Here is a 461,373-nt window from a genome sequence, read left to right on the forward strand (position 1 = left end):
TAACGTCGCCGGAATGCACCACGCCGTCGTGCTGGTAGTTCGTCCAGGACACCTGGCCGGCGCTGTGGAACGCGTCGTCGAGCAGCAGCACCGACAGGTCGTAGTCGGTGCGACGACTGGTCTGACGCCAGTATGTGAAGAAGCGGAGCAGCTCACCGGATACCGATGCCCGCGAGCCCCTCGGGAGGACGGCGAAACCTCCCTCGGTCGCCTTGCCGGACAGCGGCAGTGCGACGTCGAGCACCTCCGGGTCCACCACCAGCGGTCGTTCCGGCGTCGGCAGCCGGGCGCTGATCTCGGCATCCAACAGCAGCGACAGCTCAGCCACCAGCCCGGCCGGCAGCGGTGGCCGGTCGTCGGGGCCGACCCACGCGTTACGCGAGCGGCTCGCGTACATCCGGGCGGACGCGGGCGTCAGCCGGTTGTCGACATGCTCCCGCAGCGAGAGGAGCACCCGGCCCGACGCCGAGCCGAGCGCACCGGTGACTGCTTCGACCACGGCGGTTCGTTCCGCCGCCGACGCCAGCCGCAGCAGCCGGTCCGCGGATCGCAGGAGCAGGCCCGGCGCCGCCGACAGCACCGATGCGGCCGGACCGATGGCCCCGACCCGGATCGCCGCCTCCGCGCGGCCAGCCAGGTTGCGTACTCGCCGCTCGCCACGTGCGACCGCGAACACCTCCCGTGCGTGCGGCCACTGGTCGTACTCGTGCGGGTGCAGCCGTTCCCCGAGCCGCTTCCATCGCTCCGCGTAGCGCACGACGTCACCGAGCTTGTCCGGGCTCCCGCCGACGACCCTGTCCAGCGCGGCGAGCAGCATCCGCCGCTCCGGGCGCCGGAAGGCACGGAATCGCGTGGGTGTCACGAGCGAGGCATCCCCGCCGGAGACCTGGCACGCAAGGCGCAGCACGTCGGTCGTGGTGTCCACGCCGACCAGCGGCCGACCGAGGACGAGTCGGATCCCGTTGAGCACGGCACGGTTCTCCCGTACCGGGATCTCGGCCGGCTGCGCGCCGTCCACGCACGCGACCGCGAGCTCGCTGAGGATCGCGAGGTCCGCCTCGCCGTGTGGCGTCGAGCTACCGGCCAGGGTCAGGTAGAGCCGCGCTGCCTCCACGTCGGCGGTGTCTCCGAGACGCAGCAGGGTCACCCGGTCACCGGCTGCGGTGATCAGGTCGTCGTGCGCGGCCAACAGCTCGGCGTAGGTGTGCTGGTAGGCGCCGTAGGCCGGCAGGTCGAGCAGGTTCACCCCGCCCGAGAGGACCACGCCCCGAAGCTGCTCGTCGGTCGCCGCGCCACCGTCGGTGAATACGGCCGCCCGTAGCCGGTCCGTCCAGAACTCGATGGTGTCCGGCACCTCGTCCGGGAAGCCGATGAAATAGGCGTTGTGCTGGACATGGTCGCCTACCAGCTCACGCACCGCCGAGACGACCGTCGCGGCGAGGTCCGTCGCCGGTGCGGGGGCCAGGGTGCCGATGTGTTCCAGCAGAGCCCGCGACGCCGAGAACCCGACTCCGAGCAGCGCCGCGTCCAGTTGCCGGGCCACCGGCGTGCCGTCGCCAGCCGCGCCAGTGCTCGCCGGCACGCGCAGTGTCTTCTGAATGATCAGCTTCTCGAGCACGTGCTCCTCCGTTCCGGTCGACTCCGGCAGATGTCGGCCTGCAGCCGCGGCAGAGTGGGTCGCCGGGGACTCGAACCCCGAACCTTCCGATCCAACTAGGAGAAGGAAGCGCTTCCATGACCGCGCAGGCGGGGAGCGGACGCGCTACTCAGTCGGAAGCTCTGCCAGTTGAGCTAGCGACCCAGATGTCGATCTTCGCACCGGCCGGGTCGACCTGGCTATCGAGTTTCGGAGTCACTGCCGGACACGCCGGGCATGGGAGTGCCGTGTGGCAGCCACCCGGGACAGGAAAATCACGGCCGGCAACAAGACTCGCATCCGGCGGAAGATCTTCGACAAGACCGGCCTTACGACAAGAAGATGACGAACAAGCTCGCCGCCCGGCCTCCTAAAATGCAGCCCGACCATGTGTGGGAACGACGGCACAGCGGCGTCAGTGACCTGAAGTCCCTGCACGGTAGAACGGAACGGGATGTCGGCAGGCAAGTCTGGCCAGATCAAGAACCCGCGCGGTGGCACACGGATCCGAATGGAGGTAGGGGATTGAACAGCGAGCTGCGGGAGCTCATCGCGGAGCTGCGTACCGACCTGGAGGCGGGCCAGCCAGCGACGCTGGCCTGGGCCCAGATCAACGAGGGCGCCCCGGCCGACAAGATCCCCGCCGATCTGCCGCCGCCGGTCCGGGCGCTGCTGGAGACCGCCGACGGTCTCCTGGCCGGCGCGTTCGACCTGCCCGCAATGGCGGGGCTGGACGACATCCAGTACTACATCGAGCAGATGCCCGGGTTCACCGGCGTCGCCGACGAACCCGCCGAGTGGCTGGTCTTCGGCACGCTGAGCGACGAGCCGTTGCTGGTCCGGCGCGACACCGGCGCGGTCTGGTACTTCCCGGCGGAGACCACCGACGAGTGGTTCGCGCGTGAGCTGTTCCTCGACATCGCGCCGGACCTCGACTCGTTTCTCGCCTACTACGTCTTCGGCGCCGGGTACGGCGAGATCGGCTTCGACGACGACAAGTGGTGGGGCTTCCTCGACGAGCACGATCTGACCACCCACGGCGAGGAGAACGAGGACCGGGAAACGGCATAGCCCGCAGACGGCAGAACGCTCGGCCGGGCGGTCCCGGCCGAGCGTCCCGAACGGATCAGCAGCCGAGGTACAGGCGCGCCTGGAAGCGTACGGAGCCGGCCGGCGGAGCATCCGTGCAGCCGATGGTGCCCACCTCCATGACAGCGAAGGTGGTGTAGCTCTCCAGGCCGCCGACCTGGAACCACGCCGGGGGCGTGGTGACCCCGCCCGACTGCAGCCGGTAGCACTGGTACTCGAGCCAGGTGCCCTCCACCGCCCTGGTCCCCTTGTACAGGCCGTAGTAGCCGGGCTGGGAGAAGTTCCAGGTGTCGGTGACCGATGTGCTGTTCGTGGTCGAGGTGGTCTTCTGCACCGTGAAGCCCACCTTGGTCTCGACCTCGGCGAGGAGCAACTTGCCCTTCGCCGAGATCTCGACGCTCGCGCCGACCTGCGTGGTCACCTCGTTCACCGTGCCGAGGGTCTCGGTGTGCTCGCCCGTGGTGCCGGAGGTGATGTGGACCGCGAGGAAGTGCGTCAGCGTGGGATTCACCTCGACCGCGTTGACCACGAAGGCCGTCTCGCCGAGATTTGCCGTGGTGCAGGACTTGGTTGGCTTGGGGTAGTTCGGGAAGGGCAAGCCACCTCCCCCACGGTCTGCCGAGGCCGGGCCTGTGGCGGCGACGACGAGCATGCCCGCGAACAGGGCGACAGCCCCGATTCGGATGGCACGGGAAAATCCCACACGGGACAGGCGCATGGCCGCTCCAGATTCAGCTGTGCACAGTGGACTGATTGCGCCCCATCATCGAGTGACTGATCAATGTCCGCAACGGTTTCCCACCGCACCAGCCGTGCATTGAAGCCTTCCCGGCCTTCCACCCGGTACGAGAGCGAACGGCGGATAGTCCACCTGTGCGCCACTATCGGACAGCCCGACGACGGAAACCCGGAACGGGCACCGGCAGCCCGATCGAGCCGACGCTGCCTCAGGCTGGACAGCATGCTCAGCCGGTGAGGCCCAGTGCGCCCGTACTCAGCACATTGGTTGCGGTCTGGCGCAGTCGGTGGCAGAGGTCGGTCTCGTCGACCCACGGCTGCCAGGCGTCGACGTGGTCGGGGATACGGGCTTCGAGGGCGGCGAACGAAAGGTCCTGCACCGGGGTCCCGGTGGTCCAGTCCACCACTGGCGAGTCGCCCACCTCGGGGTCGCCGATGCGCAGCACGTAGCCCAGCGCCACCGTCTCGGCCCACAGTCGGTGCGCCGAGACCAGGCAGCTGTACTCGTCCGACGAGCGGTAGTAGATCACCTGGTCGAGCGGGTGCGGCACTACCACGACGCCATCACCGCAGGCGGCGAGCAGATGGTCGAAGGTCAACCGGCGGTCGGGCAGCTTGTCGTACGCCTCGTACAGCTCGGGTTCGTACGGCGGTGCTGTCGACGGCGCGGCGCCACGGACGGCGACGTGCCGGGCGAACCAGTCCAACCGGTCGGCCCTTCGATGGTGCGACGAGTACGAACCCATTGACACGCCGAGCAGGCAGGGGTCGGTCTCCGGGGCCAGTGGTGGATCGATCTCGGCGACCGAGCGGGGCTCTCGATGCTCGGGCAGCCCGCGCTGCCGCAGCCGGGCGTTGAGGTCGTTCAGGAACCGTTCCTTCTCCTGGCGTGGCCAGACCGCCTCGTCCTCCTCGTCGTGGCAGAGGAAGAGCCCTACGCCGACATCGAAACCCATGCGAGGCACCGTAGCCTGCCTGCCAGCCGACGATCTGGTCAGCGGGGCTGGCAGCGCGGGGCCGGCGTCGTCGACCGACGCCGGCCCACTGCCGGTGGTTCAGTGGTATCGCTGGATGAAGGCGAGGGCGGTGTCGCACACCGCACGCCAGCCGCTGTCGATGGTCAGGGAGTGGCCTCGTCCAGGTAGCTCGACGATCTCGGTCACGCCCGGGTTGTCCTTCTGCCGCTTGTAGGAGGCGTTGGTGATGGCCCACGGCACGGTGTGGTCCTTCTGTCCGGAGATCAGCAGTAGGGGACCGCGATCGGGGTTGTCCGTGTCGACCGTGACCTCGGTCCACGGGTTCAGGTTTGCCGCAGCGGCTTGGAACAGCGGCTCGCCCGGTGCCGGGACGGCGAATGTCTCGTAGAGTTGCTGGGCTTCGTCCTCGTCGACGGCGTTGGCGAACGCGTATCGGAACTGGTCGTAGGTGAGCGGGACGGCTCGGTGGTAGTTGGCCGGGTTGCCGAGCACGGCGCTGGCTGCTCGCAGCGACGAGATCGGCAGGGGCAGCACGCCTCGGAACGGGGCGGGGTCGATGGCCGCCGACGCTGCGGACAGTCCGCGCCCGGCCGTGATCTGGGCGATGAGTCCGCCGAACGAGTGTCCAACGACAGCGGGTTTGCGGTCGAGCTTGCCGATGAGGTCACAGAAGTGGTCGGCAACCTGACCAACGCTCTTGCCGGCGAACACCTCCGGGTGGGCCTTCGCCTCCTCGACGGTGTCCGGGTCGTCGGGCCAGCCGGGTACGACCGGCGCGTAGCCGGCTGCGACGAACACGTCGGCCCACCGCTGCCAACTGCTCGGCAGCAGCCACAGCCCATGGATGAAAACGACCGGGGGCTTGCCACTGGCGTTGGCCTGTTCGATCTGCTGCAGGTCTGACTGGGTGGTCACGTCACGCCTCCCGGCTGAGAATGGTGCGCAGGAATGCGATCGCCTGGTTGATCGCGGCGTCGGCGGCGTGAGTGCCGCGCAGCGCGTTGAGCATGACGAAGTCGTGGATGACGCCCTGGTAGCGCAGTGCGGTGACGGGGACGCCGGCCGCGCGCAGTTTGTCGGCGTATGCCTCACCCTCGTCGCGCAGGACATCCGCTTCGGCGGTGATGACCAGTGCCGGCGGTAGCCCGGCGAGCTGCTCGACCGTGGCCCGTAGGGGTGATGCGGTGATTTCTGCCCGTTGTGATTCGTCGGTGGTGTACTGGTCCCAGAACCACTGCATCGCGTCCCGGCGCAGGAAGTAGCCCTCGGCGAACTGGTGGTACGAGTCGGTATCGAACGACGCGTCGGTCACCGGGTAGAACAGCACCTGCCCGGCCAGCGGCACATCGCCGCGCTGCTTGGCGGTCAGTGTCAGCGACGCCGACATGTTGCCGCCGACCGAGTCGCCGGCGACCGCGATGCGCGACGCGTCGAGGCCGTGCTCGACACCGTGTTCCACCACCCAACGCGCGACGGCGTAATTCTCGGTGATGGCGGTCGGGTAGCGGGCCTCCGGCGACAGACGGTAGTTGGGGAAAACGACAGCAGCGCCGACTCCGGCGGCGAGTTCACGGGCGAGCCGGTCGTGCGTGTGATCGTTGCCGAACACCCATCCGGCTCCGTGGATGTAAAGGATGACCGGCAGCGGGCCGGCTTCGTGATCGGGCCGGAAGATTGTCACTTCCGGGTTGTCGAGGGTCTGCTTTGTCGTGCCCGGCACCGGCACCTGCGGGCTCTGGACCTCGTCGACGGCTTTGCGTCCGTTGATCGGTCCAAGGTCGAACAGGTAGGGCGGGTTGGCCGTCGCGTCAGCGAAAGCCTGCGCGGCCGGCTCCAGAACAGGCTTTGACATGCCCAAAATTCTCCTTACCGTGGGGCGACGCCTCCTCGCGGTGGTGTCGCCGGTCGGTCAGACGATAGGAACCGTGGGACCCCACAGCCATGTCCGTGCGTGCACAGAAGCTGGCTCAGCCTGCACAACGCCGCGGGTCCGAGGCCCCCGATTGCCAGGACGGCCCCAGCGTGCAACCGTCGGGTCAGTCGGAGACAAAGCGTGGTGGGGACGGGGGCCATGACGTCGCAACAGCTCGTCACAGCGATCAGCACCACGGGGTTGCCGCCACGGCACCGCGCTGAGGCCGTCCGATCCCTGGTCTGGGAATCGGTCGTCCGAGTCGAGATCGAGCACCACGAGCCACCGGAGGGGATCACGGTCGATCTGCGTCTCGGAAGTCTGGCGTCCGTGGGTGTCTGCGCGGTGCGGGCGACATCCACCACCGTCCGGCGGACGGAACGACTGGCCCGCCGCGACGATGACCCGCCGGTGTTCCTCGGGTTGCAGATGTCCGGTACCAGCATCGTCGTCCAGGACGGACGCGAGGCACTGCTGCGGCCCGGCAATTTCGCGCTCTACGACACGGCAGCCGCTTACAGTCTGCTGTTCCGCGATGGCATGGACGCGGTCTTTTTCCGTATCCCTCGTGCCGCACTCGGCGTCTCCGCGCGCCAGTTGCAGGACGCCACCGCGGTCACGTTCGGCTCGGACAGCGCAGTCGCCGAGCTGACCTCCGCATACCTGATTCGACTCGCCGTCACCGAGGCGCTGTCCTACGGCCCGTACGGCGTGCTGATGGGCGATCCCACCGTCGAGCTCATCCGTGCCACCATCGCCGCCCACCTCGATGACTCGGACCTGCACCGAGCGGCAGCGAACGGCAGCCTGCCCTTCCAGGTCATGAGCTACCTACGCACGCATCTGACCGATCCGGAACTCACTCCGGCCACCGTCGCCGCCGCGCACCACATTTCACTGCGGTACCTCTATCAGATCCTTGCCCGCTCCGGCGTGCGATTCGGCGAGTGGCTACGCCACAACCGGCTGGAGGGAGCGCGAAAAGATCTAGCCAGACCGACCCATCCTGCATTGACCATCGCGGCGATCGGACGCCGATGGGGCTTCAGCGACGCCACCCACTTCAGCAAGGCGTTCAAGCAGAGGTACGGCATGTCTCCACGCGACTGGCGCACGCACCAGCAGCAGGAGTCGATGTCGGCCGGACACGTTACCGAAGACATCCGGTGAACTGCGCGACGCAGTGATCCAGGGCCTCGCGCGGACACAGCGTGTCCACGGTGGCAGTACGCGTTCGAAGCGAGCCGAGCGCCGTAATCTCCAGGCCCTCGCCGACCCCGGTCGCGCCCTGCGCGCCTACCCGCCAAATCACCAGAGCAGCCATGCTGAGGATGGCTGGATTGGACAGTGGGCGCGGCGAATTGGAGCGGGACGGCGTGATCGGCCCCGCCGCGACACCCTGCCCTCCCGCACGCGGGCGGCGTCCCGAAGCATGCGGGCCGGGCGGGCCGGGCGGGCCGAGCGGGTCGGGGCGGGCCGGGTCACAGAGGCTCGCCACTGCGATGCCCGGCGCCGCCGCGCTCCTCCTTGTCGGACAACCGCCGTGCTCGATCCGCTCCGTCATCGACGCCACAGGTAAATCTTGTGGACGTCGATCTTTATAACGGCAAATCAGTCGGACTCCCCGCCAAAATAGCGAAAACGCACGGGGTCAGCTTGCTGGGGCGTGCACCGGGCGACCTAATCGCCACAACAGGGCGTGTGGTGACCAGAGATCGTCAGTCCAACCCGTCGGGCAGGATGGCGAGACAACCCAGAACTTCGGCTCATCGGACGAGTTGATGAAGGCAATGGACGTCTAACCTTGGTCGTGCCGAGAAGGCGTGCCCGACCGGAAGGGACGTCATGATATTGAACCCGGTCCGCGATCGTCCAGAGCCCGGCAGCATCCGCAATCGAGAGGGAAAGGTCAGTCTCTGGCGGGTGCCGAACGTCTTCATCGAGCCGCGAGGACTGTTTCTGGGCGCTCACGACCGGCTTATCCAGAACCTCGGCCAAGTTCGGTCGATCACCGGTGTGATCGTGTTGAGCGTGATACCGCTTGCCTACAACCCATTCTTCGTGAACGTACATGGCGAGGTCGAGACCTTCGGTCGAGTGGAACGGTACGACCGTCAGCCAGCTCTGGTGTTTATTTTCACCGAAATTTTCGCCCAGGCAATTATTGGCACCCTGGTCAGCCTTGGTATCGCGACCCTGGTGGGTGCGGCCCTGGTCGCCTGGGCGCGGCCTGGATTTCGGCGTCGCACACTTTGGCAGTTCCGTTGGCCGCTTGTGTCGATACTGGCCTTCGTGGTGCTGTTGGTGGTATTCGTCGCCTCGTTGCTCTATCTCGGTAATCTTGGGAATCGGCTCGCCGTAAACCAGAACGACACTGTCCGTCTCGGCATCATGTTGGGCCTGTTCGGGCTCGGAGCACTGCCGGTGATGTGGATGCTGAACGCCTTCTACCTTGCCTTCACAGGTCTGTTCCGAGCCGAAGACGGTCACCCTCTGCTCGGACCGCTTACGATTCCGCTGGCAGCCTGGGGGATATCCGTTTGGTCACTCACGCATCAGAACGCCAGCGCTGATGAGCTGATCAACATTCCGCCTGGCGTCGCGCTCTGGACGGCTATCCTGGGTCCGACCACCCTTACTCTGCTCTCCGTTGCCACTCTGTGGCGACTGCGCGGTCGCCATCCCGACGACTTTCCATTCCGGAATGGCCCACCTGGTGCACTGTAGCCGGTGGTGCCGCTGAAGCGACTCAACCTAGGCTTTCCTGCGCAGGTAGGTCTCGGCCAACTGGCGAAGGCGTGTCCGGTCGAAGCTGTGCCCGTGGCCGGGATGGACGACGGCCACGTCGAGGTCGGCGAGGAACTCCATGCTTCGCACGTAGGCGGCCACGTCGGAGTTCGGCAGGTCGTCGATCAAGGCACCGTCGTAGATGATGTCGCCGGAATACAGGGTCCCGGTGCGCTCCTCCAGCAGGGCGATGCTTCCCGGTGTGTGACCGGGAAGGTGCAGCACAGTCAGTGTTCGCCCGCCCAGGTCGACTCGGTCGCCGTCGTCGAGCATGCGGTTCAGGGTCATGGGTTCGACGCGGTAGGTAGCCGGGTCGTAGCCGGGACCAGGCAGGACGTCGATCATGAGCTCCGGGACAGGTTCTCCCGCCGCGTCGATCCCCAGTTTGTCGTAGAGCTCCGCGCCGTACAGGCTCGCCGGTACGCCCGCGGCCAGGAGCCCCGCCTCGGCGGGGTGGGCGGCCCGGTCACCGAACTCAGGTGCCCCACCGACATGATCCAGGTGCGCGTGGGTGAGCAGGACCATCGGATCGCGCTCGAACATGCCCGGAATCGTTCCCCGCAAGGCGACGACACCGAGCCCGGCGTCGATCACGATGTCACGGTCGTTGCCGCGCAACCACCAGAAGTTCGCCGATAACAGTTCGTTGACGTGCGGTTCCGTGATCCGGATGACGCCGCTATCCACTTCGGCCTGCGTATACCAGTCGACCATGTCCACAGTGTGCCCCGACTACCCGGCCCGGTGCCGGGCAATAGCGGCGGCGGCGGCCTCGTCGTCCTCGTAGTAGCGCATGAACCGTTCGGCGGAGCCGCCAGCCTCCAGCACGCTCAGCGCGATGGCCCGGACCTCCCGTGCCATGTCGGAGTCGTCCGATCCGCCTGCGTCGTCCGGGATGTCGAGGATGGCAGCCATCACCGGTGTGACCATCGGACCGTGGTGGCCGGAGACTGCCCGCACCAGGTGGGCACGTTGCGGCCAGGTGTCCAGCGAGGGGTACGCGTCGACCAGGGCCTTGAGCAGGTTCTCGCCGAACGGTTGGCGTAGCTTCTCGATTGCGCTGCGGTCGCCGGCCCGAATGGCCGCCAGCAGGGCGCGCAGCAGGCTGGCGTCGCTGATGTCGTACTGCCGGGCTCGGACGTCCTCCACCCGGCTCTCCCCGTTCACGACGGTCACCACGGCGGCAAGCTCGAAGTACCACAGACGATCGGCGTACATCTCCCGTTCGATCGCCCCGGCGAGGTCGTTCTGGCCATGCTCGCGGAGCCGTTCGACGGCGTAGCGGAGGTAGTCGCGGGTGCCGCCGACCACCGTCGTCCCGTACGGCAGACGCCGTCGCGGCAGTTCGTACTCGCCGGCCAGCGCGGTGACCACGAGCAGCCGCTCGCCGTCGTCGCCCGGCACCCGCCACACCGCATCGAGCTCGTCGGGCTCGATCGGCTCGCTGTCCGTACCCCAGAGGCGTACCGCTCCGGGAAACACCTGTTGCACATAGCTTGTGGCACACAGCCGGGCGATCGTCCGGTCCGCCACCCACACCGCGCGGCTCGCCGCTTCGTGATCCATCCGGCCTCCAAGGTTCGCCACGATCCCGGTGTCAGCCCGACAGGTTACCGCTGAGAAAGGGCCGGTGCTTCGGCGAGGCTCTCCGTCAGAGGGCGTGGCCGAGAACGTGAGCCAACGGCTGAGGGCTCCTGCCGGCTCCCCGTACGGGTGTCGGCAGGAGCCCTGTATGCCGTGACCAGAACCGGTCAGTTCTGCACCCCGGCGTCGCCCTTGTACTGCGCTACGTGATGACCAAGACGGAGTTCGCCATCGCCGGGCTGCTGTACACCGAGCTCGAACAACGCTGCCGCGCGAGCCTGGGTGCCGGGGCGGGAGAAGGAGGCGAAATAGCCGTTGAGGGCGGCTACAAACTCGTCGTCCGACGGCAGGTCGACGCGGTTGACCAGCGCCTTCGTCTCCACGATCGCCTGCTTCTCGAAGCCGGCGATCCGGCTGGCGAAGCCGTCCACGAACTCGTCCAACTCGCCGTCGGGCAGGGCCCGGTTGACGTACCCGTACCGCTCGGCCAGGTCGCCCGGGAAGTCGTCAGCGCCCAGTAGCACCTCCAGCGCACGGCCCCGTCCCATCAGGCGAGGCAGCCAGGCCGTCGTGCCACCGCCGGGCACGGCGCCCAACCCGACCTCGAACTGTCCGAGTACGGCACGCTCCCGGCTGGCGAACCGGATGTCGCAGGCCAGGATGAACTCGCTGCCGGCGCCCCGGACTCGTCCGCGCACCGAGGCGATGGTGACGACGGGCAGCCGGCTCAGCCGGGTGAAGAGGTCGGTGTACGGGTGCATGCCGCGCCGCTTCGAGCTTTCGGTCGCCATGCCGACGACGGTTTGCGGATCGGCGGCCATGTCCCAGTGGGCGATGAAGTAGTCGGGGTTGGCGCTGTCGAAGACGACGACCTGCACGTCGGGATCGGTCTCCAGGCGTGACACGAGGGCGTCGAGTTCGTAGAGCGTGTCCGGGTCCATCAGGTTCACCGGACCGTGGTCGAAGGTCGCCGTCCAGTAGGTGGCGCTGTTCTGGCGTACGTGGATCTGCGGCATGTGGATCTCCATTGCTTCGTGGGGTGACGGCGCTCGGGTGGGGGCCGACCCCTGACTTTGAAGTTCAAAGCTAGCACGTGACTTTGGAATGCCAAGTTAGATGTAGGCTGGCTCCGTGAAGAAGGTGACGCTTGATCAGGAGTACCCGGTCTGTTCCATCGCCCGGAGCCTGGAGATTCTTGGCGAACGCTGGACCTTTCTCATTGTCCGCGAAGCTATGTCCGGAAAGACCCGGTTCGGAGAGTTCACCGACGCGCTGGAGATATCCACCGACCTGCTCAGCAACCGCCTGGCCACCCTGGTCGAGGCCGGCATCATGGAAAAGCGCCCATACCAGCAGCCGGGACACCGCCTTCGGTACGAGTACCACCTCACGCCCGCCGGCGAGGAACTGCGGATCGTCCTCGGTGCGCTTCAGCAGTGGGGCGATCGCCACTGCGCACCGGCCGCCGGACCCAGTGCGCAGCGTCGCAGCCGCAGCACCGGCGGGCAGCTCGAAGTGGCGTTTGTCGGCGGCGACGGCAAAGCGGTCGCCCTCGACGACGTGACATTCGTCGCCACCTAGCCGCTATGGGCGGATTCAGTCGGCAACGTCGTCCCGATCATCCTGCGGAAGTCCTGCCATGAGTGCTGTTCAGCGTTCTTGACGGGGTCGGTGGCGGGTTGGTGCGGGTCGGAGGCCGGCGACCTGGACGTACAGTTCGCGTTTTTCGGTTGCTCGTCCTCGTTGGTCGAGGACGTAGCCGGTGAGCCAGATCCAGCCGTCGCAGGTGGGTTCGCGGGCGCGGGTGATCAGTCGGACGATCAGTGCGCGGTCCCCGGCGAACTGGACGCTGGCCCGCTCGTCGATCACGAGGACGTCGCCGGGTCGGGGCAGGGGGCCGAACATCAGGGGAGCGGGATGGGGAAGCCGGGTGGTTCGGGTGAGATGCGGACCCAGCAGTCGGTGTGTTCGCCGCAGGTGGGGCAGCGTCCGCCGGGGTCGGGGGAGTGGGCCTTGGCCAGCTCATAGGAGCTGACGAGAACGTCAACCGAGGTGTACGGGGACGCCTGCTCGTCGCTGCGGATCCAGCCGACGAAGCGGTTGTGCAGCCAGCCGCTCGGCACGTGCCGCAGGTCCTCGGCGGCGACAACGAAGAACTGCGCCAGGTAGAGCCCGAGCGACACCCGACTGCCGTCGAACTCGGCCCGCAGCTCACGCCGCCGCGTCACACATGGCCAGTCGCCGCCGCATCCCGAGCACACCCAGGTACGCGCCATCGGGTTATGCGTACTCACCCCTGCTCCTCCTGACATATGAGGGGTTGACGTACTTGTTTGTGCTGTTCACGGCTTCGGGACCTGACGTGTGATCGCGGCCAGCCGGACGAGGAGTTCGAGGCACGGGACCCGACAGTCGGACGACTCCCACTCGCATTCGGGAGCGTGTCCGGTCACCCACACCTCGTCCGAGCGAACGTGTACGCGATCGAGGTGGACCCGGGACACGACCACGTTGACGACCGCGCCGGGCAGGAAGCCACGGCAGTGCGACCACTCGCCCGGCATCAGCCGAAGGACCGTGCCGACGGGTACGTGTGGCAGCCCGGTCGGGGTCGTCACGATCGACGCCTGGCGCCGTAGCAGAACCAGCAGCCACGGTTACCGCGCCACCGCGACAACCTCGGGTCCTTTGAGGACGGCGAGTCAGCCGGGCGGTCTTCCGACGAGTCGCTTTGGGCTGCTACCGGCTCGACTTCCCGGTGATAGCCGGCCCGCTCCGGATACTGCGTCGCGGGGCCGATCCCGTCGTCGTCCGGCTCGTACGGCCCACTGAACCACCGCCACCTGGCCATCGGCCCCAGTCCAATCTTGATTGGTGATCAACTAAGACGTCGTGACTGAGACCGAGGTCCCATGCCAGCCGCCATGCCCGGTCTGCCTGTCGTCGTCATGTCGCAAAGTGAGCCCGGCCTTATCCCGGAGCTCGACATGCCTCAAGAGGGGAGGTGCACACACAGCGTCACCGGTAGCCTGCATAGAAAGAACCAGTGAGCAGTAAGCCCACGCCGCAGCCCACAACTCGGAAGTGAATCTTGAGCGGATTCGGCAACGTCCTGAGGCGGTTTCGTAATCAGCGCGGCCTCTCACTTCGGGGCCTGTCTATGCTGGTCAACTACGACTTCGGGTATCTGGGCCAGCTTGAGCGGGGCGAGCGTTCGCCCACGGCCAAGGTCGCCAGCGCATGCGACAAGGCGCTTGACGCCAACGGCGCAGTGGTGGACGCGTACGAGCGAGCGGCGTTAGATGACGGCATGCAACGCCGTACGGTGCTTCGGGCACTCAGCGCCCTCGCGGTGGGGGGTGGCCCGCCGCTCGTCGGCCTGGAGGCGCTTCGTCAAGGGCTCGGTCACGCTGTTGACGGCGAGGACCACGACGAGTGGCAGCAAATCGCACTCGACTACGGCCGCGCCTACTACCTGACACCGCCCGACGTGCTGATGGAGCAGGTCACCGCAGATCTTGCTGTGCTGCAAGCAGTAATGGTCGAGGCCAACAGCAGGCAGAAGACCAGCCTGTCGCGAGCTACTGCCCAGCTCTCGGTGATTATCGCGATGACCTTGACCGCGACAGGCCGGCTGCACATGGCCCACCGCTGGTGGACGACCGCCCGCCGCGCTGCTGATGAGTCACGCTGCCTGGACACACAGGTGCTGACGCGGGCGTGGGACGTGACTAATGGCTGCTACGACGGGCGTCCACTGGCCGAGGTGATCGCCCGTTCTGACGAGGCCATCGCTCTCGCTGGTGACCGAGCAACCGCCGGGTCGGCTGGGTTGTACGCCGGCCGTGCACAGGCACTCGCACTCGCCGGGCGCGACGACGAAGCACTCACGGCAGTGCGACAGGTCGCCGAGATCACGGCGAGACTTCCATCCGAGATCACCAACGACGCTGCATCGTTCTGGGCATGGCCCGAGCACCGCCTCCGCCACACGGAGTCGTACGTCGCTACCCACGTCGGGCACCTCGCCGACGCCGACGCCGCCCAGGACAGAGCGCTAGTCCTATACCCGGAATGCCAAGCCCGGCTCAGGACACAAGTCTCCCTGCACAGGGCATCGTGCCTGATCCAGAAGGGGCACATCGGAGAAGGGCTTCGTTTCGCCGCTGACCTACTGGATGACCTACCGGTGGAGCAGCACAACAAGCTGCTGTACGAGGTAGCCCGGCAGGTGATGGCGGTGGTACCGGCGTCGGAGCGTCGGCGTACCGAACTCGGCGACCTGGCGGCCCGCCTGCCGATCACCTCGACTGCCTGAGAGGTATCGCTCGTGTCCATCTCGTACAGGCACTACACCGGCCCATCGTCGGCGCCGTGGGTCGATCGGCTGGTCGACCTATATGCCGTCGTGTACGCCGAGCCCCCGTATGAGGAAGGGCCCGAGGAGGTAGAGGGCTTCCGGGCCAAGCTCCCAGAGGACATGTCTCGCCCTGGTTTCGAATTGGTGATCGCAACTGACGATGAGTTTCTGATCGGAGCTGCATATGGATGGACGATGCCAGCGGGCACATGGTGGTCCAAGGCGGACCGTGAGCCACCGCCTGATCTGAAGGCCGCTGAGAAACTAGCGATTATGGAGTGGATCGTTTACCCAGGGCGGCGGGGCCAGGGGATTGGAGCGCAGCTAATTCGTCGCCTGATCAGTGGGCGATCAGAGTCGTGGGCGACTCTGGCATCTGATCCCCGTTCGATCGCCAGAGTGATTTACGGGCGCGCGGGCTGGGGCGATGTCGGTAAGTCCGTGTTGCCATGGGGTCCGACCATGGACCTACTGGCCCTGTCGCTAGCCTCGATCAACGGCGCACCCCGGCGTTGATCGATGAACCGTACGTTAGCAGCTGCGTTGTCATCGCCACCGAGACGATCTACATCGCCGTACCGGTTGGAAACTGCCTTTTGTCGGGACGCGGCGGGACGACCTGGAGAAAGGGATGGGTGATGAGAACGGAAACCATGCTCGGCCTGCTCGCAGTTGAGGAACGTCTCGTCCTCGATTCGGGCTACCGCATTGATGCGGCGTCGCGCAGTATGTACCAGCCGGTCAGTACGCCACTGCGCAACGATGGGATCTTCCGGCACTGGATGCTCCGGGGCGAGACGTACCGCCTGGAGCACGACGGCACCGGCTGGCGAGTCCACAACGACCTGTTCGGCCACCACGAGTACCGCCTGGTCGACGCCCAGGATGCCCAGTACGTCGCTCAGCTCCCACTGGGCGCTGGCGAACTGCACTTGGAGGCGGGAACGCGGTACGAGATCCGTACCATCGAGCCGATGGGGCCTTGGGCTCTCTACTCACTCTGACTCGGTGGGCCATGATCTCCCAAAGGAGATGCAACGCCTGGTCTTGTGCCTGGCCTCGACCGCGTCACCGCCCTGTCATTGGTTGGTGCGCTTGAGTGGCAACCAGCTTGTGAGCATCGGGACCAGGGCGGTCGCCAGCGGCTCGCCGAAGACGCAGAGTGTCTGCTCCCATGGGTGGCCAAAGGTGCCCATGGTCATCTCCTCGGTGAGAAAGATGTGGTAGTCACCGTTTGGAAAAACCTCGGTCTGCCACTGCGGATCCGGCTGGCAGGCGAGCCGGTCCGGCCAGAACCGGTGCGTCTGGTGCTGCCAGTCGAGCACAACGATGCTGGTACCTGGTTCGAGTACGCGCACCAATGCGAGCAGCGTGAGGCTGTTGATGGCGCGGACTCCGGCGGCGAACTCCGGGTGGCTGGGCGCGGCGAAGATCGGGCCGAGGTCGACCGTGACCGACGGCGCGGGCTCGGCGATCGCCGGCCCGGAGGACATGCTGGGCCGGAAGTCGAACCGCTGGCAGAACGGCATCCAGTACTCGTCGTCCGCGTCCATGGAAATCGGGTTCCAAGCCGGCTGTGACTGGGGGCACGAACTCGGTGATGCGGTCGTGGGATCCGTAGACGATGCTGGCGATCTTTTCCTGGACGGCGCGCAGGACGGTGATGGTGTCCCGGTCCGAGAAGCCGGTGTCGCTTGCCCAGTCGCGTGACCATCCCAGGGTCTCGCTCGAAAACGCCAACTCTGTCGCGAGCAACACGCGCCGGCAGTCACGACGTGACACGCGGCTGCCCTTATCAAGCAGGCCGGCCAGCCGAGCCACGTCCGACCGAAGTGCCGAGTGGTCGACATATTCGAGTAGTCGGACGACATCGTCCTTGCCGCTCGGTCGTTCCCACTCCATGACGCCGAATCGAAGCAGCTCCCGCTCAACCGAGGTCAGCCCGGTGAGGTCAACCTGCGCGTCCATGTCCATACGGCCGATCATCCAGCATCATGTGCGCCACCCCTCCGGGGCCTGCCGGCGCCCCCAGAGGGCAGCGAGGGACCCGACCGGGTCTCCAGTGTTCTGAACGCTTCCCCGTTTGGCATGCCGTCCCGTCCGCATTGGGCCGCCCGTGTGTGCGTCGGCCTCGTCGCCAGAGTTCTTCGAACTCCTCCGCTGTGACTGGTTCGAGGGATGGCTCACCACTGCACGGGGCCTCAGGGAAGGGCGCATCCGGAACGGCGCCGTACCGGCGTTCGTAGGTGATGACCGCAGCGGCGCCACCGGTGTCTCTGGCACGGAGCACCTCCTCAAGCGACGCCGCAGCGGCGATGACCTGGTCCCTGTCCTGCACTTCCACGTGGCGCCTCGACCACCGCTCGCCGTCGAGTTCGTCGTAGCACCACAGGTCTTCGTCGGGGCAGTACCAGCGGACGTAGGTCATCACTCCGCCAGTATCGGCTTTGGCGTCGTACGGGTAGTGGGTGCACAGTCATATCGATACCGTCGGTCTCGTACTCGTCGATGGGCCGACCATGCCGTTGCCGGGGCTGGTGGACCCGGCCGGTCGCATGGAGTAGGTCGATGACTCACCCGGTGAGGCCCAGGGCGCCCGCACTCAGCACAACCGTACTTTCCGGGTAGCGCGGCCGGTGACGTCGTTGGGCATCTTGCCATGCCGCAATCGCGGTCAATTTCCCGATCTGCTGGGCGGCGGCGGTTGTCGTCCGAGCTGGGGTTTTTGTCGAGACACCGGCAATGGGGGATGGTCGTGGCCGCTTCGCGGATGTGAGCTGAGTCGCGCTGAAAAAGGTCGCGGAACGGTAGGCGGATCCGTACGCTGACGCGGCTAATCACATCGGAGGAAAACTGTATGAGCTGTCAGACCTGCCATGCCGAAATGACGCCGGCAACCGTGGAGTGCGCAGTCTGCGGCACCCCGACGGGTGCCCCGGCTGTTGTTCCCGGGGCACGTACGTACCGTCTGGGTGGTGTCGGGCGGGCGGCATCGATTTTGATCGGTCTCGCGGTGGTGGCCGACCTGCTGATCGCTGTCTGGACGATCGTGGGTGGTCAGTTGGTTCAGCGTGCGATGCGGGACCTCGACCCGGACGCCATCAACGTTGCTGCTCTTGTCTCGGCTCTGGTCGACCTGGTGTCTGTCGTTCCGTTCATCGCTGCCGCTGTGCTGGTCATCGTCTGGTGCTACCGCGCGCGGGTCAATCTGGACGCGTTCCCGGGTGCCACGCCGACGCTGCGTAGGGGCTGGGCGGTCGCCGGCTGGCTGGTGCCGTTTGTGAACCTTGTCGTTCCGGCGCGTGTGATGGCGAACATCGCCCGGGACAGCCTGTGGCGGTCGGATACGCCAACCCTGGTACGGATCTGGTTCGGTAGCTGGCTGGTCTACCTGTTCGCCGACCAGGGGCTCACGCGCTCCGGGAACCGGGACTTCGACGCACTGCCGAGCACCCTCTACGGTCCCGGCGACTACCAGATGTACGTCGACTACTACTCCTCCGCGCTGGTGCCGAGCCTGCTGGTGGCGGCGCTCAGCGCGGTGGCCGGCGTGTCCATGGTCCTGCTGATCAACCGGGTGTCGACCGCGCAGGACACCCGAACCGGGCGCGGTGTGCCGGCCGCACCGGTGATGCCCGGCATGCCAGTCGCGGGCGCCTGAGCGACTGCGTGGCCTTTCCCTGGAGGGCGTCACCGAGAAGCGGGTCCTCGCTGGCGGCCGTCCGTTCCTTCGGCAGGAGGCACTCGGCACGCCGCTCGACCTGCCTGCGGTCACTGCTCTCTGCACTCATCGCACACCCATAGCCCCGACCGGCGGCAACCGCGACACCCCGGCAGCCGCCGGGGTGTCGCGTCGTCGGGTCAGCCGGCCTGCGGTGGGAACCACTCGACGACGTGGAAATTGCCAGTCTCCAGCGTCTCGTACGGCGCTCCGCTCAGGCAGAGGGGGACCGACTCGGTGCTGCCGGCGTCGAGGGCCCAGCTGTACCCGACCCGGTCGCGACGTCCGTTGTCGTACACCGTGAACCCCTTCCGGACGCCGAGAAACTCGGGAAAGCTGCTCTCCGTGACCACACCGGTGGCCACCGCCACCGGTCCCGCGACGATCAGGCAGTCGATCCGCCCGGAGAACCATCCACCCTCGCCACCCTCGTAGTGGCTGACCCGGAAAGTGCCACGGGCGGCGGTGGCGAAGCCGTGCGCGTCGAAGGCGAAGCGGACGTCCTGCCCGTCCGCCCGGTACGTCTTGGCCGCACCCACCAGGCTCGGCTCGGTCGGTTCCGGTCCGGGCCTGAGGCCGCCGTCCGGGCGCGGATCCCCTTCCTGCTGCCCGACAGCCGTCGGTGCCGGGGTCGGGGTCGCCGCCGAGGCCGGCACCGATCCCCAGAGCGTGGCCGACAGCGTGAGCGCCGACGCGCCGGCCAGGACGCTCCGCCACCGCGGTGTTCGAGTCATGATGGTCTCCTCCTGTGGATTCGGTTCCCGGGCGCTGGCACGCCCGAATCCACGGTCGTGCAACCGCCCGCCGGACGACTCCCTCCAGCGGGGGAACCGCCTCCCCCGTGGGAGGAAGGCGGTGAAGACGGCGCAGGCCCGGTTCGCGGTGACCGGGCGGGCTGGTCGGTCCGACTAGTACTGCAACCCGATCTCGTTGCCCGATGGGTTCTGGCTTGTTTGTCCTTTGTGTTGACGGTTGAGTGGTTGAGTCGTGGCGGACGGGTCTGGAGGATCTGTTCGCGTGTTTAGCGGGCAGGTTCTCGCGGGTGGTGACGAGTTGCGGGCGGGTGCGGCCCGGCAGGGGTTTGCGCTGCCGGCGTCGGTCGAGTGGTGGCGGGCGGCCCGGCCGGAGCTGCCCGAACATCCCACCGCGGCCCAGCTCGAGGCGTGGATCGAGCTGGCCGAATCAGAGCCGGCTACAGGTATCAATCACGAAAGACCAGATGCCTGGTCGCTGGAATCGAACGGACGGGGTGTGTGCACGAGGCCGTTGAGCACGACGGTCAATCCTCGCTCGAATTCCTGGCCGGTGAACGCGGCGCCGACTGGGGCCAGTTTCGAGAGGGTCGGGAGTGCGTCGGGTGCGAGCGCTGCGACGCGTTGGGCGGCGGAGCCGGCATCCTCCTCGCGCGATAGCCGGCCAGCCAGCTCGGCTTGCGCGATACCCATGACAAAGGCTGAGACGGTGCGGAATGCGACGAACAGGTCGACGCCATCCAGACCGCCGCGTGCCAGTGCTGCCGCGAGTGCCTCGGCTGGGGCAAGGCTGGCGCGGGACGAGGTGCGGCGGGTGAGTACAAGCGGGATGGCTGCCGGATGCGCGCGGAACGTTCGCCATAGGGCGGTGGCCACCGCGCGCGTGTCAGCCACCCAGTCGTCGGTTGGTTCCGGCATCTCGACGAGGGCGGAGACGGCGTCGACCACGAGTTCCTCAAGGGCTTCGCGGCTGTCCACGTAGTTGTAGAGAGTCATGGGGCCCGTCTGCAGGGACGCCGCGAGAGAGCGCATGGTGAGCCCGGCCAACCCGTCCCGGTCGACGATCGCCAGCGCGTGTTGCTGGATGTCCGCGAGGGTGAAACGGGCTCTCATGCTGACCACTCCCGACTTAGGTACGACGTACGCGCTGACGGTACTATACGTACAGCGTACGTATAGTGAGGAGGGGTTCTGTGATCATCACGTACACGAGGGACCTGGGGCTTCCGTGTCGGTCACAAGGGTGGACCGGCTTCGATGATCTTCTTCGGTATCAGGGCGACGCGTTCGTTGCTTTCCGCCCGAAACCTACCGATGAGGAGTGGGAGCGGTCCGGCCTTTGCGTGGGCTGGACCAACGAGGACGTGCTCGCCCACCTCTCGCTCGGCCTGCGTCTTCCACTGCTCGGCTCTTGCTGACGGTGGCGCGGCGGCGGGCATCGGGCACCTGCTGCCGGCACCACTGATGCTCGGTGACCATGTCATCCATCACCTCGGCATCGCGTTCGCAGTCGGTAGGCCCGGCGTCCTGTCATCGCGGGTGACCCACGCGGTCCTTGCCGTCGCGACGCGTGTCCCGAACCCGTTCATTCCCGCTCCTACCCGGGCCCATGGCCTCACGATCCCCGGCGCAGACACGACGTGGTCCCGTTCGTCAGACCGCCGTCTCGAAGTCGTGGGACCGGGCGAGAGCATCATCTCCGTCCTTGCCGGCCAACGTCACGCCATCGCCGGCCTGACGGGCGACGGCGTCGTCACCCTGGCGAGCCGGCTCTGAACCGGACCCCGGCGTCATTGGGTCCAGTCGTACTTCCGGGGCCATTTCCCGGACCGAGGTGTCCCAGATCACTTGACACGTACAAGGTACGCGAGCCAGGCTTACGTACGTTGTACGTGTCCCGTTGGTGGCATACGAAGTGCCGTTCCGCGAGAAGCAGACGGATCCCGGCTGGCTGGCCCGTTCAGAGCGCAGCGGACCGGGGCCAATTTCACTACAAATTAGAGGATTACATGTTCAGCATCGACAAGGAACTTTTCGAGGCCGCCAGCGCGATCGCAGCCGCCGCCCCACCCACGCCGCCGGTCGTCGATGATTGGAAGACGCGGCGGGCGAATATCGACGCCCTTTACAACGGACTGGCTGCCGTCGCCACACCCGACGACAGTATTGAGATCGTGGACTTCACCGTGCCGTCTTCGGATGGGCACGCCATTCCGCTACGCCTCTACAAGCCGGAGAACGTGCCGAACGCACTTGTTGTCTATGTCCATGGAGGTGGCCTCATCGCCGGTGGCCTCGACGGTTACGACCATGTTTGCCGCCGTTACGCCTCGGAGGCCGGGGTAGCGATGATCGCGGTCGACTACCGCCTGGCACCCGAATCACCGTTCCCGGCGGCGGTCGAAGACTGCGTCACCGCGGTCCAGTGGGCAATCGAGCACGCCGCGGAGCGCGTACCCGGGGCCTGCGTCGCGCTCATGGGAGACTCCGCCGGAGGCGGCCTCGCCGCAGCGACTGCACTGGTGTGTCGCGACCGTCAGATCGGGCCCTTGGCCGCGCAAATCCTCGTCTACCCGATGCTCGACGACCGCACCGCAGTCGCCGACCCAGCGGTCGAGCCGTTCCTTGCCTGGACGGTGGCCGACAACATCACCGGCTGGCGGGCCTACCTGGGCGACAAGTACGGCACCGACGACGTGCCTGCTTCCGCTTCCGCCGCCCGCGCAGGCTCACTCCACGATCTGCCAACGGCTTACCTCGAAGTCGGCCAACTGGATCTCTTCTGCGCGGAGACGGTCGCCTACGCCACGCGACTCATGGAACACGGTGTGGCCGTGCATCTGTCGGTGCGCCCCGGCGCATTCCACGGCTACGACCAACTCGCACCCACCTCCCGCATCGCACAGAGCGCGTTCGCAGATCGTGTCGCCTTCCTTCAGGGCCTGTAGCACCGACCGCTTTCCGGCCCACGTCATCCGGTCACATCCCAGATCGTCAGAAACCACCAGCAAGGAGATCCCGTGAGCACCAAGACCGCCCTCATCACCGGCTCGACGCGCGGAATCGGCCGCGCCACCGCGCTCAAGCTCGCCCGCAACGGTATTCGTGTCGTCGTCTCCGGCCGCGATACGCAACGAGGGCAGGAAGTAGTGGAGCAGATCCGCTCCGAAGGAAACGAGGCTCACTTCGTCCGCGCGGACCTGCGTGATGCACAGTCCGCGGTCGAACTCGCGGCCAAGGCCACCGAGGTCGCCGGCGGAGCCCTCGACATCCTGGTGAACAACGCGGCGATCGGGGCCGGTGGCCCGACCGCGGGCACCGAGGAGTCGACCTTCGACGCGGTGCTGGCCACCAACCTGAAGGCCCCGTTCTATCTGGTCGCGAACATCGCGCCCGCGATGGCCGCACGCGGCAGTGGAGCGATCGTCAACGTGTCCACACTCGCCGCCGAAGTCGCGCTCCCCGGTCTGTCGGTCTACGGGGCGAGCAAGGCAGCCCTGGACCTGCTGACCAAAAGCTGGGCAGCCGAGTTCGGCCCTGCCGGCGTGCGCGTGAACTCTGTCAGCCCCGGCCCGACCCGTACTCCGGGATCCGAAGCCTTGGGAGAGTACCTGCAGCTGCTCGCAGCGCAGGCCCCGCTGGGCTTCGTCGCCAATCCGGAAGACATCGCCGCAGCCATCGCGTTCCTCGTCAGCGACGAGGCACGGTTCGTCACCGGCACCGTGCTGGACGTGAACGGCGGCCGCACCATCGTGTAGGAACGGGTGAAGCTCAGATACCGGCGGTGATGGGTTCGTGGTGCCCAAGACCACCATCAAGTGGCGCCCGACCACAACCCCGAAAGAAGCTCTGTGCGCGGCATCCATCATCAACCTCGCCTCGTCTGAGGATCCTGGCGCGGGCCTTCGTTGACGGGCCTTCGTTGACGGGCCTTCGTTGACTCCGGCCACCCGCACATACCGGCGCCGACCAGGAGGGCTGTACGGAGAGCCGGTCGAGCCCCGTCGTGTACGCGCCGTGGCCAGCTTCCAGCCGTTGCGGTGATCGGCGTAGTCGAGGCGGCGTGCGAGGCCGGTTTCACCGCCGACCCGGCGGGACGCTCCGGTGGAGTGGTCGTACCCGGCAGAGGCGAGAGGTGATCATGTCCGCCGACAGGCTGTCCGCCCGTCAGCGGACATGATCACTGGGGTCCGTTGCTGCCGCCAGTAAGCTCCCGTACCAAATCGACGCCCTGTTCCGGCCGTACTCCCGCCCTGGCCATCTTGGGCAAGGCCGGCATTGCAGCCGCCGCGTCTGCCGAGGGCGGTCTTGACCAGGTGGACGCGCAGACCCCGTTGGCGACTGCGGCTCCGTTGACCGCCACCACGGGTCGCGTCGTGCCGTGGCGGCCCCGTCCGACGACGGTGTCGGGCGCCTCTTGAGGGGTGCCCGACACCGTCGTCCAACCGAACCCTGGGCAGGGTCCCAACCTCAGGCTGGTGAAGTGCCCTGTGCGAGCCGGGCGAGGTGATCCCACTCCTCCCACAGGGCAATTCGGCGCGCGTACTCTGGACGAAGCAATTTCAGGCCATTCGCGCCGAACAACACTCGGAGCGGTGGATTGGGGTCATCAGCAACGGCGAGCATCGCCTGGGCGGCCGCAGCCGGATCGCCCGGAGCGATTCCGGTGCCCTCGAAGCCCGCCATCAGCGCCTTGCGGGCATGGTCGTACTCGGGCATCTGCGGAGCGGGAGTGCCGAGTTCGCTCGGGAACGTGAGTGGCTCGATGAGTGTCACGTGAACGCCGTACTCCGAGACTTCTGCCGCCAGAGCCTGGCTCAACGCCTCCAGCGCCCACTTTGTTGCATGGTAGGTCCCCATGACGGGGGTGGCGATGACCCCACCCATGGACGAGATCTGGATGATACGGCCGCTGCGACGCTCCCTCATATGCGGCAGAACTGCCTGGGTCGCGTACAGAGCGCCGAAGTAGTTGACCTCCATCTGCACTCGTGCCTGCGCCGCGCTGACTTCCTCGATGGCGCCCATCACCGCCTGCCCTGCGTTGTTGACCAGGATGTCGATTCCGCCGAGTCGGTCTTCGGCAGTCTCGATCGCCTGATGCACCGCCGCCTCATCCGTGACATCGAGTTCGAGCGGAAGAACCAGGTCGCCGTAACTCTCAACGAGAGGGCGCAACGCGTTGGCAGATCGTGCGGTCGCAGCGACACGGTCGCCGCGGGAGAGCGCGGCTTCCGCCCACCGGACGCCCAGGCCTCGCGAGGCTCCCGTGATGAACCAAGATTTGGGGGTGTTTGTCGTCATGCCAGGGAACTCCTTATCACTTTCACTATCTGTGGATGTCAGGCTCGGTGCATCGACGGCCAGGCCGGGCGAGTGGTCTCGCTTGCCGCGTCGATCGCGACGAGCAGCTCCGGAGGAAGCGGCGCGCTCTGCACCGCGTCGAGGTTCTGGACGAGATGTTCGGGTCTGGACGCATGCCGTCGCCGTGTGCGGCGCCGAGGCGAGAGTGGTGCACGAGCCAGCGCAGGGCAGCGCCGGTGGGTGAGACGCCCAACGCGGTAGCCGTGGCTATGGAAGTGATCGAGCATCCGCCTCGCCGTGGAGACGTCGCGGACGCGCACTCCTCTGCCGTGGTAGCCGAGTGTCATGGTGCCGAAGATGATCCGCTCGACGGGCACAGAAGTCCTCCTCATCCACCTGGGCCGATATGTCCACGGAAACGGAGAGACATCTCCGATACAGCCACGGTACCATAGCGGAGACGCGTCTCCGATTCCTGGGATACGTGATTGGAGAGGACGTATGGACGAGAGCACACGCCCAGCCCAGCCGCCCGATGGACGGGCACGGCGCAAGGACGCGGAGCGGAACCGCTCTGCGCTCATCGCCGCCGGGAGCGAGCTGTTCGACGCGGCAGGGCTGATGCCGACGCTTGACGACGTCGCACGACGAGCCGGAGTCGGTGTTGGCACCGCCTATCGTCACTTCCCCAACAAGTACGCGCTCGCGCAAGCAGTTTTCGCCGAGACGGTCGAGACAATGCTCGAAGCCGCAGAGCGCGCGGCAACGATGGAGGACGCGGCCGGCGGACTTGCGGCCTTCTTCGAGGCGGTGCTCGAACCGCAGGCGAACAAACGCGCCCTCGGGAAGCTTTTGAGAGGCGTGCCGACTGAGGACTCTGGAGCCGGCGACGTCCGGGCGCGTGTCGAGCGCTGCATCGACCACCTGTTGCAGCGCGGTCGCGAGCAGCGGGTGATCCGGGCCGACGTCGCAGCCACCGACATCGGAGTCCTGATGTCCCTGATGGCCTACCTCATCGAGACCTTCGGCGAGGCGAACCCACGGCTCTGGCGCCGCCTTCTCCCGATTCTCCTTGATGGCCTACGTGCGGACGCGCCGACGTCGCTTCCAGGGCAACCATTGAACACATCTGCGTTCCTCAGCCGCCTCACCGCGGGCTAGCCGCGGCATCCACCCTGACCGACCTGTTTCAGGCCGGCGAAGATGACCGCTAGCGTACGGGCTTGCAGATGCTCTCCCCATCCGCCGTGCAAGGCGCCCTGGCACACGCTTGCAAGGAGCGCCATCACCTCGGGTAGCTGTACCGAGTCGGCGACGGCTTCGGCGGCCTGGGCCTGTTTCAGCAGGCTGCTCACCGCCTCCTCCAGGTGACTTACCGCCTCCGAAAGCCGGATGTCCACTCCGGATTCGGCGAGCAGGTCGACGGCGGTCTTCTTCGCTGCGGCCTGCGCCACCACGTGCGTGAAAAACGCGAAGAGGTCATGTTTTCCGGCCTCCTCGACGAGCTGCGCGAGCAGTCGTTTCATGATCGCGGCGAGCAGGTCGTTCTTGGTGGGGAAGTGACGGAAGACCGTACCAATGGCAACGCCGGCCCTCCGGGCCACCTCCTCGGTGGAGGCGCGGGCGCCGAACTCGGCGAAGACCGCCTCGGCGGCGTCCAGGATGCGTGCTCGGTTGCGCTGCGCGTCGGCACGCAGCGGCGACCCCTCTACCAAAGTGAGCCTCCACTCATTATTCTCGGGTGTACAAGTCGAGTCATCACTCATTATTCCGGAGGGCGACATGACACCAAGCGAGATCTTCGACAGCATGCGGGCCCGGTGGCTCGCGAACCTGCCCACCTACGAGGCAGACTCGCTCGCCGACGACGTGGTGATCGAGACACCGTTCGCCGGACCCGGCCGCCCTACGCGTACCGAGGGGAAGCAAAGGGTCCTTGAGTACACGCAGGCGGGTCGGGCGGTGTTCCCGGTCCGGTTCGACGACTGCCGCAACGTGGTCGTGCACGAGACCGCTGACCCCGAGGTGATCGTGGTCGAATACGAACTGGTCGGCACGCACACGGCGACCGGGGTAACCGCCTCGGCACCCTTCATCGGGGTGCTGCGCACCCGGCACGGCAAACTGGCCCACTGGCGCGAGTACCAGCACACCCTCGCCATCGCTCAGGCCGTCGGTCAGGCATAAGCCTGGATCAAAATCGGGCTGCCCAGGCGATGAGCGGAGCCAGCCGGCAGCCCAGCGCCGCATACCATCGCGTCCGGCGCCAGGGCTACCGACGATCAACGCCGCGCGGGCCAGCCCACCGATGACATAGCCCTGCTGGCGATCCGCGCCGCCGAAGGCGACGCCGCGAACGGGTTTTGATCACAGCGTCGACCGGGGCGGTCAGCCGGCCTCGTGGTTCCGCTCCGGCTCAGACCTGTGTCTGTGCGGTGACCCGGACTCACCGCTCGGTCCCGGTCCGGCCCCGCCGGTCGGGTCCGGCCCACCCTGCTCGCCGGTCAGCTCTGCGTCGGGCTGATAGCGATATGCCGCCTCACGTACCGCCGAGTCGGACTCTAGTCCGGCGCCGAGCGCGCCGCCGACCGTCGCCAGCGAGCTGGCCAGCCAGCCCAGCTTGACCTGGTGGGCGACGCCGGCGGGTCGGCCGGTGGATTCGGCAAGCAGGTCCCAGGGGACGAGGGCGATCGCCCCGATGATGGTCAGCGCGGCGAGCGTCGCGTACAGCGCGAGGACGCCGATCACCACGGTGAGGACGGTGACCACGTTGAAGAGGACGACCTGCTCCCGGGCGCCCGGGCCGCGCGGAACCCGCTCCCAGAGGTGCGCGCCGAGCACCATGGTCAGCACCACCGCCAGGACCGAGCCGGCCGCGAGCAGGGCGAGCCGCAGGTTGCCCAGGGCCGCCGACAGCTGCCAAATATCGGCGCTCACCAGGGCGAGGACGGCGGTCGCGAAGGCACCGACCAGCAGCCGGGAGAGCCGGGCGGCCAGCCGCCACGGCCGGTTCGCCCGGAGCATGCCGAGCAGCAGCCGCAGGTTGCCGCCGATCACCCCGGCCAGCAGGCCGATGCCGGACGCCTGGTGGTTCACGCTCGCGCCGAGTTCCCGGGCCCGCCGTGCGGTGGCCAGGCGCCGGCGGCGCGGGCCGGCCCGTACCGGGTCGCCGACCGCGTCGGTGTCGCCGAGCAGCGCCGCGAGGAGCCGGTCCCCGGCCTCGGCCATCCGCCGGGCCACGGCGACGGGGCCGAGCGCGGGCATGGAAAGGACCGCGACGCCGTGGGTGATGCTGGCGTGCGCGGATCTGCCCCGATTCGAGCGCAAGCCGGCCGTCGATTAGTAGGGACGCCGGGTCTGGTGCTCGTTGACTAACGCGCCCTCAACGGCTGAGGGCTCCTGCCGGCTCCCGGTACGGGAGTCGGCAGGAGCCCTGTTTGCGTACGGCGGTGCTGGTTAGCCGAAGGCGCGGGTCTGCCAGCCGACGATCTGGTCAGCGGGAAGCGCCGTCGGGAAGATGGCGACCCGGTCCAGTTCACCGGTCAGCCGCTGGCCGCCGTCCTGGTCGGCGGCGAACCGCAGCTCCCGGGTGGCGCAGCCGATAATCCCGCCGTCCGGCACCTTCGCCGTACCGGCGACCTGACCGTCGACGTAGACGGTGATCGCACCGTCGTCCGCCATGGTGACGACCAGGTCGATGAACCGGTTGGTGGGCAGGGTCGCGGTGCTGGTCACGCCGTTGCCGGCGCCGATGAAGCGGAGCTGGTTGCTCGGCGTCAGGTCGATCAGCACCCCGTCGGTGCCCGGGTTGCCGCCCGGCTGGAAGTCGAACAGCCGCCGGTAGCTACCGGTTGTCGTCACCTTCACCTCGGCCGCGAACGTGGCCGTGTTCAGGTAGCCGAGCGTCGTCGGGGTCGTACGCAGGTAACGCGTGCCATTCAGCGCGAGCGCGCTGCCGGTGGGGCCGGCGTTGACGTACTCGGCTCCGGTCTGGACCGTCGCGGTGCGTCCGTTCGGGGAGCGGTCCGCGATGGTGTTGCCCGAGCTGGGGTCCCAGGCGACGAGCGGGTGTGCCGGGTTCGGCACGTCGCACGGCGGCGGGATCGGCAGGGCGACGGTGGCGCTGGCGGTGGCCCGCCACGCGTCGTTGATCAGTCGTGCTTCCAGTCGGGACGCACCCGGTTCGGCCTCACGGGTCGGGGCGACGGTGAAGGCGTACACCTGAGAATCGCCGGGGCGGAGCTTCGGGGTGGCGATCTGGCCGGGGCGTACGGTCCAGCCTTCCGGCACGGCGAGCTTGACCGTCGAGGCCGGCACGGTGGCCGTACCCGATGCCTTGACCACGACCGTGACCTGCGGACTGGCCGACCTCCAGGGTGGCCGGGGCGGTGATCGCCAGGTCGACCTGGGCGGTCGCGACGTACGTGTGGCCCTTGACGGCCTCGAAGGTGACCTTCTCGCCGCCACCGGTTGTGGTGATCTTCCGGCCGCTGGCCGCGTCGACGATCTGGTACGGGCCGGTGAACATCGAGTTCCGCAGGCTGATGCTGCCGTTGCGCCCCGCCGTCACCTTGATCTCGTCGGCGGCACCGCTGGACCAGCGTACGTCCACGGTGTTGTCGCCCTGGGCGCGCAGCCCGCTGACCGAGCCGTCCGCCCACTTGCTCGGCAGTGCCGGCAGGACCTGGATCTCACCGGTCTGGCTCTGCAGCAGCATCTCGGCCATGCCGGAGGTGGCACCGAAGTTGCCGTCGATCTGGAACGGCGGGTGGGTGTCCCACAGGTTCGCCAGGGTGCTGCCCTTGAGCTGCTCACTCAGCATCTTGTGCGAGTGGTCGCCGTCGAGCAGCCGAGCCCAGAAGTTGATTTTCCAGGCCTTGGACCAGCCGGTGCCACCGTCACCACGGGCGGTGAGTGAAACCTTGGCCGCCTCGGCGATCTCCGGGTTCTTCGTCGGGGAGATCTGCGAGCCCGGGTGCAGGGCGAACAGGTGCGACACGTGCCGGTGGGTGTCGGTGGGGCTGTCCAGGTCGAGTTTCCACTCCTGGAGCTGACCCCACGAGCCGACCCTGATGCCCGGGTCGAGGTTCGCCAGCGCGGCCTTGACCTCGTTGCGGAACGTGCCGTCGCCGCCGACGATGCCGGCCGCCTCGATGGTGTTGGTGAACAGGTCCCAGACGATCTGCTGCGACATCGACGCACCGGCGGTGAAGTCACCGTTTTCCGGCGAATAGCTGGGGGAGACCACCAGCTTGCCGTCCCGTGGGTCGACGATCAGCTCGTCCATCCAGAACTTGGCCAGTTCCTTCATCATCGGGTACGCCCGCTCACGCAGGAACTTTTCGTCCTTGGTGAACTGGTAGTGCTGGAAGTACGACTGCGCCAGCCAGGCGCCCGCCTCCGGGAACCAGAACGACTGCGGGTAGTTGTGCAGGCCGGTGAAGCCCCACGGGTTCGTCTCGTTGTTGACCACCCAGCCCCGGTTGCCGTAGATCTGCTCGGCGGTGACCTGGCCCGGCGCCACCATCGAGTCGACGTAGTCGAAGAGCGGGGCGGTGGTCTCGGAGAGGTTCGTGACCTCCGCCGGCCAGTAGTTCATCTGCAGGTTGATGTTGACGTGGTAGTCGGCGTCCCACGGCGGGTTGGTCGAGTTGTTCCACACGCCCTGGAGGTTCGCCGGCAGCGACCCGGCCCGCGACGAGGCTACCAGCAGGTAACGGCCGTACTGGAAGAACAGGGACTCCAGCGCCCGGTCCGCCGCCGCGTTGCCCTTGTCGTAGTTGCGCAGCAGGTCGTCGGTGGGGATGTTCGGCATGACCTGGCCGAGATCCAGCTTCACCCGGTCGAACAGGGCCTGGTAGTCGGCCTGGTGGGTGGCGAGCAGGTCGACGTACGACTTCGCCGACGCCGCGTCGACCCGACCGGTGACCGCCGCGTGCGGGTCGGTGCCCCGGTAGGTCGGGTAACGGCCGGCGTAGTCGGTGCCGGCGGCGAGGACCAGGGTGGCGGAGTTCGCGCCGGCCACGGTCACGGTGCCGTCCGTCCCGTCGGTACGCGTACCGCCGTCGTTGTTGACCTGGATCTGCGACTCGTACCTGAGCTTGTTGTCGTTCAGCGCCCCGGCGAAGGTGATCCGGCCACCGGTGGCGGTGGTCGACTTCGACCGGTTGTTCGCCGCGCTGACGCCAGCGGTGAAGCCGACCTTGCCCGGCTGGTCGGCGCTGAGCCGCACCACCAGCACGTTGTCCGGGTTGCTGGCGAAATACTCGCGGGTGTAGCGGACACCCTCGTCAACGTAGGAGATCTTCGCGACGGCGGTGCCGATGTTCAGCTCGCGACGGTATTCCTGCACCGTGCCCGGGTCTTCGGTCAGCCGCAGCGACAGGTCACCGAAGCTCTGGTAGGAACCGAAGCTGCTCTTCGGCTGGCCGAGCCGGTTCGCCACCTCCTGCGGGGAGATGCGGCCGTTCTGCGCGATCAGCGCCTGGACGTCGGCGATCGCGTTCGGGCGGGGCGAGGTCCAGTTGCCGAAGTTGTAACCGGGCGCGCCCGGCCCACCGGTCCACAGCGTCTTTTCGTTGAACTGCACCGTCTCGTTCGCGACCCGGCCGAAGACCATGCCGCCGAGTGCGCCGTTGCCGATCGGCAGCGCCTGGGTCTCCCAGTCGGTGGCCGGCTCGTCGTACCAGAGGGTCAGCGGGTCGGCCCCGGCTGCGGCGGGGCCGGTCTCCGGGGCCGCGAGCGGCGTCGGCCCGGCAAAGGCCGGCACGGGTACGGCAACAGCCGCGGCCAGCACCCCGGCGAGCAGGGTACGGGGCAGCAGTCGTCTTCCTCGTGATTGCACCAGTTGCGGCGGTTGCGGTGGTTGTAGTGCTTGTGCTGGTTGTGCTGCTTGCGGTGGTTGCGGGGTCAAGGGGGCCTCCGGAATCATCCGAGGTACTGGTGGTGGCGACCATGATTTGCACGCTTAAAAGCGGACTAATGGCAGTACGATGCTGCGAGGCATCCGATGTTTAATCGGCAGGTTACGGATTGAACATCGAGGAAACAAGACCTGCGATCGCCTCACCAGTAAGGTCCACACCCGACACCACCCCGGACAACGCCCCGGGAACCGGTGCCGCTGGCAGAATCCGCAGCATGTCCAGTGATGTCGCCATCCCGCCCGTCTTCCAACGCAACGTGGTCGGGAACTGGGGCGCGGACGGACAACGCTGGCTCACCGAACTCCCGTCGGTGATCGACGCCGTCAGCCGCGACTGGGACCTTGAACTGGGCGCCCCGTACGCACTCAGCTTCAACTGGGTCGCCCCGGTCAGACGCGCCGACGGCTCGGCGGCGGTGCTGAAACTCGGCGTACCGGAATCCGGCCACCTCGCCGACGAGGCGGCGGCGCTGGAAAGCTACGCCGGCCACGGCGCCGTACGCCTGCTCGCCCGCGACGACGACCGGGGCGCGCTGCTGCTGGAGCAGAGCGCCCCCGGCACCCCGGCCAGCACCCTCGTCCCCGATCACGACGAGCAGGCGACCGCCGCCTTCGTCGAGGTGGCGCGGCGGCTGCACCAAGCCCCGTCGTCGGGCTGCCCGCTGCCGGAACTGGCCACCCGGGGAGAGGCGTTCTCGGCCCACCTGCGCGCGCACCCAGACGACCGGTTGCTGCCCCGGCTCCTGGTCGAACGGGCCGCCCGGCTCTTCGACGAACTCTGCGCCACCGCCACCGACCGGGTCGTCCTCCACGGGGACCTGCACCACGACAACATCCTGCGCGCCGAACGGGAACCATGGCTCGCCATCGACCCGCACGGGGTGATCGGCGACCCGGGCGCGGAAGTCGGCCCACTGCTCTACAACCCCGACCCGTCCCGACGTGACGACAACCTGCTCGCGCTCGTACCGGCCCGGCTCGAACAGGTCGCCGACGGCCTGCGGCTGCCGCCCGAACGGGTCGTCGCCTGGGGGTTCGCGCTCTGCATGCTCTCCGAGGTGTGGGACGTGGAGGGCGGCGGGACCTCCGCCGGTCGGGCCCTCGACGTAGCCCTCACCCTCCTGCCCCACCTACCCTGAGATCACCAGTTCGTCGGACGTTGGTTCCCGGTTGCTTGGTTTGGTTCTCGGTTGGTTGGTTAGGAAGGGCCCCTTCCTATACAGAATCCGATAACAAGGGGCCCTTCCTTACGAGAGGTGGGCGGGTGTTGCTGGGGGAGAGGTCCGATGACTCGGGCGCGGTGGTCGTGGGCGGGCGTACGTTGTCACGGCACGAGCTGATCGGCTGGGCCACCGCCGTCGCCGACGAGATCCAGGGTGCGCGGGTCGTGGCGGTGCACGCCACCCCGACCGTCGAGACTGTCGTCGGGGTGCTCGCCGGGCTGCTCTGCGGCGTACCGGTCGTGCCGCTGCCGCCCGACTCCGGGCCGGCCGAGCTCGCCCACCTGCTCCGGGACTCGGGGGCGGAACTGGTCCTCGCCGAGGAGCCGGAACTGCTCGACGCCCTGCCGGCCGGGGCACCACGTCCGGCGGTGCTGCCGATCGGCCGGACCCGCCGCTCGAACACTCACTACCCGGAGCCGCCCTCGGGGCGGCCGGCGCTGATCCTCTACACCAGCGGCACCACCGGACCACCGAAGGGCGCCCTGATCAGCCGGGCCGCGATCGCCGCCGACCTGGACGCGCTCGCCGACGCCTGGCAGTGGACACCGGACGACACGCTGGTGCACGGGTTGCCGCTGTTCCACGTACACGGGCTGGTCCTCGGGGTGCTCGGACCGCTGCGCGTCGGCTCCCGGCTGATCCACACCGGCCGCCCCACCCCGCAGGCGTACGCCGCCGCCGGTGGCACCCTCTACTTCGGGGTGCCGACGGTCTGGTCCCGGATCGGCGCCGACTCCTCCGCCGCCCGCGCGCTCCGTTCGGCGCGACTGCTCGTCTCCGGCAGCGCCGCCCTGCCGGTGCCGGTCTTCCACCGGCTCGCCGAACTGGTCGGCCAAGCGCCCCTGGAGCGGTACGGCATGACCGAGACCCTGATCACGGTCAGTGGCCGGGCCGACGGTGAGCGGCGTCCCGGTCACGTCGGCCTGCCGGTCGCCGGGGTACGGACCCGACTGGTCGACGAGCACGGCGAGATCGTGCCGGCCGACGGTGAGTCCATCGGGGAGTTGCAGGTCAGCGGCGCGACGCTCTTCGACGGTTACCTGGGTCGAGGCGGCGCGGGCGACGGTCGTGCCTCCCGGGAGACCTCCGGGGGGACCTCCCGCGAGACCTCCCTGGCGGCCTCCGGGGAGACCGACGCCGACGGGTGGTTCGCCACCGGGGACGTGGCGGTGATCGGGCCGGACGGCTGGCACCGGATCGTCGGCCGGGCCTCCACCGATCTGATCAAGAGTGGCGGCTACCGGATCGGGGCGGGCGAGGTGGAGGATGCCCTGCTCGCGCACCCTTCGGTGGCAGAGGCGGCGGTGGTCGGCACCCCCCACGACGACCTGGGCGAGCAGGTGACCGCGTACGTGGTGGCGGACGGGGTGAGCGGCCAGCAGTTGATCGACTTCGTGGCGGAGCGGTTGTCCGTACACAAGCGGCCACGTCAGGTGCATCTGGTCGACCGGCTGCCCCGCAACGCCATGGGCAAGGTTGCAAAGAAGCTGCTCACCCCGGGGTAGCTGACCGGACGCACCGTGATCGGATCCTGCCGCCGGCCGTCCGCGTACGCGTTTCTAGCATGGTTACAGGCTGTCCATCCGAACCGTGGTGGGCGGCGTCTGGGCGCGACACTGGGGATCGACATTCATGGTAGACACCGGCATCGGCGCCGATCTGTGGCTGCGACCGATTTCCACACCGGCTGAGCACGCGGCCCGGCTCGCCCGTGGTGAGGTGTTCGAGCGCGGCGGCTTTGTGGTGCAGCCGGACTGGAAGCTCAGTCAGATCACCCGGCGCCGCCCACCGGGGATCACCGCCCACCAGTGGAGTTCCGCGATCCGGACCCAGCTCGCCTTTGTCGTCGGCGACCCGTACAGCTTCGCGCCGACCTTCGCCGTCGAGCTGACCGACAAGGTCGGCCGTGGTCCCGAGGCCAACCGGGACGATCGGATGACCAACGCGGTCTGCGCCGCCGTCGGGCTGCAACTGATGCGGGTCGAGTCGGCGGCGCTGCGTGGCGGCGGCAACGGTCGGCGGATCATCGACTACGTGCTCGACGCCCGCACCTTCCGGGACACGGCCGAGGTCGACGAGTCCGATCCGTCCGGTGCGGCGCCGCTGAGCTACCGGGACATCATCGGCCGACTCCCGGACGGGCGCAGCGGTTACGTCAACGACCTCGGCGCGGTCGCCCGAGCCGCCGCCGTCGACGCGTACGCGAGCCGTCAACTCGCCGACCCGATCATTCGTAGCCTCTACGTGAGCTGGGCCGACGGGCCGGTCGAGGGTTGGGCGTGGCTGGAGGTCCGGGCCGACCACTTCTTCTTCGAGCGGGTCCGGTTCTGGCAGCACGGGTTCTCCTGTGGAGTCGACCCCGTTCGGCTCGTCGAGGACCTGGCGGTGGCGGCGGTCGGTGAACAGCTCAAGCGCCTCGGTGACGCGGAACCGGTGCTGTACACCCGCGACCAGCTCGGCCGCGAACTCGCCGCGCTCCGCGCGCGACAGGACGAGTTGGCGGACGACTTCGCCTTCGCCCACATCTCCTTCGACTGACACCGCCTCGTCTTCCACGGCCGGCGGCATCGACGGTCGGGTACCTGAAATGTGGCGTACAGCTCGGGTACCCGAACTGTCCTTGAGGGATTTACATATACCGTACTGATCTTCCTTACGATGCAATTGCCCAGGTCATGGGCGTTTGCCGTCAAGGGAGGGTATTGCGGTGCGCATCAGGAAATCCAGATCCGCGCTCGTCGCGCTTGCCGCGGCGACGGTGGTCGCGGTGGCCGGGGGAGTGATCGTCACCGGTACGGCGAACGCCGCCGAGCCCTCCCAGTTCACCGTCGTGGAGGGCGCGATCCGTACGGCGACCGGCACTCCCGTCCCGGCCTCCGGCACCCACGCCTCGCTCTGGGGCAACTCCAGTTACGCCACCACCAGCATCACCGGATCCGGTCGGGTGCTGATCGGCGCCATCGGCGAGAACTGCCAGGGCTGGCCGACCGTACGGGTCACCGTCGACGGTGTCAGCGTCGGCCAGACCACCATCGTCAGCGCCACCAGCTACGGCACCTATCCGGTCGGGACGGTGGTCGGCGCCGGCCAGCACAACGTGAAGATCCAGTTCGTCAACGACTTCCGGGCCGAGCCCTGCGACCGCAACGTCCACATCGCGTACGCGCGGATGGAGACGCCGGGCACCACCGACACCAAGTTCAGCTTCGCCGTCATGCCCGACACCCAGCAGGAGGTGCTGAGCAGCACCGACACCCGGTTCCGCAACCGCACCGACTGGCTGGTGCAGAACCGGTCCGCGTTGGACCTGCGCTTCGTGGCCTCCTCCGGTGACGTGGTCAACTGGGACACCCCCGACCACTCCCAGTACGTGATCGCCCGCAACGCGATGCGCCCGATCGAGACCGCCGGCATTCCGTACTCGCTGGCGATCGGCAACCACGACACCCAGGCGACCGGCGTCGGCGGCTCGGCCCGGGACCCCGCCCGCACCCGCGAACTCGTCCGCGACACCACCGTGTTCAACCAGTACTTCACCGTCAGCCAGTACGGCGCGGTCAGGGGACAGTTCGAGACCGGCAAGGTCGACAACTCGTACTCGACCTTCGAGGCCGGTGGTGTGCAGTGGATGGTGCTGACCCTCGAACTCTGGCCCCGGGTCGAAGCCGTCAACTGGGCCAAGAACGTCGTCGCCGCCCACCCCGGGCACAACGTCATCGTCGTCACGCACGACTTCATCGACGGCAACGGCAACATCGAGCAGAGCGCCTCGTACGGCGCGACCAGCCCGCAGTACCTCTTCGACAACCTGGTCAAACAGTACGCCAACATCCGGTTCGTCTTCTCCGGTCACGTCGGCGTCGCCGGCAACCGGGTCGACACCGGCGTCAACGGCAACAAGATCTACACGTTCCTCCAGACGTTCCATTCCAACACCACCAACCCGGTACGCCTGGTGGAGATCGACACCGCCGCCAACTCGTTGCGTACCTGGATCTACGCGCCGTACAACAACCAGTCGTTCACCGAGTACGACCGGTCGTTCACCGGCATCGGGGTGGTCCGCTGACGCGGACGAGCTGCGCACGGCGTGCGACCACGGGGGGATCGACCCGGGGTCGCACGCCGCCGCTCGCTGCCGACTGTCGGCGGCCGGGGCCGGGGCCGGGGACCGGAACGGTCAGCCGGCCTGGCGGACCCGTGCCAGGTAGTCGACCAGTTCGCGCATCCGCTCGGCCGGCCACGGCAGGCTCCGGCCGATCTCCTCGCTGTTGGCCTCCCAGACCCGCTGTGCGGTCGCCTTCGTCCGCTCACCCGCCGCGCCGTCGGCGTGGAACCGGTTCGCCAGCTCGTCCCACCGACCGACCAGGTCTCTCACCTCGGGGTTGTCGACGGGCGTGCCCTCCTGGACGTGCCGGAGCAGACGCTCCACCAGCCCAGCCCATTCGATCTTGGCCGACTCGACGGCGGCCGGACCGAGGTCGGCGCGACGCCGAGCCAGCTCTTCGCGCTCCTCGGTGCTGAACGAGGTTTCGAACACAGAGATCATCTCCAGGGTCGTCATGAACTGGTCCGGATCGGGCATCGCCGCGTCGTCGAGCTGCCCCAGCAGGCCACGTAGCTGCTGGGTGAGCCGCTGCACCTGCGCCGCGTGCGCCTCCAACCCGTGCAACTGGGCCGTCAACAGCTCGCGCATCGCCGCCAGGTCACCGCCGGAATCGGCGAGCGCGCCCGCGATCTCCTCCAGCGACAGCCCGAGCGTCCGCAGCGCCCGCACCCGGTAGAGCCGCCGTACGTCGTCGCCGGTGTAGCGGCGGTGCCCGGAGGCGGTGCGCTCACTCGCGCGCAGCAGACCGATTTCGTCGTAGTGGTGCAGCGTGCGCACGGTCATCCGGCTCGCCCGAGCCACCTCACCGATGCTCCACCGACGTTCGGCATTGTCTTTCCCGATCACGCCAGCAACGCTAGGACCTGCCGTGACGTCAGGTGCAAGTCCTCGCGAACCGGGTCCTCGGCCGGGCCGACGCTCCAACGCTCCGATGCTCCGACGAAACCGGTCAGCCCGGCTCCGGCAGGAAACCGGTACGGACGAAGAAGTCCACGTACCGGCGCAGCAGCGTGGCGTCGCCCGCCGGGCAGTGGATCCCGTCCGCCGCCACCGCCGCCTCGGTGCCGGTGCAGTCGAAGGTCGGATGCTCCCGTGGCCCCATCGTCGGCGGCAACGTGGCCGCGAACGGCCCGAGCGCCGTACCGGCCCGACCCCCCGACGCCTCGACCACCAGGGCGTGCCACCGCTCGTACGGCACCAACCGCACCGGGTAACCCCGTTCGCGCAGCACCTCGGCGATCTCGTCGTACCCGATGGTCCGAGGGTTGTAGTAGTGGAAGTCGCGGCCGGTCGTGCCGGCGCGCCGGGAGAGGTGGCCGATCGCGGCGGCGACATAGTCGACCGGCGCCAGATCCTCCCCGTGGGCGACCGCCGGCACCGCTCCCACCTGCGTGAACGTCTTCAACAACCAGCTCAGGTAGTCGTCGGTGTTGCCGGCCCCGGTGCCGCTGTGCCCGGTCACCCGGGCCGGGCGGTGGATCGACACCGGCAGCCCGCGCTGCCGCGCCGCGTCGACCAGCCGGTCCGCGACCCACTTGCTCTCGTTGTAACCGCCCCAGAGCCGGTCCGGCACCGACGGCGGATCGGCCTCGGTGACCGTCTGCGACCCCGACACCGGGCCGAGATACACACCGAGCGTCGACACATGGTGTACGGCGCTGACCCGCCCCCGCCCGGCCAGCCGCAGCACCTCCACGGTGCCGTCCACGTTCGCCGGCTTCAACCGCGAGTACGGGTGCACGAAATGCACCGCGCCGCCGTTGTGGTAGATCACGTCGAGCTGATCGGCGAGCGCGTCGAACTCCGCCCCGCCAAGCCCCAGCCTCGGCTGGGTGAGGTCACCGAGGACCGGCGCGATCCGGGCGGCGTACTCCGGTCGCCACAGCCCGTACCGGCGCAGGTTCCGCTCGACCCGGCTCACCGCCGCCTGTTCCGACCCGGCCCGGACCAGGCAGTGCAGCTCGGCGGTGGTGTGCCGGAGCAGGTCGTCCAGGAGGAAGGCGCCGAGGAAGCCGGTGGCACCGGTGAGCAGCACGTGCGCCGGCGCGGCCGGATCCGCGTCGGCCGGTGGGCGGAAATCCGGCCCGGCGCAGACGTCGTCCGGCAACACCGCCTCGGCGCGCAGGTCGACCCGGCGGGCCGACGGTCGCCGTCCTGCACCACCGGCCGCCCGAGCGTCGCCGCCCGGTGTGGCGGCGTCGAGCAGGGTGGCGAAGGCGTCCAGGCGCGGCGCCTCGAAGAGGGTACGCAGCGGCAGCCGTACCCCGAATTCTCGGTTGATCCGCGCCAGCAGTGGGGCGGCGAGCAGCGAGTGCCCGCCGAGGTCGAAGAAACCGTCCCGGGCACCGACCCGGTCCCGGCCCAGCGCCTCGGCCCAGATGGCGGCGAGGCGTCGCTCGGTCGGCGTGGTCGGCGGCACGAACGGGCGCGCCGAGGCGGTCACCGTCGCCGGCAGCCGGCTCTGGTCGACCTTGCCGTGCGCGGTCAACGGCAACCGTTCCAGCGCTACGAACACCGCCGGCACCAGGTAATCCGGCAGCCGGCCGCGCAGGAAGGAGCGCAACTCCTCCGGATCGGGTGCGGCGGACCCCGAACGGGGCACGACGTAGCCGACCAGATGCTGGTCCCGCGCGACCACCACGGTCTCGCCGACCAGCGGATGCTGGCCGAGTACATTCTCGATCTCGGCCGGCTCGACCCGGTGGCCACGGATCTTCAACTGCCGGTCGACCCGGCCGAGGAACTCCAGCTCCCCGTCGCCGCGTACCCGGGCCAGGTCGCCGGTGCGGTAGAGCCGCGCGCCGGGGGTGGCGGAGAACGGGTCGGGCACGAACGCCCGCGCGGTCAGATCCGGGCGCCCGAGATAACCCCGGGCCAGGCAGTCGCCGCCAAGGTAGAGCTCGCCGGGGGCGCCGACCGGGCGGAGCCGGCCACCCTGGTCCAGCACGTACGCCCGTACGTGCGGCAGCGGCCGGCCGATCGGCAGCGAGCCCCCGTCGCCCGGTGGTGAACCGTCGCCCGGGCGCCACGACGTCCCGTCCCCGTCCGGTCGACCGGCCCGGTGCACGATGGCGCAGACCGTCGCCTCGGTCGGACCGTAGTGGTTGTAGAAGGCGACCCGGCCACCCGTGAGGCGGTTCCAGGCGGCGAGCTTCTCCGCCGGCACCCGCTCGCCGCCGACCATCATCACGGTCAGCGGCAGGTCGGCCGGGAGCCGGTGCCCGGCGAGGTCGTCGACCCAGCGTTGCCAGAGCGCCGACGGTGCGTCGACCGCGGTGATCCGCTGCTCGACGCAGAGGTCCAGCAGGGCCGGTCCGGTGAGCGCCGCCGGTTCCGGATGGACGACCAGCGCCGCGCCGCTGACCAGCGCCGGGAACACGTCGCCGACCGAGGCGTCGAAGGTCAGCGGCGGGATCATCAGGATCCGTTGCCCGGGACCGAAACCGTGTACGTCCCGGAACGAGAGCGCCAGTCGGGTCAGCGTGTCGTGCCCGACCATCACCCCCTTCGGTCGGCCGGTCGAACCGGAGGTGTAGATGACGTACGCGAGCTGGTTGGCTGCCCGTACCAGCGGAACCGGTGCCTCGGCCGGTTCGGCTGCTGCCTCCTCCACCCGGAGCACCGTGCCGGCGAAGTCGGGCACGTTGCCCGCGTACGCCGAACCGGTCAGCAGCACGGTCGCCCCCGAGTCGGCGAGCAGGTCGGCGAGTCGTTCCGGTGGATGGGTCGGGTCCAGTGGCAGATAGGCACCGCCGGACCGGAGGATGCCGAGCAGACCGGCGATCCCCGCCGGGCCGGCCCGCAGCGCCAGACCGACCGGCTGCTCCGGGCCGACGCCGGCGACCTGCAACCGTCGGGCGATCCGGTCGGCCCACCGGTCGAGTTCCCGGTACGTGAGCACCGTGCCGTCGCCGTACACCGCCGGCGCGTCCGGTGTGCGGGCCGCCTGAGCCGCGACCAGCTCGTCCACGAAACCGGGCAGGTCGATCTCGTCCGCGTCACCGGATCGAGCCGGTGCGCCCACGCCGTCGGCGGGCGGCCAGTGCAGGCCGCCGAGGAGCAGGTCCCGCTCCGCCTGGGTGAGCAGGGTCAGTTCCGACAGCCGCCGCCACGGCTTGCTGGTCATCGCGACCAGGGCCTGCCGGAGCTGGTCGGCGAGGCGGCGTACCGTGCCCCGCTCGAAGAGCCCGCTGTGGTAGTCGAGCTGCCCGGTCAACCGGCCGCCCCGCTCGGCCATCACCAGAGTGAGGTCGAACCGGGCCGTCCCGGTGCCGATCCCGGCCGGTCGCACGGTCAGCCCGGACATCGGGGCGGACCGTGCGGTGTCGTCCCCACCGGACGTGTTGAGGACGAACATGACCTGGAAAAGCGGGTGATGGCCGGGGCTGCGGTCCGGGGCGGCGAGTTCGATGACCCGCTCCAGCGGCACCTCGCGGTGCCCGAGCCCGCCGAAGCAGGTACGGCGTACCCGATCGAGGACCTGCCGCAGGGTCGGATCACCGGAGAGGTCGGTCCGCAACGCCAGGGTGTTGACGAACATCCCGACCATCGTCTCCAGCTCGGGCAACGAACGGTTCGCCGCCGGCACCCCGACCACCACGTCCGACTGGCCGCTCTGCCCGGCCAGCACGACGGTGAACGCGGCCAGCAGCACCATGAACAGGGTGCAGTCCGCGTCCTGCCGCAGCCGCTCGACCGCGCCGGTCAGCTCCGCCGGCAACGCGAACTCGTACCTGCCGCCGGGGGCGTCGGCCGCCGCCGGACGGGGTCGGTCGGTCGGCAGCTCCAGCAGCGTCGGCGCCCCGGCGAGCTGGTCCCGCCAGTAGCTCTCCTGCCCCCGCGACACCTCCGGATCACGTTCGGCGAGCCAGCGTACGTAGTCGGCGAACTGGACCGGCAGCGGTGCCGGCGCCGGCTCCCGCCGTTCGACCAGCGCGCTGTAGGTGGCGGTCAGCTCGTCGAAGAGCACCCCGATCGACACGTCGTCGCAGACGATGTGATGGAAGGCGAGCAGTAGCAGGTGGTCGTCCTCGGCGAGCCGGACCAGGGTGCCCCGGACCAGGGGCGGCCGACCGAGGTCGAAGCGCCGGCCCAGCTCGTACCGGGCCAGCCGGAGCAGGGCCCGCTCCCTGGCTGAGGCCGGTAGCGCCTCCAGGTCGAGCACCGGCAGCGGCACCGCGACCTGCGGGTCGTCGGCGTCCCGGATCACCTGCACCGGCCGCCCGTCGCGGTCGACGAACGCGGTACGCAGTGGCTCGTGCCGCCGGACCAGCCGGCGCAACGCCTCGGTCAGGGCCGCCACGTCGGGCACCCCGGCGAGCCGGTACGCCCCCGACATCAGGTACGCCGAGTCGCCCACGGCGAGCTGGTCCAGGAACCAGATCCGCTGCTGGGCGGGGGAGAGCGGCAGCTCCGGTCCCCGGGGACGGGGGCGGATGCTCTGGTCCGTGCCGAGCGTGATGCCCCGCCGGGCCAGCAGCACGGCCAGCAGTTCGTCGCTGCGCCCGCTCATCCGACGCCACCGGACCCGAACACCTCGTCCTGCCCGCTTCCGTCGAGGAGCCGGGCCACGGCTTCCGGGGACATCGTCTCGATCTCGGCCCGTACCTCGGCGACGGCGGTCACCTGCCCAGGTACCGGCTCCAGCCGGATCAACGCGGCGGCCAGCCCGGCGACGGTCGGCGCCTCGAAGAGCACCCGGGTCGGCGCCGCCAGCTGGAAGTACGCGCGCAGCCGGGCCAGGACCCGTTCGGCCAGCAGCGAGTGCCCGCCGAGGGCGAAAAAGTCCGTCTCCACCCCGACCGGTCGCACGTCGAGGACCTCCTCCCAGATCCGTACGATCGCCGCCTCGACCGGGTCACCGGCCGGGACGTACGGGGTGGCGTCGGTCGCGCCCCAGGTCGGGGCGGGCAGTCCGGACCGGTCGAGTTTGCCGTTCGGGGTCAGCGGCAGCCGGTCGAGTGGCACCAGCGTCGCCGGGATCAGGTAACCCGGCAGACGTAGCGCCAGCCGGGGTTGGAGAAGTGCCCACAACCGCGCGGCATCCGTCGTCGCACCGTCGGCCGGCACCACGTACGCGACCAGGCGGGCGTCACCGTCGCTCCCGTCGGACCAGGCCGCGACCGCGGCGTCGCCCACCTCCGTCTGCTCCCGTAGCACCGCCTCGACCTCGCCGAGTTCGACCCGGAAGCCCCGGATCTTCACCTGCTGGTCGCCGCGCCCGAGGAACTCGATCCGCCCGTCCGGCAGGTAGCGGGCCTGGTCGCCGGTGGCGTAGAGCCGACCGCCGGGCGGGCTGCCGAACGGGTCCGGCACGAATTTCCGCGCGGTCAGCCCGGGGCGGTCGAGGTAACCACGGGCGAGCCCGGCGCCACCGATGTGCAGCTCACCGGGGACCCCGACCGGCACCGGTTGGCCCCGCCGGTCGAGCAGGTGGATCCGGGTGTTGGTGATCGGCGGCCCGATCGCCACCGGGCGGGCGGGGGCCGGTTCGACCAGACCGGCGGCGGACCAGACGGTGGTCTCGGTCGGCCCGTACACGTTCCACAGTGCACCGCCGCCGAGCCGGTCGGCGAGCTCCCGGGAGAACGCCTCGCCGCCGCAGAGCCGGTGCCGTACGGTCGTCGGCAGCTCGCCGGCGGCGAGCAGCATCCGCCACGTCGCCGGGGTGCCCTGGAGCACGGTCGCGCCGCTGTCCCGCAGCCGGGCCTGCAACGCGGCCCCGTCGACCACCTCGGCGTTGCCGGCGACCACCACCCGGGCGCCGTGCACCAACGGCAGCAGCAGTTCCAGCACGGAGATGTCGAACGAGAGGGTGGTGACCGCGAGCAGCCGGTCGGCCGGGGTGAGCGCGAGTGACTCCCCGAAGGCCACCAGCAGGTTTCCGACCGCCCCGTGGGTGACCTGCACGCCCTTGGGGCGTCCGGTCGAGCCGGACGTGAAGATCACGTACGCGAGCTGGTCGGGGTCGGGCGGATCGCCGGTCACCGGATCGGGTGGGCAACCCCGTTCCTCGTCCCGGTCCAGGTTGATCAACTCGGGTACCGAGGCGCAGAGGTCGGGCATCCGCTCGCGTACCGCACCCTGGGTGACCAGCACCCGCACGCCCGCGTCGTCGAGCATCAGCCGCAGCCGGCCGGCGGGAAAGGCCGGGTCGAGCGGGACGTACGCGCCGCCGGCCCGCCAGACGCCGAGCATCGCCACCAGCATCGCCGACGTACGGTCCAGGCAGATGCCGACCGGTGTCTCCGTGCCGACGCCACTGGCCCGCAACCGCCGAGCGAGCAGCTCGGCCCGTTGGTCGAGTTCCGCGTACGACAGCTCGCCGTCCACGGCCGCCACCGCGACCGCATCCGGGTGACGGTCGCGGGAACGGGCCCAGAGCGCCGGGAAGGTCGCCGTCTGCGGCGTCGGTTCCCGGACCGGTCCCTGCCGATCGACCAGCAGCCACTGCCGCTGCGCCGGGGTGAGCAGCGGCAGGTCGCCCAGGCGCTGGCCGGGATCCGCCGCGATCCCGGCCAGCAGTTCGGTGAACCCCTCGGCGAGCCGTCCGATGTCGGCGGCGTCGAAGACGTCGGTGCGGTAGGAGAACGTCGCCTCCAGCCCGCCGTCCGGCTGCGGCACCGCCACCAGGGTCAGGTCGAAGAGCATGTCGTCGAGTTCGCTGTTCCACCAGCGCACGTCCAGACCGGGCCAGTCCTCCGGTGTGCCGGCGGAGAAGTTGTGCAGGATCAGCGCCGCCTGGAAGAACGGGTGCCGTCCGGCCTCCCGTCGGGGCGCCAGCTCCTGCACCACCCGGTCGAACGGCACGCTCTGGTACGCGAACCCGTCGATGACCGTACGACGTACCCGGGACACCGCCTCGGCGAAGGTCAGCTCCGGATCGAGCCGGGTACGCAACGCCACCGGGTTCGCGAAGTAGCCGATCAGCGGTTCCAGCTCCACGTGGGTCCGGGCGGCGACGAGCGTACCGACCGTGACGTCGGGTTGTCCCAGGTAGCGGGCCAGCAGCGCCTTGAATCCGGTGAGCAGGGTGACGAACGGCGTGGTGCCCCGGGTCGCACCGGCGGCGGTCCGGAGCCGGTCGAGCAGCTCGGGGCCGATCATCAGGCCCACCTTGCCGCCGGTGCCGGTGCCGGTGCCGGTGCCGGTGCCGGCGCCGCCGGTGCTGGTGCTGTCGCTGGTGGCGTCGGGCTCGGGGCGGTGGGCGATCGGCAGTTCGGCGCTCGCCCGTGGCGCGGCAAGCTGCCGGCGCCAGAAGTCCAGCCCGTCGGCCAGTTCACCGTCGGCCAGGGACTCGTGCTGCCAGTGCGCGTAGTCGACGTACTGGATGGTCAGCTCGGGCAGCGGCGGCGGCCCGGCGGCGGACGGCCCGGCCGGGGTGGTGAGCCGCCAGCGGTAGAGGGCGGCGAGCTCCCGCAGGGCGTTCCCGATCGACCATCCGTCGATGGCGATGTGGTGACTGGTCATCAGCAGGACGCGGTCGTCGTCCGCGAGGCGGTACAGCACCGCCCGCAGCACCGGGCCGGTGGCCAGGTCGAACGGTACGGCGAAGGCCCGTCTCGCCAGTGACCTGGCCCGTGGTTCGCGGTCGACGACCGGCAGTTCCCGCAGGTCCACCTCGCCCATCGGCACCGGCGCCGGGGGGCGCACGATCTGGTGTGGCGTGCCGTCGACGCCGACGTAGACGGTGCGCAGGATCTCGTGCCGGGTCACCAGGTCGGCGAGCGCCTGACGCAGCGCGCCGACGTCGAGGTCGCCGCGCATCCGCTGGGAGATGGACACGTGGAAGGACGGGTCCGCCGGGTCGAACTGGTTGGCCAACCACATCCGCTGCTGCCCCGAGGAACAGGTGAACCGCTGCTCCGGCCCGGTACGCGGCAACCGGGCGATGAGCGGCTCGGTCACCGACGCCAACCCGCGCTGGGCGAGCCGGCGGGCCAGCAGTGCCTGCCGCTGTGGCGACAGCCCGACGACACTGCCGCGTACGTCAGGCGGCTGCGCCGTGGTCGGCGTGCCGGCGTCAGGGTCGGCGGTGGATGGCACGGCGGGCCTCCTCAGTGGACAGTGGTATCAATCATGGTGGATGGCACCCGACTCGGGGAACACCGCGCCGTCGGCCCGTGCCGCCGCGACCAGCCCGGCGATGGTCGGGGTGTCGAAGAAGACGTGCAGTGGCAGGTCGATCCCGAGCTGCCGGCGCATCCGGGCGGCGATCTGGGTGACGGTCAGCGAGTGCCCGCCGAGGTCGAACAGGTCGTCGTCCGGCCCGATCCGCTCGATCCGCAGCACCTGACGCCAGATCTCGAAGATCTCCCGCGCCAGGCCGTGGTGCCCGGCCGCCGGCTCGTAGTCGGACCCGGCGGCTGCCGGCCCGTCCTCGGTCCCGGTGGCCGGCGGTTCGGGCAGCGCACCGCGGTCCAGCTTGCCGTTCGGGCTGGTCGGCAGCCGGTCGAGTTCGACGAAGGTGTTCGGCAACAGGTACGCCGGCAGTGTCCCGGCCAGGTGGCGGCGCAGCTCGGCTGGGCCGGCCCCGGCACCCGCGACCCGCCGGACCAGGTACGCGACCAGCAGCGGGTGCCCACCCGCCACCGCCCGCAGGGCGACGGCACAGCCGGCGACATCCGGGTGCGCGTCGAGCCGCGCCTCGACCTCGCCCAGCTCGACCCGGTACCCCCGGATCTTCACCTGGTTGTCGACCCGGCCGAGGAACTCGACCTCACCATCGTGCCGGTAACGGGCCAGGTCACCGGTGCGGTACAGGCGTGCGCCCGGCGGGCCGTACGGGTCCGGCACGAAGTGCGCGGCGGTCAGGCCGGGACGGTTCAGGTAACCCTGGGCCAGGCCGGGGCCGCCCAGGTGCAGCTCGCCCGGGACACCGATCGGGACCGGGTTACGCCGCCCGTCGAGCAGGTACCGTCGGGTGCCGCCGATCGGCTCGCCCAGCCCGGTCAGCTCCACCGGGTCGGTCAGCTCCCGCGCGGTCGCCCAGACCGTGGCCTCGGTCGGGCCGTACAGGTTCCAGAGTGTGCGTACGCGTCCGCGCAGCTCCCGGGCAAGGGGGACGGGCAGAGCCTCGGCGCCGCTGAGCCCGGTCACCTCCGGTTCGTCGAACCCGGCCTCGATCAGCAGCCGCCATGTCGACGGCGTCGCGTGCACGTGGGTCACCGCGTGCTGGCGTACGAGCCGGCACAGCGTTTCACCGTCCCGGGTCTGCGACTCGGCGGCGAGGACCACCCGTCCGCCGGTGACCAGGGGAAGGAAGAGTTCCGGCTTGGACATGTCGAACGCGGCCGAGGCGAGCGCCAACCAGCCGTCGCCGGGTCCGGTGCCGACCAGGTCCCGCATCGCGACCAGCAGGTACGCCAGGCCGCCGTGCGCGATCTGCACCCCCTTCGGTTGCCCGGTGGATCCGGAGGTGTAGATCAGGTACGCCGGGTCGTCGGCCCGGGGCCACGGGACCGCCCCGGCTGCCGCGCCCGCCTCGGCTCCGGCTCCGGCTTCTGCTTCTGCTTCTGCTTCGGTGAGTGTGATCGTGGGACAGGTGGGCGACAGGAGGTTCGGCGTGCCGTCGGTGAGCAGGACCGTCGGAGTCGCGTCGGCCAGGATCGCCGTCAGCCGTGCCTCCGGGTGGTCCGGGTCCAGCGGCACGTACGCGGCGCCGGACCGGAGCACACCGAGCAGACCGAGCAGCAGTTCGGGGGAGCGGCGTACCAGGACGGCGACCCGGGTGCCGGGACCGACGCCGTACCGGCGTAGCCGCCCAGCGATCCGGTCGACCGCCGCCGCCAGCCGGCCGTACGACCACGTCTGGTCGCCGAAGACGACCGCCGGGGCGTCCGGTGTGGTGGCGGCCCTGGCGGCGAAGAGTTCGGGCAGGGTGGCCGCGGGCGGCTCGGTCACCAGCGTGGAGCGTGCCCAGTCGACCAGCACCCGTTCCCGTTCGCTCCGGTCGAGCAGGTCCAGGTCGGCGAGGGGGGTCTGCGGGGCGGCGGTCGCGGCGGTTAGCAGGGTGGTGAAGTGCCCGACGATCCGCCGTACGTCGGCCGGGTCCAGGGTCCGCGGGCTGTACTGGAACCGGAGGGCGAGCTGTTCGGGGCTCTCCAGCACCTGCACGTGCAGCGCGTTGCGGGCGGTGTGGTTGAACCCCATCCACTCCACCTCGGCGGTGAGCCCGCGCAGCGGCGGTCGGCTCGCCCGGCGGCGGTAGCTGACCGACACCGGTGCCAGGGCGATCCGAGGCCGGAACCCCGACCCATCCGACTGGTTCCGGGCGACGGCGTGGGCCACCGGGACCGCGCGGATCGGGTACCGGGCGCGCAGGTCGGCCCGGGTGGCGGCGACCAGCTCACGGAACGTCTGCCCCGGGCGGGGCGTAGCGCGCAGCGGCACCTCGTTGACGAAGAGCCCGACGCAGTCGCGGGTGGAGGGGGTACGGGTGCCGAGGTCGACCGCGACGGTCGGATCGGTGTTGCCGTAGCGGTACAGCACCGCCTGCAACGCGGCGAGCAGCACCTCGAACCGGGTCGCGCCGAGTGCGTCCGCCGTGGCGGCGAGCGCCGCGCGCAGGCAGGGGTCGACGAGGAGGTCGACGGTGGCGCCGGCCTCCGCCGTGTCCTGCTGGCGACGCAGGCCGGGAAGCAGCACCGGAGCCGGCTCACGCCAGTGTGTCGCCCAGAAGGCGGCGGCCGGGGCGAGGTCGGTGGCGAGCCGCGTCGGTTCCGCGTCGGCGTGCTCGGCGTACGAGGTCGGCAGCGCCGGCAGGTCCGGGGTGCCGCCCTCGGCGAAGGCCCGGTACAGCTCACCGAGGTCGCGGACCAGGATGTCCTTCGACTCGCCGTCGAAGACGAGATGGTGGGCGACGACGAGCAGCAGGTGCCGGTCCGGCGTACGGGTGAACAGGGTGAACCGGACCAGCGGCCCGTGCCGCAGGTCGAACCGCTCCAGCGTCTGCGACCGGACCAGCTCCGCGAACGGGTCCTCCGTCGGGTCGGGTTGCCCGGCGCCGGTGTCCGGCGCGGTCACCGTGCGGAGCGTGACCCGGGGACCGACCGGTGCCGTCACCGCGAAGAGATCCCCCTCGTGTTCCTCGAAGGCGCAACCGAGCACCGGGTGCCGGACCACCAACGCGGCGCAGGCGTCGATCAGCGCCAGCGGGTCGATCTCGCCGTCGATCCGGATCGGCACCGGCATGTGGTACGCCGAGCCGGCCGTGCCGAGCTGCTCGGTGAACCACATCCCGTGCTGGGCGGTGGTGGCCAGGTGCCGGTTGCGCCGAGGGGACTGGACCGTCGTCACATCGCCTCCGTCAGTTGGGACAGTGGTCGGTCAACCCGGTCCGGTACCTGTGCGCCCAGTCGGGTCAGCATCGCGGCGAGACGCTCCATGGTGGACCGCTCGAAGGCGTACGAGTTCCACAGCAACCAACCGGAGATCGAACCGTCCGGCTGTTCGAGCATGGCCAGTTCGGGTACGCCCAGATCGGGTTCGCCGTTCGGGGTCGGCCAGTCCGCGTCGAGGGCGCGCGGCAGCTCGAACGGTTCCGAGACCAGCCCGGGAAAGTGGGTCACCCCGCCCCAGCTCTCGAACCGCAGCCAGGCGGCGTTCGGGAAGCGTGGGTAGAACTCGGCGTACGGGTAGTACTGGTGGTCGATCGCGCTCAGCGCGGTGCCGCGTACCCGGTCGAGCAGCTCGTCGAGGGTGGGGTCGGCGCCGGCGTCCACCCGCAGCAGCAGCGACTGCACCAGGCACCCGAGCAGCGGTTCGAACTCCGGTCGGGCCCTGCCCGGCACCGGCGACATCAGCACGATCTCGGGTGCGCCGCTGAACCGGGCCAGCACCGCCACCCAGGCCGCCGCGACGACCATGAAGGTGCTCGCGCCCCGGTCCCGGGCGTAGCCGCGCAGCCGGTCGGCTACGGTCACGTCGAGGCGGAACTCCAGCGAGTCGCTGCGCAGCCGGACCGCCCGCCGCCTACCCGGAAACGGGTCGATCCCGGTCGGCGCCCCGTAGAGCCGGCGTAACCAGTAGTCGCGGGTGCGTGGCCACTGCTCGCGGGTCCAGCGGACCGCCTCCGGGTACGGCACCGGCAGTGGTGGCAGCACCACCGGTCGGCCGGCGCGCAGCGCCGAGTAGACCAGCCCGAGTTCACGCAGCAGCACCCCCATCGACCAGCCGTCGAAGACGAGGTGGTGCACGGCGAGGCCGAGTACGTGGTCGTCCGCGCCGAGCCGGACCACCACCGCCCGGACCAGCGGGCCGTTGGCCAGGTCGAACCCGTGCTCCCGGTCGGTACGGACAACCGTGGTGGCGTGCGCCTGCCGGGCCTCGTGGTCCGGGCCGACAGCCGGGGTGACCGTCACCCGGGGCGGGCAGTCCGCCCGGACGTACGCCCGGTGCGTGCCGTCCCGGCTGTCGAAGACCGTACGCAGCGACTCGTGTCGGCGGACCAGCAGCCGCAGGCTCCGGGTCAACAACTCCGGGTCGAACTCGTCGGTGATCCGGATCGCCACACTGATCGGGCCGACGTCGCGGGGTTCCTCGGTCGCGTACATCCAGCCGAAGAAGTTCTCCTGCTGTGCGCTCAACGGCACCGTCACGTCATCGACACCCGGCGCCGAGGGCGCGACCGGCAGCGGCTCGGGTGCGGGTGCGGGCGCTGGGGCCGGCGCGAGCGTCGGTACGGCGGCCAGCCAGCGTGCCTGCCCGGTGAGCACGGGTTCGTCGAAGGGGAGCGAGGCCGGCACCGTGACGCCGAACCGTGCGGTGGCGAGGGTGGCGAGCTGGGTGGCCCGCAACGAGTCCCCGCCGAGGGCGAAGAAGTCGTCGTCGCGGCCGACGCTGGGGGCGGAGAGCACCTCGGACCAGAGTGCGGCCAGCGCGATCTCGGTCGGTGAGCCCGGCGGGGCGCACGGAGCTTCCGCCGGGTCCGGCCGGGTGGTGAAGAGTGCGCGCAGCTCCGCCTTGCGTACCTTGCCCCCGTCGTTGCGGGGCAGCGCGTCGACCAGCAGCAGTCGGGTCGGCCGTTCGTGCGGGGCCAGCCGCTGTGCCAGGAAGGCGCGCAGTTCGGCGAGGTCCACCGGCTCCCCGGCGACCACCACCGCCGCGAGCATGGTTCCCATGGTCGCGTGCGGTACGCCCACCACGGCGGCGTCGGCGACCGCCGGGTGCTCGTGCAGGGTCGACTCGACGTGCGGGGTGGAGACCTTGAACGCGCCGGACTTGACCACGTCGCTCTCCCGGTCGACGAGGTGCAGGTAGCCCTCGGCGTCCAGATAGCCGAGGTCACCCATCCGTACCCAGCCGTCCTGGAAGACCGCCGCGCTGGCCGTCGGGTCCCGGTAGTAGCTGCGCGTCCGGGTACCCGGGCGCAGTCGTACCTCACCGACCACGCCGGGTGGCAGCCGTACCCCGTCCGGGTCGCTGATCATCAGTTCGGCGCCGGCTGCCGGGCGGCCGAGCGCCGCCGGACGCTCCGGGTCGAAGACCAGTGTGGTGTGCGCGGGCGCCGCCTCGGTGGAGGTGTAGTTGTTGACGATCGTCGCGCCGGGCAGCGCGGTGCGCAACGCGATGGCCACCGGCACCGGCAGCGGAGCGGCGGTCGAGGCGAGCAGCAGCACGCTGGAGAGGTCGTGTCGGTCGAGGGTCGCGCGGTGGAGCAGTTCGATGGCCATCGCCGGCACCACGAAGAGCGTTCCCACCCGGTACGCCTCGACGAGCGCGGCGAACCGCTCCGGGTCGAACCGGGGCAGGGTCAGCGCCGTCGGGCGGGCGACGAGGGCGTTCAGGAGCATGGTCTGGGCGGCGTTGGTGCCGATCGGGAAGGCGTGCAGGAAGTGCGTCGAGTGGGCGAGCGGGCGGTGGCGCGGCCGGGGGAGCAGGCCGAAGGTCAGGTTGGCGTGGCTGGCCGCCACCCCCTTCGGTGGGCCGGTGGTGCCCGAGGTGAAGATGATCTGCGCCAGGTCGTCCGGTCCGACCGGGACGTCGACCGGCCCCGCTGGCCCATGGTCGAGCGCGTCCAGGGTGGCCGTCCAGCCCTGGTGCGCGGGCACCTCGGCGTCGGCGGTGTGGATCAGGCCCACGGCCGCGCACCGGTCGAGCAGATCACGTGACTGGGCCGGGTTGGCCCGGTCGGGCAGGGGTACGGCGACCGCGCCGATCGAGGTCACCGCCGCGTACGCGATCGCGAAGCCCACCCAGTCGGAGCCGTCGAAACGCAGACCGATCCGGTCACCGCGCTGGACACCCCGGCCGAGCAGCCCGTGCCCGACAGCGGCGGCCCGCGTCCGCCACTGGTCGAAGGTCAGCTCGTCCGCCGTGTTGTTGCCCCCGCCGGGGCCGTCCACGATCAGGGCGGTCCGGTCCGGCTCGGTCGCGGCACGGGCGTCGAGCAGCGCCGGCACCGTGGTCATGGGTTCGCTTCCCATCAGTCGTGGTCCGGGCCGGCCGGCTCGATCAACCTCTGGTCGGTCCGCGCTGGATCGGTCAGCATGGCGGCCTCTCGTCTGCGCAACTGCGTATCGGTCGTCTGCCGCCCCCGCGTGGCACCCACCGTAACGAGGACCCCGTCGATCCGTAATTAGTCCTAACAGTAGAGATAACTGTCCTAACAGTTGGGGTGACGGTCAGGTGTTCCTCCGACCCGCCGGGCACCCCTTGACAGCTCTCGGCCGGCAATGAAAGCGTGCACAGCCACAGCGATCCGTACCGATGGTCATGCCCCGTTCACCCCCCGGATTCGAGGCGGAGCAAGCGATGTACGACGAGGACGACGAAAACGGCAGCTACGTCGTAGTGGTCAACGACGAGGAACAGTTCTCCATCTGGCGCGACGGGACCCCGCCGCCGGCCGGCTGGCGGCAGGTCGGCACCGCAGGCACCCGGCGCGAGTGCCTGGAGTACGTCGAACGGGTCTGGACCGACATGCGGCCGGCATCCCTACGCGCCCGGATCGCCGCCACCTCCGGCTGACCCGGGCATGCTGACCGTACGCGTCGCCGCCTCCTTCACCGCCGAACCACTGGCCGAGGTGCTGCGGTTCTGGGCCGGGGAACTGGCCCTGCCGATGGCGATCGAGTTCGCCCCGTACGGTCAGGTGTTCCAGCAACTGCTCGATCCGGGCAGTCCGCTGCGGACCGGTCGTGACGGGGTGAATGTCGTCGCGGTCAGACCCACCGACATCGCGGACCCGGACGGGTTCGTCGCCGCCCTGCGCACAGCCGACCAGCGGGCCGCCGCACCGCTGGTGCTCGCGCTCTGCCCCGACCCGCCGACCGCCGGACGCTCCACAACCGACACCGAGCGGGTGGTACGCGACGGTCTGACGGGCGGCACGCGCCTGCGCCTGCGTCTGATCGGACCGGCCGAACTGGCCGACCGTTATCCGGTGGCCGAACCGCACGACGCGTACGCCGACCGGCTCGGCCGGGTGCCGTACACGCCGGAGTTCTTCGCCGCGCTGGGTACCGCCCTGGCCCGCACCGTACACGCCCTGGTGACGACCCGACCGAAGGTGATCGTGGTCGACGCGGACAACACCCTGTGGAACGGCATCGTCGGCGAGGACGGGCCGGGCGGTGTCACCGTCGACCGGCACCGCCGCGCGATTCAACAACTGCTCGTCGCCCAGCGCGACACCGGCCGGCTGCTCTGCCTCTGCAGCCGCAACCAGCCCGCCGACGTCGACGCGGTCCTCACCGGCCACCCGGATCTGCCGCTGCGCCCTGAACACCTCACCGCCAGCCGGGTCAACTGGCAACCGAAGTCGGAAAACCTGCGCTCCCTCGCCGCCGAGCTGAACCTCGGGTTGGAGAGTTTTGTCTTCCTCGACGACAGCCCGGTCGAGGTCGCCGAGGTGCGGGCCGCCTGCCCCGAGGTGCTCGCGCTGACGCTGCCGTCCGACTCCGCCGCCGCGGCGGCCTTCCTGCGCCACTGCTGGCCGCTGGACCTCGACCGGGTCACCGACGAGGACCGCGAACGTGCCGCGCGCTACGAGCAGGAGGCACGGCGGCACGCGTGGCGCGAGCGCGGCATGTTGCTGGCCGACTTCCACGCCGGCCTGGAACTGCGGGTCGACATCGCGCCGGCCCGGCCCGACCAGCGCGAGCGGGTCGCCCAGCTCGCCCAGCGGACCAACCAGTTCAACCTCGCCCCGGTACGCCGTGACCCGCTCGAACCGGCCGCACCCGACCTCGACTGCCTGGTGGTGACCGTCGAGGACCGCTTCGGCGACTACGGCCTCGTCGGCGTGGTGGGTTACACCGTCGACGCCGAACTGCTGCGGGTCGACACCTTCCTGCTCAGCTGCCGGGCACTGGGTCGCGGGGTCGAGCACCGGATGCTCGCCCACCTCGGCGACCTGGCCCTGGAACGGGGCCTGTCGACGGTGGCGCTGGCATGTCTGCCGACCGCCCGGAACGGACCCGCCCGCACCTTTCTCGCCGAGGTCACCGCCGGTACGCCCGCCGAGCCGCAGCCGGGGCAGGCCGACCCGGTCCGCTACCACCGGCTGCCCGCCTCGGTGGCGGCGGCGGTACGTCACCGACCCGACGCCACCAGCGAGCCGCCCGGCCGCGATGCCATTGGCGAACCTCCCGGTTCCGACGTCGAGCCGGTGCTGCCGGGCCCGGCCGCGCCCTGGGCGATGGTGGAGCGGATCGCCACCACGCTCGCCGAGCCGGCGGCCGTCCGGGCTGCCCTGCTCGCCGCCAACGCCCCGTCGGCCGGAACCGCAGGCGGCGACCCGGTCTCCTGGGCCGACGGCGTCGACCCGGTGGAGGCCCGGGTGATGGCGATCTGGGCGGAACTGCTCGCGGTGGCACCACGTACGCCCTCGGACAACTTCTTCGCCCTCGGTGGACAGTCTCTGCAACTGGTCCAGTTCATGGCCCGGGTACGGGAGATGTTCGCGGTCGAACTCCCGGTCGAGCTCCTGTTCACCCCGGCCTTCACCGTTGCCGAGGTCTCCCGTGAGATCCGGGAGCGTCAGCTCGCCGGGGTCGACGGCGCCGAGCTGACCGGTCTGATCGCCGAGCTGGAACGACTCTCCGACGCTGAGATCGAGTCACTGCTCGCCGAAGAGGGCGCCTGACCCGGACCGCGTCCGGGCCCTTCCCAGCCGACCGGGAGGGGCACTGTCCGAAGCGCGACTCACCGGCCTCGGACTATCGATACCCACCTAGTCTCGGGGCCACTCGTTTTTGTCGCGGTGCGGATGGGGTCAGCGGTGTCGGTGCGGCGGTGTGCGACATGAGCCTGCCGGTGTTGCTGGGGGGCAGGTACCAGCTCGGCGAGCTGATCGGCAATGGCGGCATGGCCGAGGTGTATCGGGGACGTGACCTCCGGCTCGGGCGGGACGTCGCGATCAAGATGCTGCGAGCGGGCCTCACCCCGGACCCCGCGTTCCAGATGCGGTTCCGACGTGAGGCGCAGAACTCGGCATCGCTGAATCACCCGGCGATCGTCGCGGTCTACGACACCGGTGAGCGGACCACACCGACCGGCGAAGTCTGGCCGTTCATCGCGATGGAGTTCATCGACGGCCGGACACTCAAGGAAGTGTTGGCGGTCGAACGCCGACTCATGCCGCGCCGGGCGATGGAGATCTGCGCGGACATCTGCGCGGCACTGGAGTTCAGCCACCGCCGGGGAATCGTCCATCGGGACATCAAGCCCAGCAACGTGATGCTGACGCGGCACGGTCAGGTGAAGGTTGCCGACTTCGGGATCGCCCGGGCCTTCTCGGTCGGCGCGACCACGGTGCCGGGTACCAGCGCCGTGGTCGGCACTGTTCACTACCTCTCGCCGGAACAGGTACGCGGTGACGCGGCGGACGGCCGTTCGGATGTCTACGCGACCGGGTGCCTGATGTTCGCGCTGCTCTGTGGGCATCCGCCGTTCGTCGGTGAGTCCAAGATGGATGTCTTGGACCAGCAGGTACGGGACGACCCACCGCTGCCGAGTCACCTCAATCCCGACGTGGAGCCGTCCGTTGACGCGGTCGTTCTCAAGGCGCTGGCAAAGGAACCGCTCGACCGTTACCAGAGCGCGGCCGAACTGCGTGCCGATCTGCTACGGGCGATAGCGGGTAGGCCGGTGGCGGCGGCACTGCCGGAGGTGACCGAGCAGCCCTCGATCAACGTCCGGGGCCCCCGGTGGTACGAGACCTTCGCGTCCAAGCTCGGTGACACCAGCACGTTCACCGTCTGGCGATCATTCGTCGTGGACAGATGGGAACGGCAGGCATTCGGGCTCTCCTCGGCGCAACAGACAACCATGGGCTGGACCCCGCCGACCACCGAAGACCTGGTGATCCGCGTTTATCCGTCCGCTGCCGGGGGCGCCGGGAACACGGTGCTACTCAGGGGCTCGGCCGGTGAGGTGGAGGTGCCGCTGCGGTTGCCGTCGGACCTGGCCGCCAACCTCGCACGGGCGAGTTCCGCGATCGACACCGCCCGCCTCGACCCGACGCTCTCGACCGCGGCGGACATCGCGGCCGTACGGAAGCTGGGCACCGCACTGTTCGACGCGCTGTTGCACGGTGAGTCGAGGAGCTTGTACCGGGCCTGCCACCACGCGGTCCGCTACGGCGGCGACCGGAGGCCGGTCAATGCCGTGCTCCGGTTGGTGCTGCGGATGCCCTCGCCGGAACTGGCCGCGCTGCCCTGGGAGCTGATGTTCGACGACGAGGCGGGGGCGCATCTTGCCCTGGAGCATCCGATCGTGCGTTACGTCGAGATGCCGGTGCCGGTCCGGAGCAGCGCGACCAAGCCACCGCTGTACCTCCTCGGCATGGTCGTCTCCCCGGACGACCTCGATCCGGTCGCGGTGGCGGCGGAGCGGGAGGCGATCGAAGAGGCGCTGCGCCAGTTCGTCCGGGACGGGCTGATCCGACTGAGCTGGGTGAACGGCCAGACCTGGCAGGACCTGCAACGTAAGCTCTACAAGCGTCAGTACCACGCCCTGCACTTCGTCGGCCACGGGGGATTCGACGCGATCCGTGGCGAGGGGTACGTAGCGTTCGCCAACAGGGCGGGCGAGGCGGACCGGGTGTTCGCCTCGGACCTCGGCGCGATCCTGGCCAACCAGAACGGGCTGCGCATGGTCGTGCTCAACACCTGTGAGTCCGCGAGAGACGACGGCTTGCACGGCTACACCAGCACGGCGGAGGCGCTCGTACGGCGGGGCGTGAATTCCGTGCTGTCCATGCGGGACGTCGTCTCGGATCCGGTCGCCCGCAAGTTCGCGACGGTCTTCTACGAGGCCCTCTCCGCCTCGGCGCCCATCGACGTCGCCGCGATGATGGCCCGGCTCGCGGTCCGCCGCGACGGTCTCGGCTCGTTGGAGTGGGGAACCCCGACCGTTTTCATGCGCTCTGGCAGCACGCCCCTTCTTGATACGTGAGAGAGAAGCCCACGATGTCCAACCAGTCAGTGTCCGTGGTGCACTTCGGCATCGGCGATGATGGCGAAGTCGCAGAGGAGGTGGCGGAGGCGTTACGGTCCCACGGGTTTTCCGCCCGCGCCCTCAAGGCCCAGGCAAACCGTGGCGACGCCGGCAGTTTCGCCCTGATCGTGTTGCTCGCCGTTCCCGTACACGGTTTTCTCTCGGCCCTGGGTGAGTCCCTCGGCGCCGCAACGGGCGAGGCACTGCACGCGCTCTTCGGAAGGATCCTCACCCGGCTCGGCGGCGGCCGGAGCGAGCGACCGGTCATCGTCATCCGGGATGCGACGCGGGGCATCGACGCGGAGATCAGCGCCGGGCTGCCGCCCGAGGCGTTCGAGAAGCTCCGCGAGCTGGCGACCGAGGATCCCGTCAAGCTCCGCTACGACCCGGTCGCCGGCGCATGGATGGCCGTGGGCCGGTAGCGGCGGCTTGCCGTGCCGCTACCGGCGGTCCTCGGCGTACAGCTCGAACCGGCTGTCGCCGAGCAGTTCCCGGAGCCGGGCAAGGGAACGCATGCTCTGCGTCTTCACCACGGCAGGCGAGACGTCGACCAGCTCCGCCACCGACTCGACGCTGAGATCCTCCCAGTAGCGCAGCACCACGATCGCCCGATCCCGGGTCGGCAACGTGGCCAACGCGTCCAACAGGGTCACCCGCAGGTCGGCCGGGTACGTCACCCCGTGGTCCGGGGTGACGGCGACCGCCTGCTCCCGTGAACTGGCCCGCCGCTTCTGGTCGATCAGGATCCGGACCAGCATCTTCCGGGCGTACGCGTGCGGGTTGTCGGCCTGTCGCACCCGTTTCCAGGAGGCGTACACCTTGGCCAGGGTGATCTGGGTCAGGTCCTGCGCCAGATGCCAGTCCCGACACATGAGGAACGCGGTGTCGCGCAGGCGGCCTGCGGCGACCTGCGCGAATTCCACGAAGTCGTCGCTCATTGGAAGGTGGGCACCTCGGCGAACCGCTCGCCGCCCGTCGATTCCACCTCCGCGGGAAGTTCGAGTCCCCAACGCGGATCGGCGGCGATCGTCGTCGCCTCATCGAGGGTGACGGCGGGCAGGGAATCGGCGTTCCTCTTCCCGTCCCAGGACAGGCAACTGGAGATCATCACATCGACCACGACGTCGCCGTGGTCGACCGAGACGATCCGGGGCTGGACGCAGTTGTCCGGAATCTCGAGGTAGTGCACCGTGCCGCGGAAGCCGTACTTCTCGCGGAGCTCCACCCGCAGCATTCCCGGGCCCTGGCCCCGGTCGAGGTACACCTGCACGAACGACCGGCCGTCGCTGGCCCGGGCGTAGTCGCTGGTCTTGCCGGCGGGAAGCAGCCGGGTGAGCAACTCCAACATGCCCGCCGGAGTCGCGGGCGACCGTGGTCCGTCGGGTCGGGGCGGTATCGCGAGCCGGGTGACGACCCGTGGCCGCAACACCGGATCGTGCTTACCGGCCAGTTCCCGCCACGCTTGCCCGGCGGGGGTGGCGGTGGCGACGGCGTCGACGGCCACCTGTCGACCGTCGACACCACCGGGCGACCCGACGGCGGCCAGACCGGTCAGCAGCAACAGGACGAACGCACAAGCGCCCGCCCCGAGGGTGGCCAGCCGTCGCCGCCGCAGCCGGGTTCCCTGCCTGATCGACCGCTCGACGAGGTCGCCCAGGGGCGGAGCCGGATGGCGCACCAGCTCCTCGTCCAACAGCCGGCGCACCTCGTCCAACCCTGATCCACCTCCTCGTACGGGCACCGCCGTGCACGGTACGCCCCGACGCTCCACCCGGAACAGGTGGACGTCCACTCGGGTTGGTGACTGTCCGGTCGGCGGAGCCCACGGGACAACCGGGTGCGCCCGGGCAGCCCCTACGCGGATCGACGGTCGACGGGCCCGTACGTATCGTTCGGATGGCGCCGCCGGAGGCGAACACACGTTTCGGTCGGCGGGCGTACCGGGTCCGAGGAGGAGGCCGCCGATGGCAACGGTTCTGCTGGTCAGCCACGGAACCCACGGCGACGTCTGGCCCATGATCCACCTCGGTGCGGGACTGCGTGGGCGGGGTCATGCCGTCACCCTGCTCACCCACACCCCGTACGGCGACCCCGTGCGCCGGGCCGGCCTCCGTTTCGTGCCGATCGACACCGCCGAGGAGTACGCGGCCTACCTGGAGGACGCCCGCCGGATCCTGCTCTCCCGGGTCGGCTCACCGAGCCCGCCGGACCTGCTCGCGCACTACCACCGGACGAACCTGTTCGGGCAGCTCCGAGCGGAGGTGGAGCACCTCTGCGAGCTGACCGTGCCGGGGGAGACGGTGCTCGTCGGCCGGCACACCTCGGGGCTCGCCCCACTGATCGCCGGGCAGCTGCGGGACGTACCCGTGGCCTGGGTGGCGATGACCCCGGCGCAGCACCTGCTGCTGCCGGTCACCGAACACCTGCACCGGACCGCGCTCGCCGGGCCGATCAACCAGCTCCGGGCCGGGTTCGGGCTGGGTCCGGTCGACGACTGGGGCACCTTCCTCGGCTCCGCCGACCTGCAACTCGGACTCTGGCCCCGGTGGTTCGACGCCGCCGGAGACCCGACCCCGGACCGGGTGGCGAAGGTCGGGTTCCTGCTCGACAGTGCCGGCTCGCCGGACCCGGAACCGGTGCCGCCGGAGGTGGCCGAGCTGCTGTCCGGTGAGGTGCCACCGGTGCTCGTCGCGGGCAGCAGCGGACAGATGCTGCTGCACGATTTCTACTCGGCGGCGGTCCCCGCCGCCCTCGACGCGGGCCGGACGGTGCTGCTGGTGTCGCCGTACCGGGAGCTGCTGCCGGCCACGTTGCCCACCGGCGTGCACTGGTTCCGCTGGTTGCCGTACGGGTCGGTGATGCCCCGGGTGGCGGTGGTCGTGCACCACGGGGGAACCGGCACCATCGCCAGGTGTCTCGCCGCCGGGGTGCCGCAGCTGGTGCTGGCGCACAGCTTCGACCAGCCGGATACCGGTGCCCGGCTGCGCCGGCTCGGCGTGGGGGAGTGGCTGCCGTCGACCCAGTGGGAACCGGCGCGGGCGACGGCGCTGATGCGCCGGCTCCTCGACGGGCGCGACTACCGGGACCGGGCGCTGCGGCTGCGCGCCGCCGTCGGAACCGCCTCGGTCGACCAGGCCAGCCGCCGGATCGAGGCACTGCTCACGCCGGCGGACGCTACAGCTCGGTGACCACCACGTCGAGCTGACGGGGCCGGCCGGCAGCGGCCGGCTGCTCCTCGACCGTGTACTTCAGGTCACGCAGCGCCTCGACCAACTTGCCCGTGCTCCGTGGCGCCGCCCCGGCCAGCAGCAGGTCACGGACCAGACGCCCCTTGGTCGCCTTGTTGAAGTGGCTCACCACCGACCGCCGGGTCACGCCGTCGACGACCTGTTCGTGCAGCACCCGTACGGCGACCGTCCGTTCGGCGGTCCGCCCGGTCGGTCGCCACATCGCCCCGTACGCCCCGGAGCGCAGGTCGAGCACAGGTGCCCCGTCGGCTGCCTCGGCCACCACCGGATCCAGTAACCCCCGCCAGTACCCGGTGAGCCCGCCCACGTCCGGCAGGCTGACCCCGATCGCGCACCGGTACGCCGGAATCCGGTCGTCGACGCGTACCGCGCCCCAGAGCCCGGAGAAGACGAGCACGCAGCGGCGCACCCGGGACCGGGCGGCTCCGGTCAGGGTGGCGATGTCCAGGGCGTCGTAGAGCACCCCGGTGTAGATCTTGGCAGCTGGCTGGGCCGGTGCGCTCCGGAGCCGGGCGTTGCGGCTGATCTCCTCGTCCTGACCCGGGCTCAGCCCGAGGACCGTACGGGCCCGTTCCCGGTCGTCGCCCGCGCAGAGTCCGACCAGCGCGTCCAGCACCCGTTCCCGTCCCGGGTTCAGCTGGGGCAGGGTGAGCGCGTCGAGGTTCAGTGGGCGGCCGGAGCGGGGTGCGGTCTTCCCTTCCGACGGAGGTAGCAGGATCAGCACGTCCAGCAGCGTACGGCCCGCCGCCCCTGATCCGACCCGCGACATCCTCCTGTTACACACCGTGGCCCTGGCCGTCACAAAAGTGGCGGAGTTGCGTCATGTCCATGCTCCGCCATCGGCTACGTCTGCCCGACGGTCACCCACCCGCCCAGAATCGGCCACGGCGGCAACCGCCTCTCGGCGCCGCCGGAGGAGGAGAAGGTCGATGGGTAGGTTCAGGGGCCGCACGCCCCGATGGGTGTGCGGGGTCGCGTCACGGCTCGGCCCGCTGTTGGCGCCGCCCGCCCGGGTGGTCGTCGGCACAACGGATGCGCCGGGGGCGCCGACCGAGGTCTCCGACACCGTCACCCCACGCGACTGACGGCCGTTTCCAGGGCGTGAACCGCCCCGCGGTGTGGGGGCGGGGCGGTTCACAACCAGTCGTTGCGGGCGACGAACCAGCCGAGCTGCATCCGCGTCGCGCTACCGGTCACGTCCATCAGCTGGCGTAGCCGGCGCTGCACCGTACGCAGGGACATGCCGAGCTGTGAGGCGACCGCCTTGTCCGGCAGCCCGGTCATCAACAGGGAGAGGATCTGACGGTCGGTTGCCGTCGGCAGGCTCCACCGGTCGACGTCGTCGATCGCGTCCGTAGTCGGGGAGAGGCGCAGCGGTGTGGCCCGTTCCCACACTTCGGTGAAGAACGCCACCAGCACGTCGACCCAGGTGGCGCCACGTACGACCAGCGCCCACGGCTCGATCGTGCCGCTGCGTCCGGGGAACGAGAGGAGCGCCACCCGGCGGTCCGCGACCGCGAGCTTGCCCGGTACGTCCAACGCGACCCGGGCCTGTTCACCCGCGGCGACCAGCGCGCCGATGTGGGAACTCGCGTTCGGCCGCTCCAGGGCCCGCCGGTCGTAGACCACCCGGAACCGTACGCCCCGACTGAGCAGGTCCAGTTCCGTCGGGTTCTCGTGGAACTCCGCGGTGTACGGCGGCCGATCGAAGCCGAGCACCTCGTCCTGCGCCCCGCGCAGGAACTGGTCGAAGGTCCGGTTGATCGCCGACCCGCCGACGACCATGTGAATGCCCTGGTCGAGCGGGTCGGTCGCGCGTTGCCGCTGCAACCAGTCGCGCAGCCCGATCCGGGCCTCCTGGAGTTCCCGCATCCGTTGCATCATCAACGAGTCGATCGCTAGATCGGGCGAGGCCGCCTCGGCGCGGCCGTCGACGGTGTGCACCAGCCCCGGGCGCTCCAGCGTCCGTACCGCCCGGTCGACTTCGTTGGCGCTGACCGCGAGCCGACGCGCCAGTTCGCTGGCCGTGCCCGGCTGCCCGGACACGAGTTCGAGATAAACCCGCTCCTCCAGCTCGGTCAGACCGAACGCTGCCAGCATCTACCGCCACCCCACTCGACCGTCCACCGGTAGTGGACCTTGGAGAATCCTGGGGCGCTCCCAGAACTCAGTCAAGCGTCGTACCAGATCTCGCCGGTCTGGAAGAGTTCGGTGGGCGCTCGAGGCGCCCCGCCGTATCGAGACTGATCCAGGTCCGTGGCAGGAGCAGCGCGATTGGGCATCCATGGAAGCGCATAGCCATCTGACCACCGCACACACGCGCCCAGCGGCGGCAGAACAGGCGTGTCCCATGCTGTTGGGTGCGTGCGGCATCATCGCCGAGTGATCGACATTTGTGAGCCAGGCGGGGAGCAGGACGTCCGGTGGGTCTTGGCCGGGCTACGTGCCGCAGGCGAGCTGACGTTGGATGGCATGCCCTGGGGGCGGTTCAGTCACGCGTCCGGGCCCGCCGACGACATGCCTGCAATGCTGCAGGCACTATCACAGCCCGACTCTGCCCGGGCCCGTCGAGGCCTTGGCGAGCTGTGGGACAAGGCGCGCCATCAGGGCGTCAGCGAGACCGCGTTGGCGATGGCGGTGCCGTTCCTGCTGCAAATCGCGGCTGATCCTGAGGTACATGGTCGCGACCAAGTGTTGAAGTTAGCGGCGGAGGCCGGCCATCGCAATCATTTCGGGACCGACGGTCGTACGGATCTGTTTCAGGTGACCGACGACCCGGACGAGCTGAAAATCGACGGGTATGGGCGTCCGGCCGTGTGGACACAGCAGGCGGCACGGGAGGTGCTTACAGCCGAGGCGGCGATGCTGATCCGGCTACTGGACGACCCGAATTCGCTGGTACGGGCGAACGCGGCGTACGCCCTCGCCACAGCGCTGTCGCCACCGCCCGAGGTGCAGGCCGCGATGCGGGCACGACTTGCGGTTGAGACGTACCCGCCCGTACGGATAAGTCTGGTGCTGGGACTCGCGCAAGTGACGCTGGAGCGCGGTGACCGGGATGTGATGGCGTGGACCGGCGAACTGTGGTCCGGCGAGGGTAACTCGCCTGATATGCGTTTCGCCGCCGCGTTGAGCTGGCTGTGCGCGACGACGGACAGCGTGCCGGACCGGATGCGCGACCTGTTCGTCGAACTGCCTGGCTCCGACCTGGCAGCGTGGATGCAGGAGGTGCCGTGGACCGACGATATCGCCAGTCGTGGCGGGCTGGATGCGTGGCTGGTTTCCTTCCTTAGAAAGCCACCGACTGCGTAGGCGTGACCGACCAGTTCAGAGACCTGACGCCAACTGAGTGCGCTGCGGGGGTACCGGGAGCGGCGCCTGCAGAGCCTTGTCGATCTAGGGCAGGTCCGCCTTGATGAAGATCAAGAAGCGCGGACCTGCCCTAGATCGCGCAACCGGTCGGGCGTGGGGGAGGGGGTTAGGCGAGGCCGAGGCGTTGCAGGGCCATCATCACAAAGCCGCGTAGGGCGCGGTGCCACCCGGTGACGTCCTGGAGGCGGTCTCGGGCCGCCGAGTCGATGAGGATCGTCAGGGCGGCGTCCGGTAGGGACGCGGCTTCGCGATAGGCCAGTGCGACAGCGGCGGTGGTGGCGACAACACCATGGTTCGATTGCAGCAGTTGCCGCAGGCGCTGCGCGACGCCCGCGTCCCCGGACGGCAGGTGGGCGAGCGCGAGATTGGCGCTCGCGCGCGGTTGTGTTCGTTGCTCGGGCACCGCGACCAGCGCGGACACGGTGGCGACCGTGGGCGGGAACCACACCACCGCAGCGGCGGCTAGTGCGGCCACCTCGTCGTCCGGATCCGACACCCAGCCGGCGACAGTGTCGTGGAACCGGGCAGCACTGTCGTAGCTGTCAACCTCCCAGCGCACTGCGGCGGCGTTGACCAGATCCATCTCCTCATCGGTGAGCGCCTCCTCCGAGTAGAAGCGTCGGAGCAGCTCCGTGATGTCGATGTCGATCTCGATGTCGCCCAGATCGTCGGTGCGGGCGAACGCCTGATGCGGGTCGAACGGCAGATCGTCGTCACGCCGATCGCCGACGGCGATCGCGGTGAGCAACCGCAGGACACCGGCCCGATCCGGAGTTTCCTGATCGGCGATCAGCGCGACCAGGAACGGCACGACCGCGTGGCTGGCCTGCCACCGGGTGCCCTGGTGGTAGACGTTGCCGAACAGCCGCCCCAGCGCCTGGGAACGCTCCGCCGCGTCAACACTGCGCAGCGCCAGTAACTGGCCCGGTACGTCGGTTGCCGGGCCGTACGCGTGGTAGAGCCGCTCCCATGCCACGGCGCTGATGCCGGCCAACGGATCTCCGGTGTCCAGACTCACGGGGTGAGGCCGGACTGTACGGCGAAGACCACCAGCTGCGCGCGGTCCCGGGCACCGAGTTTGACCATCGCGCGGCCCACGTGGGTACGGACGGTCGCGGGGCTGACCACCAGCTCGGCGGCGATCTCGTCGTTGGAGCGGCCGGTGGAGACCCAGGCGACGATCTCGCGCTCCCGGTCGGTGAGCCGCTCCAACTCCGGGTGCGGGGCGCCGGACGGGGCGCCACGACCGGTGAACTGTTGGATCACCCGACGGGTCACCGACGGCGACAGCAGTGACGCGCCCTCGGCGACCACCCGCACCGCGTGCAACAGCTCGTCCGGAGGGGAGTCCTTGAGCACGAATCCGCTGGCCCCGTCACGCAGCGCCCCGAAGACGTAGTCGTCCAGCTCGAACGTCGTGAGCATCACGACCCGAACCGTGGCGAGGGCCGGGTCCGAGGTGATCTCACGCAGCGCGGCCAGCCCGTCGAGCCGGGGCATCCGGATGTCCATCAGCACCACGTCCGGCCTGGTCCGCCGTACCAGGTCGACCCCGGTTCGCCCGTCGGCGGCCTCACCGACCAGCTCGGTGTCGTCCTCACTTTCCAGCAGGGTACGCAGCCCCATCCGTACCAGGGCCTGGTCGTCGATGACCACGACGCGAATCATGACGGTGATCCTGGCACGTCGGCGGTGCCGGATCGAGTATCGACCGGCAGCCGGGCCCGTACCGCGAATCCGCCGTCGTCCCGGGGACCGGCCGCCAAGTCGCCGCCGAGCGCCTCGACCCGGGCCCGCATGCCGGCGATGCCGCTGCCCGATCGGCCGCCGCCACCCGGCCCCACCGGGCCGTCCTGCCGCTCGTCGGACGGGTCCGCCCGGCCGTTGTCGGCGACTTCCAGGACCAGGTCCCCACCCTGACGAGCCACCCGCACCTGGGCCAGCGTCGCCCCGGCATGCCGCAGGACGTTCGTCAGCGACTCCTGCAACACCCGGTACGCGGCCCCGTCGACCTCGGGCGGCAGGTCGCCCACCCGGACGTCCGCCGTGATCTCCAGTCCACCGGTGCGGATCCGGTCGAGCAGCACCCCCGCCTCGGCCAGGCCGGGAGCGGGGCGCCGGGGAGCATCCTCGCCCCTAGGGCCGCGTAAGACGTCGAGCTGGACGCGCATCCCGTGCAGCGACTCCCGGCTGGTGGCCTGGATCGCCTCCAGCGACTCGCGGGCCTTGCCCGGGTCCCGTTCCAGCACGTGCAGCGCGACTCCGGCCTGCATCGCGATCACGGCGAGTCCGTGGCCGACTGAGTCGTGCAGCTCCTGCGCCATCCGCAGCCGCTCCTCCGAGACCGCGCGGCGCGCGTGTGCCGCCCGCAACGCGGCCTCGGACTCCCTGCGGATCCGCACCGCCGCGCCGATCGCGGTCGGCAGCGCGACCGCCGCCGACGAGATGAGCAGCCAGTCCAGGTATGGCCCACGGTCGCTGGTGGTCAGCTCGGCCCCGAACCGGACGGCGCCAGCCAGGTGCACGGCCAGGCCCAGCCCGCTGTTCCAGAGCAACGCCCGGCGCGGCGGCCAGCCGATGGCCGTCGCCGCGGCGGCGACCGGGACCGCGATGAGGATCGGTCCGACCGGATACCCCAGCGCCAGGTACGCCACGACGGACGCGCCGCAGCCGCCGAAGGCCACCCCGGGACGGCGGCGCGAGGTCGCCGAGGCGAGCGCCGCACACACCACCAGCGTGTACGCGAACCAGTCCGGCTCCCGGTTCCACCCGGATTCGTCCGCGCCGGCCGAACCCGTACCGAGGAGCCCGGCCACCAGGATCAGCAGCACCGGGGAAGCCGTCTCCCAGTGACGCCTCAGATCGTCGGTACGCACCACTCCACCCACTCTCGGTAGCGCCACGGTGGCACTTCGCTGCCGAGAATAGGTGCGTGGTGGCGCCACCACATCGCTGCGCCGACGTACCTGCGGTACGCGGATTTTCGTACGCGGGTAGCGGTGTCCGGCCGACGCGGAACAACGCCCCTGGTTGCGACGCTTCCGGCATGACCGAAACAGTCGTGAGTACCGATCGGCTGACCAAGCGGTACGGCAGCCGTGCCGCTGTCGACAGTGTCAGCCTGACCGTCCGCAGGGGAGAGGTGTACGGCTTCCTCGGGCCCAACGGAGCGGGAAAGACCACCACCCTGCGTATGCTGCTGGGCCTGATCAGGCCGACCAGCGGGAGCGCCAGAGTACTGGGCCACCGCCCCGGTGCCCCGGCGGCGACCGCCCGGACCGGCGCGCTCATCGAAGGCCCCGGCTTCTACCCGTACCTGTCCGGGCGGGACAACCTCCGGGTGATGGCCCGCTACCGGGGGCTCGCCGAGACCGATGTAGACCTCGCGCTCGCCCGGGTCGACCTGACCGCCCACCGCCGTTCGGCGTTCCGTTCCTACTCGCTCGGCATGAAGCAGCGACTGGGCGTGGCGGCGGCGCTGCTGGGCCGCCCCGAGCTGCTGGTGCTCGACGAGCCGACCAACGGGTTGGACCCCGCCGGCATGGCCGACCTGCGGCAGTTGCTCGTGGACCTGGCCGGCCAGGGACAGACCGTACTGATCTCCAGCCACCTGCTCGGCGAGGTGCAGGAGATCTGCGACCGGGTAGGGGTGATCCGGAACGGGCGGCTGATCACGGAGAGCACCGTCGCCGAGGTACGGGGCACGGGCTCGCTCTACGTCCGCGCCGAACCGACCGGGACCGCCCTCGCGGTGGTGGCGCGAATCGTCGGCGACCATGCGGTCACCCTCACCGCGAGGGGAATCCGGATCGACGGTGACATCTCCCTCGCCCCGGAGATCGCGAAGGCGCTCGTCGGGCAGGGGGTTCTCCTGCACGAACTCCGGGTCGCCGAACGGACCCTCGAAGAGGTCTTCTTCGAACTCACCACGAACGAATCCGTACCGGCCGGGGCCGGAGCGAGGAGGACGGACTCATGAACGCGCTCCGTGGACCGGTGTCGCTGCTCGCCAGCACCCGAGCCGAACTGCTGCGCCTGGGCAGATGGCCGGCGCTCTGGGCCGTACTGGCCGTCGGGATGGCGGTGGACATCCTGTTCGGCTACGTCTTCGACTACGTCGGTTTCCGTACCGGCGGCGGTTCGCCGGTCAACGAGGGCATGCCGCCCGAGCAGTTGCTGCAGGACCTGCTGCCGGTCGGCGTACCCGAGAACACGCTTGCCGGCACGCCCATGTTCGGCGGTCCGCTCCTGCTGATCCTCGGCGCGCTGGCGATCGGCGGCGGATACGGCTGGGGTACCTGGAAGACGGTCTTCACCCAGTCCTCTTCCCGCGCCTCGGCCTGCGGCGGAACGCTCACCGCCCTCGGCGTCGTGCTCGTCGTCCAGGTCGTGGCGACGTTCATGGTCAACTTCGGATTGGCCGCGCTGGTCGCCGGGGTCGAGTCCCAGCCGCTGCGTTGGCCGCCGGCGGCCGAGGTCGCGACGGCGCTCGGCGCCACCCTGCTGATCTACGCGATGTGGGCCGCCGCCGGGGTCCTCGTCGGCACCCTGACCCGCAGTCCAGCGCTCGCTGTCGGCCTCGGTCTGGTGTGGTCGCTCGCGGTGGAGAACCTGCTGCGCGGGGTCGCGAACGTGCTGGAACCCGTCGAGGCCGTCGCCAACCTGCTCCCCGGTACGGCGGCCGGCTCACTCGCCGGGGCGCTCGGCGCGCGTACGTTCGCCGACGAGGGCGTACCGGGAGTGCTGGCGATCCTCGACGGCGGTCCCGCCACCCTCCTGCTCGCCGGATACACCGTCGCCTTCGCGGTCGCCGCCGCTCTGCTGCTCACCCGGCGGGACCTGGCCTGAACGTTGCTCGACAACCGCCCCGGTCGGGCGGATCCGTGGCGGCGCCGCCGAAGCCGGAACCGATCCGGCTTCGGCGGCGCCAGCTCGTGTCCGGCTATTCGCGACGGGACGGTTCGACGGTCATGGTCGGCGGTTGGCGGACCAGTCCGTCGATCAGCTGGTCGAGCAGGCGGTCGAAGCTGGACGGCGCCCGGCCGTCGCTGTTGGAGAGCACCTCGGCCAGTCGGGGATAGTCGCCACCGCGTACGACCGTGTGCAGGTAACGGACCTGGGCGGCCACCGACTCCTGTGGTTGGCGGCCGTCGCGCTCCTGGGCGACCTCCTGCGCGACGTAGTTCGCGACGAAGCCGGTGAGCAGCGCGACGACCTCCAACTTGGACTGGCTGTCGAGATCGGTGCCGGCGAGCGCGTTGAGCGCGTATTCCATCGCGGCGAGGGTGTGCGGGCCGAGGGTCTGCCGGAAGGCCAGCGCCGACGGCAGCCACGGGTGCCGCCGCATGATCGTCCGTTGGGTCCGGGCGAGTTGGCGTAGGTCGACGCGCCAGTCGCCGCTGGGCGGGGGCAGCTCGTACTCGCCGCTCGCCTGGTCGATCATCAGCTCGAGCAGGGTCTCCTTGTCCGGCACGTAGCTGTAGAGCGACATCGCGCCGGCCCCGATGTCGGTGGCGACCCGGCGGATGGTGACGGCGGAGAGCCCTTCGGCGTCGGCGACCGCGATGGCGGCGGCGGTGATCTCCGTACGGGTGTGGGTTGGTGGCCGACCGAGCCGGGAGCCGCCGGGGCGAAGCCACAGGGCCTCGGGATCGACGGCTCCGCCGTCTGTCGGTCGTGCCCGGCCCACGTGTCCTCCTCCGTCCGGTCCGGCGCCCATTATGCGGCAGCCACTATTTTAGTACCTTGTACGGAAATGGTGGTCCAGCTACGCGGACTGGTCCGACCTGACCGGGGTGGTCAGTGGTTCACCGGTCTCCAACAGGCTCTTCAAGCTGGAGAGCAGCTCCGGCCAGCCGTGCTGGATGCCCTCCCGGATGGTGCTGCCCGGTTCGAAGCCGTCATGTGTCACGGTCAACTTGACCATGTCGCCGACCGGCTCGATCTCGAAGGTGACCTTCGAGCGGGGTTCGGCGGACATCTGGGCGAAGAGCTCGTCGCTCATGTCGTGCGCCCTGGCGAACTCGGGGCCGATGGTGTGCCAGGTGTAGGAGAGCCGGCGGTAGGGGTCGGCTTCGAGTACGACCTGCTCCGGGTCGGCCATCCGGATGCCGCTCTCCTCCCAGATCATGGTCGAGCCCACGGTCCACTCCGACTCGAAGGCCACGCCCCAGTAGCGACGGGTGAACGCGGGGTCGGTCAATGCCTGCCAGAGTCGTTCCGGAGTGGTGCTGATGTAGTTCGTGTAGACGAATTCGAGGTCGCCCATGGGTTGCTCTTCCAGTGCTCGCTTCAGGTCCGCGAGCACGTGCACCCGCTCGCGGTGGTACTGGCTGATCCAGCGTTCGGTGATGGCGTTGATCGGCGCCGCGTTGAGGTAGTGCAACTTCTCGCGGCCCTGCCACACCGGGGTCACCAGGTTGGCCGACTCCAGCACCGCCAGATGTTTGCTGACGGACTGTCGGGCCATGTCCAGTCCGGCGCACAACTCACGCAGGCTCTGGCCGTTGCGGGCGTTCAGGCTGTCGAGTAGCCGGCGGCGGCTGGCGTCTGCCAGCGCCTTGAACACCTCGTCCATCTCTCCGGTTACCCCCGAACATGCAGCCGGTTGGCTGCATGAAACATATGCAGCCTTCCGGCTGCATGTCAAGCCGGGGAAGGTCCGAACCGAGTCGCGGTGGTCGCTACCGACCGACCCTCACGGCGATCGCGAGAAACCGGTGTACGGCGTCGTCATACCTGGTCAGGTGCCATCCCGCCTGCCCGGCCGAGGTGCGCAGCGGAGTCTGCGACAGTGGCTCGTCGGGGCGGACCGGGCGGCCGTGTCGGGCGGCCAGCGCGGCCCGACCGGAGGGATGGAAGAGGATCAGGAGCCCACCCGGACGGGTGATCCGGGCGAGTTCGCGCAGACCGGCGTCAGGCTCCGGCAGGTGCATGATCAGCCCGGCCGCGAAGACCGCGTCCACCGCCCCGTCCCGGACGGGCAGTTGCCGGGCATCGCCGAGCACCAGGGTGGCGAGCCGTTCCCGGGCGCGGGTCCGCGCGACGGTGAGCATTTCCGGAGTGAGGTCCAGCCCGATCACGTGGCCGTACGGGCCCACGGCCTCCCGCAGCGCCGGAAGCGCGCGACCGGTGCCGCAGCCGACGTCGACCACCGACCCGCCCAGGGGCAGCCCCGCCTCGGCGACCGCGGCGGCGTACGCCGGCAGGTCGTCGCCGAACCTGGTGTCCCAGGTCTCGGCACGGATGGCGAAGAACGCCCGCGACTCGCTGAGATGCCAGAGGTCGCGGGCCACCAGTCGGGCATCGAGGTGACGGATCACCGGCCAGAGCGGGTCGTGCAGATCCACCACGATGTCGCAGCCATCCTCGTGGTCACCCCGGCCAGACCGGCCGCCCGGCGGCCTCCGCAGCCAGATCACCACGTCCCACTTCCCGGTCGGCGGACGCTCGCGCCACCGTGGGCCGTCGGCGAGCGCCACGATCTCCGGGCCCTGTTCGGCCCGCCAGGAGTCCTCCGTCGCCAGTGGCGCGGTGCCGGTCAGTCGGGCACAGGGGCGCCCGGTCCCGTGCAGGGCGGCGGCGAGCCGATCGGCGACCAGTCCGGCGTACGCGTCGAAGCCGTCGACAACGACGGTGACCGCGCCCGACGGGATGGCGCGGGTCAGGTGGTCCAGGACCTCGACCCAGCGACGGGCCTGCTGGTCGGTCATTGCCTCAGGGGCCGCCGACGGCACCGCTTCACCAGCCATGCATTCATCATGCAGATGCGACTGAGTGTTGGCCAGCCCCATGGAGGATGCGAGCCGACAGGTCTCTTCCTCATAGCAGATGCGGCGCATTAAAGTGGCCATGTCCCGCACCGCTACCGAGGGAGGACCAACCCGTGGGAGCACGACGGTTCCGCAGCGCCCTGGCCGCACTCGCCGCGCTGGTGGTGCTGGGTCTGTCCGGCTGTGGAGACAGCGCCGACACCGCCAGCCCCCAGCCGGGCGGCAGCGGCTCAGGGGTCACCGGAACGGTCACCGTCTTCGCCGCGGCGTCGCTGACCGAATCGTTCACCACCATCGGCAAGGACTTCGAGGCGGCCAACCCCGGCGTGAAGGTCACCTTCAGCTTCGGCGGCAGCTCGGCCCTCGCCACCCAGATCAACCAGGGCGCCCCCGCCGACGTCTTCGCCTCCGCCGCGCCGGCGAACATGAAGACCGTCACCGACGCCGGAAACGGCGACGGCAGCCCGAGCACCTTCGTGAAGAACCAGCTCGTCATCGCCGTGCCGAAGGGCAACCCCGACGGCGTCACCGGACTGACCGACCTGACCAGACCCGACGCGAAGGTCGCCCTCTGCGCCGAGCAGGTCCCCTGCGGCGCGGCGGCGAAGAAGGCCCTCACCGCCGCCGGCGTGAAACTCACCCCGGTCACCCTGGAACAGGACGTCAAGGGCGCCCTGTCCAAGGTGAAGCTCGGCGAGGTCGACGCCGCCCTGGTCTACCGGACCGACGCCAGGACATCCACCGCCGACGTGGACGGCATCGAGTTCCCCGAATCGGCCGGTGCGATCAACGACTACCCGATCACCGTGCTGAAGAGCGCCCCGAACAAGGCCGGCGCGGCGGCGTTCGTCGCCTACGTGCTCTCTGACACGGGCAGGTCCGTGCTCACCCGGGCCGGCTTCCAGGCACCCTAGACCCGTGCCCCTCGTAGACGATTCCGACGTGACGGCGCGGCCCGGGCGGGCCACGCCGTCCCGCCCCCGCCGGCGCGGCGGACGGATTCCGGTCGCGCTGCTCGTACCCGCCGCCATCGGTCTGCTCTACCTGGTTCTGCCGCTGGTCGGACTCCTGGTCCGGACACCATGGAGCACCCTGCCGCAGCGACTGGCCGAACCCGGCGTACTCACCGCGCTGCGACTGTCGCTACAGACCGCCACCCTCGCCACGGTGCTCTGCCTCGCGTTCGGCGTACCCCTGGCCTGGCTCCTCGCGCGGATCGAGTTCCCCGGCCGCCGGGTCGTACGCGCCCTCGTCACCGTGCCGCTCGTCCTGCCGCCCGTCGTCGGGGGAGTCGCGCTGCTGCTGGTTTTTGGCCGCCGGGGCCTGCTCGGCGGCTGGCTCGACAGCACCTTCGGCATCACCCTGCCGTTCACCACCACCGGCGTCGTCCTCGCCGAGGCGTTTGTCGCCATGCCGTTCCTGATCATCGCCGTCGAGGGGGCGCTACGCGGCGCGGACACCCGCTACGAGGAAGCCGCCGCCACCCTCGGCGCCGGCCGGTGGACCACGTTCACCCACGTCACGCTCCCACTCGTCGCGCCCGGCATCGCCGCCGGTGCGGTGCTCTGCTGGGCCCGCGCGCTCGGCGAGTTCGGCGCCACCATCACCTTCGCCGGTAACTTCCCCGGCCGGACCCAGACCATGCCGCTCGCCGTCTACCTCGCCCTGGAGACCGACCTGGAATCGGCGATCGTCCTCAGCCTCATCCTGCTCACCGTCTCCGTCGCGATCCTGGCCAGCCTCCGCGACCGATGGATCACCAGCCCATGAGCACTCCCGCCCCGATCACCTCGCCCCGCGCGACCGGTCACCCCGACGCCCCGATGCTCGACGCCCATCTCGTCGTCGACCGGGGCACCTTCCGCCTCGACCTGGAACTGCGGGTCGAGGCCGGCGAGGTCGTCGCCCTGCTCGGCCCGAACGGCGCCGGCAAGACCACCGCCCTGCGTACGCTCGCCGGCCTGGAGCCACTCAGTGACGGGCACATCACGCTCGGCGGCGCCGACCTCGACCGGCCGACCCAGCGGATCTGGCTACCCACCGAGCGCCGCCCGATCGGCGTGGTCTTCCAGGACTACCTGCTCTTCCCGCACCTGAGCGCGGTGGACAACGTCGCGTTCGGACCCCGACGGCACGGCGTCGACCGGCGCACCGCCAGGGAACAGGCGACCAGTTGGCTGCACCGGATGGGACTGGCCGAACATGCCCGGCGCAAGCCCCGGCAACTCTCCGGCGGGCAGGCACAACGGGTGGCGCTCGCCCGCGCGCTCGCGGTCAACCCGGCGCTGCTACTGCTCGACGAACCGCTCGCCGCGCTCGACGCCCGTACCCGGCTGGACACCCGGGCCGAACTGCAACGCCACCTCGGCGAGCACACCGGCGCCACGCTGCTGGTCACCCACGACCCGCTCGACGCCCTGGTCCTCGCCGACCGGCTGATCATCGTCGAGGAGGGCCGGATGGTGCAGGAGGGCGACGCCGCCACCATCACCGCCCGACCCCGTACGGACTACGTTGCCCGCCTCGTCGGACTCAACCTCTACCGGGGTCGTGCCGACGGCCCGACCGTCCGGGTCGGCGACGGCTTCCCACTCACCGTCGCCGACCGACTCGACGGAGACGTCTTTGTCGCCTTCCCGCCCTCGGCCGTCGCGTTGCACCCGAGCCGCCCCGACGGCAGCCCGCGCAACACCTGGCCGGCCACCATCACCGGCATCCAACGCCACGGCGACAACCTGCGGATCCAACTCGACGGGCCGATCGGAGTCGCCGCCGACATCACCCCGCTCGCCGCCGCCCAGCTCCACCTCGTACCCGGTCAACCGGTCTGGGCGGCGGTCAAGGCCACCGAAACCCGCGTCTACCCCGCCAGCCCCGGTTGACCAGCGCACCTGCGGCGAGTCCGATAACTCTGGTGCTCGTTACTCGAACTCGTAGTCGTACCGGGTGCGCCAGCCGCGCGGCAGCAGGTTCCTGGCCCAGGCGAGCGGGTTCATCCCGACCGGCTCGGGACCGAACAGGTTACGGAGCACAAAACGCTCCGCGGCCGGCGACGACTCGGCCTGCGGGTCGTGCTGCTGACCCAGGGCCAGGATGTCGTCGAGGACGGGTGAGTTCACCCGCCCCGCCGAGAGCCAAATCGCGATCTTCGCGTACGCGTTGACCAGTTCGTGCCGACCCACCAGCAGGAGCGCGATCGGTGCGACCAGGCCCAGCAGGTAGAGCCAGGAGAAGCGCCAGCCGAGGACCCCTACCAGCGCACAGGTGGGTACGAAGAGCGAGATGCGGAACTGTGCCTCGGCGATCCAGCGGTCGAACTCGCCGTGCAGTTCCGGTTCGGCGCCGATCAGCCGCTCCACCGTGGGCTCCAGATCCCGCAGCACCCGCGCGACCTTGCGGTCCACGTCGAACATCGACTCCGCGATCGCGTTGTCCAGTGCCGGGTACTCCACGACGAGGTCGGTGATCGTGGTGGTGGCCGGTATCAGCACCACCCGGTCGGGGTGCCGAGCCGGAAGGGTCTGCCGTGCCTTGTCGATCATGCGGTGGCAGTGCTCGCGGTAGTCGACGGCGGTGCGGTAGTGCTCGACCGCGCGTTTGCGGATCATGTCGAAGAGCGGCCGGCTGATCGAACGGGGACCGGGGCAGCGCATGCTCGCGTCGATCCGCCGCAGTCCACCCGCCCGGGCCAGGGTGACGACGTTCCGGTGGCCCCAGCCGCTGGCCAGCAGGCGCGGCTCCAGCAACCTGTTCGTCGTGTTCGAGATGATCCCGATGATGTACGCGCAGACGCTGACCGCGCCGAGCAGGACCGTCTTGCCGAGCCAGTTGCCGAGGTCGATCAAACTCTGGAAAGCCGGCGGGTACGGCTGAAGCGAGAGAAGGTCCTCGCCGATGGCGATCCAGACTGCCAGCACCCACACGTACCCCGCTATCAGCGGCGCACGCACCTCTCGGAATCCGGGCAACAGGTTTGCGAGCAACGTCGGCCTCTTTCCGTCAATTTCGGAGCGGGCGAAGCCTACAACGGACGGACGCGAAAGATGGGGACAGCTGTCCTCTGCCAGTTGATGTGAGGCCCTGCCAGTGTGTCTGAGGCATCTCGCGGTTTCTGCCATCTAAGTTGAGGCACCTGGTTGACGAGGGGTGCTTCGGTGAGGGGCAGATGGCGGTACAGGCTGCGCGGGCGGTGCCCTCGGCGGGTCGGGGCGATGAGTCGAGTGGTCTACATCGGACCGGACGGCGTCTGCCGCCGTGGGTGCTCGGCCATCACGACTCGAATGCGGCGAAGAGGTCCGGGATTAGCGCAGCGTTGGGGTGGCTCAGAGGCACGGTCAGCACTGGCTTCTCGACGCCTGCCTGATGGATCCAAATCATGCCGTTGCGCAGAAAGGCAGGGCTGATCGACGCCCAGGGCAGAGAGAAGCGTGGCTTCGCACACGCGATGCCCTCCCGGCTCACCTTCACGCTACCGCCGACCGTGACGGTCTCACCACGGCGAACCTGGCTGACCAATTCGTTGAGCAACCGGGGCTCCAGGTACTGCCTGGCCAGGTTCACCAGGAACGTCCACTCCTGCGGCTGTTCCGCTCGGCGGCCTCCTTTCGAGAGACTCACGGCGACCTTCGGCCCGCCGTAGTACGGGTAACGCCCCACCTGGAAGTCCCACCTGTTGTCGTAGAAGGTGGGGAACATGAAGCGCTTTTCGGCGACCTGAACCGACGAATAGCTGACCCACTCCACTTGGTCGAGCGCGATCGATTTCCTGCCGTAGGTGATTACCTGTGGGTCGGCGTGAAGACGTGTCCAGCCGATGGTGGTGTCGAGGACCGGAACCCCGCCGGGCCGCAGCGGCCCAGCGGAAGGCATTGGGTCTTGTGGGGGTGTTGATGTGGAGGACGCGTTCCGGGGGCTAGGGGTTACCACGTCGGGTCGCGGAGCCGGCGCCTGTCGCGTCGGTGGTGGCGTGGGCTGGTCCTGCCGGACGTCGGACCCTCGCGTCGTCGCGCCAGTGGCTCGCGGTGCCGTACGGGGTGCAGGGCCGACCCCGGCGGCACTGGCCGCATGTTCGGAGAGCCATGTCGGCGTGTGGGCGCGTGGATAGGCGGCCAGGTCCTCCCGGTAGTGCTCGGGGGCCAGCAGATGGTCGTCCGGGAAGGGCCGATCGCCGTAGTCGTAGTCCGTGGTCATCTGGGCACCTGTTCCAGCGCTGTCGCTGACGGTGAGCAGCAGGCGCCACCACGGCCCGGCCGGCATCCGCGCGGCGAGATGCCGCTGCCGGCGGACCAGCACGGCTATCTGTTCGGGTACCCGAGCCTCGGTGCTCCGATTATCGGACCAAAACCGCAGCTGGGCGACCTCGCCGGACACCGTGAAGGAGAAGACCGCCGCGAAGCGATCCCACCCCGGCGGACCGAGCAGGGCCAACTGCTGTGCGATCGGGCCGAGCAGCGCCGACGCCCTGGCCGCGATCACCTCGGTAGAGGTGTCGATGGTGAACGAGGCGATGCCTGCGGAGCCTTCCGACGCGGAGTCAAGCCGCATGACCTCGTCCCTGAGGTCGGCCATGAACCCTTCCCCGGCCAGCCGGCGGCGAACGTACGCCTCCTCGGCGGTGAACATCTCCTCCGCCAGCTGCGGAGGGGCCGAGCTCGATATCTCCTTCACCCGACCCGCGTCGCTCACCAGAAAAACCGACCTGCCTACCGGTATGTCCAGAAAGGCCATCGGATCGCTTTCGTCGACGTCCACCGGCGCGTACACGCTCCAGCCCGCTTCGAAGCGATCCGCCACAAGCCCCTGCGTGGGGTAGTCCAGGCGGCGTGCCCGGATCCGCTCCACGACAAGCGAGACGGCCCGTGCTGCGGCCATCCGCTCGCTTTCCAGCGTCGAGGCCTGGTCGAGAGGGTGGTCGGCCCGGCCGCCGGTGCCGGCCGACGATGGGTCGCGGTAATGGTGTACGAGGTCGAACCAGAGGCGCACCTCCTCGGCGGTCTCGACGTCGACACCGGCCGCGATCACCGACCAGGAGCCGACGGCGTCCCGCCCGTAGAGGGTGATGTGGTCGTGGTCATCGCAGACCGACACATAGTTTGTCCGACAGCTGTCGCCGAACTCGGCGACTTCGCCGAGGGTGGGTGCTGGGGAGGCGACACGTTCGCCGAGCCGTTCGCCACCGGCGTCGGTGGCAGCCATCATGTAGCGGGTCATCGATCCTGCTCCTGTCGCGACCGCGGGCGGGGAAGCGGGGACACCTGCCGCACCAGTATCTGACGATATCGGCTTGCCGGTGGGAGTGCCCCAGCACCAGTGCAGACCTTGCCACAGTGACGAGTTGGCTGAAATGGGCGAGGCGACGGGGACGGCACCTGGAAGTGAACGAACCCACCTCACGAGGGGTGTTGGTAAGAACCAGGGCAGTGCGCCACGAGAACAAGCCGGTCACCCTACGATGTCCGTCGATCGCACGACGGTGCCGCCCCTGTTACGCGGTCCACCCCTGGTCGGGGTTGCGCCGCGGCCGGCGCCCACCGGCGAGGTCGGGCAGGACAAAGGAGTAGTGGCCGCGGACGTTGAGGTGCGCGTGCTGGTAGACCGGCAGGCGGGCCGCGTCGACCTCGCGCACCGGGTAGCCCTGCTCGCGCAGGGTGGCCACCGCATGATCCAGCTAAGTGGTGTTCCACAAGGTCACGCAGTTCAGGGGACGAGCCCGAGCGCGCCGAGCTGGTCCTCCATACCGTCGTGGTACGCCCGGTACCCGACGCCGCGACTTGCCTTAACAAAACTGGCAGAGAACGTCACCGAACTCTGCCAGTTATCTTGAGGCACCGCAGCTCAGGAGCACCATCATGACTCAACTTCGTTGGCAGCGACAGCAGCTGGCGGAAAGCAGGAGCAGACATACAGGCCTGCCGGGCCGCAGGGGCGGCCCGGCAGGTGTCGCGAAGTCGGTTCAGATCATCCAGCGGTTGCGCTGGACGAGGGAGAGGCGGGCCCAGATCCGTCCGAGGCCCCAGGTGTGACCGGCGTACGCGGCGGCGAGCACGACCAGGACGACGGCGTAGACGAGGTGGTAGTCGGTGATCGGGTTTGTCGACCCCGAGGGCTCGCCGCTCGCGGTGAACCGGGCGAGGGGGAACTCGGCGAACCACATCATGGCCATGACGAGCGCACCGGCGCCGGCCGCGACGCGCAGGCCGATGCCGAGGACGAGGGCGATGCCGACGGCGGCCATGCCGGCCATGAAGAGGGTGTCGGCCCACCAGGTCCCGGCGATCGTGTGGGCGAGCGACTGCATCGGTCCGACCCCGACGTGGGACAGGAAACCCTTGGTCGGCGAGCCGCCGTTGATCCAGGCCCGCTCGGCGGGGGTGGAGTAGGCCAGCCCGAAGGTCTTGTCCAGGAACGCCCACAGGAAGACGGAACCGGTCGTGATCCGCAGGACGGCCAGGGCACGGGCGGCGGTGGTGGTGAGCATGTGGCCGGGGGAGGCGGCGTGTTCGAGTGCGTGCGCCGGAATGTTGGTCGTGTGGGTGGTCATCACTGCCTCCGGGATCGGGGTCTTCTCTGTTGGCCCCCTCACCCTCGCTCACCCGGCCGCTTCGGCACCCGGGCCGGAACGCCCCACTGGGTCGGGACCAAAGTCCCGACCTGGTCAGCGGTCCGTCCAGTGCCCGGCGTTCGTCGCCCGTGTCCTGGCTTGCCGGGCCTGCCAGTCACGCAGCGCCCCCTTCAAACGCGTGTTCTCCTCGCGCAGACCCGCTCCGGCGGCGTCCCGCGCGATCAACTCGTCGACCACCTGCCGGACGAAGGCGTAGACCTGCTCCTCCGCGAGACCGCGCCGACCGAGCCGGGTGCGACCGAAGCGCACCGCCCGTACCTGTTCGGGACGCATCCGGGACAACCGTCGTACGGCGCGCGTGACGCCCACCGCTGTCACCGGTACCCACGGCTCTGACATCCTCCTGGCCCCTTTCGCATACATCGAACTGGCGTGTCACACGCGGCGCCTTTTCGACGCCCGAACGGTCGGCGGGATGCGGATCAACTGAAGCCCGGCGGTCTGGACGAACAGCTCGCGGCGTTCCACCGCCTCGCCCTTGGCGTTCAGCACGTATCCGGTCACCCATGCCCAGCCGTCATAGGTCGGCTTCTCGCTCACCGAGATCACCCGGAACACCAGTGGCGGAGCACCGGCGAACTGCACCGACGCCCGCCGATCGACGCGCAGTACGTCACCCGGCTCCGGAACCCACACCTGACCCTCCAGAATCTGCGTGTTCGTTCCTGGAAGGGCGGGCCCATCGCCCCCTTGTGGCTGCCGATGAGCCCGCCCGGCGCTCACCGCCGCAGCCTGACGGCGGGTACGGCGACGAGGTCATGGAGACCATTCACGCCGCAACGCCTGGTGGACCGCTAGACGATGGATGGGGACGACGACGGCGTCCGCATCCGTGACGACGTCTGTCGCCGGTCGCGTCCGGTCGTCGACCTGTGTTGTGATCAGGTACGCGGGCAGCGGAGGGGCGACGAACATGATCGGGGCGAGCACATGAGGCCAGCGCCTACGGCTGGTGACGTGGCCATGGCCCGCACGTCCTACGACTGGCTCGCGAGCCACGGCGGCCTCCTCCACTGGGTGGAGGCAATGCCGGAAACCGGCAAGGCGGTCGTGGCGAGCTGGCACCCGTCGTGGGGCTCCGACACGCGCGTTCACGAACTTGCGCGGGACAGCGTCGGGAGCGGTCTGCACGGGTACGGCGGAATGCCCTATGCCTGGTTGCCATCGCTGGGCACGGTGCTGGTGAACGGTGTGACCGGGCAGATCGAACACGCCAAAGCGCTGCCGCCGACCCGACACTCTTACGGCGATCTCGCGCAGTCCGGGGATGAACTGCTCTGCGTCAGAGAGGACGACCAGGGTGACCAACTGGTCGCTGTCGACGTCGTGTCGGCGAACCGACGAGTGCTACGAGAGACGGACGGCTTCCTCGCCTCGCCGAGATCCCAGGGGAGACGGCTGGCCTGGACGCAGTGGAGCAAGGACGTGATGCCCTGGGACTCCTGCGAGGTCTGGGTCGCCAATCGTGTGGTGGGCGGGCCAATCTCCGAACCCGTACGTGTTGCCGGGGGGCCGAACGAGTCGGCGATTCAGCCCCAGTGGGGCGAGGACGGCTCGTTGTACTTCATGTCCGACCGCACTGGTTGGTGGAACCTCTACCGGTGGCGCTCGGGCCTGGTGGACGCAGTCGCTCCGATCGACGCCGATTGCGCCACAGCACCTTGGGAGTCCACCTACGCCGACTACGTTCTGCTTCCCGGCAGCCGGATCGGCATGATTGTTCAACACGGTCCGCGCCATCACCTGGTGGTTGTGCAGCCAGACGGCGGGGTCGCGCCGGTCAGCTTGCCGTACACGTCGGTCAAGCCATACCTCGCCGCGCTCGACAGCCGGATCGCGCTGATCGGATCAGCGCCGGACCATGCCCAGGAGATCGCGTTGGTGGACACCAACGGCTCGGAAGGGGTCGAGGTGGTGCGCGCGGGGACCGTGCTGGCAACGGCGCTCTCTGTGCCCGAGGAGATACAGGTCGAATCCTCCCGGGCCGAGGTAACCGTGCTTTTCTATCCGGCCGTAGGTCAAGATGCCCCGGCCCCGCTGATCGTCAGACCACACCCCGGCCCGACTCACCAGAGCAAGCTTCGACTTGACTGGGAGGTGCAGTTCTTCACGAGTCGCGGCTTCGCCGTCGCTGACGTCGACTATCGAGGAAGTACCGGCTACGGCCGGACGTTCCGAAAGGCTTTGGACGGCAACTGGGGCCGCTTCGACGTGGAGGATTGCCGGAACGCGGCGCTGCACCTGATCGCCGTCGGTCGCGCGGCGGCTGGGGAGGTCTTCATCTCCGGGGCCAGCGCGGGTGGTTACACCGCCCTACGGGCGGTGAGTGAGGACGGACCTTTCGCCCTGGCTGTCGCGCGGTCGGCAATCGTCGACCCGCAACGTTGGACGGTCACCGCACCACGATTCCAGCGACCGCACGCGACGATCCTCTCCCACGAGGACGCCAAGGTGGTGCCTGCCCGTGTCCAACGGCCAGTGCTTCTCATTCATGGAGCTCGGGACACGGTCGCGCCGATCAACGACGTCACCGAACTGGCGACCGCGCTGCGCACCCGGAAGATGCTGGTCCGGATGCTGAGTTTCGACGGAGTCGGACACTACTTCTCGGACCCGGCGGCCTTGTCCGCCGCACTTGACGCGGAACTCGACGCGTACCGAGCGGTACTCAGGGGGACCGGGCTGCCTGCCGCAGAGTGACGACAGCGGGGAGCCGCGAGTGGACGTACTCGTGCAGGTGACGGACCATTGGCAGGTCCGCGTACGGCTGCAACTCTGCCAGCATGAGCGCGATGCGATGGGCACTGCGGAAGGACGCGACCTGCGCCGCATGGTCGACGGCCCGATAACCGACCTCGCAGGCGTGCTCGACCGCCCGGGAGCGGGCCAGGGACGCGGCGTGTAGTGCCGTATCGAGTGCCAGGCGGCGCACGCGGCGCGGATCCATTAGCTCGATCGCCCGGGCGCCCTCGCGCTGCGCAAGCTTATGGAGACCGAGGTCGAAGAGGCAGTGCGCCTTTTCGTCGGCAAGATCTGCTTCTCCGAAGTAGGAAATCCACGAAGGTTCGTCGGCGAAATCGCGGCGCGACAGGTCGGCCTCTACCTGAAGAAGTGCGGCCGCACAGGCCGCTTTGTCGCCGCGTCGGGCGTGCGCTCGGGCGAGAACCGCGCGGAAGGCTGCTCGTACGGCGTAACTGCTTTGCTGGTCGGTGCCGTGTAGCGCGGCTGTTGCCAGGCGGGCAGCCTGGTCGGCGTCGCCGCGGTGCAGGGCGAGGTGGGCGAGACTTACCGCGATCAGATAGCCGCCGTACAGGCGGTCACCACCCTCGGTGACGATCTCCAAGGCGCGGAGGTAGTGGCTCTGGGCGACTCCGTCGGCGCCGAGATCGACGGCTTCGTAGCCGGCGAGTTCGAGGAACCCAATCGCGGTGCGCGGTGAGTGACTGATCAGAGCATCGAGGTCGTGACCGAGCCAGGCGACGACCTCCGGATAGGCGTCGCCGGCCCCGTGGACCTGGCCCACCCGCCGAAGCTGCTGGAGGCGCTCGCGGGCGGGGGAGTCGAACTCGGTGTTCCAGTCTGGCTGCCTGGTGTCCCTGGGCGGCGCCAGGAGCCAGTCGAGCACGGGTCGGTCGGTTGCCCCCGGGTGGAAGACGAATGCCCTGGTCTGACCGGCCGGGTCGCGTGCCTGACGAAGGAGTCGCTCACGTTCCAGCAGCGGCCACATCCACCGCAGCCTTCCTGCTGCGCCAAGCACCTCATCACAGTGCTTGACGAGTGCCTCCGACGGATTTCGTTCAGCCGCCTCGACTTTTCTTATCAGATCCTTGTGGGCAAACAACAATCCGCCGAGGTCGGCCTGGGACATCCTCAACTGCTCGCGCAGCCGTCGAACCTCAGCGCCGAAGAAGTGCAGGGCTGACCTCGTCGGTTGGAGTTGTTTGGGAACCTGACCCATCACCACCGCCGTCTCGGACACGCGCCATCAAACAAATGCTCATTGTCCATGCAACGTGATTGACCGGCAACGGTGACGTGGTCGTGTGCGGACAATCGTCAGGTCCGCATCCTATCTCGTCATGAGATGGTCGATCGGAACCTCTACGCCCAGGAGGGGGCGGGCAGGCGGTGGTCTCGCCTTTCTGTCAACGCGCGCAGGGTGGCCCTGCGGCGCGCTCGATACCAGTAGGTTGGTCCCGGTAAGGGTTTGAGTCGCGCGGGTACGGTCGGATTGCCACGGCGACTGTCGCCATGATCGAGCAGGTCTGGCAGACCACGGCCCCCTACCCGAGGCAGGAGGACAGGTGACCGGTCGACGCGACTACTACCACGACTCTGCCGCTCCCAAGGCCAACAGCCTCGTCCCCGGCGGCTCCGCCCTTGTCGCCGACCAGCATGGCCGAGTGCTCATGCAACGGCGTACGGACTCTGGCAACTGGTCCCTGCCCGGCGGCACGATGGAAATCGGCGAGACCCTCCAGCAATGCGTCATCCGTGAGGTCAAGGAGGAGACCGGGCTCGACATCGAGATCACCGGCCTACTTGGCGTCTACACCGACCCGGCCCACGTCATCGCCTACACCGATGGCGAGATCCGCCAGGAGTTCAATCTCACCTACCTCGGTAAGCGCATCGGCGGCACCATCACCGTCAGCGACGAATCCACCGAAGTTCGTTATGTCGATCCCGTTGAGTTCGACCGCATTCCCATCCACGACACCGTCAGACTCCGTCTGAATCACCACGCTCAGCGGCGCGAAGCCCCCTACCTCGGATAGCGCGGATAGGCGCGTGGGCACGGCAGCCACGGATGGGTCCGTGCCCGAGTGAAAGCCCGGTCTAGGCGTCGTGGCCGCGTAGGCGGGTGGCGGTGACGGCGGCCAGCTCCCGCAGCGGCTCGGCCGCCTCGGGACGGACGGCCAGGGCGTCCGCCAGCCGTGCCCGCCACCGGCCGGCCTCGACCGCCTCGGCGTTCGCGACCGTCGGCCACTGGAGCCGGGCGCGGGTGTCGGTGAGCTCCCGCCGGTGCTCCGGGCCGAGGATCGAGGCGAGCCGCTCACCGACCCAACCGAAGAGCTCGTCGGTTTCGGTCGCCGCCACGAAGACCCGCGCGGTGTCCCATGCCACCCGGGGGTGGTGAATGACCTGTGGCATCGCGGTCCTCCTCAGCGCACGACGGTACTGCGACCATCGTCTATCCGTACGTCGACCGTTGACAAGGTGGCTGAACAGACGAGATTCCGCCTGTCACCCGGTGGCGGCCAGCATGCGTTTGTCGGCGGTGCTCGGGCCGTACGACTCGATCACGACGGGGGCGTCGAGCAGCGCGCCGATCGCGGACGCCCGGTGCGCGGGCCGGTCGAGCCGCGCCGGCCGGGCACGGCCGAGCAGGGCGGTCAACCGTTCCTGGTACGCGAGGTCGCCGCGCTCGCCCGGCACCAGCCGCCCCAGGGACGATCCGTCGACCACGTACTCGGAACAGATGGCCAGCTCCGGCACCCGTTCCGGGGCGTCCAGGTGGGTGACCGCGAGCGCGTCGACACCGCCGGCGACCTCGACCGCGTACCGGTGGGCCACCGCGTCGAAGTGACCGACCCGGAACGGACCCTGCCACCGTCCGGTGCCGTTGTGCCGGTCGGGCAGGGCCCGGGTCAGCCCCACGTCCTCGGTGACCAGCGGTCCGGCGCCGTGCCGGGTGGTGTACGTCCGCACCACCCCCAGTCGCTGCGCCTCGTGACCCGCCTCGGTCAGCAGTGTCTCCGCGTTCGCGAACGTCGTGGTCGACCAGGTGGTGTACGGGTGCCACCCGAACCACTCGTCCAACAGCACTCCCTGCGCCCCCTCGAAGACACACCGTCCCGCGTTCAGCAGATCACGCCGCGCCGCCCTTCCGTCCACGACGGACACGATCGCGCCGAACGTCCGGAACACCGACACCACGTCGTCCAGCGGTGGCCCACCCAGCTCACCCAGCTCGTCGCTGAGCCGGTCGCGTACGGCCGCCAGGCGGCGTCGCAGTCGGGGCGGGTCGAGGGTGTCACCGGCCCGAGGGGCGTCGCCGTGACGCAGCGCGTACGCCATGGTCTCGCCGACCCCCATGCCGCAGGAGCCGTGCCGGCTCGCCCCCCGACCCAGCTCGCGCAACCGGTTCGCGGCGATGTGCCACGGGGTGCTGAGCAGCGCCTCGGCGTCGACGGTGAGCAGCCCGAACGGGTCGGGTACGCCGATCGCGTTGAGCTGCTCGGCCTCTGCCGCCAGGGCCAGCGGGTCGACCACCACGAACCGGGAGAGGTGGGTGGGCACCCCGTGCAGGGTGCCCGACCCGAACTGGGCGAAGGTGTGGTGACGCCCGTCCGGCGTCACCACGTTGTGCGCCGCCTGGGCGCCCCCGTTGAACCGGATCACCGCGCCGACCGGTCCGTCGGCGCAGAGCAGGTCGACCACCGTGCCTTTGCCGGCGTCGCCGTAGCCGAGGTCGACGACCACGGTGTGTCGGCCGGGGCCGGTCACAACCGCACCAGCCCGTCTTCCGGGCCGTCGGTCTCCAGACCGTCCGGCAGGCTGGTCCGGACCACGCCACCACGGGACGAGGAGCCGATGGTCGCCAACGCCTTGCCGACCGCGCCGGTCGCGGTCGACCCGATGTCGTCCAGGTCGTTCAGCCCTTCGGCCAGGTCGATGGCCTGCTCGCCGAGGCCGACGGTGAGCGCGATCGTCTCGCAGACCGCGTCCAGGTCGTCCAGTTCGATGACGTGCTGGCCGAGCAGTCGACGCCAGTAGCCGAGGATCTCCGGGTCGCCGGCGTAGCTGGCCCCGCTGGGCAGGATGTAGTAGACCTCGAAGCGTTGGCGCAGCTCCGCCACGATCGCCGCGACCGAGATCGGCTCGGCCAGTTCGTCGCCGATCCACCGGTGCACCTCGGCCGGCTTCACCTGCGGGTACGGCAGCTCGTCCCCGATCAGGAACAGGTAGCCACGACGACCCCGACGTTGCACGCTGTCCAGGCTGGTGTGCCGGGCCATGAAGTACATCGCCAGTTCGTAGGACTCGGTCCGCTGCCCGCCGCCGCCGCCCTCCAGCACGATGCTGCCGAGGTCGTCGTCCATCCGGTTGTCCGACTCGAACTGCCCGATCTGCAACGGCACCCGGTCGCAGGTGGCGTCGCCGATCGCGCCGAACATGATCTGCGGGTCGGCCGCGTACCCCTTGCGCATCAGCAGACCGAAGAGTTCCGGCAACTTGCCCTGAAGGGTCCGGGGTACGTTACCCATCGAGCCGGTGACGTCGAAGAGCACCGCGATCGGGGTCGACCGGGGGTGTTCGTCGCTGTCGCAGCTCTCCCGTACGCCGACCCCGCGCGGGTCGAGCCGTTCGTGCACCCTGCGGGCCCCACTGTCGCTGTACGCGAACGCGCTGCGTCCGGTGGCCGCCCGGTAGCTGGCGGCGGCGCCGTACACGTCGGTCGACCAGTGTCCACTGCCCATGATCAGTCTCCTTTTCCTCGTGCCCGTTCAGGTGTTCGCGGTCGGTAGGACCAGGCGGCGGAAGCGGCGCGGGCCGTAGAGCCGCTCCAGCAGTTCGTCGAGTTCGCCGAGGAGCCGCCAGGCGTCGGACGGCCGTCGGCGCGGATCGCGCAGGGTGCAGCCCCGGACGAACCGGAGCAGGGCGATGTCGGCCCGGGCCCCCATCAGCCACTCCATGCAACGGCTGGCCAGGTGGATGTCGGTGGCCGGCACGGCGGGCCCGCGGCGGGCCACCTCCGGCGGGTACCAGTCGCGGTAGCGGGCGACCAGCGCGGGCACCGAACCACCATCGGCGCCGACGGAGTAGCACCAGTCGACCAGGACCACCCCGTGCCGCTCGGGCTCGATGAGCACGTGGTCGGGGAGGACGGCGCCGTGCAGCACGCCGGCACGGTGTGCCCAGCCGAGTGCGACCAGGAGGCGCCGCCAGATCCAGGCGACGTCGCGCGGGTCGAGGCCGTCCGGGTAGGCCCGGTTGACCTCGGTGAGCGGGACCAGACCGGGGGAGTGGGCGAGGACGTTGGCGGTGCGGCGTACGCCGGTGACGGGGTCCTCGTGCCGGAAGCTCTCCACCAGTCGCGGCGCGTAGGCGCGGTGCCGGGCTTCGCCGCGTTTACGCAGCGTGTCGAGGGCGCTCGCCTCCCGGTCGAGCAGGTCGTTGCTGGCCGGCTGGCGGGGGAGCTTGAGCAGGGCGTGTTCGCCGTCGTACCGGACCCGGTAGAGGTTGGCCAGGTCACCGGTGGCGAACCGTTCGCCGATCGTGTAGCGGTGCCGCCGGGTCTGGAGTCCGGGTCCACCACGGCCCTGGTGCCCCGCCCAGAGGTCGGCGAGTCGGGCGAAGACGGCCGTCGCGGTCGAGGTTTCGCCGGCCGGTGCGGCGTCCGGGTGCAGCAGTCGGGCCATCTTCCGGTACGTCGCCGCCGGCTGCTCGTTACCGAACAGGTCGCTGGGCGTACGGGCGGCGCGGACCAGCGCCACGGCCTCGGTGAAGTTCACGGCCGCACCTCCTGGTCGGTCAGCGGGAGGAGGAGGGTCACCGCACGCCCTCCTCTCGGGAGGGCCGGAGCAGCGCCGGGTGGAGCAGTTTGGCGTCGCCGGCCCGGTAGAGGCGGGCCCGGGGTCCGCCGCGTTCGCCGCCCCGGGCGGTGGTCTCGCCGGTGCTCTCGACGAAGCCGGGCACCGAGAGCACCTTGCGGTGGAAGTTGCCCGCGTGCAGTTCCTCGCCCCAGACGGCGGTGTAGACCGCGCGCAGCTCGCCGATGGTGAAGCGGTCGCCGAGGAAGGCGGTGGCCAGTGGGGTGTATTCGAGCTTGGCGCGGGCCCGTTCGAGGCCGGCGGCGAGGATCGCGGCGTGGTCGAAGGCGAGTGCGCCGGCCGAGTCGACCGGCACCCAGGCCGCGGCGGCCGCGTCCGAGCCGGCCCGGGGGTCGGGCAGGCTCGGCGCGAACGCCAGGTAGGCGACGGAGACGACGCGCATCCGTGGGTCCCGCTCGGGGTCGCCGTAGCTGGCCAGTTGTTCCAGGTGCAGCCGGGCCAGCTCGCCTTCGCCGGGGTGCAGGCCGGTCTCCTCGGCGAGTTCGCGGACCGCGGCGGCGGCCAGCGGTTCGTCTCGGACGAAGCCGCCGGGCAGGGCCCGGTGTCCGGCGAACGGTGGCGCACCCCGGGTCACCAGCAGCACGTGCAGGTCACCGTCGCGGATGGTCAGGGCGACCACGTCGACCGTCACGGCGAGCGCCGGGTAGGCGCTCGGGTCGTAGCTGTCGAGGAATTCCTGCTCGGTGGTCATGCCCGGCCTCCGGTCGATCATTCTCAAACTGAGTGTTTCTCAGAACGAGAGTAACTTAGCGCGTCGACCGGGCCGGGTCAACGAGATGAGATGCCGGGTTTGGGGCGCACCAACACCGCAGGGGGATTTGTGGAGGGCTTTTCCGCCGTGATCGGTCCGGATTTCCGGATGTTCCAGCCTTCGAGGTGAATCCACCGATAGCGGGGGGACCGCGAGTCTTCCTCAGTTACCTTCAACCGGAAGATTCGCCCAAGTCGGACATTGACCTTGGACGGGCTGTTGCCAACCAAACGTGTCGAAGAAGTGGCGGAAGGTGGAAAGGTAAATGGTTGCACGAAGGCAACTTCTCGCGGCCGGTGCCGCAGGCGGTGCCGCACTCATTGTCCCGGCGGCGAGCCGCTCGGCAAGCGCGAACGGCCGTTCGGCGTTCGCGATGAACCCCGCGACCATCCCGAAGTACGTCACCGACCTGGTGATCCCACCGGTAATGCCACCACTGCCCTCGGACGGCAAGCAGGCCCTCGACGAGTACCTCATCGCCGTACGGCAGTTCCAGCAGCAGGTCCTGCCGCCCGGCTACCCGAAGACGACGATCTGGAGCTACGGCTCACCCACCCACGGCAACACCTTCACGTACCCGGCGTACACCCTCGAGGCGAAGGTCAACCGTCCGGTGCGGGTCACCTGGAGCAACGAGCTGGTCGACGACAACGGCAACTTCCTGCCGCACCTGCTGACCGTCGACCCCACCCTGCACTGGGCGAACCCGGCCGGCGGCATCGAACAGCGCGACCACCGCCCGACCTTCACCAGCACCCCCGAGGCGTACACCGGGCCGGTCCCGCTGATCACCCACCTGCACGGAGCGCACTCCACCCCGGAAAACGACGGTTACCCCGAGGCGTGGTACCTGCCCGACGCGAAGAACATCCCGCCCGGTTACGCCCCGGTCGGTAGGTACTACGACGAGTTCCGCGAGACCTTCGGCCGCCAGCACAAGGTGGCGTGGAAGGCCGGCTCGGCGACCTTCCAGTACCCGAACGACCAGCGCGCCACCACGCTCTGGTACCACGACCACACCATCGGCATGACCCGGCTGAACGTCTACGCCGGACCGGTCGGGTTCTACCTGCTGCGCGGCGGCCCGTCCGACCTGCCTCCCGGCGTGCTCCCCGGGCCGGCGCCGGCGCGCAACGATCCACCGGGCTCCCGCTACTACGAGCTGCCGCTGATCATCCAGGACCGCTCGTTCCACGAGGACGGCTCCCTCTCCTACCCGAGTGCGACGCAGATCGACGGCTTCGACGGCCCGTACATCCCGGAGAGCGACGTCTCGCCGATGTTCAACCAGACCTTCTTCGCCGACACCATCGTGGTCAACGGCGGCACCTGGCCGCTGCTCAAGGTGGAGCCGCGTCGCTACCGGTTCCGGCTGCTCAACGCGTGCAACTCGCGCTTCCTGGTCCTCCGGGTCGCAGGCGACGGCACGGCCCGGCCAGCCACCACCGCGCTACCGATCTGGCAGATCGGCAGCGACGGCGGCTTCCTGCCCAAGCCCGTACGGCACGAGCAGCTGGTGATCGGCAACGCCGAACGGATCGACGTCGTGATCGACTTCACCGGCATCGCCGAGGGAACCGCGCTCTACCTGATCAACGAGGGGCCGGATCACGAGTTCAGCGGCGGTACGCCCGGCACGGACTATGCGGTCGCCAACCCGTCCACCACCGGACAGGTGATGAAGTTCCTGGTCGGACCGCTCATCGGACCGGACGAGAGCCTCCCCCCGGAGCAGCTGGAACTGCCCGCGTTCACGCCGCTGGGCAAGGAGACGGGCACCCGTCGGTTCTCGCTCAACGTGCAGCGCTCCGCGTTGGCGCCGGCCGCCGGTCCCATCGCCCACCTTGCCGGCGGCGTCGACGCGAACGGCGCCCGGACGCCACTGCACTGGCAGGACCCGGTCCGGGACAACCCGACCCTGGGGGCCACCGAGATCTGGGAGTTCCGGAATTTCACCCCGCACGCCCACCCGGTGCACATCCACCAGGTCCAGTTCCAGGTGATCGGCAGGGGAGCGGACGGCCGGACACCACCGGATCCCTCGGAGACCGGCTTCAAGGACACCGTGATCATGCTTCCCGGCCACGTCACCCGGGTCAAGGTGAAGTTCGACCTACCCGGACGGTACGCCTGGCACTGCCACATCCTCGAGCACGAGGACAACGAGATGATGCTGCCGTTCTTCGTCGGTCAGCCGCCCAAGGGTGGCGCGCACACCGGCGATGGCGGCGCGCGCGGCGTCGACCCGGTGCTAGCCACAGCCGGGACGACCATGGTGGCGGCGGCCGCCACCACCGGCATCGTCATCACCCGCCACCCCCCAGCCTGAGAAGGAAGGGCCCCTTGTTATCGCTTTCGGTATAGGAAGGGCCCCCTGTTAACCGTCCGGGCGGCACGCGGTCAGGACCGTGGACTGCGTGGCGTCGGGTGGCGTGGGGAGTGCGGGTCGCGGCCCGGCGTCGGTCTGGGCGCCGGGCCGCCGATCGGGGCGAGGATGTCGTTGAGCAGCGCGCGCATCGCGTTCGACGGCTCCAGTTGCAACTCGCTGAGGATCAACTGGCGGTACGCGTAGAAGGCGTGCAGCGCCTCGTACGCGTTCCCCTCGTCGAGGTGAACCTGGACGATCAGCCGGTGCGGCGTCTCCCGCAGTGGTTCGGCACGCATCGCCTCCAGAGCCGCCTGCAACGCCTCGCCGTGCTGGCCGGCGCGCAGGTACGCGCGAGCGACCTGCTCCAGGGTGTGCAGGCGGAGCTGACGCAGGCGCTCCCGTTCCACCAGCACCCAGTCGTCGTACCAGCCGGGCAGCAGGTCGTGGCGGCCGGCGGCGAGCACTCCTTCGGCCCAGCGCGGGTCACCACCCTCGCGTACCCGGGCGGCGGCCCGGACCAGGTCGTCCACGTCCACCTCGACCTGGGCGTCGAGGCGTACCGCGCCACCGGTGGTGACCACCGGGCAGGCGCCGTTGCGGCGCAGCCGCCACAGTGCCGTACGCAGTCGGGAGAGGGCGCGCTCCTCGGGGGTGTCCGGCCAGAGCAGCCCGGCCAGATGGGTACGGGTGGCGCCCGGCCGCAGGCCGATGAGCGCGATGACCCGTTGCAGTCCACGTGGGACGACCGTCGGTGTCCCCGCGCGCAGCAGTCGGAACCCGTCGAGCAGGAAGAGCTGGACCGTCCCCGGAGGGTACCTCTCGCCGGGGACCGGTTGGCGGAGCACGGTGGGCGCCATGCTGCTGTCAGAGGTCATGGTCGAACCCCCTGCACCGGAACCCGTGTCCCGAACCGCGCTGGCCCGGGGCGGTGCCCCTGGCCTGGCTGGGCATGACCATGTGCCAACGGCTCTGTCGTTGAACGGTCCCTTGCCCCCGAAATTGTGACGAAGAGTAGCAATTGCCCATATGCTCGGTCAATCGTCGCGACGCTCTTCCGACTCCCGCGCGCCGCCGCCCAGGCCGGCTCGTTGGGCTCAGCCCGAGTCGTTCTCCCAGGTCAGACGGGGTGTCGATCCGATTGATGATCCACCGACAACGTCACCGGAACGTCACCGGACAGGTGCATCGCCCAGCTCACCGTCGTGACATCACGTTGACGGTCCTGAGCGCATCGTGACCAGCGTTTCTGTGGACGCCTCGCCGCCTCCGCAGCGGCTGCGACCGGAACGTCCGCTGGTCCGATCGCACTACGCGCCACATCACGTCCCCACTCCGAACCGATCCGGCACGGGGCACTGACCGCTGGGAGGTCGCTGATGCATCGATCGCTGATCGTCGCCAAAATCATGCCCGGAGCCGAGTCGGAGGTGGCACGGATCTTCGCCGAGTCAGACCAGACGGAGCTACCGGGGATCGTCGGCGTACGACACCGGTCCCTGTACCGCCTCGACGACCTCTACGTACACCTGCTGGAGACCGAGGAGCCGGTCGCCGCCGGGCTCATGACGGCCAGCCAGCACCCCGAGTTCGTCCGGGTCAGCGAGCGGCTGCGGCCACACATCTCGCCGTACCTGTCGACCTGGCGCTCCCCGCGCGACGCGGTTGCCGGCTGCTTCTACCGGTGGGACGCGGCGGTCCAGGCGAGTGGGAGCGGACGATGACCGCGACCACCACCACCGACGCTGTCACCGACCATTTCTGGACTCGCTGCCGGTCCTGTTCGTCGCTGCTCTACCTCAAGCGGCTGCGCCGCAACCTCGACGTCTGTCCGGAGTGCGGGGACCACCAGCGTCTGGCCGCTCCGGATCGGATCCGGCAGCTGGTCGATCCGGGAACCTTCGCCGCCCTGCCCGGCGAGGTCGCTTCCGTGGACCCGGTCGAATTCGTCGACTCGGTGTCGTACCCGCAGCGGCTGGCCGCCGCCCGGTCCGACACGGGTCTGGCCGAGGCGGTCCTCTGCGGCGAGGCCCGCATCGACGGCTATCCGCTGGTCCTCGCGGTGATGGATTTCCGGTTCCTCGGCGGCAGCCTCGGGGCCGTCGTCGGTGAGCTGATCACCCGGGCCGCCGAGCGGGCACTCGACCGGCGCCTCCCGCTGCTCCTGGTCACCGCCTCCGGCGGAGCCCGGATGCAGGAGGGCGTGCTGTCGCTGATGCAGATGGCCACGGTGAGCCAGTCGATCGCCGCGCTGCGCGAGGCGGGCCTGCTCACCATCAGCCTGATCACCGACCCGACCTACGGCGGGGTCGCCGCCTCCTTCGCCACCAACACCGACGTGGTGGTGGTGGAGAGCGGTGCCCGGATGGGCTTCGCCGGCCCGAGGGTGATCCAGCAGACCATCCGCCAGCCGTTGCCGGAGGGATTCCAGACCGCGGCCTTCCTGCTCCGTCACGGCCAGGCAGACATGGTGGTCGAACGGTGGAGTCTGCGGGGGCGCCTGCGACCACTGCTCGCCACCGCCTCCGCCGTCCGGTCCGCGTCCGACGATGGCCGCGACGTCCGGTCCGCGTCCGCACCCGACGATGACCGCGGCGCCACCGAGGTCGACGACGCGGCGTCACCGCTCGGGCCGGGACGGGCGGTCCTCATCCGGGACCCGGGGCAGCTCGCCGAGCCGGACGGCTGGCGCGCGGTTCAGGCGGCCCGAAACCTGGACCGCCCCACCACGCTGGACTACCTCGCCACCGCGTTCGACAGCTTCACCGAACTGCACGGCGACCGGCTCGCCGCCGACTGCCCGGCCATCGTCGCCGGCCTGGCCCGCCTCGGGGGACAGCCGCTGGTCGTGGTCGGACACCAGAAGGGACACGACACCAAGGACCTGCTGGCCCGGAACTTCGGCATGCCCACACCGGCCGGCTACCGGAAGGCGCAACGGGTGATGCGGCTCGCGGTCCAGCTGGGACTCCCGATCGTCACGCTGATCGACACTCCCGGCGCGTACCCGGGGGTCGAGGCGGAGAAGCACGGCCAGGCGGCGGCGATCGCGGACAGCATCCTGGCCATGACCGGGCTGCCGGTCCCGATCGTCGCGGTGGTCACCGGCGAAGGGGGCAGCGGTGGTGCCCTCGCCCTCGGGGTGGCCGACCGGGTGCTGATGCTGCAGAACGCCGTCTATTCGGTGATCAGCCCGGAGGGCTGCGCAGCGATCCTCTGGAATGATCCGACCGCCACCCCACGTGCCGCCCGGGCGCTTCGGGTCACCGCGCCCGATCTGCTGCGGCTCGGCGTCGCGGACGCGGTCGTACCCGAGCCGCCGCAGGGCGCGCAGAGCGACCCGGCGGCCGCCGCCGATCTGCTGCGGCACGCCGTGGTCGAGGCGCTGACCCCACTGCTGCGGCTGTCGGCGCAGACCCTGGTACGCCAGCGCCGGCTGCGGTTCCGCCGGTTCGGCGCGGGCAACGGTACCGTCCCGTCCCCGGTGGATCCACGATGACCGGCGAGCCGACCGAGGACGATCACCTGCTGGCCCAGTTGCGTGAGCAGGCGAGCCGGCTCGTGGCCGAGGTGGACGGTCCGCTGCGGCGGATCCGGATGCGCAGCGGCAACGCGGTGGTGGAGATCGAGTGGCACGGTGCCGCGACACCGGCCGAGGCGGGTCCCGCCCTCCCCACGGACGCCGTGGTGCGGCCGGTCTCCGCCGTCTCCGGGACGCCGGTAGCAGCCGGCTCTGGCGCCGACGCCGCGTCCCGGGACTGCGTGGTCGCACCGATGGTCGGCACCTTCTACCGGGCTGCGGAACCGGGCGCGTCGCCCTTTGTCGAGGTCGGCGACCTGGTGGAGCCGGGACAGGTGATCGGCATCGTCGAGGCGATGAAGTTGATGAATCACATCACTGCGGAGCACGCCGGCAAGGTCGCCGAGGTGCTGGTCGGTAATGGCGAGCCGGTGGAGTTCAACCAACCACTGATCGCCCTGGTATCCGCCTGACGCCGAGGACGGTGTCCGATGTTCGAAAAGCTGCTGATCGCCAATCGTGGTGAGATCGCCCTCCGGGTTGCCCGTGCCTGCCGTGAGCTGGGCATTCGTACGGTCGCCGTGCACTCGACCGTGGACCGGGACTCGGCCGTGGTCCGATACGCGGACGAGAGCGTCTGCATCGGCCCGGCCGCCAGCCGGCACAGTTACCTCAATGCCGCCGCCATCATCGAGGCGGCCCGGCAGACCGGCGCCGGGGCGATCCACCCCGGTTACGGCTTCCTCTCCGAGGACCCCGACTTCGCCGAGATCTGCGCCGACAACGGGCTGGTCTTCGTCGGCCCCCGCCCCGAGGTGATGGCTGTCCTCGGCGACAAGTCACGCGCGCGGGCACTGATGCGGGACGCGGGTCTGCCGTTGCTGCCGGGCAGCGTCGAGACGTTGGCCACGGTCGGGGAGGCGCGGGCGGTCGCGGACGAGATCGGCTACCCGGTCATCATCAAGGTCGCCGCCGGTGGTGGCGGCCGGGGCATGACGGTGGTCTGGTCCGCGGCCGACTTCGCCCGCGCGTACGCGCACACCCGGACGGTGGCGCGGGCCGTCTTCGCGGACGACCGGGTGTACGTCGAGCGGTACCTGCCCCAGGCCCGCCACGTCGAGGTGCAGGTGCTCTGCGACGGGCACGGTGGCGGGGTGCACCTCGGCACCCGGGACTGCTCGGTCCAGCGCCGGCACCAGAAGCTGGTCGAGGAGGGCCCGGCCCCGGCGCTCTCCGCCGGCACGCTCGACGCGATCGCGGCGGCCGCCCTGCGGGGGGCGCTCAGTGTCGGTTACAGCGGTGCCGGCACCGTCGAGTTCCTGGTGGACGAGGCGGAGCGGTTCCACTTCATGGAGATCAACTGCCGTATCCAGGTGGAGCACCCGGTGACCGAGATGATCACGGGTGTCGACCTGGTGCACGAGCAGCTCCACCTGGCGAGCGGTGCACCGCTGCGGATCCGCCAGGACGAGGTCCAGTTGCGGGGCGTCGCGATCGAGTGCCGGGTCAACGTGGAGGACCCGGAGCGGGACTTCCTGCCGACCCCTGGTCGACTGGACCGGTTCCAACCCCCGGCCGGCCCCTTCACCCGGGTCGACACCCACGGCACACCCGGGTACGTGGTCGGTCCGCACTACGACTCGCTCCTGGCCAAGGTCGTGGTCTGGGCGCCGGAGCGGACCCTGGCCCTCGATCGGCTGGAACGCGCGCTGGAAGAGTTCGACATCGCCGGACCGGGGGTGCACACCACGATCCCGTTCATCCGTCGGGTCCTCGACGACGCCCGCTTCCGCAAGGGCCGGTATTCGACCGACCTCGTCGACCGCCTGCTACGCGATGCCGACACGCCCGCCAAGCCGCCGGTCGACCGTACCGGTGAGCCGGCCGCGCCGACGGCGCGGTGACCGGCCGTTCGACACCTGACAATTCCCGATCTTCGACTTGAAGGAGAGCCAGATGACCGTGCAGAGGGCGGACAAGCGGCTGGCGACAGCCGAGGACATCACCTCGATCCTGGTCCGCAACTGCGGGCTCAACGCCGAGTCGGCCATGGCCGCGCCCACCGCCTCCCTGGAGGAGCTGGGCATGGATTCCCTGGCCCTGCTCGAACTGCAGGCCGTCGTCGCGGAGCGTTACCAGGTGCAGATCCCGGAGGAGGTCAAGCACCTCACCATCGCCGACATCGCCGAACTGGTCGACCGCCAGGCCGATCCGGCGCTCCTGCCGACCCAGACCACCGGACCGGACGAGACCGCCGCCGCACCGGACGAGACGGCCGAGCTGCCCGGCGCGGACGCCGGCACCGATCCGCCAGGCCAGGCTGATCCGCCCGGACACACGGAGAACAGCGTGGTGATTCTCGCGCCCCGACAGCTGGTCTGGGACCTGACCAACGACGTGAGCGCCTGGCCCGGCCTCTTCACCGAGTACCAGCTGGCGGAGGTGCTGGAACAGCGGGGCAACCGGGTGCTGTTCCGGCTGACGATGTTCCCCGACGAGAACGGCATCGCCTGGAGCTGGGTCAGCGAACGCACCATGGACCCGGTCGAGTTCGAGGTGCACGCGCGCCGGGTGGAAACCGGGCCGTTCGCGTACATGCGGATCTACTGGCGCTACGACGAGGTGCCCGGCGGCACCCGGATGACCTGGGTGCAGGACTTCGCCATGAAGCCCACCGCCCCGGTCAACAACGCGCAGATGACCGAGCGGATCAACACCAACAGCAGGATCCAGCTCAACATCATCCGCGATCGGATCGAGCTGGCCGCGCGCGAGCGGGCCCTTGACGTACCCGGTGGGGGAGACGATGAGTGAGTTCAGTCCGTACCTGGTCGCCGCCCGTGACGTGGCACCCGACCAGCGCCGTGGCGGCGAGCTGCGGGTACTGCTCGGCCCGAAGACGGTCGGTAGCACCTCCGGCTTCATGGGAGTGGCGACGATGGCACCCGGCGAGCGGATCGCCGAGCACTACCACCCCTACAGCGAGGAGTTCCTCTACGTCACCCGTGGGTCGATCACCGTCGACCTCGACGACCAGCCGGTGCCGGTCGCCGCCGGTGAGGCGCTCTACATCCCGGTCGACACCCGCCACCGGCTGCGCAACACCGGCGACGAGCCGGCCGAGGTGGTCTTCCAACTCGGCCCGCTCGCGCCCCGACCGGAACTGGGGCACGTCGACACCGAACGCTCCGCCACCCCGCCGTCGCGGCCGGAGTTCGCGTCATGACACCCCGCCGTACGGTCGTCACCGGCATCGGCGTGGTCGCGCCCGGCGGACCGACCCGCAAGCAGTTCTGGGCCACCATCACCGAGGGCCAGACCGCCACCCGTCGGATCAGCTTCTTCGACCCGTCCCCGTTCCGATCGCAGATAGCGGCCGAGTGCGACTTCGACCCGGTCGCCGCCGGCCTCACCCCCAGGGAACGCCGCCGCGCCGACCGGTACGTGCAGTTCGCGCTCGCCGGCTCGATCGAGGCGCTGGCCGACAGCGGGCTGGAACTGACCGACGAGATCCGCAACCGTACGGGAGTGGTGCTCGGCTCGGCGGTCGGCGGCACCATGGCCCTGGAGGACGAGTACGTGGTGGCCAGCGACTCCGGTGCCGAGTGGCTGGTCGACCACGAGTGCAGCGGACCGTACCTCTACCAGGCGCTGGTGCCGAGCAGCCTGGCGGCGGACGTCGCGGTCCGGCACGGGCTCCACGGACCCGCGCAGGTGATCTCCACCGGCTGCACCTCCGGCATCGACTCGATCGGGTACGCCCACCAGCTCATCTCCGACGGCGAGGCCGACATCGTGGTCACCGGGGCCTCCGACACGCCCATCTCACCGGTGACGGTCGCCTGTTTCGACGCGATCAAGGCGACCACACCGGACAACGACGACCCCGCGCACGCCTCCCGGCCGTTCGACCGGGACCGGCACGGCTTCGTGCTCGCCGAAGGTGCCGCGGTGCTGGTGCTGGAGGAGCTGCAACACGCGCTGCGCCGGGGTGCGCACGTCTACTGCGAGGTGGCCGGGTACGCCAACCGCAGCAACGGCTACCACATGACCGGCCTGCGGCCCGACGGGGTGGAGATGGCGCTCGCCATCAGCTCGGCACTGGACCAGGCCCGGGTCAACCCGGACGAGATCTCGTACATCAGCGCACACGGTTCGGGCACCCGGCAGAACGACCGGCACGAGACAGCCGCGTTCAAGCGGTCCCTCGGCCCGGCCGCGTACCAGGTGCCGATCAGCTCGATCAAGTCGATGGTCGGGCACTCGCTCGGCGCGATCGGTTCGATCGAGATGGCCGCCTGCGCGCTGGCGATCGAGTACGGCGTGGTGCCACCGACCGCGAACTGGGCCAACCGCGACCCCGAGTGCGACCTCGACTACGTCCCCAACACCGCTCGGGACCACCCGGTCGACGTCGCGCTCTCGGTGGGAAGCGGGTTCGGTGGCTTCCAGTCGGCCATGGTCTTCAAACGGCTACCGGGGCGCGACCGATGAGCCCCCGTCCGGTGGTCACCGGCATCGGCGTGGTCGCGCCGAGCGGGATCGGCGCGGACACCCACTGGAAGACGGTGCTGGCCGGGGAGAACCGGATCGGCCGGATCACCCTGTTCGAGCCGGACCGCTACCCGACCACCCTCGCCGGTGAGGTGCCCGACTTCGACGCCACCCGGTACGCGGACAACCGCCGGCTGGTGCAGACCGACCGCTGGACCCATCTCGGGTTCGCCGCCGCCCGACTCGCCCTGGCTGACGCCGGACTGCCCGAGGTCGCCGGCAACCCGTACGGCTACGCGGTGACGCTGGCGAGTTCGTCCGGCGGCAACCTGTTCGGGCAGCGCGAACTGCAACGGCTCTGGAGCCAGCCGTCCCGGACCGTCGGGGCGTACCAGTCGATCGCCTGGTTCTACGCGGCGAGCGTCGGTCAGGTCTCCATCCACCACCAGTTCAAGGGACCGTGCGGGGTGCTGGTCGCCGAGGCGGCCGGTGCGCTGGACAGCCTGGCCCACGCCGCCCGGATCATCCGCAGGGGGACCCCGGTCGTGATTGCCGGCGGGACCGAATGCCCGCTCAGCCCGTACGCCCTGGCCTGCCAGATGCGCAACGGGCTGCTCAGTGCCAGCGACGACCCGGAGCGTGCGTACCGGCCGTTCGACGTCGCCGCGTCCGGGTACGTCCCGGCCGAGGGGGGAGCGGTCTTTGTCGTCGAGGACCTCGAACACGCGCTGGCCCGGGGGGTCACCACCATCTACGGCGAGATCGCCGGTTGGGGCGCGACCCACGACGGGCGGCACACCGGGCAGGTCGGTCCGGTCGACCCGACCCAGTACGCCCGGTCGATGCGGCTGGCACTGGACCGGGCCGGCTGCGCTCCGGAGCAGGTCGACGTGGTGTTCCCGGACGCGCTCGGGGTGCCGCGCTACGACCGGAGCGAGGCGACCGCGCTGCGTACGGTCTTCGGCCCGGACACCCCTCCGGTCACCACCCAGAAACCGTTGATCGGGCGGGCGCACCAGGGCGGGTCGGCACTGGACGCGGCGAACGCCCTGCTGGCGCTCCGGCACCGGGTGCTGCCGCCGACGGCGGGACTCGACCAACCGGCCCCGGGCTGTGACCTCAACTTCGTCCGGCGGACCCGGGAGCATCCGGTGAACGCGGCGCTGGTCGGGGCACGTGGATTCGACGGGTTCAACAGCTCGGTGCTGATCCGCGCCTACCCGACAACGGGGGAGTTGCCCGGACAGCGCACCGGTGACGACCGGTGAGCCGGGCGGCAGAGGAAGGGGAGCGACCGGTGGCAGCGGAGGAGACGGCGATGGGCGGGTCGGGCAAGGCGCGAGTGGTGTTCCTCATCCGGATACCCCGGGAGCGGACCGATGAGTTCCTCCGGGCGTACGACCGGATCCGCTACCAGGTCGCCGAGGGGGTGCCGGGGCACCTGGTGGATCAGGTCTGCCGCTCGGCCACCGACCCGGAGCAGTGGCTGATCACCAGTGAGTGGAGCTCACTGGCGCACTTCGAGGCGTGGGAACGCAGCAGCGACCACCGCGAGCTGGTCAAACCGATGCGTGAGTGCATGACCGAGGCCCGCTCGCTGCGATTCGCCGTCCACGAGCAGACCTCGGCCCGGGACCGTACGCCCGCGCGGGCCGGCGCCGCGGAGCGGTCCGACGAGTGACGGACAGGTACGGCGTACGTCCGTCCGGGAGGCCGCCGCATCCCCTAGGGAAGGAAGAAGGATGAGTTCGAACTGGCACGCGCTCTACTACCCGCTCAGGCCGGGCAGCGAGGAGAAGGTCAAGGAGCTGTTCCGGATCAGTGGACGGCCGCGGTTCGAGATCTACGGCGACGACGGGCGGCTGGTGGGGCGACTGCTCGGCACGATGGCCTTTGTCGGGCGGGAGATGGCCGTCCGGGTGATCGAGGTCGAGGGGCCGCTCGGCCTGGTCGCCGCGCACATGAGCCGCCAGGAGGCGGTCCGGGAGTTCGAGCGGGAGCTGCACGAGCACCTCACGGTGCCGCGGGACATGGCCACCCCGCAGGGGGCCCGGGACTTCTTTCGCAGCGCCTCGATGGAGTGTGTGCTCTCCCGCCGCCACGACCAGTAGCGGTCCGGACGTACGGGGCGGCAGTGACGCCCGACCGGGTTCGTTCAGTGCTGCCGGCGCCGCCTCCGGCGCACGATCACCCAGCGGACGATCAACGTGAGCACCACGGCGGCGGCGAGCGCCACGCTCGCCTGGCCGAGGTAGTCCTGCGCCCGTTGCCACGACGCGCCGAGGGCGTACCCGATCAGGACCACCGCCGTCGCCCAGGTCACCCCGCCGATGACGTTGAACAGCAGAAACCGGGGGTACGGCATCCGGGTCATCCCGGCCAGCGCCGGCACCAGCGCCCGCAGCACCCCCACCCAACGGCCGAGCATGACGGCGGCCGGACCGTGCCGCTCGATGAACGTCTCCGCGCGCTGCCAGCGTTCCTCGCCGACCCACCGGCCGAGCCGGCTGCGCCGCAGCGGCATGCCGACCCGGCGGCCGATCTCGTACCCGACGCTGTCCCCGATGATGGCGCAGACCGCTGCCACGATCACCAGCGCGGCGATGTTGGTCCGCCCGGTGGAGGCGAGCGCGCCGCCGAGCAGCAGTGCGGTCTCGCCGGGCAGGATCAGGCCGATGAAGGCCGCGCACTCCCCGAAGGCGAGCACTCCGACCAGGACCAGCAGTGGCCAGCCGGAGAGGCCGGAGAGGATGCCGGTGAACGTGTCCACCCGGAGTCCGATCAGCCGTCGCCGTACGGCGGGCGGGTCCGACCGCCGCCGGCCCGGCGCGACCGCGCTCCGACGGGTATCGGCATCTCGTCCCTCCGCCGGGTGGGTGAGGCCGCTGGCATCGCCGCGAGCCGGTGGCGGGTCTCTTCCTGCCACCAGGACCATCAGACCACTCGGTGCGGTCCGCACCAGGGGAAATCCCCAGCCTCGCAGTCTCGACCGCTGACCCGGTCGCTATTGCCGCGCCGGGGGTGGCAGTAGCGGCGCCGGGCGGGTCACACCTCGGGCGGGGCCGACGTGGCTGCCCCGCCCGAGGTGGAGGTCGGTCAGCTGACCTTGATGTCGCGGAGTTCCAGCGTGATCGGAATCCAGGACAGGTCCGGGGTCCGGTCCTCGGTGCGGGTGAGGATGTGCCGTTCGGTGGGGACCACGATCCCGCCGACGGACTCCTGCGCCCGGATGTAGTGGGCGACCGGCGTGCTCCCGTTGACGTCCGGCTGGTAGTCCATCCGGCGCAGGTGCCCGGCCGGGTCGAAGTAGTAGAGCTGGGTCTTGTTGTGGGTGTCGATCGAGTCGGGGAACGTGACGCTCAGGCCCCGCCAGGTCTCTCCGTTCTCCGTCCACGGCTCCACCTCGTACGCTTCCACGCCCGGCCAGCTGAAGATGTACGGCTCAACCAGGTAGTGCCAGGTGGCGTAGCTGCGGAAGTAGGCGATCTGGGCGAGACTCCACTGGGTTTCCGGGGTGTAGCCGGCGAAGGTCCGGCGCGGGTCGTCGAGCGTCTCGATCACCCGGCCGTCCGCGTCGCTGACGGTCACCCGGTTGGCCGCGCGGTCGAAGACGGTGGTGCGTCCGGTCGATTCCTGAACGTGCCGGATGTGCTCGTTCTGAAGGCTCGCCTCGACGGTCTCTGTGCCGACGAAGTCGGCGTGACCCTTGAACTCCCAGAACGGCCCACCGTAGGTGATTCGCGCGTTCAGGGTCGAAAGGCTCTTCCAGTGGTCCAGCCCACCGTTGGCCTTGAGTACGTGTTCCAGTAGCGCATCCACGATTCGCTCCTAATCTAGGACCAGTTAGTGCGACAGTAGCACCTGCTGGTGCGCGTACCATCGGGGTGTGGCGCAGAGAACGTATGACGACCCGTGCCGCATCGCGCTCACCATGGACCTGGTGGGGGAGCGGTGGGCGCTGCTGGTCGTCCGTGAGTTGATCTTCGGTCCGAAACGCTTCCGGGATCTGCGGGTCGGGCTGCCGAACGCGAGCCAGAACGTGCTCAGCCAGCGCCTGCGGGAGCTGGAGGAGAACGGCATCGTGCGCCGGGTCGAACTCGGCCCCCCGGCGAGCACCCACGTCTACGAACTTACCGAACGTGGGCGGCAACTGGAGCCGGTCCTGATCGCCCTGTCCCGCTGGGGAGCGCAGATCCCCTCGCCGCAGGACGCCGAGACGAGCACCGACGCGTTCATGCTCCTACTCAAGGCGCTTCACCTCCCGCCGGCCCGGGAGGTGCCGACGCTCGCCGTGCGCCTCGTCGTCGGTACGGACTCGTTCGACGTCGAGGTCTCGCCGACCTCGGTCGAGGTCACCCGGGGCGCCCACGCGCACGTACAGGCGACCGCGCGCGCGGACGTACCGACGCTCTGGAAGCTGATCTCCACCGACCTGACCGTGGCGGCGGCCGTCGACGCGGGGACACTCGACGTCACCGGCGACCGGTCCGTGGCCCAGCGGTTCTTCACGTTCTTCGGCCTGCCACGGTCCTGATCCCGGTCAGAGGTCGAGTACCAGCCTCGGCCCCAGGGACCGGGAGACGCAGATGAACATCGTGTCGTTGGCGGCCCGTTCCTGCTCGGTCAGCAGCGAGTCGCGGTGATCCGGTTCCCCGGCCAGTACCGTCGTCTCACAGGTGCCGCAGGTCCCCTCGGTACAGGAGAAGAGCACACTGACCCCCGCCGCCTCGATGGTCTCCAACACCGAGCGGTCCGGCGGCACGGTCAGCACCAGACCCGACGCCGCGAGTTCCACCTCGAAGGAGGCCTGCCGCACCGGCGCGCCCTGCTCCTTCGGGGCGAACCGTTCCACCCGCAGGGCACCCGGCCGACAGACCGCCTCCATCGCGAGCAGCAACGGCTCCGGGCCACAGCAGTAGACCAGGGTCGACGGGGCCAGATCCGCCATGATCCGGTCGAGGTCGAGCAGGCCGGTCTCGTCCTGCGGCCGGACCTCGACGCGGTCGCCGTACCGGGTGGTCAGTTCGTCGACGAAAGCCATCGAAGCCCGGGTCCGGCCGCCGTAGACGAGTCGCCACGGCGTCCCGGCCGCCTCGGCGGCAGCCAGCATCGGCACGATCGGGGTGACGCCGATGCCACCGGCGACAAAGAGATAAGACGGCGCCGATTCGAGCGCGAAGTGGTTGCGCGGCCCGCGCACCCGTACGGCCACGTCGACCGCCAGCCGGTCGTGCACGAACCGGGAACCGCCCCGCGACGCCGGCTCGAGCAGCACGCAGACCGACCACCGCCGTAGGTCGGCCGGGTCGCCACAGAGCGAATACTGGCGGGTGACGCCGTCCTCCACGACCAGGTCGATGTGCGCGCCGGGCGCCCACGCCGGCAGCGGGCCGCCGTCGGGCCGGGCCAGCGTCAGGCGTACGACCCCGTCGGCGGCGCGTTCCCGTTCCCGGACGACCAGGTCGAGTTCCACCTCGTCGCCGCTGCCGCCCATGTCCGCTCCTCCTGGTGGTCCATCACGCGGGGGTCCCGGCCAGCGACCGCCCCGGAGGAACCGGCCGACCAGCCGCGCCGTCCTCGTCGTCGTGCTGGTCCGGGTGGTTCAACAACCAGTCCCAGAGCTCGACCGGATCCTCGGCGTCCCGGGTCGCGCCGCACCAGCAGTGCCCGCGCAGCCGGTCCGAACCCGGCAGCCAGACAATGCGGTAGATGCCGGTGCCGGTGAGCCTGGTCGGCTCGGTGGTCATCGCGCCGCTGCCCGCGCCGGTGGCGGGCTCGCCGCCGCCATCCGCCGGAGAATCCGCCGGGCGGCCAGCCCACCAGTGTCGATGTTGATGCTGAGTTCCTGGTAGCCGTCCGGCTCGCTGGCGATGACCTGTTCGAGCTTGTTCAGGGCGGCGACATCCTGGAGCACCACCGTCCGGTTGCTCTGCTCCAGGAAGTCCGAGACATCCTGGTCGTCCAGGGCGAAATCGCGGGCGACCGCCCAGAAGTCGTGCGTGCTCGTCTCGGTCTCCGGTGTGATGGCGTAGACGACCTCGACGTGGAACGCGTGTGCGTCGGTGCCGTCCGCCTCCGGGTAGACCCCGACCGGGGCGATCCGGCTGTGCAGCAGGTAGAGGCAGGGCGGGTGGTACTCGATGTCCTGCCACCGTACGATCCGGCCCTCGATGCCGGTCGATCGGGAGTAGAACGGTGGGCACTCGGCGTCGTCCATGTGCCGGCTGACGTAGACGATGCCCCGATCCTCGTCGACCTCGGTGGTGATCGGGGTGTTCGCCACCTCCGGTGTGCCGATGTACCCGCCGTGCAGATAGGTCTCGTGTGACAGGTCGAGCAGGTTGTCGACCAGCAGGTCGTACCGGGCGGCCAACGGTTCCATCCCGTAGACGGTGGTGTAGCCCGCCATCCGCAGCCACGGTGCCCGGGGGATCAGCGACTCGTCGGCCAGCGCCCGCTCGCCGATCCAGACCCAGACGAAGGAGTCCTGCTCCTTCACCGGATACGCGCTCAACCTGGCCGTACGCGGGATCCGGGTCTGGCCCGGCACCGCCACACAGACCCCGTCCGCGCCGTACGTGAAACCGTGGTAGCCGCAGACCACCGTGTCACCGACCAGGTGGCTCGGCGGCTCGGAGAGCGGGAAGCGCCGGTGCACGCAGCGGTCGCTCGTCGCCACCACCGTCCCGGCCTCGGTCCGCCAGAGGAGGATCGACTCGCCGCAGACCGTACGGGAGAAGAGTTCCCGTCCGATCTCGGTGCCGTAGGCCGCGACGTACCACTGGTTCCTGACGAACTCCATCTCCGTCTCCTTCCCGTCGATGCCCGCCGGACCGCCGGCCCCGGACTACTGGAAGAGTGCGCTCACCTGCGGCGGCTTGGTGACCAGCCCGTCGCGCTCGGCCATGTCGGCGAGGGCCTGTACAGACTCACGGTTGACCTGTGTGGGGAAGGCGGGCAGCGTCAGGGTCGGGATGATCTCCGCCCCGATCGAGGTGTACGTGGAAAGCACCTGCCGGGTCTCGTCCGGGTGCGTCGCGGCGTATTCCTGCGACTTCACCATCGCCTCGGTGAACGCCTTGACCAGCTCCGGGTCGGACTTGATCAATTGGTCTGAGGTGAAGTAGGTCGCCACCGAGAGATTCGGGGTCGCCTCCGCGTAGGCCGAGGCGATGTCCCGGCCCTTCTGGTTGCGGGCGATCGTCAGGAAGGGCTCGACGACGAATGCGGCGTCCACCCGTCCGTTTGCCAGCGCGGCCGGCATTTCCGGGAAGGGCAGTTCGACGAACTTGACGCTGCGGGGGTCACCGCCGGCCTTGCGGACCGCCTCGCGTACGACCGTGTCGCTGATGTTGTTGAGGGTGTTGATGGCGACGGACTTTCCGGAGAGGTCCGTGCTGGACTTGATCGGGCTTCCGTCGGGAACCACCACGCCAGCGAAGTCCTTGCCGGGGGTTCCGGTGGATGAGGAACCCGGCGCGACGATCTTCAGTGGCAGACCCCGGGTCTGCGCGAGCAACAACGAGGTGTTGTTGCTGAAGCCGAACTGGAACTGGCCGGACAGGACCGCCGGCACGATAGCAGCGCCACCCTGGGCCAGCTCCAGCTTCACCTCCAGCTTGCGTTCGCTGAAGAATCCTTTTTGGACGCCGAGGTAGATGGGGGCGACGTCGAGGATCGGGATGACCCCGACGGTGATCTTCCTGGTCGCGTCGGCGCTCCGGCTGTCGGCGCTCTGACCGCCTCCGTCACCACAGGCGGTCAGCAGCAGCGCCGTGGACAACAGGAGGGCGAGCTTTCTGCGCATCATGGTGCTCCCGATCCGGCCGACGACGGTGGGACGTCCGGCCAACCCCGTGTGAATCGCGAAGGCGAATGCCACTATGGACCCTAGAGTCCGCCCGGTCGGCCGGTCAACAAATAGCCGATCGGCGATCGTCGTTGCCGGTGCGGTTGCCGGTTGCCGGTTGCCGGTGTCGGTGTCGGTGTCGAGCCAATGCTGTGCGTGGTACGACCCGGGTGGCTAGTCCTTGTCCTTCTCACAGGCCACGCCGTCGCCGTCCTTGTCCAGCTTGGTCGAGTAGCCCGGGTCGCCGACCCGCAACGGGGTCACACCCGCCTTGCGGGCCTGGCCGCAGTTCTTGTAGACGACCAGCGACTGGGTGGGCTGGGCTGTTGTCGGCGACACCGCGGGCTGCCCGGTGGGCGCGGTCCGGGGTGGAGTGGTGGTGGTGCGTGGACCGGGGTTGGTCTGGACAACCGGCCGGTCCTGCCGAGCCGGAGGTGTCGTCCCGGTCGGAGGTCGGGGGGTCGGAGGTGCCGGCGGCGGCGCCACCCGTACCGGGGCCGGTGACGCCCCGTCGGGTGCGAGCGCGGTGGTGGTCGGGCTCTGTCCGGCGAAGACGGCGCCCAGTGTCGCCGCGCTGATGCCCAGGGTCACCAGCAGTGCCAGGGCGAAGAGCCAGAAGCGTCGGCGGTTCGGGCTGCCGGGACGGGCGGGGACCTCGTGGGGCGAGGGCTCCGGCGGGCGGGGGACGGGCGACCGGTAGCGCGCGGCTGCCTGGTTGCCCCGTCGGTAGGCGACCGCTCGGGGCACCTGCCGCTGGTTGTCGAGGGGCGGCGGCTGGCTCACACGAGCAGGCTACAGGTGTGCAATGAAGCTGGCCGATACCGCCCAGGGGTGCGGGAAAGTGTGGGATCGATCCGGCCCCGCCGTGGCGACACCGGAGTGCCGGGTCACCGGAGGGTGGATCTGTGCCTTGCGTCACAGCCTGGAACACGGGACACCATTTGTTACTTGAGTCGTACAGGCTCAACTCAAACGATGGCAGGTGTTCGATGGCAACTCTTCCGGTTCTGCCCCTGACCGACGCAGTCCTGCTGCCCGGGATGGTCATCCCGGTGACCCTCGACCCGAGCACCCAGGCTGCCGTCGACGCCGCCCGCGCGTCGGGCGACAAAAAGGTCCTCGCGGTGCCCCGGGTCGACGGGGAGTACGGCTCGATGGGCGTGATCGCCCTGATCGAGAAGGTCGGTCGGCTACCCAGCGGCGAGCCGGCGGCCGTGGTCCGGGGTACCACCCGGGCCCGGATCGGTTCCGGTGTGCCCGGACCCGGGGCGGCGCTCTGGGTCGAGGCGACCGAACTCGACGAGGCCACGCCGAACGGCAAGGCCAAGGAACTCGCCCGCGAGTACAAGGCGCTCGCCACCTCGCTGCTCCAGGAGCGCGGCGCGTGGCAGGTCATCGACGCCCTCGAGCGGATGACCGACCTCTCCGAACTCGCCGACTCGGCCGGGTACGCACCCTGGCTCAGTCTGCCTCAGAAGATCGAACTTCTCACCGCGCCCGACGTGACGACGCGGCTGGAACTGCTCGTCGGCTGGGTCCGTGACCACCTCGCCGAGCAGGAGGTCACCGAGCGGATCAACTCCGACGTACGCGAGGGACTGGAGAAGTCCCAGCGCGAGTTCCTGCTCCGGCAGCAGCTCGCCGCGATCCGCAAGGAGCTGGGGGAGGACGAGCCGGACGGCTCGGCCGACTACCGGTCCCGGGTCGAGGCCGCCGACCTGCCGGAGAAGGTGCGCGAAGCGGCCATGCGCGAGGTCGGCCGGCTGGAGCGGGCCAGTGACGCCTCCCCGGAGGCGGGCTGGATCCGTACCTGGCTGGACACGGTGCTGGAGATGCCGTGGACGACCCGTACCGAGGACAACACCGACCTGGCCGCGGCCCGTGAGGTGCTCGACGCCGACCACGCCGGCCTGACCGACGTCAAGGACCGGATCCTGGAGTACCTGGCGGTACGGAACCGTCGGGCCGCCCGCAACCTCCAGGTCGTCGGCGGCCGTGGTTCCGGCGCGGTGCTCGCCCTCGCGGGTCCCCCCGGAGTGGGTAAGACCAGCCTCGGTGAGTCGGTCGCACGGGCGCTCGGCCGCAAGTTCGTCCGGGTCTCCCTCGGCGGTGTACGCGACGAGGCGGAGATCCGGGGCCACCGGCGCACCTACGTCGGCGCGCTCCCCGGCCGGATCGTGCGGGCGCTGCGCGAGGCGGGTTCGATGAACCCCGTGGTGCTGCTCGACGAGGTCGACAAGATCTCGGCCGGCTACGCCGGTGACCCCGCCGCAGCCCTGCTCGAGGTCCTCGACCCGGCGCAGAACCACACCTTCCGGGACCACTACCTGGAGGTCGACCTCGACCTCTCGGACGTGCTCTTCCTGGCCACCGCCAACGTGGTCGACACCATCCCCGGCCCGCTGCTGGACCGGATGGAGCTGGTCACGCTCGACGGCTACACCGAGGAGGAGAAGGTCGCGATCGCCCGTGACCACCTGCTGCCCCGGCAGCTCGATCGGGCCGGCCTGACCACCGAGGAGTTCAGCGTCAGCGACGAGGCCCTGGGCCGGGTCGCGGCCGAGTACACCCGCGAGGCGGGGGTACGTCAGTTGGAGCGGGCCCTGGCCCGGATCCTGCGCAAGGTCGCGGTCGCGCTGGCCACCACCGACGGACCGGTACGGGTCGACACCGACAACCTCAAGGACTACCTGGGACGGCCCCGGTTCACCCCGGAGTCGGCCGAGCGCACCGCCGTTCCCGGCGTGGCGACCGGTCTGGCTGTCACCGGCGCCGGTGGCGACGTGCTCTTCATCGAGGCGACCAGCATGGAGGGCGAGCCGGGGCTGACCCTGACCGGCCAGCTCGGCGACGTGATGAAGGAGTCGGCGCAGATCGCTCTGTCGTACCTGCGCTCGAACGGCCGCAAGTTCGGGCTCGACCCGAACGCCTTGGCCGGACGCCGGATCCACCTGCACGTGCCGGCGGGTGCGGTGCCCAAGGACGGCCCCAGCGCCGGCATCACCATGGTGACCGCGTTGGCGTCGCTCGCCTCCGGACGGCCGGTCCGCCCGGAGTTCGGGATGACCGGTGAGGTCACCCTCGCCGGTCGGGTACTGCCGATCGGTGGCGTGAAGCAGAAGCTGCTCGCCGCGCACCGGGCCGGCCTCACCGAGGTCATCATCCCGGCGCGTAACGAGCCGGACCTGGACGACCTGCCGGCCGAGGTACGCGAGGCGTTGACCGTGCACACCATGGCCGACGTGGCCGACGTACTCGCGCTGGCCCTGCGGCCGGCCGAGGATGTCGACGGGACCCAGCCGCTGGACGACCCGGCGCTGGCAGTGGCTTGACACCTGCGATCGCCCACGGTCCCAGGGCGATCCGAGCGGGGGCGCTCCACTTCGGTGGGGCGCCCCCGCTGTCTTTGCGCCAGGATCCCGCCGGGCGAGTTCGTGGCCACCCTCGATGCCGCAGTCGAGGTGCTGGACGCGGAGTCCCCTGGCACCCGGTAACCGATCCCGCGCCTGTCTTCCCCTCGTGGCGAGGCACGGGTTGCCGTACGGGGGGATGGCACACTGCCGGTCATGGGTGACGTACGGCTGATCCAGGACGGTGTCGACGCGGACGGTGGGGCGCCGACTCTGCTGTTGGTGCACGGGCTCGGTGCGACTGGTGCGGTGTGGGATCGGTGGCGTCCGTACCTGGACGAACACTGGGCCGGCCGTTGGCTCGCACCGGATCTGCCCGGTCACGGCGCCGCAAAGCCGTTGCCCCGTTACACCTTCGGTGCCATGGCCGCCAGCCTCGCCGATCTGGTGGACCGGGACCGGCCGGTGGTGGTGCTCGGACATTCCCTCGGCGGGGTGCTCGGACTCGTTCTGGCCAGCGGCTGGTTCGGCGTACGGGTGCGGACCGCGATCGGGTTCGGCATCAAGGTGCACTGGACCGCCGACGAACTGGCGAAGGCGGGCGCACTCGCCCGACGCCCGGTCACCTGGTTCGACTCCCGCGAGGCGTCGGCCGAACGTTACCTGCGGGTCTCTGGACTGGCCGGACTGCTGCCGCCCGACGACCCGGCCGTGTCGACCGGAATCGTCGCCCAGGACGGGCGGTGGCGGCTGGCGATGGAGCCCGCGACCTTCGGCGTCGGGGAGCCCGATCTGCCCGGCCTGCTCGCCGCAGCCCGTGGCCGGGTGCTGCTGGCCCGGGGCGAGCACGACCCGATGGTCACCACCGACCAGTTGACCCACCTGTCGCCCTCGGCGGTCACCCTGCCCGGCCTCGGCCACAACGCCCACGTCGAGAACCCGTCCGTCGTGTCGGAACTGCTCACCCGGGCCCTACCCCTCGCCCGCGCCACCGGCCCCGCCGGTCGATCATGAAGTTGGCGCCCGTCCCGAGCGCTTCTGGCTGCGATAACTTCATGATCAACGGGTGCGGTGCTCGGGTATTCGGCGCGTGGGTGGGCCGGGTGTGGCCGGTGATCCCCCACGGGATCACCGGCCACACCCGGCCCACGGACTGACTGGTCAGCCCCGCTGGGCGGTGCGGACCAGGTACTGCACGCCGCCGACGTCGGTCTTCTCGCCGCCCGCCTTGGCGGGTCCGAACTGGATCACGTCGACCACGAACTGTCGTGACGACACGGTCTGCGTGGAGAAGATCAGGTTGAACTCCGGCCGTTCACCGGGGTTGAGCAGCAGGTCGCTGATCTTGGCATTCGCCGCGACGATCTCCACCTGGTTCCGGCCGACCTCCCGGATGCCGACGCCGGGCCGTCCAGCCTGCACCCACCGCTGGAACAGGACCGGCCCCAGGTCCGCCACGATCCTGCCGCCGGCATTCTGGAATGGCTCTCCCCGCTGGGCGAAGACGAGGTCGTTCCTGGTCGGCACTTCGGTCTCGTTGCCAATGGCGAATGGACGCACCTCGGGGGTTCCGGGAGCCGGGTTGACCGAGTCGACGTTGCGCCAGGCGATGTTGTTGTTGTTCCGGGTGTTGGTGCTGTGGCTCGGGCCTTCCGAAGTCATCGGGTCGGTCGGGGAGACCCACCGGGCCAGCAGGCAGAAGTGCCCGGGACCGGGTACGCCGTTCCATGGAATCGTCACCGTGGTGACGCCCGGGAAGGCACTCGTCGCGACCGAGCCGATCGACGTCCAGTGGATCGGCCAGCTCGCACCGCCACCCGGGGTGGTCCGGTAGAGCTCCACCGTGCCGGTGCTGACGCCGGAGCCGTACGGGCCGGGGTTGTTGAGCTTGACGAAGACGTAGTTGGTCACGCCGACGATCGGGTTCTGGCTGGTCGCACACTCGATCGCGGTGGGGCAGACCTTGATGTCCGGGCTCTGCCAGATCGGGTTGAGGCTGTGTGGTTCCAGGCCCACGTCGCCGGCGACGTCCCGGATGTAGGCGTCGGTCCGGGCCGCGACCGAGGCCCCGTCGGTGCTGGGCGCTCGACCGAGCGCGGCGCCGGCGGTGGTCAGGGTCAGCAGCGCCGTCAGTACCGTTCCGACGATCAGCCGGGGAGCGGATCGGTGTGCCTTTTGTCGTACGGTGCCCATGCGTCATTCCCTCCGGTTGGTGGTGGAGTGGGCCGACGAATTCTGCTCCGATGAGCTGCGAAGGTCGGCGCAATTACTGTATGGCACCGATAGCGACGATGAGATTGATGCAAATTCTGATTGTGCCGGGTGCCCGGTTATGTCAGATTAGGTTGGCATTTCAAATGGAGCCGAATCGTGGGCCGAATACGATTGTCACGCCGGTTCCGGATCGGTCTCGGCCCCTACCATTGGCCCCGAGACCGGTGGTCGGGCCGGTCTGTCGCGACGCGGCAGGTGTCCCGGCAACGCTCGAGATGGCCTGGATCCGCGCTGGTCGGCCCCACTGTGACGGGTGCGCCGACGGTGTCGTCGAGAGTTCGGGTCGGCGCCCTCGGGCGCTCGCCTGGTTCTCCAGGGCGGATGCCGGGGTTTCTCTAGCCCGGCTACTGGTGGCGGATTCCACGTCGGAAACCGGACCAGTCGAAATGAGGGTGCCGGTAAGTCCGCAGGCTGGGTGACGAAGGTGCTGGAATCGTATGTCGTTTCGCCACCGGCCTTCCGAGCCGGTGCGGGTCGATCTCGCAGACGCCGGAGGCCGGATGCTCGTTCTTCCCCAAACGAACGGTCCGGCCTCCGTGTCGCGATTGATCAAGGCGTATCGGTCAGCCCGGTCCCCTCGGCCCTGCGGGACAGGTTCCGGTAGATGTCGCGCCGGACGTAGCGCTGCCCGACCGGGTGGCGACCGGCGTTGCGGCGGAGTTGCCGTAGCTGCCGCAGTCGGTCCACGGAGGGGTCAAAGCGCTGGTCAGCTCGATTCGGCATGCCAACCTTCCTGGTGCTCGTCGACGTTGTCGGGGAGGTGCCGCAGTGCTGAGGTGTCCACGTCGAACGATGGCCCGTTGCCGGTGTCGATGTGGATGTCGAACGCGTACCCCCGGTCGCCCGGTGTCTCCTCCGCTTCGGACTCCCCGGTCGGGGCGTCGTCGTGTCGGGGGGCCGCTCCCTCTTGTCGGCTCACTCGTTCATCCCTTTGTTGTGGGGCGGCAGCCTCGTGCGCCGACCCGGTCTACGTCAAGATCACCTAGGGTGACCATGACGCTACAGACCATACATCGACCGACCTGGAGCCATATATCTGTACCCCTATGACAGGGTGTGTCCCGGCAATACCGGCATTCGGTTCTGATTGGACTATTCGCCGGAATGATGGTGTGGGATGTGCTGCCGGTGCCGGCCACTCCCCGAAGGCGGTTGGCGGCGAACGAGTACGTCGTAGTGACACCTGTCAAACCCCGACTCTCCACGTCGCACACTTGGTCCGCCAAATGCATCCCCTCGGTCCCGCCAGTCACATTCCTGACAGCAGGTTGCCGTCCACCGGGAATAGCCTCCGGCGACCGCCGTGTGAGCGAGTCGGGCAGGTCGATGTCCCGACACCGGTCACGCGCGGATCTGACAGTCGTCGGCGCCGGCCATGCCGGGACCGACAGTCGAATGGTCGGCATCGAGGGGATAAACCGTGATCACACCGGGGAGCGCGCTGAGACGACCAGGAACAGCACTGGGAGGTCAGCTCACTACCCGGGCCCGTGAGGGGTGCCGGCGATGACGCGAGTGACCGACGGACGGGCTGTCACCGGTGGAGAGACCGAGGACGGTCGCCCCGGGAGCGGGGACCAGGAGGTCGGCGCGGGCATCCCGGTGGCCGGTGAGAGCAGTCGCTCGCTGGTGAAGGTCACGGTGAACCTCACCCCGAGGGCGGTCGACGCCCTCGAGTTGGCGTGCGCGCGTACCAGGGACACCAAGACCGACACGATCAACCGCGCCCTGGTCGTCTACAACCTGGTCCTGGAGTTGATGGAGCGCGGCGGGGGGAGCCTCACCCTGCAGAACAGCGACGGCGGCACCGAGCGTGTCCACCTGCTCTGAGCGAATCTGACCGGCGTGGCCCCCGGTACCGCGCCACGGGATCGGGGCGGCGCGGTACCGGGGGCCACGGGGAAGCCCACCGGCACCGCGCCGCGCTCACACCGGCGGCTGCTGGGCTCAGTTCTCCTCGGTCCGGCCCAGGCGCCAGTAGCCCATGAACGCCACCGCGCGGCGGTCCATGCCGTACTCGCCGACCAGCTGGCGGCGGAGCGTCTTGACCACACCCGCCTCACCAGCCAGCCAGGCATAGAGGTCTCCAGCATCGGTTCGCGGCGGGTTCGCACCGTCGACCGGGACCTCCCAGAGGATGTCGGTGTCGACGTCGACATCCTCCAACTCGGCCGTGGCCGTCGGGGTGGTCGCGTCGGTGCTTAGTCGCCGCGCCGCGTCCCGTACCGCCGGCACCAGTTGGCTGCCGTGGGCGGCGCCGTTCCGGGCCAACCAGGTCACATCCACGCCGGACGGGCTGCCGACCGGGAGCGAGTCGCCGCTGCCCGGGACCTCCAGCACCGCCTCGCCGACGGCGTCGGCCGGCAACCGCTCCAGGATCGAACAGATCGCCGGTACGGCGGTTTCGTCACCGGCGAGCAGCAGTCGGTCGGTTCGGGTCGGTGGGTGGAACTCCAGCCCGCCGTGCACTCCCGGGTAGCCGGCGTCCGGGCCGAGCAGCGCGGCGATCGCCCCCGGCCGGGCGGCGACGGCCCAGCGGGCGGCCGGCCCACCGTCCCCGTGCAGGACGAGGTCGACGTCGACCTCGGCGAGCGCCGCGCGGACCGCGCGCACGGTGTAGGTCCGGATCGGGTTGCGCCGCTCGGTCGGCAGTGCCCGCCACCGCGCGTACCAGTCCGGGCCGTCGGGCATCTCCGTGAGGCCGGTCTGCGCCAGCGGCAGGATCAGCTTGATTCGCTGGTCGTAGCCGTTGTCGGCGAACTGGCCCAGGTCGGGGCCGGTGAAGGTGACCCGCAGAAAGCTGGGACTCAGCCGACGTACGCGTAACACTTCGGCGCCGAAGACGCGGAACGGCTGGATCGAAGTGGGGCGCTCGGCGGTCTGGGTCACGGAAGTCTCCTCGTTCCTTAGGTATGGCTAACCTAACCCACTGCCCATGGAGATCGTCAACCCCCCTGCTCGGCGACGTCCCCTGACCGATCTCCGCCCGACCACCCGAGGCCGTGCGGCGACCGGGTACTGCGCGAGCGATCGGCCCGAATCGATGCGGGGAGCGGTTTCGTTCGCTGGCGGCGGGAGGGCATGATGATGCTCCACACGCACCGATCGATGGAACCGGTGACGGGCGTCGATCCGACGACCGGAGGAGGAGCAGATGGGGCTGCCCGAGCAGAGGCCGTGGATGCCAGAGGAGGTGGACCCGTCCGGGCCCAACCTGGCTCGGGTCTACAACGCGCTCGGGGGTGGCACACATACCTTCGGCGCGGACCGGGAGATGGCCAACCGGCTGCTCGCCGTGCAACCCGAGGTCGCGTACTGGGTGCGTACCAACCGGGCGTTCCTGGCCCGGTCGGCCCGATTCCTCTTCGAGGCCGGCGTCCGGCAGGTGCTCGACGTCGGCGCCGGACTGCTCGCCCCCGGCAGCGTGCACGAGGTCGCCGCGGCGGTGGCACCGGACGCCCGGGTGGTCTACCTGGACCTCGACCCGGTGGTGGTGGCCCAGGCGAACGACGTCCTACGGGGCCAGCCACGGGTCTCGGCACTCCGGGGCGATCTGCGCGACCCGGCGGAGGTGCTGCGGCTGGCCGCCGAGGGTGGCCTGGACCTCGCCCGGCCGGTGGCGATCCTGCTGGTCGCGGTGCTGCACTTCGTACAGGATGCCGAGGACCCCGGGGACATCCTCGCCCGGCTGCGCGACGCCGTACCCGTCGGGTCCTATGTGGTCATCTCACACGCCTCACCGCCGCCGGAGTTGAGCGCCGAGGGTGTCCAGGCGAAGAAGGAGTACAGCGAGCGGACCGCACCGGTGGTGCTGCGCAGCCGTGAGCAGGTCGAGCGGCTCTTCGCCGGGTGGGAACTCCTGGAGCCGGGGATCGTCCAGCCCTCTTTCTGGCGTCCCGAATCCGACGAGCTGGTCGATCCGGCCGAGATCGAGCGCGCGAAAGGCACTCCGGCCTGGGTGGGCGTGGCGATCAAGCGCTGAGCAACCCGGCCGAGCCGCCGGGATGCGGCCTCCTGTCGGAATCAACACATATCCCCCGCTCGAAGTCCACTTTAGAGTCTGGCGAGGCGATCGAATTGCCTTGTCTCGACCAGGAGGTGGCTCTTGGTGCGAAGGGGGATGTTTCATGTCTGGTGACTACGAAGTCGGGCGACGGCGGGCGCTCCAACTGTTCGGACTGAGCGCGGGGGCGAGTGCCGCCGCCATGGTCGCGGCCGACCCGGTGCTCGGCGCCACCCTCGGCTACGACGAGCGCACGGGATTCACCCCGGCGACATACCGGGCACCTGCCGAGCCGGCCCGCGACAGCGCGGCCAAGCAGACCGCGCTGCGCTGGATCGGCGGAAACGCGGCCACGCTCACCGGACTCAGCGACCAGATCTGGCAGCACGCCGAGGTGTCCCTGCGGGAGTGGCGTTCGTCGGAGGCGACCGCCGCGCTCCTGCGTTCGCACGGCTTCAACATCCAGTGGGGAGCGGCCGGTTTCCCCGCCGCCTTCGTCGCCACGTTCGGCTCCGGCGGACCGGTGCTCGGCTTCAACGCCGAGTACGACGCCCTCCCCGGACTGTCCCAGAAGCGGGCGGCCACCACGCACGACCCGCTGATCTACAACTACGACGCGTACGGGCCGACCTACGGCCCCGGACACGGTGACGCCCACAACGCGCTCGGTGCCGGTTCCGTCGGGGCCGCGATCGCGGTCAGCAAGGCGATCCGGGCGCAAGGGCTCGCCGCCACGGTCAAGGTGTACGGCTCCACCGGTGAGGAGCAGTTGGTCGGCAAGTCGTACGCGGTCAAAGCCGGGGTGTACGCCGGGCTTGACGCGTACCTCGACTGGCATCCGTTCGCGAACACCCTCGCCACCTGGAACACCACCAGCGCACTCGCCTCGGCCACGTTCACGTTCCTGGGTGCGGCCGGGCACGGCGGCTCACCGCTGGGCAACAAGAGCGGGCTGGACGGCGCGCTGCTGATGGCCACCATGTCGGAGTTCCTGCGGGAGAAGAACGTCGCCGCCTCCGGCCGCTTCCACTACGCCATCATCAACGGCGGCGGTGCGCCGAACGTCACCCCCGACATGTGCTCAATCTGGTTCTTCATCCGGGAGGGGAGCCCGGCCCGGGTCAAGGTGCTCTACGACAAGATCGTGGAGTGTGCGAAGGCCGCCGCGCAGGCGAGCCAGACCCGGCTCACGTACCGGTACAACGCGGGCACCTGGAACGGGCTCGGCAACCGGGCCGGGGCCGAACTGGCCAACGCCAACATGCAGCTGATCGGTCCGCCGGTCTTCACCGCCGCCGACCAGCAGCTCGCCAAGGGGTTGCAGAAGTCGCTCGGCAAGCCCGAGGTCGGGCTCCCGACCACGCTGGTACCGCTGACCCCGCCCCCGCCCACCTTCCTCGGCGGCCCGTCGACCGACTCCGCCGACGTGAGCTGGCAGGTTCCCACGGTGAACGTCCTGGTCACCACGTTCCCACCGGGCGTACCCCATCACAACTGGGCGGTCACCGCCGGGGCCGCGACCAACATCGCCCACCAGGCACTGCTATCCGCCGCCCGGTATCTCTCCGCCACCGCGGTCGACCTGATCACCCAACCGGAGCAGTTGGACGCGATGAAGGAGGAGTTCAGGTCCCGTACGGCGGGCGTGCAGTGGCAGAGCATGATCCCGGACGGTAGTCAGCCGCCGATCTACGAGCCTCCGGCCGACTTCCTCGCCCGGACCGGACAGACCTGGCCACCGGCCGGGGTCACCTGGCCGGTGCCGCAGGTCATCGCCACCGAGCAACTCGGCACCACCGGACCGGACCTGGCGCCGCAGTCCTGAGCGGGTCCGGCCCGGTCGCGTTCGAGCGCGGTGACGGTCAATCCCATCCGGCCCCCGCCCACCGAACGGTGGGCGGGGGCCGGCCCGTCCGCACCGTTGCCATGGGACGCGCCAGAGTTGGTGGTTCGTCGAGGAGCTGACCCGACCAGCTCAGGCGCTCGGCCGCGTCCACGCCTTCGTGAAGCACGTCGGCACGCCCGTGACCACCGCTTCCCTGCGGTACGTCCGCGGCGACCGGCCGACGATGTCGCGGAACGTACGGCTGAAGGTTCCCAGGCTGCCGAAGCCGACGTCGAGGCAGATCTCCGTCACCGGCCGGTTGGTTTCCCGCAGCAGGAACATCGCCCGCTCGACCCGACGGCGCTGCAGGTAGCGGTGTGGTGTCTCGCCGAACGTGGCCCGGAAGGTGCGGGTGAAGTGGGCCTCCGACACATGGGCGATGCGGGCCAGGGCCGGGACGTCCAGCGGCTGGGCGTAGCCCCGGTCCATCGCGTCCCGGGCCCGAAGCATGCGGCGGTTGTTTTCCTCGACGGCGCGGCTCACGACGCCATCACATCACGGCCGCCCGCCGCCGTGACGAACCGGCTGCCCGCTAGTCCTTGACCGCTCCGGTCAGCCCGTTGACGAAGTAGCGCTGCGCCACGAGGAAGAGCACGATGACCGGGACCACCAGGATCAGCGAGCCGGCCATGATCTCGTTGTAGCGGGGTACGTTGCCCGAGGCGAGCGCCTCCAGGGCCAGCGGCAGGGTGTAGCGGGACTCGTCGTTGAGCGAGACCCGGGTCAGCACGTACTCGTTCCAGGTCGGCACCGCGGTCAGCACCGCGATGGTGATCAGGGAGGGCCGGCTCAGCGGCAGGTAGACCCGCCAGAAGATCCGGGCCTCGCCGGCCCCGTCGACCCGGGCGGCGTCGTGCAGTTCCCGGGGGATCGACCGGAACGCGTTGGTCAGCAGCAGCACGGTCAGTGGCGCGGTGCCGTTGACGAACGGCAGCACCAGTCCCAGGTGGGTGCCGAGGATGCCGAGCTTGTTCTCCAGGATCACCAGTGGCAGCAGCACCGTGATGCCGGGCACGAAGAGCAGCGCGACGAAGAACCAGAAGAGGAACCGGCGGCCGGGGAAGTCGAGCACGGCGAAGGCGTACGAGGCCAGGCTGTAGACGGCCAGCACCCCGAGCACGGTCAGTCCGGCCACCTTGACGCTGTTGAGCAGGTAGTCGAAGAAGTGCAGTCGGCTCCAGGTGTCGACCAGGGTGTCCAAGGTCGGCTCGCGGGGAACGAGGTGTCCGCCGCGCAGAATCTCGTCCCGGCCCTTCAGCGCCCCGGAGACCATCCAGGCGAACGGGTAGAGACTGACCACCGCGTAGAGCGCGAGTGCGGCGTACGCGACGAGTCGGCCGGGGGTGAGTTGGCGTACGACACCGGATCGGACGGCGTTCATTGGCTGCTCCGCAGCAGTCGGGCGTTGACGACAGTGAGCAGCAGTGCGGCCAGGAAGATCATCCAGCCGAGTGCGCTGGCCACGCCGAGGGTGGGGGAGAGGCCCTGGAAGAAGGCGAGCTGGTACGCCTGGAGCCCGAGCACGTCCGTGTGGCCACCCGGGCCGCCGTTTGTCATCAGTAGGAAGATCTGGAAGCCCTGCATGGTGTCCCGGATGCCGAGCAGGGTGATCGCCGCCGTGATCGGCACCAACAGTGGCCAGGTGATGTGCCGGACGACCCGTACCCCGCCCGCGCCGTCGAGTTGGGCGGCCTCGATCAGGTGCGGGTCGATCGCCTGGAGACCGGCGAGGTAGAGCAGCGTCGCCACCGGCACGCTGCCCCAGATGATGATCACGATGAGGGTGCCGAGCGCGGTGTCCGGGTCGGCGAGCCAGCCCTGGGGCCGGGCCAGGCTGCCCAGGCCGGTCGAGCGGAGCAGCAGGTTGACCGCCCCGTCCGGTTCGAGCACGTACCGCCAGGCGTAGTAGACCGCGATCCCGGTGGTCACGTACGGCAGGAAGTAGATCGACCGGAGCAGGCCACGCAGCCGCCGGATCCGGTTGAGCAGTACGGCGAGCGGCAGCGCGATCGCCACGGTGCCGAGCGGTACCGCGATCATCGCGATCGCGGTGTGCAGGGCGGCGGCGCGCAGCTCCGGGGCGAGCGACGGGTCGGCGTAGAGCAGGTCGCGGTAGTTGTCGAGCCCGACCCACTCCCAGTCCGGCGTGAAGCCGTTCCACTTCGCGAAGCTCAGGGTGACGCTGTAGCCGACGGTGTAGAGCCCCATCACCAGGAAGAGCAGCACTGCGGGCGCGACGAAGGCGTACCCGGTGAGCCACTGCCGGCGGGCGGACCGCCGGCGACGGCGGGGCCGCCGTGGGGACGGCCCGGCTTCGGGTCGTCCCCACGGTCCGATCGTGTTCGTGCGGGCCACGGTCGAGGTCGTCCTAACCGGACTTCTGCCACATGGCCGCGAGCACCTTGTCCAGTTGGGCGGCGGTGGCGGCCGGATCGGTCTCGCCCAACGGGGAGAACTTCACCAGCGGATCGCCGACCTGCACCTCGTCGTAGTCGGGCGGCCGGAAGCCTCGGTTCGCCGCGTCGTAGGTGGACTCCTGTGGCCCGGTGAAGTACTGCTGCAACGCGGCGAGTTTCGGCCCGAGCAGGGTGGCGGCCTGCGCGCCGAGGTCGGTCGCCGGCAGGTCGAGTGAGGCCTTGGCGAACGCGCCGGATCCTTCCGGCGAGGTGAGGTGTTCGATCCACTTCACCGCCGATTCCCGGTTCTTGGTCTGCGAGCTGACCGAGAGCCCGGTGAGGGCCAGTGGGGCGAGTCGCAGGTCACTGACCTTGCCGCCGGTGGCGGGCGGGATCGGGAAGGTGATCAGGTTCTCCGCCGGCATGCCGTTCTGCGAGAGGAAGGCGAGGGTGAAGGTGCCGCCCACGTTGAACGCCGATTTGCCCTGGGCGAAGGCGACGTCGGCCTCGTCGATGCCGAGCGCGCTCACCCCGGGAATCCAGTGTGGCGTGAGCTGCTGGTAGAGGCGGAGCGTCTGGAGCCCTTCGGGGCTGGCGAAGCCCTGCGCCGGGTTCTTGTCGAAGAGCGCCTCGAAGCCGGCCTGGCCGAGGTAGGCGAAGGCGAGTTGTTCGTAGATCCAGTTGAAGCCGGTCTGGCTGACCTTCAGGCCCAGCGACAGGCCGCCCTGCTTCGGGTCGGCGGTGGTGGTCGCCTGGAGGTAGCCGATGAACTCCTCCCAGGTCCGGGGCGGCTTGTCCGGATCGAGCCCGGCCGCCCGCATCTTCCCCCGGTTGCCGTAGACGATGCCGAAGGTGCCGGCGGTGAACGGAACGCTGAAGAGGCTGCCGACCTTGGCGTTCTTGACCTCCTCCTGTTCGGCCCGGCGCTTCTCGGTGACCAGTCCGGCGCTGCGGGTGCTGGGCAGGAACCGCGCCATCGCCGACTCCGGGAAGTCCGGCGCGAGGTCGCCGAGCAGGCCGGCGCCACCGACCCGGAGGTCTTCGCCGCCGGCGTGCAGTTCGAGTACGTCCGCCAGGTCGCCGGTTTGCGCCGCACTCTGGATCTTGCTGGTGAAGACGTCGTCGGGTGTGTACGCCTCGATCTCGACACTGATTCCGGTCTTGGTCTTGAACTCGGCGGCGACCTGCTCCAGGGCGGCGACGTGGGTGTTCTTGAAGGTCCACATGGTCACCGACTGGTCGGTGGACTCGCTGTCGTCGTCGCCGCAGGCGGTCATGCCGAGCGCCAGTGTCGCGGCGGCGAGGCTGGCGACCAGTCGGCGGCGGCCCGTCGACGATCTGCTCATGGTCACGGTCTGCTCCCCAGGAAGACGGGTGTGCCGGGTAAGGGGTTCGGTGGTGCGCGCGAGTCACCTTCCTCGTGGACCAGTCATCCGAGCTATCGCGCACGTCGTCGTCGCGACTGCCCGTATCCGGAACATTCCGCCTGGTCAGGGCTGGTAGGCATCCGATGTTTATCGCAGGTTACGAGCATCATGACGAAGAAACAAGACGTTGGTAAATATTCATGAGAGTCGCGGGAGTGGCTCCTGTGCCGAGGTGTCGGCTGGCCGGCTGCACAGCCCCGGTCGGGATTTTGCTCCTGTCGGTCCAAATGTTTCAGACATCGATCGGAGTATTGCGGTCATGTGAACAGAGCTGGCACGATGGCCGCACCCCGCTCCGTCGGCGAAAGGGGAAGCAACCATGGCCGTCTCCCGTCGCAGCTTCATCTCGTCGGTCGTGGCCGGTTCGGCGCTCGCCGCGGTCTCCACTTCGGAGCTGCTCGCCGCCGCCCGTCCGGCTCACGCGGCCAGCCCACCCGGCGACGTCGTCGGCAAGATCTCGGTGGGCTACCAGGGATGGTTCTCCGCGCCCGGTGACGGCGCCCCGATCGGCGGCTGGTGGCACTGGAGCCGGGACCGGTTCCAGCCGCCCTCGCCCAGCAACACCACGATCGTGTCCTGGCCCGACATGCGCGAGTACACCCGGGGATACACCACCGCGTACCCGAACCTCGGGAACGGCCAGCCGGCGACCCTCTTCTCCTCGTACGACCAGCAGACCGTCGACACCCACTTCCGGTGGATGCAGGAGCACGGCTGCGACACAGCCGCGCTGCAACGCTTCAACCCGTTCGGCGACGAGGGCCCGACCCGCGACGCGATGGCGGTCAAGGTCCGCAGCGCGGCGGACCGGTTCGGCCGCAAGTTCTACATCATGTACGACGTCACGAGCTGGACGGCGATGCAGACCGAGCTCAAGACCGACTGGACCACCAAGATGTCCGCGTACACCGCGTCACCTGCGTACGCGCGACAGAACGGCAAGCCGGTGGTCTGCATCTGGGGCTTCGGCTTCGACGACCCGGGCCGCCCGTTCGCCCCGGCACCCTGCCTCGAGGTGGTCAACTGGTTCAAGGCCCAGGACTGCTACGTCATCGGCGGCGTGCCGACGTACTGGCGTACCGGCGTCAACGACTCCCGGCCCGGATTCCTCGACGTCTACCACGCCTTCAACATGATCTCGCCATGGATGGTCGGGCGAACCGGCACCCTGGACGGGCTGGACTCCTTCTACACCAACGTCAACGTCCCCGACCAGGCCGACTGCAACGCCCGTGGGATCGACTACCAGCCCTGCGTCATGCCCGGAGACCTCTCCTCCGGACACCGCTACCACGGTGACTTCTACTGGCGACACCTCTACAACATGATCCGGCTCGGCGCGCAGGGACTCTACGTCTCCATGTTCGACGAGTACAACGAGGGAAACCAGATCGCCAAAACCGCCGAGTCCGCCGCCTGGGTGCCGGCCGGCGCCGGCATCCGCCCCCTCGACGAGGACGGCGTCGCCTGCTCCTCCGACTACTACCTGCGGATCACCGCGGACGGCGGGCGGATGCTCAAGGGGCAACTCGCCCTCACTCCGATCCGTCCCACCCCGCCTGTCGTCGGCGGCCCCGGACCCGGGCCGGTCAACCTCGCCGCTGGCAGACCGACCAGCGCGAGCAGCCAGAACGGCCCGTACCCGGCGTCGAACGCGGTGGACGGCAACCCGTCAAGCTACTGGGAGAGCAGCGGCAGCCTGCCGCAGTGGTTCCAGGTCGACCTCGGCGCCAGCACGGTGGTGAACCGGGTGGTGCTCCGGCTGCCGGCCGGCTGGGAGAGCCGTACCCAGACGCTGACGGTGCAGGGAAGCACCAACGGGTCGACCTTCACCACCGTGGTCGGCCCGACCGGTTACCTGTTCAACCCGGCCGGCGGCAACCAGGTCACCATCAACTTCGCCAGCGCCAACCTGCGCCATCTGCGTCTCACCGTCTCCGCCAACACGGGCTGGCCGGCCGCGCAACTGTCCCAGGTGGAGGTCTACGGTGGCGTCGTCAGTGAGCCGGGCACCCCGCCGAGCGCACCGGGAGCGCTGACCGTCACCGCCAAGACGGCGACCAGTGTCTCGCTGGCCTGGACCGGGTCGGTCGACGACATCGGCGTGACCGGATACCAGGTTCGGCAGGGTGGGACCGTGGTCGGCGCACCAACCGGTACGTCGTACACGGTGGGCGGGTTGAGCCCGGCGACCGCGTACAGCTTCTCCGTGGTCGCGCTCGACGCTGCCAACAACGTCTCGCCGCCGTCGAACACGGTGGCTGTCACCACCGACACCGCCCCGCCGCCCACCTCGAACCTGGCGCTGAACCGACCCACCGCGGAGAGCGGGCACGTGCAGGCGTACAGCTCGGGCAACGTGGTCGACGGCAACGCGAACACCTACTGGGAGAGCCCCAACAACGCGTTTCCACAGTGGGTGCAGGTCGACCTCGGCGCCCCGACGTCGATCCGCCGCGTGGTGTTGAAGCTGCCGCCCTCGTCGGCGTGGGGCACCCGGAGCCAGACCGTCACCGTGCAGGGCAGCACCAATGGTTCCAGCTTCGGCACCGTGGCCGGCCCGAGCGCGTTGACGTTCAATCCGGCCAGCGGTAACGCCGTCACCGTCGCCCTGCCCGCCACCACCACCCGTTACGTACGCGTGCTGATCGGCGCCAACACGGGCTGGCCCGCCGGACAACTCTCCGAGCTCGAAATCTACGCCGCCCCCTGACGACGCCACTCGACCTAGGGCATATCGCTACCAGTGGATCTTCATCCACCGCGATATGCCCTAGATCGTGAGTCTGGGGGAGGGGGGAGGGGTGGGGGGGTTAGGGGGAGGGTTAGGGGGAGGGGGTTAGGCGGAGCGGACGCCGTTGGCCAGGTCGCGGGCGACGGCCTCGACCGCGGCCAGACCGGACTGGCGGTCGGGGGCGTCGAGCAGGGCGCGGACGAAGGCCGAGCCGACGATCACGCCGTCGGCAAAGGCGGCGACCTGCGCGGCCTGCGCGCCGTTGCTCACCCCGAGCCCGACACAGACCGGTACGTCGCTGATCGCCTTCACCCGCTCGACCAGGCCCCTGGCGCCACCACCGACCGAGGCCCGCTCGCCGGTCACGCCCATCAGCGAGGCGGCGTAGACGAACCCGCGCGAGGCGTTCGCGGTCAGCTCCAGCCGCTGCGGCGTGGAGGTGAGCGCCACCAGATAGACCCGGTCCAGGTCGTACGCGTCGGAGGCGGTCTGCCACGGTGCGGCCTCGTCCGGGATCAGGTCCGGGGTGATCAGTCCGGAGCCCCCGGCGGCGGCCAGGTCGGCGGCGAACCGGTCCACGCCGTACCGGTCGACCAGGTTCCAGTAGGTCATCACCAGCGCCGGTGCGCCCGCGTCGACCACCCCGCGTACGGCGGTGAAGGCATCGGCGGTGCGGGTCCCGGCGGCGAGCGCCGCCTCGGTGGCCCGCTGGATCACCGGGCCGTCCATCAGCGGATCTGAGTACGGTAGGCCAACCTCGACGATGTCCACGCCACCGGCGACCATCGCCCGCATCGCGGCGACCGAGGTCTCGACATCCGGGAAACCGACCGGCAGGTAACCGATCAACGCCGCTCGGCCTTCGGCCCGCGCCTTCTCGATCGTCGTACGGACCGTCACTTGGTCACGTCCTCTCCGTGCGCCGCGTCAGCGGCCTGGGCCGGCGCGGAGGTGGCGGTCGGCGCGGGCGCGCCGTCCAGCAGGCCGAAGTAGCGGGCTGCGGTGTCGACGTCCTTGTCGCCGCGACCCGAGAGGTTGACCAGGATGACGCCGTCCGGACCGAGTCGGCGGCCTTCGCGGATCGCACCGGCCAGCGCGTGCGCGCTCTCGATCGCCGGGATGATCCCCTCGGTACGGGAGAGCAGCAGGAACGCCTCCATCGCGTCGGCGTCGTCGACCGGCTCGTAGCGTCCCCGACCGATTTCGTGCAGCCAGGAGTGCCCCGGCCCGACCCCGGGGTAGTCCAGTCCGGCCGAGATCGAGTGGCTCTCCACCGTCTGACCGAATTCGTCCTGGAGGATGAAGGAACGGCTGCCGTGCAGTACGCCGGGCGCGCCGCCGCTGATCGCCGCCGCGTGCCGTCCGGTGCCGATCCCGTCCCCGCCCGCCTCGAGCCCGACGAGTTCGACCCCGGTGTCGTCGAGGAACGCCTGGAAGATCCCGATCGCGTTGGACCCGCCGCCGACGCAGGCGCAGATCACGTCCGGCAACCGCCCGACCAGGTCGAGCACCTGCTGCCGGGCCTCAATCCCGATGATCTTCTGGAAGTCGCGCACCATCGACGGGAACGGGTGTGGTCCGGCCACCGAGCCGATCAGGTAGTGGGTGTCGTGCACGTTGGTGACCCAGTCCCGCATGGCCTCGTTCATCGCGTCCTTGAGGGTCCGCGAACCGGCGGTCACCGGGATGACGGTGGCGCCGAGCAGTCGCATCCGGGCCACGTTCAGGGCCTGCCGGCGAGTGTCCTCCTCGCCCATGTAGATCACCGCTTCGAGCCCGAGCAGCGCGGCGGCGGTCGCGGTCGCGACCCCGTGCTGTCCGGCGCCGGTCTCGGCGATCACCCGGGTCTTGCCCATCCGTACGGTCAGCAGAGCCTGACCGAGGACGTTGTTGATCTTGTGTGATCCGGTGTGGTTGAGGTCCTCGCGCTTCAGGATGATCCGGGCGCCCCCGGCGTGCTCGGCGAACCGGGGCGCCTCGGTGAGGATGCTCGGTCGCCCCGAGTAGCTGCGGTGCAGCCCTTCGAGCTGGGCGATGAACTCGGGATCCACCAGCGCCGCCTGGTATGCGCTGTCCAGCTCCTCCAGCGCCGCGATCAGCGCCTCGGGCACGAATCGTCCACCGAACCGCCCGAAGTACGGTCCGGTCTGCGCGGAGAGGGGAGCGGCCGGGGCCGTCGGATCCTGTGCGGTGCTGTCGGCAGTCTGGGTCACCGGGTCCTCATCAGTTCGGATCGGTCGGGTCGCGGCGGCGTGGCCGGGCCCGGGGCGGAGCGGCGCGGCGGCGGGGTCTGCCACCGGCCGCCGGTGGCCATCCGTCGACCATGCCCACTGGCGCGGCGGAATCCGCCAGCGCCGGAGCTGGTCGGAGCGACGGAGGTCACTCCGGCGGTGAAAGATCGCCCTGGCCGGGCCACCTTCTACCTGCGGGCAAGCTTACTTTCCGCGTTTTCCAGCTCCGGCGCACCGGATCCGACCTTTCCCGAGGTTCAGGACGCGCGGGGCGGGGCGCTGGCCAGGCCGGGCGGGGCGCTGGCGAGCGCGGCCTGGATCGCGGCGACCAGCGCGAGGGCCGACTCCTCGGTCAGCTCCACCGCCACCCGGGCCCCCGGACCGGCGGCGTGGTTGATCAGGTCGATGTTCACCGTGTGCTCGTACGGCGCGTGCTGGGGGTGGTCGACGTACACGGTGGCGCCGGTCAACCCGAACCAGCCCGCCGGGCCCTTGCCGCTGCCGTCGATCTCGATCTTCTCGGTGACATAGGTGCACATGTCCGGCTCCTCAGGCGCTCAGGTAGCGGTCGAACCAGGTGAAGATCTGCTTCCAGCCGTCGACCGCCGCCTGCGGCCGGTAGCTGGGCCGGTCGACGGCGAAGAAGGCGTGACCGGCGTCCTCGTAGGTGTGGAACTCGAACGTCTTGCCCAACCGGGTCAGCTCCCGCTCCAACTCGGCGGTCTGCTCCGGGGACGGGGACTGGTCCTCGGCGCCGAAGAGCCCGAGCAGCGGGGCGGAGAGCTGGTCGGCCATCCCGATCAGCGGCTGGAAGGTGGACGGCATGCCCGCCGGGGGCGTACCGACGACGAACGCGCCGTAGCAGTCGACCGCCGCGTCGAGCGTCAACTGGCAGGCGGCGAGGAACGTCTGCCGGCCGCCCGAGCAGTAGCCGATCACGCCGACCTTGCCGTTGCTCGACGGGATCGCACGCAGGTACGCGGCGGCGCCGGCCACGTCACCGACCAACCGGACGTCCGGCACACCCCCGTTCGCGCGGGCCGCGGCGGCCGCGTCGTCGTAGCTCGCCCCGGGCGCCTCCCGGCTGTAAAGGTTGGGCATGATGGCCAGGTAACCGTGGTGGGCGAAGCGGCGGGTGATCTCCTTCGTGCCCTCGTCGTACCCGGGCATGTGGTGGATCACCACCACCGCGCCGTACGGGCCGGGGCCCATCGGCCGGGCCAGGTAGGCCTCGATCTCGTCGCCGTCCGCCCCGGTGATGGTGACCGTCTCCGCCAGCATCGTGTCGTACATGGTGGCTCCCGATTTCCGCGCGTTCGCCGTACCTTGGGTCGGTTATTCCGACCCGGACCCGGCCAGCCTAGATCAGCTAGCTCCGGCGATCCGGCGTGACCGCCCGCCCCCACCCGGTCGGGTCCATCAGCTCGGCCGGCCGAGCCCGACGGACTGTGTTCGAATCCTTACCGGCCCCTTCCGGGGGTGGCGGGTCGGCGGCAAGATGATGCCGTGACCGACCGAGAGCAACTCGCCGCCGTGCTTGTCGTCGACGCCGCGCACCGCGTGGTCGCCGAGATCGCCCCCGACGAACTCGAGGTGTTCGACGGGGTGGTCGCGGGGTGGCGGGAACGGCCCGTGGGCATCGCGCGCCAGCGCCCGGTGCCGGGCAGCTCAATCGGCTTCGGTATCGACACCGCGCTCGTCAGCGACGTGGCGCTGCAGGCGGTCGCGGCCGCCGTCAGCGAGGTGCTGGTGCTCGGTCTGACCGGAATCGGGGCCGAGATCCGTGCCGGCTGGCAGCGTCGCCGGACCCGTGTCCGGGTGACCGGCGCGACCGCGACCGCCGATGGGCAGCAACCGGAAGCGGCCGAGCCGACGGTCGGGTCCGGCAGCGCGGCGGCCGGGGTGGCAGGCGGCGCAACGGCCGACCCGACCCCGGTGGCGGCCCAGCTCGGACTGACCGAGTCCCAGGTCGAACAGCTGCGCGCGGCGTGCCGTCGACACGCGCTCGCGCTGGGCCTCTCCGCCGAGTCGGCCGATCTGCTGGCCGACGCCACGGTCGGCGCGGTGGTCGCACCCGGACCGAGGTGACCGGGCCAGCCGCGCCGGACCGGGCCCGCGCAGCCCGGCCGACCGCCCGACTGGGCTGGATGTACCTGCTCGTGGTCGCGGCGCTGGCCGCGATCGGGGTCACCGCCGGGGACCTCTACTTCCTGGCAGACCGCTCCCTGCACCTGCCCTGGGCACTCGCGCTCGACGGATGCGAACAGGTGCTGGCGGCTTCCGGCCAGGTTCCCGCACCCTCCACGTTGGCCGACTGCCTGGCCGGGGTCCCTCGGCAGCGCGGGCTGGTGATGCTCGGCGGAGCGGTCCTCGTACCGGTGGGCGCGGCACTGCTCCTGCTGCTGGTGCCCCTTGTGGACCAGCGGAGACTGCGCCGTCAACGGGGTCGGTTCGAGGTGCCGGGGGCGACCGCGCGATTCGCCGCCCTCTGCGACGAGAACCAACTGCGCGGCCGTCGCCGGCCACGACTGCTGATCGCCGGTCCACCGTTCCGGCAGGCGTTCACCACCGGCGGCATCGGCCGGCGCCCGGTCGTCGTACTCCCGGCGGGGGTCGCCGTGGCGTACCGCGACCCGGGCCGCTTCGACCCGGTCGTGCAGCACGAACTGGCCCACGTACGGGCCGGCGACGTGACCGCGGTGGCGGCCATCCGCGGGCTGATCTGGCTGCCGGTGCCGGCGGTCGCGGTCGGTGCCCTGATCGAGATCTTCTCCTTCGGCCCGAACGTGTTCGTCGGTCGGGCGGTGCTGCGGGCGTTGCTGCTCTCCGTGCTGATCGCGGTACTCGGGGCGCTGTTGATGCGGATCCGCGAGCGCGAGGCCGACCTGCACGTGGTCCGCACCGGCAACGGGAACGCGCTGATCGCGCTCCTGGCCACGGCCAGGGAACGGGTGCTGCCCGCCGGCAACCGACCGAAGGCGGTGGCCCGCCGGCTGCTGGCCCGTCATCCGGACCCGACACGACGCGCCGAACTGCTGCGGCGCCCGGACCGGCTCCGGGAGGGTGGGCTGGCGCAGGGCCTGGCGGTGGCGACGGTGACGGTCGCGGCGATGGTCGCCGCGTTCGAGGTCACCGCGGAACTGCGTCCCTCGGCCCGGGGCTGGCTGCCGGCGCTGGTCACGGTCTGGACCGGAGCCGTACTGCTCACCAGTGGGTTCATGCCGTCACTGGTACGCCGGGCGGAGGCCGTTGCGCGTACCGGCGCCCGCGCCGACTGGTGGCGTCCGCTTGCCGGGGTGGGCATCGGGTTCTTCGCGACGACGGTCGTCACGGCGTGGTTCCCGACTCCGGGTGGGGCGGGACTGTTCCAGGGCCAGACGCGGGAGGCCGGCGCGAGCCTGCTGCTCGCCCTGCTCACCTCGGCGCTGGGCACCGGTGCGGTCGGCCTCTGCGTGCTGCTCGCCACCACCCTCGCCGTCGGCCCATCGCCGGAACCCGGCGGACGTGGCACCGCCACGGACGGGCGGGCACGCACCGACAGCCGGGACGGGCGGGCGCCTGTCGGCAGCCGGGACGGGTGGGCGCCTGTCGGCAACCGCTGGCGGTACGCGGGCTACGCGACCGCGATCGGGGTCACGGTGGCGGTGCTCTGGCCGATGCCGGTGCTCGCCTCGGTCTGGAACGATCCGGGCGTCCTGCGTGCCTGGCTGGTCTACGCGTTGCCGCGTACCGGGTGGCTGCTGCCCGCGCTCGCTCTGCCGGTGCTGCTCGCGGCGCGGGCGCGTCCGGCGGGACCGGTGCACCTGCGGCGGCTGGCCCGTTCGGCGGAGGTTCGTGCGGTCGTGCTCACCGTACTGATCTGCGGTGGTGGTGCCGCCCTCCACACCGGACTCAACCCGCCGGACGCCCTCCCCGAGGCACTGCGCGCGTTACAGGCCCGGTGGCTGATCTGTGCCCTCGCCGGCTGGCTGGTCCTGCTGGTCACCGCCACGTACCCGGGTCGGGGGAGTCTCGCCCGCCCGGTGCTCGCCGCCGGGGCCGCGACCGGGCTCACCGCCGTGCTCCAGTACGCGCAGAGCGCGCTCGCCGGAGGAGCGGCGGGCCTCGACGCGCTCCAGTTGCACCTCGTCGCGCCACTGACCTGTCTGCTCTACCTGTTCGCGTTGAGCCTGCCGCCGCTGCTGGCCCGCCGGACGGTGGCACGGCTCCCGGCACTGGCACAGCCCCCGGCACCGGCACCGGCACCGGCGGCGTCGGCACCCGCACCGGCGGGGGGCCTGGTCCCGCTGGTGCCATCGACCCCGCCGACCATGCCGTGGCTGGTCCGGGTCGCGTTGCCGGCGACCGTGGCGACCGTGGTGATGCTCGGGCCGGGGGCGGCGACCCTCTACACCCCGCTCCCGTCGCAGAGTGGTGCCGCCGCCCCGGCCGCCCGCCTGCTGCCGCACCCGACGGCGCCGACCGGACCGGTCACCGCCGACCCGGCCCAGGCCCCGGGTCCGGGCCCGACGCCGACGGTCAGCCCCCTGCCGGCGGCCGGGCGTCCGCTCGACACCGTCGAGGTGGACGCCGTGGTGCGGGCCGTCCGTTCGGCCGTACCGACGTCCTGGACCGCGCGGCGCAGCGGCAGCGACAGCGGGTCGCGGATCGAGCCGGCGCGGTGCGAGCCGCTGTTTCGGGACGCCTACCTCGAGGAACTCAAGCCCGGCGTGCGGGCAAGTGCCGAAGCCGGGTACGCGAGCCCGCGCGGGCGGGTCGGTGTCGCCTCGACCACCGTCGACGTCACCGTCACCTCGTACGCCGAGCCGGTGCCCTCGTCGCTCTTTGTCGCCGCCGACGCCGCCCGGGCCGCCTGCCGGCAGTTCACCGCCGGCGAGGGTGGTTCGGCGGTGCGGTTCACGGTCGGCGCCAGGCCGGCACCGGTGCTCGGCGAGGAGTCCTGGCGGGTGGACTACGCCCTGTCGGTGGGCAGTGGAGGCAACCGGATCACCGGTACGTCGGCCTTCGTCCTCGTCCGGGTGGGACACAACCTGGTGACCGTCTACCTGTCGGCGGTGATGCAGCCACTGGACGAACGGATTCTCGGGGCGGTGCTGACCGCCGCCGTACGCGCCCTGGACCCGCCGTGAGCGCGGCCGGTTCCGGGGTGGTGGGCGGCGGTCAGCGTCAGCGCGTGGTGCCCGTACGGATCACCAGCGGTAGTCGGCCCCGTCCGTACCGATGTTGATGAACATGCCGGTGTGGGTGTAGAAGTTCATCGCGCTGAACAGGGCGAATCCCAGTCCGGCGATGGTCCAGGACCAGTAGAGGACGAGCCAGGCCGCTCGGCCCCGGCCGCGTACGGCGGCGGGGAAGAGCAGGCAGCCGATGGCCGCCGGGGCGTACAGGACCAGTGCGAAGAAGAGGTTCTCCACCATCGGCCAGTCGTGCAGCAGCCCGGTGATCGGCTCTTCCCTCGGCGCGGAGCCGACGACGTTGAACCGGATGATGGCCAGGGTGCACCAGACCAGGATGACGCCGAGCCAGAACACCACCCAGCTCACCGGGGTGAGCACCGCCCGGAGCGCCGCCGGGTCCAGTTCCTCGTCGTCGGGGCGCCGCCCGAGGTACCAGGCGGCGGCGAGCAGGATGACGCCGAGCAGCAGGGTCGGCTCGCCGAAGATGGTGTCGATGTAGTCCTTGGCCGGGGCCGAGGGGTGCCAGACGGTGGTGACGAAGCCGAGCGAGGTGAGGACCACGCCGAGGATGCCGAAGGTGGCGGCCCAGCCGCTCGGACTGACCGGCTGGTTACCCAGCAGGAGGAACGGTGGCCGTTCGCCCCGGACCGCCGCCCAGAAGCGCGGTACGAGGAGCAGTGCGGTGCCGGCGCATACGCCCATCAGAGTGTTGAAGATGATCAGCCGCATGGTGTCTCTCCTTTTGGGTGCGGCGAGAACTGCCATCGTGGTGCCGTCCGAACCGAACATCGCGCGGTAGCGGGTGTGGGCTGACGCAGAGCGGTAGGGATGGAGGGCTGACGCGGTGGGATGCCGACGGCCGCGGGCGGGCGCGGTGGGATTCCGACTGCCGTGGGGTGGATGTCACCACGGTCCGGGGAGGGTGCCTGTGGGTGGGGCGTTCGGGTTGACTCATGATCGTGATCAGCCTGCCCGTGGTCGTCGTCCGGCGACCGCCGGCATCGGATGGGACTGATCACCGATGGCCCCCGATAGATTGAAGTTTGTCAACAATCGAGGCGTCGTCTCCGGTGTGTCGGATGAGTGAAAATGAAGCATTCTCGGACTCATTCACGTCAGCGCGTTGACCAGTGGTTATTAGTCCCTCACCGAGGGGAGTCGCCGGGCGGGCCAGTTCGCCGGCACTGGCTGTCGTCGGTGATCCGGCCCGCGCGTAGGGTCACGACCGTGGAGATCCTTCGGTACGCCGCCTTCAGCACCGACCCGAGCGGTGGGAACCCGGCCGGTGTCGTCCTTGACGCGTCCGGTGTGGACGATGTCGACATGCTCCGGGTGGCGGCCGAGGTGGGCTACTCCGAGACAGCGTTCCTGATCCCGGTCGGCGACGCCGAGTTCGACGTCCGCTACTTCAGCCCACTCGCCGAGGTGCCCTTCTGCGGACACGCCACCATCGCCACCGCTGCCGCGTACGCCCAGCGCCACGGCGCCGGCCGGATGCGCCTCAACACCCGGGCCGGTCAGGTCGAGGTGACCACCGCGGTCACTCCGGACGGCACGACCACCGCGACGTTGACCAGCGTCGCGCCCCGTACCGAACCGATCGGCGAAACCGAGCTCGCCGAACTGCTCACGGCCCTCGGCTGGCGTACGGCGGATCTTGACCCGGCGCTGCCGCCACGGGTGGCGTACGCCGGAGCATGGCACCCGGTGATCGCGGCGGCGACCCGGGCGCGACTCACCGACCTGGACTACGACCTGCCCACACTGGCGGCGTTGATGGCCCGCCGCGACTGGACCACCATCGACCTGGTCTGGCGGGAGTCAACCGACGTCTTCCACGCGCGCAACCCGTTCCCGCCCGGTGGAGTCGTCGAGGATCCGGCCACCGGTGCCGCCGCCGCCGCGTTCGGCGGCTACCTGCGCGAGTTGGGCCTGGTCACGGTGCCCGCGCTGATCACCATCTACCAGGGCGTCGACCTCGGGCGCCCGAGTGTGCTCACGGTCGGCATCCCCGCCGCCCCGGGCACCGGGATCGCGGTGACCGGCACGGCCGTGCCGTTGGCCGGCTGACCGCCCCCACCGAGTCACCCCCTCCTCCGGGGTGACCGGCACCGCGCACGACTGGTCAGGCGACGGCGTCGGACCGGCGTAGGCGGGCGATGTCGCTGCCCGAGCGGCCGAGCTCGGCCAGGATCTCGTCGGTGTGTTCGCCCGGATGCGGCGGTGGTCGGCGGATCGTGGCGGGCGTACCGCTGAACCGGGGTGCCGGGGCGGGCTGGACCGCACCGGCGTGGTCGACGAAGACCCCCCGCGCGCGCAGGTGCGGATGGTCCGGCGCCTCGTCCCAGTCCAGCACCGGCGCGACACAGGCGTCGCTCCGCTCCAGCAGGGCGGCCCACTCGTCCCTGGTACGGGTCCGGAACAGCTCCGCCCAGGCGGCCCGGTCGACCGCCCAGCGCTCCGGGTCGAACCGGTCCGCGTCGCCACCCTCGGGCGCCTCGAACCCGGTCAGCTTCACCAGTTCGGCGTAGAAGCGCGGCTCCAGCGCACCGACCGCCACGAACCGGCCGTCGGCGCACTCGTACGTGTCGTAGAACGGGGCGCCGCCGTCGAGCAGGTTCCCGCCCCGTCCGCCCGGCCACCTGCCGAGCCCGCGTAGACCGTGCAGGGCGGTGGAGAGCACCGCCGCGCCGTCCACGATGGCGGCGTCGACCACCTGTCCGGCTCCACCCGCCCGTACGTCGAGCAGGGCGCAGACCACGCCGAAGGCGAGCATCAGTCCACCCCCGCCGAAGTCCCCGATCAGGTTCAGCGGCGGCACCGGTCGCTCGTCGGCCCGTCCGATCGCGTGCAGGATCCCGGTCGGCGCGAGGTACGTCAGGTCGTGTCCGGCGTACGCGGCGTTCGGCCCCTCCTGGCCCCAACCCGTCATCCGGCCGTAGACCAGGCGCGGGTTCACCTCGTGGCAGTCGCCTGGCCCCAGACCGAGTCGTTCGGTCACCCCGGGACGGAACCCCTCCAGCAGCACGTCGGCGTTCCGTACCAGGTCGAGCACGACCCGACGGCCGGCGTCGGCTTTCAGGTCCACCCCGATCGAGCGGCGGCCCCGGTTCAGCAGATCCGGGTGGGGCGTGCCGAAGCACTCCGGGCGTACCGCCGCGGCGCGGTCCACCCGGATCACGTCCGCGCCCATGTCGGCCAGCATCATCGCGGCGAACGGGCCCGGCCCGATGCCGGCCAGTTCCACCACCCGAAGACCGGTCAGTGGGCCGCCGGAAGGGTCGGCGAGCGGATCGACGGAGGGGTCGCGGTCGGACATTCCGTCACGATAGGCGAGCGCCCGGTCTCAGTCGGCCCCGGTGAGCCCGAGTCCGCCGAGCAGGTGCGCCAGCCGGTCGTTCTCGGCCCGCAGGAAGTCACCGAACGCCGCACCGTCGAGGTAGGCGTCGGTCCAGCCGTACTTGGCCAGGGCCGCGTGCCACTGGGGCGAATCGTGCAGCCGGGCGACCGCGTCCCGCATCCCGGTCACGTCGCGCGGCGCCAGCCCCGGTGGGGCGACGATGCCACGCCAGTTGCTGAACACCACGTCGACCCGCTGTTCGCGAAGGGTGGGGGCGAGGATGCCGGGGATTCGCTGCGCGCTGGTGACGGCGAGGACCCGCAACTGGCCGGAGTCGATCTGGTCGGCGTACTCGCTCCGCCCGGAGACGCCGAACGCGACGTCGTTGTGCAGGATCGCGGCCAGCAGGTCGCCGCCGCCGTCGTACTGCCGGTAGACGACGTCCCGTGGCCGGATGCCGACGGCGTCCGCGACCAGCATCGGCGCCAGGTGGTCCGGGCCGCCGGCCGAGGAACCCCCGCCGACCGGTACGGCGCCCGGGTCCGCCCGCCACGCCGTGATCAGCTCCGTCAGGTCACGGTACGGGGAGTCGCGGGTGACCACCACGATCGCCGGTTCCTCGATCAGACGGGCGATCGGTGTGGTGTCCTGCAGGGTCACCGGGGCGCTCTGGGCGTACTGGCTGCCGACCACCCCGAGCCCCATCAGCATCATCAGCCGTCCGTTGCCGCGTTCGTAACCGAGCCGGCGCAGGCCGACCACCCCGCCGGCGCCGGGCAGGTTGAACACCTCCACGCCCCGGATCACGTCAGCGTCATCGAGGGCCTTGGCTGCTATCCGCGCGGTGACGTCGTAACCACTGCCGGGCGCGTTCGGCACCAGCACCCGCAGCTCGGTCAGGTCGTCCGCGGGTCGTCCGGGGGCGCAGCCCGGCAGGACGACCAGCAGGGCGAGGCCGATCGTGATGACGCGGCGCAGCCGTCGCATCCCGGTCCCTCCTCCCACGGGGTACCCGCCGATCCTGCTCGCCCGGCGGCCACTTGTCATCAGCCGGGGCTCGGGTAGTTTGCGGTTGACGTCGGCCCCGGTCAGGCGGACGCTTCCCACCATCCCCACCCGGTCCGACATCGTCCAGGCCGGGTGCGTACCCCGGGCAGAGGAGGAGCGATGCGTCAGCGGATGTCCCTGGCCGGCCAGTTCCTGCTGCTGCAACTCGGCATCGTCCTGCTTGTCGTCGGCGCGGTCGCGGCGGTGTCGATCGCCGAGGCGGACGCGGCGTTCCGGCGCGACGAGGGCGCCCGGCTGCGGTCGGTGGGGGAGAACGCGGCGATCAACCGCACGGTACGGCTGGGCCTTGGCGACCCGACCGGCCAGGAGGCGCTGGCCGCAGTGGCGGAGAGCGCGCGGGCGGTCTCCGGTGCCTCGTACGTCCTGATCGCCGACGCCACCGGAAAGCTCGTCACCGGCCCGGACGCGGGCGCACCGGCGGTCCTCGGCGACAGCGACGGACTCGCCGGCCGTTCCTGGGTCGGCGTGGTCGACGACGGGTCGAAGGCGCTGGTCGCGCACGTACCGGTGCTGGACGAGCGGGACGGCCGGTTCCTCGGCCTGATCGTGGTCGGCGACATCTACCCCACGCTGCCCGAACAGCTCGCCGCCGGGCTGACCAACCTGATCACGTACCTGCTGCTGGGCGGGGTGCTCGGGGTGGCCGGGTCGCTGCTGCTGGCCCGCCGGGTGAAGCGGCAGACGCTCGGCCTGGAACCCGACGAGATCACCGGCCTGGTCGAGCACCGGGAGGCGATGCTGCACGGCATCAAGGAGGGTGTGCTCGGCACCGACGCCGCCGACCGGGTCACCCTGGTCAACGACGAGGCGGTACGCCTGCTCGGCCTGCCCGCGTCGCCGGTCGGCCAGTCGCTGCACGCCCAGCCGATGGAACCCCGGCTGCGCGACGTGCTCACCGGGCGGGTCACCGGGGTGGACCAGATCGTGCTCAGCGACGACCGCGTGCTGGTGCTCAACCGCCGTCCGGTGCTGGTACGGGGCCGTCGGGTCGGTTCGGTGACCACGCTGCGGGACCGGACCGAACTGACCGCCCTGCGTCGCGAACTCGACGTCAGCCGACACACCACGGACACCCTGCGGGCGCAGGCGCACGAGTTCAGCAACCGGTTGCACACCATCGCGGGCCTGGTCGAACTGGGGGAGCACGACGAGGTGGTCCGGTACATCACCCGGGCCAGCCAGGTACACGAGGCGCTCAACCGGGACGTGGCCGCGCTGATCCGGGACCCGGCGCTGGCCGCGCTGCTGATCGCGAAGGCGAGCCTCGCCGCCGAGCAGGGCGTGCAACTGGTCATCTCGGCCGATTCGGACCTGCCCGGGGTCGACGAACGGCTCGCCGGGGACCTGGTCACCGTGGTCGGCAACCTGGTCGACAACGCACTCGACGCGATCGGTCCGGGTGACCGGGTGGAGGTGGGGGTACGGGCCGTCGACGGCGAGGTACGGGTCACGGTCACCGACTCCGGACCCGGCGTGCCGCCGGAGCTGCGCGAGGAGGTGTTCCGGCAGGGCTACAGCACCAAGGACGAGACCCTCGGGCACCACGGCCTCGGCCTGGCACTGATCCGGTTGATCTGCCAGCACAGGGGCGGCAGCGTCGAGGTACGCGGCTCGTCGTTCCAGGCCCGGCTGCCGTTGGTCGTGGCGGCGTCGGCATGATCAGGGTGCTGGTCGTCGACGACGACTTCATGGTGGCGAAGGTGCAGTGCGGCTTCGTCTCCCGGGTCCCCGGCTTCACCGTCGTCGGGGTGGCACACAGTGGCGAGGAGGCGCTCGCCGAGGTGGACCGGCTCCGGCCGGACCTGGTGCTGCTCGACATCTACCTGCCGGACCTGTCCGGGCTGGAGGTGCTGCGCCGGTTGCGGGAGGGTGAGGCGGTGGTGGACGTACTGGCGGTCACGGCGGCCCGGGACGTGAACACCATCCGGACCGCGTTGCGCAGCGGCGTGGTGCACTACCTGATCAAGCCGTTCAGCTTCGACGCGCTCCGCGACCGGTTGGAGCGGTACGCCGTCGCCCATCATGGACTCTCCGGCTCCCGCGAGGTGGCGCAGGACGACGTGGACCGGCTCTTCGTGGCGCTGCGGCCGACCCCGACCGACCTCCCCAAGGGGTTGACCCGGCCCACCGCCGACCTGGTCGCGAAGGCGCTGCGCGCCGCCGACGGGGACCTGTCCGCGACCGAGTGCGCCGACCGTGTCGGCCTTTCCCGGGTCAGCACCCGGCGCTACCTGGAGCACTTCGTCGGGGCGGGCAAGGCCGGGGTGAGCCTGCGGTACGGCTCCGCCGGCCGACCGGAACGTCGTTACCGGTGGACCGGCGGAGCCTGAACCTCCCGCTGGGGTGCCTGTTCAGTCGTCCTCGCCGAAGGCGAGCCGCTGGGCCGACGCGGCGGACCGGCCGCGCAACCGCGCCACGATCCTCGGCAGGTACGGCACCAGCACCGCCAACACCACCAGCGAGAGCAGTACGGCGGTGAGTGGCCGGGTGACGAAGACGCTCAGGTCCCCGTTGCTGAGCACCAGGGTGCGGCGGAACTGCAGTTCCATCATCGGACCGAGGATCGCGCCGAGGATGACCGGTGCGATCGGGAAGTCGTAGTGCCGCATGAAGAATCCGAGCACCCCGATCCCGTACGCGATCAGCACCTGGTTGACGTCGGCCGAGGCGGCGTAGACGCCGAGGGTGGCGAAGACCAGGATGCCCGCGTACAGGACCGGTCGGGGGATCTGGAGCACCTTCACCCAGAGCCGGATCAGTGGCAGGTTGAGCGCCAGCAGCAGCACGTTGCCGACGTAGAGCGACGCGATCAGCGCCCAGACCAGCTCCGGCGACTTGTCGAACAGCTGCGGACCGGGTTGCAGGTTGAAGATCTGGAACGCGGCCAGCATCACCGCCGCGGTGGCCGAGGTGGGAATGCCCAGGGTCAACAGCGGCACGAGTACGCCGGAGAAGGCGGCGTTGTTCGCCGCCTCCGGACCGGCCACCCCCTCGATCGCGCCCTTGCCGAACTCCGCCTTGTTCTTCGAGCGGTGCCGTTCGTACGTGTAGGACAGGAAGGTGGGGATGTCGGCTCCGCCGGAGGGGAGCGCACCGAAGGGGAAGCCCACCGCCGTTCCACGTAGCCAGGGCCGCCACGACCGGGCCCAGTCCTGCCGGCTCAGCCAGCCGAACCCGCCCCGGGCCGGTTCGAGCGGTGTGACGTGTTCGGGGAGCTGGCGCAGCCGGCTGGCCACGTAGAGCGTCTCGCCGATGGCGAACAACCCGACGATGATCACCACGACGTCGATCCCGTCGAGCAGTTCCAGCGTGCCGAAGCTGAACCGGGCCTGGCCGGTGAGTCCGTCCAGGCCGACCAGACCGAGGAAGAGTCCGAGGCTCAGTGAGATCAGCCCGCGTACCAGGGAACGGCCGACCAGTGCGGTGACGGCGACCATGGCGAGCAGGGCCAGGGCGAAGTAGTCCGCCGCCCGGAACTCGACCGCCAGCGCGGCGACCGGGCGGGCGAAGAGGGTGAGCAGCAGGGTGGAGATGGTTCCGGCGACGAACGAGCCGATCGCCGCCGTTGCCAGGGCCGCTCGGGCCCGGCCCCGTCGGGCCATCTGGTAGCCCTCGATCGCGGTCGCGACCGAGGCGGACTCGCCCGGGGTGTTCAGCAGGATGCTGGTGGTCGACCCGCCGTACATGGCGCCGTAGTAGATGCCGGCGAACATGATGAACGTGCCGATGGGATCGTCCAGGTTGAAGGTGACCGGCAGCAGCAGGGCGATGGTCAGTGCGGGCCCGATGCCGGGCAGGACGCCGACGAAGGTACCGAGCGTCACCCCGATCGCGGCGTAGAGCAGGTACTGCGGCTCCAGCACGGTGCCGAAACCGCTCAACAGGTCGCCGAAGACGTTCACAGTGGCATCACTCCGGCGGGCAGGGAGATTTCCAGCAGTTGGGTGAAGCCGAGGTAGATGGCGACGACCAGTGGCACCGCCACCAGCACGTCACGGATCCAGTGGTGGCTGCCCAGGATGCGGGCCGCGGCGACGAAGAAGAGCGCCGAGGCGAGCACGAAGCCGAGCGGTTCGAGGGCGAAAACGTAGCCGAGCAGCGCCGCGCCGAGCAGTGCCGGGGTGAGCCACTGTACGGGCCCGGCCGGCTCCGTACCGTCGGTCGGCTCGGTGGCCTCGGTCGCCTCGGTCGACTCGGTGGTGTCGGCCGGCTCGGTCGTCGGCTCGGTCGGTGGGCGGCTGCGGACGAACTGGCTGACCAGGTACCAGGCGGCCAGCACCACCCAGCCGGCGGTCACCACCAGCGGCGCCAGCCACGGCCCCTCGGCGGAGAAGTCGCCGTCGGCGGAGTCGTACGCCGTCCAGCAGAGAAACGCCCCGGCCAGCAGCAGTACGACGCCGAGGATCCGGGGTCCCCACGGTGCCCGGGGGAGGGCGACCCGTGGGTCGACCTCCCCCGATGTCTCAGTGGTCGGCACGGTCATTAATCGGCCAGGCCGATCTCGCTGAGCACGTCGGTGATCCGGTCGTTCTCGCTCTCGAAGTACGCCTTCGCCTCGTCCCCGCTGCGGTAGAAGTCTTCCCACTTCTGCTCGGTCAGGGTCTGCTTCCACTGGGCCGAGGAGTGCAGGTCGTCGACGAGCTTGATGATGGCGGCCCGTTCACCGTCCTTGATGCCGGGCGGTGCCACCAGGCCGCGCCAGTTCATCAACTCGACGTCGTACCCGGATTCCTTGATCGTCGGGGTCGGCTTGCCGGCGCCGACGTCGATGCCGGTGGCGCCGGAGACCGCGAGTGCGCGCAACTTGCCGGCCGCCACCAGGTCGGAGTACTCGCTCGCGCCGGAGACGGCCGCGGTCAGGTCACCGGAGAGGAGCGCGGCCTTCGACTCCCCGCCACCGGAGTAGGCCACGTACTTCATCGCCTTGGGGTCGGCGCCGGCGGCCTTGGCGAGCAGGCCGACCAGGATCTGGTCGGTACCACCGGCCGAGCCGCCGCCCCAGTTGATCGACGAGGGGTTCGCCTTGGCGTCTGTCATCAGCTGTTGCAGGCTGGTGTACTTCGAGTTGGCCGGGACCACGATCACCTCCTGTTCGGCGGTGAGTGTCGCGATCGGCGTGACCTGGTTGAGCTTGACCGGGGACTTGTTCGTCACCACGCCGCCGATCATCACCAGGCCGGTCACCATGAGCTGGTGGGAGTCGCCCTTGTTCTTGGTGACGAGTTGGGACAGGCCGAGGGTGCCGCCGGCGCCGGGCACGTTGTAGACCTCGACCGACTCGGTGACCAGCTTGCTGTCGGTGAGCGCCTTCTGTAGCGAACGGGCGGTGCTGTCCCAACCCCCGCCGGGGGCGGCCGGGGCCATCAGTTCGATGGTGGACGTGGGGTACTTCACCGCGCCGCCGGAACCGGAGCCCGAGTCGTCCTTGGCGCATCCGCCGGCAGCCAGGGCCAGCAGCGGTACGCAGGCCAGCGCGGCGGCGCGGCGTCGGGCGCCCGCTCCCCGTCCGAACGGGCCACTACGGGATCGGAGTCCCGCCGTGCCGCGAACCTCTGTCATCGCTATCTCCTCGACCGGGATGGGCATCCTGTTGCCGCAGCGTTTCCACTGGGTTGCGTAGATGCTTCCGGTCGAAGTGACGCCGGTCACGGTTGCGGTCGCGGAGTTCGTTGTGGTCTTTGTGGTCGCGCCCGGTCCAGCACGGACGGATGGTGCCCGGGGCAGCATTGCCCCAGGCACCATCCAGTGCTGTGGTTCGGGTTGTCCTACCGGTGGCCGCCATCGGCGACCAGGCGATCCCGGCTCGGTGAGATGCGCGCGGCGCGGCCGGTGCTAGCGGCCGGGGTCGGTGCTACAGGAACCGGTACGCGGTTCCGCCGCGAACCGTGTCGACCCGTACGCCCGTGCTGGGCTTGGTGGCCGCGACCATCTTGTTGTTACCCAGGTAGATGGCGACGTGGCCGGGTGTGTGGATGACGTCACCGGGCTTCCACTGCCCGGCCGGGACCCGTCGACCACGACTGGCGATGGCCCCGCTCTGGTGCGGCAGCTTGACTCCGACCCGGGCATAGCTCGCCTGGACCAGACCGCTGCAGTCGAAACTGTTCGGGCCGGAAGCGCCGTAGACGTAGCGCTTGCCGACCTGCGCGAGCGCGTACGAGACAACCGTGCCGGCGGCGCCGGACGGGGGCTTGACGGTGCTCCCCGGCTTCGGGGTACTGGTGGACTTCTTCCGCGCCGGTGTGGTGCCGGGGGCCGTCGACCTGGTGGACGTATCCCCGGTAGGCGTCGTTGCCTTCTGCTGCGCTGGTTTCGCTTTCGCCTTCGGCGGTGTCGTCGCCGTGGGCGGCGTGGCGGGAAGTGCCGGCGGAATCATGGGTTGCCGGTGCGCCCGGTCGGCGCGTTCGGCGGCGAGTTGCCGGGCCTCGGTCGCGGCCTCCAGGGCCACGCTGGCCCCGACACTCGCGGGTTCCGGATCAGGTCGGGCCCCGATGGCTGCCGGCGGGAGCCAGAGGGCGGTGACGGTCAGGACGGTGGTACCAGCCGCGAATCGGTGCAGCGGATGCCGTACGTTCAGGATCGCTCCAATGTCGGCCCGGTGCTCACATGCGTATCTCGGGCGGAGCGGCCGAAGGTGCCGGCCACGGGCCCGAAGTACCGGGCGGTGCGGTAGGAAGTGTTCCGGCCGTAATGGGGGCCGTTCCGGACGCTAGGCGCTCACACCATTGATCGCCTCGTGGCGTGAGCCGATTCACCCGTACCAACGACTTGTCCGACGGAACGTCGCGGGTTCCTGACCGAATGGCACTCCAAACCACCTATATTGGTCCCTATTCGGGCAATCCTCAAGGGACGCGCCGAGAGCGGTGGCCCGGTTTTCCCTGACATTTCTGCGGGAACCGGACCACCGCGTGCCCCTCGTATCCGATCACCGACGAACGCGTCTCCAGCTCACGTTCGCCGGCAGGGGCTACAGGACCACCTGGTGCACACGACCGTCGACACCACGTACGGCCGCCCAGACCGAGCCGTTCGCGCCGGCCGCCGCGCCGACCGCGCCACGGAACGCGTCCGTGGCGAACTCCCCACGACCGAACCAGCCACCCCAACCGCCGTCGGCGAAGTTGCGCTGCCACAGCTTGTTGTCGGCGGCGAGGGCGAACAGGTACACCCGACCCGAGGTGGCCAGCAGGGTGGGGCTGCCGCTGACCGTACCGCCGAGGCTCGACCAGGCCGACCACGTCGAGCCGGTCCGGGTCCGCAGCCAGACCTCGTCGGTGCGGCCGCGTACGGCCACGTGCAACCGGCCGGCGTCATCCACCACCGCGCTCGGACGGCCGTAGATCGGCCGGTTCTCCGGGGAACCGATCCCGGTCCAGGCGCCGGAGGCGGTCCGGGTCCAGACCGTACCGTCGGTGGCGCGGGCGAACACCGACCACTCGGACGGGCCGCTGAAGGCGACCGTCGGCGCGTCGGTGACGGTGCCACCGAGGCTGTTCCAGCCGCCCCAGGTGCCCCCGGTGAAGGTCCGTCGCCAGACCGCGTCGTCGGTGCCCCGGACGAAGACGTCGATCCGGCCACCGGCCGAACCGTACGCCGCCGGCTGGCCGAGGATCTGCCCGTCGACCGGGCCGCCGAGGCTGGTCCACGTGGTACCCCAGGTTGTGGCCCCGTCGCGTACGTTCTGCCAGAGCGCGCCGTCGCCGCCCCGGACGAACGCGCTGGCGTGGGTGTCGTCGACCCGGACCAGAGCCGGGCTGGCGGTCGCGTCCGACCCGAGATTCGCCCCGGCCACCGTGTCGGTGCCGGTCAGCCGGAGCATCGCCACGCCGTGGGCCGGGACGGTGGCGGTGTACGAGCCGGTGAACGGCTGCACACCGGAGCTGGCCCCGTTACCGTCCATGTCGGAACGCGCCCAGAGGTCGCGCACCCGTACCGAGTTGCCGAGCGCCACCGTGGCGAAGCTGACGGTGATCGACTGCGCGGTGTCGCCCCGGTTGAGCAGGGCCACCGCCCGGTTACCCGAGCCGGCGAGGACCTTGCTCCAGACCTGTGTGTTCGGTCCGGCGTCGGCGACCTTGACGCCCTGCCGGACCAACGGGTCCTGGTCCACCGCGACGATCTCCGGGTTCCGCAGCGCGTCGACCATCTGTTGCGGCAGGCCGCGCGGATCCGAGCCGATGATCAGCGGAGCGGACATGATCGCCGACATGCCGAGCTGCGTCTTCGACTCGTCGAAGGTCAACTCGTAGCCGCCGCCCGGCATCGGGCGCATCGGGATCAGATAGTCCGGGTCGTTGTAGTGACCCGGTCCGGTGGCCGCCGGGTGGTACGCGTTGGCGTCCAGGTTGCGCAGGATCCACTGGTACTGCGTCTGCGGGCTCGGGTCGATCAGCCCCACGTCGGTGTACGTACGCCACGAGTCCGCGACCATCGGCCCGTACGTGTAACTCCAGGTGGACAACTCCTGCGGGTCGTACGGCCCACCGCCCCAGTCGGCGCTGACCGGGTTGCAGATGTTCAGCAGCATCGGCCGCGGCGAGTTCTGTACCGCCGTGGCGAGCTGGCGGAACAGCGTCTCCGGGTCCATCCCACTGGCCCGGCCACAGAGCCAGTCGGCCTTCAGGGCGTCGAATCCCCAGCTGGCGAAGAGGTTGACGTCTTCCTGGTAGTGGCCGTAGCTGCCCAGGCCACACTGGCCCTCCAGGTACGGCCCGGCGTCGGTGTAGATGCCGGCCTTCAGACCCCGCGCGTGGATGTACGAGGTGAGGGCCGCCATGCCGCCGGGAAAGTGGGCCGGGTTGGCGACCAGTTGGCCGGAGCCGTCCCGTGGGGTCGGCGCGGCCCAGTTGCCGTCGATCCACACGTACCGGTAACCGGCATCCCGCAGCCCGCTGCTGACCAGGAAGTCGGCGACCGACTTCACCTCCGCCTCGGTCGGGTCGCCGCCCAGGCCGAAGTAGGTGTTCCAGCCCATGTACGGGGTGGGGGAGAGCCCGGAGTTGTAGTACGTCGGCGCTCCCTGGTCCTCCGCGCCGGTGGCGCTGACCTGGGCCGCGGCGGTGGGAGGGGCGGCGGTGCGAGGGCCGGCGGTGGCCGTGGTGGCCACCGGGACGGTGCCGACCAGACCCAGGCCGAGTACGGCCAGGGTGGCGGTCAACGATCGGATCAGGTGCATCGGGGGTTACTCCTGTCCCTGAGGGTGGGTGTGAAGAAGGGCCCCCTGCTGTACCGAATGCGATAACAGGGGGCCCTTCCTTACCCGGGTGTCAGACGCGGTGCAGGACGACCAGCTCCGCGTCGTGGGTGGTGGTCCAGTGCACCGGCAGACCCACCGCTTGCAGGTGGCTGCCGGAGTAGTGGTGTTGGCCGTGCCGGTACCTGGCGGCCGGGTCGAGCCCGTGCAGGGGCAGCCGGACCGGGCGGAACGGCAGCAGTCCGGCGCCGTCGAGCCGGCCGGTGTGCCAGGCCAGGACCACGACGGTGGCCGCGTCCGGCGCGGTGTACTGCACGGCGCACCGGGACTGGTCCGGGCCGCCGATCAGGTGCACGGTGCCGTGCATGATGATCTCGCGGATCTCCTTGTACCGGGCGATCCAGGTGGCCGCCTCGGCCCGCTCCTGCGGACTCCAGTGCCGGATGTCCGCCCCGATCCCGAGCACACCGGCCATCGCCAGCACGAACCGGAACGCCAGCGACCGGGGTCGCGGGTCGAAGAGACCGGGCGCGTCGGTCACCCAGGAGCTGAGCAGGTGCGGCGCGTTGGCGTGCAGGAAGCCGTACTGGATCGCCAACCGGTCCAGCGGTCCGGTGTTGTCACTGGGCCAGAAGACATCGGACCGGGCCGCCATGGCCAGGTCGGTACGCGCGCCACCACCGGCACACGCCTCGATCACCACGTGCGGGTGGTCCCGCCGCAGGTTCTCGTAGATGCGGTGCAGGTTCGCCACGTGCGCACCGTCGAGGTCGACCCGGCCCGCGTCGGGCAGCTGGGACGCCGCGCCCCGACCCGGCTCCGTACGCGGCCGGTTGAAGTCCCACTTGAGGTAGCTGATGTCGTGCTGGCGCAGCAGCCCGTCCACGGTGGAGTGGACGAACTCGGCCACCTCGGGGCGGCCCAGGTCGAGCAGGTACTGGTTGCGGATCGGGGTGATCGGGCGCCCCTCGATCGCGTACACCCAGTCCGGGTGCTCGCTGTAGAGCTTCGAGCGCGGACTGACACACTCCGGCTCGACCCAGAGCCCGAAGTTGAGCCCGAGGGCGCGTACCTCGGCGATGAAGGCGTCGAAGCCGGCGGGGAACTTGGCCGGGTCGGGGGTCCAGTCGCCGAGCCCGCCGTGGTCGTCGGGGCGGCCGACGAACCAGCCGTCGTCGACCACGAAGGTCTCCACGCCGAGTTCGGCCGCGATCCGGGCGAGCGCGAGCTGGTTCTCCGCGTCGACGGAGAAGTAGGTCGCCTCCCACGAGTTGTAGAGGACCGGTCGGGGACCGAGCCGCTCACCCGCGAGCTGCCGCTGGTACTGGTGCCAGACCCGGGCCAGCCCGTCGAGCCCGTCCGGGCTGTACGCGCCGGCCGCGACCGGCAGGGTGAGGCTCGCTCCGGCGGGCAGGTCCAGCGGGCCGTCGGGCAGGTGACGGCCGACCCGTACCCGGGTCAGGCCGCCGGTGTCCCGTTCGGCGGTGATCTCCCACGATCCGGTCCAGGCCAGCGCCATGCCCCAGGTCGGGCCCACCGGCTCGGCCTGGTCCCGGATCGCGAGCCAGGGTACGTAGAGGTGCCCGGGAACGCCCTGGGAACTGCCGACGGTGAAGCCGCCGTGCCCGAGGTCGACGTGGTCGAGCTGGAACTCCTGCGCCCACTGGCCCCACTGGTAGCTGACCCGGGCCCCGTGCGGCGTCGGTACACAGAACCCGGCCGAACCGGCCCGGACCAGGCGCAGTACGGCGTCGCCGGTGTTGGTCAGTTCGACCCAGCGGCGTACCACGTCGGTGTCGGCCGGTATCTCGTAGTGGACCACCGTGCGCAGCCCGGTGACCGGGTCGGCGAAGGTGACCGCGAGCCGCTGCTCGTCACCGTCGGCCTCCTGGAAGTCCCAGGAGACACGCCGGTCCCCGGTGGCCGTCTCGACCACCAGGTCCGGGCCCGCGAAGGGGCGGGCGGCGTCGGTGCCGTACTCGATCGGCGCGCTGTCGCCCGAGGTGAGGAACGGGGTCGGCCCGTCGTAGCTGACCGGGGAGGGGCCGTCGCTGACGCCGTGCGGGCCCCAGGCGACCAGCTCCAGCCAGCGCCCGTGCTCCGGAACCGCCACCGTGTATTCGGTGCGGGCCCCCCGCAACGTCCACGACCGCGCCGCATCCTTGCGATTCATTACTGGCTCTCCTGCTGCGTCCACGGCCGCGCCCACTTGTTCCGATTCATCAGGCTCTCCTGCTGCGTCCACGGCCGCGCCCACTTGTTCCGATTCATTACTTGACGGCTCCGATCGCGAGGCCGGACACGAAGTGGCGCTGGAAGCGCAGGAACACCAGCAGGGTCGGCACCGCCGCGATCACCGTGCCGGCCGCGATGACGTTCCAGGACGAGACGAACTGGCCCTGGAGCGCCAACAGGGCCGGGGTGACCGGCATGTTGTCGTCCGTACGGAGCACCGTGATCGCCCAGAGCAGGTCGTTGAAGATCCAGGTGAAGGAGAGCGCTCCGAGGGCGGCGAGCGCCGGCCGGGTCAGCGGCAGGATCACCCGGGCGAAGATCTGGCCGGGGCCGGCGCCGTCGATCGTCGCCGCCTCCTGGATCTCGTTCGGCAGGTCCCGCATGAACCCGTGCAGGACGAAGGTGTAGAAGCCGAGACCGAAGCCGACCTGGACCGCGATCAGCGCGTACAGGGTGTCGAAGGTCCCGGTCAGCTCACTGAACTTGCTCACCGGGATGAGCAGGATCTGCGGCGGCAGCAGGTTTCCGGCGAGCATGAGCAGCAGGATCGTGCGGCGCCCGGGAATCCGGTAACGGCTGAGCGCGAACGCGGCCAGCGCGGCCAGGACCAGGCTGAGCGCGACCGAGGGCACGGTGACCAGCATGCTGTTGATCAGGGCGCGGAGTTCGCCACCGTCGGTCCATGCCTGGCTGTACGTGTCCAGCGTGAACGAGTGTGGCAGGCTGCCGACCCCGTTCGCGGCGATGTCGTCGAACGTACGCGTCGACATGATCACGACCCAGAGGATCGGGGCGAGCCAGAGCAGGGACAGCAGGCCCATACCGAGGTGGAACGTGCCGGTCCTTAGTGCGCGGATCATGCGTCCTCCCGGAACGCGCGTACCAGGTAGCCGAGGATCACCGCGAGCGCGAGCACGAAGATGACCACGGCGATCGCGGAGGCGTAGCCCAGACGAAGGCTCTGGAACGCGGTCGAGTACATGTAGGTGCTCAGCAGTTCGGACGAGTGGTACGGCCCGCCCTTGGTGAGCGACCAGACGATGTCGAACGAGCGGAGCGAGTCGATCACGATGACCGAGAGCACCACCGCGTTGACCCCCTTGAGCTGGGGGATGGTGACGTTGCGCAGCCGCTGCCAGTTGTTGGCGCCGTCCATTTTGGCCGCCTCGTGCAATGCGGGGTCGATCGCCTTGAGCCCGGCCAGGTAGAGCACCATGACGTAGCCGATCTGCCGCCACAGGGCGGGCAGGATCACCGCGTAGAGCGCGGTCTCCGGGTCGGCGAGCCAGGGTCGGATCAGGTGTTCCAGGCCGACCGCGCGCAGCAGTTCGTCGGCGACCCCGTCCGGCTGGTAGAAGACCCGCCAGACCAGCGCGGTCACCACCAGGGAGAAGACCACCGGGGTGAAGAGCGCGGCCCGGTAGAAGCCGACCCCGCGCCGTTCCCGCTGGAGGATCAGCGCCATCCCGAAGCCGCCGATGACCGAGAGGCCACCGAAGAGCACCAGCCACAGCACCGTGTTGATCAGCGCGCCGCGGAAGGTCGCGTCGCCGGCCAACTCCGCGTAGTTGTCAAAACCGATGTACGTGGGCGGCTCGAGGCCGTCCCACCGGGTAAGGGAGAACCAGAACCCCTGTAGCGCGGGCCAGAACACCCAGATGCTCTCGACCGCGAAGGGTACGAGTACGAAGGCCACCAGCAGCGGCGACAGGGGCTTGCCCCGTCGCCGCCGCGGGCGGGTGTTGGCGGGTGCCGGCGGCTGTGCCGCCAGCACCCGCTCGTCAACGGAAGTCATCAGCCCTTGAAGACCTTCTCAGCTCCGGCCTGCCACTCGCGCAGAATCGCGTCGATCTGGTCGGGCTTGTCGATGAACTTGGTCAGTGCGGTGTCCGCGGTCGGCTGGAGCGCGTCGCTGGAGTCGCGGTTGAAGAACTGGGTCAGCTCCTGTGCGCTCTCCAGCATCGCCTTGCCCTTGGCCACCAGCGGCGAGTCCGACGCCTTCGCCTTTGGGTTCGCCGGCAGCACGATGCCGGCGCTGGCGGCGACGTACGCCTCCTGCGCCTCGACCGAGGACAGGTAGGTGAGCAGCGCCTTGGTGCCGGCCGGGTTCGCCGACTTGGCACTGGCGAAGAAGCCGTCGGTGGGGGCCTCCTCGGCCAGCGGCACCGCCGGGTCGATGATCGGGAACCGGAAGAAGTCCAGGTCGCCGAGGGCGTCCTTGGGGGCGGCGTCGGCGAAGAAGGTGCCGATCAGGAACATGCCGGTCTTGCCCGCCAGCAGCGCGGTGGTCGCCTCCTGGAACGGGTACGCCTTGCCCTTCGGGTCGAAGTACGGCAGCACCTCGCGCCACTTGGTGAAGACTGCCTTGACCTTCGGGTCGTCGAAGCGCTGCTTGCCGGCGAGCAGTTCGCGGTGGAACGGCGCGCCGTTGATCCGGATGTTCAGGTAGTCGAACCAGGCCGAGGCGACCCAGGGGGTGTCGCCGAGCCCGATGCCGATCGGTGGGACGCCCTTGCTCTGCAGGGTCTGGCAGAGCGTGACGAACTCGGCCCAGTTCTTCGGCTCCTGTACGCCCCACTTGGCGAAGTTCGACTTGCGGTAGAAGAAGCCCCACCAGTAGTTGTTCATCGGCACGAAGACCTTCTTGCCGGCCGCGTCGGTGGAGAGGGTGCGCAGCGACTCGGGGTAGTCGGCCATGCCCTGCCACACGTCGGAGACGTCCAGCAGCAGGTTCTTGCTGGCGTAGTCGTTCGCCACGGAGCCGGCGTACCAGGTGTAGAGGTCCGGCGGGTTCGCCGAGGTCAGGTACGTCGGCAGCTGGGTGCGGAAGGTCTCGGACGCGACCGTGTTGAGCGACGCGGCGCCCTTGCCCTGCTTGTTGAAGTTCTCAATGATCTTCTCCATCGCGACCTTCGCCTGCGGGGAGGAGAGGTTCGACTGGAGGGTGATGGCGCTGTTACCGCTTCCGCTGGGGCTGCTGGCGGAGCTGGCGCAGCCGACCAGGCTGCCCGCTCCGAGCACGCCGAGGCCGGCCAGGCCGACGTGCCCAAGGAACCGGCGACGACTCGGATCGAAGTCGTTCACGGGGGTGTGTCCCTTCCTCAACGACACGGTGCGTGACAGGTCGCGGTGTGTCGGTCCTGTAAACGGTGTGAGTCAGAAGGTTGCATCTGGGGCCAGCGACTGTCAAGATTTCTTCGTAATTAATGATTTGATCATTCGAAGGTCGGCGGACGGTGAGCCAGCATATGCGACGGCTTGAAGACAAGGTTGCCCTGGTCACAGGCGCAACGGGCGGAATTGGGGCGGCAACTGCCCGGCGGCTCGCCGCCGAGGGAGCGGCAGTCGGCCTGCTCGACATTCGCGATTCGGAAGCGCTCGCCGAAGAGATCAGAGCAGCCGGTGGGCGAGCACAATCGGTGATTACCGATGTGGCCGACGAGGCAGACTGGGCCGCCGCCGTGGCCGCCGTACGGGTCCAGTTCGGACCGGTGGACATCCTGGTCAGCAACGCCTACTTCCACGAACTCGCGCCCGCGCACGAGACCAGCCGTGAATCCTGGGACCGCCAACTCGCGGTCTGCCTAACCGGCAGCTTCCTCGGCGTCCGGGCCTGCCTCGACGACCTGCGGGCGAACCGGGGCGCGGTCGTGATCGTCTCCTCCGTACACGCGCTGATCGGAATCCCGGCCCACCCCGCGTACGCGGCGGCCAAGGGTGGCCTGGTCTCGCTCGGCCGCCAGCTCGCCGTCGAGTACGGCCCCGAGGTACGGGTGAACAGCGTCCTGCCCGGTCCGATCTTCACCGCCGCCTGGGACCGGGTGCCCGAAGAGGACCGGGAGCGTAGCGTCGCCCAGACCGTCGCCGGCCGGTTCGGCACCCCGGACGAGGTGGCCGCCACCGTGGCCTTCCTCGCCTCGCCCGACGCGGCCTATGTCACCGGCACCAGCCTGGTGGTGGACGGCGGTTGGACCGCGATGAAAGCCTCGGCCTGAAACATCGATTCTGACGAGCGAGAAGGCACCCAGAGCATTGGCACAGTACGCACGTCGCGGCATCCACGGTCAGACCGTCGAGATCCTGGCCCGGCGCATCCTGGCCGGCGAGATCCCCGAGGGAGCCACCCTCCACCTCGCCGCCCTCCAGCAGGAACTCGACGTCAGCCTCACCGTGCTACGCGAGGCGCTCAAGGTGCTCACCGCCAAGGGCATGGTGGACGCCCGGCAGAAGCGGGGCACCTTCGTCCGCCCCCGGTCGGACTGGAACCTGCTCGACGGAGACGTCATCCGCTGGCAGTTCGCCGACGGCGCCGACCCGCGCCTGCTCGACGCGCTGCAGGAGGTGCGTCTCATCATCGAACCCGCCGCCGCCCGGCTCGCCGCCACCCGGGCCAGCACGACCGACCTCGCCAACCTGGACGGCGCGCTGACGGAGATGTCCGCCGCCGAGGGTGACCCGGTCGCCGCGGTCGGCGCCGACCTGAACTTCCACCGCGCGCTGCTCGCCGCCACCCACAACGAGCTGCTCGAACGGATGGAGGTGGTGATGGAGACCGGCCTCGCCGAGCGAGACCGCCTGGTGCACGGGGTCGAACAGCACGACGACCCGGTGCCGAGCCACCGGGCGGTGGTGGACGCGATCCGCGCCGGTGACGCCACCGGCGCGGAAGAGGCGATGCGGGGACTGCTGGACAAGGCCGTCCGGGATGTCGAAAAGGTACGTCAACAGAAAGGCACCCGGTGAAGATCAGCCGTATCGAAACCTTCCTTGTTCCGCCCCGGTGGCTCTTCTGCCGGGTCGAGACCGACGAAGGGTTGATCGGGTGGGGCGAGCCCGTGGTGGAGGGGCGGGCCGAGGTCGTACGCAGCGCGGTCGAGGTGCTCTCCGAGTACCTCATCGGTGAAGACCCGCTCCGCATCGAACAGCACTGGCAGGTGCTCACCAAGGGCGGCTTCTACCGGGGCGGGCCGGTGCTCTCCAGCGCCGTCGCCGGACTCGACCAGGCGCTCTGGGACATCGCCGGGCAGGCGTACGGCGCCCCGGTGCACGCGCTGCTCGGTGGCCCCGTACGCGACCGGGTCCGGGTCTACTCCTGGGTCGGCGGGGACGACCCGAACGAGATCGCCGAAGCGGTCGCCGCCCAGGTCGAGGCCGGCATGACCGCGGTGAAGATGAACGCCTCCGGCCAGCTCTCGGCCATCCCCACCGCCGCCGAGGTGGCGAACGTGGTCCGCCGGGTCGCCGCCGCCCGCGAGGTGCTCGGCGACGGCCGCGACGTCGCCATCGACTTCCACGGCCGGGCCACCGCCGCCGGGGTACGTCGGATCCTGCCGGAGATCGCCCCGTTCCACCCGCTCTTCGTCGAGGAGCCGCTCCTGCCCGAGCAGGCGCACCTGCTGCACGACGTCGTCACCGCCTCGCCGGTCCCGGTCGCCACCGGCGAACGCCTCTTCGGCCGGGCCGAATTCCTCACCCCACTCCAGGCCGGGGTCGCGGTGCTGCAACCGGACCTGTCGCACGCCGGTGGCATCTCCGAGGTACGCCGGATCGGTGCGATGGCCGAGCCGTACGGCGCGGTGCTCGCCCCGCACTGCCCGCTCGGTCCGATCGCGCTCGCCGCCAGCCTGCAGATCGCCTTCTCCACCCCGAACTTCCTGATCCAGGAACAGAGCATCGGCATGCACTACCACGATGGCGGCGCGGAACTGCTCGACTACGTCGTCGACCCGGAACCGTTCCGCTTCGTCAACGGACACATCCGCCGCCCGGAGGCGCCCGGCCTCGGCATCACCGTGGACGAGGCGGCGGTCCGCGCCGCCGCCCGCGAGGGTCACGCCTGGCGTAACCCGGTCTGGCGGCACGACGACGGCTCCTTCGCCGAATGGTGACGCCCGCCGAGTCGCCCGAGGTGCGGATTCCACTGCGGGTCAGGCACGACCACCGCCTCGGCGGCCGCTGGACCAGCCTGACCGGCGGCGGTCGGCAGTGGCTCTGGACCGGCCCCGAACCCGGCCGCGACCAGGTGACCCCGGGCGACGCGTTCGTCGACGCCGGCGGGTTGGAGGAGTGCGTGCCGACCGTACGGGGTCTGCCGGACCACGGGGACGCCTGGTCCCGCCGCTGGCAGCCGACCGGTACGGACACCGCCACCGTCGAGTGCCCCGACTTCACCCTCACCCGCCGGCTCACCGACGAGGACGGGGTGGTGGTGGCCGACTACCGCCTGCTGGCCACCCCCGGATACCGGTTCGTCTGGGCCGCGCACGCCCTGCTCGACCTCTCACCGCAGGCCCGACTGGTGGCGCCCGCCGGCACCCCCACCCGGCTCTACCCGGAGGCGGCCGACCTCCTACCCGCAGGCGTCTGGCCGCGGGGCCGGCCGTGGCACATCGCCGACTGGCCCACCCCGGCCGGGCTGCCGCTGGAACGGTTCGGACCGGACGACGGCACCGCCCTCGGTGCGGTGCTGATCGGTTGCGCCCGGGTCCAGGTGGTCGACGGCCCGGACACGCTCACCCTCGAACTCCACTGCGCCGACCAGCCCCGCGCCACCGCCCTCTGGCGCAACCTGCGGGGCTGGCCGGACAACCGGCCGTACCGCAGCATCGGTGTCGAACCGATGCTCGGCACCGTCTTCGACCTGGCCGAGGCCGGCCTCGAAGCTGCTTCCGACGTGGCCGGCCCCGGTGCCGGCCCCGGTGCCGACACCGCGGTCGTACCGGCCAGCGGCGAAGTCACCTGGCAGCTCACCCTCACCGCCCACCGATCGCCCGGAGGCGACCACCGATGAACCTGCTCGACACCCTGCGTACCCACCGGCTGCTGGCGATCGTCCGGGGCGACGATCCCACGGCCGCGCTCGCCACCGTGCTCACCCTCGCCGACAGTGGCGTCAACCTGATCGAGGTCTCGCTCACCAGCACCGACGCGTACGGGGTGATCAGCCGAGCGCGCGCCGCCCTCGGCGCCGGGTACGCCCTCGGCGCCGGCACCGTACTCACCGCCGAACAGGCCGGGCAGGCCGCCGAGGCCGGAGCGACCTACCTGGTCACCCCGGCTGTCGCGCCGAGTCTCGAAGAGGCCGGCCGGCTCGGGCTGCCGGTGCTGGCCGGCGCGCTCACCCCGACCGAGGTGGTCCAGGCGACCACCGCCGGGGCAGCCGCGATCAAGCTCTTCCCCGCCTCGATCGGCGGCCCGGAGTACCTGCGTGCCCTGCGCGACCCGTTCCCGCGTACGCCGTTCGTGCCGGTCGGCGGCGTCGACGCGGCCGGCGCCCGCAGCTACCTGGACCGGGGCGCGGTGGCGGTCGGCGTCGGCTCGCCGCTGCTCGGCGACGCGGTCCGGGGCGGTGACCTCGACGCGTTGCGCAAGCGCGTCGCCGACTTCCTGGTCGCGGTGGCGGCGGCACCCGGCGCGGCGTCGTGACCGGCACACCCCTGGGCGTGGACGTGCTGACGCTCGGCGAGACGATGGCGGCGTTCCGCGCCCCGGCGCCGCTGCGGCTCGGCGGCACCCTCTCGCTCTCGGTCGCCGGTGCCGAGTCGAACGTGGCGATCGGCCTGGCCCGGCTCGGTCACCGGGTGAGCTGGATCGGGGTGACCGGCGCGGACGAGCCGGGCGAACTGATCCGCCGTACGCTGCGCGCCGAAGGCGTCGACCTGACCCTGGCCCGGGTCGACCCGGACGCGCCCACCGGCCTGATCCTGTTCGAGGCGCGGGTCGGCGACATCAGCCGGGTCACCTACTACCGGAGCGGGTCGGCCGGCTCGCGGCTGAGCGTCGACGACGTACCGGCCGCCTTCGCCGCAGCCGAGCGGAAACCCCGGATCCTGCACGTCACCGGCATCACCGCCGGACTCGGCGACCAGCCGTACGCGGCGGTGGTGGCAGCCGTCGACGCGGCCCGCGCCGCCGGCACCCTGGTCTGCCTCGACGTCAACCACCGCCAGCGGGTCTGGTCGGTCGAGCGGGCCGCCGCCGCGCTCCGACCCCTGCTGCCCTCGATCGACCTGGTGGTCGCCTCCGACGACGAACTCGGCGTACTGAGCGACCACCCCGATCCGGTCGCCGCGCTGCTCGCGGCCGGGATCCCCGAGGTCGTGGTCAAACACGGCGGCCAGGGCGCCACCAGCCACACCAAGCGGGGGAGCGTCCACACCCCCGCCCGCTCGGTGCCGGTGCTCGACACCATCGGCGCCGGGGACGCGTTTGTCGCCGGGCTCCTCTCCGGCCTGCTCGACCGGCTCGACGTCGCCGACCGGCTCGACCGGGCGGTCACCACCGGTGCGTTCGCGGTCGCCACCCGGGGCGACTGGGAGGGGCTACCCACCCGCGCCGAGCTGTCGCTGCTCGACCACGCCCCGGGCAGCGCCGTACGCTGACCCGCTTCGACCCGTACCGACCTGTCGGGCCCCGTCGGGGGTCCGCTGACAGTTGTGCCACCACCGACCACCCCCCCCAGGAGGAGACGATGCGGCTCACCGAGCCGACCCCGTGGAGCGATGACCGGTTCGAACTGGGCGAGGGTGCCCGCTGGGTGGATGACCGGCTGGTCCTGGTCGACCTGCTCGCCGGCCGGCTCTACGAGACCACCGGTGACGCCCCGGCACCGCTGCGCGAGTCGCGCCGGGTGGACGCCCCGCTCGGTGCGGTGGCACCGATCGGCGGACGGCCGGGCGACTGGATCGCCGCGACCGGCACCGGGCTCGCCGAGCTGGCCGGCGCCGACGGGCACCGTCAACTCGTCGACCTGGAGAGCGGCAACCCGTCACCGGCCCGGATGAACGACGGCGTCGCCGACCCGCACGGCCGCTTCTGGGCCGGGAGCATGGCGTACGACACCACCCCGGGCGCCGGCACCCTCTACCGGTACGACAGCACCGGCACGACTCCCGTGGTCACCGGGCTGACGATCACCAACGGGCCGGCGTTCGACGCCACCGGCACCACCATGTACCTGGCCGACACCGCCCGGGGCGAGGTGGACCGGTTCACCGTCGACCCGGCCACCGGGGCGCTCTCCGGTCGTACCCCGTTCCTGCGGCTCGCCGGGGCCGAAGGCGCGCCCGACGGCATGACCGTCGACGCCGCCGGGCACCTCTGGGTGGCCCTCTGGGGCGGGTACGCGGTCCGCCGCTACCGCCCGGACGGCACCCTCGACCGCGAGCTGCGCCTGCCGGCGGCCCAGCCCACCAGCGTCTGCCTCGGCGGTCCGGGGCTGCGTCGGCTCTTCGTCACCACGGCCCACCTGGGCCTCGACCCGCGTGGCCCGCTCGACGGTGCCCTGCTCGCCGTCGACGTCGAGGTCCCCGGCACCCCGGCCCAGTCGGTTGATCATGAGGTTGAGGACATCCGACTCTGACCCTCCATACCGAGCCTGGCTGTGGCGGTGGTTGCGGCTCACCGCCAACCGGCTAGTTCCGATCTCCGACGGGCAGTTGGTAGTCGAGCATCGAAAGGTCCGAACGTATGAGGAAACGAGTCACCTCGAAGGGCTGGTCATCGGCGTCGTAGCTGGTGTGCAGCACTTCGAGGATCGGCACGCCGACGGGTGCGCCGACCTCCGCTGCCTCCTGTGGTGTCGGAAGCCGGGCGCTGACTTCCTCCCGCACCCGGGCCAGACGATGACCGGCGCGCTCGAGTTGTTCATAGAGTGAACCTGGGCCGAGTTTGCTCTCGGTGGGGAAAGCCGACCGCTGCGCCAGGGCCAGGGCCAGGGGAAGGTAGGTGGTCCCGACCTGTACCGGCTCGTCGTCAGCGGAGTAGTGGTTCGTTCGGCACAGAACCTCGTCGTCGTGCGGGTCGAGTCGGAGCCGGGCGGCCACGTCGGCGGGCGCTCGCAGGCGCCGGATATCGGAACAGGCTGTCGTCGGTATCCGGCCTTGGACACCCACCTCGATTCGGAACGGTGACACGCCGCTCTCGGCTCGAAGTCGTCGTGAGTACCGGTAGGGCGCGATGCGGGCAAGGAGTGGCCGTCGCCGTACGAACAGGTCGTACAGCCGGCTGACCGTCCGCGCCCATTCGCCGGCCGCTCTCGTCACCAAGGCTCGGTCTGACGCGGAGCCGTCGATGGCGGTGTCGCGAGGTGGGGTGTTCACCGATGAGATGTGTAGCCGCGCTAAGCGCGCCGTGTCTTCGAGCGTCTGCCGGTAGGTCGCCAGTGCGCGGAGGTCGGGCATGATGGGTGCTCGCGCCGGACGGCGTCGGGGTAACGCAGGTGGGCACTGGGCTGCCAACACGCTGAGTTCGTCACCGGTGCCGAAGACGCGGTCGAGCGCGCTGCCCAACCGCTCGTGGGGGTTCCGCTGTCCGGTCTCCATCTCCCACAGATAGGTGCGGGAGTAGTGGGCGAGACGGGCGAGCTTGCGTAGCGAAAGCCCGTGTTCCTGACGGAGTTCCTTCAGGCGCTGGGCAAAGCGTGATTGTGCGGCTTCAATCGGGCTGTTCATGGGCATCCCTCGGAGGTGCGCCAGCGGTTGCCAGAGTGGTCCGTGCGGTGGACGGATCGAGTCGCAGTTGGACGAGGGCGATACCGGCGAGCACCAGGATCATGCCGGCGACCATCGGCGCGGTGACGGGCTCCTTGAGCACGAGGGCGCCAAGTACCACGGCCACGACCGGAAGTAGGTAGGTGGTGGTAGAGGCCGCCGTCGACCCGAGGTCGCTGATGAGCCGGTAGTTCAGGACGTAGGCGAGGCCGGTCCCCACGGTGCCGAGTATGACCAGGCTGCTGACCGGAACGGCGCTCCACGTCGGCACGGTCAGGCCGCCGAAGGGCAGGGCGAGGATGAGCAGCGCCGTACCAACGGCGAGCTGGCACGTCGAGAGCATGATCGGGGGAATGCCCCGTCCGGCGAGGTGCCTGCCCATGTAGACGTAGCTGAGGCCGTAGCTCGCGGAAGCGGCCAGACAGGCCAGCCCGCCCCAGCTCGCGATCTCCGTCGCCGATTCCCACGGTGTGAAGATCAGCACCGTACCGGCGAAGCCGGATGCGATTCCGGCAGCGCGCCAACCGTTGACCGCGCGATCGGTTCCGGCCAGGACTGCTACCAGCATCGTCCACAGCGGTGTGGTGGCGTTGAGTACGCCGGCCACGTTCGAGCCGACGGTCTGCTCCCCGATGCCGAACAGCGTGTACGGAACGGCGTTGGCGAGTAGTGCCGCAACGACGAGATGTGCCCAGATGCGCCGGCCCGACGGGAGGGGCATCTGGCGTACCAGGGCGATGGGCGCAAGCACCATGACCCCGAGTAGGAGTCGGGCCAGGACGATCTGCACCGGAGTGAACCCGCGCAGGGCCAGCTTGATCCACAAGAAGCCCGAACCCCAGATCAGGGCCAGCAGGGCCAGTCGCGCGATGCTTCCACGGTCGATCCGGGTTCCCACATCAATCCTCGATCGGCATCTCGTAGTCCAGGCCGTTCAGGTCGCCGCGCATGGTGAACCTGGTGACCTCGAACGGCCGGCCTTCGGCGTCGTACCCGGTGTGCAGCACCTCGATGATCGGTACGCCGGGCGGTACGGCGAGTCGGGCCGACTCGTCGGTGCTCGGCATGCGTGCGCTGACCTCTTCCCGGATCCGGGCGATGGGATACCCGAGGTCTTCGAACCTGGCGTAGATGCTGCCGGTCCCGAGCGTCTTCTCTGTGGCGAGGACGGAATCGCCGGCGATGTCGACCGGAATGTAGGTGACGCCGAGCTGGACCGGCTCCTCGTCGGCGTAGTACCAGTTCTCCCGCCGCACGACCTCGGACGTCGCCGGGTCGAGCGAGAGTCGGTCGGCCACGTCGAGCGGTGGACGCTCGCGCGTCACCGAGCGGCATTCCGTACGCGGGGCCCGTCCCTGCCGGCTGACCTCGATCCGGAATGGTGACAGCCCGGTCTCCTGACGCAACCGGCGTGAGTAGCGGCTTGCGCCAAGTCGGATGAGCGGCCAGCGTTTTCGGACGAAGACACCCCGTCCGTGCTGTGCGACCACCAGACCTTCGGACTGAAGGATGCTGATCGCTTCCCGCGCGGTGTTGCGCGCGGTGCCGTACGTCATCGACAGCTCGCGCTCGGACGGCAGTCGGGCATCTGCGCGCAGCTCACCGCGATCGATGGCGGCACGGAGGTCATCCGCGATTCGCCGGCTCGCGGGTCGCTTGTCTGGTTCGGGTCGCTCGGTCAACTGCTCCACCCGTCTCTGGGACACCAGTCATCGAGTGTAACGCAACTGGCTTAAGCCAGTTGCTTCTGCGGGTCGCGGTGCTCACGTTGACGGCGGGCCGGTCGGTGGGACAGCATGGCGCAACGAGAGCGGTGCGCGGAGGAACCCGGTGTGAGTCCGGGGCGGTCCCGCCACTGTGACCGGGGAGTGACCCCTCACGCACGGGCCACGGCCGAAAGGCCGGAAGGTCGAGGGGAAGCGTCGATCCGGGAGTCAGGAGACTCCGACCGCTCGCACCACCCAGCCAACGCGGGCGTGGACACCCGCGGAAGGGACTTGAGCATGGCTTCTGCGCGCCTGAGTGGGCGATGACCCCGCCGTACCCGTTCTCCGCCGTCGTCGGCCTGGCCGAACTGCGACTCGCCCTGCTCCTCAACGCGGTCTCCCCGGCCATCGGCGGGGTGCTGGTCCGTGGCGAGAAGGGCACCGCGAAGTCGACAATCGTCCGGGCCCTCGCCGCGCTGCTGCCCGACGTCGACGTGGTCCCCGGCTGCCGGTTCGCCTGCGACCCGGCCAACCCCGACGGCGACTGCCCGGACGGCCCGCACGAGCCCGGTGCGACCGCCGTACGACGCCGCGCCACCCTGGTCGAGCTGCCGGTCGGCGCCACCGAGGACCGGGTCGTCGGCACCCTGGACCTGCAACGCGCCCTCGCCGACGGGGTCAAGGCGTACGAGCCGGGCCTGCTCGCCGCCGCCCACCGTGGCGTGCTCTACGTCGACGAGGTCAACCTGCTTCCGGACCACCTGGTCGACCTGCTGCTCGACGCCGCCGCGATGGGCCGGGCACACGTCGAACGGGACGGGGTCTCGGTCAAGCACGCGGCCCGCTTCCTGCTCGTCGGCACGATGAACCCGGAGGAGGGCGAACCCCGCCCCCAGTTGGTGGACCGGTTCGGGCTGGTGGTGGCCGTGGCCGCACCCCGCGAGGCGCCCGCCCGGGCCGAGGTGGTGCGCCGGCGGCTCGCGTACGAGACCGACCCGGTGGGCTTCGCGGCGCGCTGGGTGGAGGAGGACGCCGTACTCGCCCGGCGGATCGCGGCCGCCCGGCTGCGGCTGCCCTCGGTGCGGCTGCCCGACGCCGAACTGGACCGGATCGCGACCATCTGCCTCGAGTACGGGGTCGACGGGCTCCGCGCCGACATCGTGGTCGCCCGGACCGCCGTGGCGCTCGCCGCCTGGCACGACCGGGACGTGGTGACCGCCGATGACGTCGCCGCCGCCGCCCGGCTGGCGCTGCCACACCGGCGCCGCCGGGACCCGCTCGACCCGCCCGGCACCGACCAGGACAAACTCGAGGAACTGCTCCGTGAACACGGCGGCGACGCCGACCCGGAGCCGGAACCGCCGGCCGGGCCGGACGACGGCCCCGACGACACACCGCCCGACAGCCCGCCGGACGGACCTCCGAACGGGCCCCACGGCGGCCCGCCACCGGGCGGCGGCGACCCGGGCCCGGACGGTCCGAGCCGGGACGACACCCCGGACGGCCCGCCCGCGTCGGAGCCGGCGAGCCCGGACGAGCAGCCCGCACCGGAGCGGCAGCCGGAGCAGTCGAACGCCGGCGGCCCACCACCGGTCGCCGCGACGCAGCCGTACCGGACCCGGCCCCTGGCGGTACGCGGACGGGGCACCGGCGCGCACACCGGCCGCCGTTCCCCGTCGTACGCCCGGCGCGGCCGGGTGGTCGGCGCCCGGCTGCCGGCCGGCCGGGTGACCAGCCTGCACCTGCCCGCCACCCTGCTCGCCACGGCCCGGCGCGGCGCCCGCGTGGTCACGGCGGCGGACCTGCGTGAGGCGGTGCACGTGGGACGCGAGGCGAACCTGGTGCTCTTCGTGGTCGACGCCTCCGGTTCGATGGCGGCCCGGCGCCGGATGCGGGTGGTGAAGACCGCCGTCCTCTCCCTGCTGCGTGACGCCTACCAGCGGCGCGACAAGATCGGCATGATCACGTTCCGGGGGACCGGGGCGAGCACGGTGCTCGAGCCGACGGCGAGCCACGAGGTCGGTGTGCTGCGCCTGGCCGAACTGCGCACCGGCGGCCGGACCCCGCTCGCCGCCGGCCTGCGCCAGGCCGCGCGGACCCTCGACAGCGAACGGCGCCGCGACCCGCGGCGTCGCCCCCTGCTGGTCGTCGTCACCGACGGCCGGGCGACCAGCGGGCCGGACCCGTTGACGGTCCTGCCCGCCCTCGGCGACGTCGCCTCGGTGGTCGTCGACTGCGAGTCCGGACCGATCCGGCTCGGACTGGCCCGGCGGCTCGCCACCGCCCTGGCCGCCGACTGCGTCCCGCTGGACGCGCTGCACACTCTCGGAAAGGCGGCCTGACATGCCCCAGGGCAAGCCGGAACAGATACCCGACGACGGCCTGACCACACGCGCTCGGCGCCGCCAGCCGGTCCTGGCCGTCCACACCGGTCAGGGCAAGGGCAAGTCGACCGCCGCGTTCGGGATGGCGCTGCGGGCGTGGAGCGCGGGTTGGCCGATTGCCGTCTTCCAGTTCGTGAAGAGCCCGAAGTGGAAGGTCGGCGAGGAGACCGCACTGCGCACCCTCGGCGAGAGCGGCCAGGGCGGCAGCGTGGTCTGGCACAAGATGGGCGAAGGCTGGTCCTGGATCCAACGTCCGGGCACCGAGCGGGACCACGCGGTCGAGGCGGCCGAGGGTTGGGCGCAGATCAAGCGGGACCTCGCCGCCGAGGCGTACCGCTTCTACGTGCTGGACGAGTTCACCTACCCGATCAAGTGGGGCTGGATCGACATCGCGGACGTGGTCGCGACACTGCGCGACCGGCCCGGCAACCAGCACGTGGTGATCACCGGCCGGGACGCTCATCCGGACCTGGTCGACCTCGCCGACCTGGTCACCGAGATGACCAAGGTCAAGCACCCGATGGACGCCGGCCGCAAGGGCCAGCAGGGCATCGAGTGGTGAACGTACCCCGACTGGTCATCGCGGCACCGGCCTCCGGCCACGGCAAGACCACCGTCGCGACCGGCCTGCTCGCCGCGTTCGCCGCGCGTGGCGTACGGGTGGCCGGCTTCAAGGTCGGCCCGGACTACATCGATCCCGGTTACCACACCCTTGCCGCCGGCCGGCCGGGCCGGAACCTGGACCCGGTGATGGTCGGTGAGGAACTCGTCGGGCCGCTCTTCGCGCACGGCGCCGCCGGGGCCGACCTTGCCGTGGTCGAAGGCGTCATGGGCCTGTACGACGGTCGGGTCGGCGCGGGTGACTTCGGCTCCACCGCCCACGTCGCGGCGCTGCTCGACGCACCGGTGCTGTTGGTCGTCGACGCCTCCGCGCAGGCGCGCTCGGTCGCCGCACTGGTGCACGGCTTCCGGTCGTTCGGCTCGGCCGCGACCGGGGCGGTCCGGATCGCCGGCGTCCTGCTCAACCGGGTCGGCTCCGACCGGCACGAGCAGTTGCTCCGGGACGCCTGCGCCGAGGTCGGCACACCGGTGCTGGGCGTACTGCGCCGGCACGCGGTGATCGCCGCCCCCTCCCGCCACCTGGGCCTGGTGCCGGCGGTGGAGCGGCGCGCCGAGGCGCTCGAATCGGTGGCCGCGCTGGCGAGCCTGATCACCGAGAGTGTCGACCTGGATGGCGTACTGGCGGTGGCCCGGAGCGCGCCGCCGCTGGTCGCGCGCGCCTGGGAGCCCCCGACGGTCGAGGTCGCCGGGCCCCGTCCGGTGGTCGCGATCGCCGGTGGACCGGCGTTCAGCTTCGGGTACGCCGAGACCACCGAACTCCTGCGCGCCGCCGGCGCCGAGGTGGCCGTGGTCGACCCGCTGCACGACGAACAGTTGCCGGACGGCACGGCCGCCCTGGTGGTGGGCGGCGGGTTCCCCGAGGTCTACGCCGAGCAGCTCACCGCCAACGCGCCGCTGCGCGCCGAGGTGGCCCGGCTCGCCGCGACCGGGGCGCCGATCGCCGCCGAGTGCGCCGGCCTGCTCTGGCTCAGCCGGAGCCTGGACGGTGCGCCGATGTGCGGGGTGCTCGACGCGGAGGCGGTGATGACCGACCGGCTCACCCTGGGTTACCGGGACGCGGTCGCGCTGAGCGACAGCGTGCTCGCGCCGACCGGCACCCGGGTCACCGGGCACGAGTTCCACCGCACCACCGTGACCCCCAGATCGGGTACGGCACCGGCCTGGGCCTGGCGGGACGCCGCACCCGAGGGCTTCGTCTCCGGCGGCGTGCACGCCTCGTACCTGCACCTGCACTGGGCCGGGACACCGTCCCTGGCCCGGAACCTGGTGGCCGCGTGTCGCTGATCGTCGGCGTCGGTGCCCGGCCGGGCGTGGACTCCGACGAACTCGACGCCCTGGTCGGTGCGGCGCTCGCCGCGATCGGGCTGGCCCCGGAGCGGGTGGCCGCGTTGGCCACGGTCGACCGTCGGGTGGTCGAACCGGGCCTGGTCGAGGTCGCCGGCCGACGGGGTTGGCCACTGGTCGGCTATCCGGCGCTGGAACTGGCCCGGGAGGCGGTGCCGCACCCGTCGGCGCTGGTCCGGGCGGCAACCGGTACGCCGAGCGTGGCCGAGGCCGCCGCGCTGCGCGCCGTACGCGACCGGGGCGCCGAGCCTGTCCTGCTGTTGCCAAAGCGGGCCAGTGGTGCGGCCACGGTGGCGGTGGCCGGACCGGCCGGTGAGGTGGACGCGTACCGTCACGACGGCGGTTAGCGGCACCCGCGCCACCAGCGCGAACGAGCACCGCGACGCCAGCGCGAACGAGCACCGGCGCGCCCGGCGCGAACGAGCACCGGCGCGCCCGGCGCGAACGAGCACCACGGGGACCAGCACAGCAAGGAGACACATATGAGCGGGAGCAGCGGCGGCAAGGTGGACCACCGGATCGATCCGGCCGACGGGGAACTCGCCCAGTTCTGGCGGGAACGGCACCTCTGCACCCTCACCACCCTCCGCGCCGACGGTACGCCGCACGTGGTGCCGGTCGGCGCCACCTTCGACGCCGACGCCGGCCTGGCCCGGGTCATCTCCTCACGTACCTCCCGGAAGGTGCTCAACCTCGGCACCGAGGGCGGCCCGGTGGCGGTCTGCCAGGTCGACGGTCGCCGCTGGTCGACGATCGAGGGGTACGCGGTGGTCCGGGACGACGCCGCGACGGTGGCCGACGCGGAACGCCGCTACGCGCAGCGTTACCGCCAGCCGCGTCCGAACCCCGAGCGGGTGGTCATCGAGATCCGGGTGACCCGCATCCTCGGCAATGTCTGAGCACCCGCCAGTGTCTGAGCCCTCGGCGATGGCAGCGGACCCGGACCAGCCGGACGCCGTGGTCACCGTCGTCGGCATCGGTGCCGACGGCTGGGCCGGGCTGAGCGGACCGGCCCGCGCCGCCCTCCGCTCGGCCGAGGTGCTGCTCGGCAGTGCCCGCCAGTTGGCGCTGCTGCCCGAGCCGGCCGACCTGCCCGGCGCGGGCACGAGCATGCTACGGATCGCCTGGCCGTCGCCGATGCTGGCCGCACTGCCCGGCCTGCTCGACGCCCACGCCGGTCGGGCGGTCGTGGTCCTGGCCAGCGGCGACCCGATGTTCTTCGGGGTGGGCACGACACTGACCCGGCTGCTCGGACCCGAACGGGTACGGGTCGTCCCGCACCCGTCGTCGGTCTCGCTCGCCTGCGCCCGGCTCGGCTGGCCGCTCGACGAGGTCGAGGTGGTGAGTCTGGTCGGGCGGGCGGTCGAACGGCTGCACCGCTTCGTGCACCCGGGCCGGCGGCTGCTCGTCCTCAGCGCCGACGGGCGCACCCCGGCGGCGGTCGCCGCCCTGCTCACCGCCCGTGGCTACGGCGGGAGCGGGGTGACCGTACTGGAGTCGCTCGGCGGGCCGGACGAGCGGATCCGCACCGGCACCGCCGCCGGGTGGGAGGAGACAGTCGGCCCGCTCAACGTCGTCGCGGCCCACTGCCAGGCCGACCCCGGCGCCCCGCCGCGCCCGCCCGTCCCCGGCCTGCCCGACGACGCGTACGAGCACGACGGTCAGATCACCAAACGCGAGATCCGCGCGATCACCCTGGCCCGACTCGCGCCCACCCCCGGGCAACTGCTCTGGGACGTCGGTGGCGGTGCCGGCAGCATCGCGATCGAGTGGCTCCGTACGCACCCGTCCTGCCGGGCGGTGGCGATCGAACGCGACCCGGTGCGGGCGGACCGGATCGGGGTCAACGCCGCCGCGCTCGGGGTGCCGGAGCTACATGTCGTACGCGGCGCGGCACCGGAGGCGCTGTCCGGGCTGGAAGCACCCGACGCGGTCTTCGTCGGCGGCGGCGTGACCGTTCCAGGTCTGCTCGACCGGTGCTGGCAGGCGCTGCGGCCGGGTGGGCGGTTGGTGGTCAACGCGGTCACCCTGGAGTCGGAGCGAACCGTCGGCGACGCGTACGGGCGGCTCGGCGGCGACCTGATCCGGCTGTCGGTCCAGCGGGCGGCGCCGGTTGGCAACTTCACCGGTTGGCGGCCGATGCTGCCGGTGACCCAGTGGACGGTGGCGAAAGCATGACGGTCTTCTTCATCGGCGCCGGTCCGGGCGCAGCGGATCTGATCACGGTTCGGGGCCGGGACCGGTTGGCAGCGGCGCCGGTCTGCCTCTACGCGGGCAGCCTCGTTCCGCCGGAACTGCTCGCGTACTGCCCGCCCGACGCCCGGCTGGTGGACACGGCGAACCTGAACCTGGACGAGATCGTGGCCGACCTGCTCGCCGCGCACCGCGCCGGCCTGGATGTGGCCCGGTTGCACTCCGGTGACCCGTCGGTGTTCAGCGCCGTGGCGGAGCAGATGCGCCGCCTCGACGCACTGGAGATCCCGTACGAGGTGGTGCCCGGCGTTCCCGCGTTCGCGGCGGCGGCCGCGGCGCTGCGTCGGGAGCTGACCGTGCCGGGCGTCGGCCAGACGGTGATCCTGACCCGGACCGCCGCGCGGGCCACCCCGATGCCGGCGGGGGAGGACCTGGCCACGCTCGGTCGCAGCCGGGCCACGCTCGTGCTGCACCTGGCAGTGCAGCGGATCGAGGAGCTGGTCGAGGAGCTGGTGCCGAACTACGGCGCCGACTGCCCGGTCGCCGTGGTGGCGCGGGCCAGCCGGGAGGACGAACTGGTGCTGCGGGGCACCCTGGCCGACATCGCCGGGCAGGTCCGGTCGGCCGGGATCGTCCGTACCGCCGTGGTCGTCGTCGGTTCGGTCCTCACCGCCGCCGCCTTCCCGGACAGCCACCTCTATTCGACCGACCGTTGCCGTGCCTGATCCCGCCCCCGCGCCGAGGGGTCGGAGCAGGCGGTCGGTGGAGCCGGCGCGCCGGTCAGTGGGTCCGGCCGACGATGGTGCCGGCGCGGTCGATCACCACCACGTCGACGGCCACGTCCGCCCCGCGCAGCACCTCCATCGAGGTGTTCCGGGCACCGGCGGCCACCAGGTCGCCCAGCGGCAACCCGACCGCCTGACACTGCCGCAGCGCGTCCAGGGCGGTGTTCGCTTCGCGTACCCCCTCGACCAGCGCCGGGTCCGCGCCGGCCTGGGCGACCAGCTCCGCCAGGGCGGGGAAATCCACCTGCGACCGGCCGGAGTGCAGGTCGAGGTGGCCGTTGGCGAGCTTGGTCAGCTTGCCGATGCCGCCCGCCACGGTGAGTCGGGGAATCGGGTGCCGGCGCAGGTACTTCAGCACCGCGCCCGCGAAGTCGCCCATGTCCAGCAGCGCGTCCTCGGGCAGCCCGTACAGCTCAGTGGCGACCCGTTCGGAAGTGCTGCCGGTGCAGGCGGCGACGTGCGGGTGTCCGGCGGCGCGCGCCACGTCGATGCCGCGCCGGATGCTGTCGATCCAGGCCGAGCAGGAGTACGGCACCACGATCCCGGTGGTGCCGAGAATGGAGAGCCCGCCGAGGATGCCGAGCCGGGGGTTCCAGGTGTGCCGGGCGAGTTCCTCGCCCCGCTCGACCGAGACCTCCACGAAAACGTCCCCGGTGCCGCCGTGCCGGTCCGCGACCTCGGCCACCGCTCGGCGCATCATCTCCCGGGGAACCGGGTTGATCGCCGGTTCACCGACCGGCAGCGGCAGGCCCGGCTTCGTCACCGTGCCGACCCCCACGCCGGCCTGGAACACCACCCCGACACCGGCCGGTGCCGGCCGTACGGTGACGTAGACCAGTGCGCCGTGCGTCACGTCGGGGTCGTCACCGGCGTCCTTCACCACCCCGGCCAGCGCCATCCGGTCGTCCAGCGCCTCCCGGGCCAGCGCGAACGACGGCCGCTGTCCCTTCGGCAGGGTGATCTCCACCGGGTCTGGAAAGGAACCGGTGAGCAGAGCGGTGTACGCGGCGGTGGTGGCCGCGGTGGCGCAGGCACCGGTCGTCCAGCCGTACCGCAGCGGGGTCGACGTCTTGCCGCTGGTCACCGGCCCAGCATGCCGGTTGCCCGAAGATCGACGCAGCGGGGGGTCCGATGAGCGGGTTCACCGTGCTGCTGCTCGGCGGCACCGGGGAGGCCCGTCGCCTGGCGGCGCTGCTGGCGTGGGAGCGGCCGGACCTGCGGGTGGTGACCTCGCTCGCCGGCAGGGTGGCCCGACCGGCACTGCCCGACGGGGAGGTCCGGATCGGCGGGTTCGGTGGCCCGGCGGGGCTGGCCGACTGGCTGCGTCGGGAACGGGTCGGTGCGGTGGTCGACGCGACCCATCCGTTCGCCGCCCGGATCAGCACCTCGGCGGTCACCGCCTGCGCGGAGGTCGGGGTGCCGCTGCTGGTCGTACGCCGACCGGGCTGGACCGAGCGGCCTGGTGACGACTGGCGGCGGGTGCCGTCACTGCAGGCCGCCGCCGAGATGGTCGCCGGCCTGGGGGAGCGGGTCTTCCTCAGTACCGGGCGGCAGAGCGTGGCCGTCTTCGCCGGGTTGGACCGGCACTGGTTCCTGGTCCGCTCGGTGGACCCACCGGACCCGCCGCTGCCGCGCCGCCTGGCGGTGGTGCTGGACCGGGGGCCGTTCACCGTCGCCGGTGAGCTGGAGTTGTTGCGCCGGTACGAGATCGAGGTGCTGGTCACCAAGGACAGTGGCGGCACGATGACGGCCGCGAAACTGGAGGCGGCCCGCGAGTTGGGTCTTCCGGTGGTGCTGGTCGACCGTCCGCCGACCCCGCTCGCCGAGCGGGTGGAGCGGATCGAGGAGGTCGTCTCGTGGCTGCCCGGGCTGCCGGGCATCCCGGGTTCGTAGTTTCGCTCGTTCACCCGTCCGGCAGGTCTCTTCGGCAACCAACGCGCGGTCACGTTCTGCGTACGGCCTGATCACGACGCTCACGTTTGAGCGTCGGCTCGGTAACCGGGTGACCCGCCACCTCTGATCTCTGGCGCAATGGCAGGAGCGACCAACCGCGGTGGTCCGATCGTGGGCCCGGGGCTGTGTCGAACCGTGCCGAATCCATCGGCCCGGGCCTCTCACCACCGACGTGTATCGGAGGTAGGCGATGGCTACCACCCGCCGATCGGCTCCACTGGCGGTTCTGCTCGGCACCCTGGCCCTGACCGTGTCCGCCACACTGGTCGGCTGCTCCGCCACCGGCGAGGACGACCGTGGGTCGGCGCGCCCCCCGGTCTCCCGGGGCGAGGACGAGGACAGGCAATGGCCCGGCAAGCAGGGCTCGTCCACCGAGGACGACCCCGAGTCGACCTTCGCCGTCGACATCGACACCGCGTCGTACGGTTACGCCTCACGCCTGCTCAGGGAGGGGCGGTGGCCGGAGCGGGACAAGGTACGGCCGGAGGAGTTCGTGAACTCCTTCGAACAGGACTACCCGGAGCCGAGCGGGGACGGCTTCGCGGTGCACATCGACGGGGCCAGCCCGCCGGCCAGTCACGGCCCCTCGATCGAGGAGGAGCTCCGCCTGATGCGGGTCGGGTTGCAGACCCGTTCCGAGGAGGCGGAGAGCCGGCCGGACGCCGCCCTGACCTTCGTCGTGGACACCTCCGGTTCGATGGCGGAGCCGGGCCGGCTCGACCTGGTCCAGGACGCGCTGCACACCCTCGTCGACCAGCTTCGGCCTACCGAATCGGTGGCCATCGTGGCGTTCAGCGGCGAGGCCCGGGTGGTACGGGAGATGACCCGCGTCTCCGACGCCGAGCGACTGCACTCCGCCATCGACTCGTTGCGGCCGGAGAGCTTCACGAACCTGGAGGCGGGACTGGTGCTCGGCTACCAGGTTGCCCGGGAGGGCTTTCGCGTCGGCCAGACGAACCGCGTGATCATCCTCTCCGACGGGTTGGCGAACTCCGGACAGACCGGTGCCGATTCCATCCTGCGGCAGGTCCGGGAGGAGGCGGACAAGGAGATCGCGCTGCTCGGGGTCGGTGTCGGCGGCGAGTACGGCGACGCCCTGATGGAGAAGTTGGCGGACCGAGGCGACGGGTTCGTGGTGTACGTCGGCGACCGCACGCGGGCGCGGGAGGTCTTCGTACGGCAGTTGCCGGCGACGTTGACCGTACGGGCTCTGGACGCCAAGGTGCAGGTGACGTTCGATCCCGCGACGGTCAGTTCGTACCGGCTGGTCGGGTACGAGAACCGGGCGCTCGCCGACGACGACTTCCGGGACGACCGGGTCGACGGTGGCGAGGTGGGCCCGGGGCACAGTGTCACCGCGCTCTACGAGGTACGGCTCACCGGTGAGCGGCCCGCCTCGGCGCGTGCGGCCCAGGTACGGGTGCGCTGGCTCGACCCGGCCGACCAGACGGCGGCCGAGACGTACGAGTCGGTCACGGTCGGGGACCTCGACGGCCGGTTCGAACTGGCGTCCCCGCGACTGTGGGTGTGTTACGCGGCCGGATACTTCGCCGAGGCGTTGCGGCGTACGCCGGTCGGGCAGCAGATCCCGTTGACGGACCTGCGCCGGGTCGCCGAGCGGGCGGCGGAGCAGACTCGGGACCCGAAGGTGGCTGAGCTTGCCATGCTCATCGGCCAGGTGGCCTAGCAAGCTTGATCAAATCACTGGCCCAGGTACGCCGGACCTGTGAGACTCGTCCCCGCGATCTTGATTGACTGCGCTCGACGCCGGTCCATCACGAGCGTCTGTTTCAACTCACGGGAGGTGTCATGGCGCTCCGTGCGGTTCAGTGGTGCCAGCGGAGTTGGTGCGGTACGGGCGGACGTGGCTCGGCCAGCAGGTCGGTCAGGAGCGCGGCGAGCCCGAGCGGGTGGACGAGGTCGTCGGTCGCCGCCAACTCGTCCACCAGCCACCACCGGTGTCCGGTGTGGGCGGTGACCTCGTAACCCGCCATCCCGCTCGTGTCCACCTCGTACGTCTGGACCTGAAGCCGGAAGAAGTCGTCGCGGAAGTTGCCCTCGGCCCAGCCGAGGTCGGCGTACCCGCTGGTGTAGGCGACCGGGTCACCGAGGTCGTCGGGGTCGACGACCAGTCCGACCTCCTCGCGGAGTTCCCGGGCCGCGGCCTGTGCCAGTGACTGGCCCTCGTCCACCCCGCCGCCGGGCGTGCACCAGGAGTGGCCGAGAGCGGGATCGCCGGGGTCCCGCAGGAACCGCAGGAGCAGGATCCGGCCGGCCCCGTCGAGCAGCAGGACCCGCGCCGCGCGCCGCCGGTATGTCGTCTCCTGGTCCGTCACCGCTTCAGGTTATACGCTGCTAACCCAATTGGATCTTGAAAAGAAGGCAATGGATATGGCACTTGGTGACGTGCTCGCCGCACGGGTCGTACCGTTTCTCGAACCTGGGGAAGTCCTGCAGGAGGTGTTTCCGGCCCAGGGCGGAATCACCCCGTGGCTCGGCAGCGGCATGGGCGTGCTCATCGCACTCGCCCTGGTGAGGTTTCGGATCGTCGCGGTGACCGGCGACGCGGTGGTGGTGATGGAGGCCGGCGGGCTCACCTACACGACGCCGACGAAGGTGCTCGCCCGGCTGCCCCGCGACACCCGGATCGGGCCGGTCAGGGGTATCTGGGCCAAGACCAGGATCGGCGAGGAGAAGCTGTACGTGCACTGGCGGTTCCACAAGCAGGTGCGGGCCGCCGACGCGGCGCTGGTGTCCTGAATGTTCGCCGCTGATCGGTCGGGGCGGTGAACCGGGCGTCCCGACCGATCAGCGTTCAGGACGTCAGGCCGGGTAGCGCCGAGGTGTGAAGACCACCGGGCCGGCGCCGCCCCGGGAGACCACCTGCGTGGTGGAGGAGCCGACGAGCAGCAGCGTACGCATGTCGACCTCGGCCGGGTCGAGATCGGCGAGCCGGACCACCCGTACCCGCTCGCCGGAACCGCCGACATCACGGCCGAGCACCACCGGGGTCTCCGGGGACCGGTGTTGCAGCAGCAGTTCCTTGGCCGCCGCCACCTGCCAGACCCGGCTCTTGGAGCCCGGGTTGTAGATCGCGATCACCAGGTCGGCGCTCGCCGCCGCGGCCAGCCGCTTGGTGATGACCTCCCACGGCTTGAGCCGGTCGGAGAGCGACAGCACACAGTAGTCGTGCCCGAGTGGGGCACCGACCCGGCTCGCCACCGCCTGCGCGGCGGTCAGCCCTGGCAGCACCCGTACCGGGATCTCGGTCCACTTCGGCTCGGAAGCGACCTCCAGTACGGCGGCGGCCATCGCGAAGACGCCCGGGTCACCCGAGGAGACCACCGCGACCCGGCGACCGCGTCGGGCCAGGTCGAGGGCGAACTCGGCCCGTTCCGCCTCCACCCGGTTGTCCGAGGCGTGCCGTCGCTGGCGCGGGTTGGCCGGCACCCGGTCCAGGTACGGCCCGTACCCCACCAGGTCGTCGGCGGTGTCGAGCGCGGCCCGTGCCTGCGGGGTCAGCCACTCCCGCCCGGCCGGTCCGAGTCCGACCACCACCACCTCGCCGAGGCCCGCCGGCTCGACCGGAACCGGCTCGGCGACGGTCACCGGCGCCGCCTGGCCGGCCAGTTCGGCCCGGGTACGTTCGTGCACCCGGCTCGGCAGCAGGGCCAGGGAGAAGTACGGCACCGTCTCGGGGTCGACCTCGTCCAGTTTGGCCGAGCGCTGCTGGTCGGTGGTGGCGCGTTCGACGTACCAGGCCTCGTCCAGCCGGCCCGCCTCGGCGAGTGCGGCGCGGACGTTGCCGAAGGTACGGCCCAGCTTCATGATCGCGGCCGAATCCGTTGCCGCCAGCCGCTCCGCCAGCACCTCGGTCGGCAGGGTGCCGGGCAGAATGGTCAGTGTCTCGTCCCGCTCGACCAGCGGACGCCCGAGTACGGCCGCGGCGGCGCTCACCGAGGTCACGCCCGGTACCACCTCGGTCGGGTAACGTCCGGCGAGCCGCTTGTGCATGTGCATGTACGAGCCGTAGAAGAACGGGTCGCCCTCGCAGAGGACCACCACGTCCCGCCCCGCGTCCAGGTGCGCGGCGAGCCGGGCAGCGCAGTCGGCGTAGAACTCCTCGATCTCCGCGCGGTAACCACCCGGGTGTTCCGGCTTCTCCGTGGTGACCGGGTAGGTCAGCGCCTCCTCGATCTGCCCGTCCCGCAGGTACGGCTCGGCGATCATCCGGGCGACGCTGCGTCCGTGCCGCGCGCTGTGGTAGGCGACCACGTCCGCCCGCTCAACCAGCCGGGCGGCCTTCACCGTCACCAGTTCCGGGTCGCCCGGCCCGAGTCCCACCCCGTAGAGCCGCCCCACCGGCGTGCCGCTGTCCACCCTGGTCACTCTTTCTCGTTGGCGATGGCGTTGATCGCCGCCGCGGTCATCGCGCTGCCACCGCGCCGCCCGTGCACGACCAGGTACTCCGGTCCGCCCGGATGTTCGGCGAGCGCCTGCTTGGACTCGGCCGCGCCGATGAACCCCACCGGGATGCCGAGCACGGCGGCCGGTCGTCCGGCACCCGCGTCGATCAGCTCCAGCAGTCGGAACAGGGCGGTCGGCGCGTTGCCGACGGCGACCACGGCACCCTCGAGGCGGTCACCCCAGAGTTCGAGGGCGGCGGCGCTGCGGGTGGTGTCGAGTTCGGCCGCCAGGGCCGGTACCCGGGGGTCGCGCAGGGTGCAGATCACCTCGTTGTCGGCGGGCAGTCGGCTGCGGGTGACCCCGGAGGCGACCATCTCGGCGTCGCAGAGGATCGGCGCACCCGCCCGGAGCGCCGCCCGCGCGGCGGAGACCACGTCGGGGGAGTAGCCGACATCCGACGGCAGGTCGACCATGCCGCAGGCGTGGATCATGCGTACGACCACCGTGGCGACATCGGCGGGCAGGCCCGACAGGTCCGCCTCGGCGCGGATCGTGGCGAACGACCGGCGGTAGATCTCCGCGCCGTCGCGGACGTAGTCGATCACGTACCCCTCCGTGCCGCCGCGATCGCGGCAGCGGTCTCGTCCAGCGTCGCCGACCGCGAGCGCGGCCGACCGTCCAGGCTGACCTGGTATCCGTCAACGGTCGCCAGTACCTCGACATGCCGGTCCACCGGCCGGCCGCAGCGCCGTTCGCAACCCACCCAGTGCACCGGCAGGCCCGCCGGACCCGGTGCCGCCACCGGATGCACCCGGTTCGCGTCGGCCCGTACGTCGGCGAGCGCCTTCGCGCAGCCAGGGCGCCCGGTGCACCCGGTCACCCCGACCCAACCGGCGGAGGTGTCGGCCACCAGTCCCTCGCCCGTGAGCGCGGCCAGCCGGCGCTCAGCCTCGCCGGTGCCGAGATCGGGTACGACGACGGTGCGCCACGGAGTGATGTTGATCTCGTGGGCGCCGGCCCGTGCCGCCGCCTCGAGGACGTCGACCTGCGCCAGGGTGAGCCGGCCGAGCGGCACCATCAGGGCCAGCGCCAGCCGCCCGTCGATCTGGGCGATCCGCCCGACCGGTGGCCGCGTCGGTGCGGGCGCGTCGGCGAGACCACCAGGTGATCCGACAAACGCCGGGTCGAGTGCGCTACGCAGCCGGTGCGCCACCCGCGGTACGCCGTCGTCGAGTTCGGTCAGCCGCCAGGCGGTGCCGCCCTGCGCCGTGTACTCGGCGAGGAAGGCGCGCGCGGCCCGCAGGGCGGTGCCCGCACCGGCCGCCGGAGGCAGCCGTACGCCCGTGTCGGTGCCGCCCAGCAGCACCGCGAGGGTGTCCGACGCCACGGCGAACAGGCCCACGTCCGCACCGAAACCGGTCACGTCACCACGGCCGTCGTCGACCGTGAACAGGAACCGGCCGGGGAGTTCGGCGAGCGCCGGATCGGCACACAACCCCTGGTCAAGCTCGTCCACCAGGGTACGGAGATCGAACCGTCCACCCTCGGCTCTGCCGCTGAGTGTGGAAGCGATGACGTTGCGTACGCGCTCGTGGGTCTCCGACGGCAACAGACCCGCGGCCCAGAGCCGGGCGGCCAGTTCCCGCTCCGCGCCCGCCGGCAGACCCCGGAGCTGGACATTGCCACGCGAGGTCAGCTCCAGCCCGCCATCGCCCAGTTCGGACGCGGCGGCAGCCAGCGCGGCCAGTTGATCGGCGTGCAGCCGCCCACCGGGCACCCGGACCCGGGCCAGGTTGCCGTCAGCGGCGACATGTACGCGCAGCGCCCCCGGACAGGCGTCCGGCGCCGACCGCCCTCGTGGTGACCACACCCGGCGGATACTACGGCCTGGGCAGGCCCAGCCGACCGGCACGCCGGCCGCCGCACCAGCACCCCGGTCGGGCATGGCTTGACGAACCGGGGTCCGACTCGTGAGAGTGGGAGCCGCTGAAACGCGGCGACAGGTGGAGGAAGCCGGTGTGATCCCGGCGCGGTCCCGCCACTGTTACCGGGGAGCGGACCCCGACATGGTCACGGCCCACACGGGCGGGAAGACCGGGGCGAGCGACGATCCGGGAGCCAGGAGACTCCAGGTCACCGCGCGGCAGGGAACGGACCCGAGGGGCCCGCGCCCGGCCGCAACCGACAAACCCGGGGCGCGGACCCCGAGGGAGGAACCACCATGTCACGCCACGCCCTGCGCGGTGCCCGATGATCCTGCTCCTCTCCACCTCGGACACCGACCTGCTCAGCGCCCGGGCCAGTGGCGCCGACTTCCGGCTCGCCAACCCGGCCCGTACCTCGGTCGAGGAGCTGCCAGCCCTGCTCGACGGCGTCGACCTGGTGGTCGTACGCATCCTCGGCGGCTACCGGGCCTGGGAGGAAGGGCTCGACGCGCTCCTCGCCGGGACGCTGCCGGTCGTACTCCTCGGCGGTGAGCAGGCACCCGACGCGGAGCTGATGCGCCGCTCGACCGTGCCCGCCGGGGTGGCCGCGGAAGCGCACACCTACCTCGCGCACGGGGGCCCGGCCAACCTCACCGAGCTGCACCGGTTCCTCTCCGACACGATCCTGCTCACCGGCTACGGCTTCGCCCCGCCGGTCGCGACGCCGGAGTGGGGGCGGCTGGAGCGCGAGTCCCGCCAGACCGACGGCCCGGTGATCGCGGTGCTCTACTACCGGGCCCACCACGTTGCCGGCAACACCGCCTTCGTCGAGACGCTCTGCACCGCCATCGAGGACGCCGGCGGCCGGCCGCTGCCGGTCTACTGCGCCTCGCTGCGCAGCCCCGCGCCCGCCCTGCTGGAAACCCTCGGCGAGGCGGACGCGCTGGTCGTGACCGTGCTCGCCGCTGGCGGCACCCGTCCGGCCGAGGTCGGTGCCGGTGGCGACGACGAGGCCTGGGACGTGGGCGCGCTCGCCGCCCTCGACGTGCCGATCCTGCAGGGGCTCTGCCTGACCAGCAGCCGTGCCGTCTGGGCCGACAACGACGACGGCCTCTCCCCGCTCGACACCGCCACCCAGGTCGCCATCCCCGAGTTCGACGGCCGGATCATCACCGTGCCGTTCTCCTTCAAGGAGATCGACGCCGACGGGCTCACCGTCTATGTCGCGGACCCGGAGCGTTCCGCCCGGGTCGCGGGCATCGCGGTCCGGCACGGTGTGCTCCGGCACACCCCACCGGAGCAGCGCCGGATCGTGCTGATGCTGTCGGCGTACCCGACCAAGCACGCCCGGATCGGCAACGCCGTCGGCCTCGACACCCCGGCCAGTGTGGTCCGGCTGCTCACCGCGATGCGCGAGCAGGGGTACGACATCGGCCCCGCCGACGGCCCGGACGCCTTCCCCGGCGTCAGCGCCGGTGACGGCGACGCCCTGGTGCACGGGCTGATCGCCGCCGGTGGACAGGACCTCGACTGGCTCACCGAGGAACAGCTCGAAGGCAACCCGATCCGGATCCCGGCCCGCCGCTACCGGGCCTGGTACGCCACCCTCCCGGCCGAGTTGCGCGAGGAGATGGAACGGCACTGGGGCCCGCCCCCGGGTGAACTCTTCGTCGACACCTCCCGCGACCCCGACGGTGAGATCGTGCTCGCGGCGCTCCGGTCCGGCAACACGGTCGTGATGGTCCAGCCGCCGCGCGGCTTCGGCGAGAACCCGGTCGCCATCTACCACGACCCGGACCTGCCGCCGAGCCACCACTACCTGGCCGCGTACCGGTGGCTGGCCGACGAGTTCGGCGCGCACGCGGTGGTGCACGTCGGCAAGCACGGCAACCTGGAGTGGCTGCCCGGCAAGACGCTCGGCATGTCGGCCGCCTGCGGACCCGACGCCGCCCTCGGCGACCTGCCCCTGATCTACCCGTTCCTGGTCAACGACCCCGGCGAGGGCACCCAGGCGAAGCGGCGCGCGCACGCCACCCTGGTCGACCACCTGATCCCGCCGATGGCCCGCGCCGACAGCTACGGCGACATCGCCCGACTGGAGCAGCTTCTCGACGAGCACTCCAACATCGCCGCCCTGGACCCGGCGAAACTGCCGGCGATCCGGGCCCAGATCTGGACCCTGATCCAGGCCGCCAAGCTCGACCACGACCTCGGCCTCGAAGACCGGCCGCACGACGCCGAGTTCGACGAGTTCATCCTGCACGTCGACGGCTGGCTCTGCGAGATCAAGGACGTGCAGATCCGCGACGGGCTGCACGTGCTCGGGGTGGCGCCGAGTGGGCAGAACCGGGTCGACCTGGTGCTGGCCATGCTCCGGGCCCGGCAGATGTGGGCCGGACAGGTCGCCGCGCTACCCGGTCTGCGTGAGGCCCTCGGCCTCATCGAGGACGGCAGCGCCGCCCGCGGCGAGGTGGACCGGATCGAGGAGACCGCCCGCGCGCTGGTACTGGCGATGGAGGAACAGGACTGGGCGCCCGGGGTGGCGGCCGAGGTGTGCGCGGCCGTCCTCGGTGCCCCGGAGACCGGTCAGGTAGCGGCGGCCGGCGACCCGGCGGTCGACCACGCGCAGGTGACCCGGGTGTTGGAGTTCGCCGCCACCGAGATCGTGCCCCGGCTGGCCCGGACCACCGACGAACTCACCGCCGTGCTGCACGCGCTCGACGGCGGCTACGTGCCCGCCGGCCCGAGCGGGTCGCCGCTACGCGGCCTGGTCAACGTCCTGCCCACCGGCCGCAACTTCTACTCCGTCGACCCGAAGGCGGTGCCGAGCCGGCTGGCCTGGGAGACCGGGCAGGCGATGGCGGACTCGTTGCTGGCCCGCTACCGGGCCGACACCGGCGAGTGGCCGCGTTCGGTCGGGCTCTCCATGTGGGGCACCAGCGCCATGCGTACCGCCGGTGACGACATCGCCGAGGTGCTCGCGCTGCTCGGCGTACGGCCCCGCTGGGACGAGGCGTCCCGTCGGGTCACCGGGCTGGAACCGGTCGACCTGGCCGAACTGGGCCGGCCCCGGATCGACGTGACGATGCGGATCAGCGGCTTCTTCCGGGACGCGTTCCCGCACGTGGTGGCCCTGCTCGACGACGCCGTACGGCTGGTCGCCGCACTGGACGAGCCGGCCGAGTCGAACTACGTACGGGCGCACGCCCTGGCCGACCAGGCGGAGCACGGTGACGAGCGGCGCTCCACGATGCGGATCTTCGGCTCGAAGCCCGGTGCGTACGGGGCCGGGCTGCTGCCGCTGATCGACAGCCGGAACTGGCGTGACGACGCAGACCTGGCCGAGGTGTACGCGGTCTGGGGCGGGTACGCGTACGGCCGTGGCGTGGACGGGGTCGCGGCGCGTACCGACATGGAGACGGCGTACAAGCGGATCGCGGTCGCGGTGAAGAACACCGACACCCGGGAACACGACATCGCCGACTCCGACGACTACTTCCAGTACCACGGCGGCATGATCGCCACGGTGCGCGCGCTCACCGGTAAGGCACCGGCGGCGTACATCGGGGACAGCACCCGGCCGGACGCGGTGCGTACCCGTACGTTGAGCGAGGAGACGGCCCGGATCTTCCGCGCCCGGGTGGTGAACCCGCGCTGGCTCGCCGCGATGCGCCGGCACGGCTACAAGGGCGCGTTCGAACTAGCCGCGACGGTCGACTACCTGTTCGGCTACGACGCCACCGCCGGCGTCGTCGCCGACTGGATGTACGAGAAACTGGCCGAGACGTACGTCCTCGACCCGGAGAACCAGAAGTTCCTCACCGAGTCGAACCCGTGGGCGTTGCACGGCATCACCGAGCGGTTGCTGGAGGCGGCCGACCGGCAGCTCTGGGAGCACCCGGAGCAGGCCACCCTCGACGCGCTGCGCGAACTGTACGTCCAGACCGAGGGCGACCTCGAGGACGACGGCTCCGAGTAGCCCACCTCCCGAAGGAAGGGCCCCTTGTTATCGCCAGGCGATAACAAGGGGCCCTTCCTTACACCGTCACCAGGTGACGGGGAGGGATTCGAGAGTGCGTACGGCCATGCCCTGACGGAAGCGGAGTTCGTCGGCGGGCACCGCGACCCGCACGTTCGGCAGACGCCGGAGCAGTCCGCGCAGCGCCTCCTGGAGCTCCATCCGGGCGAGCTGCGCGCCGAGGCAGTGGTGGATGCCCGCGCCGAAGCCGAGATGCGGGTTCTCCGGGCGGGACAGGTCGAGCCGGTCCGGCGCGGCGAAGGCGGCCGGGTCGCGGTTGGCCGCGACGAACGCCGGTAGCACCGCCGACCCGGCCGGCAACGTCACCCCGCTCAGCTCCACCTCCTCGGTGGTGACCCGGGGCAGCATCACGCCGGTCTCGCCGAGCTGGATGAAACGGGTCAGCTCCTCGACCGCGGCCGGGATCGTGTCCAGGTCGGCGCGGAGCCGGTCGAACTCCTCGGGGTGGTGCAGCAGGGTCAGCAGGAACATGTTGATCTGGTTGGTGGTGGTCTCGTGCCCGCCGATCAGGACGCCGACGCAGACCGAGACGAGTTCCCGCTCGGTGAGCTTGTCCTCGTCGTCGCTGGCGCTGATCAGCGCGGTGATCAGGTCGTCGCCCGGTTCGGCGCGCTTGGCGTCGATCATCGACGCGAAGCTGTCGAACGCCGCCTGGGTTCCCTCCGGGTCCCGGCTCCAGTCACCCATCATCGTGTCCGACCAGGTCTTGCAGAGATACCGCAGGTGGTCCGGTACGCCGAGCAGTTCGCTGATCACCGCGATCGGGAACGGCGTCGAGAAGTGCCGCGCGAGGTCGACCGGCCGGGGCCGGGCCTCGACGTCGTCGAGCAGTTCGTCGACGAGCTTCGTCACCCACGGTCGTAGCTGCTCGACCCGACGCGGAGTGAACGCGCGGGCGACCAGCCGACGCATCCGGGTGTGGTCCGGCGGGTCCATCCCGATCAACGATTCGGTCTCCAGCACGCCGAGTTCCTTCGGCGGCCCACCGGGCCCGACGGCGGCGGCCCGACTGAACCGGGCATCGGTGAGCACCCGGCGCACGTCGGCGTACCGGCTCACCAACCAGGCCGGGCTGCCGTCGGGCATGGTCACCGGCGTGACCGGGCGGTGTTCGCGCAACTCGGCGAGCTGCGGCGAGGGGTGGAAGATCGTCGGCGGTGCGGCGAACGGGTACGGGAGCGGGGTCTGCGCTTCGGTCATCGGTACCTGCCCTGGGAGTCGGTAGCGGATAGGGAGACTGCGGGCAGCTCAGGGCGGTGCGCCGACCCGTCCCCGGGCGGCCAGCCGGGCCAGCGCCGGGACCAGATCGGCCGGTGCGGGGCGGGCCCGGATGGCGTCACGCAACCGGTGCGCCGCGTCCGTCCACCTCCGGTGGTGCAGCAGGTCGGTGAGTCGGTCCCGGATCGCCGACCCGTCCACCGCCGGTCCGTCCAGGTAGCCGCCGGCACCGGTCGCGGCGAGTCGCGCCGCGTTGAAATGCTGGTCGCTGACCTGGGGGAGCACGAGTTGCGGCACGCCGAGCGCGGCGGCGGTCATGGTGGTGCCGGCGCCGCCCTGGTGCACCAGCGCCCGGCAGGTCGGCAGCACCAGGTGCAGGGCCAGCGGCGCCGCCGCCAGCCGTACGTTCGGCGGCGGCTCGCCGAGCTGGTCACGTTGCCCGGCGTCGAGCGCGACCACCACCTCCAGGTCGAGCGCGGCGAGTGCCGCCACCACCTGCGGCGCACCGACGAACCCGGTCAGTTCCGCGCCCGCCATCATGGTTCCCCAGGTGACACAGATCCGGGCCGGCCTCCCGGAAGCGTCGTCGCGCCACAGCCAGTCCGGCAGCACCGAGACCCCGTTGTACGGCACGAACCGGGTCGGTTCGGTGGGTACGGCGACCGGCACCCGCATCGGTGCCGGGCACGGGTCGATGGTCAGCGTGCCGTCGAGATCGACCTGGTCGGTCGGTACGCCCACCCGGGCGGCGAGCGGGCCGACCACCGTCTCGAGGTCGAGGTCGAGTTCGGTGCCGGAGTCCGGCCCCCACAGGTGACGCACACCGGGCACGCCGAGCGCGGCGGCGGTGATCGCGCCGGCCAGGTTGAACGGCTCGTACACGACCAGGTCGGGTCGGAACGCGCGGCCGAAGGCGACCAGGTCGTCGAGCATCGCGTCGGCGTACCGGACCACCCCGCCGTCCGGGGTGATCTCCGGTTTCATCCGGTTGCCGGGCGCCGTCACCGCGTGCTCGGGGAGGCGGGCGGCCACCGGGCCGATCTGACCGCTGAACACCGTCGCGAAATCGAGATCCACCCCGACCGGTACGGCGGTCAGCCCGGCCGAGGTGACCGCGTCGACCAGCCCCGGCCGGGCGGCGACCCGCACCTGGTGACCGGCGGCCTGCAACGCCCAGCCGAGCGGGACCAGCGGAAAGAAGTGCGACCGCCAGCCCCAGGTGGCGATCAGCACCCGCACGGGCACCGCCGGTCCGGGCCCTCGACACGCGTTGGTCGCCCCATCAGGCCCCGCCCATGGCCAGTACGGTGACGCCGTCGACCGTGGTGATCTCGACCGGGAAGTACGGCTCGACCGTGGACCGGAGGAACTCCAGATCGTCGACGAAGGGCAGCGGCAGCAGTTCGTCAGCCCTGATCCGGTCCTCGGTCCGGACCAGCTCCACCCGTCCGGCCACCCGCAGCGACTCCAGCAGGTACCCGCCGAGGTCCTCCGGGTTGAAGAAGCGCCACAGGTCGACGTTGACCACCCGGTCGAACCGGCGCTCGGCGTACGGGGTCATCAGGCCCATCAGGTGCGGGTTCCGCTCGCCCAGCGGGGCGTCGTAGTCGAAGGTCACCGCGTCCGGGCCGAGTCGCAGCTTGCTCGCCCCGAAGCCGACCAGCAGGCTGTCGCCGCCGTCGAGGCGGTCCAGCAGTGTCGACGGTAGGTCGGTCACCCGGCCGAGACCACGTTCCCGGCAGACGTCCAGGGCATCCTCGAACCAGGCGATCCGTCGGACCAGGGTGGCCCAGTTGCCGGGGTAGCCCAGCAGTTCCATGTCGTACCGGGGGTGTTTGGCCGCGATCGTGCGGTAGTTCTCGGCGAGCTGTGCCATCAGCACCGGCCACGCCCGCAGGTGGGGAACCGCGTAGCAGATCGCGTCGGTGCCGATGGCGAAGGTGTCCGCGGCCCGGCCGTACTGGTGGAAGATCCGGTAGAACAGTTCGTTGTCCTCGCCGCCCCAGGTCACCAGCGCCTCGTCGAAGCCGCCGATCGCCTCCAGGGTGGCCCGGTCCACCGAGGCGTTGTTGGTGTGCCCGTACAGCCAGGGCGCGCGCGGGAAGTCCCGGCGGTGATTCTCGGCCGCGAACAGATAGTCGCGGACATCCTCGCGGTAGTCGCCGAGCATCGTCTCGGTCGGGGTCCGGCCCGCCCGCAGCGCCCCGATCGCGGCCCAGTCGACCATCAGGCTGCGCCCCAGCAGCACACCGGGCCGCAGTGATCGTCCGGTGTGGAAGTCCAGGTGCCGGCGGAGCAGGTCGGGGTGGGGGCAGTGGTCGGCGTCGACGAAGACGACCACCTCGCCCCGGGCCGCTCGGATGCCACGGTTGCGGGCGACGGAACGGCCGCCGTTGCGCTCGTTGCGCAGATAGGTCAGGGGGAGGCGGCCCGCGTACGCGGAGACCACCGTTTCCAGTGAAGGTGTCGAGCCGTCGTCGACGACGATCACCTCGAACCGGTCGGCCGGCAGCGTCTGCCGGGTGAACCCGTCGAGGGTGAGATCGAGCAGGTGGCCGTGGTTGAGCACGGGGATCACCACGCTCAGCGGGAGCGGTGCGGCCGTACCACCGTGGTCACTCACCGGACACCTGCCGGCCGGTGTCGCGGGCCACCGTCAGCACCCGTTCGTTCGCCTCCGCCGTACCGACGGTGATCCGTACCCCCTGCTCGGGGTAGGGGCGGACCAGGATGCCGGCGCGCCGGCACCGGTCGGCGAACTCGAGCGCGGCCGGCCCGAGCGGCAGCCAGAGGAAGTTCGCCTCACTCGGCGCGACCGGCAGGCCCGCCGCCAGCAGCCCGTCACGCAGCCGGGTCCGGGCCACGACCAACTCGTCGCGCCGGGCGGCCAACTCCACCCCGGCCTCCTCGTCCAGGCAGGCCAGCGCCGCCGTCTGTCCCAGGCCGCCGGGGTAGAAGACGAGGCCGACCATCCGGGCCGCCGCCGCGACCCGGGGCGGCGCGACCGCGTACCCGACCCGGAGGGTGGCCAGGCCGTACGCCTTGGAGAAGGTCCGTAGCACGCAGACGTTGTCGCGGTCGCGATACAGGTCGAGGGCGTCGGGTACGTCCGGGTCGGTGACGAACTCCCGGTACGCCTCGTCGACGATCACCACCACCTCTGGCGGGATCCGGTCCAGGAACTCCTCGATCTCGGCCCGGCCGAGCACCGCCCCGGTCGGGTTGTTCGGGTTGCAGATCAGCACACACCGGGTCTGTTCGGTGACCGCGTCGGCCATCGCGCGCAGGTCGTGCCGGTAGCCGTCGAGCGGGACCGGCACCGGGCGGGCCCCGGCGTTCGCGACGATCAGCGGGTATCCCTCGAACGACAGCGCCGGATACACCACCTCCGGCCGGTCCGGCCCGAGCGACGCCACGATGTGCTGGCTGAGCCCGGCCGATCCGGGGCCGACCAGCACCTGCGCCGCCGGTACGCCCAACCGCGCGGCCAGCGCCGCGACGAGCGCGCCGGAGTTGTGGTCGGGATACCGGTTGAGCCGTTCCGCCCCCTCCCGCACCAGGCGCAGCACGCTCGGCAGCGGCGGGTAGGGCGTCTCGTTCATCGCCAGCTCCGCCACCGGCGCGGTCCGGGTCGACCCGTCCGCCACCCGGTTCGGCTCCACTGTGCTGGTCATGCTGTCGTACCACCGTTCGCCGGGGATTGCCCGTTGCCGGCGTACGCCCGCCGGTCACCGAGCAGTCCGAGTTGGTAGAGCCGGTCGACGGGGGTCAACCGGTGCGGGCTGACCCCGGCGAGGTTGCCGGTGGTGAGCCCGAGCAGACGGGGATTCGCGGCGGTGTGCCGCATCATCCGCCCGCCGACCAGCCGGGCGAGGCCGGTGGTGCTGGTCAGCATCCGGGCGGCGTGGTGGCTCACCGTCGCGGTGTGGTCGAGCCGCCGCAGCCGGGTCGCGTGGTAGTCGGCCAGTACCCGGTCCACCGTGCCGGTGTCGGTGCCACCGGTGGCGTCGAGGAGGTCGGCCAGTGCCTCGGCGTCCCCCAGGGAACTGTTCATGCCCTGGGCCGCCATCGGATGTACGGCGTGCGCCGCCTCGCCGACCAGGGCGAGGCCGGGTACGGCCAGTCGGGGTGCGCGGAGCCGGTAGACCGCGAGGATCTGCCGCTGACGCAGGTGTGCCCGGAGCGCGTCGGCGAGCGGGGCCAGCGCGGGCACCCCGGTCAGCACCCGGTCGCACCAGGCGGCGAGCGCGTCGGCGCCGAGGCCGCGTAGTTCGTCGCGCTGGATCTGGACGTAGAGCCGGCACCGGTCGCCCGGCAGCGGGTAGACCAGCCGTAGGCCGTGCGCGGCCCGGTAGGCGCTGACCTCGTCGGCGACCTGCACCCCGGGCAGGTCGAAGGCGACCAGCTTGTGGTCGTAGTCCCGGCGTATCCCGGGCAGGCCGGCCGAGCGGCGCAGTCGGGAGGAGAGCCCGTCGGCGGCGACCACGAGCCGCGCTTCGATCTCCACCGGTTCGCCGCCGTCGACCGCGCGTACGCCGGTGACCCGGCCGCTGGGGTCGCGCAGTGCCTCCTCGACCAGCACACCACGGCGTACCTCGACGGTCGGGCCGAGCGTGCCGGCGAGCGCGTGCAGTACGTTCGGATACCCGGTGCAGAGGATCTGCCGGTAGGCGCCGGGCAGCGCGTCGTAGTCCAGGCCGAGCAGGATCCGTCCGGCCGGGTCCCGGATCGCCAGGCGGCCCACCGGCACCGCCCCGCCGGTACGCAACGCCGGCAGGACGCCCCAGCGGTCCAGGATCCGGACCGACTCCGGTTGCAGCAGTTCGCCCTTTGCCACCTCGGCCGGCGCCGCCTGCCGATCCAGCACCAGCACGGACAGGCCCAGGGCGCCGAGTGCCCGGGCACTGGCCAGTCCGCCGACCCCGGCGCCGCAGACCACCACGTCGTAGCTCAACGCGCCGCCGCCTCGACCGCCGCCCGGTAACCGCCGAGCGCCCGCAGTGCCAGCGACTGGGCGATGGCTCCGTTCGGGTAGTACATGTAGTTGCGGATGTAGGCGCAGATCCGACTGGGGCGCCAGATGCCGTCGGGCTCCTGTGCGGCGACCAGCCAGCCGACGCCGCGCCGGATCACCTCGTCGTCGGCGGGGACCCCGGCGGCGAGCAGGGCGGACAGGGCCCACCCGGTCTCCTCGACCGAGGCGTCGTCGGCGGCGTCACCCGAACCCCACCCGCCGTCGGCGCGCTGGGCGCGGAGCAGCCATCCCTTGGCGCGAACCGCCACCGGGTCGGCGCGCAGACCGGCGTGGCAGAGGGCGTCGAGCACGATCGCCGTGCCGGTGGTGAAGTCGCGGTACCAGAGGTTGTGGAAGGAGCCGTCCGGCCGTTGCTGGGTGAGCAGCCAGCGGGCCGCCGCCGCGACCGGCGGGCTGTCGTGGGCGTGACCGGCCTCGCGCAGGGCGATGATGCCCTGGCTGGTGATGCCGGGGCAGGGGCCGTCGTTGGCCAGCTTGGTGTCGCGTACCCAGAGGCTCCACGAACCGCGCTGGTCCTGCCGGTCGAGCAACCAGGCCAGCCCGGAGCGGAGCACCGGGTCGGTGTCGTGGCCGGGCAGGCGCGCCAGCGCGGCGAGGATCTCCGCCGACTCCAGGGTGACCGGCCAGCCACGCGGGCCGGAGTAGCTCCAGCCGCCGGCCGGCACCCCGAGCACGGTGAACGGTTCGCGCTGCTGCCCACGGTGGAACAGGTCCCGGGTCGCGGTCAGCCGTCGGTCGTCGGCGTATCCGGCGGCGATCAGGCCGGTGGCGGCGAAGCCCGAGCGGGTCAGGTCGAGGTTGGAGACCGCGTCCCAGGCCCCGTCCGGGCGGACCGAGTCGCGCAGGAACCGGGTGATCGCGGCGACCAGGTGCGGGGCGAGGCCGGCGTGGGCCAGCCCCAGGCAGACCAGGGCCGCCGGCCACGGGTCCTCGCTGAGCACCCCGGTCCGACCCTCGTGCTGGTGGATCGCCTCCAGCAGGCGTAGCGCCGTGGGCTGGGCCAGCCGACGGGTGAGCCGGCGCAGCGGTCCCGGGGCCGGCAGGGTGCGGGTCTGCAGCAGCGCCATGCCGATGAACGGGGCGGTACGGAAGGAGATCCGCTGTCGCCGTACCTTGTCGAAGAGGACCAGTTCCAGCGGCAGCCGGCGCAGGTCGCCGGCCTCGGGCAGTTCGGCCAGGGCCAGGAACTGCTTGCACATGGCGGTCACCGCCAGGTCCTCGATCACCGCCACCCCGCCGAGTTCGGCCAGCCGGCGCCGGCCCGCGACGACCGCCTCGGCACTGCCGACCGGGGCGACGAGGTGCAGGGTGGCGGTGGCGATGACGGTGGGGACGAGGGCGCTCTCCGCGCCGGTGACCCCGCCCCAGCCGCCGTCCGGGCGTTGTTGTCGCCGGAGCCAGTCCGCGCCGGTCTTGATCAGTGCGCCGGACCCGCTCGGGTCTGCCGTGTGCAGGGCCGCGATCGCTCCGGCGGTGCCCAGGACCGACCCGGGGGGCGAGTCCCGGAACGCTCCGTCCGGGCGCTGCCGCCGGAACAGTTCCTCTGCGCCGACGGAGATGGCGCGGGAGACCTGGTCGATCTGGACCGAGCGCATGGGGCGACTTCCTTCAGCTGTGTTCGGGTAGGTGGGGCAGGGTGATCGCCGGGTGGCTGGCTGGTCCGAGTTCGTATCCGGCCCGCATCCGGGCCTGGCTCCACCCGGTGACGAGCAGGATCGCCACCGTCAGCAGCCCGGCGGGGGCGAGCCCGAAGCCGAGGGCGACCATCGCGCCGGCCAGTCCGATCCGTTCCAGGACGAGGAGTTCGTGGGCGCGCAGCGCGGTGCGTACCGGTAGGTCGCCACGGTGGGCGAGCAGGCTGACGAAGATCGCCGGCCCGGCCACGGCCAGCAGGGCGAGCAGCCAGAAATAGGGTGCCCGGCCCTCGGGGCGGATCACTTCGGCCGGCGCGGTCGCACCGCCGACCAGGGCGGCGACCAGGGTCAGGCCGTAGCAGCCGGTGGCGGTCCAGATCGCGGTCCGGTAGCCGTGGCGTACCGGCATGGTCTGGTATCCGCCGGCCCGGTCACCGTCGACGTCGCGCAGCGTCCCGACCAGGTTCGAGGCGGTGTCGTGGGCCCAGATCGCGACGACGAACGGGAGCAGTGCCCACAGGTACGGTCCGGGGTCCAGCAACGCGCCGTAGAGCAGGGCCAGCGCGCCGAGCAGGCCGCGGATCAGGTTGCCGGCCAGGCCGCGGGCCTTCAGGCCCCGGCTGTACGCGACGATGCCGGCTGCGGCGAGCAGGGCGACCAGCGTGGCGGGCCAACCCCCGAGTACGGTCAGCGCGCCGACCGCGACGAAGCACGCGATGCCGCAGCCGAGTGCCGTCTCGGGGCGGAGTCGACCCGAGGGGATCGGCCGGTGTGGTTTGCCGATCGCGTCCAACCGTCGGTCGAACCAGTCGCCGAGGTAGTGCCCGCCGATCCAGCCGATGGTCGGGGTGGCCCAGGCGGCCAGCAGTGCCCACCACTGGTGTTCTCCGCCGGTCAGGCCGGCGCCGGCGAGTCCGAGCAGGCCGACGTACCAGAGGGTGTACGGGCGCCAGGTCTGTACGTGTGCGACGAGTGCGTTTCGACCGTACCGGGAGGTCTTCGTCATGCCTGCTGTCACCATTGCCGCGCGGTGGCCCAGTGGGTGATGCCGGCGAGCACCGCGACACTGGGTGACGACTCCAGTGTGGAGAGCTGGTTTCGTGCCCGCCGGATGTGTTCGGCCACGTGTTCGGGCGCCCGCTCCAGCGCACCGGTCTCTTCCAGTAGACGGTGGAAGTCCTTGAGGGCGTCGGCGTCGGCCGTCCGGTGGTTGAGTGCCTCGACCAGGCGTCGGCGCTGGGCCCGGTTGCCGGCCTGGTACGCCAGTAGCACCGGCAGGGTGGTGCGGCCGTTGGCCAGGTCGTTGGTGGGGGACTTGCCCGCCACGACCGCCGGTGTGGTGTACGCCAGCAGGTCGTCGCGGATCTGGAAGGCGACTCCGAGGTGTTCGCCGTAGCTGGCCAACTGTTGGCAGTGGGCCGGTTCGGCACCGGCGAGGATGGCGCCGATCTCGCAGACGGCCCGGAACAGGGCGCCAGTCTTGAGCCGGATCATTTCCAGGTAGATGTCCACGTCGATGCCGGGGTCGCCGACGAGTTGCGCCTCCAGCACCTGTCCCCGACACAGATCGGTGCCGGCGCGGGCCAGTACGGCGATCGCGGTGCCGATCGCACTGTCCGACACCCCGGTGGCCCGACACTCGGTGATCGACTCGAAGGCGGTGAAGATGAGGGCGTCCCCGGCCACGATCGCGTCCGGCAGGCCGTACACCAGGGGGACCGCCGGGCGGCCCCGACGCATCTCGTCGGCGTCGATGATGTCGTCGTGCACCAGGGTCGCGACGTGGAGGTACTCCAGGCCGAGTGCGGCCGGCAGGATGTCCTCGGGTCGGCCGCCCACGGCGGCCGCCGACTCCAGCATCAATATCGGCCGGATCAGTTTTCCCGCCGGCAGCAGTGCGTAACGATGTATAGTCGACAACCGGTCGGCCGTGTCTGTTGTCGCTGGCCACCTGCGATCGAGTGCGTCACGTAGGAGTCGGGCCGCGCGACTGGACGTCAGGTCTTTCAGGAAGTCGCGGGGGTCTGTTCTGGCAATCGCGGTCATGGGCTCACGGTCCTTGCTGGCAGGATCGCGGGTGTGTCTCTTGTGGATCAATTGAATTACGGCGACCGTACCATCGCCTCCGCGCGGGGTAAAGAAGTTTCTCGATGGTGTAATCTTCGTGTCAAACCTGTCACAAGGGCGGTATCGCCGCTCAATTCACGGCCGCTCAGGGCAACTGCGAACGACCTTCCTGAAAGATCGCCTCTAGGGTGAAATCAGGCAAGATCCACACTCTCTGATCGAATCGGAATTTTCCCTGTTCGGGCTGCGGATCGACGTATCCGGACCGATGTCCCGGCCATTCGCTGATATTCGAACAGCGTGAATCCGCTGCCATCCTCCGCCTCCGCCTCCGCCTGCGGCGCTGCCGCCCAGGCCGACCCGCTGCTGATGGCCGACGCGATGCGCCGGACCGTGGCCGAGACCGAGGCGTGGCGGCTGTGGTTCGTGGACCACGACGGTGACCCGGCCAGATCATCGAGCCGGCGTCGGAGTGGGCGGTGCGGCAGTTTCTCCACCACCGACGGGTTCACCACGTCGCCTCGGCCGGCGCCGGATACTCCCAGGCCGCGGCGGGTGTGGCCGACCTCTACGCGGCTGCCGTGACGGGTCGACCCGAACCGGTCCGGGTCGACCGTGTCTTCTCGACGGGCTCGTCGCCCGCCGTCCGGGCGGCCGACGCCGTCTACCGGGGCCTCGTCCGCGTTCACCTGGAACCGCTGGTTCCGGCGGACCCACCTGGCCCACCTGCCGACGATGGTCAACCAGAGCGACGCCATCGGGTCCGCCCCTGGGCCGGTGCGGTCCCGTACCGCGCGGAGGTCGGGGGGTGGAGCCGGTGCGGTGGACCGACCCTCGTGCGGGACAATTTCCTCAACTATCCGACAGTTTTTCCGCACCTCAGAGTGGGGCCAGCCGACGATTTGACGACAGACGTCTACAGCGCCCCCGAAACCGAGGTGCGGACAGGTTTCATCGCCGGCCCGGAACGCTATCCACCCGAAACGGTTTCCGACCATCAGGAACGCCTCCGGTGCGTACTCGGCATCGCCCGTACCAGCCCGGACCTGCGCCTCGCCCGGATCGAAATGCTCGACGAACTCCACATCCCGCCGGACGTGTTCGACCCCGCGCTGGACGAGGTCGACTTTGGCGGCGAACAGCCTGCGGCCGCATAGCAGTGCGCGGTAACGCAGCAGAGGGTGGTTTAGCGCCGCCCCCATGCGGGGCGACACTGGAGGGCCGAGAATCCTCCATCGCTCACGCGGCACGCGTATCCCACGCAAATGTCCGCGGCCCGGCGCTCGTCCGGGATCGGCGCCGGCTCGATGCTGGCGGCGGCGTGGCTGGACCATCCCGGCGCGCGATGCCGGCGATACTGTGGGCGTGGAGTACGTGTCCAGAGTGCCGCGACCGCCGCTGGACGGGCTGATCGACGACCTTTACTACCTGGAGGGTGCGTCGCCGTACGCCTGGCTGACGCTGCCGCCCGCGCCGTCGGCGCTGCTCATCGTCAACCTCGGGGCGCCGTTCCGCATCCGCGGCGGCACTGACATCGAGACGGCCGAGTACGCCGACGGCTGTGTGGTCACCATGCCCACCCGCGCGTGGCAGTTCGGCTACCCACTCCGGACCCGGTCAGTCGGCGTGCACTTCAAGCCGTGGGGGCTGGCGCCATTCCTGCCGATGCCCGCGGCCGAGCTGTGTGACCGGCCGGTGACGGTAGAGCAGGTTTGGGGCGGACCCGCCATTGCTGAGCTGCGAGACCGGCTGGCCACGGCGGACGGAGCGCACGAGATGCTGACGCTGCTCGAGGAGGAGCTGATGCGACGGCTGTGCGAGACCGCCGGCCTGGGGCTGGTCCGCCATACGAGCAGCGTCATCGCGGCGACCAGCAAGGGCGTGGCGATCGGCGACCTGAGCGTGGCAGCCGGTGTCAGCAGCACTCATCTGGCACAGCGGTTCAAGGAGCTCATCGGCGTCACGCCGAAGCGGCTGGCCCGCACCTACCGCTTCACCGCCACCGTGTTCGCGATCAACCCCGCCGGACCGATCGACTGGGGCGACCTCGCCTATGACGCAGGCTACTTCGACCAGGCCCACTTCAGCCACGAGTTCCGGGCGTTCACCGGGCTCACGCCGACCCGGTACGTCGAAGTCCGGCGGCGGTTCCTGCGCGAACATCCCGGCCACGCGATGGACGGCTGGCCGCTGCCGGCCGATTGATTTCTTACAAGAGCGACAGCTCACGACACGCTAATTTGGGGGCATCCCAAAGCAGAGGAGAGCCCCGTGGGCAAGGTGGTCATGTACAGCTCGGTGTCGGTGGACGGCTTCGTCGCGGACGAGAACGACCAGCCCGGACCGCTGTTCGACTGGTTGTCCCGCGGTGACGTCCCGTTGGACGAGAGCGGCGTGTTGAAGGTGTCGCAGGCGTCCTACGACTACACCCGGTCGTACTGGGACCAGATCGGGGCGACAATCGCCGGCCGCCACGTCTTCGACATGACGGACGGCTGGGACGGGAAGCCTCCGAGCGGGATCGACCACGTGGTCGTCGTGACCCACCGGGGCAGGCCCGAGGGCTGGGACCCCGAGGCGCCGTTTCACTTCGTCGACGGCGTCGAGGCAGCCGTGGCCAAGGCGCAGGAGCTTGCGGGTGACCGCGTGGTCGAGGTCGCCGCTGGCGACGTCGGTGGCCAGGTGCTTGCCGCGGGCCTGGTCGACGAGGTGCGCATGGACGTCGTACCCGTCGTGTTCGGGTCCGGCAAGCGCTACTTCGGGTCGGTCGACGCGCAGCACCTGTTGGAGGATCCTGACGTGGTGATTCAGGGCAACCGGGTGCTTCACCTGCGCTATCGGGTGCGCCGTTGACCGATCTGAGCGGGTACGCGAAGAAGTCCACTGCGAACGGTGACACAAGATCGGGCCTCCGGCTGCGTTTGCGCATCGCTGTCCCTGGTCGGGCAGCCGACGCCGATCCGCCCCAGCGCCTCACCTGCGGCAAGTTCAACTCAAGATCACTGGTTGCCGGTTTCCGTCGTATCTTTGGCCGACCCCAGGAAGAGCGGCTGATCACGGTGACGTACTTGTCCCCGTGGCTCCCGCGTGGCGGCACCGCCTCGCCGCGCTCCGCGCCGGATGTCCGACCGGTCCAGGCTGACCGGCCGGGACACCGTCAGTCGAATCGTCGGGCTCGGCCGACCGGTGCTGTCAGCGCCGGCGGGCCAGTTCGGCCAGGTCCGTGACCAGCTGGGCGAAGCCGGGGCTGCCGAGGTGCTGGCGCTGCATCGCCCCCGCCCGCCACCGGAAACCCGGATCGCCGAGCACCCGCTCGCAGGCCCCGACCAATCCCGCCTCGGTCAGCTCGGCCACGTCGAGCCGTTCACCCAGCCCCAGTTCGGCGATCCGGTCGGCGTTCGCGGGTTGGTCGGCGAAGACCGGCAGCGCCACCATCGGCACGCCGGCAGCCACCGCTTCGTGGGTGGCGTTGAATCCGGCGTGGGTCACGAAGAGGTCGACCGTGGGGAGCAGGGTGCGCTGCGCGACGAACGGCGTCAGTTGGACGTTCGGCGGTGGGGGGCCGACCACCTCGGCCAGCCCGGTCTGGCCGCCGAGCGTCACCACCGAGTGGCAGGGGAGCGCGCCGAGCGCCGCCACCAGCGGTGGGAGCAGTTCCGCCATCCCGGGCAGGGTCAGCACCAGCGAACCGAGGCTCGCCAGGATCACCGGCCGGTCCGCTGGCAGCGCCGCGACGACCGGGTCGAGGGGTACGTCCTCGGGTGGCGTCGGAGATCGGTAGTAGCGCCCGGACGGCAGCCTCAGCTCGGGCGGGTACCACGCCCGGGGCACCAGCCCGGCGCGCAGATGACGGTGCGGGTGCAGCGGCTGACGGACCGGGGTGAGACCGAGGGCCTCCCGCTGCGCGTCCAGTGTGTCGATCACCAGCGGCAGCTCCCGGGTGGCGTACGGGGAGATGTCGAGCGTGACGTGCGGGATGCCGAGCACCTCGGCGACGAGGTAGCCGCCGTACTCGGCGGGTTCGCGCACGATCACGTCCGGGTGCCAGTCGCGGGCCACTTCGAGCAGGTCACGGGCGAAGCGCAGGGCGATCGGCCCGGCGTACGCCCGCGCGATCTGTTCGGCCGCGATCGGGTCGACGGTGCGCCGGCCGGGCAGCATCAGCCGTTGCGGCAGGCCGAACTCCTCGGCCAGCCGGGGATCGTGGCGCAGCTGTTCCTGGCCGGCGACGTTCGGCAGTGGCAGGTGCGGTACGCCGTGCCGGGCCAGCTCGTCCGCCATCGAGTCGGCGGTGGCTACTGCGGCCTGGTGCCCGAGGGCCTGTGCGGTCTGGGCCAACGGCACCAGCGCCGGCACCAGATGCGAGTAGATCGGTTGGCTGGTCACGAGGATGCGCACGAGACGGGATGCTTTCCCGCGACCCGCTGTGCCGTCAAGGTTCCACCGCGGGCGTCGAGGTTCCACCGCGGGCGTCGAGGTTCCACCGCGAATGGGCGTCCATATTGGACGCGTTGGCTCTGGCGGGTGATCGGGAGCCGTGGAATGATTCGTCGATCGGACGGTGACGTGTTGTCGAGGCCGGAGGGCGAACATGTCGGTTTCAACCGGGACCACCCTCGACGTCAGGCCGATCTCGGGAGCGCTGGGCGCGGAGATCCACGGCGTCGACCTGACCAACCTGACCGACGAACTCTTCGCCGAACTGCACCGCCTCCTGCTGCGACACCAGGTCATCTTCGTGGTCGGACAGACCGGCCTGACTCCCGAGGCGCACGTCGCCTTCGGACGCCGGTTCGGCGAGGTGGAGCTGCACCCGTACCTGCCCCGGCTCGAGGGCACTCCGGAGATCGTCGTGATCGATTCGGAGAGCGGCGGCAAGGTCGACGTGTGGCACACCGACATGACCTTCCACCAGAGTCCGCCGATCGCCTCCATCCTGCACCTGGTGAAGACTCCCAGCGTGGGCGGCGACACGATGTGGACCAACCAGTGCCTGGTCTACGAGCAGCTTTCCGCGCCGATCCGGCAGCTCCTCGACGGGCTGACCGCGATCCACGTGATCAGGATCGGCAACGAGTTCACCAGCCGGGCCGAACACCCCGTCGTACGGACACACCCCGAGACCGGGCGCCGCTCGCTGTACGTCAACCGCCTCTTCACCTCACACATCCCGCAGCTGAGCCGCAACGAGAGCGACGCGCTGTTGCAGTACCTCTTCGAGTTCTCCGAGGGGCCGCAGTTCACCTGCCGCTACCGTTGGCGGGCCGGGGACGTGGCGGTCTGGGACAACCGGGTCACTCAGCACTACGCGGTGAACGACTACGTCGAGCCCCGTCGTGGCCAGCGGGTCACCATCCTCGGCGACCACCCCGAGGGCGAGCCGCCCCGGTGGGAGCACTACCAGGCGGCTCCCGGCCAGCGCTACTGGCCGGCGCGGGTGAACGCGGTCGAGAACTACTGATCGGGCGGAGCGAGGTTCAGCGGCGGGCGGTCGGGCCGGGTGCGGGCATCACGTACAGGTCCAGCACGTCGGGGAGCGGGGCGACGCCGGGACCGCCGGCACGTACCCAGGCGGCGATGTCGTCCACCGCGCTGTCGTCGAGGACGAAGCCGAACCAGACCGGGCGGGCGCCGGCCGCGCGACCCGCCCCGGACGGGTGGACCACCACCACGTTCGACCGTTCGCAGGCGTCGAGGCAGTCATCGGTGATCCGTACCCGGTGGTCGGTGCCGACCAGGGCCCGGAGCTGGTCGACCTGCCCGGCGTGGTCGACATCGGGGTGCTTGCGGGTGGAGCCGCAGCAGCAGCCCCGGCAGACGGTCAACGCGCAGCCCGTCGGTGCCGCCCACCGGCGTTGGTCGGAGCGTACGGGAACGGGGTCGGATGGGTGGCGCACCCGATCATCCTGACATCCGCTCGAGGCCGCGCGCGGCGAGGCCCGTACCGGCGCCGCCTTTCCGGGTGATGAACCGTCGTAGCGATCTTGGCTGGAGCGGCCCGGGATGCGAGGCTGGTCCGGTGAAGCGTGGAGCGATGTCGTGACCGGCCAGCTACTTGCGGTGAGTGATCTTCACGTGGGCTACCCGGAGAACCGCCGGATAGCCACCGAACTGCGACCCGGGTCCGACGACGACTGGTTGATCGTGGCCGGCGACGTCGGCGAGATGGCGGCCGACATCGAGTCCACCCTGACCATGCTGGCCGACCGGTTCGCCAAGGTGATCTGGGCGCCCGGCAACCACGAGCTGTGGACACCGGCCGGGGACCCGCTCCAGCTCCGGGGCGAGGAGCGCTACCAACATCTGGTACGGATGTGCCGCGCGATCGGCGTGGTCACCCCGGAGGACGAGTACCCGGTCTGGAACGGCGTCGGCGGACCGGCCATCGTCGCGCCGCTCTTCCTGCTCTACGACTACTCGTTCCGGATGCCCGGACTCGACACCAAGGAAGCGTCGCTGGCCCGGGCGTACGAGACCGGCGTGGTCTGTACGGACGAGTTCGTGCTGCACCCCGACCCGTACCCGAGCCGGGAGCAGTGGTGCTGGGCCAGAGTGGAGCGGACCGAGCGCCGCCTCGCCGCCTGCGACCCGGACCTGCCCACCGTTCTGGTCAACCACTATCCGCTGGTCCGGGAGCCGACCGACATCCTGCGCTATCCGGAGTTCGCCCAGTGGTGCGGTACGGACCGGACCGCCGACTGGCACCTGCGGTTCCGGGCCGCCGTGGCGGTCTACGGCCACCTGCACATTCCCCGGACCACCTGGCACGACGGGGTCCGGTTCGAGGAGGTCTCGCTCGGCTATCCGCGCGAGTGGCGGCAGCGGGGGCAACCTCCACGGGTGCCGCGCCCGGTCCTCACCGCCGTGGGGGTGGACCGGTGATCGAGCGGCTGCTGCCCTCTTCGGTCAGCGCGGTGGAGGCCTTCGACGACCAGCTGCCCGCTCTGCTCTTTCCGGAGGAGGAGGCGCTGGTCACGAACGCGGTGGAGAAGCGGCGACGGGAGTTCGCGACCGCCCGCCGCTGCGCCCGGGAGGCGATGGCCGGGCTGGGTCTGGCGCCGGTGGCGCTGCTGCCCGGTCCGAACCGGGAGCCTCGCTGGCCGGACGGGGTGGTCGGCAGCATCACCCACTGCGACGGGTACCGGGCCGCGGCGGTGGCCAGGAACACCGAACTGCTGACCCTGGGTGTCGACGCCGAGCCGAACCAGCCGCTGCCGTCCGGGGTGCGTGAGTCGATCGCGCTGTCGCGGGAGCTGGTCCAGTTGGCCGAACTGACCACGGCCGAACCCTCGGTCCACTGGGACCGGTTGCTCTTCTGCGCCAAGGAGGCGGTCTACAAGGCCTGGTTCCCGCTCGCCCGCCGGTGGCTGGACTTCCACGAGGCCCGGGTCGAGATCGAACCGTACGCCGGCACCTTCACCGCGACCCTGCTGGTTCCGGGTCCGGTGGTCGACGGCACGCCGATCAGCGGGTTCACCGGCCGTTGGCTGGCCGACCGGGGTCTGCTGCTCGCCGTCATCGCCCTGCCCGTCACCCGTACGTAGGGTCGCCGAGCAACGAGGGCAACTCGGTCAGGTCGTCGACCACGTACTCCGGTCGGACCGGGTCGGGGTCGTCCCGGTAACCGGCCGAGCCGGGTACCAGGGCATTGGTCACCAGCACCGGCCGCATGCCGGCGATGATCGCGCCCGAGTGTTCCCGACTCCCGCCGTCGCCGACGAACCAGCAGGCACCCGGCGGTACGTCCAGCCGGGCGGCGGCGGTGGCGTAGAGCCGGGGATCCGGCTTGCGGTAGCCCTCCTGCCAGGAGAAGACCGCCGCGTCGAGGTAACCGGCGTACGGAGTGTCGCCCCATCGTTCGCAGAGCTCACTCGCGCAATCGCTGAGCAGTGCGAGGCGGAAACCCCGTTTCCGGAGGTCGTCGAGGACGTCGAAGACCCCGACCCGGGGACGCCGGACCCGTTCGGCACCGCCGTGCTGGACCCGTACCGCCAGTCGGAGCCGTTCCTCGTCGGGTTCCGCGCCGCACTCGCGGGCGATCGTCCGCAGCGTGGCGGCGGTTCCGCCGTACCGTCCGGTGGCCCGTGCGCCGAAGCTGTCGCTCATCCGGCGCCAGAACACTTCGGCCGGCACGCCCAGGGCGGCGGCCGTTTCGGCGAACGCCACCCGCCGTTCCGCCTCGACGGCCGGATCGGTGAGAGTGCCGAAGAAGTCGAAGACGACGGCGCGCATCGGGCCATGCTGGATCCCGACCCGGTTGTCGGTCAAGCGACGCCAGGTGCGACTGCCGGTGCGGTCAGACACTGCTCTCATCGGAGGTGGCGGCGGCGGGCAGGTCGTCGCGGGTGAAAATGACGACCTCCGCGTACGACTTGATCAGCGCTCGGGTGGCGATCGAGGCCGCCGATGGTGTCGCCGAACACGATGGGGTGTCCAGTCGGTTTCCCGACAGACAAGGTCGACTTCGTCCAATGAGAGTTGCGCACTCGACTGACCGGCCGCTCTTGGCGCTGCTATAGCGAATACCCGGCGACAAGGTGACATTGTGTGCCGGGGTCACCGGCCCCGGATTGCAGTCGGAAACGGACCATTGGCATTGCCTTGCAACGGCAGGATTGCCTGGTCAACGCGGCGACGATCAGGATGCGAGGACGATCCCCGCAGGCGTGCACAGGGCGCGCTCGTCGGGTTTCGGTCTCTGACCGTTACGCCGCGTACGCCGGTCAGGAGCTTGCGGCGCTCCGCGTTCCTCTTCCGGCGGACCGGGAGGGTGTTTCCGGTGGTGCACATTGCCGCACGAGCTTCCGAGCCCGGCTCACCGAGAGAGGGTAGGCCGGGCCCGACTCACCGAAGGCGATCGATATCCGAGGGGAGATGCCTGGGACGGAGGACTCCCGCACTATCGACTGCCCCCTGAGCTGCCCGCTCAGTGGTTGTTGTACGCCTCGACCACGGAAGCCGGAATCCGACCGCGCTCGGAAACGTCGTAGCCGTTCTTGGAGGCCCATTCCCGGATGGCCTTGTTCTGGTCCCGGTCGCTGCGGGTGGGGGCACCACCGCTGCGACGGGTCGGGCGACGGCTTTCGACGCCACCGCGTCCCACGCGCGTACCAGCGGCGATGTACGGGTCGAGCACCTTGCGGAGCTTGCCCGCGTTCTCTTCGGACAGATCAATGGTGTAGCTGACTCCGTCGAGCCCGAACTCGACCGTGCGGTCGGCTTGGCCGCCGTCGAGGTCATCGGTCAGGACGGTGATTACCTTTTTAGCCATGGTTGATCACTCCACGTGAACAATGGGGTTCCAGGTGATGAGTTTGACTCATCAATCACTGATTTTGCAACGTTCCCCTCATTGTCCGAGTGGCGTGGCCGCCGCCGGCGCCCCGGAAACTCGCCCCACCGGCATAAGAGCCGCCACCGGCACCCTCCCGGTTCGGTGCGGGCCGGCGGTGGCCGGTACGGTGGGAAGTTCCGATGTGGTTACTAAGCCGGGGCGGTCCAATTCTGGTTTGTGGCCCCGGTGCAGCTTCGGATCTGCCATGGGGTGCCGCCGGTGGCGGTTTGTGCCGGTGGCGTCGAGGCGCTTGTTCACCTGCGCATTGGCAAGGCTCGCGGCCGTCTGTGTCGGTCCACCTCCGGGCGCCTGAGCCGTTGCCGGTGTAGTGCCGCACTCGTGCCCCCAACGCGGTGGACCCGCCGCTGATGTCGGGGCATTCGCGGAGTGCGCGTACGGTACCGCCGGCGCCGGGTCCACGGGTTGCGCTGTTGTTCCCTTGCGGCCGTACAACTGCACCGCCGTGCCGTCGGCGGAGTCGGCGCTGGCGATGTCGGTGCAATTTCCGCCGAGGCCGGTGATCGGCCGGGTCGGCCCGTCGGTCGCGAGCTGGTTGGTCCGGTCCCTGGTTCACCTTCGCCTTCAGGTTCTTGGTGAATTCCGGGGAGTCGGAGGCGTTCCACCCAGCCCGTGGCGTTCCAGTGCGACGAGGGGTAGCTCGCGTGACAGGTCGCTCATTCTGTGTGGTCACGTGGTCCGAGTTGGCGCCTGCGCGGCGTACCTCTGTTGATGGCACAGAATCTCCCGTTCCGCGAGCGGTTTTCTCGCCGGAGGTGGGCGCCGCGCGCCTGATGCGCCGGACGGTTGCCGCCCGCACGGCGCCCACGGGTCGCGGCCGGGCTGGGGCTCGCCGTGCTGGTCGGCCGGGGTGTGATGCCCCCGGGCGTCGGAAATTGATCCGTCGAGCGGGTCTGTGGCATCGATGGGGATGAAGCGGCAGCTCGGCCGTACAGCCAACTGCAAGGTTTGTTTAGAAATTCTGGTTGTTACCCGAACGTGATTGACGTGGCCCGCGTCACTCCGGTTGACTCGGGCCGGAACCGCTTCCGCAACCGGTTCCGAACCAGCCGTTAACCGTCCTGACACGAAGGGCACCCACGTGCCGATCACCATTGCCGACGTCGCGGCCCGGGCCGGGGTCAGTAAGACCACTGTGTCGCGGGTGCTGAACGGCAAGGGTGAGCTGGACGTACAGACGGCGGCGCGGGTGCGCCGGGTGATCGAGGAACTGGGATACGTGCCGAGCGCGCGGGCGGTAGGCCTGGCCCGGGGTCGTACCCGGGTGGTCGGCATGCTGGTCCCCTCGCTCACCTGGCCCTGGATGGGCGAGGTGCTCCAGGGGGCGGTCGACGTGGTGGAGACCGAGGGCTACGGCCTGCTGCTCTTCACCTGCAACCGGGGCGAGGAGTCGATGCGCCAGTTCGCCTCCCAGGTCTCGGCGAAGTCGTTCGACGGACTGCTGGTGATCGAGCCCGAGGGAACCCTCGACTACATCACCGACCTGCACGCGCGGGGCCTGCCGGTGGTGCTGATCGACGACCGGGGCCACCAGCCGCTCTTCCCGTCGGTCACCACCACCAACCGCAGCGGTGGTGCCGAGGCCGCCCGCCACCTGCTGGAACTCGGCCGACGTCGGCCCCTGGTCATCACCGGCATCGAACCCTTCGGCTGCACCCAGGAACGGCTGGCCGGGTTCGGTGACGTCTACGCCGAGGCGGGCTCGCCATTGGACCCGAGGCTCGTGGTGGAGGGGGACTTCACCTTCGATCGGGGTCGGGCGGTGGTCAAGCAGTTGATGGCCGACGGGCTGGAGTTCGACGCCGTCTTCGCGCACAACGACCTCTCGGCGGCCGGTGCTCTGCTGGCCATCCGCGAGTCGGGCCGTCGGGTGCCGGAGGACGTCGCGCTGGTCGGCTTCGACGACATCCCGTACGCCTCGCACACCGATCCGCCACTGACCACGGTGCATCAGCCGATGCGCCAGATGGGCGAGGCCGCGGCGCGGATGCTGCTGGCGCACTTCGACGGCACGCCGCTGCCCGACGCCCCGCACGTTCTGCCCACCACGCTGATCATTCGAGCCTCGACCATGGTCCCCGCCTGACCCGTACGTCACCCCGACCGGTCCCACCCCCGACCGCTCCGCCCCACCACCGGAACCACCCCGACCGGCTACCCCCTACCCCTGACCTAGGACAGCGCCACCCGTCTGCCCGATTGTGAGAGCGCTCTACCGATCGAGTGGACCCTTGTCAGCCCATCTCCCGACCATCCCGAAGACCACCCTCACCACCACGACACAGGGAGGAATACATGCACGTCAGACGGACTCTCGCGCTAGCGCTCGCCAGCGTGACGGCGCTCGGGGCGCTCGCCGCCTGCGGCGACAGCCCGAACGCCAACAGGGACGGGAACAACGCCCCGTCCGTGCTGAACATCGGCATGCCCAACGGACCGCAGACCGAGAACCACAACCCGTTCCTGAGCTCCGCGTCCGCCGCGTCGCTCGGCTACCGGTGGATGATCTACGAGCCGCTGATCATGGATAACCTGATCCGCCCCTCCGACGCGGGCAAGCCGTGGCTGGCCACCAAGGCGGAGTGGACCAACGGCTACAAGACCCTGGCGCTGACCATCCGGGACGGCGTCAAGTGGTCCGACGGCAAGCCGTTCAGCGCCGAGGACGTGGTGTTCACCTTCGACCTGATCAAGAAGACCGAGGCGTTGAATATCAACGCTCTGCCGCTGCTGGAGATCACGAGCAGCGGTAGCACGGTCACGATCAACTTCGGCGCACCGCAGTTCGTGAACCAGCACAAGATCCTCACCACCATCCCGATGGTGCCCAAGCACATCTGGTCCACGATCGCGGACCCGGCGACCGACATCAACAAGAACCCCGTCGGCACCGGCCCGTACACCCTGAAGTCGTTCACCCCGCAGACCACCACCCTGACCGTGCGGGACAACTACTGGCAGGACCTGCCGAAGGTCAAGGAACTGCGCTACACGTCGTACAACGACAACAACGCGCAGACCACCGCCCTGGCCAACGGCGAGTCGGAGTGGAGCTTCGTCTTCATCCCCAACTACAAGACCGTCTACGTCGACAAGAACCCCCAGTTCAACAAGGTCTGGCCGGCATCCGTACTCGGCATCCACGGCCTGTACATCAACACCACGAAGAAGCCGTTCGACAACGCGGCGCTGCGCCGCGCGATGAACATGGTGATCAACCGCAACGACATCTTCGTCCAGGCCGAGGCGGCCTACTTCCACCCCGAAGTGACCTCCGTGACCGGCATTCCGCTGCCGGCCGGTGAGTCGTTCATCGCGCCCGAGTACAAGGGCCAGATGCACAAGGTCGACGTCGAGGGTGCCAAGGCGCTGCTCGCCCAGAACGGCTTCAAGCTCGAGGGCAACGTGCTCAAGGACCCGAGCGGCAAGCCGGTCACGTTGAACCTGAGCGACCCTGCCGGCTGGTCCGACTACATCACCAGCCTGGAGATCGTGAAGGACAACCTCTCCCAGATCGGCATCGCCGCGACGGTGGAGAAGGCCAACCAGGACGCCTGGTTCACCTCGGTCGAGGAGGGCAACTTCGAGGCCAGCTTCCGCTGGACCAACGGTGGTGCCACGCCGTACGACATCTACCAGACCATCATGGACGGCCGGCTGCTCAAGCCGATCGGCACCGCGTCGCCGCAGGGCAACTTCGGCCGCTTCAACAACCCGGAGGCGACCGCGGCACTGGAGGCGTACGCCAGCGCGCCTGACGACGCCGCCCGTACCACCGCGATGAACACGCTCCAGAAGATCTTCGTCGAGCAGATGCCGATGATCCCCGTCGGCGCGGACAACGCCGGTGGCGCCTACGTCACGAAGAACTGGGTGGGCTGGCCGGACGACCAGAACCCGTACGCCCCGGCCCAGCCGACCCAGCCGAACGCGGTTGACGTCGTGCTCCACCTCAAGCCCGCTTCCTGATCCACCCGCGTCGCCTTCCGGGTGTGCCGTAACAGGCCACCCGGGAGGCGACGCCACCGCGCGGGAAGGCAGCGCCGCGCGGGGATCAGCTCTCTTCGACAGGAGCTCCGGCATGACCTTGAGCGAGCCCTCCGCCCCTCCGCTGACCGAGGTGGTGCTGGAGGCCGAAAGCCTGACCAAACATTTTCCGGTCCGACGGCGGGTCCGGGACCTCCTCTCCCGCGAGCGGCGGGTGGTGCACGCGGTCGACGACGTGAACCTGGTCCTGCGGCGGGGCCGGGTGACGGCCCTCGTCGGCGAGTCCGGCTCGGGCAAGTCGACGGTGGCGCGGCTGCTGGCCCAGCTCTACCGGCGTACCTCCGGCGACATCCGGCTCCACGGCGAGTCGACCACCGTACGCGGCGGCCGGCGGTTCCGGGCGTACGCCCGCCGGGTGCAGCTCACCTTCCAGGACCCGTTCGCCTCACTGAACCCGGTCCACACCGTCCGCTACCACCTCACCCGGTCGTTGCGTATCCACGGCCACGGCGGCAGGACCGCCGCCGAACTGGAGCGCGCCCTGCACGACCTGCTCGGGCGGGTGTCGCTCACCCCAGCCGAGCGCTACATCGACAAGTTCCCGCACGAACTCTCCGGTGGCCAGCGGCAGCGGGTGGCGATCGCCCGCGCGCTCGGCGCCGACCCGGAGGTGCTCCTCGCCGACGAACCGGTCTCGATGCTCGACGTCTCGATCCGGCTCGGTGTGCTGAACCTGCTGCGTGACCTCAAGGAACGACTGAACCTGGCCATCCTCTACATCACCCACGACATCGCCTCGGCCCGGTACTTCGCCGACGACACCCTGGTCATGTACGCGGGACGGATGGTCGAGGGTGGCGACAGCGAGACGGTCACCCAACGGCCGGCGCACCCGTACACCCGGTTGTTGATTGCCTCGGCCCCCGATCCGGACCGCATCCAGGGCTCGCCCACCGACGCCGCCGCGGCCACCCCGGAGGACCGGGGTGGCGGCGAGCCGCCCAGTCTCATCGACCCGCCGCCCGGGTGCCGGTTCCATCCCCGCTGCCCGAACGCGATGCCGCGCTGCCTGACCGCGCTGCCGCCCCGGCTCGCGGTGCAGGGGGAGCCGGGACACTGGGCCTCCTGCTGGCTCTACGACCCGGAGAACACCGAGACGCCGGGCTCCGCCGCCCGCGAGGTAGGGGCGGTGGCCTCGTGAAGTTCCTGCTGCAACGGATCGCGTTCTACCTGTTCACCGCCTGGGCCGCGATCACCATCAACTTCTTCATCCCCCGGATGATCCCCGGTGACCCGGTCCAGTCGCTGATCTCCCGCTACCAGGGCCAGATCAGCACCCAGGCCATGCAGTCGCTCTACGTGCTCTTCGGCCTGGACAAGGAGAAGAGCCTCTGGCAGGAGTACGTCGAGTACTGGGGCCAACTCTTCCGTGGTGACCTGGGCCTGTCGTTCACGTTCTTCCCCGCCCCGGTCTCCCAGGTGCTCTCCGACAGCCTGCCCTGGACCCTCGCCCTCGTCGGCATCACCACCGTGATCAGCTTCTTCACCGGCACCGCGCTCGGTGTGGTCGCCGGGTGGCGGCGGGGCTCCTGGATCGACGGGCTGCTCCCGGCGACCACGTTCCTCTCCTCCATCCCGTACTTCTGGCTCGGTCTCATCTCGATCGCCCTGCTGGCCGGCCCGGGGAGCTTCTTCCCCTCCTCCGGCGGGTACGAGCCCGGCCTGGTGCCGGCGTTCGACCAGTACTTCATCGGCAGCGCGATCCAGCACAGCCTGCTGCCGGCGTTCACCATCCTGATCTCGTCGGTCTCCGGCTGGATCCTCAGCATGCGCAACATGATGGTCACCGTCGCGGCGGAGGACTACATCACGGTGGCGCACGCCAAGGGACTCTCCGAGCGGCGGGTCGCGGTCAGCTACGCCGCCCGCAACGCGCTGCTGCCGAACGTCTCCGGGTTCGCGTTGTCGCTCGGCTTCATCGTCGGCGGCACCCTGCTGGTCGAGATCGTCTTCTCCTATCCCGGCCTCGGGTTCCAGCTCTTCCAGGCGGTCGGCGCCAAGGACTACCCGCTGATGCAGGGCATCTTCCTGATCATCACGCTCTCCGTGCTGCTGGCGAACCTGCTGGCGGACCTGGCGTACCTGGCCCTGGACCCCCGAACCCGCAAGGAGGGCTGAGCGATGGCCATCCCCACCAGCAGCATCGACGCTGTCATTCCTTCCGGGCCGGTGGCCGAAACCGCGCCGCCGGCCGCCGCCCGCCGCCGCCGTCTGCGGTTCGTGGCCAATCCCAAGGCCGCGACCGGGCTGGTCATCCTGGGCATCTTCCTGCTGATCGCGGTGATCGGCCCGTGGATCGCCCCGTACGACCCGTCGGCCCGCGGCGCGGACCTGGTCGCGCCCCCCTCCGGTGCGCACTGGTTCGGCACCACCCACCTCGGGCAGGACATCTTCAGTCAGGTGCTGGTCGGCACCCGGGGCGTCATCTTCGTCGGATTCCTGGCCGGCGCGGTCGCGACCGTGCTCTCGGTGCTGATCGGGGTCACCGCCGGATACCTCGGTGGAGCCGCCGACGAGAGCCTCTCCGCGCTGTCGAACGTCTTCCTGGTGATCCCGGCACTGCCGCTGGTCATCATCCTCGCGTCGACCATCCAGTCCGCCGGTGACCTGGTCGTCGCCCTCGTCATCGGCTTCACCTCGTGGGCCTGGGGAGCGCGGGTGCTGCGCGCCCAGACGCTGTCGCTGAGACGACGCGACTATGTGGAGGCGGCCCGTGCCAGCGGAGAGAGCACCTGGCGGATCGTGCTCTTCGAGATCCTGCCGAACCTGACCGCGATCATCGCCTCGAACTTCGTCGGCACGGTCATCTTCGCCGTGATGTCCGAGATCACCCTGGCGTTCATCGGCATCTCGACCATCTCCGAGTGGAACTGGGGCACGATCCTGTTCTGGGCGCAGAGCCAGCAGGCGCTGGCCCAGGGCGCCTGGTGGTGGTTCGTCCCGGCAGGGCTCGCGATCGCCCTGCTCGGCACCGCACTGTCGCTGGTCAACTTCGGCATCGACGAGTTCGTCAGCCCCCGGTTGCGCAGCAGCGGCAAGGCGAAGGTGCGTACCGCCGACGGCCGGGTGGTCCGGATGCGGGTCGGGTTCACCCCGGTGCTGGCCTCGCCGTCGTCGACCCCACCGCCGGTGCCCGAGGGCGCCGCTGTGCTGACCAACGCCGAGGGAAAGGCGGCCGGGCGATGACGCGACCCGTGCTGGAAATCAAGAACCTGAACGTCGACTACGGCCTCGGTGACCAGGCCGTACGAGCGGTCCGGGACGTCAACCTCACCCTGCACCGGGGCGAGGTGCTCGGCCTTGCGGGGGAGAGCGGCAGCGGCAAGTCCACCCTGGCGTACGGGGTGACCCGGCTGCTTCCACCACCCGGTGCGATCAGCGGCGGCTCGGTGATCTATCACCCGCCGAGCGGCGAACCGATCGACATCATGGCGCTCAGCCCGGCGCAACTGCGCAGGTTCCGCTGGGCCGAGACCTCGATCGTGTTCCAGGGAGCGATGAACTCGCTCAACCCGGTGCACAAGGTCTCGACCCAACTGCTCGACGTCCTGGCCGCACACGAGCCGACGATGAGCGCCGCCGCCCGGCTGGCCCGCGCCCGTGAGCTGCTCAAGCTTGTCGGCATCTCGGCCGACCGGCTGGAGAGCTACCCGCACCAGCTCTCCGGTGGCATGCGTCAACGGGTCATGATCGGCATGGCGCTCGCCCTGGAACCGCAGATCGTCATCATGGACGAGCCGACCACCGCGCTCGACGTGGTGATGCAGCGGCAGATCCTCGGACAACTCGTCGAGCTGCGGGAACGGCTCGGCTTCTCGGTGCTGTTCATCACCCACGACCTGTCGCTGCTGGTCGAGTTCTCCGACCGGATCGCGATCATGTACGGGGGGCGGATCGTCGAGGAGGCGCCCGCCGCCGCGCTCTACCGCGACTCGCTGCATCCGTACAGCGAGGGGTTGCTGAACTCGTTCCCGGCGCTGCGCGGCCCGCGCCGGGAGCTGAGCGGCATCCCCGGTTCGCCGCCGGACCTGCGCGGCATGCCGACCGGCTGCTCGTTTCACCCGCGCTGCCCGAAGGCGTTCGATCCGTGCGGCACGGAGATCCCGGTGCTGGGCGTGCCGAAGGAGGGTACGGCCGTGGACCGGACCGTGGCCTGCTGGCTGCACCCGGTCCGGTGACAGCCCGGACCGGTCGCGGCGCGCGCGGGCCACCACCGGTCGCCGCCGACCGACCCGACACCAGTTCCCACACCCGATCAGGAGAGCCATGGACACGACCGCCCCGACACTCGATCCTGCCCGCGTGGCCAGCGGTCAACCCGACCCGATCGACAGTCTGCCCGCGGACTTCCGCTGGGGCGTCGCCACCTCGTCGTACCAGATCGAGGGAGCCGTAGCCGAGGACGGACGTACCGCCTCGATCTGGGACACCTTCTGCCGGGTACCCGGCGCGGTGCACAACGGCGACCACGGCGACATCGCCTGCGACCACTACCACCGGATGCCCGCCGACGTGGCGTTGATGCGTGACCTCGACGTGGACACCTACCGCTTCTCGGTCGCCTGGCCGAGGGTCCAGCCCGGTGGCCGGGGCCCGGTCAACCCGGCCGGCCTGGCCTTCTACGACCGGCTGGTGGACGAGTTGCTGGCCAAGGGGATCGACCCGTGGGTCACCCTCTACCACTGGGACCTGCCGCAGGAACTGGAGGACGCTGGCGGCTGGCCGGTCCGGGACACCGCGTACCGGTTCGCCGACTACTCCATGCTCGTCTTCGACCAGCTCAGTGACCGGGTACGCACCTGGACGACGCTCAACGAGCCGTGGTGCTCGGCGATGCTCGGCTACGCGTACGGGCGGCACGCCCCGGGCAAGCGGGACTTCGAGGCGGGCATGCACGCCGTACACCACCTGCTGCTCGGGCACGGCCTGGCCACCCAGCGGATGCGGGCCGCCGCGAGCGGGCCGGTCGACCTCGGCATCACGCTGAACATGAGCACCTCGACCGCGGCCAGTGAGAGCGAAGCCGACCTGAACGCCGCCCGCCGGGCCGACGGGCTCGGTGTCCGGATCTACCTCGATCCGCTGGTGCACGGGCGTTATCCGCAGGACATCGTCGCCGACCTGGCCGCCCGCAACATCGAGTTGCCGGTGCGGGACGGGGACCTGGAAATCATCTCGACGCCGATGGACGTGCTCGGGGTCAACTACTACTTCAGCACCCAGCACTCCGGCGTGGACGAGCAGGGACGCACCGAGGACGCCGACGGGCTACCGGTCGACCGGGAGGTGCCGTTCGGTCGGCCCCGTACCGCGATGGACTGGGAGATCGTGCCCGAGGGCTTCACCGAGCTGCTGGTACGGCTCGGCCGCGACTACCCCGGTCTGCCGATGGTGATCACGGAGAACGGCTCCGCGTTCGACGACAAGCCGGACGAGAGCGGGTTTGTCGCCGACGACGACCGGGTCGACTATTTCGCCTCGCACATCGGTGCGGTCGCTCGCGCCCGCCAGCAGGGCGCCGACATTCGCGGCTACTTCGCCTGGTCGCTGCTGGACAACTTCGAGTGGGCGTACGGGTACGACAAGCGCTTCGGCATCGTCCGGGTCGACTACGACACCCAGGTGCGTACGCCCAAGCGCAGCGCGCTCTGGTACCGCGACACCATCCGCCGGGTACGCAACGCCGGCAGCTGACCTGACCGGGTCCTGGGAGGGGTACGGCGGCCGAAAGCGTTCGGCCGCCGTACCCCGTTTTCAGGTGTTGTCCGCGCGGCCGACCCACCCCGTCGATCATGAGGTTGGCGCAACCATCCGGGCCGGAATCCCGCGCCAACTTCATGATCAACGGCTGGTTGTCGAGGTGTGGACGACAACGCGTTCTCGTCGGTGGAGGCGCGAACGTACGAATGGAAACGCACCCTGGGCGCTGACGAGTGGGTGGACTGGCGGCAACGGTCAGTGACCACCGGCGCCTTGGACCTGACCGGCTCGGCGCTCTCCTGAAGGAGCGGGCGCGGCGCTGCCGCACCACCCTGACCGTGGACCCGCCGAACCAGCGCTGGGTCGATCGGTGCGCAGGCGAGATCCGGACCGGGACTCCGTCGTCTCGCATCTGCGATCATGCTCGTCATGCGGGACGAAAACCTCGTGGGCTTCTGGGACAGCAGTCCGTACGACTACGGTGCGATGGAGTCGAGCTGGGTCTGCCTTCGGCGGGACGGCACTGGCTGGACAGCCGTTGCCAACACCGGCAGCGCGGCGGTGAGCCAACTCACCTGGGACTGCCCAGGCGACGGCGAGGTCGAGCTGCGGTACAACTGGACAGCCTCCGGGAGTTGGGCTCCCGGCACACCGTTCATCCTCGCCGAGATCGACGAGGAGGGCCCGTACGACGAACTGGTGCGTACGCGTTATTCGGTCGGCACCGAAACGCCGCCGATGGAGGATGCGCCAGTCACCGCCCTGCACCTGGACGAGAAGGTCGAGTTCATCCACCGCTTCGCGCTCATCACCCGGGAAACCGACCACCCGGGCCCGGCAGCCGAGGATTGAGCAGGATCGGGCCAACGGCTGCTCGCCTTCTCCTGGTCAATGAGGTTTGCCGAGCAGCGCCGCGATGAACGCCCGGGCCTCGATGCTGGTTGGCCGGTCGCTGACCTGACCGTCACCGAGCTCGACGACCCTCCACACACCGTCCGTGCGCAGTGCGAGGTCCACGGTCACGAAGGGCAGGCCCAGTGCGGCGATCAGCGGTGTGACCGGAGCAAGGTCAACCGTGGTGGGCGGAGAGTCGTCCGGGGTGTCCGGATGCGAGCCGATCAGGACACACACGCCATTGACCCACCACGTACGCACCTCGGCGGAGGTGAACGACTCGAAGCGACGCAGGACGAATCCGCCCACGAAGTCGTCCTCGCGTAGCTGAAGAAACCGGTTCGCCACTTCCCAGGCAGCTTTACGGTCGTCGAGTTCGGGAATGAACGCGGCCTCGTGCCAGTAGTGCTTCATCGACTTGGTGTAGTCACGCAGTACCGCTGGGCCCGCCCCCAGTTCGCCGCGTGCCCGGTCGAAGTCCGCCTGATCCGCGCCCGTGGTCCAGACCGACCGCGGAGTGACCGTCGCCAGGTCGGAATACCAGCCAGGCAGCTCATGGGCCTGCCGGTACTGTTCACTGCCGGTTCTCAACATCACGCCGCGTCCGGTCAGCACCTCGGCGAACGCGGCGTACTGCTCGGCGCGGAGCATCCAGCCTCGGTAGACCGCGGCGCCGTTCCCTGACACCGATGCGACTGCCCGTTCCAGTTCGTCGGCTCGGGTCAGCGCGTCGTGGTCGACCACCGCCACATCCAGTCCGGCATCGCGAGCGGCGTCGACCTCCGCCGCGAAGTGTTCGTCCGGGCGGCGCGGCCGTAGAGGGTTCGCGGGAACCAACAGGATCACGCCCACATCCTTCCCCACGCGGCCATCCGACCTCGAGCCGTTATCTCGGCCGCCGCCCTGCCGACGGCCATGAGTGTGCGAGTAACCATCGCTGTCCCGAGCCAGAGGATCGGACGGTACGAGGTGTTCTCGCAGTTGGTCGGCAGTGGCGCGAGCACGTACGTCAGAGACGGAGGCCGTGACATCATCGCCGGATGAGTACGAATTCCCGGCACCTGAGCGTGCACATCGATCGGCCGGTGGCGGAGGTCTACAGGTTCGCCTCCGATCCCGCCAACCTGCCTCGCTGGGCGCCCGGTCTGGGTGGCTCCGTGGTGCGGGAGGACGGGCACTGGTACGTCGAAACGCCGGAAGGACGGGTGCGGGTCAAATTCGCCCCGGACAATGAGTATGGGGTGCTTGACCATGAGGTGCTGACTCCCTCTGGTGAGACGGTATACGTACCGCTACGGGCGATCATGGACGGCGAGGGCTCTGAAGTGATCTTCACGCTGCGTCGGTCGCCCGGTATGACGGATGCCGAGTTCGAGCGGGACGCCGGGTTGGTCGGTGGCGACCTCGCACTCCTCAAGAGGGTCCTTGAGGCCGGCGACGCATGAGGTCGTGATGGTCGAGCGCAGGCGACGGTGGGAGGGACCTACGGCCACCCCCCACCGCTCCTACTGGTTGTTCAGCTCGGGCTCACGTACCCCTGCACCACCGTCATCCGGTAGCCGGCCGTCTGCAGCTCCGCGTCCCTCGCCATCAGTTCCGCGTAGGCGGGGGCGGTGATGACCGGTCGCCCGTCGTTGCCGGGTTCCCAGATCACGTCGTAGCGCAGGTGGCCCTGGTGGGTCCGGTAGACGTTCAGGTACTTGGTCCGGTAACCGCTGGTCCAGTGGTTGGCGTTCGCCTGGATCATCTCGTCCCAGGTCGCACCGAAGAGCGTCGGCCGGGCGTCGGTACCCGGCATCCAGATGCCGATGTAGCGGATCTCGCTACCGAGCAGGTTCTCGCGCACCCCGGCTGTCTGGATCAGGCGGTAGCCCTGGGCCCGCATCCGGATGTCCTCGGCCTGCAACGCGGCCAGCGTCCAGCCCGCCGCGACCCGGCGTCCGTCGGTGCCGGGCTTCCAGATCCCGTCGTAGTGGAACGCGCCGTTGTGCAGGTAGCGGTTGACCCGCCAGAGCCGCAGCCCCTGTTCCCAGTAGATCGCGTTCTGGTTCCAGAACTGCTGCTCCGACCAGCCGATCACCACCGGGCTGCTGCCGCTGCCCGGCCTCCAGATCGCGTCGTACCGGGACTCGCCGTTGTCCAGTCTCGTCTGGCTGATCGAGTCGATCCGGTAGCCCTGGTTGAACAGTTCGCTGTTGCGTTCGAGCAGGTCGTGCGACGTGTACGTGTGCACCCTCGGTCGAGCGTCGTCACCCGGCTCCCAGATGGCGTTGTAACGCACCACCCCCGCGGCGATCGAGGCCCGATCCTCCGCCACCGCCGGTGTGGCACCACCCGCCAGCGTCACGAGTACGCCGAGCACGCTGGCCAGAGCGATGGAACTTCTCCTGGTAGAGATCTTGGACATCGCTGGGTTCCCTCTCGTTGAACATCACGGCGGGCACCGTCTGGACCCGCTGTATCGATGTCTAGTCGCCGACTCGTTGTCCGGCTTCGGGCCGGCGAACTGGACAATCAACTCCGGACGAGCGGACTGGACGGTTGTTGGGGGTGCGTGCGGGTGCCACGGCCGGAGGGCGAACTGGGACCGGGCGACCCGGAGGTCATGGAATTCGCCGCCGGACTGCGCCTGCTGCGGGAGAAGGCCGGCCGGCCCGGCTACCGGGAACTGGCCCGACGGGCGCACTTCTCCGCCACGACCCTGTCGGAGGCCGCCGGTGGGCGCCGGCTGCCGACGCTCGCGGTCACCCTGGCGTACGTGGCGGCGTGCGGCGGAAGCGAACCGGAGTGGGAGGAGCGGTGGCGTCGGGCCGCCCGGGAGACATCGCCGGTCAACGGGCCGGGTGCCGCCGGTGACGTGGTCGAGGCGCCGTACCAGGGGCTGGCGGCGTACGGGCCGGAGCGGGCCGGATGGTTCTTCGGCCGAGAGGACCTCGTTGACGACCTGCTGCGGCGGTTGGCGCGACGGCGACTGCTCGCGGTCTTCGGCGCGTCCGGCAGTGGCAAGTCCTCCCTGCTGCGTGCCGGCCTGGTGCCGGCGGTGCTTGCCGGCCAAGTACCGGCCCCCGACCAGGGGAGCGGGACGGACCGGGAGGCGCGCGGGGAAGCCGAGGCGAGCCGGGACGTGGTGGCGGACCGGCGGGAGACGGGCTCGAGGACGCCGGCGGTTCTGGTGATGACGCCCGGTCCGGACCCGCTCGGCGAACTGGCGGTGCGGCTCGCCCGGTTGAGCGGCGTACCGGCGGGGGCGCTGCGGGCGGACCTGGTCGCCGACCCGGCGCACCTGGATCTGGCGGTCCGGCAGGCGCTCGGCGGCGACGCCGACGGGCCGGAGCTGCTGCTGGTCGTGGACCAGTTCGAGGAGATCTTCACGCTCTGCCGGGACGACGCCAGCCGGGCGGGCTTCGTGGCCGCGCTGCTGGCCGCCGTACGCGCACCACTTAGCCGGCTGCGGGTGGTGCTCGGAGTGCGGGCGGACTTCTACGGCCGGTGCGCCGAGTCGCCGGAACTTCCGGCGGCCCTGTCGGGGGCGCAGGTGCTGGTCGGTCCTATGACACCGCCGCAGGTCCGGGACGCGGTGGTCCGGCCGGCGGAACGGGCCGGGGCGATGGTCGAGGGAGCTCTGGTCTCGACCATCGTCGCGCAGGTGGCCGGCCGTGCCGGGGCTCTGCCGATGGCCTCGCACGCGCTGCTCGAGGCGTGGTGGCGCCGTCGTGGCAGCGCCGTCACCCTGGCCGGGTACGAGGCGGCAGGGGGCATGGACGGCGCGGTCGCGCAGACCGCCGAGCGGATCTGGCAGGAGTTCGACGACGGCCAACGGCGGGCGGCCCGGCACGTGCTGCTGCGGATGGTCGAGGTCGGAACCGGGAACGAGCCGGTGACCAGCCGTCGGTTGGAGCACGGCGAACTCGACGACACCGGACCGGTCACCGCCTCCGTGGTGGAGCGACTGGCCGGCGCCCGCCTGGTCACCGTGGACGACCACTCGGTACGCCTGGCCCACGAGGCGCTGCTCGGTGCCTGGCCCCGCCTGCGGGACTGGCTGGACGAGGACCGCGAGGGCGTACGCGTCCATCGTCAGCTCACCCAGGCGGCAATGGTGTGGCAGTCGCTGGACCGGGACCCGGGTGCGCTACTGCGCGGGCTCGCACTGTCCCGGACCCGAGCCTGGGCGCGTACCCGTCCCAGCAGCCTGAGTGGGACGGAAGAGGAGTTCCTCGCCGCCAGCCAGCGAGCCGACGAGCGGCGGCTGGCCGGGCGGCGCCGGCGCGGACGCATCATGCTCGGGGCGCTCGCCGGGGTGGCCGTGGTGGTCACGGTGCTCGCCTCACTGGCGATCGTCCAGGCGGGACGGGCCGCCGACGAGCGCGACCACGCCCTGCACGGGCAGCTTATCGCCAGCGCTCGCGCGCAGATGGCACGGGACCCGCAACTCGCCTTCCTGCTCGCGGGGCAGGCGTACGGCCTTCGGCCGGACACGTTGGCCGAGGCGGTGCTGCGGCAGGCGACCCTGAACTGGCGAGGGCTCACCAGCAGGCAGGTGTTCGGCCCCCGTAACAAGGCGGCGGCGCTGACCCGCGACGGCCGGCACGGGGTCGCCGGGACCGCAGACGGCATGGTACGCGTGTGGCACGCCACCGAACCGCCCGGCGAGGCGTTGGTGCTGCCCGAGACCGGCCGGGACCTGTACGCGGTGGCGATCAGCGACGACGGACGGCTGGTGGCCAGCGCCCACAACGAGCCGGTGGTCCGGATCTGGGACGGGGCCGTGCCGACCCGTGGCCCGATCCTTTTGTCGGGGCACACCGGTCCGGTGCGCGACATCCGGTTCAGCCCGGACGGCAAGACCCTGGCCAGCGGCGACGCGGACGGGACCGTACGACTCTGGGACCTGACCGGTCCGCCGGTGGCCCGGGTGTTGCCCAGCGGCGGGCGGGGCGCCGTCTATACGCTGGGCTGGTCGGCCGACGGACGGCGGTTGGCCGTCGGCACCGAGGAGGCGCCGGCCCGGATCTGGGACGTGCGTAGCCCCGGCCGGGCTCCGGTCGAGCTGGGCGACTCGGTCGACACCGACGAGCTGTTGTTCAGCCCGGACGGCAGCCGGGTCGCCGCCGGTGACGACGGCACGTTGTGGATCTGGTCGTCCGGCGGCGGCCCGCCGACCGTCCTCGGACGGCTTCGGGGGGTGATCCCGACGGCGTTCAGCCCCGACGGTCAGCGGCTGATCACCACCAACGGGTACGGCGTGCTCGGCTTCTGGGACACCGCCGCACCCGGCGACCCGCTGACGCTGCGCGGGCACGCCGGAGCGGTTCGGGCCGCCACCGTCGGTCCCGACGGGCACCTGGTCAGCGTCGGTGAGGACGGTACGGTCCGGACGTGGGACATCAACGGTCCGTGGCATCCGGACATCGCTCACCCCCACGACGGCCTGGCCCACGTCGCCCGGTTCAGTCCGGACGGCCGCCACATCGCCAGCGGCGGTATAGCCGACGGCACCGTCCGGGTCACGGCCGCCACGCCGAGCCCTGACCAGACGGGCGACGGTCCTGCCGCGACGGCGGTCACCGACGGACCGGGCGAACCGGTGGTGCTGGCCGGGCACGCCGGCATGGTGCTGGACCTGGCCTTCGCCCCCGACGGGGTGCGGCTGGCCAGCCTCGATGCGGGCGGCACCGTCCGCATCTGGGCGTGGCGGACCGGTACGCTCACCGCCACCTTCGACGCCGCCCGGTCCAGCAGGATCGCCTTCGGGCCGGACAACGAGCGGTTGCTCACCAGCGGCCCCGGTGGCGTACGGGTCTGGGACGGGATCGAACAGGGTGCCCCGGTCGGTGTACCGCTACCCGCGGCCGGGGCGATCGCGGCGTTCGGCCCGGACGGCCGGCGGATGGTGACCGGGGCGGACGACGGCACCGTGTCGATCCGCCAGTTGTCGGAGGAGGGCGGCGTCGACCTCGGTCGGCACGACGCGGCGGTGACCTCGGTGGCGTTCGCCCCGGACGGCGACAGCGTGGCCAGCCTCAGCCTGGACAGCACCATCCGGATCTGGCCCGCGACCGGCGGGTCGGCGACCCTGCTCGCCGCCGCCGGGCAGGGCGCGGCGACCACCCGGCTGACCTACACCCCGGACGGGCGGCACCTGGCGCTGCTCGGCGGTCAGGAGCTGTCCGGCATCCAGCTATGGGCAGTCGGTGCCGCGACCGAGCCGGTCACCCTGCATCCCCTCGGGACCGGGCCGCTCGGCTTCGCGTTCAGTCCCGATGGCGAACGGGTGGTGACCGTCCATTCCGACGGCTCGGTCCGGACCTGGAACTGCGACGTCTGCGGCCCCATGGAGCGGGTGCTCGCCGCCGCCGATACCCGGGACGTGCGGCCGTTGCGCGCGGACGAGCGCCGGGCCTTCCTCCTCGACCGCTGAACGTTGTCAAGTGCTACCGCCGCCGCCTCACCAAATGAAACGCACCCTTACCCGGCGAGGCCGTCCCGTCTTGATCGCCCGGCGTTGACGATGTGTGACGCACGGTCGGCAGCAGAAAGCGCTTGATCATCGCGCGGCTGACCGGCAAGCTATAGCCACCCTCGCGGGTCCGCGCGGCATGTCCCGGCGGTGGACGAGCCGGTCTTCTTCAGCAACCCACACGCTGTCAGGGCTGGACGCGGTAGTGCCGATATCGGAGGTGATCACGTTGTACCCCTGCTCATGACAGCCCCACCCTGGGGCGTCACGGAGCCGAGAAGGTGACCGTATGAGCAGGACCGACAAGACTCGGCCCTGGTGGGTGAAGATTGCCGATCGACCATTGGTGACCTGTCGACCCCATCATGACCATCGGTTCGGGCCGTGTACGTTGCCCGGACGGATCGACGCCGACAGCACCGCGACGGCGACCGGCCACCCCACGAGAAGCTGTTACTGGGTGGTGACGGACCACTCCGCCGACCTGCTCCACGATGGCTGCCGGAGTTGCACCGACCACCACCTCCGTCGCGAGGAACGCCGTCGGAGCCGCCACCAGGCGCGCCGCGATCTGCGCGCCCACCGTGGCGAAGATTGACCAGAACGGCAGGGCCGGACTGTGCCGGCCCTGCCGTCCCGGGAATCTCTGGCTCCTCGCCTCCGCTTTAGCAGGTCGAGTGCAGCAGCGCCCCGACCGGTGTCTCGCGCGGCAGCAGGTCAAGGGTCTCGTCCATCACCTGGAGCCGCAGATCCATCCCACGGGAGAGGACGAGCCGGGTGGGCGACTGTCTCGTCCACCCGGCTCGACGTCAGCAACGGCGTACTAGGCGACGGCCTCGACGAGCCGGCCGACCGTCTCCTCGGGAGACGGCATTCCGGCGATTTCGCTGGCCAGCTTGTCGGCGCAGGCCCGCGCCTGCTCGTCGGCCAGGAGCGCTTCCGCCTGGCTGAACACCAACTCGGCGCTGAACTCGCCCGGCATCACCTGCCGGCCAGCCCCGATGTCCGCCACCGCCCGCGCATTGCTGAACTGGTCGGCACCCTGGGGCAGCATGAGGTGGGGCAGTCCGTTCGCGAGCACCTCGAGAACGGTGCTGCCGCCGCCGTGGCTCACCACGAGGTCGACGTGGGGGAGCAGGTCGCCTTGCGGCACCCAGCTCTCGACCACGACATTCGGCGGCAGGTCACCCAGGGCGCCCTTCCCGCCGGTCGGGCCGGCGGCGGCCACGAGCAGGTCGACCGGCAGCTTCGACAGCCCGGCGATGCTCTGTCGCAACAGTTCCGGGGTCCCGAAGGCCGTACCGAGCGTCAGGTAGACGAGCGGACGACCACGGTCACGCTCCCGCACCATGGCGGGAAGATCGGCAGACTGACGCCAGGTGCCCGGCCGCATGAGGATCCGCTCGGCCGAGGTGGCGAAGCCAGGAAGCTGGAAAGAGGGCGGGCAGACGTCCAGGTACCGGTTGCCGAGAAAATCGGCGTCCCGGGTGGGGGCTTCGATTCCCAACTCGGCGGCGGTGGCGAGCCACGCGGCAGACATGGCGTTCCACATCGGCCCGCCGGTGAGCCGACCGATGCTGTGGCAGATCGCCGGGATACCGGCCAGCGTCGCCGCCATCCCCGCGCCCGGAGTCAGCACCTCGTAGATCATCAGATCGGGCCGCTGCTCCTCGAGTACGGGCGCGAGGTCGGCGACCATGCGCCGGGCCAGGACATCGCCGAACGCCCGGGGGGAGGCGTCGAACGGTTGACCGGCGGGAACCTCCGCCCGCACCGTGGCGATCGCCTCCCGAACGGTGGATCCGGCGGCGACCGGAGTCAGGCCAGCGTCGTGCAGCATGGGATGGAACCGCTTGTCGGTGGCGAAGGTCACCTCGTGTCCCGCGCCGCGGGCGGCGACGGCCAGCGGAAGCAGCGGAATGAGATGGCCGTACGCGCCTATCGAAGCGAAGATCAGACGCATTCTCGGAGATTGCCTTTCGGTGGCGGGTGGGTGCCGGCTCCGGTGGAGAGCGGTCGCGGCACCTGGGGGAGCGGGGACTATTGGGTGGTGGTCACGAATTCCGGCTGAGTCGGAGCAGGTTGTGGGTAGCGAGGACCACCGTGACTCCACCGGCGCCGAGGCAGATGATCAGGGCTTGCCAGCCTGGCCCGGCGATGACCCCGATGACGTTCACCAGAGTCAACCAGAGCCCCATCCTGAACTGCTCCCGGTCGCCCCAGATCGCGCTGCCGCTCATGTGCAGCGCCCCGACCAGGCCGGTGGTGGTGGCGCCCCAGAGCAGCTCGGACTGGTGCGGCGAGAGGTCACTACTGATCTTGCCGATTGTAATGATCAAGCCCACGAAGCCGACGAGCCAGGCGGTGCCGTACCGCTTGGCCTGCAGCGTCGATCGGGGGTCGGTCGTACCACGGCCGAAGGCCCGGACACCGAGGATCGCGGTGGTCGCACCGGCCCCGGCCAGGAGCACGAGCAGTACGGTCTGGGGCAACCGGTCCGGAAGGTCCACGAAGACCCGCTCGCCCGGACCGTCGCCCAGGAAGCGCAGCCCGTACCCGATGAGCCAGGCCAGTCCCCATGCCATGTGCATGACCTGGACATGGTGCTTGATGCGAGCCACCGTCCCGGCCCCCTGCTGGGTCTGGCGCGACGCATCGGGGCTGGTGGCGTCCGCCAGCATGGCTCCGGAACCGTTTGGTGACGTTTCCACTGATCCTCGCAGTTCTGGTTGTTCGAAGATTGCGTGAACGAAGCCGCCGGCGTTCTCGGTCGCACCCTCCGTGGCCACGGCGATACCGACCATCGTGGACGGTCGCGCGAGAAGCGGGTAATTTCCGGCGGTCGGGTCTGCCGAGGCATCAGCCCGCAAACCCGGAAGCAGACTAGCTTTGGTGATAATTAGGGGCAACGTGTCCGGTATCGCCTACCCGACACTGTGATCTTGGTTAGGGCCCCCGGCGCCCAGCAGCGCGATCGTCGAATCCAGAGACCGATCCGGGCGGCGCGGGCTGCCGGCGCGTCCCCGCATCGAATTCAGCCCGACGTGCGAGGGTGGACAGACAGGTCGTTGTCGTACACATGTACTTGTCTGTCCGGAAGGACGCGTCCCGGCCGATTCCGACTACGAACGGGGATAGATCTGATGACCGCAGATCACGAGCCGCTCGCGCTGCTGGCGAGCGCATTGGACCAGGTCGGCGAGGTGCTCGCCGGGGTGGGCGACGAGCAGCAGGACCTACCGACCCCCTGCCGTTCCTGGACGGTGGCGCAACTCGGCGACCATCTGATCCATGACCTGCACCAGTTCACCCTGGCCGCTGCCGGTGGCGCACCCGACTGGTCCAAGCCCGCCCCGCCCGTGACCGGGGACAGGTCCGTGGCTTTCCGCAAGGCAGCCGCCGACCTGCTCGACGCGTGGCGCAAGGCCGGTGCCCTGACCGGGACGATAACGCTGCCGGGCATGGGAGAGGTGCCGGCGCGTTTCCCGGTCGACCAGCAGACTGCCGAGTTCGCCATGCACGCCTGGGACCTCGCCAGGGCCACCGGTCAGTCGACCGACCTCGACCCGGAGGTCGGGCAGTCCTCGCTCGACTGGGTGCGGCGTACGTTGCAGCCGCACTTCCGTGCCGAGGTGATCGACGGCGGCGCGTTCGGCCCGGAGGTCCCGATCGCCGAGGACGCCCCGCTCTACGATCGGCTGGCCGCGTTCGCTGGACGCCACCCTGGCCAGGTCTGACCCCGGAAACACCCGCCGCTGTGGCTGCTCGCCGCCATCCTGACCGACGGGGTCGCGCCGATCGGACCGGGCCGGCGGCCATGGCCAGAACCTCCAACCCGGCTACCGTGATGCCGAACCGGACGGTGTCGGACGTCGCGCTCGCGCCCCGCCCCAGCGGGCGGCCCGAGCACGCTTACGGACCGACTGCCGGTACCTCCGGCCAAGGGCCAGCCCTGCGATGGCGGCGGCAACGGCCACGACCACGCCTGCCGGGTTCTGGCGTGCCTTGCTGCCGGCCCGGCGTACGAAGGAGCGCATGGTGTTGGCGGTGTGCTCGCCGCTCGGACCCGACGACGTGGCGCTCTTCAGGACCTTCTGGCGCAACGCCTCCGATGTCTGGGCGGCGGTCTGGGCCAGCTTTCTCGGCACCTGACGTGCCCTCTGCTCTGCCGACCTGGCGGTCTCGGTGGTCCGCTGCGCGAGCGTCCTCGGCGCGTGCGCGGCCTTCTGACGGACCGAGTCGACGGCATGTTCCGATCGGCCCAGGGCGCGGTCCCTGGTCTCCGCCACCTTCTCCCGTCCCCGGGCCTTCACGTCGGACCTGGCCGCCAGCGCGTTGACGGTCTCCGCGAGCTCGGATCGCGTCTTTTCGATCTCCGCACGTTGGCTGTCCACGTCCCCGTATTCACTGCCGGCTGTCATCCCCGCCCCCGATTCCTGGCCGCACTCCGCACCGTTTCGGCGTCAGCCCGAAGGCTGTCGGCAGTGGCTGTCGGAGCCACCGGCATCGCCTGGCTCACCTTTCGTTTCCCAAAGAGCGCGAGTAGTCCGGCGACCGCGAGCAGCACCACGCCGACGACCAGCGCCGCGACCCCGTCCGGCATGACGGCGGCGAGACCGATGATGGCGGCCGCGACGAGCGCACCGCCGCCGTAGAGAGCCAGTGCGCCGCCGCCCCCGAACAGGGTCGCGCCCATACCGGCGCGCTTGCCCTTGCCCATCATCTCCGTACGGGTCAGCGCCAGTTCCTCACGTACCAGCCTTGATATCTGCTCGGTGCCCCGTTGCACCAACTCGGCGGTCGACATGTCGACCGCCCTTGCTGGCGGGCTTGTCCTGGTGTCTGCCATGACTCTCCCCCTCGACTGCGGCTTGGGTTCAGTTGCCGGTCGGAAAGCGGGCAGCGAAGGTCGAACGCCGCAGCGGACCTACGACGGTCCTCCCGGGCTGTCGGGTCTTGAGCCCCTCCCCGATTGGCTGTCTTCCCCGTCCGCACCGGTGATAGACCCGAGAGGGGAGCTCGAACTTTGGGCCGCTGAACCGCCCTGCACTGGCCCGAGGGGAGGAATTCGGGTGATTACTACTTGCGAGTGGACCGTTGAAACGAGTAATGGCTAGATGTCGAATTCCGTCGGAAAGCCGGTCCATCGGAGTGTTACCGGCAGGTGCGCCATGTCGTTGAAGCGGACCAGCGTCGGCGGACGGTCGGGCCGGTACAGGATCGTGGTCAGGGCGCAGTTGCCATGGTTGAGCCCGAGCCATCGATGGTCCGGGCATGACGGGAGTCCGACACAGGCGCACCATCGGCCGGTGCGGCCCTGACCCGAGTCGCGTTCGTCGACGAGCGCCGGCAACGGCTGCTGGCTAAGCTGCGACCGTGCGGAGGATCAGGCTGCTGGTGATTGTCCTGATGGTCGCTGGCCTGGTTGCCTGCACGCGAGGGCCAGTGGTGCTGCCGGTGCCGGTTCCATCGCCGTCCCGACCCGTCCCGATTGACATCGTCCTGTTCCTTCGCAACGACGTCACGGGACCACAGAAACAGGAAGTCGAGGCGAGGCTGCGGGCGCTTCCGAGCGTGACCCGGTTTACCTTCGAAACTCGGGAGCAGGCCTACGAACGGTTCAAGGAAACGTTCAAGGACGCGCCGGAGTTGGTCGCATCGGTCAGACCCGAGGACCTCCCCGAGGCGTTCAAGGTCACGTTGGCCGACCGTACCGCCGCCGAGCCGGTCCTTGCCGAGCTGCGGCAGTTGCCAGGCGTCGCGGAAGTGACCGCGCCACCGACGGTGACGCCGTCCACAACCCGCTGACCCGGCCCGCTGCCGCCTCCCCCGTCCTGCGCTACCCGCGTACGTTGTCGTCGGCGGGCGTGGGCAGTAGGACGCCGGGGTTGAGCACACCGGCCGGGTCCAGAGCGGACTTGATCCGACGCAGGACGTCGATCTCCTCGGCGGAGCGGGAGAGTGACAGCCACTCCGCCTTCGCCCGGCCCACCCCGTGCTCCGAGCTGATGCTGCCGCGCCGCTGCGCGACCTGCCGCAGCACCACGTCCGTGACCTGCTCGGCGTGCTCGCCCGCGTCCAGCACGTTCACGTGCAGGTTGCCCTCGCCGAGGTGGCCGAAGAGAATCGTCCGGGCGCCCGGGGCGACCGCTTCGACGGTCTCGGACAGGACCGCGACCAGTCCGGACAACTCCCGCAGGGGTACGCAGATGTCGAGCTTGGTCGGTACGCCGGCCGTGTTGATCGCCTCGGTGTGGGTCTCCCGGTACGCCCACAGCCGCGCCCGACCAGCCACGTCGGAGGCGACCGTGGCATCCTCGACCGCCGCACACTCGCCCAGCATGTCGAGCAACTCGTCGGTCGGGTCGGTGTGCCCGGCACACTCCAGCAGCACGTACGCCGGGTACTCGGCGTCGAAGGGTGCCGGCAGCCGGCCGTACGAGCGGACCAGTTCCATGCCCTCGGGGTAGCAGATCTCGGCGGCGGCGAGCGTGCTCAGGCGACCCCGTGCGGCGGCGAGCAGGGTGAGCGCGGCGTCGGTGCCGTCGACCGCCACCAGGGCGACCGCCCGTGCGGGCAGCAGCGGCACCAGGCGCAGCCGTACCCGGGTGATGATCGCGAGGGTGCCTTCGCTGCCGGCGAGCAACTGGGTCAGGTCGTACCCGGTGTTGTCCTTGGCGAGTCCGGCGAGCCGGGTGATCACGGTGCCGTCGGGCAGCACCGCCTCCAGGCCGGTGAGCTGGTCGCGCATGCTGCCGTAGCGCAGCACCCGGATGCCACCGGCGTTGGTCGCGACCATGCCGCCGATGGTCGCGGACGACCGGGCCGCCAGGTCGACACCGACGTCCAGCCCGGCCGGCCGGGCATGCGCCTGGAGTTTCTCCAGGGTGACTCCGGCGCCGACGGTGACCTGGCCCTCGATCTCGTCGACCGGCTCCAGGGCGGTCAGCCGGGTGAGGCTGACCAGCACCTCGCCTCCGGCCGGGACACCGCCGCCGACCAGCCCGGTGTTACCGCCCTGGACCACCATCGGTACGCCGGCCGTGGCGCAGGCCCGCACCACGGCGGCCACCTCGGCGGTGTCGGCCGGGCGGACCACGCAGCGGGCGCTGCCGGTGAACCGCCGGGTCCAGTCGGTCTCGTACGCGTCCCGCAGGTCCGGGTCGACCAGCAGGTGCGCCGTACCGACGATCGCCCGCAACTCCTCTTCGAGGTCGCTCACGACAGCTCCCGGAGGCGGATCGTCTGGCTCATCGCGCGCAGTTGCAGGACCACGTCCTCGGTGTAGCCGGCGCCGAGGTCGGTGAGCAGGTAGCCGTACTCGCCCCGGGTGGCGAGCAGTTGCCCCTCGATGTTGACCGCGTGCTCGGCCAGGATGCTGTTGACCTGGGCCAGTACGCCGGGCGTGTTGTGGTGGGTGTGCGCGATCCGGTGCGTTCCCGTCGCCTTGGGAAGTTGGATGGCAGGCAGGTTCACGCTCAGCGTGGTGTTGCCCTCGGTGACGAACTGGGCCAGCTTGTTCGCCACGAAGCCGCCGATGTCGGCCTGCGCCTCCTCAGTCGAGCCGCCGATGTGCGGGGTGAGGATGACGTTCGGCAGGCCGCGCAGCTCGGAGGTGAACTCGTCGCCGCGACCCTTGGGTTCGTTCGGGAAGACGTCGATGCCGGCGCCGGCCAGGTGCCCGCTGACCAGGTTGTCGCGGAGCGCCGCGTAGTCGATGACGAAGCCCCGGGAGAGGTTGAGGAAGAGGCTGCGCGGACGCATCCGGGCGAACTGCTCCTCGCCGAAGAAGCCGCTGTTACCCGGCCGGCCGTCGACGTGCAGGGTCACCGTCTCGGCGACCTCCAGCAGTTCGTTCAGGCTGTCACAGCGCTTCGCGTTGCCGAGGGCGAGTTTGTCGGCGGTGTCGTAGAAGTAGACCTGCATGCCGAGGTTCTCGGCGAGTACGGAGAGCTGGGCGCCGATGTTGCCGTACCCGACGATACCGAGGGTCCGGCCGCGGACCTCGTGGCTGCCGTTGGCGGCCTTGTCCCAGACGCCCGCGTGCATGCCGGCGTTCTTCTCGGGCAGCCGTCGGGCCAGCATGATGATCTCGGCCAGCGCCAGTTCGACCACGCTGCGGGTGTTGGAGAACGGAGCGTTGAAGGCGGCGATGCCGGCCGCGGACGCGGTGGCCAGGTCGATCTGGTCGGTGCCGATGCAGAAGGCACCGACTCCGACGAGCTGCGGTGCGGCGGCCAGCACCCGGGCGGTGACCTGGGTCTTGGAGCGGATGCCGAGCAGGTGCACGCCCTCGATCCGGGCGATCAGCTCGTCCTCGTCCAGCGCGTTACGCAGTGATTCGACGAGAAATCCCTCGGACTCCAGCCGGGTGACCGCGTCGGGGTGAATGTTCTCCAGCAGCAGGACGCGTGTCTTCCCCTGGTCGATCATGATCTTGTTCCGTCCGTTGCGGTCCGTTGCGTTGATCGGCGGCGAGCGCGCCATAGAGCCCGGCCAGAGGCCTAGGTTAGTCCAGCCCGGGACTGATCTTTCGGGTCCTCCGCTCCGTCCCGACCTTTGGGTCACCGACGTCCGGTTTTTCGATGCCGCCGGCGCCCTCGCGCCCGGCCGGGCCGGGTGTGGCCAGCGAAGGGACCCGGTGGCCGGTGGTCGAAGCGGAGGCGACACTCCGTACCGGCCCGATCCATGATGGACCGGCGCGCCGGAAGAAGGGCGTGAGCTGCCTATCATCGAGTCGTGTCCGGTGACCCGCCACCCGCCGCGCAGGTACCGGGGACCCGCGTGCCCGAACCGGCCGAGCGGGGACGGGCCGGGCACTTCATCGTCTGGGGCGACAACCCGCTCGCCCGCCGGCTGGTCGCCGAACTGATGGACACCTACCACGCCCCGGTCACGGTGATCGTCGGGTCGATGTCCGCCGGACAGGCGCCGGAGATCGCCGGGCTGCGCCCGGAGAACGACGACCCCGCGTTGCGCCCGGTCGTCGTCGTCGCGCCCCGACTCAACCAGGAGGTCCTCCGGTACGCCGGAGTCGATCGGGCCGCCGCCCTGGCGCTGGTCGGCCGGGACGACATCGACAACGTCGACGCCGCCATGATGGCGCGCGAGGTCAGTCCGACCGTCCGGATCGTGGTACGGATCTTCAACCCGATCCTCGGCGAAGGTGTCGCCGCGATGCTCGGCGACTGCGACGTACTCTCCGGTTCGGAGATCGCCGCCCCGGCATTCGTGGCGGCCGCGCTCGGCGACGACACGCCCCGCTACGTGCGGCTCCCGGACGAACTGCTGATGGCGGTCAACCGCGAACGGATCACCGATCCGGACGACATCCTCTGCGGGCTCGCGGTCACCGGCGGCGGAACCGACCCGGTCACGCTGCCGGAGCCCGACGACACGGCCGACCTCGTCCTCGCCCGGGTGACCGGACGCCGGCCACGGCCCGTTCCGCGTCGTCGCCGCCGCCCGTTGCGCACCACCCGGCTGCTGCTCGACCGCAAACTACGACTCGCCCTCGGCACGGTGGCCGGGCTCCTGCTCACCGGCACCCTGACCCTGAGTGTGCTGCGTGACCTCAGCTTCTGGCAGGCGGTCTACCTGACCGCCGTCACCACCCTCGGCGGGGCCGACGCAGACCTCGAGGGCTCCGCCGCCGAACAGGCGGTGCAACTCGTCCTGGTCCTCGCCGGGGTGGCGCTGATCCCGGCCGTCACCGTGCTGCTGGTCGGCCTGGTGGTCAACGTACGGCTGGCGCTCGCCGCCGGTGAACTCACCGAGCCGATCACGAACCACGTGGTCGTGGTCGGCCTCGGCAACATCGGCACCAGGGTGATCGAGGAACTGCACGCACTCGGGATCGGGGTCGTCGCGGTCGACCGGGCCGCCGACGCCCGGGGCGTCCAGGTCGCCCGGGACCTCGGCATCCCGGTGCTGGTCCGGAACGCCAACAGTGCCGAGACGCTGCGGGCGGCCTCGGTGCAGACGTGCCGGGCGCTGGTGGTCCTCTGTCGTGACGACGTGACCAACCTGGAGACCGCCCTGCTCGCCCGATCCGTGCACCGGGCCGCCCAGGAAGCGGCCGGGTCGACGAGCGCGGAGGGACGAGCGCCGCTACGGGTGGTGCTGCGCCTCTTCGACGAGGAGTTCGCCGGACGGATCAAACGCTCCTTCGGCATCGACATCTCCCGGAGCGTCTCCTACCTCGCCGCGCCGGCGTTCGCCGCCGCGCTGCTCGGTCGCGGGGTGATCGACACCGTCTCGGTGGGACGGCGGGTGCTGCTCATCGCCGAGATCCCGGTCGGCGCCGGTTCCGCGATCGAGGGCGAGTTCTGCCCCGAGATCAGCCGGCCGCACGAGGTACGGGTCATCGCCGTCCGCACCGGTCGGATCGGCCAGACGCTCTGGTCCGTGCCGGACCGCCGGCCGTTGGTCCGTACCGACCGGTTACTGGTGGTCGCCACCCGGGCCGGGCTGGCCGCGCTGCTCGCCCGTGCCGCGCCCTCGGCCGACCCGCCGCCGTTGGTGGAGCCGCGCCCGCTGCCGCTGCTCGCCCAGCCCCGGCCGAAACCGTCCTGACCAGGGCCGCGCCGCGCGGAGATCCAGTCGGGGCCGGAGCGGCGCAGCCGTTGTCACATGGTCACCCGGCGTTAACGTGATGGCCGCTGCCTGGCCTTTCGGTTGCCAGAGGCTGACCCGGCCCGACGTAGCCGGAGGAGGACAGCCGTGGCCCTGCTCAGCTTGATCGTCCCGGTCTACCGGGTCGAGGAGTACCTCGCGGAGTGTCTCGACTCGCTCCTCGGCCAGTCGTTCACCGACTTCGAGGTGATCGCGGTCGATGACGCGTCCCCCGATGGCTCCGGCGAGATCCTCTCCGCGTACGCCGAGCGGGACAGCCGGATCAAGGTGGTGACCCTGCCCCGCAACGTCGGGCTCGGTGCCGCCCGCAACACCGGCCTGCAACATGCCACCGGCCGCTACGTCTGGTGCGTCGACAGCGACGACTGGCTGCCGCCGGGCACGCTCGAGGCGGTCGCCGCCCGGATCGAGCAGACCACGCCGGACCTCCTGGTGACCGGTTACGCCCGGGTCTACTGGGACGGCCGGGTCGAGGACCACCCGGTGAGCGCCGTGCACCAGGGGCGCGAGGTGCCGGAGACTTTCACCTTCGCGGAGCAGCCGGGCCTGCTCAACCACCTCTGGATCGCCTGCAACAAGGTGATCCGGCGGGACTTCCTGGTCGAGACGGGTCTCACCTTCGGCCCCGGCTGGTACGAGGACGTGGCGTTCGTCCTGCCGCTGATGCTGGCGTCCGGACGGATCAGCCTGCTCGACCGCGACTGCTACGGCTACCGCCAGCGGCAGCAGGGTGCGATCACCCGGACCGTCAGCGATCGCCACTTCGAGGTCTTCGACCAGTGGGACCGGGTCTTCGAGTTCATGAACTCCCGCCCCGGCGAGTTCGCCACCCTGCGCCCGGTGATCTTCCAGCGGATGATCTGGCACTGCCTCCAGGTCCTCGGGCACGCGAGCCGGGTGCCGGGACCGATGCGCCGCACCTTCTTCGCCCGGATCAGCGCGCAGTACCGCCGGCACCTGCCGTCCGGGGGTGCGCCGGTGGCCGCCGGCAACGACGGGATGAAGCAGCGGCTGGTCGCGCTCGGCGCGTACCAGCTCTTCGAACTGCTCATGAGCGCCTGGCAGATTCGGCAGCGGTTGGCCGGACGCCGGCCGCAAGCGGGAGCGCCCATCCCGCGTAGAGTGGTGCAACGGTCACCGATCAAAACAGGATGAGGCATGCCGAAAGCCACAACTGAATCGTCCGGCGCACACCCGGGCGGTACGTGGCGACTGGTCAACGGCCCGCGGCCGGCACTCAGCGAACGGGTGGGCCGCCTGGTCGGCCTGCGGGTGCTGAGGTTCCCGGGATCGCGTGGCGTGCTGGTCGTCGCCGGCACCATGGACCGGTTGCACGAGCTGCTGCCGCAACCCCGGGCGCTCACGCCGACCAGCCGCGCCCGGATCGTCGTCGCCTACTGGCGTCGGCCACGCAAGGCATGGTCCGGACGGATCGGCCCGGTCGACTACCTGATCCGGCAGCGGGTGGCCCTGCCCCGGCTCGGGCGCGGTACCGCGACCGTCCGGCTCCGGCTCAGTGAGCCGCTCCCACTGCGGGAGGTCCTGCGCGGGGCGGTGCACGCCCTCGCCCCGACCCTGCCGCTGCCCGCCCCGGTCAGCGCGAACCTGACCAGCCAGGGTGGGACGACGGCGTACCTGCCGACCCAGCTCGGCGCGGCCGTGGTGACCGACGCGCTGCCGCTGAGCACCGACATCCGGGCACACGACATCGTGTTGCGCCACCCCGGCGTGACAGCGGCGGACGGCCCGGTCGACGAACGCCCGTACGCGGTCGCGGTGCCGACCGGCCGGCACGGCGCACAGACTCCCGGCGGCGAGTCCGTGGTGCTGGTCGACGCCCGGCGGATCAACCCTCGGGGGCGCCGGGGCGGCTCCTACCGGCCCGAGGCGGGCACGGTCCGGCTCGACCTGGAACCGACCGGTCGCCCCGCCCGTCGCCCCCGTGCCGAGTCCGACCGCCGCCCGCTGGGCGGCCCCGGTCTGGACGCCACGACTCTGGCCACCCTCCGTCAGGTGAGCTTGGTCGAGTGCCCGCCGTTGACCGACGAGCGACCGTTCGACACCGCCGCGCTCCTGGTCCAGTTGGCGATGACCGGAGCGGTGCTGCGCGTGCCGGCGTTGCCACCCCGGGTGGCGGAACTGCTCGCACCCGAACTGCGCGCCGTGCTCGCCACCGCGCCACCGGTCGACGACCCGCTCGCGCTGGAGGCGCGCAGCGTACGGCAGCGCCGGGCGGCGATGCGCGGCCACGCGGCCGGGTTCGCCCTGCCCCGGGTGGCGGCGGACGCGCTGCCGGAGCTGAACCGCCCGCCGTCGGTGAGCGCGATCCTGGCAACCCGGCGACCGGAGATGCTCGCCGGCGCGGTACGCGCGATGATCGACCAGACCTACCCCGAGCTGGAGATCATCCTCTGCCTGCACGGCATCGACCTGCCCACCGAGGTGGCGACGATGCTCACCGGGTCCGGCCGCCCGTACGAGATCGTGCGCGTGGCCGGGACGACCGGTTTCGGTGCGGCGCTCGGCGAGGCGACCCGGCGGGCCCGGGGCAGTCTCGTGACCAAGTTCGACGACGACGACAGTTACGGCACCGAGCACGTCTGGGACCTGGTGCTCGCCCGGCACTACTCCGGTGCGACGCTGGTCGGCAAGGGCACCGAGTTCGTCTTCCTGGAGACCCTCGGGGTCACCGTCCGTCGCCCGTCCGGGGTGCCCGAATCCAACGGCGAGATGGTCGCCGGCGGCACGATGCTGCTGGCCAAGGGCGACCTCGAGGCGGTCGGCGGATGGCGCCCGGTGCCGCGATCGGTCGACTACGGCGTGATCGAGCGACTCCGGCGCGACGGTGCGGTGATCTACCGGACCCACCCGCTCGGCTACATCTACCACCGGCGGGAGTCGGGACACACCTGGGACCCGGGGCAGCAGTACTTCCTCGACACGGCGTTCGCCCGTTGGCCGGGCATCCCCACCGAGGCGTTCGCCAACCCGGTCGCCGAGGGGACGGGCCCGGTGCCGGAACCCCTCGGCGCGCCGCTGGAGGTGGCCGGGCCGGGGCAGCTTGGCGGGTGAAGCCGAACTTCGCGACGTAGGCGGGGGGCGTTGAACCTTTGGCTCACCGTCCCCGGATCACCAGTGGTAGGCCAGGCTCACAGCCAGTGCGGCCACCGCAGTGGAGAAGAACACCGCCCATCCCACGAGCTGACGGGAACCCACTCGCAGGTGCGCGAAGAGCGCGCCGACGAAGTACAGCACGAGTCCAACGGCGGCGAGTGTCCCCAGCAGTGGCACGGCGAACCCGGCCAGCAGCCCCAGAGAGCCTGCCGCCAGCAGCATGCCAAGCACCGGTACCCACGACCGTGGCACCCGCTTCATGTCCGCCTGGGCCTTCGGATAGTCATGGCCGATCAGGTAGGTGACGGCGGCGATCCCGTTGAAGACCGAGGCAAGGATGGTAACCGTGACGTAGGTGGCGAACATGGTCCTCCTCTTGGGTTGTGCTTCAAGGACGAGCCGGCCGTACGGGCTGTGACGCGCCCTGTTGTGACCTGAGACACAGGCGAGGGCTGGATCGGCCGTCGACTGTGGACGCCGACCACCGCTGATCAGGCATTGGGGAAGCGACTGAACGGCCGGGGGAGCGGTGCACGAAACTGTCGGAGCGGGTATCTAAAGTGCCGCTGTGCCAATCGAACCGTGGTCCAACGCACAGGTGCTCGCGCTGGCACCCGATCCCAGTTCCGCCAAGGGTGCGCGCAGTGTCAGCGGCGCGGCGAAATGGACCGCCGCCGGGCTCGACGACGACGTGCTCTGGGGGCTGTGCCGGGGCAGCGGCAGCAACCCGTACCAGGCCTGTGTCGACCTGACCGAACCCGCGTACCGCTGCTCCTGTCCGAGTCGCAAGTTCCCCTGCAAACACGCGCTCGGCCTGCTCCTGCTCTGGTCCGACGGCGGGGTGACCGAGCAGGCCGCACCCGACTGGGTGCGGGAGTGGCAGGAGAAGCGCTCGGCCCGGGCCGCGAACACCGCCGCCAAACGCGCCCAGGCCGGTCCCGTCGACCAGGCCGCCGCCGAGAAGCGGGCCGGGCAACGGGCGGACCGGGTCACGGCCGGCCTGACCGAACTCGACCGGTGGCTGACCGACCAGGTGACCCAGGGGCTGGCCGGCGCACAGCGCGCCGGCTCCGTGCCGTACGCGACGATGGCCGCCCGCCTGGTCGACGCCCAGGCGTCAACGGTCGCCGGCACGGTGCGCCGCGTCGGCGAGGTCGTCGGTGTCGGGGCGGACTGGGCCGACCGGCTCCTCGGCGAACTGTCACTGCTGCGGCTGCTGGTCGCCGGGCACTCCCGGATCGAGGAACTGCCGGCGGAACTGGCCGCCACCGTACGGAGCCGGGTCGGCCTCCCGGTCACCACCGAGGAGGTGCTCGCCGGCCCGGCGCTGCGTGACCGCTGGCAGGTGCTCGGCCACGTGGACCTCCCCGACGAGCGGCTGGTGGCCCGCCGGACCTGGCTGCACGGCATCGAGTCCGGACGGTCCGCGCTGCTGCTCGCCTTCGCCGCGCCCGGTCAGGCGTTGCCGGCGGACGTGGTGCCGGGCAGCGTGCTCGACGCCGAACTCTGCTGGTACCCGGGGGCGTTCCCACAGCGGGCCCTGCTCGCCCGCCGGCACGGCACCGCGCCGGCCGGACCACCGGTCGGTGCCGTCTCCGTCCGTGACGCGCTCGCCGGCTGGAGCGCGGCGCTCGCCGCCGAGCCGTGGTGCGACCAGGTGGTGATGCTCCTCGCCGACGTGGTGCCCACCGTGGACGGCCACCTCATCGACAGGGCCGGCGACGCCATCGCACTGCGACCGGCGGACAACCCGCCGTGGTGGTTGCTCGCCGCCGCCGGTGGCCGCCCGGTTCCGGTGGCCGGCGAGTACGGCCCGGCCGGATTCCGTCCGTTGGCGGCCTGGCCCGACGGTGAGTACGTGCCGGCCCCGGCCCGTACCGGTGCGGACCTGCGCCCGGCGCAGCTCCCACCGGAACTCGTCTCGGCCGCCCTGGTCGGCACCGGCCGTCGGCCGTTCACCGCCGTGACCATCGACCTCGGCGGACGGGCCCTGCCCGTGGTCTCCGGTGCTGATCCGGCGACCACTCTGCTCGACACCGCGGCGGTGGCGTTGACCTACCAGCGGGCCGGCGTCACCGCTGATCCCGGCCGGTCCCCGGTCGAGGCGGCACCGGCGGAGACCCGCCCGGTGGTACCGGCTCCAGCGGCTCGCCGGCTCGCCTCGCTCCTGGCCGACGGCGGTGGACCCGGCGGCGCCGAACTGGGACAACGCCTACTCGGCGGTTGGCTGCGGCTCGCCGCCGAGCGCGGCTACCTGGCCCCGGCGCAGAGCCTGCCCGCGCTGCTGGAGAGCGGCCGGCGCAGCAGTGCGCTTCGCGCCCCGCTCGCCACTGTCGCCGGTCGTCGCGGCGGGTGGCTCGCCGCCCAGAACGCCGAGTGGAGCTATCTGCTGACCGAGGCGGCTCCCGATCCGAACCCGGGCGACTGGGCCACCGGCACCCCGGGCGAGCGGCTGGCCTACCTGGTGGCGCTGCGCCGTGCCGACCCGGCAGCCGGTCTCGACCTGCTCGTCGGGGTCTTCGACGACGAGGCGCCGGAGGATCGGGCCCGGTTCGTCGGTGCCCTCGCCAACGGTCTGGCCGACCGGGACGAGCCCCTGCTCGAACGGGCACTGGACGATCGCCGCAAGGAGGTGCGGGAGGCGGCCGCCGGGCTGCTCTGTGGGCTGCCGGGCTCGGCGCTGCGGGGCCGGATGGCGCGCCGGGCGCTCGGCTGCGTCCGCCTCGACGGCGGACAGCTGGTCGTCACCCCACCGACCGAATGTGACGCCGGGATGCGCCGGGACGGAATCCCGCCGAAGGGCCCGCAGGGCGTCGGCGTCGGTGCCTGGCTGCTGGGCGAGGTGGTCGCGCGTACGCCGCTGGAGGCCTGGTGCGGCGCGTTCGACCGGACAGCCGAGGAGATACTGGCCCTGCCCGTGGCCGACGACTGGGGCCCGGTGCTGCACCGGGGACTCGCCCGGGCGGCGGTGGCGCAGCGCGACTCCGGGTGGTTGGTTCCGCTCGCCGACGAGATGTCGCAGGACCTCGACCGGCACGACGAGCGGTTGACCGCCCAGTTGTACGAGGCGCTCTCCCCCTCCGACCTGGCCCGGTACGCGACGGCAGCGTTGCGCCGATCCCAGGGCCGCGCGCTGCGGGTCGTCGAACTGCACCCGGGACCGTGGCCCGAACCGCTCGCCGACGCGGTGGTCGAGTCGATCGGTGCCCTGGTCCGGGGCGACCATCGGACCGAATGGCAGGCCGGCGAACTCTGCCGCATCGCCGCCACCGCCCTGCCGCCCGCCTACGCCGCCCAGCTCGCCGAGCTGGCCGACACGATCGAGCGGGAGCACCCCGAGACCCGGCGCGGCGGCGTTGTCCGCCGGCTCGCCGCCACCCTGACCTTCCGGCACGAGATGTACGAGGAGCTCCGATGACCGCCCTGCGCCCCCACGCCGAGCAACTGTTCGCCGAGGAACTGGCCGCGCTCGCCAGTGTGGACGACCGGCCCCGTCCGCCCGGCTGGCGGCTCTCGCCGCAGGCGGTGGTGACCTACCTGCTCGGCGACGACGCCAAGATCACCCCGAAGTACGTTGGCCCGCGTCGGCTGATGGAGGTCGCGGTGGCCACCCTGGCGACCGACCGGGCGCTACTCCTGCTCGGCGTTCCCGGCACCGCCAAGACCTGGGTCTCCGAGCACCTCGCCGCGGCCATCTCGGGCGACTCGACCCTGCTGGTGCAGGGGACCGCCGGTACTCCGGAGGAGGCCATCCGGTACGGCTGGAACTATGCCCGCCTGCTCGCCGAGGGACCCTCGACGGCAGCGCTGGTGCCGAGCCCGGTGATGCGGGCGATGGAGACCGGCACGATCGCCCGGGTGGAGGAGCTGACCCGGGTCCCGTCCGACGTACAGGACACGTTGATCACGATCCTCTCCGAGAAGACCCTGCCCGTACCGGAACTCGCCAGCGAGGTGCAGGCGACCAAGGGCTTCAACATCATCGCCACCGCCAACGACCGGGACCGGGGCGTGAACGAGCTCTCCAGTGCGCTGCGCCGCCGGTTCAACACCATTGTGCTGCCGGTGCCGGCCTCCGCCGACGAGGAGGTCGACATCGTCGCCCGCCGGGTGGCACAACTCGGGCGCTCGCTGGAACTGCCGGAGGTGCCGCCGGCCCTGGAGGAGATCCGCCGCGTGGTCACGGTCTTCCGTGAGCTGCGCAGCGGCCTGACCGAGGACGGCCGGACCAAGGTGAAATCGCCGACCGGCACCCTCTCCACGGCCGAGGCGATCTCCGTGGTGACCAACGGTTGGGCGCTCGCCGCTCACTTCGGCGACGGGGTGCTCCGCCCCGGCGACGTGGCCGCCGGCATCGTCGGCGCCGTGATCAAGGATCCGAGCAGCGACCCCGTCGTGTGGCGTGAATACCTGGAGACCGTGGTCCGTGAGCGGGACGGCTGGACCGCCTTCTACCGCGCCGCCCGCGATGCCTGAGCGCTTCTACGGGGTACGCCACCACGGTCCCGGATCGGCCCGTGCGGTGCTGGCGGCGCTGACCGAGCAACGCCCCGACCTGCTGCTGATCGAAGGCCCGCCGGAAGCCGACGACCTGGTCCGATGGGTCGCCGACAAGGGCCTGGAGCCGCCGGTCGCCCTGCTCGGCTACGCCGCCGACGACCCGCGCCGGGCGGCGTACTGGCCGTTCGCGGTCTTCTCCCCGGAATGGCAGGCGATCCGCTGGGCGGTCGACCATGACGTACCGGTCCGCTTCTTCGACCTGCCGTACGCGTACCGGCTCGGTGAGGCCCGCGCCGGCGACGGGGCGGAGCTGCCGGAAGCCGAGACCGGCGCCGACGGGGGCACCGGGATCGACGGCCCGTTCGGCGACGACGCGGAGACCCGACCGGGTGAACCGGAGCAGCCGGTCCGGCCGGTCGATCCGATCGCCGAACTCGCCGCCGCCGCCGGCTACGACGACCCGGAGCGCTGGTGGGAGGACATCGTCGAGCATCGTGGGGCGCCCGCCTTCGAGGCGATCGGGGAGGCGATGGCCGCGATCCGGGCCGAATCCCCGGAGGACCCGGACGACCTGCTCCGCGAGGCGTACATGCGGGGGGTGCTGCGCGAGGCGCGCAAGAGTCATCGGAACCTCGCCGTCGTCTGTGGGGCGTGGCACGTGCCGGCGCTGACCGCCACGGTGTCAGCGGGCCACGACAACGCGTTGCTCAAGGGACGACGTAAGAGCAAGGTCACCTTCACCTGGGTGCCCTGGACGTACGGCCGGCTCGCCTCCTGGCAGGGCTACGGCGCCGGGGTCCGCTCGCCCGGTTGGTACCACCACCTGTTCACCGCCCAGGACGAGGTGGTGACCCGTTGGCTGGTCGCCGCCGCCGGGGTGTTGCGGGCGGAGGGTGTGCCTACCTCGTCGGCACATGTCATCGAGGCGGTTCGGCTGGCCGAGGCACTGGCCACCATCCGGGGCCGTCCCCTGGCGGGGCTCGCCGAGCTGACCGAGGCGACCCGTTCGGTGATCTGCGAAGGCGACGATCTGCGGCTCGACCTGGTCGACCGGCAGCTCGTCGTCGGTGAGCGGCTCGGCGCGGTGCCCGACGACATGCCCGCGGTGCCGCTCGCCCGTGACCTGGCCGCGCAACAGCGCACACTGCGGCTCAAACCGGAGGCGCTCGACCGGGAACTCGACCTGGACCTGCGCAAGGAGATCGACCTCGGGCGAAGCCGGTTGCTGCACCGGCTGCGACTGCTCGGCATCGGGTGGGGCGAGCCGACCCGGGGGCGGCAGGGCAAGGGCACCTTCCGGGAGACCTGGCGGTTGCGCTGGCTACCGGAGTTCGCGGTCGCGGTGGTCGAGGCCGGCGCGCACGGTACGACCGTCCAGCACGCCGCCACCACGAAGATCACCACGGCGGCACAGGACGCCGAGGGGCTCGCCGAGGTGACCCCGTTGGTCGAGCAGGCCCTGCTCGCCGACCTGACCGACGCGTACCCGGCGGTGCTTCGGGCGCTGCACCATCGCGCCGCGCTCGACGCCGACGTGACCCGGCTGATGGCGGCCGTGCCGCCGCTGGCCCGCACCCTGCGCTACGGCGACGTCCGGGGCACCGAACTTGGCCCGCTCCGTACGGTCACCACGGGGCTGCTGGTCCGGATCTGCGTCGGCCTGCCTCCGGCGCTCCGGTCGCTCTCCGACGACGCGGCCCGGACGATGCGCGACCACATCGACGCGGTGCACGCCGCGCTGGGTCTGCTGGAGGAGCCGGAGCCGCGCGAGCGGTGGCTCGACACCCTGGCCGGGCTGGCAGCCCGGGACACCGAGGCACATCCGGGAGCGGACCAGCCGACCCATGGGCTGGTCGCCGGTCGGCTGACCCGGATCCTGCACGACGCGGGACGGCTCGACGCGGACGAGACCCGGCGCCGGATGGGTCTGGTCCTCACCCCCGGGACGCCGCCCGCCCAGGCGGCCCACTGGATCGAGGGCTTCCTCGCTGGCGGAGGACTGCTCTTCGTCCACGACACCGCACTGCTGGGCCTGGTGGACGAGTGGCTGACCGGGATCGCCCCGGAGGTCTTCACCGACGTGCTGCCGTTGCTGCGGCGTACGTTCGGCGCCTTCGCCCCACCGGAACGGCGGGCCATCGGCGAGCGGGTCCGGGGTGGCCGGCCGGACGCCGACCAGCCGGGCCAGCGGTTGCCGCTCGACCACGACCGGGCCGCCGGGGTCCTGCCCACCCTGGCCACCCTGCTCGGCCATCAACCACTGCTAGGGGGTCCGCGTGCACACGGCTGACGAGGAGAGGTTGCGCCGCTGGCGTCTGGTGCTCGGCGGGGCGGCCGACGGTCCGTGCGGGCAGCCCACCGGCGCCGACGCGGGGATGGACGCCGCGCTCGCCGCGCTCTACGACAGCGCTGGCGATGCCGACGGCGGCCAGAACCGGCAGCGCTCGGCCGGGCTCTCCGCCTCCGCGCCCCGGGTCGCCCGCTGGCTCGGTGACATCCGGGAATACTTCCCCAGCACGGTGGTCCAGGTGATGCAGGCCGACGCGATCGAGCGGCTCAACCTCACCAGTCTGCTGCTCGAACCGGAGATGCTGACCGCGGTCGAGCCCGACGTGCACCTGGTCGGCACCCTGCTCTCCCTTAACCGGGTGATGCCGGACAAGACCAAGGACCTGGCCCGCCAGGTGGTCCGGCGAGTGGTGGAGGAGCTGGAACGACGGGTGGCGCAGCGGACCCGGGCCGCGGTGACCGGGGCGCTGAACCGGGCCACCCGCGTCGACCGGCCGAGGCACGCCGACATCGACTGGAACCGCACCATCCGGGTAAACCTGAAGCATTACCAGCCGGAGTACCGCACCATCGTGCCGGAACGCCTGATCGGCTACGGCCGGCGCAACACGGCGGTGCAACGGGACGTGGTGCTCTGCGTCGACCAGTCGGGTTCGATGGCCGCCTCCGTGGTCTACTCCGGCATCTTCTCGGCGGTGCTCGCCTCGATGCGTTCGCTGCGTACCTCGCTGGTCGTCTTCGACACCGCCGTGGTGGATCTGACCGACCAGCTCAGTGACCCGGTGGAGGTGCTGTTCGGCACCCAGCTCGGTGGCGGCACCGACATCAACCGGGCGATCGGCTACAGCCAGGGGCTGATCACCCGCCCCCGGGACAGCATCTTCGTGCTGATCAGCGACCTGTACGAGGGCGGTGTCCGGGCCGAGATGCTGCGTCGGGTCGCCGCCATGGTCGAGGCCGGGGTGCAGGTGGTGGTGCTGTTGGCGCTCTCCGACGAGGGCGCGCCCGCGTACGACCACGAGAACGCGGCGGCGCTCGCCGCGCTCGGCGTACCCGCCTTCGCGTGCACGCCGGACGCCTTTCCCGACCTGATGGCCGCCGCGATCGAACGCCGGGACCTGCGGGCGTTCGCCGAGCGGTTCGCCGGTCGTTGAGCGGCGGCAGGCTGGGCGACGGCTGATCCCGCCTGGCACCGGCATGGTGGACGACCACGTTCGCACCCCTGCGACCGTCCCACTGTGCCGGTGCCCGACGGAGTTCAGCGGCCGCCGGTCGGTCCCGCTGTCGCGACGGCGGGCGGCGCGGCCGGGTCGAGGTCGCGGGCGAGTACGTCCTCGACCGTCTCGCCCCGAACCAGCACCTGGGCCCGGCCGGCGTTGACCGCCACCAGCGGCGGCCGGGGCACCAGGTTGTAGTTCGAGGCGAGACTGAGCTGGTACGCGCCGGAGCACGGAATCGCCAGCAGGTCACCGGCGCGCAGGTCGCCCGGCAGGGGCGCGTCCTGGACCAGCACGTCACCGGACTCGTCGTGCCGGCCGACAACCGTGGTCCGTTGCTCCTGGGCGCGGCTGAGCCGGCCGAGCAGGACGGCGGTGTAACGGGCGCCGTACAGGGCTGGGCGGGGGTTGTCGCTGAGCCCACCGTCGACCGCGACGAGCTGGTGACCGTCGGGGTCGCGGCGTACGGCGAGCACCCGGTAGAGCGCCACCCCGGCACGGGCCACGATCGCCCGGCCCGGTGCGACGCCGAGTCGGGGGACCGGCAGGTTGTGCTCGTCGCAGGCGACCCGGAGGACCTTGCGGGCCCGGGAGGCGAACGCCTCGAGGGCGAACTGGCCGTCGGTGTCCGTGCCCGGAACGGCGTGCCCGCCACCGATGTTGATCTCGCTGAGCTGGGTCCCGTGCCGCTGCGCCAGGGCCGCCATGGTCGCCACCAGGTGACTGATCGCACGTTCGTAGCCACCGAAGCGGGAGGTCTGCGAGCCGAGGAAGAAGTCGAGGCCGACGAGTTCGAGCATGGGCTGGTCGGTGATCCGTCGGACCATCTCGTCCAGGCTGGTGCCGGCCGCCGGTACGCCGAACCGGTCCGTGACCGGTGCCGCCGGCAGCATCGACATGGTGTCGACCCGGCCGGTGTCCCAGTCGGGCAGCACCCGGAGCAGCACCCGCTGCCGGCGGGTCAGCAGCGCGGCCAGCCGCGGAATCTCCGAGCTCGACTCGATCACGATGGTGCCGACGCCGTACTCGAGCGCGGCGGTCAGGTCGATCGGGCTCTTCGCGTCGCCCTGGAGCACGATCCGGTCGGCGGGGAAGCCGACGGCGGCGGCGGTGGCGAGCTGCCCGGCCGAGTGCACGCCGAGGGAGAGCCCCTCCTCGGCGATCCAGCGCAGTAGGCCCCGGCAGGTCAGCGCCTTCGCCGCGTAGACCACGTTGCCGGGTCCGAACGCGGTGGCGTACTCCCGGCAGCGCTGGCGTACGTCCGCCTCGTCCAGCACGTACGTCGGGGTGCCGAACTCCTCGGCGAGTTCGCCCAGGTGCACCTCGCCGACCGAGATCTCGCCGTGGTCGTCCCGGTGGGCCATCGAGGGCCACACCTGACCGGAGAGGTGGGCGGGGAGGGAGGTACGCAGCGAGGGGATGAGTTCCGCGAGAGTCATAGCGGGTCACATTCGGGTTCGGTCGTGTCCCGCTCGAGGATTTCGAGCGGGCGGAGCAGCAGGTGGGTGATGGTTTCCGCAGCGCCGCCACTCAGCCGTAGGGCGGCGACGGCGGCGTTCAGCTCGGGCAGGTTGGCGCAGGAGAGCCGTACCATCAGGTCGATGTCGGCGGCGACCCACCACGCGGCGATCACCCGGTGGTCGCCGCGCAGGTGCCGCGCGAACTGGTCGCCGTCGGTGCTGGCGGCCAGCCGTACGCAGACCAGTGCCTCGATCCCGTCCGACGCGCCCGTGAGCAGGTCATCCGGGCGGGGCCGGGCCGGGGTGCCGGCGTCGCGTCCGGTGCTGGTACGCCGGGGCGTACGACGGGGCAGGGTCGGGCTGTACATGTCCCGATCGTGGCGCCCCGGTGGGTTCCTGACCGCGATCTTCACGCGTTCGCCACGACCCCCGGGGCGATCCCGACGCGTTCTTGACGCCGGTGTGGTGACGGCGTCAGCGTGGCCGTCGACGGCGTAGCGATCGCGTCAAGGCACCGGACGGCGTCGGCACCGCCGTGCTTTTGTTGATCACAGGTGCCCCGCGGGCGATTCGCCCGTACGGCGTACCCGGTGAGTGTCGCCTGCCAACCCCCTCGACGGGCGACCTCGCCGGGTACGCCGGCCCGGGCACCGTGATGGTTCAGGTGGGCAGTGGACGCCGGGCACCGTTGCCGGCGTCCACCAGGTACATGCGCGCCTCGTGCAGGTCGAAGTAGAGCCCGACGAGGGTGAGTTGGTCGGCGTCGAGCCGTCGCCGCACGCTCGGATAGGTCCGTAGGTTGTCCAGCTGTTGCGCCACGTTCGCCAGGGCCTGTCGTTCCAGCATCTGGCGTTCCCGCGCCCGGTGCTCCAGGATCGGATGTTCGGCCGCTGCCGTGTCGTTCGGGTGCGGGTCGTCCCTTCGGACGCCGAGGCGGGCGTGCCGCAGCCACGAGCCGAGGTGGGACTGCGGGGCGACGCCACCGTGTAGCACCGCCCGCATCGCGCCACAGTCGGAGTGCCCGCAGACGGTGATCGTGGAGATGTCGAGTACGTCCATCGCGTACTCGATCGCGGCGCCGACGCTGTGGTCACCGTGGTAGCCGTGTCGGGGCACGATGTTGCCGATGTTGCGCAGACAGAACAGGTCACCCGGGCCGCTCGCGGTCACCAGGTTCGGCACCATCCGGGAGTCGGCGCAGGTGATGAAGAGTTCCCCGGGTCGCTGGCCGTCCCGGGCCAGTTCGGTCAGGTAGGGGCGGACGAGCGGGGCGAACCGGCGCTCGAACTCCCGTACGCCCTCCAGCATGTTCTCGCCGATCCCGTTTCCGCCGGTGGGGCCGGTGCCGGGCGACCTTGCCGGTTCGGCCCTGCCCGGCGTCTGTACGGGTACGACCGCGCCGGTGCGCGCCGCGTGGGCTCTCCCCGGTGCCGCCGTCCCGTCCGGTGTGGGTGTCGTGCCGGTGGCCGACGTCGCCGGTGTCGTGCTGGCCTGCCAGTGCGACCACGGGGCGAGCCAGCGGGGGAGCCGGTCGGGCAGCGTCTTGCGGTTGCCGAGCCGGTCTCGGACCGCCCGGTCGAACCAGCCGTCCAACACTTCCTCCACCCGTACCTGGCCGCCGCCGCGTTCGTAGCCGGTCCGCCACTGTTCGATCACGCCGAAGGCGGCGTGGTCGAGGAAGTCCAGCCGTAGTTCGAGCTGGACCCGGGCGCCGGGTGGCAGCCGTCGCAGTTCGTTGTTGAGCCGACCGGCGCCGAGGAAGAGCAGGGTGCCGGTGATCTGGACCAGGTAGTCGTCGGGACCGCGCCGGTCGACGTCGATGCGCCAGTGGGTGAGCCGGTAGAGCGCCGCGACCAGGGTTACCGCCACGCCGAGCAGCACACCGGTGACCAGGTCGATGAAGACGACCCCGGCCACGGTGACGGCGTACGCGGGCAGCTCCCGGTGCCGCCTCAGGTCGCGTACGTGCGCGACGCTGATCAGTCGGAGTCCGACGATCACGAGCACCCCGGCGAGCGCGGACATGGGGATGAGTTCGAGTATCCCGGTGAGCAGGAGGGCGAAGACGGCGATCCAGATTCCGTGCAGGATCGCCGAGGCGCGGGTACGGGCACCCGCTTCGACATTCGCCGAGCTACGTACGATCACGCCGGTCACGGGTAGGCCACCGAGTGCGCCGGAGACGGTGTTCGCCGCGCCCTGGGCGATCAGCTCACGGTCGAGCCGGGCCCGCGGACCGTCGTGCAGTTTGTCCACCGCGACCGCCGAGAGCAGTGACTCCACGCTGGCGACGACCGCGAGTAGGAGTACGCCGGAGAGCACCGCGGTCAGCGGCGCGTCCGGCCAGTGCGGCAGGCCCAGGTGGCTGAGCGGGTCGTCCGGTAGGGCGACCCGGGTCAGGTCGAGGTCCAGGCCGGTGGCGAGCGCGGTGGCGACGGTGATGGCGATCAGCGGCGCCGGCAGGTATGACAGCCGGATCAGTCGGGGCCAGACGAGCAGAACCGCGACCGTGACGACACCGACCAGGACGGCGGCGTCGTGGTAGCCGACGAGTTGGGCCGGTAGTTCGCTGAGGTTCTCCCAGGCCGAACTCTGTGGGGCGCCACCGAGGACGACGTGCAGCTGGCTGAGCGCGATGACGATGCCGATCCCGGCGAGCATGCCGTGGACGACCGCGGGGGAGAGCATCAGTGCGGCCCGACCCAACCGGCTGAGTCCGAGGATGATCTGGAGCAGGCCGGCCAGGCTGACCATGGCCGCGGTGGCCGTCCAGCCGTGTCGTAGCACCAGGTCGGCAACGATCACCGACAGGCCGGCGGCCGGGCCGCTGACCTGGAGTGGTGCCCCGCCGAGTGCGCCGACCACGATGCCGCCGACCACGGCGGCGATGACGCCGGCGAGCAGCGGCGCCCCGGAGGCCGCCGCGATGCCGAGGGAGAGGGGGACCGCGACGAGGAAGACCACGAACGAGGCCGGTAGGTCGTGGCGGAGCAGCGTACGTCGGAAGGCGGCTGCCCGGTCCCGGTTGGTCGGATCCGGGACGGTCATCGAAGCGGTGCTCTGTGGCTGCCCGGTATCCACCATATTATCCTCCGGGTCGTGACAAGGCTCGGACGAATTGATGACAACAATGAGAACTAATGCCGCGTAAGCGGTCTCATGCCGCTCATCGGGCACATTACCTGGTGAACGCGATCGATAACAGCCTGTGATTTTTGTCGCTCGATGTTGACCACAAATCGCTGAGCTGGGCCGATGGTCCAGATTCCGATCATCCTTTGTGGACTCATCGACTCCGGTGGGCTGCTCGCATGGACGATGACCAACCACAGTGGAGAGCGCCGGGGCGGGCGGCGGGGCGCACCGCGTGGTGCGCGATTCCGGCGTCGGGCCCGGCGGCCGGCGCTCGCTGGCTCCGCAGGCTGGAGGTTCAGCCGTCAGGGGTGGATCGTGACCGGTACTCGTCCGGACGCACCGACCGCACGGCCCGGACGTGGTCGCGGATCGTGCCGATGGTCGCGTCCGACGCCATGATCGCGGCCCGCCAGCGGCGCAGCAGCGCGGTCAGGTCGCGGTGGTGCACCCGCAGTTCGCTGATCTCGCGCTCGGCCGCCAACGCCCGGCCGCGGAACTCCGCGGTCTCCAACTCCAGCTCCGTCACCCGACCGCGCAGTGGCCCCACGATGGTGAGCGCGGTGTCGGTCAGCAACTCCGCGGCGTCCGTCCTGAATCGGCGCCGCCGCAGCGCGATGGTGACGACCGCGGCCACGCCCCCCGTGGCGCCCAGCAGACCGACCGTGGTCAGCAGGATCTGGACCCACGCCGGCCCGCTGGGCGGCGGGTCCGTGCCGGTCACGGCGTGCCTGTTCGGGTCGGCGGGTTCATCAGACTGGCGCGGGCCAGCCGGCGGAGGTCGCCGATGATCTGTGCGCATCTCCAGCTTGAGCCGATCGAGACGGCACCGATGAACGTGCCGGCGGTGAGGGCGGCCATGCCACTCATGCTGAACAGGGCGATGGCGTACATCGCGGTGTTGGCGCCGAGTAGGAGCACCGCCCCGAGTTCGAGGCCCAGGCCGGTGGAGAGCTGCCCAGGCCAGCCGACGCCGGCGAGGCCGAGGAGGCCGGCGATGATCAGACCGGCTTCCCAGCTCCACTCGACTGTCGCCGGCATGGCGAGGACGAGTGAGCGCGGAAGGGCGTCGAACACGGTCATCATGATCCCGCAGACGAGCCCGCCGAGGAGAAAGGTCAGCTCGAACGGGTGCCGGCCGGAGCTGATCCTGATCGGTGTGGGCGGCGGAGGAGTGGCGTCGGTTCCCCGGCGGCTGCTTGACCGGGCGTCGTTCTTGTTCACGGTATTGCCCTCGGGGGTGGGCCGCCACTGCGCCACTGCCGTCCGGCTGATCCGGGCCGAGTGCGGCGGGTGCCTCAGGGGCGGGAAACAACTGTGCGTGAATACTACAGTCCGTATTTGATCCGCTACTAAAGGATATGTGACGGATCATCGACACCTGTGCGTTCGAGGCATCCCCGCAGGTGGAGCCCGCCCACGCTCCACACACGACACGAGGCGCGCGGAATCCGTACCGGCGCGTTCCTCCCGCCGACCCCCTCCGGTGCGGCATAGTCGTCGCTGCGGGAGACGGATGCGTACGCGGAGGCCCGCTGTCGAGGCCGGTGCACCCGGGCACCGTCCGTCGACGGCTACCGGCTGCGCGGGTGGGAGGATTCCGGTTTGGCGGAGCGCCGCACGATCGGCTTTGTCGCGCTGACCGCCGCCCTCGGACTCGGAGTCCTCGTGTTCCCCTCCGCGGCGGCGATCCTCTGGGGGATGATCGGCGTCGCCAGCACGACCGCAGTCGTGTACGGCCTCCGACGGCACCGACCCTCCCGTCCCGCACCCTGGCTGCTGTTCGGAGCGGGACTGGCCTTCCTGGCCGCCGGGGACGTGACGTACGCGGTCGTGACAGCGGGGGTGAACCGGGACGCGGGGCTGGTCGCCGAGTGGTTCTACGTCGGCAATTTCCCGCTGCTCGCCGCCGGCCTGGTGCAGCTGACCCGCCGTAGCGCGGTCCTGCGGGACCGGTCCGGCCTGACCGACCTGCTCGCGGTGGTGCTCGCCCTCGGTCTCGTCGGCTGGACCCAGTTGGTGGCACCCGCGCTGCCCGGCTCCGGGCTCTCCCCGGTCGAGCAGTGCCTGCTGGCCAGTCACATCCTCGGCGACCTGCTGGCGCTGGTGGTGATGCTGTGGCTGGCCGTGGCCGCGCCACGTAACGTCTCGGTCCTGCTGCTGACGGTCGGTGTCGCGGGGCTACTCACGGCCGACATCGCGTACGCCGTCGCCCAGGTCGGTCCGGGTTGGCAGCCGGGCGGACCGGCCGAGCTGGGCTACCTCGTCTTCTACCTGAGCTGGGGCGCGGCCGCGCTGCAACCGTCGATGACCCGGCTGACCGAGCGTGCCGAGCCGGCGTCCGAGGAGACCTCGGCGACGCGGATCGGGCTGGTCGCCCTGACCAGTCTCGCCGCCCCGGTGGTGCTGCTGCTCGAGGCCGCCGCCGGTGTGGTGCTGCACGGCGTCATGATCGCCGTGGTCGCCGGCTTCACCACCATGCTTGTGGTGGTCCGCGTCATCGACGCCCGCAACAAGCATCGGCAGGCGCTGCGACGGGAGCGGCACCTGCGGGAGACGTGTACCAGTCTGGTCGCCGCGACCGGCAGCGCGCAGGTCGGCGAGGCGCTGCGGGCACTGGTCACCCAGGTGATGCCCGACGGGACACCGCACCGGGTCGTGTTCGCCCTCCATCGGCCCGACCGTCGGGCGGGCGATCTCGACTTCGCCTGGTCACCCCGGGTTGAGCTGGACCACCCGCTGCCGACCGAAAGCTCCCGGCGACGCAGCCTGCTGGTCGAGACGCGGCTGCTGCCCTCGGTGCTGATCGAGCCGTTGGGTGGCCTGCCGGCCACCATCGTGGCGTCGTTGGTGCCCGGGGCCGAGCCGGTGGTCGGACGGACCGACGCGGCCCTGCTGGTGGCGGCTGCCCGGGATGTCCTCGTCGCCTCCCGGGACGTCATCGAGGTCGCGGCGGGTCAGGCCACGCTCGCGCTGCACCGGATTGAGGTGACCGGTGCGGCCAGCCGTCGGGATCGGGATCGCTATCTGGACCTGTCCGCCGGCAGTACGACCGACGGTGTCCTGATCGTCGGGGACGACGACCGGGTGGGCTACGCCAACCCGGCGATCTGGCGGATCCTCGGCATCGAGTCGCGGGTCTTCACCACCTGGCGCGACATCGTCCACCCCGACGACCACGAGCAGGTCGAGCGGACGCTGGGCGCGGTGCGCGCGGCCGTCGACCCGCCCGGGCCGGGCGTGCAGTGGACCCTGCGTCGCGCCGATGGCAGCCGGGTGGTGGTCGAGGTCGACTGCCGGCCGTTGGGTGCCGAACCCCGGCCGCCGGGCGTCGCGATCACCGTGCGTGACGTCACCGACGAGCGGCGGCGGGAGTGGGACCAACTCCGGCGCCGGCTGGAGACCACCGCGCCGGGTCTGAATCGCCGCAGCCTGCGCCGACGCTTTCGCTGACCTCCACCACCCGCGCCCATCGGTGACGGGTGATGGGCGAATTGACGGAAATCCGATAGATCGCTGGACGACGCTGGGTGACTGTCTGAAAACTGACCGCGATGTTGCTCCGGCTTGGGGGGTTCATGAAGATTCGTACGGTTGCTTCCGCTGCCCTCGTCGGGGTCCTGCTGGTCACCGCGGCGCCGCTGCCGGCGTACGCCACCGCGGCTCCCGCCGCCTCCGCCTGCCGGCCGGGTACGCCCGACCCGGCGACACCCACCACCCGGTTCCACGACCCGGCCCGCCCCGAACTCGGTCCCGATCCGGTGCCGGCGGAGCGTCCCGTCGGACCGCTGCTCCTGGGTTACCAGAGGTTCGGCGAACTGACCCAGTCGGAGTTCGTGGCGAGGTACCGCAGCGGCAACGGCTGGGTCTACCCACCCGCGGACGGCTTCCTCGTCCTCTTCGATCAGCCGATCAGATTCGCGCAGACCCTACGGGCGGGCAGCCGCATCGACCGGTTCGGTTATCCCGGCGGCGCCTACCTCGCCCCGGCCCGCACCCTCTTCCTCCAGCGCGCCCTGCCGCCGCAGAACCTCAACACCCCGAACGGGACGGCGCAGAGCAACTACCACCTCTACTGCGTCCTGAAAGCGTTCCGGGTGGACTCCGGGCCGATCGCCCCGTGGTTCGAGCAACTGGGACTCGGCCTGCAGTACAAACTGGAGCAACGCCACCTGCCCGAGGCGGGCACCGCGCTCAGTGTCGACTGGCTGCTGCGGCACGGCTACCTGGTCGAGGAACGACCCTAGGGTGAGAACCCCGCGCACCGCCGGCGACGTTGCACCCGTCGCCGGCGGTGTCGCGGCCGATCAGGCCGGGGATTCGGTACGGTCGCCGGCCCACTGCACGTGGAAGCTGCCCTCGGCGTCGACCCGCTGGTACGTGTGCGCGCCGAAGTTGTCCCGCAGCCCCTGGATCAGCGCGGCGGGCAGCCGGCCCCGGCGCAGCCCGTCGAAGTAGGCCAGCGAGGACGAGAACGCCGGGGTCGGGATGCCGACCTCGGTCGCGTACCGCACCACCCGCCGCCAACTCTCGATGCTCTCCGAGACGATCTTCGCGAAGTACGGTGCCACCAGCAGACTCGGCAGTTGCGGGTCGGCGTCGTACGCCTCCCGGATCCGGTCCAGGAACCGGGCCCGGATGATGCAGCCGCCCCGCCAGATGGTGGCCATCGCGCCCCGGTCGATGCCCCAGCCGAACTCTTCGCTGCCGGCCTGGATGTGGTCGAAGCCCTGCGCGTACGCGACCACCTTCGAGGCGTAGAGCGCCTTGCGGACGTCGTCGACGAAGGCGTCCCGGTCCGGCACGCTCGCCTTGCTCCCGGCGTCGGCGAAGAGTTCACGGGCGGCGGCCCGCTGGTCGGCGTGCCCGGAGAGCGAACGAGCGAAGGTCGCCTCCGCGATGCCCGTGATCGGCACCCCGAGGTCGAGTGCGCTCTGCACGGTCCAGCGGCCGGTGCCCTTCTGCTCGGCCTGGTCGAGCACGATGTCGACGAAGGGCTTCCCGGTGCGGGCGTCGGTCTGGCCGAGCACGTCGGCGGTGATCTCGATCAGGAACGACTCCAGGTCGCCCTCGTTCCACGTGCGGAAGACCTCGGCGAGCTCGCCCGGGGACGCGTCCAGTCCCTCCCGGAGCAGGTCGTACGCCTCCGCGATGAGCTGCATGTCGGCGTACTCGATGCCGTTGTGCACCATCTTCACGAAGTGTCCGGCGCCGTCCGGACCGACATGCGTACAGCACGGGGCGCCGTCCACCTGCGCCGCGATCGACTCGAAGATCGGCCCGAGCTTCGCGTACGCCTCGACCGAACCGCCGGGCATGATGCTCGGGCCGAGCAGCGCGCCCTCCTCGCCGCCGGAGACGCCCGTGCCGACGAAGTGCAGCCCATGTGCACGCAGCGTCTCCTCGCGCCGCCGGGTGTCGGCGAAGTGGGCGTTGCCGCAGTCGATGATGATGTCGTCCGTGTCGAGCAGCGGGATCAGTTCCTCGATCACCGCGTCGGTGGGACCGCCGGCCTTCACCATGATGATGACCGCCCGGGGACGGGACAGCGATGCCACGAAGTCGGGCATCGACTCGCTCGGGACGAACTCACCCTCGTCTCCGTGCTCGGCGATCAGGCTCCGCGTCCGGTCGGCGGAGCGGTTGTGTACGGCCACCGGGTAGCCGTGGCGGGCCAGGTTACGGGCCAGGTTGCGGCCCATCACGCCTAGACCGGTGACGCCGATCTGCGCGCTGCCTGCCGGCGGCTGTCCGGTCGCTGTCTCTTCGGTCATGGTTCTCTCCCTTGATCCGACTTGTTGACCATGCTGCCAGCGTTTTTCCGCCCAGACCGCCGGCCCAAGCATGTGATCTTCCTCTATAGCGGCCGGTACCGTCGGCTCAGCGGCGTCCGTCCCGCCCAGCGGAACGGGGCGACGGCTCCTCGGATCGCCGGCTGGCCAACAGGCTCCAGACGATCGAGCCAGCGATGGTCGCCACGATCACGCCCAGCGTCAGAGGAATGGGCAGCTTGCCGACGTCGGTCTCGGCGAGGATGAGTTTGACCCCGGCGAAGACGAGCAGCAGGGCCAGGCCGTAGTGCAGCCGTTTGAACCGGCGGAGCAGGCCGGCGAGGAGAAAGTACAGACTCCGCAGGCCGAGGATGGCAAACGCGTTGGCCGACCAGAGCACGAACGTGTCGGTGGTGATGGCCAGGATGGCGGCGATCGAGTCGACCGCGAAGATGAGGTCGCTCGCCTCGATCGAGACCAGCACCACGAAGAGCAGGGTGACCCGCAGTTTCCCGTTCTTGCGGGTGAGGAACCTGCCGTCGTGGTAGTGGGCGTCGGTGGGCAGGATCCAGCGGATCAGGCGGACCACCGGGTTCCGTTCCGGCTGCACCTTCCGGTCGTGACGGAACGCCATCTGGTAACCCGTGTAGATCAGGAACGCGCCGAAGATGTACGCGGTCCAGAAGAACGTGCGCAGCAGTTCCGCCCCGGCGAAGATGAACGCCAACCGGAAGCCGAGCGCGCCGACGACTCCCCAGAACAGGACCTTGTGCTGGTACGACGCCGGTACGGCGAAGTAGGTGAAGATCAGGGCGAAGACGAAGACGTTGTCGATGGAGAGTGTCTTCTCGATCAGGTAGCTGGCGTAGTACGTGGTGCCGGCGCTTGATCCCTGCCACCACCAGAGCAGCACACCGAACGCGAGCCCCGCGCTGATCCAGATCCCGCTCCAGAGTCCCGCCTCGCGTAGTCCGACCACATGGTTGTCCCGGTGCAGGAGCAGGTCGACCGCGAGCATCGCGGCGATGACCACGGTCAGCGCTATCCAGGCCCAGCCGGGAACGGCGCCGGTCACCGGGTCCGCCGCAGTGTCGTCACCGGTGCCCCATACCCCGCCGGTGCGGGTTTATCGGTGCCGGCGGCACCTGGTGCGGGCGGGAAACCGCGACCAGGACGGGGCTGGACGTCTGCGGCCGGGCGGGCACAATAGCGGAAAGTTGGGGGAGGGGAGTGCGGTGCGCATCCTGTTGGTCGAGGACGACAGTCGGGTCGCGGCGGCGATGGCCTCGGCGCTCACCCGCCGTGGTTTCGACATCGAACAGGCGTCCACCGCCGCGGCGGCGCTGGCCGCCGCCCCCTGCGACCTGGTCTTGCTCGACCTCACCCTGCCCGACGGCGATGGGGTCGAGGTGTGCCGGACGTTGCGCCAGCGCAGCGCCCAGTTGGGCATCATCGCGGTGACCGCGCGCGGCGAGGAACGCGACCGGGTGCTCGGGCTGCGGGTCGGCGCGGACGACTACGTGGTCAAGCCGTTCTCGATGGCGGAACTGCACGCCCGGATCGAGGCGGTACTGCGCCGGGGCGCACACGCCGCGGCACCCCGTACGGTCATCGAGGCCGGCCGGATCAGGATCGACGTGACCGCCCGCTCGGCCGAGGTCGACGGGGAGGCGGTCGCGTTGACCCGCAAGGAGTTCGACATCCTGATGTCCCTGGCCCGCCAACCCGGACTGGTGGTGCCCCGGGATCGGATTCTGCTCGATGTCTGGCAGACCACCTGGACCGGCCGGCACACGGTCGAGGTGCACGTCGGGTCGCTGCGGGCCAAGCTCGGCGACCCGGGCCTGGTGGAGACCGTTCGGGGGGTCGGCTACCGACTCCGGGTCGGGTAACGCCGTGCGTCGACGCCTTGTGCTCAGTTACCTGCTGCTGATGGTCCTGGTGCTGGCCGCGCTGGAGATCCCGCTCGCCTTCACCCTCGCCACCGCCGAGACCGGACGGGTCCGGGCCGACCGGCTCGCCGACGCGACCCGGTTCTCCTCGCTCTCCGGTCCGGCTCTGCGCGTCGGGGCGACCGGGCCGGTGAGTGCGGAACTGGACCGCTACGCCGAGCTGTACGGGCTGAACGCCGCGCTTGTCGACCGGGACCGTACGGTCGTGCTCCGTACCCCCCGGTATCGTCCCGACCCGGCGTTGGTGGAGTCCGCCACCCGCGCCTCGCTCGCCGGGCAGCAGTCCGCCGCACCCGGGTTGGTCTGGCCCTGGAACCCCGAGCCGCTGGTCGTCTCGGTGCCGGTGAGCGAGAACGGCGAGGTGCTCGGTTCGCTGATCATCTCGTCACCGACGAACCGGATCGGCCGTACCACCCTCTCCTGGTGGTTGGTGCTCGCCGTGATCGGCATGCTTGCCGTACTCGCCTGCGTCCTCACCGCGTTCCGGCTGGCCGGCTGGGTGCTGCGGCCGATCACCGTGCTCGACGCGGTGACCCACGAGATCGCCGCCGGGGATAGGTCCGCCCGCGCCCCGCACCGGGTCGGCCCACCCGAGTTGCGTCGGCTCGCGGCGAGTTTCAACGACATGGCGGACGCGCTCTCCGACGCGATGGAACGGCAACGGGCGTTTGTCGCGCACGCCAGTCACCAGTTGCGTAACCCGCTCACGGCGCTGCGGCTGCGGGTCGAGGAGCTTGGGCCGAGCGTCACCGACGAGGACGGCCGGACCGAGCACCGGCTCGCCCTGGAGGAGAGCGACCGGCTCGCAGAGGTGCTCGACGGCCTACTCACCCTGGCCCGCGCCGAGCGGGGCGCGGACAAGATGGTGGTGGTCGACGCCGCCGCGGTGGCGATCTCCCGCGTGCGGGCCTGGCAGCCCCTGGCGCGACGCCGGTCCATCCAACTCAACGTCAGCACACCGGCCATCCCGGCGTACGCGAGCGCCGCGCCCACCGCCCTGGACCAGTCGCTCGACGCCCTGATCGACAACGCGGTGAAGTTCACCGACGAGGGCGGGAAGATCGACGTGTCGGTCTACCGGCTCGACGGCGGGGTGGCGATCCACGTCCGGGACAACGGGCGGGGCATGACCTCGGCACAGCTGCGCCACGCCACGGAACGGTTCTGGCGGGCGGCGGACGCGCAGAACATCTCCGGGGCGGGTCTGGGCCTGACCATCGTCGCGGTGCTGGTGGACGTCTCCGGCGGACGGCTGACCATGCGGCAGGCGATTCCCCGGGGTCTTGACGCGTCGCTCTGGTTCCGGGTGCCGGACGAGTCGTCGTAGGCACCCGACGAGTGCCGTCCGTCCGGGTGGAGGTCGGCAGGGCGCGCCGACCTCCACCCGGATGTGGCTCCGTTCGCTCAGGACGGGGCGCGGGCGGGCATCGGATCACTCAGGCGAGCGCGGCGACGAGCTGCTCGGCGATCTGGTCCGGCGACGGCATCGCGCTGGTCTCGTCGCCGATGCGGCGGGCGGCGGCGGCGAATTCCGGCTCGGTGAGCACCCGCTGGAGTGCCGCCGCGACCGCGTCGGGTCCGTTCTGGCCGGGGTGCAGGGCCAGCCCGGCACCGGCGGCGACGACCCGGTCGGCCTGGACGAACTGGTCCGCGCCCTGGGGTACGACCACCATCGGGATGCCTCGGGCCAAGCCGCCGAGGGTGGTGCCGGCGCCGCCGTGGCCGACGATCGCGGAGACGTTCTCCAGCAGTTGCGCCAGCGGTAGGAACGGGACGAGCCGTACCCGCTCGGAGTCGAGGGCGTACTCCTCCGGCTTGCCGTCGAAGCCGAGGGTGGCCACGATCTCGATGTCGAGGGCGCTGAGGGAGCGCAGCAGCGGAGCGACCACTCCCGGGTCGGCGAAGACGGTGCCGAAGGTGACCAGCACCCGTGGCCGTTCTCCGGCCGGGGGTACGGCCGCCCCACCCGACGGGTCGGTGATCGGGGTCTGCTCGCTGCGGTGTGGTTCCGGCCGCAGCGGAAGGCGGGTGACTCCCGGCGGTGGGCTGGCCCCCTCGAACTGGAGCCCGGGCGGGCAGGTGTCGAGCAGCCACCGCCCGGAGGGCGACTGGTCGGGCGGGGTCAGCCCGCGTTCCTCGTAGCGGGAGCGGACCAGCATGGTCATCGCCGTCATGAACTCCGCCGGGATCGCCGGCCCGAAGGCGAGGGTGGCGTGCGGTACGTCGAGCGTGGTGGCCAACAGTGGCCCGACGAAGTCGCACGCTTCGGTCACGATGAGGTGCGGCTGCCAGCTCTTCGCCTTGATCACGGCGTCGTCGGCGCTGAGGTCGACCCGGACGCCGGCGAAGAACTCGGCGACGCCCTCGGGGGTGGGTGCGTAGGCGGGGTCGGCGCCGGTCCGCCGGGCCACCTCGGCGAAGAGAGCATCCGGCATCGGGCCGGCCGGGAGCAGTTCGAAGCCTTCCGCCTCGACGAACGGCGCCATGCCGGCGGCGGTGACGACGGCCACGTCATGCCCTTGACGACGGAACGCGCGTGCCAGCGGGAGCAGCGGAAGGAAATGCCCGAAGGCCGGGGTAGTTGAGAAGAGGATGCGCATACTCATCAGAATATCATTCTGATGAGCCGTCACCGCCTATAGTCATCTGATGGCAAAGCCTCGATCTCCCGCGACCCGGCGTCAGGAGAGCGCCGAATTCACCCAAAAAGTGATCTTGGAAGCGGCGCGGGAGCTGTTCGCGACCCAGGGGTATCCGGCGACCACGGTGGTCGACATCGCCGCCCGGGCCAGGGTGGCGGTCGCCACCGTCTATACCAGCGTCGGCGGCAAACCGACTCTCCTGCGGGCGCTGATCCAGGCCGGAGTGCAGGACCCGGAGACGGCCCGTACGCAGGCCGCCATCCAGGCGTCGTCGGACCCGGCCGAGATCCTGCGCCTGCTCGCCGCCGGCACCCGACACGGGAACGAGCAGCACGCGGAGACGGTCCGACTGATGGCGACCACGGCCCACGTCGCGCCCAGCGCGTCCGAGGCCGTACGCGAGGCGACCGAGTCCTACCGGGAGGCCCTGCACGTGGTCGCCGTACGCCTGAACGAACTCGGCGCCCTGCGCGCCGGTCTCACGGTGGAGCGGGCTGCCCACGTGTTGTGGTTCTACTTCGGACTGAACGCATGGTCACAGCTCGTCGACGGGGGCTGGTCCTGGGACGAGGCGGAGCGTTGGCTGATCGAGAGTGCCACGTCGGCGCTGCTGTCGCTACCTGTCGCACCCGCGACGAACACCGAGGCGTGAGACGACCGGAGCAGCGGGCGGGGGAGCCGGTCAGGGCTTGCTGGCGCGGTAGTAGTCGACGGCGCCGGGGTGCAGCGGCAGCGGGGCGGTGGCGATCGCCGACTGGGTGCTGATCCGCCCGGCCGCCGGATGTGCCTGGCCCAGTTCCACCCGCCGCTCCATCAGCAGCCGGGTCAACTCGTACACCAGGGGCCGGGGCAGTTTCGCCGAGACGATCAGGTAGTTGGGGTCGGCGACGGTGGTGACCGGAGCGAGCCCGTACACCGAGGAGGGGATGTCCCGGCTGACGTACACCTGGCTGTACCGCTGTCGCAGCGGCTCGGTCCACTCGCCGAGATCGATGATCCGCGCGGGGGTGTGCCGGACGAATCCGGCGACCGCCTGCACCGGCAGCCCGCCGGAGAAGAGGAAGCCGTCGATCTCGCCTTTGTTGAGCGCGGTCACCGAGGCGTCCAGCCCGAGTCTCCGGGTGTCCACCGAGCCGGGGGTGAGGCCGGCGACGTCGAGCAGGCGGCTGGCGGTGATCTCCGTACCGGAACCGGTCGGGCCCACCGAGACCGTCCTGTCGCGCAGGTCCGACAGCCGGTGGATCGGTCCGTCGTCGCGGACCACCAGGTGGAGCAGGTCGTCGTAGAGCCGGGCCACCCCGAGTACGGCGGGAGAACCGCTGGGGGTGTTCGGCAGCGTGTCCGCCTGGGTGAAGCCGAGTTCGGCGCTGCCCTGCGAGACCAGGGCGACGTTCTCCGCCGACGCGGCGGTGATCGCCACGCTCGCCCGTACTCCCGGGATCTCCCGATTGATGATCTTCACAAGGGACTGACCGAACGCGTAGTAGACGGCCGCCGGGCTGCCGGTGGCGATCCGGATCCGGATCGGCTCCGCCGGAGGTTCGGCGCACGCACTGGCCAGCACCGTCAGGACGGCCACGCAGAGCGCGAGGGTGGCCCGGCGGGCCGAGCGTGATGACCCGACCAGGGGCGGCGGAAAAGGGGCCAAGGGTCGTGTTCTCCGGCGGGAGTAGGGGCGCCGCGGCAAGTCTGGCCCACCTGGTTCGGTCGTGCATACCGACCGAACGGCCACCCCCCGGCAGAGCCTGCCCGGCCCGGCCCCGCCCTACACCGCGACGTCGAACTGGTCCGCCGACCGGACCGCGGCGAGCAACCGCTGGGCGTCCGGTCCGGTCGGCACGCTCACCAGGAAGCAACCGGAGCGGCGCAGCAGGGCGGCTCGGGCGCCGAGCAGCTGGGCACTGCGGATGAGCATGGCCGCGAGATCGGGATCGGCCACCCGTACGCCGAGGATGTTCTTGTGCAGGTGCCGCCCGGCGGCGGTGAGGACGGAGCGCCAGAGCGCCTCGGCCAGCCGGGGCCGCCACAGTTGCCGGGCACTCGAGCCGCCGGTTGCCGCCGGGTCCAGGAGCGCGGTACGTCCCTGGTTCCAGGCCGCCGTCATCAACGCCCCGTACGCGGCCCGTTGGTACACCGGAACATAGAGCCGGTGCAGTTGATAGCGCCGGCGCAGTCCGGCGACGGTCGTCTCCCGGACCACCGTCAGCTTGAGCCGTCCGAGCAGGTAGGCCAGTCGGTCCGCGGCTGTCTGCTGGTTGAACTCCGCCACCAGCACGCCGTGTACGCCGTGTGTGTCGCTGCGGTGGTCTGTCGGTGCCGCGGCGACCGGGGTGCAGCGCACCAGTGCGGCGATCTCCAGTGTCTCGGCCAGGACGGGCCAGTCCAGCCATGGCAGTCTGAGGTTTTCGGTCGAACTCGCGGTCGTGAGCTGCGCAATCTCCGCCATCGATCTGCTCCCGGCTGATTTGGCACGATTTTCATCAGAGTGGATCGGCCAAGGCGTCGCTGGAAGCCCCGGGGCATAGTCTTGAGCGAATCTTGCGCGTCCCGACGTGCCCCGTGCCGGGGCGTCGCGGTGGGTAGCACCCATCGCGGACAGGCATGAAGGCTCATGAATCAGGGTGTTTCCGGATGCCCGCCAACCTTGCGTCGTTCGGGTCTCCGGACCGGAGCCTCCGCTCGTACATTTCGCCGCCGGAAGGCATCGACGCGCCATTGGCAGGGCCGCTGGCAGTGCCATTGGGGTGGACGTCGGCGATCCGCACGGGACCGCTCGGCCAGGCACGTGGCAGTCGCCGTGATCGCCGTCTGAAAGAGGTGCGAAAGGTTCGGGGATGACGACCGACGACACCCCGTCGCGCCACCCTGACGACGGTGAAGCGGGAGGGGACCTTGCCTCCGTGCTGAATCGACCTCCGAAGGGCGGATTCGGCTCGTCCGGCGAGACCGCTAACGCGCGGCGGATGGGCCGGGTTCGGTGAGCGGCTTCTCCGCGGGTGTCGACCGTCCTGTTGCGTCGATCGGCACCCGATGTCTGACCGTGCGATGCCGGTCTGACGTGGTTCGATCCGTGGCGGTGACGGGTTGGCTGTCGCCGCCACGGTGCCACCCGAGGTCGGAACGGCTGGGGGCCATCCCGTCCCGACTCATTCGCCCCGGTACGCCCGCACCACCGAGGCCGGTATCCGACCCCGCTCGGAAATGTCGTAGCCGTTCTTCGTGGCCCATTCCCGGATGGCGCGGTTCTGGTCCCGGTCGGTGCGGCTCGCGCCTCGCGGCGCACCCCGCCCGGTAGCGCCACGCGCCTCGGGTGTGGTACGGCCGATCCGGTTTCCGGCGGTGATGTAACCATCCAATGCCTTGCGCAGCTTGCCCGCGTTCTTCTCGGACAGGTCGATGGTGTAGTTGACCCCGTCGATACCGAACTCGACAGTGCGGTCGGCCTTGCCGCCGTCCAGGTCGTCGGTGAGTAGGGTGATCACTTGTTTGACCATCGTGGTGCCCCCAATGCCAATTGATTTGGTGAGTGCATTGTGTCCCACCGAGTTTGTCCTATCGTCGGCGATTCCGCAACGTATTCGCTATTTGGCGGAGCGTCGGTACAGTTTCGAGTGTCGAACTGGGTTGCCGGAGAGGGGCGGGATCCGGCTGGAATCGTGCCGTGCGGCGTGCCAGGATCATCGGGTGACGCACGGGCGGTCGGTCGACGGAGCGACACCGGGTGCCGTGCGGCGGGCGCTCACCGCCGGGGGTGCTGGCGCTGCCGTGGGGACCTTCCGGGTCTGCGGTGAGTGGGTGAACGATGTGGACGGTTCACCAGCCTTGCGGGCATAAATCGAAAATCTCCCGTCCGGGGTGCTTGCACCTACCGATCTGTGGTAGTTAGGTGAGGCTAACCTTTGGAGGTTCTGTGGTCGTCTCGCAACTCCCGTCATCCGCGCCCGTCGATCAAGCCATCGCCGACCTGCTCGAACGCCAGGAGGAGCGGGAGTCGGGCGCGCGTACCTACGCCCGTTCGCTGCCGATCCTGCCCGTACGCGCACACGGGATGGTCGTCGAGGGAGCGGACGGCCGGCGTTACCTCGACTGCCTCTCCGGTGCCGGCACGCTCGCGTTGGGCCACAACCACCCGGTCGTGATCGACCAGATCCGCCGGGTGCTCGACTCCGGTGCGCCGCTACACGTGCTGGACCTGGGCACCTTCGAAAAGGACGAGTTCACCACCACACTGCTCGCCACGCTGCCGGGCGGACCGGACGGCTGGCGGCTGCACTTCTGCGGACCGGCCGGCACCGACGCGGTCGAGGCCGCGCTCAAACTCACCCAGACCGCGACCGGGCGCTCCGGGGTACTCGCCTTCACCGGCGGCTACCACGGAATGACCGCCGGAGCCCTCGCGGTCAGCGCCAACGTCGCGCTCAAGACGCCACTGCCGCCGGCCGCGTTCGAGGTCACCCGGCTGCCCTTCCCGTACGACTACCGGTGCCCGTTCGGCGTCGGCGGCGGCATGGCAGCCGAGATCGCCGCCCGGTACGCCGAGACGATGCTCACCGACTCGCACTCGGGAGTCGTACCACCGGCCGCGATGATCCTGGAGGCGGTACAGGGTGAAGGGGGCACCGTACCCGCACCCGACGGTTGGCTGCGCGAGATGCGCCGGCTCACCGCCGTGCACGGCATCCCGCTCATCGTCGACGAGGTGCAGACCGGGGTCGGCCGGACCGGGGCGTTCTGGGCGGTCGAACACTCCGGCGTGGTGCCGGACGTCCTGGTGATGTCCAAGGCGATCGGGGGCAGCCTGCCCTTGGCCGTGATCGCCTACCGGCAGGAGCTGGACACCTGGCGGCCCGGGGCGCACACCGGCACCTTCCGTGGCAACCAGCTCGCCATGGTGGCCGGTACCGCGACCATGCGGCACGTCCGCGAGAACGGTCTGGTCGAGCGCGCCGCCCTGGTCGGTGACCGGATGCTGCGCGAGCTGCGACTGCTCCAGGGGCAACAGACCGCCATCGGTGACGTACGCGGCCGGGGCCTGATGATCGGGCTGGAGATCGTCGAGCCGGACGGGCCGGCGAACCCGATCGGCGCCCGTCCCGCCGCCCCCGAACTCGCCCGGCAGATCCGCGGCGAATGCCTGGCCCGTGGGCTGATCGTCGAGCTCGGTGGACGACGCGACGCGGTGGTACGGCTACTTCCGCCGCTGATCATCACCGACGCGCAGGTCGACACGGTGCTGGCCCGGCTCGCCGACGCGATCCAGGCCGCCCGGCGGGCCTACCCGGGAACGCGCGCGTGACCGTCACCGATCCGCTCGACACCGCGCTCGCCGGTGGGGTCGCCGGCCCGGCGGCGTTGCGTCCCCTGCTCGACGTGGCGTTGGAAGCGCTGCGTCTGGGTGCCTACCGGCGCGGCGGTCCGCTCCCCGCCGGTACGCCGACCGAGCTGGCCTCCGCCGTCGCCGCCACGTTCGGGCCGGACCTCCTGCCCGAACGCGGCACCGGGGCGCGCACGGCCCTCGCCACGCTCGCCACCGGACTCACCGCCGGCACCGCCGACCCGGCCGATCCGCACTGCGCCGGGCACCTGCACTGTCCACCGCTGGCCGTGGCGGTCGCCGCCGAGGTGGTCGCCGCCGCACTGAACCCGTCGCTCGACTCGTGGGACCAGGGGCCCTCGGCGACCGCCCTCGAGCCGCAGGTGATCGAGGCCCTGGCCGGCCTGGTCGGCTACCGACCCGGCGCCTCGGCCGGCGTACTCACCTCCGGCGGGACGGAGTCGAACCTGATGGGCCTCCTGCTCGCCCGCGACGCCGCCGTACTGGCCACGGCCGGAGCACCGGCGGCCACCGTCGGGCTCGGATCGGTCGGTTCGCGGTTGCGCTACTTCTGCAGCGAGGTCGCGCACTTCTCGGTCCGGCGTAACGCCGCGCTGCTCGGACTCGGCGAGGAGGCGGTGGTACCGGTGCCGGTCGACCACGCGTACACCATGGACCCGGTCGCGCTGGCCGAGCGGATGGCCGCCACCGTACGCGCCGGTGGCGTACCGGCGGCAGTGGTGGCGACCGCGGGCACCACCGACTTCGGCAGCATCGACCCGCTGCACCCGATCGCGGATGCTGCCGCCCGGCACCGGTGCTGGCTGCACGTCGATGCCGCGTACGGCGGTGGGGCACTCTTCTCCGACCGGCTCGCAGGCCTCCTCGACGGCCTGCACCGGGCCGACTCGGTCGCCCTCGACCTGCACAAGCTCGGCTGGCAACCGATCGCGGCCGGAGTCTTCCTGACCGCCGACGCGGCCACGCTGGCACCGCTGTCCCAGCGGGTCGCCTACCTCAACCCGGTCGACGACGAGGCGGCCGGTTACCCGAGCCTGCTCGGCCACTCGCTGCGCACCACCCGCCGGGTGGACGCCTTCAAACTGGCGGTCACCTTCCAGGCGCTCGGCCGGGTCGGGCTGGGCGCGCTGGTCGACCGCGTCCACGAGTTGGCCCGGCACGCCGCCGCCCGGATCCGGGCCGACCCCCACCTCGAACTCGCCGCCGAGCCGGTGCTCAGCACCGTGGTGTTCCGCTACCGTGCCGGACCCACCAGCAGCCGGGTCAACGCCGGGCTGCGTCGGCGCCTGCTCACCGAGGGCACGGCGGTGGTCGGTCGGACCGAGGTCGGCGACGCGGTCTGGCTCAAACTCACCCTGCTCAACCCGCATGCCGCCCCGGCCGACGTGGACGCGCTGCTGGACCTGGTGGTCCGGGCCGGCGCCGCCCAGCAGGCGGCGGTGTCGACCGCCGTCCCCGGGCCGAGGAGCGGCGACATACCGGAGGAAGCCCCCCGATGACCAGCACCGCCGCACCGTCAACCCCTGCCGACGCCCGGTCGGACGAAACCGACTACGACCTGGTCGGCATCGGTCTGGGCCCGTTCAACCTCGGACTCGCCGCCCTGGCCGAGCCCCTCGCCGGTCTCCGGACGCTCTTCCTCGACGCCCGCACCGGTTTCGCCTGGCACCCCGGCCTGCTGCTGGAGGGGGCCAGGTTGCAGGTCCCGTTCCTCGCCGACCTGGTCACCCTGGTCGACCCGACCAGCCGCTGGTCCTTCCTGTCCTACCTCCGAGAACAGGACCGGCTCTTCCCGTTCTACTTCGCCGAGCGGTTCCACGTGCCGCGCCGCGAATACGACCACTACTGCCGGTGGGTCGCCGACTCGCTCCCCTCCTGTCGCTTCGGCGCCCGGGTCGACGGGCTGCGCTGGTCCGCCGGGGCCGCCCGGTTCGTGGTCGAGGTGACCGAGCCGGCAACCGGTGCCACCAACCGGATACGGGCCCGACACGTGGTGCTAGGGGTGGGCACCGAGCCGGTCGTACCCGGACCACTGGCCCACCTCGTCGGCGAGCACGTCTTCCACGCTGGCGACTACCTCGACCGACTGCCGACCCTCGCCGGGGCACGGGACGTGACCGTGGTCGGTTCCGGGCAGTCCGGTGCCGAGGTCTTCCTCGACCTGCTGCGCCGCGCACCCGAGCAGGGCTGGCGGGTGCGTTGGCTCACCCGGAGCCCGGCGTTCGCCCCGATGGAGTATTCGAAGCTCGGGCTCGAACACTTCACCCCGGACTACACCGCGTACTTCCGGGGCCTGGCCGAGTCCACCCGCGACGCCCTGCTGCCGGGGCAGTGGCAGCTTTACAAGGCGATCAGCGCCGAGACCATCGACGAGATCCAGACCCTGCTGTACGAGCGTTCGGTCGGCGGTCGCCGGCCCGAGGCGAGCCTGACCGCGAACGTGGCGGTGCTGGCGGCCCGCGCCACCGGCGACGGCTACCTCCTCTCCTGCCGGGAGACCCACCAGGGCAGGGAGTTCGACCTGCGCACCGACCGGGTGGTGCTCGCCACCGGTTACGCGGCCCGCCGGCCGGCGCTGCTCGACCCGCTGGCCGAACTGGTGCACTGGGACGAGCGGGGGCGCTACCGGGTGGACGCCGACCACCGTGTCGAACTCGCCCCGGAGGTCACCGGTTCCCTCTTCGTGCAGAACGCCGAGCTGCACACCCACGGTGTCGGTACGCCCGACCTGGGACTCGGTGCCTGGCGCGGCGCCACCATCCTGAACGCGGTCACCGGTGGCACCGCGTACCGGTTGCCGAAGCGCACCGCGTACACCGGCTTCGGCGTACCCGACGACGCGCTCACCCCCGACACCCCGTTCTGAGCAGCTACGACCCGCCCCCCCACGAAGGAGCGCCGTGCCGTCCCACCCTTCGGCCGATCCGGCCACCGCGCCGCCTCCCCACCTCGCCCCGGCGCACTGGACCGCGGCCGGTCGTACGCTGCTGGCGCGCACCGTCGCCGAGATGGCGTACGAGGAGATGGTCATTCCCGTGCCCGACGGTCCACCGGGGCGTTGGCGGATCGCACTGCCGCAGGGGGTGAGTTACTCCTTCGAGGCCCACCGGGGCACGTTCGGTGCCTGGCGGGTCCGGCCGGAGACCCTGCTGCGTCGGGCCGGCGACCGGGACCAACCCGCCACCGACCCGACCCGGTTCGTGGTCGACGCCGCCGACGTGCTCGGTCTGTCCCGGTCGGTCGTCGCAGACCTGGTTCGCGACCTCACCGCGACGCACGCCGCCGACGCCCGGCTGCACGCCCGCGCGATTCCGGCCGGGGCGCTCGCCGACCTGTCCCATGAGGACCTGGAGGCGCACCAGACCGGCCACCCCTGCATGTTCGTCAACAAGGGCCGGCTCGGCTTCTCCTCGGCCGACACCGCCCGCTACACACCCGAGGCGGCGGGCGACTTCCGGCTGGTCTGGATCGCGGTCACGCCGGAGTTGGGCCGGTTCACCGCCGTACCCGGCCTGGACCGGTCGGCGCTGCTCGCTGACGAACTCGACCCGGTCACCCGGGCCGCGTTCGCCGAGCGGATCCGTGACCGGGGCGGTGACCCGGAGGCGTACGTCTGGCTGCCGGTGCACCCGTTCCAGTGGGACGAGGTGGTGCTGCCGCTCTTCGCCGCGCAGATCGCCCAGGGGAGCCTGGTCTACCTGGGGGAGAGTGTCGACCGCTACCGCCCGTTGCAGTCGATCCGCACCCTGACCAATCTGGACCGGCCGCGGCGGCGCAACGTCAAGGTGCCGCTGATGATCCGCAACACCCTGGTCTGGCGGGGCCTGTCGCAGGCGCAGACCACCTGCGCGCCCCGGCTCACCACCTGGCTGCGGGATCTGCGCGACGGCGACGGCTTCCTGCGCGACGAGTGCCGCGTCGTCATGCTCGGCGAGGTCGCCTCGGTGACCGTGCCGCACCCGACCTTCGAGGCCCTGCCCGACGCGCCCTACCGGTATCAGGAGCTGCTGGGCGCGATCTGGCGCGAACCGGTGCACGGCCACCTGGAGCCGGGGGAGCGGGCCCGGACCATGGCCGCCCTGCTGCTGGAGGGGAGCGACGGGCGGGCGGTCGTGGCCGAACTGGTGGCACGGTCCGGCCTCGGGGCCCGGGAGTGGCTGCGGGCGTACGTCGGCGCGCTGCTGCCGCCGCTGCTGCACTACCTCTACCGCTACGGTGCCTCGTTCACCCCGCACGGGGAGAACGTGGTGCTGATCAGCGACGCGGCCGAGCGGCCGACCCGGATCGCGCTGAAGGACTTCGGCGCCGACGTCGAGCTGCTCCCGTTCGACCTGCCCGAGTACGCCCGCATCCCGTCCGAGGCCCGCGACCAGCTGCACCGCTGGCCGGCGCGGGACCTCGCGCACTCGATCCTCTCCGCGATCTGCGCCGGTCACTTCCGTTTCCTCACCGACATCGCCCAGCGGCACCTCGGCGTGCCGGAGCGGGAGTTCTGGTCCCTGGTCCGGGAGCCGATCGAGGCGTACCACCGACGGTTTCCGGAACTGTCCGACCGGTTCACCTGGTTCGATCTGCTCGGGCCGGAGTTCGGGCGGGTGGCGCTCAACCGTGAGCAGCTGCTCGGCGGTGGTTTCCACGACCGGGCCGAACGCGACGCCGAGTTCGACGTCATGTACGGCACCGTGCTCAACCCCCTGCACGCCGCCCGGACCGATGGAGACTGAGATGTCGCTGTCCACGCCGCCGGGGCTGCGCCCCGAGATCTGGGGTCGGGTTCGGGCGGCCCTGGCCGCGAAGATGGTCGCCGAACTCGCCTTCGAGCGGGCGCTGACTCCCACTTCACTCGGCGCCGACCGCTACCGGGTGGCGGTCACACCGGCGATCGGGTACGAGTTCCGGGGCCGGCCGGTGGCGATGGAATCGTGGCGGATCCAGCCCGGCTCTGTCACCCGGCACACGGACGGTACGCCCGAGCCGGCCGATCCGTACCGGCTCCTGCTCGACCTGCACCAGGCGTGGGGGCTGGACCCCGCGGTCACCGCGTTGACCGTCACCGAGCTCGGCGCGACCCTCGCCGCCGACGCGTGGCTGCTCGCCACGGGGCCACCGGTCGCGGAACTGGCCAACCTGTCCCACGTCGAGCTGGAGGGGTACCAGACCGGGCATCCGTGGATTTTCGCGAACAAGGGCCGGGTCGGTTTCGCCGCCTCCGACTGCCCCTATCTGCCGGAGTCGCGGGCGGCGCAGCGGATGCAGTGGATGGCCGTGCACCGCGACCTGGCCAGCTTCCACGGTGGCGACGGCCTGGGCGAGACCGACCTGCGTGAACGGGAGTTGGACGAGCCGGTCCGACAGCGTTTCACCGATCTGCTCACCGACCAGGGGGCGGACCCGGCCGAGTACGTCTGGCTGCCGGTCCACGAGTGGCAGTGGGACGAGGTGGTCGTACCGCTCTTCGCGGCCGAGCTGGCGCAGCACCGGATTCTCCCACTGGTGCCGCCGCCGGACCGGTACCGCGCGCAGCAGTCGATCCGTACGTTCAGCAACGTGTCCCGACCGGACCGGTTCGACGTGAAGCTGCCGCTGTCCATCCTCAACACCATGGTCTACCGGGGCATCCCGACCGAACTGATCCAGGCCGCTCCACAGACCACCGCCTGGGTCCACGGCATCCGGGACCGTGATCCCTTTCTGCGGGACGTGTGCCGGGTCGTCCTTCCCGGTGAGGTGGCGGGGGTGGCGGTCCGGCACCCGGTGTTCGAGGCCCTGCCGCAGGCGCCGTACCGCTACCGGCAACTGCTCGGGGTGATCTGGCGGGAGCCGGTCGCGGAGCGGCTCGACCCCGACGAGCGGGCCCGTACGTTGGCCGCCCTGCTCCACGTCGACCCGGCCGGCGGGGCGTTCGTGGCCGAGCTGGTGCGGCGTTCCGGTCTACCGCCCGGGGAGTGGCTCGCCGCCCTCTTCGCGGCCGTGTTCCCGCCGCTGCTGCACCTGCTCTACCGGTACGGCGTCGCGTTCAACCCGCACGGCGAGAACGCGATCGTGATCTACGACGCGGCCGACGTGCCGGTCCGGTTGGCGGTGAAGGACTTCGTCGACGACCTGAAGCTGCTCGACGAGGACCTGCCCGAGTACGCGGACCTGCCGGCGCGGGCGTTGGGCGTACTGATGCGGTTCGGGGCCGAGGAGCTGTCGGGTTCGATCTTCAAGTCGCTGCTGATGTGTCATTTCCGCTATCTCGGCCCACTCTGCGAGGAGCAGCTCGCCGTGCCGGAGGAGGAGTTCTGGCGGCTGGCACGGGCCGAGGTGTTGGCGTACCAGGCCCGGTTCCCGGAGCTGGCGGAGCGGTTCGCCCGGTTCGACCTGCTGGCGCCCGATTTCCCCCGGGTCTGCCTCAACCGGGAACGGCTTCTGCCCGGTGGTTACCACGACCGGGCCGAGCGCGACGCCTCCTTCCACATCGACGCCCCGCCGGTGGCGAACCCGCTGCACCAGCCGGTGTCGAGTGGGGTGGGTCGATGAGCGGGGCTCCCTTCCCGCTGCCGGTGGAGCGGCTGCGGGCCGAGGTCGCCGCCGGGCGGATCGACAACGTCATCGTCGCCGTACCGGACCTCCAGGGGCGGTTGCAGGGCAGCCGGCTCGACGGTGAGCACTTCTGCGAGCGGGTGCTCGACGACGGCTTCGCCGCCTGCGTCTACCTGCTCGCCGCCGACGTGGAGATGAACACCGGGCCGGGCTACGCCGTCGACCCGTGGGCCGCCGGCTTCGGCGACCTCACCCTCACCCCGGACCTTCGTACGCTGCGCGAACTGCCCTGGGACCCGGGGACGGCACTGGTCATCGCCGACGCGCGGTGGCCCGACGGCCAGCCGGTCGGCTTCGCGCCCCGGCAGGTGCTGCGGACCCAGCTCGACCGGTTGGCCGAGCGGGGCCTGGTCGCGTACGCCGGCACCGAGTTGGAGTTCATCCTGTTCCGGGAGAGCTTCCAGGAGGCGTACGACCGGGACTTCCGTGGCCTGCGGACCGCGACCCGGCACAACGTGGACTACTCGATCGCCGGGGTGACCGAGATCGATCCACTGGTCCGGCGGATCCGACGCGAGATGCGGCAGGCCGGGCTGAGGCCGGAGTCCGCCCGTGGCGAGGTCCACCCGGGACAGTACGAGATCGTCTTCCGGTACGCCGACGCCCTCACCACCTGCGACAACCACGCGCTCTACAAGACCGGAGTACGCCAGATCGTCGCCCAGGAGGGGTTGGCGGTCACCTTCATGGCCAAGTACGACGAGGGCGAGGGGAACTCGTGCCATGTGCACCTGTCCCTGCGTCACGTGGACGGCACCCCGGTCTTCGCCGGTGACGGCACCGGTGACCGGGCCGGCATGTCACCGCTGATGGCACACTTCGTCGCCGGGCAACTCGCCGGCCTGCGGGAACTGACCCTGCTTCAGGCGCCGAACGTCAACTCGTACAAGCGGCTCGCCCCCGGCGCGTTCGCCCCGACGGGGGTGGCCTGGGGGCGGGACAACCGGACCTGCCCGATCCGGGTGGTCGGCGACGGCGAGTCGTTGCGGATCGAGCATCGGGTGGCCGGCGGCGACGCGAACCCGTACACGGTCGTCGCGGCGATCGTGGCGGCCGGACTGTACGGGATCGAGCGGAAGCTGCCGCTGCCGCCGGCCCAGGTCGGTAACGCCTTCGGTGCCGACCTGCCCCGCCTGCCCGGGTCGCTGGCCGAGGCGGTCCAGCTCTGGGAGGGGAGCGCCATCGCCCGGGATGCCTTCGGCGCCGAGGTGGTGACCCACTACGCCGCGGCGGCCCGCGCCGAGTTGGCCGAGTTCGACCGCGCCGTCACCGACTGGGAACGGCGGCGCGGCTTCGAACGCCTCTGAGGCGGCTCAGGGCCGGATGAGGGTCCGGGTGGCCGGCGGATGGGAGAGGAACGCGGGCATGGCGAACTCCCATCCGTACGAACCGGCCATCGGGAAGACGACCAGGTCACCGACGCGTACGGCGCTGACGGTCACGTCCCGGGCGAGGGTGTCCTCGGTGGTGCAGAGTTCGCCGACCACGGTGACCGGTTCGTCGCGTACCCCGGGGCGGGGGTAGGGGTGCGGCCAGTCGGGAACCGGCAGTACGGCGAACCGGTGCGGGATCTGCCACGAGGTCGGCAACTGGAAGTGGTTGATGCCGCCGCGCAGCACCACGAACCAGGTCCCGTACGCCCGCTTCACGTCGACCACCTCGGCGGCGTACCAGCCGGCGTCGGTGACCAGGTAGCGGCCCGGTTCGAGGAGCAGTTGGCAACCCGGTGGCGGGGTGAGTCGGGCGAGCCGGGCGCCGAACTCCTTGACGTCGAACGGTTCCTCGCCGCCGAACGGCACCCCGAGCCCGCCGCCGACGTCGACCACGCGCAGGTCGAGCCCGTGCGCGGCGGCGGTGCGCCGGCTCCACTCCAGGCACCAGGCGACGTACGCGGCGTGGGCGGTGGCGTCGAGGTTGTTCCCCACCACGTGTACGTGGAAGCCGACCACCCGCAGTCGGGGCAGGGTCGCGGCGAGTCGGAGCGCGTCCGGCACCTCCGCCTCGGGAATGCCGAACTGGGTGGCCGCGCCGCCCATGGTCAGGGCGCCGCTGACGGTGACCGTCGCGGGGTTGACCCGCAGGGCCACGTCCACCCGCCGGCCGAGCCGGTCGGCCACCGCGTGGACGCGGTGCAGTTCCAGCACGCTCTCCACGTTGACCAGGGTGACGTCGAGTTCGACGAGATGGCGCAGCAGGCGCTCGGTCTTGGCCGGCCCGGCGGCGACCAGCAATCCGGCTTCGGCGCGGCCGGTCGGGCGGGTGCCGGCGGGTGCGCCGGCCGCGCGGGCGAGCGTCGCCTCGGCGGCGGAGGCGACCTCGAAGCCGTCGACGTGCGGCGCGAGCGCCCGTACCAGGGGTGGGAAGGAGTTGGCCTTCACGGCGTAGCAGATCCGGGCCCAGTCGGGTAGCGCGGCACGCAGTTCGGTGGCCCGCCCGATCGCAACCGTGGGGTCGTACAGGTATCCGGCCACCGGTTCCGTCCCGCCGTCCGTTCGGGACAGCAGGTGCTCACGAATGGTCCCGGGCAGGTCGGAGGTGGCGAGTGCTGGTCGGCCGGCGGCGGACGGGGGCAGGTCCACAAAGGCTCCCTCCTGGCTTGGGTAAGCCCGTCCGGGTCGACGCCCCGCGCTGATCCGTCCGGCCCGGCGGCGAGTGGCGCCGTCAGCGGGCCGCGAGGGGAGGTGTCAACCGCCCAGGTCGGCGAGGATGCGGGCCAGGATGTCCGGGGTACGGCCAGGTGGTTCGGCCTCCACACAGACCCGTTCCATCGCCGCCGCGTAGTGGTCGACGTCGTCCCGCTTGTCCAGGTAGAGCGCGCTGGTGAGCTGTTCGATGTAGACCACGTCGGGCAGGTCCTGGTCGGGGAAGCGCAGGATGCTGAAGGCGCCGCCGGCCGCCGCGTGCCCGCCGCTGGCGAACGGCATCACCTGAAGGCGGACGTTCGGCAGCTTGGTGGCCTCGATCAGGGAGGTGATCTGGTCGTACATCACCTCGGGACCGCCGATGGGCCGGCGCAGTGCCGCTTCGTCCACCACGGCCCAGAGCTGCGGTGGGTCGGGACGGGTGAGCAGTTGCTGACGTGCCATCCGCAGGTTGACCCGGCGTTCGACCTCCTCGCGGGAGGCGCTCCGGTGGCCCAGCAGGACGACCGCTCTGGCGTAGTCCCGGCTCTGCAACAGGCCCGGGACGAACTGCACCTCGTACGTGCGGATCAGCGCTGCGGCGGCTTCCAGGCCGAGATAGGACTGGAACCACTGCGGCAGCACGTCGCCGTAGCGGTGCCACCAGCCGGGCTCGTTGGCGTCCCGGGCGAGTCCGAGCAGCACCTTGCGTTCGTCGTCGTCATGTACGCCGTAGAGGGTGAGCAGATCGGCGACGTCGCGTTCCTTGAAGCCGACCCGGCCCAGTTCCATTCGGCTGATTTTCGATTCGGAGGCGCGAATCTCCCAGCCGGCGGTTTCCCGGGTGACCCCGTTCGCCTCGCGTAGCCGGCGCAGTTGGGCACCGAGCAACATGCGCAGCACAGTGGGACCGGTGGCGGTTTCGCCGTCGGGCCGAGTAGTCGTCACGCACCGACCTCCCGATGCTCCCAGCAGGCCGAGGTGGCCGGCTTTGCTGCCGCGTAAGCATGCCATGACCGCGTGCTGTGCGGGATCAACGGGAGGTCTCGAATTTTCTCGGTGCTCTGGCGGACGCTCGCTGGTCCACCGAACCCGTGCGGCCGCTCAGACGATCAGGTGGTCGAAGTCGCCGTCGCGCGCGCCGAGTATGAAGGCGGTGATTTCGGCGGCCGTGTAAATCAACGCCGGGCCGTCGGGGTCCCTGGAGTTGCGGACCGCGATCCCCGCACCGCCGGGTAGCTCCGCGAGTTCGACGCAGTTTCCACTCGGGTTGCTGCGGCGACTCTTCTTCCACGCGATGGGCGGTAGCTCGGTGGTCGGGATGCCGTTGTATGGCTGATTCATCGGTGTCTCTCTCAACGGCCGGGACGGGCCGGGTTCGGGTCGGGCGGGCGCCGGACCCGGTCCCCGGGCGGGGGTTGCCGGTGTGGGTGCCGCGTCCCCGTCCGGCCGCATTGCATGGTCATCTGCACGTGCATCTGCTCTTGCGTCTGCATCGCACAGCGAGCATGATAGCGCCTGTGTAGGTGTACCCGGTTACTCACGGTTAGTAATTGGACGGCGGGTCGGCCGGTGCCGGATCAGGTGCCGGGTGACCGGCATTTAGGCCGGTAGCCGAGCTGATCGACCCGGTGAGCCGCGCGAAGACAGGAGGCTAGGCAGGGATGCCCGCACCGACCATTGATCCGAATCAGCGCGATCCGCGCGACGTGGTGCCTACTGACAGTTATCGGCCGACGGATCCAGTGTGGATCTTCCGGTCGGGCACCTGGCGCGCCGGTGTCGTCGAGGTCGCCTCGGCGGGCGCCGCGACCGTCACCTACCGGCCCAGTGGCGCCCGGGGAACCGGCGTCGACACGCTGACCGCCCGGTACGTCCTGCCCCGGGCCGACCTCGACCCGCTCGACGCGTTCAGCGGCATGCAGCGCCGCCTCGACGTCGCCCGGCTGCGCTGACCCGTACCGGCAGGTGCAGAGCCCGCTCCCGGTGCGGTCCGCGCAGGACGAACCCCGAGCGGCACAAGCTCGCCGCCTACCCGGACACCACGGGTACGGGCGGGTGCCGGTCCCGAAGTGACTGGATCGGTGCGGTCCCGGCCGATTAGAGTGACGCCCGTGCACCGACGTTTTCCGATCACCCCGCCACCGCGCTCCTGAGCGGGGCAGTGCGCTCTCCGCGTCGAGCCTGTTGAGCTGACGCCGCCCGTACCCGGGCCGGTGCCGTGTGCCCCGCTTCCGCGACCCTTCCCACTTCTGTCGCAGGAGCGCTGATCCATGCTTGTCTCCCGTACGCCTGCGGTGGCTGCCCGCCACCGCAACGGCGTCGACCTTTCCTGTCTTGTCCTGGCCGGTCTGCTCTGGGGGACCGGTGGGCTGCTCGGCAGCCTGCTCGGTCGCCACGCCGGCCTGTCACCGGTGGCGGTGGCCACCTACCGCCTGTTGATCGGCGGCGCGTTACTCGTCGGCGTCCTGCTGCTCTCCGGCCGCCGACTGCCCCGGGGCCGTACGGCCTGGACCCGGATCGTGCTGCTGGGTCTGCTCTTCGCCGTCTACCAGGCGTGCTACTTCGGTGCGGTGGCGCTGACCTCGGTCTCGCTGGCAACACTGATCACCATCGGCACCTCCCCGGTGCTCGTGCTCGGCGCCGACTGGGCGACCAGCCGACAGCGGGCCGGCGCCCGGACGGTCGGCACCGTCGGTCTCGCCGTCACCGGGCTGGTGCTGCTGGTGGGGCTCCCCGCCGGCGGGCATTCGTCGACCGCCGTGCTGGCGAGCACGGCCCTGGCGCTCGTTTCCGCCGCCGGGTTCGCCACCGTCACCCGACTCGGGGCGAAGCCGGTCTCCGGCCTCGCGGCGCAGGCCGCCATCGGGCTCGGATTCGGTGTCGGCGGGCTCATCCTGGCGCCGTTCGCGGTGGCCACGGTCGGGTTGGGATTCCACCCGGACCTGGTCACCGTCGGTCTGCTCGTCGCGCTCGCGACGGCGCCGACGGCGCTGGCGTACACCCTGTACTTCCGGGGGCTGCGCACCATCGGTGCCAGCACGGCGGTGGTACTGGCGCTGCTGGAGCCGTTGACCGGGGCCGTACTGGCGGCGGTCCTCCTGGGTGACCGCCTCGGCGTGGCAGGGGTCGCCGGTGCGGTGCTGCTCGCGGTGGCGGTGGTCCTGGCCGGTGGTGCGTCGAGGCCGTCCGCGTCGGTCTGATCCGGGGCTGCCCGCACCACACGCGACGGTGGGCCGCCGACGTGAGTCGGCGGCCCACCGGATGCGGCTGCCGTCGTGCCGGCGGTGCACCGGCCGGCACGACGGATCAGCCGGCGCCGCAGACGGTCCCGTTGAACCGGAACTCGGCTGGTCGCGGTGTGTTGCCCGAGTGGTTGGCCTGGAAGCCGAAGGTTGCCGTGCCGTTGGTGGCGATCGAGCCGTTCCAGTTGACGTTGCGGGCGGTGACGTTCTGCCCGGACTGGGTCAGTTGGGCGTTCCAGCCGTTGGTGACCTGCTGGCCGCCGGTGAACGCCCAGGTCAGCGTCCACGAGCTGACCGCCGGCCCGCGGTTGGTGATGGTCACGTTCGCGGTGAATCCGGCCGCCCACTGGTTGGTCTGCCAGCCGACGGTGCAGGTGGCCGGCCCGCCGGTCGGCGGTGGCGTCGTCGGCGGTGGCGTGGTGGCGGGCGGCGTGGTCGGGGGAGCGGTGGTCGGCGGCGGTGTGCTGTCGACCGGCGGGAAGCGCAGGATCCGGTCGTCGTCCGCCGCCGGTGTGCCTCGCCCGTCGCGGTTGCTGGTGGTCACCCAGAGCGAGCCGTCGGGGGCGTAGACGACCGTACGCAGCCGGCCGTACGCGCCGGTGAGCTGCGCGACCGGCGTTCCCGCGCCGCCGCTGCCGTTGAGCGGCACCGTCCAGAGCCGGGCACCGCGCAGCGCGGCGACGAAGAGCCGGTTGCCGGCGATGGCCGCGCCGCTGGGGGACGCCTCGGCGGTGGTCCAGGTGACGATCGGATCGCGGAAGCGGGGATCGTTGGCCCGGCCCTCCACGGTCGGCCAGCCGTAGTTGCCGCCGGGCACGATCTGGTTCACCTCGTCCCAGCTGTTCTGTCCGAACTCGCTGGCGTAGAGCCGGCCCTGTGCGTCCCAGGCCAGCCCTTGCACGTTGCGGTGGCCGAGGCTGTAGACCAACGAGCCGGCGGTCGGGTTGTCCGGCGGTGCGCTGCCGTCCGGCCGCATCCGCAGGATCTTGCCGTTACGGCTCTGCGGGTCCTGCGCGCTACCGGTCTGGCCGGCGTCGCCGACCCCGGCGTAGAGCATCCCGTCCGGGCCGAAACCGATCCTCCCGCCGTCGTGCACGGTCGCCCGGGCCAGCCCGGTGAGGATCGGCTGCTGGGTCTGCGGGGCGGTCAGCCGGAACCGGACGATCCGGTTGTCGCTGCTGGAGGTGAAGTACGCGTAGACGTACCCGTCCTGTCCGTAGCTCGGCGAGACCGCGAGTCCGAGCAACCCGGCCTCGCCACCGGCGGCCACCCCGGAGATCTGGGCGACCTGTTGGGGTGGCTGCCCGGGGCGTACCTGGAGCACGCGGGCGCTGTTCCGCTCGGCCACCAGTGCGCTGCCGTCGGGCAGGAACGCCAGTCCCCACGGGGTTTGCAGCCCGGTGGCGACCACCTGAGGGCGGGTGAAGTCGAAGTCTCCGATCGCGCTGGTGCCGACTCCGTCGGTCGTGGACGCGTTGGCGGCGACCAGTCCGGCGACACCGACGCCCAACGCGGTGGCTAATCCGACGACGAGGCGACCTCTCATCTCCCATCCTCCCGATGGTCACGGTGACAACTGTCTATATAGTGACAGTGGTCAATGTAACACGGGATCCGTGGGAGCGCGCCCGGTGTGGGCTGGTGGCTCAGCCCCGGCCGGTCAGGAACGTGTCCAGCCGCCGCCGCCCGGTCCTGCGCAGCACCCGGCGGCCGACCGGGGAGACAGCCAGCAGCCGTCCCTTCAGGCCCAGGGCCTGCGCCGCCCACCGCTTGACGTCGAACTCGTCGCGATGGGTCAGGATCAGGCCGTCGGCGAAGGTGAAGCGCGCGCGTACGTCGTTGCGCACGGTCCGACCGCCGAACGGGTACGTGGCGATCCAGTGCGCGGAACCGTTCTGGTCGTCCGCGACGATCTCCGAGACCTCGACCTCCGCCCGGGCGCGTGAGCTCAGCATCGCCCACATCGCCCGTACCTCACGGGCATCGAGATCCGGGAAGAGCGGGTCGGAGAAACTGGCCCGATCCGAATAGCTGGCACCCATGGTGGCCCCGTCGCCCGCGGCCAGCGCGGCATAGAACCGGGTGATCAGGATGACGTTCTGATGTTCCACGGATACCTCGTCCTCGATACGCGCCGGCCGATCCCGCCGACGTGGGTTCCCGGCCGCCTCGCCGCGCGCGTCGGCCGGTAGGGATGGTGCGGCTCAGCCCGGCGACATCGCCCGGCGGAGCAGGAGAATATCGGCCCGGTCCTTGTCCCGGCGCGGCATCCCCGGAACCCAGACCGGCATCATCTCCTTGATCTCGATCTGGGCGGCGGGCGCGATGATCGGAGCGCGTACGTCCCCGAGCCGGCCCGGAGGCGAGTCGAGCATTCCCTCCGGCCACGGTTCGCCCGCGTACGGCCCGCCCGCCACCACGACCCGTCCGGTCATGTCCCGGGCAAGCAGGGCGACGCCCAGTTCCACGTCGCCCCGGATGAAGGCGCGCTGCTGTTCCGGCGGCGCGGTCCCCGTCGGCCGGAAGCCGACCTCGGCCAGGGCGACGGTCAGCCGCCAACCGTCCGTGGCCCAGCAGAACCAGTCGACGTCGAGGTGCTCCCGGGTCCGCGCCCGAGGAAGAAGTCCATCGCCCAGCCGCCACGGAGCCAGACCTCGATCCGCGCCCGCTCGGCCAGCGCCACCACCTCGGCGATCGCCTCCAGCTGACGTACGGCGAGGTCGTGCTGGTCCGGGTCCCGAGTCGACATCCGGCGTCCTTCCCTCGATCGCCGGACCCGGGGCGACTCAGTCGTCGCTGGTCAACGTGAACAGCCATCGTGCCGGGTCGGCCGGTCGGCGTCGGTGCGGCCGGAACTGTGTCCGACCTAGGCCCTGCGCGGCGTCGCCGAACGAGAACTCGTACGACTCGATCTTATCCGCCGTCGCCGCCAGCCGGAGCGTGCCGAGGAAGGGCTCGATCCACTGGCTCCGTCCCTTCCCCCAGATCATCATGGCCCGGATCTCGAGCGCGACCGGCGAGGTGACCGTCACGGTGTCGGGCAACAGGCCGTCCACGTAGCGGTGGCGGGTCCAGCCCGGGTGGTCGCGGAGCAGGCCGTTGAGAAACCATTCCAGTTGGGCGCAGACCCGTTGCACCCGTTCCTCGCCGACGGCCGAATCACGCTCGGTCATGCCGAGATACGCCCGCACCCCGACCGCCAGTTCCGCGCGGAGATCGTCGAGCGCGTCATCGGATTCACCCATGTCGGCACCACCGCGACGAACAGGCATTCAGGCCAGGCGCATTCATGGGGTTCAGTCTGGCCCAGATCGCGAACTATTTCCGCCCGGCGGACCGACGGCACCCCGCGAACGGCACGAAACCGGCGGAGCATCCGTTGATCATGAAGTTGGCGCGTGGTTGGGGGCCCGGATGACGCGCCAACTTCATGATCGACGAAGGGAACGACCGGCCACCGGTCGGACGCCCGTGGGTCAGATGCTCGGCAGCCCGACGTAGTTCTCGGCCAGGCTGGTCGCGTACGACCGGGAGCTGGCGACGTACCGCAGGGTGGAGAGCTGCAACTGCTGCTCGTACGGGTCGTGGCTGTCCAGCCGGTGCAGCATCGAGGTCATCCACCAGGAGAAGTGCTGCGCCCGCCAAACCCGACGCAGGGCGGTACGGGAATAGTCCCGGAGCAGGCCGTCGCGCCCGTACGCGTACCAGTCGGCGAACGCCTCGCCGAGCAGTGCCACGTCGGCGAGCGCCAGGTTCATCCCCTTGGCGCCGGTCGGTGGCACGATGTGCACCGCGTCCCCGGCGAGGAAGAGCCGCTGCCACTGCATCGGCTCGACCACCAGGCTCCGCATCGGGGTGATGCTCTTCTCCAGGATCGGTCCGGTGTTCACCGTCCAACCCGGCACCGTCTCCAGTCGCCTACGCAGCTCCGACCAGATCCGCTCGTCGGGCCACTCCTCCAGCTTCTCCGCCGGGTCGACCTGGAGGTAGAGCCGGGAGATCTCCGGCGAGCGGAGGCTGTACAGGGCGAACCCGCGCTCGTGGCGGGCGTAGACCAGTTCGTCCACAGCCGGTGCGGCGGCGGCGAGCACACCCAGCCAGGCGAACGGGTAGCTGCGTTCGTAGCTGGTGAGTACGCCGTCGGGGACCGCGCCCCGACTGACCCCGTGCGACCCGTCGCAGCCGACGACGAAGTCGCAGTGCAGCTCCACCTCCCGACCGTGGTGGCGGAACCGGACCAGCGGCGACTCCGAGTCGAGCCCGTGCAGATTGACGTCGTCGACCTCGAACAGGATCTCGCCACCGGCGGCCAGCCGTGCGGCGACGAGGTCCTTCACCACCTCCTGCTGCCCGTACACGGTGATCGCCCGACCGGTCAGCTCGGTCATCGGCACCCGGTACGCCTCACCGCCGAAGCGCAGTTCGATGCCCTCGTGCCGGGCCCCCTCGCGGGCGAGCCGTTCACCGAGCCCGGCCTCGCGCAGCAGGTCGACCGAACCCTGTTCCAGCACCCCGGCCCGGACCCGCCGTTCGACGTGGTCCCGGCTGCGGCACTCGACCACCACCGACGCGATGCCGCGCAGGTGCAGCAGGTGCGACAACATCAGTCCGGCGGGTCCCGCCCCTACGATCCCGACCTGGGTACGCATCGGTCCTCCTCTCCACGGCCGGGCCGGGGTGCTCAGAACGGGTAGCTCGTGACGGTGCCCTGGAGCGTGACCCACTGGGTCTCGGTGAACGCGTCCACGTTCGCGGCGGCTCCACCGAAGCGGGCGCCGGTGCCGGAGGAGCCGACCCCGCCGAACGGGACGACGGCCTCGTCGCCGACCGTCTGGTCGTTGATGTGCACGATCCCGCTGGGGATCCGTTCGGCGAGGTCGAGCGCCTTCATCACGTCCCGGCTGAGGATGCCGAGCGAGAGCCCGTACTCGGTGTCGGTGGCGAGCGCCACGGCCTGGTCCAGGTCGGCGAAGCTGATCACCGGTGCGACCGGCCCGAAGACCTCCTCGCGGAACGCAGGTGTCGAGGGGCGGACCCCGGCGAGCACCGTCGGCCGGTAGAACAGCCCCTCATACGTCCCGCCGGCGGCGAGCGTCGCTCCGTCCTGGACGCTCGCCGTTACCAGGGCGTGCACTCTGTCCCGCTGCCGCTCGTCGATGATCGGTCCGAGGGCCACCTGTTCCCGGGCCGGGTCACCGACCGGGAGCCGGTTGGCGTGCTCGGCCAGTTCGGCGACGTACCGTTCGGCCACGCTCTCGTGCACCAGGTGCCGCCCCGTGGTCATGCAGATCTGTCCCTGGTGCAGGAACGAGCCCCAGGCGCCGGCCGAGACCGCGAGGTCCAGGTCGGCGTCGTCGAGCACGATCAGCGCCGAGTTCCCACCGAGTTCGAGATGGGCCCGCTTGAGGTGGCGGGCTGCCAGCTGGCCGACGGCGCGACCGGCCGTGGTCGAGCCGGTGAAGCTCACCACGCGTACGTGCGGGTCGGCCACGAGCGACTCGCCGGTCGCCGCCCCACCGGGCAGTACATGCAGCAGACCGTCGGGGAGCCCGGCCTCCTCGAAGACCCGGGCGATGGCGACCCCGCCGCTGACCGCCGTACGCGGGTCGGGCTTGAGTACCACCGCGTTGCCGAGCGCCAGCGCCGGTGCGACCGAGCGGATGGCCAGGATCAGTGGGAAGTTGAACGGTGCGATGACGCCGACCACGCCGGCCGGCACCCGACGGGCCAGGCTCATCCGAGGCGACGTGGACGGGATGATCTCGCCGAGCGGACGGGACGGGAGAGCGGCCGCCTCGTAGCACTCCTGCGCCGCGACGTGCGTTTCGAGTGCGGCCTTCGGTCCGATGGCGCCCGATTCGCGGACCACCCAGTCGCCGATCTCGGTGGCGTGTTCCTCCCATAGCTGGCCGGCGCGGCGCAGCACGCTTGCCCGTTCCTCGAAGCTGGTCGTGGCCCAGGCGCGCTGAGCGGCGGCGGCGCGGGCGCAGGCGCGGGTGATGTCGTCCGGTCCGGCGACGCCGGTGCGACCGATCTCGGCGCCGGTGGCCGGCTCCAGGACGGCGGCGTCGCCGCCGTCGGCCTTGACCCAGCCGTCGCTGAAGATCTTGCCGTGCCAGGTGGTGGTGGGGTCGAGCAGAGTCACCGGATCCTCCTCTTCGAAGGGTGGCGGGGTGGCGGCGGGTGCCGCCGGGGGACGGGTTCGCGAGGACGGACCGGGTCAGGGCCCGCCCGCGGGTTCAGGGTTGGAAGCGGGGTTCGTCCTTCGCCCGCTGGATCTGCCCGAACACGTGCGCGCGCAACTCGGCGAAGCGGCTCGACGAGCGGGTGCCGAGCTGGTCGCGTTCGGCCGGCAGGTCGATCCGTACGTCGTCGAGGACCACGGTCGGCGAACTGGAGAGCACCAGGACCCGCTGGCCGAGGTAGACCGCCTCGTCGATGTCGTGGGTGACGAACAGAATGGTCACCCCGAGTCGCTGCCACAGCGACCGGACCAGGTCCTCCAGATCGGCCCGGGTCTGCGCGTCCACCGCCGCGAACGGCTCGTCCATCAGCAGGATGTGCGGCTCGTACGCGACCGCGCGGGCGATCGCCACCCGCTGCTGCATGCCGCCGGAGAGCTGCCACGGGTGGGCCTGGTGCACGTCGGCGAGTCCGACCGCGGCGAGCGCGGAGTCGACCAGTTCGCGGCGCCGGGCCCGGGGCAGCCCCTTCTGTTTCAGGGGCAGTTCGACGTTGCCCCGTACGGTCATCCACGGGAAGAGACTGCGACCGTACTCCTGGAAGACGACGGCCATGCCTGGCGGCGGCCCGGCCACCGGGGTTCCTTCCAGCACCACCTGCCCGCCGGTCGGGGCGAGCAGCCCGGCGATGCAGCGCAGCAGCGTGGTCTTGCCGGCGCCGGACGGCCCGACGACGCAGACCAGTTCGCCCCGGTCGACCGCGAAGGTCAGGTCCCGGACCGCCTCGACCGACCGGCCCCGACCGTCGTAGACCTTGCGTACGCCGCGTACGTCGAGCAGCACGTCGGACCCGGTACGCGCCTGGCTCATGGTGCTCATTGACTCCCGCCTCGCTGGGCCTGACGCAGCCCGAAGTACCAGTGGAGGACCCGCCGCTCGAAGACCCGCATGCCGAGCGCGAGCAGGAACCCGAGCAGGCCGAGCAGCAGGATGCCGGTCCACATCTCGGTGACCGCGAACGACCGCTGGAACTGGATGATGGTGAAGCCGAGTCCGTTGCTGGCGGCGAACATCTCGCTGATGACCATCAGGATGATGCCGATCGAGAGCCCTTGCCGCATGCCGGTGACGATCTGCGGGCTGGCCGAGCGGATCACCAGGTGCCACAGCCGCGCCGGCCCGGTGATGCCGTAGCAGCGGGACGTCTCGGCGAGCACCTCGTCGACCGCGCGTACGCCCTCGACCGTGTTGAGCAGGATCGGCCAGAGGCAGCCGGAGACGACGACCAGCACCTTCATCGAGTCGCCGATGCCGGCGAAGAGCATCAGCACCGGAACCAGCACCGGTGGCGGGATCGCCCGGAGGAACTCCAGTACCGGTTCGCAGAACGCCCGGACCGGTCGCGACGACCCGATCACCACGCCGAGTCCGACGCCGAGCAGGACGGCCAGTCCGAACCCGGCGAGCAGCCGGACCAGGCTGGGCAGTACGTCGTCGGCGAGCCGGCTGGTCCGCAACCAGACGTCGTCGAAGGTGCTGAGGATCTCCGACAGCGGCGGCAGGTAGTAGCTCTCGCTGTCGGCGGAGCCGACCCACCAGAGTACGAACAGGACGATCGGCAGTAGCAGCGCGGCGATTGCACCTCGTGCCATCCGCAGCGTCACGCTCACGCGGCCACCTCGCTCCGGATCGAGGGGTGCCAGGCGAGCACCCAGCGTTCCACCAGCCGGGCCAGCGTGTTGACCGCCACTCCGAGCAGTCCGGTGACGACGACCAGGGCGTACATCTCGGCGACGGCGCCGCCGGACTGTGCCGTACCGATGGCGTTGCCCAGGCCGGGCGCGCCGATGATGAGTTCCGCCGTGATCGCCAGGATCAGGGCCACCGCGGCGGCGAGCCGGATCCCGGTGAGCAGGTACGGCAGCGCGGTGGGCCAGGTGACGTACCGGATCCGGGCCAGCCGGCCGAGCCCGAACGTACGGGCGGTGTCCCGGGCCACGGGGTCGACGTCCTGGACGCCGTAGAGCACCTGGATCAGCACCTGCCAGAACGAGGCGTAGACGACGAGCAGCAGCACCGAGCGCAGGTCGGTGCCGAAGAGCAGGACGGCGAGCGGGATGAGCGCCACCGACGGGATCGGGCGGAGGAACTCGACGGTGGAGGCGGTGAACTCACGCAGCACCCCGATCGTGCCGATGGTGAAGCCGAGGACGACCCCGAGCGCCACCGCGATGGCGAGGCCGAGGAACCAGCCTCGGACGGTGTCCCCGGCGGCGACCCAGAAGGTCGGTTCGCCGAGTAGTCGGCCCAGTTCGCCGGCGATCTCGCTGGCCGGCGGGAGGTATTCCGGGGAGACCAGGCCGATCCGGGGGACCGTCTCCAGCACGGCCAGGAACGAGGTGAAGCCGAGTACGCCGAGCAGCGTGTTGCCGGCGATCAGCCGGCGCAGCAGCGGGGGGCGGACCTTCGCGCCGGTGGCGACGGCTGGCGGTGCGACCGGTGGGGCTGCGGTCACGGCAGCACGGCTACGGCGAGCAGCAGGGTGGCGGCGATGGGGCTGGCGATGAGACGGCGCATGAGTTACTCCTGCGTCCGGTGGTCGGTGTGGACCGAGGGGAAGGGCCTCGACCGGAAGCCCTCGCGGGGTGTTCGCAAGCTCTGATCGTGTTCGCAAGCCGAACGGCTGTTCTCATATTGAAACTTGGCATGTGGTCCGGCTCACGTCAACGGGTGCCGGCAACATTTCCGCAACGGCCACAGAGGCTCGTCGCGACCGCTCCCGGCGCTCGTTGACGGATCGCGCCCGAGGCGGCTACGTTCGTTATGAGGACGGAAGTCCGCATGCCGAACAGCTGGCGGTGGTCCCGCGACGGGGAGGCGGAAGGCCGATGGCAAGGATCGTCTCGCTCGCGGACGGGATCGCGGAGCTGGTGAGCGACGGTGACGTGGTGGCCCTGGAGGGGTTCACCCATCTCATTCCGTTCGCCGCCGGACACGAGATCATCCGTCAGGGCCGACGCGATCTGACCCTGGTCCGGATGACCCCGGACGTCATCTACGACCAGCTGATCGGCATGGGCTGCGCCAGCCACCTGGTTTTCTCCTGGGGCGGCAACCCCGGCGTCGGCTCCCTGCACCGGTTCCGCGACGCGGTGCAGAACTCCTGGCCGACCCGGCTCGAACTGGAGGAACACAGCCACGCCGGAATGGCCAACCGGTACGTCGCCGGTGCGTCCGGCCTGCCGTTCGCCGTACTGCGCGGCTACACCGGCACCGACCTGCCCCGACACACCCCGAACATCAAGGCGATCAGCTGCCCGTTCACCGGGGAACTGCTGACCGCGGTGCCGGCCCTGCGGCCGGACGTGACCGTGGTGCACGCCCAGCGGGCCGACCGCGCCGGCAACGTCCAGCTCTGGGGCATCACCGGGGTCCAGAAGGAGGCGGTGCTCGCCGCGCACCGGTCCCTGGTCACCGTCGAGGAGGTGGTCGACCGGCTGGAGCCCGTACCGGGTCAGGTCATCCTCCCCTCCTGGGTGGTGACCGCGGTGGCCGAGGTGCCCGGCGGTTCCCACCCCTCGTACGCCCAGGGCTACTCGGTCCGGGACAACGACTTCTACGTCGGCTGGGACGAGATCAGTCGGGACCGGGACACCTTCCGCCAGTGGATGGAGCGACACGTGCTGGAAGTGGGGGAACTCGAATGAGTCCAGGGCCGGGCACCGAGGACCGTCCGGAGTGGACAGCTGACGAGATGATGACCGTGGCCGCGTCCCGGCAGTTGCGCGACGGCACCGCCTGCTTCGTCGGCATCGGTCTGCCGAGCACGGCGGCCAACCTGGCCCGCGCCACCCACGCACCCAACCTGGTGCTCATCTACGAGTCCGGCTGCCTCGGTGCCAAGCCCGACCGGCTGCCACTCTCGATCGGCGACGGCATCCTCGCCGACACCGCCGAATCGGTCGTCTCCGTCCCCGAGGTCTTCAACTACTGGCTCCAACCCGGCCGGATCGACGTCGGTTTCCTCGGTGCGGCCCAGCTCGACCGCCTGGGCAACCTGAACACCACCGTCATCGGCGGCAGCTACGAGGACCCCAAGGTGCGACTACCCGGGGCCGGCGGTGCCCCCGAGATCGCCGCCTCCTGCCGCGAGGTGGTGGTCGTGGTCCGGCAGACCCCGCGTACGTTTGTCGACACGGTCGACTTCGTCACCTCCGTCGGCTACGGCAGGGGACCCGGCGACCGGGAACGGCTCGGGCTGCGCGGCGGCGGTCCCCGCCTGGTCATCACCGACCTCGGCGTGCTGGAGCCCGACCCGGACAGCCTCGAGTTGACCCTGACCCGGCTGCACCCCGGCGCCACCGTCGCGCAGGCGCGCGCCGCCACCGGCTGGCCGCTGGCGGTCTCCGACGACCTCGTCACCAGCGATCCACCGACCGACGTCGAACTCACCGCGCTGCGCGCCCTCACCGCCACCCTCGGCGCTAGGGCATGACCGACGGCGGCTTCTCCGCTGGCCGCGATCCGTATCGGCGTCGGCCGAAGACTGGCCGTCGTCCATGAAGCCTGTTAGGAGGTTCCGATGACCAACTTCACGGAACGCGGCCCGACCGGGCTGCTGCTGCCGCGCTACCGCCCGGACGGCGACCGGACCCACCCGCCGCTGCTCAGTCCGGAGTACGGCTCGACCGTGCTGCGGGCCCCGAGCCGGCCCCTGGCGCTGCTCCCGCAGCGGCTGACCGAGATCACCGGGCCGCTGCTCGGCGCGGACCGGCTCGGACCGCTCGACCACGACCTGACCCGCCAGCACGAGGACGAACCCCTCGGCCAGCGGATCATCGTGCACGGCCAGGTACGCGACGGTGACGGCCGTCCGGTGCCGGGCACACTGGTCGAGGTCTGGCAGCCGAACGCGGCCGGCCGCTACCGGCACGCGGTCGACAACTGGCCGGCCCCGTTGGACCCGAACTTCACCGGGGTCGGGCGGACCCTCACCGACGCCGACGGGCGTTACCGGTTCGTCACCGTGCAGCCGGGCGCCTACCCGTGGCGCAACCACCTCAATGCCTGGCGACCGGCACACATCCACTTCTCGCTCTTCGGCCGGGCCTTCACCCAGCGCCTGGTCACCCAGATGTACTTCCCGGGCGACCCGCTCTTCTTCCAGGACCCGATCTTCAACTCGATCCCCGACCCGGCCGCCCGGCAGCGGTTGGTCTCCCGCTACGACCACAGTGTCTCCGAACCGGAGTGGGCCCTGGGGTACGAGTTCGACCTGGTCCTGCGCGGCCGGGAGAGCACACCCTTCGAGGACGGGGACGACGACGATGACTGACCACTGGCCCGGGTCCACACCGTCGCAGACCGTCGGGCCGTACCTGCACCTCGGACTCCTCTGGCCGGACGGGCCGGATGTCGTACCGCCCGGCACACCCGGGGAGATCTGGCTGCGCGGCCAGATCTTCGATGGTGCCGGTGCCCCGGTGGTCGACGCGCTGGTGGAGAGTTGGCAGGCCGATCCGGACGGGCGCTTCGACCACCCGGACGATCCTCGGGGTGCCGTTCGTCCGACCGTCGCCGGCTTCCGTGGCTTCGGCCGCAGCGCCACCGACGCCACCGGCGCGTACGCGATCCGCACGGTCAAGCCGGGCCCGCTGCCCGGCCCGGACGGCGTCACCGAGGCCCCGCACCTGGACCTGTCGGTCTTCGCCCGTGGACTGCTGCACCGCCTGGTCACCCGGCTCTACTTCCCGGACGAGCCGGCGGCGAACGCGACCGACCCGGTGCTCGCCGGCCTCGATCCGGCCCGCCGCCCGACCCTGGTCGCCCGGCCCGCCCCGGACGGGTTCCGTTTCGACATCCATCTGCAGGGCGAGCATGAGACTGTCTTCTTCGCCGTCTGAGCACCAGCCGTCTGAGCACCAGCCGGACGATGTGCCGGACCGGTCCGGACCAGGATCGCCGGGAACGGGCCGGCTGTTCGGCGGCTTGTTCGGCGCCGCCTCGGTCGACGCCGAACTCACCGACCGGGCGTTGTTGCAGGCTTTGCTCGACGTGGAACGCGCCCTGGTCGAGGCGGCGGCCGAGGAGGGCGTGGTGCCGGCCTCCGCGGCCGAGGCGATCGGGCGGGCGTGTGACGCGCGGCGGTACGACCCGGCCGCGCTCGGTCGGGCCGCCGAGGCCGCCGGCAACCCCGTCATCCCGCTGGTCAACGCGCTCACCGCCGCCGTACCGGCCGACGCCCGTCCGTGGGTGCACATCGGCGCGACCAGCCAGGACGTGCTCGACACCGCGCTCGTGCTGGTGGTCGTCCGGGCCGAAGCGGTGCTGCGGCGGGACCTCGACGCGGCGGCGGACGCCGCTGCCCGGCTCGCCGAGGCGCACCGCGACACCGTGATGGTCGCGCGTACGCTCGGCCAGCAGGCGTCACCGACCACCTTCGGCCTCAAGGCGGCAGGTTGGCTGGCCATCCTGCTCGACGCCGGTGCCCGGTTGACCACCGCCAGACGCGGTCTGCCGGTGCAGCTCGGTGGCGCGGCCGGCACCCTGGCCGTGTTCGGCCCGGTCGGCCCGGCGGTCGCCGACGGGATGGCCGACCGGCTCGGCCTCGCCACGACCCGGCTGCCCTGGCACACCCGACGTCAGCCGCTGCTCGACCTGAGTGCCGCGCTCGGCGCGCTGCTGACCGGCACCGGCAAGATCGCGTTGGACGTGGGGCTGCTCGCCCAGTCCGAGGTGGCCGAGGTCGCCGAGGGTGGCGGGCCGGGCCGGGGCGGCTCGTCGGCGATGCCGCACAAACGGAACCCGGTCGACTCGATCCTGGTCACCGCGGCCGCCCGGCGCGGCCCGCACCTGGTCGCCACGATGTTCTCCGCCGCAGTTCAGGAGCACGAACGGGCGGCCGGCGGCTGGCACGCCGAATGGGAGCCGCTGCTCGACCTGGTCCGCCTCGCCGGTGGTGCCGTCGGTCGGACCCGAAGGATGCTCGACGGTCTGCTGGTCCGGCCGGATCGGATGCGGGCCAACCTCGCCGCGACCGGTGGGCTGGTGCTCGCCGAGGCGGTCGCCGCCCGTCTCGCGGGCGGGCTCGGTCGAGGTGCCGCGCACGAGGCGGTGGCCCGCGCCGCCGACGCGGCCAGACGCGCGGGCAGTTGGTTGACCTTCCGGGATGCGCTGCTCGCCAATCCGGGCGTCGCCGCCCAGTTGACCGAGGAGGAACTCGACCGGGCGCTCGACCCGCACCGGTGGCTCGGCTCCGCCGGGGTCTTCGTAGACCGTGCCCTGGCCTGGCACCACGAGTGGCGCACGGACGCCGGACCGGACCATGCTCGCCCGGCCGACGAGGTCGGCGCGGCCGACGACCAACCGAGGGAGGTTATGTGATGACCACTCGACTGCACGCCACCGTCGACGGCCCGGACGGGGCGCCGGTGCTCGTGCTCGGCAGTTCACTGGGGACCACCGGGCAGTTGTGGCGCCCGCAGCTCGGCGCGCTGACCGAGCGGTTCCGGGTAATCCGTTACGACCACGCCGGACACGGCGGTTCGGCGCCGCCGTCGGCGCCGTACACGATCGCCGGTCTCGGGGCCGACCTGCTCGCCCTTCTCGACGACCTCGGCCTGCGGCGGGTGTCGTACGCGGGGCTCTCGCTCGGCGGCATGCTCGGCATGTGGCTGGCCGCGTACGCGCCGGAGCGGGTCGAGCGGTTGGCACTGCTCTGCACCTCGGCGCTGCTCGGCCCACCCGAGGGCTGGCGCGAGCGGGCCGGCACGGTGCGCCGGGACGGCACCGGGGCGATCGCCGACGCGGTGGTCGGCCGCTGGTTCACCCCGGCCTTCGCCGCGACCCGTCCCGAGGTGGTCTCCACCTACCGGGCGATGCTGACCACGACCCCGGCGGAGGGTTACGCCGCCTGCTGCGAGGCGATCGGGGCGATGGACCTGCGCCCGGACCTGTCCAGGATCGTGGCGCCGACGCTGGTCGTCGCCGGGGCGGACGACCCGGCGACCCCGGTGCCGCACGCCGAGGTGATCGCCGGTCTGATTCCCGGCGCCCGGCTCCGGCTGGTGGAGTCGGCGGCACACCTGGCCAACGTCGAGCAACCGGAGACGGTGACCCGGCTGCTGCTGGACCACCTGGCGCCGGACGGAGGTGGCGATGGACGACCGTGAGCGGTACGCCGCCGGCATGGCGGTACGCCGGGCGGTGCTCGGCGACGCGCATGTGGACCGGGCGGTCGCCGGCACCGACGAGTTCACCGAGGACTTCCAGGATCTGATCACCCGGTACGCGTGGGGAGAGATCTGGACCCGACCGGGACTGGACCGGCGTACCCGTAGCTGCGTCACGCTCGCGGTGCTGGCGACGTTGCACCACGACGAGGAGTTGGCCATGCACGTGCGAGCCGCGTTGCGCAACGGACTGACACGCGAGGAGATCCTCGAGGTGCTGCTCCAGGTCGGCGTCTACGCTGGCGTACCAGCGGCGAACCGGGCGTTCAAGGTCGCACAGCGGACTCTGCAGCAGGAGGATGGGTGACCGAGGCGACCGACACCGCGTCGCGCAGTCCGGAGTTCGTCCAGTCACTGGAACGCGGGCTCGCGGTGATCCGCGCCTTCGACGCGGTCCACCCGCAGCTCACCCTCAGCGAGGTGGCCAGGGCGACCGGCCTGACCCGGGCCGCCGCCCGCCGCTTCCTGCTGACCCTGGTCGAGCTCGGCTACATGCGTACGGACGGGCGGCTCTTCTCGCTGCGTCCCCGGATCCTGGAGCTCGGCTATGCGTACCTGTCCAGCCTGAGCCTGCCGGAGGTGGCCCAGCCGCACATGGAGGCCCTGGTCGGGCAGGTGCACGAGTCCTGCTCGATGTCGGTGCTCGACGGCGACGAGGTGGTCTACGTGGCCAGGGTGCCGACCAAGCGGATCATGGCGGTGGCGATCAGCGTGGGAACCCGGTTCCCGGCGTACGCCACCTCGATGGGACGGGTGCTGCTCGCCGGCCAGTCGGCACAGTGGCTCACCGGCTACCTCGACACGGCGCAGTTGCGCCCGCTGACCCGCCGTACGATCACCGACCCGGTCAAGCTGCGTGCCGCGCTGACCCGGATCGCCAGCCAGGGATTCGCCCTGGTCGACCAGGAACTGGAAGAGGGGCTCCGGTCGCTCGCCGCGCCGATCCACGCCGAGGACGGTTCGGTGATCGCGGCGCTGAACGTGTCGGCGCACGCCAGCCGGGGCAGCTCCGAGGTGATCCGCAAGGAACTGCTACCGCCGCTGCTCGCCACCGCCCGGCGGATCGAGGAGGACCTGCGTGGCGGCGGCCAACCGGCCAGGTAGTGCGGCACCAGCCGTGGCGTCGCCCCGACCCGGGGGACAGGTCGACCGGTGATCGGCGGGCCGGTCGGGACTCAGCCGAGCAGGGCGGCGACAGCCTCCGGTACTGGTAGGTGTGCCGGCACCGGGATGGCCGAGAGCACCGCGTTCACCGGGAGCGGGCCGTACAGGTGGGGAAAGAGCGAGCCGCCTCGGGACGGCTCCCAGCGCAGCTCGTCGAGCCGGTCCGGGTCGACCGTGAGCAGGACGAGGTCGGCCTCTCCGGCGAAGTGCCGGGCGGCGGTCTCGACCACCTGTTCGCGGCCGGAGAGGTGGATGAATCCGTCCTGCCGGTCGACCGCGGAGCCCTCGTACCGGCCCTGGGCCTCCGCCTCGGCCCACTCGGCCCCCGCCAGCAGCTTGTAGATCACCGGAGCAGCCTACCGGTCGACCGGCGCCCGCTGGTTCGGTCAGCCGGCGCTACCGGCCCCGGTGCGGGCTTCCGAACAACGACACCAGCCGGGCGACGAGGGTCACCAGGAAGACCTGCCCGGTCAGGGATCGGACCGTAGCGGTCGGACGGTCGGGTGCGCTTGGCGGGACCGGGCGGCGACACGGGTCATCGTGCCCGGTCAGCACCGACCCCGCCCGGGCCGGAGCAGGGCGGGCCTGTCCGGGTGCGGCGGACCGGACCGCGCCGTCCGGTCCGGTCCGGCCACTGCCGGCCGAGAGTAGGAGTCGGTGTCGCGTACACGGCCCCACCTACCCCGTTCCGGCCGGCGGAAACACCGGTGGTGGCGGCCGTCGGTCAGGGTTCCGGCGCGATCAGGCGGTCGTCGGTGGCGTCGCGTACGGTGATCGCCTCCACCGGGCAGGAGTCGGCCGCGTCGGTGACCGGTCCGGCCGGTGCGATCAGCTCCGCGACCGGGGTGGAGAGCCCGTCGACGAGGACGAAGTGTTTCGGGGCCGCCCCGGCGCAGATGCCGGATCCGATGCAGCGGTGCGGATCGACCCGGAGCCGCCAGGTCGGGCTCACCACGCGACCGGCATCTGCTTGAGGCCGCGTACCAGCATTCCGCTCTTCCACGGCAGATCCTCCGCCGGTACGGCCAGCCGCAGCTCCGGGAGACGGGCCAGCAGCGTGCCGATCGCCACCTGCAGCTCCATCCGGGCCAGTTGGGCGCCGAGGCAGTGGTGCACGCCGTGCCCGAAACCCATGTGCGGGTTCGGTGCCCGGGTGAGGTCGAGCCGGTCCGGGTCGGCGAAGACCGCCGCGTCCCGGTTGGCCGAGCCGAGCTCGACGATCACCGCCTCACCGGCCCGGACCAGGCCACCGCTGAGCTCGACGTCTTCCAGCGCGTACCGGGCGAAGCCCGAGGCGGCGCCGAGCGGGACGTGTCGGAGCAGTTCCTCGATCGCGCCGGGCAGCAGGGTGGGGTCGGCCCGGAGCCGGGCGAGTTCGTCCGGGTTCCGGAGCAGGGTGTAGACGAAGTTCGGGATCTGGGTCACGGTCGTCTCGTGTCCGGCGGCGAGCAACCCGGCCGCCAGTTGGACCATCTCCGTCTCGGTGAGCCGGTCCTGGTCCTCGTCCCGGGCCCGCACCATCGCTCCGAGCAGGTCGTCGGTCGGCGCGTGGTGGCGCTGCTCGATCAGACCGGCCATGTAGCCGTGCAGGCTGTCGAGGTACTGCTGGATCGTCTCCGGCGGCAGAGAGGTGGTCGAGACGATCGCCTCGGACCAGCGGTGGAAGTTGTGTTCGTCGGCGACCGGCACCCCGAGCAGTTCGCAGATGACCCGGATCGGCAGCGGGGTGGCGAAGTGCGCGACCAGGTCGGCCGGGGGACCGGCGGCGACCATCGCGTCGATCAGCTCGTCGGCGATCTGCTGGGTACGGGGACGCAACCGCTCCACCCGGCGGGCGGTGAACGCCTTCGCGACCAGCGTACGGAGCCGGCTGTGTTCGGGTGGGTCCATGCTGAGGATGCCGGTCGGCAGGCGCTGCGGTGTGCTGCGGGGCTCGTCGTGTTCCGCCGCGACGGCCCGGCTGAACCGGGGGTCGCCGAGCACGACCCGGACGTCGGCGTAACGGGTGACCAGCCACGCGTCCTCGCCGTACGGCATCCGGATCCGGGTCAGTGGTTCCTGCTCACGTAGCTCGGCGTAGTGCGGGTCGAGGTCCAACCGTTCCGGCGGGTGGAACGGGTAGGCGCGGGCGCTGGACACCTCTTGGATCTCCGTCACCGGGGGCTCCTGTCGTCAGCTGGCGCGTGTGGCGTGCTGCTCGACCACGACATGAGGACCTACCTCAGGTCATGCTCCGGGTACGGATCGTAGCGAAATGGAGGTGTGGACGCCACTGGTCGTTATCGATCTCCGCGCTGTTCCGGCCGTTCGCCGGGCGTCGTCACGCCTCGCGGGCGGAGAGCTCGACCAGCAGTTTCTCCAGGCGGACCGGGAGTTCGCGGACCCGCACCCCGGTGGCGTGGTGCACCGCGTTGGCGACGGCCGCCGCGGAGCCCACGATGCCGATCTCGCCGATGCCCTTGACGCCGAGCGGATTGAGGTGCGGATCGTCCTCGTCTATCCAGTGGGCGTCGATCGACTCGATGTCGGCGTTCGCGGCGATGTGGTACGTCGCGAGGTCGTGGTTGACCCAGTCACCGAAGCGGGAATCGAGCAGACCCTCCTCGTGCAGCGCCATCGAGATGCCCATGGTCATGCCACCGATGAACTGCGCACGGGCCGTCGTCGGATTGACCACCCGGCCGACGGCGTAGACCCCGAGCATCCGTCCGACCCGGACCTCGCCACTGTCCACGTTGACCCGTACCTCGGCGAAGTGGGCGCCGAAGGCGTAGCGGTTGTACGGTGCCCGCTCGGCCTGTGCGGCGAGGTCGTCGGTGGTGTCCGCGCGTACCCGCAGACCGCCGTCGGGGACCCGGCCGTCGGGCTGGGCGCGTAGCCGGTCCCGCAGCTGCCCGCAGGCCTTGACCACGGCCCAACCCCAGGAGGACGTACCCATCGAGCCGCCGGCCACGTAGGCCATGCCCAGGTCGCTGTCACCGATCCGGATCCGCACCCGATCCGGTGCCACACCGAGGGCGTCGGCGGCGATCTGCCAGAGTGCGGTACGCGCGCCGGTGCCGATGTCGGTGGCGTTGACCGCCACGTCGTACGAGCCGTCCGGGTTCGCCTGCGCCGTCGCGGTGGACGCACCGGCGCGGGCCGGGTAACTCGCCCCGGCCACCCCGGTCCCGACCAGCCATCGCCCCTGCCGGTGGAGACCGACCGCCGGGTCCCGCTCGGACCAGCCGAAGCGCCGCGCCCCCTCCCGCAGGCAGGCGACCAGGTTCCGGGTGCTGTAAGGCCGCCCCTCCTCCGGGTCGGTGGTCGCTTCGTTGCGGATCCGAAGCTCGACCGGATCGACCCCGCAGGCGATCGCGAGTTCGTCCAGTGCCGACTCCAGCGCGAACGACCCCGGGCACTCGCCCGGCGCGCGCATCCAGAACGGTGTCGGTACGTCCAGCCGGGCGAGCCGGTGGGTGGTCCGGCGGTGCGGGGCGGCGTACATGCCCCGTCCGTACGTCGCGGTCTGCTCGGCGAATTCGGTCATGGTGGAGCTCTGGCTGATCGCGTCGTGCGCGAAGGCGGCGAGTCGACCGTCCGCGTCGGCGCCGAGCCGGACCCGTTGGATCGTCGGCGTGCGGTAGCCGACCAGGGAGAAAAGGTGCTGGCGGGTGAGCGCCAACCGGACCGGCCGGTCGACCTGACGGGCGGCCATGGCGGCGAGCACCACCGGGCAGCGCGGGTTTCCCTTGGAACCGAAACCTCCGCCGACATGTTCGGCGATCACCCGAACCGCGCCCGGGGAGAGGGAGAAGAGCTTGGCCAGGGCCTGCGCGACCCGGCTGGAGCCCTGGTTGGAGTCGTACGCCAGCAGGCGGCCATCGAGCCAGTGCGCGGTCGCGGCGTGCGGTTCCATCGGGTTGTTGTGGTACGCCGGGGTCCGGTAGACGTGGTCCACCCGTACCTCGGCCGCCTCGAAGCCGGCGTCGAAGTCGCCGATCGCGGTGTCCGTCGGATAACCCGCGTTGACCTTCTCCGGTTTGTAGAGGCCAGGATGCCGTTCGGTCAGCACGGTGCTGTGCGGCAGGGTGTCGTAGTCGACCCTGACCAGGCCGGCCGCCTCCCGGGCCGCCTCCAGGGTCTCGGCCACCACCAGCGCCACCACCTGACCCCGGAAGCGCACCTCCGGCCGTTGCAACAGGAACAGGTCGGGGTCGGTCTCGTCGTGCAGTCGGGGGGCGTTGTCGTACCAGAGCACGCTCAGCACGCCGGCAGTGGCGAGCGCGGTGTCGGCGTCGACCCGGTTGATCTGGGCTCGTACCACGGTGGACTGCACCGGCCACGCGTACGCCACCCGGTCGACCGGGTACTCGACCGCGTACCGGGCGGTGCCGGTCACTTTCTCCCGGCCTTCCAACCGGACCCGGGGCGTACCGACGGCACCGGCTGGCGCGGTCACCGGGTGGCCTCCTCGACCAGCTCGGCGAGGGCGCGTACGGTCAGGTTACGGATCAGTGGCACCTTGAAGCCGTTGTGTGGCAACGGTCGGGCGGCGGCGAGTTCCTCGTCGACGGCGAGCACGAAGCTCTCCACGGTGGCCGGGCGACCCCGTAGTCGCTCCTCGGCGAGCCGGGCCCGCCAGGGCTTGTGCGCCACCGCACCGAAGGCGATCCGCACCTCCCGGACCAGTGCGCCGTCCAGGTCGAGCGCGACCGCGACGGAGCCGACGGCGAAGGCGAAGGAGGCCCGGTCGCGGGCCTTGCGGTAGGTCGAGCGCCGGGCGTAGGGCAACGCCGGCACCCGGACCCCGGTGATCAGTCCTCCCGGCGCCATCGTGGTCTCCTGGTCGGGCCGGTCACCGGGGAGGCGGTGGAACTCGGTGAGCGGGATCTCGCGCGCACCCTGGGGCTCCAGCACCTCCACCCGGGCGTCCAGCGCGGCGAGGGCGACCGCCATGTCCGAGGGGTGGGTCGCCACACACGACGGTGACCAGCCGAGAATCGCCAGGTCCCGGTTCTGGCCGTCGAGCGCGGAGCAGCCCGATCCGGGGTCGCGCTTGTTGCACGGCCTGCCGACGTCCTGGAAGTAGAGGCACCGGGTTCGTTGCAGCAGATTGCCGCCGACGGTGGCCATGTTGCGCAGCTGGCCGGAGGCGGCGGTGAGCAGCGCCCGGGACAGCAACGGAAAGTCGCGCCGGACGGCCGGATGGGCGGCCAGGTCGGCGTTGCGTACGGTCGCGCCGATCCGCAGGCTCCCGTCGGGCAGTGGCTCGACCGAGCCGAGGGGGAGCCGGGTCACGTCGACCAGCAGCCGGGGGCGTTGCACGTTCAGTTTCATCAGGTCGACCAGGTTCGTCCCGCCACCCAGGTACGTCGCGTCCGGTTCGGCGGCGACCGTCCGTACCGCGTCGGCGGGGTCGGTGGCCCGCTGGTAGCGGAAGCCCCTCACCGGGTCGCCTCCGCCGTGGCGGTCGCCCGGATGGCCGCCACGATCTGCGGGTACGCGGCGCAGCGGCAGAGGTTGCCGCTCATCCGTTCCCGGATCTCCTCGTCGGTCGGGCCGACGGTCGGGGCGGCCAGATCCTCCGTGACCGCACTGGGCCAACCCTTGCGGATCTCGTCCAGCATGCCGGTGGCGGAGCAGAGCTGGCCGGAGGTGCAGTAGCCGCACTGGAAGGCGTCGTACTCGATGAAGTGTTCCTGTAGCGGCCGCAGGTCGGCGCCGTCGGCCAGGCCCTCGACGGTGACCACGGCGGAGCCTTCGGTGACGACGGCGAAGATCAGGCAGCTCTTCACCCGACGGCCGTCCAGCAGCACCGTGCAGGAACCGCACTGTCCGTGGTCGCAGCCCTTCTTCGCTCCGGTGAGGCCGAGGTTCTCCCGCAGCGCGTCCAGGAGGGTGGTCCGGTTGTCCAGTGGGAGCCGGTGCTGCTTCCCGTTGACCGCCAGGTTGATTGTCGACCGCTCTGTCCCGTCGGGCATGCCCACCACACCTCCCGCCCGTTCTTCCGAATAAGCGCAGATTATCCGGTTTGTGGCGAGAGTGCGGCCGGTTTCGGCTGGCCAACCCGTCCGCCGGTGCGGCGGCGGCTCACCCGTTCGGCGTCACCAGTTCGCGTACCGTCCCGGCGGTCAGCTCACCAATGCTCGGGACGACCAGCGCCGCGAGCCGCTCGGCATCCGGATCGAGGGGGTAGGAGGCGTGCGGTACGGCGACCACCCGCGTCCCGGCGGCACTGGCCGACCGTACGCCGTTCGAGGAGTCCTCGATCGCGACACAGCGCTCCGGAGCCATCCCCAGTCGCTCCGCCACCTGGAGGTAGACGTCGGGCGACGGTTTGCCCCGGGCCACCTGCTCGGTCGAGAGGGTCACCGCGAAGACGTCGGTCAGTCCGGTGGCCCGCAGTGCCGCCTCGATCAGCCTGGCCGGGGAGGAGCTGGCCAGTCCCATCGGCCAGTTCGCGGCGAGCTCGCGGACCACCCGGTCGGCCCCGTCGATCAGCGGTACGTGCTCCAGGTAGCGCCGGGCCATCTCGTCCACCACCTCGGTGGCGACCTGCTCCGGGGACCGGTCGACGCCGAGTTCGGCGCTGAGGTAGCTGGCCCACTCGCCGGTGCTCATCCCCATCAGCCGGCGTTGGCTGTCGGGTTGCCAGGCACCCCCGTGTTCGGCCACGTAGCGCCGGCGGACCTCCTCCCATACCGGCTCGGAGTCCACGATCACGCCGTCCAGGTCAAAGATCACCGCGTCCGTCACCGCCCTATCGTGCCCGACTCGACGAGTGGACCGGTCGGGGAGTCCCGATGTTCGTCGGGGACGTCCGGCCCGGGCGCGGAAGATCGAGCAGCGGCAGCCGACGGATCGTGTCGGTGGGAGCCGGCCGTCCCGGACCGGCTGGCCTGTCCGGTACCGGCCGGCGACGCCGCACCCGGACGGGTACGGCCCCGACCCGGCCGCGATGGTCGTGCCCGTCGGCATCCGCCGCCGGATCCCGGAAGGGGTCCGGCCGCCGCCGGTGGACCGTTCGGTGGTGATTACCCAGCGTGTGCACGGCTGGGTGAATTTGTCCGTCTGGCCGACCGGTCCGGAGCCCGCGTGTCGTGAGTGGACGGTGCGCGCCCGGCCTCGCTAACCCGTCGTCGACGTACCCGGATCCGGCGCTTCTACTCGCCGAAACGCCGTATCCACAGGCCCTGCGCGAAGACCCCTGCTCCGCTGCGGGCGCGGTCCGGTCCATCTGCCGCGAACCCGCTCCGACGCTCCGTGTGTCGTTACACAATGTGACGAGACGCTATCGGAATGGGGTGGGGATCATGAGAGAGAGGCGTCGGGCCACAAGCTGGGTGGCGGTGGTCGCTGCCGTACCACTGCTGGCCATCGCGGCCTGCACCAGCAGCCAGGACAAAAAGGATGCGGCGCCGCCGCCACCGCCTCCGCAGTTGGCGATCAGCCCCGCGGCGGACGCGAAGAACCTCCCGATCAGCACCGAGGTCGGGCTGACCGTCACCGGCGGCAAGGTGAGCGAGGTAAAGCTCACCGACGACAAGGGTGGGCAGGTCACCGGTGCGCTCAGGCCGGACGGTTCGTCCTGGATGCCAGATAAAGCACTGAAGAACAAACAGCGCTACACCGCCCAGGTGACCGCGACTAACGACGCTGGCAAGAGCGTGACCCAGACGACCAGCTTCACCACCATGGACAAACCGGCTAAGGAAGTGTTCTCCACCCTGTACCTCCAGGACAAACGGACGTACGGCGTCGCGATGCCGGTAACCGTCGACTTCGACCCGGGAGTGCCCAAGGAACGCCGGGCCGACGTGCAGCGACGGCTGATCGTCAACACCAATCCGCCGCAGCGTGGCGCCTGGCACTGGACCGAGGACGGACAGCAGGTCTTCTACCGGGCGCCGGACTTCTGGAAACCCGGTACGACCATCAGCGTCCGGGCCGCGCTCGCCGGTGTGCCGATGGGCAAGGAGGGCTTCGGAGACGAGGATCGGACCGCGACCGCGAAGATCGGTAACAAGGTCTCACTGGACATTGACAACGGCACCAAGCAGATGTCGGTCTTCAAGGACGACAAGCTGGTCCGCAAGATCCCGGTGAGCCTGGGCAAACCGAGCACCCCGACCTCCAGCGGGAAAATGGTGATCATGGAGAAGCACGAGCAGACGGTCTTCGACACCACCGGCTCGGCCGACCCGTACGTGGTGACCGTGCAGGATGCCCAACGGTTGACCTGGGGTGGCGAGTTCATCCACTCGGCGCCGTGGTCCGAGGGGGACCAGGGCAGCACGAACGTCTCGCACGGTTGCACCAACGTCTCGGCCGCCGATGCCGCCTTCCTGATGAGGACAACCCAGGTCGGTGACCTGGTCACCGTCCGGGGTACCGAGGTGCAACTCGAGGACGGCAACGGCTGGACCGCCTGGAACATGGGCTGGGACGAGTACGTCAAGGGCAGCGCGCTGCCCGTACCCCAGGATCTGAAGCCGTCTCCCGCGCCGCCGGCAGCGGCGGGTGCTCCGGTTCCCGCCGCCCCGCCCGCGAGCAACCCGGCTCCCGCCCCCACCAACCCCGGCGGCTGACCCCGCCCGCAAGGAAGGGCCCCTTCTTATCGTTTTCGGTAGAGGAAGGGGCCCTTCCTAACGTCTCGCCGCGTCCGTCGGACGCGGTCAGCGTGACTGCTGGGTGGGGCGGATGACCGCGATCCCGGTCGCCGGGTCGAAGCGCTTGCCCAGGTCGGCGACGACCTCGGTGATGACGACCTCCAGGGTCGGCCAGACGGTGCCGGTGAGCAGGTGTCCACCGATCACCGAACCGTCTCGACGGCCGAGCACCGCGTGCAGGTTCGGTTCCGCCCGTCCGTCGTGGTCGACGATGTCGCCCAGCAGCGACAGCACCTCCACCTGGCCGTCGACCGGTATCCGGGTGTAGTCCCGGGCCTCGCGGTCGTAGTAGCCCACCTCGCCGCCGGAGAAGCCGCCGACGGCGCTGACCTGGGCGGCCTTGATGCCATGCGTACGCACCGCGCCGGTGATCACCTCCACCGCCTCTTCCCCCTGTTCGCAGACGACCACCAGGACGCGCTGGTCCCGATCCGAGATCCGGGTGCTGTGCACGATGTTCCTCCACTGCGCTGATCGGGGTTCCCTGGTCCTGCGGATACCCGTCCCTGGCGACGGCAAGCGTGTGTGTGCCGCACGGCTTCGTCACAGGGGCGGGTCGATCGCGAATTGATCAATTTGCCGGGCCTGATTGATCGACTACGCGCGGCGGCGCGCCTAGCATGTGTGGCCGATGGACAAGTCTCCATCTCTGCCCTGACCGGTTCCGGCCACCAGCCCGATCGAAGGGAACTGCCCATGCGCCGACCCCGTCGCCTGGTACTGCTCAGCACCACCCTGACCGGCGCGCTGATCCTGACCGCGCCCGCCGCGCCCGCGATCGCCGGGCCGACCCCGCCACCGACCATTGTGGTCAGCGACGGCATGACGCAGCCGGTCTTCTCGCTCGCCGACGCGATCGAGCAGCGCGTCTTCGTGCAGACGCCGCTGGACACCGATCACGACGGTCGCCTGGACCGGGTCGCGATCGACATCTCCCGACCCGCCGAGACCGCCACCCAGGGCTTCAAGGTGCCGGTGATCTTCGAGCACAGCCCGTACCGGAAGGACACCTGGGGTGACGTGCCGTACCCGAGTGTGCTGGTGGACGAGCTGCCGCAGAACGGACTGACCGGCCGCGACGGAGCGCGCTCGGCCGGCGGTGGCGAGATCCGACGCGCGGTGGCCAAAGCCAACCTGCCCGGATCGCTGGACGACTACTACGTGCCGCGCGGCTACGCGGTGGTGCTCGGTCAGAGCATCGGCACCGGCGACTCCGACGGCTGCCCGACCAGTGGCGACCGGGCCGAGACGCTCGGCACCAAGGCGGTCATCGACTGGCTCAACGGTCGGGCCCGGGGCTTCGACGCGAACGGTGCGCCGGTCACCGCCGACTGGACCACCGGTTCGGTCGGCATGACCGGGGTCTCCTACAACGGCACGTTGCCGAACATGGTCGCCACCACCGGGGTCAAGGGTCTCAAGACGATCATCCCGGTCTCCGCGATCAGCAGCTGGTACGACTACTACCGGGCCAACGGCCTGGTCGTCGCCCCCGGCACGTACCAGGGTGAGGACACCGACATCCTCGCGCAGTACACCGCCGGGCAGGCGCGGGCCGAGGGGACCTGCGCCGACGAGATCGCCGAGATCACCCGGGAACAGGACCGGGTCACCGGCGACTACAGCCGGTTCTGGGCGGAGCGTGACTACCTCGACGGGGCGCGTGACGTGAAGGCAAGCGTCTTCGTCGTGCACGGGCTCAACGACTGGAACGTCAAGACGGAGAACTTCGCCGGCTGGTGGGACCAGCTCGCCCGGTACGACGTACCGCGCAAGATCTGGCTGCACCAGGGCGGTCACGGCGGGCCGGGCAGCGGCGCCACCGTACCCCTGCCGGACGGGCGGTCCTGGACCTACAAGCAGACCGAGAACCGCTGGTTCGACTACTGGTTGTGGCAGGTGCCCAACGGCATCATGGACGAGCCGACCGCGGTGGTGCAGCGGGAGAACCGCAGCTACACCACGTACGCGAACTGGCCCGACCCCGGTGCCCGAGAGGTCGACCTGCGGTTCGCCGCCACCAGCCCGACCGCGCCAGGGGCCCTGACCAGTGGCAAACCCCCGAAGGGCAAGGTCGAGCAGAGTTTCGTCGACGAGGGGCGGACCATCATGCCGACCGACCTGGTCGCGCAGCCTGACACCGCCAACCCCAACCGGCTGGTCTACACCTCGCCCGTGCTCAGCCAGGACGTCCGGCTCTCGGGCCGGCCGGAGATGCGGCTGCGGATGGCGATCGACAACAAGCCGGACGCCAACCTCACCACGTACCTGGTCGACTACGGTCCGGCCGGCTCGACGGCCGCCCCGGTCGTGGTCACCCGGGGCTGGACGGACCCGCAGAACCGCAAGGACGACGACCGCACCGAAAAGGTCAAACAAGGCAAGCTGTACGACTACCGGTGGACCCTGGAGCCGAAGGACTACATCTTCGCCGCCGGGCACCGGATCGGTGTGGTCGTCTTCTCCACCGACCAGGAGTACACCCTGCTGCCGCTGGGGGGCACCCGGCTGAGGGTCGCGCCGCACGACAGTGAGCTGCGTATCCCCGTGGTCGGCGGGCGTTCCGCGCTCGGCTTCTGAGCACCGTACGTCGACAACGCACGTCAGCACCGAATCGGCCGTCGGGGAGCCATCCCCGGCGGCCGATTGGCTAGATTGACCTCATGATCTCGTGTGTGGGTAGGGAACAGTGGTGACCCGGGTCGCGGTCACCGGCGGCAGTGGCAAGCTCGGTCGCGCGGTCGTGACGGACCTGCTCGACCACGGCTACCGGGTGGTCAACATCGACGCGACGCCGCCGGCCGAGTCGCGTTGCCCGTACACGAAGGTGGACCTGGCCGACTACGGCCAGACGGTCGAGGCGCTGAGCGCGATCGACGACCGGCACGGCGGCGTCGACGCGGTGGTGCACCTCGCCGCGATCCCCGCCCCCGGCCTGCGGACCAACTCGGCGACGTTCCACCACAACATCGCCGTCACCTACAACGTCTTCACCGCCGCCCGTGCCGTCGGTATCCGGAACGTGGTCTGGGCCTCCAGCGAGACCCTGCTCGGGCTGCCGTTCGAGACCCCGCCGCCGTACATTCCGATCGACGAGGGCTACCCGTCCCGGCCGGAGAGCAACTATGCGCTGGTCAAGCACCTGGAGGAGGAGCTGGCCGGCAAGCTGTGCCGGTGGGAGCCGGAACTCAAGATGATCGGCCTGCGGTTCTCCAACGTGATGGACCCGGGCGACTACGCCGCCTTCCCGGGCTTCGACGCCGACCCCACGCTGCGCAAGTGGAACCTCTGGTCGTACATCGACGGTCGGGACGGCGCCCAGGCCGTCCGTCTGGCGCTGGAGTACCAGGCGACCGGGGTGGAGGTCTTCGTCATCGCGAACGCCGACACGGTGATGAGCCGCCCCAGCGCTGAGCTGGCCGCACAGTACTTTCCGGGTGTCCCGCTCACCCGCGAACTGGTCGGCAACGAGACCCTGATGTCGATCGACAAGGCCCGCCGGATCCTCGGCTACGAACCCCGGCACAGCTGGCGCGGCTGAGTCCCGTTCCGCCGTGTTTCGCCCGGCGGCGCCCGGCGTCAGCCGGCCCGCCGGGCGTCCACCTCGATCTCGATCTTCATGCGGGGATCGGCGAGTCCGCAGACGATCATCGTGGCGGCCGGTCGGACCGCGCCGAAGTGGCGGCGCAGCACGGGCCAGCACGGTTCGAAGTCCGCCCGGTCGGGCAGCAGGTAGCGCACCCGTACGACGTCGGCGAAGCCGCAACCCGCCTCGGTCAACGCGGCCCCGATGTTGCGCAGGCACTGCTCGACCTGTTCCACCACGTCGTCGGAGATCGTCATGGTCTGATAGTCGAAGCCGGTCGTCCCCGACACGTGCACCCGGTCACCGTCGACCACGGCCCGGGCGTAGCCGATCTGCTCCTCGAAGGTCGAGCCGCTGAGGATCACGCGTCGTTCCGCCATGGGTCGCAGGTTAGACGAGGCGACGCTAGGCGCGCGGTCGTGTCCGCGACGAGGAGAACCCGACCGGCCCGACCCTGCTGTGCGGGATCGCTGAACGGGTCTCAGCCAGGTGAGCGCCCGTCGGCTCCGGTCCACGCGGCTGCGGGTGCCGATGCGGGTCCGCGCCTCTACGCGGGTTGCGGCGAGTCTGTCGTACGCCGACGGTTGATGGCCAGTTCGGCGACGAGGGTGACCAGCAGAACCAGGTTCGCCAAGATCATGATGCCGAGCGGCGGCAGCAGTGGCGTCGCTGGTCCGATCGCGCCCAGCCCCAGCAGGGCGACCACCCGGGTCCAGAGGACTCGGTCGGTCATGACGTAGTCGAACAGGCAGGTGCCGAGCAGGAACAGCGCGGGACCGCCAAGGATGGCGACCGTCCAGGCTGGCGGGGACTCCCCCCACGGCTGGCGGATGATGAGCGATGTGCCGGCCGAGATCACCACGACACCGCCCGCCATCACCAGATGGGTGTACGACGTCGAGGTGCTGGAACGGACCCGTTCGACACCCGCGAGGTCGGCCGGTCCCAGCAGTTTCCGGATTCGGGCGAAGTAGAGCTGGAAGAGGAGTACCGCGCTGGCGAAGGCAACCGCGCAGGCGATCAGCCGATCGGCCGCCAGGTTGCTGAAGCTAAGTCCGATTCCCGCGGTCAGGACCAGTTCGCCGAGCGCGATGATGAGGATCTGCCGATGCCGCTCGGACAGGTGACTGCCGGTGAAGATCTGACTGGCGAGTTCGGTCCGGCCGAGTCTCGGTGTGGGCCAGCCGATCCGGGCTGAGCCGAGGTCCACCGTCACCGCGATCGCCCAGAGCACCAGCCGGGCCGTACCCCCGGTGAACGCGCCCGCGATCCACAGCCCGGCGGTTACCAGGAACCAGAAGAAGACCCTGATACTTCTCGCCTGTATGTAGGGGTTCACTCGGGTGCCGGGAATCAGCACCGCATCCCGGGCGAGATGGATCCCGAAGTAGGCCGCGACGAAGACGAGCCCGTGTTCCCCGAAGGCCCTCGGCACCGCGACCGCCATCACCAGCGCACCGAACATGACGACCAGGACGAGTGCCTGGATCAGTGGCAGCCGTGGGTTGAACAGGTCGGTGAGCCATGCGGTCAGTACCCAGACCCACCAGGCGGCGAGCAGCAGTACGGCGGTCCGTACGGCTCCCCGTGGGGTGAGATCGTCGACCAGCGCCTGCGAGAGTCGGGAGAGCATGAAGATGTAGACGAGGTCGAAGAAGAGTTCCAGGAAAGTGGGGTATCCGGATGCGCCGCGCTTGCGGAGTATCCGGGGCACCTCACCGCCCGTCGCGGTCCCACCGCTCATGGCACCTCCGCCGACCCCGGGTTTCCTGTCAACCTACAAAGCCGGGTGGGGCGGGAGAGCGGAACCGAGATCCCTCACCGAGCTGGTCGAACTGCCAATATCGTCGGAGTTGGCGACGGCTACGCGGCTGGCCCGGAGGATGGTCTTGTCGATGGCGATGGGCGGTAGGGCGGGGTGAGGGCTCCCAGGGCACCCTTACCGGCCCGGCCCACGTTCCCGGAGTTGTTCTTCGACCTGGTGTACGTCTTCGCGCTGATCTTCCTGTCGAGGAAGCTGGTCGACGACCTTTCCTGGACCGGTGCCGCCCAGACCCTGGTGCTGTTGCTGACGTTCACGCTGATCTGGGCGCTGACCGCGTGGGCGGGCGACTCCCTGACCCAGGACCGGCCCCTGGTGGCGCCACAGCTGATCGGGGTGATGGCGGGCAGCCTGCTGATGGCGGCCATGATCAGCGACGCGTACGGGCGGCGGGGCCTGGTGTTCGCCGTGACCTACGTGACGATCCATCTCGGCACGGGCCTCTACTACCAGATCTTCCTGCCCTCCTCGCAGTCCAGAAGCAGGGGCGCGCGGATCCTCTTCTGGGAGGCGGTTGCCGCGACCCTGTGGATCGCCGGAGGGCTGGTGGCGGGAAGCGCCCGCCTGGTGCTCTGGGCGGCCGGGGCAGCGGTCGAGTACACCGGTGTCTCGCTCGGTTGGCCCGCCCCGTGGTCGGCGGGTCCGTTGCCCCGGGAGACCCGGGTCGTCGGCGAGCGGATCTCCGAGCGCTACCGTCAGTTCGTCATCATCGCGCTCGGGGTGTCGATCTTCGTGACCGGCCAGTCGTTCAGCAGCGGCACGTACACCCTTGACCGTTCGGCGGCGTTCGCCGTGGTTTTCGTGATGACGGCACTGACCTGGCGGGTCTACATCTGCCGTGCCGGCGATCTGATGACCTCGACGCTCGCCGATGCCAAGAATCCGCACCGGCTCAACCAACTCACCGCCGTCACGCACCTGATCATGGTTGTCGGTATCATCGGCATGGCAGCCGCCAGCCAACTCGTGATCGACCAGCCGTTCGGCGACACGCCGGGGTCCTGGGCGGCGGTCATCCTCGGCAGCCCGGCGATCTTCCTGCTCGGCCGCGCCCTGCTCGACCACGTCCTCTACGCACAGGTCTCCCGCGCCCAGCTGGCGGCGTTACCGCTGTCGGCCGCCCTCGTGGCGGCGACGCCCGTCCTACCACCGATCATGGTCGCGCTCATCGTCGTCGTGCTCCTGGCCGTTGTCGTCGCGGTGGACCTGATCGCGATGCGGACGGGCGCGCTGACCCCGCCCGAGCTGGCGTGACCAGTACCCCGGTCCCGCCACCAGCCGACGGCACCACCGTCACTAGCCCTCACCGGCGAACCGTTCGCCCGCGTCGACGATCCGTTGGATCTCGGCCCGGAAGAAAGCGGTCAGCTCCGCGCACCGGTCGACGTTGACCGGACCGCCTTCGCTGGTGGGCAGCTCCGCGTACGGGCTGCCGAGGACGAATATGTTCTCGTCGTTGTACTGGTTCGCCGGGGCGGTGTAGTTGAACGAGCCGGCGATCACCGTACTGTCGTCGATCGTCATCAGCTTGTGGTGCAGCTTGCCGAACGCGGGAGACCTGACCGGCGCGTAGAGCGCGATCTGCGCCCGGTTCAGGTCGTGTGTCGCAGCCCAGCGCTGCGCCCCCTGCCCGGGGTCGATCGCCCCGGTCACCGTCCGCCCGGCCGCCGCCAGCGCGATCATGGCGTCGTCCAGCCCGGACGAGCCGGCGAAGGTGAAGACCGCGAAGTCCACCCGCTCGGTCGCCTTCAACATCTGTTTCATGATCTCCAGCTCGGGGGCGTGGTCCGGCGCGAACAGCACCTTCACCGGCACTCCGCCGAGGTTGTAGGCGCGCGGCACCCGACCGTGGGCGCCCCGTCCGAACTGTCCGGCCCGGAGTTGGGCGAACTCGCCCGCGTACGCCTGGCAGATCCGCGCGTCGTGGAAGACCACCAGGTGGTTGAGGTTGCGGTGGCAGTCGGTACCGGTGAAGTTCGCCGACCCGGAGAGCACCGCCGAGCTGGCGCCCGCCCGCCTCCGGTAGTCGCGCACGATGAACTTCTGGTGGAAGATCTCCGGGTTGTAGTCCGCCTTGACGTCGATCGCGCAACGCAGCAGCGCCGCCATGATCTTGCGATTCGGTTCGAGGCTGCGCGCGCCCGGTTCGGCCGCCCACTGGACCCGTCGCTGGGCGGCCGCCGTCGATTCACCGGTCCGCGCCGCCACTTTCGGCGGTTTGGCCGTACGAAGATAGTCCTGTTCGAGAACGATTCGGATATCGACGCCACGGAATTTCGCGTCCAGCAGTGCCTGTGCGATCGGCTCCGAGTCGAGTTCCTGTACGGCCACGTCCAGCGATTCCCGAGCCTCGGTGATGAACCCGATGACGACCTGTTCGAGATCGTCGGCGGCGCCGAGCTCGGGCGGCCCGACGAAGGCCTCGATCTTGCCCGCGGCAAAGCTTGTCATAGCCCTCAGGCTGACATCACGACCCGTGGCACGGTGTCGGGTTCACGGACAATGCCGGTGCCGGAACACGCACCAGTGGCACGAGCGCCACATTCCGACGTCAATCGAGATGCCGGACGGGAAACAAAAGGGCCCCGAAGCCGTTCCTCCTCCTATTCACCTATTCTCTTTCCTCGCGTTCCCGTTCCCGTTTCCTCCCAGCGGTGGCGAACGTGCCCCGGCGCGGGCGTGGTGGCAGTCTGGGAGCGTGTACCGGGAGACGGGATCCGAGGCGGTCGCCGGGGCGGTGCTCTGGTGGAGCACGGTGCCCCCGGAGGCGGAGCCGAGCCGCATCCTGCCCGACGGCTGCCTCGATTTGATCTGGTCCTCACACCAGGGCCTGCTGGTCGCCGGGCCCGACACCACCGCCCAGGTGGGTGAGGGAACTGCGGGGGAGCGGTACGTCGCACTGCGGTTTCCGCCCGGCACCGGCCCGGCGGTCCTCGGCGTCCCCGCGTACGAGCTGCGTGACCAGCGGGTTCCGCTCGGCGCGCTCTGGCCCGGCCCGCACGTCCGGGAACTCGACGAGCGGCTCGCGTACGCGGACCGCCCCGATCGGGTGCTGGAGGCGATCGCGTCGGAGCGCCTACGGGAGCGCGGGGGCCCCGACCCGATCGCCCGGGCCGTCGTCGCGCGACTCGCCCGGGGTGCGGACGTGGCGGGCACCGCCGCCGAACTCGGGTTCGATCCTCGCCAGCTGCACCGGCGCAGCCGCACGTTGTTCGGCTACGGGCCGAAGACCCTCGCCCGGATCCTGCGGATGCAACGGGCGCTGGCCCTGCTCCGAGCCGGGGTCCCGGCCGCCGAGGTCGCCGCCCGGACCGGCTACGCCGACCAGCCGCACCTGTCCCGCGAGTTCCGGGGGTTGACCGGCTTACCGCCGCGTGAATTGGTCACCTGACCGGCGGTCCTCCACCGGTGTGGTTCAGCCCAGGGGGGCGAAGAGATCCACGCCGTTGCCGTCCGGGTCGAGCAGCGTCGCGTAGCGCTGACCCCAGAACGCGTCCCAGGGCTTGAGGTGCCCGGTGTGGCCGGCCCCGGTCAGTTTGTCGTACGTCGCGTCGACCTCCGCCGGGCTGTCGCAGAGGAAGGCGAGGCTGGCCCGCGGGGTGCCGGTGGGTGCCGTCCAGGACGGGTCGAACGATTTGATCGTCTCGGTGGTGTCCCAGGCGAGCCGGAGCCCACCGGGAAGCGTCACCTCCACGTGCGGCTCGCCGTCGGCCTCGGTGGGGATCTCCAGGCCGAGCTGACGGTAGAAGCTCAGGGAACGGGACATGTCGGCCACGACCAGGCCAATCAGGTTGAGACGAGGTGTCATCGGCCCACCATAGGGGCGCGCTGAGCCGTCCGTCTTGAAGGAATCGGACACCGGGGACAAGGTCCGCAGTGCGTCTGCGAGCGGGAGATCTGCCGCGTACGGTGTGGTTAACGGGACCTGAACCCCAGACCAGCACAAGGTTTCCGGCGATTGTCGTCGCCACCGTACGCGGAGGTGGACGCCGATCGCCGGCGCCGCCGGCTGCCCGGGGCGGGGTCTCGGGTCACCAGGCGCGACGAACAGGAACAGGAAAGGGGCGGCCGAGATGGACCTGGCCTATCTGGATGCCGGATCCGGCAGTCTCATCGTGCAGGCGGTGATCGGTGGTGCCGCCGGAGTGGCGGTCGCGGCCAAGCTCTACTGGCGGCGACTCTTCGGCCGATTCCGCCGGCAACCGGCCGAGAAGGACTGAGTGGGGACCCGGGCGCCGATGTCACCATCACGACTCTCGCTCACCGATACCGGCCTCCGTACCGAAGCGGGCTCGTTCCGTGACCCCGGCAACCGGGTCTTCTACCTCGACGGCCAGGTGCTGCGGGGGCTCGACCGTCGGGCTACCGAGGACTGGCACGCACTGGCCGCCAGCGACTTCTTCCCGCCCCTGCTCACCAGCGGTAAGGTCTGCGGCACCGAGCCGGTCGACCGGGACCCGCTGCCGGAGGCGGCGCGCGACCACTGGGACACGGTGCTGCGGCACGAGCGCATTCCCTTCGTCTCCTACCCGTACGAGTGGTCGTTCGGGATGCTCCGCGACGCCGCGCTGCTGCACCTGGAGATCCTCGCCGCCGCGCTGCCCGCCGGTTTCAGCACGAAGGACGGTTCGGCGTACAACCTGCAGTGGCGCGGTGCCACACCGGTCTTCATCGACATCGGCTCGTTCGAACCGGCGCGTGAGGGCGAGCCCTGGGCCGGCTACCGGCAGTTCTGCCAGACCATGCTCTACCCGCTGATGATCCAGGCCCATCTCGGCCTGGACTTCCAACCATGGCTGCGGTCCCGGATCGACGGCGTCGAACCGGGCCAGATGCGGCGGCTGTTCAGCGGCACTCGCCGCTTCGCCGCAGGGGTGTTCACCCACGTACGTCTGCACGACGCCATGCAGGCCCGGCACGCCAGCACGAGCACCGGGGCGGCCCGGGACGAGCTGCGCGACGCCGGGTTCAGCCGCGACCTGGTGCAGGCCACCGTACGGGCCCTGGAGCGGCTGGTACGCCGACTCGACGGGGCGCCACCGGCCAGCCACTGGGGGCGTTACCGAACGACGTGCAGCTACTCCGACGCCGACCGGGAGCACAAGGAGCGATTCGTCGAGGCGGCCCTGACCGGCACCGGCAGCCGCCCGGAACTCGTGCTCGACCTCGGCGCCAACGACGGGGACTACTCGCGTCTCGCCGCCCGGCACAGCGCGTACGTGGTCGCCGTGGAGAGCGACCCGGGCATGGTCGAGCAGCTCTACCAGCGGCTGCGCGCCGACGGTGAGCGGCGGATCATGCCACTCCTGCTCGACCTGGCCGACCCGTCGCCCGGCGGTGGTTGGCGGGGCGCCGAACGGGCCCCGTTCGCGGCGCGGGCCGACGCCGACGCGGTGCTCGCGCTCGCGGTCATCCACCACCTGGCGATCGGCCGGAACGTGCCGCTGGACGAGATCGTCGACTGGCTGGTGGGCTTCGTGACGAAGGCGGGTCCCGGGGGCCGGCTGGTCGCCGAGTTCGTGCATCCGGAGGACCCGATGGCGCAACGGCTGCTGGCGAACAAGCCCGCCGGACTCTTCCCGGACTACCGACGGGACGAGTTCGAGCGGTTGCTGGCCCGACGGTGCGAGATCATCGCCCGGGAGGAGTTGCCGTCCGGCACCCGCACCCTCTACGTCGGGGTGCCCCGTGGCTGAGCCGCCCCGACCGCCGGAGGTGGCCGGCACGCCGACGCCCGGAAGCGCGTTCCTGCGCTGGGGGCGGGGCGAGGGGCCGAGGCTGCTGGAGGTCCTGGCCCTCTGTGGACTCGTGATCACCCAGCCGCTGCTCGACGTCACCGGGCGCAGCCCGGACTTCTTCCTCTTCTACGGTGCCGACCGGGCCGACGTCCTGCTCCTGGTGGCGGTCTTCACGCTGCCGGTCCCGTTGCTGCTCTGGGGGATCGGCGCGCTCACCCGGCTGATCGGCCCGGCGGTACGCGCCGCCGTACACACCGGCACCCTCGGACTGCTGCTCGCGGCGCTCGCGATCCAGGTCGGCAAGCACCTGCTGCCGTTGCGGGGAGTGCCGCTGCTGCTGCTCGCACTGCTGGTCGGCGCCGCCGGCGCGTACGCCTACCGGCGCTTCAGGACGACCGGGCAGCTGTTGCGGGTCGCCGCCGTCGGACCGCTGGTCTTCGCCCTGCTCTTCGTCTTCGCCTCACCGGCCTCGGCGGTGGTACTGCCGTCGGAGGGTGGCTCGGGACCGGGTGCGGCCCGCCGGGCGGCCAGCCACCCACCGGTGGTGATGCTGGTCCTCGACGAGCTGCCGCTGATCTCCCTGCTCGGGCCGGGGGGCACCATCGACGCCGAGCGGTTCCCCCACTTCGCCGCGCTGGCCGGCGAGTCGACCTGGTACCGCAACGCCACCGGAGTGAGCGGCTGGACCCCGTACGCGCTGCCGGCGATGTTGACCGGCCGCTACCCGTCGTCGGTGCGCGCCCCGCACTACTCGCAGTACCCGGACAACCTCTTCACCGCCCTGCACGGCACCTACGACCTCAAGGTGCAGGAGAGCATCAGCCAACTCTGTCCGCCGACCGTCTGCGCCGAGCGCAAGGCACCCGTCGCCGGTGGCCTGCCGGTGCTGCTGCGGGAGAGCGTCGGACTGTTGCGGCAGATCGCCTCGCCGGTCGACGTACCGGACGACCCGGAGTCGTCGTACCGCGAGGCGACCCGGGAGGAGGCCGGCCTCGCCGAACAGGAGGAACAGCCACCACCGACCGACCCGAGGTTCCGCTGGGGTCAGCTCGACGTCAACCAGCCGGCCCGGTTCACCCAGTTCCTCGCCGGCCTGCACCCGGCGTCCCGCCCGACGCTGCACTTCCTGCACCTGCTGATGCCACACACCCCGTGGAACTACCTGCCGTCCGGGATGCGCTACGACTCCCCGCCCGGGATGCCCAACGACGGCGAGGGTTGGGTGGAACTCGCCCGGGAACGCCATCTGCAACAACTCGGGTACACCGACCGGTTGATCGGCGAGACCGTCCGTACGCTGCGCTCCTCCGGGCTCTACGACGACGCGATGCTGGTGGTGACCGCCGACCACGGCCTCAGCTTCACCCCCGGGGTCCAGGGCCGGGGGAGGGCCGCGATCGACCAGGCCCCGGGGGAGGTGGCCTGGGTGCCGCTGTTCATCAAGGAACCGGGCCAGCAGGCCGGGCGGGTCGATGACCGCAACTGGGAGCACGTCGACCTGTTGCCGACCATCGCCGACCAGGCACACGTGGAGATCCCGTGGCAGGTCGAAGGCATGGTCGCGCCGCGCGAGACCCGGCAACGGGCCGAGAAACGGTTCCACGACCAGCCCACCTTCGCGCTACAGCTCCCCGGGGGCACCTTCGCCGAGGTGCTCGGCGGGAGCGCCTGGCCGAAGCTGCCCGCCCCGCCGTTTCCGGACCTGATCGGGCGCGCCGTCACTGAGCTGTCGGTCAGCGACGACAACACGGCCGCGACGGTGACGAACCGGGCGGCCTTCGACAACGTCGACCCGGCCAGCGGGCGGTTGCCCGCGTTGATCTGCGGCACGGTGCCGGCGTCGGTGCCAACCGGTGCCCGGTTGGCGGTCGCGGTGAACGGCCGCATCGGCGCGGTCGTCCCGGTGGTGGAGCCGGACAAGAACGGTCGCCGCTTCGGGGCCCTGATCATCGACGAGTCGCTCTTTGTGTCAGGGTCGAACCGCCTGGAGTTGTTCCTGGTCAATGACGGTCAGGTGGTGCATCGGTTACGGGTGTGACCTCGTCGACATCCGAGATCGCAGTTTCGCAAGTGGGGTGATGCGTGACGCATCCCTCACCGCTCGACCATGACCAGCTGTTGGTTCCACGCCGCGGATACCGTAGGAACAAAGGCAATTCAACGAAGATTTTGCCGCCGAAGCGAGGAACCACATGACGGATGTCAAGCTCGACCACCCCGGCGGGCAACTGTCTATGCCGGTGCGGCCCGCTGTCGAGGGCCCGTCCGGGATCGGCGTCGGCAAGCTGTTGAGCGAGACCGGGTACGTCACCTACGACCCTGGTTTCGTCAACACCGCCGCCTGCTCCTCGGAGATCACCTACATCGACGGGGATGCCGGTATTCTCCGCTACCGCGGGTACCCCATCGACCAGCTCGCGGAGAAGGCCTCCTTCCTCGAGGTTTCCTACCTGCTGATCTACGGTGAGCTGCCGACCGCCCAGCAGTTGACCGAGTTCAGCGAGTGGATTCGCCGGCACTCGTTGCTGCACGAGGAGATGCGACGCTTCTTCGACGGGTTCCCGCGTGACGCTCACCCGATGGCGGTGCTCTCGTCGGCGGTGAGTGCCATCTCCACCTTCTACCAGGACAGCCTGGACCCGTTCGACCAGGAGCACGTGGAGATCTCCACGGTGCGCCTGATGGCCAAGGTCCCGACCATCGCGTCGTACGCGTACAAGAAGTCGATCGGCCAGGCACAGCTGTATCCGGACAACTCGCTCGGATACGTCGAGAACTTCCTGCGCATGACCTTCGGCGTACCGGCGGAGGAGTACGAGGTCGACCCCGTGGTCGCGCGGGTGCTGGACATGCTCTTCGTGCTGCACGCCGACCACGAGCAGAACTGCTCCACCTCGACGGTCCGGCTGGTCGGCTCCAGCCAGGCCAACCTGTTCGCCTCGGTGTCGGCCGGTGTGAACGCCCTCTTCGGTCCCCTGCACGGCGGCGCGAACCAGGCGGTGCTGGAGATGCTGGAGGGAATCCGGGCCGAGGGCGGCGACGTCCAGTCCTTCGTGCGCCGGGTCAAGGCCAAGGAGCAGGGCGTCAAGCTGATGGGCTTCGGCCACCGGGTCTACAAGAACTACGACCCGCGGGCGGCCATCGTGAAGAAGGCGGCGCAGGACGTACTGGCCCGGATGAACAAGCCGGACCCGCTGCTCGACCTCGCGCTGCAACTGGAGGAGATCGCGCTCGCCGACGACTTCTTCGTCTCGCGCCGGCTCTACCCGAACGTGGACTTCTACACCGGCCTGATCTACAAGGCCATGGGATTCCCGACGAAGATGTTCACGGTGCTCTTCGCCCTGGGCCGGCTTCCCGGCTGGATCGCCCAGTGGCGCGAGATGATCCAGGACCCGGAGACCAAGATCGGCCGCCCGCGGCAGATCTACACCGGTGCCGGCGAGCGGGCCTTCGTACCGGTCGAGCAACGCTGAATCCACCCGCGGCGCAGACCGCCGCGACGCGACCGGCCGCCGACGCCCTCGGGCATCGGCGGCCGGTGTCGTATCCGCCGGTTCAGCGCCCGCCGGCGCCCACGAGCAGGTTCCCGGCCGGGATGGCGAGCACCGGGCGGCCGTGTGCCATCCGGCGCGTCGCCTGCTCGGCCGTGAACGTCGCCGACTGACCGATCGCGTTCGCGTACGTCGCCCCGGTGCGCTGCGCGATCGATGCCCAGCCGTACTCGTCGGCCACCATCCGCCGAGCCCGCCGGGCCAGTTCCCGAGCCCGGCCACTGTCGGCCAGCAGGGCGTGTACGGCGTCCGCCAACGCGTCCGGGTCCTTCGGCCGGAAGGTCATCCCGGTCACCCCGGTCTCGACGATCTCGGCCAGCCCACCGGTCGCGGCGACTGCGAGTGGGGCACCGGCCGCCGCCCCCTCCAACGCGACCATGCCGAACGGCTCGTAGATGCTCGGCACCGCGAAACAGTCCGAGGCCGCCATCATGGCGGGCAGGTCGGTCCCGCCCAGGAACCCGGGCAGGGTGACCGCCGCGCGTACGCCGAGCCGGTCGATGTCCGCCTCGAGCTCACCCCGGTACGGCCCGTCACCAGCGATCACCAGGCGCAGCCCGGGGTGCTCCCGCCGTAGCCGGGGCAGGCCGGCGATCAGGTGCTGGACGCCCTTCTCGTACACCAGCCGCCCGGCGAAGGTGACCAGCGGGCCTTCGCCGGCGAACCGCTGGCGGGCGGCGGCGACGGCGGCGGCGCTGGCCTGCCAACGGTGCGTCTCGACTCCGTTGGGGACGACGTCGATGCGGGTGGTGGGGAGGTTGAAGAGGTTGTTGACCTGGTCGCGCATGTAGCCGGAGCAGGTGATGACGCGGTCGGATTCGTGGCTGAGCCACCATTCCATGGAGTGGATGGAGCGGTTCATGTCGCCGGGGAGCCAGCCTTGGTGTCGGCCGGCTTCGGTGGCGTGGATGGTGGTGACGAGGGGGATGTCGAGGTGTTCTTTGAGGTTGATGGCGGTGTGGGCGACGAGCCAGTCGTGGGCGTGGATGACGTCGTAGCCGGTGCTGGTGTGGTGGGCGCGGAGGGCGGCGCGGGTGAGGGTGTGGTTGAAGGCCATGGTCCAGGCCAGGAGGGAGTCGGTGGCGAGGGGGAAGGTGACGGGGTCTTCGGGGGCGCGGATGACGCGGACGCCGTCGGCGTATTCCTCGAGGGGTGCGTCGTCGCTGTGGCGGGTGATGACGGTGACGTCGTGGCCGGCGGCGGCGAGGGCGATGGAGAGGGCGTGGACGTGTCGGCCGAGTCCGCCGACGAGGACGGGTGGGTATTCCCAGGAGAGCATCAGAATCCGCTGCCGGCCCTGCACCGGACCACCGGAGGTGGTCGGCGGGCCGGACTGCGGGCGCGAGGTGGGGATGGGGCGGCAGGTGAGGTCCGAGCTGCCGTTCGCGAGGTGCTCGCCGACCCGTCGGGTCGTCACATTCGTCTCCGTCCAGGCGAGAGTGAGCGCGCCGGCGCCGGTGCCGGCAGAACAAGAAGTGGGTGGTGGCCGAATCGGCCAGGCGGGTCGCCGTGCCGCCACAGTGCGGCGCGACCCCACATACAAGCAAAGGGCACGCGGGCCGGATCCGCATCCCGAAATCCACGAAGGTGACCGATGACACCGCCCGACCGCAGCCGTCGGTCCGGCGGGCTCCACAGTGGTCCCGGTGGCGCCGCCGGATCTGCGCCGCCGTCGTCGGCATCCTCGGCCGATCACCCAGCCACGGTCGATCACCGTCGCCGGGCGTTTTTCGCGTTCGGCGGTGCCGGCACCCGGCCGGGTCTAGCTTGTGGTGAGGGGACAGAGCTGCTGGTGGGCCGGTGACCGGCGTGGGCGCCCGGACCTCCTGGCAGGGATCTTGGGCGAGAGGTGGAACGAGTGCACACCGCGGACGGAGCCCGACCACAGGATGCGTTGCCGGAGCTGGTGACCCCGCAAGCCGGACCCGTACCCCGACTGCTCGGCCTGCTGAGCCTCGGGATCGGTGTCGCGGCGGTGGCGGTACCGGACCAGATGGCCCGGGCTGCCGGGATGGACCACCTCCCCCAGCACGGGCGGGTGGCGCGGGCCGTCGGAGCCAGGGAACTGGGCCACGCCGCCGCCCTGCTCAGCGGCCGCCGGCCGGCCGCCTGGGCGTGGACCCGGGTCCTCGGGGACGCGATGGATCTGAGCCTGCTCGGCCTGGCCCTGCGGACGGGTCGCGAGCAGCGACAGCGGCGCGCGGCGATGGCAACCGGCGTGGTCGGGGCGATCACCGCGCTGGACATCGCCGCGGCGGTGTACCTGACCCGGGTCGCGGCGCGCGGCCGGATGACGCGGGTACGGGCGTCGATCACGGTGAACCGTACTCCGACCCAGGTCTACCGGTTCTGGCGCGACCTCGCCAACCTGCCCCGCTTCATGGGGCATCTGGAGTCGATACGGGTGGGCGGTGGTGGCCGGTCCCGGTGGACGGTCCGGGCACCGGGCGGGCGGAGCGTGCACTGGGACGCGGAGATTGTCGAGGACCGGCCGTCCGAGCTGCTCACCTGGCGGTCGTTACCCGGCACGGCGGTGCCGAACGTCGGCCGGGTCAGCTTCGTGCCGGTGCCCGGCAACCGGGGGACCGAGGTCCGGGTGGAGTTGGCGTACGCGCCGCCGGGTGGTGCGGTCGGTCGGGCGGTCGCCAGGCTCTTCGGCGAGGAACCGGGGCAGCAGGTGCGCGATGACCTTCGCCGCTTCAAGCAGGTGATCGAGACGGGTGAGGTCGTCCGGTCCGAGGGGAGCCCTCAGGGAACAGGCACCCGGCACCTGATGATGCAGCACCCGGCGCAGCCACTGGCCGGCGCCCGGGTCGGTTGAGCGGCGCGACGATCCGCGGACGACGGGGGAGCCACGATGCGAGCGAACTGCTGGATGGGGCGGAACACGGTCGAGGTGCGGGAGGTGCCGGACCCGCAGATCATGAACGACCGGGACGCCGTCGTCCGGATCACCTCGACCTCGATCTGCGGCTCCGACCTGCACCTCTACGACGGCTACATCCCGACGATGAAGAAGGGCGACGTGCTCGGCCACGAGTTCATGGGCGAGGTGGTCGAGGTGGGCCGGGAGGTGCGCAACCTGCGAATCGGCGATCGGGTGGTGGTCCCCTTCCCGATCGCCTGCGGTCACTGTGTCGCCTGCGAGCGTGGGTTCTTCTCGGTCTGCGAGAACTCGAACCCGAACGCGGGCCTGGCCGAGATGGTGATGGGTCACTCCCCGGCCGGGATCTACGGTTACTCGCACATGCTCGGCGGCTTCGCCGGTGGGCAGGCCGAGTACGCCCGCGTCCCGTTCGCCGACATCGGGCCGATCAAGATCGAGGATGATCTCCGGGACGAGCAGGTGCTCTTCCTCTCGGACGTCTTCCCGACCGGTTACATGGGCGCGGAGATGTGCGACATCCAGCGGGGCGACATCATCGCGGTCTGGGGCGCCGGTCCGGTCGGCCAGTTCGCCATGGCCAGCGCGAGGATGCTCGGCGCCGAGCGGGTGATCGCGATCGACCGTTACCCGCAGCGGCTGCGCATCGCGCAGGAGAACACCGGTGCCGAGGTGATCAACTACGAACAGGTCGACGTGCTGGAGGTGCTCCGGGACATGACCGCCGGGCGGGGCCCCGACGCCTGCATCGACGCGGTCGGGAGCGAGTCCCACCACCCCTCTTCCGCGATCAACGCCTACGACCGGGGCAAGCAGGCGGTACGCCTGGAGACCGACCGCCCGCACGCGCTGCGGGAGGCGGTGCTGAGCTGCCGGAACGCCGGGATCGTGTCGGTGATCGGGGCGTACGGCGGGTTCATCGACAAGTTCCCCATGGGTTCGCTGATGAACCGGTCGCTGACCCTGCGCAGCGGGCAGTGTCATGTGCAGCGCTACCTGCGTCCGCTGCTCGACCGGATCCGCCGCGGCGAGATCGATCCGAGCTTCGTAATCACGCACCGGATGCGGCTCGACGAGGCGCCGAAGGCGTACGAGATCTTCAAGAACAAGCAGCAGGACTGCAACAAGGTGGTGCTCTCGGTCTGATCCGCTCAGTCGGGGTACGGCCACTCGTGCACCGGCTGGTTGCTGTGCATCAGCGGCAGGTAGCGCCGGAGCACCTCGCCGAGCGCGGCCGGTCGGTCGAGGGCGCGGTCGCGTTCCAGTTGGTGCAGCGTCGCCACCTGCCAGGTCGCGCCGTTGCGGCCGGTGAGGCAACGTTGCTCGATGATGCTGAGCAGCCGGTCCCGTTCGGCCGGTGCCACTCCCCAACGGTCCAGTCCGTCCGAGGCCAGCGGCAGCAGTCGACGCAGCACCAGTTCGGTGACCGGGAGGTAGCCCAGTCCGGGCCAGTAGACCTGGGCGGCGATGCCCTGCCGGGCGCAGGTGTGGAAGTTCTCCTCGGCGGCGCTGAACGACATCTGGGACCAGAGCGGCCGGTCCGACTCGGCCAGACTGCGGACCAGCCCGAAGTAGAAGGCCGCGTTGGCGATGGTGTCGACCACGGTGGGGCCAGCGGGCAGCACCCGGTTCTCCACCCGCAGGTGCGGCCGTCCCCGGACCACGTCGTAGACCGGGCGGTTCCACCGGTAGACGGTCCCGTTGTGCAGCCGTAGTTCGGACAGGGCCGGGATACCACCGCTGGCGAGGGTGCGCGCGGGCTGTTCGCTGTCGCAGATCGGCAGCAACGCGGGGAAGTACCGGACGTTCTCCTCGAAGAGGTCGAAGACCGAGGTGACCCATTGTTCCCCGAACCAGACCCGGGGCCGTACGCCCTGGGCTTTGATCTCCTCGGGGCGGGTGTCGGTGGCCTGCTGGAACAGGGGGATCCGGCTCTCCCGCCAGAGTTCCCGGCCGAACAGGAAGGGGGCGTTGGCGCCGAGCGCGACCTGGATGCCGGCGATCGCCTGGGCGGCATTCCAGTACGCGGCGAACTGGGCTGGGCTGACCTGTACGTGGAACTGGGTGCTGGTGCAGGCGGCCTCGGGGGTGATCGTGTCGGCGGTGGTCTCCAGCCGTTCCACGCCGCTGATCCGGATCGGCAGGTTCTCCCCACGGGCGGCGACGATCTGCTCGTTGAGCAGGGTGTAACGGGGGTTCGCGGAGAGCGCGTCGACGGTGAGGTGGTCCGCGCGCAGCGTCGGCAGGATGCCGATCATGACCAGTTGGGTGTCGACCGTACGGGCCTTGAGGTTCGCCGAGTTGAGGCTGGCGCGTACGTCGTGTTCGAAGTCGGCCGTGCCGGTGCCGGCGAGTTGGCGGGGGGCGACGTTGATCTCGACGTTGAACTGGCCCAGTTCGGTCTGGAACTGCGGATCGGCGACCGCGGTGAGGACCTCGGCGTTGCGCATCGCCGGCATCGAGTAGTCGTCCACCAGGTTGAGCTCGATCTCCATCCCGGTCAGCGGTCGCTCGACGTCGAATCGCGCCTCGCGCAGCATCTCGGCGAAGACGTCGAGACAGTGTCGGATCTTCTCCCGGTACCGTGCGCGGTCCTCCCGCGTGAACACGCGCGGGGCCACCTCTTCACCCATCAAGTCACCATCCAGCTACTCCGAGTTGTTCCAACCTCGCACGGCAGGTGCCGCATGGGAAGGCCTCGATCAGGATGGTTCCCCGGCCGTCCCGGACTGACACAACCGTCTTCCGGCGAACGACCGCTGCCCAACCCCCGTCGGCTTTGCCGGCCGTGGGTGCGGGATCAGGGGAACGCGGCGGTCCGAACGGTCGGTTGACGTACGATCACGGGTCGGAACCGAAGGAGGGTCGATGCGACGTACGGCGCAGAAACTGTTCGTGGTGGCCGCGATCGCGGAGGCGATCTCGTGGTTGGCGCTGTTGACCGGGATGATCTTCAAGTACGGCCCGACCGGGAACGAGATCGGGGTGCAGATCTTCGGCCCTGTCCACGGCGGCCTCTTTGTCGCCTACGTCGGGCTGGTCCTGGTGGTGAGCCGGCTGGGTCGCTGGCGCTGGTCGGTCACCCTGGTCGCGTTGCTCTGCTCGGTGCCACCGCTGGCCACCCTCTTCTTCGAGCGCTGGGCACGTCGACGTGGCCTGCTCGCGCAACCGGAGCCGGCGCCGACCCCGGTCGCGGTGGGCTGAGCGGCGCCGCCGGTCCGATCAGCCGCCGAGCACGCTGAAGGCGGCGACCACCCCGATCACCAGGATGCCCAGCACCGCCTGGAGCAGCAGTGCCGGTCCCAGGTGCGACCAGACCGTCGGCGGGCGGGGGGTGAGCAGTTGGGCGGTGGTCAGGTTCACGATCCGCTCGACCCGGGGAGCCAACTGCGGGTCCTTCTGGGGGCGGATGGTGACCTGGATGTGGTCGGCCGGCTCGATCGCGCTCTGCGGCAGGTGGCCGTGGATCTCCATCTCGCAGAGCACGCCCTCGCTGTCGCGTAGCCGCAGCGGTGTGACCAGGAATTCCGGCCCCTTGCGCAGTTCCTTCCAGCGGCGCCGCGCGCCGGTCCCGGCGCCGGATCGCAGCAGGGACGCGATCAGCAGCAGGATCACCCGCGCGATGCCGGCGGTGGCGAGCACGGCGACGACGATCGGTCGCTGCACCTGCATCTCCCGCGAATAGCCCTCCAGTAGCCGGATGACCCGTCCGGTGACGATCGGCCCACGCCGGTACGCCACCCGTTCGGGATAGAGCTCGCTGTCCATTTTCACCACCGAGAGTCCGCTTTGGTTCACGCATTGTATCGATGCGTACGGGTAAGTGGAGTGAGTGAATCGCCCTCACGGGTTCGCCGCTTGAGGATCCCGGCACCCGGGCCGGTGGGCCAGGTGACAACTCGGACCGCACGGGTATGCGGGGGGCGAGTTGGAGAGGGGTCGATCGATCATGGAGTTGTCCTTCCTGCGCCCGATCTACGCCCGACCTGGACCCTGGGCCTCGGTTTACCTGGACGCCTCGCGCAACAGCCAGGATTCCCGTCCCGCGCTGGACCTGCGCTGGCGAGCCATGCGGGAGCGGCTGCGACAGGACGGCGCCGGCGCCGCCACCGTCGCGGCGCTCGACGGCGTGGTACGCGGCCATGACCCGATGCCGGGCGACTATGGGCTCGCGGCCTTTGCCACCGAAGGCGAGGTCGTGCTCACCGAGTACCTGTCCGCGCCACCGCTGAAGGACCTCGCGTCATACGCCCCGCTCGCCCACACGATGCCGCTCCTGGCCCAGCGGGGCGAACAGATCCCCTGGGTACGGGTGCTCGCCAACCGCAACGGCGCCGACATCGACGCGATCGGCGCCGGCGGGGTGGAGCGGGCTCAGGTCGACGGCGGTAACCAGTTCCCACTCCGCCGGATCGACCCTGGCGGCTGGTCCCAGTCGAACTGGCAGCGTTCGGCCATGACCTCCTGGCACCGCAACGCCAGTGACATCGCCACGGCGGCCGCCGAACTCGCCGCAGGGGTCGGCGCCGAGGTGATCGTGCTGGCCGGTGACACCCCGATCCGGGAGATGATCGCCGCCGCGCTGCCGGCGTTCTGGCAGGACCGGGTGGTGCGTACGGACGCCGGCTTCCGGGCGGCGGGCGCAGACAACAGCGCGCTCGAGGGCGTGACGGTGCAGGCGATCGCCGAGGTGGCGACCGCCCACGCCGACGCCACGCTGGACAAGTTCGGCATGCAGGAGCAGATCGGCAATGGCCTGGACGCCGTGGTGACCGCGCTGCAACGCGGTCAGGTCGAGACCATGCTCCTGGTCGACGATCCGTCCTCCACCGAGCAGTTGTGGATCGGTGACCTGCCAACCGAGATCGCCACCAGTCCGGAGGAGCTGAGCGCGATGTCGGTCGCCGACCCGCAACAGGTACGGGCCGACGCCGCCCTGGTCCGGGCCCTGGTCGGGACCGATGCCGGGTTGACCGTACTCGGCCCGGACGAGGCACCGGACCTGCCGGACGGGGTCGGGGCGATCCTGCGCTACGCCGACGCCAGCACACCGGGGCGCGACCGTGGCTGAGTCGGTGCGGACGGTCGCGGACCTGTTGGTCGAGCGGCTACGGGCGTGGCACGTGCCACGGGTCTTCGGCGCCTCCGCCGACGGTGTCGAGCCGATCGTCGCGGCGCTGGGCCGGGCCGGTGGCGACCCCGCCTTCGTCCAGGCCCGGCACGAGGAGACCGCGGGCTTCATGGCCACCGGACACGCCAAGTTCACCGGCGGGGTCGGTGTCTGCCTGGCCGCCCAGGGACCGGGGGTGGTGCACCTGCTCGGCGGCCTCTACGACGCCAAGCTGGATGGCAAGCCGGTTGTCGCGATCGTGGGGCAGCAGCTCGACAACGCCTTCGGCGCCGCGTACCAGGAGATCGAACTGACCCGGCTGCTCAGCGACGTGTGCGGCGAGTTCGTCCGGGTGGCCGAGACGGCCGAGCAGGTCGCCTCGCTGATCGACCGGGCGTTCCGCACCGCGGTCGCCACCCGGAGCCCGACCTGCGTGATCGTGCCGCAGCGGTTGCAGGCGGCCGCCGTACCCGATCTGCCGCCGCAGACCGACGGGGTCTACTCGATGGCGCCGGGACTGCCCCCGGCCCGGGTGCTGCCGCACGAGGAGGACCTGAACGCGGCGGCGCAGCTGCTCGGCGCCGGCCAGCGGGTCGCCATCATGGTCGGACAGGGCGGCTACGGCGCGGCCGAGGAGATCGTCGCGCTCGCCGACCAGGTCGGCGCCGGCATCACCACCTCGTTGCTCGGCAAGCCGGTGCTGGACGAACGGCTGCCGTTCCACACCGGCGTGATGGGCCACCTGGGCACCACCGCAAGCGCACAGCTGCTGGGTGGCTGCGACACCCTGCTGCTGATCGGCACGAACGACCCGTGGACCGACTACTACCCGCTGCCCGGCCAGGCCGCCACGATCCAGATCGACATCGACGGCCGGCGGCTGGCCAACCGCTACCCGGTGGACGTACCGCTGATCGGCGACGCGGTGGAGACGCTGCGCGCTCTGCTGCCCCGGGTGCCGCACCGGGCGAACCGGGAGTGGCGCGACCGGATCGAGCTCTCCTTCGAACGCTGGTGGAGCGATGCCACGGCGCGGGCCGACACCCCGGCCGAGCCGGTGAATCCGCAGCACGTCCTCCGCGAGCTGTCGCCCCGGTTGCCCTGGGACGCGGCGGTCGCCGTCGACGTCGGCTCGGTGACCTACTGGTACGCCCGACACGTGCAACTGGCACCGGGTGTGCCCGCCCACATCTGTGGCACGTTCGCCTCGACGGGCAGCGCGCTCCCGTACGGCGTCGCGGCGAAACTCGCCATGCCGGACCGGCCGGTCGTCGTCCTCGCCGGTGACGGCGCGATGCAGATGAACGGGCTGGCCGAGCTGGTGACGGTGGCGAACCGTTGGCATGACTGGGCCGATCCCCGGTTCGTCATGCTGGTGCTGAACAACCGTGACCAGGCGGGGATGAGTCTCGTGCAGCGGGAGTCCGGCCGGCAGGCGTTGCCGGAGGCCCAGCGGCTGCCCGACGTCCCGTACGCCGGCTGGGCCCGGTTGCTCGGAATGCACGGTCTGCGAGTAGATCGCCCGGAGCTGGTCGGCGCGGCCTGGGACGAGGCGTTGGCCGCCGACCGCCCCACCCTGATCGAGGCGGTGGTGGACGCCACGGTGCCGCTCTCCCCACCCGATCAGCCCTTCGCCGACCTGCGGGGGCTGCTGGGGGAACGGGAGGAGATCGACGGCACCGAGGCGGCCAGCCGGTCCCGTACCGAGCTGGTCCGGGAGCGGGCCGTCGCGGCCGACCGGATCCGGGACCGGTCCGGCGGCGAGGCCGAGCTGACCTGACCGGGCCCCGACCAGACCGCCCAACCGTTTGGAGACGGCCACCGGTGACGCGAAAGCGACACCGGGGTCGTCACCGGCGGTCAGGGCTGTCGGTGTGCCTTCCCAGCCGGGAGACCCAGAAGGGGCGCGTCCTCGGATAACTCGCCCGGCGACGCGGAAAGGTCGTTTGAACCTGATCCGGACGGGAAGCCCGCCGTGTGGCAAGTGGACGAAGAAGGGCGGGTCCGGTGCGGGAGATGCAGGAGTGGGTGGCCGCGAGCGGGCCCGACGTCCCCGGACCGCGACGGATCGTCGCGCTGGACAGCCCGGCCCGGGTGCTGCTCGCCGCGGCCTCGCGGGCGCTGCGCGGGGAGGACTGCGCCGACCTCGGCTACCAGCCGATGCTGGCCCGTTTCCCGGGCACCCCGGAGTCGGTACGCCGATCAGCGGTGGCCCGCGCCGGTGGCCGGGCGGCGTTGCCGGTACGTCAGGTGGGCCAGGTGGACGCCGAGTGGGTGGCCCGCTGGATGGTGGACCACTACCCGCCGGGGCAGTACCCGGGGGTGGTGCTCGGATCGCCGAGCGGCGCCGCCGTGCATCTCGCCACCGCGTTGGGCATGCCGTGGCTGCCGGCCGGGTTCGAGGTGGCGGTGCAGTGGCCCCAGGGCGCGGTGGACAACCTCGCCGGTTCCCTCGCGTACGGCGCCCAGGTGGCCGAGCGTCTGCTCGCCGCGAACCCCGGGGTACGGGTCCGTCAGGTGCACGATCCGGCGGCCCGGGGAGTGCTGGCCGGCTCGACCGTCTCCCTGGTGCTGCGCTGGCGTCAGTTGCCCGAGGCGTACCGGCACTTCCTCGGCGAGCGGTTGGCGCCGGGTGCGCCGGTGCTCCTGATGCGGGACGTGCGGACCTGGCCGGTGGTGGACCAGGGGCAGGGGCACGCTTTCCAGCTCGGCAGCCCCGGTAGCGGCCTTACCTCGGCCGACTTCCGGATCCTCAGCGAGCCGTTGGACCAGGTGCTGCGCGTCGCCGGTGGGGATCCGCAGCGGTGGGAGCCACCCGCCCCGCTGGGGCCGCAGGGTTACGCGGAGCATGGCATCGAGCCGGGATTCGAGCAGAGCCTATTGGACTGGGCACGGGAGGCGGACAGCAGCCTGCACCGGGTGCTCTTCGCCGAGCCGGAGGCGTTGAGCGCGGCGACCGCGGACGTGTACCGGGGGTGGCTGCGCGCGGCCGGCAAGACCGGTGACCGGTGCGTGGTGGAGTGCGGGCGGTTGCTCGACCCGTGGCAGGTGGTCCGGGCCGGTCTGGTGCCGTACTGGTGCGAGAACGCGACCAGCCGTCGGGTGGCGGGTGCGGAGTGGTGGTTGGCCGGCAGCGACCCGTTCAGCTCGGTCGACGTCCTGCCCGAGCCGCCGGGGATGCGTTCACCGGCGCTGGCCGGGCTGCCGCAGTGGCTGGCGGTGGCCTCGTTCGGCCGTCGCCGCCGGGCCCTGGACCGGGTGGCGGCCCGTGGCTATCCGGTCACCTCGGTGCCGACCCGGCATGCGACGGAGGTACTGCGGGCGCAGCCGTACGACCTGCCGGCTCCGGCGCCGTTGGACGTGCAGGATGCCCTGACCGGACTCCGGGCCAGCGGGACCGCCCACGGTCTGCTCGTCTGCTGAGCGGGTCCGCTGGTCTTTACGCGAGGGTGCAGCGGCAAAACATCCCGCGAAAGTCCGCCGCCGTGATTGAGTACCTACAGAGCGGGAACGTCGCTGACTGCAACCGGTTAACTGCGCTGCGTAACGAAACTGTGCGGGCGTTTACGGGCTGTACCGGTCAGATCTTCGCGCTCCGGTCCGGTCCGCCGTGGCGAGGTCGCCACTGACCGGTTCCGTAAATCCGGGTGGGGGACCTTCCTGAGGGAGGCGCGGATGTTCGGACAGATCGGCACGACCACGACCACGACCGCACCGAGCGAGCGCGGGCTGGAGGACCTCGACGCCGCGGCGCTCGCGTACGCGGCGCGGATCGAGGGCCTGCCGGACGAACGTCGGCAGGAGGCCCGTGACGACCTGGTCCGGTTCGCCCTGCCGTTCGCCGGCCGGCTGGCCCGCCGATACCGGGGGCGGGGTGAACCGCTGGAGGACCTGGAACAGGTCGCCCGGCTCGGCCTGGTCAACGCCGTCGACCGGTACGACCCGGAGCGCGGCTCGTTCACCGCGTATGCGGCGATCACCATCGTCGGCGAGATCAAGAGACACTTCCGCGACCGGACCTGGGGCGTGCATGTCCCGCGCCGATTGCGCGACCTGATCCTCGAGGTGGGGCAGGCGACCGCGGCGCTGACCAGCGAGCTGTCCCGGGCGCCCACGGTGGCGGAACTGTCCGAGCGACTCGAGACCCCGCAGGAGGAGATCCTCGCGGCGCTCGAATCGGCCGCAGGCTACAGCCCGGCGTCGCTCAACGCGCCCGTCGGCGGGGAGAGTTCGGCCGAGTTCGGCGACCTGGTGGGGGAGTCCGACGCCGACCTGGAGTCGGTGGACGACCGGGTGACGGTCAGCGGACTGCTCGGCCGGCTGCCCTGGCGCGAGCGGCGCATCCTGGCCATGCGTTTCTACGGCAACCAGACCCAGGCCGAGATCGCCGCCCGGTTCGGCATCTCCCAGATGCACGTCTCCCGGCTGCTCTCCCGCGCCCTCACCTGGTTGCGGCAGGCGATGCTCGCCGACGCGCCCCCGCCATGGCAGGCCGGCGGCCCGGACCCGGACGCGCCGGAGAGCCGTCTGTCGGTCCGCCAGGCCGGTGATCGCACCGTCATCGCGATCGGTGGCGAACTCGACCGGGACACGAGCGACCAGCTCCGACGCGCGGTCGTGGAGGCGGTGAGCAGCGGCCAGCCCGCCGAGGTGGTGGTCGACCTGGTCGACGTCGCGCAACTGGAGCACGGCGGGATCGCCGCGCTGATCGCGGGTCGGGACGCCGCCGCCCGCAGTGGCGTCGCGCTCAAGCTCACCCGGGCCCAGCCCGGCGTACGCCACTCGCTCGCCACGGCCGGGCTGGCCCCGCTGCACGAATAGCCGCGTCGGCGCCGCCACGTCGCCTTCCGCCACCGGGGCCCGTCCCCGTTGGTCCCGTGCTGTCCCGTCCCGCCGGCCCACGTCACCTCACTCCTCGTCGGCCTCGTCGTCGGACGGGGGACGGCCGGTACGCCAGCGTTCGCTGCTGGGCCCACCCCGGTCGGCGTCCAGCCGCACGTCCGGCACGCTCGGTTCGAAGTTCGGACGGCGCACCTCGGCCGGCTCCGGCACCTCGATCGGTCGGGCGCCCGAACGGGGGTCGGGTTGCCAGCGGACCGCTTCGCGGGCACCGTGCGCCCCCTCGGGACTCGACCGTTCCGAGACGTGGTGCTGCTCGGCGTGCAGCTCGTCCGAGATGTCCTGCGGTGGCTTCGTGGAGCGCTGCGGCAGGTCCCGACCCAGGTCCGCGACGAGCGGACCGTACTTGGCGTCGAACGCGGGACGTTCGGAGCGGATCCGGGGCATGCGGTCGAAGTTGCGCAGTGGCGGTGGACAGCTTGTCGCCCACTCCAGCGAGTTGCCGAATCCCCACGGGTCGTCCACCGTGACCAGCCGTCCGAACCGGTACGACTTCCAGAGGTTGTACATGAAGAAGAGCGTCGAGAAACCCAGGATGAAAGAGCTGATCGTGGAGACCATGTTCAGTTCGGTGAAGCCGTCCGTGACGCGGTAGTCGGCGTACCGGCGGGGGAAGCCCTCGTTGCCGAGCCAGTGCTGGACCAGGAAGGTGCCGTGGAAGCCGATGAACATGGTCCAGAAGTGCAGTTTGCCGAGCCGCTCGTCGAGCATCCGGCCGGTCATCTTCGGGAACCAGAAGTAGACCCCGCCGAAGGCGGCGAAGACGATGGTGCCGAAGAGCACGTAGTGGAAGTGCGCCACCACGAAGTAGGTGTCCGTGACGTGGAAGTCGACCGGAGGGCTGGCCAGCAGCACTCCGGTGAGCCCACCGAAAAGGAAGGTCACCAGGAATCCGATGGCGAAGAGCATCGGTGTCTCGAAGGTGATCTGCCCCTTCCACATCGTGCCGATCCAGTTGAAGAACTTCACCCCGGTCGGCACCGCGATCAGGTAACTGAGCACGCTGAAGAAGGGCAGCAACACCTGTCCGGTACCGAACATGTGGTGCGCCCAGACCGTCATCGACAGCACCGTGATGGCGATGGTGGCGAAGACGAGGCCCTTGTAACCGAAGATCGGCTTCCGGGCGAAGACCGGGATGATCTCGGTGATGATGCCGAAGAACGGCAGCGCGACGATGTAGACCTCGGGATGGCCGAAGAACCAGAACAGGTGCTGCCACAGCAGCGGCCCGCCGGTGGCCGGGTCGTACACGTGCGCATCGAGCCGGCGGTCGGCGTAGAGCGCCAGCAGCGCGGCGGCGAGCAGCGGGAAGACCAGGATCACCAGAACGGCGGTGAACAGGATGTTCCAGGTGAAGATCGGCATCCGGAACATGGTCATGCCCGGAGCCCGCAGGGTCACGATCGTGGTGATCATGTTGACCGCGCCGAGGATCGTGCCGAGGCCGGAGAGGACCAGTCCGATGACCCACATGTCCGGCCCGATGCCCGGACTGTGCTGGGACCGGCTCAGCGGGGTGTACGCGGTCCAGCCGAAGTCAGCCGCCCCGTCCGGGGTGAGGAACCCGATCACCACCAACGAGCCGCCGAGCAGATAGAGCCAGTAGGCGAGGCTGTTCAGCCGGGGGAAGGACACGTCCGGGGCGCCGATCTGCAGCGGCACCACGTAGTTGGCGAACGCGAAGACCAGCGGGGTCGCGAAGAGCAGCAGCATGATCGTGCCGTGCATGGTGAAGAGCTGGTTGTACTGCTCGGTGGAGAGGAACTGCAGTCCGGGCCGGCCCAGCTCGGCGCGGATCAGCATCGCCATCACGCCGCCGACGATGAAGAACCCGAACGACGTGGTGAGGTAGAGCAGCCCGATCTGCTTCGCGTCGGTGGTGCCCAGCAGCTTGATCAGGTGGCTGCCCCGGATAGCCTGCCGGATCGGCCCGGGGTAGCCGCCGAAGCGTGCCGGCGCCAGCACGATCGGCCCTCGTTCGCGTTCCGGCTCGGTGGTAACCCGTTTCGGCATCCTGCTCACCCCGTCGCGACCCACATAAAGGACGGGCGTGGCTACCCGGTCTGTGGGGGACGAAACCCGTCAGCCCAGGAAATTTCGGTCTACCGGCTCAGCACGCACCGGTCCGGTCGGATCGGTCGTTCCGCACGCGATCCGACCCTCCCGACGTGATCCGGCGGATCGGCACCGAACGGGGTCACGGTTGCACCGGGGCGCGGGTGGTCAGCAGCCCGAGGCCGAGCATGCCGAGACCGAGACCGAGGTGCAGCCAGTCGTCGGCCTGGTCGAGCGGGAGGAAGTTGGCCTCGCTCCGGTGCACGATCACCAGGCCGTAGAGCGACAGCAGCAGGTAGACCGCGCCGCCGCCGACCAGGAACAGCCGGGACCAGGCCACGGTACGGGCGAGCGCGAGCCCGGCCAGTCCGAACGCCAGGTGTACGAGGTTGTGCAGCACCGAGACCTGGAACACCCCGAACAGCTGCGCTCCGGAGGCGTGTCCGGCGAACCCGAGACGGTCGTATTCGGTGGTCACACCCGGGATGAACCCCAGCACCCCGACCAGCAGGAACACCGCGCCCACGGTCGCCGCCGAGATCCGGACCAGGGCCGGCCGGGACCGCCCCCGACCCGATCCGGACGCTCCGCCGGTCCCGGCGCGGGACACTCCGGCCATAGCCGTACCTCCTCCGCCGGCCAGCCGGATCCCCGGTCCGGCAGCGGACAAACCTCCCGGTCACCCGGTCACCCGTTCTGTGCCGGTCGGGTCACGCCGCCTCCAGCACCGGCCCCGACTGCTGGCGGACCCGCTCGTAGAGCTCCACGTAGCGCCGGGCCATCGCCTCCGGGGTGAACCGGAGCACGGCCTCCCGCCGGCACTCGTCCCGGTCGATCAGCGTGGCGGCGAAGAGCAGGTCGGCGAGTTCGTCCTCGTCCTCGGTGAGCAGGCCGGTCCGCCCATGCGTGATCAACTCCGGCAGGCAGCCGCGCGCGGTGGCGACCACGGGTGTGCCCAGGGCCAGCGACTCCACCACCGCGGTGCCGCCCGGCTCCTCCCACCGCAGCGGAAAGAGGGTGGCGCGGGCGCTGGCGACCAGGTCGTCGCGGTCCGCTCCGGCGACCGTGCCGACCCAGCGCACCTGTACGCCGTCGACATGCGGCGCCACCTGCTCGTACCAGAAGCGCACGTCCGGGTTCTGCCGCGCCTGGTCACCGGCGGCGGCCAGCTCCTCGGGCCGGTGGTACGGCCCGACCGGCCCGGCCAGCACCAGCGGGAAACCGGCCCGTCGCGCCAGCCGTGCGGCGACGTCCTGCCCCTTGCCCGGGTTGATCCGCCCGAGGACCAGCACGTGCTCGCCCGGCTCCGCCGCCGGGCGCCGGTCCGCGTCCACCGCCAGCGGGGTGGCCAGGTGTACGTGCCCGACCGAGTGCGCCCGCAGCGCAGCCGGCGCCCGGGCGAGCTGCGCGGCGGAGACGCCGTTGACCCGTACCCGCTCCCCGCCGTCGAGCTGTCCGTACAGGTCCGGGTGCTTGCCCAGATCCCAGTGCAGGGTGTGCAGCACCGGCGGCGCACCCGGGCCCATCGCGGTGAGGGTGGCCAGCCCCACCGCCTCCACATGGTCGTGCACCAGGTCGATGTCGTCGCGTTCCCGAAGCGCCCGGACCACGCCGCCCAGGTGCGCCTGGGCTATCCCGCACACCTGGTTGTACGGCCGCTGCAAAGCGGAGAACTGCCCGTCGGCGAAGACCGACAGCCGCTCGTCCACGTCGAGGGTGCTGCTGCCGACGGAGGCGAGCACCACCCGGACACCGAGCCGGCGCAGCTCGGGCACCAGGGTCGCGACCACGTTCTCGATACCGCCGTAGCCCGGCGGTGGGACCGACAGCCACGGCCCGGCGTTCATCAGCACAGTCACCGGCGCCGGGCCGGTCAAGGGGAGACCACCTCACTGCGCCAGCGCCCCATCACGTCCCGGAGCTGGATCAACGGCGGTCGCTCCTGCACCGAGACGTCACTCACCACGATCTCCCGTTCGAGGTTCGGCAACGTACCCGCTCCGCCCCGACGGAACTGGGTGAGCAGGGTCGCCGGTGGGGTCTTCGACGCGACCTGACCCTGCCGGTGCAGACGCGACCACGCGGTGAGCATGATCTGGGCCGACATCCGGCCGAGCGCCGAGGTGTCCTGGTGGCGGTGCAGGCGCTCGCCGAGGTCGACCTGGGCCAGCGCGTCCAGCCCGACCAGTTCCAGCAGGTCGATCAGGAGCGCGGTCTCGACCCCGTAGCCGGAGACGAACGGCACCCGTTCCAGCACCTCGCGCCGCCCCGCGTACTCCCCGGCCAGTGGCTGTACGAAGCCGGCCAGCTCCGGCCAGAAGAGGTTGAACAGCGGTCGGGCCATCAGCTCGGTGACCCGTCCGCCCCCGTCGGGTTCGACGGTGCCCGCCTCGATCAGCGGGCGGTGGTAGAAGCCCTTGACGAAGGAGACCGACGGGTCGGCCAGCAGCGGGCCGATCAGACCGGTGACAAAATGTGGGCGGAACTCGCGTAGGTCGGCGTCGACAAAGGCGATGACGTCACCGGTGGCCGCGGCGAGGCCGGCCCAGAGCGCGTCGCCCTTGCCCTCGAGGCGGGGCAGCCCCCGGGTCACCTCGTCCTGGCTCACCACCCGGGCGCCGGCGGCCGACGCCACGGCGGCGGTCCGGTCCCGGGAGCGGGAGTCGACCACGATCACCTCGTCGACGAGCGCGACCCGGTCGACCAGGTGTTCCCGGATCGTCGCGACGATCGCTCCTACGGTCGCCTCCTCGTTGAAGGCGGGAATGACCACACTCACCCTGGTGTCGCCCTTTGTCCGGATGAGGCGATGCGCCGGCCACTGCTCGGCCGAGCCAGTACGGTAGGTGGACCACGCCTCCACCACGGGTGAGACGGTCGTTTGCGAGTGCCGCACAGGCCCACCCCCAGGTCACGAGTCGATCGAAGCGGAAGCGTCGGTGGATTTCCCGGAGTGGGACCCGACTAACCGACGCCGTCCTAGCATATTGATCACGAAGTTCTGTTATTTCCTGTCTCGTCCGGATGAAGCTTTGATGTCGCGTCCGGCGTGGCAGCAGCCGTCCGATGATGTCACTGAGGTCTGAGCAGGAGGTCAGCCGATGGGCAGTTGCCGGATCGGGCTGATCGGGGCGGGCAACGTCGCGCAACGACACGCCCGGGTGCTGGCCGGTTTCGCCGACGTACGACTGGTCGGGGTGACCGACGTCCTGCCGGACGCCTGCCAGCGGCTCGCCGGTCAGCACGACGCCCCCGCGTACCCCGATGTCGCCACCCTGCTCGACGCGGGGCTGGACGCGGCGTACGTCTGTGTCCCGCCGTTCGCGCACGGCCCGGCCGAGGAGGCGGTGATCGCCGCCGGGCTGCCGATGTTCGTCGAGAAACCGCTCGCGGCCGACCTGGACACCGCCGAGCGGATCGCCGCACTGGTGGCGGAGCGGGGCGTCCTCACCTCGGTCGGCCACCACTGGCGTTATCTGCCCTTCCTCGACCAGGCACGCGACCTGTTGGCCGGTCGGTCGGTACGGATGGTCGGCGGCGCCTGGTTGGACAAGGTGCCGCCGGTGACCTGGTGGAGCCGGCGGGAACTCTCCGGCGGCCCGGTGGTCGAGCAGGCCGCACACGTCCTCGACCTGCTGCGCTTCTTCGCCGGGGAGGTGATCGAGGTGAGCGCGTACGGCGACGGCGCCCCACCCGACATCGACGGCGCCGACATCGACTCGGTCACCACCGCGAGCCTGCGGTTCGCCAGCGGGGCGGTCGGCACCCTCGTCTCCGGCTGCACCCTCGACTGGAAGCACCGGGCCGGGGTCGAGGTCGTCGCCGACGCGCTGGTGCTGAGCCTCGGCGAAGCGGCGCTCGCCTGGCGGGACGCGACCGGCGAGGGCGTCACCGAGGCCGACCCGGAGACCGCTCGGGTCGCGGTGGACCGGGCCTTCGTCGACTCGGTGCGCGGCATCGGCGACGACATCCGGGTTCCCTATCCGGAGGCGCTGCGGACGCACCGGCTGGCCTGCGCGGTGGCCCAGTCGGCCGCGACCGGCCGGACGGTGCGGCTGGCCCCGGCGGTCGAGGCGCTCGCCACCGCGACCCGGTCCACCCGTACCGGGTTCGGGCTCGATGCCTGACCGGGTGATCGTGATGCCCGCCCCGGGCGAGGTGACCATCCGCGAGGAGGAGTCGGGACCGGCCCGACCGGGCACGTTCCGGGTCCGGACCCTCTACACCGGCGTCTCGGCCGGCACCGAGCTGAGCTACCTCAAGGGCAGCAATCCCTACCTGGGCGGGAGCTGGAACGCCGACCTGGCGCTCTTCCAGCCGGGGGAGGCGACCACGCCGTACCCGGTCACCCGGCTCGGCTACATGGAGGTGGCCCAGGTGACGGAGAGCCGGACCCCGGCGGTCGCCGAGGGAACGATCGGCGCGATGGCGTACGGGCACCGCACCGGGTACCTGGCCGATCCGCTGGTGGATCGGTTCGTGCCGCTGCCGGCGGACCTGGACCCGCTGCTCGGCGTCTACGTCGCGCACATGGGCCCGATCTGCGTGAACGGGCTGCTGCACGCCGCCGCCGACCTGTACGGTCCGGACGTCCGTACGCTCGCGGACGGCGTCCGTGGCCGCCGGGTGGCGGTGACCGGGGCCGGTGTCGTCGGCGTGCTGACCGCGCTGCTCGCCCACCATCACGGCGCGGCCTCGGTGGTCGTCGTCGACCCCACCCCGCAGCGGCGGGCGGTCGCCGCCGCGCTCGGTCTGGAGACGCTCGACCCGGACGCGGAGGACCCGGCGGTGCTGCTCAAGACGCGGTGGGCGCACGGACCCGGTGACCGCGGCGCCGACGTGGTCTTCCAGTGCCGAGGCCAGGGCTCCGCCCTCCGGCTCGGGCTGCGCCTGCTGCGTCCCCAGGGCACCGTGGTCGACCTGGCGTTCTACCAGTCGGGGGCGGACGAGGTCCGGTTCGGCGAGGAGTTCCACCACAACGGGCTCGTCCTGCGGTGTGCGCAGATCGGGCGGGTGCCGCGCGGACTCGCCCCGACCTGGGACCGCGAGCGGCTCTCCGGGGAGAGCATGGCGCTGCTGCGGGCGTACGGGGAACTGGTCGCCCGGCACCTGGTGTCGGCGGTGGTGCCGTTCGAGGAGGGCCCGACGCTCCTGACCGAGCTGGCCACCGGCCGGCGCCAGGAGACGCAGGTGGTGCTCGCCTGCTGACCCGCTGCCGGCCGGCGAGGAGGCGGGTGTGCCGGCGGGGAAGCAGCGCGCGTGGCACCGTCCTCGCTCCGTGACTACCCGGTTACGGTGTGGGCATGACCGCACCCCCCACCACCCGGCGGGTCGGCCTGCCGGCGTTGCTGCCCTACCTGCGGGCGCATCGCGGCACGCTGCTCGTCGTCGCCCTGCTCTCACTGACCAGCGCCGGCGCCGCCCTGGTCCAGCCGCTGCTCACCCGTGAGGTCCTCGACGCGATAGGTGCCGCGCGGCCGGTGACCCGGCTGGTCGGGCTGCTCGTCGGCCTCCTCGTGGTCGGCGCGGCGCTCGACGGGATACGCGACTACCTGCTTCAACGCACCGCCGAGGGACTGGTGCTGGGAACCCGTCGCCGGCTCGCCGGGCACCTGCTCCGGCTGCCGATCGCCGAGTACGACCAGCGCCGTACCGGCGACCTGCTCTCCCGGGTCGGCGCCGACACCACCCTGCTGCGGGCGGTGGTGACCTCGGGGCTCTTCGAGACGGTCACCGGGTTCGTGATGGTCCTCGGCGCCGGTACCGCGATGATCCTGCTCGACCCGGTGCTCTTCGGTGTCACCCTGGCCGGGGTGGCCGCCGGCCTGAGCGTCGCCATGGTCTTTGCCCGTCGGGTCCGTGGCCTCTCCGAGCAGGCCCAGGCGCGGGTCGGCGAGATGACCTCGGCGGTGGAGCGGGCGATCTCCGCCGCCCGGACGATCCGGGCCAGCCGGGCCGAGGAGCGGGAGACCACCGGGGTCGGTATGGCGGCCGGTCAGGCGTACGACGCCGGTCTGCGGGTGGCCCGGTTGCAGGCGCTGATCGGGCCGATCAGCACGACCGCGGTGCAGGGCGCGTTCCTGGTGGTGCTGGGGGTGGGCGGGGCCCGGGTGGCGACGGGTGCGATCACCATCGGTGACCTGGTCGCCTTTGTCATGTTCCTGTTCTTCCTGGTGTTACCGCTGGGGCAGGCGTTGAACGCGTACACCCAGTTGCAGACCGGACTCGGCGCACTCCAGCGGATCGAGGAGATGCTCGATCTACCGGTCGAGGGTGCGACGGATTCCCCGGCGGGACCGCCCGGCGTCCCGCCAGCCAGGCCAGCCCGTCCCACCCGGCCACCGGGGGTGGCCGCGGTCGAGTTCGACCGGGTCAGTTTCGGCTACCCGAACGCCGGTCCGGTGCTGCACGAGGTGAGCTTCACCATCCCGTACGGCACCCGGACCGCTCTGGTCGGTCCCTCGGGTGCCGGCAAGTCGACCCTGCTCGCGCTGGTCGAGCGCTTCTACGAGCCGACCGGCGGGAGGCTCCGGGTCGGTGGGGTGGACCTGCGGGACCTGCCCCGGGACCGGTTGCGGGGGCAGCTCGGCTACGTCGAGCAGGAGGCGCCGGTGCTGGCCGGGACGCTGCGCGAGAACCTGCTGCTGACCGCGCCGACGGCGACCGAGGAGCAGTTGCTCGCGGTGCTCGCCGAGGTCGACCTGACCCGGCTGGTCCAGCGGACCCCGCTGGGGCTCGACGCCCAGGTCGGCGAGGGTGGCGTGCTCCTGTCCGGCGGTGAGCGCCAGCGCCTGGCGATCGCCCGTACGCTGCTTGCCAACCCGCCGATCCTGCTGCTCGACGAGCCGACCAGCAACCTCGACGCGCGCAGCGAGGCGGCGCTGCGCCGGGCGATCGACACCGTGGCGGCCGACCGTACGCTGCTGATCGTCGCGCACCGGTTGGCGACCGTGGTCGACGCGGACCAGATAGTGGTCCTCGACGGAGGCCGGGTGGTCGCCGTCGGCCCGCACGCCGAACTCACCCAGAGCAGCCCGCTCTACCGGGAACTCGCCGCCCACCAACTCCTCGTCGGCTGAGCCGGCGCATCGCCCGTCCGGTCCTCGTCCGCTGATCCGGCGAACCGCCCCGGCTCGGCCCGACCCCGCCTCCGTTACCGCGCTGACCTGGGCTTCCGCGACCGGACATGCAACCCCGGCCTGCCGGGCCGCACAGTTGCCCCGAAGTCGGCTACCGTTGCCGCTCATGGGTGTGTCGCAACGGTTGAAGAGCAGATTCCGGCGTTTCTTGCAGCGGCCGGGCAGCACGGTGGATCTGGCGCCGCTGGAGAAGCTGTTGCCCGCGATCGAGGCCCGCGAGGAGGAGCTTGCGGCGCTCGACGACGCCGAGCTGACCGAGGCGGCCGGCCGGGCCGAGGACTTCGTGGAGATCTGTGCCGTCGGTCGCGAGGCCGCCCGGCGTGGGATCGACCAGCGGCCGTACGACGTCCAGCTGCTCGGCGCGATGTCACTGCTCGCCGGCAAGGTCGCCGAGATGGCGACCGGTGAGGGCAAGACCCTGACCGCGACCATCGCCGCGTACGGGCACGTCCGCCGGGGCAACGGGCCGGTGCACGTGTTGACCGTCAACGACTACCTGGCCCGCCGCGACGCCGAGTGGATGGAGCCGATCTACAAGCTGCTCGGCCTGACCGTCGGCTGGGTGACCGAGGCATCCACCGCCGAGGAGCGGCGCGCGGCGTACGCCTGCGACGTCACCTATGTGTCGGTCAGCGAGGCCGGTTTCGACTACCTGCGCGACCAGTTGGTGACCGACCTCGCCGACCGGGTGCAGCCGACGCTCACCACCGCGATCGTCGACGAGGCCGACTCGATCCTGATCGACGAGGCCCGGGTGCCGATGGTGCTGGCCGGCGCGGTGCCGGGCGAGCAGGACCCGGTGAACACCGCGGCCGGACTGGTCCGTGGGCTGCGCGCGGGGGAGGACTATGAGGTCGCCGACGACGGCCGCAGCGTGGCCTTCACCAACACCGGGCTGGCCGTGATCGAGGCGAAGCTGGAGGGGGTCAACCTCTACGCCGACGAGAACATGGAGCAGCTCTCCGCGGTCAACGTGGCGCTGCACGCGCACGCCCTCCTGCACCGCGACGTGGACTACATCGTCCGCAACGGTGCGGTGGAGCTGATCGACGAGATGCGCGGCCGGGTCGCCCAGCGGCGCCGCTGGCCTGATGGGCTGCAGGCGGCAGTCGAGGCCAAGGAGGGCCTGACCGCCACCGCCGAGGGCGAGGTGCTCGGCACGATCACCGTGCAGGCGTACGTGGCGCTGTATCCGACCATCTGTGGCATGACCGCCACCGCCGTGCTGGTCGGTGACCAGTTGCGGGAGTTCTTCTCGCTCGAGGTCGCGGTGATCCCGCCGAACACCCCGTGTGTCCGGGTGGACGAGCCGGACCGCATCTACGCGACCCGGGCCGAGAAGGAGGAGGCCCTGGTCACGGAGATCAAGAAGAGCCACGAGACGGGCCGTCCGGTGCTGGTCGGCACGCTCGACGTCAAGGAGTCCGAAGGGCTTGCCAAGGCGCTGCTCGCCGCCGACGTGCCCTGTCTGGTGCTGAACGCGAAGAACGACGCCGAAGAGGCGGCGATCATCGCCGAGGCGGGTGCGTACGGCGCGGTGACCGTGTCGACCCAGATGGCGGGTCGGGGCGTGGACATCCGGCTCGGTGGCAGCGACCAGTCCGACCGGGATCGGGTCGCCGAGCTCGGCGGCCTGTACGTGATCGGCAGCGGCCGGCACGACAGCCGGCGGGTCGACGACCAGCTGCGCGGCCGGGCCGGTCGACAGGGTGATCCCGGACGTTCGGAGTTCTTCGTCAGTCTCGAGGACGAACTGGTGCTGCGGCACGCCTCGGACGCGATCCCGCCTTCGCCGAAGATGAACGCCGACGGCCTGGTGCAGGACGAACAGGTCGACTTCGCGGTCGAGCACGCCCAGCGGGTCGCCGAAGGCGTCAACCACGAGATCCACCGCAACACCTGGCGGTACAGCGTGGTGATCGAGCAGCAGCGCAAGGCGCTCGCCGAGCGCCGGGAGCGCCTGCTGACCAGCGACGTCGCAGCGGAGATGCTGAAGAAGCGGTTCCCCGAGCGGACCGAGGAGATCGACCCCGAGGTGCTCTCCCGGGCCGCCCGGTCGATCGCGCTCTACCACCTCGACCGGCTCTGGGCCGAGCACCTGGCCGAACTCTCCGAGGTCCGTGAGGGGGTGCACCTGCGTGCGCTCGGCCGGCTCGACCCGCTCGACGAGTTCCACCGGTCGGCGGTGCCCGCCTTCACCGCCCTCGTCCCGGAGATCGAGGCCCGCACGGTGGCGACCTTCGAGGAGGCGGAGATCGGCGACGACTGGCAGCCGGACGAGGCGGAGCTGGTGCGCCCGAGCGCGACCTGGACCTACCTGGTCCACGACAACCCGTTCGGTTCGGAGCTGGACCGCCTGATCGCGGCCGTCGGACGTCGACTCACCGCCGCCGCGCGCTGAACCCTGGGCGTGCCCCGTGGATCTCCAAGGAGATCCACGGGGCCGGCCCTGACCGGGACCCCGCTCACCGCTGCTCGGTGGGTGGGGTCCCGCCTTTCCCGGTTTGATCGTCATCCGGCCCGGGTAGTAGGGCGGGTCGAATCAGGCTGGGAAAGGGCGAGAGATGACCGAGGCGAGCGAACGAGCGGGGCGTGCCCTCCGGTACGCGGTGGTGGCCTGGGCCGCAGCCCGGTGAGCCTGGAGATCCGGGCGGCGCACCCCACCGAGACCCTGGGCGTGCTGGAGACCGCCGCCCTGTTGCGCGAACTGACCGCCGGGCTCATCGCGAGCAGTGATTTCGACGACGCCCTGGAGCGACTCGTCCGGACCAGCCAACGGGCCATTCCGGGGGTGACCTGGTGTGGCGTCACCGTACTGCGCGCCGGTGCACCGGCCGCGGTGGTCGCCTCCGATCCGGCCGTCGGCGCACTGGACGACATCCGGCACGGCCCGGACGGTCCGGCGATGACCGCAATCCGGACCCGGGACCTGGTGCACGTCTCCGACCTGCGTACCGAGTCGCGTTGGCCGGCCTGGGTCCGACGGGCGCGAGGACTCGGCGTACGAGACGTGATCTCCGCGCCGGTCGACGTCGACGACCACGTGCTCGGCGCGATCAACCTGTACGCCCGGGAGCCGGGCGGGCTCACCGAACACCGGCAGGTGACCGCGATGCTGCTGGCCGAGCATGCCGGGCTGCTGCTCGCCTCGGTACGGGACCGGGTCAGGCAGCACGCTCTCGTCGGGGAACTGGACCGACACCTCGTCGACGGTGAGCTGGTGGGCCAGGCGATCGCCGTGATCATGACTGAGCGCGGCTGTTCCGCGCCGGAGGCGTTGCAGGTGCTCCGGCGTACCTCGGCGGCTCTGTCGATCCCACTGCGGGAAGTGGCCGACCGGCTGGCCCAGTCGGTCGCCCGGCGTCCGGCGCGTCCGGGCCGGCTCGCCGGGTGATTCTCGCTGATCGTGTCGCAACGGGTCACACGGCGTGTCCGGATGGTGGTTCAGCAGGCTACGGTGCGGGGTAGGGCCTGACGGTAGTCGATGAACCAGCCGGGGAGGGTGTCGTCATGGAGAGCCGTCTGCGTGTGCACGGGCACCCGATCCAGCCGATGCTGGTCACCTTCCCGTTCGGACTCTTCGTCAGCGTCGTGGTGTTCGACCTGACCGATCTCGCCGGTGGACCGGAGTTCCTCGGCGAGGTCGGGTACTGGACCGTGGTGGCGGCGCTGGTGGCCGCTGCCCTCGCCGCAGGGGCGGGCATGATCGACCTGTGGGACGTGCCGGACGGCCGGACCCGGCGTACGGCGGTGACCTTCAACCTGGTCAACACCGCGATGGCGGTGCTGTTCGTCTTCGTCTGCCTGGTCCGCTCCGGCACGCCCGACCGGGGCGTCACCGGAGTCCTGGTCGCCGTGGAGTTGCTGGCCCTGTCGGTCGGCGCGGTCGGGGTGTGGATCGGTGGCACCCTGGTTCGACGGTTCGACCCGCCCCGGGGCGAGGCGGGCACCCTGGACACGCTCCGTTCCGGTTTCGAGTCGGCCGGGGAGCCGCTCGGCCAGCTCCGCCGAGGCTGACCGCCGGCGCCGTACGGGCGAGGGCGGGTCAGTGCGCCGTGGCGGCCCGGTGCGCGGCCAGTACGTCGTTGCCGAAGTCGCTGTGCGGGCGGCGCAGCACAGTGTGCGCGTGGTTGCCGTCGTCGCTGGTGTTGTCGTACTCGATCAGCAGGTCGTCGCCCTGGATCCGGTAGTAGTGCCGCCGCCCCGGACGGGTCGGCCCCTGCCAGGCGAAGTGCAGCTCGCCGCCGCCGATCCGGGTCGCCTCCGCGGCGGCCAGCTCCGCCGGTAACCGGTCGAGATAGAGGGCGACGAGCTGGTCGAGCGTGGCCCGGGCGGTCGGCCCCAGCCCGGACGCGCTCATCCCGAGCGGTTCGATCCGGGCGTCGGCCACCGGTGAGGTTCCGCTGTGGATGTCGTCGGGTGCCTCGTCGGAGATGATCGCCGCACGGCGGCCGGTCGGGCCGATCGCCTCCAGCAGCGCCCGCCCGAGGTCTTCCTCCGGGGCCAGCGGACGGCTGATGGTCCGGCCGGCGTAGCTGACCCGGGCGGGGTTCGCGCCGAGGAAGACCGGGGTGGGAAAGACCTGGTCGTCGCGGATGGTCATGGTGATCGACAGGTGGTGTCCCTCGAACCGCCACGACCACTGGTCGTCCCGACCCGGGTCGCCGAAGATGGTCACCCAGTAGTCGTCACTGTGCCGGCCCCGGTGCCATCCCTCCTGCCGGTCGAGCACCTCCTCCAGCGCGACGATCGTCATCGCCTGGGCGTACGCGTGTGGGCTCAGTGCGGTTGCCAGCAGCCGGTGCGCTGCCTTGCGCGCGGCCCGGTCGAGGTCGGCCACGCAGGCTCCGGGCCGGGGCCGGGGCCGGTATTCGATCCACCGCCGGTCCGCCTCGGCGCCGAAGGGACGGGCGGCGAGTTCGCGTGCCGGGCCGGGTAGCGCCGCGAGCAGCGTCGTCGCGGCGTCGCGCATCTGGCGGCGTACGGAGTCATCCACCCGCCCTGTATACCTGGTCGCTCGCCTCTACCTCGGCCTGGGTGCCGGCCGCGTCGGTGACGCCGTCGTACGCGAAAACCACCACCGTGGCGCCCTGCTGTTGCTGCTCCTGGTCGGTACGCAGGTAGCGCTGGACCAGACCGTCGATCTCCAGTTCGACGCTGGAGGCGTCTTCGGCGGTGAACAGGGTGCCGTCCCGGGGCCCTCCGACGAGCAGGGCGTCTGGTGTCTGCGGCGTCGTCATGGCCGGCCGGCTACCCGCCCTGGTGCCGGGCAAACCCGTGGTGTGCCCCGAGGCCGCCCGGCTTCAGCCGCGTTGGAGCAGCGCGAGCATCTCGTCCAGTTCGAAGAAGCGGGCGGTCTCGACCGCCGAGGGGCTTCCGTGGTGGGGGTCGGCGCCCGCCGCGAGCAGGGCGTTGACTGTCTCGGTGGAGCGTCGGAAGGCCGCCGCCGCCAGAGCGGTCTGCCCCCGGTCGTTTGTCCGGGCGGCGTCGGCGCCGTGGCTGAGCAGGGCGGCGACGGTGTCCGGGTGGGCGTGGTATGCGGCCAGGATCAACAGCGTGTCGCCCTTGTCGTTGGTCAGGTCGACCGGCAGTCCCGCCGCCACCTGCCCGACCAGTTCGGCGGTCCGCCCGTCGCGCGCCAGGTCGAACATCCGGTGTGCGAACGCGAGGGTTTCCTCGTCCAGCTCCTCGGCCATCCGACCAGCGTAGAAGAGCCGTCCCCGGTCGTCTCGGTCGACCGCGTGTCCGACCCGTCCGGTCGGTCGGGCCTACGCCGGCAGCAGCCCGCGCATCCGCTGGATCTCGATGTTCTGTTCCGAGGCCACCGCCGTGGCGATCTCCTCGACGATGATGTCGACGCCGACCTTGAGCAGGGCGATCGACATGTCGATCGCGCCCTGGTGGTGGTTGGTCATCATTTCGATGAAGAGCCGGTCGAACTCGACTCCCCGGGCGGCGGTGAGCCGGGCGATCGCCTCGGGGCTCTGCATGCCGGCCATCGTGCCGTGGTCGTGGCCGCGCCGCTTGTCCTCGTCCGGGTCGAGCCCGTGGGACTCGAGCCAGCCGCGCATGCGCAGGATCTCCGGTCCCTGGGTGTCCTTGATCCGCCCGGCCAGCACCTTGAGTCGGGGATCGCTGGCCCGGTCGGGTACCAGTTCGGTCATCTGCAGGGCCTGGCTGTGGTGGGGGATCATCATCCGGATGTACTCCGCGTCCATTGTGTTGTAACGCGGTTGGTTCGGTGCGACCTGCGTGCCGGGGGAGGCGACCGAAGCGGACTCACCGGGGCGACCGGGCATGATCACCGGTGCGTCCTGGCCGGCCCCGTCACCCGCGGCGGAAGGGCCGGGCTTGCCGCTGGCGTCGGCTGTCGCGGCAGTGTGCCCAGTGGACGGAGAGTCGTCGGAGGTGAGCCGGATGGCGACGATACCGCCGACCACCAGCAGCGCCACGAGTGCGACGAGGACGTACCGCCGTCGGCTTGTTCCGGTCATCTGGCTGCTCCTCGTCGAAGATCGTGTTGGATCATAGCCAGGTGGCGCACAAGTTCCCTGATGTGATATCTATCACATCGATGTATTGATGGGTTAGGTAAGGTCTGCAGGATCGATAACCCCTTTCGAAGGGTGCCGCCAGATGTTCAACCTTTCACCGTCAGGGCCGCGGCAACTCCGGATTGTCGGACTTGCCGCGAGCGCCCTGCTCGTGCTCGGCGTTGCCACCGCTCCGCCCAGCAGTGCGGCCGAACCGGCCGCCGCAGCGACCACCGTGGACACCATCCCCGGTGTCGACGAGATCTCGAGCAGTCCGAACCTGCGTCAGATCGCCAATGTACCGAAGGTGGGACCGTTCAACACCGAGGCCGCCCTCAACAGCGACCTCGCCTTCTCGGGAAACTACGCCTTCGCCGGTAACTACGACGGGTTTGTCGTCTTCGACATCAAGAACCCGCGTGCGCCGAAGGTCGTCTCCCAGGTCCTCTGCACCGGCGCCCAGAACGACATCACCGTCCACGGTGACCTGTTGTTCCTGTCCACCGACTCGTCCCGCAGCGACGACTCGTGCGCCAGCACGTCCCAGACGGCGGCCAACCCCGCCTCCTGGGAGGGCATCAAGATCTTCGACATCAAGGACAAGAAGAACCCCCGCTACATCAAGTCCGTCGAGACCAAGTGCGGGTCGCACACCCACACCCTGGTCCCGAGCAAGGACAAGAAGACGGTCTACCTGTACGTCTCCTCGTACAGCCCGAACGCCTCCTTCCCGGACTGCCAGCCGCCGCACGACCTCATCTCCATCGTCAAGGTCCCGGTGAAGAAGCCGACCGACGCCGCCGTGGTGGCGACGCCGGTGCTCTTCCCGGAGGGCGGTAACCCGGGCGGCAACGGCAGCTCGTCCACGACCGGCTGCCACGACATCACCGTCTTCGCGGAGAAGGACCTCGCCGCGGGTGCCTGCATGGGCGACGGTGTGCTGTTCGACATCAAGAACCGGGAAGCGCCGCGGGTGATCAGCTCCGTGCGTGACACCACCAACTTCTCGTTCTGGCACTCCGCCACCTTCAACAACGAGGGCACCAAGGTCGTCTTCACCGACGAGCTCGGTGGCGGCGGCGCGCCGACCTGCAACCCGACGATCGGCGCCACCCGTGGCGCCGACGGTGTCTACGACATCACCGGTCGCGGCGACGCCCGCACGCTGGTCTTCCGTAGCTACTTCAAGATTCCGCGGACCAACACGGACTTCGAGAACTGCGTGTCGCACAACGGCTCGCTGATCCCGGTCCTGGGCCGCGACATCATGGTGCAGGCCTGGTACCAGGGCGGCATCTCGGTCTGGGACTTCACCAACTCGGCCCAGCCCAAGGAGATCGCCTACTGGGAGCGGGGCCCGGTCTCGGACAGCCGTTCCGTCACGGGTGGATCGTGGTCCGCGTACTACTACAACGGCTACATCTACTCCAACGACATCCAGAAGGGTCTGGACGTCCTGGACCTGAACGACTGGCGTACCTGGACTGCGAAGCTGCACTCCTACAAGGAGTTCAACCCGCAGACCCAGCCGGAGTACTGGTCCTGGTGAGGTGAGGAGGGGCCTCTCGTCACCATCTCCGGTGGTCGGGGGCGCCCCTCCTGGCACTCAAGTCTGGTCGCACCGTCGGGCCCGGTCTCCGTCTCGGAGATCGGGCCCGACGCCTTGAACGGCTCGGCCTGCACGGGTTGACGTATGAGGGCGGGCGGCCCGGACCTGGTGGTCCGGGCCGCCCGTCGTTCGGGCTTCGCGGAGGCTGGCCGCCCTCGGCCTCCCGCCTTCGGTTCAGGCGGTGCAGGTGACCGTCGGCACCGGGTTCGCGCCGTCCCCGTTGGCGATGAAGCCGAACGTGGCGGTCGCGCCCGGGGCCAGGTTGCCGTTCCAGGCGACGTTGCGCGCGGAGACGTTCGTGTCGCTCTGGCTGACCGTGGCGTTCCACGACTGGCTGACCCGCTGGCCGGCGCCGAAGGACCAGTAGGCGGCCCAGCCGGCGAACGTTCCGGTGCTCCCGTTGCGCACCGTGACCTCGGCTTGGAAACCGCCCTGCCACTGCCCGATCACCCGGTACGTCGCGGTGCAGCCACCGATCGGTGGGGCGGTCGTCGGCGGTGCGGTGGTGGGCGTACGGGTCGGTGTCGGGCTCACCGTCGGGGGCCGGGTGGGTGTCGGATCGACGGTGGGGCTCGTCGTCGGCGTGATCCCGCCGAGCGCGGCGGTCAGCGCCGGGTACCAGCGATCGGCCATCTTCTGGTCGCCCGAGGCGTTCGGGTGCACCCCGTCGTAGGTGTCGCTGCCGGTGCTGAATCCGGTCCACTGGTCGACCCGCACGACCGGTGACTGGGCGGTGTTCTTCGAGCCGACCCAGCCAGCGATGGCGTTGTTCAGGGCGACCACCCGTTGGCCGCATTCGGCGCAGCTGCTCGGTGCCATCGGGATGATCTGCGCGACCAGCACCTTCATCGCCGGGTTGTTGACCCGCATCTGGTCGACCAGTTTCCCGTACGCGGCGAGGATGGTGGCCGGTGCCACGTTGCTCCAGACATCGTTGGTGCCGAAGTGCATCAGCACGATGTCCGGCCGGGTGGCGGCGAGCCAGCCGGGCAGCTGGTTCTGGTTCGCCACGTTCGTCACCAGGGCGCCACCGTGGCCCTCATTGTCCCCGTCGTACGCCTGCCCGCAGCCCTGGGGGCCGAGCGTGCCGACGAAGTCGATGTTGGTGTACCCGGTGCTCTGCAGTCGGTTCCAGAGCATGGACCGCCAGCAACCCGGTGAACCGGTGATCGAGTCGCCGAGCGGCATGACCCGGACCGGGGCGAGCGTGGTGGCCGGCGTGGACGCGGCGCGCAGGGAGGGCGTCGTGATCACGAGCCCGAGCAGTACAGCCAGGGCCGCGAGCGCGGCCTGACCGAGGGGTTTGCGGAGCATGGTCGTCTCCTGTCACGGTGCGCGGTGAGAGGTGTGACGGCCCGGTGCTCCCCAAGGTATTGAAGCAGGTGAATTTTGAGGGGACAACCGTGGTTCCACCATCGTGTCGATGTCCGGGTAAACGCCCACGGCCGGCGGGGATCGGGGCGACGATCGAAGCGACGGAGGGGGCCGGGATGCAGGACGAACAGTCACGACAGCGGGCGGCCGACAGTGCCGGGCGACTTCTCGGCCAACCGCTCGTGTTGCCGCTGGGCCCTGGTGAACCCCCCTCCGGTCAGGACTTCCGCGACCTGGCGATGGTCCACACCTTCGGCGATTCCTGGACCCGGACGGCGCTCGACGACCGCAGTCGGGCGTTGGTCTCCGTCGCCATCGCCGCCGCCCTGGGGACCCACGAACCCCTGCGTGGCCAGCTCAGGATCGCGCTGAACGTCGGGGTCACGAAGGACCAGATCGTCGACTTGTTCATCCATCTCGAGGCGTACGCCGGAGCTGCCCGTGCCTTCGACACCTATCAGGTAGCGGTGGCGGTCTTCGGCGAGCACGAGTAGGGGGCGCTCGGCGCGGTCCGGGGCGAGCGCGGGTCGGGTGGGGACGGCAGGTTGATTCCGGCCGACTCCCGGGAGTGGAGGACTGCACTTTCGTCCCAACTCCTGGGACGCGGGCCAATTACCTATCAAACCTATAGGTTTTATTGTCTAGGCTCTGGGTCAACGGACCAGTCACTTCGACGAGGAATGACGATGACCATCAACTCCGCTGACCCGCTCACCATCGCCCGCCGGTACGCGGTCGACCCGGCCGCCTGGCCGGTGGCGCCCCGGTTCGACCCGGTCGAACGCTGGTACGCCCGCCTGGCCGGCAACGAAGAGCACGAGGTCTGGCTGCTGACCTGGCTCCCTGGCCAGTCGACGGACCTGCACGACCACGGCGGCTCCTCCGGTGCCTTCACCGTCGCGTCGGGTGCCCTCACCGAGGAGATCGTGGTCGGCGGTGAGCTCCGCCCCACGGTGCTGCGTACGGGCTCCGGCCGCCAGTTCGGCTCACGCCACATCCACCGGGTCAGCAACACCGGCCACGTCCCCGCGGTCAGCATCCACGTCTACCTGCCCGCGTTGCGCCGGATGACCCGCTACGAACTCGACGGTGGCAACCTGCGGGTGGCCGAAGTGGCCGAGGCGGGGGTGGCCTGGTGAAGCTGATCAACCCGTTGCACAGCTCGACGAGCTGTCCGGACACCGTGGCGCCGGCCGGGTCCCGAGGGATCGACGAGATCCTCGACTCCGCCCGGCTGCGGCTGCGCCGGCTCGACCCGGAGGCGGGGCATCTGGCGTACCGGGAAGGGGCGCTGCTGGTCGACATCCGGCCGGCCGCCCAGCGGGCCGCGACCGGCTCGATCCCCGGCGCGCTGGTGATCGAGCGCAACGTCCTGGAGTGGCGACTCGACCCGCGTAGCGCGGCCCGGCTGCCGGTCGCCGAGCGCTACGACCTGCCCGTGGTGATCTTCTGTCAGGAGGGTTACACCTCCTCGCTCGCCGCGGCCGCACTCCAGGATCTCGGTCTCTACCTCGCCACCGACATCGTGGGCGGCTTCGCCGCCTGGCGACTCGCCGGCCTACCGGCCTTCGGGCCGACCGATGTCTACGCCCATCTGACCAACGTGCCGGCGACCGCCGGACGGACGTCCACCTGACCCGGGCGTCACCACGCCCGGGATGGCACGGAACACCATCGCTAGGAGGCTCTCCACATGTCGGTCATCGCGATCAGCCCGCGCGTGTACCCGTCGCCGCTCCGGTCGGGCCACGCCCGCCGCCGATCGGCAACCGGCGACACCTCGGCCACCCTCACCGTCACCGTCGACATCACCCTGGACGCCGGGGACACCCTCACTCCGCAGGCGACCCGCCTGCTGGAGCTGGTCCGGGAACTGGTCGAGCATGGTGACCGGGAGGCGGTCGCCGCACGGCTGTCCGGACCGCCGCCGACGATCGGGGTGGAACCGGCGGCCGGGCCGCCCAGCGCGGCGGTCGCCCCCGGTGCCGGTAGGAACGGGACGTTGCACGTGCTGGCCGGCTCCCGGCGGGTGCTGCGTGACGGGCGACCGATACCGCTGACCCGGCTGGAGTACGACCTGCTCGTCTTCCTGGCCGAGCACCCGCGCCGGGTCTTCACCCGGCTCCAGCTCCTGAGCAGCGTCTGGGGTTATGAGCACGCCGTGGCCCGGACCGTCGACGTACACGTACGCCGGCTCCGCGCCAAGCTGGGGGAGACGATGCCGGTGGTGACCACCGTGTACGGGGTGGGTTACCGGCTGGCCGACGAGGCCCGGATCAGCGTCGACCGCGACGCGTGACCGTTGCGACCAGGGCCGCCCCGGAGTGTGGACGTACGGCCGGCGGCGCTCAGCCCAACCACGCCGCGATCGCGGCGAGCGTGACCGCGGCGGCCAGGGTGGAGAGCACGACGGTGTCCCGGGCCAGCGCCTCGCCCCGCTGGTACCGGGTGGCGAAGACAAAGACGTTCTGCGCTGTGGGCAGGGCCGAGGTGACCACCGCGGCCAGCAGCGCCGGCCCGTCGAGGCCGAGGGCCAGGTGCCCGATCAGATAGGCCAGCGCCGGCTGTACCAGCACCTTGAGCCCGACCGCGACGTAGCGCTCGACCGCCTCCGGTCCGGCGGCGAGCGGCCGGCTGCCGTACAGCGACATGCCGAGGGCGATCAGTGCCAGCGGTACGGCGGCGGAGCCGACCAGCTCGAACGGGCGCATCACCGCCTCCGGCAGCGGTCGGCCCACGATCGAGACGGCCAGCCCGGCGGCGCAACCGAGCATGATCGGGTTGCGGGCCGGTAGCAGGGCGAGCCGTCGCGGCGAGGGGCGGTGACCAGTGGTGGTCACGTCCAGTACGGCGAGCGCGACCGGTGAGGCGAGCAGCACCTGGAACAGCAGCACCGGCGCCACAAAGGACGGGTCTCCGAGGACGTACGCCGCCACCGGCAGGCCGAGGTTGGCGGCGTTGACGTACGAGGCGCTGAGCGCGCCGACGGTCGCCTCGCCGGCCGGTCGCCGCCACACCCAGTGGGCGAGCGTGAGGTAGACGGCCGCGACCAGCACCGTACTGAGCACGAACGCGGCCAGCGCGGGGGTGAACACCTCGGACACCGACGACCGTGCCAGGGTGGTGAAGAGCAGTGCCGGCGCGGCGACGAAGAAGGCGAGTCGAGCCAGCACCGTCGTGCCGTCCGGCCCGAGCAGGCGGGTACGCCCGATCAGGTAACCCGCGAGCGTGACCGTCCAGATGACCGTGAAGCCGGTCAGCACTCCTCGCACTCGATCATCGTGGACTGCTTCTCACGATTTCCCAAGATCTGGTACGTAGAGCGAGCGTCCAATTCCGATCTGTGCGTCAATTGTCACATTCATGCAACGTAGTGGCCCCTTGACCCTTGCCTTGGCGGCCGGAAACATCGAGCGTGCCCGCACTTCGGGCCGAGGGGATCTCCCCACCAGCCAAGGAGGACCATGTCGGTCAGTCCCGCCTCGTCGCGTGCCGCGTGGCACACGTCCCAGCCAGCGGGACCTGGGCGGCCGCCCGGCGCCCAGCGTCGCCCGCCCGTTGGCGGCGCCCCCGCGCTGACCGTGACACTCTCCATTCCGCTCGATGGTGACGAGGCCCTGACCCCGTCGGCGCAGCGCCTCCTCGACGTCGCTCGTGAGCTGCTGGAACAGGGGCAGGCGACGGTCGTCCACGGGCCGGCGCCGGTCGACCGTCGCCCGGTCGAATCCACCATGCTCCGCCCGCCGGCCTGGCCCGACCATGCGGCGCTCGGCCACCTCCCCGCTGGGCGGACGCTCACCGAACCGACCGGTGTCGAGTGGGCCGGCACCGACCCGGCCGCTGACGGGTCGGCCACGCCCGGACTGCGGATCCTCGCCGCCTCCCGTTCCGTGCTCCTCGACGACCAACCGCTGCCGTTGACCCGGCTGGAGTTCGACCTCCTCCTGCACCTGGTCGAACACCCACGACGGGTCTTCACCCGGCTGCAACTGCTCGCCGCGGTCTGGGGCTACGAGCACACCGGCGTCCGTACCGTCGACGTGCACGTCCGTCGGCTGCGCGGCAAGGTCGGCGCGGACGTCCCGCTCGTCACCACCGTGTACGGCGTCGGCTACCGACTCGCCGACGAGGCAGTCGTCACCATCGACCAGACCGGCTGACCCGTTCGGGCAGTATGGACCGGGTGAAGATCCGCCCGATCAGTCCCGAGTCGCTGGTCCAGGAGTTGGCCGACCGGCTGGCGGCCGAGCGTGTCGGGCAGCCGCTGCGGGTGGCCCTCGACGGTGCCGCCGTGGCGGCACCGGACCGGCTCGCCGACGCCCTGGTCGACCCGCTGCGCGTACGCGGACGTCCAGCACTGCCGATCCGGGCCACCGACTTCCTCCGACCGGCCTCGCTGCGCTACGAGTTCGGTCGGGAGAATCCGGACGCGTTCTACACCGACTGGCTCGACGAGGCGGGTCTGCGCCGCGAGGTGCTCGACCCGGCGGTCGACGCCGGTCGGGTCCTGCCGTCGTTGTGGAACACGCGCACCGACCGGGCCAGCCGGGCCGAGTACGTCGACCTGCCGTCCGGCGCGGTGCTCCTGGTCAGTGGTTCCTTCCTGCTCGGGGGCGGGCTCCCGTTCGATCTGACCGTCCACCTTGTCCTGTCCTCGGGGGCGCTCTCCCGGCGCACCGACCCGGCGGACGCCTGGACCCTGCCGGCCTTCGCCCGGTACGCCGAGGAGGTCGCTCCGGCCACCTTCGCCGACGTGGTCGTCCGGATGGACGACCCGCGCCATCCCGCGCTGGTGGAAGCGGACGAACGGGGCTGAATCTCCCGCTTCCGGCTGGACATTCCTGCCTCGGAAGCCCGATAAATAGCTGGTTTGGCTCCCCTTGGTCACGGGTATGCGCCCGGTCACGGTGGACCGCGCCGGACCAACCGGGTCCTGGCAGCGAGTCCACCGCCGTCACGGAAAGGCAGGGGCAGCGCATGCTTGTCAACGATGCGGTCGGCACGGCCCGTTCCCAGGCGGACATCGACCTGATCCGGCTCTCCCTGGAGGCTCGCTTCGACGAGCTGACCGGAGAGTACGACGACGCCGTGCTGCAGAGCCAGGTGCTGCGGCTGGTGGAGGTTGGTGACACCGCCGGCGACGACCAGGCCGACAGCGGAACCAAGACCGCGGAGCGGGACACCGCACAGTCGTTGCTACGGACCATTCTGGACCGTCGGGCGCAGTACGAACACGCCCTGTCCCGACTCGCCGAGGGCACCTACGGCTGGTGCGAGGGCTGCTCGGCGCCGATCCCGGTCGAACGGCTGGAGATCTTCCCCTCCGCCACCACCTGCGTCTCCTGCAAGCAGTCCCGGGAACGGCGCGCCGCCTGAGTCGACCCGGCTCAGGCCGGCGCCGGCCACCTCCCCGGGGCGTTCACCTGTTCCGGGTGAACCGGGTTCACCCGGAGCACCGGCAGTGTGGGCGCAGGACCGGCCCGGGGGAGGTCGGCCGGATCACCGGACGGAGGAGACAGTGATGGCGAACAATCCGTACGCGACGTTCGAGGCGTCAATCGAGAAGACCAATCTCATCCTCCAGGAGATCGAGCAGGCGTACGGGTGGCCCAAACAGCGCCGCAACCAGTCGTACGCCGCGCTGCGTACCGTGTTGCAGTTGCTCCGGGACCGGCTTCCGGTGCAGGAGAGCGTGCAGTTCGCCGCCCAGCTGCCGATGCTGGTGCGCGGTGTCTACTTCGAGGGCTGGGAACCGAGCGACGTACCGATCAAGCTCAACCGGGACGACTTCCTCTACGAGGTCGGTCAGGGCTTCCCGTACGAGGTCGAGGGTGGCCCGGAGGGCGTGGTGCAGACCGTGCTGGACGCCCTGCGCCGACACATCAGCCAGGGGGAGTGGGACGACGTACGGTCCACCATGCCCAAGGACCTGCAACGGATCATTCCCTGAGCACGCCCCGGTTGCCCCGGCTGTTCCCTGACCAGCGGGTGACCGTCACCCGACGGTCACCTCCGCGACCATCCGCCGCTCGTGGTCGACCTGGCGCAGCGCCCCGGTCAGCCGCACCGCAACCACATGGCGGTGGTCGACGCTGGAGGCCGAGAGCCTCAGCTCCACATCACCCGGCTCCACCACCCGGAATCCGTGGCGCCCGGTGAACGAGGTCAGGTCGGCGTGCACCCGGAAGGTCACCTGCCGGGACTCGCCGGGGTCGAGTGGCACCCTGGCGTAACCGGTCAACCGGACCACCGGCCGGGTCACCTGGGCCACCGGGTCGTGCAGGTAGAGCTGAACCACCTCGGTCCCGGCCCGGTCACCGGTGTTGCGTACGGTCACCGACACGTCGACGGTCCCATCGGTGCCGATCTCGGTCGTCTGACCCGGCACCGCCTCGACTCCGCCGACGCGTACGTCCCGCCAGTCGAAGCGGGTGTAGGAGAGACCGTGCCCGAACGGGTAGCGCGCCGTCGGGTCGATGCTGCTGACCTCGGTGCGGTGCCCGAGAGCCGGTGCCAGGTAACTCGACGGCTGGCCGCCGACGTGCCGGGGCACACTCACCGGCAGCCTCCCGGACGGGGAGACCCGGCCGGAGAGGACCCCCGCGACCGCCGGCCCGCCCTCCTCGCCGGGAAAGAACGTCTGTACGGTCGCGGCGAGCCGGTCGGCCCAGTCGCCGAGCGCGTACGGGCGGCCGGCGAGCAGTACCAGCACGACCGGGGTGCCGCTGTCCAGGAGTGCGTCCAGCAACTCCCGTTGCGCTCCGGGCAGGCACAGGTCGGCCGCGTCGGAGCCCTCGCCGGAGGTGCCGTGGCCGAAGAGGGCGGCCCGGTCGCCGAGCACCGCCACGCAGATGTCGGCGTCGGTCGCGGCAGCCACGGCGCAGGCGATGCCGGACCGGTCGGGGCCGTCGACGGTGCAGCCGAGGGTGTGGGTCACCTCGGCCAGGGGCAGTTCGGCGCGGAGCGCGTCGAGCAGGGTCGGGATCTCGACGCCGGCCGGTACACCGGGGTGCTGACCGCCGACGTGACTCGGGAACGTGTAGCAGCCGAGCATGCCGGTGGCATCGTCGGCGAGTGGTCCGACCAGCGCGATTTTCGACTGGGGTGGCAGGGGCAGGGCGGCACCGGTGTTGGCGAGCAGCACCACCGACTCCTCGGCGAGTTCCCGGGCCAGTGCCCGATTTGCCGGCGGGTCCAGGTCGACGGTTCCCTCCAGTGCGGCCGGGTCGTCGACCGCTCCGGTCAGGGCCGGCGGTCGCGGCTGCCAGTCCGGGTCGAGGAGCCCGAGCGCCGCCTTCTGCCGCAGCACGCGGCTCGCGGCCCGGTCGATCAGCGCCTCCGGCACGGTCCCGTCCCGGACCGCGCTGACCAGTCCCGGCCCGAAACAGCGCACGGCGGGGAGTTCCACGTCGACACCGGCGCTGAGCGCGAGCCGGGCCGCGTCCACGCCGGACCCGGCCACGTGGTGCAGCAGTTGCAGGAACGCCACTCCGAAGTAGTCCGCCACCACGGTGCCGGTGAATCCCCACCGGTCCCGGAGCAGATCGGTCAGGAGCCGTTCGTCAGCCGCCGCCGGTACCCCGTCGACCTCCGCGTACGAGTGCATGACGGAGCCGGCGCCGCCGTCGCGTACGGCCATCTCGAACGGCGGTAGCAGGACGTCGGCGAACTCGCGCGGGCCGACCGCCACCGGAGCGAAGTTGCGGCCGGCGCGGGAGGCGGAGTAGCCGGCGAAGTGTTTCAGCGTCGCCACGACGCCGGCTGACTGGAGCCCCCGTACGTACGCGGTGCCGATGGTGGCGACCAGGTACGGATCCTCGCCGATCGTCTCCTCGGTCCGCCCCCAGCGGGGGTCCCGGGTCACGTCGAGCACCGGGGCCAGCCCCTGGTGCACGCCGACCAGGCGCAGCGCCGTGCCGATCTGGGTGGCCATCCGCTCCACCAGCTCGGGGTGGAAGGTGGCGCCCCAGGCCAGTGGCGTCGGGTAGACGGTGGCACCCCAGGTCATGAAGCCGGAGAGGCACTCCTCGTGGGCGATGGCCGGAATACCGAACCGGTTCGCCGCGACGATCTCGGCCTGCATCCGGGCCAGTGCCCGGGCGCCGAGCGCCGGGTCGATCGGTGCTGTCCCGAACGGTCGGGTGAGCTGTCCGAGTCCGACCTGGATCAGCTCCCGCCAGTCCGGGATCTCGTCCACCATGTCGTGCTGGTGCGGCGCCATGTCCTCGTCGCTCACGTCGGCGCCCACCCAGACCCCGTAGAGCTGGGCGACCTTCTCCTCCAGCGACAGCCGGCCGAGCAGGTCGGCGACCCGTGCGTCGCTCGGTCGGGACGGATCCTGCCAGGGTGCCAGGGGGGCCGCCGTCAGGGTGCGATGGCCGTCGCTGGTCCGGGGATCGCTGCTCATGGGCAGCCTCCTGTCGCTTGTACCGGCACCCCGAAGCCCCGTACGCGACGGTTACGCGCCGCAGGCTGGTGCCGTTGCTTCCGATATGTTTCCGGAAACTCGGCTTCCCGTCGAGAGGGGGCTCAGCCCAGAAATCGGCCGGCCATCTTCGCCCCGAGAGGACCCCGCCGAGCATGGGGCGACTGTTGGTGCGGCTGGCTGAACCCTGAAGTACCGGCGTGGATCCGAAAAGTTGCGGAGTGCCCGCCGAGGCTCCGACCCGGCCTGCCGATCCGCCTGCCCGGCAGTTCGGGCCGTGTTAGCTTCAGGCTGCCGCACCCCTCCAACGCGGCATCGCTCGACCGACCCCCGCCACGGACGATTCCGCGCAAGAGGAGTGTCGAGATGCCTTACATCAGCGTCGGGGCGGAGAATTCCGCATCCATCGATCTCTACTACGAGGACCACGGCTCGGGCCAGCCGGTCCTGCTCATCCCCGGGTACCCGTTCGGAGGCACCACCTGGGAGAAGCAGGTCCAGATGCTGGTCGACTCGGGCTTCCGGGCGATCACGTACGACCGCCGGGGGTTCGGCAAGTCCAGCCAGCCCACCGCCGGCTACGACTACGACACCTTCGCCGCCGACCTGGACCAGATCATGACCACGCTCGATCTGCGTAACGTCACCCTGGTCGGGCACTCCATGGGAACCGGCGAGGTGACCCGCTACCTCGGTGCGTACGGTTCCGCGCGGGTGAACCGGGCGGTGGTCATCTCACCCATCCCGCCGTTCCTGCTCAAGACCGCGGACAACCCCGACGGCGTCGAACAGAGCCTCTTCGACGGCTTCATGGACCAGGCCCGCAAGGATCGGTATGTCTGGTTCACCCAGTTCCTGCAGAACTTCTTCAACCTCGACGTCAACCTCGGCAAGCTGGTCAGCGAGGATGCGGTTCGGGCGAACTGGAACATGGCGATCAGTGCCTCCCCGTACGCCACCCTGGCGTGCATCCCGGCCTGGTTGACCGACTTCCGCAACGACCTGCCGAAGATCGACGTACCGCTGCTGATCATCCAGGGGGACGCCGACCGGGTGCTGCCCTTCCCCAACACCGGCAAGCGGCTGAACCAGGCCGTCAACGGCAGCAAGCTGGTGGTGCTCAAGGACGCTCCGCACGGCATCCCGTGGACCCACGCCGACGACATCAACCGTGAGTTGATGAACTTCATCAAGGAGCGGGTGCCGGTCGGCGCCTGAGCCGCGGCAGCAGCGCGGGCACCGTCCGCATGTGTTCCCGATAACCGGGCCGGCGGTCCAGCGACCGCCGGTCCATCATCGGCACACTCACCCCGATGAAGAGCGCCAGCACGACCAGCGGCCCGATCACCGATCACCGTCCACCACGCCGACGGGACGGCGGCGACCCCGAACAGCCAGAGTCCCCACCAGAAGGCGATCTCGCCGAGGTAGTTCGGGTGGCGGACGTACCGCCAGAGGCCACGGTCGGCGACCCGCCCCCGGTTGCCCGGTTCGGCGGCGAAGCGGCGCAGTTGTCGGTCGGAGAGCGCCTCCAGCACTATCGCGGCGGCGGTGAGTACGGCGGCGAGCACGTCGAGCCAACCGAACGGGCGGTTCCCGGAGATCGCCGGCCAGCCGGGGAGCAGGCCGGCGAAGACCACGAGCGTCGGTACGAGCTGCACCCCGGTGAGGTTGACCAGCCACCAGGGCAGTCGGCCGGTGGTCCGCTCGCGCATCATCACGTAGCGCCAGTCCTCGTGCCGCAGGCCGGGCCAGCCGATCACCCAGTTGCCGGTCAGCCGCACCGCCCACGCCGTGACCAGGGCCAGCACCAACCCCTGCCGCGCGGTCATCCCCTGTTCGGCGACGAGCAGCCAACCGGCGATCAGCAGCGGCGGCGCGACGCTCCAGTACGGGTCGTAGAGGCTGGCGTTGCGTACCAGAACGGAGCCGGCGAAGACCACCGCCGTGCCGACCAGGTCGGCGCAGAATGCGGCGGTCAGCGGCTCCTGGTGCGGGGCGAGGAGCCACCAGGTCAGGGCACCGGCGGCGGTGGCCACCAGGTACACCCCGGCCACCAGGCCGAGGGAGACCGCACGCGAGGTGTCGGCCAGACTCCCGCCGATCCGGTACGACGACACGTCGCACCCTAACCCGCGGACAAGGCCGACGTCACCGTCCACGGACACGGTGGTCGACTCGAGCGGTGGGGCCCCACGTGGTGTTGGGCCCCACCGCCCGCTGTCGCGATGGCCCCGCCGGCGGCCTGCTCTCCGACGGGGCGGTGGTGCGTGGTGGCGGTACGAACGTGCTCGTTACTTGATGTCGACCAGGTCGACCACGAACACCAGCGTCTCGCCCGGCTTGATCGCGCCGCCGGCGCCCTGGTTGCCGTAGCCGAGGTGCGGCGGGATGACGAGCTTGCGCCGCCCGCCGACCTTCATACCGGCCACACCCTGGTCCCAGCCGGCGATGACCCGTCCGCCGCCAACCTGGAACCCGAACGGCTCACCCCGGCCCCAGGAGGAGTCGAACTCCTTGCCCGTGGAGTGGGAGACGCCCACGTAGTGCACGCTTGCCCACTGGCCGCGGCCGACCTCGGGACCGCTGCCCTCGGTGATGTCCTCGATGACCAGGTCGGCGGGGGGTGCCCCCTCGATCGGGCCGATGTTCGGCTTTTCCATGTCCAGTCCTCCTGGGGACGAATCGCATGATCAGGAACGGAACTAACCAATCATCCTTACTCATCGAGGCTGACCGACGTGTTCCGGCCGGGGTGTGGCCGCCGGCGCACCCGTGAGCGCGGGGTCGGACCGGCCGGATCCGGCGCTCCCGGCGGTAAGTCGCGGCTCGCCGTGACGAAGGTCGGTAACGTGCGGGGCATGCAGGGGGAGACCATGGTCGGATTCGGCCACAAACAGTCGTGGCTGGCCGTCCGCGACGCCGACGCCGAGGCCCTCACCGAGGCACTGGCGCTACGGGACCTGGGCACGGTTTCCTGGCGCGACGGGATCGACCTGGCCTACCTGACCGACGACCGGCTGGTGCTCACCCCACCGCTGCCCGGAGCCCGTGACGCTCACTGGCTGCTCGCCACCGGCCGGTGGCTGCTCCGCCCGAACACCGTGGTGGACGTGGTCGAGCTCTCCGCCACCCTCGGCACCGAGGTGCAGCTCTTCGCCACCTACCGGGTCTCCGAACTGCACCGCTGGGCTCGCGCCGTCGACGGCGTCGCGGTCCGCGCGTTCGGCTTCCTCGGCGAGATCGGTGAGGTCACCGAGTGGCGCGGGGACCCCGACGACGTCGAACAGGCGATCGGGCTGCCTCCCGGGCTCGCCGGCGATCCCGACATCCTGGTCTCCGAGCACGACGTGATGCGGCTGGCCGGCGCGTGGAGCGTCGACCCGTCGACCCTGGAGTCCCGCCCGGCCCCCGGCCCGCTGCACGCGTACGCGACGCCCTGACCGGGTGTCTGGCTGATCGAATCCAGTCCCGGTTGCCGCACCGGGGCGGGGTTCCGCCGGGCATCCGAGCCACCCTGACTCGTCGGTGACGCGGTGTGATCGTTGTTGACGGTTCCGGATGTCGGTGCTGGCCGAGTGGGTGGTGTTTCCGGCCGCAGCCAGGAACGCCTCGAAGCGACGGACGGCTATGGTGGTGGGCGGGTACGTGACCCGCGGGTGTCCGGTCGGGTCGGTGGGCGGCCAGCGGGTGATGATCGGAAACAGGCGGAGAGGGAGGCGGCCGGGCGATGTACCACTCCCGCGACCTCCACGAGTTCGTCCATCCAGCCCTGTTCTACGCGAACCGGCACGAATATCTCGCCGGCACGATCCCCTTCGTCCGGGCCGGCCTGGCGGCGGGGGAACCGGTCATGGTCGCGGTACCCGAGGGCAACCTCGAACTCATCCGTGACGCGCTCGGCGCCGACGCCGCCCGGGTGCAGTTGCACGACATGGCCGTGGCCGGCCGCAACCCTGGCCGGATCATCCCCCGGGTGCTGCTCGCCTTCGCCGACGCGCACCCGGACCGCCGGGTACGGATCATCGGTGAACCGGTCTGGGCCGGCCGGACCGCCGCCGAGTACCCCGCCTGCGCCCAGCACGAGGCCCTGATCAACGCGGCCTTCGCCGGGCGTTGCGCCACCATCCTCTGCCCGTACGACACCGGGCGCCTCGACCGGAACTGGCTCGACGACGCCTACCGCACCCACCCGGTCCTGCGGACCGCCGCCGATGCCTGGGACAGCCCCCACTACGCGGACCCGATCACCGTCGCGGACGGCTTCAACCTGCCCCTGCCACCCTCGCCCCCGCACGCGGAGACCCTCACGGTCGATCTCCACGCGCTCTGGGCGCTCCGCCGACTGGTGACCGCCCAGGCCCTCGCCGCCGGTCTCGCCCCCGACCGGGTCGCCGACCTGACGCTCGCGGTCAACGAACTCGCCGCGAACACCGTCGAGCACACCGGGGCCGGCGGCACCTTCTCGGTCTGGACCACCGACAAACAGTTGATCTGCCAGCTCGCCGACACCGGGCACATCTCCGAACCGCTCGCCGGGCGGATTCCCGCGCCCGCGGACCAGCTCGGTGGACGTGGGCTGCTCCTGGTCAACGAACTCTGCGACCTCGTACGCGTACACACCCGACCGGGCGCCACCACGGTCCGCGTACACATGTACCGCTGATCCGGCTCAGCTCCGCCCCGACCAGATCCACACCTGGTCGATCAGCGCACCGGAGTGCCCCGCGCCGTCACGTCGTCCACCGCCGAAGAGCAGCATGTCGGCGCCGGCGGCGACCAGCGTACGGCCGGAGACCTCCCCGCCGGGAACCTTCGGGACCCGGATCCAGCGGCCGGTCGTGGTCTCCAGCACCGAGCCGGTCACATCCACGTAGACGGCGGTCGAAGCCCCCCGGGCACCGGCGCTGAGTTGTCCCGCGCCCGACGTGTCCGGCAACGCCGACCAGCGACCGGTCCCCGGGTCGAGAACACCACCGTAGGTGAACGTGGTGCCCCAGTTGTCGACCCGACCACCGTCCGCGCCGCCCAGCGTCGGATTGACCAGCCTGCCGTCGACCAGCAGCCACGGCCCGGTCGAGAGGATTCGCGAGTCGGGTAGTCGGCGCCAGTCACCGCCGGCCGGGTCGAGGGCCGCGGCCCGTGCGCCCGCCGGTTTCCTACCGTTCGCGTCGGCGGACAGTTCCCGGCCGAACAGCACCAGTTCGGTGCCGGTCCAGGCCACCGCGCGGTCGAAGGAGGCGCCGAGCGGGTCGTCGGGCAGCGGCTGCCAGGTCGAGGTCCGCGCATCGAGAACGAAGTCGTCGCCGGTCCCGGCCTCGTCGGTGCCGAGGTACGCCACCAGCCGGTCGCCGGCGGCGGCGATCCCGTAACGCTCCGGGGCGAACGGGACCGCCAGCCGCCCCCAGCGGTCGGTCCCGATGTCGTACGTGAGCAGCCCCGGATGATCCTGCGACCCCCACCCGCCCGGCAGCACGTACGCCGTCCCGCCGATCACCACGCCGGAGGCGATGGCGAACGGATACGGCGAGTCGACGATGCGCCGCCACTGACCGGTCTTCGGGTCGAGGGCGGCACCGTCGCCGAGCGGGGTCGGGTCCAACCCGCAGTCGGCGTTCGGCGGACACACCGGCTCGTCGCTCCCGCCGACCAGCAGCACCTCGCGTCCGGTCCAGAGCCCCAGCGCGCCGGTGCGGGGCGAGAGCGGCGCACCGGTGATCCCGTGCCAGCCGGCCGTTCCGCCAGCGGGCAGCGTGTGCGCGGAACCGGTCGGGGCACAGCCGCCCAGGGCCAGCAGCCCACCGATCGACATCGCCGCCAGAGCCCGTCTCATACCGGGTTGGACTCGCCGCGCCCCGTTCGGGTTCCCGCCCTGATTCCGCTCACGCCGCGCCGTGTCGCCGTACGTGGCAATCACTCAGTGACCACGGAACGCCTCCTCCAGCCACCATGAGCCAAGCGCGGCGCAGACCTTGGCGTCAACCACCAGCGGCCGGGTACGGGGACCAGCGAGCCAGCGGCGTACCGGCCCGAGATCGTCGACGGTCCGGACGGTCAACCCGTCGCAACCGTAACCACGGGCGATCGCGGCCAGATCGGTGTCGGGGAAGGTGACCGTCTCCAACGGGTGCCCGTCCGGGCCGAAGTGGTGCACCTCGGCGCCGTACGCCGCGTCGTCGTAGATCACCACAAGCAGGGGCAGCGCCAGCCGGACGGCGGTGACCAGCTCGGCCGCGGACATGACGAAGCCACCGTCGCCGACCGCGGCGACGGTGAGCCGGTCCGGCCGGGCGACCGCCGCGCCGAGCGCACTGGCCAGGCCGAGCCCGATCGACTGGAACGCCTGGGTGAAGCAGAATCCGGCCACGTCCGGCACGTCGAGCCACATCGACGGGTAGCCCATGAAGTTTCCGGAGTCGACCACCACCGTCCGGTCGGGCGGCAGCAGGTCGTCCAGGGCGGCCGAGAGTGTCCTCGGGTCGATCGTCGCCGGGGTGCCGGCCCGCTCCGGCCCACCCTCGTCCCGGTACGGGACCGTCCGCCACCGACCGTGCTCGCGAATCCGTTGCGCCAGCTCCGGTGTACGCCAGGTGTCCACGGGCCCCGTGGAGCCGGCGTCCAGCCGACCGAGCACCGCCTCGGCGACCGCCGTCACCTCGCCGGCCACCGTCAGGTCGACCGGGCGGTTCACCCCGAACGCGGCCGGGTCGTGGTCGACCTGGACGACGACGGCGGACGGTGGGATCAGCTCGCCGTGCCGGGTGGTCCACATGTTCAGGGTGCTGCCCCACGCGACGACCAGGTCCGCCGTGCCGATCAGCTCGGCGGCGAGCGGGGTGGCGAAGCCGCCGGCCACGTCGATGTTCCACGGGTCCCCGGCGAACAGTCCCTTTGCCGCGGCCGAGACCGCGAGCAGCGCGCCGCACGCGTCGGCGAGCCGGGTCAGTGGTTCCCGTGCCGCCCGCGCGCCCCGACCCGCGATGAAGACCGGTCGACGTGCGGCCTGGAGCGCGGCCAGCAGGGGCTCGACCCGCGCGACGGTGGCCGGCGCCGGCTCGACCGGAAGGACCGGGCCGGACCACGGTTCGGTCACGGCGTGCTGGACCTCCAACGGGAGGCCCAGCACCACCGTCGCGCCCCGGGCGGCGGCCCGGTACGCCGCGCCCGTGTCCTCGGCCGCGTGCGTGGCGTGTACCCGGCGGAAGTCGGCCCCGACCGAGGTGGCGAGTGCCGGCAGGTCGATGAAGAAATTGGACCGGGGCGCGGTCGCCTCCGGGGCCAGGACCACCATCGGGGTACGGCTCTTCGCGGCCTCGGTGAGGCCGGTCAGCGCGTTGGTGACGCCCGGACCCTGGTGCACCGAGAGCAGGCCCACCGTCCCGGAGGTGCGGGCGAACCCGTCCGCCATGCTCGCCGCGCCGCCCTCGTGTGCCGCCGCCACGAACCGGGCGCCGGCCGCCAGGAGTGCGTTCGTGACATGGAAGTTGCCGCTGCCGACCACTCCGAAGACGTGCCGTGCGCCGTGTTCGTACAGGGCCCGCCCGACCACCTCGGCTACCCGCATCGGTGGCCCGGTCCTACCGTTCGACCAGCGCGAGGACCCGGCACGGGCTGCCGGACCCGGAAACGATCGGCAGCGGTCCGGCGATCACCACCGCGCCGGTCGCGGGCAACTGCGCCAGGTTGCGGAGCTGGGTCAGGCCGTACTTCTCCTGACCGAGCAGGTACGAGTGGCACGGGAACGGCGGGTCGAACGAGTGCGCCGCGCCCGCGTCGGTGCCGACGGTCTCGACCCCGACGCCCTGGATCGGCGACTCCTCGGCCAGCCACCGGGCGCACTCGACCGAGATGCCCGGGGTACGCCCGGCGTTGGCGTACCGCTCCGGGTGGTCGCCGTACGCGTCCCAGCCGGTGCGGTAGAGCAGCCAGCCGCCGGTGGGCAGCGCACCGTGTTCCGCCTCCCACGCCTTGACGTGCTCGACCTCGAGCAGGAAGTCAGGGTCGGCGGCGGCGTCGGCGGTGTGGTCGATCACCACCGCCGGGGCGATCAACTGCCGCACCGGGACCTGCGACACGTCCGCGCCCTGTTGACCGGTCACCCAGTGCACCGGGGCGTCGAAGTGGGTGCCGGTGTGCTCGCCGGTGGAGAAGTTGTTCCAGTACCAGGCCGGACCACGGTCGTCGTACCGGCTGATCTCGCTGAGCTGGAACGGCCAGGTCTGGCCGAACTGCTCGGGCAGGCCCAGGATCGGGGTCTGGTCCGAGAGCGGAGCGGTGAGGTCGACAACCTGGATCCGGCCGCTGGAAAGGGCGGCGACTAACTCCTGCAGCACCGTCATGCGGCGACGGTACACCGCGCCTCCACTCCATGATGGACCCTCGAACGGGGCGTGTCAGCGCCGCCGCCGGCCCCGCTGGCGGTCGGCCGCCGATTCCGCTGGCGCAGGAAGTGGCGATGACGGAATAAGAGGAGCCGATCGCCGATGTCGATCTTCATCGGATACGAAAAGCGAAAGTGAATGGTTCTCGCCGTACGGCGGTCCGCCGGCATTGGTGGTAATCACGGTGCAATTTTTGTCGGTGGCCGGGGCCATACTGACCCGTGGCGTGCGCCGGTGCGCCGGATGGGAGGACCAACCGTGACAACACCGCCTGCGAAAACCCTCTTGATGATCGGCACGACGAAGGGCCTGTTCCTCGCCACCAGTAGCGATGACCGGCTCACCTGGGAGGTGAGCGGACCGCATTTCTCGATGACCGGCGTCTATTCCGCCGCGATCGACAAGCGGCGCTCCGCCCCGCGACTGCTCGCCGGGGTGAGCAGCTCGCACTTCGGGCCGAGCGTGGCGACCAGTGACGATCTCGGTGGCTCCTGGCGGGAGCCGGACCAGCCGCCGCTCGCCTTTCCGGCTGACACCGAGACCAGCCTGGGACGGGTCTGGCAGCTCGCACCCGGCTCGGCGGCCGAGCCGGACGTGGTCTACGCCGGCACCGAGCCGACCGCGCTGTTCCGTTCCGTCGACGGCGGCGTCAGCTACGAGATGGTCAGGGCGCTCTGGGACCACCCGCACCGCAAGGAATGGGGCGAGGGGTTCGGTGGCCAGGCGGCGCACACCGTGCTGCCACACCCCGCCGACCCGGCCAGGGTCCTGGTCGCGATGTCGACCGGTGGCGTCTACCGCTCCGACGACGCCGGCGCCACCTGGACCACCGGTAACACCGGGATCCGGGCCTATTTCCTGCCCGACGAGTGGCCCGAGTTCGGCCAGTGCGTGCACAAGGTGGCCCGGGACGCGGGCGACCCGGACCGGCTCTACGCACAGAACCACCACGGGGTCTACCGCAGCGACGACGCGGGCGTCACCTGGAACTCCATCGCCGACGGGCTGCCGAGCGACTTCGGGTTCGCGATGGTGGCCCATCCGCACCGTTCCGGCGTGATCTACAACTTTCCCCTGGTCGCCGACGGCGAACGGTTCCCGGTCGAGCGCCGGTGCCGGCCGTTCCGGTCGGTTGACGCCGGCACCACCTGGGAGCCGCTCGCCGTCGGCCTGCCCACCGACCCGTACTACGCGGCGGTGCTGCGGGACGCGATGTGCGTCGACGACGCCGAGACCGCCGGCGTCTACTTCGGCACCCGTGCCGGCGAGGTCTACGCCAGTCGGGACGAGGGCGACTCGTGGTCCCTGGTGGCGGCGCACCTGCCGGACGTGCTCTGCCTGCGTGCCGCGGAGGTGTGAGCGGTGGTCACACTCCTCGTACCGGCGGCGCTGCGGGTCGACGCGGCGGGTGCCAGCCGCCTCGACGTCACCGCCTGCGGCACTCTGCGGGCGGTGCTGGACGAGGTCGCCGGCCGGTGGCCCCGGCTGGACCGGAGGATCCGCGACGAGCGGGGTGAACTACGCCGTTACGTCAACGTCTACGTCGATGGCGAGGACTGTCGCCGGGGCGAGGGTCTGGACACCCCTGTGCCCAGCGGCGCCGAGGTACAGGTGATTCCCTCGGTGGCCGGCGGCTGAGCCGGCTCCGGTCGGGGCATTCCGCAGGGCGCGACATGCCAGCGGGACGCGCCCGGGGCGGCCCCGGCGCCCCCGCTCAACGGTCGACGCGCTGCTCCACCGTGCTCTCCGCGAACCAGCGCACGGTGGTCACCCCCTCGGTGGCCACCAGCGCGGTCGGGTCGATCGGCAGCCCGAGCGTACCCAGTAGGAACTGCCCGACCAGGTCGGCACCCGCGGCGAGCGACAGCGGCAGTCCGCCGGAGAAGCGCGGGTTCACCTCGACCACCCGTGCCGGGCCCTCGTCGTCCAGAAAACCCTGCACGTTGCAGACAGCGGTCAGGTCGAGCGCGCCGGCCAGTTCCTTGACCAGCAGGTCGATCCGGCTGTCGGCGAAGGTCGTGCCCCGGGTCGAGATGCCGGCCCGGGTCTGCGCGCGCCAGCGCGGCACCGCACCGAGGACCGCGCCGTCGCGTCCGATCAGGCAGTCGACGGTGAACTCCCTGCCCGGCAGCCGGGTCTGCACCAGCGGGGCCGGCACCCGGCGCAGCAGGGTCGGAAAGTCCGCCGGGTCGTCCACCGGATAGACGTCCCGGGACCCGCGCCCGACCCGTGGCTTGACGATCCACGGTCCGGGCAGGTCACCGGGGCCGTCCAGGGCGGTGCCGGGCGCGGCCACCCCGGCGGCGTCGATTCGCGCCGCGAACGCCCACTTGTCGAGGCAGTCGGCGACCGTCCGGTGGGCCGGGAACCACGCCGCGATCCCGCGTTCGGCGAACTCCGCCTCGTTGCCCGCCACCCGCAGCAGTTCCTCCGCGACGGTCACGATCACCGCGTCGCTGCCGGTGGCGGTCGCCGCCGCCAGTAACCGGTCCGGGTAGTCGGGGGAGTCGGCCGTGGGCAGCAGGTAACTCTGGTGGCCCAGGTGCAGGCCAGCGGCGTACGGGTCACAGTCGGCGGCCACCGGGGTCACATCCAGGGTGGTCAGCTCGCGCAGTACGGCGACTCCGGCGGGGCCACCGCAGCCGGTCACCAGCACCCGGCGCCCGGCCAGCCGGGGATCCGACGGTCGCGGCCGGGGCGACTGCGGGCCGGGACGGACCAGGGTGGTTCGGGTGGTGTCAGCGGGGTCGGTCACGGTGGTCTTCCTGTTTCTCTCGGGCGGGTTGTCGCCGCTGATCGCCGGAGGTCCGCCGTCGGGCCGGCCGCCGCCTCCTGCCACCGGAGAGCGCGGCACCGCGTGGCAGCCGTACCGCGATCAGCAGGAGCAGTACGGCGATCAGCAGCAGGTAGGAGAAGACCGTGCCGACCCAGTCGTGAAAAGTGATCATGGTGTTGATGCCGGCGCCCCGGCCGACCCAGAGGACCGCGACCAGCCGGGTCAGGTTGCCCAGCGACAGCAGCAGCACCGCGAGGACCGCGCCACCGATCCGCTGGCGCCGGCTGCCGCCGAGGATGAGCAGCGACACCCCGGCGGCGGCGGCGCTCACCGTCAACGCCGAGCAGGAGGGCGTGATCCGGATGAAGTACGGCTGGTAGCCGTAGAAGCCGTGGACCAGGTTGGTGCCGGGAAGTTCCCGGGTCATTTCCAGCCCGGTGTGCTGGGCGAGCCAGGCGGTGGCCGCCGCCTCCCAGTGGCTCACCGGGGCCGCCGCCCACCAGCCGAGACCGACGGTGACCGCCAGCACCGTCAGCACCCGTACCAGTGGATAGCCGGCGCGGCCACCCCGGGCCGGCCCGATCGCCCGGTGCCGGCCGCCCGTCCCGTCGTCGGCCAGCCCGGCCCGGCTCAGCCCGCCGGTCACGCGGGGGTCACCACGGCGCGCGGATCCCGGGCGGCACGCTCGGTGTGCACCGCCGCGTTCGGGTCCAGGGCGGTTCGCTCGGTCTTCACCCAGGCGTAGCGGGACCCCGCCCAGGCGTCGAGCATGGCCCGGGTGCAGAGCAGCATCGAGATCACGAAAAGCGCCGGGAAGAGCAGCAACGGCAGCAGGTCCCGGCGGCGGGCACCGGCCCGCAACAGCCCGCCCCCCACCTCGAGCACCGGTCCGGCCGCCATCAACGGCGCGATGGCCCAGAGTGGACCGGCCGACGGCAGCAGACCGGGCACGGCCGTGGTGATGCCGGCCAGCAGCAGGGCGAGCACGCAGAGCACCGGTACGTGGAAGACGTAGAGGAAGAGGGTCGCCTCGATCTTCTCGCGCAACCGCAGTCGCGGGCTGCGCCACAGCGGCCGGCGGTAGTCGCGGCAGACCTGCTGGTGGCCTCGGGCCCAGCGGTACCGCTGCCGGTAGTACGCCCCCAGGCCGGTCACCGCGAGTTCGGTGTCCACCGCGTGTTCGGCGTAGCCGATCCGGTATCCACGCAACCAGATCCGCAGCGACAGGTCGGTGTCCTCGGTGACCGACTCGACGTTCCAGCCGCCGAGTTCCCGCAGCACGTCGGTGCGTACGGCACAGTTCGCGCCCCCGTACGCGGGCAGGCCGTGGACCCGGTCGCGGCCGGCCATGTTCACCAGGTAACCGCAGAGATAGTCCACCGCCACCAGGCGCGCGACCAGACTGTCCCGGGGATTGCGCACCACGCACCGGCCCTGCACCGCGGCGACCCGCGGGTCGGCGAACGGGCGCAGTAGTTCACGTAGGCAGTCGGGAGCCGGCTGGTGGTCGGCGTCGAAGACCACCACGACTTCGCCCCGCGCCAGCCGGAGCGCGTCGTTGAGCGCGGCGGACTTGCCGCCGACCGCGTCGGCCGCGCGCCGCAGCACCCGCCACCCCCGGTGCCCGACCACGGCACGTTCCAGCAGGTCACCGGTGCCGTCGGCGGATCGGTCGTCGACGAAGACCACCTCGATCAGGTGTGCCGGGTAGTCGAGGGCGGCCAGCGCGGCGGTCAACCCGTCGATCACCCTGGCCTCGTTGTGGCAGGGGACCAGCACGGTGACGCTCAACGGCCGGTCCGTCGTGTCGTCGGCCTCGGCCGGGATCGGACGCAGGGCGGCGGTCAGGAAGACCAGGTGCCGGATCAGGTAGGTGGCGAACACGGCGGTCAGCGCCAGCGCGACCGCCTGGTACGCCCAGGCCGGACGGAGTGCCACCGCCGCGACCACGGTCAGCGCCGCCGCCACCCGCAGGGCGGTCCGGGGGACGCTCGCGCTCGCCCGCCGGGCGGTGCGCGGGTGCCGGTGCGCGCTCGGCCGACTCACCGGCGTGTCCCCTCGCAGAGGTCGAGCAGCACGTCCAACGCGTCGGCCGTGGTCTGCACCGACCGCCAGACCTCGGCCGGGTCGGGCCGGTCCCGATATTCGCCCTGGCGGACCCGGAGCGCGCGGATACCGAGCGCGACCGCCCCGGCGATGTCCTTCTCCGGCCGGTCGCCGACCATCACGGCGTCCTCGGTCCGGCAGCCGAGCAGCGACAGCCCTCGCCGGAACCCGGACGGATGCGGCTTGCGGCCGGCCCGTCCCCGCTCCTCGTCGGTGCAGACCACCCCGGTCAACGCCCCGCCCAGTCCGGTGGCGGCGAGCTTCGCCCGCTGCTGCTCCGGGTTGCCGTCGGTCACCACCACCAGCGGTACGGAGCGGGCCAGCCGGCTCAACCGCTCCGCGACACCCGGGTACGGGGTGAGCGTCGTCGGCCGGAAGTTGCGGAAGGCACCGACCAGCGCCGGGGCGAGGGCGGGTGCGGCGCCGATCGCGGCGAGCGCGGAGTCGATCAGGCTGCCCCGGTCGCTGCCCCGGGCACTTTCCCTGCCCAGCGCGGACCGCAGCGCGTCCCGGTCGAGTCCGAGCGAGGCCCCGGCGGCGGCGACCCGGTCCCAGGTCTGGGCCAGGAACTCGGCCTGCGGGTAGAGGGTGTCGTCCAGGTCGACGAGCACACCCAGCGGGGGACGGTCCACCTCAGTTCTCCGCAGCCAGGCCGAGTGCGTCCGACATCTCCAGCGGTCGTCCCGGCCCGGAGAGGCTGAGCAGGGTACGGGTGGTGGTGAACGCCTCGGCCTCGGTGACCCGCCCCTGGAAGCCACGGAACCGGGCCTGTGCGGCGAGCGCCTCCAGGTCGATCCGGCGTCCGCCGATCACCTGGGAGAGGTGGTGGCGCAGCAGCCGCAGCTTCTCCGGGACCAGGCCGGTGACGTCTCCGAAGACGACCGGCTGGAAGTCCAGCGTCGACGGGCTCTCGTAGTGCAGCACGGTGGTGAGGGTCCGGGCGGCGGCGATCGAGGCCGAGGCGGTCGCCCGGTGGTCCTGGTGCGAGTCGGCGGGCGCGTGCGTGAAGACCAGGTCGGGCCGGACCGCGGCCAGTGCCTCCTCGATCCGGTTGACCAGTGCCGGCCCGTGGTCGAGTTCGCCGTCCCGGAACCCGCCGCCGATGAGTTCGGCGCCGAGATACTCGGCGGCCTGACGCTGCTCCCGAGCCCGCAGGTCGGGGTCGCCGGGGCCGAGTCGCCCGTCGGTGAGGACGAGCATGGTGACCGAGGCACCGAGCTGGCGGGCCCGCAGCAGGGTCGCCCCGCAGCCCAGTTCGATGTCGTCCGGGTGCGCGCCGATCGCCAGGATTCTCATCGGTCGACCTCCTTGGAGATGTCGTGCGTCGAGGTGTCGGGGCCGGGCTCGCGCAGGCGTAGCCGGCCGGTGTGGTGCAGGTCGGTCAGGAGGGCGGCGATCCGGTCGGCGGTGTGGCCGTCGCCGTACGGGCAGGGCATGGCCGCGATCCGCCGCTGGGCCGCCGGGGTGAGCAGTTCGGTGGCGGCGGCCAGCGCCCGGTTCGGGTCGAGGCCGACCAGGACCGCCTGACCGAGCGCGACCCCCTCCGGTCGGGGGGTGCTCTCCCGCAGCACCAGCGCCGGTACGCCGAACCAGCCCGCCTCCTCCTGCAGGCCACCGGAGTCGGTGGCGACCAGCGCGGAACCGGCGATCAGCTCCAGCATCCGGCGGTGCGGTTGGGGGTCGAGCAGGGCGATGCCGGGGTGCGTGAGCCGGTCGGTGAGGCCGGCGGCGGCCAGCCGGTCGGCGGTGCGCGGGTGCAGCGGGAAGGTCACCGGGGTGTGCCGTTCGGCGAGCGCGCGGACGATGTCGACCAGGGTGGCGAGCCGCTCGGGTGAGTCGACGGTGCCGGAGCGGTGCGCGGTGACCAGGATGCCGGCCCGCTCCGCCGGTGGTACGGCGGTCACACCGGAGCCGCGCAGTACGTCGCAGACGGTGTTGCCGACGACGTGCACGCTCGACCCGGCGACGCCCTCGCGGAGCAGGTGTTCCCGGGCCCCCTCGGTCGGCGCCAGGTGCACGGTGGCGAGGTCGGCCGCGACCGTTCGGTTGCACTCCTCCGGTGAGAGCGGGTTGTACGACCGCAGCCCCGCCTCGACGTGTGCGACCGGTACGCCGTACCGGCGGGCCGCCATGGCGACCAGCGGCACGGTCCAGGTGTCGCCCTGCACCACGGCGACGTCCGGCCGGTCGGTGGCGAAGTAGCCGAGCGCGTGCCCGAGCAGACCGCCGACCCGGGCCGCCTCGTCGCCGTGCAGCGTCCAGTGTGCGGTGGGTTCGACACCGAGGTCGGCGAAGAACGAGCCGGCCATCCGGTGGTCGTGGTGCTGACCGGTCGCGATCACCTGGACCTGCGCCCCCGTGGTGTGCAGGGCCTGGGCGACCGGAGCGAGCTTGACGATCTCGGGGCGGGTGCCGGCGAACAGCACCGCCCGGAGGGCCCGCCCGGGGAGCGGGTCCCCGGACGGGCGGGTGGGGTGGTGGTCCATCAGGAGGCCGGAACCTCCAGGCCGCTGCGGTGCCGCTTCCACGCGACGTAGCCCGCGCCGGCGGCCAGGGCGGCTCCGGTGAGCACGGCGGGCATCCCGAAGGCGGGGGTGTCGACCGTGGCGGCGGTCCGGGTGATGGTCAGCCGGTCGATCTCGGTGCCGGTCGCCGCGCCCTCGATCGAGACCGCCCGGAGCGTGAGCGTGGTGGTCTGGCCGGGGGCGGCGGGCTTCACGTCGACGGCGAGCAGGTTGTGACCCCGGTAGCGGATCCGCGACCAGTCGACCGTCTCGTTCACCTTGGTGCCCGAGGTGTTGCGGTAGAAGGTGGAGACCCCGTCGGAGTCGTGCACGTTGCCGGCGTAGCTCTCCGGGCCGTTGGCCGGCAGGCTGTAGAGGCCGGCGCCGCCGCCACCGGCGACGATGTAGGTGGTGCCGTCGGTCACCGGGTTGACCGTGTCGCCGACGGCGGCGGTACGGGTCTTGGCGCCGCCGCGCATCGGGTCGGCCCGCTCGTACATGTGGTTGTGGCCGTTGATCACCAGGTCGACGTTGTACTTGTCGAACAGCGGGATCCACTGGGCGCGTACGCCGCCCTCGGAGCCGTGGTTCGTGGTGACCGCGTAGGCGCAGTGGTGGAAGAAGACCACGATGAAGTCGATCTTCGGGTTGGCCCGCAGGTCGGCCAGGGTCTTTTCCAGCCAACTGAGCTGGGCGCCCCCGGAGTAGCCACGGTTCGCCGGTCCCTCGTTGCTGACGTCGTTGGTGTCCAACGACAGCACCGCGACGTTGCCGTACGTGAAGGCGTACACGCTCGGGCAGTTGGACGGCCCGTTGGTCGGCAGGTCCAGGCGCTGGACGTGGCCGCCGTACCCGTTGGGGGAGTACCAGGACTCGATGTCGTGGTTGCCGGTGGCGAACATCCACGGCACCGACTGGGCGACCGGCTCGATCTGGCCGAAGTACTTGTCCCAGACCGACGGGTTGAAGGTGTCGCCGAGTTCGCCCTTGCCGCTGGAGTCGGCGTACGTGATGTCACCGGCGACCAGGTGGAAGGCCGGCTTCTGGGCGATGATCTGGGCGTTGTCCAGCAGCGCCTGGGCGCTCGCGCCCATGTCGCCCATGGCGGTGAAGGTGAACGGCCGCAGGGCCGCGCCGCTGCCGGCCGGCGCGGTGGTGAAGCTCTGTACCGGTCCGCCGGCCGCCTCCAGCCCGTCGTGACCGATGGCGTAGTAGTAGGTGGTGTCGGGCCGCAGACCGTCGAGCGCGGCGTGTCCGTAGAACTGGTCCAGGGGCGTACCGGTGCCGTAGTCGCTGTGCAGTGAGCGCAGTTCGCCCTGCACGACCTGGCTGAGGTCGTCGGCGGAGGTGCCGAGACGCAGCACCGGCTTGTCGACCGCGGCCGGGACCTGCCAGCCCACCCGCATCTGCGTCGTCGGGTCGTTGCCGTACGACAGGTGCCGCCCGAAGGGGGTCACCGACGACCCCGGAGCCTCGGCGTACGCGGCCTTGGTGAGCAGGGTCGGGCCCACCGCGACGGCGGCGGCACCGACGGCACCGGCCGCGAGGAAGCGGCGGCGGGAGAGGTTCCTCTTGACGTCCTGCCAGTACTCGTGCTGCTCTGCGATGGTCATCTCGCCGCGGCGGCGGCGGGACACCCGGAAACCAGGAAGGTCCACGGACCTGCCTCTCTCGGTAGTTCGCGAAAGTGGATGGACGACTTCGCCCCGCCGCGAGGTTCACTCGCTGTAATGAAGCGCGGGGTGGTCGAAGATGAACTTTTCGAGGTCAAGCCATGATTCGCTGATGAAGAGCGGCTCGGAAACTACCAAGAGTGAGATTTGCGGAACGACCCGTTCGCGCGCTCGTGGCGTACGGACGGTTGGGTGCCGAATGGGTGAATCGGGGCTGTCGCCCAACCGAGGCGACCACTCACTGATTTGGGTGGGCACGCGCACGCCGCCAGGATCATGGCCATCTGAGGTGAGGTGCCCGGTTGCCGTGCACGCCTCGGGGTCGGGTCTTCGAGCCACGTTGACCCCAGGTCCGCCCCGCCCGCTGATAGCGTCGCGCGGATGACCGCACCCTCGCTCGACGCCCGCCGGTTCGCCGCCATCGACAACGTCGGTGGCGAGGTGAGCGCGGAGACCGTCTTCGAGTACCGGGAGCGCGACGGTGAGGTGTGGGCGACGTACGCCGGTGGCGCGGTGCGTCGCGGCTACCTCGTCGGCACCCGCCGCGCCGACCTGCTCAGCATCCGGTACGTGCAGCTCAACATCGACGGGGAGACGTCCTCCGGCCGCTGCGTGACCGAGGTGAGCGTGCTGCCGGACGGCCGGCTGCGACTGGACGAGACCTGGCAGTGGGAGTCCCGCCCCGGCGAGGGGACCAGCGTGGTCGAGGAGATCGGTGCCTGAGCCGGCTCTCAGTGCCGCCGGCGCGCCCGATCGGTTAGTCTCGGGTGACGCGTTTTCCGGAACAGTTCCGTAAATTGTTGGGGAAACGCCACATCCGATCGGCGGGGCGGACCCGCGATGCGGCCGCGTTGAGTGTCTTCCGCTCGGTCACGGTGCGGCGTAACCGCGAAAGTGTTTCGGTCGTAGGCTGGAGCCTCGACGAAGGAGCTGCCCCGTGACGGTCGACGAAGGACGCAGGATCACCATCACCGCGATCGCCCAGGAAGCCGGCGTCTCGGTGCCGACCGTGTCCCGGGTGCTCAACGGTCGCAACGATGTTGCGCCGCAGACCCGGGAGCGGGTCGAGGAACTGCTGCGCCGGCACGGCTACCGGCGTCGGGCGACCCGCCCACGGGCCGGCGCGAGCCTGATCGACCTGGTCTTCAACGACCTCGACAGCCCCTGGGCGGTGGAGATCATCCGGGGCGTGGAGGACGTCGCCCACGCGGCCGGTGTCGGAACCGTCGTCTCGGCCATCCACCGCCGCTCGACCTCCACCCGGCAGTGGCTGCAGAACCTGCGCACCCGGGCCACCGACGGGGTGATCCTGGTGAGCAGCGACCTCGCCCCGCCGGTCCACGCCGAGCTGCGCCGGTTGAACGTACCGATGGTGCTGGTCGACCCGGCCGGGGTACCCACCCTGGACATTCCCACCATCGGCGCGACGAACTGGGCGGGTGGGCTGCGGGCGACCGAACACCTGCTCTCGCTCAACCATCGTCGGATCGGCTTCATCGCCGGTCCACCCCGGTTGCTCTGCAGTCGGGCCCGGCTCGACGGTTACCGGGCAGCGCTTGAGGCCGCCGGCCTTCCCGTCGACCACCAGCTGATCGCCCCCGGCGACTTCTACCACGAGTCCGGTTACTCCAGCGGCACGGCACTGCTCAACCTCGCCGACCCGCCCACGGCGATCTTCGCCTCCAGCGACCAGATGGCCTTCGGCGCGTACGAGGCGGTCCGTCGGCGTGGCCTGCGGGTGCCCGACGACGTGAGCGTGGTCGGCTTCGACGACCTGCCCGAGGCGCGCTGGTCCTCGCCACCGTTGACCACCGTGCGCCAGCCGTTGGCGGAGATGGGCCTGCTCGCCGCCCGTACCGTGCTCCGGTTGGCCCGGGGTGAGGCGGTCGACACCCCGAGGGTCGAGCTCTCCACCGACCTGGTCGTACGCGACAGCTCGGCGCCCCTGGTCCAGCGCTGACCAGGGGCGGATTCGCCTAACCACTCCCACGTCGAAGATACCGATTTAGGCTGTTTGTGGAGTGGACTGCGTCGGCGGGTTAAGGACGATCGCGCACCGGGTACCACCGGGTGCACGGCGCCCGCCGCGTGGATGGTGGGGCGACAGACCCGAGGGGGCCCGATGAGACTCGACGACGACGACATGCGGACGAGCGGCGGTGGCGCCGGCGAGGGCCCGGCCGACGGTGGGGCCAACCCCACGGGCCGTGACGGGGGTGCCGACGGAGCCGCCGAGGGTCCGGCCGACGGCGGGGCGACGGCGGGGCAGCACGATGGCGGCGCCGACGGGTCCGCCGAGGGTCCGGCCGACGGCGGGGCGACGCCCGGCCAGCACGACGGCGGCGCCGACGGCAGCGCCGAGGGCCCGGCCGACGGTGGGGCCAGCCCCGGACAGCGCGACGGCGGCGCGGACAGCGCGGCCCGGTAGCCGGGGCACGGAGATGACCGACGACGCGCCGGGCGGCCACCGCCGCCCGGCGCTCGCCCGTTGTGTGGCCCTTGCCCCGAGCAACTTCGTGGCCGCTCACTGGGGCCGTACACCGCTGCTGTCCCGGGCCGCGGAACTCGGCAACCCGGACGGTTTCACCGACCTGTTCAGCCCGGCCGACGCCGACGACCTGCTCAGCCGGCGCGGCCTGCGTACGCCGTTCCTCCGGGTCGCGAAGGAGGGACAGGTGCTGCCGGCGGCTCGTTTCACCGGTGGTGGCGGGGCCGGCGCCGAGATCGGCGACCAGGTGCTCGACGAGAAGGTCCTCGACCTGTACGCCGACGGCGCCACCCTCGTCCTCCAGGGCCTGCACCGCAACTGGCCCCCGCTGATCGACTTCACCCGCGAACTCGGCGCCGCGCTCAGCCAACCGTTGCAGGTCAACGCGTACCTGACCCCCGCCGGCAACCAGGGCTTCGCCACCCACTACGACACCCACGACGTGTTCGTGCTCCAGGTGGACGGGCGCAAGCACTGGCGGATCCACGAGCCGGTGCTCCCCGACCCGCTGGAGCGCCAGACCTGGGGCGGTCGGGCCGACGAGGTCTCCGCCACCGCCGCCGGCCCACCGGCGCTCGACGTGACCCTGGGGCCCGGTGACGCGCTCTACCTGCCCCGGGGGTGGCTGCACAGCGCGCAGGCGCAGCAGGGCAGCTCGCTGCACCTGACCGTCGGTGTCCGCGCGTTGACCCGCTACGCCCTGGTGGAGGCCCTGCTCGGGCTCGCCGCCGAGGACCAGCGGCTGCGTACCTCGCTCCCGTTCGGGCTCGACCTCGCCGAACCCGACCAGATCTCGAAGGAGCTGACCGAGACCGTCGAGGCGCTTCAGGACTGGCTCGGCCAGGCGGACCCGGCGGCGGTGGCGGCGAAGCTGCGGGAGCGGCTCTGGCCGGCCACACGTCCGGCGCCGATCCGGCCGCTCGCCCAGGCGGACGCGATCGCGGCACTCGACGCCGACTCCCGGCTCACCCCCCGCGAGGGACTGCGCTGGCAGGTCACGCCGGCCGGCGACGGTGAGCCGGACCGGATCGCGTTGCGCCTGTTCGACCGCACCATCACCTTCCCCGGACAGTGCGCGCTCGCCCTACGCGCCTTTCTCGACGGCGGTGTCTCCCGGGTCGGCGACCTGCCCGGTCTCGACGACGACGCCGACCGGATCGTGCTCGCCCGACGGCTGCTGCGCGAGGCGGTGGCCGTACCGGGGTGAGCCGGTCCGGTACGTCGGGGGTGGGGCTCCGGCGAACGGGTTCAGCGGAACAGGGCGAAGAGCGTGCCGGTGGTCAGCGCCCCGGCGACGACCACCACGGTCACCGCCCTCGGGTCCAGGCCGGCATGCCGACGGTCGGCCAGCAGTTTCGCCGGGGCCAGGCCGACCAGCGGGCCGAGCAGCGTCACCACCAGGCTCAGTACCGGCATGCCCACGGCCAGGTCGCCGCCGTACCGGACCCCGGCCGCGCGGGCGGCGAACCCCAGGGCGTACGCGAGCGCGGCGCCGAGCACACCGAAGACCGCCAGCAGTGGGTGGCTGGAGGCGGGCAGCTCGCCCGGGTGCCGGGTCCGGTCCAGCAGGTCCCGGACCCCCTCGAGCAGCAGACCCGGGTCGGTCGGCGGCCCCGGCGTCGGCACCGGGGGGTCGCCGATCCGGCGGGCGCCCGCGCCCAGGCGGTCCCGCAGGGTCTGCCACAGGTGGAGCACCTCGGCCTCGGTCAGCTCGGCCTCCTGGCCGGCCGAGGCGAGTTCCGCCTCGGCCCGACGTACCGCCTGCTCGGCGTCGCGTACCGCGCGTTCCGCGCCCGCGCACTGGCTGGCGTACCAGCTCTCGGCCTCGGCCCGCTCGGCCTCCATCCGGGCGGTCACGTCGGCGAGCCGGCGGATGAGCTGGGCGTACGTCTCGCTCATCGGGCCGGCCCGTACGGAATGATCGTCTGGCCGGTACGGTGCACCGCCCGGTCGAAGAAGAGTCCCCGCCACGGCCGGGGGTACCAGTCCGGGCCGCCCGTACCGGGATAGAGCGCCGAGCCCAGCTCCGCGCCCTGCACGTCGAGGGCCACCCAGGCGCCGATTTGGTCGGTCCGCGACGCCGGGCCGCCAAGGTCCGCCCGCATCCGGGCGACTCCCCGCCACCAGGCGAGTACGTGGGTTCGCCGCTCCGGCCCGTCGTGCAGGATCTGCCGCAGGTGTTCCAGCCCGGTACGTCCACCGGCGCGTGCGGCCAGCCGGCCGGCCGCCGCGTCGACCGCGTACAGCAGCAGGTAGTGGGGTTCACCCGGCATGGTGCCCAGGCCCAACGCGGAAGCCGTCTCACTCATCAGCTCCGGCACCGTTTCCTCGTCGTACCAGGCCGCGTCGTCGCCGAGCGCGTCGTACAGCGATCGGGCGGCCGGGTCGGCGTCCGGGTCGAGGCAGGCGATCGAGAACCGGGCGGTGCCCGGTGGGTGCTGTCGGTGCAGCGAGCGGGCCGCCGCGTCGAGTACCGCGCAGGCCTCGTCCACCCGGGTGCCGAGCACGGCCAGGTTCCGGCCGGGCGCCCGGGGCAGCCGCATCCCCGCCGAGCGGGCCTGTACGTCGATGATCTCGCCGAGCAGGGCGACCGGCCCTCGGGGGCTGCCCGCCGTACGACCTTCGGCCGACTCGTCGACCGGCCGCAGCGCGGCGAAGTCCGGGGCGTCGGCGAGTCGGGGCACCGCGTCGCCGTCGAACAACCGGGCCGGTGCGGCGTCCTGCGGGCGCATCCGCCAGAGCTGGTTCTGCAACTCGCTCCAGGTGCCCCAGTCGCTGGCGGACGGGATCTGGGCGACCTGGTTCCCCTCGACCATGCCGGACTCGGCGTTGACCACCGCGTGGTGCCGGGGCAGGGCCTGGGCGGCGTCGTTGCGTTCGGCGAGGATGCGCAGCGCCTTCGGCAACGCGATCCGGAGGGTGAACTGGGCGACCAGTGCGGGCCGCCCCCAGAGTGCTTCGATGCCGCGTACGTCCTGGGAGGCGAGGACCAGGTGGATACCCTGGGACCGGCCGCGCCGGGCCAGGTCCTCCAGCAGGTCGGCCGCCTCGCGGGCGACCGCGTCCCGGCCGGCGAGCAGCATCTGGAACTCGTCGACCACCGCCACGATCCGGGGCCAGTGCCCGTCCGGGTCGACCGAGCGCAGCTCGGCGAGCTTGGTCACCTCGTGCCGCTTCGCGGCGTCGGCGCGGCGGCGCAGTTCCTCGGCGAGGAAGCGCAGCAGGGCCAGGCCGAACTCGCGGTCGGTGTTGACGTTGATGCCGACCAGGCGCATGTGCGGCAGCCAGCTCGGGTCCCGCCGCCCCTGGGCGAACCGGGCGAAGGACACCCCCTCCTTGAAGTCGAGCAGATAGAACTCCAGCTCGGCGGGGGAGTAGCGGGCGGCCAGCGCCCCGATCCAGGCGAAGATCAGGTTGGTCTTGCCGGTGCCGGACGGGCCACCGATCAACGCGTGCGGTGGGTAGTCGCCGAGGGTGAGCAGCACCGGTCGCCCCTGCGGGCCGTCGCCGATCGGCGCGATCAGCCCGGTGGCCGAGCTTTCCTTCCACATCTGGTCGACCGGCGGCAGCAGGTCGGTGAAGGGGGACGGGGCGGGACCGGCGGTGACCGCGGCGGCGATCTCCCGGCAGGTGTCGGTGACCAGGCTTGCCGGGGGTGGCGGGTCGAGTCGTACGGGCAGCCCGGGTGCGGTCCGCAACCGGGTCAGGCCGTCGCCGACCTGCACCCGTTCCACCGTCGGCTCGTCCGGCAGTTCTATGCCCCGGACCACCAAGTGTACGCCGCAGGCGGCGCCGGTGCGGACCACCCGGTCGAGCTGACCGCGCTCGTGCCGGGAGAGTTCGTCCCCGCCGAGCAGCACCGCCACCCGCCACGGTTCGGGTCGGCGCCCGGTCGCGGCGGCCAGTTCCCGCAGCGAGCCGTACTCGCCGGCGAGCACCGTCTCGTTGATCCGGCGGATCTGGTCGACGAGATCGTCGAGGAGGCGGGCCAGTCCGCCCGGACCGACGAAGGTGAGCAGCCCGGCGGTGGAGAGGGGGGCGAAGCCGGCCAGCCCGCCGCCGAGATGCTCCGGGTCGTACCCGATCAGCCGGACGGCGCCGGGTTCGGCGCGGCCCACCGCCCGCAGCAGCAGGGCGGCGACGACCGCGTCGCAGCCCGCCCGGTCGGTGCCGGCGAGGTGTACGTGGCCCCGGTCCAGCAGCGGCACCAGTGCCGGCACCGGTTCGGCTTCGGGCAGGCGGACCGCGCCGATCCGCAGCGCACCGGCGGGTTCGTGGCGGGCCGCCGGGCTCGGCCGCCACGACGACCACGCCGTGCTGGCCGCGCCGGGTGCCGCCTCGGTCGCCGCCTCGGCGGTACGTCGGGCCAGCAGGATCAGTTCGGCGTCGTACTCGTCGGCGATCTCGGTGAGCCGGCGGTCGCGTTCGGCGCCGACGCGTTGCGGTACCCGCGCGGCGGCCCGACGGGTCCGGGCCAGCCGGTCCCGGGAGCTGTCGAGTTCGGTGCGCGCCTGTGTCAACCTGCCCCGGGTCACGCCGAGTGCATGCGACAGCATGCCGCGGACCCGGGTGACGAGCTGGGTCCGGACGTCAGCCATCGGACTCCCGCAGGGTCTGGGCGGCTACCGACTTGGCGTCTCGGCCGAGCCGGTGGAGCAGCAGTCCGGTGAGTACCCCGGCGGCGACCGCCGGATCGGCCGGATGTGGCGGCGCGGTGGGATTCCTCGGGGGCGGCATCCGGCAGACCCGGCTCAGCGCCGTCTCGAGCACCTCGGCCGGAAGGCCCGGCAGCAGGTCGCGGGCCCTGCCGGTGAGCTCGCCCCGCAGCCGGGGCAGGTCCTGCGCCCGGGGCGGGTGTCCGAGCAGTTCGGCGGCCAGGTCGCGGAGCATCGGCGGCGCCACCGCGGCCATGCCGAGTCCCACGTCGGCCGGTACGTCCCGCAGTTGGGCGTGCAGTTGGCCGCGGTCGTCGGCGCGTACCCGCTCGGCCACCCGGCGCAGCAACTCCTCGGCGTCGGTGATCTCGCGGTCGGGTTTCGCGCCGGGGGCGTCGCGTTGGCCGGTCAGCTCGGTCACCCGTACCGACCACCAGCGGTGGACCGGCCCGGCTTCGCCGCGTGGCTCGGGTACGGGGCCCGGTCCGGCGGTCGGCGGATCGTCGGTCGGTTCCCGCCGTGCGGGTTGCCCGGCGGCCGGCGGCCCGTCGCCGGCCAGCCCGATCGCGGCCAGGTACGCGGCGAACTGGTCCTGTGCCACCCGTAGCACGTGACCGGCGGTCTCGGCGTGTTCGGTGGCGGCCGACAGTTCGGGTACGCCCATCGGGTCGGACGACTCCTGCCGGACCCAACGCAGCCGGTCGGCGGCCTGTCGGAGCCGGTCCAGCGCCTCCGTCACCTGGGCCACCGGCAGTTCGTCGGCGGCGGCCCGTACCAGCGCGCCCAGTTCCTCCACGATGGACATGGGCGGCTCAGAGCGTCGAGACGTAGAGCTGTGCCTGCTCCACCGCGGCGAGGGTGGCGGAGAGACATTCCTCCAACTCCTGCGACGCCTGGGTCAGCGACGCCTGTGCGGCACTGACGGTCTCGTGCCCACTACCCTCCAACGCGCCGGCCAGCGTCTGCTGTGCCTCGGTCAGCTTCTCGCTGGCCGCCTGCACAGCGGTCTGGCCCTCGGTGATCTGCTGGAGGGCGGCATCGATGGCTGCTTTCAGCTCGGCGACGCTCGCCACGGCGAACCTCCTGGGGGCGGGCGGAGAGGGTTTTCATTAGAAGGTAATGCCCTTCTGGGGTCAACATATCCGGGTGGGCGGTTCACACCCGGCTGTCCGTTCCGGCGCGGCTTGCGGGTTTTTACGAAGTACGAGGTCGGACCAGGCGGGCCGGGATGGTGGGCAGCATTCAGTCGGATCTCCGACAGTCTGTCCGTCAGTTTTCGGGGCGGAGCCAGCGCGGTCCACGTACCTCCGCGCCCAGCGCGGTCACCCGGGAGCGCAGTTCGCGGTCGGCCGTGACCACGACGCAGCGCCGCCCCGGTGCCTCCTCCCGGACCAGGTCCACGATCCGGTCGTCGCCGGAACCCGGCGCCGGCACCACCCGGACCCGGTCGCTGCCGGGTACGTCCCGGGCCGCCCCCTCGACCACGAGCACCACCTCGAGTGGCGTCGGCAGGTCCGGCAGCCCGGTCTCGGTGAGCTCGGCCAAGGTGTCCCGCAACCGGGCCGCGGCACCGGCCCGGTCCCGCCACCAGCCGTCCGGGCGGGAACCCATCACGTTGGCGGCGTCCACCACCAGTAGCAGCTCGGCGTTCATGTGCCCAGCCTGCCACCACCGCACGTTTGTCGGGCCGGCCGCCGGGTAGGCCACGCCGACCGTGTCGCGCCCGTTGAGGGGGACCAGAGATGACGCAGCCACCCGGTGACTCCGGCGTTGACCCCTGGGACGAGTTCCTGGCCCGATACTTCGGGCGCGGCGAGGGGCGCCGGCCCGCCCACCGGGTGGACATCACCCGGCTGATGACCGCCGACGCCCGGGAACTGCTCGCCGACGCCGCCCGCCGGGCCGCCTCCGCCTCCAGCAGCGACCTCGACACCGACCACCTGCTCTGGGCCGCGTTGCAGCGCGAGCCGCTGCGTGAGCTGGTCCGCCGGGCCGGGGCCGACCCGGACGCGCTGGCCGGCGCGCTCGGCGGCCAGCAGCGCCAGGCCGAGCCCGCGCCGCACGGGCAGGTTCCGCCGAACCTCTCGCTGACCCCGGCCGCGAAGCGGGCGCTGCTCGACGCCCACCAGCTCTCCCGGGCCATGGGCGCCTCCTACATCGGGCCGGAGCACATCCTGATGGCCCTGCCGCTCAACCCGGAGTCACCGGCCGGGCGGATGCTCGCCGCCGGTCGGATCCAGCCGCAGGCGTTGCAGAACGCCAACTCGGAACGGTCCGGCGCCCCGACGCCCAAGCCGGACCGGGGCACCCCGACCCTGGACCAGTACGCCCAGGACCTCACCGACCTGGCCCGCGCCGACGAGATCGACCCGGTCATCGGTCGGGCCGACGAGATCGAACAGGCGGTCGAGATCCTCTCCCGCCGCACCAAGAACAACCCGGTGCTGATCGGTGAGGCCGGCGTCGGCAAGACCGCGATCGTCGAAGGGTTGGCCGAGCGGATCGCCGACGGGGACGTACCAAGGACCCTGCTCGGCAAGCGGGTGGTGCAGTTGGACCTGGCCGGTCTGGTCGCCGGCACCCGCTACCGGGGCGACTTCGAGGAGCGGTTGAAGAAGGTCATCGACGAGATCCGGGCCCACGGCGAAGAGCTCATCGTCTTCCTCGACGAACTGCACACCCTGGTCGGGGCCGGCGGCGCGGGCAGCGAGGGCGGCATGGACGCCAGCAACATGCTCAAGCCCGCGCTGGCCCGAGGCGAGCTACGGGTGGTCGGCGCGACCACGTTGAACGAGTACCGGCGGTACATCGAGAAGGACGCGGCACTGGCCCGGCGGTTCCAGCCGGTGCTGGTACCGGAGCCGTCGGTCGACGACACGGTGGCGATCCTGCGCGGCCTGCGTGACCGCTACGAGGCACACCACCAGGTGCGGTTCACCGACGAGGCCCTGGTCGCCGCCGCCGAACTCTCCGACCGGTACCTGACCGACCGCTTCCTGCCGGACAAGGCGATCGACCTGCTCGACCAGGCCGGAGCACGGGTACGGCTGCGTACCCGGACCCCGGACAGCGACGTACGCGACCTCGAGCGGGAACTGGAGGACCTGCGCCGGGACAAGGAACAGGCGGTCGCCGACGAGCAGTACGAGCGGGCGTCCCAGTTGCGCGACCGGCTCCAGAACGTACAGGAGCAGATCGAGGCGTCCCGTGGCGACAACGGTCGCAACCAGGTTCCCGAGGTACGGCCACAGGAGATCGCCGAGGTGGTCTCCCGGGCCACCGGCATCCCGGTCAGCCAGCTCACCGAGGAGGAACGCGACCGGCTGCTGCGGCTGGAGGGACACCTGCACGAGCGGATCGTCGGCCAGGACGACGCGGTCAACGCGGTGGCCGAGGCGGTACGGCGGTCCCGTACCGGGCTGGCGGATCCGGACCGCCCGATGGGCAGCTTCCTCTTCCTCGGCCCGACCGGGGTGGGCAAGACCGAGCTGGCACGGGCCCTGGCCGAGGCGTTGTTCGGCGAGTCCGACCGGATGATCCGCCTCGACATGAGCGAGTTCCAGGAGCGGCACACGGTCAGCCGGCTGGTCGGCGCCCCGCCCGGATACGTCGGCTACGAGGAGGCGGGCCAGCTCACCGAGGCGGTACGCCGCCGACCGTACGCGGTGGTGCTGCTCGACGAGATCGAGAAGGCGCACCCGGACGTGTTCAACATCCTGCTCCAGGTCCTCGACGACGGCCGGCTCACCGACAGCCAGGGCCGTACGGTCAACTTCCGTAACACCGTACTGATCATGACGAGCAACCTCGGTTCGGAACTGATCACCGGCACCCAGCGCAGTGTCGGCTTCGGCGGGGACGGGGCCGAGGAGGAGAGCGCCGAGCTGCGGGAGCGGCTGATGCGCCGGCTCCAGGAGCACTTCCGACCCGAGTTCCTCAACCGGATCGACGAGGTGATCATCTTCCGGCGGTTGGAGAGCGAGCAACTGCGGCAGATCACCGAGCTGCTGCTCGAGGAAACCAGGCAGCGGCTGCACGCCCAGGACATCGTCGTCGACTTCACCACCCCCGGCGTCGACTGGATCGCCGAGCACGGCTACCAACCGGAGTTCGGCGCCCGGCCGCTGCGCCGGACCATTCAGCGCGAGATCGACAACCGGCTGTCGCGGATGTTGCTGGACGGCTCGCTCGCGCCCGGTCAGCGGATCACGATCGACGCCGCTGACGGTGCGCTCACCTTCGACGTGTCGGACAGCGGCCGGGGTAGCGGCCGCAACCCGACCCCGGCGTCGGCGAGCGCCGAGTGAGGACCGACGCCGGTCGACACCGGGACCGCTGGCGGCACCGGAGTACGGGGCCAGCCGGGCCGGTACCGGGAGCGGAAATGGCCCTGGAACGGGCCACGGGGATGGCGAGGGGAGTCGGACGTTGAGTCAACCTGAGGAGATCCGGGAGAAGAGCCCGAAAACGGACGCCGTCCTGCATCCGCCGACCGCCAACCCGGACCGGACACAGCTACGGGACGAGCGGGACCGGCCGGACCGTACGGGGTCCGACCAGGAGGGGCCGGACCGGGGCGAGGACGAACCGGCGGGTACGCCGCCGACTTCCCGGAAGGAGCCGTGATGGCCCGCGAGCAGCGAGTCGAGCCCGAGGTCGAGCAGTTGTGGCAGGTCTTCCACGACCGGGTCAACGTCACCTCGGAACAGTTGCGTACCTGGTTGATGACCCAGGGGTCGGGGGAGGAGGCGTTCGGGCCGGGGCCGGATCTCAACCTGCCCGAGCCGGGCCGGCAGATCCTCGCCGTGAAGCGCAAGCGCAAGGTCGACCTGACCCCGGGCGACATCGACGTGATGCGGGAGACGGTGGACGGGATCGAGGAACTTCTCGAGGCCCGTCCCGACGGCGGCCTCTCCGACGAGGGCTGGCGCCGGTCCCTGCTCGACCTGGGGCACGACCCGATGCTCGACCACTAGACCGGGTCAGGTTCGGGCGGAACCCGAACAGGGTCCGGGCCGGACCCTGTTCGGGTTGGAACGTGTGGGCCGGGTGGCGGGGGTCAGGCGCCGCCGATGTCTGGGGCGTCGAAGCCGGCGCCCTCGGCGGCGTCCTGCCGCTCGGTCCGGAACGCCTCCTCGCGGGCCAGCAGGGCGGCGTACTCGGCCACGTCGGCCGGGGTCGGCACCTCGGGCGCCCGACGCAGGAACGCCTCCACGTCGCGGGAGGCCGCGGTGTGGGCGGCGGCGATCCGGCGGGCGTTCTCGCGGGCGTCCCCACCGGGGATCAGGTCGGTCATGTCTCTACCGGTACCCGGTTCCGGGCGGTTCGCACCTGGTCGGACCGGTAGGAGCGATCGTTGGCCACGGGGGTGGGCCACAGCCGTCGTCACCGTGGACCTGAACCGGAGGTCGAGGTCGAGGTTCAGGGCGGGTCGCGGGGTGCGTACCTGCGACCCGCCCTGAACCGGGCGATGTGCCGTTACGGGTTGGTGATGGCGAGTGAGTAGCTGCCCGAGCCGCTGTACGCGTAGACGTCGTAGCGGTAGTAACCGGCGGTGCCGTTGTACGTGATCGTCTCGTCCGCGCTGGCGCTCTCACCCGCGGCCACGTCGACCCAGGCGCTGCCGTTCCACTTCTGCAGGTAGAGGTCGAAGTCCACCCCGGACGGACCGTCCAGGCAGCCGCGGTGGGTGCCGGAAACAGTCGACTGGTAGTAGCTGCCGTTCGGCTGGAACTGGCTGTTGGCGCTGGTCACCGAACCGCTGTAGGTGGCCTCGTAGCCGGTGCAGCCGGTCGGCGGCGGGTCGCCGCCACCGCTGCCCGTACGCAGCGTGAGGCCGTAGACCGAGAGGATCTCGTTCACCGGCTGGAAGTAGGTCGTCCCGCCGGAGGAGCAGTTGCCGGAGCCGCCAGAGGTGACGCCCTGGGCCTGCTGGCCGGAGAGCCAGGAGCCGCCCGAGTCGCCCGGCTCGGCGCAGGCGTTGGTACGGGTCAGGCCCGAGACCGTGCCCTGCGGGTAGGTCACCGACGAGTTCTTCGCCTGTACGGTGCCGCACCGCCAGCCGGTGGTCGACCCGGAGCGGCAGATCGACGCGCCGACGGCCGACTCGGTGGAGCCGGCCACGGTCGTGTTCCCGCCGGCGTAGTTGTTCACCCACGGCTGCGGGGTCCAGTTCGAGTTGGTCTGCACCCAGGCGTAGTCGTTGCCCGGGAACGAGGATCCCCGGAAGGTGCCCTGGCTGACCTGGTTGAAGCCCTGGGTGGCGGTGCCGGTGGTGCCGCAGTGGCCAGCGGTGACGAAGCCGCCGGTCACCGAGAAGCCGACCGAGCACCGGCCGCCGCCCATGTAGTAGGCGTCGCCGCCGCGTACGTCGTAGTACGGGACCGGCGACTCGGTGGTGGGGACCAGCCGTACCGCCGAGCTGTCCACCCCGCTGGCCTTGACGAAGCTGCCCGCTCCGGCGGTGTCTCCCTTCGCCAGCACCACCACGGTGTTGCTGGCGACGTCGACGTACCAACCGGCGACCGTCGCCGAGGTCACCTTCGCCGAGGCGCGGTCGAGGCCGCTCTTGACCGCGTCGAGTTCGGCCGCGCTGCGGGCGACCACCTTGGCCACGGCGCCGGCCGCGGTGACCCGGGTGGTCAGGGCCGTGTCGGTGACCGCGACCACCAGGTCGCCGCTCTCGGCGCTCACCCAGCCGCCGGCGTAGCCTCGGCCGAGTGCCTTGCGCAGGTCGGCGTCGGTCCGGCTGGCCTTGTCGTCGCGGGCGATCCGTGCCTTCGCCTCGCTGGCCGTCAGACCGAGGTCGCGCTGCATGGCGGCGAGCATCTCGGGGCTCGCGGCGGCGCCGACCGCGCTCCTGGATCCGTTACCGGGGGCCGCGGTCGCGGGTAGGGCCACGACCGGGACAACACCGGCGGGCAGCAGGATGACCGCTGCCGCTGCGGCGAGTCTTCGCTTCATCCGTTCGTCTCCTTGGGGGTGTGCCGGATCCGGTCGGGACAGGGCCGCCGTCGAGCCGGGCGGTACGCGGTGAGCGAGCGGAAACGGGGTTGCCTCGCCCGACCACGGCGACCGGGGGTGTCGGGCCCGGATAGCCGGCGGTGCGGATGGTCCGGGTGCACCGCTGACCGGGGATCAGTCCCGGTGCCGGCGGCCGTCACGCCACCAGTTGGGCCTGGATCGAGCGGGGCAGGCCTAACCTAACGGCGACTTAATCGACGCAGGTATATCTCACCTAGCTCATACCGTGACGGGCCACGGGCCGCGGGCCACGGGCGGTGCGGCCCCCGGCGACAGGGGTCAGGCGGCGGCCATCTGCTGCGGTCCGAAGGCCGGGTTGCGTGCGAGCCAGGCGAGGTAGTCGGGGTTGCGGTGGAGCGAGTCGGTGTACGCCGCCACCGCGTGCCCGAGAACCCGGTCGGCGATCCGGGCCGCCGGGGCGTCCGGGTGCCAGCCGAGCAGCAACCGCCAGCGCAGCGGCGCGTCGGCCAACGGTCGGGTCACCAGACCGGAGAACGGTCGGAAGGTGGCCTGCGCCAGCGCCACCGCCTCGCCCGCGTCCACCAGGTCCAGACAGCCCCGGACGTCGGTCTCGTACATCTTGCGGGGGGTGAACCCGGCCCGCGCGCAGGCCGCCGCGAAGCAGTCGCCGAAGCAGCCGTCGCCGGGCGCGACCGCCCACTGCTCGTCCCTGAGCATCGCCAGGCTGACCTCGTCGACGGCGGCGAGCGGGTGCGCCTCGGGCAGGACGACGAAAATCGCGTCGATGGCGATCGCCCGCCAGGTCAGCCCGAACTCGGCCGACGGGGTGGCGTCACCGCAGACCCCGGCCAGCGCGTAGTCGAGCCGCCCGCCGAGCACCATCTGGGCCAGCTCGTCGACGTACCAGGACGCGTACGTGCTGATCTGGGCGTGCGGCTGGTCGGCGGCGAGCCGGTGCACGAGGCGGCCGATGAGTGGGCTGTTCACTCCGCCGAACCGGTAACGGCTCAGGGTCGTACCGGTGCCGGCTAGCCGGGCGGCCTCGTCCTGAAGCCCCTTCATCGCGGGCAGCAGCACCCGGGCCCGGGCGAGTACCAGTTCGCCGAGGGCGGTCGGGCGGGCGCCGCGACGGTCCCGTTCGAACAGTGGCCCACCGAGGGTGCGCTCGATGCGCTGGAGCTGCGCGGTGAGGGCCGGTTGGGCCAGTCCCAGGGCCGAGGCGGCCTTGGTCACGCTGCCAGTCTCCGCGATGGCGCAGACCACCTTCAGGTGTCGCAGCTCCAGGTTCATAGCGTGACGGTAGGACTATGACGGGATCTACGGGAAGACCTTCGGCCGGTGAAAGATCCCCCAAACGAAAAGTAAAAAGTAACCGAACGGACACCCAGGACTAACGGGCTGCCCAGAGCAGCCCACGCTCGGTGATGGCGCGGACCTCGGGGACGTCGAAGTCGTCCAGTTTGTGGCCGACCGTCGAGACAAAAACCCGTCCCGCGCCCCAGTTCCGGGTCCACACGGCGGGGAACGTGACCGCCCGCCGCCACGGCGTCCCCGAGGCCGCCCCGGCACCGTCGGCGGGCTCGGTGTCGAAGGTGACCGTGGCGAGTACGTCGTTGAGCGGATCCGTCAGCACCCAGTACTTCTCGGTGTGCAGCCGGACCGGGCCGATTCCGGCGACCACCGGATGGTCGGCCCGGTCCGGCGCGACGGTCAGTTCATGATGGACGAAGCCGGGCGGATGGTGCACGAAGACGCCGCCGGTGAGCTGGTGGTAGGTGGTGTGGTGGAAGGCGCCCACGATCCCGCCGTGCCAGCCGGCGAAACCGGTGCCGGCGCGGACCGCCTCGGCCAGACCGTCGGCCTGGGCGTCGGTGATGGTGCCGATCGACCAGCACTGCACGACCAGGTCGGCGGCGGCGAGTCGGGCGGCGTCGGTGTAGACGTCGAGGTCGGAGTGGACCTCGACGGCGAAGCCCCGGTCCCGCAGGAAGGGGATGAACAGCTCCGTCGCCTGCACCGGAACGTGTCCGTCCCAGCCTCCACGCACCACGATCGCGTCCCGCACCGCTTACCGTCCTCCGCCGCCGGACCCGGCGGCATCCGGGTCAGGGGCGCGTGCCGTCGGGCAGATCATCAAGGTACGTCTGGCGCCCGGTCACCGCATCGCGGACCTTGTCGACCACGCCCACCGCCGGTTCGACGATCCGGTTCCACGGCGGGGTGGCCGGGGTGTCCGGGTGCGGTCGCGTCGGCGCCGCCTCCTCGGCGATCTGCACCCGGTTGCCGAGCCGGATCAGGTCGGCCTCGCTCGCCACCGCGCGCAGGGCGGGGAAGATCTCGCCCGTCGCCGCCCGGGTGTGCCGGGTCACCTGCTCGGCGACCTGGGCGACCGTCCGGTCGTACTCCGGGTCGCCGGCCGTCGCCGCGGAGAGTTCGCGCAACGCGTGCAGCAGGGCCGCGTCCGCGGCGATCTCCCGGTCGGCCACGGCCGTCCCGTCGGGCAGGGCGCTGCGCAGGCTCGGGTAGAGGTACTGCTCCTCCCCGGAGAGGTGCCGGGTGACGGTCGCGACGAGAACCTCGGCCAACCGGTGCCGCTGGTCGGCGACGAGGCCCGGATCGGCCAGCTCCCGGCAGAGGGTGCCGATCCGGGCGTGTTCCTCGGTGAGCAGGTCGACGATGCTGAGCCCGCCGGGCCGGTAGTCGTCGTCGTCGACGCCCGTGGTCGGCGGCAGCGGGGGAAGGGGCAGGCTCACGTCGGTCCTCCTGCAAGCTGGTACCCGTTCGACGGCTGTTATCTGGTCGACGGATAGTCAAGACGGCGGATGGGGGAACGCCAGCGGCGATACCCGTACCCGGGTCCGGCCAAACCCGGCGGTCTATCTCCCCGGTCGTCGGGGCCCACCGCGAGTGGCGCGGCGGCCCGGTCGGGGTGGGTCGAGCTGACCGGGCACCTAGTCGGCTCTGGTATGAAGAACCGATGACCAGCCATGCCGCTCCCAGCCATCCCAGCGCCACCGACGAGGTCGTCGACATCTGTCGTGACCTGCTGCGCATCGACACCAGCAACACCGGGGACAACGCCACCAGTGCCGGCGAGCGGGTCGCCGCCGAGTACGTGGCCGGGCAGCTCGCCGAGGTCGGCGTCGCCGTGGAGCTGCGTGAGTCGGCGCCGGGGCGGACCAACCTGGTGGCCCGGATCCCGGGCACCGACCCGAGCCGGGGTGCGCTGCTGGTGCACGGCCACCTCGACGTGGTTCCGGCCGACGCGAGCGAGTGGTCGGTGCACCCGTTCGGCGGTGAGCTGCGCGACGGTTACCTATGGGGCCGGGGCGCGATCGACATGAAGGACTTCGACGCCATGGTGCTGGCGGTGGTCCGTCAGTGGCAGCGCACCGGGGTACGTCCACCCCGTGACATCGTGCTCGCCTTCACCGCCGACGAGGAGGCCGGCGGCGACTACGGCGCGCATTTCCTGGTCGACCAGCACCGGGAGCTCTTCGACGGCTGCACCGAGGCGATCGGCGAGGTCGGTGGTTTCTCCTACTCGGTCAGCGACGACCTGCGGCTCTACCTGATCGAGACGGCGGAGAAGGGGCTGGACTGGCTGCGTCTGCACGCCAAGGGGCGGCCCGGCCACGGCTCGATGATCCACGACGACAACGCGGTGACCGCGCTGGCCGAGGCGGTGGCGCGGGTCGGCCGGCACCGGTTCCCGGTGGTGCTGACCCCGACCGTACGGACCTTCCTGGAGCAGGTCTCCGATCTGCTCGGAATCGAGTTCGACCCGGAGAACCCGGAGGCGACGATCGCCAAGCTGGGCCCGATCGCGAGCATCGTCGGCGCGACCATCCGCAACACCGCCAACCCGACCCGGCTCGATGCCGGCTACAAGGACAACGTGATCCCCGGCCGGGCGACGGCGACGATCGACTGCCGGAGCCTGCCGGGCCAGTCCGAGCTGCTGCTGGAGCAGCTGCGCCAGGTGATCGGTCCGGACATCGAGATCGAGTACGTGCACCGCCAGCCGGCCGTGGAGACCAGCTTCGACGGCGATCTGGTCGATGCGATGGCGTCCGCGCTGCGGGCCGAGGACCCGGGTGCCCGGCCGGTGCCGTACATGCTCTCGGGGGGCACGGACGCCAAGGCGTTCCAGCGACTGGGAATCCGTTGCTTCGGGTTCGCTCCGCTGCGTCTGCCGGCCGACCTGAACTTCAGCGCGTTGTTCCATGGCATTGACGAGCGGGTTCCGGTGGACGGACTACAGTTCGGCGTGCGGGTGCTCGACCGGTTCCTGCGCGGCTCCTGAGCCGCCTCGGACCAGCTCGTACCCCACGTGCCGCGGGTGCACCCTGTCGCCCGCGTTATGCCACCTCGAAGGGAAAGCCACACCATGACCGACCAGCACGCCGAGCTGGACGCCGCCCTGGAGCGGGTCATCGAGACCGCCCGGGCCCACCTCGCCGCGGTCAAGGCCGCCGAGGGCCGGATCGACGACGACGACGTCTGGAAGGCGTACGTCGCGCTCAACAACGCCTCGTTCGAGTACGACGAGCGGCTGCTCGACGCGTTCGGCGAGGTTACTCCCTGGGATGTGGAGGCAATCGACCCGAACGAGGCCGACGAGCGGTTCGGCGTCGGGCTGGGCGGGGTGGACGGCACCGAGCCGACCGACCCGCATCCCCGGGTGCTCTCGGTCCGCCAGCGCCGGGACTACCGGGTGCCGAGCGTGGCCGCGCTGATCCGGGTGGCCGAGGCCGCCCGCCGTTCCGCCGCCGCCGAGGACGAGGAGTCCGAGCCGGTCGAGGGGGTCGGCGAGGCGGTCCTGGAGCTGCTGCAGAACGGTGACGGCTCGCTCGGCGCGCTGGACATCCCGGAGTTGGAGCCGCTGGACGGTCTGGTGATCGTCAGCGAGGTGGCGGTGCCGCTCGACCTGGAGTCGTTCGACGACGACGACAGCGCCGGGCCGTTCCAGCCCGACCCCGAGGACCAGCTCGTGGGCCGGCTCGACGAGCACCCGTTCCTGCCGGCCGACTCGGCCGACGAGGACGAGGTGCCGTCGGTCCGCTAACCGGCGGATCGTCCCGAATCAGTAGGAGAGGCCCGGTTGCGACGTCTGGGCCAGGCGGCGACGCAGCACCACCTGCCGCGTCCCGTCCCGGAACAGTCGCACCCGGGCCAACTCCCAGCCGGAGAATTCGGCCTGGATCGCCAGCTGTGCCGCAGCGGTCACCCGATCGACGTTCGGTGGCAATCGCAGCGGTGCGTATTCGTAGTCCATGCCCCTATCCTGCCCACGGGTCCGTGGGCGACACCAGTCCTTGAGATCGGCTACACCTCCCGGTCAGCCGTCCCGCTCCGGATAACCGACCGGTACCGCCGACACGTCGTCCAGGGCTCGGGCGATCTCCGCCGGCAGGGTCATCCGTTCGACCTGGAGGGCGCCGAGCAGTTGGCCGACCGTACGGGCGCCCAGGATCGGGGCGACCACGCCGGGACGGTCACGTACCCAGGCCAGGGCGACCTCGAGGGGGGAGACGCCCAGGCCGCCCGCGGCGGTGGCGACCGCCTCGACGATGCTGGAGCACCGGGGCTCCAGGTAGCTGGCGACGAAGCGCTCGAAATGCGGCGAAGCCGCCCGCGAGTCGGCCGGTCGGCCGTGTCGGTACTTGCCGGTCAGCACCCCGCGTCCGAGCGGGGACCAGGGCAGCAGTCCCAGGCCGAGGTCGGCACAGGCGGGCAGCACCTCCCGCTCGATGCCCCGTTCCAGCAGCGAGTACTCCATCTGGGCGGCGACCACCGGGGCCCGGCCGGGGAACGCCGCCTGCCAGGTCGCGGCCCGTGCGGTCTGCCAGCCGGAGAAGTTCGACACCCCGACGTAGCGGACCCGGCCACTGTTCACCGCGTGGTCCAGGGCGGCGAGCGTCTCCTCGAGGGGAGTGTCCGGGTCGTACCCGTGTACCTGCCACAGGTCGACGTGGTCGGTACCCAACCGTCGCAACGAGGCGTCCAACGTACGCAGCAGGTGGCCCCGGGAGCCGTCCCGACGGCGCCCCGAACCCGGCCGCAGCCCCGCCTTGGTGGCGATCAGGAGGTCGTCGCGCGGTACCAGGGTGCCGATCAGCGCGCCGATGACCGACTCCGCGTCGCCGTCGGAATACACGTCCGCGGTGTCGACCAGATTCCCGCCGGCATCGAGAAAGCTCTTCAGTTGCGCGGCCGCGTCATCGGCGTCGGTGTCCCGACCCCAGGTCATGGTGCCGAGCGCGAGCCGCGAAACCGCCAGCCCGCTTCGGCCGAGCGGTCGCTGTTGCATGGGTGAACCTTATTCAGAACATCGCCCCACCGATATCCTCGCTCCCGCTGTTGTGTGTCGTGCCGCGCAATTCGGACCTGCACAGAGGCTCCGCTGACGGCCTTCCGACACCCGTACGCTGTTCCCGACGGCGCGTTGGCGCCGCCGTGCCCGCACCGACGACGATCGTTGCGTACCCTGATGCGACTTGACCCGCGGATGGGGGAGGAACCAGTGCGACTCGGGCTCAGCCTCGGATACCAGACGGCGTGGAGCACGCCGGCCGATCATCTGCTCCTGGCTCAGGAGGCGGACCGGCTCGGCTACTCCGTGGTCTGGGCGGCCGAGGCGTACGGCTCGGACTCGCCGAGCATGCTCGCCTGGATGGCGGGGCAGACGCAGCGGATCGACCTGGGAGCGGCGGTGATGCAGATCCCGGCGCGTACGCCGGCGGCGACCGCGATGACCGCGGCGACCATCGACACCCTCTCCGGTGGCCGGTTCCGGCTCGGCCTCGGCGTCTCCGGCCCGCAGGTCTCCGAGGGCTGGCACGGGGTGCGGTTCGCCAAGCCGTTGGCCCGGACCCGGGAGTACGTCGACATCGTCAAGCTGGCGCTCGGCCGTAAGCAGGTCGAGTACGACGGCGCCCACTACCGGTTGCCGCTGCCCGACGGGCCGGGCAAGGCGCTGCGGCTCGGCTTCCACCCGCACCGCGACCAGATCCCGATCTATCTCGCCGCGGTCGGCCCGAAGAACCTGGAACTCGCCGGTGAGATCGCCGACGGCTGGTTGGCGATCTTCTTCGCGCCCGAGTTCGCGGCCGAGCAGTTGAGCGCGGTCGCCGCCGGGCGGGCCAAGGCCGACAAGGAACTGGCCGGCTTCGACGTGGTGCCGAGCGTGCCGCTGGTCCTCGGCGACGACGTCAGCGCGGCGGCCGACCTGGTCCGCTGGTACGCCGCTCTCTACGTCGGCGGGATGGGCAGCCGGGAACAGAACTTCTACAACCAGCTCGCCACCCGGATGGGGTACGGCGACGCCGCCCGCGAGGTGCAGGAGCTCTACCTGGCCAAGCGGCAGCGGGACGCGGCCGCGGCGGTGCCGTTGGAGTTCATCGACCGCACCTCGTTGCTCGGTTCGAAGGAGCGGATCGCCGACCGGATGCGCGAGTACGCCGCCGCCGGCGTGACCACCCTGTCGCTGACGCTCTTCGTCGCGGACGTCGAGAGCGGGGTGCGGGCCCTGCGGGCCGGTGCCGAGGCCCTCGAACTCTCCGGGGTGGGCGAGTGACCGCGCGGCGCCGCGGGCGGCGGTGATCGGATGAGCTGGATCGAGGCGATCGTGCTCGGCATCGTGCAGGGACTCACCGAGTTCCTGCCGGTGAGTTCGTCGGCACACCTGCGGATCACTTCGGCGATCTTCTTCGACCAGGACGCCGGGGCCTCGTTCACCGCGGTCACCCAGCTCGGCACCGAGGCCGCGGTGCTGCTCTACTTCGCGAAGGACATCTGGCGGATCACCCGGACCTGGGTGGTCGGGATCTGGGACAGCTCGGTTCGGGGCGAGCTGGACTACCGGATGGGCTGGTACGTCATCGTCGGCTCGATCCCGATCGGCGTGTTCGGGCTGGTGTTCGCCGACCAGATCCGGACCGCCGCGCGGAACCTGTGGCTGGTCGCCGCAGTGCTGATCATCTTCGCCTTCGTGCTCGCCTTCGCCGAGTACTGGGGCCGGCAGACCCGTACGATCAAGGACTTCACCCTGCGTGACGGTGTGGTGATGGGTTTCGCCCAGGCCGCCGCGCTGGTCCCCGGGGTGTCCCGGTCCGGTGGCACGCTCACCGCCGGGCTCTTCCTCAACCTGACCCGCGAGGCGGCGGCCCGCTATTCGTTCCTGCTCGCCATCCCGGCGGTGGTGATGTCCGGGTTGTTCAGCATCCCGGACGTCTTCGACAACAGCGGGGACGGCTCCATTCCGACCCCAGCCCAGATGGTGGTCGCCACGCTGATCGCCTTCGCCGTCGGGTACGTCTCCATCGCCTGGCTGCTGCGGTATGTCGCGCACCACACCCTGTACGCCTTCGTGCTCTACCGGGTGGCCCTGGGCAGCCTGGTCCTGGCCCTCTTGATCACCGGCACCATCAGCGCCACCTGACCCCGGCCGGTGGGCACCCCCGTAGGGTAGGGCTCGTGACAACCCTCCTACTCCTACGCCACGGTCGGACCACCGCGAACGCCAGTGGTGGCCTCGCCGGTCGCCAGCCGGTTGAGTTGGACGAGACCGGGCGGGCGCAGGCGGTCGGTGCCGGCGCCCGGCTCCGTACGCTCCCGCTCGCGGCCGTCGTCAGCAGCCCGCTCATCCGCTGCCGGCAGACGCTCGAACTCGCCCTGCCGGAGGTCCCGCCCACCATCGAGGAAGACCTCACCGAGTGCGGGTACGGCGAGTGGGAGGGGCAGCCGCTCAAGAAGCTGGCCAAGGATCCACTGTGGCCAGTGGTTCAGCAGCACCCCAGCTCGGTGGTTTTCCCCGGCGGGGAGGCGATGGCGGCGATGGCGACCCGGGCGGTCTCAGCCGTACGCCGGTGGGACGCCCGGATCAGCGCCGAGCACGGGCCGGAGGCGATCTGGCTGGCGTGCAGCCACGGCGATGTGATCAAGGCCATCGTCGCGGACGCGCTCGGCGTACACCTTGATCTTTTTCAGCGCATTGTCGCGGACCCGGCGTCGGTGACCGCGATCCGCTACACCCCGACCCGGCCGTTCGTGCTCCGCCTCAACGACACCGCGGGCGACCTGGGCAACCTGGTTCCGCCCCGGCGTCCTCGCCGCCGACGGCCCCGCCCGGCGGACTCCGACGCGGCCGTCGGCGGCGGCGCGGGCAGCGGTGAATCGGGGCTGGAGCGGTGAACCCGCAGCGGCCTCTACCAGGGGCGGAGCCCTCGGGCCCCGGAGCGCGCCCGGGGTGGCCGGCGATTCGGGTCGGTGCGCTGCGCGGCGCCGGATCGGGCCGGATAGGGTCGTGGGTATGACCCATCAGGTGCACGCCTTCGAGCCGCCGGAGCGGTTCGTCGCTGGGACCGTGGGCGCGCCGGGAGAGCGCACGTTCTTCCTCCAGGCGCGAGGCGGCGGCCGGGTGGTCAGCGTGGCACTGGAAAAGGTCCAGGTGTCGTTGCTGGCCGAGAAGTTGGAAGAACTGCTGACCGAGGCGCAGCGCCGCTTCGGGGTCGAGTTGCCCGACGCGGTGCTCACCAGTTCCGACAACGACCCGCTCGACAACCCGGTCGACGAGGAGTTCCGCGTCGGCACCCTGGGCCTGGCCTTCGACGTCGACACCGCCACCGTGGTCATCGAGGCGATCGCCGCCGGTGAGACCGAGGCCGAGGTGGAACTCGGCGAGCCGGACGAGGTCGACGAGACCGACGACGAGGACGAAGAGCCCGACGACGACCTCGACCGGCTACGGGTGCGGCTGACCCCGCAGGCGGCGCGGGAGTTCATCGAGCGCGCCCGCCGGGTGGTGGCCGCCGGACGGCCGCCGTGCCCGCTCTGTGGCCAACCCCTCGACCCCGCTGGTCACCTCTGCCCCCGACACAACGGCTACCACCGCTGATGGTCGTGATCGTGCGTCCGGTGACCGGTCCGACGCCGGCCCGGAGTGGCCGGCCGCGGACGACGGTCGCCGGGGCGGTGCTCGGTTCCCCGCTGGCCCCCACCCGTTCCGGTCGGTCGCGGTGACCGCGTCCGACGTGCAGCCCGTGCTCGACGAGAACGACGCGCTCCGGCTGCTGCGGGGTGGCGAGTTCGAGTTGGAAGGCCGGCTGACCGATGCCTCCAACACCACCCTTCGCGGCTTCCTGACCCTGGACGGGGTGACCGCGCGCTGCGTCTACAAGCCGATCCGGGGCGAACGCCCGCTCTGGGACTTCCCGGACGGGACACTGGCCGGTCGCGAGGTGAGTGCCTACCTGGTCTCCCGGGCGACCGGCTGGGACGTGGTCCCGCCCACGGTGCTGCGCGACGGGCCGTTCGGCCCCGGCGCCTGCCAGCTCTGGATCGACGAACCGGAGGACGGCGAACCCCTGGTCGGTTTCGTGCCGGCGGACAGCCTGCCGCCACGCTGGTTCCGGGTCGCCGCCGCCCAGGACGACGACGGGCTGCCGTACGCGCTCGCGCACGCCGACGACCCCCGGTTGGCCCGGATGGTGGTCTTCGACGCCGTGATCAACAACGCTGACCGCAAGGGCGGCCACGTGCTGACCGGGCCGGACGACCGGATCTACGGCGTGGACCACGGCGTCTGTTTCCACGTCGAGGGCAAGCTGCGTACGGTGCTCTGGGGCTGGGCCCGCCGGGACCTGCCGCCGGACGCGATCGAGGTGCTCAGCGAACTCGCCGCCAACCTGGTCGGCCCCCTCGGTGAGGAACTGTCCGAGCACCTGACCATCAGCGAGGTCGCCGAGGTGGCGGCCCGGGTCAATCTCCTACTGGAAACCGGCCGCTTCCCGGTTCCGTCCGAGGACTGGCCGGCCATTCCCTGGCCGCCGATCTGACCTCGGCGCACCACCCGTACCCGACCACTGTCGTATCGATCACCTCAGGCTGTCCCGACGACGGGCGGCGGGCTGGTTAGGCTGGCCGTCATGGACGCATGGACGGGGCATCAGGTGCCACGGCTGCCGGGAACCGGTCAGCCGTTGGCGTTGTACGACTCGGCGCGCGGCGCCGTTCACCCGAGCCGCCCCACAGGCGCGGCGACGATGTACGTGTGCGGCATCACCCCCTATGACGCGACCCATCTGGGGCATGCCGCCACCATGATCACTTTTGATCTGGTGCAGCGGATGTGGCGGGACAACGGCCACGAGGTGCGTTACGTCCAGAACGTCACCGACATCGACGATCCGCTGCTGGAACGGGCCGCGCGCGACGGCGAGGACTGGGTCGTGCTCGCGATGCGGGAGACGGCGTTGTTCCGCGAGGACATGGAGGCGCTGCGGATGATCCCGCCGGCGCACTACGTCGGCGCGGTCGAGTCCATCCCGGCGATCGTCGGCAAGGTCCGCACCCTGGTCGAGGAGGGGGCCGCGTACCGGTTGGACGACGGCACCGGCGACATCTACTTCGACATCTCCGCCACGCCCCGGTTCGGCTACGAGTCGAACCTCTCCCGGGAGCAGATGCTCACCCTCTCCGCCGAACGCGGCGGGGACCCGGGCCGCCCCGGCAAGCGCGACCCGCTCGACCCGCTGCTCTGGCGCGGGGCCCGTGAGGGCGAGCCGGCCTGGGACGGCGACTCCCTCGGACCGGGCCGGCCCGGCTGGCACATCGAGTGCGCCTCGATCGCGCTGGACCTGCTCGGACAGACCATCGACGTCCAGGGCGGCGGCAACGACCTGCTCTTCCCGCACCACGAGTGCTCCGCCGCGCACGCCGAGCGGTTGACCGGCCAGGCGCCCTTCGCCCAGCACTACGTACACGCCGGCATGATCGGCCTGGACGGCGAGAAGATGTCGAAGTCCAAGGGGAACCTGGTCTTCGTCTCCCGCCTCCGTGCCGACCACGTGGACCCGATGGCGCTGCGGCTGGGGCTGGTCGCCGATCACTACCGCTCGGACCGGACCTGGACCGACGAGGTGCTCAAGACCGCGCAGCAGCGGCTGGCCCGGTGGCGTGAGGCCGCCGCGTACGCCGCCGGTCCGTCCGGGGGCGAACTGCTCGCCGACGTGCGGACCCGGCTCGCCGACGACCTCGACACCCCGGGGGCGCTGGCCGTGCTGGACGCCTGGGCCGACGCCACGCTGGCCGGTGACAACACCGACCCGGCCGCCCCGGCACTCTTCGCCGACACCGTCGACGCCCTCCTCGGCATCCGCCTCTAGGTGTAAGGAAGGGCCCCTTGTTATCGCTTTCTGTATAACAAGGGGCCCTTCCTAACCCTGCGGGCGCCGCACGGCTCGTGGCGGCCTGGAGCTGATCGGGGTCAGCCGAGGACCAGGCCCGGGTCGGGATCGGCCTCCGGTGTCGGGCCGGGGATGCGGTACTCCTCGGTGAGCGTGGTCATCGGTCCCGGCCAGGTCGCCTGGGCCACCTCGATCGGCTTGTGCCGGTCGTCGTACGCGACGTGCAGCAGGTGCAGCACCGGGGTGTCCGGACGGATCTGGAGGATCTCGGCCTCCTCCCGGCTGGGCTGGCGGGCACTGATCGTGTCGGTCGCGGACCGGTAACCGCGGCCGATCGCCTCCTCCGCCTCCTGGTAGAGCGGGCGGCCGAACGCCTCCATCCGTTCCAGGCTGGTGCCGGCGGCGTCGGCGACCCGGAACCAGGAGGCACCCACCTCGACCGGTACCTCTTCGGTACGGACCAGATGCCGCCGTACCACCAGTTCGGTCCCGTCGCTCACCCCGAAGGCGTCGGCCACCTCCGGCGGCGCCGGTGCCCGGCCGACCTGGATCAGGTGCTGGCGGTACCGGGCGGCGAGGTCGGCGTGGTAGCCCCGGTGGCCGCCGTAGCGTCCCCGGGAGAGTCGGTTGAGCCGTCGACGGGTGCCGCGTACGTAGGTGCCGGAGCCGGGCTTGGTGATCAGTACGCCCTCGACCCGGAGCTGGTCGATCGCCCGTTGCACGGTCTGCTTGGCCACGCCGAACATCTCCGCGATGCCCGGGATCGAGGGGAGTCGTTCGCCGGCCGCCCAGTCGCCCTGGCGGATCCGGGCGCGTAACTGCTCGGCGATCTGCCGGTGCGGGAACTCGGCGGCCCCCGGGTTGATCTGCACCTACCGTCCTCCGTTTCGTGGTCCCTGCCCCCGTGCGGCGACGCCAGCCGGTGACGCCACGCGGTGAGCAGAACAACTAGGTTCCTAGGATGCCGTACGGGGAGTGGCCCGGCTCGCCACGACACGCCGAGAGCCCTCCGCGAAAGATGTACGCGTTCCCCCCCCCGTCCATGCGCCGGCGGCGGGCGGCGGGCACGAGCGTTAGGAAGGGCCCCTTCCTATACCGAAAGCGATAACAAGGGGCCCTTCCTTACTCCCAATCCTCAGGACGATGGGGGTTTACGGGCGAGGACCGCGCCGTTGGCGCCGGGGGCGGTGAAGGCCACCGTGCGGATGTCGGTGAAGCCGGCCCGGTGCAGCCACCGGCGGTACTCGGCGCCTGAGTAGTTCCGGCCGCCCTCGGTTTCGACCAGCATGTTCATTCCCATCAGGGCGGCCTCTGGTGGGCCGGAACGGTCGTCGTCGAGCAGTAGCTCGGAGATGATGATCGTGCCGCCGGGGGAGAGGGCGGCAAAGCACTTGCCCAGGATCAGTTCGTTCGTCGGTTCGTCCCAGTCGTGCAGGATCATGCTCAGCAGGACGGTGTCGTGTCCGTCGGGCAGGGTGGGGTCGGCGAGGAAGTTGCCGCTGATGGTCTCCACCGTGCCGGTCAGTTCGGCTGCGGCGATCTTCGCGTCGGCCTGGGCACAGACGTGCGGCAGGTCGAGCACGGTCGCCCGTAGGCCCGGGTTACGCCGGCAGAGTTCGATCGAGAAGGCGCCGGCACCGCCGCCGACGTCGAGCAGCCGGCGCTGCCCGCTGAGGTCGTACGCGTCAGCCAGGGCGCGGGCGGTGAAGATCGAGGTTGAGTACATCGCCTCCCAGAACAGGGCGAGCATCTCCGGGTCGTCGTCGCCGAAGACGGTCTCCTTGGCCTGCGGGTCCCAGGTGAGTGGCTTGTCCGTACGCAGTGCCTCACCGATCCGGTGCCAGGGCAGGTAGGTGCGCTCGTCGCAGTAGCGCACCTGCCCGCCGAAGTAGTACGGCTTCCCGGCCACGAGGAACTCCTCGGCGAGCGCGGAGTTGCGGTAACCCTCGTCGGTCCGCTCCAGCAGCCCGAGTGACGCGCAGGCGGCCAGGAGCAGGTCGGCGGGGCGCTCGGCGAGGCCGAACTCGGTGGTCGCGGTCTGCACCGTGAGCACCTGTCCACCGGCGATCCGGGTGAACAGGCCGAGTTCGACCGCCGCCGCGAAGGTCTTGAAGCTCCAGAAACCGGTCACGAGCCCCATAAGCGGGGTAGGGGTGATCATCCAGACATGCGATCACCTGGATGGAGCGGGTACGTGAATCTGTCAGTTATCCGACATGTGCCGGTGCGGTACGGTCACCAGGAGCCGGCGGTCGGACCTGCCGAACCGCCCCGCCGACGCAGGTACTTCTCGAACTCCTGCGCGATCTCGTCACCGGTCAGCGGTTGGATGCCCGCGTCGCCGACCCGCTCCTCCAACTCCCGGACGTAGTCGCCGAGTTCGGTGTCCTGCTCGGCCGCGGCGCGTACCCGCTGTTCCCACTCGGCCGCCTCCTCCGCCAGGTCGGCCATGGGCACCGGCAGGTCGAGCACTTCCTCGACCCGGTGCAGCAGCGCCAGGGTGGCCTTGGGGCAGGGCGGGTTGTTCGCGTAGTGCGGCACGTGCACCCAGAACGAGACCGCGTCCACCTCGGCCCGGCTGCAGGCGTCGTGCAGCACACCGACGATGCCGGTTGGTCCGTCGTACCGGGTCGGGGTGAGCTGGTAGCGCTCCGCCGCGTCCTTGTCCGACGCGCTGCCGCTGATCGGCAGCGGCCGGGTGTACGGGACGTCGGCGAGCAGCGCGCCGAGCAGCACGATCCGGTTGACCTCCAGGCTGTGGCAGAGCTCCAGCACCTGCTCGCAGAAGGTCCGCCAGCGCATGCTCGGCTCGATCCCCCGGATCAGCACCACGTCGCGGTCGGTCCCCTCGGGGCTGGCCACCATGAACTTGGTGGTCGGCCACTCGACCCGGCGGGTCTCGCCGTCGGCCATCGTGATCGTCGGCCGGCTCACCTGGAAGTCGTAGAAGTCCTCCGGGTCCAGTTCAGCGACCTCGCGGGCCTGCCAGACCTGCTCCAGGTGCTCCACCGCCGCGGTCGAGGCGTCAGCGGCGTCGTTCCAGCCCTCGAATGCCGCGATGGCCACCGGCGAACGCAGCGTGGGCAGGCCGTCGAACTCCGTCACGCCCGCACCTCGCCGTCACCGTCACCGCACCGCGCGGTGTCGAGCCCGATCACGCTGAACCGGTTGATGCTGAGTCCGGTCGTCTCCGCGCCGTGCCCGGTGGCGCTGTCCCTGATGTCCCTCACGTCCGTCAGCCTACGTCTCTGCTCGAGATCGGGCCCGCCGGCCGCGCCGACGTCCCGCGCTCAGCCGCCCGTCGCGACCTGCGGTCCGACCCGCCTCGGGCTGGACCGGGTCCGCCGGGCCGGATCACACCAGGTCGGACACGGCGGTACGGACGGTACGAACGCGACGCGGATCACACTATCCGGGAGTGTGGGCTGTGCAACCGTCGTTCGGCCCGCCGCGCATTAGCCTGGATGGGTGCCTCAGTCGCTGCTCGAAGCCCTCGCCACCCGGATCCTCGTCGCCGACGGGGCGATGGGGACGATGCTGCAGGCCGCCGACCTGAGCCTGGACGACTTCGAGGGCTACGAGGGGTGCAACGAGGTCCTGAACGTCAGCCGGCCCGAGGTGGTCCGGTCGGTGCACGACGCCTACTTCGCGGCCGGTGCCGACTGTGTCGAGACCAACACCTTCGGCACCAACCTCGGCAACCTCGGTGAGTACGACATCCAGCACCGGATTCTGGAGTTGGCGCAGGCGGGGGCAAGGATCGCCCGGGAGTCCGCGGACCAGTGGGCGACGCCGGAGAAGCCGCGGTTCGTGCTCGGCTCGATCGGCCCCGGCACCAAGCTTCCGACCCTCGGCCACAGCCGGTACGACGCGTTGCGGCAGGCGTACCTGGAGAACGCCACCGGGCTGCTGACCGGCGGGGTCGACGCGTTGATCATCGAGACCTGTCAGGACCTGCTCCAGGTCAAGTCCGCTGTGGTCGGCGCCCGGCGGGCGATGGCCGAGGCGGGCCGTACGGTGCCGTTGATCTGCCACGTCACGGTCGAGACCACCGGGACCATGCTGCTCGGCAGCGAGATCGGTGCCGCTCTGACCGCGCTCGAACCGCTCGGCATCGACCTGATCGGGCTCAACTGCGCCACCGGGCCGGCGGAGATGAGCGAGCACCTGCGCTACCTCTCCCAGCACGCCCGGGTGCCGTTGTCGGTGATGCCGAACGCCGGGCTGCCGCAGCTCACCGCCGATGGTGCGTACTACCCGCTGACCCCGGACGAGTTGGCGCAGGCGCTGGAGCGGTTCGTCGCCGAGTACGGCGTCGCCCTCGTCGGCGGCTGCTGCGGCACCACCCCCGAGCACATCCGCAAGGTCGCCGAACGGCTCGGCGACGCCGCTCCGGTGTCGCGGGAGCCGAGCCCGGAGGCCGGCGTCGCCTCGATCTACCACCACGTGCCGTTCGCCCAGGACGCCAGCGTGCTGATGGTGGGGGAGCGGACCAACGCCAACGGCTCGAAGGCGTTCCGCGAGGCGATGCTCGCCGGTGACTGGCAGGCCTGCGTGGAGATCGCCCGCAGCCAGGCCCGCGACGGGTCGCACCTGCTCGACCTCTGCGTCGACTACGTGGGCCGCGACGGCGCGGAGGACATGCGTCAGCTCGCCAGCCGCTTCGCCACCGCCTCCACTTTGCCGATCATGCTCGACTCGACCGAGCCGCAGGTGATCGAGGCCGGGCTGGAGATGCTCGGTGGCCGGTGCGTGGTGAACTCGGTGAACTTCGAGGACGGCGACGGCCCCGAGTCGCGATACGCCCGGATCATGCCGATCGTCAAGGAACACGGTGCCGCGGTGGTCGCGCTCACCATCGACGAGGAGGGCCAGGCCCGGACCGCCGAGTGGAAGGTGCGGGTCGCGTCCCGGCTGATCGACGACCTCACCGGCCGCTGGGGACTGAACGTCGGCGACATCATGGTCGACGCGCTCACCTTCCCGATCGCCACCGGGCAGGAGGAGACCCGCCGCGACGGTATCGAGACCATCAACGCGATCCGGGAGATCGCCGCCCGCTACCCCGGGGTCAACTTCACCCTGGGCGTCTCGAACGTTTCCTTCGGACTCAACCCGGCTGCCCGTCAGGTGCTCAACTCGGTTTTCCTGCACGAGTGCGTGCAGGCCGGCCTGACCAGCGCCATCGTTCACGCCAGCAAGATCCTGCCGATGGCGAAGATCCCTGAGGAGCAGCGCCGGGTCGCGCTCGACCTGGTCTACGACCGGCGCCGACCGGCCACCGAGGACCAGCCGGCGTACGACCCCGTGCAGCGCTTCATCGAGATCTTCGAAGGTGTCGACGCCGCCTCGGCCCGCGCCACCCGGGCCGAGGAACTTGCCGGGCTGCCGCTCGGTGAGCGGCTCAAGCGCCGGATCGTCGACGGTGAACGCAAGGGCCTCGAGGCCGACCTGGACGAGGCGCTGACCGAGCGCCCCGCCCTCGAGATCATCAACGACACCCTGCTCGACGGGATGAAGGTCGTCGGCGAACTCTTCGGCTCCGGCCAGATGCAGTTGCCGTTCGTGCTCCAGTCGGCCGAGGTGATGAAGACCGCGGTGGCCTACCTGGAACCGCACATGGAGAAGGCCGACGACGGCGGTAAGGGCCGGATCGTGCTCGCCACGGTCAAGGGCGACGTGCACGACATCGGCAAGAACCTGGTCGACATCATCCTGTCCAACAACGGCTACGACGTCGTCAACATCGGCATCAAACAGCCGATCACGGCGATCCTCGACGCCGCCGAGCAACACAAGGCCGACGCCATCGGCATGTCCGGCCTGCTGGTCAAGAGCACCGTCATCATGAAGGAGAACCTCCAGGAGATGGCGGCGCGCGGGGTCGCGCAGCGGTGGCCGGTGCTGCTCGGCGGGGCCGCGCTGACCCGGGCCTACGTCGAGGACGACCTTCGTTCGACGTACGAGGGGCAGGTTCACTATGCCCGCGACGCGTTCGAGGGCCTGTCCCTGATGGATCGGGTGATGGTGGCCAAGCGTGGCGGCGCGGCCGTGGTGGACCCGGAGCGGGAAGCGGCCCTGGCGGCCCGGAGGGCACGCCGCGAGCGGCAGCGGGCGATGGTCACCGACTCGCTGCCGGACATCTTCGACGCCTCGGTTCGCTCCGACGTCGCCACCGATGTCGAGGTGCCGAAGCCGCCGTTCTTCGGCACCCGTGTGATCAAGGGGGTGCCGCTGGCCGACTACTCGGCGCTGCTCGACGAGCGGGCCACCTTCGTCGGCCAGTGGGGACTGCGTGGTGCCCGGGGCGGCAACGGACCGTCGTACGAGGAACTGGTCGAGACCGAGGGACGGCCGAGGCTGCGCTACTGGCTGGACCGGCTGATCGCCGACAAGGTCCTCGAGGCGGCCGTGGTGTACGGCTACTTCCCGGCGTACTCCGAGGGCAACGACCTGGTGGTGCTGGACGAGAACGGCCACACCGAACGGGCCCGGTTCACTTTCCCGAGGCAGCGGCAGGAGCGGCGGCTCTGCCTGGCTGACTTCTTCAAGCCCAAGGGCCAGGAGCTGGACGTGGTGGCGCTGCAACTGGTCACCGTCGGCCAGCCGATCAGCGAGTACACCGCGAAGATGTTCGCCCGTAACGAGTACCGGGACTACCTCGAGGTGCACGGCCTCTCCGTACAGCTCACCGAGGCGCTCGCCGAATACTGGCACCGTCGCGTCCGCAGCGAGCTGGTCCTGCCCGCCGGCGGTACGGTCGGCAGCTCCGACCCGACGGATCTGGCCGGCCTGCTGCACAACGACTACCGGGGCTGCCGGTACGCGCTCGGCTACACCGCCTGCCCCGACCTGGAGGACCGGGCGAAGATAGTCGACCTGCTCGAAGCCGACCGGATCGGCGTACGCCTCTCCGAGGAGTTCCAGCTTGAACCGGAGCAGGCCACCGACGCCATCGTCGTCCACCACCCCGACGCCAACTACTTCAACGCCAAGTAGTCGACACACACGCCCTGACCTGCACCGGAAGGCCGTTCACCGCCCCGCAAAGCATGATCAGGCCGTATCCAGGCCGTCACTGGCGCCGTGGTCGTTGCCGAACGCGTCGTTGATGGCGCGGCGGGTGCTGTGCTCCTAGTAGTCCCCAAGTTCCGCACAGGTCGCGGGCGGGGCGGTTGCGACGTCGAGCGAGACCAACCACGTTGAGTGGTGGACGCCCGAGATGGTTGCCGAGGGCATGGACCCCGCCTAGGCGGTTCGCGTGCTCGACGCGCACCGGGAGGACGCACCTGCGGTACGCACGCGTGACGGCGTCTTCCTTCTTACCGGGATTGCTCCCCTGCGGACTGACCGCTCCCACACCAGCGCTGCACGACAGCCGGCCGGCTGCCAGCGATGCTGTGAGAACTTTCTGTACGTCTTCAAGGCGGCCCGCAACGGGCCGCACGCGCCGCCGCCAAGGCGCGCAGCCTGCACTCCGTTGCCGCTCCGTTCCGGCCACGGAGAACGCCCGGCGGCTGGCGCGGAACAGCGGGTAGCCCGGGGGCCGCCGCAGACGGTAGCGGCGAGGGTGGTTGAGGTCGGTGGGCCGGCAGCCGGCCGGGCCGCGTCCGAGGGGCGCGGCGCAGGGAAGGGCACGCCTGGTCCGCGCGGCAGGTTGCGGCCGTCGGGGTCGGGGTTGGCGGCGCGAGTGTGCCGGGCCGCCCTCCAAGCTCAAGGGCGCTACGCGTCGCAGGCGACGGCCCTGCGGGCCGCCCTTGACCTTGGAGCCTCTGCGGCCCTCGGGCAGGAGTCGTGGGCAGGCCAATGGCCTGCCCTTGCAAGAGGCGCGCCGCCAACCCCGCCCCCGACTCGTCGCCGGTCACTCCGGTGGCGTCAAGGTCCGCTTGACGTAGCGGACCGTGGGCGGCCTGCTCCTCAGGAGGGCGGGGGTCGAGGGCAGACGGGACGGCTAGCTCGGCTGATGGCTGACGGTCGGAGGAGCATCGGGAGGCTTAAGTCTCTTCTCGCTGCCGCCGTTCGAGATCCCGGAGCCTCGCGCGATCGCGGTAGCAGATCTCGTCCTGGCGATGCATCGCCTCGACCAGGGCACTGATGCCGGTGCTACGCCCGAAGCATTCTGCGTGGACGAGCCGGAGTGGGTTGGTCCGAAGGTCGTACACGTACGGCACCCACCGAGCCGGGCTCCACTCGGAACCGCTGCCCGGTCTGCAGTCCTGGCTTACTGCGGGTCCGTCGGGGTCGATCGGGTTGCCGCACTCGGGGCATATGAGCGACGACATTCGAACAGTATGGGCTCTGGGACGTGCCCGATGCGTGCCCGATCCAGTGGTCAACACCGGCCAACAGTGGCATGTCGACAGCCTCACCCCGGACGCTCCGTGGCTACCTACCGGCTGGCACGGCTACTCAGGGTGTAGATCAACCCGATTCCCAAGCTGACAGTGAGACTGAGATCAACTCGCCCTGTCGCGTGGCTAAGCTACCACCCACCAGCCCTCACCGAGCTCGCGAACAGGCACACCGTCGTCACCGGCAGCGGTGGCGATAGCCGAGTACGGCTCAGGTGGCGGCGCTGCCCCGTAGTAGGCGATTCCGGCGCCGCTCTCGCCACGGAAGTTCTCCCACATCGCCAGATACAGCGCGCACGTCTTCTGCCCGGTCTGCCGGTCGGTGAACCCGCACCGCTGGTGAGCCTGGCCATCGATAGTCAGAAACCGCAGCCGCCAGGGCAGGTCGGCGTCGCCGTTGATCCGCCCCGCGCGGTAATCGGAAGCCAGTTGCACAAGTTCGTGGCGGTGTTGCCGGAAATGGGCCTCCGGGGTGAACTGGGGCGACCCCACGGTCCCGAAGCCTCCACCGGCGAGCACGGCCAGCGCGCTGAAGGCCGCCGTTGCCAGCCACACCCTCCTCAGACCCAGTCTCACAGCGGCGATAGTGGGCACGATGGTTACCCACAACCAGCAGATGGCGATCGCCGACGAGGTAACTACCGACAGCACCCCGAAGAATGGCAAGACGACGTAGTACGAGCTGACCAACGCCAGCCAGCCCGCCGCCACCGCCAGTAGGCGCCCACGGTAACTTCTCGGCCCTTGGGGCAGCGGCGTGATCATTACGGCAGTCTGCCAACGACGATCACCATTGGCGAGATCACCGGCCTGACCTCTACCAAACGTTCACCACCGCCGTATAGGGGTCAGGTGGCTGCCGACAGCAACCGTGACAGCAACGGCGCTGGACGAAGCTGGCCGACACGAGCCACCGACAGACGCTAGACCGAGGTCGGCGCGGGGACGGACGCCGGGAGACGAGGCGCTCAGATCTTACAAACGAGGGGTCGGTGAGTACCCGGGCCAGGCCGTAGCCAGGCCGTCGGAGGTAGACCGACAGTGCCCAACGATGACCATCAACGCCGAACGTTCCAGCAGGTCAGCGCCAGGATAGGTACCCCTTGTCGGCTAGGTCGGCCGCCCGTAACAGTTCAACGCCAAGTAGTCGAGGTCCCCGTGCTGACCTGCGCCAGCAGACCGCCTACTGGCCCGGTGGTGTCGCGATCGGACCAGGGCTTGCCTCAGGCGGAGGTACGGCACCGCCGCTGGTGACGCCCGGACGTGTCCAGGGAAGCCGTCCGACCGTTGGGCCGAGGGCGCGGCAGAGGACATCGTGTCGGTGGTGGTCCACCGCCAGCGCTTGAATCTCCGGCCCACTATTCGGGCCGGCGACGGAATTCGTTCGGGCGTACGCGATTTCGGGTGTGACCACCCGAGCTTCTGCTGTACGCCCGAACGACGAGTTCTTTCCGGCGGGCCCGTTCTATGTTGGTGTGACGGTGCAGATCGCGCCGCTCAGGGCGATTTGCCATGGCGCGACGGAGTCCGTGGCGACGTACCCGACCCGGACGCTGCCACCCGGCGCGATCGTCCTGTTGTAGCTGGCGTTGTCCACCCAGATCGCGCGCCGGAGCGGGTCGCGGAACAGCACTTCGGCCCCCCACAGCCCGTGGAACTGTTGGTTGGGGGCGATGTTCCAGCTCATCGTCCAGCCGTCGATCGTGGTCGTGCTGGTGTTCTCGACCACCAGGTGAGCCACTGAGCCGTTGCCCCACTGGTGCACCTCGACGCGGGCGGCACAGGCCGGAGCGGCAGACCGGGTGGTCACGGTGACCGGTTCGGAGAACGGCGAGTCGAAGCCGACCTCGTCTCGGGCCTGTACCACGAAGGTGTACGTCGTGTTCGGGCTCAGCCCGCTGATCCGGGTGCTGTTGCGGCCAGGCGGGTACTGGTAGATCTCGCTGACCCGGGTGCGGCTGCCGTCGGTGTTGACCCGGAAGACCTCGTACCGATCCAGCACGACGTTCTCCACCGAGTGCTCCCATCGCAGCCAGAGCGAGGTGTCGGAGAGGTCGTACGCGATCGGGTTTCCCGGGGCGCCCGGCGGCTGGTCGTCTCCGGGCGGCATGGTCAGCCGCAGGGTCGGCGACGAGGCTCCGTTACCGGCCGCGTCTCGCGCGATGACCTGCCAGGTGTAGGTGCGCGACGGCCCCAGTGCCTCGATCCGGATGCTGTTGGTGGCGGTGGTGTAGCTCCGACCGAAGTCCTCGAACCTGGCGTTGACGTCGTACCGCGCCACGCCGACGTTGTCGGTCGAGGCGGTCCAGGTGAACTCGACCCAGGTGGTGTCGATGTCGACGATCGTGATCGCGCCGGGCGCGGTCGGCGCCTCGGTGTCCTCCTCGGCCGCGTACGCGGGGCTGGCGACGGTCGTGACCAGGATGGCTGTCAGGACGGTGACGAGTGGTCGGTGCGCCCATGATCGGGCTGTGCGGGACGGACGAACAGGCACGATGAGTCCCCTCGCTCCCCATGCTCGGTCAGCGGTACCAATACATTCATGATGACCGATGAACACGAGAAGGGTGTTACCGCTGGTGCCGTTGATCGGCCAGCAACAGCTCGGCGAACCGGCCGCGATAAGGGAGATTCTCCGTGCCTCGGGAGCGCCACCAGGGATTTTCCTGGCGGGATCGAGCGACGCTCACCGCGCTTACCGTACTGAGCGCCTGTGGCTATGCTGGCGGCGATCAAGTCAGCGTCGTTCCGCTCGATCGAAGGATGCGCACATGACAGAGAGCTCGGCCGTCGCTGGCGTCCGGCAGGGAGTCTCCAAGCTGGACACGAACGTTCCGCAGACGGCTCGCATCTGGAACTACCTGTTGGGCGGTAAGGATCACTTCGCCGCTGACCGCGCGGTCGGTGATCAGATCATCCAGGGCCTTCCGCAGCTCGCGGAGAACGCGCGCCTGTCCCGGGCGTATCTGGCCCGCGCGGCACGCTATCTGGCCGGCGAGGCCGGCGTGCGCCAGTTCCTCGACATCGGGACCGGCCTGCCTACCGCGGACAACACGCATCAGGTTGCCCAGTCGGTGGCGCCGGACGCCCGCATCGTCTACGTCGACAACGATCCCCTTGTCCTGACTCACGCGCGAGCCCTGCTCACCAGCAGTCCGCAGGGTGTCACCGACTACATCGACGCCGATCTCCGCGACACCGAGACCATCGTGCGCGAGGCGGCCCGGACGCTCGATCTGACCAAACCGGTGGCGGTGTTCCTGATGGGCATTCTCGGGCACATCGAGGGTGACGACGAAGCCAAGTCGATCATCGGCAGGATCATGGGCGCACTGCCGTCGGGTAGCTACCTCGCGATGTACGACGGCAGCGACACCAGCGAGGCGGTCAAGGAGGCGGTGCGGATCTGGAACCTCTCCGCGAACCCGCGTTATCACCTCCGCAGCCCCGAACGGATCGCTGACCTGTTCGAGGGGCTCGAGTTGGTCGAGCCCGGTGTGGTTTCGGTCAACGAGTGGAAACCGGACCCGTCCACCCCGCCGGGCGTCATCGACCAGTATTGCGCTGTCGGACGCAAGCCGTGAGGGAACACCGTCCGGCGTGAGGACGTCAGCGTTGTGGGTGCGGCTCCTCCTGGTCAGGTTCGCGGTGGCCCAGCTCGCCACGACCCGGGCTGAGGTCGGGCGGCCCCACAACCCGTTCATCCATGACCGGGTTGGGCGCGCACCACGTCACCGGGACGTATGTGGGCCGCGTCCAGGCCGAGCAGAACCAGCGAGGTCGTCCCGGGGCGGGCGTGGATCTCGATGAGCGCCTGGGCGGTGGCGACGACCTGACCGTTCCGGACCACATCCACGCGTTCCCCATTGCGCAGTAGCCCCTGACTGGTCGACCCGTTGACGATCACTGGGCGACCCGTGACCGCGAACACCTCCGAGATGTCCAGCTCAAAGCGTGGTTCGGGCACGGGTCACTGCCACCCAATCTGGTCCGGTGTACGGCTTTCGCCGGCCCGGAGCGTAGCGCTCCGGGCCGGCGTCCGGCCGTCGGCGCCGGTTGCCACCGACCCCCGGCGGTGGTTACCGGGCACACCGCTCGCTCCGGCCGGCAAACAACCATCTGCCGACCGTATTCCGGGCGGCGTTGGGTGGCCGACGACGGGGCAATCAAGTGGGGACCGGTTCGATACCTTGTACGCGTGCCCGCCGTTGACGAGGCTGGACCAGCCCGACTGGGCATCGGCTTCGGTACGTCCACCACCGTGGCGATGGTCTCCGTGTTCAGGTGCAGTACGTCGGCGGTGCCGGCGTGGTGGCGACCTACCGGGCCAACGGCACCAGCTCCATCGACTACAGCAAGATGGAACCGAGGGTCGGCATCCTGCGCGGCGTCACCTGGTCCGCTGATTCCCTTCCTCGAACCGACGACCTATCGCTGTTCGGGGGATCGCCTGATCTCCTACAGCGAGCAGGGCAACTTCTCGGACGAGGCGGTCCGGATCAGCGGACCGCCGACACCGACACCGGGTGCGACGCCGAGTGCGGCGTCCTCGGGCGGAAACGGGTAACCGTACGGCGGCGGATCTCTGTAGGGTGCCTCGGATGGGTGCGATCAAACCGTGGCACGTGGTGGTCCTGTCGGTCGTCTGTCTTCTGCCGCTGTTCGTCGCGACACTGGCCGGGGTGTGGTGGGCGATGTCCCGCCGCCGCCGGAACCGTTGAGCCGGTAAGGGCCGCTCGCGCCTGACCGTACGAGACGGGAGAAACAGCCGTGGCCGCACCACCCGGATCAGCGGCCACCGAGGTCGCCGAGCTGACGGTGATCCGGCACGGGCAGAGCACCGCGAATGCGGCGTTCGCGATCGCCGATGCGGCGGGGAGCACCGACAGTGGTGTCACCGGTCGGGACGCCGACATCGCGCTCTCACCGCTCGGCGAGGCGCAGGCGGTCGCGCTCGGACGGCACTTCGGTGCGCTCCCCACGGACCGGCGGCCCCAGGTGGTGATCTGTTCGCCGTACCGGCGAGCCCGGCAGAGTTGGCGGCTGGCGGTGCAGGCCGCGCGCGCGCAGGGCGGCCCGGACCTGCCGGAGTCCTCGGTCGACGAGCGGTTGCGTGACCGCGTGACGGGCGAACTGGAACTGCTCACCCGGGCCGCGATCGCCGCCCGCTTTCCGGCCGAGGTGGCCCGTCGCAACTCGACGGGGGAGTTCCACTACCGTCCACCCGGCGGGGAGTCGCTGCTGGATGTGGCGGCCCGCCTCAGCCCGCTGCTCGACGACGTACGGCGTGATCACGCCGGGGCCCGGGTGTTGCTGGTCGCCCACGATTCGGTGGTGCTGATGCTGCGTCAGCTGGTCGAGGGCCTGTCCCTGGCGGAGTTGGAGACGGTCGTACGGGCGGGACCCGTGACGAACGCCTCGATCACCCGCTGGACGGGCGAAACGGGACGACTGGTGCTCGCGGAGTACAACACGGTCACCCACCTGCCGGGGGAGTGAGTCAGCTCAGCTCCTCGGGGCCTGCGGCCGCAGGCCGTCGAGCGCCAGGTTGAGCACGCGCTCCAGTTGCGCGGGTTCGGTCACCTTGACCAGGGTGATCCCGCTGACCAGCCGCATCACGTCGTCGATGTTGGTGTCGGACCGTACGACGCCGGCGGTCTGGGCGCGTTCGAGCAGCGGCTGGCCGGCGGCGTATACCTCGTCCCGGCAGCGCCGGAAGATCTCGGAGTCGTGTATCAGTTCCTCGGCCAACGCCCGCTTCGTGCCGATGTAGTCCACCAGCCGGCGCAGCCAGCCGACGAGCGCTTCCCAGGGTGGCTCGCCCGACAGATCGGCGGCGGAGCGGGAGACCGCTTCGACCTCGTCGATGTAGACCGCCTCGAAGAGTTCCCGGCGGGTGGGGAAGTGTCGGTAGAGGGTGCCGATGCCGACCTCGGCCCGGCGGGCGATGTCTTCCAGTGAGGCCGACACGCCTTCCTCGCCGAAGGCGGTGCGTGCCGCCGCGACCAGCTTCTCGTAGTTCCGGCGCGCGTCGGCGCGTTTCGGCCGGTGGGAGAGGGTGCCGGATGCCGGTGCGGCGTTCGTCACAGCGTGCTCTCCCCACTTCGGTTGCAACCGGAGGCACCCCTCCGATAGCGTTCTGGAGGCGCCCCTCCTCTTGCTGTTCGGAGGGAGCCCTCCGCATATGCTACCTCCCGTCGGAACGGGACGGAGCAGGCAGTTCGCTCGCTGACCACTGGCCGGACGACCAGTTGCCGGGCGGGCCACTGGCAACCATTCCAGCTAGTCCCCCTTAAGGAAGTCCTCGTGGCATCGACCACCAGACGTACGTCCCCACAGGTGACCTTCGCCGTGCTCGGCGCCGGCGCCGGCTTTTTCGCGATGATGCAGTCGTTGATCAGCCCCGTGCTCTCCACGATCCAGCACGACCTGCACACCTCCCAGAGCACGGTGACCTGGGTGTTGACCGCCTACCTGCTCTCCGCGGCGATCTTCACGCCGATCCTCGGCCGGGTCGGCGACATGATCGGCAAGGAACGGGTACTGGTCCTCACCCTGGTGGGACTCGCGGTCGGCTGCCTGCTGGCCGCGATCGCACCCAACATCGGCGTGCTGATCATCGCCCGGCTCATCCAGGGCATCGGTGGCGCGGTGTTCCCACTCTCGTTCGGCATCATCCGGGACGAGTTCCCACCGTCCCGGATGTCCTCCGCGATCGGCACGATGTCGGCCATCATCGCGGTCGGCGGCGGCCTCGGCGTCGTACTCGCCGGACCGATCGTGGGCCTGCTCGGCTACCGGTGGCTGTTCTGGATCCCGCTGCTGATCGTCGGACTCACCGCGCTCGCGGCACACCGGTTCGTCCCCGAGTCGCCGGTACGTAACCGGGGCCGGATCAGCTGGCTCGCCACCGTACTGATGTCCGGGTGGCTCGTCGCGCTGCTCCTCGCGGTCAGCGAGGCGCCGAAGTGGGGCTGGCAGTCGACCAAGGTGATCGGCCTGCTGGTCGCGGCCGTCGTGATCTTCGCCGGCTGGGTCACCACCGAGATCCGCTCGGCGAACCCGCTCATCGACATGCGGATGATGCGGCTGCCCGCGGTCTGGGCCACCAACCTGGTCGCGCTGCTCTTCGGCGGGGCGATGTTCGCCCTCTACGGTTTCCTCCCGCAGTTCACCCAGACCCCCAGCGCGGCCGGGTACGGCTTCGGCGCGAGCGTCACCGAAGCCGGTCTGCTGATGCTGCCGATGCTGGTCACCATGTTCGCCGCGGGCCTGCTCAGTGGCCGGATCGAACCGGTGTTCAGCGCGAAGGCGCAGCTCATCACCGGTGCGGCCTTCAGTGTGTTGGCCTGTGCCGGGCTCGTCGTGGCACACGACGCGCGCTGGCAGCTCGGCGCCGCCGCCGCCGTCTTCGGCCTGGGCATCGGTCTGGCCTACTCGGCCATGACGAACCTGATCGTGAAGAGTGTGCCGGCCCACCACACCGGTGCCGCGGTCGGGATGAACGCCAACATCCGCACCATCGGCGGGGCGATCGGGGCCGCCCTGATGAGCAGCATCGTCACCGCCAACCTCCAGGCCAGTGGTCTGCCCCGGGAGGCGGGTTACACCCACGGCTTCGCGATGCTCGCCGGCCTGTCGGTGGCGGCCGTCGCGGCGGCGCTGCTCGTACCGACCGTGCGTCGGGCGTCCCGGTCAGCGGCGGACGTTGTGACACCGGCCCCGGTGGCACCCTCGACCCCGGTCGTCGCCACCAGGTGAGTGACCGATCCCGGCCGGGCGCCCCACCAGGACGCCCGGCCGGGCGGGACGACCGCCGTCCGAGGCCCCCGGTGGCCGTCGTTCGTGGACCGTGGCGACCGGCCCTTCGAGCGGCAATCATTGACGTACCGCCGTTTTGCCGGGCGGCACGATCGCCGAGGAGGCCGCGATGACGGTAGAGACCACGTACCGGTCCAGGCCAGGGGCGGCGGTGGTCGGCCTGGTCGTCGCCCTCGCGGTGACACTCGGCTGCATGGGTACGCCGGGCGCGGAGCCAGGCGAGCCATCCGCGACTGGTTCGGCCGCCCCGTCCGGCACCTCCGGTGAGGCGGTGGACGGGACCATGAGCGTCGAGGAGTTCGAGCGCGACATCGCCGGCGCGGTCCGCCTCGCCGAGCAGTACTGGCAGGAGCGCTTCACCGAGTCCGGTCAGCGGTTCGAGGCGGTCGGGCGGGTGCTCACCTACTCCCGGTCCGGTGAGATCGCCTGCGGCCAACAGGAGATCCCACGCAACAACGCGGTCTACTGCCCTGCGGGCGACTTCATCGCCTACGACGTGAACTGGGCGGTCGGCGCCTTCCGGCAGATCGGCGACGCGTTCATCTTCTTCCTGCTCGGCCACGAGTACGCGCACGCGATCCAGGCGCGTCTCGGCATCCGGCACCAGTTCACCATCCAGGCCGAGTTGCAGGCCGACTGCATGGCCGGGGCGTACCTCGGTGACTCGGTGCAGAGCAGGCAGCTCGACCTGCAGGACGGCGACCTCGACGAATTCCGGGCCGGTCTGGTGGCCGTCGGGGACGACCCGGACCAGCCATGGTTCGCCGAGGGCTCCCACGGCACCGCCGAGCAGCGGATCGACTCGTTCTTCCGCGGCTACGACCGCTCCTTCGCCGCCTGCGACCTCACCTGAGCCGTCTGCCCGGCATCGCCCAGCTGAGGAATCGGCCACAGTTCACCCGGAGTAGGCGTACGGGTCCGAACCGCGCTTGCGATGATCAGGGGACTTGCCGCTCCTACCCGGGAGGACGTCCTGACTGGCTCGCACCCCGCCGCCGTGCTCTTCGACATGGACGGCACGCTCGTCGACAGCGAGCGGATCTGGGAGATCGCCCTGCACGAGTTGGCCGCGCACTACGGCGGGACCCTCTCGGCGCCGGCCCGGCGCGCCATGGTCGGCTCCAGCATGGCCACCTCCATGGCGATCATGCACGCCGACCTCGGCCAGGAGTGGCGGGACGCGGCCTACGGCGCGGCCTGGCTGGAGAAGCGGGTGGCCGAGTTGTTCGTCGACGGGTTGCCCTGGCGTCCGGGCGCGCTCGGCCTGCTGCAACTGGTCCGGGCCGCCGGCATCCCGACCGCCCTGGTCACCTCCACCGGCCGGCAACTCGTCGAGATCGCGCTGGAGACGCTCGGCCGGGACAGTTTCGACGTGGTCGTCTGCGGCGACGAGGTGACGGCCCCCAAACCCGATCCGGAGCCGTACCTGACGGCGGCACGGTTGCTCGGCGCACCGATCGAGCGGTGCGTGGCGATCGAGGATTCACCCACAGGGGTGGCGAGCGCGGTGGCCGCAGGTGCTGCCGTACTCGCGGTGCCGAGCGAGGTTCCGCTCGACCCGGCGGAGGGCGTACACCTGTTGGAGAGCCTGACCGGCGCGGACCTGGCGTTGCTCGCCCGCCTGGTGGCCGGACTGGATCTGCCGACGCCACCTGCCTGAGCCGTGGCCCCCGAGAGGGCACCCGCCCGCTGTGCGCGGCCCTGGTCGGGGTTGGTGTAGCGGGCGCGCATGGCGGGGCTGGCGGCCGGCCCGGCGGTGAAGGCGTCGACGAGGATCATGCTGCGTTGCTCCGGTACGAGACGGGCGTTGCCCCACGCCGCCATGGCGACGATGACCGGTCGCGGCGACCGACCGAGCTCCTTGGACGAGGCGGTCACGCCGCACCGTAAGGGCGGCGTCGCGTACGACGCCGCCCTTACACCCCCGTCCCCCCGGAGCGGCTATTCGTGCGCGATCGCGCCCAGGACGTTGATCCGGGCGGCCCGGATCGCCGGCAGCACCGCCGCGACCACGCCGACCACCGCGGCAAGGCCGATCAGGACGCCCAGCTGGGCCCAGGGCAGCACCAGGTCGGTGATGCCCTCGTCCCGCAGCGCCCGGACCACGGCGGCGCCGAGACCGGCGCCGACCGCCATGCCGAGCAACGCCCCGAAGACCGAGATCACTACGGCCTCGACGGTCACCATCCACATGGTCCGTGCCCGGTTGAGTCCGATCGCCCGGAGCAGCCCCAGTTCACGGGTCCGCTCCAGCACCGACAGCGCCAGCGTGTTCACGATCCCGAGTACGGCGATCAGGATCGCCAGCGCCAACAGGATCTGGATCATGGTGAGCAGCATGTCGAACTGCCCGGTCTGCTGTTCGATGAAGGTCGCCCGGTCGGCGACCGACACCTCCGGGCTGTCCGCGAGCAGCGCCTCGACCTGCGGGAGTACCTGGCCGACCGAGGTGCCCGGGTCGAGTTGCAGGTAACCCTGCGACGGCCGGGGGATGGCGAAGTCCTTCGTCGCCGCCTGCGGCAGCAGGAATCCGCTGTACAGCTCCGATTCGCTGTAGATGCCACGCACCGTATAGGTGTGCGCCTCACCCCGCGACAACTGCACCGGGACCGTCGAGCCCACACTCAGACCCATGTCACGGGCCGTGCTCGCGTCAACCAGGACCTGGTCCGGGCCGAGTCCGTCGATGCTGCCGGCGGTCGGTTTCACCCCGTATATGTCGACCATCGCCGGTACGTCGTTCGTCGCGTTGACCCACTCCCGTACACCGTTGACCACGGCCAGGTCGCCCCAGAAGCCGGCGACGGCCTTGACGCCGGGCAGTTCGGTCGCCCGCTCCAGCACCGTCGGGTCGAAGGTCGGCGGCCTGGGCCCGGACTGCGCCCCGGAGATCACCAGGTCGGCGCTGATGGTCTCCTCGGCCAGGCCGGCGATGCTCGACTTGGCCGAGTCCAGGATGATGGTCACTCCGGTGACCAGCGCGATGCCGATCATCAGGGCAGCCGCGGTGATCGCGGTCCGTCGCGGATTACGTCCCGAGTTGAGCCGACCGAGCTTGCCCGGTACGGACCAGGAGAAGATCCGGCCGAGCAGCGACACCACCGGACGACTGATCATCGGGGTCAGCAGTGCCACGCCGATGAACGCGAGCAGCACCCCACCGAGGATGGTGCCGAGCACGTTGTCGCCGGCCGCGCCGGTCAACCCCAGGGCCAGCAGGCCGGCGCCGAGCACGGAGACGACCGCGCCGGACACGGTGAGGCGGGTGAGCGGACGGTCCGGGGTGGCCACGTCCTGCATCGCCGCGATCGGCGGGATCCGGGACGCGCGTAGTGCGGGGATCAACGCGGCGATCACCGTGATCAGGATGCCGACCGCGAAGGAGCTGATCACCGCCACCGGTGGTACGCCCACGCCGGCCAGTTCCAGGCCGCCGCCGAACTGCCCGAAGACGTACGCCAGCAGCGCGCCGACCCCGATCCCGGCGCCCAGGCCGAGGGCCGAGGCGACCAGGCCGATCGCCACCGCCTCGACCAGAACCGAACGGACCACCTGCCGGCCGCTGGCGCCGATCGCCCGCATCAGCGCCAGCTCGCGGGTGCGCTGGGCCACGATGATCGAGAAGGTGTTGAGAATCAGGAACGTGCCGACCAGCAGCGCCACCCCGGCGAAGCCGAGCAGGATCTGGTTGAAGAAGGCGAGTCCCTCCTTCAACCCGGCCGCCGAGTCGGCGGAGAGCTGTTCACCGGTCTTCACCTCGTACCCGTCACCGACCGCGGCGGCGACCCGGTCACGCAGGGCGGCCTGGGAAACGCCGTCCTGGGCGCGAACGCTGATGTTGGTGTAGACGTCCCGGGCACCGAGCATGAGCTGCTGGGCGACCGGGTTGGTGAACGCCACCTCGTTGACACCGCCGAGGCTGTCCCGGTCACCGCTGTAGCCGAAGACGCCGACCAGGGTGAACTCCTGCTTCGGAGCCAGGTCGACCAGGACTGCGACCCGGTCGCCGACCTTGACCTTGGCCGCCTTGGCCAGCCCGGCGTTGATCACGATCTCGGTGTCGGCGGTCGGCGCGCGCCCCTCACGCAGCTTCAGCAGCTCGTTCTCGCCGGTCCAGTTCTCGCCCAGTTGTGGCGGGCCGAAGGAGGTGACCACCTTGCCGTTGCTGCCGATCAGGCGCGCCCCGTCGGTGGCGACTACGCCGGTCGCGTCGGCGACGCCGGGCACCTTCCGTACGGTCTCCAGTGCGGCGGCGGGCAGCGGTGCGGCGATCTGCTCGCCCTCGAACTCGCTCAACGCCACCTTCGGCTTGGCCGCCACGTTCACGTCCGTGGTGGCGTACGCGTCGCTGAACACCGAGTCGAAGGAACGTCCGAGGGTGTCGGTCAGGACGAACGAGCCGGCGACGAACATGACGCCCAGCACCACCGCCAGTCCGGAGAGGACCAGCCGTACCTTCCGGGCCAGCAGGCTCTTCAGGGTTGCGCGCAGCATCAGTTCTCCGCCTCGGCGAGCACGTCGATCCGCTTCATGGTGTCCAGCACGGTCTCCGGAGTCGGCTCGAACAGCTCCGAGACGATGGCGCCGTCGGCGAGGAAGATGACGCGGTCGGCGTAGCTGGCGGCGACGGGGTCGTGGGTGACCATGACGATGGTTTGGTGGTGGTTGCGGACGCTGTCGCGGAGGAAGGTGAGGACTTCGGCGCCGGCGCGGGAGTCGAGGTTGCCGGTGGGTTCGTCGGCGAAGATGACGTCGGGTCGGGCGACGAGGGCGCGGGCGCAGGCGACGCGTTGTTGTTGGCCGCCGGAGAGTTGGTTGGGTCGGTGGTGGAGGCGGTCGGCGAGGCCGACGGTTTTGATGACTGTCTGGTACCAGTCGGGGTCTGGTTTGCGTCCGGCGATGGAGAGGGGGAGGAGGATGTTTTCTTCTGCGGTGAGGGTGGGGAGGAGGTTGAATTGTTGGAAGATGAAGCCGACTTTGTCGCGGCGGAGTTTGGTGAGTCCGTTGTCGTTGAGTCCGGTGACGGTGGTGTTGCCGATGTGGATGGTGCCGCGGGTGACGGAGTCGAGTCCGGCGAGGCAGTGCATGAGGGTTGATTTGCCGGATCCGCTGGGTCCCATGATGGCGGTGTAGCGGCTTTGTTCGAATTCGGCGGTGACGCCGCGGAGTGCGATGACCTGTGCTTCGCCGCTGCCGTATACCTTCCATACGTCACTGGCACGCGCCGCCGCCTGCGTATTCTGGTCTATCGTCGCGGTCACTCGAATTCTCCTTCAAAGGAAAGTCGTTCGGCCGGGCACCTGGTCCGGCTGGCAGTTTCCATCTTCGGTGCCGTCGTCGCCCGACTCGTCCGTCCGCAGGTGGAGGCGAAGCGGATATTTCGCTGCGGGTCGGCCCGGATGTCCACTCAGGGTTGCCCCTGACTGCTAGCGGCCGAGGGCAGTCGCCATTCGGATTTTTCCGCATGAACGCGTTCCGTGTGGCGATTTGCCCGGATCGTCGGTGTCGATCCCACCCCGGGCCGGAGTCGGCCGCCGAAAAAGACGGTGCGGGGTGGGTACCCGCGCCCACCCCGCACCGTCCCGCCGGTTGTGCCGACTACTCGTACGAGATCGCGTCCAGGACGTTGAGCCGGGACGCCCGCCACGCCGGCCACCACGCGGCCACCACCCCGGCCAGAGCCGCGGCGACCACGAAGCCGATGAGCTGCCCGTACGGCAACGCGACCATGGTGATCGCCTCCGCGTTGCGCATGACCTCGGTGACCGTGACCCCGAGCGCCACCCCGAGCCCGACCCCGAGCAGGCAGCCGAAGACCGCCATCAGCAGCGACTCCACCCGGACCATCCGCCGGACCTGCCGGCGGTTCATGCCTACCGCGCGGAGCAGACCCAGTTCCCGGGTCCGTTCGTAGATGCTCAGCACCAGGGTGTTCACGATGCCGAGGAACGCCACCAGGACGGCGAGCGCCAGCAGTACGTAGAAGATCGCCAACAACTGGTCCACCGCCGCGGTCTGCTGGCCGATGAAGGTTGCCTGGTCGACGACGCTGACCAGCGGATAGTCGGACATGAGCGTCTCGATCTGGCGGGTCACCGCCGACACGTCGGCCCCGTCGGACACCTGGACGAAGCCCTGCAGGGCCAGCGGCCCGGCGAGATACCGCACCTGTGAGTCGGAGACGAGTACGCCGCTGGCCACCGGTGTGCGCTGGTAGATCCCGGCAACCGTGTACGTCCGGGCGCCACCGACCGGCATCTCGACCACGAAGGTGCTGCCGACCCGCCAGCCGTTGGTCTCCGCCGTGCCGTCGTCGACGACCGCGTCGTTCTCCCCGGTCGGGGTCAGGGTGCCGGACTGTTCCTCGAGCGCGAACATCGCCCTGGCGGCGGGCAGGTCGGTGGCCTGGAGGAACGAGTTTGCCTGACCCCCCACGGTCACCACCGCCGCGTGCATCGAGACGGTCCTCGTCACCCCGGGAATCCGGCTCGCCTGCTCCAGCCGCGCCGGGTCGAAGCCCTCCCGTCCGCTCGGCGGCGCGACCAGGGTGGTGGTGACGATGACGGCGGCACTGAGGTTGTTCTCCACCAGGTCGGTCACGCTGGCCTTCAGTGAGGCACCGATCACGCTGACCGCGCTGACCAGGGTCACGCCGACCATCAGCGCCGCGGCCGTCACCGCCGTACGGCGCGGATTGCGCAGGGTGTTGCGCCGACCGATCCCGGTTGCCGTGCCCCAGCTCACCAGCCGGCCGAGCGTGCCGGCCACGGGGCGGGTGAGTGCCGGCGAGAGCAGCGCCACCCCGACCACCGCGAGCAGTACGCCGACACCGAGTGCGATCGCGGTCAGCCCGTCCACCCCGACCAGCCCGACGGTGAGCAGCAGCGCGCTGATCAGCGTGATCACACCACCGGTGATGGTCAGGCCGCGGAGGGACTTGTCCGGTCGGACCACCTCCCGCATCGCGGCGATCGGTGGCACCCCGGCGGCACGGACCGCCGGGACCAGCGCGGCGATCACCGTCATCACCACACCCACCAGGTACGACACACCGACGGCGAGGCCGCTGATGGTGAGTCCACCCTCCGGCAGTGGGAAGCCGAAGGCGGCGACGAGCGACTGGAGGCCGGCCGCCACTCCGATCCCGGCGGCCAGACCGAGGGTGGACGCGATCAGCCCGACCACCACCGCCTCGACCAGTACGCTGCCGGTCACCTGACCCCAGCTGGCGCCGAGGGCGCGCAGCAGTGCCAGTTCCCGGGACCGTTGGGCGATGATGATGTTGAAAGTGTTGAAGATCAGGAACATCCCGACCAGGAGCGCGATCAGGGCGAAGCCGAGGAAGAACCAGTTCACGAAGGTGAGCAGCTGCTTCAGGGCTGAGGCCTGCTGTTCGGCCGCCTCCTCTCCGGTGATGGCCTCGAAGCCGGTTGGCACGGCCGTGCCGACGCGTTCCTTCAACGTCTGGTGGGACACCCCCGAGTCCGCCTGGAGTTGGGCGGCGCCGAAGACCCCGGTACGTCCGTAGAAGAGGCGCTGGGCCTCCGGCACGGTGAAACCGATCATGGTCTCGCCGCCGAGCGTCGCCCGCCCGCCGGAATACTCGAGCAGGCCGACCACGGTCCACTCGGAACTGCTCGCGCTCCGGGGCACGTAGATCTTGATCCGCTCACCGATCTGGTGACCGGTCTGCTCGGCGGTGTAACGGGTGAGCGTCACCTCGTTGTCGGTCTGGGCAGCTCGGCCCTCGACCACCTGGAGCAGACCGTCGGCGACGAAGTCGTCGGCGCCCAGTCCCACCCCGAGATGCGGTGCCCCGGGCGGCAGGGCCTTGCCGTCTTCCTTCCGGAACGGGGTAAGGCCCTCCGAACTGGCATCACCGACGACCGCGCGGACTCCGTCAACGGCCGCCAACCGGCCCAGGTCGGCATCGGTCAACAAGGGCGGGTTCGGGTCCTCCCCGGCGGCGTCGGTCACCTGCACCTGGACCGCGACGTCCTTGTTGATGGTCTGGAACAGCTGCTCGAACCGGCCACCGAGGCTGTCGGTGAGGACGAACGCGCTGGCCACGAACATCACACCGAGGATGATGGCGAAACCGGAGAGGACCAGCCGGAGCTTGCGCGAGAGCAGGCTCTTCAGCGTGGCGCGCAGCATCAGGCCACCTCGGGCTGGTGCGCCAGCACGTCCAGGTGCTTGAGCGTGTCCAGCACCGCCTCGGCGGTGGGATCGGTCAACTCGTCCACGATGGCGCCGTCGGCGAGGAAGATGACGCGGTCGGCGTAGCTGGCGGCGACGGGGTCGTGGGTGACCATGACGATGGTTTGGTGGTGGTTGCGGACGCTGTCGCGGAGGAAGGTGAGGACTTCGGCGCCGGCGCGGGAGTCGAGGTTGCCGGTGGGTTCGTCGGCGAAGATGACGTCGGGTCGGGCGACGAGTGCGCGGGCGCAGGCGACGCGTTGTTGTTGGCCGCCGGAGAGTTGGTTGGGTCGGTGGTGGAGGCGGTCGGCGAGGCCGACGGTTTTGATGACTGTCTGGTACCAGTCGGGGTCTGGTTTGCGTCCGGCGATGGAGAGGGGGAGGAGGATGTTTTCTTCTGCGGTGAGGGTGGGGAGGAGGTTGAATTGTTGGAAGATGAAGCCGACTTTGTCGCGGCGGAGTTTGGTGAGTCCGTTGTCGTTGAGTCCGGTGACGGTGGTGTTGCCGATGTGGATGGTGCCGCGGGTGACGGAGTCGAGTCCGGCGAGGCAGTGCATGAGGGTTGATTTGCCGGATCCGCTGGGTCCCATGATGGCGGTGTAGCGGCTTTGTTCGAATTCGGCGGTGACGCCGCGGAGTGCGATGACCTGTGCTTCGCCGCTGCCGTATACCTTCCATACGTCACTGGCACGCGCCGCCGCCTGAGCGCTGGCTGCGGGTATTGTCCCCGTCACGATCTCTCCCTCGGTCGATGACGGCGTTCGCCGTCCTACCGTTACGCTAGGTGGCCGTGGCAATCCGGTCATCCTGCGCGCGGAGGGTTTCGGGGTGCGATCCGGCGTACCGCCGGCTCCGACCGCAGGAGGGTCGGCGCCGTCCCTGGGACGTACGACTCACGGGGGAGCGACAGGGGAACGTCAGCCGCCCGGCCGGACCAGCCCCGATTCGTACGCGAACACCACGGCCTGCACCCGGTCACGTAGGCAGAGTTTGGTCAGTACGTGTCCGACATGCGTCTTGATCGTCGTCTCACTGATCGACAGGGCCCGTGCTATCTCCGCGTTGGACAGTCCCCGGGCGATGTGCACCAGCACCTCCCGCTCCCGCTCGGTCAGCACGTCGAGCGCCTTCGGCTGGGTCGACGAGGGGTCAGGCAACAGGTCGGCGAAGCGGTCGAGCAGTCGCTTGAGGATCCGCGGCGCGACCACCGCCTCCCCGGCGGCGACGGTACGGATGGCGCTGACCAGATCCTCTGCGGGCACATCCTTGGCCAGGAACCCGCTCGCCCCCGCCCGCAACGCGCCCACCACGTACTCGTCGAGGTCGAAGGTGGTCAGGATGAGTACGCGTACCGGCAGCCGGGCATCGACGATGGCCCGGGTCGCGGCCACTCCGTCCATCCGGGGCATCCGGATGTCCATCAGCACCACGTCGGGCAGCAACCGCCGGGCGAGTTCGACCGCCTCCGACCCGTCGCCGGCCTCGCCCACGATGTCGAGGTCCTGCTCCTCGCTGAGCACCATCCGGAACCCGGTACGCAACAGCGGCTGGTCGTCGGCGAGCAGGATCCGTACCGGACGGGCACCCCGCGCACGGTCCACCCAGGCCGCACCGGTGACCTCACTTCGTTCGGTCACGCCGTCTCCTCGCTGCGCTCGTCATCGTCGTGACCTGGGTGGCTGTGCCGGTTGGTGACCTCACTTCGTTCGGTCACGCCGTCTCCTCGCTGCGCTCGTCATCGTCGTGACCTGGGTGGCTGTGCCGGTTGGTGACCTCACTTCGTTCGGTCACGCCGTCTCCTCGCCGCTCGGCACACCGGTGGCCTCCAGTGGCACTTTCGCGTACACCCGGAAACCTCCGCCGGGACGGGGGCCGGTCCGCAGGGTCCCACCGTAGAGGGCAACCCGTTCGCGCATACCGACCAGGCCGTGCCCGGCACGGTTCGGGTCGAGCGACGGGCCGCGCCCGGTGTCGAGCACCTCCACCACCAGCCAGTAGACACCGAAGGTGAGCCGGACCTGGGCGGTGGCCGTACCGGCGTGTTTCAGCGCGTTGGTGAGCGCCTCCTGCACGATCCGGAAAACGGTGAGAGCGAGGCTCGGCTCCAGTGGCGCGGGTGTCCCCTCCACCCGCAGTGAGACCGGCAGACCCGCCTCGCGTACCTGGTCGACCAGCGCATCGAGTCCGGCCAGGCCGGGCTGTGGGGTCAGGTCTGCGGCCGGCTCGGCGTCGGTTCGCAACACGTCGAGCAGACGGCGCAGTTCGCGCAGGGTGGTCCGGCTGGTCTCGGCGATGCTGCCGAGCGCCTCGTCGGCGGCGACCGGGTCACGGGTCAACACCCGTCGGGCACCGGTCGCGAGCACGCTCATCACGCTGACGTGGTGGGCGACCATGTCGTGCAGTTCGCGGGCGATCCGGCGGCGTTCGTCGGCGACCGCCTGGTCGGCCATCGAGCGTTGGTTCTCCTCGGCCACCCGGGCGCGTTCCTCCAGCGCCCGGATCGTGGCCCGTCGGGCGTGCACGGTACGTCCGACGAAGAAGCAGACCAGCGCGATCAGCGCGTTGGTGAAGATCATGTACGCCCGGGTGATCCCGATCGAACCGACCGGCACGGGCAGTGTCAGCGCGGCGGCCAGGATCGGTGTCCAGAGCAGGGTGGTCAGAAGGACGGCCCGACGCAGCGGGAAGCGGGCCGCAGTGGTGTAGGTGAGCAGGACGAACGCCACGATCGCGGTGAGCGGCTCGTGCCGGTCGAGGACCGCGCCGGCGGCGGTGGTCAAGGCCAGCACCACGGCGACCTGGGGCAGGAGTCGACTCAGCGCGATCGGTAGCGCGCAGACCAGGCTCCAGGTGATCGTTATCGGCCACCCGCCGCCGGTCGGCTCGGCCGACCCGCTCGCTGCCAACAACGTCTCGGCCAGCACCACCAGGCCGGCCAGCAGCGCGTCCTGCGCGAGTACCCGACCGTCGTAGCCGGTCAGACGGGGAAGTCGCCAGCGACCGCCCGACGGCGGCAGGACGGCATCCGCGTCGGCGTGGTCCGGCGGCCGGTCGCGCGTCGCCGGGACGTCGATACGGGTCATGCTGGCGACGGTAGCCGGTGTGCGGGCGAAGTCGTCCGCACCGGGGGTGGACCGTGTCTCCTCCTCCGGGAGGAGGTTTACTCGTCCTCCGCCGGCCCGCCGGCCCGGCTGGGCTGCTCCGGGATCACCACGGTGGTCGCCACGTCGGGGAAGGGTGGCGGCGTGCCGCCGAACGCGGGACAGAGTGCCTGGTGACTGCACCAGTCACAGAGCCGGCTCGGCTTGGGACGGAAGTCCTGGTTCGTGGTCGCCTGCTCGATCGCCCGCCAGAGCGCGACCAGGGTGCGCTCGAACCGGGCCAGTTCGTCGGCGTCCGGAGCGTAGTCGCAGATCTCCGCGTCCTTGAGGTAGAGCAGGCGGAGCACCTTGGGGACCACCCCACGGGTGCGCCAGAGCACCAGCGCGTAGAACTTGAGCTGGAACAGCGCCCTGGCCTCGAACGCCTCCCTGGGAGCGCCGCCGGTCTTGTAGTCGACCACCCGCAGCGCCCCGTCCGGAGCCACGTCGAGCCGGTCGATGTAACCGCGGATCAGCAACTCGTCGTCGACCACCGTGGAGATCAACGTCTCCCGCTCGGCCGGCTCGAGCCGGCGCGGATCCTCGACCGTGAAGTAGCCGTCGAGCAGCCGGCGGGCCGATCCGAGGAACTCGGTGACGTCCACCGCCGCCTCGTCGGCGAACAGTCCGGTCAGCTCCGGCTCGTCCGCGACCAGCCGGTCCCACTCCGGGCTGACCAGGTCACCGGCGGCCGTCGGCGTTCGGGCCGGGGCCGGCAGGTCGAAGAGTCGTTCGAGTACGGCGTGCACCAGGGTCCCGCGGACCTGGTCGAGACTGGGCCGCTCGGGCAACCGGTCGATGCTGCGGAACCGGTACAGCAGCGGGCAGGTCTTGAAATCCGCCGCCCGCGACGGTGAGAGGGAGGGCCCGGGGGGCCGTTCGGCCACCGGGGAGCGTCCGGTCGTCTGCTTCGTCACCATCTCCGCCGTCATGACCGGAAGGCTAAGGCACCGGTACGACGGTTACGCCGCCCGCCCGGCGTACGGGCGTGCGTGGCGAGCGGCTACGGGATTCGAGCCTGGCGTCGAGGGTTACGTAGCATCGACCCGGTGGAGGACAGTTCAAAACGGAAACGCCGGCCCGACCGCCGCCCCGGACTTGCCGTGGGCCGGGTCCTCGGCGTCCCGGTCTATCTCAACGCCTCCATGGTCCTGCTGGCCGTCCTGGTGACCGTGGTCTATGGCGAGTTCGTCCGCCGTGAGCTTGAGTTGTCGCAGGTCACCGGCTATCTGGTGGGTTTCGGCTTCGTGGTCTGCCTGCTCGGGTCGGTGCTGCTGCACGAACTCGGACACGCGCTGACCGCACGGCGGTACGGCATCGGCGTACGCGGCATCACGCTGGAGTTGCTGGGCGGCTACACCGAGATGGAACGGGACGCGCCGACCCCTCGGGTGGATCTTCTGGTCTCGCTCGCCGGCCCGGCCGTGTCGCTGGTGCTGGGCGTGGCCGCGGTGCTGGCCACCATCGCCCTGCCCGACCGTACGCTGCCTGACCAGTTTGCCCTCCAACTGGCGGTGAGCAACGTCATCGTGGCGGTTTTCAACATCCTGCCCGGTCTGCCGCTCGACGGTGGCCGGGCGCTGCGTGCCCTGGTGTGGGCGGCCAGTCGGGACCGGCATCTCGGTACCGAGGTCGCCGGTTGGGCCGGTCGGGCGGTGGCGGTCGGCACCGCCGTCCTGGTCGGGGTGCTGACCTGGCTCGGGCTGATCGCGCCGCTGGGCCTGGCCCTGATGGTGCTGGTCGCCTTCACCCTCTGGCAGGGGGCGGGCCAGTCGATCCGGATGGCCCGGATCAGCCGGCGGTTCCCCCTGATCGACCTGCACCGGCTGGCCCGCCCGGTGTTCCAGGTGCCCACCGGTACGCCGCTGGCCGAGGCGCAGCGTCGCGGGCTGGCCGCCGGAGCGGAGCCGGTGGCGCTGGGTGTCTCCGACTCGTCCGGTCGGCTGGTGGCACTGGTCGACCGGGCCGCGGCCGAGGCGGTGCCGCTGGAGCGGCGCCCCTGGGTCGCGGTCGACACGGTGGCCCGCGGCCTCGACGGCGTGCCCAGCATCCCGGTCGGGCTCGACGGTGAACAGGTCATCCGGGCGGTACAGACCGACCCGGGCGCGCAGTATCTCGTGACGTCAGGCGAAGATGTCGTCGGCGTTCTGCACATCGCCGATCTGGCGCAGCTTCTGGAGCCGAAACGAAAGATGACTCAGTGACCGCACAGCCCACCACCGCCCACCCCACCGACGCCGCACCGGTACCGGCTCACCGTGGCCCGTTCCGGCCGGGTGACCGGGTGCAGTTGACCGACCCGAAGGGGCGGATGCACACGATCACGTTGGAGGGCGGCAAGTCGTTCCACACCCACCGGGGAGCGCTCGAACACGACGATCTGATCGGCCTGCCCGACGGCAGTGTGGTCACCTCCGCGGGCGGCACGGCGTACCTGGCGTTGCGCCCGCTGCTCTCGGACTACGTGCTCTCGATGCCCCGGGGCGCCCAGGTGATCTACCCCAAGGACGCCGCCCAGATCGTCGCGATGGGGGACATCTTCCCTGGTGCGAAGGTGCTCGAGGCCGGTGCCGGCTCCGGCGCGCTGGCCTGCTCCCTGCTGCGGGCGGTCGGCCCGACCGGCGAGTTGCACTCGTACGAGCTGCGGGACGACTTCGCCCAGATCGCGCGGCGCAACGTGGAGGCGTTCTTCGGCGGGCCGCACCCGTCCTGGCACCTGCACGTGGGAGACGTGGCGACCTGTCAGGAGCCGGAGTTCGACCGGATCATCCTGGACCTGCTCGCCCCGTGGGACGTGCTCGACCTGGTGGCGCGGACGCTGGTGCCGGGTGGGGTGTTCATCGGCTACGTGGCCACCACGACCCAGCTCTCCGACCTGGTGGAGGCGTTGCGCGAGCGCGGCGGCTTCACCGAGCCCCGGGCCTGGGAGTCGCTGGTGCGTGACTGGCACCTGGAAGGGCTGGCGGTGCGCCCGGACCACCGGATGATCGCGCACACCGCGTTCCTGGTCTCCGCCCGCAAGCTCGCGCCCGGCGTGACCGCGCCGCCCCGCCGGCGTAAGCCGAGCAAGGGCGCGGAGGCGTACGCGCTGCGTAAGCAGAGCCTACGGGCGGCCGAGCAGGCGGCTCGCGAGGCTGAGGAGGCGTCGGCCACACCGGCGGTGGAGGCGGACGTGGACGAGGCGGGGGAAAGGGCCGTGCGGTGATCATCAACGTCGGGAGGTCCGTATGAGCCGGCCCACCTTCGGCGGCGGGGATCTTCCCGCCGTCTTCCCGGACTGGTCGCCCTACCAGGATCTGGAGTCCGCCGCCCGCGCCTACCTACGTGATCCCGAGGTCGCGCTGGAGGCGCTGGGCGGGGTGCTGCGGGGCGCGTCCGTACTGGGATTCACCCTGGAACGCTTCGTCAACGAGGTCAACGGGGTGTGGCAGGAGGTGGCGGTCTGCGACGGCAGCCGGCTCATCCTCTGGCACGGGGAGGACATCCCGCCGGATGACGGGCCGGCCGGCTCGATGACCTCGTCGCTGCGGGTGGTGCCGGTCTCGACGGTGACCGAGGTGGGTTGCCGGCGCCGGCTCAACCGGATGCCGAGCGGCGGGGTACGCGTCGACAGCATCGACGTCTACCTGCTGCTCAGCTCGCTGGACGAGGGCCTACCCGCGGATGAGGTGGCGGGCGCGCCGCGACACGACGCGCTGCGGTTCGGCAAGACGTTCGACGACGGTGGGGCTGGGCAGATCGCCCGGCTCGAGGAGTTCGCCCGGCTGGTCGCCTCGGTCCTCGGCCGTCCCACCCTGTGAGCGGGCCGGCCGGGTGCCAGGCATCCGGCCGACCGGCGGTCAGTCCTGCGCGTCCGGGCCGGCCACCTCGACGTCGTCCCGGCTGCGCAGCACGTGGATGCAGTCGCCCGGGCACTCCTTGGCCGCGTCGATCACGTCGAGTCGCAGGTGTGCCGGGACGTCGACCCGGCTGCCCGGGGCGAGCAGCAACTCGCCCGAGCCGTCCTTGACGTAGGCGAGGCCGTCGACGTCGAATTCGAAAACCTCCGGCGCGTACTGCACACAGAGTCCGTCACCCGTGCAGAGGTCCTGGTCCACCCAGACTCGCAGCTCATCGGTCTCGGTCTGGGTTACCACGATGACCCCTCCATCCACTCGCTCGGCACGTTCCGACGGTACCCGAACGCCTCCCGGGCGCCCGAGCGGCGTCCCTGTGACGATCAAGGTTCGGTGACGAGGGTGTTGCATGGGACCGAATCGGCGTCATAGCGGCTAGTGTTAGGGCAGAACGTTCAAGCCCCCCGGGGAGGTGGGACGTGGCACGCAGCGACGACGCGGACTCGCGCGCCGCACGGTGGGAGAAGGAGGCCCACGATCTCTCCACCCAGGTCGCGTTCCTTCAAGAGGAACTGGCCTTGGTGCGGCGCAAGCTGACCGAAAGCCCCCGACACGTCCGGCAGCTCGAGGAGCGGCTAGCGGCTACCCAGGCGCAGCTCGCTCGACTGACCGAGAACAACGACCGGCTCGTGAGCACCCTCAAAGAGGCACGGGCCCAGATCGTCACGCTCAAGGAAGAGATCGACCGGCTGGCACAACCGCCCAGCGGGTACGGGGTCTTCCTCGCGCGGCACGACGACGGCACGGTGGATGTCTTCACCGGCGGTCGCAAGCTGCGTGTGGCGGTGTCTCCGTCACTGGAGGTGGACGAGCTGCGGCGTGGTCAGGAGGTCCTGCTCAACGACGCGCTCAACATCGTGGACGCGTTCGGGTTCGAGCGGGTCGGAGAGGTCGTGATGCTCAAGGAGGTGTTGGAGAACCCCACCGGGGGTCCGGGCGACCGGGCGCTGGTGATCTCCCACGCCGACGAGGAGCGGATCGTCTTCCTCGCCGATAGCCTGATCGGCTCGTCGATCCGGGCCGGTGACTCGCTCATGATCGAGCCGCGCTCGGCGTACGCGTACGAGCGCATCCCGAAGAGTGAGGTGGAGGAGCTCGTCCTCGAGGAGGTCCCCGACGTCGACTACGGCGACATCGGTGGCCTGCAGTCCCAGATCGAGCAGATCCGGGACGCGGTCGAGTTGCCCTTCCTGCACGCCGAGCTGTTCCGGGAGCACCAGTTGCGTCCGCCGAAGGGCATCCTGCTCTACGGTCCGCCTGGTTGCGGTAAGACCCTGATCGCCAAGGCGGTGGCGAACTCGCTGGCGAAGAAGATCGCCGAGCGGCGTGGCGAGCAGAAGCACACCAGCTACTTCCTGAACATCAAGGGTCCGGAGCTGCTCAACAAGTACGTCGGTGAGACCGAGCGGCACATCCGGTTGATCTTCCAGCGGGCCCGGGAGAAGGCGGGTGAGGGCACTCCGGTCATCGTGTTCTTCGATGAGATGGACTCGGTGTTCCGTACCCGTGGCTCGGGTGTCTCCTCGGACGTGGAGAACACCATCGTTCCGCAGTTGCTCAGCGAGATCGACGGTGTGGAGGGGCTCGAGAACGTCATCGTGATCGGCGCCTCCAACCGGGAGGACATGATCGACCCGGCGATTCTGCGACCGGGCCGGCTCGACGTGAAGATCAAGATCGAGCGGCCCGACGCCGAGGCGGCCAGGGACATCTTCTCCAAGTACATCCTCACGGGGCTGCCGCTGCACGCGGACGACCTCAACGAGCACGGCCAGGACGCCCAGGCCACCGTGGCGGCCATGATCGAGGCCGTGGTGCTGCGGATGTACTCGGAGTCCGAGGAGAACCGGTTCCTCGAGGTCACCTACGCCAACGGTGACAAAGAGGTGCTCTACTTCAAGGACTTCAACTCCGGCGCGATGATCCAGAATATCGTCGACCGGGGCAAGAAGATGGCGATCAAGGAGTTCCTCTCCTCCGGACGCAAGGGGCTGCGGTTGCAGCACCTGCTCGACGCCTGCGTCGACGAGTTCCGTGAGAACGAGGACCTGCCCAACACCACCAACCCGGACGACTGGGCCCGGATCTCCGGTAAGAAGGGCGAGCGGATCGTCTACATCCGTACGCTCGTCTCCGGGGGTAAGGGCGCCGAGGCCGGCCGGTCGATCGAGACCGCGAGCAACACCGGTCAGTACCTCTGATCGACTCGTACGACAACGGGGGGCGACGCGTGACGCGTCGCCCCCCGTTTCTCGCACCCGGGGTTCGCTGGCCGAGGTCGACCGGTCGATGTGGAACCGGGGCCGGTTTCGACGGTGGATGGTGATCGGCGGGGCGTACACGCCGGTGACACCGGCCAATAGGTACATTCTGCGGCCGTGTCGTCACATCGGGAGAACGGATGAGCGCTGACGCGGACTACGCTCGCCTCATGGAGAAGGAAAGTAGGGCAGCGGCATGAGCGTACGGCGAATCATGGGCGCCGAGGTGGAGTACGGCATCTCGGTACCCGGACAGGCCGGGGCCAATCCGATGGTCACCTCGTCCCAGGTGGTCAACGCCTACGGTGCACGTCCCGAGTTGACCCGCGGCGGTCGTGCTCGGTGGGACTACGAGGAAGAGTCACCACTGCGTGACGCGCGCGGCTTCACCTACTCCGGTGCGGCCTACGACCCCGCCGAGGCGCTCGCCGACGAGGACCTGGGCCTGGCGAACGTGATACTGACCAACGGCGCCCGGCTCTACGTCGACCACGCCCACCCGGAGTACTCCACTCCTGAGGTGACCAACCCGCTGGACCTGGTGCGCTGGGACAAGGCGGGGGAGCGGGTGATGGCCGAGGCGGCCCGGCGGGCCGAGACCATCCCCGGCACCCACCCGATCCATCTCTACAAGAACAACACCGACAACAAGGGCGCCAGCTACGGCGCGCACGAGAACTACCTGATGCGCCGGCAGACCCCGTTCGCGGACATCGTCACCTACCTCACCCCGTTCTTCGTGACCCGGCAGATCGTCTGCGGAGCCGGGCGGGTCGGAATCGGCCAGGACGGCACACAGCCGGGCTTCCAGATCTCCCAGCGGGCCGACTTCTTTGAGGTCGAGGTCGGTCTCGAGACGACGCTGAAGCGGCCCATCATCAACACCCGGGACGAGCCGCACGCGGACGCCGACAAGTACCGGCGGCTGCACGTGATCATCGGCGACGCGAACCTCTCCGAGATCTCGACGTACCTCAAGGTCGGTACCACCGCGTTGATACTGACGATGATCGAGGAGAAGGCGCTCACGCCCGACCTCGGCATCGCCGACCCGGTCGCGGAATTGCGCGCGGTCAGCCACGACCCGTCGCTGTCGCACCTGCTCCGGCTCCGCGACGGTCGTCGACTCACGGCGCTCGACCTGCAGTGGGCGTACCTGGAGCGGGCCCGTGCCTTCGTCGACGACCGGTACGGCAACGACGCCGACGAGGCGACCCGCGACATACTCGACCGTTGGGAGGGCGTGCTGGACCGGCTCGGCCGCGACCCGATGCTCTGCGCCGGTGAGTTGGACTGGGTGGCGAAGCTGCGGCTGCTCGAGGGTTACCGGGAGCGGGAGAAGCTCGGCTGGGCCTCGCACAAGCTGCAACTGGTTGACCTGCAGTACGCCGACGTACGTCCGGAGAAGGGCCTCTACCACCGCCTGGTGGCGCGCGGCTCGATGGCGACCCTGTTGCCGGACGAGCAGACCCGCCAGGCGATGGTCGAGCCGCCCGAGGACACCCGGGCCTATTTCCGTGGTCGTTGTCTCGCCCAGTACGCCTCCGAGGTGGTCGCCGCGAGCTGGGACTCGGTGATCTTCGACGTCGGTCGCGAGTCGCTGGTCCGGGTCCCGATGATGGAGCCCGAGCGGGGCACCCGTAAGCACGTGGGGGCGTTGTTCGACCGCTGTGCGAGCGCCAAGGACCTGTTGGAGACGATCACCGGCAACTGATCGCCGGCACACGTTCCCGTCGCTCTCGTCCGCACCGACCACGGTCGGCCGTACGAGAGGCGGTGAACCGGTCAGTCGGGCGGCAAAGGTCGCGGGCGACGCCCCGTTGTGTCGCCCTTCCGAGGTAAGTTTCTTGCAGGCGATCGTGGAGGAGGAACCAGATGGCTACCCGTGACACCGGCGGTCAGTCCCAGTCCGGTAAGTCGCGTCGTGACGAAGAGGTCGACGACGTCACCACCGAAGCGAATCCCGAGGTCGCGGAGCGGCACGCCGAGATCACCGAGGACGTGGACGACCTGCTCGACGAGATCGACTCCGTGCTCGAGGAGAACGCGGAGGAGTTCGTTCGGGGCTATGTCCAAAAGGGCGGCGAGTAACCGTCGGCCCGGCTCGTCCGGGCCGATCTCGGGGCTGTCGCACCACGCCGACCACGAGATCATCGCGCCGACCGGAGTCAGACGATAGTCTGCTTCAACCGCAACGGTGGTCGTGGCCGGTTCGGCGACGGCGCGGTGTGTTGGGACAGGACGATCACGTACTGAGAGGAACCACGTGGCAGCGGGTTTTGATCCATCCGGGCGGCTACCAGATGTGTTCACCAACGCGGGGACGTCTTCCTTCACGCAGTTCCTGAGCAAGGTCGCACCCGAGTTGCTTCCTGGTCGTCGGCCGCTGCCGCCCGGGTTCGCCGCCGACCTCGCGCCACACGCGACCACCATTGTCGCGATCACCAGCGCCATGGGCGTGGTCATGGCGGGCGACCGGCGGGCCACGATGGGGAACATGATCTCCAGCCGGGACATCCAGAAGGTCCACCCGGCGGACCGGCACTCCCTGGTCGGGATCGCCGGCACCGCCGGCATCGGGATCGAGATGATGCGGCTGTTCCAGGTCGAGCTGGAGCACTACGAGAAGATCGAGGGCGCCGTCCTCTCCCTCGACGGCAAGGCCAACCGGCTCGCCTCGATGATCCGGGGCAACCTCGGTGCGGCGATGCAGGGCCTCGCGGTGATCCCGCTCTTCGCCGGGTTCGACCTCGCCGCCACCGACCCGGCCCGGGCCGGTCGCATCTTCAGCTTCGACGTTGCCGGTGGCCCCTACGAGGAGACCGGCTACGACGCGATCGGATCCGGATCGATTTTCGCCCGGTCCGCGCTGAAGAAGCGGTTCCGACCCGGACTGAGCACCGACGAGGTGGTGCGGCTCGCGGTCGAGGCGCTCTACGACGCGGCTGACGACGACACCGCCACCGGTGGCCCCGACCTCACCCGCCGGATCTACCCGGTGGTCATGACAGCCACGGCAGAGGGCACCAACCGGCTCACCGAGGCCGAGACGGCGGCGGTGGCCGAGGCCGTCGTCGCCGCCCGGATGGAGAACCCGGGCGGCTGAGGCCGCCCGCCGCAGAGCCACCCGTGAAGTCCTACGCCAGCCGCTCGTTACGCCGCCAGACCAGCTTGTAAGGAGAACCGCCGCCGTGGCCATGCAGTTCTACGCCTCGCCAGAGCAGATCATGCGCGACCGCTCCGAACTGGCCCGCAAGGGCATCGCTCGGGGGCGGAGCGCGGTGGTCCTCAGCTACGAGGGCGGAATCCTCTTCGTGGCGGAGAACCTCTCCAGCGCCCTGCACAAGGTCAGCGAGATCTACGACCGGATCGGGTTCGCCGCCGTCGGGCGGTACAACGAGTTCGAGAACCTCCGCCGCGCGGGGGTGAGGATGGCAGACCTCAACGGGCTCAGCTACGACCGGCGAGACGTGACCGGCCGCGCCCTGGCGAACGCGTACGCACAGACCCTGGGCGCGATCTTCACCGAACAGTCGAAGCCGTTCGAGGTGGAGATCTGTGTCGCCGAGGTCGGTGCCACCGCCGATGACGACGAGATCTACCGGCTCACCTACGACGGTTCGGTCAACGACGAGCCCGGCCGGATGGCGATGGGCGGTCAGAGCGAGGCGATCAGCGGTTCGCTGCGGGCCAACCACCGCAACGACGTTTCGCTCAGCGAGGCGGTGCGCCTCGCCGTACAGGCCCTGGGCAGCGTCGGCGGCGAGGGCGGGGCGGCGCGGACGATCGCCGCCAACCAGTTGGAGGTCGCGGTTCTCGACCGGCACCGGGTGGGACGCACGTTCCGGCGGATCACCGGCGCGGCACTGACCGGTCTGCTGGACGGCGAGGCGGAGCCGAAGGACGCGGGCGGCGACGAGCGCGGACCGGCCGGGCCCGGCCCCGGGCCGGAGAAGCCGGCCGTGTCGGCTGCCTCGGCCGACCTGGAGACGAAAGAGACCGAGCAGCCCGAGGGCTGACCCGGTCTCTCCAGCGGGGCGGGTGGCGTCAGACCCAGCGACGGACCACCCGCCAGTACGCCGACATGAACGCGTTGAGTACGCCCACCCCGGGCGGGTTGATCAGCGGTGTGTTGAACCGGTCGGTCAGCACGCCCATCCAGACCCGGTCCGGCACGGTCCGCTCGGCTTGCAACTGCTGCCGGCGCTCGCCCAGGTGCCGGCGGTGCCGCCAGAGCCACCCGTAGCCGCGTACCTTGTCCTTGATCCAGCCCTCCTTGATCGCCAGCAGCAGCATCACCAGCTCCAGCGCGAGCAGCGGTGGGGCGAGCAGCAGCAGCGACCGGCGTCCCCAGAGGGTCGCCACGAACATCAGCCGGTTCCGTTCGACCAGGTAGTACTTGAAGCTGTTGCGGCTGAACTCGTAGCGGTGCAGGGCCACCGCGTCCGGCACGTTCAACACCCGGAGCCCGACCCGCCAGGTCCGGACCGACAGGTCGGCGTCCTCGTGGTACGCGAAGTAGTGCGGGTCGAAGCCGCCCAGCCGGTCCCAGTGGCTGCGTGAGGTGACCAGGCATGCGCCCATCGCACCGGGGGTCTCGGTCGGTTCGCTGCGGGTCTCCCGTTCCCGGAACCCGCCGATCCAGCTCACCCCCAGCACATGCACCTCGTTGCCGCGGGAGTTGAGCAGTTCGGGCTCGTCGGCCAGCCGGATCGCGCCGGCCGCGATGCCCACGTCAGCTTGGTCGACCACCTCGACCAGCCGGGCCAGCGTGTTCGGTTCGACGATCGCGTCCCCGTTCACCAGGGCGACGTAGTCACCGCTGGCGGCGCTGACACCGAGGTTGCAGCCGGCGGAGAAGCCGATGTTCTCGCCCTCGCCGACCGTCACCACCCCGGGAAGTTTGGCCAGGACTTCGACGTCGTCGGTGGTACAACCGTTGTCGACCAGGATCACCTCGACCTCCACCTTGGCCGAGGCGAGTATCGACTCGACCGATCGGCGCAGCAGAGGCTCGGCCTTCCAGGCGAGCACGACCGCGCTGACCCGAGGTAGACGGTTGAGTTCGGTGAGGGAACTGGAACGCACGTCGGACATGTCGGCGGATTCTCTCGGGGATCGGTGGGGCGGATCAGGGGGTGGCGACGAGTCCGCGTTCGGCGAGGGCGCCGCCGAGCATCTCGTGCCAGTCTGGCATGGGCGGCAAGCCGGCCGCCTGCCACCGTTCGTGGCCCAGCACGCTGTAGGCCGGGCGGGCGGCGGGTAGGCGGTAGTGCTCGCTGGTGGTGGGGCGGATCCGTGCCGGATCGAGGCCGCTGAGGGCGAAGACCGCACGGGCCAGCCCGTACCAGGTGGTCTGGCCGGACGCGGTGCCGTGGTAGATCCCGGCCGGTGCACGGCCGCCGAGTGCGGCGTCGCCGAGCGCGACCAGCCGCTGTGCCAGCGCGTACGACCAGGTGGGCTGGCCGAGCTGGTCGTCGACCACGTCCAGGTGGTCACGCTCGGCGGCGAGCCGCAGCATCGTGTTGACGAAGTTGCGGCCGTGCGTGCCGTAGAGCCAGGCGGTACGCACGACGTAACCGGTCTCGGGCAGCAGCCGGGTCACGGCCTGCTCGCCGACGAGTTTGCTGCGCCCGTACGCGTTGAGTGGGGCGGTCGGGGCGTCCTCCGGGTACGGGCTGCTGGCGTTGCCGGGGAAGACGTAGTCGGTGGAGACGTGGAGCAGTCGGGCACCGGCTTGCGCGCAGGCCCGGGCGAGGTGGGCGACACCTTCGCCGTTGATCGCGGTGGCCGCGTCCTCCTGGGTCTCCGCCCCGTCGACGTTGGTCCAGGCGGCGGCGTTCACCACCACGTCGTGGCCCTTGACCGCGGCGAGTACGGCGTCGGGATCGGTCAGGTCCAGGTCCGCCCTGGTGGCGGCGGTGACCTGCGGCCCACCCGTGGTGGCGAGTGCTGTCACCAGGTCCCGGCCGAGCATTCCGCCGGCGCCGGTGACGAGCCAGTGGCCACTCTGATGGGTCATTTCCCGCCTCGCTTCGCCGGCCGAGCCGTTGGCCCCGGCGTCAGCCGGGTGATCCGTACGGGTTGGTGAGTCTACGCGACGTGTGGGCGGAACCAGCCGGCACAGGGGTGTGCCCGCGCGGGGGGAAGTCGGTACTCTCCCCGGGTGCGTGGAATCCTGCTCGCCGGTGGCACCGGCTCCCGACTCTGGCCGCTCACCAAGGCGGTATCGAAGCAGCTGATGCCGGTCTTCGACAAGCCGATGATCTACTACCCGCTCTCCACGCTGGTGATGTCCGGCGTCAAGGAGATCTTGGTGATCACCACGCCGGAGGATCAGGAGCAGTTCCAGCGCCTGCTGGGGGACGGCAGTCAGTTCGGCCTGCGGCTGGAGTACTGCGCCCAGCCCCGGCCCGAGGGCATCGCCCAGGCGTTCGTGCTCGGTGCCGACTTCATCGGCGATGACTCGGTGGCCCTGGTCCTCGGCGACAACATCTTCCACGGGGTCGGGCTCGGAAGGCAGTTGTCGGCACAGAACGCGCTGGTCGGCGGTCGGGTGTTCGCGTACCAGGTGGCCAACCCGGAGGAGTACGGGGTGGTCGACTTCGACGAGGCCGGTCGGGTGCTCTCGATCGAGGAGAAGCCGGCGACGCCGAAGTCCCGTTACGCGGTCCCCGGGCTCTACTTCTACGACAACCGGGTGGTCGAGATCGCCCGTGGGCTGCGCCCGAGTGATCGGGGCGAGCTGGAGATCACCGCTGTCAACGAGGCGTACCGCGAGCGCGGCGAACTCACGGTGACCGTGCTCGACCGGGGGACCGCCTGGCTCGACACCGGCACGTTCACCTCGATGATGCAGGCGGCCGAGTTCGTCCGGGTGATCGAGGAGCGGCAGGGCATGAAGATCGGTTGTGTCGAGGAGGTCGCCTGGCGCGCCGGCCTGATCGACGACGATCAGCTGCGGGCGCTGGCGCTGCCGCTGCGCAAGAGCGGGTACGGCGAATATCTGCTTGATCTGCTCCGCTGAGGGGCGGTAGCAGCCGGTCTGTACGGAGTTTCGACGCCGACGCGCGGAATGCACGACCCGAGGGCGACCAATCGGCGGCTTCGGGCGGCTAGTGTCTGTTCATGGAGCGGCGAATCTTCGGTCTTGAGACCGAGTATGGCGTCACCTGCACCTACCGCGGTCAGCGGCGACTCTCCCCGGACGAGGTCGCCCGATACCTCTTCCGCCGGGTGGTGTCCTGGGGGCGCTCCAGCAATGTGTTCCTGCGCAACGGGGCCCGGCTCTACCTCGATGTCGGCTCTCACCCGGAGTACGCGACGCCGGAGTGCGACTCGGTCACCGACCTGGTCGCGCACGACCGGGCCGGTGAGCGGATCCTCGAGGGGCTGTTGGTCGACGCCGAGAAGCGGCTGCACGACGAGGGCATCGCGGGTGAGATCTACCTGTTCAAGAACAACACCGACTCGGCCGGCAACTCGTACGGATGTCACGAGAACTACCTGGTCTCCCGGCACGGCGAGTTCGGCCGCCTGGCTGACGTACTGATCCCGTTCCTGGTGACCCGCCAGCTGATCTGCGGTGCGGGCAAGGTCCTGCAGACGCCACGCGGTGCGGTGTACTGCCTCTCCCAGCGGGCCGAGCACATCTGGGAGGGGGTGTCGTCGGCGACCACCCGGAGCCGGCCGATCATCAACACCCGGGATGAGCCGCACGCGGATGCCGAGCGTTACCGCCGGCTGCACGTGATCGTCGGTGATTCCAACATGAACGAGGTCACCACACTGCTCAAGGTTGGCAGCGCCGACATCGTGCTGCGGATGATCGAGGCCGGGGTGGTGATGCGGGACCTGTCGCTGGAGAACCCGATCCGGGCGATCCGCGAGGTGTCGCACGACATCACCGGGCGGCGCAAGATCAGACTGGCCTCCAACAAGGAGGTCAGCGCCCTGGAGATCCAGCAGGAGTACCTCGCCAAGGCGACCGAGTTCGTCGAGCGCCGGGGCGGCGACCAGACCGCGAAGCGGGTGGTGGAGCTCTGGGGACGGGTGCTCAACGCGGTCGAGAGCGGAGATCTGGAGCCGGTCTCCCGGGAGATCGACTGGGTCAGCAAGCTCCGGCTGATCGAGCGCTACCAGCAGAAGCACGACCTGCCACTGTCCCACCCCCGGGTCGCTCAGATGGACCTGGCGTACCACGACGTACGTCGGGGACGCGGTCTCTACGGGCTGTTGGAACGGCGGGGGCAGGTGGACCGGATCGCCACCGACCCGGAGATCTTCGAAGCCAAGGAGACCCCGCCACAGACCACCCGGGCCCGGCTGCGCGGTGAGTTCATCCGGCACGCGCAGGAGAAGCGGCGGGACTTCACCGTGGACTGGGTGCACCTGAAGCTGAACGACCAGGCGCAGCGCACGGTGCTGTGCAAGGACCCGTTCCGGGCGTACGACGAGCGGGTCGAGCGCTTGATCGCGAGCATGTAGGCGCTGGCGGGGCGGCCGATGGCAGAACCAGTGATCCGGGTAGTGTCGGCGGCGTTATGACGTCTCCTGACCGTTCCCCCGAAGATCCACCCGAGCGCACCTCCGAGCAGGTGCGGCAGGGCTGGGTCAACCGTCGCCGCGAGAAGATCGTGGACGAGATCGCACGTAACCGCCGTGGCGAGTACTCCGTGCCGACCTGGGTGCTGGTAGTGGCACTGGTGCTGCTCGTCGGCGGCTGGATCGCGGTGGTGGTGTTCTCCTGAGTCGGCCGGCGCCGTTCACCCCAGCAGGGTGACCGCGTGCCGGCCGGCGGCCGCCGCGGCGAGGAAGTAGGCGTGGTCGGCGTCGAGCCCCCGCCCCATTGTCGAGAGCGTGACCGGGGCCGCCCGGAGCGCGGCGTCGAGCCCGTCGGTGCTCACCCGTACCAGCCGGTGCCGGTCCGCGAGTGGGACCAACGCGGCCTCCACCGCCTCGGCCAGCGCCGGCTCCAGCCCGTCCGGCACCACCAGGTCCGCGCGGGTGAGGGCGACCCGACCGTACGCGGTGAGGCTGTGGTGGGAGACGCCATGGTGCCGGGGTCGGGCGTCGGCGGCGGAGATGCGCAGCGATCCGACCGGCCTACCGCCGAGCGTGGTCACCGCGTTGACCGCTTCGCCGACCGCTACCCCGGAGAATCCCCACCGGGTGCCCGTGCCCAGGTTGCCGGGCCCCTGCGCCACGATGGCTATCTCCGCCTCCAGCACATGTCGGGCGGCGAGCAGTCCGGCGTGCAGGTTGGTGGCCTCGAGGTCGCCGCCGAACGCCTGCCCGACGGTGACCGTGCCGACCAGTTCGTCGCCGAGCGCGGAGAGGCTCCGGGAGAACCACGCCGGCAGCGCGCCGCCGTCGGTCATCACGTACGCGATCCGGGCGGTTGGGGCGTCGGCCCGGATGCCGGCGACGATCGCCGGCAGCGCGGAGTGCAGGTCCGCGGTGACCACCGGCAACCCGGCCACGTCGTCGACGTCGACGAGCCGGTCCCGGTGTGGTGACGCCTCCTCGTCCGCGCCGAGCAGGATCGGCTGCAGCGGGGTGTACCGCGCCTTGACCAGGTGGCCGCCGTCGCGGGTGTCGAGGCTTTCCGGCGGGTCCGCGGGCAGGCGGTCGGGGAGCGCGACCACGAGGGCGTACCCGCCGGTGCCGAGCCCCATCAGCAGAGCGCCCACGTTCAACAGCACCCGGTCGCCCGGTTCCGGGGTGCCCACCAGGGCGGGATAGGCGAGCGCCCGGACCGTACCGCCGTCGGGCAGCAGCGCCTCCAACTCGATCGCGCCGCGCCACTGTCGCCGTATCACCGTCACCGTGCCGGACCGCCATCGCACCATGCCCGGCACGGTAGCCGGGGCGCCGTCGCCGGGCCCGGCGGGGGCGGTGGGTCAGTCCGGTCGGGGGTCGGTCCGGTCGGGGGGGCGGGTGCCGGTCGGATCGAGAAAGACGAATCGTACGGCCGGGTTGCGGGCGATCAGGCGCCGTTCGGCCTCGTCGGCGGCGGCTTCGATGGTGGCCCCGGTGGCGTCGTCGGCAAAGTCAATCTTCGCGGCGACCAGGATCTCGTCCGGACCCAGTTGCAGGGTCAGCAGGGTGTCGATCCGTTCCACCGTCGGCACCGCGGCCAACTCCTGGTAGATCTCGTCCCGGGTCGTCGGCCCGGCCGACCGGCCGATCAGCAGGGACAGGTTGCTGCGGGCGAGGGTGACCGCCACCAGCAGGAGGAGAACCCCGATCATGATCGAGGCCAGTCCGTCCCAGAACGGGTCGCCGGTCAATTGGGAAAGGCCCACCCCGGCGGCGGCCAGCACCAGGCCGATCAGGGCGGCGCTGTCCTCGAAGAAGACCGCTTTCACGGTGGTGTCCGGGGTACGGTGCACCACCTGCTGGGGGCTGACCGAGAAACGCCGGGCCCGTTGCCGGATCTGTCGGGTCGCTCGGGTCAGTGAGACCGACTCGGCGACGAAGGAGATCAGTAGCACCACGTACGCGATCAGGTTGTCGTCCTGGCGCTGGTCGGTCTGGATCGCGTGGACGCCCTGGGTGACCGAGAAGATGCCACCACCGACGAAGGTGAAGACCGCGGCCAGGAACGCCCAGACGTAGCTCTCACGGCCGTGCCCGAACGGCCGTTCCTCCGTGGCGGGCCGGGAGCCCCGGCGCAGCGCGACAAAGAGGAGAATTTCGGTGGTGGTGTCGGCGAACGAGTGGGCGGCCTCGGAAAGCACCGCCGCGGAGCCGCTGAGCAGGCCCGCCACCACCTTCGCCGCGGCAATCGTCAGGTTGGCCACGCCGGCGATGACGACTGTGCCGACGCTCTGCGCACCCTCCGGCGATCTCGCCATGTCGTCAGCCTATGGCTCGTCCAGGGCGTTGACGGACGGATTGCGCTGCCACGTGCCCGTGTGGGTTCGTACACGACGGGCCAACACTGCTAGCGTCTTGCAGGTGTCGCGGAGCCGCACCGAACGCCTGGTCAACCTGGTGATATGTCTGCTGTCCACGCGGCGGTTCCTGACCGCCGCCCAGATCGCCGCGACCGTGCCCGGTTACGAGCACGACGCCGACGACCCGCGCGACCACGAGGCGTTCCAGCGCAAGTTCGAGCGCGACAAGGCTGAGCTGCGGGAACTCGGGGTCCCGCTGGAGACGGGCACGGCGAGCGTGTTCGACACCGAGCCCGGTTACCGGATCGCCCACCGTGAGTACGCGCTGCCCGATATACCGCTGGAGCCGGACGAGGCCGCCGCGGTGGGGATCGCCGCCCGGCTCTGGCAGCACGCGGGCCTGGCCGCCGCCGCCTCCTCCGGCCTGGCGAAGCTGCGGGCCGCCGGTATCGACGTGGACCCGCAGGCGACGCTGGGCATGGAGCCGGTGGTCACCGTCGACCCCGCCTTCGCGCCGTTCACCGCCGCCGCCCGGGACCGTCGGGCGGTCACCTTCGACTACCGGGTTCCGGACGAGGACCAGCCCTCCACCCGGCGGCTGCAACCGTGGGGCGTGGTCTGCTGGCGGGCCCGCTGGTACGTGGTCGGTCATGACCTCGACCGGGCGGCGACCCGCTGTTTCCGGCTCTCCCGGGTCGTCGGCACGGTTCGGGTGACCGGACGCCCGGGCGGTTACCGCCCGCCCGAGGGCGTCGACCTGATCAGCCATGTCGCCCGCTGGTCCGGGCCGGTGGAGCGGACCGGTCGGGCCACCGTGCTGGTCCGCCCCGGCAGGGGAGCGGGCCTGCGGCGGTGGGCCCACGAGGTCACCTCCGGCCCGGACGGCGACCGGCTGGTGCTGCCGTACGCGGACCCGGAAGGGCTCGCCGGCACCCTCGTCGGTTACGGTCCCGACGTACGGGTGATCGATCCGCCGGAGGTACGGGAGGCGGTCATCCAACGCCTCAAGGAGATCACCACTCGGCATGACGTGGTGGCCAGCGGGGTGACCGGATGAGCGCGTGTGACGAGGGGACGTCATGAGTGGATCACGGGCCTCGGCCGACCGACTGGCCCGGCTGCTCAACCTGGTGCCGTACCTGCTGGCGCGGCCCGGGATCGAGCTGGCCGAGGCAGCCACCGACCTGGGCGTCAGTGAACGCCAGCTGCGTGAGGACCTGGAGCTGCTCTGGGTCTGCGGCCTGCCCGGTTACGGTCCCGGTGACCTGATCGACATGGCTTTCGACGGCGATCGGGTGACCATCACCTACGACGCCGGCATCGACCGGCCGCTGCGGTTGACCCCGGACGAGGCGCTCGCGTTGGTGGTCGCGCTCCGGATGCTGGCCGAGACGCCGGGGATCGCCAACCGGGACGCGATCGAGCGGGCGTTGGCCAAGATCGAGGACGCGGCGGGCGACCTGGCGGATGCGCCGGTCGAGGTCCGGATGCCGGGCGACTCCGACCAGGTCGAGGCGTTGCAGGGTGCGGTCAGGCGTGGACGGGCGCTGCGGATCACGTACTACACCGCCGCGCGGGACGAGACCAGCGAACGCACCATCGACCCGATCCGGGTCCTGATGGTCGGCGGCCGTGCCTACCTGGAGGCCTGGTGCCGGCGGGCCGAGGCGGTCCGGTTGTTCCGGGCCGACCGGATCGACGCGCAGACCGAGCTGGACGAGCCGGCCATGGCGCCGCCGCAGGCCCGGCTGCACGACCTCAGCGCCGGGGTCTTCCAACCGTCACCGGACCTGCCACTGGTCACCCTCCGGGTCGGCCGCGGAGGTCGGTGGATCACCGAGTACTACCCCTGTGAGCGGGTCGAGCCCGACGGTGAGCAGTGGCTGGTCTCCCTGCGGGTGACCGACCTCGACTGGGCCCGCAGGTTCGTGCTCGGTCTCGGGCCGGAGGTCACCGTGGTCTCGCCGATCGACCTCGTCGAGCAGGTACGCGACCAGGCCGCCGCGGCGCTTGACGCGTACGCCGTTCCGGCGCCGGTCTCGGCCGGGCACTAGGCTGACCGACGTGGTGACCTGGATCGTGCTTGCGGTGGTACTTTTCGCCTTGGTGCTGCTGGTGCTGGCGGTTCGTCCGTTGTTGACCCGGCTACCCGCGCTGGAGCGGGCCGCGCTGGCCTTGTTGCGGCGTCAGGAGCAGGTCGAGGCGCTCGGTTCACGGGCGCAGGCGATGCAGGAGCAACTGCTCACCCTGCAACGGCAGGCCGAGGTGGCCCAGCGGCGCCTTCTGCTGATCAAGGCCAAGCACGGGGAGTGACCGACTCGTCGGTGCCGCCGGGGAATGGCCGGCCCGGTGGGGGGAGTGGCTCCGATGCGGGTTGACGGAGCGTCGTAGTTGGTCAAGACTTCACCGACTGGATGCAACTGGCAGCGTCCAGTCGGGTGGCACGGTCCGGATACACACGTACGATAGGGCCCGACACTCGCAATCCACGAAGACCGACTGGAGCTTTCCATGGGTGCCCTCAAGCCGTGGCACATCGCCGTACTTGTGGTCGTGCTGATCCTGCTCTTCGGCGCGAAGCGGCTCCCCGACGCGGCCCGCTCGCTTGGCCGTTCGCTGCGCATCATCAAGGCCGAGACCAAGAGCCTCGCCGACGATGACAAGGACCTGGCCGAGAAGGCCGACGCCCAGCACAGCCGTCAGCCGTACACGCCGGACCCGGTGATCCAGCCGAGCAGCGTGCACCAGCAGGGTTACCAGCCGCCCGCGCCGCCGGTCAACGACCCGGTGCAGCGCGTCCGCGACAACTGACCCGGGGGCCCGAGCACCGTGGCCTTCGCACTCCGCAAGCGCGGTCCGACGAAGTTCGAGCGGGCCTCGGACGGCTCGATGACCCTCATCGAGCACATCCGCGAGCTGCGCAACCGGCTCTTCCGCGCCTCGCTGGCGATCCTGGTCGGTTTCGGAGTCGGTTTCTGGCTCGCTACGCCGGTCCGCGAGCTGCTCCAGCAGCCCTACTGTGATCTGCCGGGCTCGAAACGCGCGGATGGCACGTGTGAGTTCGTGCAGCTCGGCGTCGCCGACGTGTTCCTTCTCGACCTGAAGATCGCGCTCTGGGTTGGGCTGATCGTCGCGGGACCGGTGTGGCTCTACCAGCTCTGGGCGTTCATCGCGCCCGGACTGCACCGGCACGAGCGCAAGTACGCCTACTTCTTCACGGCGATCGCCGCCCCGCTTTTCGCCGCCGGTGCGTTCCTCGCGTTCTTCGTCGTACGTAAGGGCCTGGAATTCCTGATCGGCTTCTCCGGCAGCAACATCGACACGACGCTGGAGATCACCCGCTACATCTCGTTCGTCACCAACTTGATCCTGCTCTTCGGGGTGGCATTCGAGTTCCCACTGGTGATCCTGATGCTCAACTTCGTCGGGATCGCCAGCGGTCGGCGGTTGCTGAGCTGGTGGCGGGTCGTCATCTTCCTGTTCTTCGCCTTCTCCGCGGTCGTCACGCCGACCCCGGACCCGTTCGGTATGACCGCGTTGGCACTCTGCCTCTGCGTGCTCTACTTCGCCGCGGTCGGGGTCGCGTTCATCAACGACAAGCGGCGGGGGCGGGGCAAGGAGGTTTACGCCGGTCTGGACGACGACGAGGTCTCGCCGTTGACGCACGAACCGGAGCCGGTCGAGGCCGGGGCGCGGGTCGACGCGGTCGCGCCGGTCGCCCCGCCGCAGCCGATCGACAGCCGCTACGACGACATGACCTGAGGGCAGTCACCACGACCATGACCTGACGGTCAACACCGCCCGGCGAACGAGGGATCCTGCTCCTCGGCGCCGGGCGGTACCGTGCTCGCCGTGACCGCCCCTGATCATCGTGATCCGACCCGCCCCGCGTCCACCCCGCTCGGTGACGGTCCGGTCGCCGTACTGGCCAACCCCACTGCTGGCCGGGGGCGGCACCGGGACCTGCTTCCCGCCGTACTGGCCCGGTTGGAGGCGGCCGGTCGGTCGGTGCGGCTGTTGGAGGCGGGTACCGCGGTACAGGCCCAGGAGAGCTGTCACGCGGCCGTAGCGGACGGCGCCGCCGCACTCGTGGCGGTCGGCGGCGACGGCACGGTGCACCTGGCGCTTCAGGCGGTCGCCGGCACCCCGGTCGGGTTCGGCCCGGTGCCGGTCGGCACCGGCAACGACTTCGCGGTGGAGACCGGATTTCCGGCGGATCCGCTCGCCGCCGCAGGGGTGGTCGCCGACGCGTTGCGGGTCGGTCGAACCCGTCCGGTCGACCTGGCCCGGCTGACCGGCCCCGGCCCCGGCACCCGGTGGTACGGCGCTGTGCTCGGCGCGGGATTCGACGCGATCGTCAACGAGCGGGCGAACCGGATGCGCTGGCCGCGCGGCAGACGGCGCTACGACGTGGCGATCCTGGTGGAGTTGGCCCGACTCCGGCCACGCTCCTACGTGATGCGGCTGGACGGGGTCGAGCACCGGTTCGACGGGGTGCTGGTGGCGATCGGGAACTGTGCCAGTTACGGCGGCGGCATGCGGATCTGTCCGGACGCCGATCCCGCTGACGGACTGCTCGACGTGGTGGTCGCCGGGGCGGTGGGTCGGGGCACACTGATGCGGATCAAGCCGCGGGTCTATCGGGGTACGCACGTCGACCACCCGATGGTGCGGGGTTACCGCGCCCGGCGGGTCGAACTCGACGCCGCCGAGGAGATCGTCGGGTATGCCGACGGCGAGCGGATCGGCCCGCTGCCGGTGACGGTCACGGCCGTACCCGGCGCGGTGCGACTGCTCCGCTGAGCGGCCGGTCGCGGGAACGGGATCGGCCCCGCCCGCCGTCAGTCAGTCGTTCTTGCCGATCGCCAGGTCGATGACCGCGCCCAGTCCGTTCGCCCGGCCGGCCTCGGCGGCCGGCAGCACCAGTGCGGCACAGCCGGCGCGGACCGCACCCGCGTCCGCTGGGCTGTCGCCGACCATCAGCGCCCGCTCCGGGTCGACCCGCAGCGCGGCGCAGGCCCGCCGGAAGATGTCCGGGTCGGGCTTGCAGCGGCCCACCTCGTATGAGAGCACGTATGCGTCGATCAGTTCGTCGAGGCCCCAGGCGGCAAAGTGCGGCCGGATGTCGAAGCCGATGTTGCTGACCACCGCGACCGGGATCTCAGCCGCCCGGAGCGTGTGCAGGGCGGCCGCGGTGTCGGTGTAGGGCACCCACCCCTCGGGGCGGAGCAGTCGCTCGTAGAGCGCCTCGGCAAGCCCTTCGACCCCGGTGTTCACCGTGCCGGCGAGCCCGGTGTACGCGGCCCGGTGGGCGTACTCGTAGAGGTCACGGTTGGCCCACACCTCGGCCAGTTGCGGCGGGATCCGGTTCGGCAGCGGTCCACCGGCCCGACCGGCGGTGATCAACCGGTCGGCGAGGATGGTGGCCCGGCCCCGGTCGAGCGCGGTTCCGCACTCGGCGGCACCGGCGACGACCCAGGAGATCGGATCCTCGACCTGGGCGAGCGTGCCGTGGAAGTCGAAGAGCACCGCCTCGACCGGCCGGCGTGGTGGTGCCGTGATCGCGCTGGCGGGTCCGCTCGGCGTACGGGGCTTGGGCGGTTCGGCATGGTCCGGCACGTCGTGCACCCTACCGACCGGGTCCGACCCGTCTGTTCGACGGCCTCGCCAACCGCGTGCTGTCGGCACGCACTAATCTTGACCCTATGTCGAGCCCCGCCGAGCGGTACGCAGCGGCGCGCCGCCGGGCCGCGCAGGTCAGCAACTTTCCCGCGCTGGAAGAGTTCGCCCTCGATCTAGGGTTTGATCTTGATGATTTCCAGCGCTCAGCGTGCGAGGCGCTGGAGCGGGGCAGCGGGGTTCTGGTCTGTGCCCCGACCGGTGCCGGCAAGACCGTGGTCGGCGAGTTCGCCGTCCACCTGGCGCTGCGCGACCGCCCGACGGCGGTGGGCGTGGACGGCCCCGTGGTCGACGGTGACCTGGTCACCGGGGACAACGCGGTGGTCGCCCGCTCCGAGCCGGTACGGAAGTGCTTCTACACGACGCCGATCAAGGCGCTGTCGAACCAGAAGTACCACGACCTGGTCGACCGGTACGGCGCCGACAAGGTCGGCCTGCTGACCGGCGACAACGCGATCAACGGCGACGCCCCGGTGGTGGTGATGACCACCGAGGTGCTGCGCAACATGCTCTACGCCGGCTCCGCGACCCTGGCCGGCCTGGCCTACGTGGTGATGGACGAGGTGCACTACCTCGCCGACCGGTTCCGGGGCGGGGTCTGGGAAGAGGTGATCATCCACCTGCCGGAGTCGGTGACCCTGGTGTCGCTCTCGGCCACCGTCTCCAACGCCGAGGAGTTCGCCGACTGGCTGGTCACCGTACGGGGCGAGACCGAGGTGGTGGTCAGCGAGCACCGACCGGTCCCGCTCTGGCAGCACATGCTCGTCGGCCGGCGCAACTTCGACCTCTTCCATGACGCCGACGCGGCGCGTAAGCACGACGTCCACCCCGAACTGCTCCGTTACACCCGGGAGATGCTGCGCCGGCTGGAACTGGGCGACGGCCGTACCCACGGGCCGGGCTGGGGGCGCAGCGGCGGCCGTGGACCACGTTGGCACGGTCCCTTGCGGCACGAGATCGTCGAGCGGCTGCAACGCGAGGAACTGCTGCCGGCGATCCTGTTCATCTTCAGCCGGGCCGGCTGTGACGCGGCGGTCCAGCAGTGCCTCGCCGCCGGGCTGCGGCTGACCACGCCGGAGGAGCGGGTCGAGATCCGTCGGGTGGTCGAGGGGCGGATCACCAGCATCCCCGCCGAGGACCTCGCGGTGCTCGGCTACTGGGAGTGGCTCGACGGGCTGGAGCGCGGTCTCGCCGCCCACCACGCCGGCATGCTGCCCGCCTTCAAGGAGGTGGTCGAGGAACTCTTCGTCCGGGGACTGGTGAAGGCGGTCTTCGCCACTGAGACCCTGGCGCTGGGAATCAACATGCCGGCTCGGTGTGTGGTGCTGGAGCGACTGGTGAAGTTCAACGGCGAGGCCCACGTGGACCTGACGCCGGGGGAGTACACGCAGCTCACCGGCCGGGCCGGGCGTCGGGGGATCGACGTCGAGGGGCACGCGGTGGTGGTCTGGTCGCCGGAGGTGGACCCCCGGCAGGTGGCCGGGCTGGCGTCCACCCGGACCTATCCGCTCCGGTCGAGCTTCCGGCCGTCGTACAACATGGCGGTCAACCTGGTCGGCTCGGTCGGCGCCGAGCCGGCCCGGGTGCTGCTGGAGTCGTCGTTCGCGCAGTTCCAGGCGGACCGCTCGGTGGTCGGCCTCGCCCGCCAGGTGCAGCGCAACGTGGAGACGATGGAGGCGTACGCGGCCGAGGCGCAGTGCCACCACGGCGACTTCGACGAGTACTTCTCGCTCCGTTCGATGATCGGGGAGCGGGAACGGGCGCTCAACCGGCAGGGGCAGACCCAGCGCCGCAACGCCGCCGTAACCGCGCTGGAGCGGCTGCGGGTGGGTGACGTGATCCGGGTGCCGACCGGGCGTCGGGCCGGCCTCGCGGTGGTGCTCGAACCGGGTGCCCCCGGGTTCGGAGAGCCCCGCCCGCTGGTGCTCACCCAGGACCGGTGGGCGGGCCGGGTCACCCCGGCCGACTTCACGACGCCTGCCGAGGTGCTGGCCCGGATCCGGGTGCCGAAGAACTTCAACCACCGCTCGCCGGCGGCCCGGCGGGACCTGGGGGCGGAGCTGAACAGCCTTGGGCTGGACCGCCGTTCCCGGCGGGGCGCCCGGGGACGTGGCGGTGCGGGTGAGGACGACCGGCTGGCGCAGTTGCGCGCCGAACTACGCCGGCACCCCTGCCACGCCTGCAACGAACGGGAGGAGCACGCCCGCTGGGCGGAGCGCCGTCGCCGGCTGGAGCGGGACACGGACGAGCTTCGTGAGCGGGTGGCCGGCCGGACCGGCTCGCTCGCTCGTACCTTCGACCGGATCTGTGGCCTGCTCGCCGCGCGCGGCTACCTGACCGCGGACGGCGAGGTGACCGACGCGGGCCGGATGCTCGGTCGGATCTGGACCGAGGCGGACCTCCTGGTCGCCGAGTGCCTGCGGCGCGGGATTTGGGACGGGCTAGCCCCGGCCGAACTGGCGGCGGCGGTCTCGGTGGTGGTGTTCGAGGCGCGGCGGGACAGCGAGGAGCGGGCCTCGGTGCCGCGCGGCGGTGTCTCCGACGCCGTCGACGCCACCCTGCAGCTCTGGAGTGAGCTGGAGGCCGACGAGGCGTCCCGGGGGCTGGAATCGACCCGTGAGCCGGATTTGGGGTTCGCCTGGCCGATCTACCGGTGGGCCCGGGGAGAGGCCCTGACCAAGGTGCTGGGCAGCGGGCACAACCTCGACGGCGATATGCCCGCCGGCGATTTCGTCCGTTGGACCCGGCAGGTTGTCGACCTGCTCGGCCAGCTCTCGAACGCGGCCGGCGCCAGCGCCGAGCTGCGGGCTACCGCTCGTCAGGCAATGGTGGCGATAAACCGAGGAGTTCTCGCGTATCACGCGGCGACGTGAGCGGGCGATCAGCTCTCCGGTTACTCTCGGCAAACTTCGGTTGATCTAGCCGGCACGATCCGGCATTTCTCCGCCATCTGCCCCGATGTTCATGATCTTGCGCTTGCGCCTGGTCACCAGCTTGATCATCATGCCTGGGAAAGACACAGTGCATCCAGATGACAAGGCGAACAGGGGCAAGCATGGCCGAGATTCATCACTTCGCGTACGGGTGGTTGACCCCGTCCGCGAGCTATCTCCTGGCGGTGCTCGGTTCCGCGCTCGGGCTCACCTGCACCGTCCGGCTGCGCCAGGCGTCGAACGCCCGCCAGCGGGTCTGGTGGCTGATCCTGGCCGCCTGGGCGATCGGTGGCACCGCGATCTGGACCATGCACTTCATGGCGATGCTCGGCTTCTCCGTGGTCGGTACCGCGATTCGCTACGACATCGGCCTCACCGCAGCGAGCGCGGTGCTCGCCGTGGTGACCGTCGGCATCGGGCTCTTCGTCGTCGGCCTGGGCCGGACGTCGGTGGTGAAGGTCCTGATCGGCGGTCTCTTCACCGGGCTGGGCGTCGCCGCCATGCACTACGTCGGCATGGCCGCGATGCGGCTCAACGGGCATGTCGCCTACGGACGTGACCGTGTCATCGCCTCGGTGGTGATCGCGGTCGTCGCCGCCACCGTGGCCCTCTGGCTCGCGGTGACGGTAAGGGGCCGGTGGGCCATCGCCGGCTCGGCGCTGGTGATGGGGATCGCGGTGAGCGGCATGCACTACACCGGCATGTCGGCGATGTCGGTGCAGCTGCACGACCGGATCAGCGGCGCGCAGCCGGGCGCGAGCGCGTCGACGCTGCTGCTGCCGATCGTGCTCACCGTCATCTTCGGACTGATCACGCTGGTCTACGCGGTGCTCGCCGCACCCACCGAGGAGGACCGGGCCGCCGTCGCGTACCTGAACGTGCGCGGTGTCACCGACCGCGTCTCCTGACCCTTCCCCGAACCCCCACCCGGTGGGCCACCGCTGACGAGCGCGCACGGCTGATGCCGGGCCGTCGCGGGCCCGCTCCTCCCGACGGGCGCGGCGTAGCCGTTCCCGGCCAGGAGCGGGCCCGCGGCGGGGCTCAGGCGCCGGCGGCCAGGGCGTCGACCAGACGGCGGCAGGAACTGGCGAGGTTCCACTTCTCGGCAACCGTGAGCAGACGATCCGGGTCGACCGGAGAGGTCGGCAGCCGGGTGTCGAGGGCGGGCAGCGGCACGTCCAACGCGACCCGTACCACCTGGGGTGCGACCGCCAGGTAGTCCAGCGCGGCGACGAGCTTGGTCCGCAGGCCCGGGGCGAAACCGGACGTCGGGTCGTCCAACGCGGCCAGGATCCCGGCGAGGCTGCCGTACCGTTCGATGAGTCGGGCGGCGGTCTTCTCGCCGACCCCCGCCACCCCGGGCAGGCCGTCGCTCGGGTCGCCACGCAGCGCCGCGAAGTCGGCGTAACCGGCGGCCGGCACGCCGTACTTGGCGCGTACCGCGGCGTCGTCGCAGTCCTCCAGCTTGGCCACTCCCCGGCCGCAGTAGAGCAGCCGGACCGGGGTGGTGTCGTCGATCAGCTGGTACAGGTCGCGGTCGCCGGAGGCCACCTCGACCGGTCCAGGTTGGGTGGTGGCGAGGGTGCCGAGTACGTCGTCCGCCTCGTACCCGTCGGCGCCGATCGCCGGGATGCCGATCGCGGCCAGCACCTCGAGCAGCAGCGGCACCTGGGGGACCAGCGTGTCCGGCACCACCTCACCACCGGCCGGCGCGACCCGGTGCGCCTTGTACGAGGGGAGCAGCGCCACCCGCCAGGCCGGTCGCCAGTCGTAGTCCAGCGCGCAGACGAGCCGGTCCGGCCGGCGGGTCCGGATCAGTGTGGCGAGCATGTCCAGAAAACCCCGGACGGCGTTGACCGGGCTGCCGTCCGGGGCACGGGCCGCTGACTCCGGAATGCCGAAGTAGGCCCGGAAATAGAGGCTTGGCGCGTCGACGAGGAGCAGGGGGCGTCGGTCGGTCACGTACGACAGCCTGGCACAGTCGCGGCTCGTGCCGGAGCCGACGCCCCGGCACGAGCCGCCCAGGCGGTACGTCAGGAGTGGCCGCGCACCGGGTGTGGCCGGTACGGCGCCTCCAGCGCGGCACGTTCGTCGTCGTCGAGAGTGATCCCGACCGCGGCGACCGCGTCCTCGATGTGGCCGGGCTTGGTGGCACCGACGATCGGGGCGGTCACCGCCGGCTGGTGCAGCAGCCAGGCGAGGGCCACCTGCGCGGACGGCAGCCCACGCTGGTCGGCGATCCGGTCGACGACGTCGACCACGGCGAAGTCGGACTCGTCGTAGAGGGTGTCGCCGAAGCTGTCCGAGTGCGCCCGGGTGGTCCGCCGTTCGTCGCCCCGGCCACGGGTGCCGGCCAGGAGGCCGCGCGCCAGCGGACTCCACGGGATGACGCCGACGCCCTGGTCGAGGCAGAGCGGCAGCATCTCCCGCTCCTCCTCGCGGTAGACGAGGTTGTAGTGCGGCTGCATGGAGCTGAACGGGGTCCAGCCGTTGCGCTCGGCGACGTGCTGCGCCTTGGCGAACTGCCAGGCGTACATGCTCGACGCACCGAGGTAGCGGGCCTTGCCGGCGCGCACCACGTCGTGCAGCGCCGACATGGTCTCCTCGATCGGGGTGTCGTAGTCCCAGCGGTGGGTCTGGTAGAGGTCGACGTGGTCGGTGCCGAGACGGCGCAGCGAGTCGTCGATCGAAGCCATGATGTGCTTGCGGGACAACCCCCGGTCGTTCGGGCCGTCACCCATCTGGTTGTAGACCTTGGTGGCCAGCACGTAGTCGTCGCGCCGGTCGAAGAGCTTGCCGAGGAGTCTGCCGGTGACCTCCTCGCTGGCGCCGATGGAGTAGACGTCGGCGGTGTCGAAGAAGGTGACACCCAACTCGACCGCGCGCCGGACCAGCGGTTCGGCCCCGTTCTCGTCGAGCACCCAGTCCCGCCAGGTCGGGGATCCGTAGCTCATCATGCCGAGACAGACCCGCGAGACCCGCAGACCGGTGGCGCCGAGCCGTACGTATTCCATAGTCATGACGTTCAGCGTAGGCGGCATGCTGTGGGCATGGACTTCGTACCCGGATTGGTGCTCTGTCGGCGTTTTCACGAGGAGGTGGTCGGTCCCGCCATCCGGCGTGACTTCCCTGATCTGCGGTACGCGGCGGCTCGGCTGGACACCGGGTCGGAACTGTTCGGTCTGGATACACCGCGCTCGATCGACCACGACTGGGGGGCACGTGTGCAGGTCTTCGTGGGGCCGGGTGACGCGGACCGGGCGGCGGAGATCGGCGCGACGGTGGGGGCGGCGCTGCCACCGTTCTTCCTGGGCTACCCGACCCGGTTCGCCGGGGGACCCGAGGCCCGGCTGGGGGTGCTCGCCGTCGGCGGTGAGCGGCACGGGGTCCAGGTGCTGGTGCTGGACGAGTGGCTGTCGTACGCGCTCGGGTTCGACCCCCGGTCGGGGGTGACGGTCGCCGACTGGATGGCCGTACCGACCCAGCGGTTGGCGGAGGTCACCGCCGGGGCGGTGTTCCACGACGAACTCGACGGAGCGTTGGGCCGGGTACGCGCGGCGCTCGCCTGGTACCCCGACGACGTGTGGCGGTACGTGCTGGCCGCGCAGTGGACCCGGGTCGCCCAGGAGGAACACTTCGTCGGTCGGTGTATGGAGGTGGGCGACGAGTTGGGGTCGCTGGTCGTGGTCGGGCGCCTCGCACGGGATCTGATGCGGCTCTGCCTGCTGCTGCGTCGCTGCTATCCGCCGTACGGGAAGTGGCTCGGCAGCCGTTTCGCCCAGTTGCCCGGCGTCGCTCCGATCGCCGACGCGTTGCGTACGGCGCTGGGCGCGGGTGCGGTGACGGGCTGGCCCGAGCGGGAGGCGGGGCTGGCCCGGGCGCTGGAGAAGGTGGCGGACTGGACCAACGAGACCGGGCTGGCCGAGCCGCTGGAGACCGGCGTACGGAGATTTCATGATCGGCCTTTCCTGGTGCTCGACGCCGGTCGGTTCGCCGCTGCCCTGCGTGCGGCGGTCACCGACCCGGTCCTGCGGGCGCGGCCGCTGGTGGGTGCGGTGGACCAGTTCGTCGACAACACCGACGTACTCGGCGACGCCGGTCGTTCGAGGGCGGTCACCCGGGGTATCCACCCGATGTGACCTCCTCGGGTGACGGCGCTCACCCGAACGACCGTTAAGCTGTGGGTGTGCGCACAGACGACCTCTACCCACCACAGCGGCTCGCCGCCGCGCAGGCGGCCACCGCCCGCGCCGGGCTGGACGCCCTGCTGATCACCCCCGGCTCCGACCTGCGCTACCTGACCGGCTACCACGCCCACGCGCAGGAGCGCCTCACCTGCCTGGTGCTGCCCGCACAGGGGGAACCGACGCTGGTCGTACCGGCCCTGGAACGGCCGGCGGCCGAGGCGTCACCGGCACCCGGCACCGGCGTACGGATCGTCGAGCACAACGACGGCAGCGACCCGTACCCGCTGGTCGTCCGCGCACTCGGCGGCCCGGTCGGCGCCGTCGGCCTGGGGAACCGGATGTGGGCCGAACAGGTCCTGGCGCTGCGGACCGCGCTGCCCGACACCACCCAGCGGCTGGCCGGGGAGGTGCTGCGGGAGCTACGGCTGCGCAAGTCGCCGGCCGAGGTGGCCGCACTGCGCGAGGCCGGCGCGGCGATCGACTCGGTGCACGCCGGGATGGCGCGGTGGCTGCGACCGGGGCGTACCGAGGCCGAGGTCGGCGCCGACATCGCCGGCGCCATCCGGGCCGCCGGACACGCGAGCGTCGACTTCGTCATCGTCGCCTCCGGCCCGCACGGCGCCAGCCCGCACCACGCCACCTCCGACCGGCGCATCGAAGCCGGCGACCCGGTGGTGGTCGACATCGGCGGCACCATGCCGACCGGCTACTGCTCCGACGCCACCCGGACCTACGTCGCCGGCGGCGCCGCGCCGGCCGACTTCGTCGCCTACTACCAGGTGCTGCACGCCGCCCAGCGCGCCGCGGTGGCGGCCGTCCGCCCCGGCGTACCGGCGCAGGCAGTCGACGCCGCCGCCCGTGACCTGATCACCGAGGCCGGCTACGGGCCGGAGTTCCTGCACCGTACCGGGCACGGCATCGGGCTGGACGGCCACGAGGACCCGTACCTGGTCGTCGGGAACGACCGGGCACTCGAGGTGGGGATGGCGTTCTCCATCGAGCCGGGAATCTACCGGTCCGGCCGGCACGGTGCCCGGATCGAGGACATCGTCGTCTGCACCGCCGACGGCGTCGAACGACTCAACACCGTACCTACGGAGCTGGTGGAGCTATGACGGTCGACCGGATTCTGCCCAGCGACGAGGCCCACGAACTGCTCGACCTGGTAACCGAACTGGCCGACCGGGAACTCGCGCCCCGGGCGGCGGACTTCGAGTCCCGGGCCGAGTTTCCCCGGGAGGTCCTACGCACCCTGGGACGCAGCGGGCTGCTCGGCCTGCCCTACCCGCAGGAGTACGGCGGCGCCGAGCAACCGTACGAGGTCTACCTGCAGGCCCTGGAGATCCTCGCCAGCCGCTGGCTCGCCGTCGCCGAGGCGGTCAGCGTGCACACCCTCTCCTGCTATCCGACCGCCGCGTACGGCACCGAACAGCAGCGCAAACTCCTGCCGGAGATGATCGGTGGCGAGCTGCTGGGCGCGTACTGCCTCTCGGAGCCGCAGGGCGGTTCGGACGCCGCGTCGCTGACCACCCGCGCCGTCCGCGACGGTGAGCACTACGCGGTCACCGGCACCAAGGCGTGGATCACGCACGCCACCAGCGCCGACTTCTACAACGTCTTCTGCCGCACCGGCGGCCCCGGTGCCGGCGGCGTCTCCTGTCTGCTCGCCCCCGCCGGCACCGCCGGGATCGAACCGCAGTTGCCGGAGCGGACCATGGGGCTGCGCTCCTCGCCCGTCGCCCAGATCGTCTTCGACTCCGCCCGGGTGCCGGCCGACCGCCTGATCGGGGAGGAGGGTGCCGGGTTCCGGATCGCCATGGCCGCGCTGGACTCGGGTCGGCTCGGCATCGCCGCCTGCGCGGTCGGACTCGCTCAGGGCGCCCTGGACTACGCGCTGGCGTACGCGCGCGAGCGGGAACAGTTCGGCCGGCGCATCATCGACTTCCAGGGGCTCGGTTTCCTGCTCGCCGACATGGCGACCCAGGTGGCGGCGGCACGGGCACTGACCCTAGCGGCGGCCCGGCTGCGGGACGCGGGTCGGCCGTACCGGGTCGAGGCGGCCAAGGCGAAGCTCTTCGCCACCGACATGGCGATGCGGGTGACCACCGACGCGGTGCAGGTGCTCGGTGGTGCCGGTTACGTCGCGGACCACCCGGTGGAACGGTTTTTTCGTGAGGCCAAGGTGTTGCAGATCGTGGAGGGAACCAACCAGATCCAGCGGATGGTCATCGCCCGCTCCTTCACCCACTGATCCGCCCCGGGAGAAGGAAGGGCCCCTTGTTATCGTTTTCGGTAGAGGAAGGGGCCCTTCCTAACACCTGGCGGCCGGGGCACGATGCGTTGGTGGTGTGGGCGCCGGCCGCGGGCCCGAGCGGGGGATAGCATCGGTCGATGCCGTTCTACCGCCTCCGCCCCGCCCGGTCCGAGGACGCCGACGCGATCGCGACCGTCTGGTACGCCGGCTGGCGCGACGGCCATCTCGGCAACGTGCCCGAGGCGCTGGTGGCGGTCCGTACGCCGGAATCGTTCCAGGTCCGGGCCGCCGCGAGGATCGCTGACACCGTCGTTGCCGACACGGTCGTCGCTGACCCAGGTGATGTCGTGTCGGGCGAGGTCGGTGGCGGGATCGCGGGTTTCGTGACCGTGGTCGACGACGAGGCCGAGCAGGTCTACGTGGCGTACGAACATCGTGGCTCCGGTGTCGCGCAACAGCTGCTCGCCGAGGCTGAGCGGCTCATCGCCACGGCAGGTCACCGGCGCGCGTGGTTGGCGGTCGCCGACGGCAACGCGCGGGCTCGGCGGTTCTACGCGAGGTGCGGATGGACCGACGACGGGATGTTCGACTACCGGGTGGAGGTGCAGGGCGGGACGGCGATCCTGGCGGTTCGCCGTTACGTCAAGGCGCTCTGACCCGGACCGGCCGGTACGGTCAGTGCCGCAGCGTACGGATGAGGTTGAGCACCTCGCGGGTCACCGGTCGGAGCACCCGCAGCCGGGAGAGGGCGACCAGCCGGTCGATCAGTGGCACGGCGCCGTTGATCAGGGCACGGGTCTTGGCCTGTTCGGGTGACCGGTCGTGCACCCAGTAGAGGATCACTCCCAGGTACGCCAGCCAGAGCAGTTCCGGCAGGTCGGGCCGGAGTTCCGGGTCGACCTTCACGCTCGATCCGTTCAGCACCTCCCGGAACAGTCCGATCGCGGCGGCACGGGGTTCGGACGATTCCGCCGAGAACGGGCTCAGCGGCGAGGTCGGTTCGGCCGCGGTCTTGAAGAAGGTCGCGGCAAACGCGTGCGACGGGGCGAGTACGTCGACCCCGGCGTGCAGTACGCCGCGCAGTCGGGCCGCGAAGTCGACCTCGCGACGGAGCACCCCGGCCGCGGCGGCGGCGTGTTCGACCTGGGTGCCACGGTAGAACTCCTGGATCAGGTGTTCCTTCGAGCCGAAGTAGTAGTAGGCGTTGCCGACCGCCACGTTGGCCTCTTTGGCGATGGCCCGCATGGTCGTCTGGGCGTACCCACGCTCCCGGAACAGCCGCATCGCGGTGTCGAGGATCAGTTGTCGGGTCTGCTCACCCCGCACCGTTGTCGGCTCGGCCGCAGCGGTCGTCGGTGCAGTCTGCTCGGTCATCGTCGTCACCGTATCTCGGGTCCCGGTGCCGTTCGCGGACGGCGGCCGCGGTGGCGACGACCCGTCGGGCCAGCGGTAGCAGGTGTGGCCGGGCCAGGCGGTCCGCGGTCGCCCGGTAGTCGGCCAGCGCCCAGAGGCAGGCCAGCCACGCGCTGTCTCCCACGTACACGTCGCCGGTGTCGGCCACGACGGTGATGTCCCGCAGCGTCGCGTCGTGGTCGAGGCCGGGAAACCGCCGCCGGGCGGCGGTCGAGCCGGCCGGCAGGAACTCCAGCGGTACGCACTGGGCGCGCGACTCCAGCCAGCGTCGGGCCGACCGGCAGAGTCGGCAGTGCGCGTCGTAGAGGACGGTGAACATGCCGATCCCACCGGCCCCGTGCCCGGTGGGATCGGCGGCTGCTGGCGTCGTCACGCCGTCGCTGGGGGGAACGGGCCGGTCGGGGTTACCAGCGGCAGTCGTCCGGCCGGCGGCAGTGGCGGGTGTGTTGCGTTCTGGCGCAGCCGGCCCCGCCGGTAGCGGTTCAGCGCGAAGACGTTGAAGAAGTGCAGCGCGCCCAGTACGAGCAGCACCAGGCCGATCTTCTTCGACAGTGTCTCCATCGCCTGACTGGTCGAGCCGATGTGGCCGCTGTACTTCATCGCGACCGTGACGTAACCGAGGTTGAGCAGGTAGAAGCCGACCACGAGCAGACTGTTGACGGCCTTGGCGAGGCCGCTGTCGTGGAAGACCTCGGCCAGGAAGACCAGCCCGTTGCGGGACAACGTGCTGGCCACCCAGACGGTGAGGCCGATGCTGATCGCGAGGTAGACGAGGTACATCCACACTTTGATGTCCACGCTTGACGCCCTTCTTGAACGCGTTCAGATTGTGGCCAGCTGAGCGTACGACACGTGTTGAACGTGTTCAAGGTGGACTGGGTCACGCCGCGTACCCGGAGCTAGCGGACGAAAACGTCGACATTGGACCCGGCAACGTCCTGTCAGGACGACCGACCTCCGCCGTCCGGCCGGGGGACTACGCCTTCGCGACGTAGACGGTGTTGGTCGACTCGCCACCGTGCAGCGGGTTGGGGAACGCCACAACCTCGGCCCGTGCGGTCGGGAAGACCTGCGTCAACGCGTCCATGAACTCCGCCTCCGGCGGATCGTCGGACCAGAGCGCGAACACTCCGGCCGGTCGCAGGTGCTGCGCCAGCCGGCGGAGCCCGGCCGGCTGGTAGAACGTGCCGTGGCTGGGGTGCAGCAGATGCCGGGGAGTGTGGTCGATGTCCACCAGGATCGCGTCGAACCGGCGCCCCGGTGCGGTGTCGTCGAAGCCGGCGTCGCCTGCGGCCAGTGCGAAGAAGTCGCCGTGTCGCAGCCGGCAGCGGGGGTCGGCGGCCAGCCCGGCGGTGTACGGCAACAGCCCGTCCCGGTGCCACCCGATCACGTCCTCGAGGGCTTCGACCACCGTCAGCGACCGGACGCGCGGGTCCGCCAACGCCGCCTGTGCGGTGTAACCGAGCCCGAGCCCTCCAACGACCACGTCCAGCTCGTCGCCGGACAGCTCCGCCAGCCCGAGCCGGGCGAGTTCGATCTCGGCGACGGTGAAGAGGCTCGACATGAGGTATTCGTCGTCGAGTTTGACCTCGTAGACGTCGACCTGGAGGCCCGGGTCCCGCCGTCGGCGGAGGCTGATCGCACCCATCGGTGTCTCGCGCCAGGCAATTTCCTCGAACCGACTACTCAAGGTGTCCCTGTTCCGCTTCGGGGAGGTGCCTGATGGCATGACCTTCCCGGCAGACTAGCCCCTGCGGCGACCCGCGTGGAAGCGACCGCCCGGCGCGTCGGCCCTGCTCGGAGCGGTTCCCCGGGGTGGTCGGGGCGTGATTATCGATTGCCGACGTCCCGATGCTGGCTGGAGCATCGACGGATGTTGTCTGCTGAGATCGCGGAATACTACCGGCGCGGTGGCGAACGGGACCGCCTCGCCGAGGGGCAGGGCCGACTGGAGTTCCTGCGTACCTGGGACGTGCTGACCCGGGTGTTGCCCGACCCGCCGGCCGAGATCCTGGATGTTGGCGGCGCCACCGGCGTGTACGCGGGGCCGCTGGCCGACGCCGGCTACCGGGTGCACGTGGTCGATCCGGTGCCCGAGCACGTGGCCGCGGCGGCCACCCGGCCCGGCGTGACCGCCGCGCTCGGGGATGCCCGCTCGTTGTCCGAGGCCGACGCGAGTGTCGACGCGGTGCTGCTGCTCGGTCCGCTCTACCACCTCCTGGAACGGAAGCAGCGGGTGTCGGCGTGGCGGGAGGCGGGGCGCGTGGTCCGCCCCGGCGGTGTGGTCGTGGCGGCGTTGATCAGCCGGTACGCGTCGCTCCTCGACGGTTTTGTGCACGGCTTCTTCGACGACCCTGGGTTCCGACCGCTGGTCGAGCACGTGCTCTCCGGCGGGGTGCACCTCGGCGGTGTGCGCCGCGACGCCACCCCGGAGCGGACCTGGTTCACCAGCGCCTACTTCCACCATCCGGCGGAGGTTGCCGCCGAGGTGACGGACGCGGGCCTGGTGGTCGAGCGGGTCGTCGCGGTGGAGGGACCGGTCTGGCAGGTCGGTTCAGGGTTGGACGGGATCCTGGCCGATCCGGACCGGACCGCCCTGTTGCTGGAGATGCTCCGCCGGGTGGAGAGCGAGCCGAGCCTGCTCGGGGCGAGCAGCCACCTGCTCGCGGTCGCCCACGGCTGACGTACGCCGTTGCCCGACCGGGTCGAGGTCGGCCGGCAGACCCGGTGGGGCGGATGTGGAAAACCACAGAACCGGGCATCGCTGCCATCCGTCCCTGCCGGTTCTCCGGTGGTCTCCGTCCCGGTTCGGTGGTGCGCAGGTTGAGCGCGACTCACCCGTGGGGTGATATGTCCCGGATCACCGGCACCGTGGCTGGGAGATGACGAGAAAGTTACGACGGCGTGTTGACTCCCCACAGAAGCGGGCGTAAACAAAAGGAAAGCCAACACGAGCAAGCGGGTGAAGCCAGATGTACGCCGAGGAACGCCAGCAGGAGATCCTGCGCACCGCCCGGGCGGAGGGGCGCGTGGACGTGATGGCGCTGGCCGAGGGCATGAACGTGACCGCCGAGACGATCCGTCGGGACCTGACCGCGTTGGAGCGGGCCGGCCTGCTCCGTCGGGTCCACGGCGGAGCGATCCCGGTCGAACGGATCGGCTTCGAACCCGCGCTCGCCACCCGGGACGCCGTACTGATCGCGGAGAAGGAGCGGATCGCGAAGGCGGCACTGGCCGAGGTGCCACAGGAGGGCGCGGTCATTCTCGACGCCGGCACCACCACCGCCCGACTGGCCCAGCTGCTCCCCGCCGACCGGGAGCTGACCGTGGTGGTCAACTCCCCGGTGCTCGCCGCCGCACTCGGGGTCCGCCCCAACCTCAGCGTGCTGCTGCTCGGCGGTCGGGTACGCGGCAAGACACTGGCCACGGTGGACGACTGGGCCCTGCGCCCGCTCGCCGAGATGTACGTGGACGTGGCCTTCATGGGCACCAACGGCTGCTCGGTCGAGCGGGGGATGACCACTCCGGACCCGGCCGAGGCGGCGGTCAAACGGGCGATGATCGCGGCGGCCCGCCGGGTGGTGCTGCTCGCCGACCACACCAAGATCGGTAACGACTACCTGGCCCGCTTCGGCACGCTCGCCGACCTGGACCTTCTGATCACCGACAGCAGGCTCGACGAGGAACTCGCCGACGAGGTGGAGGGCGCCGGGGTCCGGGTGGTACGGGCATGATCGTCACCGTCACCCTCAACCCGAGCCTGGATCGGGCCATGGAAATCGACGCGCTGGTACGCGGCGAGGTGATCCGGGCCGCCTCCGCCCACCTCGACCCGGGTGGCAAGGGCGTCAACGTCTCCCGCGCACTGCTCGCCAACGGGGTGGCGTCACGCGCCGTCGTGCCCTGCGGCGGCGAGGAGGGCGCGCAGCTCGTCGCGCTGCTCCAGGCCGAGGGCGTCGACCTGGTCGCGGTGCCGATCGCCGGTCGTACCCGATCGAACGTCACCCTGGCCGAACCGGACGGCACCGTGACCAAGATCAACGAGTCCGGCCCGCTGCTCGCACCGGCCGAGTTCGACGCCGTCACCCAGGCGGTGCTGACCGCCGCCCACACCGCGCAATGGGTGGTGGCCTGCGGCAGCGTACCGCCCGGCCTGTCCGTGCAAGCCTTCGGCGAACTCTGCGCCCGGTTGGTCGGTGCCGGCGTACGACTCGCCGTCGACACCAGTGGGCCGGCTCTGCGGGCCGCCGCCCGGGCCGGTGCTGCCCTGCTCAAGCCGAACCGGGAGGAGCTGGCGGAGGCGATCGGCGCGCCGCTGCAGTCGCTCGGCGACGTGGTCGAGGCCGCCGAACGGCTGCGCGGCTGGGGAGCCGGCGCGGTGCTGGCCAGCCTCGGCGCCGACGGCGCGGTGCTGGTCGACGCCGACGGCGCGGTTACCGGTGAGTCCCCGGTCGATCAGCCGCGCAGCACGGTCGGCGCGGGCGACGCCCTGCTCGCCGGCTTCCTCGCCGCCGACGCGCACGGACCCGGTGCGCTCGCCGAGGGACTCGCCTGGGGAGCGGCGGCGGTGAGTCTGCCCGGCAGCCGGATGCCCGGCCCCGGCGACCTGCGCCGCGAAAGGGTCCACATCCACCCACGGCCGGACCTGGTCCGGCGGCTCCTGGCCCAGGGCTAGCGCGGCCATGGCGACGCGGGCGCACCACACCACGGGGTACGGCGACACACCCGGACCGTTCCGGGCCGACAGACGAATCCACAGCGCATAGGCGCGAGCCATACTCTGCGAAGGAGTCCCCCTCATGGCTGTCTCATACACCCCCGAGGTCGAGGGAGCCGGGTTCAAGGCCCGGGTCCAGCGGATCGGCGGCCACATGGCCGGCATGGTCATGCCCAACATCGGCGCCTTCATCGCCTGGGGCCTGATCACCGCGCTCTTCATCCCCACCGGCTGGCTGCCGAACGAGCACCTGGCCCAACTGGTCGACCCGATGATCGGGATGTTGCTGCCGATCCTGATCGGCTACACCGGCGGCCGGATCGTGCACGGCCAGCGGGGCGCGGTGGTCGGCGCGGTCGCCACGGCGGGGATCATCGTCGGTACCAACATTCCACAGGCATGTTTCTTCGGAGTCAAAAGCTAGGGCATCCCCATCCTAAACGGACACCTCAGCCTGCCCCGTTGCTACTCCGGCGGGTGTCGAGGTGCACGATCTCGCCCGTGGTTTCCGAGTCCAACGGCGCCCCGTCGCGAGCCTGGCTGATGACGCCCTTCCAGAAACCGGCCTTCCTCGTCTGTGTCAGCGCCTGCTCGGTGATGCGCTCGACCCCCGCCTGCAACTCCGAAACCGACTGGGTCAACTCGGCGATCTGCTGCCGGGTGCAGCGGGCCTCCACGGTGACGAGCATCTGGTTCACCTTGATCATGCCGAGGGCGGTCGTCATGGCGGCCCACAGCGTCATCAGCCCAATGGGCGGTGTGCCGAGCACCTTGGCTGCGGTCAGCGCGAGGTAGATGACGCCGATGTTGAACGAGACGAGAGCGAAGATCGCGGCGGCGTTGGTGAGGAGGATGTGCAGGGGTGTGCGCGGCGACGTGGTGTCGTATGGGTCGCCGTGGTCCGTGGTCATGGTGACTGTGCTCCGATCTCGCTGGGGAGGGTATCGGAGGTTGCGCCGGGTGGGCGGACCTCCCCGCCGGGGTGCCGGTGTGGGCTGGCGGCGGTGTGACCGTGCGGGTTGGTGCAGGTCACGGGGGGTGTCTCGCGCTGCCTCCGAATGGTACGGCCCGGCCATGCGTGCATCTGTACGTGTGATGGTCGCCGTACCGAGGATGTCTGCGTGGGTGTGCTGGCGTCTGTTTTGAGCGTGGTCGCTGTGCCATAGTCGCCCGTTGACGTCGATTACTCGCTGTCAACTGAGGTGGAGGCGGACAGCATAGGGCGATGCTTGTGGCCCGCGTCAACCAGTTGTGCGGATGGAATTTTCACCAATCTGTCGTCCCTGTCTCGGAATTGGTGCCACCGTCGGGCTTCTACCAGGGAGTACGCGTCCAGTGCGCGATCTTGACCTCTGTGGACTTTGGCCCCTCAAGAGCTGCCGGCACAACGGAGGTCTTGACGCACCTGGCCCTCCAGTTGATGCTGTACCCCCATCACTCAACTGGAGGGACGGGGGTCGCTTTGACCGCTGAGGATCCGAAAGAGTCACGCATCGCACGCAGGCTCGACACACTCTTCCGTTCGGTGCCGGATACCGAACCTGGCCCAGACGGCAAACCAAGGGCATACACGCATAGACGAGTATCCGAGGAACTACGCCGCCGGGGGGTCGCCTGCTCGCCGCAGTACATCCACATGCTGCGCACGGGGCGACGGGACAATCCAGCTCC

At 70.7% G+C, this 461,373-nt stretch carries 413 protein-coding genes, 1 tRNA gene, 3 pseudogenes and 2 riboswitches (2 of these 419 cut by a window edge); of the genes and pseudogenes, 205 read left to right on the plus strand and 212 right to left on the minus strand.

The features are described from left to right. Both BDK92_RS32950 and BDK92_RS39375 read right to left on the minus strand, forming a co-directional pair. Positions 1 to 1,618, minus strand: the 5' portion of a protein-coding gene (locus BDK92_RS32950; protein WP_121160246.1) for a TerD family protein. The gene continues 542 nt to the left of window position 1, outside the view; 1,618 of the gene's 2,160 nt are visible here — the first part of the coding sequence; its start codon is at positions 1,616 to 1,618; its stop codon lies off the left edge, out of view. A gap of 55 nt (positions 1,619 to 1,673) precedes the next feature. Beyond that, positions 1,674 to 1,801 (minus strand) — tRNA-OTHER (locus tag BDK92_RS39375). 360 nt (positions 1,802 to 2,161) lie between these two features. Between BDK92_RS39375 and BDK92_RS32960 the strand changes: the two genes are divergently transcribed. Further along, a complete protein-coding gene (locus tag BDK92_RS32960) occupies positions 2,162 to 2,707 on the plus strand; it encodes an SUKH-4 family immunity protein (protein ID WP_121160248.1) in 546 nt (181 codons plus the stop codon). A gap of 55 nt (positions 2,708 to 2,762) precedes the next feature. On the opposite strand, the gene BDK92_RS32965 is transcribed toward BDK92_RS32960, so the two are convergent. The 4 genes from BDK92_RS32965 to BDK92_RS32980 all read right to left on the minus strand — a co-directional run bounded on the left by BDK92_RS32965 (position 2,763) and on the right by BDK92_RS32980 (position 6,292). Further along, on the minus strand, positions 2,763 to 3,323 hold the full coding sequence (locus tag BDK92_RS32965; RefSeq protein ID WP_147457200.1) for a hypothetical protein: 561 nt from the start codon (positions 3,321 to 3,323) through the stop codon (positions 2,763 to 2,765). A gap of 367 nt (positions 3,324 to 3,690) precedes the next feature. Continuing rightward, entirely contained in the window at positions 3,691 to 4,419 is a 729-nt protein-coding gene (locus BDK92_RS32970) for a hypothetical protein (RefSeq protein ID WP_121160250.1), read from the minus strand. Positions 4,420 to 4,518: 99 nt separating this feature from the next. Then, positions 4,519 to 5,355, minus strand: a complete 837-nt coding sequence (locus BDK92_RS32975; RefSeq protein ID WP_121160251.1) for an alpha/beta hydrolase — start codon at positions 5,353 to 5,355, stop codon at positions 4,519 to 4,521. Between the two features lies 1 nt (position 5,356). Next, positions 5,357 to 6,292 carry an alpha/beta hydrolase gene (locus BDK92_RS32980; RefSeq protein WP_121160252.1) on the minus strand — a complete coding sequence of 312 codons (936 nt, stop codon included), beginning with the start codon at positions 6,290 to 6,292 and terminating at the stop codon, positions 5,357 to 5,359. A 219-nt stretch (positions 6,293 to 6,511) separates the two neighbouring features. Here BDK92_RS32980 and BDK92_RS32985 point away from each other — a divergent pair, with 219 nt between their 5' ends. Together BDK92_RS32985 and BDK92_RS32990 are read left to right on the plus strand one after the other, a co-directional pair. Further along, positions 6,512 to 7,522, plus strand: coding sequence for a helix-turn-helix domain-containing protein (locus tag BDK92_RS32985; RefSeq protein ID WP_121160253.1), 1,011 nt, complete (start codon positions 6,512 to 6,514; stop codon positions 7,520 to 7,522). 753 nt (positions 7,523 to 8,275) lie between these two features. Next, the gene (locus BDK92_RS32990; RefSeq protein WP_121160254.1) at positions 8,276 to 9,079 is read left to right on the plus strand and encodes a hypothetical protein; all 804 of its coding nucleotides are present in this window, start codon (positions 8,276 to 8,278) and stop codon (positions 9,077 to 9,079) included. Between the two features lie 27 nt (positions 9,080 to 9,106). Here the strand turns inward: BDK92_RS32990 and BDK92_RS32995 are convergent, their stop codons facing one another. The 3 genes from BDK92_RS32995 to BDK92_RS33005 form a co-directional block, all read right to left on the minus strand. After that, positions 9,107 to 9,853, minus strand: coding sequence for an MBL fold metallo-hydrolase (locus BDK92_RS32995; protein ID WP_121162798.1), 747 nt, complete (start codon positions 9,851 to 9,853; stop codon positions 9,107 to 9,109). Between the two features lie 18 nt (positions 9,854 to 9,871). After that, positions 9,872 to 10,705 (minus strand): hypothetical protein, encoded by an 834-nt coding sequence (locus tag BDK92_RS33000; protein WP_121160255.1) that lies wholly within the window; start codon positions 10,703 to 10,705, stop codon positions 9,872 to 9,874. A gap of 185 nt (positions 10,706 to 10,890) precedes the next feature. Continuing rightward, complete coding sequence (locus BDK92_RS33005) at positions 10,891 to 11,739, minus strand: enoyl-CoA hydratase/isomerase family protein (protein WP_211349455.1); 849 nt, start codon at positions 11,737 to 11,739, stop codon at positions 10,891 to 10,893. Between the two features lie 115 nt (positions 11,740 to 11,854). Between BDK92_RS33005 and BDK92_RS33010 the strand changes: the two genes are divergently transcribed. Continuing rightward, a complete protein-coding gene (locus tag BDK92_RS33010) occupies positions 11,855 to 12,304 on the plus strand; it encodes a winged helix-turn-helix transcriptional regulator (protein WP_121160257.1) in 450 nt (149 codons plus the stop codon). A 69-nt stretch (positions 12,305 to 12,373) separates the two neighbouring features. Here the strand turns inward: BDK92_RS33010 and BDK92_RS33015 are convergent, their stop codons facing one another. The 3 genes from BDK92_RS33015 to BDK92_RS33025 are packed head-to-tail and all read right to left on the minus strand — an operon-like array spanning position 12,374 to position 13,341. After that, the gene (locus tag BDK92_RS33015) at positions 12,374 to 12,628 is read right to left on the minus strand and encodes a hypothetical protein (protein ID WP_246017386.1); all 255 of its coding nucleotides are present in this window, start codon (positions 12,626 to 12,628) and stop codon (positions 12,374 to 12,376) included. Beyond that, positions 12,628 to 13,017, minus strand: coding sequence for a hypothetical protein (locus tag BDK92_RS41345; RefSeq protein ID WP_425462279.1), 390 nt, complete (start codon positions 13,015 to 13,017; stop codon positions 12,628 to 12,630). The genes BDK92_RS33015 and BDK92_RS41345 overlap by 1 nt, the downstream gene beginning before the upstream one ends. A gap of 48 nt (positions 13,018 to 13,065) precedes the next feature. After that, entirely contained in the window at positions 13,066 to 13,341 is a 276-nt protein-coding gene (locus tag BDK92_RS33025; RefSeq protein ID WP_121160259.1) for a hypothetical protein, read from the minus strand. Positions 13,342 to 13,814: 473 nt separating this feature from the next. On the opposite strand from BDK92_RS33025, the gene BDK92_RS33030 reads away from it, so the two are divergent. The 3 genes from BDK92_RS33030 to BDK92_RS33040 all read left to right on the plus strand — a co-directional run bounded on the left by BDK92_RS33030 (position 13,815) and on the right by BDK92_RS33040 (position 16,087). Further along, entirely contained in the window at positions 13,815 to 15,041 is a 1,227-nt protein-coding gene (locus tag BDK92_RS33030) for a helix-turn-helix domain-containing protein (protein WP_121160260.1), read from the plus strand. A gap of 90 nt (positions 15,042 to 15,131) precedes the next feature. Next, on the plus strand, positions 15,132 to 15,599 hold the full coding sequence (locus BDK92_RS33035) for a GNAT family N-acetyltransferase (RefSeq protein WP_246017604.1): 468 nt from the start codon (positions 15,132 to 15,134) through the stop codon (positions 15,597 to 15,599). A 122-nt stretch (positions 15,600 to 15,721) separates the two neighbouring features. After that, on the plus strand, positions 15,722 to 16,087 hold the full coding sequence (locus tag BDK92_RS33040; RefSeq protein WP_121160261.1) for a hypothetical protein: 366 nt from the start codon (positions 15,722 to 15,724) through the stop codon (positions 16,085 to 16,087). A 75-nt stretch (positions 16,088 to 16,162) separates the two neighbouring features. Here BDK92_RS33040 and BDK92_RS39380 read toward each other — a convergent pair whose 3' ends face one another. After that, positions 16,163 to 16,636, minus strand: a complete 474-nt coding sequence (locus BDK92_RS39380; RefSeq protein ID WP_170208776.1) for a DUF2716 domain-containing protein — start codon at positions 16,634 to 16,636, stop codon at positions 16,163 to 16,165. 1,445 nt (positions 16,637 to 18,081) lie between these two features. Here BDK92_RS39380 and BDK92_RS33050 point away from each other — a divergent pair. Continuing rightward, complete coding sequence (locus BDK92_RS33050; protein ID WP_170208777.1) at positions 18,082 to 18,744, plus strand: DUF4328 domain-containing protein; 663 nt, start codon at positions 18,082 to 18,084, stop codon at positions 18,742 to 18,744. 200 nt (positions 18,745 to 18,944) lie between these two features. On the opposite strand, the gene BDK92_RS33055 is transcribed toward BDK92_RS33050, so the two are convergent. Further along, positions 18,945 to 19,538, minus strand: coding sequence for a hypothetical protein (locus BDK92_RS33055; RefSeq protein WP_121162800.1), 594 nt, complete (start codon positions 19,536 to 19,538; stop codon positions 18,945 to 18,947). A gap of 471 nt (positions 19,539 to 20,009) precedes the next feature. Further along, on the minus strand, positions 20,010 to 20,669 hold the full coding sequence (locus BDK92_RS33060) for a TetR/AcrR family transcriptional regulator (RefSeq protein ID WP_121162801.1): 660 nt from the start codon (positions 20,667 to 20,669) through the stop codon (positions 20,010 to 20,012). Positions 20,670 to 20,749: 80 nt separating this feature from the next. Here BDK92_RS33060 and BDK92_RS33065 point away from each other — a divergent pair, with 80 nt between their 5' ends. From BDK92_RS33065 to BDK92_RS33080, 4 genes are all read left to right on the plus strand, one after another. Then, the gene (locus tag BDK92_RS33065; RefSeq protein WP_170208778.1) at positions 20,750 to 20,974 is read left to right on the plus strand and encodes a maleylpyruvate isomerase N-terminal domain-containing protein; all 225 of its coding nucleotides are present in this window, start codon (positions 20,750 to 20,752) and stop codon (positions 20,972 to 20,974) included. Between the two features lie 46 nt (positions 20,975 to 21,020). Next, positions 21,021 to 21,332 (plus strand): hypothetical protein, encoded by a 312-nt coding sequence (locus BDK92_RS33070; RefSeq protein WP_121160265.1) that lies wholly within the window; start codon positions 21,021 to 21,023, stop codon positions 21,330 to 21,332. 233 nt (positions 21,333 to 21,565) lie between these two features. Further along, a complete protein-coding gene (locus BDK92_RS33075) occupies positions 21,566 to 22,504 on the plus strand; it encodes an alpha/beta hydrolase (protein WP_121160266.1) in 939 nt (312 codons plus the stop codon). A gap of 72 nt (positions 22,505 to 22,576) precedes the next feature. Next, positions 22,577 to 23,314: an SDR family NAD(P)-dependent oxidoreductase gene (locus BDK92_RS33080; protein ID WP_121160267.1), complete on the plus strand. Its 738-nt coding sequence runs from the start codon at positions 22,577 to 22,579 to the stop codon at positions 23,312 to 23,314. Between the two features lie 712 nt (positions 23,315 to 24,026). Here BDK92_RS33080 and BDK92_RS33085 read toward each other — a convergent pair. Next, a complete protein-coding gene (locus BDK92_RS33085) occupies positions 24,027 to 24,860 on the minus strand; it encodes an SDR family NAD(P)-dependent oxidoreductase (RefSeq protein WP_121160268.1) in 834 nt (277 codons plus the stop codon). A 38-nt stretch (positions 24,861 to 24,898) separates the two neighbouring features. Further along, positions 24,899 to 25,237: a hypothetical protein gene (locus tag BDK92_RS39385; RefSeq protein WP_170208779.1), complete on the minus strand. Its 339-nt coding sequence runs from the start codon at positions 25,235 to 25,237 to the stop codon at positions 24,899 to 24,901. Between the two features lie 124 nt (positions 25,238 to 25,361). Between BDK92_RS39385 and BDK92_RS33090 the strand changes: the two genes are divergently transcribed. Next, a complete protein-coding gene (locus BDK92_RS33090; RefSeq protein ID WP_170208780.1) occupies positions 25,362 to 26,021 on the plus strand; it encodes a TetR/AcrR family transcriptional regulator in 660 nt (219 codons plus the stop codon). Here BDK92_RS33090 and BDK92_RS33095 read toward each other — a convergent pair. After that, on the minus strand, positions 26,018 to 26,671 hold the full coding sequence (locus BDK92_RS33095) for a TetR/AcrR family transcriptional regulator (RefSeq protein WP_246017388.1): 654 nt from the start codon (positions 26,669 to 26,671) through the stop codon (positions 26,018 to 26,020). The two genes, BDK92_RS33090 and BDK92_RS33095, sit on opposite strands and share 4 nt — an antisense overlap. On the opposite strand from BDK92_RS33095, the gene BDK92_RS33100 reads away from it, so the two are divergent. Further along, on the plus strand, positions 26,643 to 27,047 hold the full coding sequence (locus BDK92_RS33100) for a nuclear transport factor 2 family protein (protein ID WP_121160271.1): 405 nt from the start codon (positions 26,643 to 26,645) through the stop codon (positions 27,045 to 27,047). The two genes, BDK92_RS33095 and BDK92_RS33100, sit on opposite strands and share 29 nt — an antisense overlap. A gap of 201 nt (positions 27,048 to 27,248) precedes the next feature. Here the strand turns inward: BDK92_RS33100 and BDK92_RS33105 are convergent, their stop codons facing one another. From BDK92_RS33105 to BDK92_RS33115, 3 genes and pseudogenes are all read right to left on the minus strand, one after another. Then, positions 27,249 to 28,124, minus strand: coding sequence for a hypothetical protein (locus BDK92_RS33105; protein ID WP_121160272.1), 876 nt, complete (start codon positions 28,122 to 28,124; stop codon positions 27,249 to 27,251). Positions 28,125 to 28,316: 192 nt separating this feature from the next. Beyond that, positions 28,317 to 29,156, minus strand: a pseudogene (locus BDK92_RS33110) (LamG domain-containing protein); the annotation flags it as partial. Next, positions 29,050 to 31,704 (minus strand): glycoside hydrolase family 95 protein, encoded by a 2,655-nt coding sequence (locus BDK92_RS33115; RefSeq protein ID WP_246017389.1) that lies wholly within the window; start codon positions 31,702 to 31,704, stop codon positions 29,050 to 29,052. The pseudogene BDK92_RS33110 and the gene BDK92_RS33115, both read right to left, overlap by 107 nt. A gap of 296 nt (positions 31,705 to 32,000) precedes the next feature. On the opposite strand from BDK92_RS33115, the gene BDK92_RS33120 reads away from it, so the two are divergent. From BDK92_RS33120 to BDK92_RS33135, 4 genes are all read left to right on the plus strand, one after another. Next, positions 32,001 to 32,924 carry an aminoglycoside phosphotransferase family protein gene (locus BDK92_RS33120; RefSeq protein WP_121160275.1) on the plus strand — a complete coding sequence of 308 codons (924 nt, stop codon included), beginning with the start codon at positions 32,001 to 32,003 and terminating at the stop codon, positions 32,922 to 32,924. A 125-nt stretch (positions 32,925 to 33,049) separates the two neighbouring features. After that, positions 33,050 to 34,513, plus strand: coding sequence for an acyl-CoA synthetase (locus BDK92_RS33125; RefSeq protein ID WP_121160276.1), 1,464 nt, complete (start codon positions 33,050 to 33,052; stop codon positions 34,511 to 34,513). Between the two features lie 127 nt (positions 34,514 to 34,640). Beyond that, a complete protein-coding gene (locus BDK92_RS33130) occupies positions 34,641 to 35,546 on the plus strand; it encodes a DUF2726 domain-containing protein (protein WP_121160277.1) in 906 nt (301 codons plus the stop codon). Positions 35,547 to 35,715: 169 nt separating this feature from the next. Continuing rightward, positions 35,716 to 37,077, plus strand: coding sequence for a carbohydrate-binding domain-containing protein (locus BDK92_RS33135; protein WP_121160278.1), 1,362 nt, complete (start codon positions 35,716 to 35,718; stop codon positions 37,075 to 37,077). 111 nt (positions 37,078 to 37,188) lie between these two features. Here BDK92_RS33135 and BDK92_RS33140 read toward each other — a convergent pair whose 3' ends face one another. The 5 genes from BDK92_RS33140 to BDK92_RS33160 all read right to left on the minus strand — a co-directional run bounded on the left by BDK92_RS33140 (position 37,189) and on the right by BDK92_RS33160 (position 52,526). Next, positions 37,189 to 37,962: a MerR family transcriptional regulator gene (locus BDK92_RS33140; RefSeq protein ID WP_121160279.1), complete on the minus strand. Its 774-nt coding sequence runs from the start codon at positions 37,960 to 37,962 to the stop codon at positions 37,189 to 37,191. 103 nt (positions 37,963 to 38,065) lie between these two features. Further along, positions 38,066 to 42,628 (minus strand): non-ribosomal peptide synthetase, encoded by a 4,563-nt coding sequence (locus BDK92_RS33145; RefSeq protein ID WP_121160280.1) that lies wholly within the window; start codon positions 42,626 to 42,628, stop codon positions 38,066 to 38,068. Beyond that, the gene (locus BDK92_RS33150; RefSeq protein ID WP_121160281.1) at positions 42,625 to 46,161 is read right to left on the minus strand and encodes a non-ribosomal peptide synthetase; all 3,537 of its coding nucleotides are present in this window, start codon (positions 46,159 to 46,161) and stop codon (positions 42,625 to 42,627) included. Before BDK92_RS33150 ends, BDK92_RS33145 begins: the two co-directional genes overlap by 4 nt. A gap of 27 nt (positions 46,162 to 46,188) precedes the next feature. Continuing rightward, positions 46,189 to 49,413 carry a non-ribosomal peptide synthetase gene (locus BDK92_RS33155; protein ID WP_211349456.1) on the minus strand — a complete coding sequence of 1,075 codons (3,225 nt, stop codon included), beginning with the start codon at positions 49,411 to 49,413 and terminating at the stop codon, positions 46,189 to 46,191. Then, positions 49,410 to 52,526, minus strand: coding sequence for an AMP-binding protein (locus tag BDK92_RS33160; protein ID WP_121160282.1), 3,117 nt, complete (start codon positions 52,524 to 52,526; stop codon positions 49,410 to 49,412). Before BDK92_RS33160 ends, BDK92_RS33155 begins: the two co-directional genes overlap by 4 nt. Positions 52,527 to 52,869: 343 nt before the next feature. Between BDK92_RS33160 and BDK92_RS33165 the strand changes: the two genes are divergently transcribed. The 4 genes from BDK92_RS33165 to BDK92_RS33180 all read left to right on the plus strand — a co-directional run bounded on the left by BDK92_RS33165 (position 52,870) and on the right by BDK92_RS33180 (position 57,980). Then, positions 52,870 to 53,085: an MbtH family protein gene (locus BDK92_RS33165; protein ID WP_121160283.1), complete on the plus strand. Its 216-nt coding sequence runs from the start codon at positions 52,870 to 52,872 to the stop codon at positions 53,083 to 53,085. Positions 53,086 to 53,092: 7 nt separating this feature from the next. Beyond that, a complete protein-coding gene (locus BDK92_RS33170; RefSeq protein WP_121160284.1) occupies positions 53,093 to 55,204 on the plus strand; it encodes an HAD-IIIC family phosphatase in 2,112 nt (703 codons plus the stop codon). Positions 55,205 to 55,362: 158 nt separating this feature from the next. Beyond that, the gene (locus BDK92_RS33175) at positions 55,363 to 57,516 is read left to right on the plus strand and encodes a protein kinase domain-containing protein (RefSeq protein ID WP_121160285.1); all 2,154 of its coding nucleotides are present in this window, start codon (positions 55,363 to 55,365) and stop codon (positions 57,514 to 57,516) included. Between the two features lie 14 nt (positions 57,517 to 57,530). Continuing rightward, the gene (locus tag BDK92_RS33180) at positions 57,531 to 57,980 is read left to right on the plus strand and encodes a hypothetical protein (RefSeq protein WP_121160286.1); all 450 of its coding nucleotides are present in this window, start codon (positions 57,531 to 57,533) and stop codon (positions 57,978 to 57,980) included. An 18-nt stretch (positions 57,981 to 57,998) separates the two neighbouring features. Here BDK92_RS33180 and BDK92_RS33185 read toward each other — a convergent pair whose 3' ends face one another. Both BDK92_RS33185 and BDK92_RS33190 read right to left on the minus strand, forming a co-directional pair. Then, the gene (locus BDK92_RS33185) at positions 57,999 to 58,496 is read right to left on the minus strand and encodes a SigE family RNA polymerase sigma factor (protein WP_121160287.1); all 498 of its coding nucleotides are present in this window, start codon (positions 58,494 to 58,496) and stop codon (positions 57,999 to 58,001) included. Further along, positions 58,493 to 59,299, minus strand: coding sequence for a hypothetical protein (locus BDK92_RS33190; protein ID WP_147457202.1), 807 nt, complete (start codon positions 59,297 to 59,299; stop codon positions 58,493 to 58,495). The genes BDK92_RS33185 and BDK92_RS33190 overlap by 4 nt, the downstream gene beginning before the upstream one ends. Positions 59,300 to 59,522: 223 nt before the next feature. Here BDK92_RS33190 and BDK92_RS33195 point away from each other — a divergent pair, with 223 nt between their 5' ends. Further along, positions 59,523 to 60,746 (plus strand): glycosyltransferase, encoded by a 1,224-nt coding sequence (locus tag BDK92_RS33195; RefSeq protein ID WP_121160289.1) that lies wholly within the window; start codon positions 59,523 to 59,525, stop codon positions 60,744 to 60,746. Here the strand turns inward: BDK92_RS33195 and yaaA are convergent. Beyond that, on the minus strand, positions 60,733 to 61,530 hold the full coding sequence (yaaA, locus tag BDK92_RS33200; RefSeq protein WP_121162803.1) for a peroxide stress protein YaaA: 798 nt from the start codon (positions 61,528 to 61,530) through the stop codon (positions 60,733 to 60,735). The genes BDK92_RS33195 and yaaA overlap by 14 nt on opposite strands. Before the next feature lie 205 nt (positions 61,531 to 61,735). On the opposite strand from yaaA, the gene BDK92_RS39390 reads away from it, so the two are divergent. After that, complete coding sequence (locus BDK92_RS39390) at positions 61,736 to 61,891, plus strand: hypothetical protein (protein WP_170208782.1); 156 nt, start codon at positions 61,736 to 61,738, stop codon at positions 61,889 to 61,891. Positions 61,892 to 61,940: 49 nt separating this feature from the next. Here BDK92_RS39390 and BDK92_RS33205 read toward each other — a convergent pair whose 3' ends face one another. Next, on the minus strand, positions 61,941 to 62,906 hold the full coding sequence (locus BDK92_RS33205) for a helix-turn-helix domain-containing protein (RefSeq protein WP_121160290.1): 966 nt from the start codon (positions 62,904 to 62,906) through the stop codon (positions 61,941 to 61,943). A 282-nt stretch (positions 62,907 to 63,188) separates the two neighbouring features. On the opposite strand from BDK92_RS33205, the gene BDK92_RS33210 reads away from it, so the two are divergent. Further along, complete coding sequence (locus BDK92_RS33210; RefSeq protein WP_121160291.1) at positions 63,189 to 64,118, plus strand: HEAT repeat domain-containing protein; 930 nt, start codon at positions 63,189 to 63,191, stop codon at positions 64,116 to 64,118. Between the two features lie 166 nt (positions 64,119 to 64,284). Here BDK92_RS33210 and BDK92_RS33215 read toward each other — a convergent pair whose 3' ends face one another. The 3 genes from BDK92_RS33215 to BDK92_RS33225 are packed head-to-tail and all read right to left on the minus strand — an operon-like array spanning position 64,285 to position 67,054. Continuing rightward, positions 64,285 to 65,196: a hypothetical protein gene (locus BDK92_RS33215; RefSeq protein WP_121160292.1), complete on the minus strand. Its 912-nt coding sequence runs from the start codon at positions 65,194 to 65,196 to the stop codon at positions 64,285 to 64,287. Beyond that, a complete protein-coding gene (locus tag BDK92_RS33220; RefSeq protein WP_121160293.1) occupies positions 65,193 to 65,846 on the minus strand; it encodes a response regulator transcription factor in 654 nt (217 codons plus the stop codon). Before BDK92_RS33220 ends, BDK92_RS33215 begins: the two co-directional genes overlap by 4 nt. Continuing rightward, positions 65,843 to 67,054, minus strand: a complete 1,212-nt coding sequence (locus BDK92_RS33225) for a sensor histidine kinase (protein WP_147457203.1) — start codon at positions 67,052 to 67,054, stop codon at positions 65,843 to 65,845. Before BDK92_RS33225 ends, BDK92_RS33220 begins: the two co-directional genes overlap by 4 nt. Positions 67,055 to 67,224: 170 nt before the next feature. On the opposite strand from BDK92_RS33225, the gene BDK92_RS33230 reads away from it, so the two are divergent. Beyond that, positions 67,225 to 68,157, plus strand: coding sequence for an ABC transporter ATP-binding protein (locus tag BDK92_RS33230; protein WP_121160295.1), 933 nt, complete (start codon positions 67,225 to 67,227; stop codon positions 68,155 to 68,157). Beyond that, on the plus strand, positions 68,154 to 69,026 hold the full coding sequence (locus BDK92_RS33235) for an ABC transporter permease subunit (RefSeq protein WP_121160296.1): 873 nt from the start codon (positions 68,154 to 68,156) through the stop codon (positions 69,024 to 69,026). Before BDK92_RS33230 ends, BDK92_RS33235 begins: the two co-directional genes overlap by 4 nt. 94 nt (positions 69,027 to 69,120) lie before the next feature. On the opposite strand, the gene BDK92_RS33240 is transcribed toward BDK92_RS33235, so the two are convergent. The 3 genes from BDK92_RS33240 to BDK92_RS33250 all read right to left on the minus strand — a co-directional run bounded on the left by BDK92_RS33240 (position 69,121) and on the right by BDK92_RS33250 (position 71,929). After that, positions 69,121 to 69,867, minus strand: a complete 747-nt coding sequence (locus BDK92_RS33240) for a TetR/AcrR family transcriptional regulator (RefSeq protein ID WP_211349457.1) — start codon at positions 69,865 to 69,867, stop codon at positions 69,121 to 69,123. A gap of 78 nt (positions 69,868 to 69,945) precedes the next feature. Next, on the minus strand, positions 69,946 to 70,755 hold the full coding sequence (locus tag BDK92_RS33245; protein WP_121160298.1) for an ArsR/SmtB family transcription factor: 810 nt from the start codon (positions 70,753 to 70,755) through the stop codon (positions 69,946 to 69,948). Positions 70,756 to 70,861: 106 nt separating this feature from the next. Then, positions 70,862 to 71,929 carry a class I SAM-dependent methyltransferase gene (locus tag BDK92_RS33250; protein WP_121160299.1) on the minus strand — a complete coding sequence of 356 codons (1,068 nt, stop codon included), beginning with the start codon at positions 71,927 to 71,929 and terminating at the stop codon, positions 70,862 to 70,864. A gap of 134 nt (positions 71,930 to 72,063) precedes the next feature. Between BDK92_RS33250 and modA the strand changes: the two genes are divergently transcribed. Genes modA through BDK92_RS33265 form a run of 3 tightly spaced genes read left to right on the plus strand, consistent with a single transcriptional unit; the run spans position 72,064 to position 74,832 of the window. Further along, complete coding sequence (gene modA, locus BDK92_RS33255; RefSeq protein ID WP_246017390.1) at positions 72,064 to 72,864, plus strand: molybdate ABC transporter substrate-binding protein; 801 nt, start codon at positions 72,064 to 72,066, stop codon at positions 72,862 to 72,864. Between the two features lie 28 nt (positions 72,865 to 72,892). Then, on the plus strand, positions 72,893 to 73,720 hold the full coding sequence (locus BDK92_RS33260; protein ID WP_211349458.1) for an ABC transporter permease: 828 nt from the start codon (positions 72,893 to 72,895) through the stop codon (positions 73,718 to 73,720). Then, positions 73,717 to 74,832: an ABC transporter ATP-binding protein gene (locus tag BDK92_RS33265; protein WP_246017391.1), complete on the plus strand. Its 1,116-nt coding sequence runs from the start codon at positions 73,717 to 73,719 to the stop codon at positions 74,830 to 74,832. The genes BDK92_RS33260 and BDK92_RS33265 overlap by 4 nt, the downstream gene beginning before the upstream one ends. Before the next feature lie 39 nt (positions 74,833 to 74,871). Here the strand turns inward: BDK92_RS33265 and BDK92_RS33270 are convergent, their stop codons facing one another. The 6 genes from BDK92_RS33270 to BDK92_RS33290 form a co-directional block, all read right to left on the minus strand. Continuing rightward, complete coding sequence (locus BDK92_RS33270) at positions 74,872 to 75,867, minus strand: hypothetical protein (RefSeq protein WP_147457204.1); 996 nt, start codon at positions 75,865 to 75,867, stop codon at positions 74,872 to 74,874. Positions 75,868 to 76,219: 352 nt separating this feature from the next. Next, complete coding sequence (locus BDK92_RS39895) at positions 76,220 to 78,160, minus strand: hypothetical protein (RefSeq protein ID WP_211349459.1); 1,941 nt, start codon at positions 78,158 to 78,160, stop codon at positions 76,220 to 76,222. A 274-nt stretch (positions 78,161 to 78,434) separates the two neighbouring features. Beyond that, on the minus strand, positions 78,435 to 78,605 hold the full coding sequence (locus BDK92_RS39395; protein ID WP_170208783.1) for a hypothetical protein: 171 nt from the start codon (positions 78,603 to 78,605) through the stop codon (positions 78,435 to 78,437). A 297-nt stretch (positions 78,606 to 78,902) separates the two neighbouring features. Further along, positions 78,903 to 79,490, minus strand: coding sequence for a DoxX family membrane protein (locus tag BDK92_RS33280; protein WP_121160303.1), 588 nt, complete (start codon positions 79,488 to 79,490; stop codon positions 78,903 to 78,905). Between the two features lie 114 nt (positions 79,491 to 79,604). Then, positions 79,605 to 79,910 (minus strand): DivIVA domain-containing protein, encoded by a 306-nt coding sequence (locus BDK92_RS33285; RefSeq protein ID WP_246017392.1) that lies wholly within the window; start codon positions 79,908 to 79,910, stop codon positions 79,605 to 79,607. A 36-nt stretch (positions 79,911 to 79,946) separates the two neighbouring features. Continuing rightward, on the minus strand, positions 79,947 to 80,294 hold the full coding sequence (locus BDK92_RS33290; protein WP_246017393.1) for a hypothetical protein: 348 nt from the start codon (positions 80,292 to 80,294) through the stop codon (positions 79,947 to 79,949). A gap of 240 nt (positions 80,295 to 80,534) precedes the next feature. Between BDK92_RS33290 and BDK92_RS33295 the strand changes: the two genes are divergently transcribed. Then, entirely contained in the window at positions 80,535 to 82,271 is a 1,737-nt protein-coding gene (locus BDK92_RS33295; protein WP_246017605.1) for a S9 family peptidase, read from the plus strand. Here BDK92_RS33295 and BDK92_RS33300 read toward each other — a convergent pair. Next, positions 82,240 to 83,550, minus strand: a complete 1,311-nt coding sequence (locus tag BDK92_RS33300) for a helix-turn-helix domain-containing protein (RefSeq protein WP_121160305.1) — start codon at positions 83,548 to 83,550, stop codon at positions 82,240 to 82,242. The two genes, BDK92_RS33295 and BDK92_RS33300, sit on opposite strands and share 32 nt — an antisense overlap. A 325-nt stretch (positions 83,551 to 83,875) precedes the next feature. On the opposite strand from BDK92_RS33300, the gene BDK92_RS33305 reads away from it, so the two are divergent. Then, on the plus strand, positions 83,876 to 84,349 hold the full coding sequence (locus tag BDK92_RS33305) for an NUDIX domain-containing protein (RefSeq protein ID WP_121160306.1): 474 nt from the start codon (positions 83,876 to 83,878) through the stop codon (positions 84,347 to 84,349). A 61-nt stretch (positions 84,350 to 84,410) separates the two neighbouring features. Here the strand turns inward: BDK92_RS33305 and BDK92_RS33310 are convergent, their stop codons facing one another. The 5 genes from BDK92_RS33310 to BDK92_RS33330 form a co-directional block, all read right to left on the minus strand. Next, on the minus strand, positions 84,411 to 84,725 hold the full coding sequence (locus BDK92_RS33310; RefSeq protein WP_121160307.1) for a hypothetical protein: 315 nt from the start codon (positions 84,723 to 84,725) through the stop codon (positions 84,411 to 84,413). 93 nt (positions 84,726 to 84,818) lie between these two features. Further along, on the minus strand, positions 84,819 to 86,081 hold the full coding sequence (locus BDK92_RS33315; protein ID WP_246017394.1) for an adenylosuccinate synthetase: 1,263 nt from the start codon (positions 86,079 to 86,081) through the stop codon (positions 84,819 to 84,821). Further along, positions 86,078 to 87,055 carry a hypothetical protein gene (locus BDK92_RS33320; RefSeq protein ID WP_121160308.1) on the minus strand — a complete coding sequence of 326 codons (978 nt, stop codon included), beginning with the start codon at positions 87,053 to 87,055 and terminating at the stop codon, positions 86,078 to 86,080. The genes BDK92_RS33315 and BDK92_RS33320 overlap by 4 nt, the downstream gene beginning before the upstream one ends. A 27-nt stretch (positions 87,056 to 87,082) precedes the next feature. After that, positions 87,083 to 88,090 (minus strand): protein kinase family protein, encoded by a 1,008-nt coding sequence (locus BDK92_RS33325; RefSeq protein WP_121160309.1) that lies wholly within the window; start codon positions 88,088 to 88,090, stop codon positions 87,083 to 87,085. Positions 88,091 to 88,127: 37 nt separating this feature from the next. Beyond that, a complete protein-coding gene (locus BDK92_RS33330) occupies positions 88,128 to 88,880 on the minus strand; it encodes an NUDIX hydrolase (protein WP_121160310.1) in 753 nt (250 codons plus the stop codon). Between the two features lie 325 nt (positions 88,881 to 89,205). On the opposite strand from BDK92_RS33330, the gene BDK92_RS33335 reads away from it, so the two are divergent. Next, positions 89,206 to 91,269, plus strand: coding sequence for a multicopper oxidase family protein (locus BDK92_RS33335; RefSeq protein WP_121160311.1), 2,064 nt, complete (start codon positions 89,206 to 89,208; stop codon positions 91,267 to 91,269). Between the two features lie 71 nt (positions 91,270 to 91,340). On the opposite strand, the gene BDK92_RS33340 is transcribed toward BDK92_RS33335, so the two are convergent. Next, the gene (locus BDK92_RS33340) at positions 91,341 to 92,183 is read right to left on the minus strand and encodes an AfsR/SARP family transcriptional regulator (RefSeq protein ID WP_425462280.1); all 843 of its coding nucleotides are present in this window, start codon (positions 92,181 to 92,183) and stop codon (positions 91,341 to 91,343) included. A 501-nt stretch (positions 92,184 to 92,684) separates the two neighbouring features. Here BDK92_RS33340 and BDK92_RS33345 point away from each other — a divergent pair. From BDK92_RS33345 to BDK92_RS33390, 10 genes are all read left to right on the plus strand, one after another. Next, positions 92,685 to 93,029, plus strand: coding sequence for a TcmI family type II polyketide cyclase (locus BDK92_RS33345; protein WP_121160313.1), 345 nt, complete (start codon positions 92,685 to 92,687; stop codon positions 93,027 to 93,029). Continuing rightward, positions 93,026 to 94,804 carry an acetyl-CoA carboxylase carboxyltransferase subunit alpha gene (locus BDK92_RS33350; RefSeq protein WP_121160314.1) on the plus strand — a complete coding sequence of 593 codons (1,779 nt, stop codon included), beginning with the start codon at positions 93,026 to 93,028 and terminating at the stop codon, positions 94,802 to 94,804. The genes BDK92_RS33345 and BDK92_RS33350 overlap by 4 nt, the downstream gene beginning before the upstream one ends. Next, the gene (accB, locus tag BDK92_RS33355; protein ID WP_121160315.1) at positions 94,801 to 95,298 is read left to right on the plus strand and encodes an acetyl-CoA carboxylase biotin carboxyl carrier protein; all 498 of its coding nucleotides are present in this window, start codon (positions 94,801 to 94,803) and stop codon (positions 95,296 to 95,298) included. The genes BDK92_RS33350 and accB overlap by 4 nt, the downstream gene beginning before the upstream one ends. An 18-nt stretch (positions 95,299 to 95,316) precedes the next feature. Further along, the gene (locus BDK92_RS33360) at positions 95,317 to 96,729 is read left to right on the plus strand and encodes an acetyl-CoA carboxylase biotin carboxylase subunit (protein ID WP_121160316.1); all 1,413 of its coding nucleotides are present in this window, start codon (positions 95,317 to 95,319) and stop codon (positions 96,727 to 96,729) included. A gap of 52 nt (positions 96,730 to 96,781) precedes the next feature. After that, positions 96,782 to 97,639: an SRPBCC family protein gene (locus BDK92_RS33365; protein ID WP_246017395.1), complete on the plus strand. Its 858-nt coding sequence runs from the start codon at positions 96,782 to 96,784 to the stop codon at positions 97,637 to 97,639. Further along, positions 97,632 to 98,051, plus strand: a complete 420-nt coding sequence (locus tag BDK92_RS33370) for a cupin domain-containing protein (RefSeq protein ID WP_121160317.1) — start codon at positions 97,632 to 97,634, stop codon at positions 98,049 to 98,051. Before BDK92_RS33365 ends, BDK92_RS33370 begins: the two co-directional genes overlap by 8 nt. After that, positions 98,048 to 99,319 carry a beta-ketoacyl-[acyl-carrier-protein] synthase family protein gene (locus BDK92_RS33375; protein WP_121160318.1) on the plus strand — a complete coding sequence of 424 codons (1,272 nt, stop codon included), beginning with the start codon at positions 98,048 to 98,050 and terminating at the stop codon, positions 99,317 to 99,319. The genes BDK92_RS33370 and BDK92_RS33375 overlap by 4 nt, the downstream gene beginning before the upstream one ends. Then, positions 99,316 to 100,587 carry a beta-ketoacyl synthase N-terminal-like domain-containing protein gene (locus BDK92_RS33380; protein ID WP_121160319.1) on the plus strand — a complete coding sequence of 424 codons (1,272 nt, stop codon included), beginning with the start codon at positions 99,316 to 99,318 and terminating at the stop codon, positions 100,585 to 100,587. Before BDK92_RS33375 ends, BDK92_RS33380 begins: the two co-directional genes overlap by 4 nt. A gap of 50 nt (positions 100,588 to 100,637) precedes the next feature. Beyond that, on the plus strand, positions 100,638 to 101,000 hold the full coding sequence (locus BDK92_RS33385; protein ID WP_121160320.1) for an antibiotic biosynthesis monooxygenase family protein: 363 nt from the start codon (positions 100,638 to 100,640) through the stop codon (positions 100,998 to 101,000). Between the two features lie 61 nt (positions 101,001 to 101,061). After that, complete coding sequence (locus tag BDK92_RS33390) at positions 101,062 to 101,430, plus strand: SchA/CurD-like domain-containing protein (RefSeq protein WP_121160321.1); 369 nt, start codon at positions 101,062 to 101,064, stop codon at positions 101,428 to 101,430. A 44-nt stretch (positions 101,431 to 101,474) separates the two neighbouring features. On the opposite strand, the gene BDK92_RS33395 is transcribed toward BDK92_RS33390, so the two are convergent. After that, entirely contained in the window at positions 101,475 to 102,245 is a 771-nt protein-coding gene (locus BDK92_RS33395; protein WP_211349460.1) for a DedA family protein, read from the minus strand. Between the two features lie 170 nt (positions 102,246 to 102,415). Then, positions 102,416 to 103,138, minus strand: coding sequence for a hypothetical protein (locus BDK92_RS33400; RefSeq protein WP_121160322.1), 723 nt, complete (start codon positions 103,136 to 103,138; stop codon positions 102,416 to 102,418). Positions 103,139 to 103,205: 67 nt separating this feature from the next. On the opposite strand from BDK92_RS33400, the gene BDK92_RS33405 reads away from it, so the two are divergent. Next, positions 103,206 to 103,853 (plus strand): winged helix-turn-helix transcriptional regulator, encoded by a 648-nt coding sequence (locus tag BDK92_RS33405; RefSeq protein ID WP_246017396.1) that lies wholly within the window; start codon positions 103,206 to 103,208, stop codon positions 103,851 to 103,853. A gap of 6 nt (positions 103,854 to 103,859) precedes the next feature. Here the strand turns inward: BDK92_RS33405 and BDK92_RS33410 are convergent, their stop codons facing one another. The 5 genes from BDK92_RS33410 to BDK92_RS33430 form a co-directional block, all read right to left on the minus strand. Further along, on the minus strand, positions 103,860 to 104,813 hold the full coding sequence (locus BDK92_RS33410; protein WP_121160323.1) for a PDR/VanB family oxidoreductase: 954 nt from the start codon (positions 104,811 to 104,813) through the stop codon (positions 103,860 to 103,862). Positions 104,814 to 104,835: 22 nt separating this feature from the next. Then, on the minus strand, positions 104,836 to 105,066 hold the full coding sequence (locus BDK92_RS33415) for a hypothetical protein (protein ID WP_121160324.1): 231 nt from the start codon (positions 105,064 to 105,066) through the stop codon (positions 104,836 to 104,838). After that, complete coding sequence (locus BDK92_RS33420) at positions 105,063 to 106,121, minus strand: aromatic ring-hydroxylating oxygenase subunit alpha (RefSeq protein ID WP_121160325.1); 1,059 nt, start codon at positions 106,119 to 106,121, stop codon at positions 105,063 to 105,065. The genes BDK92_RS33415 and BDK92_RS33420 overlap by 4 nt, the downstream gene beginning before the upstream one ends. 45 nt (positions 106,122 to 106,166) lie before the next feature. Beyond that, positions 106,167 to 107,126 (minus strand): ABC transporter substrate-binding protein, encoded by a 960-nt coding sequence (locus BDK92_RS33425; protein WP_211349461.1) that lies wholly within the window; start codon positions 107,124 to 107,126, stop codon positions 106,167 to 106,169. Positions 107,127 to 107,342: 216 nt separating this feature from the next. Next, positions 107,343 to 107,951 carry an excalibur calcium-binding domain-containing protein gene (locus tag BDK92_RS33430; RefSeq protein ID WP_211349462.1) on the minus strand — a complete coding sequence of 203 codons (609 nt, stop codon included), beginning with the start codon at positions 107,949 to 107,951 and terminating at the stop codon, positions 107,343 to 107,345. Between the two features lie 206 nt (positions 107,952 to 108,157). On the opposite strand from BDK92_RS33430, the gene lon reads away from it, so the two are divergent. Beyond that, complete coding sequence (gene lon, locus BDK92_RS33435) at positions 108,158 to 110,500, plus strand: endopeptidase La (protein ID WP_121160326.1); 2,343 nt, start codon at positions 108,158 to 108,160, stop codon at positions 110,498 to 110,500. A gap of 234 nt (positions 110,501 to 110,734) precedes the next feature. Next, entirely contained in the window at positions 110,735 to 111,532 is a 798-nt protein-coding gene (locus tag BDK92_RS33440; protein ID WP_121160327.1) for an alpha/beta fold hydrolase, read from the plus strand. A gap of 147 nt (positions 111,533 to 111,679) precedes the next feature. Here BDK92_RS33440 and BDK92_RS33445 read toward each other — a convergent pair whose 3' ends face one another. From BDK92_RS33445 to BDK92_RS33450, 3 genes are all read right to left on the minus strand, one after another. Beyond that, the gene (locus tag BDK92_RS33445) at positions 111,680 to 112,711 is read right to left on the minus strand and encodes a hypothetical protein (protein WP_121160328.1); all 1,032 of its coding nucleotides are present in this window, start codon (positions 112,709 to 112,711) and stop codon (positions 111,680 to 111,682) included. Positions 112,712 to 113,341: 630 nt separating this feature from the next. Then, positions 113,342 to 113,515 carry a hypothetical protein gene (locus BDK92_RS39400; protein ID WP_170208784.1) on the minus strand — a complete coding sequence of 58 codons (174 nt, stop codon included), beginning with the start codon at positions 113,513 to 113,515 and terminating at the stop codon, positions 113,342 to 113,344. Further along, positions 113,499 to 113,711: a hypothetical protein gene (locus BDK92_RS33450; protein ID WP_121160329.1), complete on the minus strand. Its 213-nt coding sequence runs from the start codon at positions 113,709 to 113,711 to the stop codon at positions 113,499 to 113,501. The genes BDK92_RS39400 and BDK92_RS33450 overlap by 17 nt, the downstream gene beginning before the upstream one ends. Positions 113,712 to 114,298: 587 nt before the next feature. On the opposite strand from BDK92_RS33450, the gene BDK92_RS33455 reads away from it, so the two are divergent. Beyond that, the gene (locus BDK92_RS33455; RefSeq protein WP_211349463.1) at positions 114,299 to 114,622 is read left to right on the plus strand and encodes a hypothetical protein; all 324 of its coding nucleotides are present in this window, start codon (positions 114,299 to 114,301) and stop codon (positions 114,620 to 114,622) included. Between the two features lie 117 nt (positions 114,623 to 114,739). Here the strand turns inward: BDK92_RS33455 and BDK92_RS33460 are convergent, their stop codons facing one another. Continuing rightward, positions 114,740 to 115,681, minus strand: coding sequence for a siderophore-interacting protein (locus BDK92_RS33460; protein ID WP_121160330.1), 942 nt, complete (start codon positions 115,679 to 115,681; stop codon positions 114,740 to 114,742). Positions 115,682 to 115,946: 265 nt separating this feature from the next. Between BDK92_RS33460 and BDK92_RS33465 the strand changes: the two genes are divergently transcribed. After that, positions 115,947 to 116,774, plus strand: a complete 828-nt coding sequence (locus BDK92_RS33465) for an SAM-dependent methyltransferase (RefSeq protein WP_121160331.1) — start codon at positions 115,947 to 115,949, stop codon at positions 116,772 to 116,774. A 145-nt stretch (positions 116,775 to 116,919) separates the two neighbouring features. Then, entirely contained in the window at positions 116,920 to 118,620 is a 1,701-nt protein-coding gene (locus BDK92_RS33470) for an amidohydrolase (RefSeq protein ID WP_121160332.1), read from the plus strand. Positions 118,621 to 118,770: 150 nt separating this feature from the next. Here the strand turns inward: BDK92_RS33470 and BDK92_RS33475 are convergent, their stop codons facing one another. From BDK92_RS33475 to BDK92_RS33490, 4 genes are read right to left on the minus strand one after another with little or no spacing between them, the layout of a single operon-like run. Continuing rightward, the gene (locus BDK92_RS33475; protein ID WP_211349464.1) at positions 118,771 to 119,163 is read right to left on the minus strand and encodes a helix-turn-helix domain-containing protein; all 393 of its coding nucleotides are present in this window, start codon (positions 119,161 to 119,163) and stop codon (positions 118,771 to 118,773) included. A gap of 49 nt (positions 119,164 to 119,212) precedes the next feature. Then, positions 119,213 to 120,061: a carbohydrate ABC transporter permease gene (locus tag BDK92_RS33480; RefSeq protein WP_121160333.1), complete on the minus strand. Its 849-nt coding sequence runs from the start codon at positions 120,059 to 120,061 to the stop codon at positions 119,213 to 119,215. Next, positions 120,058 to 121,035: a carbohydrate ABC transporter permease gene (locus BDK92_RS33485; protein WP_211349465.1), complete on the minus strand. Its 978-nt coding sequence runs from the start codon at positions 121,033 to 121,035 to the stop codon at positions 120,058 to 120,060. Before BDK92_RS33485 ends, BDK92_RS33480 begins: the two co-directional genes overlap by 4 nt. Before the next feature lie 13 nt (positions 121,036 to 121,048). Then, positions 121,049 to 122,422 (minus strand): ABC transporter substrate-binding protein, encoded by a 1,374-nt coding sequence (locus tag BDK92_RS33490; protein ID WP_121160334.1) that lies wholly within the window; start codon positions 122,420 to 122,422, stop codon positions 121,049 to 121,051. A gap of 400 nt (positions 122,423 to 122,822) precedes the next feature. Between BDK92_RS33490 and BDK92_RS33495 the strand changes: the two genes are divergently transcribed. Next, positions 122,823 to 125,216 carry a galactose-binding domain-containing protein gene (locus BDK92_RS33495; protein ID WP_121160335.1) on the plus strand — a complete coding sequence of 798 codons (2,394 nt, stop codon included), beginning with the start codon at positions 122,823 to 122,825 and terminating at the stop codon, positions 125,214 to 125,216. 126 nt (positions 125,217 to 125,342) lie between these two features. Here the strand turns inward: BDK92_RS33495 and trpA are convergent, their stop codons facing one another. The 4 genes from trpA to BDK92_RS33515 all read right to left on the minus strand — a co-directional run bounded on the left by trpA (position 125,343) and on the right by BDK92_RS33515 (position 128,761). Beyond that, on the minus strand, positions 125,343 to 126,137 hold the full coding sequence (trpA, locus tag BDK92_RS33500) for a tryptophan synthase subunit alpha (RefSeq protein ID WP_121160336.1): 795 nt from the start codon (positions 126,135 to 126,137) through the stop codon (positions 125,343 to 125,345). Then, a complete protein-coding gene (gene trpB / locus BDK92_RS33505) occupies positions 126,134 to 127,450 on the minus strand; it encodes a tryptophan synthase subunit beta (RefSeq protein WP_121162816.1) in 1,317 nt (438 codons plus the stop codon). The genes trpA and trpB overlap by 4 nt, the downstream gene beginning before the upstream one ends. A 275-nt stretch (positions 127,451 to 127,725) precedes the next feature. Further along, on the minus strand, positions 127,726 to 128,007 hold the full coding sequence (locus BDK92_RS33510; protein WP_121160337.1) for a DUF6295 family protein: 282 nt from the start codon (positions 128,005 to 128,007) through the stop codon (positions 127,726 to 127,728). 10 nt (positions 128,008 to 128,017) lie between these two features. Beyond that, a complete protein-coding gene (locus BDK92_RS33515) occupies positions 128,018 to 128,761 on the minus strand; it encodes a dienelactone hydrolase family protein (protein WP_121160338.1) in 744 nt (247 codons plus the stop codon). Between the two features lie 213 nt (positions 128,762 to 128,974). Here BDK92_RS33515 and BDK92_RS33520 point away from each other — a divergent pair, with 213 nt between their 5' ends. Both BDK92_RS33520 and BDK92_RS33525 read left to right on the plus strand, forming a co-directional pair. Continuing rightward, complete coding sequence (locus BDK92_RS33520; RefSeq protein WP_121160339.1) at positions 128,975 to 129,556, plus strand: hypothetical protein; 582 nt, start codon at positions 128,975 to 128,977, stop codon at positions 129,554 to 129,556. Continuing rightward, positions 129,553 to 132,597 carry a M48 family metalloprotease gene (locus BDK92_RS33525; RefSeq protein WP_121160340.1) on the plus strand — a complete coding sequence of 1,015 codons (3,045 nt, stop codon included), beginning with the start codon at positions 129,553 to 129,555 and terminating at the stop codon, positions 132,595 to 132,597. The genes BDK92_RS33520 and BDK92_RS33525 overlap by 4 nt, the downstream gene beginning before the upstream one ends. Before the next feature lie 60 nt (positions 132,598 to 132,657). Here the strand turns inward: BDK92_RS33525 and BDK92_RS33530 are convergent, their stop codons facing one another. Continuing rightward, complete coding sequence (locus BDK92_RS33530; protein ID WP_170208785.1) at positions 132,658 to 133,374, minus strand: DUF981 family protein; 717 nt, start codon at positions 133,372 to 133,374, stop codon at positions 132,658 to 132,660. A gap of 498 nt (positions 133,375 to 133,872) precedes the next feature. Between BDK92_RS33530 and BDK92_RS33535 the strand changes: the two genes are divergently transcribed. Continuing rightward, on the plus strand, positions 133,873 to 134,715 hold the full coding sequence (locus BDK92_RS33535) for a PhzF family phenazine biosynthesis protein (protein ID WP_121160342.1): 843 nt from the start codon (positions 133,873 to 133,875) through the stop codon (positions 134,713 to 134,715). A gap of 55 nt (positions 134,716 to 134,770) precedes the next feature. Here the strand turns inward: BDK92_RS33535 and BDK92_RS33540 are convergent, their stop codons facing one another. Together BDK92_RS33540 and BDK92_RS33545 are read right to left on the minus strand one after the other, a co-directional pair. Then, the gene (locus tag BDK92_RS33540; protein ID WP_121160343.1) at positions 134,771 to 135,964 is read right to left on the minus strand and encodes a CaiB/BaiF CoA transferase family protein; all 1,194 of its coding nucleotides are present in this window, start codon (positions 135,962 to 135,964) and stop codon (positions 134,771 to 134,773) included. A gap of 27 nt (positions 135,965 to 135,991) precedes the next feature. Continuing rightward, a complete protein-coding gene (locus BDK92_RS33545) occupies positions 135,992 to 136,972 on the minus strand; it encodes a Bug family tripartite tricarboxylate transporter substrate binding protein (protein WP_121160344.1) in 981 nt (326 codons plus the stop codon). A 180-nt stretch (positions 136,973 to 137,152) separates the two neighbouring features. On the opposite strand from BDK92_RS33545, the gene BDK92_RS33550 reads away from it, so the two are divergent. Continuing rightward, positions 137,153 to 138,712, plus strand: coding sequence for a sensor histidine kinase (locus BDK92_RS33550; RefSeq protein ID WP_121160345.1), 1,560 nt, complete (start codon positions 137,153 to 137,155; stop codon positions 138,710 to 138,712). Beyond that, positions 138,709 to 139,383, plus strand: a complete 675-nt coding sequence (locus tag BDK92_RS33555) for a response regulator (RefSeq protein WP_121160346.1) — start codon at positions 138,709 to 138,711, stop codon at positions 139,381 to 139,383. Before BDK92_RS33550 ends, BDK92_RS33555 begins: the two co-directional genes overlap by 4 nt. 21 nt (positions 139,384 to 139,404) lie before the next feature. Here the strand turns inward: BDK92_RS33555 and BDK92_RS33560 are convergent, their stop codons facing one another. The 9 genes from BDK92_RS33560 to BDK92_RS33600 form a co-directional block, all read right to left on the minus strand. Continuing rightward, positions 139,405 to 140,955 carry a tripartite tricarboxylate transporter permease gene (locus BDK92_RS33560; RefSeq protein WP_121160347.1) on the minus strand — a complete coding sequence of 517 codons (1,551 nt, stop codon included), beginning with the start codon at positions 140,953 to 140,955 and terminating at the stop codon, positions 139,405 to 139,407. Next, complete coding sequence (locus BDK92_RS33565; RefSeq protein ID WP_170208786.1) at positions 140,952 to 141,530, minus strand: tripartite tricarboxylate transporter TctB family protein; 579 nt, start codon at positions 141,528 to 141,530, stop codon at positions 140,952 to 140,954. The genes BDK92_RS33560 and BDK92_RS33565 overlap by 4 nt, the downstream gene beginning before the upstream one ends. Before the next feature lie 5 nt (positions 141,531 to 141,535). Continuing rightward, entirely contained in the window at positions 141,536 to 142,612 is a 1,077-nt protein-coding gene (locus BDK92_RS33570) for a Bug family tripartite tricarboxylate transporter substrate binding protein (protein ID WP_121162817.1), read from the minus strand. Positions 142,613 to 142,904: 292 nt separating this feature from the next. Beyond that, positions 142,905 to 143,501 carry a C40 family peptidase gene (locus tag BDK92_RS33575; protein WP_121160349.1) on the minus strand — a complete coding sequence of 199 codons (597 nt, stop codon included), beginning with the start codon at positions 143,499 to 143,501 and terminating at the stop codon, positions 142,905 to 142,907. Positions 143,502 to 144,023: 522 nt separating this feature from the next. Further along, on the minus strand, positions 144,024 to 146,231 hold the full coding sequence (locus tag BDK92_RS33580; RefSeq protein ID WP_121160350.1) for a DUF8189 domain-containing protein: 2,208 nt from the start codon (positions 146,229 to 146,231) through the stop codon (positions 144,024 to 144,026). Positions 146,232 to 146,322: 91 nt separating this feature from the next. Further along, the gene (locus BDK92_RS33585) at positions 146,323 to 148,422 is read right to left on the minus strand and encodes an alpha-galactosidase (protein ID WP_121160351.1); all 2,100 of its coding nucleotides are present in this window, start codon (positions 148,420 to 148,422) and stop codon (positions 146,323 to 146,325) included. 97 nt (positions 148,423 to 148,519) lie between these two features. Continuing rightward, on the minus strand, positions 148,520 to 149,344 hold the full coding sequence (locus BDK92_RS33590) for a carbohydrate ABC transporter permease (RefSeq protein ID WP_121160352.1): 825 nt from the start codon (positions 149,342 to 149,344) through the stop codon (positions 148,520 to 148,522). Then, positions 149,341 to 150,279: a carbohydrate ABC transporter permease gene (locus BDK92_RS33595; RefSeq protein WP_121160353.1), complete on the minus strand. Its 939-nt coding sequence runs from the start codon at positions 150,277 to 150,279 to the stop codon at positions 149,341 to 149,343. The genes BDK92_RS33590 and BDK92_RS33595 overlap by 4 nt, the downstream gene beginning before the upstream one ends. Further along, a complete protein-coding gene (locus BDK92_RS33600; protein WP_121160354.1) occupies positions 150,279 to 151,568 on the minus strand; it encodes an ABC transporter substrate-binding protein in 1,290 nt (429 codons plus the stop codon). The genes BDK92_RS33595 and BDK92_RS33600 overlap by 1 nt, the downstream gene beginning before the upstream one ends. 164 nt (positions 151,569 to 151,732) lie before the next feature. Here BDK92_RS33600 and BDK92_RS33605 point away from each other — a divergent pair, with 164 nt between their 5' ends. The 7 genes from BDK92_RS33605 (at position 151,733) to BDK92_RS33635 (ending at position 157,845) form a co-directional block, all read left to right on the plus strand. Beyond that, positions 151,733 to 152,479 carry an SDR family NAD(P)-dependent oxidoreductase gene (locus BDK92_RS33605; protein WP_121160355.1) on the plus strand — a complete coding sequence of 249 codons (747 nt, stop codon included), beginning with the start codon at positions 151,733 to 151,735 and terminating at the stop codon, positions 152,477 to 152,479. Between the two features lie 37 nt (positions 152,480 to 152,516). Then, positions 152,517 to 153,227, plus strand: a complete 711-nt coding sequence (locus BDK92_RS33610; RefSeq protein ID WP_121160356.1) for a FadR/GntR family transcriptional regulator — start codon at positions 152,517 to 152,519, stop codon at positions 153,225 to 153,227. Beyond that, positions 153,224 to 154,372: a galactonate dehydratase gene (dgoD, locus tag BDK92_RS33615; protein ID WP_121160357.1), complete on the plus strand. Its 1,149-nt coding sequence runs from the start codon at positions 153,224 to 153,226 to the stop codon at positions 154,370 to 154,372. The genes BDK92_RS33610 and dgoD overlap by 4 nt, the downstream gene beginning before the upstream one ends. Then, complete coding sequence (locus tag BDK92_RS33620; RefSeq protein WP_211349466.1) at positions 154,366 to 155,274, plus strand: hypothetical protein; 909 nt, start codon at positions 154,366 to 154,368, stop codon at positions 155,272 to 155,274. The genes dgoD and BDK92_RS33620 overlap by 7 nt, the downstream gene beginning before the upstream one ends. Further along, complete coding sequence (locus tag BDK92_RS33625; protein WP_121160358.1) at positions 155,271 to 155,909, plus strand: bifunctional 4-hydroxy-2-oxoglutarate aldolase/2-dehydro-3-deoxy-phosphogluconate aldolase; 639 nt, start codon at positions 155,271 to 155,273, stop codon at positions 155,907 to 155,909. The genes BDK92_RS33620 and BDK92_RS33625 overlap by 4 nt, the downstream gene beginning before the upstream one ends. After that, entirely contained in the window at positions 155,906 to 156,865 is a 960-nt protein-coding gene (locus tag BDK92_RS33630; protein ID WP_246017397.1) for a sugar kinase, read from the plus strand. Before BDK92_RS33625 ends, BDK92_RS33630 begins: the two co-directional genes overlap by 4 nt. Before the next feature lie 89 nt (positions 156,866 to 156,954). After that, entirely contained in the window at positions 156,955 to 157,845 is an 891-nt protein-coding gene (locus tag BDK92_RS33635) for an SMP-30/gluconolactonase/LRE family protein (protein ID WP_121160360.1), read from the plus strand. A 52-nt stretch (positions 157,846 to 157,897) separates the two neighbouring features. Here BDK92_RS33635 and BDK92_RS33640 read toward each other — a convergent pair whose 3' ends face one another. Genes BDK92_RS33640 through BDK92_RS33650 form a run of 3 tightly spaced genes read right to left on the minus strand, consistent with a single transcriptional unit; the run spans position 157,898 to position 160,680 of the window. Next, entirely contained in the window at positions 157,898 to 158,935 is a 1,038-nt protein-coding gene (locus BDK92_RS33640) for a UTRA domain-containing protein (protein WP_170208787.1), read from the minus strand. Next, positions 158,919 to 159,872 carry a DMT family transporter gene (locus tag BDK92_RS33645; protein ID WP_211349467.1) on the minus strand — a complete coding sequence of 318 codons (954 nt, stop codon included), beginning with the start codon at positions 159,870 to 159,872 and terminating at the stop codon, positions 158,919 to 158,921. Before BDK92_RS33645 ends, BDK92_RS33640 begins: the two co-directional genes overlap by 17 nt. Position 159,873: 1 nt before the next feature. Next, a complete protein-coding gene (locus BDK92_RS33650; RefSeq protein WP_211349468.1) occupies positions 159,874 to 160,680 on the minus strand; it encodes a GntR family transcriptional regulator in 807 nt (268 codons plus the stop codon). 114 nt (positions 160,681 to 160,794) lie between these two features. Continuing rightward, positions 160,795 to 160,919, plus strand: a riboswitch (cobalamin riboswitch). A gap of 84 nt (positions 160,920 to 161,003) precedes the next feature. Here BDK92_RS33650 and BDK92_RS33655 point away from each other — a divergent pair. From BDK92_RS33655 to cobM, 7 genes are all read left to right on the plus strand, one after another. Next, positions 161,004 to 163,022 (plus strand): VWA domain-containing protein, encoded by a 2,019-nt coding sequence (locus BDK92_RS33655; RefSeq protein WP_121160362.1) that lies wholly within the window; start codon positions 161,004 to 161,006, stop codon positions 163,020 to 163,022. 1 nt (position 163,023) lies between these two features. Further along, a complete protein-coding gene (gene cobO / locus BDK92_RS33660) occupies positions 163,024 to 163,626 on the plus strand; it encodes a cob(I)yrinic acid a,c-diamide adenosyltransferase (RefSeq protein WP_121160363.1) in 603 nt (200 codons plus the stop codon). Further along, on the plus strand, positions 163,620 to 164,969 hold the full coding sequence (locus BDK92_RS33665) for a cobyrinic acid a,c-diamide synthase CobB (RefSeq protein ID WP_121160364.1): 1,350 nt from the start codon (positions 163,620 to 163,622) through the stop codon (positions 164,967 to 164,969). The genes cobO and BDK92_RS33665 overlap by 7 nt, the downstream gene beginning before the upstream one ends. Continuing rightward, positions 164,960 to 165,376: a cobalamin biosynthesis protein gene (locus BDK92_RS33670; protein WP_211349469.1), complete on the plus strand. Its 417-nt coding sequence runs from the start codon at positions 164,960 to 164,962 to the stop codon at positions 165,374 to 165,376. The genes BDK92_RS33665 and BDK92_RS33670 overlap by 10 nt, the downstream gene beginning before the upstream one ends. Before the next feature lie 135 nt (positions 165,377 to 165,511). Continuing rightward, positions 165,512 to 165,928, plus strand: coding sequence for a pyridoxamine 5'-phosphate oxidase family protein (locus BDK92_RS33675; protein ID WP_121160365.1), 417 nt, complete (start codon positions 165,512 to 165,514; stop codon positions 165,926 to 165,928). Positions 165,929 to 165,938: 10 nt separating this feature from the next. Beyond that, positions 165,939 to 167,207, plus strand: coding sequence for a precorrin-6y C5,15-methyltransferase (decarboxylating) subunit CbiE (gene cbiE, locus BDK92_RS33680; protein WP_342775871.1), 1,269 nt, complete (start codon positions 165,939 to 165,941; stop codon positions 167,205 to 167,207). Then, entirely contained in the window at positions 167,204 to 167,947 is a 744-nt protein-coding gene (cobM, locus tag BDK92_RS33685; RefSeq protein ID WP_121160367.1) for a precorrin-4 C(11)-methyltransferase, read from the plus strand. The genes cbiE and cobM overlap by 4 nt, the downstream gene beginning before the upstream one ends. A gap of 55 nt (positions 167,948 to 168,002) precedes the next feature. On the opposite strand, the gene BDK92_RS33690 is transcribed toward cobM, so the two are convergent. Next, on the minus strand, positions 168,003 to 169,091 hold the full coding sequence (locus BDK92_RS33690; RefSeq protein WP_121160368.1) for a cobalt-precorrin-5B (C(1))-methyltransferase: 1,089 nt from the start codon (positions 169,089 to 169,091) through the stop codon (positions 168,003 to 168,005). 47 nt (positions 169,092 to 169,138) lie between these two features. Between BDK92_RS33690 and BDK92_RS33695 the strand changes: the two genes are divergently transcribed. Further along, complete coding sequence (locus BDK92_RS33695; RefSeq protein WP_121160369.1) at positions 169,139 to 169,900, plus strand: cobalt-precorrin-6A reductase; 762 nt, start codon at positions 169,139 to 169,141, stop codon at positions 169,898 to 169,900. Between the two features lie 250 nt (positions 169,901 to 170,150). Next, positions 170,151 to 171,647 (plus strand): vWA domain-containing protein, encoded by a 1,497-nt coding sequence (locus tag BDK92_RS33700; RefSeq protein WP_121160370.1) that lies wholly within the window; start codon positions 170,151 to 170,153, stop codon positions 171,645 to 171,647. Positions 171,648 to 171,786: 139 nt separating this feature from the next. Here BDK92_RS33700 and BDK92_RS33705 read toward each other — a convergent pair whose 3' ends face one another. Continuing rightward, on the minus strand, positions 171,787 to 172,296 hold the full coding sequence (locus BDK92_RS33705; RefSeq protein WP_121160371.1) for an NUDIX hydrolase: 510 nt from the start codon (positions 172,294 to 172,296) through the stop codon (positions 171,787 to 171,789). Positions 172,297 to 172,351: 55 nt separating this feature from the next. Between BDK92_RS33705 and BDK92_RS33710 the strand changes: the two genes are divergently transcribed. Next, positions 172,352 to 172,720: a hypothetical protein gene (locus BDK92_RS33710; RefSeq protein WP_121160372.1), complete on the plus strand. Its 369-nt coding sequence runs from the start codon at positions 172,352 to 172,354 to the stop codon at positions 172,718 to 172,720. A gap of 63 nt (positions 172,721 to 172,783) precedes the next feature. Here the strand turns inward: BDK92_RS33710 and BDK92_RS33715 are convergent, their stop codons facing one another. The 3 genes from BDK92_RS33715 to cobG are packed head-to-tail and all read right to left on the minus strand — an operon-like array spanning position 172,784 to position 176,237. Then, complete coding sequence (locus tag BDK92_RS33715) at positions 172,784 to 174,349, minus strand: precorrin-2 C(20)-methyltransferase (protein WP_246017398.1); 1,566 nt, start codon at positions 174,347 to 174,349, stop codon at positions 172,784 to 172,786. Further along, positions 174,346 to 174,969, minus strand: coding sequence for a precorrin-8X methylmutase (locus tag BDK92_RS33720; protein ID WP_425462329.1), 624 nt, complete (start codon positions 174,967 to 174,969; stop codon positions 174,346 to 174,348). Before BDK92_RS33720 ends, BDK92_RS33715 begins: the two co-directional genes overlap by 4 nt. Further along, positions 174,969 to 176,237: a precorrin-3B synthase gene (cobG, locus tag BDK92_RS33725; RefSeq protein ID WP_246017399.1), complete on the minus strand. Its 1,269-nt coding sequence runs from the start codon at positions 176,235 to 176,237 to the stop codon at positions 174,969 to 174,971. Before cobG ends, BDK92_RS33720 begins: the two co-directional genes overlap by 1 nt. A 137-nt stretch (positions 176,238 to 176,374) precedes the next feature. Beyond that, positions 176,375 to 176,495: riboswitch (cobalamin riboswitch) on the plus strand. A gap of 122 nt (positions 176,496 to 176,617) precedes the next feature. Between cobG and cobN the strand changes: the two genes are divergently transcribed. Beyond that, positions 176,618 to 180,271 (plus strand): cobaltochelatase subunit CobN, encoded by a 3,654-nt coding sequence (cobN, locus tag BDK92_RS33730; RefSeq protein ID WP_121160375.1) that lies wholly within the window; start codon positions 176,618 to 176,620, stop codon positions 180,269 to 180,271. 66 nt (positions 180,272 to 180,337) lie between these two features. Here cobN and BDK92_RS33735 read toward each other — a convergent pair whose 3' ends face one another. The 9 genes from BDK92_RS33735 to BDK92_RS39405 form a co-directional block, all read right to left on the minus strand. Continuing rightward, a complete protein-coding gene (locus BDK92_RS33735; RefSeq protein ID WP_121160376.1) occupies positions 180,338 to 181,531 on the minus strand; it encodes a cytochrome P450 in 1,194 nt (397 codons plus the stop codon). A 48-nt stretch (positions 181,532 to 181,579) separates the two neighbouring features. Then, positions 181,580 to 182,794 (minus strand): nucleotide disphospho-sugar-binding domain-containing protein, encoded by a 1,215-nt coding sequence (locus BDK92_RS33740; RefSeq protein WP_170208788.1) that lies wholly within the window; start codon positions 182,792 to 182,794, stop codon positions 181,580 to 181,582. A 37-nt stretch (positions 182,795 to 182,831) separates the two neighbouring features. Further along, complete coding sequence (locus BDK92_RS33745; RefSeq protein WP_121160377.1) at positions 182,832 to 184,172, minus strand: glycosyltransferase family 2 protein; 1,341 nt, start codon at positions 184,170 to 184,172, stop codon at positions 182,832 to 182,834. Further along, a complete protein-coding gene (locus BDK92_RS33750) occupies positions 184,165 to 185,223 on the minus strand; it encodes a histidinol-phosphate transaminase (RefSeq protein ID WP_246017400.1) in 1,059 nt (352 codons plus the stop codon). The genes BDK92_RS33745 and BDK92_RS33750 overlap by 8 nt, the downstream gene beginning before the upstream one ends. Beyond that, entirely contained in the window at positions 185,220 to 186,503 is a 1,284-nt protein-coding gene (locus BDK92_RS33755; protein WP_121160378.1) for an FAD-dependent oxidoreductase, read from the minus strand. Before BDK92_RS33755 ends, BDK92_RS33750 begins: the two co-directional genes overlap by 4 nt. Further along, a complete protein-coding gene (locus BDK92_RS33760) occupies positions 186,500 to 188,179 on the minus strand; it encodes a prenyltransferase/squalene oxidase repeat-containing protein (RefSeq protein WP_121160379.1) in 1,680 nt (559 codons plus the stop codon). The genes BDK92_RS33755 and BDK92_RS33760 overlap by 4 nt, the downstream gene beginning before the upstream one ends. Positions 188,180 to 188,192: 13 nt before the next feature. Beyond that, complete coding sequence (locus tag BDK92_RS33765; protein WP_121160380.1) at positions 188,193 to 189,224, minus strand: UbiA family prenyltransferase; 1,032 nt, start codon at positions 189,222 to 189,224, stop codon at positions 188,193 to 188,195. Between the two features lie 8 nt (positions 189,225 to 189,232). Continuing rightward, positions 189,233 to 190,138 carry a polyprenyl synthetase family protein gene (locus tag BDK92_RS33770; RefSeq protein WP_246017401.1) on the minus strand — a complete coding sequence of 302 codons (906 nt, stop codon included), beginning with the start codon at positions 190,136 to 190,138 and terminating at the stop codon, positions 189,233 to 189,235. Between the two features lie 341 nt (positions 190,139 to 190,479). Continuing rightward, positions 190,480 to 190,797 (minus strand): hypothetical protein, encoded by a 318-nt coding sequence (locus tag BDK92_RS39405; RefSeq protein WP_170208789.1) that lies wholly within the window; start codon positions 190,795 to 190,797, stop codon positions 190,480 to 190,482. 324 nt (positions 190,798 to 191,121) lie between these two features. Between BDK92_RS39405 and BDK92_RS38650 the strand changes: the two genes are divergently transcribed. The 3 genes from BDK92_RS38650 (at position 191,122) to BDK92_RS33785 (ending at position 193,138) form a co-directional block, all read left to right on the plus strand. After that, entirely contained in the window at positions 191,122 to 191,442 is a 321-nt protein-coding gene (locus tag BDK92_RS38650; protein WP_147457206.1) for a hypothetical protein, read from the plus strand. A gap of 208 nt (positions 191,443 to 191,650) precedes the next feature. Continuing rightward, positions 191,651 to 192,490: a helix-turn-helix domain-containing protein gene (locus tag BDK92_RS33780; protein ID WP_246017402.1), complete on the plus strand. Its 840-nt coding sequence runs from the start codon at positions 191,651 to 191,653 to the stop codon at positions 192,488 to 192,490. A gap of 66 nt (positions 192,491 to 192,556) precedes the next feature. Beyond that, complete coding sequence (locus BDK92_RS33785; RefSeq protein ID WP_121160384.1) at positions 192,557 to 193,138, plus strand: dihydrofolate reductase family protein; 582 nt, start codon at positions 192,557 to 192,559, stop codon at positions 193,136 to 193,138. Positions 193,139 to 193,477: 339 nt separating this feature from the next. Here BDK92_RS33785 and BDK92_RS33790 read toward each other — a convergent pair whose 3' ends face one another. Further along, on the minus strand, positions 193,478 to 194,683 hold the full coding sequence (locus BDK92_RS33790) for a glycosyltransferase (protein ID WP_121160385.1): 1,206 nt from the start codon (positions 194,681 to 194,683) through the stop codon (positions 193,478 to 193,480). A 193-nt stretch (positions 194,684 to 194,876) separates the two neighbouring features. Between BDK92_RS33790 and BDK92_RS33795 the strand changes: the two genes are divergently transcribed. After that, positions 194,877 to 195,746: a TauD/TfdA dioxygenase family protein gene (locus BDK92_RS33795; RefSeq protein WP_121160386.1), complete on the plus strand. Its 870-nt coding sequence runs from the start codon at positions 194,877 to 194,879 to the stop codon at positions 195,744 to 195,746. A gap of 16 nt (positions 195,747 to 195,762) precedes the next feature. On the opposite strand, the gene BDK92_RS33800 is transcribed toward BDK92_RS33795, so the two are convergent. Further along, positions 195,763 to 196,182 carry a hypothetical protein gene (locus BDK92_RS33800; RefSeq protein ID WP_425462281.1) on the minus strand — a complete coding sequence of 140 codons (420 nt, stop codon included), beginning with the start codon at positions 196,180 to 196,182 and terminating at the stop codon, positions 195,763 to 195,765. A gap of 142 nt (positions 196,183 to 196,324) precedes the next feature. On the opposite strand from BDK92_RS33800, the gene BDK92_RS33805 reads away from it, so the two are divergent. Together BDK92_RS33805 and BDK92_RS33810 are read left to right on the plus strand one after the other, a co-directional pair. Further along, positions 196,325 to 197,167 (plus strand): metallophosphoesterase family protein, encoded by an 843-nt coding sequence (locus BDK92_RS33805; RefSeq protein ID WP_121160388.1) that lies wholly within the window; start codon positions 196,325 to 196,327, stop codon positions 197,165 to 197,167. Further along, positions 197,164 to 197,829, plus strand: a complete 666-nt coding sequence (locus BDK92_RS33810; protein WP_121160389.1) for a 4'-phosphopantetheinyl transferase family protein — start codon at positions 197,164 to 197,166, stop codon at positions 197,827 to 197,829. Before BDK92_RS33805 ends, BDK92_RS33810 begins: the two co-directional genes overlap by 4 nt. Here the strand turns inward: BDK92_RS33810 and BDK92_RS33815 are convergent. Both BDK92_RS33815 and BDK92_RS33820 read right to left on the minus strand, forming a co-directional pair. After that, positions 197,816 to 198,517, minus strand: a complete 702-nt coding sequence (locus tag BDK92_RS33815; protein ID WP_121162825.1) for an HAD family hydrolase — start codon at positions 198,515 to 198,517, stop codon at positions 197,816 to 197,818. The two genes, BDK92_RS33810 and BDK92_RS33815, sit on opposite strands and share 14 nt — an antisense overlap. A gap of 694 nt (positions 198,518 to 199,211) precedes the next feature. After that, a complete protein-coding gene (locus BDK92_RS33820; RefSeq protein WP_121160390.1) occupies positions 199,212 to 199,556 on the minus strand; it encodes a histone-like nucleoid-structuring protein Lsr2 in 345 nt (114 codons plus the stop codon). A 1,162-nt stretch (positions 199,557 to 200,718) separates the two neighbouring features. Here BDK92_RS33820 and BDK92_RS33825 point away from each other — a divergent pair. From BDK92_RS33825 to BDK92_RS33860, 9 genes are all read left to right on the plus strand, one after another. Further along, positions 200,719 to 201,723: a LacI family DNA-binding transcriptional regulator gene (locus BDK92_RS33825; RefSeq protein WP_121160391.1), complete on the plus strand. Its 1,005-nt coding sequence runs from the start codon at positions 200,719 to 200,721 to the stop codon at positions 201,721 to 201,723. A 209-nt stretch (positions 201,724 to 201,932) separates the two neighbouring features. Beyond that, entirely contained in the window at positions 201,933 to 203,606 is a 1,674-nt protein-coding gene (locus BDK92_RS33830) for an ABC transporter substrate-binding protein (RefSeq protein ID WP_121160392.1), read from the plus strand. Positions 203,607 to 203,718: 112 nt separating this feature from the next. Beyond that, positions 203,719 to 204,825, plus strand: a complete 1,107-nt coding sequence (locus BDK92_RS41350; protein ID WP_121160393.1) for an ABC transporter ATP-binding protein — start codon at positions 203,719 to 203,721, stop codon at positions 204,823 to 204,825. Beyond that, the gene (locus tag BDK92_RS33840; protein WP_121160394.1) at positions 204,822 to 205,802 is read left to right on the plus strand and encodes an ABC transporter permease; all 981 of its coding nucleotides are present in this window, start codon (positions 204,822 to 204,824) and stop codon (positions 205,800 to 205,802) included. The genes BDK92_RS41350 and BDK92_RS33840 overlap by 4 nt, the downstream gene beginning before the upstream one ends. 3 nt (positions 205,803 to 205,805) lie before the next feature. Further along, positions 205,806 to 206,870, plus strand: a complete 1,065-nt coding sequence (locus BDK92_RS33845; protein ID WP_121160395.1) for an ABC transporter permease — start codon at positions 205,806 to 205,808, stop codon at positions 206,868 to 206,870. Beyond that, positions 206,867 to 207,862 (plus strand): ABC transporter ATP-binding protein, encoded by a 996-nt coding sequence (locus BDK92_RS33850; protein WP_121160396.1) that lies wholly within the window; start codon positions 206,867 to 206,869, stop codon positions 207,860 to 207,862. Before BDK92_RS33845 ends, BDK92_RS33850 begins: the two co-directional genes overlap by 4 nt. Positions 207,863 to 207,950: 88 nt before the next feature. After that, a complete protein-coding gene (locus BDK92_RS33855) occupies positions 207,951 to 209,378 on the plus strand; it encodes a GH1 family beta-glucosidase (protein WP_121160397.1) in 1,428 nt (475 codons plus the stop codon). A 168-nt stretch (positions 209,379 to 209,546) separates the two neighbouring features. After that, entirely contained in the window at positions 209,547 to 209,687 is a 141-nt protein-coding gene (locus BDK92_RS39410; protein WP_170208790.1) for a hypothetical protein, read from the plus strand. A gap of 126 nt (positions 209,688 to 209,813) precedes the next feature. Next, complete coding sequence (locus BDK92_RS33860; RefSeq protein ID WP_147457207.1) at positions 209,814 to 210,236, plus strand: hypothetical protein; 423 nt, start codon at positions 209,814 to 209,816, stop codon at positions 210,234 to 210,236. Positions 210,237 to 210,272: 36 nt separating this feature from the next. Here BDK92_RS33860 and BDK92_RS33865 read toward each other — a convergent pair whose 3' ends face one another. Further along, on the minus strand, positions 210,273 to 211,124 hold the full coding sequence (locus tag BDK92_RS33865) for an ATP-grasp domain-containing protein (protein ID WP_121162826.1): 852 nt from the start codon (positions 211,122 to 211,124) through the stop codon (positions 210,273 to 210,275). Positions 211,125 to 211,318: 194 nt separating this feature from the next. On the opposite strand from BDK92_RS33865, the gene BDK92_RS33870 reads away from it, so the two are divergent. Then, positions 211,319 to 211,723 (plus strand): SRPBCC family protein, encoded by a 405-nt coding sequence (locus BDK92_RS33870; protein ID WP_121160399.1) that lies wholly within the window; start codon positions 211,319 to 211,321, stop codon positions 211,721 to 211,723. Between the two features lie 71 nt (positions 211,724 to 211,794). Here BDK92_RS33870 and BDK92_RS33875 read toward each other — a convergent pair whose 3' ends face one another. Further along, complete coding sequence (locus BDK92_RS33875) at positions 211,795 to 212,685, minus strand: hypothetical protein (RefSeq protein WP_147457208.1); 891 nt, start codon at positions 212,683 to 212,685, stop codon at positions 211,795 to 211,797. Between the two features lie 153 nt (positions 212,686 to 212,838). Between BDK92_RS33875 and BDK92_RS33880 the strand changes: the two genes are divergently transcribed. Continuing rightward, positions 212,839 to 216,699: an nSTAND1 domain-containing NTPase gene (locus BDK92_RS33880; protein ID WP_147457209.1), complete on the plus strand. Its 3,861-nt coding sequence runs from the start codon at positions 212,839 to 212,841 to the stop codon at positions 216,697 to 216,699. A gap of 862 nt (positions 216,700 to 217,561) precedes the next feature. Here the strand turns inward: BDK92_RS33880 and BDK92_RS33890 are convergent. After that, positions 217,562 to 218,701 carry a glycosyltransferase gene (locus BDK92_RS33890; RefSeq protein WP_121160403.1) on the minus strand — a complete coding sequence of 380 codons (1,140 nt, stop codon included), beginning with the start codon at positions 218,699 to 218,701 and terminating at the stop codon, positions 217,562 to 217,564. Positions 218,702 to 218,792: 91 nt separating this feature from the next. Then, positions 218,793 to 219,449: a transporter gene (locus BDK92_RS33895; protein WP_211349472.1), complete on the minus strand. Its 657-nt coding sequence runs from the start codon at positions 219,447 to 219,449 to the stop codon at positions 218,793 to 218,795. A 432-nt stretch (positions 219,450 to 219,881) separates the two neighbouring features. Between BDK92_RS33895 and BDK92_RS33900 the strand changes: the two genes are divergently transcribed. Continuing rightward, positions 219,882 to 220,475 carry a TIGR03086 family metal-binding protein gene (locus BDK92_RS33900; protein WP_121160405.1) on the plus strand — a complete coding sequence of 198 codons (594 nt, stop codon included), beginning with the start codon at positions 219,882 to 219,884 and terminating at the stop codon, positions 220,473 to 220,475. 102 nt (positions 220,476 to 220,577) lie between these two features. Here BDK92_RS33900 and BDK92_RS33905 read toward each other — a convergent pair whose 3' ends face one another. Continuing rightward, complete coding sequence (locus BDK92_RS33905; protein ID WP_121160406.1) at positions 220,578 to 221,159, minus strand: DUF3618 domain-containing protein; 582 nt, start codon at positions 221,157 to 221,159, stop codon at positions 220,578 to 220,580. Beyond that, the gene (locus BDK92_RS33910) at positions 221,156 to 221,587 is read right to left on the minus strand and encodes a phage holin family protein (protein ID WP_121160407.1); all 432 of its coding nucleotides are present in this window, start codon (positions 221,585 to 221,587) and stop codon (positions 221,156 to 221,158) included. Before BDK92_RS33910 ends, BDK92_RS33905 begins: the two co-directional genes overlap by 4 nt. A 548-nt stretch (positions 221,588 to 222,135) precedes the next feature. On the opposite strand from BDK92_RS33910, the gene BDK92_RS33920 reads away from it, so the two are divergent. Next, the gene (locus tag BDK92_RS33920) at positions 222,136 to 222,546 is read left to right on the plus strand and encodes a permease-like cell division protein FtsX (RefSeq protein WP_147457211.1); all 411 of its coding nucleotides are present in this window, start codon (positions 222,136 to 222,138) and stop codon (positions 222,544 to 222,546) included. A gap of 31 nt (positions 222,547 to 222,577) precedes the next feature. Here BDK92_RS33920 and BDK92_RS33925 read toward each other — a convergent pair whose 3' ends face one another. Further along, entirely contained in the window at positions 222,578 to 223,960 is a 1,383-nt protein-coding gene (locus BDK92_RS33925) for an FAD-binding oxidoreductase (RefSeq protein ID WP_121160410.1), read from the minus strand. Beyond that, positions 223,957 to 225,171 (minus strand): phosphoglycerate dehydrogenase, encoded by a 1,215-nt coding sequence (gene serA / locus BDK92_RS33930; protein ID WP_121162827.1) that lies wholly within the window; start codon positions 225,169 to 225,171, stop codon positions 223,957 to 223,959. Before serA ends, BDK92_RS33925 begins: the two co-directional genes overlap by 4 nt. A gap of 306 nt (positions 225,172 to 225,477) precedes the next feature. Here serA and BDK92_RS33935 point away from each other — a divergent pair, with 306 nt between their 5' ends. The 3 genes from BDK92_RS33935 (at position 225,478) to BDK92_RS33945 (ending at position 230,445) form a co-directional block, all read left to right on the plus strand. Further along, positions 225,478 to 227,313: a potassium channel protein gene (locus BDK92_RS33935; protein WP_121160411.1), complete on the plus strand. Its 1,836-nt coding sequence runs from the start codon at positions 225,478 to 225,480 to the stop codon at positions 227,311 to 227,313. A gap of 147 nt (positions 227,314 to 227,460) precedes the next feature. Further along, entirely contained in the window at positions 227,461 to 228,528 is a 1,068-nt protein-coding gene (locus BDK92_RS33940; RefSeq protein ID WP_170208791.1) for a glycosyltransferase family 2 protein, read from the plus strand. Positions 228,529 to 228,531: 3 nt separating this feature from the next. Next, positions 228,532 to 230,445 carry a glycosyltransferase family 2 protein gene (locus BDK92_RS33945; protein ID WP_121160413.1) on the plus strand — a complete coding sequence of 638 codons (1,914 nt, stop codon included), beginning with the start codon at positions 228,532 to 228,534 and terminating at the stop codon, positions 230,443 to 230,445. 57 nt (positions 230,446 to 230,502) lie between these two features. Here the strand turns inward: BDK92_RS33945 and BDK92_RS33950 are convergent, their stop codons facing one another. Then, on the minus strand, positions 230,503 to 230,853 hold the full coding sequence (locus BDK92_RS33950) for a DoxX family protein (protein WP_121160414.1): 351 nt from the start codon (positions 230,851 to 230,853) through the stop codon (positions 230,503 to 230,505). A 202-nt stretch (positions 230,854 to 231,055) separates the two neighbouring features. On the opposite strand from BDK92_RS33950, the gene BDK92_RS33955 reads away from it, so the two are divergent. From BDK92_RS33955 to BDK92_RS33970, 4 genes are read left to right on the plus strand one after another with little or no spacing between them, the layout of a single operon-like run. Beyond that, on the plus strand, positions 231,056 to 233,905 hold the full coding sequence (locus BDK92_RS33955) for a DUF5691 domain-containing protein (RefSeq protein WP_121160415.1): 2,850 nt from the start codon (positions 231,056 to 231,058) through the stop codon (positions 233,903 to 233,905). Then, positions 233,902 to 234,963 (plus strand): ATP-binding protein, encoded by a 1,062-nt coding sequence (locus BDK92_RS33960; protein ID WP_121160416.1) that lies wholly within the window; start codon positions 233,902 to 233,904, stop codon positions 234,961 to 234,963. Before BDK92_RS33955 ends, BDK92_RS33960 begins: the two co-directional genes overlap by 4 nt. Continuing rightward, positions 234,956 to 237,277, plus strand: coding sequence for a DUF5682 family protein (locus tag BDK92_RS33965; RefSeq protein ID WP_121160417.1), 2,322 nt, complete (start codon positions 234,956 to 234,958; stop codon positions 237,275 to 237,277). Before BDK92_RS33960 ends, BDK92_RS33965 begins: the two co-directional genes overlap by 8 nt. Further along, a complete protein-coding gene (locus BDK92_RS33970) occupies positions 237,264 to 238,430 on the plus strand; it encodes a VWA domain-containing protein (RefSeq protein WP_170208792.1) in 1,167 nt (388 codons plus the stop codon). The genes BDK92_RS33965 and BDK92_RS33970 overlap by 14 nt, the downstream gene beginning before the upstream one ends. A gap of 104 nt (positions 238,431 to 238,534) precedes the next feature. On the opposite strand, the gene lysA is transcribed toward BDK92_RS33970, so the two are convergent. The 5 genes from lysA to BDK92_RS33995 form a co-directional block, all read right to left on the minus strand. Then, the gene (lysA, locus tag BDK92_RS33975) at positions 238,535 to 239,932 is read right to left on the minus strand and encodes a diaminopimelate decarboxylase (protein ID WP_121160418.1); all 1,398 of its coding nucleotides are present in this window, start codon (positions 239,930 to 239,932) and stop codon (positions 238,535 to 238,537) included. Beyond that, positions 239,929 to 240,321 (minus strand): hypothetical protein, encoded by a 393-nt coding sequence (locus BDK92_RS33980; RefSeq protein ID WP_121160419.1) that lies wholly within the window; start codon positions 240,319 to 240,321, stop codon positions 239,929 to 239,931. Before BDK92_RS33980 ends, lysA begins: the two co-directional genes overlap by 4 nt. Positions 240,322 to 240,613: 292 nt before the next feature. Continuing rightward, positions 240,614 to 243,034, minus strand: a complete 2,421-nt coding sequence (locus BDK92_RS40620) for a SulP family inorganic anion transporter (RefSeq protein ID WP_246017403.1) — start codon at positions 243,032 to 243,034, stop codon at positions 240,614 to 240,616. Positions 243,035 to 243,383: 349 nt separating this feature from the next. Continuing rightward, entirely contained in the window at positions 243,384 to 243,809 is a 426-nt protein-coding gene (locus BDK92_RS33990; protein WP_121160420.1) for a hypothetical protein, read from the minus strand. Further along, positions 243,806 to 244,309, minus strand: coding sequence for a hypothetical protein (locus BDK92_RS33995; RefSeq protein ID WP_246017404.1), 504 nt, complete (start codon positions 244,307 to 244,309; stop codon positions 243,806 to 243,808). Before BDK92_RS33995 ends, BDK92_RS33990 begins: the two co-directional genes overlap by 4 nt. A gap of 381 nt (positions 244,310 to 244,690) precedes the next feature. Between BDK92_RS33995 and BDK92_RS34000 the strand changes: the two genes are divergently transcribed. Together BDK92_RS34000 and BDK92_RS34005 are read left to right on the plus strand one after the other, a co-directional pair. Then, positions 244,691 to 246,538: a PAS domain S-box protein gene (locus tag BDK92_RS34000; RefSeq protein ID WP_121160421.1), complete on the plus strand. Its 1,848-nt coding sequence runs from the start codon at positions 244,691 to 244,693 to the stop codon at positions 246,536 to 246,538. Positions 246,539 to 246,663: 125 nt separating this feature from the next. Next, entirely contained in the window at positions 246,664 to 247,332 is a 669-nt protein-coding gene (locus tag BDK92_RS34005; protein WP_170208793.1) for a TNT domain-containing protein, read from the plus strand. A gap of 60 nt (positions 247,333 to 247,392) precedes the next feature. On the opposite strand, the gene gndA is transcribed toward BDK92_RS34005, so the two are convergent. Both gndA and BDK92_RS34015 read right to left on the minus strand, forming a co-directional pair. Beyond that, positions 247,393 to 248,859, minus strand: a complete 1,467-nt coding sequence (gndA, locus tag BDK92_RS34010; RefSeq protein WP_121160423.1) for an NADP-dependent phosphogluconate dehydrogenase — start codon at positions 248,857 to 248,859, stop codon at positions 247,393 to 247,395. A 106-nt stretch (positions 248,860 to 248,965) separates the two neighbouring features. Further along, on the minus strand, positions 248,966 to 249,931 hold the full coding sequence (locus tag BDK92_RS34015) for a TerC family protein (RefSeq protein ID WP_121160424.1): 966 nt from the start codon (positions 249,929 to 249,931) through the stop codon (positions 248,966 to 248,968). A 160-nt stretch (positions 249,932 to 250,091) separates the two neighbouring features. Between BDK92_RS34015 and BDK92_RS34020 the strand changes: the two genes are divergently transcribed. Then, positions 250,092 to 250,748 (plus strand): response regulator transcription factor, encoded by a 657-nt coding sequence (locus BDK92_RS34020; RefSeq protein WP_121160425.1) that lies wholly within the window; start codon positions 250,092 to 250,094, stop codon positions 250,746 to 250,748. 4 nt (positions 250,749 to 250,752) lie between these two features. Then, positions 250,753 to 252,135 (plus strand): sensor histidine kinase, encoded by a 1,383-nt coding sequence (locus tag BDK92_RS34025; RefSeq protein ID WP_121160426.1) that lies wholly within the window; start codon positions 250,753 to 250,755, stop codon positions 252,133 to 252,135. 109 nt (positions 252,136 to 252,244) lie between these two features. Here BDK92_RS34025 and BDK92_RS34030 read toward each other — a convergent pair whose 3' ends face one another. After that, positions 252,245 to 253,414, minus strand: a complete 1,170-nt coding sequence (locus BDK92_RS34030; protein WP_211349473.1) for a glycosyltransferase — start codon at positions 253,412 to 253,414, stop codon at positions 252,245 to 252,247. Between the two features lie 43 nt (positions 253,415 to 253,457). On the opposite strand from BDK92_RS34030, the gene BDK92_RS34035 reads away from it, so the two are divergent. Further along, positions 253,458 to 254,102: a TetR/AcrR family transcriptional regulator gene (locus tag BDK92_RS34035; RefSeq protein WP_121160428.1), complete on the plus strand. Its 645-nt coding sequence runs from the start codon at positions 253,458 to 253,460 to the stop codon at positions 254,100 to 254,102. Between the two features lie 30 nt (positions 254,103 to 254,132). Here the strand turns inward: BDK92_RS34035 and BDK92_RS34040 are convergent, their stop codons facing one another. The 3 genes from BDK92_RS34040 to BDK92_RS34050 all read right to left on the minus strand — a co-directional run bounded on the left by BDK92_RS34040 (position 254,133) and on the right by BDK92_RS34050 (position 256,944). Then, the gene (locus BDK92_RS34040; protein ID WP_121162831.1) at positions 254,133 to 255,077 is read right to left on the minus strand and encodes a TAXI family TRAP transporter solute-binding subunit; all 945 of its coding nucleotides are present in this window, start codon (positions 255,075 to 255,077) and stop codon (positions 254,133 to 254,135) included. A 138-nt stretch (positions 255,078 to 255,215) separates the two neighbouring features. Next, a complete protein-coding gene (locus BDK92_RS34045; RefSeq protein ID WP_121160429.1) occupies positions 255,216 to 255,896 on the minus strand; it encodes a hypothetical protein in 681 nt (226 codons plus the stop codon). A 700-nt stretch (positions 255,897 to 256,596) separates the two neighbouring features. Continuing rightward, positions 256,597 to 256,944: a histone-like nucleoid-structuring protein Lsr2 gene (locus BDK92_RS34050; protein ID WP_121160430.1), complete on the minus strand. Its 348-nt coding sequence runs from the start codon at positions 256,942 to 256,944 to the stop codon at positions 256,597 to 256,599. A gap of 416 nt (positions 256,945 to 257,360) precedes the next feature. Here BDK92_RS34050 and BDK92_RS34055 point away from each other — a divergent pair, with 416 nt between their 5' ends. From BDK92_RS34055 to BDK92_RS34080, 6 genes are read left to right on the plus strand one after another with little or no spacing between them, the layout of a single operon-like run. Next, positions 257,361 to 258,746, plus strand: coding sequence for a diaminobutyrate--2-oxoglutarate transaminase family protein (locus BDK92_RS34055; RefSeq protein WP_121160431.1), 1,386 nt, complete (start codon positions 257,361 to 257,363; stop codon positions 258,744 to 258,746). Beyond that, entirely contained in the window at positions 258,743 to 260,284 is a 1,542-nt protein-coding gene (locus BDK92_RS34060; protein ID WP_121160432.1) for a pyridoxal phosphate-dependent decarboxylase family protein, read from the plus strand. Before BDK92_RS34055 ends, BDK92_RS34060 begins: the two co-directional genes overlap by 4 nt. Then, positions 260,281 to 261,651 carry a lysine N(6)-hydroxylase/L-ornithine N(5)-oxygenase family protein gene (locus BDK92_RS34065; RefSeq protein ID WP_121160433.1) on the plus strand — a complete coding sequence of 457 codons (1,371 nt, stop codon included), beginning with the start codon at positions 260,281 to 260,283 and terminating at the stop codon, positions 261,649 to 261,651. Before BDK92_RS34060 ends, BDK92_RS34065 begins: the two co-directional genes overlap by 4 nt. A gap of 34 nt (positions 261,652 to 261,685) precedes the next feature. Then, positions 261,686 to 263,509, plus strand: a complete 1,824-nt coding sequence (locus tag BDK92_RS34070) for an IucA/IucC family protein (protein WP_211349474.1) — start codon at positions 261,686 to 261,688, stop codon at positions 263,507 to 263,509. 1 nt (position 263,510) lies between these two features. Next, positions 263,511 to 265,307, plus strand: coding sequence for an IucA/IucC family protein (locus BDK92_RS34075; protein WP_121160434.1), 1,797 nt, complete (start codon positions 263,511 to 263,513; stop codon positions 265,305 to 265,307). Then, positions 265,304 to 266,677 carry a glutamine synthetase family protein gene (locus BDK92_RS34080; RefSeq protein ID WP_121160435.1) on the plus strand — a complete coding sequence of 458 codons (1,374 nt, stop codon included), beginning with the start codon at positions 265,304 to 265,306 and terminating at the stop codon, positions 266,675 to 266,677. Before BDK92_RS34075 ends, BDK92_RS34080 begins: the two co-directional genes overlap by 4 nt. A gap of 6 nt (positions 266,678 to 266,683) precedes the next feature. On the opposite strand, the gene BDK92_RS34085 is transcribed toward BDK92_RS34080, so the two are convergent. The 3 genes from BDK92_RS34085 to BDK92_RS34095 form a co-directional block, all read right to left on the minus strand. Next, positions 266,684 to 267,949: an alanine racemase gene (locus BDK92_RS34085; protein WP_246017406.1), complete on the minus strand. Its 1,266-nt coding sequence runs from the start codon at positions 267,947 to 267,949 to the stop codon at positions 266,684 to 266,686. A 105-nt stretch (positions 267,950 to 268,054) separates the two neighbouring features. Continuing rightward, positions 268,055 to 268,885, minus strand: a complete 831-nt coding sequence (locus tag BDK92_RS34090) for a helix-turn-helix domain-containing protein (RefSeq protein WP_121160436.1) — start codon at positions 268,883 to 268,885, stop codon at positions 268,055 to 268,057. 210 nt (positions 268,886 to 269,095) lie between these two features. Then, positions 269,096 to 269,335: a DUF397 domain-containing protein gene (locus BDK92_RS34095; protein WP_121160437.1), complete on the minus strand. Its 240-nt coding sequence runs from the start codon at positions 269,333 to 269,335 to the stop codon at positions 269,096 to 269,098. Between the two features lie 320 nt (positions 269,336 to 269,655). Here BDK92_RS34095 and BDK92_RS34100 point away from each other — a divergent pair, with 320 nt between their 5' ends. Together BDK92_RS34100 and BDK92_RS34105 are read left to right on the plus strand one after the other, a co-directional pair. After that, positions 269,656 to 269,946 (plus strand): hypothetical protein, encoded by a 291-nt coding sequence (locus BDK92_RS34100; RefSeq protein ID WP_121160438.1) that lies wholly within the window; start codon positions 269,656 to 269,658, stop codon positions 269,944 to 269,946. Between the two features lie 318 nt (positions 269,947 to 270,264). Continuing rightward, positions 270,265 to 271,194, plus strand: coding sequence for a DMT family transporter (locus tag BDK92_RS34105; protein WP_121160439.1), 930 nt, complete (start codon positions 270,265 to 270,267; stop codon positions 271,192 to 271,194). Between the two features lie 106 nt (positions 271,195 to 271,300). Here the strand turns inward: BDK92_RS34105 and BDK92_RS34110 are convergent, their stop codons facing one another. The 10 genes from BDK92_RS34110 to BDK92_RS34150 form a co-directional block, all read right to left on the minus strand. After that, the gene (locus BDK92_RS34110) at positions 271,301 to 272,782 is read right to left on the minus strand and encodes a PQQ-dependent sugar dehydrogenase (protein ID WP_121160440.1); all 1,482 of its coding nucleotides are present in this window, start codon (positions 272,780 to 272,782) and stop codon (positions 271,301 to 271,303) included. Positions 272,783 to 272,882: 100 nt separating this feature from the next. Further along, entirely contained in the window at positions 272,883 to 273,347 is a 465-nt protein-coding gene (locus BDK92_RS34115) for a nuclear transport factor 2 family protein (RefSeq protein ID WP_211349475.1), read from the minus strand. A gap of 93 nt (positions 273,348 to 273,440) precedes the next feature. Next, positions 273,441 to 273,704: a hypothetical protein gene (locus BDK92_RS40625; protein WP_246017407.1), complete on the minus strand. Its 264-nt coding sequence runs from the start codon at positions 273,702 to 273,704 to the stop codon at positions 273,441 to 273,443. Between the two features lie 80 nt (positions 273,705 to 273,784). Next, positions 273,785 to 273,985, minus strand: coding sequence for a nucleotidyltransferase domain-containing protein (locus tag BDK92_RS40630; RefSeq protein WP_246017408.1), 201 nt, complete (start codon positions 273,983 to 273,985; stop codon positions 273,785 to 273,787). A gap of 37 nt (positions 273,986 to 274,022) precedes the next feature. Continuing rightward, the gene (locus BDK92_RS34125; RefSeq protein ID WP_121160441.1) at positions 274,023 to 274,481 is read right to left on the minus strand and encodes a hypothetical protein; all 459 of its coding nucleotides are present in this window, start codon (positions 274,479 to 274,481) and stop codon (positions 274,023 to 274,025) included. A 231-nt stretch (positions 274,482 to 274,712) separates the two neighbouring features. Continuing rightward, complete coding sequence (locus BDK92_RS34130; protein ID WP_121160442.1) at positions 274,713 to 275,885, minus strand: 4-hydroxybenzoate 3-monooxygenase; 1,173 nt, start codon at positions 275,883 to 275,885, stop codon at positions 274,713 to 274,715. A 32-nt stretch (positions 275,886 to 275,917) separates the two neighbouring features. Further along, entirely contained in the window at positions 275,918 to 277,381 is a 1,464-nt protein-coding gene (locus tag BDK92_RS34135) for a benzaldehyde dehydrogenase (RefSeq protein ID WP_121160443.1), read from the minus strand. Between the two features lie 94 nt (positions 277,382 to 277,475). Next, on the minus strand, positions 277,476 to 278,297 hold the full coding sequence (locus BDK92_RS34140; RefSeq protein WP_246017409.1) for an ABC transporter ATP-binding protein: 822 nt from the start codon (positions 278,295 to 278,297) through the stop codon (positions 277,476 to 277,478). Continuing rightward, the gene (locus BDK92_RS34145; protein ID WP_246017410.1) at positions 278,294 to 279,088 is read right to left on the minus strand and encodes an ABC transporter permease; all 795 of its coding nucleotides are present in this window, start codon (positions 279,086 to 279,088) and stop codon (positions 278,294 to 278,296) included. Before BDK92_RS34145 ends, BDK92_RS34140 begins: the two co-directional genes overlap by 4 nt. After that, positions 279,085 to 279,933, minus strand: a complete 849-nt coding sequence (locus tag BDK92_RS34150) for an ABC transporter permease (RefSeq protein ID WP_246017411.1) — start codon at positions 279,931 to 279,933, stop codon at positions 279,085 to 279,087. The genes BDK92_RS34145 and BDK92_RS34150 overlap by 4 nt, the downstream gene beginning before the upstream one ends. Positions 279,934 to 280,306: 373 nt before the next feature. Here BDK92_RS34150 and BDK92_RS34155 point away from each other — a divergent pair, with 373 nt between their 5' ends. From BDK92_RS34155 to BDK92_RS34190, 8 genes are all read left to right on the plus strand, one after another. After that, entirely contained in the window at positions 280,307 to 281,125 is an 819-nt protein-coding gene (locus BDK92_RS34155; RefSeq protein ID WP_121160444.1) for a CoA transferase subunit A, read from the plus strand. Further along, positions 281,122 to 281,913 carry a CoA-transferase subunit beta gene (locus BDK92_RS34160; RefSeq protein ID WP_121160445.1) on the plus strand — a complete coding sequence of 264 codons (792 nt, stop codon included), beginning with the start codon at positions 281,122 to 281,124 and terminating at the stop codon, positions 281,911 to 281,913. The genes BDK92_RS34155 and BDK92_RS34160 overlap by 4 nt, the downstream gene beginning before the upstream one ends. Before the next feature lie 87 nt (positions 281,914 to 282,000). Then, entirely contained in the window at positions 282,001 to 282,753 is a 753-nt protein-coding gene (gene pcaH, locus BDK92_RS34165; RefSeq protein ID WP_121160446.1) for a protocatechuate 3,4-dioxygenase subunit beta, read from the plus strand. After that, entirely contained in the window at positions 282,746 to 283,321 is a 576-nt protein-coding gene (gene pcaG, locus BDK92_RS34170; RefSeq protein ID WP_121160447.1) for a protocatechuate 3,4-dioxygenase subunit alpha, read from the plus strand. The genes pcaH and pcaG overlap by 8 nt, the downstream gene beginning before the upstream one ends. After that, positions 283,296 to 284,801, plus strand: a complete 1,506-nt coding sequence (pcaB, locus tag BDK92_RS34175) for a 3-carboxy-cis,cis-muconate cycloisomerase (RefSeq protein WP_121160448.1) — start codon at positions 283,296 to 283,298, stop codon at positions 284,799 to 284,801. Before pcaG ends, pcaB begins: the two co-directional genes overlap by 26 nt. After that, positions 284,801 to 285,589, plus strand: coding sequence for a 3-oxoadipate enol-lactonase (gene pcaD, locus BDK92_RS34180; RefSeq protein ID WP_121160449.1), 789 nt, complete (start codon positions 284,801 to 284,803; stop codon positions 285,587 to 285,589). Before pcaB ends, pcaD begins: the two co-directional genes overlap by 1 nt. Beyond that, positions 285,576 to 285,956 carry a 4-carboxymuconolactone decarboxylase gene (pcaC, locus tag BDK92_RS34185; RefSeq protein ID WP_121162838.1) on the plus strand — a complete coding sequence of 127 codons (381 nt, stop codon included), beginning with the start codon at positions 285,576 to 285,578 and terminating at the stop codon, positions 285,954 to 285,956. The genes pcaD and pcaC overlap by 14 nt, the downstream gene beginning before the upstream one ends. Further along, complete coding sequence (locus BDK92_RS34190) at positions 285,953 to 286,753, plus strand: IclR family transcriptional regulator domain-containing protein (RefSeq protein WP_121160450.1); 801 nt, start codon at positions 285,953 to 285,955, stop codon at positions 286,751 to 286,753. Before pcaC ends, BDK92_RS34190 begins: the two co-directional genes overlap by 4 nt. Before the next feature lie 71 nt (positions 286,754 to 286,824). Here BDK92_RS34190 and BDK92_RS34195 read toward each other — a convergent pair whose 3' ends face one another. From BDK92_RS34195 to BDK92_RS34225, 7 genes are all read right to left on the minus strand, one after another. Further along, positions 286,825 to 287,160, minus strand: coding sequence for a DUF952 domain-containing protein (locus tag BDK92_RS34195; RefSeq protein WP_121160451.1), 336 nt, complete (start codon positions 287,158 to 287,160; stop codon positions 286,825 to 286,827). A 377-nt stretch (positions 287,161 to 287,537) separates the two neighbouring features. Continuing rightward, positions 287,538 to 287,768 (minus strand): ferredoxin, encoded by a 231-nt coding sequence (locus BDK92_RS34200; RefSeq protein WP_425462282.1) that lies wholly within the window; start codon positions 287,766 to 287,768, stop codon positions 287,538 to 287,540. After that, the gene (locus tag BDK92_RS34205; protein ID WP_211349476.1) at positions 287,762 to 288,970 is read right to left on the minus strand and encodes a cytochrome P450; all 1,209 of its coding nucleotides are present in this window, start codon (positions 288,968 to 288,970) and stop codon (positions 287,762 to 287,764) included. Before BDK92_RS34205 ends, BDK92_RS34200 begins: the two co-directional genes overlap by 7 nt. 163 nt (positions 288,971 to 289,133) lie before the next feature. Beyond that, entirely contained in the window at positions 289,134 to 291,254 is a 2,121-nt protein-coding gene (locus tag BDK92_RS34210; RefSeq protein WP_121160452.1) for a xanthine dehydrogenase family protein molybdopterin-binding subunit, read from the minus strand. Continuing rightward, complete coding sequence (locus BDK92_RS34215) at positions 291,251 to 292,243, minus strand: FAD binding domain-containing protein (protein ID WP_121160453.1); 993 nt, start codon at positions 292,241 to 292,243, stop codon at positions 291,251 to 291,253. The genes BDK92_RS34210 and BDK92_RS34215 overlap by 4 nt, the downstream gene beginning before the upstream one ends. Then, a complete protein-coding gene (locus BDK92_RS34220; RefSeq protein WP_121160454.1) occupies positions 292,240 to 292,776 on the minus strand; it encodes a (2Fe-2S)-binding protein in 537 nt (178 codons plus the stop codon). The genes BDK92_RS34215 and BDK92_RS34220 overlap by 4 nt, the downstream gene beginning before the upstream one ends. A gap of 109 nt (positions 292,777 to 292,885) precedes the next feature. Beyond that, the gene (locus BDK92_RS34225) at positions 292,886 to 293,551 is read right to left on the minus strand and encodes an HAD family hydrolase (protein ID WP_121160455.1); all 666 of its coding nucleotides are present in this window, start codon (positions 293,549 to 293,551) and stop codon (positions 292,886 to 292,888) included. 557 nt (positions 293,552 to 294,108) lie between these two features. Between BDK92_RS34225 and BDK92_RS34235 the strand changes: the two genes are divergently transcribed. Further along, positions 294,109 to 295,383 (plus strand): L,D-transpeptidase, encoded by a 1,275-nt coding sequence (locus BDK92_RS34235; protein ID WP_121162841.1) that lies wholly within the window; start codon positions 294,109 to 294,111, stop codon positions 295,381 to 295,383. Between the two features lie 87 nt (positions 295,384 to 295,470). Here the strand turns inward: BDK92_RS34235 and BDK92_RS34240 are convergent, their stop codons facing one another. Beyond that, positions 295,471 to 295,917 (minus strand): PPC domain-containing DNA-binding protein, encoded by a 447-nt coding sequence (locus tag BDK92_RS34240; protein WP_121160457.1) that lies wholly within the window; start codon positions 295,915 to 295,917, stop codon positions 295,471 to 295,473. A 243-nt stretch (positions 295,918 to 296,160) separates the two neighbouring features. Between BDK92_RS34240 and BDK92_RS34245 the strand changes: the two genes are divergently transcribed. Both BDK92_RS34245 and BDK92_RS34250 read left to right on the plus strand, forming a co-directional pair. Beyond that, entirely contained in the window at positions 296,161 to 298,044 is a 1,884-nt protein-coding gene (locus tag BDK92_RS34245; RefSeq protein WP_121160458.1) for a Xaa-Pro dipeptidyl-peptidase, read from the plus strand. A gap of 112 nt (positions 298,045 to 298,156) precedes the next feature. Then, entirely contained in the window at positions 298,157 to 299,005 is an 849-nt protein-coding gene (locus BDK92_RS34250; protein ID WP_121160459.1) for an NAD-dependent epimerase/dehydratase family protein, read from the plus strand. A 38-nt stretch (positions 299,006 to 299,043) separates the two neighbouring features. Here BDK92_RS34250 and BDK92_RS34255 read toward each other — a convergent pair whose 3' ends face one another. Then, positions 299,044 to 299,430, minus strand: a complete 387-nt coding sequence (locus tag BDK92_RS34255; protein ID WP_121160460.1) for a RidA family protein — start codon at positions 299,428 to 299,430, stop codon at positions 299,044 to 299,046. A 167-nt stretch (positions 299,431 to 299,597) separates the two neighbouring features. Next, complete coding sequence (locus BDK92_RS34260) at positions 299,598 to 300,794, minus strand: low temperature requirement protein A (RefSeq protein WP_121160461.1); 1,197 nt, start codon at positions 300,792 to 300,794, stop codon at positions 299,598 to 299,600. A 174-nt stretch (positions 300,795 to 300,968) separates the two neighbouring features. Between BDK92_RS34260 and BDK92_RS34265 the strand changes: the two genes are divergently transcribed. Further along, positions 300,969 to 302,126 carry a low temperature requirement protein A gene (locus tag BDK92_RS34265; RefSeq protein WP_121160462.1) on the plus strand — a complete coding sequence of 386 codons (1,158 nt, stop codon included), beginning with the start codon at positions 300,969 to 300,971 and terminating at the stop codon, positions 302,124 to 302,126. A gap of 42 nt (positions 302,127 to 302,168) precedes the next feature. Here BDK92_RS34265 and BDK92_RS34270 read toward each other — a convergent pair whose 3' ends face one another. After that, positions 302,169 to 303,323, minus strand: a complete 1,155-nt coding sequence (locus tag BDK92_RS34270; RefSeq protein WP_121160463.1) for a phospholipase D-like domain-containing protein — start codon at positions 303,321 to 303,323, stop codon at positions 302,169 to 302,171. A 247-nt stretch (positions 303,324 to 303,570) separates the two neighbouring features. Here BDK92_RS34270 and BDK92_RS34275 point away from each other — a divergent pair, with 247 nt between their 5' ends. Continuing rightward, complete coding sequence (locus BDK92_RS34275) at positions 303,571 to 304,263, plus strand: helix-turn-helix domain-containing protein (RefSeq protein ID WP_246017412.1); 693 nt, start codon at positions 303,571 to 303,573, stop codon at positions 304,261 to 304,263. 24 nt (positions 304,264 to 304,287) lie between these two features. Here BDK92_RS34275 and BDK92_RS34280 read toward each other — a convergent pair whose 3' ends face one another. Further along, the gene (locus tag BDK92_RS34280; RefSeq protein WP_211349478.1) at positions 304,288 to 304,680 is read right to left on the minus strand and encodes a VOC family protein; all 393 of its coding nucleotides are present in this window, start codon (positions 304,678 to 304,680) and stop codon (positions 304,288 to 304,290) included. 265 nt (positions 304,681 to 304,945) lie between these two features. Here BDK92_RS34280 and BDK92_RS39415 point away from each other — a divergent pair, with 265 nt between their 5' ends. The 4 genes from BDK92_RS39415 (at position 304,946) to BDK92_RS34295 (ending at position 310,086) form a co-directional block, all read left to right on the plus strand. Next, entirely contained in the window at positions 304,946 to 305,092 is a 147-nt protein-coding gene (locus tag BDK92_RS39415; RefSeq protein ID WP_170208794.1) for a hypothetical protein, read from the plus strand. Between the two features lie 18 nt (positions 305,093 to 305,110). Further along, the gene (locus tag BDK92_RS34285) at positions 305,111 to 306,568 is read left to right on the plus strand and encodes a class I SAM-dependent methyltransferase (RefSeq protein ID WP_121162842.1); all 1,458 of its coding nucleotides are present in this window, start codon (positions 305,111 to 305,113) and stop codon (positions 306,566 to 306,568) included. Further along, complete coding sequence (locus tag BDK92_RS34290) at positions 306,561 to 308,648, plus strand: sulfatase-like hydrolase/transferase (protein WP_121160466.1); 2,088 nt, start codon at positions 306,561 to 306,563, stop codon at positions 308,646 to 308,648. The genes BDK92_RS34285 and BDK92_RS34290 overlap by 8 nt, the downstream gene beginning before the upstream one ends. A 154-nt stretch (positions 308,649 to 308,802) precedes the next feature. Further along, entirely contained in the window at positions 308,803 to 310,086 is a 1,284-nt protein-coding gene (locus BDK92_RS34295) for a citrate synthase (protein ID WP_121160467.1), read from the plus strand. A gap of 82 nt (positions 310,087 to 310,168) precedes the next feature. On the opposite strand, the gene BDK92_RS34300 is transcribed toward BDK92_RS34295, so the two are convergent. Then, complete coding sequence (locus tag BDK92_RS34300) at positions 310,169 to 311,581, minus strand: glycosyltransferase family 4 protein (protein ID WP_121160468.1); 1,413 nt, start codon at positions 311,579 to 311,581, stop codon at positions 310,169 to 310,171. Between the two features lie 441 nt (positions 311,582 to 312,022). Between BDK92_RS34300 and BDK92_RS34305 the strand changes: the two genes are divergently transcribed. Both BDK92_RS34305 and BDK92_RS34310 read left to right on the plus strand, forming a co-directional pair. Continuing rightward, a complete protein-coding gene (locus BDK92_RS34305; protein ID WP_246017413.1) occupies positions 312,023 to 312,985 on the plus strand; it encodes an SRPBCC family protein in 963 nt (320 codons plus the stop codon). A 36-nt stretch (positions 312,986 to 313,021) separates the two neighbouring features. Next, the gene (locus BDK92_RS34310; RefSeq protein ID WP_121160469.1) at positions 313,022 to 314,194 is read left to right on the plus strand and encodes a zinc-dependent alcohol dehydrogenase; all 1,173 of its coding nucleotides are present in this window, start codon (positions 313,022 to 313,024) and stop codon (positions 314,192 to 314,194) included. 5 nt (positions 314,195 to 314,199) lie between these two features. On the opposite strand, the gene BDK92_RS34315 is transcribed toward BDK92_RS34310, so the two are convergent. After that, positions 314,200 to 315,681: a glutamate-cysteine ligase family protein gene (locus BDK92_RS34315; RefSeq protein WP_121160470.1), complete on the minus strand. Its 1,482-nt coding sequence runs from the start codon at positions 315,679 to 315,681 to the stop codon at positions 314,200 to 314,202. 235 nt (positions 315,682 to 315,916) lie between these two features. On the opposite strand from BDK92_RS34315, the gene BDK92_RS34320 reads away from it, so the two are divergent. Continuing rightward, positions 315,917 to 316,252: a DUF3817 domain-containing protein gene (locus tag BDK92_RS34320; RefSeq protein WP_121160471.1), complete on the plus strand. Its 336-nt coding sequence runs from the start codon at positions 315,917 to 315,919 to the stop codon at positions 316,250 to 316,252. A gap of 18 nt (positions 316,253 to 316,270) precedes the next feature. Here the strand turns inward: BDK92_RS34320 and BDK92_RS34325 are convergent, their stop codons facing one another. Then, the gene (locus BDK92_RS34325) at positions 316,271 to 316,825 is read right to left on the minus strand and encodes a hypothetical protein (RefSeq protein ID WP_121162844.1); all 555 of its coding nucleotides are present in this window, start codon (positions 316,823 to 316,825) and stop codon (positions 316,271 to 316,273) included. A 172-nt stretch (positions 316,826 to 316,997) separates the two neighbouring features. On the opposite strand from BDK92_RS34325, the gene BDK92_RS34330 reads away from it, so the two are divergent. The 4 genes from BDK92_RS34330 to BDK92_RS34345 all read left to right on the plus strand — a co-directional run bounded on the left by BDK92_RS34330 (position 316,998) and on the right by BDK92_RS34345 (position 322,979). After that, a complete protein-coding gene (locus BDK92_RS34330; RefSeq protein WP_121160472.1) occupies positions 316,998 to 318,119 on the plus strand; it encodes a baeRF2 domain-containing protein in 1,122 nt (373 codons plus the stop codon). Beyond that, positions 318,112 to 319,938 carry a thiamine pyrophosphate-requiring protein gene (locus BDK92_RS34335; RefSeq protein ID WP_121160473.1) on the plus strand — a complete coding sequence of 609 codons (1,827 nt, stop codon included), beginning with the start codon at positions 318,112 to 318,114 and terminating at the stop codon, positions 319,936 to 319,938. The genes BDK92_RS34330 and BDK92_RS34335 overlap by 8 nt, the downstream gene beginning before the upstream one ends. A gap of 236 nt (positions 319,939 to 320,174) precedes the next feature. After that, positions 320,175 to 321,581, plus strand: coding sequence for a hypothetical protein (locus tag BDK92_RS34340; RefSeq protein WP_121162845.1), 1,407 nt, complete (start codon positions 320,175 to 320,177; stop codon positions 321,579 to 321,581). Between the two features lie 252 nt (positions 321,582 to 321,833). Then, entirely contained in the window at positions 321,834 to 322,979 is a 1,146-nt protein-coding gene (locus BDK92_RS34345; RefSeq protein WP_121160474.1) for a SigB/SigF/SigG family RNA polymerase sigma factor, read from the plus strand. 87 nt (positions 322,980 to 323,066) lie between these two features. On the opposite strand, the gene ctaD is transcribed toward BDK92_RS34345, so the two are convergent. From ctaD to BDK92_RS34365, 4 genes are all read right to left on the minus strand, one after another. After that, entirely contained in the window at positions 323,067 to 325,073 is a 2,007-nt protein-coding gene (gene ctaD / locus BDK92_RS34350; protein WP_121160475.1) for an aa3-type cytochrome oxidase subunit I, read from the minus strand. 184 nt (positions 325,074 to 325,257) lie between these two features. Beyond that, entirely contained in the window at positions 325,258 to 325,734 is a 477-nt protein-coding gene (locus BDK92_RS34355) for a DUF4383 domain-containing protein (protein ID WP_121160476.1), read from the minus strand. A 91-nt stretch (positions 325,735 to 325,825) separates the two neighbouring features. Then, positions 325,826 to 326,962, minus strand: coding sequence for a glycosyltransferase (locus BDK92_RS34360; RefSeq protein ID WP_121162846.1), 1,137 nt, complete (start codon positions 326,960 to 326,962; stop codon positions 325,826 to 325,828). Between the two features lie 26 nt (positions 326,963 to 326,988). Continuing rightward, entirely contained in the window at positions 326,989 to 328,011 is a 1,023-nt protein-coding gene (locus BDK92_RS34365; protein ID WP_121160477.1) for a glucosyl-3-phosphoglycerate synthase, read from the minus strand. Between the two features lie 205 nt (positions 328,012 to 328,216). Between BDK92_RS34365 and BDK92_RS34370 the strand changes: the two genes are divergently transcribed. From BDK92_RS34370 to BDK92_RS34395, 6 genes are all read left to right on the plus strand, one after another. Further along, positions 328,217 to 329,242 carry a Gfo/Idh/MocA family protein gene (locus BDK92_RS34370; RefSeq protein ID WP_121160478.1) on the plus strand — a complete coding sequence of 342 codons (1,026 nt, stop codon included), beginning with the start codon at positions 328,217 to 328,219 and terminating at the stop codon, positions 329,240 to 329,242. Then, entirely contained in the window at positions 329,235 to 330,323 is a 1,089-nt protein-coding gene (locus tag BDK92_RS34375; protein ID WP_121160479.1) for a zinc-dependent alcohol dehydrogenase, read from the plus strand. Before BDK92_RS34370 ends, BDK92_RS34375 begins: the two co-directional genes overlap by 8 nt. 95 nt (positions 330,324 to 330,418) lie before the next feature. Then, positions 330,419 to 332,194, plus strand: coding sequence for an ABC transporter ATP-binding protein (locus BDK92_RS34380; RefSeq protein WP_121160480.1), 1,776 nt, complete (start codon positions 330,419 to 330,421; stop codon positions 332,192 to 332,194). Positions 332,195 to 332,360: 166 nt separating this feature from the next. Beyond that, complete coding sequence (secA2, locus tag BDK92_RS34385) at positions 332,361 to 334,655, plus strand: accessory Sec system translocase SecA2 (RefSeq protein WP_121160481.1); 2,295 nt, start codon at positions 332,361 to 332,363, stop codon at positions 334,653 to 334,655. 231 nt (positions 334,656 to 334,886) lie between these two features. Beyond that, a complete protein-coding gene (locus tag BDK92_RS34390; RefSeq protein ID WP_121160482.1) occupies positions 334,887 to 335,648 on the plus strand; it encodes a GAF and ANTAR domain-containing protein in 762 nt (253 codons plus the stop codon). Positions 335,649 to 335,764: 116 nt separating this feature from the next. After that, complete coding sequence (locus BDK92_RS34395; protein ID WP_121160483.1) at positions 335,765 to 336,271, plus strand: DUF2231 domain-containing protein; 507 nt, start codon at positions 335,765 to 335,767, stop codon at positions 336,269 to 336,271. A gap of 28 nt (positions 336,272 to 336,299) precedes the next feature. Here the strand turns inward: BDK92_RS34395 and BDK92_RS34400 are convergent, their stop codons facing one another. From BDK92_RS34400 to BDK92_RS34415, 4 genes are all read right to left on the minus strand, one after another. After that, positions 336,300 to 337,250: a DUF3500 domain-containing protein gene (locus tag BDK92_RS34400; protein WP_425462283.1), complete on the minus strand. Its 951-nt coding sequence runs from the start codon at positions 337,248 to 337,250 to the stop codon at positions 336,300 to 336,302. Further along, positions 337,243 to 337,494: a hypothetical protein gene (locus tag BDK92_RS34405; protein ID WP_121160485.1), complete on the minus strand. Its 252-nt coding sequence runs from the start codon at positions 337,492 to 337,494 to the stop codon at positions 337,243 to 337,245. Before BDK92_RS34405 ends, BDK92_RS34400 begins: the two co-directional genes overlap by 8 nt. A gap of 63 nt (positions 337,495 to 337,557) precedes the next feature. Then, a complete protein-coding gene (locus BDK92_RS34410; protein WP_121160486.1) occupies positions 337,558 to 337,950 on the minus strand; it encodes an ankyrin repeat domain-containing protein in 393 nt (130 codons plus the stop codon). A gap of 72 nt (positions 337,951 to 338,022) precedes the next feature. Further along, entirely contained in the window at positions 338,023 to 338,748 is a 726-nt protein-coding gene (locus BDK92_RS34415) for a DUF305 domain-containing protein (RefSeq protein ID WP_121160487.1), read from the minus strand. A 142-nt stretch (positions 338,749 to 338,890) separates the two neighbouring features. Here BDK92_RS34415 and BDK92_RS34420 point away from each other — a divergent pair, with 142 nt between their 5' ends. Next, positions 338,891 to 340,336: an LVIVD repeat-containing protein gene (locus BDK92_RS34420; RefSeq protein ID WP_121160488.1), complete on the plus strand. Its 1,446-nt coding sequence runs from the start codon at positions 338,891 to 338,893 to the stop codon at positions 340,334 to 340,336. 234 nt (positions 340,337 to 340,570) lie between these two features. On the opposite strand, the gene BDK92_RS34425 is transcribed toward BDK92_RS34420, so the two are convergent. Continuing rightward, positions 340,571 to 341,710: a cellulose binding domain-containing protein gene (locus BDK92_RS34425; protein WP_121160489.1), complete on the minus strand. Its 1,140-nt coding sequence runs from the start codon at positions 341,708 to 341,710 to the stop codon at positions 340,571 to 340,573. Positions 341,711 to 341,886: 176 nt separating this feature from the next. Between BDK92_RS34425 and BDK92_RS34430 the strand changes: the two genes are divergently transcribed. From BDK92_RS34430 to BDK92_RS40920, 4 genes are all read left to right on the plus strand, one after another. Beyond that, positions 341,887 to 342,264: a carboxymuconolactone decarboxylase family protein gene (locus BDK92_RS34430; protein WP_121160490.1), complete on the plus strand. Its 378-nt coding sequence runs from the start codon at positions 341,887 to 341,889 to the stop codon at positions 342,262 to 342,264. Positions 342,265 to 342,456: 192 nt separating this feature from the next. Continuing rightward, the gene (locus BDK92_RS34435) at positions 342,457 to 342,909 is read left to right on the plus strand and encodes a cysteine dioxygenase (protein ID WP_342775873.1); all 453 of its coding nucleotides are present in this window, start codon (positions 342,457 to 342,459) and stop codon (positions 342,907 to 342,909) included. Further along, entirely contained in the window at positions 342,906 to 343,406 is a 501-nt protein-coding gene (locus BDK92_RS34440; RefSeq protein WP_425462284.1) for a rhodanese-like domain-containing protein, read from the plus strand. The genes BDK92_RS34435 and BDK92_RS34440 overlap by 4 nt, the downstream gene beginning before the upstream one ends. A gap of 57 nt (positions 343,407 to 343,463) precedes the next feature. Beyond that, a complete protein-coding gene (locus tag BDK92_RS40920) occupies positions 343,464 to 344,069 on the plus strand; it encodes a winged helix-turn-helix domain-containing protein (protein WP_121160492.1) in 606 nt (201 codons plus the stop codon). 49 nt (positions 344,070 to 344,118) lie between these two features. Here the strand turns inward: BDK92_RS40920 and BDK92_RS34450 are convergent, their stop codons facing one another. Next, positions 344,119 to 345,042: an AEC family transporter gene (locus BDK92_RS34450; RefSeq protein WP_121160493.1), complete on the minus strand. Its 924-nt coding sequence runs from the start codon at positions 345,040 to 345,042 to the stop codon at positions 344,119 to 344,121. 192 nt (positions 345,043 to 345,234) lie between these two features. Between BDK92_RS34450 and BDK92_RS34455 the strand changes: the two genes are divergently transcribed. From BDK92_RS34455 to BDK92_RS34470, 4 genes are all read left to right on the plus strand, one after another. Continuing rightward, complete coding sequence (locus BDK92_RS34455; protein ID WP_121160494.1) at positions 345,235 to 345,930, plus strand: winged helix-turn-helix domain-containing protein; 696 nt, start codon at positions 345,235 to 345,237, stop codon at positions 345,928 to 345,930. 23 nt (positions 345,931 to 345,953) lie between these two features. Continuing rightward, complete coding sequence (locus BDK92_RS34460; protein ID WP_121162848.1) at positions 345,954 to 346,586, plus strand: nucleoside/nucleotide kinase family protein; 633 nt, start codon at positions 345,954 to 345,956, stop codon at positions 346,584 to 346,586. A 161-nt stretch (positions 346,587 to 346,747) separates the two neighbouring features. Then, positions 346,748 to 347,146: a TraR/DksA family transcriptional regulator gene (locus tag BDK92_RS34465; RefSeq protein ID WP_121160495.1), complete on the plus strand. Its 399-nt coding sequence runs from the start codon at positions 346,748 to 346,750 to the stop codon at positions 347,144 to 347,146. 145 nt (positions 347,147 to 347,291) lie between these two features. Then, positions 347,292 to 347,720 carry a DUF2267 domain-containing protein gene (locus BDK92_RS34470; RefSeq protein WP_121160496.1) on the plus strand — a complete coding sequence of 143 codons (429 nt, stop codon included), beginning with the start codon at positions 347,292 to 347,294 and terminating at the stop codon, positions 347,718 to 347,720. 45 nt (positions 347,721 to 347,765) lie between these two features. Here the strand turns inward: BDK92_RS34470 and BDK92_RS34475 are convergent, their stop codons facing one another. Next, positions 347,766 to 350,177, minus strand: a complete 2,412-nt coding sequence (locus BDK92_RS34475) for a beta-xylosidase/alpha-l-arabinosidase (RefSeq protein WP_121160497.1) — start codon at positions 350,175 to 350,177, stop codon at positions 347,766 to 347,768. A 384-nt stretch (positions 350,178 to 350,561) separates the two neighbouring features. Between BDK92_RS34475 and BDK92_RS34480 the strand changes: the two genes are divergently transcribed. After that, entirely contained in the window at positions 350,562 to 351,413 is an 852-nt protein-coding gene (locus BDK92_RS34480; protein WP_121160498.1) for an alpha/beta fold hydrolase, read from the plus strand. A gap of 188 nt (positions 351,414 to 351,601) precedes the next feature. Here the strand turns inward: BDK92_RS34480 and BDK92_RS40640 are convergent. Next, positions 351,602 to 352,363 (minus strand): annotated as a pseudogene (locus BDK92_RS40640) (DUF1295 domain-containing protein); the annotation flags it as partial. Between the two features lie 126 nt (positions 352,364 to 352,489). After that, the gene (locus tag BDK92_RS34490; protein WP_121160499.1) at positions 352,490 to 352,858 is read right to left on the minus strand and encodes an FKBP-type peptidyl-prolyl cis-trans isomerase; all 369 of its coding nucleotides are present in this window, start codon (positions 352,856 to 352,858) and stop codon (positions 352,490 to 352,492) included. Between the two features lie 198 nt (positions 352,859 to 353,056). Between BDK92_RS34490 and BDK92_RS34495 the strand changes: the two genes are divergently transcribed. Both BDK92_RS34495 and BDK92_RS34500 read left to right on the plus strand, forming a co-directional pair. Next, positions 353,057 to 353,638 (plus strand): hypothetical protein, encoded by a 582-nt coding sequence (locus BDK92_RS34495; protein WP_246017414.1) that lies wholly within the window; start codon positions 353,057 to 353,059, stop codon positions 353,636 to 353,638. A 287-nt stretch (positions 353,639 to 353,925) separates the two neighbouring features. Next, entirely contained in the window at positions 353,926 to 354,861 is a 936-nt protein-coding gene (locus tag BDK92_RS34500; protein WP_121160500.1) for a sensor histidine kinase, read from the plus strand. 6 nt (positions 354,862 to 354,867) lie between these two features. Here BDK92_RS34500 and BDK92_RS34505 read toward each other — a convergent pair whose 3' ends face one another. The 3 genes from BDK92_RS34505 to BDK92_RS34515 all read right to left on the minus strand — a co-directional run bounded on the left by BDK92_RS34505 (position 354,868) and on the right by BDK92_RS34515 (position 358,534). Continuing rightward, positions 354,868 to 356,028 (minus strand): Kelch repeat-containing protein, encoded by a 1,161-nt coding sequence (locus BDK92_RS34505; protein ID WP_147457212.1) that lies wholly within the window; start codon positions 356,026 to 356,028, stop codon positions 354,868 to 354,870. An 84-nt stretch (positions 356,029 to 356,112) separates the two neighbouring features. Further along, entirely contained in the window at positions 356,113 to 357,759 is a 1,647-nt protein-coding gene (locus tag BDK92_RS34510; protein WP_121160502.1) for a thiamine pyrophosphate-binding protein, read from the minus strand. Between the two features lie 13 nt (positions 357,760 to 357,772). Then, positions 357,773 to 358,534 carry a cyclase family protein gene (locus BDK92_RS34515; RefSeq protein WP_121160503.1) on the minus strand — a complete coding sequence of 254 codons (762 nt, stop codon included), beginning with the start codon at positions 358,532 to 358,534 and terminating at the stop codon, positions 357,773 to 357,775. A 300-nt stretch (positions 358,535 to 358,834) separates the two neighbouring features. On the opposite strand from BDK92_RS34515, the gene BDK92_RS34520 reads away from it, so the two are divergent. Together BDK92_RS34520 and BDK92_RS34525 are read left to right on the plus strand one after the other, a co-directional pair. Further along, a complete protein-coding gene (locus BDK92_RS34520; RefSeq protein ID WP_246017415.1) occupies positions 358,835 to 359,935 on the plus strand; it encodes a WD40/YVTN/BNR-like repeat-containing protein in 1,101 nt (366 codons plus the stop codon). 3 nt (positions 359,936 to 359,938) lie between these two features. Next, positions 359,939 to 360,214 (plus strand): MoaD/ThiS family protein, encoded by a 276-nt coding sequence (locus tag BDK92_RS34525; protein WP_121160505.1) that lies wholly within the window; start codon positions 359,939 to 359,941, stop codon positions 360,212 to 360,214. Between the two features lie 76 nt (positions 360,215 to 360,290). Here BDK92_RS34525 and BDK92_RS34530 read toward each other — a convergent pair whose 3' ends face one another. From BDK92_RS34530 to BDK92_RS34560, 7 genes are read right to left on the minus strand one after another with little or no spacing between them, the layout of a single operon-like run. After that, positions 360,291 to 361,331 (minus strand): ATP-grasp domain-containing protein, encoded by a 1,041-nt coding sequence (locus tag BDK92_RS34530; protein ID WP_170208795.1) that lies wholly within the window; start codon positions 361,329 to 361,331, stop codon positions 360,291 to 360,293. Further along, entirely contained in the window at positions 361,315 to 361,998 is a 684-nt protein-coding gene (locus BDK92_RS34535) for a hypothetical protein (protein WP_121160507.1), read from the minus strand. The genes BDK92_RS34530 and BDK92_RS34535 overlap by 17 nt, the downstream gene beginning before the upstream one ends. Next, entirely contained in the window at positions 361,995 to 363,398 is a 1,404-nt protein-coding gene (locus tag BDK92_RS34540) for a glycosyltransferase family 2 protein (RefSeq protein ID WP_170208796.1), read from the minus strand. Before BDK92_RS34540 ends, BDK92_RS34535 begins: the two co-directional genes overlap by 4 nt. Next, positions 363,395 to 364,090, minus strand: a complete 696-nt coding sequence (locus tag BDK92_RS34545; RefSeq protein ID WP_170208797.1) for an HAD family hydrolase — start codon at positions 364,088 to 364,090, stop codon at positions 363,395 to 363,397. Before BDK92_RS34545 ends, BDK92_RS34540 begins: the two co-directional genes overlap by 4 nt. Before the next feature lies 1 nt (position 364,091). Further along, positions 364,092 to 364,754, minus strand: coding sequence for a PIG-L deacetylase family protein (locus BDK92_RS34550; protein ID WP_121160510.1), 663 nt, complete (start codon positions 364,752 to 364,754; stop codon positions 364,092 to 364,094). Next, positions 364,751 to 365,944 (minus strand): non-hydrolyzing UDP-N-acetylglucosamine 2-epimerase, encoded by a 1,194-nt coding sequence (gene wecB, locus BDK92_RS34555; protein ID WP_121160511.1) that lies wholly within the window; start codon positions 365,942 to 365,944, stop codon positions 364,751 to 364,753. The genes BDK92_RS34550 and wecB overlap by 4 nt, the downstream gene beginning before the upstream one ends. Next, on the minus strand, positions 365,944 to 367,620 hold the full coding sequence (locus BDK92_RS34560; protein WP_246017416.1) for a purple acid phosphatase family protein: 1,677 nt from the start codon (positions 367,618 to 367,620) through the stop codon (positions 365,944 to 365,946). The genes wecB and BDK92_RS34560 overlap by 1 nt, the downstream gene beginning before the upstream one ends. A gap of 396 nt (positions 367,621 to 368,016) precedes the next feature. On the opposite strand from BDK92_RS34560, the gene BDK92_RS34565 reads away from it, so the two are divergent. The 4 genes from BDK92_RS34565 (at position 368,017) to BDK92_RS34580 (ending at position 371,330) form a co-directional block, all read left to right on the plus strand. After that, positions 368,017 to 368,358, plus strand: a complete 342-nt coding sequence (locus BDK92_RS34565) for an avidin-fold protein (RefSeq protein WP_121160513.1) — start codon at positions 368,017 to 368,019, stop codon at positions 368,356 to 368,358. 214 nt (positions 368,359 to 368,572) lie between these two features. Next, the gene (locus BDK92_RS34570; protein ID WP_121160514.1) at positions 368,573 to 369,595 is read left to right on the plus strand and encodes a LacI family DNA-binding transcriptional regulator; all 1,023 of its coding nucleotides are present in this window, start codon (positions 368,573 to 368,575) and stop codon (positions 369,593 to 369,595) included. A 162-nt stretch (positions 369,596 to 369,757) separates the two neighbouring features. Further along, complete coding sequence (locus BDK92_RS34575) at positions 369,758 to 370,063, plus strand: hypothetical protein (RefSeq protein WP_121160515.1); 306 nt, start codon at positions 369,758 to 369,760, stop codon at positions 370,061 to 370,063. A gap of 13 nt (positions 370,064 to 370,076) precedes the next feature. Beyond that, the gene (locus BDK92_RS34580) at positions 370,077 to 371,330 is read left to right on the plus strand and encodes a cupin domain-containing protein (RefSeq protein ID WP_121160516.1); all 1,254 of its coding nucleotides are present in this window, start codon (positions 370,077 to 370,079) and stop codon (positions 371,328 to 371,330) included. Between the two features lie 41 nt (positions 371,331 to 371,371). Here the strand turns inward: BDK92_RS34580 and BDK92_RS34585 are convergent, their stop codons facing one another. The 5 genes from BDK92_RS34585 to BDK92_RS34605 all read right to left on the minus strand — a co-directional run bounded on the left by BDK92_RS34585 (position 371,372) and on the right by BDK92_RS34605 (position 376,431). After that, positions 371,372 to 372,022: a hypothetical protein gene (locus tag BDK92_RS34585; protein WP_121160517.1), complete on the minus strand. Its 651-nt coding sequence runs from the start codon at positions 372,020 to 372,022 to the stop codon at positions 371,372 to 371,374. Then, the gene (locus tag BDK92_RS34590; protein ID WP_121160518.1) at positions 372,019 to 374,721 is read right to left on the minus strand and encodes an FtsK/SpoIIIE domain-containing protein; all 2,703 of its coding nucleotides are present in this window, start codon (positions 374,719 to 374,721) and stop codon (positions 372,019 to 372,021) included. Before BDK92_RS34590 ends, BDK92_RS34585 begins: the two co-directional genes overlap by 4 nt. Next, positions 374,714 to 375,583, minus strand: coding sequence for a hypothetical protein (locus BDK92_RS34595; protein WP_121160519.1), 870 nt, complete (start codon positions 375,581 to 375,583; stop codon positions 374,714 to 374,716). The genes BDK92_RS34590 and BDK92_RS34595 overlap by 8 nt, the downstream gene beginning before the upstream one ends. A 7-nt stretch (positions 375,584 to 375,590) precedes the next feature. After that, the gene (locus BDK92_RS34600; RefSeq protein ID WP_121160520.1) at positions 375,591 to 375,851 is read right to left on the minus strand and encodes a hypothetical protein; all 261 of its coding nucleotides are present in this window, start codon (positions 375,849 to 375,851) and stop codon (positions 375,591 to 375,593) included. Between the two features lie 196 nt (positions 375,852 to 376,047). After that, on the minus strand, positions 376,048 to 376,431 hold the full coding sequence (locus tag BDK92_RS34605; protein WP_121160521.1) for a PIN domain-containing protein: 384 nt from the start codon (positions 376,429 to 376,431) through the stop codon (positions 376,048 to 376,050). A gap of 89 nt (positions 376,432 to 376,520) precedes the next feature. Between BDK92_RS34605 and BDK92_RS34610 the strand changes: the two genes are divergently transcribed. From BDK92_RS34610 to BDK92_RS34620, 3 genes are all read left to right on the plus strand, one after another. After that, positions 376,521 to 379,085, plus strand: a complete 2,565-nt coding sequence (locus tag BDK92_RS34610) for an ATP-dependent Clp protease ATP-binding subunit (RefSeq protein ID WP_121160522.1) — start codon at positions 376,521 to 376,523, stop codon at positions 379,083 to 379,085. Positions 379,086 to 379,206: 121 nt separating this feature from the next. Further along, the gene (locus BDK92_RS34615; RefSeq protein WP_121160523.1) at positions 379,207 to 379,404 is read left to right on the plus strand and encodes a hypothetical protein; all 198 of its coding nucleotides are present in this window, start codon (positions 379,207 to 379,209) and stop codon (positions 379,402 to 379,404) included. Next, entirely contained in the window at positions 379,404 to 379,754 is a 351-nt protein-coding gene (locus tag BDK92_RS34620) for a DUF3140 domain-containing protein (protein WP_121160524.1), read from the plus strand. The genes BDK92_RS34615 and BDK92_RS34620 overlap by 1 nt, the downstream gene beginning before the upstream one ends. Before the next feature lie 83 nt (positions 379,755 to 379,837). Here the strand turns inward: BDK92_RS34620 and BDK92_RS34625 are convergent, their stop codons facing one another. From BDK92_RS34625 to BDK92_RS34645, 5 genes are all read right to left on the minus strand, one after another. Further along, positions 379,838 to 380,074, minus strand: a complete 237-nt coding sequence (locus BDK92_RS34625) for a hypothetical protein (protein ID WP_121160525.1) — start codon at positions 380,072 to 380,074, stop codon at positions 379,838 to 379,840. A gap of 182 nt (positions 380,075 to 380,256) precedes the next feature. Continuing rightward, positions 380,257 to 381,741, minus strand: coding sequence for a S1 family peptidase (locus BDK92_RS34630; protein WP_170208798.1), 1,485 nt, complete (start codon positions 381,739 to 381,741; stop codon positions 380,257 to 380,259). Between the two features lie 339 nt (positions 381,742 to 382,080). Then, positions 382,081 to 383,052, minus strand: a complete 972-nt coding sequence (locus tag BDK92_RS34635) for a LysR family transcriptional regulator (protein WP_121160526.1) — start codon at positions 383,050 to 383,052, stop codon at positions 382,081 to 382,083. A 100-nt stretch (positions 383,053 to 383,152) separates the two neighbouring features. Beyond that, entirely contained in the window at positions 383,153 to 383,827 is a 675-nt protein-coding gene (locus tag BDK92_RS34640; RefSeq protein ID WP_121160527.1) for a ThuA domain-containing protein, read from the minus strand. A 40-nt stretch (positions 383,828 to 383,867) separates the two neighbouring features. Continuing rightward, a complete protein-coding gene (locus BDK92_RS34645) occupies positions 383,868 to 384,515 on the minus strand; it encodes a hemerythrin domain-containing protein (RefSeq protein WP_121160528.1) in 648 nt (215 codons plus the stop codon). Between the two features lie 224 nt (positions 384,516 to 384,739). Between BDK92_RS34645 and BDK92_RS34650 the strand changes: the two genes are divergently transcribed. Together BDK92_RS34650 and BDK92_RS34655 are read left to right on the plus strand one after the other, a co-directional pair. Beyond that, positions 384,740 to 386,068, plus strand: coding sequence for a M20/M25/M40 family metallo-hydrolase (locus BDK92_RS34650; protein ID WP_121160529.1), 1,329 nt, complete (start codon positions 384,740 to 384,742; stop codon positions 386,066 to 386,068). 84 nt (positions 386,069 to 386,152) lie between these two features. Continuing rightward, complete coding sequence (locus BDK92_RS34655) at positions 386,153 to 386,830, plus strand: hypothetical protein (RefSeq protein WP_121160530.1); 678 nt, start codon at positions 386,153 to 386,155, stop codon at positions 386,828 to 386,830. A gap of 18 nt (positions 386,831 to 386,848) precedes the next feature. Here BDK92_RS34655 and BDK92_RS34660 read toward each other — a convergent pair whose 3' ends face one another. After that, positions 386,849 to 387,040 carry a DUF5703 family protein gene (locus tag BDK92_RS34660; RefSeq protein WP_121160531.1) on the minus strand — a complete coding sequence of 64 codons (192 nt, stop codon included), beginning with the start codon at positions 387,038 to 387,040 and terminating at the stop codon, positions 386,849 to 386,851. Positions 387,041 to 387,103: 63 nt separating this feature from the next. Further along, on the minus strand, positions 387,104 to 388,075 hold the full coding sequence (locus BDK92_RS34665) for an aldo/keto reductase (RefSeq protein ID WP_121160532.1): 972 nt from the start codon (positions 388,073 to 388,075) through the stop codon (positions 387,104 to 387,106). 213 nt (positions 388,076 to 388,288) lie between these two features. On the opposite strand from BDK92_RS34665, the gene BDK92_RS34670 reads away from it, so the two are divergent. From BDK92_RS34670 to mshC, 6 genes are all read left to right on the plus strand, one after another. Beyond that, the gene (locus tag BDK92_RS34670; RefSeq protein ID WP_121162851.1) at positions 388,289 to 389,341 is read left to right on the plus strand and encodes an LLM class F420-dependent oxidoreductase; all 1,053 of its coding nucleotides are present in this window, start codon (positions 388,289 to 388,291) and stop codon (positions 389,339 to 389,341) included. A 30-nt stretch (positions 389,342 to 389,371) separates the two neighbouring features. Then, positions 389,372 to 390,205, plus strand: a complete 834-nt coding sequence (locus BDK92_RS34675) for an undecaprenyl-diphosphate phosphatase (RefSeq protein WP_121160533.1) — start codon at positions 389,372 to 389,374, stop codon at positions 390,203 to 390,205. 35 nt (positions 390,206 to 390,240) lie between these two features. Next, the gene (locus tag BDK92_RS34680) at positions 390,241 to 390,957 is read left to right on the plus strand and encodes a histidine phosphatase family protein (RefSeq protein ID WP_121160534.1); all 717 of its coding nucleotides are present in this window, start codon (positions 390,241 to 390,243) and stop codon (positions 390,955 to 390,957) included. 118 nt (positions 390,958 to 391,075) lie between these two features. Next, positions 391,076 to 391,660, plus strand: coding sequence for a DUF3090 domain-containing protein (locus BDK92_RS34685; RefSeq protein WP_121160535.1), 585 nt, complete (start codon positions 391,076 to 391,078; stop codon positions 391,658 to 391,660). 121 nt (positions 391,661 to 391,781) lie between these two features. Beyond that, positions 391,782 to 392,600 (plus strand): SCO1664 family protein, encoded by an 819-nt coding sequence (locus BDK92_RS34690; RefSeq protein ID WP_121160536.1) that lies wholly within the window; start codon positions 391,782 to 391,784, stop codon positions 392,598 to 392,600. 90 nt (positions 392,601 to 392,690) lie between these two features. Next, the gene (mshC, locus tag BDK92_RS34695) at positions 392,691 to 393,929 is read left to right on the plus strand and encodes a cysteine--1-D-myo-inosityl 2-amino-2-deoxy-alpha-D-glucopyranoside ligase (RefSeq protein WP_121160537.1); all 1,239 of its coding nucleotides are present in this window, start codon (positions 392,691 to 392,693) and stop codon (positions 393,927 to 393,929) included. A gap of 101 nt (positions 393,930 to 394,030) precedes the next feature. Here mshC and BDK92_RS34700 read toward each other — a convergent pair whose 3' ends face one another. The 4 genes from BDK92_RS34700 to BDK92_RS40925 form a co-directional block, all read right to left on the minus strand. Continuing rightward, positions 394,031 to 394,822 (minus strand): GntR family transcriptional regulator, encoded by a 792-nt coding sequence (locus BDK92_RS34700; protein WP_121160538.1) that lies wholly within the window; start codon positions 394,820 to 394,822, stop codon positions 394,031 to 394,033. A gap of 263 nt (positions 394,823 to 395,085) precedes the next feature. Then, positions 395,086 to 396,111, minus strand: coding sequence for a methyltransferase (locus BDK92_RS34705; protein ID WP_121160539.1), 1,026 nt, complete (start codon positions 396,109 to 396,111; stop codon positions 395,086 to 395,088). Positions 396,112 to 396,185: 74 nt separating this feature from the next. Then, positions 396,186 to 397,055 (minus strand): PAC2 family protein, encoded by an 870-nt coding sequence (locus BDK92_RS34710; RefSeq protein ID WP_121160540.1) that lies wholly within the window; start codon positions 397,053 to 397,055, stop codon positions 396,186 to 396,188. Continuing rightward, a complete protein-coding gene (locus tag BDK92_RS40925) occupies positions 397,052 to 397,180 on the minus strand; it encodes a hypothetical protein (RefSeq protein WP_281278666.1) in 129 nt (42 codons plus the stop codon). The genes BDK92_RS34710 and BDK92_RS40925 overlap by 4 nt, the downstream gene beginning before the upstream one ends. A gap of 250 nt (positions 397,181 to 397,430) precedes the next feature. On the opposite strand from BDK92_RS40925, the gene metH reads away from it, so the two are divergent. Then, on the plus strand, positions 397,431 to 400,949 hold the full coding sequence (metH, locus tag BDK92_RS34715; RefSeq protein ID WP_121162852.1) for a methionine synthase: 3,519 nt from the start codon (positions 397,431 to 397,433) through the stop codon (positions 400,947 to 400,949). 1,478 nt (positions 400,950 to 402,427) lie between these two features. Here metH and BDK92_RS34720 read toward each other — a convergent pair. After that, a complete protein-coding gene (locus tag BDK92_RS34720; RefSeq protein ID WP_121160541.1) occupies positions 402,428 to 403,066 on the minus strand; it encodes a hypothetical protein in 639 nt (212 codons plus the stop codon). Positions 403,067 to 403,766: 700 nt separating this feature from the next. Then, the gene (locus BDK92_RS34725) at positions 403,767 to 404,795 is read right to left on the minus strand and encodes a fibronectin type III domain-containing protein (protein WP_121160542.1); all 1,029 of its coding nucleotides are present in this window, start codon (positions 404,793 to 404,795) and stop codon (positions 403,767 to 403,769) included. A gap of 277 nt (positions 404,796 to 405,072) precedes the next feature. Between BDK92_RS34725 and BDK92_RS34730 the strand changes: the two genes are divergently transcribed. Continuing rightward, positions 405,073 to 405,885 carry an SAM-dependent methyltransferase gene (locus BDK92_RS34730; protein ID WP_121160543.1) on the plus strand — a complete coding sequence of 271 codons (813 nt, stop codon included), beginning with the start codon at positions 405,073 to 405,075 and terminating at the stop codon, positions 405,883 to 405,885. A 116-nt stretch (positions 405,886 to 406,001) separates the two neighbouring features. Here the strand turns inward: BDK92_RS34730 and BDK92_RS34735 are convergent, their stop codons facing one another. Then, entirely contained in the window at positions 406,002 to 406,268 is a 267-nt protein-coding gene (locus tag BDK92_RS34735; RefSeq protein WP_121160544.1) for a hypothetical protein, read from the minus strand. 803 nt (positions 406,269 to 407,071) lie between these two features. Here BDK92_RS34735 and BDK92_RS34740 point away from each other — a divergent pair. Then, positions 407,072 to 407,800, plus strand: a complete 729-nt coding sequence (locus BDK92_RS34740) for a histidine phosphatase family protein (protein ID WP_121160545.1) — start codon at positions 407,072 to 407,074, stop codon at positions 407,798 to 407,800. Positions 407,801 to 407,806: 6 nt separating this feature from the next. On the opposite strand, the gene BDK92_RS34745 is transcribed toward BDK92_RS34740, so the two are convergent. Continuing rightward, positions 407,807 to 408,388 (minus strand): TetR/AcrR family transcriptional regulator, encoded by a 582-nt coding sequence (locus tag BDK92_RS34745; RefSeq protein WP_121160546.1) that lies wholly within the window; start codon positions 408,386 to 408,388, stop codon positions 407,807 to 407,809. 219 nt (positions 408,389 to 408,607) lie between these two features. On the opposite strand from BDK92_RS34745, the gene BDK92_RS34750 reads away from it, so the two are divergent. The 3 genes from BDK92_RS34750 to BDK92_RS34760 all read left to right on the plus strand — a co-directional run bounded on the left by BDK92_RS34750 (position 408,608) and on the right by BDK92_RS34760 (position 411,782). Next, the gene (locus BDK92_RS34750) at positions 408,608 to 410,062 is read left to right on the plus strand and encodes an MFS transporter (RefSeq protein ID WP_121160547.1); all 1,455 of its coding nucleotides are present in this window, start codon (positions 408,608 to 408,610) and stop codon (positions 410,060 to 410,062) included. A gap of 169 nt (positions 410,063 to 410,231) precedes the next feature. After that, positions 410,232 to 410,975 (plus strand): neutral zinc metallopeptidase, encoded by a 744-nt coding sequence (locus tag BDK92_RS34755; RefSeq protein ID WP_121162853.1) that lies wholly within the window; start codon positions 410,232 to 410,234, stop codon positions 410,973 to 410,975. 144 nt (positions 410,976 to 411,119) lie between these two features. Beyond that, the gene (locus BDK92_RS34760; protein WP_121160548.1) at positions 411,120 to 411,782 is read left to right on the plus strand and encodes an HAD family hydrolase; all 663 of its coding nucleotides are present in this window, start codon (positions 411,120 to 411,122) and stop codon (positions 411,780 to 411,782) included. Positions 411,783 to 412,063: 281 nt separating this feature from the next. On the opposite strand, the gene BDK92_RS34770 is transcribed toward BDK92_RS34760, so the two are convergent. From BDK92_RS34770 to BDK92_RS34800, 7 genes are all read right to left on the minus strand, one after another. Further along, positions 412,064 to 414,616 carry an ABC transporter permease gene (locus BDK92_RS34770; protein ID WP_121160549.1) on the minus strand — a complete coding sequence of 851 codons (2,553 nt, stop codon included), beginning with the start codon at positions 414,614 to 414,616 and terminating at the stop codon, positions 412,064 to 412,066. Then, positions 414,616 to 415,383, minus strand: coding sequence for an ABC transporter ATP-binding protein (locus tag BDK92_RS34775; RefSeq protein WP_121160550.1), 768 nt, complete (start codon positions 415,381 to 415,383; stop codon positions 414,616 to 414,618). The genes BDK92_RS34770 and BDK92_RS34775 overlap by 1 nt, the downstream gene beginning before the upstream one ends. A 337-nt stretch (positions 415,384 to 415,720) precedes the next feature. After that, on the minus strand, positions 415,721 to 418,279 hold the full coding sequence (locus BDK92_RS34780) for an ABC transporter permease (protein ID WP_121160551.1): 2,559 nt from the start codon (positions 418,277 to 418,279) through the stop codon (positions 415,721 to 415,723). Then, the gene (locus BDK92_RS34785) at positions 418,279 to 419,055 is read right to left on the minus strand and encodes an ABC transporter ATP-binding protein (RefSeq protein ID WP_246017417.1); all 777 of its coding nucleotides are present in this window, start codon (positions 419,053 to 419,055) and stop codon (positions 418,279 to 418,281) included. The genes BDK92_RS34780 and BDK92_RS34785 overlap by 1 nt, the downstream gene beginning before the upstream one ends. A gap of 183 nt (positions 419,056 to 419,238) precedes the next feature. Next, positions 419,239 to 419,922, minus strand: a complete 684-nt coding sequence (locus BDK92_RS34790; RefSeq protein ID WP_281278706.1) for a response regulator — start codon at positions 419,920 to 419,922, stop codon at positions 419,239 to 419,241. 186 nt (positions 419,923 to 420,108) lie between these two features. Then, positions 420,109 to 421,404, minus strand: a complete 1,296-nt coding sequence (locus tag BDK92_RS34795) for a sensor histidine kinase (protein ID WP_121160553.1) — start codon at positions 421,402 to 421,404, stop codon at positions 420,109 to 420,111. A 77-nt stretch (positions 421,405 to 421,481) separates the two neighbouring features. Beyond that, complete coding sequence (locus BDK92_RS34800) at positions 421,482 to 422,393, minus strand: RecB family exonuclease (RefSeq protein ID WP_121160554.1); 912 nt, start codon at positions 422,391 to 422,393, stop codon at positions 421,482 to 421,484. A gap of 117 nt (positions 422,394 to 422,510) precedes the next feature. On the opposite strand from BDK92_RS34800, the gene BDK92_RS34805 reads away from it, so the two are divergent. The 3 genes from BDK92_RS34805 to BDK92_RS34815 are packed head-to-tail and all read left to right on the plus strand — an operon-like array spanning position 422,511 to position 425,261. Next, positions 422,511 to 423,665, plus strand: coding sequence for a site-2 protease family protein (locus BDK92_RS34805; protein ID WP_425462285.1), 1,155 nt, complete (start codon positions 422,511 to 422,513; stop codon positions 423,663 to 423,665). Further along, positions 423,662 to 424,666, plus strand: a complete 1,005-nt coding sequence (locus tag BDK92_RS34810; protein ID WP_121160555.1) for a tRNA (adenine-N1)-methyltransferase — start codon at positions 423,662 to 423,664, stop codon at positions 424,664 to 424,666. Before BDK92_RS34805 ends, BDK92_RS34810 begins: the two co-directional genes overlap by 4 nt. Before the next feature lie 22 nt (positions 424,667 to 424,688). Next, positions 424,689 to 425,261 carry a hypothetical protein gene (locus BDK92_RS34815; protein ID WP_121160556.1) on the plus strand — a complete coding sequence of 191 codons (573 nt, stop codon included), beginning with the start codon at positions 424,689 to 424,691 and terminating at the stop codon, positions 425,259 to 425,261. Positions 425,262 to 425,300: 39 nt separating this feature from the next. Here BDK92_RS34815 and BDK92_RS34820 read toward each other — a convergent pair whose 3' ends face one another. Then, positions 425,301 to 425,597, minus strand: a complete 297-nt coding sequence (locus BDK92_RS34820; protein ID WP_246017419.1) for a ferredoxin — start codon at positions 425,595 to 425,597, stop codon at positions 425,301 to 425,303. 179 nt (positions 425,598 to 425,776) lie between these two features. On the opposite strand from BDK92_RS34820, the gene arc reads away from it, so the two are divergent. The 5 genes from arc to prcA all read left to right on the plus strand — a co-directional run bounded on the left by arc (position 425,777) and on the right by prcA (position 431,637). Further along, positions 425,777 to 427,558, plus strand: a complete 1,782-nt coding sequence (gene arc, locus BDK92_RS34825) for a proteasome ATPase (protein WP_121160558.1) — start codon at positions 425,777 to 425,779, stop codon at positions 427,556 to 427,558. Between the two features lie 256 nt (positions 427,559 to 427,814). Beyond that, a complete protein-coding gene (gene dop / locus BDK92_RS34830) occupies positions 427,815 to 429,332 on the plus strand; it encodes a depupylase/deamidase Dop (protein WP_121160559.1) in 1,518 nt (505 codons plus the stop codon). A 161-nt stretch (positions 429,333 to 429,493) separates the two neighbouring features. Further along, positions 429,494 to 429,709, plus strand: a complete 216-nt coding sequence (locus BDK92_RS34835; protein ID WP_121160560.1) for a ubiquitin-like protein Pup — start codon at positions 429,494 to 429,496, stop codon at positions 429,707 to 429,709. A 175-nt stretch (positions 429,710 to 429,884) separates the two neighbouring features. Further along, positions 429,885 to 430,724, plus strand: coding sequence for a proteasome subunit beta (gene prcB, locus BDK92_RS34840; protein ID WP_170208799.1), 840 nt, complete (start codon positions 429,885 to 429,887; stop codon positions 430,722 to 430,724). An 85-nt stretch (positions 430,725 to 430,809) separates the two neighbouring features. Beyond that, positions 430,810 to 431,637 carry a proteasome subunit alpha gene (gene prcA, locus BDK92_RS34845; RefSeq protein ID WP_121160562.1) on the plus strand — a complete coding sequence of 276 codons (828 nt, stop codon included), beginning with the start codon at positions 430,810 to 430,812 and terminating at the stop codon, positions 431,635 to 431,637. A gap of 28 nt (positions 431,638 to 431,665) precedes the next feature. Here the strand turns inward: prcA and BDK92_RS34850 are convergent, their stop codons facing one another. After that, positions 431,666 to 432,715, minus strand: coding sequence for a glycosyltransferase family 2 protein (locus BDK92_RS34850; RefSeq protein WP_121160563.1), 1,050 nt, complete (start codon positions 432,713 to 432,715; stop codon positions 431,666 to 431,668). 34 nt (positions 432,716 to 432,749) lie between these two features. Further along, on the minus strand, positions 432,750 to 433,640 hold the full coding sequence (rfbD, locus tag BDK92_RS34855; RefSeq protein ID WP_121160564.1) for a dTDP-4-dehydrorhamnose reductase: 891 nt from the start codon (positions 433,638 to 433,640) through the stop codon (positions 432,750 to 432,752). A 144-nt stretch (positions 433,641 to 433,784) separates the two neighbouring features. Here rfbD and rfbA point away from each other — a divergent pair, with 144 nt between their 5' ends. From rfbA to BDK92_RS34870, 3 genes are all read left to right on the plus strand, one after another. Then, on the plus strand, positions 433,785 to 434,645 hold the full coding sequence (rfbA, locus tag BDK92_RS34860) for a glucose-1-phosphate thymidylyltransferase RfbA (protein ID WP_121160565.1): 861 nt from the start codon (positions 433,785 to 433,787) through the stop codon (positions 434,643 to 434,645). A gap of 101 nt (positions 434,646 to 434,746) precedes the next feature. Continuing rightward, positions 434,747 to 436,105 (plus strand): Pup--protein ligase, encoded by a 1,359-nt coding sequence (gene pafA, locus BDK92_RS34865; RefSeq protein WP_121160566.1) that lies wholly within the window; start codon positions 434,747 to 434,749, stop codon positions 436,103 to 436,105. A gap of 56 nt (positions 436,106 to 436,161) precedes the next feature. Further along, positions 436,162 to 436,368: a hypothetical protein gene (locus BDK92_RS34870; RefSeq protein ID WP_121160567.1), complete on the plus strand. Its 207-nt coding sequence runs from the start codon at positions 436,162 to 436,164 to the stop codon at positions 436,366 to 436,368. A gap of 15 nt (positions 436,369 to 436,383) precedes the next feature. Here BDK92_RS34870 and BDK92_RS34875 read toward each other — a convergent pair whose 3' ends face one another. Beyond that, complete coding sequence (locus BDK92_RS34875) at positions 436,384 to 437,469, minus strand: DUF3866 family protein (protein ID WP_121160568.1); 1,086 nt, start codon at positions 437,467 to 437,469, stop codon at positions 436,384 to 436,386. Positions 437,470 to 437,520: 51 nt separating this feature from the next. Then, positions 437,521 to 438,477 (minus strand): cation diffusion facilitator family transporter, encoded by a 957-nt coding sequence (locus BDK92_RS34880; RefSeq protein ID WP_121160569.1) that lies wholly within the window; start codon positions 438,475 to 438,477, stop codon positions 437,521 to 437,523. A 103-nt stretch (positions 438,478 to 438,580) separates the two neighbouring features. On the opposite strand from BDK92_RS34880, the gene BDK92_RS34885 reads away from it, so the two are divergent. The 6 genes from BDK92_RS34885 to BDK92_RS34910 all read left to right on the plus strand — a co-directional run bounded on the left by BDK92_RS34885 (position 438,581) and on the right by BDK92_RS34910 (position 443,322). Then, positions 438,581 to 439,576: a helix-turn-helix transcriptional regulator gene (locus BDK92_RS34885; RefSeq protein WP_121160570.1), complete on the plus strand. Its 996-nt coding sequence runs from the start codon at positions 438,581 to 438,583 to the stop codon at positions 439,574 to 439,576. A gap of 22 nt (positions 439,577 to 439,598) precedes the next feature. Continuing rightward, positions 439,599 to 440,573 (plus strand): helix-turn-helix transcriptional regulator, encoded by a 975-nt coding sequence (locus BDK92_RS34890; RefSeq protein WP_121160571.1) that lies wholly within the window; start codon positions 439,599 to 439,601, stop codon positions 440,571 to 440,573. A gap of 10 nt (positions 440,574 to 440,583) precedes the next feature. Further along, positions 440,584 to 440,832, plus strand: coding sequence for a hypothetical protein (locus BDK92_RS34895; RefSeq protein ID WP_121160572.1), 249 nt, complete (start codon positions 440,584 to 440,586; stop codon positions 440,830 to 440,832). Between the two features lie 198 nt (positions 440,833 to 441,030). After that, positions 441,031 to 441,330 carry a Sec-independent protein translocase subunit TatA gene (gene tatA, locus BDK92_RS34900; RefSeq protein ID WP_121160573.1) on the plus strand — a complete coding sequence of 100 codons (300 nt, stop codon included), beginning with the start codon at positions 441,031 to 441,033 and terminating at the stop codon, positions 441,328 to 441,330. A gap of 18 nt (positions 441,331 to 441,348) precedes the next feature. Then, complete coding sequence (gene tatC, locus BDK92_RS34905; protein ID WP_121160574.1) at positions 441,349 to 442,281, plus strand: twin-arginine translocase subunit TatC; 933 nt, start codon at positions 441,349 to 441,351, stop codon at positions 442,279 to 442,281. A gap of 90 nt (positions 442,282 to 442,371) precedes the next feature. Then, positions 442,372 to 443,322, plus strand: coding sequence for a diacylglycerol kinase family protein (locus BDK92_RS34910; protein ID WP_121162856.1), 951 nt, complete (start codon positions 442,372 to 442,374; stop codon positions 443,320 to 443,322). Positions 443,323 to 443,364: 42 nt separating this feature from the next. Here BDK92_RS34910 and BDK92_RS34915 read toward each other — a convergent pair whose 3' ends face one another. Next, on the minus strand, positions 443,365 to 444,138 hold the full coding sequence (locus BDK92_RS34915; RefSeq protein WP_121162857.1) for an HAD family hydrolase: 774 nt from the start codon (positions 444,136 to 444,138) through the stop codon (positions 443,365 to 443,367). An 86-nt stretch (positions 444,139 to 444,224) separates the two neighbouring features. Here BDK92_RS34915 and BDK92_RS34920 point away from each other — a divergent pair, with 86 nt between their 5' ends. Continuing rightward, positions 444,225 to 447,071, plus strand: coding sequence for a DEAD/DEAH box helicase (locus BDK92_RS34920; RefSeq protein WP_121160575.1), 2,847 nt, complete (start codon positions 444,225 to 444,227; stop codon positions 447,069 to 447,071). Between the two features lie 182 nt (positions 447,072 to 447,253). Continuing rightward, a complete protein-coding gene (locus BDK92_RS34925; protein ID WP_121160576.1) occupies positions 447,254 to 448,039 on the plus strand; it encodes an MHYT domain-containing protein in 786 nt (261 codons plus the stop codon). Positions 448,040 to 448,172: 133 nt separating this feature from the next. Here BDK92_RS34925 and BDK92_RS34930 read toward each other — a convergent pair whose 3' ends face one another. Beyond that, a complete protein-coding gene (locus BDK92_RS34930) occupies positions 448,173 to 449,093 on the minus strand; it encodes a 5'-3' exonuclease (protein WP_121160577.1) in 921 nt (306 codons plus the stop codon). 71 nt (positions 449,094 to 449,164) lie between these two features. Further along, positions 449,165 to 450,145 (minus strand): aldo/keto reductase, encoded by a 981-nt coding sequence (locus BDK92_RS34935; RefSeq protein WP_121160578.1) that lies wholly within the window; start codon positions 450,143 to 450,145, stop codon positions 449,165 to 449,167. A gap of 36 nt (positions 450,146 to 450,181) precedes the next feature. Here BDK92_RS34935 and BDK92_RS34940 point away from each other — a divergent pair, with 36 nt between their 5' ends. The 4 genes from BDK92_RS34940 to BDK92_RS34955 all read left to right on the plus strand — a co-directional run bounded on the left by BDK92_RS34940 (position 450,182) and on the right by BDK92_RS34955 (position 454,228). Further along, positions 450,182 to 451,270, plus strand: a complete 1,089-nt coding sequence (locus tag BDK92_RS34940) for a DUF4037 domain-containing protein (RefSeq protein ID WP_121160579.1) — start codon at positions 450,182 to 450,184, stop codon at positions 451,268 to 451,270. A 47-nt stretch (positions 451,271 to 451,317) separates the two neighbouring features. Then, a complete protein-coding gene (locus BDK92_RS34945; RefSeq protein ID WP_121162858.1) occupies positions 451,318 to 452,433 on the plus strand; it encodes a M24 family metallopeptidase in 1,116 nt (371 codons plus the stop codon). Next, a complete protein-coding gene (locus BDK92_RS34950; RefSeq protein WP_121160580.1) occupies positions 452,430 to 453,569 on the plus strand; it encodes an acyl-CoA dehydrogenase family protein in 1,140 nt (379 codons plus the stop codon). The genes BDK92_RS34945 and BDK92_RS34950 overlap by 4 nt, the downstream gene beginning before the upstream one ends. Positions 453,570 to 453,709: 140 nt before the next feature. Further along, positions 453,710 to 454,228 (plus strand): GNAT family N-acetyltransferase, encoded by a 519-nt coding sequence (locus tag BDK92_RS34955; RefSeq protein ID WP_121160581.1) that lies wholly within the window; start codon positions 453,710 to 453,712, stop codon positions 454,226 to 454,228. 19 nt (positions 454,229 to 454,247) lie between these two features. On the opposite strand, the gene BDK92_RS34960 is transcribed toward BDK92_RS34955, so the two are convergent. The 4 genes from BDK92_RS34960 to BDK92_RS34975 all read right to left on the minus strand — a co-directional run bounded on the left by BDK92_RS34960 (position 454,248) and on the right by BDK92_RS34975 (position 456,633). Beyond that, on the minus strand, positions 454,248 to 454,946 hold the full coding sequence (locus tag BDK92_RS34960) for a TetR family transcriptional regulator (protein ID WP_121160582.1): 699 nt from the start codon (positions 454,944 to 454,946) through the stop codon (positions 454,248 to 454,250). Then, a complete protein-coding gene (locus BDK92_RS34965; protein ID WP_246017420.1) occupies positions 454,888 to 455,358 on the minus strand; it encodes a thiol-disulfide oxidoreductase DCC family protein in 471 nt (156 codons plus the stop codon). The genes BDK92_RS34960 and BDK92_RS34965 overlap by 59 nt, the downstream gene beginning before the upstream one ends. Then, positions 455,355 to 455,783 carry a hypothetical protein gene (locus BDK92_RS34970; RefSeq protein ID WP_121160583.1) on the minus strand — a complete coding sequence of 143 codons (429 nt, stop codon included), beginning with the start codon at positions 455,781 to 455,783 and terminating at the stop codon, positions 455,355 to 455,357. The genes BDK92_RS34965 and BDK92_RS34970 overlap by 4 nt, the downstream gene beginning before the upstream one ends. A 178-nt stretch (positions 455,784 to 455,961) precedes the next feature. Next, positions 455,962 to 456,633 carry a polyamine aminopropyltransferase gene (locus BDK92_RS34975; protein ID WP_246017421.1) on the minus strand — a complete coding sequence of 224 codons (672 nt, stop codon included), beginning with the start codon at positions 456,631 to 456,633 and terminating at the stop codon, positions 455,962 to 455,964. Between the two features lie 225 nt (positions 456,634 to 456,858). On the opposite strand from BDK92_RS34975, the gene BDK92_RS34980 reads away from it, so the two are divergent. From BDK92_RS34980 to BDK92_RS34995, 4 genes and pseudogenes are all read left to right on the plus strand, one after another. Next, positions 456,859 to 457,668: a class I SAM-dependent methyltransferase gene (locus BDK92_RS34980; protein WP_121160585.1), complete on the plus strand. Its 810-nt coding sequence runs from the start codon at positions 456,859 to 456,861 to the stop codon at positions 457,666 to 457,668. Between the two features lie 289 nt (positions 457,669 to 457,957). Further along, positions 457,958 to 458,719, plus strand: coding sequence for a DeoR/GlpR family DNA-binding transcription regulator (locus BDK92_RS34985; RefSeq protein WP_121160586.1), 762 nt, complete (start codon positions 457,958 to 457,960; stop codon positions 458,717 to 458,719). After that, on the plus strand, positions 458,716 to 459,660 hold the full coding sequence (pfkB, locus tag BDK92_RS34990; RefSeq protein ID WP_121160587.1) for a 1-phosphofructokinase: 945 nt from the start codon (positions 458,716 to 458,718) through the stop codon (positions 459,658 to 459,660). The genes BDK92_RS34985 and pfkB overlap by 4 nt, the downstream gene beginning before the upstream one ends. Positions 459,661 to 459,784: 124 nt before the next feature. Then, positions 459,785 to 460,096, plus strand: a pseudogene (locus BDK92_RS34995) (PTS mannose transporter subunit IIA); the annotation flags it as partial. Between the two features lie 55 nt (positions 460,097 to 460,151). Here the strand turns inward: BDK92_RS34995 and BDK92_RS35000 are convergent. Then, on the minus strand, positions 460,152 to 460,613 hold the full coding sequence (locus tag BDK92_RS35000; protein WP_121160588.1) for a hypothetical protein: 462 nt from the start codon (positions 460,611 to 460,613) through the stop codon (positions 460,152 to 460,154). Positions 460,614 to 461,164: 551 nt separating this feature from the next. Here BDK92_RS35000 and BDK92_RS39910 point away from each other — a divergent pair. Continuing rightward, positions 461,165 to 461,373, plus strand: the 5' end (the start) of a protein-coding gene (locus tag BDK92_RS39910) for an XRE family transcriptional regulator (protein ID WP_211349481.1). The gene runs 238 nt beyond the window's last position; the window shows 209 of its 447 coding nt (coding positions 1-209); its start codon is at positions 461,165 to 461,167; its stop codon lies off the right edge, out of view.

Source organism: Micromonospora pisi (assembly GCF_003633685.1).
Taxonomy (GTDB): domain Bacteria; phylum Actinomycetota; class Actinomycetes; order Mycobacteriales; family Micromonosporaceae; genus Micromonospora_G; species Micromonospora_G pisi.

Bases quoted from the DNA above. Each gene is read 5' to 3' on its own strand.
- BDK92_RS32970 (WP_121160250.1), bottom strand. From the start codon at position 4,419: ATGGGTTTCGATGTCGGCGTAGGGCTCTTCCTCTGCCACGACGAGGAG.
- BDK92_RS32980 (WP_121160252.1), bottom strand. From the start codon at position 6,292: ATGTCAAAGCCTGTTCTGGAGCCGGCCGCGCAGGCTTTCGCTGACGCG.
- BDK92_RS32985 (WP_121160253.1), top strand. From the start codon at position 6,512: ATGACGTCGCAACAGCTCGTCACAGCGATCAGCACCACGGGGTTGCCG.
- BDK92_RS32995 (WP_121162798.1), bottom strand. From the start codon at position 9,853: ATGGTCGACTGGTATACGCAGGCCGAAGTGGATAGCGGCGTCATCCGG.
- BDK92_RS33000 (WP_121160255.1), bottom strand. From the start codon at position 10,705: ATGGATCACGAAGCGGCGAGCCGCGCGGTGTGGGTGGCGGACCGGACG.
- BDK92_RS33005 (WP_211349455.1), bottom strand. From the start codon at position 11,739: ATGCCGCAGATCCACGTACGCCAGAACAGCGCCACCTACTGGACGGCG.
- BDK92_RS33015 (WP_246017386.1), bottom strand. From the start codon at position 12,628: ATGTTCGGCCCCCTGCCCCGACCCGGCGACGTCCTCGTGATCGACGAG.
- BDK92_RS33040 (WP_121160261.1), top strand. From the start codon at position 15,722: ATGAGAACGGAAACCATGCTCGGCCTGCTCGCAGTTGAGGAACGTCTC.
- BDK92_RS39380 (WP_170208776.1), bottom strand. From the start codon at position 16,636: ATGGACGCGGACGACGAGTACTGGATGCCGTTCTGCCAGCGGTTCGAC.
- BDK92_RS33055 (WP_121162800.1), bottom strand. From the start codon at position 19,538: ATGACTCGAACACCGCGGTGGCGGAGCGTCCTGGCCGGCGCGTCGGCG.
- BDK92_RS33060 (WP_121162801.1), bottom strand. From the start codon at position 20,669: ATGAGAGCCCGTTTCACCCTCGCGGACATCCAGCAACACGCGCTGGCG.
- BDK92_RS33070 (WP_121160265.1), top strand. From the start codon at position 21,021: ATGCTCGGTGACCATGTCATCCATCACCTCGGCATCGCGTTCGCAGTC.
- BDK92_RS33075 (WP_121160266.1), top strand. From the start codon at position 21,566: ATGTTCAGCATCGACAAGGAACTTTTCGAGGCCGCCAGCGCGATCGCA.
- BDK92_RS33085 (WP_121160268.1), bottom strand. From the start codon at position 24,860: ATGACGACAAACACCCCCAAATCTTGGTTCATCACGGGAGCCTCGCGA.
- BDK92_RS33090 (WP_170208780.1), top strand. From the start codon at position 25,362: ATGGACGAGAGCACACGCCCAGCCCAGCCGCCCGATGGACGGGCACGG.
- BDK92_RS33100 (WP_121160271.1), top strand. From the start codon at position 26,643: ATGACACCAAGCGAGATCTTCGACAGCATGCGGGCCCGGTGGCTCGCG.
- BDK92_RS33095 (WP_246017388.1), bottom strand. From the start codon at position 26,671: ATGCTGTCGAAGATCTCGCTTGGTGTCATGTCGCCCTCCGGAATAATG.
- BDK92_RS33105 (WP_121160272.1), bottom strand. From the start codon at position 28,124: ATGCCCGCGCTCGGCCCCGTCGCCGTGGCCCGGCGGATGGCCGAGGCC.
- BDK92_RS33120 (WP_121160275.1), top strand. From the start codon at position 32,001: ATGTCCAGTGATGTCGCCATCCCGCCCGTCTTCCAACGCAACGTGGTC.
- BDK92_RS33130 (WP_121160277.1), top strand. From the start codon at position 34,641: ATGGTAGACACCGGCATCGGCGCCGATCTGTGGCTGCGACCGATTTCC.
- BDK92_RS33145 (WP_121160280.1), bottom strand. From the start codon at position 42,628: ATGAGCGGGCGCAGCGACGAACTGCTGGCCGTGCTGCTGGCCCGGCGG.
- BDK92_RS33160 (WP_121160282.1), bottom strand. From the start codon at position 52,526: ATGACCACGGTGCCGGCGCTGCTCGACGCCCGTGCCGCGACCGAGCCG.
- BDK92_RS33165 (WP_121160283.1), top strand. From the start codon at position 52,870: ATGTACGACGAGGACGACGAAAACGGCAGCTACGTCGTAGTGGTCAAC.
- BDK92_RS33170 (WP_121160284.1), top strand. From the start codon at position 53,093: ATGCTGACCGTACGCGTCGCCGCCTCCTTCACCGCCGAACCACTGGCC.
- BDK92_RS33175 (WP_121160285.1), top strand. From the start codon at position 55,363: ATGAGCCTGCCGGTGTTGCTGGGGGGCAGGTACCAGCTCGGCGAGCTG.
- BDK92_RS33180 (WP_121160286.1), top strand. From the start codon at position 57,531: ATGTCCAACCAGTCAGTGTCCGTGGTGCACTTCGGCATCGGCGATGAT.
- BDK92_RS33185 (WP_121160287.1), bottom strand. From the start codon at position 58,496: ATGAGCGACGACTTCGTGGAATTCGCGCAGGTCGCCGCAGGCCGCCTG.
- BDK92_RS33195 (WP_121160289.1), top strand. From the start codon at position 59,523: ATGGCAACGGTTCTGCTGGTCAGCCACGGAACCCACGGCGACGTCTGG.
- BDK92_RS39390 (WP_170208782.1), top strand. From the start codon at position 61,736: ATGGGTAGGTTCAGGGGCCGCACGCCCCGATGGGTGTGCGGGGTCGCG.
- BDK92_RS33205 (WP_121160290.1), bottom strand. From the start codon at position 62,906: ATGCTGGCAGCGTTCGGTCTGACCGAGCTGGAGGAGCGGGTTTATCTC.
- BDK92_RS33220 (WP_121160293.1), bottom strand. From the start codon at position 65,846: ATGATTCGCGTCGTGGTCATCGACGACCAGGCCCTGGTACGGATGGGG.
- BDK92_RS33230 (WP_121160295.1), top strand. From the start codon at position 67,225: ATGACCGAAACAGTCGTGAGTACCGATCGGCTGACCAAGCGGTACGGC.
- BDK92_RS33235 (WP_121160296.1), top strand. From the start codon at position 68,154: ATGAACGCGCTCCGTGGACCGGTGTCGCTGCTCGCCAGCACCCGAGCC.
- BDK92_RS33245 (WP_121160298.1), bottom strand. From the start codon at position 70,755: ATGGACGAGGTGTTCAAGGCGCTGGCAGACGCCAGCCGCCGCCGGCTA.
- BDK92_RS33250 (WP_121160299.1), bottom strand. From the start codon at position 71,929: ATGGCTGGTGAAGCGGTGCCGTCGGCGGCCCCTGAGGCAATGACCGAC.
- BDK92_RS33265 (WP_246017391.1), top strand. From the start codon at position 73,717: ATGAGCACTCCCGCCCCGATCACCTCGCCCCGCGCGACCGGTCACCCC.
- BDK92_RS39895 (WP_211349459.1), bottom strand. From the start codon at position 78,160: ATGACCCGCTACATGATGGCTGCCACCGACGCCGGTGGCGAACGGCTC.
- BDK92_RS33280 (WP_121160303.1), bottom strand. From the start codon at position 79,490: ATGACCACCCACACGACCAACATTCCGGCGCACGCACTCGAACACGCC.
- BDK92_RS33285 (WP_246017392.1), bottom strand. From the start codon at position 79,910: ATGTCAGAGCCGTGGGTACCGGTGACAGCGGTGGGCGTCACGCGCGCC.
- BDK92_RS33295 (WP_246017605.1), top strand. From the start codon at position 80,535: ATGGCCCGCACGTCCTACGACTGGCTCGCGAGCCACGGCGGCCTCCTC.
- BDK92_RS33310 (WP_121160307.1), bottom strand. From the start codon at position 84,725: ATGCCACAGGTCATTCACCACCCCCGGGTGGCATGGGACACCGCGCGG.
- BDK92_RS33320 (WP_121160308.1), bottom strand. From the start codon at position 87,055: ATGGGCAGTGGACACTGGTCGACCGACGTGTACGGCGCCGCCGCCAGC.
- BDK92_RS33330 (WP_121160310.1), bottom strand. From the start codon at position 88,880: ATGACCACCGAGCAGGAATTCCTCGACAGCTACGACCCGAGCGCCTAC.
- BDK92_RS33335 (WP_121160311.1), top strand. From the start codon at position 89,206: ATGGTTGCACGAAGGCAACTTCTCGCGGCCGGTGCCGCAGGCGGTGCC.
- BDK92_RS33340 (WP_425462280.1), bottom strand. From the start codon at position 92,183: ATGACCTCTGACAGCAGCATGGCGCCCACCGTGCTCCGCCAACCGGTC.
- BDK92_RS33345 (WP_121160313.1), top strand. From the start codon at position 92,685: ATGCATCGATCGCTGATCGTCGCCAAAATCATGCCCGGAGCCGAGTCG.
- BDK92_RS33350 (WP_121160314.1), top strand. From the start codon at position 93,026: ATGACCGCGACCACCACCACCGACGCTGTCACCGACCATTTCTGGACT.
- accB (WP_121160315.1), top strand. From the start codon at position 94,801: ATGACCGGCGAGCCGACCGAGGACGATCACCTGCTGGCCCAGTTGCGT.
- BDK92_RS33360 (WP_121160316.1), top strand. From the start codon at position 95,317: ATGTTCGAAAAGCTGCTGATCGCCAATCGTGGTGAGATCGCCCTCCGG.
- BDK92_RS33365 (WP_246017395.1), top strand. From the start codon at position 96,782: ATGACCGTGCAGAGGGCGGACAAGCGGCTGGCGACAGCCGAGGACATC.
- BDK92_RS33370 (WP_121160317.1), top strand. From the start codon at position 97,632: ATGAGTGAGTTCAGTCCGTACCTGGTCGCCGCCCGTGACGTGGCACCC.
- BDK92_RS33375 (WP_121160318.1), top strand. From the start codon at position 98,048: ATGACACCCCGCCGTACGGTCGTCACCGGCATCGGCGTGGTCGCGCCC.
- BDK92_RS33380 (WP_121160319.1), top strand. From the start codon at position 99,316: ATGAGCCCCCGTCCGGTGGTCACCGGCATCGGCGTGGTCGCGCCGAGC.
- BDK92_RS33385 (WP_121160320.1), top strand. From the start codon at position 100,638: ATGGGCGGGTCGGGCAAGGCGCGAGTGGTGTTCCTCATCCGGATACCC.
- BDK92_RS33390 (WP_121160321.1), top strand. From the start codon at position 101,062: ATGAGTTCGAACTGGCACGCGCTCTACTACCCGCTCAGGCCGGGCAGC.
- BDK92_RS33410 (WP_121160323.1), bottom strand. From the start codon at position 104,813: ATGGGCGGCAGCGGCGACGAGGTGGAACTCGACCTGGTCGTCCGGGAA.
- BDK92_RS33415 (WP_121160324.1), bottom strand. From the start codon at position 105,066: ATGACCACCGAGCCGACCAGGCTCACCGGCACCGGCATCTACCGCATT.
- BDK92_RS33420 (WP_121160325.1), bottom strand. From the start codon at position 106,121: ATGGAGTTCGTCAGGAACCAGTGGTACGTCGCGGCCTACGGCACCGAG.
- BDK92_RS33425 (WP_211349461.1), bottom strand. From the start codon at position 107,126: ATGCGCAGAAAGCTCGCCCTCCTGTTGTCCACGGCGCTGCTGCTGACC.
- lon (WP_121160326.1), top strand. From the start codon at position 108,158: ATGGCAACTCTTCCGGTTCTGCCCCTGACCGACGCAGTCCTGCTGCCC.
- BDK92_RS33440 (WP_121160327.1), top strand. From the start codon at position 110,735: ATGGGTGACGTACGGCTGATCCAGGACGGTGTCGACGCGGACGGTGGG.
- BDK92_RS33445 (WP_121160328.1), bottom strand. From the start codon at position 112,711: ATGGGCACCGTACGACAAAAGGCACACCGATCCGCTCCCCGGCTGATC.
- BDK92_RS39400 (WP_170208784.1), bottom strand. From the start codon at position 113,515: ATGCCGAATCGAGCTGACCAGCGCTTTGACCCCTCCGTGGACCGACTG.
- BDK92_RS33455 (WP_211349463.1), top strand. From the start codon at position 114,299: ATGACGCGAGTGACCGACGGACGGGCTGTCACCGGTGGAGAGACCGAG.
- BDK92_RS33465 (WP_121160331.1), top strand. From the start codon at position 115,947: ATGGGGCTGCCCGAGCAGAGGCCGTGGATGCCAGAGGAGGTGGACCCG.
- BDK92_RS33470 (WP_121160332.1), top strand. From the start codon at position 116,920: ATGTCTGGTGACTACGAAGTCGGGCGACGGCGGGCGCTCCAACTGTTC.
- BDK92_RS33480 (WP_121160333.1), bottom strand. From the start codon at position 120,061: ATGAACGCCGTCCGATCCGGTGTCGTACGCCAACTCACCCCCGGCCGA.
- BDK92_RS33490 (WP_121160334.1), bottom strand. From the start codon at position 122,422: ATGAGCAGATCGTCGACGGGCCGCCGCCGACTGGTCGCCAGCCTCGCC.
- BDK92_RS33495 (WP_121160335.1), top strand. From the start codon at position 122,823: ATGGCCGTCTCCCGTCGCAGCTTCATCTCGTCGGTCGTGGCCGGTTCG.
- BDK92_RS33510 (WP_121160337.1), bottom strand. From the start codon at position 128,007: ATGTGCACCTATGTCACCGAGAAGATCGAGATCGACGGCAGCGGCAAG.
- BDK92_RS33515 (WP_121160338.1), bottom strand. From the start codon at position 128,761: ATGTACGACACGATGCTGGCGGAGACGGTCACCATCACCGGGGCGGAC.
- BDK92_RS33530 (WP_170208785.1), bottom strand. From the start codon at position 133,374: ATGCGGCTGATCATCTTCAACACTCTGATGGGCGTATGCGCCGGCACC.
- BDK92_RS33540 (WP_121160343.1), bottom strand. From the start codon at position 135,964: ATGTCCGACCGCGACCCCTCCGTCGATCCGCTCGCCGACCCTTCCGGC.
- BDK92_RS33545 (WP_121160344.1), bottom strand. From the start codon at position 136,972: ATGCGACGGCTGCGCCGCGTCATCACGATCGGCCTCGCCCTGCTGGTC.
- BDK92_RS33550 (WP_121160345.1), top strand. From the start codon at position 137,153: ATGCGTCAGCGGATGTCCCTGGCCGGCCAGTTCCTGCTGCTGCAACTC.
- BDK92_RS33555 (WP_121160346.1), top strand. From the start codon at position 138,709: ATGATCAGGGTGCTGGTCGTCGACGACGACTTCATGGTGGCGAAGGTG.
- BDK92_RS33570 (WP_121162817.1), bottom strand. From the start codon at position 142,612: ATGACAGAGGTTCGCGGCACGGCGGGACTCCGATCCCGTAGTGGCCCG.
- BDK92_RS33580 (WP_121160350.1), bottom strand. From the start codon at position 146,231: ATGCACCTGATCCGATCGTTGACCGCCACCCTGGCCGTACTCGGCCTG.
- BDK92_RS33585 (WP_121160351.1), bottom strand. From the start codon at position 148,422: ATGAATCGCAAGGATGCGGCGCGGTCGTGGACGTTGCGGGGGGCCCGC.
- BDK92_RS33590 (WP_121160352.1), bottom strand. From the start codon at position 149,344: ATGATCCGCGCACTAAGGACCGGCACGTTCCACCTCGGTATGGGCCTG.
- BDK92_RS33595 (WP_121160353.1), bottom strand. From the start codon at position 150,279: ATGACTTCCGTTGACGAGCGGGTGCTGGCGGCACAGCCGCCGGCACCC.
- BDK92_RS33605 (WP_121160355.1), top strand. From the start codon at position 151,733: ATGCGACGGCTTGAAGACAAGGTTGCCCTGGTCACAGGCGCAACGGGC.
- BDK92_RS33620 (WP_211349466.1), top strand. From the start codon at position 154,366: ATGGTGACGCCCGCCGAGTCGCCCGAGGTGCGGATTCCACTGCGGGTC.
- BDK92_RS33625 (WP_121160358.1), top strand. From the start codon at position 155,271: ATGAACCTGCTCGACACCCTGCGTACCCACCGGCTGCTGGCGATCGTC.
- BDK92_RS33635 (WP_121160360.1), top strand. From the start codon at position 156,955: ATGCGGCTCACCGAGCCGACCCCGTGGAGCGATGACCGGTTCGAACTG.
- BDK92_RS33640 (WP_170208787.1), bottom strand. From the start codon at position 158,935: ATGAACAGCCCGATTGAAGCCGCACAATCACGCTTTGCCCAGCGCCTG.
- BDK92_RS33655 (WP_121160362.1), top strand. From the start codon at position 161,004: ATGACCCCGCCGTACCCGTTCTCCGCCGTCGTCGGCCTGGCCGAACTG.
- cobO (WP_121160363.1), top strand. From the start codon at position 163,024: ATGCCCCAGGGCAAGCCGGAACAGATACCCGACGACGGCCTGACCACA.
- BDK92_RS33675 (WP_121160365.1), top strand. From the start codon at position 165,512: ATGAGCGGGAGCAGCGGCGGCAAGGTGGACCACCGGATCGATCCGGCC.
- cobM (WP_121160367.1), top strand. From the start codon at position 167,204: ATGACGGTCTTCTTCATCGGCGCCGGTCCGGGCGCAGCGGATCTGATC.
- BDK92_RS33695 (WP_121160369.1), top strand. From the start codon at position 169,139: ATGAGCGGGTTCACCGTGCTGCTGCTCGGCGGCACCGGGGAGGCCCGT.
- BDK92_RS33700 (WP_121160370.1), top strand. From the start codon at position 170,151: ATGGCTACCACCCGCCGATCGGCTCCACTGGCGGTTCTGCTCGGCACC.
- BDK92_RS33710 (WP_121160372.1), top strand. From the start codon at position 172,352: ATGGCACTTGGTGACGTGCTCGCCGCACGGGTCGTACCGTTTCTCGAA.
- cobN (WP_121160375.1), top strand. From the start codon at position 176,618: ATGATCCTGCTCCTCTCCACCTCGGACACCGACCTGCTCAGCGCCCGG.
- BDK92_RS33735 (WP_121160376.1), bottom strand. From the start codon at position 181,531: ATGACCGAAGCGCAGACCCCGCTCCCGTACCCGTTCGCCGCACCGCCG.
- BDK92_RS33750 (WP_246017400.1), bottom strand. From the start codon at position 185,223: ATGACCAGCACAGTGGAGCCGAACCGGGTGGCGGACGGGTCGACCCGG.
- BDK92_RS33760 (WP_121160379.1), bottom strand. From the start codon at position 188,179: ATGCGCTCGGTCCAGATCGACCAGGTCTCCCGCGCCATCTCCGTCGGC.
- BDK92_RS33765 (WP_121160380.1), bottom strand. From the start codon at position 189,224: ATGACGAAGACCTCCCGGTACGGTCGAAACGCACTCGTCGCACACGTA.
- BDK92_RS33795 (WP_121160386.1), top strand. From the start codon at position 194,877: ATGTCGGTTTCAACCGGGACCACCCTCGACGTCAGGCCGATCTCGGGA.
- BDK92_RS33815 (WP_121162825.1), bottom strand. From the start codon at position 198,517: ATGCGCGCCGTCGTCTTCGACTTCTTCGGCACTCTCACCGATCCGGCC.
- BDK92_RS33820 (WP_121160390.1), bottom strand. From the start codon at position 199,556: ATGGCTAAAAAGGTAATCACCGTCCTGACCGATGACCTCGACGGCGGC.
- BDK92_RS33830 (WP_121160392.1), top strand. From the start codon at position 201,933: ATGCACGTCAGACGGACTCTCGCGCTAGCGCTCGCCAGCGTGACGGCG.
- BDK92_RS41350 (WP_121160393.1), top strand. From the start codon at position 203,719: ATGACCTTGAGCGAGCCCTCCGCCCCTCCGCTGACCGAGGTGGTGCTG.
- BDK92_RS33845 (WP_121160395.1), top strand. From the start codon at position 205,806: ATGGCCATCCCCACCAGCAGCATCGACGCTGTCATTCCTTCCGGGCCG.
- BDK92_RS33850 (WP_121160396.1), top strand. From the start codon at position 206,867: ATGACGCGACCCGTGCTGGAAATCAAGAACCTGAACGTCGACTACGGC.
- BDK92_RS33855 (WP_121160397.1), top strand. From the start codon at position 207,951: ATGGACACGACCGCCCCGACACTCGATCCTGCCCGCGTGGCCAGCGGT.
- BDK92_RS33860 (WP_147457207.1), top strand. From the start codon at position 209,814: ATGCGGGACGAAAACCTCGTGGGCTTCTGGGACAGCAGTCCGTACGAC.
- BDK92_RS33870 (WP_121160399.1), top strand. From the start codon at position 211,319: ATGAGTACGAATTCCCGGCACCTGAGCGTGCACATCGATCGGCCGGTG.
- BDK92_RS33875 (WP_147457208.1), bottom strand. From the start codon at position 212,685: ATGTCCAAGATCTCTACCAGGAGAAGTTCCATCGCTCTGGCCAGCGTG.
- BDK92_RS33890 (WP_121160403.1), bottom strand. From the start codon at position 218,701: ATGCGTCTGATCTTCGCTTCGATAGGCGCGTACGGCCATCTCATTCCG.
- BDK92_RS33900 (WP_121160405.1), top strand. From the start codon at position 219,882: ATGACCGCAGATCACGAGCCGCTCGCGCTGCTGGCGAGCGCATTGGAC.
- BDK92_RS33905 (WP_121160406.1), bottom strand. From the start codon at position 221,159: ATGACAGCCGGCAGTGAATACGGGGACGTGGACAGCCAACGTGCGGAG.
- BDK92_RS33910 (WP_121160407.1), bottom strand. From the start codon at position 221,587: ATGGCAGACACCAGGACAAGCCCGCCAGCAAGGGCGGTCGACATGTCG.
- serA (WP_121162827.1), bottom strand. From the start codon at position 225,171: ATGATCGACCAGGGGAAGACACGCGTCCTGCTGCTGGAGAACATTCAC.
- BDK92_RS33945 (WP_121160413.1), top strand. From the start codon at position 228,532: ATGCCGAAAGCCACAACTGAATCGTCCGGCGCACACCCGGGCGGTACG.
- BDK92_RS33950 (WP_121160414.1), bottom strand. From the start codon at position 230,853: ATGTTCGCCACCTACGTCACGGTTACCATCCTTGCCTCGGTCTTCAAC.
- BDK92_RS33960 (WP_121160416.1), top strand. From the start codon at position 233,902: ATGACCGCCCTGCGCCCCCACGCCGAGCAACTGTTCGCCGAGGAACTG.
- BDK92_RS33965 (WP_121160417.1), top strand. From the start codon at position 234,956: ATGCCTGAGCGCTTCTACGGGGTACGCCACCACGGTCCCGGATCGGCC.
- lysA (WP_121160418.1), bottom strand. From the start codon at position 239,932: ATGACTCTCGCGGAACTCATCCCCTCGCTGCGTACCTCCCTCCCCGCC.
- BDK92_RS33980 (WP_121160419.1), bottom strand. From the start codon at position 240,321: ATGTACAGCCCGACCCTGCCCCGTCGTACGCCCCGGCGTACCAGCACC.
- BDK92_RS34005 (WP_170208793.1), top strand. From the start codon at position 246,664: ATGAAGATTCGTACGGTTGCTTCCGCTGCCCTCGTCGGGGTCCTGCTG.
- gndA (WP_121160423.1), bottom strand. From the start codon at position 248,859: ATGACCGAAGAGACAGCGACCGGACAGCCGCCGGCAGGCAGCGCGCAG.
- BDK92_RS34030 (WP_211349473.1), bottom strand. From the start codon at position 253,414: ATGAGTATGCGCATCCTCTTCTCAACTACCCCGGCCTTCGGGCATTTC.
- BDK92_RS34035 (WP_121160428.1), top strand. From the start codon at position 253,458: ATGGCAAAGCCTCGATCTCCCGCGACCCGGCGTCAGGAGAGCGCCGAA.
- BDK92_RS34045 (WP_121160429.1), bottom strand. From the start codon at position 255,896: ATGGCGGAGATTGCGCAGCTCACGACCGCGAGTTCGACCGAAAACCTC.
- BDK92_RS34050 (WP_121160430.1), bottom strand. From the start codon at position 256,944: ATGGTCAAACAAGTGATCACCCTACTCACCGACGACCTGGACGGCGGC.
- BDK92_RS34065 (WP_121160433.1), top strand. From the start codon at position 260,281: ATGACCAGCACCGCCGCACCGTCAACCCCTGCCGACGCCCGGTCGGAC.
- BDK92_RS34075 (WP_121160434.1), top strand. From the start codon at position 263,511: ATGTCGCTGTCCACGCCGCCGGGGCTGCGCCCCGAGATCTGGGGTCGG.
- BDK92_RS34080 (WP_121160435.1), top strand. From the start codon at position 265,304: ATGAGCGGGGCTCCCTTCCCGCTGCCGGTGGAGCGGCTGCGGGCCGAG.
- BDK92_RS34090 (WP_121160436.1), bottom strand. From the start codon at position 268,885: ATGTTGCTCGGTGCCCAACTGCGCCGGCTACGCGAGGCGAACGGGGTC.
- BDK92_RS34095 (WP_121160437.1), bottom strand. From the start codon at position 269,335: ATGAATCAGCCATACAACGGCATCCCGACCACCGAGCTACCGCCCATC.
- BDK92_RS34100 (WP_121160438.1), top strand. From the start codon at position 269,656: ATGCCCGCACCGACCATTGATCCGAATCAGCGCGATCCGCGCGACGTG.
- BDK92_RS34105 (WP_121160439.1), top strand. From the start codon at position 270,265: ATGCTTGTCTCCCGTACGCCTGCGGTGGCTGCCCGCCACCGCAACGGC.
- BDK92_RS34110 (WP_121160440.1), bottom strand. From the start codon at position 272,782: ATGAGAGGTCGCCTCGTCGTCGGATTAGCCACCGCGTTGGGCGTCGGT.
- BDK92_RS40630 (WP_246017408.1), bottom strand. From the start codon at position 273,985: ATGTCGACTCGGGACCCGGACCAGCACGACCTCGCCGTACGTCAGCTG.
- BDK92_RS34125 (WP_121160441.1), bottom strand. From the start codon at position 274,481: ATGGGTGAATCCGATGACGCGCTCGACGATCTCCGCGCGGAACTGGCG.
- BDK92_RS34130 (WP_121160442.1), bottom strand. From the start codon at position 275,885: ATGCGTACCCAGGTCGGGATCGTAGGGGCGGGACCCGCCGGACTGATG.
- BDK92_RS34140 (WP_246017409.1), bottom strand. From the start codon at position 278,297: ATGAGCACCATGAGCCAGGCGCGTACCGGGTCCGACGTGCTGCTCGAC.
- BDK92_RS34155 (WP_121160444.1), top strand. From the start codon at position 280,307: ATGGCAAGGATCGTCTCGCTCGCGGACGGGATCGCGGAGCTGGTGAGC.
- BDK92_RS34160 (WP_121160445.1), top strand. From the start codon at position 281,122: ATGAGTCCAGGGCCGGGCACCGAGGACCGTCCGGAGTGGACAGCTGAC.
- pcaH (WP_121160446.1), top strand. From the start codon at position 282,001: ATGACCAACTTCACGGAACGCGGCCCGACCGGGCTGCTGCTGCCGCGC.
- pcaG (WP_121160447.1), top strand. From the start codon at position 282,746: ATGACTGACCACTGGCCCGGGTCCACACCGTCGCAGACCGTCGGGCCG.
- pcaB (WP_121160448.1), top strand. From the start codon at position 283,296: ATGAGACTGTCTTCTTCGCCGTCTGAGCACCAGCCGTCTGAGCACCAG.
- pcaD (WP_121160449.1), top strand. From the start codon at position 284,801: ATGACCACTCGACTGCACGCCACCGTCGACGGCCCGGACGGGGCGCCG.
- pcaC (WP_121162838.1), top strand. From the start codon at position 285,576: ATGGACGACCGTGAGCGGTACGCCGCCGGCATGGCGGTACGCCGGGCG.
- BDK92_RS34220 (WP_121160454.1), bottom strand. From the start codon at position 292,776: ATGCCCGACGGGACAGAGCGGTCGACAATCAACCTGGCGGTCAACGGG.
- BDK92_RS34235 (WP_121162841.1), top strand. From the start codon at position 294,109: ATGAGAGAGAGGCGTCGGGCCACAAGCTGGGTGGCGGTGGTCGCTGCC.
- BDK92_RS34245 (WP_121160458.1), top strand. From the start codon at position 296,161: ATGCGCCGACCCCGTCGCCTGGTACTGCTCAGCACCACCCTGACCGGC.
- BDK92_RS34255 (WP_121160460.1), bottom strand. From the start codon at position 299,430: ATGGCGGAACGACGCGTGATCCTCAGCGGCTCGACCTTCGAGGAGCAG.
- BDK92_RS34260 (WP_121160461.1), bottom strand. From the start codon at position 300,794: ATGAGCGGTGGGACCGCGACGGGCGGTGAGGTGCCCCGGATACTCCGC.
- BDK92_RS34270 (WP_121160463.1), bottom strand. From the start codon at position 303,323: ATGACAAGCTTTGCCGCGGGCAAGATCGAGGCCTTCGTCGGGCCGCCC.
- BDK92_RS34280 (WP_211349478.1), bottom strand. From the start codon at position 304,680: ATGACACCTCGTCTCAACCTGATTGGCCTGGTCGTGGCCGACATGTCC.
- BDK92_RS39415 (WP_170208794.1), top strand. From the start codon at position 304,946: ATGGACCTGGCCTATCTGGATGCCGGATCCGGCAGTCTCATCGTGCAG.
- BDK92_RS34285 (WP_121162842.1), top strand. From the start codon at position 305,111: ATGTCACCATCACGACTCTCGCTCACCGATACCGGCCTCCGTACCGAA.
- BDK92_RS34295 (WP_121160467.1), top strand. From the start codon at position 308,803: ATGACGGATGTCAAGCTCGACCACCCCGGCGGGCAACTGTCTATGCCG.
- BDK92_RS34310 (WP_121160469.1), top strand. From the start codon at position 313,022: ATGCGAGCGAACTGCTGGATGGGGCGGAACACGGTCGAGGTGCGGGAG.
- BDK92_RS34315 (WP_121160470.1), bottom strand. From the start codon at position 315,681: ATGGGTGAAGAGGTGGCCCCGCGCGTGTTCACGCGGGAGGACCGCGCA.
- BDK92_RS34320 (WP_121160471.1), top strand. From the start codon at position 315,917: ATGCGACGTACGGCGCAGAAACTGTTCGTGGTGGCCGCGATCGCGGAG.
- BDK92_RS34330 (WP_121160472.1), top strand. From the start codon at position 316,998: ATGGAGTTGTCCTTCCTGCGCCCGATCTACGCCCGACCTGGACCCTGG.
- BDK92_RS34340 (WP_121162845.1), top strand. From the start codon at position 320,175: ATGCAGGAGTGGGTGGCCGCGAGCGGGCCCGACGTCCCCGGACCGCGA.
- BDK92_RS34345 (WP_121160474.1), top strand. From the start codon at position 321,834: ATGTTCGGACAGATCGGCACGACCACGACCACGACCGCACCGAGCGAG.
- ctaD (WP_121160475.1), bottom strand. From the start codon at position 325,073: ATGCCGAAACGGGTTACCACCGAGCCGGAACGCGAACGAGGGCCGATC.
- BDK92_RS34355 (WP_121160476.1), bottom strand. From the start codon at position 325,734: ATGGCCGGAGTGTCCCGCGCCGGGACCGGCGGAGCGTCCGGATCGGGT.
- BDK92_RS34360 (WP_121162846.1), bottom strand. From the start codon at position 326,962: ATGAACGCCGGGCCGTGGCTGTCGGTCCCACCGCCGGGCTACGGCGGT.
- BDK92_RS34370 (WP_121160478.1), top strand. From the start codon at position 328,217: ATGGGCAGTTGCCGGATCGGGCTGATCGGGGCGGGCAACGTCGCGCAA.
- BDK92_RS34375 (WP_121160479.1), top strand. From the start codon at position 329,235: ATGCCTGACCGGGTGATCGTGATGCCCGCCCCGGGCGAGGTGACCATC.
- BDK92_RS34380 (WP_121160480.1), top strand. From the start codon at position 330,419: ATGACCGCACCCCCCACCACCCGGCGGGTCGGCCTGCCGGCGTTGCTG.
- secA2 (WP_121160481.1), top strand. From the start codon at position 332,361: ATGGGTGTGTCGCAACGGTTGAAGAGCAGATTCCGGCGTTTCTTGCAG.
- BDK92_RS34395 (WP_121160483.1), top strand. From the start codon at position 335,765: ATGGAGAGCCGTCTGCGTGTGCACGGGCACCCGATCCAGCCGATGCTG.
- BDK92_RS34405 (WP_121160485.1), bottom strand. From the start codon at position 337,494: ATGACGACGCCGCAGACACCAGACGCCCTGCTCGTCGGAGGGCCCCGG.
- BDK92_RS34410 (WP_121160486.1), bottom strand. From the start codon at position 337,950: ATGGCCGAGGAGCTGGACGAGGAAACCCTCGCGTTCGCACACCGGATG.
- BDK92_RS34415 (WP_121160487.1), bottom strand. From the start codon at position 338,748: ATGACCGGAACAAGCCGACGGCGGTACGTCCTCGTCGCACTCGTGGCG.
- BDK92_RS34420 (WP_121160488.1), top strand. From the start codon at position 338,891: ATGTTCAACCTTTCACCGTCAGGGCCGCGGCAACTCCGGATTGTCGGA.
- BDK92_RS34425 (WP_121160489.1), bottom strand. From the start codon at position 341,710: ATGCTCCGCAAACCCCTCGGTCAGGCCGCGCTCGCGGCCCTGGCTGTA.
- BDK92_RS34430 (WP_121160490.1), top strand. From the start codon at position 341,887: ATGCAGGACGAACAGTCACGACAGCGGGCGGCCGACAGTGCCGGGCGA.
- BDK92_RS34435 (WP_342775873.1), top strand. From the start codon at position 342,457: ATGACCATCAACTCCGCTGACCCGCTCACCATCGCCCGCCGGTACGCG.
- BDK92_RS40920 (WP_121160492.1), top strand. From the start codon at position 343,464: ATGTCGGTCATCGCGATCAGCCCGCGCGTGTACCCGTCGCCGCTCCGG.
- BDK92_RS34455 (WP_121160494.1), top strand. From the start codon at position 345,235: ATGTCGGTCAGTCCCGCCTCGTCGCGTGCCGCGTGGCACACGTCCCAG.
- BDK92_RS34465 (WP_121160495.1), top strand. From the start codon at position 346,748: ATGCTTGTCAACGATGCGGTCGGCACGGCCCGTTCCCAGGCGGACATC.
- BDK92_RS34470 (WP_121160496.1), top strand. From the start codon at position 347,292: ATGGCGAACAATCCGTACGCGACGTTCGAGGCGTCAATCGAGAAGACC.
- BDK92_RS34475 (WP_121160497.1), bottom strand. From the start codon at position 350,177: ATGAGCAGCGATCCCCGGACCAGCGACGGCCATCGCACCCTGACGGCG.
- BDK92_RS34480 (WP_121160498.1), top strand. From the start codon at position 350,562: ATGCCTTACATCAGCGTCGGGGCGGAGAATTCCGCATCCATCGATCTC.
- BDK92_RS34490 (WP_121160499.1), bottom strand. From the start codon at position 352,858: ATGGAAAAGCCGAACATCGGCCCGATCGAGGGGGCACCCCCCGCCGAC.
- BDK92_RS34495 (WP_246017414.1), top strand. From the start codon at position 353,057: ATGCAGGGGGAGACCATGGTCGGATTCGGCCACAAACAGTCGTGGCTG.
- BDK92_RS34500 (WP_121160500.1), top strand. From the start codon at position 353,926: ATGTACCACTCCCGCGACCTCCACGAGTTCGTCCATCCAGCCCTGTTC.
- BDK92_RS34505 (WP_147457212.1), bottom strand. From the start codon at position 356,028: ATGAGACGGGCTCTGGCGGCGATGTCGATCGGTGGGCTGCTGGCCCTG.
- BDK92_RS34510 (WP_121160502.1), bottom strand. From the start codon at position 357,759: ATGCGGGTAGCCGAGGTGGTCGGGCGGGCCCTGTACGAACACGGCGCA.
- BDK92_RS34515 (WP_121160503.1), bottom strand. From the start codon at position 358,534: ATGACGGTGCTGCAGGAGTTAGTCGCCGCCCTTTCCAGCGGCCGGATC.
- BDK92_RS34550 (WP_121160510.1), bottom strand. From the start codon at position 364,754: ATGAGAATCCTGGCGATCGGCGCGCACCCGGACGACATCGAACTGGGC.
- wecB (WP_121160511.1), bottom strand. From the start codon at position 365,944: ATGGACCACCACCCCACCCGCCCGTCCGGGGACCCGCTCCCCGGGCGG.
- BDK92_RS34565 (WP_121160513.1), top strand. From the start codon at position 368,017: ATGACCGCACCCTCGCTCGACGCCCGCCGGTTCGCCGCCATCGACAAC.
- BDK92_RS34575 (WP_121160515.1), top strand. From the start codon at position 369,758: ATGAGACTCGACGACGACGACATGCGGACGAGCGGCGGTGGCGCCGGC.
- BDK92_RS34580 (WP_121160516.1), top strand. From the start codon at position 370,077: ATGACCGACGACGCGCCGGGCGGCCACCGCCGCCCGGCGCTCGCCCGT.
- BDK92_RS34585 (WP_121160517.1), bottom strand. From the start codon at position 372,022: ATGAGCGAGACGTACGCCCAGCTCATCCGCCGGCTCGCCGACGTGACC.
- BDK92_RS34590 (WP_121160518.1), bottom strand. From the start codon at position 374,721: ATGGCTGACGTCCGGACCCAGCTCGTCACCCGGGTCCGCGGCATGCTG.
- BDK92_RS34595 (WP_121160519.1), bottom strand. From the start codon at position 375,583: ATGTCCATCGTGGAGGAACTGGGCGCGCTGGTACGGGCCGCCGCCGAC.
- BDK92_RS34605 (WP_121160521.1), bottom strand. From the start codon at position 376,431: ATGAACGCCGAGCTGCTACTGGTGGTGGACGCCGCCAACGTGATGGGT.
- BDK92_RS34610 (WP_121160522.1), top strand. From the start codon at position 376,521: ATGACGCAGCCACCCGGTGACTCCGGCGTTGACCCCTGGGACGAGTTC.
- BDK92_RS34620 (WP_121160524.1), top strand. From the start codon at position 379,404: ATGGCCCGCGAGCAGCGAGTCGAGCCCGAGGTCGAGCAGTTGTGGCAG.
- BDK92_RS34625 (WP_121160525.1), bottom strand. From the start codon at position 380,074: ATGACCGACCTGATCCCCGGTGGGGACGCCCGCGAGAACGCCCGCCGG.
- BDK92_RS34630 (WP_170208798.1), bottom strand. From the start codon at position 381,741: ATGAAGCGAAGACTCGCCGCAGCGGCAGCGGTCATCCTGCTGCCCGCC.
- BDK92_RS34635 (WP_121160526.1), bottom strand. From the start codon at position 383,052: ATGAACCTGGAGCTGCGACACCTGAAGGTGGTCTGCGCCATCGCGGAG.
- BDK92_RS34650 (WP_121160529.1), top strand. From the start codon at position 384,740: ATGACCAGCCATGCCGCTCCCAGCCATCCCAGCGCCACCGACGAGGTC.
- BDK92_RS34655 (WP_121160530.1), top strand. From the start codon at position 386,153: ATGACCGACCAGCACGCCGAGCTGGACGCCGCCCTGGAGCGGGTCATC.
- BDK92_RS34660 (WP_121160531.1), bottom strand. From the start codon at position 387,040: ATGGACTACGAATACGCACCGCTGCGATTGCCACCGAACGTCGATCGG.
- BDK92_RS34665 (WP_121160532.1), bottom strand. From the start codon at position 388,075: ATGCAACAGCGACCGCTCGGCCGAAGCGGGCTGGCGGTTTCGCGGCTC.
- BDK92_RS34675 (WP_121160533.1), top strand. From the start codon at position 389,372: ATGAGCTGGATCGAGGCGATCGTGCTCGGCATCGTGCAGGGACTCACC.
- BDK92_RS34685 (WP_121160535.1), top strand. From the start codon at position 391,076: ATGACCCATCAGGTGCACGCCTTCGAGCCGCCGGAGCGGTTCGTCGCT.
- mshC (WP_121160537.1), top strand. From the start codon at position 392,691: ATGGACGCATGGACGGGGCATCAGGTGCCACGGCTGCCGGGAACCGGT.
- BDK92_RS34705 (WP_121160539.1), bottom strand. From the start codon at position 396,111: ATGATCACCCCTACCCCGCTTATGGGGCTCGTGACCGGTTTCTGGAGC.
- BDK92_RS34720 (WP_121160541.1), bottom strand. From the start codon at position 403,066: ATGATCACGCCGCTGCCCCAAGGGCCGAGAAGTTACCGTGGGCGCCTA.
- BDK92_RS34730 (WP_121160543.1), top strand. From the start codon at position 405,073: ATGACAGAGAGCTCGGCCGTCGCTGGCGTCCGGCAGGGAGTCTCCAAG.
- BDK92_RS34755 (WP_121162853.1), top strand. From the start codon at position 410,232: ATGACGGTAGAGACCACGTACCGGTCCAGGCCAGGGGCGGCGGTGGTC.
- BDK92_RS34770 (WP_121160549.1), bottom strand. From the start codon at position 414,616: ATGCTGCGCGCAACCCTGAAGAGCCTGCTGGCCCGGAAGGTACGGCTG.
- BDK92_RS34780 (WP_121160551.1), bottom strand. From the start codon at position 418,279: ATGCTGCGCGCCACGCTGAAGAGCCTGCTCTCGCGCAAGCTCCGGCTG.
- BDK92_RS34795 (WP_121160553.1), bottom strand. From the start codon at position 421,404: ATGACCCGTATCGACGTCCCGGCGACGCGCGACCGGCCGCCGGACCAC.
- BDK92_RS34800 (WP_121160554.1), bottom strand. From the start codon at position 422,393: ATGACGGCGGAGATGGTGACGAAGCAGACGACCGGACGCTCCCCGGTG.
- BDK92_RS34815 (WP_121160556.1), top strand. From the start codon at position 424,689: ATGAGCCGGCCCACCTTCGGCGGCGGGGATCTTCCCGCCGTCTTCCCG.
- dop (WP_121160559.1), top strand. From the start codon at position 427,815: ATGAGCGTACGGCGAATCATGGGCGCCGAGGTGGAGTACGGCATCTCG.
- BDK92_RS34835 (WP_121160560.1), top strand. From the start codon at position 429,494: ATGGCTACCCGTGACACCGGCGGTCAGTCCCAGTCCGGTAAGTCGCGT.
- BDK92_RS34850 (WP_121160563.1), bottom strand. From the start codon at position 432,715: ATGTCCGACGTGCGTTCCAGTTCCCTCACCGAACTCAACCGTCTACCT.
- rfbD (WP_121160564.1), bottom strand. From the start codon at position 433,640: ATGACCCATCAGAGTGGCCACTGGCTCGTCACCGGCGCCGGCGGAATG.
- pafA (WP_121160566.1), top strand. From the start codon at position 434,747: ATGGAGCGGCGAATCTTCGGTCTTGAGACCGAGTATGGCGTCACCTGC.
- BDK92_RS34870 (WP_121160567.1), top strand. From the start codon at position 436,162: ATGACGTCTCCTGACCGTTCCCCCGAAGATCCACCCGAGCGCACCTCC.
- BDK92_RS34875 (WP_121160568.1), bottom strand. From the start codon at position 437,469: ATGGTGCGATGGCGGTCCGGCACGGTGACGGTGATACGGCGACAGTGG.
- BDK92_RS34880 (WP_121160569.1), bottom strand. From the start codon at position 438,477: ATGGCGAGATCGCCGGAGGGTGCGCAGAGCGTCGGCACAGTCGTCATC.
- BDK92_RS34890 (WP_121160571.1), top strand. From the start codon at position 439,599: ATGAGTGGATCACGGGCCTCGGCCGACCGACTGGCCCGGCTGCTCAAC.
- tatA (WP_121160573.1), top strand. From the start codon at position 441,031: ATGGGTGCCCTCAAGCCGTGGCACATCGCCGTACTTGTGGTCGTGCTG.
- BDK92_RS34920 (WP_121160575.1), top strand. From the start codon at position 444,225: ATGTCGAGCCCCGCCGAGCGGTACGCAGCGGCGCGCCGCCGGGCCGCG.
- BDK92_RS34925 (WP_121160576.1), top strand. From the start codon at position 447,254: ATGGCCGAGATTCATCACTTCGCGTACGGGTGGTTGACCCCGTCCGCG.
- BDK92_RS34935 (WP_121160578.1), bottom strand. From the start codon at position 450,145: ATGGAATACGTACGGCTCGGCGCCACCGGTCTGCGGGTCTCGCGGGTC.
- BDK92_RS34940 (WP_121160579.1), top strand. From the start codon at position 450,182: ATGGACTTCGTACCCGGATTGGTGCTCTGTCGGCGTTTTCACGAGGAG.
- BDK92_RS34950 (WP_121160580.1), top strand. From the start codon at position 452,430: ATGACGGTCGACCGGATTCTGCCCAGCGACGAGGCCCACGAACTGCTC.
- BDK92_RS34955 (WP_121160581.1), top strand. From the start codon at position 453,710: ATGCCGTTCTACCGCCTCCGCCCCGCCCGGTCCGAGGACGCCGACGCG.
- BDK92_RS34960 (WP_121160582.1), bottom strand. From the start codon at position 454,946: ATGACCGAGCAGACTGCACCGACGACCGCTGCGGCCGAGCCGACAACG.
- BDK92_RS34975 (WP_246017421.1), bottom strand. From the start codon at position 456,633: ATGGGTGCGATCAGCCTCCGCCGACGGCGGGACCCGGGCCTCCAGGTC.
- BDK92_RS34980 (WP_121160585.1), top strand. From the start codon at position 456,859: ATGTTGTCTGCTGAGATCGCGGAATACTACCGGCGCGGTGGCGAACGG.
- BDK92_RS34985 (WP_121160586.1), top strand. From the start codon at position 457,958: ATGTACGCCGAGGAACGCCAGCAGGAGATCCTGCGCACCGCCCGGGCG.
- pfkB (WP_121160587.1), top strand. From the start codon at position 458,716: ATGATCGTCACCGTCACCCTCAACCCGAGCCTGGATCGGGCCATGGAA.
- BDK92_RS35000 (WP_121160588.1), bottom strand. From the start codon at position 460,613: ATGACCACGGACCACGGCGACCCATACGACACCACGTCGCCGCGCACA.